The organism is Massilia sp. Root133 (genome assembly GCF_001426525.1).
Lineage (GTDB): Bacteria > Pseudomonadota > Gammaproteobacteria > Burkholderiales > Burkholderiaceae_D > Telluria > Telluria orientalis.
In genome coordinates, this window is sequence record NZ_LMEW01000033.1 from 1 (window position 1) to 456337 (window position 456337).

The following is a 456337-nucleotide window of genomic DNA, read 5'->3' on the forward strand; positions in this document are numbered from 1 at the left end:
AGAGAGGGCTAACACAGCTATGCATGCACCAGCTTTTTTCACCGGAAGCTAACAGCAACCCCGTCCACCTACAAGAAAAATATGTGGGGAAGGGTCAGGGTCAGAGCCCGAATTATGGAAATTGCCCGAAACCGGGCTCTGACCCCGGTTCTGGGCAATTTTAGTTTAACAACGCCACGCCCTTGATCTGCACCCACAGCCGCAGCCCGGGTGCGATGCCCAGCTCGCGGCGCGAGCGTTCGGTGATACGGGCCAGCAGCGGCGATTCTCCCATCCGCAATTGCACGAGCACGTGGCCAGGCGTGTCGGTGGCGGACACTGCCGTCACCACGGCCGGCAGCCGGTTGACGATGCTCGTGCCTTGCGGACGGTCCAGCGCCAAACTGACGTCGCGCGCGTGGATACGGCAGCGCAGGCGCGTGCCGACGGCTTCGCGACGCCGGCCCACGAACAGCGCGCCGCCCGCGAATTCCAGGCGGGATAACGCGTCTTCCTCGTGGCCGGCCAGGATCGTGTCCAGCACCACGCCGGCATCGTCGGCGAAGCTGGGCGGCAGGTCCACGCGCGCCAGCGTTTCCGACAGCGGCCCGCTGGCGACCGCCTTGCCGTCGTCCAGCAGCACGAGGTGATCGGCCAGCCGCGCGACCTCGTCCGGCGCATGGCTCACGTAGACGATCGGGATCGCCAGTTCCCCGTGCATCCGTTCCAGATAGGGCAGGATCTCCAGCTTGCGGCGCAGGTCGAGCGCGGCCAGCGGTTCGTCCATCAGCAGCAGCCGCGGCGACGCGAGCAGGGCGCGCGCGATCGCCACGCGCTGGCGCTCGCCGCCCGACAGACCGTCCGGCCGGCGCTCGAGCAGGTTTTCGATGCCCAGCAGGGCCGTCACGGGTTCCAGCGCAAAGCGGCGCTCGTGCACCGGCACGCGCTTGCGGCCGAACTCCAGGTTGGCGCGCACGGACAGGTGCGGGAACAGGCTCGCTTCCTGGAACACGTAGCCGATCGCCCGCCGGTGCACGGGGACGAACACGCCACGCGCATCGTCCTGCCACACCTCATCGCCGAGCGCGACGACACCGCCGGACGCGCGTTCCAGGCCGGCGATGGCGCGCAAGACCGTCGTCTTGCCCGAGCCGGAATGGCCGAACAGGGCGCTGATGCCGCGCAGGGGCAGGTCGAGGTCGACGTCCAATCGAAACGCGCCGCGGTCCACGCGCAGGCGCACGCGCAATCCGTCCGTCATCAGCGCCGTCCTTTCATCGTTTGCGGATACAGGGTGTACAGCGCCAGCAGCACGATGAAGCTGAATGCCAGCATGCCGCCCGCGAGCCAGTGCGCCTGCGCATATTCGAGCGCCTCGACGTGGTCGTAGATCTGCACGGAGACGACGCGCGTCTTGTCCGGGATATTCCCGCCGATCATGAGCACGACGCCGAATTCGCCTACCGTGTGTGCGAACCCGAGCACGGCGCCGGACAGGAAACCGGGACGCGCCAGCGGCACCGCCACCGACCAGAACGTGTCCCACGGACTCGCGCGCAGGGTCGCCGCCACTTCCAGCGGCCGCGTGCCGATCGCCTCGAACGCATTCTGCAGCGGCTGCACGACGAAGGGCAGGGAATAGCACACGGACGCCAGCACGAGGCCGCCGAACGAGAACGGCAATAATCCGATGCCGAGCGCCTCCGTCAGCTTGCCGACCGGACCGTTCGGCCCCAGCAGCAGCAGCAGGTAAAAGCCGATCACGGTGGGCGGCAGCACGAGGGGCAACGCGACGACGGCGCCGACCGCGTGGCGCAGGCGCGAGCGCGTGCGCGCGAGCCACCATGCGACCGGTGTGCCGATCGCCAGCAGCAGCAGGGTCACGACGGTCGCCAGTTCCAGCGTCAGGCGGACGGCCGCGAAGTCGGCGGCGTCCAGGGTCACAATGCGTAGCCGTACGAGCGGATGATCGCTCTGGCCTTGTTCGATTTCAGATAGCTTGCCAAAGCCTTCGCGGCCGGATTGGCGCCGCCCCTGGCGAGGATGACGGCGTCCTGGCGGATCGGACCGTGCAGGTTGTCGGGCACGATCCAGCCGGAGCCGGACGCGAATCTGCCGTCGCGATAGACCTGCGACAGCGCGACGAAGCCGAGCGGCGCGTTGCCCGTGCTGACGAACTGGTGCGTCTGGGCGATGTTTTCGCCCTGCACGAGCTTGCCCTGCACGCGGTCATAGACGCCCAGCTTGTTCAGCGTCTCGATGGCGGCCGCGCCGTACGGGGCCGTCTTCGGATTGGCGATGGCGAGATGGGCATAGTTGCCCGTCTTGAGGACCTGGCCCTGGCCGTCGACATAGCCGTCCTTCGCGGACCACAGCGCCAGCTTGCCGGTCGCATAGGTAAAACGCGTGCCGGGCACGGTGCGGCGCTCCGCTTCCAGTCTGGCCGGCGTCTCGTCGTCGGCCGCGAGCAGTACCTCGAACGGCGCGCCGTTGACGATCTGGGCGTAGAACTTGCCGGTGGCGCCGAACGCGAGGACGGCCTTGTGGCCCGTGTCCTGTTCGAATGCCGCCGCGATTTTCTGCATCGGCGCGGTGAAATTGGCGGCCACCGCCACTTGCACCTCGTCTGCCTGGGCGGCGTGGCACGCGATCAGGGCCAGCACGCCGGCGAGTTGCTTCATGGTCGACTCCAGTTCTTTATCGCTATATAGTAGAGTATATAACGAAACGGAACAGGACAGATCGTGGCAAACGACAACGCAGGCTTCGCGCTGCAGGGCGCCGTCTGGATGACGGTCGGCGGCGAAAAATTCGGCGGCCAGGGACGGGTGGAGCTGCTGGCCGCGATCGGCCAGACGGGGTCGATCAGCCAGGCCGCGAAAGCGGTCGGCATGAGCTACAAGGGGGCGTGGGACGCGATCGACGCGATGAACAACCTGGCCGGCGAAGCGCTGGTGGAACGCGTCGCCGGCGGCAAGGGCGGCGGCGGCACGCGGCTGACGGCGCGCGGCGAACAACTCGTCAGGAACTTTCGCGCGCTCGAGCAACTCCACCAGCAATTCGTGGAACAACTCAACGGACAGGCCGGCAACCTGTCCGCCGACCTTACGTTGATCAGCAGGCTGAACATGAAAACGAGCGCACGCAACCAGTTCTTCGGCACGGTCTCCCGGGTCCAGCCCGGCGCCGTCAACGACGAGATCGAACTCGACATCGCCGGCGGCCACACAATCGTCGCCATCGTCACGCACGAGAGCACGGCCGGCCTCGGCCTGGCACCGGGCGCCCAGGCGTTCGCGCTGGTCAAGGCGTCATCGATCATCCTCATGACGGAAGGCGAGGGCGCGCGCTTCTCGGCCCGCAACCAGCTCGCCGGCACCGTGTCCCGCCTGATGCCGGGCGCCGTCAACACGGAAGTCGTCCTCGACCTGACGGGCGGGGGCAGCATCGCCGCCATCATCACCAACGAGAGCGCGCGGTCGCTCGAGCTGGCCGAGGGCCGGACGGCCACGGCGATGTTCAAGGCGTCCGGCGTGATCGTGGGCGTGCCGGCCTGAAACTACCCATCCGGGGTACGTTTAGGCTACCTCAAATCCCTTCCATTCTCTCCCGCGCAAGATCGGCATTAGCGCGCGCTTCCTTCGAACGTTTACCGGAGAATGGAAAATGGAAAAGTTCTATAAATTCCTGGCCTGTGTCCTGGGTGTCCTGACCTTGACGGCGGTATCCCAGGCATCCGCGAGCGACTTCTACCGTCAGCGCAACCTGGTATCGGACAGCGCAGCCGTACCGGCGGAGCAGCGCGATCCCAATCTCGTGAACGCCTGGGGACTGGCGTTCAATCCCTATGGCGTGGCGTGGGTCGCCGATAACCACACGGGCGTCTCGACCCTCTACAACGGCAATGGCAATCCGCAGAGTCTCGTGGTCACCATTCCCGGCCCGGGCGGCGCCACTGGCAGCCCCACGGGCACCGTGTTCTACGGCGGCCCGGGCTTCGTCGTGACCAAGGGCGGCGTATCCGGTCCCAGCCGCTTCCTGTTCGCAAGCGAGGATGGCGGCATCGCGGGGTGGGCGCCCAACGTCGACGCGACGCACGCCATCCGCGTGATCGACAACAGCGCGCACGATGCCATCTACAAGGGCATCGCCCTCAGCGGCAACGGCCGCGGCACGCTGCTGTACGCCACCGACTTCCACAACGGCAAGGTCGATGTCTACGACAGCACATTCAAGCCGGTCTACCTGCCCGGCAAGTTCCGCGATCCACGCCTGCCGGCGGGCTATGCGCCGTTCGGCATCCAGGCCGTCAACGGCGACCTCTACGTGACCTACGCGAAACAGGACGAGGAACGCGAGGATGACGTGGCCGGCCCGGGCTTCGGCTTCGTCGACGTGTTCGATCCGGACGGGCACCTGCTGCGCCGCCTCGCTTCCGGCGGCGCGCTCAACGCCCCCTGGGGCATTGCGTTGGCGCCGGCCAGCTTCGGCCGCTTCAGCAACCGCCTGCTGGTCGGGAACTTCGGCGATGGGCTGATCAATGCCTACGACCCCGCGACCGGTAAATGGCTGGGACGCCTGAAGGAGCCGCACGGCAAGGCAATCCACATCGACGGCCTGTGGGGCATCGGGTTCGGCAACGGTCTCAATGATCAACCGATCGACACGCTGTTCTTCGCCGCCGGCCCGGACGACGAAAACCACGGCCTGTACGGGCGAATCGACGTGGCGCCGGGCGACGAGCACGACGATGCGCCGGAAACGCAATAGACGATCGATGGCGGCACGGCTTCATCCCGAATATATGGAGAGCATTCCACAAAAGACCGCATAATCCCGACTGTGGCAACCACTGGCGGACGGCGATGAGCGATTTTTTGCCCAAGGAATGCGATATCGTGATGGAAGGCGGGGTGACCTCCGGCGTGGTCTACCCCGCGTTCGTGGCGCGGCTGGCCGAAAAATTCACCTTGCGCTCGATCGGCGGGACGAGCGTCGGCGCCGTGGCGGCCATCGCGGCGGCGGCGGCCCAGTTCAAGCGCAACCGCGTGCGCAAGGACGGGCAGGGTGAGGACGACGGTTTTCATCTCCTGGCCCGGCTACCCGGCAGCCTGCAGGAAGCCGTCGGCGCGCACACCCGGCTGTTCTCCCTGTTCCAGCCCTGCGCCGCGCTGCGTCCGCACTTCCGCGTGATCGCGGCGGCGCTCAACGAAACGAGCAAGTCTAAGGCATGCGGCTATTTATCCTTCGCCATGCTGTGGAATTTCCCGTTCGGTGCCGTGGTGGGCGGGGGCATGTGGCTGCTGGGCTTTCTGATCAGCAGCAGCCTGCTCGGCGGACACTGGCCAAGCGTGCCCCTCGTCGGCCTCGCCAGCGTCCTGTGGTTCGGCTTGTGCATGTTCGTGGGTGCGCTGGCCGGGGCGCTGCTGCAGGCCACGTGGTCGGCGTGGCGCGGGCTGCGCGCCAACCGCTGCGGCATCTGCTCCGGCCTGCGCACGTCCGCGGACAATCCGCCCGCGCTGACGGAATGGCTGCATGGCCTCGTGCAGGACATCGCCGGCCTTCCACTCGACACGCCGCTGACGTTCGGCCTGCTGCGCACGTCCGAGCCCCCGATCGAACTGGCCCTGATGACGACGGGCCTCTCCGAACTGCGCGCACACCGCCTGCCGCATTCGAGCGCCGACCTCGTGTTCCGCGCCTCGGAAATGGCCGCCCTGTTCCCGCCCGCGATCGTCGACTGGATGACGGCGCACTCGCGCCATACGCGCCACGGCGCACGCACGGTGACCGTACTGGAACGCATGAACACCGGTGGCGAGGATTACTACTTCATGCCCGATCCGGACGACCTGCCGCTCGTGGTGGCCGCGCGCATGAGCCTCAGTTTTCCCGTACTGCTGCAAGCCGTGCCCCTGTACCGCCTGCGCGCGCTGCCGGTGCATGGGGACGGCGTCGACCTGCTGCGCGTCTGGTTCTCGGACGGCGGCCTGACCAGCAACTTCCCGATCCATTTTTTCGACAACATCCTCCCGACCCGTCCGACCTTCGGCGTCACCCTGCAGGACGACCTGGCCGACGACGATCCGTTCGACGCGCGCGTGTCTCTCCCGACGAACAACAACACCGGCGTGACGGCCGCGTACATGCCGGTCGACGACACCGACGGCCGCCCGTCGCTGCCGCGCTTCGCGGGCGCCATCCTGCGCACGATCCGCACGTGGCGCGACGAAGCCCTGAAGCGCACCCCGGGCTACCGCGACCGCGTCGTGCAGATCCGCCATACGAAAAAAGAGGGTGGGCTGAACCTGAACATGACGCGCGCCGCCATCGACGTGATGAGCCGCAGCGGGGAAGAGGCGGCGCGCCAGGTGATCGAGCGCTTCCTGAACCCAGTCGAAAAAGAAAACGGCTGGCTGAACCACCGCTGGGTGCGCATGCGCAGCACGGCGGCCGTCCTGCAGGAAACCTTCGCGCCCCTCTCCGAAGCCTGGCATGACGCGCGCCTGAAGCCCTCGTACGAAGCGCTGTGGATGGCCCACGGCATGGACGCCTTGCCCGCCTACCAGCTCAGCAAGGCCAACCGCACGGCCGGCTTCGCGCTGTGGGAACGCATCGTTGCGCTGCCGCAGGAAGTGGCGCCGGCGGAGCTGTCCGCCCATGCGCCGCGGCCGCAGCCGGAACTCGTGATCGCGCCGCGCCTGAACTGATGGTCAGGCGTCGCGGCCGTCGAAGTGCTGCACGGGAATCGCATCGAGATCGATGCCCTCGATGCAGCGCAGGTTGATGGCCGCCATCGGATTCCCCTTCGGATCGACTCCTTCCGCATACGGATGGATGCCGCACGTGGGACAGAAGCGGTGCTGGATGACGTGCTTGTTGAACGTGTAGGTCGCGGCCGCGTCCTCGGGCGTGCGCAGGCGGAACTGCGCACGCGGCACGAACCAGAGCAGCGATCCCTTGCGCTGGCACATCGAACAATTACAGGCGAGGGCACCCTGGATCTCGCCCTCCACTTCATACGCCACCTGGCCGCAGTGGCAGCTGCCTTGATAAATCATGTGTCGTCCCCTTCATACGTTGAAATATGGGACTCATGGTAGCGCAGGATTTTTGCAAGCGCATGTGTCGGGACGCGCACCCGACACAATCGGACATCGACCGGCGCGCGCAACCCGCTAGAGTGGCCGCATCGTCATCGACAAGGTGCAGACCATGACATCCGGTTTGATCAGGAAGCTCCTCCCGCTGGCAGCCGTCGCGCTTCTCATGCCGCTACCCGCATTTGCGCAAGGCGTGAACGTCTGCTCACTCGTCTCCTGCAGCGCCAGCGGCCGGCATGCCGCCCTGCTCGACGAACCGGCGCAACCAGGCCGCCCAGCGCAGACGGCCGCAGTGGCACGCCGTCCCGCGCAGGAAGACACAACGCGCGATCCGTGGGCACGCCGCTTTCAAGGACGGGAAAACGAAGACGAGGATGTCTGCCTGCTGAACTTCGGCATCGGCGGCCAGCTGGCCAGGAAGGGATCCATCGACAGCCACGTGCTGGGCCGCACGCAGGCATGGCGCGCGCCGGCCCGCTGAGAGTTCAATCCACAGGGTGCACGAGCGTGGCGATGCGGCGGCCCGGCATCTCGTTGGCGAGGCACAGCACCGGCGCCCGGCGCACGCCCGCGTAGTACGCCCCCAGCGCGAGCGCCGTCACGAACGGGACGACGCCGCAAGCGCCACTCGACGCCCCTACACGTACGATGTCCTCGCTGCCGTCGAGCTGCCGCATCGTCGTGGCCGCATATTCCATCAACTCGTACACAGGCCGCGACCGGTGACCGGTATCGGCGACGATCATCGCCACGCCATCCGCATCGGCACCTGCATCGGCGAGCGTGCGCTCGACGAGTCGCGCGAGCACGCGCTCGGCGTCGCGCCTGCGCCCGTCGGCCGGCTCCGCGACCTGCACTTCCGCGAGCGGCGCGAGCAGCGCCACCGCCTGGCCATCGGATGCTCCTGCCAGCACCGCGCTGCCCAGTAACATGCCGGCGGCGCCCTCGCCCGGCATCATCCCCTGCGGCTGCGCGGACGTGAACAAGACCTGTTCCGATGCCCAGCGCGCGACGGTTGCCTCACTCACATGCGACGCTGCCGCCACCACGAGCGTGACACCGGGCGCTGCGCCGGCCGCAGTAATGTCGGTCACAGGATCGGTGCCGCACATGGCCGCGCCGATCTGGCCACGCCATCCGGCCTGCGCCGCCGCATGCCGCAGCCACGCCGCAGCGGCATCGCGCTGCCGCTCGGACCAATCCGCCGGCAGCAGCGGCAGCACCTGGAGCCCGGGCATGGCATCGTCGCGCACGGTCCACTCGATCGCGGCCCGTCCCGCGAGTTCCGCAACCACGCTGCTGGCCAGCGTCAACGCACGCCACTGCTCGTCGCTGAAGTTTGCGTCATTGCCTCCGTGCGCCGCCAGCCAGTCGGTGACGTCTTCCCGCAACGCCTCGTCGTATGCGTCCTCGCAGCGGGCGCACAGCACGGGGAAACCGTCGTCGTCGACGAGGGCCCGGTCCAGATCCGGGCGTGCCTTGTTGTCCGCGATGGCGGCCGCCAGTTGTTCGGCCGATGCACCCTGCGGGGCGCGCAGTGCCGTCGCGAGAATCGCCAGGTGCTGCGCCTGCACCGGGCGCGTGGCGGCGCTGGCCGGGCGCGCGGGTATGGCCGGCAGCGCGTCGGCCTGGATGGCGGTGCTGCGTTGCGCGATCCATTTGTGTCCGATGAAGCCCGCCAGCAGCAGGGCTACGGGCAGGCCGAACAGCAACAGCATCCATTCCGACGTGGCGGACGCGCGCGCACTCGCGCGCCACCAGACGATCGCGCCGCCCCAGCAGGCGACGAAGACGGCGGCGGCGATGAAGGCCGGCTTGATCCAGACGGCCACTGTATCCGAGGCGGGGAGCGGTTCGGCGGTGAGAGGTGTCGACATGATGGCGTGGCGTCAAAGGTTGTCGATGGTGCCTGCTGGCCTGCGCTGAGTTCAATGAGGAATATGCAGCGCGGGATCAAGCAGCGACAGCCAGCAGTTCCAGCTTCAGCCCCTTCATCCCCGACGGCACGTAGATCGCCATCGATTGCGCCTGCAGCATGCGCTCGTACATTTGCCCCTTGGCATCGAGGATGAAATAGCACGTGTCGGGGCGCACCGGCACGGCGGCGGGCAGTTGTGGCGCGTATTGCAGGCGCACGCCGGGCAGGGCCGACAGCACGCATTTCTCGACGTCGTCCGGCGCGCCGACCTTGAAACGCAGCGGCACGGTGTCGACGAGTTCCAGGGTCGGGATGTCGGCCGAGACGGCGACGTAGAAGGTCGTCTTGTCGTCGATCTTGCCGGAGTCGAGCATGCCGTGGTGGTACGACGGCCGCACTTCGTTCAGGACGATGGCGAAGTATTTCGACGAGATCACGGTGTCGAGCAATTCGCGGATGATCTGGAACAGCTTGGCAAAGCCGGGGCCGGGATCGGCGTGCTGGTACACCGGCAGGTCGGTCAGCGTCCAGCTTTTCGAAAACGTCATCAGCGCGCCGCCCACGCCCAGCAATTGTTCGTGCAGGCGTTCCGGGTGCAGGTCGGGATGGTGCAGGTAGTGGGACAGCGATGCGCACGCGGAACTGGCGGTGTGCAATAACCAGAACGACGACATGTCGCCGGAACGGAATTCGATCACGTTGCGGCTCGGCTCGCGGTGGTGGCCATACAGCGAACTCACCTTGGCCTGCAGCGCCTCGAGCAGGCGGCGCACTTGCTGGAACAGGGCGGGTGCGGCACCCACCGACAGGCTGGGCGGCAGGAAGGACGGGTCCAGCTCGAAGCCGCCGGACGGGGCGCGCCGCAGGCGCAGCACCGGAAAGCTGAGGTAGGCGTCGCGTGGCTCGAATTCCGGAACGAGACGCACGGTTTTCCTGAGGTAGGACACGGACGCCGGCGCCGCTTGCGTGTAGAGGTCGGGCGTTTCCTCATTGGTTTGCACGAAGCGGACCGTCTTGGTCGGCTGACCCGGCTGGGCGAAATTGCCGCTGAAGGGTTTGAGGCCGGGCAGGGCGGCGTAATACGTGACGGTTTGCTGGGATTGCGGCAACTGGCTGAGGTCGACGGTGTCGGGCAATTCGTCGGCACCGGGCGCATCGACCAGTTCGCCGTCCTGGAAGCGCAGCGCGAGTTCGAGGATGCGCAAGACGTTGCCGGACAGTGCCTCGCGGTCGATCTGCAGCGTTTCGATGCCCCAGGCATACGGGTGTACCGCCCGGATGCTCTTGTACAGGCGGTGTTCATGGTACTGGTCCTGGCGCTGGAAATGCTGCGGACGCAGGAGCAGCCCCTCTCCCCACAATACCTTGCTGGCCATGTTGCCGATCATCGTGCTCGTCATGCATGTCCTCCAGTCATTGACTTGTCCCAAGTCGATCACCTTAGTCCTTCGTGACGGTTTTTTTTCTGCTATGACCTGCAGTTTTGCTACTGCTCAAAGTAACCGTGGGTCATTCCCAACTGAACTATTTTTTCGCGCCTGACTGTGTGAAGATGCCGGCTTGCGCTGCCGGCATGGAGGAGTTCGATGGAAGGATTCACGCCTGGTTTTTTCGACCGTCTGCTGGGCACATCGGTGCGCGGCGCCGGTAACGCCACCGTCTCGCGCATCACCACCGAGGATTTCAAGGATGCCGTCGCGCGCGACCTCGAGGCGTTATTGAACACGCGCTCCGTCATTCCCGAAAATTCACTGCAGGGTTTCCCCGAGTGCAGCGAGTCGCTCGTGACCTACGGCTTGACGGATTTCGCCGACCGCTCGCTGTCGAGCCCGAGCGACCGCGCTTACATCTGCGACTGCCTCGAAAAGACCATCGCCCGCCATGAACCGCGCCTGCGCAACGTGAAGGCGGTACTCGAAGTGCGCGACGAGAGTGCGGTGAACCGCCTGAAGTTTTCGATCACGGCGGTGCTCGTCGCCAGCGCATCGGAAGAACCGGTCAATTTCGACGCGCTGCTGCAGCCGTCGACCCTACAGTACAGCATCAACAAGGCGGGCAGGACGTCGCCGGCCGCGTCCGCGCGAGGCTAAGCTTGGAACAATTGCTACCGTATTACGAGCGCGAGCTCGGCTACTTGCGCCGTCACCTGCGCGAATTCGCCGAGCGCTATCCGAAGATCGCGGGCCGCCTGCTCATCAGCGGCGAAGTGTGCGAAGACCCGCACACCGAACGCATGATCGAATCGTTCGCGCTGCTGAACGCGCGTATCGCGAAGCGGCTCGACGACGACTATCCCGAATTCACGGAAGCGCTGTTCGACGTCCTGTACCCCCATTACCTGCGCCCGTTTCCCTCCTGTTCGATCGCCCACATGGATTTCGGGGGGACCGCCAACCAGCAGACGGGCATCAGCGTCCTCCCGCGCGGCACCGCGCTGACTACGCGACCCGTGCGCGGCGCCGCCTGCACGTTCCGCACCGTCTATCCCGTCACCGTCGCGCCGCTTGCGCTCACCAGGGCCGCGTTCTCCGCCATCATCGACCATCCGGAAGCCGTGCGCCTGCCGGAAGGCGCGGGCTCCGGCCTGAGCCTGACGCTCACCGCCACGGCCGACCAGTTGCGCCTCGGCCGGCTGGCCCTGCCGCGCCTGCGCGTGTTCATCGATGGCGAACCGTCATTCTGCGCGGCGTTGCGCGACACGTTGTTCATGCGGGCCGTGGGCGCGTACGTCGAGGCGGATCGCAATGGCCGCTGGTTTCCCCTGGGCGCGATCCCGATCGAGCCCGCCGGCTTCGCCGACGACGAAGCGCTGATCGATTTTCCCGCGCGTTCGCATACCGCTTACCGCCTGCTGACGGAGTACTTCTGCTTCCCCGACAAGTTCAACTTCTTCGACATCGACCTGGCCGCACTCATGGCCGCGCTGCCGACCGCGCTGGCAGCCGGCGCGACGACGGTGACGCTGCACCTGGCGCTGGCGGGCCTGCGCGCGGATTCGAACACGGCGCGCATGCTCGGCACGCTGTCGACCAATAACCTGCTGCTCGGCTGCACGCCCGTCATCAACCTGTTCCCGCAGCGCGGCGAGCCGATCCGCCTGACCCACGCGAGCGCCAGCTACCCCGTGCTGGCCGACGCGCGCCGCGCCTTCGCCTACGAAGTGCAATCCATCGAATCCGTCAACCTCGTGCGCCAGACGCCGCAGGGAGAAACCGTCGTCGAATTCCACCCGTTTTACTCGCTCAAGCACGCCCAGACGCCCGAGCAGAACGGGCATTACTGGGTGCTGCGGCGCGACGAGACGCTGGCCGAGCGCAGCCCCGGCTACGAGACGCAGATCGCCATCGTCGACATCGACTTCGATCCGGCCGCCGTCGAGACGCAAACGCTGAACATCCAACTCATCTGTAGCAACCGCGACCTGCCGGCCTCACTCTCCTATGGCCAGCTCGGCGGCGATTTGTTCCTCGAAGGCGGCTCGAGCATGAAGACGATCAACTTCCTGCGCAAGCCCACCATCACCTACCGCTTCGAGAGCGCCCGCAGCGCCCATTGGCGCCTGATCTCGCACCTGACGCTGAACCATTTGTCACTGGCAAACGGCGGCGTCGATGCCTTCCGCGAGATGCTCGCCCTGTACGACCTGCCCCGTTCGCCATCGTCGCAGCGCCAGATCGGCGGCATTGCCGGCATCGAACAACGCGCCGCCAGCGCCTGGATGGCGGGCAATCCGTTCACCTGCCTCGTGCGCGGCGTGGAGGTGCGCATCCTCATTGACGAGGAAGCCTTCGTTGGCAGCGGCATCTATGCATTCGCCCACATCATCGAACGGTTTCTCGCCCTGTACGTGCACGCCAACAGCTTCACGCAACTGGTGGTGGTGTCCAATAAAACCGGAGAGGAATTATTGAAATGCCTACCGAGAAGCGGCGATTTGAGCCTGCTGTAATCGAGCGCCTGTTCAGGGAACCCTATCGTTTCGAGTACTTCCAGGCCGTGCGCATGCTCGAGCTCTGGCTCAAGCGGCACGGTAGCCCCCAGCACGACGCCATCGCGCATTACGTGCGCTTCCAGAACTCGACGTCGCTGGGATTTCCGGCCAGCCAGCTGGAAGCCATCCAGCCCGAGCCGCGCGACCTCGACCGCGGTGCGCACGCGCTCGGCAAGGCATTGCAGGAAGCAAGACTCAGCTACATCCGCGTCACCCCCTCCTTCATGGGCCTGTTGAGCGCCACCGGCGTGCTGCCGGCCCATTACACGGAGCGCATCGCCGACCACCAGCAGCGCCAGTCCGACGAAGGTCCACGCGCCCTGCTGGACACGTTCTCGAACCGCTCGCTGGCCCTGTTCTACGCAGCCTGGCGCAAATACCGTCTGCACTTCAAATATCAGCTCGACGGCCAGGACACCTTCCTGCCGCTGCTGCTGGCACTGGCAGGGCTCGGCCACGATGCGCTGCGCCGGCGCCTGACGCACCACAGGGACGGCGCGCTGCTGGACGAATCGATCGGCTATTTCGCCGCGTCGATCCGCCAGCGCCCGCCCTCGGCCGTGCAGATGGGGCGCGTGCTGTCCGAGTATTTCGACCACCCGGTGCGCATCGAGCAATTCGTCGGGGCCTGGTACGACGTGCCGCCCGCCCAGCAGACCGTCCTCGGCCACCCCACCGCCATGCTGGGGACGAGCGCGATGGCCGGCGACCGCGTATGGCAGCGCGACCTGCGCCTGCGCGTCGTGGTGGGTCCGCTGGACCACGCCGGTTTTTCGTCGTTCCTGCCGGGCGGCCTTGCGGCGCGCGCCCTCAAAAGCCTGCTGGGCCTGCTGGCCGGCATCACGCTCGAATACGAGGTCGAACTGATCCTGCGCGGAGAAGAGGTCCGCAGCACCGTCCTCGGCCCCGCGCCGAGCGGGAGACTGGGTTGGGATGCCTATCTCGTCACCGGACCACAGGCGGATGATCGCGACGACGTCCGCTACGCCCTGCAGCCGATCGAACAGCTGGCCTGACGGGCAAGCCTAAGGCACGACCTCGGCGGAAAACAACCGTTCCACCGGCGCGGGATCGAACAGCCCGCGTCCATCCCAGCGCGGCAGGTCGATATCCGATTGCGAGGGCACCGCCTTGCCCGCGTAGCGCGGCCCCAGCCGGGCGATCATGCCCGGGAAGGCGCGGCAATAACTCGACGCGATGCCGGCCAGCTGGGCCAGCCGCTTATACGTGATCACGCTGGCGGGCGGCAGTGTATCGAGCACGTGGACGATGCGCTCGCGCCAGTCGTCCGACCAGGCCGGAAGCGGCGCGCCCGCCACCCGGATCCGGTCGCCCGGCCGGATCTCGCCGCCGCGCAGCACGCGTGCCAGCATGCCGCGCCGTGTGCCGATGCGCGTCGACAGGCCCAGGTGGTGCGCATCCAGGTGCCCGCACGCTTCGCACTGGAACATCAGCCGCAGCAGGGCGCTGTCGCCGACCTGCAGCACGGTGCCGGAGACGAGCCGCGACGTGTCGACGTCCACGAGCAGGTTCTCGCGCAGCGTGTGCGGCGGCAGCGCGAACGCGTGGTACGCGTCCGTGCCGGCCAGCAGCAGCTGGCGCGGCGACAGCGGGTCGGCGTGCACGTCGCCGTCCAGTCCCTGGAATGCGATGGCCCTCACGCCATCCACGCGCACGGGTGGCGCGGCCAGGCTGGGGCGCAGGGCCAGGGCTTCGATCCGTCCGATGTCCATGTGCGTGTCCATTCTGTGTCAGTCAGCGATGACAAAGTCTGCCACAGGTGCGGCCGGTCCGGATGGCGTACCGGACGGCCGCATCGTGACGCTCAACGATTCGCCGGATCGCGTGAACTTCCGTGCGCCCACGTGTACAAGGCGGGCAGGATCAACAGGGTCAGCGCCGTCGACGACAGGATGCCGCCGATGACGACCGTCGCCAGCGGCCGCTGCACCTCCGCGCCCGTGCTCGTCGCCAGCGCCATCGGCAAAAAGCCCAGCGAGGCGACGAGCGCCGTCATCAGCACTGCGCGCAAACGTACCTGCGCCCCTTCGCGCATGGCCTCCGACGCCGTGTGTCCCTGATCGCGCAGCGAACGCACGAACGTCAGCATCACGAGCCCGTTCAGCACGGCCACGCCGGACAGCGCGATGAAGCCGACCGCCGCCGAAATCGACAACGGCAATCCGCGCAGCCACAGCGCCAGCACGCCGCCGGTCATGGCGAACGGGATGCCGCTGAACACGAGCAGGCCATCCTTGACGCTGCCGAACATCAGGTACAGCAGCGCGAACACGAGCGCCAGCGCGGCCGGCACGACGAGCGCCAGGCGCTGGCCCGCGGCCTGCAGGTTCTCGAATTGCCCGCCGAGACTCAGCCACACGCCCGCCGGCACGTTCAACTTGTTCAAATCGGCTTGCAGCGCGGCGACGAACGACCCGAGATCGCGCCCGCGCACGTTGGCCGTGACGACGATGCGGCGCTTGCCGTTCTCGCGGCTGATCTGGTTCGCTTCCGGCACGAAGTCCAAGGTGGCGATCTCGGACAGCGGAATGCTGGCGGCCCGCCCATCGCGTGCAGGCAGCGAGATCGGCAGGCGCCGCAGCGTGTCGACATCGTTGCGCGCCCCTTCCGGCAGGCGCACCGTGATCGCGAAGCGGCGGTCGCCTTCGAACACGGTGCCCACGTCGCGGCCGCCGACGAGCGTGCCGAACGCTTCCTGCACGTCCGCCACGTTCAGGCCGTAGCGCGCGGCCTTGATGCGGTCGACGGCCAGGGTCAGCGCCGGTAAACCTTCCGTCTGCTCGATCTTGACTTCGACGGCGCCCGGCAGCCGATCGAGCACCTGCGCGATGCGCTGGGCCGTCGCGAGCATGGTCGCCGTGTCGTCGCCGAAGACTTTCACGGCCACGTCGCTGCGCACGCCCGAGATCAGCTCGTTGAAGCGCAACTGGATCGGTTGCGAGAACTCGTAGTTGTTGCCGGGGATGCGGTTGGCCGCTTCCGCGATCGCGGCCACGAGCCCGGCATGCGTTCGTCTCGGCGTCGGCCACTGGTTTTCCGGACGCAGGATCAAATAACTGTCGGCCGCGTTCGGCGGCATGGGGTCCGTCGCCACCTCGGCCGTGCCGATGCGCGCGAACACGCGTTCGATCTCGGGAAATTCGCGCAGCAGGGCGGTCTCCAGCTTCTGCTGCATCGCCACCGATTGCTGCAGGCTCGTGCCGGGAATCCGCAAGGTCATCACGGCCAGATCGCCCTCGTTCAGGTTCGGCGCGAATTCGGTGCCGAGGCGCGTCGCCAGCAGGCCCGTCAACAGCACGGAGAGCACGGCGAACGTCAGGGCGACGGGGCGGTTGCGCAGGGTCCAGTCCAGCAGCGGCCGGTACCAGTCGCGCGCCTTGCGCATCAGGCGGTTGTCGTGTTCGGCCACGTTGCCGCTGACGAACAGTGCGACGGCAGCCGGCACGAACGTCACCGACAGGATCATCGCGCCGACGAGCGCCATCACGACCGTGAGCGCCATCGGGTGGAACATTTTGCCTTCGATGCCGGACAGCGCGAGCAGCGGCAGGTAGACCGTCATGATGATCACCTGGCCGAACAGCAGCGGCCGCCTCGCTTCCGCCGCCGCAAGCGCCACCTCCGTGCGGCGTTCCGCGCCCGTCAATGGCCGCCCGACCTCGGCCTGGGCGATCCCGAGTCGGCGGATGCAGTTCTCGACGATGACGACGGCGCCGTCGATGATGATGCCGAAGTCGAGCGCGCCGAGGCTCATCAGGTTGGCGCTGACGCCCGCCTGCACCATGCCCGTGAACACGAGCAGCATCGTGAGCGGGATGACGAGCGCCGTGACGAGCGCCGCGCGCAGATTGCCGAGAAAAGCGAACAGGATCGCGATGACGAGCAGCGCCCCTTCGACGAGGTTGTTGCGGACCGTGCCGATCGCCTTGTTCACCAGCACGGAGCGGTCATACACGGGCAAGGCCTGTACGCCCGGCGGCAGCGAGCGGTTGACCTCGTCCAGCTTGCGGCGCGCGCTGTCCGCGACGGCGCGGCTGTTCTGGCCGACCAGCATGAAGACGGCGCCCAGCACCACCTCGCGACCGTTCTCCGTGGCGGCGCCGGTGCGCAGCTCGCGGCCCGGTTCGACGTCGGCCACGTCGCGCACGCGCACGGGGGCGCCGTCGACGACGTCCAGCACGATGTTGCGAATCTCCTCCAGCGTTTTCACTTGTCCCGGCGTGCGCACGACGAATTGTTCGCCACCGCGCTCGATGTAGCCGGCGCCCGCGTTGACGTTGTTGCGGTCGATGGCATTGACCAGGGTCGCCAGCGACAGCCCGCGCGCGGTCAGCTTCGCCATGTCCGGTGCGACCTGGTACTCCTTCAGGTAGCCGCCGATGGTGTTCACTTCCGTCACGCCCGCGACGCCGCGCAGTTGCGGCGCCACGATCCAGTCCTGGATCTCGCGCAGGTCGGCCGGAGAATAGGGCGTGCCGTCCGGTTTCAATGCGTCCGGGCGCGCTTCGACCGTCCAGTAAAAGATCTCGCCCAGGCCCGTCGCGATCGGACCCAGCGCGGGATCGGCCTGGTCCGGCAACCGGCTTTTCGCCTGTTGCAGCCGCTCGCTCACGAGCTGGCGGGCGAAATAGATGTCGGTGCCTTCCTTGAAGACGACGGTGACCTGCGACAGGCCGTAGCGCGACAGCGACCGTGTCTGCTCGAGCCTGGGCAGGCCGCTCATCGCCGACTCGATGGGGAAGGTGATGCGCTGCTCGACTTCCAGCGGAGAGTATCCCTGCGCCGCGGTGTTGATCTGCACCTGCACGTTGGTGATGTCGGGCACCGCGTCGATCGGCAAGCGCTGGTAGTTAACCACGCCCAGTCCGGCGAGGGCGAGGACGGCGAGCACGACCAGCCAGCGGCGCGCGATGGCGAATGCGATAAGTTGTTGGAACATGGTCGCCTCGTCAGTCGTCGTGCTCGGCTTCGCTCTTGCCGAGGTCCGCCTTCAGCAGGAAGCTGCCGCCGGCCGCGACGACGTCTCCCGCCGCCAGCCCGCGCACGATCTCGATCCGCTTGCCGTCCGAGCGCCCGGGCACGACGTCGCGCAGCGCGAATCCGGCCTTCGTGCGGACGAACACGACGCTGTGCTCGTGGATTGTCTGGATGGCATCGCCGGAGACCGTGACCGGCACCTGCGCCTGCGGCCCCATCAAGTCGACGCTGGCCAGCATGCCCGGCCGCAGGCGCGCGTCGCGGTTCGGCAGGACGATGCGTGCCGTCGCCATGCGCGTCGTCTCGCCGAGGACAGGGCCGACGAAGGCGACGGTGCCGTCGATCTCGCCCGGCTGCGTGCCGACGCTGATCTTGGCCGCCATGCCCGCGCCGACCTGGCCCAGGCTGTCGGCGGGCACGGCCGCTTCGATCCACACGTGCGACAGGTCGGCGATGGTCAGCAACGGCTTCGTCTCGTCGACCGCCTGGCCCGCGACGGCGGGCCTGTCGACAACGACGCCGTTCAGCGGTGCGCGCATCGTCACGCTGCTGGACACGCCGCCGCCCGCCTCGATGCCGAGGGCCGCCAGGCGCTGCGTGGCGGCCTGCGCGGCGATCTCCGCTTCCTGCATCGCCGTCGCCGCGGCTTCCAGATCCTGGCGGGCCGAGATACGCTCGTCCCACAGCGTCTTTTCGCGCTGATACGTCGTGCGGGCGAGCTGCAGGCGCTGGCGCGCGCTGGCGGCCTCGGCACGCCACTGCGCGACGGCCGGGCTCTGGATCGTCACCAGCGCCTGGCCCTTGCGTACCAGGGCGCCCGGCGCCACGAGCACGGCCTGCACGATGCCCGGCGCGGGCGCGGCCAGCGCGACGGTGCGTTCCGCGTCGGTTTTGACTTGCGCGGGCAGGTGCAGCCGTTGCCGCAAGGTGGCCGGAGCGGCCGTGTCGAGGGCGACGCCGTTGGCCTTGATCTGCGCCGCCGTCATCGCGATGCCGCGTGCGCCCGCGTCTTCCGCTGCGCCGGTTTCCGCGCCGCGGTCGTCGTGACCGTGCGCATCTTTGGTGGGGACCGCATCCTGGCGCGTAAACAGCATCAGGCCGGCAAGGAGGAGGGCGAACGCGCACATCAGCGCGATCGCCAGGGTCTGTTTCTTCGTCATGGTGTTCTCTTCAATCTTGATCGGTGCCGGCGAGGCGTTCGATGTCGGCCCAGGCGCGCCAGGCGGTTTCCAGGCTGTCCCATTGGCGCGTCTGCACCTGGAACCATGTGCGCTGCGCGTCGAGCACGTCCAGGAAGGAAAACTTCCCGTACTCGAATCCTTTCAGCGTCTGCTCGTACGCGGTCTTCGCGCCGGGCACGACGTCGTCGCGCAGCAGCCGGGCTTCCTGTTTCGCCGTTGCGTAGCGCGTGTGGGCGGCCGTCAGCGCGGCCGCCGTCTCGACCCGGGCTGCAGCCAGGTCGTCGTTCGCTGCATCGGTACGGCGCAAGGCCGCACGCAGGGCGTCCTCGTTGCGGTTGAACAGGGGCAGCGGCACGGACAGGCCGACGACGGCCTGGCGCCGGCCCGCCTGGTCATCCTTTTGCGTGCCCACGGACAGGGTGACGTCCGGCACGCGCGCCGCCCGCTCGACGTCCGCCTGCGCTTGCCGCGCCGCGAGCTGGCCGCGGGCGCGGCGGACGGCGGTGGATTCGCGGGCCAGCAAGGTCTCGATGGGGGCGGCGTCAGGCAACCGGTCGCTGTCGTCTTCCAGCGCCAGGGTGTCCGCGGGACGGCCGACCAGCGCGGCCAGCCTTGTGCGTGCGATGGCCAGTGCGGCCGTCGCCTGGGTCAGCGCGGTCGATGCGTCGACCGCGGCGAGGCGGGCCCGCGTCTCGTCGATCGGCGAGATTTTTCCGGCCGCCACGCGCTTGCCGGCCACGTCGACGGTCCGGCGCGCGAGGTCCGTCAAGGCCTGGGCAAGCGCGAGCCGGTGTCCGGCGATCAGGACGTCGTGATAGGCGGCGATGACGTCGGCCCGGATGGCCTGCCGCTGCGCCAGCCGGTCGCCGCGCGCCACGTCGGCTGCGCCCTGGGCGAGGGCGACGCGGGCCCGGCGTTTGCCGCCGAGCTCGATCGGCTGGTTGATCTGCACGGTGGTCGTGCGCGTGCCCGCCTGCTGGCCTTCGCGCAGCCAGGACAGCTCGGGATTCGGCAGGCGGCCGGCCTGGCCGACGAGGGCTTCGCTCGCCGCCACCTCATGCGCGGCCGCGCGCGCGGCGGGCTGGTCGAGGGCGAGCCGGATCGCTGTGGATAAGCCGATGGGGGCGGTGTCCGCCGCGACGCGCAGGGGCTCGGCGCCGCAGCGCCATGCCAATGCGGATGCGAGGACGAACATCGCCAGTCTTTGTCTGGATGTGTTCATGCGTGCTCCTGAAAATGGGAGCGTCGAAAAACCTGCTGCGCGTTGCCCTATCGTCGCGGACGGCGAGTCCTGCGATGCTCGCTGTACTAGCGTACAGCTGTGCTTCTCGAACGACATTGCTGCCGCTCGCGACGGTTTTTCGAGGCTCCCGATGGTCGATTCAGGCGCGCGGGGATTTGTGAGGGATCAACGCCGCGCGCGGGTCAGGCGGCGGCAGGCCATTGCGGCCGTTCGGGACGGCTCGCGGGCGGCGCTTTGAGGTAGGGCGGGAAGAAGGCGATGCTTGAAGCGTGCCGGCGCTCGGCCGGTATCACGACGAACGACGCGGGCAGGCAGGCCGTGTGTCCGAACGTGCAGGCCGCGCAGTGCGGGTCGGCCAGGGACGCGCCGTCGTCGTCGGCCACGAACACGGGTCCGTCTACGCCCGGCGCGACGACGCTGTGGTGGCTCACGCCGGCCGGCGTCATCGCGCAGCACTTGTCCGCCACGGCCAGGGCGACCTGGAATGGGTAGACGACCAGCAGCAGGATGAGGATCAGGCGGCGCATGGCGCAATGATACCGCATTAAAAGATGGCTTTATTCATCAATGAGCGGCCTCAACCAATCACGGGAATCAGGTTGGGTTCGCAACCGATCTGCATATACCTTTATCGGGAGGGTTTATCCATATGTGGATGATTCCGGAAATAAACGATTGAACTCGCTGGAGGGTCGCCGTAATGAAAAGCGCAAATATACTTGGCGGAATTTTTTTATTGGGAACTTTATCCGCCTGTTGTAATCCACCGTTGGTATCCACAATCGACGTCCCGAAATTACCGCAGCAGGCGTCGAACTGGTGCTGGGCGGCGAGCGGCCAGATGACCATGCGTTTCCTGGGCCATGACGTCGCCCAATGCGTGGAAGCGAATACCCGTTTCGGCCTCGCGACGTGCTGCGAAAATAATTCCGGAAGCTGCAATAACGGCGGGTGGCCGGAATACGAGAAATACGGTTTTACGGCCGACCAGACCTCCGATACGGCACTCACGTTCAGCCAGATCAAATCGCAGATTTACTGCAAAAAGAAACCCATCGCATTCAGCTGGCACTGGCTCGGCGGCGGTGGCCACATGATGGTCGTAAAAGGCTATTTCACAGTGAATGGCGTGCAATACGTGGACGTCAACGATCCCGAGCCTTATACGGATCTGGATACGCTGGCCGGCGGCACGGAAACCATCATGACGTATGCCGATTACGTCAGCCGTACGGGTGACCACACCCATTGGAACGACTATTACAACATCACGTACAAAGGTGACTGACATGCGCAAACTTCCTTTCGCGTTGGTCGTTGCGGTCGTCCTCTTCCTCGCCGGCTGCCAGACGAGCCAACCCCGCCCCAACCACAGCCAGGACACCGCAGCGCAGCATGGCCTGGCCACGCTCCGGCAGGTCGTCAATGCCGGCAACTATGCGTCGCTCGGTTTCGAGTCGGAGGCCGAGGTACGCCAGGCCACGCTCGGCGAGCCGCTGCAGGTCTACCGGGTCCAGCTCGACGCCCTGCGTGCGTTTACCGAGAACACCGATCCGGAAACGCTGCTCGTCGACATCCGCCGCAGCCTGTACCCCGTCAAGGTCGGCGACCGGGTGGCCACGTCGATCTTCGTCACCGGGTCGCGCGAAGGCTGGCGGGCGTCCGAACTGGGCAACGCGGCCGTGGCACGGCTCGTCAGCCGCTATCGTCACGGCGCCGGCGATTTCGTCGTGCACGTGGCGGCGATGAAATCCTGGTTCGTCGCCGACCGGGTCGAAGGCAAGCTCATGCTGACACCCGTCATGGACGACCCGCGCACCAAGCTCCGGGCGGGAGAAACCGTGCCGGCGGACGTCGTCTTCCTGCAGCTCAAGGCGGCGTCCGAAGGCTACAACGGCTTGCCGCAGTAGCGATCACCCGCCAAGCTGGCGGAACGGGTCGAAGGCCAGGTCGATCAGGCGGCGCTTGCGCACGACGATTTCCGCGCTCGCCGTCATGCCGTAGCGCAGCGGGTACGACGTGTCGCCCACGGTGTAGTGATCGCGCTCGAGGGCGACGCGGCCTTCGTACACGGGCAGCCGCGTCTGCGGCGAGGCCCGGGTCGCGGGCGCGATGGTCTGCAAGGTGCCGTCGATGATGCCGTAGCGCTGGTAGGGAAAGGCGTTGAATTTCACCTGCACCGGCAAGCCTTCGCGAAGGAAGGCGCGGTCCTGCTCGGGGATCTCGATCTTCAGCAGGGGCCGCGTGTTCTTCGGCACGATGCCGCCCAGCGGGGTGTTCGCCTGGATCTTGTCGCCGGGCTGCGTGGACGTCACCTCCGTGATCACGCCGTCCACGGGCGCAAGGATGCGCAGGAAATTGTCCTTGTCGATGTTCTCGAACTGGATGCGCGATGCCGCATCCGCCACCAGGCGCGCCGTCTGCACCTGCAGCCGCAGCTTTTCCTCGACGTTGGTCGCCTCGCGCGTCGCCGCTTCGTACTGCAGGCGCAGGCTCGCGAGCTGCTGGCCGCTCGTCTCCAGTTGCGAGCGGGCCTCGGTCGTCTCCAGGCTCTGGCGCGCGGAGAGCTCGCTCGCGCGCGATTCCGCCACGCGCACCGCGTTCTCGGCCGCCTGCAGCGCATTCTTCTTGCCCTCCACCTGCAGTTGCGAGACCCCGCCGCCGCCCGGCAGCGCGAACAGGCGCTCGTACTTGGCCGCCTCATCGCGCGCCGCATCCCGTGCCCGGCGCGCGTCGTCGAGGTTCGTGCGCGCTTCCTGCGCCTGCGCGCGCTGGCCGGCGGCGAGGCGGCTCGTGCCCTCGGCCTGGCGGCGCTCGTGCTGGCGTTCCTCCGTGTCCATCGCTTCCTTGAGCGCGGCCACCCGCTCGTCCAACAAGGCTTTCTTTTGCGGGAATTCCTTCCATTCGCGCTCCGCGTCTTCCAGTTTCAGGCGCGCCTCCAGCGCATTGCGCGCCGCCTCGATGGCGCCCCTCGCGTACAGCCGCGCCACCACGTCGCCCTTGAGCACGGGCTGCCCCTCGGCGATGTAGATGTTGGCCAGTTCGCCGTCGATGGGCGCATACAGCCGGCGCACCTCGGACGCCGGCACCAGCGTGCCCGGCGCCATCACGAGCACGTCCGCGCGGCCGAAGAACGACCACGCCAGGCCGGCCAGCACCAGCGCCACCATCACGTAGATGGCCAGGTGCGTGAAGCGCGCCGGCGTGGCCGTCAGGATGCCGATGCCCTCGTCGCTGTGGTCTTCCAGCGCGCCGATCAGCGGGCGCAGGGGTTTGTCACTCGTTGCCATCGCCGCCTCCTGTCAGGGCCAGCTTGCGCAGGTCGCTCGCCGCCTGCGCATACGTGTCGCGGAATGCCGGGACGTACGCCGAGATCGTCGCGAACGCGCGCTGGTGCGCCGGCTGCTCGTCCTGCCACTGGCGCACCATCCGGCTCAGGCGCGCACCGTCGGCCGCGTCGCGCACGGGGGCCGCCGCGCCGCCGCGCCCATGGACGAACCGTTCCACGTCGCCGACCCAGGCGATTTCCGCCACGAGCACCCTGGCATCCGCATTGTGGGTGCCCAGGCGCCGCATGCGGGTCTCGGCCTGCACGGTGCGATCGAAGCGGCGCGCCTTCAGGTCCGCCATCCACTGCGGCAGTTCCGCTTTCAGCAGGGCTTCCGTGCCCAGCGCCTTCATGTCCGCATTGTCCGGGTCGCGCGCGAGACGGTCGTCGGCGAGGCGGGCCGCGGTCGCGAAATCGCCGCGGTCGACGAGGCCCTGCAACGCGCGCTCCGGCGCGCCGGCCAACTGGAACAGCAGGATGAGCACCACCACCAGCGCCCCTGCCATGGCCAGCCAGCGGCGCAGGCGCGCGGGGTCGGCATCGCCGGCGGCGCCCATTGCATCCAGCAGGGCGGCCGTCATCAGGGCGGCCTGCCCGCGCTTGTCGTGCCTGATGCGGGCCGGTTCCGCAGCGGCGGGGTTCACCTCGTCTTCCTGCGCGCCGGGCTGCTCGTCGGCGCAAAAGATGTCGAGGAAGGAGCCGGCCGACGCGACGAACGTCGTGTGGTCCGCATCCATCGCCGCGGGGGAGGCCGCCGGCTGCAACGACACCCGCGTGACGGTCGGCTCGGGCCCGGCCTGTTCCCATTGCAGGCGCACGCGGTAGACGAAGTGATGACCGCCGAACGCGAGCACGTCGCCGTCCTCCAGCGCATGGGCGTGCTCGTCGAGCCGCACTGCGCCGATGAACGTGCCGTTCGTGCTGCCCAGGTCTTCCACGTACGGCACGCCCGCCTTGAGGAAGATGTGCGCGTGGCGGCGCGACAGATAGCCGACCTGGTGCGGTTCCTTCGCCTTGTAGCGCGCGAACGTGTCGTCCACCTTGCTGATCAGGAAGGGAAAGCTGGTGATGACGATGGCTTCCAGCCCGAGATCGGCGCGTTCCGGTTCCAGCGTGAGACTGGCGAGCCGCGCCACCGGCGCCGCTGCCGGCGGCGACGCCTGCAGCCGCACCCGGTACGCGAGCACGCGCGCCAGGCCGACCTCGTCGCCGTCGTGCAGCCGCAGGATGCCGTGCCTCACGGCCACGCCGTTGACGGTGGTGCCGTTCTTGCTGCCCAGGTCGGCGATATACGCGTCGCCACCCTCGACGAAGACGCGCGCATGGCGGCGCGACAAATCGGCCACGATCTCGGGCGGATACGCGGCGAACGGCGGCTCGGTGCGGCCGATGGCGAACAGGCCGTCGTCGATGGCGAGCGGACCGAGCTCGGGATGGTTCAGCGGTTCGAGCACGATGCCGACGCGTTGAAGAGGCGGTGCCTGCATCTTGCCGACCAGGACTTCGTCAGGCGCCATCGGAGCGTCTTTCAATGCTGCGCCGCATCGGCCACCTCCACCGGCGGCCAGCCGCCGCCCAGCGCCTTGTACAGCGTCACCGTGTCGGACAGGACCTGCTGCTGGTTGGCGAGCAGCGCCAGCTGGGCCCCGAGCAGGGTGCGCTCGGTCTCGAACACTTCCAGCTGCGACGCCACGCCCTCCTTGCGCTGCGCATCCGTCGTGCTGGCCACGAGCCGCAACTGGTCGACCTGCTGCTGCAATTCTCCCCGCTGCTTCTTGTGCGCCTCCAGGTTGACGAGCGCGTTTTCCACGTCTTCGAACGCGGCCATGACGGTCTGGCGATACGCCTGCTCCGCCACCTTCGTCTGCGCCTCGCTCGTGCGCACGCGCGCCTTCACGCCCGGGTCGAGAATCGGGAAATTAATGCTGGGCAGCAGCCCGAACGTGAACGATTTCAGCAAGGTCGACAGCGCGAAGCTGGACGTGCCGCCGCGCCCCGTCAGACTGATCGACGGCAGTTGCGCCAGCTTGGCCTGCCCCGTCAGGTCGTACGCTTCCAGCACGCGGTATTCGGCCGCGACGACGTCGGGCCGGCGCTTCAATAATTGCGACGGCAGGCCGCCCGGCACCTCGGGCAAGCGTACCCGCTCCTGCAGGCGGCCGGCAGGCATCTGGAAGTCGCCGGCCGGTACGCCGATCAAGGTCGCCAGCGCATTGCCGGCCAGTGCGCGCAGGCGCTGTAATTCGATCAGCTCCGTACTCAGGCGGTTGACCTCGGCCGATTGCTGCAGCACACGCGTGTGCGGGATGAGGCCGTTCTGCTCCATCGCCTGGTACGTGGTGAGAATGTCGCGGTTGCGGGCCAGCGTCTGGCGCTGCTGGTCGATCTGTTCGTCGAATTGCAGGATCTGGAAATACGTCGTCGACACGTCCGACACGAGTTTCAGATAACCCGCGCGCCACTCGGCCTCGGTGGCGGAAAACTCGGCTTTCTGCGCCTGCACGCCCTTTTCGACCTTGCCCCAGATATCGATGTCCCAGTTGGTCTGCGTGGCCAGGTTGAACTGCTTCGTGAACGGTTGACCCGTGACCTTCTGGAAGCTCGCGCCCGCACCCGCGTCGAGCGTGGGCAGCGCGCCTGCCCGCGCCTCTCCGATCTGCGCGTTGGCCACGCCGATGCGCGCGGCGAGCACGGCCAGGTCGACATTGCCGGCGAGCGCGCGGCTGACGAGCTGGTCGAGGTAGGGATCGCGGAATTCGTGCCACCAGTCCGGCACGATCAGCTCCGTCTTGGACAGCGGCAAGCTGGCCGAGTTCGCCCACGCCGTCTTGGCCGGCACGGACGGCCGCGCGTACGGGCGCATGCCGACGTCCGCGCAAGCGGCAAGCAGCAGGGCGGCAACCAGGCAAAGGAGACGGCCGGTCATGGCGCCATCCATGCACGGGCGTCGACGAACACCTGGAACAGGCGCGCATCGATATGCCCCGCGTCGCATTCCTCGTGCATCAGGTCCAGCGCCTGTTCCACGGGCACCGCCTTCTTGTACGGCCGGTCACCGGCCGTGAGCGCATCGTAGATGTCGCAGATCGTCAGGATGCGCGTCTGGATGCTGATCTGCGGCCCGCGCAGGCCCGACGGATAACCGGACCCGTCCAGCTTCTCGTGGTGGCCGTGCGCGATCGCGGGCACGCCGGCCAGGTCTCTCGTCCACGGGATCAGGACGAGGAACGAATACGAATCCACCACGTGTTCCTCGATCTGGCGCCGCTCGTCCGCCGTCAGGCAGCCTTTCGCCAGGCTCAGCGCAGCCACCTCGTGGTCTTCCAGCAGCGCGAGCGGATGGCCGTCCGGGTCGTGGCAGCCGTAGTGGACGATGTCGCGCAAATCGGGCAGGGTGCTGCTGCGCGAGATGGCGGGCTCGTTGGCGCTGCGGATCGTGGCCAGGAAGCCGTCGAGCCGCGCCGCTTCCTCGGCCAGGCGCGCATCGGCGGACTCTTTTTCGGCCCGGAACGTCGCCGCGCTCCAGCCCTCGTCGATGTGGCGCTGCGCGAGCGTGTGATAGGCCTGGCGCTCCAGGCAGGCGCGTGCGTACAGGAAGCGCTGTTCCAGCAGGCGCATGTCGGCATGGTGCAGCTTTTTCTCCTTGCGCAGCACGTGCTCGCGCACGCCGACCTTGCCGAAGTCGTGCAGCAGCGCAGCATAGCGGATCTCGCGCAACTGCTCGCGCGTAAAGGCAATACGGCGCACGTCCGGATCCTGCGCGCGGTCGAGCGCCGTGGCGAGGCGCTCGGCATAGCCCGCCACGCGGAACGAGTGGCCGGCCGTGACGGGATCGCGCTCCTCGATCGCCTGCACGGACGCGCGCACGAAGCCGTCGAGCAGGCGTTCGATGTCGGAATACAGCTGGAAATTCTTGAGCGCGACGGCCGTTTCCGCGCACACGCCCGTCAGCAGTTCGAGGTCGGCCTCCTGGAACGCGCGCGGGTCGGACGAGCTGTCGACCTGGATCAGCCCCAGCACTTCCTCGCCCACGATCAGCGGCGCGCACATGACGCTGCGGATCGCCTGGGCGACGATCGAATCCTGCGCGGCGAAGTGGCGGTCGGCCAAGGTATCGACGGACAGGATCGCGCGCTTCCTGCCCAACACTTCGTCGACGATCGTGTGCGACAGGCGCGCCTGCCTCGGATCCTCGACCATGCCGTTGCGCCGCCGCGCCGCCACCGGTACGGGCGGATCGCGTTCGTTCTGGCGCAGCAGGATGAACGCGCGCTCGGCCAGCGGGAACAGGTCGAAGATGAAATTCATGATCTTTTCGGTCAAGGTCGCGCGGTCGGTGACGGCGCCCAGCGCGATGCTGACCTGGGCCATCGCATGCAGTTTCAGCACCGATTTCTCGAGCTCGCCGCGGGGCGCATCGCGCGGGCCGGCCGCCGGCACGTACTGGGTGACGTCGACCGACTTCCTGATCACCGTCGGCATGCTGGCCGCGCCGGGTGCGACCAGCGAGCGGAACACGAGCTGGGTGGAGGCGAGCGCCAGTTCGTCGCCGTCGCCCAGCACGTGCCACGACCCGGGCTGCAGCCGCTCGCCATTGACGAACGTGCCGTTCGACGAGTGCAGATCCTCGACCGACCAGGCGTCCCCGCGGCGCCGCACGCGCGCGTGGCGGCGGCTGATCGTGTGCAGCGGGATGCAGATGAACTGGTCGGACGCGAGCGCGTCCTGGCGATCGCGTCCGATCACGACCTCGTCGTGCAGCGGAAACAGGCGCGGCCGGACGTCGCGCCCGCCCAGCAGTTCGAGATACGCACTGACGCCGCCTTCCACGGGCGGTGCTGCATAGGGTTCCTGTGCCGGTTCGATCGCCATGTCGTCCTCGCCTTGAGACCTGTAAGACAGTGACGCCGCGCTACAGTTCGCAAATCATTTCACAGTGATCGTGATTTTTCTGGACTGGACGGACGGCTCGAACGTGACGTGCTGGTCGTCCCCCATGACGAGCTGCAGCGTGTGCCTGCCGGGCGGCAGCTCGATCGTCGTCTCCGTTTCTCCGGCGCCGAAGTGCAGGTGGTTGCGGTCGTTCGGGATCTCCACGCCGGGTCCGGGCGCGTCCGTGTCGATCAGCAGGTGGTGGTGCCCCGTATTCGGAAATTTCACGCCTTTCGGCGCAACGCCCATGTTGCGCAGGCCGAACCAGACGCGGATCGGCTTGCCGGATGCGACCACCTGGCCGTCGTTGGGCCAGCCGATGTACAGGTAGGCGTTGGGCGGCGCCGGCGTCGGCTCGGCGGCGAGAACCGAAACGGCGGTTGCGAAAAGGAGGACTGCCAGTCGTATGCGCATGGGGGCTCCTGTTTCACTTGACCGTGACCGTAATCTTTTTCGAGTAGACCGGCGGATCGTGCGGAATATGATCCTTGTCGGCCAACAGCAGCTGCAGCGTATGCGAACCCGGCGGCAGTTCTATTCTCGCCTCCGTTTCGCCGGCGCCGAAGTGCAGGTGGTTGCGGTCGTTCGGCACGGCCTGGTCCATGTTCTCGGGCAGGTCGGTGTCGATCAGCAGGTGGTGGTGGCCCGTCTTCGCGATGTCCGTGCCCTTGGGCGCGATGCCCATGTTGCGCAAGCCCATCCGCACCCAGAACGCGTGACCGACGACCATGCCGTCGCTGGGCCAGATGAAATACAGCTGCGCGTTCTCGGGCGACGGCGTGCGTGCGAGCACGGGCACGGCCTGCAATACCACCGCGCTCAGTATCAAGACAATTGTTTTGCGCATCGACCTCTCCTGCCCGCCGTGCGGGCCGCTGTTCCGGCAGCATCCGTCAACCGGGATGCATGGCACCTGTGCCAGCACAAACGTGCGGCCGGCACAATCGCGGCGGCCAGTGGTCTAAGCGGTTTCCTGACATTTGCGGAGGCGGCCTGTGTGGATGAGGCTCTTGATCCTGTGCAGCCTGATGGCGCTGGCGGCCGTCGCGCCCGTGCGTGCGCACGGGTTGCCCACGACGTTCCAGGTGGCGGGCGTCCTGCCCAAGAACAGCGCCGAGCAGTTCGAGCTGGCGTTCTGGAATTCCGTCAAGGACAGCAAGCAGGTCGGCGACTACGAGGCTTATCTGCAGGCCTATCCGAAGGGGCGCTTCGCCAGCCTGGCGCGCACGCGCATCCAGCAGCTGAAGGCTGCCCCGCCGCCCGCGCCCGCGCCCGCGCCTGCGAAGCCGGCCGAGAGCAAGCCCTCAGGCACGCCGCCGCAGACGAAGACCGCGCCGAAACCGCCACCGCAAGCGCAGCCGACCCGGCCGCCCGACCACAAAATACGCCCTGTGCCGGCACCCGTCGACGGCGGCCGTGAAGAGGCGCCCGCAGCGGGACCGGCCGGTTCCGTTGCCACGATGAAGGATTGCGACGTCTGCCCGGTGATGGTCGCGCTGTCGCCGCGGCCGTTCATGATGGGCAACAACAGCAGCGATCCATCCGAACGCCCCGCGCACAAGGTGGCGCTGCACACGCCGTTCGCGATCGGCAAGTACGAGGTCACGGTGGGGCAGTGGAACCAGTGCGTCCGGGGCAGCGTGTGTCCGACGATGCCGTCGCTGGGCAACGTGCCCGAGAACCTGCCGATGCGCGACGTCAGCTGGGACGAGGCACAGCTGTACCTCAAATGGCTGGGCACGGTGAGCGGGAAGCCGTACCGCCTGCCGACCGAGGCCGAGTGGGAATACGCGGCGCGCGGCGGCACCACGACCCGCTACTGGTGGGGGCAAGAGATGAAAGGCGGGAATTCGAGTTGCGCAGGCTGCGGCATGCCCTGGAGCGAGGAACGCCCGCCGCCGGTCGGCAGCTTCCCCGCCAATCCGTTCGGCCTGAACGACATGAACGGCAGCGTGTGGGAATGGGTGCAGGATTGCTGGCACAGCACGTACAAGGGGGCGCCCGCCGACGGCAGCGCCTGGGTCGAGGGTAACTGCCAGGCGCGCGTCATCCGTGGCGGTTCGTGGCGCGAAAACGGCAGCTACATGCTGTCCACCACGCGTTTCAAATACGACGCCAGCGTGCGCCAGTCGCAGAACGGGTTCCGGGTCGCGCGGTCGCTCGATTGATGGCTAGCGGCGCGCGTGCGTGGTGATCTGCAAAAAGTCGACGCCGATCGCGCCATGTGCCCTGGCGATCGCGGCAAGTCGCTCGTCCAGGGCGCGCAGATACGCCGGTCCCGGTTCCGCATCCGGACGCAGCCCTTCGAACAGCGGCACGGACGTGGTCACCAGCACGAGCATGTCGGTGCCGAACGGCGGACCGATCACCCAGTTGCCGAGGCTGCCGATGGTGGCCGTGTAGCGCGGCGGCGCCAGGTTTTCGCGCGCGGCCGCATTGGGCAGCAGGTGGACGACATTGCCGTCCAGGGCGAAATAATCGACCGACACGTACGACTGGTAGTCCGGCGTGGCCACGTCGACCATCAGCGTATCGCCTGCCGCCAGGTTGCCGCCCCGGCCGCTGCCCGGGTTCAGGCGGAGCGACACACCGGCCGTGCGCGACGCGACCCAGTAGCGGCCGAGGACGCGCATCAACGGACACTTCGCATCGTCGACGTCGTGCAGGGTCAGCTCGACCCGCGTCACGCCCGGCAGTGCCGCCAGCATCGTCTTGAGGCGCGCCGGCCCCACGCTGTGCGCAAGATAGCCCTGCACGCTCACGACACGCCCATCGATGGCGGGCACGAGCGCCGAGCACGGCACGCCGGCCAGCACGGTGGAGACGGCCGCCAGGGTCGGCGGCGGCGCAGGCGCAGGGGGTGGCGAATGTGCGGGCGGCGGCGTGGCGGCGACGGACGCGGGCGGCCCCTGCGCGGCCGGCGCGGTGCCATGCCGCGGCAACAGCAGGCGCAGCGCGACGAACACGACCAGTGCGGCGGCCGCGGCGGCCAGCGCGGTTCCCGCCCCGATCAGCAGCGGCTGCCGGCGCCGCGTGTCGCGCGCACCGATCTCCTTCAAAAAACCGTTGACGGTGGGCGTGCGGAGCTCGCGCCGCAACGCGAGCGTATTGCGCAGCGCACGCCATTGCCTGTGGCCGAGTCCGGGCGGCCGCTGCGGACGCAGCCCGGCATCGCGCGCCTGGAGGGCAGACAGCCGGTTGAACGGGTGGCGCCCCGTCAGCAATTCATACGTGATGCAGCCGAGCGCATAGATGTCGTCGCGCGGATCGGGCTCGCGGTTTTCCAGCATCTCGGGACTCGCATAGGCGGGCGTCAGGGCGCCGAGGCTGCCGGGATCGAAGACGGTCACGTCCGAGTCCTCTTCCGCCTTCTGGAACACGCGCGCGATGCCGAAGTCGATGACCTTGACGCCGCCCGTCTCCGTCAGGATCACGTTGGCCGGCTTGAAGTCGCAGTGAACGAAGCCGCGCTCGTGCGCATAGGCGAGCGCCCGGCCCATGCCGCTCACGATCTTCATCGCCTCGTCGAACGGCAGGACGTGGAAATCGGGCGCGCGCAGCATCTGGCTGAGCGACTTGCCCTGCAGGTATTCCATCGTGATGTAGACCATCGGCCCATCGCGGTCGAAGTCGTACACGGCCACGATGTTCGGATGGGCCAGCGTCTGCGCCTTGCGCGCTTCCCGCTGCAGGGCGATCAGCGATTTGGGGTGCCCCTGGAACTGTACGTTCAGCACCTTGATCGCGATATAGGGATGGCGGTCCGACGCTTCCAGCTTGCGCAGGTCGAGCGCCTTGTAGACGGTGCCCATGCCGCCGAAGCCGACGCATTCCTCGAGCACGAAGCGGCCGTTGAGCGTGTCGCCGACGCCTTTCATGCGCTCGACCGCCGCGCCCGGCGGGCCGGCGATGCCCGCGGGCTGCGTCGGCGGTTGCAGGGGTTTCGTCTGGACATAGGTTTCTTCGTCGCTGACACGCTCGCGCTGGCGCTGGCGCGCCTCGATCGCCTGCGCGATGCGGCGCTCGACTTCGCCATAGACCTCGGCCGGCAGCGGCGCGCGGCGATGCGCGTCGTTGAGGGTCTTGAGCAGGTTCGAGACGCTCTCGGGCGTACTGGCCAGCAGGCGGTCGACGCGCGCGAACATCTCGGCTTGCCCGAGGGTGCCGCTCTGGAACTGGCGAAGGGTATCGGCGAGGTTGTCCATGTCTTCCTCTGACAGGTGCGCCGTGTGCAAATTCACCGCACAGACGATGTGTTGTTCCCGGCCAAACGGCGTCACTGCCAGTGTTGGACCGAACCCACCCGATACCCGATAAAACGCCGCGAATGGGCGCAAAAAAGTGCTGGCACGGTTCTCGCAAAGAGTAGGGTGAGCACAACGAAAGCGGCTCGCCAACCAACCCAATCCACTCAAGGAGAAACACGATGAACACGCTGTCGATCAAAGACCTGGCACTCACCTGCGAACTGGACCGCGGCGCGATGGCGCACGTGCGTGGCGGTCACGGCAAGATGCAGCAACCGTCGCATGGGCTGTCCCCGATGCCGGTCTATTTCCCGAGCTACAACTCGACCGTCGACGTCGACCAGAACCTGCAGCAATTCCAGAACGTGACGAACGCGACCGCGAATGGCTCGGCCTTCATCGACGGCGTCACCGTACACAACAACACGAGCCAGTTCGGCCAGAACAACGCGGTGGTTGCTCATTAAATGGATCACTGAGCGGAACCAACGCGAATTTAATCTGTCACTCATGCCGGCCCGGTCATCTCGCGATGGCCGGGCCGGCATTCCCCATTCAGGAGAACGACATGGCAATCATCACCATCAAGGACTTGTCCGACAACACGGACCTGGACCGTAAGGCAATGCAGGCGATCTCAGGCGGCTCGCGCCTGCGCTCGTACGCGGGTGTGCTGCGGCCCGCGCAACCGCAGCGGATCGTCGACTTCCGCACGAAGGCGAAGCCGGGCAAGCCGCCTTCCAGATAAACCATATAAACCGTTTAGTACGATCACCATGCCGCCCGGTCCGCCAGCCGGGCGGTTTTTTTGTACCTTCAGGTTCGGTGTTCGGCTGGATCCAACAGATACGGCGCGGTGTTGGTCCGTGCCCGCCAGGTTCTCCTTCCAAACAGCCAGACAGCCTGTTTTTACGGGCTTTTTTGGCTGGCACGCATTCTGCTCATACCCTGGTGAGCGCAAATCAAACGCTCTTCCAACCAAATCACTGACGCAAGGAGAATCAACATGAAAACCCTGATCATCAAAGACCTCGCCGCCGCCTGCGAACTGAGCCACAGCGACATGACCGCCATCCGCGGCGGCCACGGCGCCACGTCCACGCCCTGGTCGACCATGTACAGCCCGTCGTACGACTCGTCCATCAAGGCTAACCAGAACCTGATGCAGTTCCAGGACGTGAAGAACCTGACCGCCAACGGCTCGGCCTTCATTTCCGGCGTCAGCGCCACCAACAACACCGATCAATTCGGCCAGAACAACATCGCCGTCCTGTAAGGAGAACGTCATGCAAACCCTGATCATCAACGACCTGGCCCAGAGCTGCGAACTGGATCACAAGCAAATGGCAAGCGTGCGCGGTGGCCATGGCATGAGCAGCCCGTCGTACTCGCTGTACCCGATGCCGTCGCCGACGTATTCGAAAACCGTCAACGCGACGCAAAACCTGGCCCAGATCCAGAGCGTGCTCAACGAGACGGCCGACGGCTCGGCCTTCGTGAACGGCGTCACGGCGAACAACAACACGTCGCAATTCGGCCAGAACAACCTGCTGGTCATCTAAGGAGAACACCATGTCGTCGATCGTCATCCAGGACCTCACCCGCACCCGCGCACTGGACACGCATGCCATGTCCGCAATCCGCGGAGGCCAGGCCTTCGGGCCGAACGTGAACGTCAACCTGAACCTCGACCAGCGCATCGCCCAGGTCCAGGACATCAAGGTCAACGTGCTCAACAACAGTGTGATCGGCGACGGCTTCACGGCCCCCGCCGTGACCTTGAACCCACTGCAATTTGCTACCAATAACGCTGTCGTCCCGCTGTAATTTTTTAAGGAGCATCATCATGAAAACCCTGATCATCAAAGACCTGTCCGTCACCGCCGAACTCGACCACGGCGCCATGGCCGCCGTACGCGGTGGCTACAACATGAGCCAGACGTCCTGGTACCCGCTGCCCTCGCCGTCGCCGACCTACGGTACGACGGTGGACGCGACGCAGAACCTGACCCAGTTCCAGAACGTCGTCAACGCGACTGCGAACGGATCGGCCTTCGTCAACGGCGTGACCGCGAACAACAACACGAGCCAGTTCGGCCAGAACAACATCGCGGTGATCTGACCCGGGAGGGCGGGAACCTGATACGGTTCCCGCCAAACCGATGAACCAAAACGACCAGCCGCTGTCTTTCAATCAGGAGGCCCACATGGCGCACATCAGGATCGATGACCTTCGCGTCGAGCGCACCCTCGACGCGCGCGCGATGGCGCGTGTCCGCGGCGGCGACGGCGCGGCGTGGTGCTTCGGCTGGATCCAGGCTTATCTGCCCGAGCAGTTACGCGCTTCACCTGTCATCAATTTTTACCAGATCAACAATTACGCGGACCAGATGATCAACCAGTTCCAGACGGTCAGCGTGAGCAATTCGGCGCCGAACGCGGTGGTGACCGTCGGCGTGGATGAACGGAGTACCAACAACGGACACGTCTGATGGGCGAGACGCTGCAACTCCGCTGGACCTCGGCGGCGCGCACCGACACGGGACTGGTGCGCACGAATAACGAGGATGCCGTGCTGGACCGGCCGGCGCGGCGATTATGGGCCGTCGCCGACGGCATGGGCGGTCACGCGTTCGGCGAAATCGCGAGCCGGATGACGGTGGAGGCGCTGGACGCGCTGCCGCCGGAAGACGCGCTGCAACAAGCCGTCGCCGCGGCGCGCGTGTGCCTGCTCGAAGTGAACGGCCTGCTCGTGGCGGAGGCTGCCGCGCGCAACGTGCCCGTCATCGGCACGACACTCGTCCTGCTGCTGGCCTCCGGCCGCACCGCCGTCTGCGTCTGGGCCGGCGACAGCCGCATTTATCTCTGCCGCGGCGGCAGCCTGCACCAGCTCACACGCGATCACAACCAGTTCGAGGAACTGCAAACGCGGAACCACCTGTCTCCTGCCGACGCATCGGCCTACCCGGGCGCGACCATGATCACACGGGCGCTCGGTGCGACCGCGGCCCTGGAGCTGGACGAAGTGCAGGTGCAAGTGAGCGACGGCGACATCTTCCTGCTCTGCAGCGATGGCCTGAGCAATGCGGTCAGCCCGGAGGCCATGTTCGGCGCGCTGACCGGCGGCGACTGCGCGCAGGCGGCCGATACGCTCGTCCGGCTCGCGCTGGAAGCCGGTGGACGCGACAACATCTCCGTCATCGTCGTGCGCGCGGACGACGTCGAGGCCGACCAGACCATCCTCAATCCCTCCTTGTGAATCGTTGCTAATGCCGGCGAAAATCCTTCGAATGCAGGCCGTGCTTCTTCAGCAGGATCTGCAAATGGGAGCGGTTCATGTCCCAGCGCCGCGCCAGTTCGGCCACGGTGCCGCCGACGTCCTTCAGGCCGCGTTCCAGGCACGCGCGCTCGGCGTCGTCGCTGGCCGCACGCTTGGCTTCGGCCAGCGAGGCCGGCGGATCCGGTGCGGCCGTCTCGATCCGCGCAGGCGCAACGGGGCGGATATCCTCGGGCAGGTGCGCGATGTCCGCGGTGTCTCCGGCAAGGCAGGCCAGGCGGTACATCAGGTTGCGCAATTCGCGGATGTTGCCGGGGTAGGTGTAGTCGAGCAGGAAGGCGCGCAAGACCGGCGTCAGCGCGACCGGCCGCCTCTTCAACGCTTCGGCCGCCTCGTCACCGTAATAGGCCAGCAGCAGCGGGATCTCGTCCTTGCGCTCGCGCAGCGGCGGCAAGGTCACGTGGATCACGCTGAGCCGATAAAACAGGTCTTCGCGAAACTGGCCCAGTTCGATCAGCTGGCGCAGATTCTTGTTGGTGGCGGCGACGATGCGGGCGTCGACGGCGATCGTCTCGTCCGAGCCCACGCGCTGGATCTCGTGCGACTGCAGCACGCGCAGCAATTTCACTTGTCCCTGCAGCGGCAACTCGCCGATCTCGTCCAGGAAGATCGTGCCCTTGTGCGCGCTTTCGAACTTGCCCTTGCGGTCCGTCGCCGCGCCGGTGAAGGCGCCGCGCTTGTGGCCGAACAGTTCCGATTCGATCAGGCTCTCGGGAATGGCGCCGCAGTTGACGGAGATATACGCTTTGTCGGCGCGCGCGCCGTTCGCATGGATCACCTTGGCCATCAATTCCTTGCCCGTACCGCTTTCGCCGTCGACGAGGACGGGCAGGTCGGTCGGCGCCGCCTTTTCCGCGATCTCGAGCGCGTCCAGCAGGCGTGGGTTGTCGCCGAACGTGCCTTCGAACACGAAGCTGCGCGCGAGCAGGGCCTGGCGGCGCTCGCCCGGGATCGGCTCCGGCGCCGCCTGGCTGCCGACTGCTTGTATGAAACGCTCCGTGTGCGACAGTTGCATGACCTCGTCGCGCACGGCATTCGCCTGGCGCAGCAGCTTTTCGATGTCGGGCCGGTCCAGGCGGCTGGCCCAGCGCAGGGTCGAGCGCAGGATTTCCAGGCGCTCCAGCAAGCCCGCGTATGACATCGACGATGCGCCCTGCGGCAGATCCTGGTTGAACAGTTTCATGATAATCAAGCTGCGGCCAATTGCTTCTGCACGAGCTCGTAATACATGCCGCGCCCCGCCAGCAGCTCGTCGTGCCGGCCTTGCTCGACGATGCCGCCCTCGTACAGCACGACGATTTTATCCGCCCGCATGATCGTGCTGAGCCGGTGTGCGATGATCACGGCCGTGCGTCCCGCGAGGATCTCGTGCATGTTCGCGATGATGTTGCTTTCGGACTGCGTATCGAGTGCCGACGTCGCCTCGTCGAACACGAGCAGGCGCGGATCCTGGTACAGCGCGCGGGCGATGCATAAGCGCTGCACCTGGCCGCCGGACAGCCCGACGCCGCGCTCGCCCACCACCTGCTCGTACCCGAGCGGCATCTTGCTGATGAAGGCGTGCGCATCGGCCATCTTCGCGACCTGCTCGATGCGGCGCCGGTCCGGGCTCTCGTCGCCGCTCGCAATGTTTTCCGCGATGGTGCCGGAAAACAGCAGATTGCTCTGCATGACGTAGCCGACCTGGGCGCGGTAATAATCCTTGTCGATCGCGCTCATGTCGTAACCGTCGACGAGGATCTTGCCGTCCGTGGGTGCATAAAAGCCGACCAGCAGTTTCGCCAGCGTCGTCTTGCCCGAGCCGCTGCGGCCGACGATGGCGATCAGTTCTCCGCGGCGGATGTCGATGCTGATGTTTTCCAGCACATAGGCCGTGTCGTTGCCGCCATAGCGGAAGTACACGTTCTCGAATTTGACGTCGCCGCGCAGGTCGGGCAGCACGACGCGGCTGGCCGCCTCGCTGGGCTTTTGTTCCGGTTCGATGTCGAGCACGTCGCCGAGGCGTTCCATGGCAACGCCCGCGTCCGCCAGCCGGCTCCACAGCGCGACCAGCCCCATCAGCGGCGCCAGCACACTGCCCATCAGGGCGTTGAAGGCGATCAGCTGGCCGATCGTCAGCTCGTGGTCGAGGACGAGGCTGGCGCCGGCCCACAGGATCGCGATCGTCGTGCCCGCATTGAGCAACTGGCTCGCGAGGCCGACGAGGATGTTGAATTGCTGCGCGCGGTACTGCGTGTCGAGCGCCTTCACGTACTTCTTTTCCCACTTCAGGCGCACGGGGCGCTCGCTGCCCATGCCCTTGATCGTCTCCACGCCGCCCAGCGCCTCCATCAGGAAGGCGTGCGCATCGGTGGAGGCGTTGAAGACGTCGCGCGCGTACTGCTTGATGTGCGGCGTCGTCAGGATCGTCAGCGCCATGATCGGGATGACGAACGCGATCAACAATAAGGTCAGCTTGACGTTGTAGACGAACAGGATGGAAAAATAGATGAACACCATCAAGAGGTTCAGCAACGTCGTGACGGTGGATTCGGTGAGGAAGGCCCGGATCGTCTGGTTTTCCTGGAAGCGCGCGACGATGTCGCCCGTCTTGCGCTTGGCGAAGAACGAGAACGGCAGCGACATCGTGTGCTTGAAAAACCCGGCCATCATCGAAAAGTCGAGATTGCGCACCATGTAGTTGGCAAGGTAGGCGCGCACGGTCGCCATCAGCTGCGAGAACACATTTGAAATGACGAGCCCGGCAATCAGGAGATGCAGGAGGCTGACGTTCTGGTGCACGATCACGCCGTCCAGGATGTTCTGGATGATCAGGGGCGGCACGATGCCCAGCATCTGGATTACGAACGTGGCCAGGAACAGATGCAGCAATATCTTGCGATACGGCCGCAGATAGCCCACGAAGCGCAGCCACGGCGAGCGAAGGGCGGCCTGCGCCGCCATGTCCTGGCCGGGCGTGAAGACGAGGCAGGTGCCGCTCCAGCCCCGCTCGAACTCCTCGACGGACATCTTGCGGAAACCCACCGCCGGATCGGCGACCCAGATGGTGCGCGGCGAGATGCCGTACACGATCACGTAGTGGTAGCCCTCCCAGTGCACGATGAAGGGCAACTCGAACCCCTGCAGCGCATCGAAGGTGCACTGCACGCCGCGCGCCGAGAAGCCGAGCGTCTCGCCCGCGCGCGCGAGGCTGTCCAGGGTCGCGCCCTGCGTGGTGACGTTGGCCAGTTCGCGCAGCTTGCCGAGCGTAATCTGCAGGCCGTAGTGGCGGCACAGCATGGCGAGGCAGGCCGCGCCGCAATCCATCTCCTCCGCCTGTTCCACGAGGGCGAAACGGCGGATCACGCGCTCGCCGGACTCGGGCTCGGCGAGGTCCAGCCGCAGCGGCCGCTTGCGGCGCTCGGCCAGCTTCTTTTGTCGCTCCAGCTCCCGTTCGACGAAGCGGATGCGGTCTTCCAGCACTTCGCGCAGGCCAGCGTTGCGCTCGAGGATCATGTGTGCCGTCTTTTCGGGGATGACGAGCAGGGTAGCGGCAGATACCGCCACGGCCGACGCCATCTGTTCCTGCCGCATCAAACACGCCTTCTCGCCGAACATGTCGCCCGCCTGCAGGGTGGCCAACGTCAATTCGTCGGCGCCGTCGTGGTAGACCAGTTTCACTTGCCCCTGGCGCAGCACGTACAGGCGGCGGTCGTCGCGCCCGTCCTGCCTGAGGATTTCCTTGCCGGCCGGGACGCGCTTGACGCCCACGCTGCGCACCATCTCTTCCAGTTCTTCCTTGCCGACCTTGCCGCGCAAATCGAACAGGCGCGCCACGAGGCCGCCGGCGGAACCGATCGCGACATAGCTCGTGACGAAATCGAGGGCTTGCGGATTGCGCGCCAGCACGGGCTCGATCGCCGCGCGCGGGATCAGCCACAGCTCCGTCTTCAGCGATGCACGTGCCGACAAGTCATGGTGGGCGTCGCGCAGCATGGCGATGTCGCCGAACGTCTCGCCGGTCTTGCGTACGCCGATGCTGAGCTCCTTGCCGTGCTCTTCGGAGAACACGCGCACGCAACCGGATTTCACCACATACAGCCCCTCGGCCGGGTCGCCCGCCTTGCAGATCGTCTCGCCGAACGCGTAATGGCGCACCTGCACCGCGTCCGCCAGCTGTTCCAGCGCCTCGCGCGCGAGCGGCGACAGGATCTCCACGGATGCCAGGAAATCCGTGGACGGCGGCGCTCTGGACGGCGTTTCCATGATGACTGCCAGGCTCAGCGCGTTGGACACGCTTCGATCACGTGCTCCTGCGCGCGCGCCACCAGCCACGCTTCGCGCAGCAGGCGGCGTACCTCGGCGGCCGTGTCGGCATCGAGCGTGGCCGGGTGTTTCGCGTTGACGCAAAAAATTTCCCAGCACGCGCCATCGGGGGATGGAAACGGTCCGAGCAGTTCGCCCTCGCGCGCATTGAACACGCGCGCCTCGATGTCGCCCTTGAGCGAGCCGCGCAACACCTTGCCGATGACGCCGCCCTGCTGGCGCGTGCCCTCGTCGACGGCGTGTTCGCGCGCCATCTCGGCGAATGCCTCCGGCTCCTCCTGCAGCACCGACAACATCTCCCGCGCCGCGCCTTCGGAATCGAGCACGACGTGGCTGATCTCCACGCTGTCGAAGCGCGGCGAATTGAGCTTGAAATACTGCGCGACGGCCGCTTCGCTGCACACCTGCTCCAGCATCTTTTCCTGGTACAGGCCGTCGATGATGTACGCCTCGAACTCGTCCAGCGAAACGCCGAGCGCGTCGAGATAGTGGTTGGTGTCGGCCGCGCGATGCAGGCCCAGCGCGCGGCGGAATGCATCGGCACGTTCCTGGACCTGCTCGGGCGCGAGCACGAGGCCGGCCTGCCGCGCGGCGCGCGCCGCGAGGCGGTCGCGCACCATCTGCTCGACCAGGCCTTCGAACTGTCCGTTCAGCTTCAGCGTACGGATGAAGTCATCCGTCGTGATCACTTCGTCGTCGATGCGCACGATGCCTGCCATGGTCACGCTCCTGCGTCCGGTCGATGTCCGGGGCAGGTGTTAGAGCGCGCGGTAAAGCTTAGGTTCGCAGTCGTTCGACGTTGCAAATCAACAACACAGCCGGGGCGTGTTTCCCCGCGTGTAATCGGCAAAAACCCAACGGCTGGTGAATTTCATGTCCTGCCTTAAAGGTTATTGTAATTGTGGCCATGCCGTTGCCAATGGCATCATAAATCATGAGAATGTCCGTTATATATAAAGAACAATAACGGTTGAAGCACGATTGGAGCCCCGCGCTCCCGGGCATTCCCGTCCCGATACCAGTCCAGTGCATCCCTTCGGAAGCATTCGCCCGACGCGTGTCCTCACGCGGTACGGAGCCATGGGCTCGTGAAAAACGCATCAATACGACAGAGAGGAACAACACCATGAGGAGAGAAGCGATGAAATTCCATGTTTCTGCGATTGCACTCGGCTGCATCGCACTTCTGAGCGCCTGCGGCGGCGGCGGCGGCGGCGGTACTGACGGGGGCGCGGAGCAGACCATCAGTTTTCAGCTCCCGTTCTCGGGCGAGGCGTTGATCGGCGTGCCGCCCAACTCCGCAACGGCCACGCTGAAGGCGACGGCGAGTTCCGGCGGCGCCGTGACGTTCACGTCGAACACGCCGGACGTTTGCAGCGTCAGCGGGGATCAGCTGACGCTGTTGAAACTGGGCGAGTGCTCGGTGACCGCCACGCAGGCCGGTGCCAACGGCTACGCGCCGGTCTCGCAGCGCCAGATCTTCGTCGTTCCCAAGAACCCGCAGATGATCGCCAAGTTCCCGAACCCGGGCTGGCAGCCGCTCGATACGAAGCCGGTGCAGTTGTCCGCCACCTTCACCTCGGGCCTGCCGGCGAAATTCACGAGCAAGACGCCTGACGTGTGCTCGGTCAGCGGGACGACGATGACCAAGCTTGCCAACGGGATGTGCACCGTCGTCGCCGAGCAGGAGGGTAATGACTTCTATCTGCCGGCATTGGTGACGGGGAAAGATACGATGTCGGTGGCGATGGCGCAGTTCATGCAGAAAAACATTCCGATCGGTACTGAACTGCCGGCCAAGATGACGTTCCTGACCGGCTACAAGGACACCGACAACACCAACGAAGGCCTCATTGGCCATTTCGGTAACCAATGGTGGTGCGACAGTTGCGATCGCGCTGCTTCCGGCGACAGCTTCACCTTCACGGCAACGTCCGATGCGCCGCCGGACGCATGGTGGTATAGCCGCGCGTCGTTCCAGTTCTTCGCAGCCGGCCTCGCAGACGCCGATCTCCTGTCGCCGGACGGCACGTACCGGGCCGGCGTCAAGGAAACCGCTCTCACCGCGCCGGGCGCCGCGCCCAAAGGCCTGCAGCTCGAGATCCAGTCGGCGCTGCATTTCAACCTTGCGCAAAATCCCGAGTGGTTCGGCGCGGCCAACAACAAGTTCAACGTCGAACTCTTCCTCGGTCACTTCAACCAGAAGGACGGCAAGGCTTGCAACGTGGCCCTGAAAGCCACCGTCCAGCCGACCGCCGCCGCCGCCACGAACTACAGCGTCGGCCTCAAGGATCAGTTCGCAATCAGCGAGACCTGTGGCCTGAGCGGGCTGGACATCATGAACGAAGTGCAGAACTACCCGGTCATCGAGATGCGGTTCTCCGCGGTACAGCCGAATGGGCAGGTGAAAAACGCAGCGTCGAAGTACCAGACCCAGTTCAAGCTGACCGGCCCGATCTACTTCCAGTGACATTCGACTGACATTCATGGCCACCGCACGGCGGTGGCAACCAAGGCATAGACAAAGGACATCAATAATGACAAGAGATGAGACGAAGGTCGTCAGGAAAACGATCAAGATGACCGCGCTGGCGATGGCCGCGGCGCAGTTCGCGATGCTGTGCGGCAGCGCGCAGGCGCAGACGACCGACGGCGCCACCACCACCGTCGTGGTGACCGGCCAGCGCAAGCAGCTCGAGACCGCGACGGCGATCAAGCGCGATTCCGACCAGATCGTCGATGCGGTCGTCGCCGACGAAGCCGGCAAGCTGCCGGACCGCTCGATCACCGAGGTGCTGCAGCGCGTGGTGGGCGTCACGATGGACCGTAACCAGTCGCGCCAGGGCGCCTCCCTGGCCGCGAACGGCCTGGAATTCAACGTGGAAGGTTCGGGCGTGCAGGTGCGCGGCCTGTCCTGGGGTTCGTCCACGATGAACGGCCGCGAAACGTTCTCGGCCGGCTGGCCTGGACGCGAACTGAGCTGGGGCGACGTGCCGCCGGAACTGATGGCGGGCGTGGAGGTCTACAAGAATCCGTCCGCCGACCTGATCGAAGGCGGCATCAGCGGCCAGATCAACCTGCGCACGCGCCTGCCGTTCGACGCCCCGGGCCAGTATGGCGCGCTGACCACCACGGGCAATTACGCCGAACTGGGCAAGACCAAATCGCCGGGCTTCTCGGGTCTGTACTCGAACCGGTGGAAGACCCGCGCCGGCGAATTCGGCGCACTGGTGGATTTGTCGTTCAATCGCACCAAGTTCCGCTACGACACGATCGACCAGAACGTCTACTACCCGAGGAGCGACCTCATCAAGGGCCAGACGGCATGGGTGCCGGGCGGCGGCGACTGGGGTAGCAACAACGAAGATACCCGCCGCGTGGGCTTTTATGGCGCGTTGCAGTGGAAGAAGGACAACCTGGAGTCGTCGCTGACGTACTTCGACTCCGCCTTCCATCAGGTCAACGCGAACATCCAGATGGGTGTCAACCCCGAGAACCCGTACAAGACCGTTTATACCGACGCCAAGTTCAACAGCGCCGGCGTGTTCCAGTCGGGCATCCTCAGCTATCCGATCGGCGGCAGGGGCGCGAACCAGTTCGTGGACGGCGGTCTCGCCATGAACACCACCCAGAACTTCCGCGACGTGCATGGCCGCACGCGCGAGCTGGCGTGGAACTTCAAATGGCGCGTCAACGAAAGCTGGTCGTTCCAGAACGATCTGCAGTGGGTGCACGCCACCAACAACGGCAATTACGGCATGCTCAACCTCGGCACGTTCCTGCCGAGCGAAGGCCTGGACGTCTCCGGTTCGCGGCCCGCGTTCAATTTCAACGACAAGGCGGTCGCCTTCATGGCCGATCCCCGCAACTACTTCTGGGGCATTTCGCAGCCTGAGTACAACCGCGCCAAGGCGGATCTGTACGCCTGGAAACTGGATGGCAAATACAGCTTCGACCATCCGGTGCTGCGCGACGTCCGCTTCGGCGTACGTATCACGGAGCGGAAGTCCCGCAAGGACAAGAATGCCGGTTCGGGCTGGAAATCCTACCAGGAAGAATGGGGCGTGAAGGAAACCGACGTCCCGGGGCAAATTCCGCACCTCGAAAGCTGGGACTGGCAGCGCCCGAACTTCGGTTACTTCAGCGACCCGAAATACGCAGCGCTGGGCAACGTTCAAGCCTTCTCGTTCCCCGACTTCTTCAACGGCAGGATGCCTGCACCGCCGACGTTCGTCGTGCCCGCCGCGTCGATGGTCAGGAACATGGCCTCGTACAGGAATCTGTTGACCGTGCTGCGCTATAACTGCGAGGACGACAACAGGCTGACGGGCGCGACGAGCGATTGCTCGACGGCCGGCGCCGATTGGCGCCCGCCTGGCTTCAGCACCGAACCGCAATACGTCAGCCGGCACAGCGAAGGCACCCAGGCCCTGTACGGCAACCTGCGCTTCGGCTTCGACAACTGGAAATATCCGGTGGACGGCGTCGCCGGCGTACGCGTGGTCCGGACCAACACCGTGGCCCATGGTTACACGGTGTTCAAGCCGAGTTATAGCGAGACCACCAATCCGAACGTCCCGCGCTTCGGCGAGATCAGCGATCCGATGGATCTCAAGTCCAGCCACGTCGACGTGATTCCGAGCCTGAACCTGAAGGCGAGCCTGACGGACAAGCTGCAGGCACGCGTGGCGCTGTCGCGCGGCATCTACCGTCCTGGTTTCGATCAGCTGCAGGAGTACATCACGCTGTCGCAGAACGTGATCAACGATCCCAATGACAGCAAGAAGATCACCACCATCGCGTACACCGGCACCAACGAGGGTAACGTGAAGCTGAAGCCGCTCAAGTCGAACAATGTCGACTTGACGCTGGAATGGTATCCGCGCCCGGGCCAATCCCTGACCGCTGCATTCTTCTACAAGCAGGTCAAGGACATCATCATGAACGAATCCTATACGAGGACGTATAAGGATCTCGCCGGCAACGATATGGAGTTCACGATCACCGGCCCGGCCAACGCGGCCAAGGCCCGTGTGCGCGGTATCGAGCTGGCCGGCATGACCTACCTCGACCACCTGCCCGGCGTGAGCGACTACCTGCCGGACTGGGCGAAGGGTTTCGGCGTGTCGTCGAACTTCACCTATATCGAAGGCAAGCAGCAGCTGTACCACCCGAACCCGTCGAATTTCTGCCCGTCCGGCGGCGAGCTGAAGGGATCTGCAGCGCTGTATGGCTGCGACACCAACGGCATCCCGTACAAGGATCTGCCGGTGCCGTACATGTCGAAGCGCGCCTTCAACATGGCCTTCATGTACGACCGCGGCCCGGTGTCGGCGCGTCTGGCGTATTCCTGGCGTGACCGTACCTTGCTGGCGACCGGTGTCTATGGCGCCAAGGGCTCCAACGGCACCAGCGCCGATCCGGCGCACGTGGACGACAAAGGCAACCCGCTGCAGGATGCGGGCTTCGGGATTCCGGTGTGGCAGCTGCCGGTGGGCCAGTGGGATGCGGGCATCAACTACCGCTTCAGCGACCACTTCTCGGGCAGCTTCAACATCAGCAACCTGACCCGTACGGTGACGAAACAGGTCAACCAGCAGACCCCTGGCGACATGGGCCGTTCCTGGTTCGATCCGGGCCGCAGCTTCCGCATGCAGGCCACCTACGTGTTCTAACCTGAAGTGCCGCGCCGGTGCGAGCCGGCGCGGCGTTACCTGAACAGGAACGCAATGAAATCGATGTTCATCACGGCCGCCGCATTGGCGGCCGCATTCGTCGGACCCGCCAAGGCCGCCGACCCATCCTACTGTTTTTACCAGGACCAGAAGTTTTCCGAAGGGGCCGCGTTGAATGGCCGCGTGTGCACGCGCGGCAATGCCATGGGCAAAGGCGGAGATTTGATCTGGGCACCACAAGAGGGCTCCGGACTCCCAGCCATGCAGCAAGAGGTGGAACGCATCCGCATGCAGACCCAGCTCGTCCAGGCCCGCATCGGCTTGGCCGAGATGGAAGCCCGGTATCGTGAAGTGGCGGCCAAATCGTCCGGCAAAAACTGATCTTCCAACAGTCTCAGGCGATGTGTTGGTCCCGCACCAACACAAACCGCCGTCCATGCCGGCCTGCCCGTTACGCGGCAGGTGGCATGCTCCCTGCATGGTGGGAAGTGGGCGGGTGACATGCGCGCCGTTCCACTTCCAACCATTCGAGGAGAACCATCATGAACACATTGATTATCGAAGACCTGGCCTTTGACGACACGGCGCCGGCCGGCTCGCGAGTGCGCTCGCTGTCGAGCGAGGAGATGAAGCGGGTATCCGGCGGCCGGGCGATCAGCGTGCTGGTCGATGGCCGGACCGCCGGCACCGTGGACGATTTCTCGCTGAATATGGAGATATTCAAAGGGAACATCGGGGGGCCGATGGTGCTGTGACCATGGTCTCCCCGTGCGGCCGTGCGGCCTGGGCCGTACGGCCTACGTCATGGTGGCGCCGCTTAGAGCGCGGCGCGGCGCGCCGCACGCGCAATGCTTTCCGCAAACAACGGGGTTTCGCGGCGATTGTGGTCGCCCGACGACTGCTGGCGGTCCGACTGGGCCTTTTCCCAAGAAATACCGTGTTCCTTGATGAATTCCAGGAATTCCTCGGTCGGATGCGAGACGACACTGTTCGTGTACTCGCAACGCGTGTCGTCGATCTTCCTGACGCTCAGGTCCCAGATCACCTGGACCTTGGTGCGGCCGTTCGGGGTGAACACGTCGGACGTGGACACCATCCTGCAATGCGCGGCTTCCGTGACCTCGCCCACGTAATGCTGGACGACCAGGCCCGTGCCGATCATCTCGACGTTGATCGACATGCGACGGCCGTCGTCGGTAAAGGTCGCGCCGGCGGCGATGTGATCCGGAGGCGCGCAACGCTGGTACTCGGCGTCAGGCAGCGAGAACAGCCATTTGGCGATGTCGACTTTTTCGAAAGGCACGTCGATGACGTGGCTGAATGCGGATTGCGACAGGATCAGATCGTTACGAATGACAGTCATGACATTTCTCCTAAAGTGGCATGCCGCGCCCCGACAGGGCGATCGCATACCGGTTTACCAACAACGGTGAAAATTGCGGCGATGACAGGGCACAAGCAAACGTTCAAGTGGTCAGGACAATCTTCCCGACGTTCAGCCCGTCTTCCATGCGCTTATGCGCGGCGCCGGCTGCGGCGAGCGGGAACGTGCTGTCGATGACCGGTACGAGACGACCCTTGGCGAACTCGGGCAGCCAGCGTTCCTTGAAGCGGCGCGACATGCCGTGCTTGACGTCCTGCGTGCGCGACTTCATGACGGTGCCGATGATCTGCAGGTGGCGATACAGCAGACGGTCCAGCGGCATCTTCGCGTTCTCGATACCGCCCATGATGCCGATCTGGACCAGGCGCCCGCCAAAGCCGAGCGAGTTCACATTGCGCTCGAAGTACGGCGCACCGATGAAATCGAGGATCAGGTCGACGCCGCGGCCCTCGGTCAGCCTGGCGATGACTTCGGCGAAGTCTTCCTTCTCATAATCGATCGCGTGGTCCGCGCCGAGCTTGTGCACGAGATCGTGGGCCGATGACTGTGCCGTGGCGAACACCGTGGCGCCCAGCGCATGCGCCAGCTGCACTGCGGCGCCACCAACGCCGCCTGCGCCCGCATGGACGAGTACCGTCTCGCGGGCTTCCAGCCGGCCCAGATGAATCAGCGCTTCGTGGGCCGTTACGAAGACCTCGGTAATCGCGGCGGCCTGCACATAATCCAGGCTCGCGGGAATCGGCATCGCCATGCGGTAATCGATGCGCGAGACTTCCGCATAGGCGCCGCCGCCGACAATCCCCATGACGCGATCGCCCGCTGCGAAACCCCGCACCTCATCGCCCACGGCGATCACGTCGCCGGCGATTTCCAGCCCCATGATGGTCGAATCGCCGAAGTCAGGGCGTCCGTAGCCGCCGCGGCGATGCGTGAGGTCGGCGCGGTTGACGCCGGCGGCGCGGGTGCGCACCAGCAGATCGTGGGGCCGCAGCACCGGCTCCAGTACCTCGCCGATCTTGAGGACGTCTGCTGCGCCGAACTGGTCGAAGATGATCGCTTTCATGTTTGCTCCTTCAAAGATGTGGATGAGTGGTTACGCTGGATGGCGTCGATCCGGTGCGCCTCGTGACCGCCCTGCTTCTGCGTCGTCGTGCAGGAGAAGAGCCGAAACCAGAATAGCGGCGTACGGCCGGGCTGATAATCCGGCGCTGTCGACAAACCGCTATGCGCGTTTCGCACAAGTGCGCGACAAAGACACTACTGGCGGCGCTGCTGCGCGACCATCTCAGGGGTCACCTTCCCCTGCTTGCCGCCAAATTGATAAATCACGTAATTGCTCACCTGCGCGATCTCGGCATCGCTCAATCCGCCCGCGAACGAAGGCATGAACACGTCCTGCCCCGCCACGCGCATGTGTGTGCCGTGCAGGAGTGTCTGCATGATGTTCCGGCCGGATGGATCGTTGACCGACCGTGCGCCCAGCAAGGCGGCGTACCGGGATTGGGTCCCCTGGCCGTTCCACTGGTGGCAGCTTGCGCAACTGCCTTCGAACAGCCTCAAGCCTTGTTCAAGCTCTGCCGGCGCTGCAGCCATACGCCCCGGCTTCGGATTCACGTCGACGGGGTCCTCGCCGGCGCGCGCGGGCACGCTGCGCAGATAGGTGATCAATGCGCGCGTATCTTCCGGGTCCAGGTACTGCAGGCTGTTCTCGACGGCCTCGCCCATCGGGCCACCGGCCGACCCGTGGCCGGGCGCGTGCCCGTGCCTGAGATACTGGTACAACGCCTCGTCGGTCCAGCGGCCGATGCCATGCACCGGGTCCGCGGTGATGTTGGGTGCGCGCCAGCCTTCCACGATCGTGCCACCCAGTTCGTTACCGTGATCGAGCGCGAAGCCGATGTTCCGCGGCGTGTGGCATTCTGCGCAGTGGGCAAGGGCGAGGGCGATATAGGCCCCGGTGTTCCATGCCGTCGACTTGTCCGGTGCGACGGCGAAGCGCGCGCTCTTGAAGAACACCGCGTTCCAGAATCCCATTGCCCAGCGCTGGTTGAACGGGAAAGCGAGTTCGGGCTGCGGCGTCTGCTGGCGGGTCGTGGACAGGCTGAAGAGGTATGCCTTGATGGCCAGGACATCTTCACGACTCAACATCGAATAAGAGGTGTAGGGAAACGCCGGGTAAAGCCGCTTCCCGTCCCGACGGATACCGTCGTGGAGCGCCCGTACGAAGTCGTCGTCGCTCCAATCGCCGATTCCGGTTGCCCGGTCCGCCGTGATGTTCGACGAATACAGCGTGCCGAAGGGAAGCTTGAACGCGAGCCCACCCGCGAAGGGCTTGCCTCCCGGAGCGGTATGGCAGGCGACGCAATCGGCGGCGCGCGCCAGGTATTCGCCCCGTGCGATGCGCGATGCCGTCGGGGGCGCACCATGCACCGCCGGCGCGGTACCCGCGGCGGGATCGGAGCGTGTCAGGTAACTGTAGGCGCCGATCCCGACGGCCAGGCACAACGGGACCAAGAGGAAGAGGCGTTTCATGCGGTGTGCTCCCGCAAGTTGTCTCCCGTTCGATGTTCATTGGCGAAGGGGCGCCTGTTCAGGGCCAGTGTCTCCCTGCGTATCGGGAGTTCGCGCAAGCGGACGCCGGTCGCCGCGTGGATGGCATTACACAGCGCCGGCGCGGCGATCGCGGTGCCGACTTCGCCAATCCCGCCCGGCGCCTCGGCGCTGTCGACGATCACCACATCGACCTGTGGTGTTTCGTTCATCCGCATCATGCGGTAATCATTGAAATTGCCTTGTTGGATGGCGCCTTGTTCGATGGTGATCTCGTTGAACAATGCGGCGCTCAGCCCGAACAGGAGGCCGCCTTGCAGTTGCGCTTCGATGGAACCCGGGTTCACCGCGATGCCGCAGTCGACGGCGATGACCGCGCGCCTGAGCCGGACATCCCCTTGTACATCGACCTCGACTTCGACCATCGCGCAGACCTTGCTTCCGAACGGTTCGCCCACTGCGACGCCGCGCCCGACATGCGCAGGCAACGGACCGCCCCAGCCCATCTTCGCCGCCGCCCGTTCGAGGACGGCCAAGGTACGCGGATTGTCGTGCAACATCGCCCGGCGCCAGGCGACCGGATCGGCCTTGGCACGATAGGCGAGTTCGTCGAAAAAACTCTCCACGACGAACAGGTTGTGCAATGCCCCGACGCCGCGCCACCACCCGACGAGCAAACCCACCGGCATGTCATGCCGCACCCATTCGACTTTCATGTGCGGTATGGCATAGGGAAGATCGGCCGCGCACTCGATCGCGTCGCCGTCCAGGCCGTTCTTGCGCATGCCGCCCGGACGCCAGCGGCCAAGCACGGTTGCGCTGCAGATCCGGTCGCCGAACCAGACCGGATAGCCCTGCTTGTCGACGACCGCGGAAACGACATCGTGGTACATCGGCCTGACGATGTCGTGCCGGATGTCTTCTTCACGCGTCCAGACGATTTTCAGTGGATAGGCGACCAGCCTGGCGAAGGCGACCGCCTGGTCGACATAGTCTGTCTCCAGCCGCCTTCCGAATCCTCCGCCCAGGTACTGCGCATGCAGCGTGATCCTCTCGATCGGCAGGCCGGTGATCTTCGCCGCATTGGCCACCACGCGGGTTGGCACCTGCGTACCGGCCCAGATCTCGCACCCCGACGACGTTACGTGGACGGTCGCATTGAGGGGTTCCATCGTGGCGTGCGCGAGCATTGGCAGCCTGTAGGTCGCCTCGACGCGGTCTCCGCCAGGCCGGCTTCCCGTGTCGCGGCCGACGATCGCGCGGCCCTTGGCCTGGCTCGCTGCCAGCGCGCCGCGCAGGTCCTGCGTCGTCAGTGCCGCGTTGACGCCATGATCCCATTCGATGTCCAGCGCGTCCAGTCCGCGTTTTGCGGCCCAGAAATGCACCGCGACCACCGCGACGGCGTTATCGATGTGTAGTATGTCGATCACCCCGGGAACGGCACGGGCCGCTCGTTCATCCACGTGTGTCAGTCTGCCGCCGAAGGTCGGGCACGCTTTTACGGTGGCAACGCGCATTCCCGGCACGCCGACATCGATGCCGAACCGGGTCGCACCGCGAACCTTGTCGTGGGCGTCCAGCCGCGCCATGGGCTTGCCGATGAGACGGAACGCGCTGGCATCCTTGAGTTTGACGTCGCCGGGGTCCGGCAACTTGCCGGCCGCGACGGCAACCTGGGCATAGCGCAGGCGTCGTCCGGAAGCGCGATGATGAATGACGCCGCGTTCGACGGTACAAGAATCGGAAGGAACTTTCCAACGCGCCGCCGCTGCGGCGACCAGCAAGGTACGAGCGACCGCGCCAGCCTGGCGCAGTTCCGTGAACGTACTGCGTGTACTCGTCGAGCCGCCGGTAATTTGCGCCTTGAGAATCTTCATCCCGTACAGTGCATCGCTCGGCGGCGCATGCTCGACGCGAATCTGGTCAAGGCCGACGTCGAGTTCCTCAGCCAGCAGCATGCACGATCCGGTGTAGATGGATTGCCCCATTTCGACCATCGGCATCACCAGGCGGATGGCGCCGTCGGCATCGATCCGCACGAAAGCATTCGGCGCAAAAACGGAATCACCGTCGTCCGCGGCGGCGCGCGCATCGCCGGCCTGCCGATGCGGGTCGACGAGCGCCATGGCGGACCTGGCGGGTCCAAGCCAGCTGAAAGCGACGGCGAGGCCGCCTGCCTTCAGGAACGCGCGGCGCCCGGCAGCGACGTCGTTGCGATGTCCGCTCATGGCCGTCCTCCCCGAGCAACCAGCGGAACAACCTGAGCGGCTTCCACGTTGCCGGTGGCGGCCTGCTTGATGGCTGCCCTTATCCGCACATAGGTAGCGCAACGGCAGATATTTCCGGACATCGCGGCATCGATGTCGCGGTCCGTCGGCGCGGGAGTACGATTCAGGAGCGCGGTGGCCGCCATGATTTGCCCGGACTGGCAATAACCACATTGGACGACATCGACGGCGAGCCAGGCATCCTGGGTGCGTTTTCCGTTCTCGGTGTCGCCGATTGCTTCGATGGTGGTCACCCGGCGGTCGCCCACCTCGGACACGGGCAGGACGCACGACCGTACCGGCGCGCCATCGAGATGGACGGTGCAGGCGCCGCATTGCGCAATCCCGCATCCGAATTTGGTTCCGGTCATGCCGAGGATATCGCGCAGTACCCAAAGCAGAGGCATGTCGGCGGATGTATCGAGCACGTGTGAGTGGCCGTTGACTCTGATGGTGTAAGACATGGTTTGCTCCTGAAATTCGTCGTGTATCGCTTAATTCAGGTTAGCAACGAACACCGGCTCGAAAACACTGACATTTGGTATAAACGGTTTTGCACGTTATGCACAACCGGGATGAGTCCTCTTGCGACGTATTCGTGTTAGGGTGGCGGCCCTTATACCAAGGTATAGGTGCATGAAAATCCGTCTTCTTTTCATGTGATAATCGCGCGCTGAATCTCTTACCTGTGCAGGGGGCGCGCATGCTGACGGATCGATTTGCCGAATATCTCGGGGTCTTCGCCGACGTGGCCCGCGAAAGCAGTTTCTCCGGCGCGGCGCGGCGCAGAGGCATCACGCCGTCGTCCGTGGCGCGCCAGATCGATGCACTCGAATCGCACCTGGACACGGCGCTGTTCCTGCGCTCGACGCGGATGCTCACGCTGACCGAATCCGGGGAGGCCCTGCTGGTGCGCGCCCGTCGCGTCCTCGACGAACTCGACGATGCACAACAGGAGATCGCCTCGATGAAAGGCGAGGTGCAGGGCGTACTGCGCATCGCTTGTTTTCCCACGTTCGGCCGGCGCTACGTGATCCCCGTCGTCGCCAGGCTGGCCGTGCAGCATCCGGCGCTGCGTGTCGAACTGGACTTGACCGAACGTCTCGCCGACCCCGTGTCGGAACGGCTGGATGCGGTGATCCGCATCGGCAGCCTTGCCGACAGCACGCTGATCGCCACGCGCATCGCCAGGCAGACCCGCTTGCTGTGCGCAAGTCCCGCCTACCTGGAGCGTCGCAGCGTGACCGGATGTACGCCTGATCAGCTCAGGGAACACTGCCTCATCGACAAGCTGCACGGCAACGACCTGCTTGGATGGGCGGATCTGCTCGGCCAGCCCATCGGCGCCGGCCAGGCGGTATTCCGGTGCGACGACTTCGAGGCGATGTTCCTGGCGGTCAGCGCCGGCATGGGCATCGCGCTGTTGCCCGACTGGGTGGTCGGTCCCGCCATCAAGGAAGGCAAACTGGTACACCTGTCGCCGGAGTCGTGTGCCTTGCCCTGCATGCGGACCGACATCCATCTGCTGCGTGCGCTCGCGCAGCCTGCAGTCAAGCTGCGGACCTTCATCGATGCCCTCAAGACGTATATCGGCGCACCCGAGTTCTGGGCGGTTTCATCCGATACACCGGAGCACCGCGCGTCCTGACGCGACTGCCATGGCATTGTCCGGCGAACGGACATGCCGGCCTGTTCCATCCACACCTTGATCCTCCTGGGCCGCGCGCACCGCGCGCCGGGCGTTTGTGCATTCGCTGCAAAGCCGTTGTGGGCGGTCACCGGATTATCAAGCGGGCGCGCAAGACCTAATCTTCTTCCTACGCAATGTCCACATCGAGACCTCTTCCGGAAGGAACCAACATGAAAACTCTTTCGTACGACCCTTTGTATCTGTTCATCGACGGCCGTTGGCTGGACGCGGAGGGGCGCGACACCGTTGCCGTCGTCAACCCTGCAACGAATGCCGTGCTCGGCCGCCTGCCGCTGGCCGACGCTTCCGACCTGGATCGTGCACTGGCCGCCGCCGAACGCGGATTCGCGACGTGGCGCCGTACCGCTCCGGCCGAGCGCGCACGTATTCTCAAGGCCAGTGCCGACCTCATGCGTGAACGCGTCGAACACATCGCGACCCTGATGACGCTTGAAGAAGGAAAACCGCTCGTGGAAAGCCGTGACGAAGTGCTGCGCGCGGCCGACTATTTCGAGTGGTTCGCGGAAGAGGCACGCCGCATCGACGGCCGCGTGGTGCCGGCCAACCGTCCGGGTGTGCTGCAACTGGTCAAGCGCGAACCGATCGGCCCGGTGGCCGCCTTCACGCCATGGAATTTCCCTGCCATTACGCCGGCACGCAAGCTGTCCGCCGCCCTTGCTGCCGGCTGCAGCGTGATCATCAAGCCCGGCGAGGAAAGTCCGGCGGCCGCACTGGCCTTGGCGCGGGCACTGGACGACGCCGGCCTGCCGAAGGGCGTCCTGCAGGTCGTGTTCGGCGTGCCCGACGCCGTGTCCTCCCAGCTGATCGCGTCGCCGGTGATCCGCAAGGTGGCATTCACCGGATCGATGCCCGTCGGCCGCCTGCTGGCCGAACGTGCCGCGGCAGGCGTCAAGCCGATCACGCTGGAACTGGGCGGGCACGGTCCTGTGCTGGTGTTCAGGGACGCGGACCTGGACGCCGCCGCCGTCGGCGGTGCCGCGAACCGCTTCCGCGGTACCGGCCAGATCTGCATTTCCTCGACGCGCTTCCTCGTCCAGCGAGACATCTATCCCCGGTTCACCGAACGCTTCGTCGCCGCCACCCGCGCACTCGTCGTAGGCGACGGCCTGGACGCCTCGACCCAGGTCGGTCCGCTCGCCAACGCGCGCCAGCTGGCAAAAATGGAGTCCCTGGTCGAGGACGCCGTGCGTCAGGGCGCGCGACTGCTCACGGGCGGCAAGCGCATCCCCGGTCCGGGATATTTCTTCGAGCCGACCGTATTGGCCGACGTCCCGATGAGTGCGCGCGTCATGCACGAAGAGCCGTTCGGCCCGATCGCGGTACTGCGTCCGTTCGACGGTCTGGACGACGCGCTGACGGAAGCGAATCGCCTGCCCTATGGTTTGTCCGCGTACGCATTCACCCGCGATGCCCGCACCGCCATCGATGTCGCCGATGGTCTGGAAGCCGGAATGATTGGTATCAACCAGTATCGCATCGTCGCTACGGAACTGCCTTTCGGCGGCATGAAGGAAAGCGGCATCGGCTCCGAAGGTGGCGCCGAAGGCATCCACCATTACCTGGTCAATAAATTCATCAGCCAGATCTGAACCCGTCTCCGCACATAGAAAGGCATCGCCATGAACACGATCGATTTTTCCAGCCCGCGCGACGCTGCGCGCGCATTCACGCCCAAGCTCACCGCATTGGTCGAACACCCGCTGTATTCGCAAGTCTGGACCGACCCCGACCTGGCGCCGCGCGACCGCAGCCTGATCACCATCGCCGCGCTCGTTGCGCTGGGCCACGTGGACGAGCTGGCTGCCCACCTGAAGCGCGGCGTCGCCAACGGCCTCACCGCGACCGAACTGTCGGCTGCGATCACCCATCTGGCTTTTTACGCCGGCTTCCCGGCCGCCATCAGCGCGTCGGCGTATGCGAACGCCGCGTTGAACAGCGGATCCGGCAAGTAAGCGTCATCCCTTATCCACCCTGTACCTCGACCTGCAAATTTTTTTCAAGGAGAACACCATGAAAACCCAAACGACCATCCTGCTCCTCGCCGCCGTCTTCGCTACCGCCGCCCATGCCGCACCACGCGGCGACGCGGCGGCTTACGGTCAACCCGTATCGTCGAATTCCGCCGACCGCGTCATCGAGCTCACGCCGCAGACACGTTTCGTGAACGTGACCAATGGCGAGACCGTGACCTTCGAAAAGGGTGGGCAACGCTTCACGTGGCATGTCGACACCTATAACAATGTCGCGGAATTCGCTCTCGCCAAAATTTCCCCCAACACGATGAACATCAACGGCGTCGAAGTCTATGTGGCGCCGGGCGAGTATTACCGTCCGTAAGCCATCGGAGAAGCTTGGCGGCTTCCTCATGTGCCAGGAACAAAAAACCCGCAGCCCAAGGGCTTGCGGGTTGTTTGCTTGCTGGTCGTGCGCAGGTGCCGGTGCCGGGACCTGCAACGCGCCACTTATTCCACGGTCACCGACTTCGCCAGATTGCGCGGCTTGTCGACGTCGGTACCACGCGCCAGCGCCGTGTGATACGCCAGCAGCTGCAGTGCCGCCACGTGCAGGATCGGCGACAGCAGGCCGTAGTGCTCCGGCAGACGGATCACGTGCAGGCCTTCGCCCGAGATGATCTGGGTATCGACGTCGGCGAATACGTACAGCTGGCCGCCACGGGCGCGCACTTCCTGCATGTTCGACTTCAGCTTTTCCAGCAGCGCGTCGTTCGGGGCGATCGTCACCACCGGCATCTCTTCCGTCACCAGCGCCAGCGGGCCGTGCTTCAGTTCGCCGGCCGGGTAGGCTTCGGCGTGGATGTACGAGATTTCCTTCAGCTTCAGCGCGCCTTCCAGGGCGATCGGGTAGTGGATGCCGCGGCCCAGGAACAGGGCGTTTTCCTTGCGGGCGAATTCCTCGGCCCACGCGATCACCTGCGGCTCCAGCGCCAGCACGGACGACAGCGCGACCGGCAGGTGGCGCATCTGCTTCAGGTAGTTCGCTTCCTGCTCGTCGGTCAGGCGGCCATTCACCTGGGCCAGGGTCAGGGTCAGCAGGAACAGCGCGGCCAGCTGGGTCGTGAAGGCCTTCGTCGACGCGACGCCCACTTCGACGCCGGCGCGGGTGATGTACGCCAGCTTGCACTCGCGCACCATGGCGCTCGTGGAGACGTTGCAGATCGTCAGCGTGTTCGTCATGCCGAGGCTGCGCGCATGCTTCAGCGCGGCCAGCGTGTCGGCCGTTTCGCCGGACTGCGAGATCGTCACGACGAGGGTGTTCGGGTGCGGGACGCTGTCGCGGTAGCGGTATTCGCTGGCGATCTCGACGTTCACCGGCAGCTTGGCCACCGACTCGATCCAGTACTTGGCCGTCAGGCCCGCGTAGTAGCTGGTGCCGCAGGCCAGGATCAGCACGCGGTCGATTTCCTTGAACACGCGGAAGGCCTGGTCGCCGAACAGTTCCGGCATGATGCCCGTCACGCCTTCCAGCGTGTCGCCGACGACGCGCGGCTGTTCGAAGATTTCCTTCTGCATGTAGTGGCGGTACGGGCCCAGCTCGGCGGCGCCGGTGTGGGCGTGCACGGTCTTGACTTCGCGCTCGGCCGGACGGCCTTCGGCGTCGACGATCCAGTAGCGCGCCAGTTGCAGGTCGACGACGTCGCCTTCTTCCAGGTAGATGATCTGGTCGGTGGTGCCGGCCAGCGCCATCGCGTCGGAGGCGACGAAGTTTTCGCCTTTGCCCAGGCCGACGATCAGCGGCGAGCCCTGGCGGGCGGCCACGACGCGGTGCGGCTCTTCGCGGCAGAACACGGCGATCGCGTAGGCGCCGTGCAGGCGCTTGACGGCCTGCTGCACGGTGTCGAACAGGTCGCCGTTGTACATGTGGTCGACCAGGTGGGCGATGACCTCGGTGTCGGTCTGGCTCTGGAACACGTAGCCCAGGCCGGTCAGCTCGGCGCGCAGTTCGTCGTGGTTCTCGATGATGCCGTTATGGACGAGGGCGATGCGCGCGTCGTCGCTGTTCGGCGAGAAGTGCGGGTGCGCATTCTTGGTGGCCGGCGCGCCGTGCGTCGCCCAGCGGGTGTGGGCGATGCCCGTGAAGCCTTGCAGGTGGGTTTCCTGGATTTGCGCTTCCAGATCGGCCACGCGCGACGTGCTGCGCGAGCGCGCCAGGCGGCCGTCCACGTGCAGCGCCACGCCGCAGGAATCATAGCCGCGGTATTCGAGACGCTTCAGGCCTTCGATGAGCACTGGGGTGATGTTGCGTTGGGCGACTGCGCCGACGATGCCACACATGGGAAACCTCCGAAATCGATGAATCCATGCACTGTAGAGTAGAGGAAACGAAATATGCTTTCTAAGTGCACCTCATTTTGATAGATAATTTCACGGTACATTCGACATGAAATATCCTTTCATTTTTCTCGAAATATTTTACTTATATGACACAAGAGGCTCCAAACCTTGACGATCTGGATCGTCGCATCCTGAACATCCTGCAGGTTGATGCCTCGCAGACCAATGCGGAATTGGCGGAATTGGTACACATTTCGCCGCCGACTTGCCTGCGCCGTGTCAAACAGCTCAGGGAGAACGGTGTTATCGAGCGGCAAGTTGCGATCGTCACGCCGGACAAGGTCGGCGCGCGTCTCTCCGCCATCGTCGAGATCACGCTGGACGTGCAGGCCGCCGACCGCATGGCGGAGTTCGAGCGGGTGGTGGCGGACGAGGCTGCCGTGCTGCAGTGCTACCGCGTGTCGCCCGGACCGGATTTCGTGCTCGTCGTGCAGGTGGCCGACATGCCGGCGTATCACGCCCTGGCGCACCGCCTGTTCACCACGCACAGCAATGTGCGTAACGTCAAAGCCTACTTCTCCACATTCCGCAGCAAGTTCGAAACGCGTATCGCCGTCTGACGTCCTGTGGATAACTCTGTGCGCTTATTCCTGGCGCATCGGCAAGCCAGTGGCGCCATCTCCCGCCACGTGCGCATTTCACTGGGTTTCTGAAACGATCAGGCCCGCCGGAATAACGCGGCGGGCCTGTGGATGACTTTGTGGATGATATTGTGGACGGGCAGTTGACATCCCTGTGCACAGGCAGTGGACCAGGCTGTGATTACCCTGTGTTTATGCCGTGGATTGCCTGTGCGTATATGGTGGACAAGCTTACTTCTTGACCTTGACCGGACGCGTCCAGTTCTCGATCGTCAACTGCTTCGGACGCGAGATCGTCAGCTTGCCGGCCGGCGCATTCTTGGTCAGCGTGGTGCCGGCGCCGATCGTCGCGCCCTTGCCGACCGTGACCGGGGCCACCAGCTGGCTGTCGCTGCCGATGAAGGCTTCGTCTTCGATGATCGTGCGGAATTTATTGGCACCATCGTAATTGCATGTGATCGCGCCCGCGCCGATGTTTACGCGCGAGCCGACGTCGGCATCGCCCACATAAGCCAGGTGGTTCGCCTTGCTGTGCGCGGCGACCTTGCTGTTCTTGATCTCCACGAAATTGCCCACATGGACGTCCTCGCCCAGCTCGGTGCCCGGACGCAAACGCGCATACGGACCGATGATCGATTTTTCGCCCACGACGGCGTCTTCCAGGTGGCAGAACGGCTTGATCTGGGCGCCTGCGGCGACGGTCGCGTTCACGAACACGCTGTGGGCACCGATCGTCACACCGTCGCCGATGACTACGCGGCCCTCGAACACGCAGCCGACGTCGATGGTGACGTCGCGTCCGCAGACGAGTTCGCCGCGCACGTCGATACGCGCCGGATCCATCAGGGTCACGCCCTTTTCGAGGAGGGCAATGGCGATGTTCAACTGGTGACGGCGCTCAAGCTCGGCCAGTTGCACCTTGCTGTTCACGCCGGCCACTTCCCATTCGGCCGACGGCTGGGCCGACACGACCGGTACGCCGGCCCCGACAGCCTGGGCGACGATGTCGGTCAGGTAATATTCGCCCTGTGCATTGTTGTTCTTCAGCGAGCCGAGCCAAGACGTCAGGTGACGGGTCGGAATGACCATGATGCCGCTGTTGATTTCCTTGATGGCACGCTCGGCTTCATTCGCATCCTTCTCTTCGACGATGCGCACGATGTTGCCGTTCTCGCGGACGATGCGGCCCAGGCCGAACGGGTTCGCCTGTTCGACCGTGAGGATCGCCAGCTTGTCGTCGCCGGCGGCGTCGACCAGGCGGCGCAGCGAGGCCGCCGTCGTCAGCGGCACGTCGCCGTACAGGACGAGCGTCGGCGCGTTCTCGTCGATCTGCGGCAGGGCCTGCATCACGGCGTGGCCGGTGCCCAGTTGCGGTTCCTGCAGGGCCGTATCGATCGCGACGCCGCCCTGGGCGGACCAGGCTTCAACCGCACTCGGCACCGCTGCGCCGCCGTGCCCGTAAATCACGCATAATTTACTCGGGCTCAGGCTGCGCGCCGTATCGATAACATGTTGCAACAGCGGCTTGCCGGCCAGTGGATGCAAGACTTTCGGCAGTGCGGATTGCATACGCTTTCCCATGCCGGCGGCGAGGATGACTACGTTCATAGGCCGTTCTCAAAACGAGTTAAAAAAGATGAAAAAGTTTAACACGCCCCCTACCGTGTTCCTGCGGGTACGCATGCTGTTCCTGATCGCCTTCGTGGCGCTGCTGAGTGCGTGCAGCGCCATCCGCTTCACCTATAACCACGGTGACACGCTGCTGTACTGGTGGTTGAACGCGTATCTCGATCTCGACAGCGACCAGTCCGACTGGGTCAAGAAAGATATCGACAAGCTGTTCCAGTGGCACCGCACGACGCAGCTGCGCGATTACGCCGGCCTGCTGACCAAGATGCAGCGCCAGCTCGGCGACGGCAATGTCACGCAGGACGAATTGCTGTCCGACTACCGCGACGTCAAGGCGCGGACGGAATTGCTGGCCTTTAAAGCGCTGCCGGATCTGGCCGACCTGGCGATGTCGATCAAGCCGGACCAGATCGCGCAGATGGAAAAGAAGTTCGCGAAAAATAACGAAGACTTCCGCAAGAAATTCATGAGCGGCAGCGTCGAGGACCAGCATAAAGCCCGCTATAAAAAGGCGATGGAACAGCTCGAATTGTGGTTCGGCAGTTTCAGCCGCGACCAGGAAGCGGCACTCCGCAAGGCGTCCGATGCACGCCCGCTCGACAACGAGGTCTGGCTGCAGGAACGCGTATTACGCCAGAAAAAAATCATCGCGCTGCTGCAGCGTATTCAGCGCGACAAGCTGAACAAGGAACAGACGATGGCGGCGATCCACGACCTGCTGCGCGACTTGTTCGACCGCATGGATGCGCCGGAGCGCAAGGCATTCTTCGACGCCTATGTCGACAACACGTCGAAATTCATCCTGACGGCGATCCGCCTGACGACGCCGGACCAGAAAGCCCATGCGCAGAAACGCATGCAAGGGTGGATCAACGACTTTAACGCTCTCGCGGCCGGGAAATAAGATGCTATATTCCGCGCCATGCAAAAAAAGAAGTCCGCCCCTACCTACGCCCGCCGCCCGGGCCCGCCGCAGCAAGTCCGCATCATCGGCGGCGCCTGGAAGCGCACCCCGCTGCCCGTCCTCGATGCGCTGGGCCTGCGTCCCACCCCCGACCGCGTCCGCGAAACCGTCTTCAACTGGATCAACCACCAGATGACGGGCGACTGGGACCGCGCCGACTGCCTCGACCTGTTCGCCGGCAGCGGCGCCCTCGGCTTCGAGGCGGCCAGCCGCGGCGCGCGGTCCGTCACGATGATCGACACCGTCGGCCCCGTCGTGCGCCAGCTCGAACTGATCAAGGACAAGCTCAAGGCCGACAACGTGCGCGTGCTGCGTGCCGACGCCCTGGCCGTGGCGCGCGACTTCATCCAGCGCGGCCAACGCTTCGACGTGATCTTCCTTGACCCGCCCTACCAGCAAGATTTCCTGGTGCAGGCCCTGCCGCTCTGCGCGCAACTGCTGAACGAGGGCGGTCTCGTGTATGCCGAATCGGGCGAGCGCCTGCCGTTCGCGGAGACGGATGAGGCGGCCGAGGATGTCCCCGAATGGCTGCAGCCCTGGCAACTGGTCCGCGCCGACAAGGCCGGGATGGTGCACTACCACTTGTTAAAGTTGCGTTAAAACACCGCTTTTCTGCGCAAAGCTGCTTAAACAATAAGCAAAAGGGGCCCCACCCCGGGGCGGCTGCCGAAATTTCAGGCATAATGCGCGTCTATTCAGGTGCATTCTCCAGGGAGCCGCAATGGTTGTAGCCGTTTATCCAGGAACTTTCGATCCGCTCACGCGCGGCCACGAGGATTTGGTGCGTCGCGCATCGGGTCTGTTCGACACCCTGGTGGTCGGGGTCGCCGACAGCAAGAACAAGCGCCCCTTCTTCTCGCTCGCCGAGCGCCTGGAAATCGCCAACGAAGTGCTGGGCCATTATCCGAACGTGAAGGTCGAAAGCTTTTCCGGCCTGCTCAAGGATTTCGTTCGCCAGCACGATGCACGGGTGATCGTGCGCGGCCTGCGCGCCGTGTCCGATTTCGAGTACGAGTTCCAGATGGCGGGCATGAATCGCTACCTGTTGCCCGACGTCGAAACCCTGTTCCTGACGCCGTCCGACCAGTACCAGTTCATCTCCGGCACCATCGTGCGCGAGATCGCGATGCTGGGCGGCGACGTATCCAAATTCGTGTTCCCCTCGGTCGACCGCTGGCTGCAAAAGAAAATCGCCGATATGGCGGCCGCACCGAAAGCCTGAGGTCATATTTAGTCATGGCATTACTGATTACCGACGACTGCATCAATTGCGACGTGTGCGAGCCCGAGTGCCCGAATGACGCGATCTCGATGGGCGCGGAGTTCTACCAGATCGATCCGCATAAATGCACGGAATGCGTCGGCCATTTCGATGAGCCGCAGTGCCAGCAGGTGTGCCCGGTCGCCTGCATTCCGTTCAATCCCGAATGGCGCGAAACGCGCGAACAGCTCCAGGCGAAACACGAACGCCTGACTGCCGAAAAGGCCAAAGTGGCCTGATCGCACAAGCCGGCCTGCGCCGGCTTTTCTTTTGGCGGTCCGCCATCCGCTACGCCTCATCCAATGATTGCATGCACAATAGATTCATTCATTATGCATACAATCATTATCCACGTTCCAAAACACAACACTTTTCGTGCACTGCATTGGTGCGCAACAACGGCGCGTCTTCGTTCGCGGGCCGATGTTGCCCGAGGCCGGGATTGTGCTCTTGCAGCATTGAAATAGTTTTGAGTCTCTAATTTTGCCAAACACATCGGTGCTATATTTATCTTGCAAAATTAGCACGCCCATTCTTTTTTTTGGACGGAGAGACTCACAATAATGATTAGAAATATGAGTATCGGCCAACGTCTGGCCATCGGGTTCGGGGTCGTCATTGCCTTGCTGGTGCTGCTGGCGGGGCTGTCATACGTCAGGATTGCCAGCCTGAACAAGGAAATGGAGACCCTGGTCAAAGTGCGCTATGCGAATACCGTCGCGGCCAACCATATCAAGGAGGACGTGAGTGAAGCGACCCGCAGCATGCTCAACGTCCTCATCATGACCGATCCGGACCAGATCAAGAAAGAGCTGGCGAACACGGAAGCGAGAAGCGCCAGCGCCACGGCCCAGGTCGCCGAGTTGGCCAGGAGCACGGGCGATGCCGAGGCCGCCGACATCCTGAAAGCGCTGGCTACCATCCAGAACAAATTCCTGCCGGCGCAAACGGCATTCATCAAGCTCGTCAACGAAGACCGCAAGGACGAGGCGATGATGAAATTCATGTTCTCGCTGCGCCCCCAGCAAACCCGCTATTTCGAACAACTGGACAAATTCGTCGCCTGGCAAAACGCCGCGATGCACCAGGCCGGCGCCGACACGGCCGCCGTCACGCAGCGCACGCAGATGCTCATTCTGGCGCTGACGACGATCGCGGCCGGGCTGTCGCTGGGCGTCGCATGGCTGGCCACGCGCAGCATCACGCGGCCGCTGGGCCAGGTGGTGGAGATCGCCCGCCGTGTCGCCGACGGCGATCTCACGAGCGCCATCGCCGTCGACAGCCGCGACGAGGCAGGCCAGATGATGGAAGCGCTGCGCCACATGAACGCCAGCCTGATCCGCATCGTCGGCGAAGTGCGCACGAGCACGGAATCGATGTCCTGCGCGTCCGGTGAAATCGCCACCGGCAACCAGGACCTGTCGACACGCACGGAATCGCAGGCCATGTCCCTGGCGCAAACGTCGAGCTCGATGCGGGCGCTGACCGGCACCGTGCAGCAGAATGCAGACAATGCGCGCCAGGCGAATCAACTGGCGGCCCAGGCGTCGGAGGTGGCGGCGCGCGGCGGTTCCGTCGTCGCGCACGTCATCGAGACGATGGGCTCGATCACGGCGTCGTCGAAAAAGATCGTCGACATCATCGGCGTGATCGACGGTATCGCTTTCCAGACGAATATCCTCGCCCTGAATGCCGCGGTCGAGGCCGCGCGTGCGGGCGAGCAGGGACGCGGCTTTGCCGTCGTGGCCTCCGAAGTGCGCAGCCTGGCACAGCGCTCGGCCGCGGCCGCCAAGGAAATCAAGCTGCTGATCGGCGATTCCGTGGACAAGGTGCAGGAAGGCAGCACGCTCGTCGAGCAGGCCGGTGTGACGATGGCAGAGGTCGTCGAAAGCGTGCGCCGCGTCACCGACATCATGGGTGAAATCAGCGCTGCCAGCCTCGAGCAGAGCGCCGGCATCGCCCAGGTCAGCCGGACGATCGTCGCGATGGACGAGACGACCCAGCAGAACGCTGCCCTCGTCGAGCAGGCCGCAGCCGCCGCCGCATCGATGCAGGAACAGGCGCAGCGCCTGGCGCGCGCCGTCAGCGTGTTCAAGCTGCAGAATGTCCAACCTACCCTGGCGCTGGCCGCGGCCTGAACGGCGGCCACGATGTTGACAACGATAGCTTTCCCACCAAGGAGACAACCATGACTACCCGTAAATTTGCCATCAAGGGCCTGCTCGCAGGCGCCATTCTCACCCTGGCCGCCAGCCTGCCGGCCATCGCCGCCGTCGTCGACGTGAACGGCTACAAGTTCGACGACATGACGAAGGTCGCCGGCAAGGACCTGAAACTGAACGGCGCCGGCATGCGCACCAAATTCATCGTCAAGGTCTACGCGGCCGGCCTGTACCTGCCGGAGAAGAAGAACAACACGGCCGAGATCCTGAAGGAAGAGGGCCCGCGCCGCGTGACCCTGCAGATGGCGCGCGACATCTCGTCCGAGGATTTCGGCAAGGCCTTCATGGATGGCCTGAACGAGAACATCGACAAGGCGGAAAAACAGCGCATCGTGGCCCAGATCAGCAAGATGGGCGAGCTGTTCGCGTCCGTCGACGGCCTCAAGAAGGGCGACGTGCTGCACCTGGACTGGATTCCGGGCACCGGCACCCAGGCCGAGCTGAACGGCAAGAAGCTGGGTGGCCCGATCCCCGACGTCAACTTCTACAACGCGATCCTGCGCATCTGGCTGGGCGACAAGCCCGTCGACCGTTCGCTCAAGCCTGCGCTGCTGGGCGACGCCAAGTAATCCACTCGTTTTTCCCCGAAACGCGGCCCCGGGCAACCGGCGGCCGCGTTTTTTTTCGCCCCTCATTTTTTGACTGCGCATGACCCGGATTTTTGGATGAGGTGGGGTGCCAACCCGCACGTCGATGCCTCTGGCGGCGCGTCCATTCGACAGAATCGAAAGTTACCTTAACTCATCGATATGAACTGACCAATCATGAACTTCGCTTATTTTTAGTTGATATCTGCTACAACTACAGTGAATCCATCTCTATCTTATCGTTAGATACTGTATTTCGAGTGCCACTTGACCAATTCATCGATATTCTTCATCTCTCATCAATATGATTCCTTCCTCTGAGAAATCGTCGCCAACTCATCAATTCATGAATCATCGATTTTTTGATACGACGTTCATTTAGAAACCAATTGTTAAATGAAGTGGAAAAAAAAACGCCTGACAACTCGAGCGACCACGAGTTACCGGCGGCGGGTAAGAGTAAGGGCGAAAAAAAAGCGGCGCCCGGTTATCCGGGCGCCGCTTTCGGGAAAGAAGCTGTGTAAACTAGACCGTAAGGATCAGTGCGATCCCACCGCTGCGGCCTGGGCACGCTGCCTGCGTGCCGCCAGTTCGCCCTTCGTCGGGCGCGGGCGCACCACCAGTACCAGCGCGCGTACGATGCCGACCAGCAGCGGGCGGAAGAACATCAACACGCCGCCCAGCAGGGTCAGCTGGACCATGCACAAGAGCAAGTGGGTGAAGGGCAGAGCCAGCACCGGGGTCTGGAAAAGGGTGTCGGAGAAGGACATGGAAGACTAAGTAGCAAGCTGATCTATTCGTTCGATGTCACTATAGTGCAACGCAACATATAAATCTAATTACACTTGGTAATAGCTATTATATTGATCGTGAATGGAAATCAGGTACACTTACCGTACCGACAAACCATTTACTGCCAGTCCTGAACGGAGTCCCATGAGCTTCCTCACGCTTGATCTGAACCTGCTCCGCGTCTTCGACGCCGTCATGACCGAGCAAAACCTGACCCGCGCCGCCGGTCATCTCGCGATGACCCAGCCGGCCGTCTCGAACGCCATTAAACGCCTGCGCGAAAGCCTGGGCGACGAATTGCTGATCCGCACGGCCTACGGTGTGAAACCGACGCCGCGCGCGGAAGCGCTGTGGCCCGCCGTGCGCCAGGCGCTGGCCGCGCTGGAAGCGGCCGTGATGCCGGAAACCTTCGACGTTTCCAAGGCCCAGGCGACGTTCCGCATGGCGATGGCCGACGCCACTGCCGCCCTGTGGCTGCCGTCTCTGGTGCGGTCGATCGAAAAAGAGGCGCCGGGCGTCAACATCCGCATGGTGCCGCTGACCACGCGCGAACCGCGGCCTATGCTGCTGCGCGGCGACATCGACCTGGCTGTCGGCTTCTTCCCCGGCGTCGCGGCCCAGCTGTCGTACGAAACGGGCTCGCCGATCCGTCACGAGCGCCTGTATTCGGGAGAATACGTCGTCGTGATGCGCAAGAATCACCCGCTCGCACAGGGCACGCTCTCCCTCGACGATTATTGCAAGGCGAACCACCTGCTGGTGAGCTTCTCGGGCCGCGCCCACGGCCTCGTCGACGAAGCGCTGGCGCAGCTCGGCCGCGAGCGCCGCATCCTGTTGACCGTGAACCAGTTTTTCACGGCCGGCCGCGTGGTCGCGAACTCCGACCTGGTGACGGTGTTGCCGAAGCACCTGATCGCGTCGACCGGTGCGGCCGAACAACTGATCTGGCGCGAGCTGCCGTTCCAGCTGCCGGCCGTGCACCTGGACATGCTGTGGCACGAACGCGACGGCCGCAGTCCGGCCCACCGCTGGCTGCGCAAGAACCTGGAAAACCTGTCCGCCTCGGCGCAAAAGATGCTTCCGCAAAAGTCGGAAACGTCGGAAAAGATGGAAAAGATCGCCTGAGATACAACGCCCTGCCTGCCAGGGCGTTTTTCATTTGATGGGCAGCTTGGTCGTGTTCTTGACTTCTTCCATCACCGCATACGTGTGCGTCTCGCGCACGCCTTTCTGCAGCAGTGTCTTGCCGAGGAATTCGCGGTAAGCTGCCATATCTTTCACGCGCGCCTTGACGAGATAATCGAACCCGCCGGCCACCATGTGGCATTCGAGCACTTCGGGAATCAATTGCACGCTCTGCTTGAACGCGTCGAAGACTTCCGGGGTGGTGCGGTCCAGCACCACTTCGATGAACACCAGCAGCGACACGTCCAGCAGCTGCGGATTCAACTGGGCCGTATAGCCCATGATGTAGCCGGACTCGTGCAGCTTACGTACGCGCTCGAGGCAGGCGGCGGGCGACAGGTTGACCCGTGCGGCGAGCTCGACGTTGCTGATACGCCCGTCGCTCTGCAGTTCGGCCAGGATTTTCTTGCTGATCTTGTCCAGCATGTGCTCTCTCTCCACTATAAATATTATTTGGTGAAATTCTCTCACCAAAAACTATCTATTGCTAGTCTTCTGTAAAAACAGAATTAATCCAGAAGATTTCCTTCTACAATCGAATCATTGATCCGCACTCCAGACCGGCGTTTGCCGGTGCTCGTCCTCATCCATTTTTTCCTGACCGTTCATGAACATTGCCGCCTTCCCGGCTTCCACCTACGTCCCTTTCGACGCCCTGCAGGCCGAAACCCGCCGCGAACAGACGCCGCTGCGTGCCGCGATCACCGCCGCCTACCGCCGTGACGAGGCCACCGCGGTGGAATGGCTGCTGGCCCAGGGTGCCTGCGCCAACGCCGACGCCTACATGCTGGCGCACCGACTCGTGTCGGCCGTGCGCGAAAAACGTACGCGCTCATCGGGTGTGGATGCACTGATGCACGAATTCTCGCTGTCGTCGGAAGAAGGCGTCGCACTGATGTGCCTGGCCGAAGCGCTGTTGCGCATCCCCGACACGGAAACGGCCGACCGCCTGATCGCCGACAAGATCAGCAAGGGCGACTGGAAAAAACACCTGGGCGAATCGCCGTCGCTGTTCGTGAACGCCGCCACGTGGGGCCTGCTCGTCACCGGCAAGCTCGTGTCGTCCAGCAGCGAGAAGGGTCTCGGCGCCGCGCTGACCCGCATGATCGCCAAGGGCGGCGAGCCGCTGATCCGCAAGGGCGTCGACCTCGCGATGCGCATGCTGGGCAACCAGTTCGTCACCGGCCAGACGATAGCCGAAGCCTTGAAGAACAGCATCGAGAACGAAAACCGTGGCTACCGCTATTCCTATGACATGTTGGGCGAAGCGGCGCTGACGGAATCCGACGCCGACAATTACTATGCCTCGTACGAAGCGGCCATCCACGCGATCGGCAAGGCCTCCAATGGCCGCGGCATCAAGGACGGTCCGGGTATCTCGATCAAGCTGTCGGCCCTGCATCCGCGCTACAGCCGCGCACAGTACGCCCGCGTGATGGGAGAACTGCTGCCGCGCGTGCGCAACCTCGTGCTGCTCGCCAAGGAATACAACATCGGCATCAATATCGACGCCGAGGAAGCGGACCGCCTGGAAATCTCGCTGGACATGCTGGAAGCTCTTGCTTTCGATCCATCTTTGGCCGGCTTCGAAGGCATTGGCCTGGTCGTGCAGGCGTACCAGAAGCGCTGCCCGTTCGTGATCGATTTCGTCGTGGACCTGGCCCGCCGCAGCGGCCGCAAATTCATGGTCCGCCTCGTCAAGGGCGCGTACTGGGATGCAGAAATCAAGCGCGCCCAGGTCGACGGTCTGCCAGGCTATCCGGTGTACACGCGCAAGATCTACACGGACGTGTCTTACCTCGCGTGCGCGCGCAAGCTGCTCGCCGCGACGGACGTGATCTACGCCCAGTTCGCCACGCACAATGCACATTCGCTGTCCGTGATCTACACGTGGGCGAAGGCCGACAACGTCACCAATTACGAATTCCAGTGCCTGCACGGCATGGGAGAAACGCTGTACGACCAGGTCGTCGGCAAAGAGAATCTCGGCAAGGCCTGCCGGATCTACGCGCCGGTCGGTTCGCACGAAACGCTGCTCGCCTACCTCGTGCGCCGCCTTCTGGAAAACGGCGCCAATTCCTCGTTCGTGAACCAGATCGTCGACGAGAGCGTGCCCATCGACACCCTGCTGGCCGATCCGTTCGAAGCCGCGCGCGCCGCGCACTGCCTGCCGCACTCGCGCATTCCGCTGCCGCTGACGCTGTTCCCGGACGGCCGCCGCAACTCCGCCGGCCTCGATCTCGCCAATGAACACGTGCTGGCCGAACTAGCCGCCGATCTCGGTACGCCGCGCCATTACGTGGCCGCACCGGTCGTCGACGGTCCCGTCGCAGCCGCCGGTAAGCTGAACATCGTGAATCCCGCGCAGTCGGCGGACATCGTCGGCCAGGTGACGGAGGCGACCACCGCCGACGTCGATACCGCGCTGCAGGCCGCCGTACACGCCGCACCGGGCTGGGAAGGCGTCGGCAATGCCGGCCGCGCCGATATCATCGCCCGCGTCGGCGATCTGTTCGAGCAATACCGCGGCGAACTGATGGCCCTGGCCGTGCGCGAAGCGGGCAAGTCTCTGCCGAACGCGATCGCGGAAGTGCGCGAAGCCGTCGATTTCCTGCGCTACTACGCGGCCGAGATCCGCAATGCACCGGAAGCGCGCGCGCTGGGCCCGGTGACGTGCATCAGCCCCTGGAACTTCCCGCTCGCAATCTTCACGGGCCAGGTCGCGGCCGCGCTGGCCGCCGGCAACGTCGTGCTGGCCAAGCCGGCCGAGCAGACGCCGCTGATCGCCCACCGCGCCGTGCAGCTGTTCCACGAAGCGGGTGTGCCAAAAGGAGCGCTGCAACTGCTGCCGGGCCGTGGCGAGACCGTCGGCGCCGCGTTGACCGCCGATGCGCGTGTCAAAGGCGTCATTTTTACGGGCTCGACGGAGGTTGCGCAATTGATCAACCGGACGCTGGCAGCCCGTGCCGCGCAGGAAGGCGCCGACATTCCGCTGATCGCCGAGACGGGCGGCCAGAACGCGCTGGTCGTCGATTCCTCCGCACTGCCGGAGCAGGTCGTCCAGGATGTGCTCAGTTCCGCATTCGACAGCGCCGGCCAGCGCTGCTCCGCGCTGCGCGTACTGTTTTTGCAGGAAGATATCGCGGATAAAACGATCAAGATGCTCAAGGGCGCCATGCAGGAATTGCGCGTGGGCGTGCCGGACCGTCTGTCCACCGACATCGGCCCCGTCATCGACAAGGAAGCCCAGCAAAACCTGCTCGGCCACATCGAGCGCATGAAGGCGACGGCGAAGCAGCATTTCTCGCTGGTCTTGCCGGACGTGTTGCTGTCGCAGGGGACGTTCGTGCCGCCGACCATGCTCGAGATCGGCTCGATGAGCGAACTGAAGCGCGAAGTCTTCGGCCCCGTGCTGCACATCGTGCGCTGGCGCCGTTCCGAGCTGGGCAAGGTCGTCGACACGATCAACGCCACCGGCTACGGCCTCACGTTGGGCGTGCATTCGCGCATCGACGAGACGATCGAATTCATCACGACGCGTGCCCACGTCGGCAACATCTACGTGAACCGCAACATCGTGGGCGCCGTCGTCGGCGTGCAGCCGTTCGGCGGCGAAGGCAAATCCGGGACCGGCCCGAAGGCCGGCGGCCCGCTGTACCTGAAGCGCCTGCAAAAGGATGCGGCACCGCTGCTGCGTCACGCTCGCCGCAGCAATAACGCGCTGGACGGCCTGCTTGCCTGGGCGTGCGCGAACGGCCATGGCGACATCGCGAACCTGGCGCACGGTTACATGGAAACGACCCTGGACGGCGTGCGCATCGACTTGCCGGGCCCGACGGGCGAGCGCAACCAGCTCGATTTCGTTCCGCGCGGCACCGTCCTGTGTGCGCCGAACGGCACGGCGAGCCTGCTGAACCAGCTCGCGGCCGCGTTCGCGACGGGCAACCGCGCGCTCGTGCTGACGGAAACGCTGCCCGCGTTGCCGATCGCCGTCAAGGAACACGTGCGTTTCATTACCGCGCAGGAACTGGATGGCAGCGACTTCGCCATGGCCCTCGTCGAGCAGGTTCTCGCCGGGGATCTGCAGGCGCGGCTGGCGACCCGTCCGGGCGCGATCGTCGGCATCGTCGACACCCGCTTGGGCGAACCGGTGGCGTTGTGGCGCCTGGTGGCGGAACGCGCCTTGTGCGTCAACACGACCGCGGCAGGAGGTAACGCAAGCCTGATGACGCTCGGTCTGTAATCCGGGTCCTGATGGCTGCGACGCCGCGGTAGTAGGTTCATAACCTGCGCCGCGGCGTTTTGTTTTTGGAGATGTTTTTTGTAGGTTTAACCTGGAGGCAGACATGTTGATAGGCGTACCAAAAGAAATCAAAAACAATGAATTCCGGGTGGGCCTGACGCCCCCCAGCGTGCATGAACTGGTCGCGCGCGGCCATCGGGTCATCGTGCAGACCGGCGCCGGTGCCGGCATCGGGTTGACGGACGAGCAGTACACGGCCGCCGGCGCCACGCTCGTCCCGTCGGCGCAAGAGATCTTCGCGCAGGCCGACATGGTCGTGAAAGTGAAGGAACCGCAGCCGCAGGAATGCGCGATGCTGCGTCCGGGACAGATCCTGTACACGTATCTGCACCTCGCGCCGGATCCGGAGCAGACGGCGGCCCTGGTGAAATCCGGCGCCGTGTGCATTGCGTACGAAACCATCACAGGCCCGGGCGGCGGCCTGCCGCTGCTGGCGCCGATGAGCGAGGTAGCGGGGCGGATGTCGATCCAGGCCGGCGCCAGCCACCTGGAAAAATCGAAGGGCGGCGCCGGCATCCTGCTGGGCGGCGTGCCGGGCGTGGCGGCCGGCCACATCGTGATCATCGGCGCCGGCGTCGTCGGCACGAATGCGTTGCAGATGGCCGTCGGCATCGGTGCGCGCGTCACCGTGCTCGACAAGAACGTCGACCGCCTGCGCCAGCTGGACCTCGTCTACGGCAACCGGATCTCGACCCTGTATTCGAACGCGCACGCGATCGAGGAAGCGGTGCTGTCTGCCGACCTTGTCATCGGCGGCGTGCTCGTGCCCGGTGCCGCGGCGCCGAAGCTCGTCACGCGCGATATGGTGTCAAAAATGAAAAAAGGGGCCGTCATCGTCGACGTGGCGATCGACCAGGGCGGCTGTTTCGCGACGTCGCATCCGACCACGCACGCCGATCCGACCTTTGTCGTGGACGGCGTTGTTCACTATTGCGTGGCGAACATGCCGGGTGCGGTGGCCCGCACGTCGACATTTGCGCTGAACAACGCGACGATAGCCCACGCCGTGGCGCTGGCGAACAAGGGCTGGCGGCAGGCGCTGCGCGATGACGTCCACCTCAAGAATGGCCTGAACGTCTGCGAAGGGAAAGTCACCTACGCGGCCGTCGCGAAGGATCTTGGCTACGACTACGTGCCGGCGGATTCCCTGCTGGCCTGAGTGACGCCCGCTTTTTGCCAACCCAGGCAGAACTGCCTGACGATGTGAAAGGCATACCGCGCGGCGACGGATTTCACGAAACGCATGAAATCCGTGGCCGCGTGTTCGTTGGCGTTGTCGGAAATCGTCCGGATCACGCCGAACGGGATGCCCAACTCGAAACAGGCTTGCGCGACCGCGGCGCCTTCCATCTCCACCGCCAGCAGACCCGGCAATGCCCCATTCAACGCGTCCAGACGGCCCTTGTCGCTCACGAACTGGTCGGCGCTGGCGATCAGGCCTCGATGCAGCCGCGGCCCGCTGAGCGCGAATACGGCCCTTTCCCCGGGGTCGACGGCAAGCGCGAAATCGTCTTCCAGGAAGCGGTGCGCCGCATCCGCCAGTTGCAACGCCATGTGGTGGTCGGACAGGAAGTGCGTCAAACCCGTCAGCGGCACTTCGTAGCGGGGGAACAAAGGACTCGCATCCATGTCGTGCTGGACGAGCGATTCGGCCACGACGATGTCGCCGACACGGACCGAAGCGTCTCCAGCGCCAGCCACGCCCGTAAAGAGGATGTGGGTAACACCGAACTTCTCCACAAGCGTTGCGGTCGTCAGTGCCGCTGCAACCTTGCCTATACGCGATAAAACGCACACAGCGTCGATTTCCCATAGTCGTCCGACAAAGTACTCGCGCATGCCGTGCGTGAGCTTGTAGGGCCCTTCCATGGCCTCCACGAGCCCCTGCTGTTCTTCGTGCAGCGCGCTGATGATCCCTAATCGCATGTTTTCAGCCTGTTCTGGATGGTTGACGAACGGTTTTGGCGGCTTGTTCACGCTGTTCCCGCTGTTTTTGTATTAATAAAACAAAGATATATATAAAAAATGGTAGTGATAGTAAACGCGTGCCTAGCTGTGGATAAGACGGAATTTGTCTACAGCGTCAACGGTTTACGTGCTCGCGGATCGGCTGGACAAGCATTGTATCGATGCTGAACCGATGTTGGACAAAAACCAGGCGAGCAGAAAAAACGGTTGTTCTGCACATCTGCTCCTGTGGATATGCAGGGCTTTTTCCACAGTCGAGCCGATTTTGTCTGCCGCCAGGACGTTCGCGGGTTGCGAACGCTGTTCCGGATGCGACCTGGGCATCACGTTCTTCCTGTAGACAAACGGCAGTCGAGCAGTGGTTGCGTCAGCTTTTTGGGATGCGACGGCGTTCAGGTTCTTTTTTTTTTGCAGACAAAAGAGCGTTCGCGTCGTGCCTGCTTCACCGTTGATCGCTGCCGGGCGAGTTGTCCTTCTTTAGTTAACTTGGATAGAAAGAAAGGATAGTAATGATAGTAAACGCCGGCTGAACTGTGGATAAACGGGATTTTTTCCACAAGCTCAAGGGTTTACGTGCGTCGAAAGCGGTCGAACAAACCTTGTTTCTGTCGAGGACCAAAACTGGAAAAAAAATTCGAGATCGATTTTCGTGGCAGTTCCACACATTCGATCCTGTGGATATTCAGCAGCTTATCCACAAAAGGCCCGGAAACAGGGAGTTTGGGGGCCGCCGGCAGCTGGCCTGGTCGACGTCGGGCAGGTGTTGTGGTCATGAACGCATCCGGAGTCGGTCGATTTTTTTTGTTGAGCAGAACGATGTCGGGATCGACGACGAAAAATTTTTTTTCGACAGGGCCGCAGCTTTCAAGGCGGCTCGTCAGGTTTACAACCAAAAGCTTGTATACAGAATAATGGTAATAGTTAACGGTGCCACTCTTCTGTGGATAAGCCGGGTTTTTTCCACAACATCAAACGTTTACGGTTCGCATAAGCCGGTGGGCTGGTCTTGTATGTGCCTTGTGGCAAAACTGGATAAAAATCCGGACCGTGCGAAAAACCGATCTTCCTCACATTTCGTACCTGTGGATATTCATACGCTTATCCACAGTCCAGCGACCCCTTGTTGAGCTTGATCATCTGGTAAGCTTGCTCAACCGAATCACGATGCGAGGGTCCATGGAGTCCGCAGGGGAATTCGATGTCATCATTGTCGGGGCCGGCACCGCCGGCTGCGTACTGGCCAATCGCCTGACACGCAGGCCCGACGTGCAGGTGCTGCTGATCGAGGCCGGCGGCAAGGACGATTACCTGTGGATCCACATCCCCGTCGGCTATCTGTACTGCATCGGCAATCCGCGCACGGACTGGTTGTATAAAACGGAAGCGGATCCCGGTCTCGCGGGGCGAGCGCTGATCTATCCGCGCGGTAAAGTCCTGGGCGGCAGTTCGTCGATCAATGGCATGATCTATATGCGCGGCCAGGCCGAGGACTATGACCGCTGGGCCGCCATCACGGGCGACGCCTCCTGGCGCTGGGATCAGGTCCTGCCCATTTTCAAGGCAAGCGAAGACCATCATGGCGGCGCCAGCCCCACCCACGGCAGCGGTGGCGAATGGCGAGTGGAGCGCCAGCGGCTGTCCTGGGAGATCCTCGACGCGTTCCGCGAAGCGGCCCACCAGACGGGCATCCCGAAAGTCGACGATTTCAACGGCGGCGACAACGCAGGCTGTGCCTATTTCGAAGTCAACCAGCGGCGCGGCATCCGGCTGAACACGGCGAAAGCGTTTCTCCGGCCAGCTTCCACGCGGCCGAACCTGACGATCATGACGGGTTGTCATGTCGAAAAGCTGTTGATCGCGCAGACGGAGCAGGGCGCTGTCTGCCGCGGTGTGCAATTCACGGGCAGCGGCCGGGCATTCACGGCGACGGCGCGGCGCGAAACCCTGCTGGCCGCCGGTGCCATCGGCTCGCCGCACATCCTGCAATTGTCCGGCATCGGGCCCGCCGCTTTGCTGCATCAGCATGGGATCACCCCCGTCGTCGATGCGCCCGGCGTCGGCGAAAATTTGCAGGATCATTTGCAGCTGCGCATGGTCTACCGCATCACAGGCGCCCGTTCGCTCAACACGAGCGCCGCGTCGTGGTACGGCAAGATGAAAATCGGCGTGCAATATCTGCTGTTCCAGAGCGGGCCGATGTCGATGGCGCCGTCGCAGCTGGGTGCGTTCGCACGGTCCGATCCCGGCCAGGCGACGCCGAACGTCGAATACCACGTGCAGCCGCTGTCCCTGGAAAAATTCGGCGATCCGCTGCACGGTTTTCCGGCTTTTACTGCCAGCGTGTGCAACCTGCGGCCGACGGCGCGGGGGCACGTCCGGCTGGCGGCGAACGATAGTTACGCGCCGCCGAAAATATCGCCGAACTATCTCAGCACGCCGGAAGACCGCAAGGTGGCGGCCGACGCACTGGCGCTGACCCGGCGCATCGTCGCGGCGCCTGCGCTGGCGCAATACCGCCCGGAAGAATTCAAGCCGGGGCCGCACTACCGCACGGAGGAAGAACTGGCGGAAGCAGCCAGCCTCATCGGCACGACGATTTTCCACCCCGTCGGCACCTGCCGCATGGGAAAAATGGACGATCCGCTCGCCGTCGTCGACGGTGAACTGCGGGTCAAAGGCGTAAAAGGGTTACGCGTCGTCGACGCATCGATCATGCCGACGATTACGTCCGGCAATACGAATTCTCCGACCCTGATGATTGCCGAAAAGACGGCGGCCCTGCTCGACCGCACGTGGTCATAGTGCGTTTTTGCACAACGGGTTTGCGCGCCGTCATGACGTAGCGCAGGGCGATCCGCCTGCCGCGTGCTGTATCTTGACGAGTTCCAAAAGTGTGTATGATTTGTAAAGCTTGAATGGACGAAAGCGGGGAGACGCAATGCCGGACGTCATTCTGGAAACACGTGATCTGACGAAGGAATTCAAGGGTTTTACGGCCGTCAACCAGGTGAGTCTGCAGGTGCAGCGCGGCCATATTCACGCGCTCATCGGCCCCAATGGCGCCGGCAAGACGACGTGCTTCAACCTGCTGACGAAATTTCTTTCTCCGTCCGCCGGCCGCATCCTGTTCAACGGCACCGACATCACCTCGCTCAAACCGGCGCAGATCGCGCGCATGGGCATCATCCGCTCGTTCCAGATCTCGGCCGTGTTTCCTCATCTCACCGTGCTGGAAAATGTGCGCGTCGGCCTGCAGCGCGCCCTCGGCACCAGTTTTCACTTCTGGCGCAGCGAAAAGACCCTGAACCAGCTCGACGACCGCGCCATGGCCTTGCTGGCCGAAGTCGACCTGGAACAGTTTGCCGACACCATCACGGCCGACCTGCCGTACGGCCGCAAGCGCGCGCTCGAGATCGCGACGACGCTCGGCATGGAGCCGGAACTCATGCTGCTGGACGAGCCGACGCAAGGCATGGGCCACGAAGACGTGCACCGGGTGACTGCGCTGATCAAGAAAGTGGCGAGCGGCCGCACGATCCTGATGGTGGAACACAACATGAACGTCGTCTCCGGCATCTGCGACCGCATCTCCGTGCTGCAGCGGGGCGCCGTGCTGGCGGAAGGCAGTTACGCGGACGTGTCGCGCAATCCGCAAGTCATCGAAGCGTACATGGGGAGCGCCGACAACAACCTGGCGGGAGCACACGGATGACGCCGGCACTGGAGATCGAGAACCTGCAGGCCTGGTATGGCGAATCGCATATCCTGCACGGCGTCAGCCTGACCGTGCAGCCGGGCGAAGTCGTCACCCTGCTGGGCCGCAACGGCGCGGGCCGTACGACCACCTTGCGCGCCATCATGGGCCTGACGGGCGCGCGCAGCGGGTCGATCAAGGTCAACGGCGTCGAGGCGATCCGCCTGCCCACGCACCGCATCGCCCACCTCGGCATCGGCTATTGCCCGGAAGAGCGCGGCATTTTCGCATCGCTGTCGGCCGAGGAAAACCTGATGTTGCCGCCGCAGCTGGCCGGCCGCGAGCCTGGCATGAGCGTCGCCGAGATCTACGAAATGTTCCCGAACCTGGTCGAACGGCGCCACAGTCAGGGCACGCGGCTGTCCGGCGGCGAGCAGCAGATGCTGGCCGTCGCACGCATCCTGCGCACGGGCGCGCGCCTGCTGCTGCTGGACGAGATCTCGGAAGGGCTGGCCCCCGTGATCGTGCAGGCGCTGGCGAAGATGATCACGACCCTCAAGGCGAAGGGTTACACGATCGTCATGGTGGAACAGAATTTCCGGTTCGCGGCGCCGCTGGCGGACCGGTTTTACGTCATGGAACACGGCCGCATCGTCACGACGATCGCGGCCGCGGAGCTGCAGGCCAGCATGCCGGCATTGACCGAGCTGCTGGGCGTTTGATCATCGACAACGGAGACCACATGAAAACAGCGATTGCCTTTGCCGCCGCCACCTTCGCGGCCGGTTTGTCCATGCCGGCACTGGCCCAGATCTCGGGCGACACCATCAAAATCGGCATGATCACGGATTTATCGGGCGTGTATTCGGACATCGACGGCAATGGCGGCGCCGAAGCCGTGCGCATGGCGATCGCGGATGCAGGCGGCGCCATCAATGGTAAAAAAATCCAGTTCATCGTCGCCGACCACCAGAACAAGCCGGACATCGCCGCCAGCAAGGCGCGTGAATGGTTCGACCAGCAGGGCGTCGACATGCTGATCGGCGGCACCAACTCCGGCGCCGCCCTGGCCATGGCCAAGGTCGCGGCAGAAAAGAAAAAAGTCTTTATCGCCATCGGTTCCGGCAGTGCGCAACTGACCAACGAACAGTGCTCGCCGTACACCGTGCACTATGCGTACGACACGGTCGCGCTCGCCCGCGGCACGGGCGCAACGATCGTGAAGCAGGGCGGCAAGAGCTGGTACTTCCTCACGGCCGACTACGCGTTCGGCCAGTCGCTGGAAAAGGACACGACCGACGTCGTCAAGGCGAATGGCGGCACCGTGCTGGGCAGTGTGAAGCATCCGTTGGGCGCGTCCGACTTTTCGTCGTTCCTGCTGCAGGCGCAGTCGTCGAAAGCGCAGGTGCTGGGACTGGCGAATGCCGGCGGCGACTTCATCAACTCGGTCAAGGCGGCGAAGGAATTCGGCCTGACGAGCAAGATGAAGATCGCGGGCCTGCTCGTGTTCATCAACGACATCCACACCCTCGGGCTGCAGACGACGCAGGGGCTCTACCTGACGGACGCGTGGTACTGGGACATGAACAACGACACCCGTGCGTGGGCGAAAAAATACTTCGCGAAGATGAAGAAGGAGCCGTCGTCGCTGCAGGCGGCCGATTATTCCGCTGCGATGAACTACCTGAACGCCGTCAAGGCGATCGGCACCGACGATGGCGACAAGGTCATGGCCCAGCTGAAAAAGACCAAGATCAACGACATGTTCACGAAGAATGGTGAAATCCGTCCGGACGGCCGCATGGTGCACGACATGTACCTGATGCAGGTGAAAAAGCCGGCCGAGTCGAAGGCGCCATGGGATTACTACAAGGTCGTGGCCACGATCCCGGGCGCCCAGGCGTACACGACCAAGGCCGAGACCAAGTGCGCGGCGTGGAAGTGAACCTGGCGTAAGCACGTCATATGGAAATTTTCGGCGTCCCCCTGCAGGCGATGATGAGCCAGCTGCTGCTGGGCCTGGTGAACGGTTCGTTCTACGCGATGCTGTCGCTGGGCCTGGCCGTCATCTTCGGCCTGCTCAACGTGATCAATTTCTCGCACGGCGCGCTGTACATGATGGGCGCGTTCGCCGCGTACATCGGCGTCACGTCGTTCGGGCTGAACTACTGGGCGATGCTTATATTGGCGCCATTGATCGTTGGCGCGTTCGGCATCCTTTTCGAAAAGACGATGCTGCGCTGGCTCTACAAGTTCGATCACCTGTACGGCCTGCTGCTGACCTTCGGCATCACCTTGCTGCTGGAAGGCGTGTTCCGTTCGTTTTTCGGCGTGTCCGGCCAGACCCTCGACGTGCCGGAAGCGCTGTCCGGCGCCACCGACCTCGGCTTCATGATCCTGCCGAATTACCGCGCGTGGGTCGTGTTCGCCTCCCTCGTCGTGTGCCTGGCGACCTGGTTCACGATCGAAAAAACGCGGCTGGGCGCCTACCTGCGCGCGGGCACGGAGAACCCAAAACTGGTCGAAGCGTTCGGCGTCAACGTCCCGTTGATGGTGACTTTGACCTACGGCTTCGGCGTCGCGCTGGCGGGCTTTGCCGGCGTGCTGGCGGCGCCCGTCATCAACGTCACGCCGCTGATGGGGTCCAATCTGATCATCGTCGTGTTCGCCGTCGTCGTGATCGGCGGCATGGGGTCGATCCTCGGTTCCATCGTCACCGGCCTGGCGCTGGGCGTCATCGAGGGGCTGACGCGCGTGTTTTATCCGGAGGCGTCGGAAGTGGTCGTGTTCGTCGTGATGGTGATCGTGCTGCTGCTGCGTCCCGCCGGCCTGTTCGGCAAAGAAAAATGAGGCGATGACCATGAACAGAACACTCGGCTACGGCCTCGCACTGCTGGTGGCGCTGGCGGCCCCGTTCGTGGGCTACCCGATCTTCCTGATGAAGCTGCTGTGCTTCGGGCTGTTCGCCTGCGCCTTCAACCTCCTGATCGGCTACACGGGGTTGCTGTCGTTTGGCCATGCGGCGTTCTTCGGCGGCGCCGGCTACGTCACGGGCCACGCGCTGGCGGTGCTCGGCTTGCCGTTCGAGGTGGCGCTCGTGCTGGGCGTGCTGGCGGCCGCGGCGCTGGGTTTCGTCATGGGGCTGTTGGCCATCCGGCGCCAGGGCATCTATTTTTCGATGATCACCCTGGCGCTCGCGCAGATGGTGTATTTCGCCGCGCTGCGCGCGCCGTTCACGCATGGCGAGGACGGGCTGCAGGGCGTCCCGCGCGGCCGGCTGCTGGGCAGCATCGACCTGGGCAACGACCTGATCTTGTACTACGTCGTGCTGGCGATCTGCGTGGCCGGCTTTGCCCTGATCGTGCGCACGGTGCATTCGCCGTTCGGGCAAGTCCTGAAGGCGATCAAGGAAAACGAGGCGCGCGCCATTTCTCTGGGTTACGACGTCGATCGCTACAAGCTCGTCGCCTTCGTGCTGTCGGCCGCGCTGGCCGGCCTGGCGGGCGCGACCAAGACAGTCGTGCTCGGCTTCGAGACGCTGACGGACGTGCACTGGACGATGTCCGGCCTCGTCATCCTGATGACCCTGGTCGGCGGCATGGGCACCCTCGCGGGCCCGATCCTCGGCGCCTTCCTCATCGTCGCGCTGGAAAACAAGCTGGGCGACCTGGGGAACTTCCTGGCCGAGAAGACGCATGTAGAATGGTTCGCATCACTCGGAGAATCGGTGGGCATCGTCACCGGCCTCATCTTTGTTGCCTGCGTGTTGTTGTTCCGCCGGGGTATCGTCGGCGAGATCGCGGCGGTGCTCCACGCTCCGGTTTCAAGGAGACGCACGTGATCGACGAATCCCTCATGCTGGACGTGAACGGCATCCGCATCCACACGACGACGACGGGGCAGGGACCGGCCGTGCTGCTCTTGCACGGTTTTCCCGACACGCACCTCGTCTGGCGCAAGCAGGTTCCCGTCCTGGCCGCCGCGGGCTTCCGCGTGCTGGCGCCCGACCTGCGCGGCTACGGCCGCAGCGACGCGCCGGGCGGCGTCTTCGACTACACGATGGACAAGCTGCGCGGCGACGTGCTGGGCCTGCTCGACGCCCTGCACATCGATAAAGTCTTCCTCGTCGGCCACGACTGGGGCGGCATCATCGGCTGGCAGATCGCTGCGCTGGCACCGGAGCGCGTGCACCGCTACGTGGCGATGTCCACCGGCCATCCGTACGCCATCGCCCGCGCCGGCATCCTGCAGCGCTTGCGCATGACTTATATCCTCGGCTTCATCATGCCGGGCATCGCCGAGCATACGCTGCGCGCCGCCGACTGGTTCATCATGCGCCAGTTCACGGACGAGCCCGGCCAGGCCGACCACTGGAAGCGCGACCTGTCCCCGCCGGGCCGCCTGACGGCCGCCCTGAACTATTACCGCGCCAACCTGAGTCTCGCCCTGCCGCGCGGACACCGCCAGGTCAAGGTGCCCGTGATGGGCTTGTGGAGCGACCGTGACCCGGCCCTGGGCGAAAAGCAGATGCGCGACTCTGCCCACTACGTCGACGGCGAATTTCGTTTCGAGCGCATCCGCGGCGCGGATCACTGGCTGCAATTGACGGCAGCCGGCGAGGTCAACCGCCTGCTGCTGCAATTCCTGGAAGAGGGGCGGGCGGCGGCCGGCTGAGTTTGTTGCGTCGCAACAAGGGTGTCGGACTACAATAGCGCTTTTACGCGTGATTCAACATGTTCGATTTTGCCCTGCTGGCCGTCGCGGCCTTCGTTGCCGGTCTCGTGGATGCTGTCGTCGGTGGGGGAGGATTGATCCAGATCCCGGCGATGTTCGCCATGTTCCCTCGTGAGGTACCGGCGACGCTACTGGGTACGAACAAGCTGGCCGCGATGTTTGGCACTTCGGTCGCCGCCGTCAAATATTCGCGGCGCGTGACAGTCGCCTGGAGCACGGCGGCGCCGGCGGCCCTCGCCGCATTCGCGCTGTCGTTCATCGGTGCGTGGACGGTGACCCGCGTGCCGGGCGATTTCGTCAGGAGCCTATTACCGCTGATTCTCATGGCGGTGGCCGTGTACACGTACAAGAAGAAGGACCTGGGCGCCGTGCATGCGCCGGCCCACAGCGGCATGAAGGAGCGGCTGCTGGCGATGGGTATCGGCGCCGCCATCGGTTTCTATGACGGTTTCTTTGGTCCCGGCACCGGCAGCTTCCTGATCTTCCTGTTCGTCCGCTTCTTCGGGTTCGACTTCCTCAGCGCGTCGGCGGCGGCGAAGATTGTCAACGTCGCCTGCAATATCTCGGCGCTGATCTGGTTCGGCTACAGCGGCCATCTGCTGTGGCAGCTTGGCCTGCTGATGGCCGTGTGCCAGATCGCAGGCTCACTGGTCGGGACACGGCTCGCGCTGAAGCATGGCAGCGGCTTCGTGCGCAAGCTGTTCCTCGTCGTCGTCGGGCTGCTGATCGTAAAGACAGCGTTCGACACGTTCAAGCGGCTCGGCTGGTGATTGTTTCACGTGGAACAGTCAACGCGACTTTCGGACGTTTGTCACGAGCGTCGGTAAGTCCCATGCGCCGCCGGGCGTGAACTGGCGGCACATGCCGGATGTTTTGTCGGAGGTCTGGGCAAACGTGCGGCCGTCCCACGTCCAGGTCGCGGTTGCTACGCAGTCGGCAATGCCACGTCCTTTCTGGAACGAGGTAATGACGCCGTCATCGTAATCCGTGGCGGACGTGGTGACGAGGACGGCCGAGTAGGGCGGTTTCTTATTGACGACCCAGTAGCCGTCGCCCGTGTTGTACGCGGCGATCCAGCAGGTGTGCGACGCGAGCAGTTTGTCCTTCGTGAAAGGACGCACCTCGAGCTGGCCCGCCGTTTCGGACGCCGAGTCCAGCAGTTCGCAATCGCCTTCCTTCACGGTCTTGCGCAATGCGGTTTTGATCTCGCGGGTCTGCGCCGGGGTAAGCTTGATGGGGTTCTTGTCCTGGCTGACCGGCCCTGCCTGGATATCTGGCGCGCGCAATGGTGGCAGAACATTTGATTCCGGTTTGCTGCCCTTCCGCACCAATGCACCAAGCGTATCGAGCCGGCCCTGGAATTCGTCCATCTTGAGCAGCACGGCATTCGCGCCCGCCGTCGAGATAGTCCAGGTCGTGCCCTGACCGGTCCAGGCGATGCGCCCGTCCTTCAGCAGGGCCGGCAGTAGTGCACGCATTTGGGCATCGGTCAGCGTGAGCGTGGACGATTTCGGTTCGATGCGTACGATGCCGACGGCGCGGCCGTCGATGCTCATCGTAAGCCGGTCGGGGGCCGGATGGCGTTCATCTTCCGCCAGCTGCAGCTCGACCTTGGTCGTCTGGTTCGGTCCGGCAGCGCGCGTCAACAGGATGGTGGTGTTCGGACCGTCGTCTTCTTCATTGTAGCCGGCTGCGCGACAGGTTCTCGTGTTGTCACAGACAAGTTCCCAGTCCTTGTAGCTGAACGTGGTCGACGGCAGATCCGAGCGTGGATACGCGCTGACGGTGGCGCTGGCGGCGAGCAGGAGACAGGTGAGAGGACGGTGTTTCGGCATGGCGGCAAGGTCGAGTGAGTGTGGCGAAAAGCCTAACACAGCATTGTTTCACGTGAAACAAATCGTCGTTTTCGCGGCCGAGCCGAAGCTGCATGGAAAAAAGAATCTATAATCCCTTCTTAATCCTCCTCGCAACACACTCCATCATGCTATTTCCGACTGAATTCGACGTGATCGTCGTTGGCGGCGGCCATGCCGGCACCGAAGCGGCGCTCGCGTCTGCGCGCATGGGCCAGAAGACCCTGTTGCTCACTCATAACATCGAAACCCTGGGCGCGATGTCTTGCAACCCGTCCATCGGCGGCATCGGCAAGGGCCACCTCGTCAAGGAAGTGGACGCCATGGGCGGCGCGATGGCCATCGCCACCGACGAAGCCGGTATCCAGTTCCGTATCCTGAACTCCTCGAAGGGCCCGGCCGTGCGTGCCACGCGTGCCCAGGCCGACCGCATGCTGTACAAGCAGGCGATCCGCTCGCGCCTGGAAAACCAGCCGAATTTGTGGCTGTTCCAGCAGGCCGTCGACGACCTGATGGTCGAAGGCGACCGCGTCGTCGGCGCCGTCACGCAGATTGGCTTGCGCTTCCGTGCGCGCGCCGTCGTGCTGACGGCGGGTACTTTCCTCGACGGTAAGATCCACGTCGGTTTGCAGAATTACTCGGCCGGCCGTGCGGGCGATCCGCCTGCCGTGTCGCTGTCGTCGCGCCTGAAGGAATTGAAGCTGCCGCAGGGCCGCCTGAAAACGGGCACGCCGCCGCGCATCGATGGCCGCAGCATCGACTTCTCCGTGATGACGGAACAGCCGGGCGACCTCGATCCGGTCCCCGTGTTTTCGTACATGGGGAATGCCGCGATGCACCCCAAGCAGCTGCCGTGCTGGGTCACGCACACGAATGCGCAGACGCACGACATCATCCGTAACGGTCTCGACCGCAGCCCGATGTACACGGGCGTGATCGAGGGCGTCGGCCCACGCTATTGCCCGTCGATCGAAGACAAGATCCACCGCTTCGCGGCCAAGGAATCGCACCAGATCTTCCTCGAGCCGGAAGGTCTCACCACGAACGAGTTCTATCCGAACGGTATCTCGACGAGCCTCCCGTTCGACGTGCAGTTGGCCCTGGTGCGTTCGATGCGCGGCCTGGAAAACGCGTTCATCCTGCGTCCCGGCTATGCGATCGAATACGATTATTTCGACCCGCGTGGCCTGAAGGCGTCGCTGGAGACGAAGGCCGTCCAGGGCCTGTTCTTCGCCGGCCAGATCAACGGCACCACCGGCTACGAAGAAGCGGCGGCCCAAGGCATGCTGGCCGGTATCAATGCGGCGCTGCAGACACAAGGCCGTGACGCTTGGACCCCGTCCCGCTCGGAAGCCTATCTCGGCGTGCTCGTCGACGACCTCACGACGCAGGGCGTCGCGGAGCCTTACCGCATGTTCACGAGCCGCGCGGAATACCGTCTGTCGCTGCGCGAAGACAATGCGGACATGCGCCTGACGGAGATCGGCCGCAAACTGGGCGTCGTCGGCGATGCGCAGTGGGAAGCGTTCGAGCGCAAACGCGAAGCCGTCGCACGCGAACTGGAACGCCTGCGCGCGACCTGGGTGAATCCGCGCACCCTTGCCGCGGCCGAGTCCGAACGCGTGATCGGCCAAGCGATCGAGCGCGAATACAACCTGGCGGACCTGTTGCGCCGCCCGGGTGTCGAGTACGACAAGCTGGTCACGCTGCAGGGCGTCGACGGCCAGGCGTTGGGCGGCCCAGGCGTGGCGGATCCGGCCGTGAAGGAGCAGGTCGAGATCCAGCTGAAGTATTCGGGCTATATCGACCGCCAGGCACGCGAAGTCGAACGCCACGATCACTATGAAAATCTGAAATTGCCCGAGAACCTGAACTATCTCGAGATCGCGGCGTTGTCGATCGAAGTGCGCCAGAAGCTGGATAAACAGCGTCCGGAGACGCTGGGGCAGGCCTCGCGCATTTCTGGTGTGACGCCGGCGGCAATTTCGTTGCTGCTGGTGCACCTGAAAAAACGCGGCGCCAAAGGCTTTACCAGTGCCCCGAGCGAGGAATCGGCCGCATGAAGAATTTCGATCGAGCGGCCTTGTCCGCCGTGCTGGGCGAGGGCATCGCCGCGATGCGTCTCGACGTGAGTCCGGCCCAGCAGGACAAGCTGATGAATTACCTGGCCCTGATGTTCAAGTGGAACGCCGTCTATAACCTGACGTCGCTGCGCGACCCGATGCAGATGGTCACGCACCATCTGCTGGATTCGCTGGCCGCCGTGCCGGCCTTCGCGGCCGCGCGGAACGTGCTGGACGTGGGTTCCGGCGGCGGTCTGCCGGGCATCGTGCTGGCAATCGTACGGCCAGACATGAAAGTGTCGATGATCGACACGGTCCACAAAAAAACGGCGTTTCTTACGCAGGTGAAGGCGGAACTGGGCCTGGCCAACGTCACGGTGTACACGGCACGAGTGGAGCAACTGCAGGTGAGCGACAAGTTCGACGTCATCACCTCGCGTGCCTTTGCCGACCTGTCGGATTTCGTCAACTGGTCTTCGCACCTGCTGGCAGACGGCGGACGCTATATCGCCCTGAAAGGGGTGGCCCCGAAAGACGAACAGGAACGGTTACCGGCAGAGTGGAAGGTCGACAAGGTGGAACCGCTGGACGTACCGAGACTGGGCGCCGAGCGCCACCTGGTATTCATCGAACGTTCCACGTGAAACAATCGCGCGAACATTACCGTCCCGGCACAAGAATATAAACTGTATAAACAGTTTATACCGTTATTACCATATAAATCGTATAAACCGTTTTAATGGTATTAACCGTATGACAGCTAAAGGCATACATGGCGAAAATTTTTTGCGTAGCAAACCAGAAGGGCGGGGTCGGCAAGACCACCACCAGCGTGAACCTGTCCGCCGGTCTCGCCAGGCTGAACCAGCGCGTGCTGCTGGTCGACCTCGACCCGCAGGGCAATGCCACCATGGGCGCGGGCATCAACAAGGCGGGGCTGACCTCGTCCATCTATGAGGTGCTGCTGGGCGAGGCCGACGTGGCCACGGCGCGCCTGCGCAGCGAAGCAGGGCGCTTCGACGTCTTGCCAGCCAACCGCGAACTGGCCGGTGCCGAAGTGGAGATGGTCGAACTGGAAAACCGCGAGCGCCGCCTGAAGGAAGCGCTGGCCAAGGTCGACGCCGACTACGACTTCATCCTGATCGACTGCCCGCCCGCGCTGTCGATGCTGACCCTGAACGGCCTCGTGTGCGCGCACGGCGTCATCATCCCGATGCAGTGCGAGTATTACGCGCTCGAAGGCCTGTCCGATCTCGTGAACACGATCAAGAAGGTGCATGCGAACCTGAACCATGATCTGCGCATCATCGGCCTGTTGCGTGTGATGTTCGATCCGCGCATGACCCTGTCGCAGCAGGTGTCGGCCCAGCTCGAGCAGCATTTCGGCGACAAGGTGTTCAAGACGATCATCCCGCGCAACGTGCGCCTGGCGGAAGCGCCGTCGTACGGCATCCCGGGCGTCACGTTCGATCCGTCCTCGAAAGGCGCGCAGGCCTACATCGCCTTCGGTGCCGAGATGGTCGAGCGCATCAAGACTATGTAACCAGAACTTATCAACGTCATGGCAACCAAAAAACTCAAAGGACTCGGCCGCGGTCTTGACGCGCTGCTGGGTGGAGACGCTCCCGAGACGCCGGCCGCGCCAAGCGGCGCGCCGTCCCTGCTGCCGGTCGGGCAGATCCAGGCCGGCAAATACCAGCCGCGCACGCGCATGGACGACGGTTCGCTGGCCGAGCTGGCCGCGTCGATCAAATCCCAGGGCATCATGCAGCCGGTGCTCGTGCGGCCCGTCGAGGTGTCGCCGTCCGGCGCGCGCTACGAGATCATCGCCGGCGAACGCCGCTTCCGCGCGGCCCAGTTGGCGGGACTGGACGAGATCCCCGTCCTCGTGCGCGACGTGGACGACCAGAACGCCGCCGCGATGGCGCTGATCGAGAACATCCAGCGCGAAGACCTGAACCCGCTGGAAGAAGCGCAGGGCATCGCGCGCCTGATCTCCGAATTCAGTTTTACCCACGAGCAGGCGGCGCACGCCGTCGGCCGCTCGCGCAGCGCCGTGTCGAACCTGCTGCGTCTCGTGAATCTGGCGCAACCGGTGCAGACGATGCTGATGGCGGGCGACATCGACATGGGGCATGCACGCGCGCTGCTGGCCGTCGACGCGGCCAGCCAGATCGCGCTGGCGAACCAGGTGATCGCCAAGCGCATGTCGGTGCGCGAGACGGAAAAGCTGGTCGCGCGCGCGCTGGAAGAGCAGAACGCACCGCCGGTCGCTGCGCGCCAGAAGGAAAAATCGGGCGACATCGTGCGCCTCGAGGAAGAACTGTCGGACCGCCTGGCGACGCCCGTCGTGTTCAAGATGGGGCCGAAGGGCAAGGGACAGATGATCATCGACTTCGCCGACCTCGACGTCCTCGACACCGTGCTCGCGCGCCTGCGCGCTTGAGCCGCGACGTTGTCACCGATGCCGGGCACGCGCCCGGCATTTTTTTTATCCACAACGGATGCACCACGGCGACGCGCCACGCACTCCCAGCGCACAGCGTCCTCACTGCCGCGGTGCAAATCGAGCAGGGCGGTGAGCATGCCCCTGGTCACGCTACCAGGCTGCGCCGGCCGGTATATGCATGGCCGAAACTATCGGTTTACCCGGCTCGGCAGTCGCAAATACACAACATTTCGTAGGAAATTTAACAGTTTCCAGGTAATTTATTTTGTCGTTTTTACACCCGATATAAGCGAGCGCGCGGAGCGAAGAGTTTGACTATGGCTCCGATAACACCTTATAATCCCGCTGATTCATGTAATTACCATACCGTTACACGGTTCCACTACGGCTGGCGCGAAAAGAACAGAAAAATGCTGCGCTTGGTCTCCCTGCAAATCCTGGCAACACTTGTGGCCGGCGTGATCGCCGGACTGCTTGGGGGGTGGGCTGCGATGTTTTCGGCGGTACTTGGCGGGATGTGTTGTGTCGTGCCCAATGGCATCATGGCGTTTCGCCTGTTCGCCAGTTCACAAAAAATGGGCGGTCCAAACCCTGCCACATTTTTCATCTGGGAATTTGTAAAGATTGCTTTAACGCTCGCGCTGCTGTACGCAACGGCGCGGCTGTACCACGGCCTGAACTGGCTGGCCCTGCTGGGCGGGTTCATCGTGGCGCTAAAAAGTTACATCATTTTATTATTTGGGCATAAACAATGACGAACACGGTAGAAACCGCGGCGGAGCATGCGCCAACCGCAAGTGAATATATCCAGCACCACCTCCACCACCTGACCGCAGGTCACCAGAGCTTCGTCGTCGATTTCCACGTCTGGAATATCGATACCATTTTCTGGTCGATCTTTGCCGGCGTGGTCGGCTGCCTGATCATGTGGCTGGCCGCGCGCAACGCGACCGCGGGTGTGCCGGGCCGTTTCCAGGCCTTCGTCGAAATGATCGTCGAGATGGTCGAAGACCAGTCGAAATCCATCATCCACGGTGACCGCAGCTTCATCGCACCGCTGGCCCTGACCGTGTTCGTCTGGGTTGCCCTGATGAACTCGCTGGACTTCCTCCCGGTCGACCTGTTCTCGACCCTGTTCCGCGTCCTCGGCGTCGAGCACCTGTTCCCGACCCACCGCGTCGTCCCGACCGCCGACCTGAACGGCACCATGGGCATCGCGCTGGGCGTGCTGGCCGTGGTCCTGTACTACAACCTGAAAGTCAAAGGCGTCGGTGGCTGGGTGCATGAGCTGTTCGCTGCACCGTTCGGCATCTACATGGCTCCGTTCAACCTGCTGTTGAACATCATCGAATATGCAGCCCGTACCGTGTCGCTCGCGATGCGACTGTTCGGCAACATGTATGCCGGCGAGCTGTTGTTCCTGTTGATCGCCCTGTTGGGCTCCATGGCAACCGCGTTCGGCTTCGTCGGTCACGTGATTGCAGGTTCGGTCTGGGCGATCTTCCACATCCTGATCGTTGTCCTGCAGGCATTCATTTTCATGATGCTGACGCTGGTCTACATCGGTCAGGCCCACGAGAGCCACTGACAGACGCGATCGCAAGAACGAACAAGATAGTGGTAGTAAAGAAGTTGTAAATTTTTAATTTTTTAACATACTTTTGGAGTAAATCTAATGACTGACTATTCTTACGTTGCGCTGGCTTGCGGTCTGATCATCGGCCTGGGTGCAATCGGTGCCTGTATCGGTATCGCTCTGATGGGCGGCAAATACCTGGAAGCTTCGGCACGTCAGCCTGAACTGATGAACACCCTGCAGACCAAGATGTTCCTGCTGGCTGGCCTGATCGACGCGGCATTCCTGATCGGCGTCGGTATCGCCATGCTGTTCGCTTTCGCAAATCCGTTCCACGCCTAATCGAATCATTATTCGGTTCTGAACAGCCGAACCCCCCAGGTTCGGCATCCGTTTTTGTGAGAAGGAATACACCGTGAACTTGAATGCAACTTTGTTTGCCCAGTTCGTGGTCTTCTTCATCCTGGTTGTTTTCACGATGAAATTCGTGTGGCCGCCGCTGATGAAAGCGCTCGACGAGCGCGCCGAGAGGATCGCGAATGGTCTGGCAGCCGCCGACCGTGGCAAGGCTGAAATGGCCGCCGCAGAAAAGCGCATTGCCGCCGAACTGGCTGCAACGCGTGACGAAAGCACCAAGCGTATCGCCGACGCCGAAAAGCGCGCCGCAGCGATCATCGAAGAAGCCAAGCAGCAGGCATCCGTCGAAGCCGCACGCATCATCGAAGGTGCCAAGGCCGACGCGGAACAGCAGATCACCCGCGCGCGCGAAGAACTGCGTGGCCAGGTGGCCACCCTTGCCGTCGCCGGTGCCGAGCAGATCCTGAAGCGCGAAGTCAATGCAGCGGCCCACGCCGACCTGCTGAACCGCCTGTCGACCGAGCTCTGATCATGGCTGAACTCGCAACCGTCGCCCGCCCTTACGCCGAAGCACTGTTCCGCGTCGCCCAGCAGGGCGACCTGGCCGCCTGGTCGGCCACCGTCGCGGAACTGGCGCAGATCGGTGCCAATCCGGATGTGCAGGCATTTGCTGCCAATCCGAACGTCAAGCAAGCACAGCTGGCCGATACGATTGCGTCCCTGGTCAAGTCGCCGCTGAATGCTGAAGCGAAGAACTTTATCGTGATGCTGGCCGAGAACGGCCGCGTTGCCCTGCTGCCGGAAATCGGTGCCCAGTTTGCTGTGCTCAAGAATGCACAGGAAGGCGCCGCCGACGCGACGATTCACAGCGCGTTTGAACTTTCGGCCGACCAGCTCACCCAGCTGGTTGCCACGCTGGAAAAGAAATTTGGCCGCAAGCTGAACCCCACGGTCGTGGTCGATCCGTCGCTGATCGGTGGCGTGCGCGTGGTCGTCGGCGATGAAGTGCTCGATACCTCGGTCCGCGCGAAGCTGCAGCAGATGCACAACGCGCTGGTCGCCTGAGAAGTCGCACCATCTCCGCGTCCAGGACTTGCCCTACGCATCAAGAAACTATTAGGAGTTAGCACTCATGCAACTTAATTCGTCTGAAATCAGCGAACTGATCAAGAGCCGCATCCAGGGCCTCGAAGGTCAGGCTGATGTTCGTAACCAAGGCACGGTGATCTCCGTCGCCGACGGTATCTGCCGCATCCATGGTCTGTCGGACGTGATGCAGGGCGAGATGCTGGAATTCCCGGGCAACACCTTCGGCCTCGCCATGAACCTCGAGCGCGACTCCGTCGGCGCCGTGATCCTGGGTGCCTACGAGAACATCTCGGAAGGCGACACCGTCAAGACCACGGGCCGCATCCTGGAAGTGCCGGTCGGTCCGGAACTGCGTGGCCGCGTCGTCAACGCACTGGGCCAGCCGATCGACGGCAAGGGTCCGATCGATGCCAAGCTGACCTCGCCGATCGAAAAGATCGCCCCGGGCGTGATCGCCCGCGAATCCGTGTCGCAGCCGCTGCAGACCGGTATCAAGTCGATCGACGCGATGGTGCCGATCGGCCGTGGCCAGCGCGAGCTGATCATCGGCGACCGCCAGACCGGTAAATCGGCTGTCGCTGTCGACGCGATCATCAACCAGAAGGGCCAGGGCGTCACCTGCGTGTACGTCGCAATCGGCCAGAAGGCATCGACCATCAAGAACATCGTGCGCTCGCTGGAAGAGCACGGCGCGATGGAATACACGATCGTCGTCGCCGCTTCGGCGTCCGAATCGGCTGCAATGCAATACATCTCGGCCTACTCGGGCTGCGCGATGGGCGAATACTTCCGCGACCGCGGCGAAGACGCGCTGATCGTGTACGATGACCTGTCGAAGCAGGCCGTTGCATACCGTCAAATTTCGCTGCTGCTGCGCCGCCCGCCGGGCCGCGAAGCATATCCTGGCGACGTGTTCTACCTGCACAGCCGTCTGCTGGAGCGTGCCGCACGCGTGAACGCCGACTACGTCGAGAAGTTCACCAACGGCGCCGTCACCGGCAAGACCGGTTCGCTGACCGCACTGCCGATCATCGAAACGCAAGCGGGCGACGTCTCGGCATTCGTGCCGACCAACGTGATCTCGATTACCGACGGTCAGATCTTCCTGGAAACCTCGCTGTTCAACGCCGGTATCCGTCCGGCGATCAACGCAGGTATCTCGGTGTCGCGCGTCGGTGGCGCAGCCCAGACCAAGATCATCAAGGGCCTGTCCGGCGGTATCCGTACCGACCTGGCACAGTACCGTGAACTGGCCGCGTTCGCGCAGTTCGCATCGGACCTGGACGAGTCGACCCGCAAGCAGCTGGACCGCGGTGCGCGTGTGACCGAACTGCTGAAGCAGAAGCAGTACTCGCCGCTGCCGATCTCGCTGATGGCCGCTTCGCTGTTCGCCGTCAACAAGGGCTACTTCGACAGCATCGACGTCAAGCGCGTGCTGGACTTCGAAGCGGGCCTGCACGGCTTCCTGAAGTCGAGCCACGGCGCGCTGCTGTCGAAGATCGAAGAGACCAAGGCACTGGACAAGGACAGCGAAGCAGCGCTGGCCGCCGCCGTCGCCGATTTCAAGAAGTCGTTCTAAGACCGGCTTATTGATGGATCTCGGGACGGGGAGCGATCCCCGTCCACTTAAGGAGTAAGGGCTCATGGCAGCAGGCAAAGAGATACGAGGCAAGATCAAGAGCGTAGAAAATACGAAGAAGATCACCAAGGCGATGGAAATGGTCGCCGCGTCCAAGATGCGCAAGGCGCAGGACCGGATGCGCGCCGCCCGTCCCTACAGCGAGAAGGTCCGTAACATCACGGCCAACCTCGCCACTGCGAACCCGGAGTACACCCACGCGTTCATGGCGCAAGCCAAGGACGTCGAGGCGAAAGCCGTCGGCTTCATCGTCGTCACGACCGACAAGGGTCTGTGCGGCGGCATGAACACCAACGTGCTGCGCCAGGTGACGCAGAAGTCCCGCGAGCTGGAAAGCGCGGGCAAACGCATTGAAGCCGTTGCAATCGGCAATAAAGGTCTGGGTTTCCTGAACCGTGTCGGCGTGAAGGTCGTGTCGAGCGTCACCCAGATCGGCGACACCCCGCACCTGGAAAAGCTGATCGGCCCGATCAAGGTCATGCTCGACGCTTACCAGGATGGTCAGCTGGACGCGGTGTACCTGTGCTACACCAAGTTCATCAACACCATGCGCCAGGAACCGGTCATCGAGCAGCTGCTCCCGCTGCCGGCCGGTCACCTGGAAGCGGACAGCGGCGCCCACTCGTGGGACTACATCTACGAGCCGGACGCGCAAGTCGTGATCGACGAGCTGCTGGTCCGTTACGTGGAAGCGCTGATCTACCAGGCGGTGGCCGAGAACCTGGCGTCCGAGCAATCGGCGCGCATGGTGGCAATGAAGGCCGCGACCGACAACGCGGGTAACGTCATCGGCGAGCTGAAGCTGGTCTACAACAAGACCCGCCAGGCGGCGATTACCAAAGAACTCTCCGAGATCGTGTCGGGCGCAGCTGCGATCAGCAGCTGAGCGACGTAGCGACCTCACGAAACGACATTAAAACTATATCTGAAGGAACGAAAATGGCTGATGGCAAAATCGTTCAGTGTATCGGCGCGGTGGTTGACGTGGAATTCCCGCGCGACGCCATGCCGAAGGTGTATGACGCACTGAAAATGGAAGGCTCCGAACTGACGCTGGAAGTGCAGCAGCAGCTGGGCGACGGCATCGTCCGCACCATCGCGCTGGGCAGCTCGGAAGGCCTGCGTCGCGGCATGACCATCCAGAACACCGGCAACCCGATCATGGTTCCGGTGGGTCCGGCCACGCTGGGCCGCATCATGGACGTGCTGGGCAACCCGATCGACGAGCGCGGTCCGGTCAGCCAGGAACGCACCGCGTCGATCCACCGCACCGCCCCGGCCTACGACGAGCTGTCGCCGTCGCAAGACCTGCTGGAAACCGGCATCAAGGTGATCGACCTGGTCTGCCCGTTCGCCAAAGGCGGTAAGGTCGGCCTGTTCGGCGGCGCCGGCGTCGGCAAGACCGTGAACATGATGGAACTGATCAACAACATTGCCAAGGCGCACTCGGGTCTGTCCGTGTTCGCCGGCGTGGGTGAGCGTACCCGTGAAGGTAACGACTTCTACCACGAAATGGCCGATGCGAAGGTCGTCGATCTGGACAACCTGGGCAACTCGAAGGTCGCGATGGTCTACGGCCAGATGAACGAACCGCCGGGCAACCGCCTGCGCGTCGCGCTGACCGGCCTGACGATGGCGGAAGCGTTCCGTGACGAAGGCAAGGACGTTCTGTTCTTCGTCGACAACATCTACCGTTACACGCTGGCCGGTACCGAAGTGTCGGCACTGCTGGGCCGTATGCCGTCCGCCGTGGGCTATCAGCCGACGCTGGCCGAAGAAATGGGCCGTCTGCAAGAGCGCATCACGTCGACCAAGACCGGTTCGATCACCTCGATCCAGGCCGTGTACGTCCCTGCGGATGACTTGACCGACCCGTCGCCTGCAACGACCTTCGCCCACCTGGACTCGACCGTCGTTCTGTCGCGTGACATCGCCTCGCTGGGTATCTACCCGGCAGTGGACCCGCTGGACTCGACCTCGCGCCAGCTGGACCCGCTGGTCGTCGGCGAAGAGCACTACGCGACCGCGCGCGCCGTGCAGGGCACCCTGCAGCGCTACAAGGAACTGCGTGACATCATCGCGATTCTGGGCATGGACGAACTGGCACCGGAAGACAAGCTGGTCGTCGCACGTGCACGTAAAATGCAGCGTTTCCTGTCGCAGCCGTTCCACGTCGCCGAAGTGTTCACGGGCGCACCGGGCAAGTACGTCTCGCTGAAAGACACGATCAAGGGCTTCAAGATGATCGCATCGGGCGAGCTGGACCACCTGCCGGAGCAGGCGTTCTACATGGTCGGCACCATCGAAGAAGCGATCGAAAAGGCCAAGAAGCTGGCTGCTTAAGAGCTAGCCTCTTCAAAGGACACTTATGGCAAATACCATTCACGTTGACGTCGTCTCGGCCGAAGAGCAGATCTTTTCGGGCGAAGCGGAATTCGTCGCGTTGCCGGGTGAAGCGGGTGAGCTGGGTATCTACCCGATGCACACCCCCTTGATCACGCGCATCCGCCCGGGTGCCGTACGCATCAAGGTGGCGGGCCGCAGCGACGAAGAGTTCGTGTTCGTTGCCGGCGGCATCCTGGAAGTCCAGCCGAAAGGCGTGACCGTCCTCGCCGACACCGCGATCCGCGGCGCCGACCTGGACGAAGCGAAAGCCCAGGAAGCCAAGCGCAAGGCCGAAGAGCTGATGGTCAACAAGGACTCGGTGATTGACTACGCCAAGGCGCAAGCCGAACTGGCGGCGGCGATCGCCCAGCTGGCGGCCATCGCCAAGCTGCGTCATAAAGGACGCTGATCGCTCGTCTTTTGAGCGCTCAAAAAAAAGGCAGCCCCGGCTGCCTTTTTTATTTCCCAAAACCGGGGTCAGAGCCCGGTTTTGGGAAATTGCTCCCAGGCTGTTGCCAAAAATCGGGCTCTGACCCCGGTGTAAGCGGCGCCGTCTGATGATGCAAACCTGATAAGCTAGTGTCAACGACAAGACAAACTCAGGCTTAGCATGCGAACCATCGAACAAATCCTCCGCGCCGCCCGGACCGTGGCCGTCGTCGGGCTCTCGAACAAGCCCGAACGCGCCAGCCTGGAAGTCGCCAGCTACCTGCAGGAGCAGGGCTACCGCATCATCCCCGTCAACCCCGCCTACGCCGGCCAGGAAATCCTCGGCGAGACCGTCTACGGCACTTTGCAGGAGGCGGCCGACGCGCTGGCGTCGTCCGGCACGCGCATCGACATCGTCGATTGCTTCCGCAAGTCGGAAGAGATTCCGCCGATCGCAAAGGACGCCATCGACGTGCGCGCCAGCTGCTTGTGGATGCAGCTCGGCATCGAGAACCAGGTCGCCGCCGACCTGGCCCGTGCCGCCGGCCTGGACGTGGTCATGAACCACTGCATGCTGATCGAACACCGCAAGCTGGGAGAACAGGCCGCATGAGCATGCTGGAACGCTTCCGCGCGCCGAAAAACCTGGAACTGCGCGACAAGGATGCCGGCGCCACCCCGCTGCGCGACGACAAGAAGGGCAAGCTCAAGAATGGCGAACTCAAGGAGCGCGAGCGGGCGCTCACTGCCGAGCTGACGGCCGAAGTGGCCAAGCTGCAGGAAAAGCTGTACGCGGCGCGCGACCGGAAGCTGCTGCTGATCCTGCAAGGTATGGACACGTCCGGCAAGGATGGCACCGTGCGCGCGCTGTTCTCGCAGATCAATCCGATGGGCCTGCACGCCACCGGTTTCGTGGCCCCGACCGAGAAGGAAAAGGCCCACGATTTCCTCTGGCGCGTGCACGCGCGCGTGCCGGCCAAGGGAGAAATCGGCATCTTCAACCGCAGCCATTACGAGGACGTGCTCGTGCCGCGCATTCTCGGCACGCTGGACGGGAAGGACCTCGAGCGCCGCTACGCCCACATCCGCGACTTCGAACGCATGCTGGCGGAGACGGGGACGACGGTCATGAAGGTCTTCCTGCACATCTCGAAGGACGAGCAGCGCGAGCGCCTGCAGGCGCGCCTGGACGACCCGGAGAAGCATTGGAAGTTCGACCCGGCCGACCTCACCGCGCGCGAGAAATGGGACGTCTACCAGGGCGCCTACGCCGATGCGATCAACGCGACGGACTGCGACCACGCGCCGTGGTACATCGTGCCGGCCGATTCGAAGACGCACCGCAACCTGATCATCGCGCACCTGATGCTGGAAACGATGCAGGGCATGAAGCTCGAATGGCCTCAGCCGAAGGCGGACATGTCGAAGGTAAGGATAGACAACTGAGTCGACGGGTGAGCCTGCCGGTCCGCGTCGATTGGCATAGAATGAAGATCCACCAACCCGTGCGATTTCCGACCATGCTCAAGTCCACCGCTTTGCTGCTTTCCCTCGGCGCCGCCGCGACCTTCTCCACGCTGACGGCGGCACCCGCGCTGGCGCAGACCCCGGCCGCCCAGCCTGCGGCCCATCCGGCCAGCTGCCCCGCCGTGCTGAAGCACACCTTCAACCGCCTGCAGGACGAAGCGCCGCAGGACCTGTGCCAGTACAACGGCAAGGTCGTGCTGGTGGTGAACACGGCCAGCTACTGCGGCTTCACCAAGCAGTACGAGGGCCTGGAAAAGCTGTACGCGAAGTACGCGCCGCGCGGCCTCGTCGTGCTGGGCTTCCCGTCGAACGATTTCAAGCAGGAAGACGCCGACGCGAAGAAGATCGCCGACCTTTGCTACAACACGTACGGCGTGAAGTTCCCGATGTTCACCAGCACCGTCGTCTCCGGCGATAAAGCCAATCCGTTGTATTCGGAGCTGATCAAGGCGACCGGCAACCAGCCCAAGTGGAACTTCAACAAATACCTGATCGACCGCAACGGCAAAGTCATCGATTACTTCCCGAGCAAGGTGACGCCGGAAGATCCTGCCCTCGTCGGCAAGATCGAGCAGGCACTCAAAGGCTGAGTCCGCCAATCATCCCATCGTGGGCATTTTGATGCACATCAACGATTTTGTTGAGGTGGCTCAATAGACTGTCTTCATCGAATCCAAATGAAGAAGAGTCCCACGATGCACCTCCCCGCCTGAACGCCCGCAGCACCGAATCCCCGCTTCCTCCAAAAGCGTGCCGGCCGTAACTGGCCGGTTTTGGCCGGCCTCGTGCTGGCCCTTTTTACTTGCGCAGCACGGCGCGCAGCGGCCCGCGCAGCGCGTTGCAGACGACGATCTCCTGCGCACGCGCGAGGCTCTCGCGCGTGAGCGGGCATTCGATCGCACCCCAGGCCGGATCGTCCAGCAGCACGCCGCGCATCACGCCGGGCAGCACGCCGGACGACAGCGGCGGCGTGTACCAGCGACCGCCGATTTTCACGAACACATTGCTGCGGCCGCCCTCCGTCAACTCGCCGCGCTCGTTGAAGAACAGGGTATCGAAGGCGCCCGCGCTTTCCGCCGCGCGCCAGGCGGCGTCGTAGCGGCTGCGGATGCTCGTTTTATGGCGCAGGAAGACGTCGTGCGCGCGCGTGGGAGAGTCCGCCAACAGCACGGCGACCGGTTCCTGCAGCAGCGCCAGCGCGCCCGTCTGCACGACGATCTCGCCGTCGGGACGCAGCGCGAGCCGCACGCGGTGCGGGGCGTCGTCCGGCAGCGCGGCACACGCTTTTACCACGACTGCACGCGCCAGGTCCGGCTTGAACGGATGGCCGAAATACGCGGCCGATGCACCCAGGCGCGCAAGGTGGCGTTCCAGGTGACGGCACCCGTCCACGCGCGTGGCGTGGATGGTCTCGAAGATCTCGAAGTCGTTCGCCAGGCCCGTGAGGAAGCCGGCCTTGAGCCGGCATTCGGCAAACTCGGCGCCCGCGTCGCTGTCGTACACGATGCCCGCACCGACACCCAGTTCGCCGTGCCGCACGCCATTCTGTTCCGGCAGCAGGGTCAGCGTGCGGATCGGGACGGATAAACAGAAATCGCCGAAGCGCGCGTGCTGCAGCGTCCCGAACCCGCTGCCCGCCGGCGGATCGATCCACCCGACCGCGCCCGTGTAGATGCCGCGTGCGGCCGGTTCCAGTTCGCGGATGATTTCCATCGTGCGGCGCTTGGGCGCGCCCGTGATCGAACCGCAGGGATACAAGGCGGCGAAGATGTCCTGCAACGTGGTGCCGGGCGCGAGCTGGGCCTGCACGGTGGACGTCATCTGCAGCACGCTGCTGTAGCGCTTCACCTCGAACAGCGCCGGCACGCCCACGCTGCCGGTGCGCGCGATGCGTCCCAGGTCGTTGCGCAGCAGGTCGACGATCATCAGGTTCTCGGCGCGGTTCTTCGGATCCGCGGCCAGCTGCTGCGCGCGCACGGCGTTCACGACATCGTCGTGCAGGTCCGCGGGCGCCGTGCCCTTCATCGGACGCGCCAGCAGGCGGCCCGCGTCATGGCGCACGAACAGTTCCGGCGACAGCGACAGCACCGCGCGGCCATCCGGCAGGGAGACAAGCGCGCCGTAGGGCACCGGCTGGCGTGCGCGCAGGCGCGCGTACAGCTGTTTGATGTCGCCGAAGGCGTCGAAGCGGAGACGGTACGTGTAGTTGACCTGGTACGTGTCGCCGGCCGCGATGTAGTCGCGGATGCGGTCGATGGCCCGCGCGAACGTGGCCTCGTCGACGTTGGCGCGCACGGCGCCGATGCCGGCCGGGCCACTGGCTTCGTCCGCGGCGAGCCAGGTGTCGACCTGGGCCGCGTCCAGCATCGTGTAGCGTTCGAACAGCAGCACCTGGGCCAGCGGCGCGTGCAGCTCGCGCGGTGCTGCGATGCCGAGCAACTGCTCGCCCAGTTCATAGGTGAGCACCGGCACGGCGTGCAGGCCGCGCGCGAGGGCGTCCTGCACGCCGTCCAGCAGGTGCGGCCAGTCTTCCACGTGCTGGCATGCCAGCACGCCCGCATAGCCCTCGTACAGGCGCGAGCGCGCCTGCGCATGGCCTTCGGGGCTCGCGTCATCGAGCAGGGCGAACACGGTGGCGTCCATGGCGATCGATATCAGGCGGCGAGGAGGAGGGCCAGCTGCAGCGGGCTGTTCTCGACAGGGTGCTGCTTGAAACCGCTCTTGGCGTAGCGGTGCCAGCGTCCCGTCACGTACGCGACGAGCATTCCGGCGCGCGCGGCCACGTCTTCCTCGCGGCCGTGGCCCTGCGTGCTGGCCACGCGCAGCGCCTGCTTGAACGCCAGCTCGACCTTGTCGTAGAACTGGTTCATGCGCAGGACCAGGCGGTCGTCCTCGCCGACGAGGGCATCGCCGATCAGCACGCGCGTCATGCCCGGATTGTTGGCGGAGAACGACAGCAGGATCTGCAGCATCGCATGCGCCTGCGCGACGCCGTTGTCCTCGCGTTCGGCGACCTGGTTGAACAGGGTGAACACGGTGCCCTCGATGAATTCGATCAGCCCCTCGAACATCTGCGCCTTGCTGGCGAAATGGCGATACAGGGCCGCTTCCGACACCGTCAGCCGGGCGGCCAGCGCCGCCGTCGTGATCTTCTCGCCCTTCGGGTGTTCGAGCATGGCCGCCAGGGCCTGGAGGATCTGCTGCTTGCGTTGGCCCGGCTTGGTGCTTGCCATGTTGTTAGAGGTTCTCCGTGATGTGTCGAGGTGCGAGCCGGCGCAGGTGCGCGGGCAGCCGAAGAACGGATTTTACTTTGACATCGACGTAACCGGGGCGTTTGACCATCTTCGGCAGGGGGGCTTTGCCGATCGGATCGCTGTAGCGCAGGTATTGCGTGACCCAGGCCGTGCGCAGGCCGAGCTGCTTGGCGCGCTTGAGGTTGATGAGCGTGTCCTCGACGAGGATGCAGCGCCGCGCCGACACGCCGTGGCGCCGCAGCAGGCGGCGCAGCATCAGCTTCGACGGCTTGGGATGCAGCTGGCCGTGCACGCGCATGTCCTCGATCGAGACGTGGTGCGCGAACTGGCGCTGCAGGCCGATGTGGCGCACGACACCCGTCGAATACGCGGTCGGCGCGTTCGTCAGCAGGATCTTGCGCCCCGGCAGGCGGCGCAGCAGGCGCTCCAGGCCGCGCTCGTAGCGCACCAGCTCGTGCAGGGCGCCGATGTCGTGCGTCTGGCGCAGGAAGTCGGCCGCGTCGACGCGGTGGTGGCGGATCATGCCCAGCAGCGTCGCGCCGTAGCGTTTCCAGTAGCCGATGCGGGCCGCGTCGACGGCTTCCTGGCTCGCGGGCGTGACGCCATCGCCGAGCACGCGCGCGATGTATGTGTTCATGTTGGCGCTGATCGCCGGAAAGATCGCGTGCGATGCATCGTGCAGCGTGTTGTCGAGGTCGAACAGCCAGACAGGCGAGGGGAGCTTGGGCACAGTGGGAATGGAACGGACAAGGGAATCCAGATTATATCGGCATGACGCAGCGCGGTTCTTCCTCTGATCCAGATCGCATGCCCGGCTGTCGGGCCGATCCAGAATGGGTCGAGGATGACTTCCGCGAGGATGCGTATGCGCCGCTTCTTCCACCTGATTCTGGTATGCCTGCTGGCCACGCCGCTCGCCCATGCGACCGACCGCGGTGCGCTGTTCCGGCTCACGCTGGACGGTCACGTGATGCATCTGTTCGGCACCTTGCACGTCGGCCTGCCGGACTTCTATCCACTCGAAGACCGCCTCACGGGCGCGCTGGCCGAGGCGTCGACGCTGGCGCTCGAGATCGATCCCGACCAGCCGCGTGCCGACCTGCAGGACGCGCTGCGCACGTACGGCATGCTCGCGCCCGGCAATCCCGCCTACGACAGCCTGCCGCCCGAGCAGAAGCAGCGTCTCGACAGGCTGTTGCAGCAGGGGGGCCTCGACGCATCATCGATGTTGAGCTTCAAACCGGTGCTGCTGGCGACGATGCTGGCACTGGCCGAATACACGCGCCAGGGGTACCGGTCCGACTTGTCGAGCGATGCGTGGCTGGCCCGCCAGGCGCGCCGGCACCGTGTCCGGGTGCTGGCGCTGGAATCATTGGGCGGCCAATTGGCGCTGCTGGACCGCCTGCCGACGCCGGACCGCTGGCGGTTTCTGGAAGAGATGATGGACACGATCGAATCCGGCGCCCAGCGCACGGAAGCCCGGGAAGTCGTGCGGGCCTGGAGCACGGCGGACCGGCAGGCGCTCGACCGGATGGCGGCGCGGTGCGAGACGGACCGGAGCGTGTCCGGCCGCTTCGTGACCCAGGTACTGCTGAAGGAGAGAAACGTCGGCCTGGCCGAGCGCCTGCTGCAGTTGCTGCGTGACGAGGACCGGACCGTGGCCGCGATCGGCGTGCTGCATTTGCTGGGGACCGGGAGCGTGCCGGCGTTGCTTGAGCGGAGCGGGGTGACGATTGAACGGATCTACTGAGCTGTCATTTCCAGCATTGCCGGAAATGACTTTCCAGCATTGCTGAAAATGACTTCCCGCCCGCGCGGGAATCCATATTGAAGCTGCTAAAGAGGCTCAGCATGGGTTCCCGCTTTCGCGGGAACGACGGATGCGAAACGAAAAAGGGCCCGACGAATCGGACCCTTTTTTTAATTCTGGCGGAGCGGACGGGGCTCGAACCCGCGACCCCCGGCGTGACAGGCCGGTATTCTAACCAACTGAACTACCGCTCCAGCTTTTACTGCGCTCTCGCATCCTGACGCTTGTCATCGCGCCGCGAGTGTCCTGCATTCCTGCCGCGCAAACGCGCAGCGTGGACAAGATGCTTGTCTTATCCGTTACGTCAGGCATCGGGGATACCAAAACAGGCGGGAATCTGGACAAATCCTGGTGCCCTTGACGTGGATTGAACACGTGGCCTCTCCCTTACCAAGGGAGTGCTCTACCACTGAGCTACAAGGGCAGTGATTTTTGTGGCGCCATTAAGACGCCACAGAAATTCAGTGCGAGCGGATCATAGTGCCAAAAGCCTGTTCGGTCAAGACTTCCAGCAACAAAGAGTGCTCGATGCGGCCATCGATGATGTGCACGGTGTTCACGCCCGACTTCGCGGCGTCCAGCGCCGACGAGATTTTCGGCAGCATGCCGCCGGAAATCGTGCCGTCCGCGAACATCTCGTCGATCTCGCGTGCCGACAGGTCGGTCACCAGGTTGCCGCTCTTGTCCTGCACGCCCGCGATATTGGTCATCATGATCAGCTTTTCGGCTTTCAGGATTTCCGCGATCTTGCCGGCGACGACGTCGGCGTTGATGTTGTAGGCCTGGCCGTCCTGGCCGAAACCGATCGGCGAGATGATCGGGATGAAGGCGTCGTCCTGCAGCGCTTTCACGACGGCCGGATTGATCGCTTCGATTTCGCCGACAAAACCGATGTCGAGGAACTCGCCCGGCTTCTCCTTGTCCGGCATGGCCATCCGGCGTGCGCGGATCAGGCCGCCGTCCTTGCCGGTCAGGCCCACGGCCTGGCCGCCGTAGTGGTTGATCAGCATGACGATGTCCTGCTGGACTTCGCCGCCCAGCACCCACTCCACCACTTCCATGGTTTCTTCGTCGGTGATGCGCATGCCTTGCACGAAGGTGCCCTGCTTGCCGATTTTCTTCAGGGCGTTGTCGATCTGCGGACCGCCGCCGTGCACCACGACCGGGTTCATGCCGACCAGCTTCAGCAGGATGACGTCGCGCGCGAAGCCGTGTTTCAGGCGCTCGTCGGTCATCGCGTTGCCGCCGTATTTGATGACGATGGTCTTGCCGTGGAAATTACGGATGTAGGGGAGCGCTTCGGCCAGGATCTGCGCCTTGATCTGCGGCGAGACCGCAGTCAGGTCGTTGTTCTGGTCGGCGCCCGTCAGATTGGTCAGCGTTGCGTTCATTGGGGGTCCGGAAAAGAATTTGCGAGATTTTACAGGCAATAGCCTACCGCAGTGGCCATTATAGAAGTTCTATGTTGTATTTTCTGGCACCGGCCGTTAAGGTGCATTACATCTGGATACACGATGTCACCTTTGCATGAGCACTTGTTCACAATGCGGCGCCGAATTCGGTTGCGCGATGGCGGATGGTACCGATGGCGCACCGTGCTGGTGCACGAAGCTGCCGCCCGTGGTCCCGCTGCCGGTGCCCGGCACAGCGGCCGGATGCTGGTGTCCGGCCTGCCTCGAACAGCATATCGCGCAACAGACTGACAAGGCGCCGGGCACGTAAGCGTCAGCGCGCCGTCCGGAAGAACCGCATCATTTCGCGGCTCGCGTTCGGGCCTTTGCCATCCGTATAGCTGCCGCGCGTATCGCCGCCCGACCAGGCGTGGCCGGAACCGTGGATCTCCCAGTGTTCCGCGTGGATGCTGCCGTCGGGCCGGCGGTGCACGGTGCGCGTATAGGCGTGGCCATCCGGCACGTTGCCGGGTTCGACGACGACGTCTTCCGATGGATGGCGCCGGCGCTGGTTGATCAGTTCGTGGCCGTTGGCCGGATGCACGGTCGTGTCGCGGTCGCCGTGGAACACGATGATCGGCAACGATTTACCCGGCTTGTGGCCGGTGCGGAAATCGCCTTTCATCGCGGCCATCGCCGACGGCAGGTCGTGCGCCGCCGCGAACGGCAGGCCGGAGTGGACACCGACGGCCGCGTACAGGTCCGGATACAGCGTGCCCATGATGGCGGCCATCGCGCCCCCCGCGGACAGGCCCGCGACGTAGACGTGTTTCGGATCGATCACGTAGCGCGCCATGATGTCCTGCGTGAGGCCGGCGATGATAGCCGGCTCGCCCTGGCCGCGCTGCTGGTCCGCGGCGCTGAACCAGTTCCAGCAGCGCGTCGCGTTGGCCTGCTGCGACTGGGCCGGATAGGCGACGAGGCAGCCGTATTCCTCGGCCAGCGCGTTCATGCCCGTGCCGAGCGCGAAGTCATCGGGATGCTGCGAGCAGCCGTGCAGCATCACGAGCAGCGGCGCCGGCTGTCCGGCATACGTGCTCGGGATATACAGTTTGTAGTCGCGGGTGCCCGCGTCGTTCGTATAACTGGCGTCGATGAAATGGCCGGGCAGGCCGATCGCGGCCGCGCCCGTCGACAGCGGCGGCACATTGAACGGGTTGGCGCTCTGGCCCAGGCGCGACAGGTCGGCCAGCATGTCGGAAAAGGCGTCGTAGGTCGGATAATTCGAGGCCGGCGGCGTGACGGATTCCACGCTTTTGACCGCCGCGGTCTGCACGGCGGTGGCATTCTTGACGGATTCCCGGATGACGGTGCGGGCAACGGACGGGCCGCGGCGCATCAGGGATCGGGTCGCAGCGCGCATTTGCGCCAGGAACTTGTGATTCAGGGACATCGGCACTCCTTGTGGGGTGTGTCGGCAATGCGCCGGCGCGTGGCTGAGGCATCGATCGAGGGTTCAGTCTTGATGGCAAAGCTTGCGCGAACCTTACAGATGGGGTAAGCGCAACGCGCAACGGAAGAGTCCCAGTCTACGCGGGTGGGCTCGTCGGTCAAGCGCGATTCGTCCCGGTAGGTTAATCTGCGCACCATGTGTCCTATATCCCTGACCAGTCAGCGCTCCAAGTGGCGCGACACAATACCGAAATTTTCACAGGCCGCGGCATGAACGAGACACGTCTTCCGCCGGAACAACAGACGCCCGTGCCGTCCCCATGCATCAATGTGTGCAAGATGTCGCCCGTGACGGGCTTGTGCGAGGGCTGCCTGCGCACCATCGACGAGATCGTCGCGTGGAGCCGCGCCGACGACGACACCAAGCGCGCCGTGTGGGCGGAGATCCGCCGGCGCGAAGAACAGATTCCATTCGATTGATGCCGGCGCTGCAAATTTAGAGCCCGGGATCTAGCACGGTCGTGCTTTTCTAATCCATAATCGTCGGGTCCGATCAACTATCGCGAGAAACCCATGGCGCTGCCTCCCGTCCTGCAAAACCTGTCCCTCCCCGTCATCGCGTCGCCGATGTTCATCGCCAGCGGTCCCGCGCTGGTGGCCGCGCAGTGCAAGGCGGGCATCGTCGGATCCTTTCCGGCGCTGAACGCGCGTCCGGCCGAGCTGCTCGACACGTGGCTGACGGACCTGCAGCGCGAGCTGGCGGATTACCAGGAGCTGCACCCGGACAGGAAGGTGGGCCCGATCGCCGTCAACCAGATCGTGCACCAGTCGAACGACCGCCTGGAACACGACGTGGCCGTGTGCGTGAAGCACCAGGTGCCGATCATTATCTCGTCGCTGCGCGCGCCGCCGAAAGAGATGCTGGACGCCGTACACGCCTATGGCGGCATCGTCATGCACGACGTGGTCTCGATCCGCCACGCCGAAAAGGCGCTGGAGGCGGGCGTCGACGGCCTGATCCTCGTCGCGGCCGGCGCCGGCGGCCATGCGGGCGCGCTGTCGCCGTTCGCGCTGGTCGGCGAGGTGCGCAAATTCTTCGACGGCCCGATCGCGCTGTCGGGTTCCATCGCCACGGGCGACGCCATCCTCGCCGCACAGGCGATGGGCGCCGACGTCGCCTACATCGGCTCGCGCTGGCTGGCCACGCGCGAGGCGAACGTCACCGACGCCTACCGCAGCGCGATCGTGGAATCGACGGCGGCCGACGTCGTCTACACGAATCTGTTCACGGGCGTGCACGGCAACTACCTGAAAAAATCGATCGTGGCGGCCGGGCTCGATCCGGACAACCTGCCGGTGTCGGACAAGAGCAAGATGAGTTTCGGTTCCGGCAGCGCCAAGGCGTGGCGCGATATCTGGGGCGCGGGGCAGGGCGTCGGGCTGATGGATGACGTGCCGACTGTCGCCGAGATGGTGGAGCGCCTGACGCAGCAGTATCAGGCGGCAAGGGAAAGGCTGGGCCTGAAGGCCTGATCACGTCATCCCCGCGAAAGCGGGGATCCATGCTGAAGTACCGAAGTACGCAGCTTTTTCGGCTTCGGAAACTCAGTATGGGTTCCCGCTTTCGCGGGAACGACGGGGCGGGCGCTTAGCCCAGCACCTTGTCCGCATCCCGAATCACCCACAACCCCGGCAAATTGCGCCAATACCCGTGCGCATCCATGCCGAAGCCGACGACGAACTGGTTCGGCACCGTCAGGCCGACGATGTCCGCCTGCACCGGTTTCACTTTACCGAGTTCCTTGTCCGCAAACACGGCCAGGATCACCTCGGCCGCGCCCATGTCCAGCAGGCGCTGCTTCACGTGGGCCAGCGTTTCGCCTTCGTCGAGGATGTCGTCGACGATGATGATCGTGCGGCCCGTGACGTCCTGGCGCGGGATGACTTTCCACACGACTTCGCCACCACGGTCCAGGTCGCCGTAACGGGTGACGTGGATGTAGTCGAATTCGAGCGGGAACGTGAGTTGCGGGAGCAGGTTGCCAGTGAACACCACCGCGCCGCCCATGACACCCAGCACCAGGGGAAATTCCCCCGTGTCGTCATTGTCGAAACGCTGGTTCAGCACCTCGGCGACGTTGCGTACGGCCGCCTGGACGGTGTCCGCGCTGACGATTTCCTCGGCATTGGCCAGCAGGGCGCGGGCGCGGGTGTAGTGAAAGTCTTGCATGATATTTCAGGGTCGGTTGCAGGATCGGATTGATCCCTGGGTGTGCGATTATCCGTCAGTTTGCGCTTGCGCGCGATTTCCGGCGGCGCGGCTCGGCGGTATGCTTCAGAGGGCGTATCATACCGGCTTGATAACCACATCGCGACAACCGAGCCACCATGCCAGCACCTGACTCCACCCGCGTGCGCGCCGAGCGCCTCGAGAAGCTGCGCGCCGCGATGGCGCGCCACCAGGTCGATGCTTTCATCGTACCGTCCGCCGATCCGCACCTGTCCGAATACCTGCCCGGCCGTTGGAAGGGCCGCGAATGGTTGTCCGGGTTCACCGGGTCCGTCGGCACGTTCATCGCCACGCAGGACTTCGCCGGCGTGTGGACGGACGGCCGCTACTACACGCAGGCCGAGAACGAACTGGCCGGCACGGACGTCCGGCTGATGAAGATCCCGTCCGGCGCGAGCCTGCTGCACATCGACTGGCTGGCCGACACCCTCGACGCAGGCCGGACGGTCGCCGTGGATGCGCGCGTGCTGGGCCTCGCCGTCGCGCGCCTGCTGGGCGATGCGCTGGCCGCCCGCGGCATTCAATTGCGCACGGACCTCGACCTGCTGGACGAGATCTGGGATGACCGCCCTGGCCTGCCGCCCGAGCCGGTCTACGAACATGTGGCGCCCTTCGCCGTGCTCGATCGCGCCGATAAGCTGCATGCGACGCGCAACGCGATGGCGAAGCTGGGCGCCGAACGTCACTTCATCTCCACGCTCGACGACATCGCCTACCTGTTCAACCTGCGCGGCGCCGACGTCAGCTTCAATCCCGTGTTCCTCGCGCACGCGCTCGTGGAAGCGATGGGTGCCACGTTGTTCGTCGCCGACGGCAAGATCGATGCGAGCCTGCGCGCGCGCCTGGAACAGGATGGCGTGCGCGTGGCGCCGTACGAGGGGGCGCAGCAGGCGCTGGCGGCGCTGCCGCCCGACAGCACGCTGCTGGTCGACCCGCGCCGCATCACGGCCGGCATGCGCGCCGCCGTGCCGGCGCACGTGCGCGTGGTGGAAGCCATCAACCCGACGACCCTGGCGAAATCGCGCAAGCTCGATACCGAGATGGACCACGTGCGCGACACGATGGAACAGGACGGCGCCGCCCTGTGCGAATTTTTCGCATGGCTCGAGCAGACGCTGGCCGATACGACCCGCACGCCGCTGAACGAAGTCCACATCGACGACCGGATCACGGCGTCCCGCGCGCGCCGTCCGCACTTCGTCAGCCCCAGCTTCGGCACCATCGCCGGCTTCAATGCGAACGGCGCGATCATGCACTACCGTGCGTCCGAAGAAAACTGCGCCGTGATCGAGGGCGACGGCCTGCTGCTGATCGACTCCGGCGGCCAGTACCTGGGCGGCACGACGGACATCACGCGCGTCGTCCCCGTCGGCACGCCCTCCAGCGCGCAAAAGCGCGACTTCACGCTCGTGCTGAAAGGGATGATCGCGCTGTCCGTCGCGCGCTTCCCGCGCGGGACGAAAGGGCCGATGCTGGATGCGCTGGCGCGCGCCCCGATCTGGGCCGCGGGCATCGATTACGGCCACGGCACCGGCCACGGCGTCGGCTACTTCCTCAACGTGCACGAGGGGCCGCAGGTGATCTCGCCGTCGGCGCCGCCGGAGCCGCACACGGCCATGGAACCGGGCATGATCACGTCGAACGAACCGGGCATCTACCGCCCCGGCCAGTGGGGCATCCGCATCGAGAACCTCGTGCTCACGCGCAGCGTCGCTGACGAGGGCTTCGGGGAATTCCTCGGCTTCGAGACGTTGACCCTGTGCCCCATCGACACGCGCTGCATCGACCTGTCGCTGATGCGCGGCGACGAGGTCGCGTGGCTCAACGACTACCACCGCAGCGTGCGCGCGCGCCTGCTGCCGCACGTGACCGGCGCCGCGCGCGACTGGCTCGAACTGCGTACCAAGGAGATCTGACATGGCAGGAGCACGTTCCACCCGCGCCAGTGCCGCCGTCGACCGGCTCAAGCGGCGCACCGGCGTGACGTCGTATTCGATGGCGCGCACCGGCGACGGCCTGTTCTTCCTGTCCGAAAAACCGGGCGCGCCGCCGCTGTGCGCGCCGCTCGAGCTCGACGAGTTCGTGGCGTTCGTCAACGGCCTCGGTCCGCAGGAGGTCAAGCGCGTCAGCAAGCACGACGTCGAATTCGAAAAACAGCTGGTCAGGAAAAAGCCTTGACGGCTCCCGCATCGAACGACCTGGCCCTGACCCTGCCCGAGTTGGTCGGCGCGTACTGGTCGCAGGCCGAACTGGCCACGAACGCGCTGATCCTCCTGAACCTGGCGGGCGCGCTACTGCTGGGCCTCATGGTCGGCTACGAGCGTTCGTACCACGGCCGCGCGGCCGGCATGCGCACGTATGGCCTCGTGTGCATGGCGTCGTGCGCGCTGACGATCGTCGCGGGGTATCCGAGCCACTGGTTCGGCGGGCACGGTTCGTCCGTGGCGCTGGTGGATCCGACGCGCGTGATCCAGGGCGTCGTGACGGGCATCGGCTTCCTCGGCGCCGGCGTCATCATGCGCTCGGGCTTCAACATCAGCGGGCTGACGACGGCGGCGTCGATCTGGTCGTCGTCCGTGATCGGCATCCTCGTGGGCCTCGGGTTCTACATGGCCGCGATGGGTCTCGCGTTCTTCTCCGCGATGATCATGATCTACCTGAACAAGGCCGTGGGCCTGCTGCCGTCGCGCCATGCGGTGGCCGTCACGCTGCACTTCAAGCCCGGCGTCTATCCGCAGGAAGAGACATTGCGCCGCGCGGCGCTGGAGCGCGGCTACGAGATCGCCGGCGGCTCGCTCACGATCTCCAGCGAGAAGGGCTGCCAGGAGTGGCATTTCGTCGCGCTGGAATTGGCCGGCAAGCCGGGCGCGCCGCTGTCGCTGCTGGCCAGCGAGCTGTGCACGTTCGAAGGCGTGGACGGCTTCCAGCTCTCGCACGCACGCAATTGATATGAAGGGACATGAATGACACCCCAGGACGTTCTCGATTTCTGGTTCGGCGCACCGGGCAGCCCTGAGGCTGGCAAACCGCGCCGCGAATGGTTCGTCAAGAAGGACGAATTCGATGCCGTCATCCGCGACCGCTTCGGCGCCGCCATCGAACAGGCGCTGGCCGGCGGGCTGCGCGAATGGGATGCGCAGGGACCGCAGGGCACCCTCGCGCGCATCCTCGTGCTCGACCAGTTCACCCGCAACGCCCACCGCAACACGCCGCTCTCGTTCGCCGGCGACGCGCTGGCGCTGGCGGCCGCGAAATCGCTCGTCGACAGCGGCGCCGACCGCGAGCTGCCCCCGCTGCAGCGCGCCTTCGCCTACATGCCGTTCGAGCACGCCGAGGACGCGTACATGCAGGAGCGCGCCGTCGAACTGTTCGGCGTGCTGGCGGCCGAACATCCGGGCTTCGACGAGATGCTCGATTACGCGCACCGCCACCGCGGCGTGATCGCGCGCTTCGGCCGCTTCCCGCACCGTAACGAGATCCTCGGGCGCGCGTCGACGCCGGAAGAAGTCGAATTCCTGCGCCAGCCGGGCTCCCGTTTCTGAGTCCCCGTTTCCGAGTCCCGTTCATGATGACGACCCTGAACATCGTCGGCGCCGGCCACGTGGGCCGCGCCCTCGGCCGCCTGTTTGTTACGCGCGGCGTGTTCACCGTGCAGGACGTCAAAACGCGCGGCCATGACAGCGCGCGCGATGCCGTCGCATTCATCGGCGCCGGTACGCCGGCCGATGCCGACGGCACCTTGCGGCCGGCCGACGTGTGGATGCTGGCCGTGGCGGACGATGCCATCGCCGGTGCCGCCGCCGCGCTGGCGCAATCCGCGCCGATGACGGGCGCCGTCGTGTTTCATTGCAGCGGCGCCAAGGCGTCCACGGCGCTGGATGCGTTGCGCCAGGCGGGGGCGCTCGTCGCCAGCGTGCATCCGGTGCGCAGCTTCGCCGATCCGGCCGCGGTCGCGGCGGCGTTCGACGGCACGTTCTGCGGCGTGGAAGGCGATGCCGCCGCGCTGGCGGTCCTGCTGCCCGCCTTCGAGGCGATCGGCGCGCGGCCCGTGCGGATCGACCCCGCCGCAAAGACCGTGTATCACGCGGCCGCCGTGTTCGCGTCGAACTACCTGGTGACCGTGATGGATGCCGCGCTGCGCGCCTACGAGGCCGCCGGCATCCCGGCCGACGTGGCGCGCGAGCTGGCGCGGCCGCTCGCGACCGAAACGCTGTCGAACGTGCTGCGGCTGGGGCCGGAAACGGCGCTGTCCGGACCCATCGCACGCGGCGATGCGGCCACGGTGGCGCGCCAGCACGCGGCCGTCGCGGCCTGGGACGGTCCGACGGGAGCGCTGTACGACGCCCTCGCCACCGCGACGTGGAGCCTGGCGCGGCGCAAGCCTCGTAGTATGTGACGCCATGTCACGTATTTTGTCGATGAAATTTACAATTTGCGCTCGGGATGTTTCCCTGATCGCGTAATGCCTTGTATTTTCAAACGAAAAAATTTGGGCATTAATTTTGCGTCTCTTCTCGCGCTAAAACACGAGGGGAGGGTAAATCCATGTTTAACAAATGCTGGAAAGCCGGTGTAGCGAGCACGATGTTTCTGGTAAGCAGTTTGGCGGCTGCTACACCTATCGCGTTCATCCCGCCAAACGACCCGACGGGGTACATCGGTTCGACGCATTCGAATGATGGGTGGTCCATGGGGCGCGGTATCGGCTTCAGGGTGACGACCCAGGAAACGATATCGAGCGTCGGCGTCTACGTGGACCTGGCCAATACGGAATTGCGTTGGGGTGTGTACACGATCGATTCGTTGGGCAACGACATCTCGAAGCTGGACACGCTCGCATCCGGCAGTTCGGTGGTCACCACCAACGGGCTCGCGTGGATCGACTTCAACGTTCCCGACGTCGTGATCAACGAATACTGGAATTACCTGATCGAGTTCTCGTTCGACGGTGACTCCAACCAGAATTTTTATTATTACAACCGTGACGAATCCTGGGATCAGGGGATCTACCGTTCACTGGACGGTGAAGCACTGGGACGTTTCGAAAGTTACTACAATGTGCCGGCGATCCGGGTCAATGGCGCCTACGTACCAGAGCCCGCATCGCTTGCATTGGTCGGTGCCGGTATGCTGGCGCTGGGTGTGCGCCGCCGCCGAAGCTGAAAACCTGGACCGGCGTGATTGCGCCGTTGTGCGTCATGTTGTAAAAAGCCTGTCTGCCCAAACAGATGGGCTTTTTTGTTGGAGTAAACATGGTGTTGACCGCATGGGCCACGCTGGCCGCGCTGGGCGTGTATTTCTGGACCGGCGTCATGGCCGGCTGGGCCAGGAACAAGTACAACGTGCCGGCCCCGATGATGGACGGTCCGCTGCCGTTCCAGAGCGCGCAACGGGTGCAGGCGAACACGCTGGAACAACTGCCGCTGGTGCTGGCGCCGCTATGGCTGTGCGGCCACTATCTGGGCGACCGCTGGGCGGCCGCCGGCGGGCTGCTGTGGTGCGTCGGACGGATTCTGTATGCGCTGGGCTATTACCGCGATCCGGCCAAGCGCGAGATCGGCTTCATCGTCGGCATGCTGGCGTGTGGTGCCCTCGTTGCGGGCAGTGTCATCGGCCTAGTGTCCGCCTGAGCTGTTGCAGTAGAGCAAAATCTCGAAAACCATTCGTCGACAAAGTTCCCATACTGCAATAAGCTGTGTCTGATTTCAATTTATAGGATGACGGCGCCGCCGTCATGCGTGGAGGACGACAGCATGCTGTTCCTGAAAAGTACGAGTGTCACCAAGGCACCGGGCATTTATGAAGTCGACGTGGCAGCGAAGCCGCCGGGCAAGACGTTCGGCGTATTCATGGCCACCGATCCGGACAATCCGCCGCGGGCCGTGCTGACGGCCCTGGCCGAACTCGGCTTCGAGAACACTTACCAACAGCCCTATGTCCACAAGGACAAGGGCAAAGTCCTCGACATGCATTTCCAGAAGAACGGCACCGACCTGTTCAACGGTTGGAAGACCGAAGAATGCGCGGTCAACCTGGCCGCGATCGACACCCTGTTCGGCAACGTCGGCATCAAGATCACGCCGCGCGTGATGAGCCTGGCCGAAGCCTACGCCTGATCAGGCTTTCACTTCGACGTGGTACAGCGCCCACGGGCAGGCGGCAAAGCGCTGCGGCAGCGGCAGTGCCGCCATCTCGGCCACCCGGTCGGCGTCGTACACGGCCCATAGCGGCCCAAGTCCTCCCAGCGGTATCGGATTGCCGTCGATATGCGTGGCGACGATGAAGCGCCGCGCACGCGCTTGCGCGACCGGCAGTTCCACGTTGTAGCCATCCACCGCGCGCAAGACCAGGACCGTCCTGTCGCCCACCGTTGCGCCGGTGCGCGCCAGCACGTCCGTCAGCAGCGGGCCGCGCAGCGTGTGCGGCTTGCCGTCGTACTCCAGGGTCGGGCGGATCGTCACGGGCGGCAGCGCCAGCAGGCTGGCGTAATCGAACGCCCACGCTTTCGCGAACGTGACCTGGTGCTTGTGCATCATCTGGTCCAGCGCCGGGTCGAGCGGCCCGCGGTTGCTGTGCGCAATGTCTCCGGTGATTGTCAGCAGGGCAGGACCGCGGCCGGACGGTTGCGCCGCGTGGCCGGCGATCGGAAGGGCGCCCGCGACCGCAGCGGCGCCGAGGAATTGGCGTTTGTTCATGAGAAGATATCAAGGTTAGTGCGATCTTCTCATCATAGCAATATTGTCGAATGGATTTGTTTTCCACAAACATGGATTTAATCCCCATCCCGATCGAGGATGGCGAGTTGTCCATGCTGGCCCAACTTCCTATGCCGATCGGCAATGCCGAGATCCTGGCGCGCTTGCTTGCCGAGACACCATGGCGTGCCGACACTGTCGTCGTGTACGGCAAGCGCTATCTGCAACCCCGCCTGACGGCCTGGTATGGCGAAGCCAGCTATACCTATTCCGGCCTGACCCTGCACCCGCTGCCGCTGACGCCGCTGCTGGAAACACTGCGCGCCGCGGTTGAGCAGGCGACGGGACGGCGCTACAACAGCGTCCTGCTGAATCACTACCGCGACGGCGCGGACAGCATGGGCATGCACAGCGACGACGAGCCGGAACTGGGACCGCAGCCGGTCATCGCTTCGCTCAGCTACGGTGCCTCCCGCACGTTCACCCTGCGCCACAAGCGCAGCAAACGCACCGTCAAACTGGACCTGACGGATGGCAGCCTGCTGTTGATGGCGGGGAACCTGCAGGCGAACTGGCAGCACGGCATCAACAAGACGGCCAAACTGGTTGGACCACGCATCAATCTAACTTTTCGTTACGTGAGCTAAATCGCTGTTATCTCTGCTTAATTTTCGTTAAAGCACTACTGAATTTAGGGTCATTAAGTTACATTCGATTACAAGTCTTACGAGTTCTGCACGGACTTCACCAATGTGCGGTGCTATCTTGACCACATCACGATTCACGATCGAATCGCGAACCAGTCAAACAACGCAAAGGGAATCCGTAACATGAAAAAGCTCATCGTTGCACTGATCGCCACCACTGCCGCCGTCGGCGCGGCCCAAGCCCAGACCACCCAGACCCAACCGCGCGCCTACGTCGGCGTCGGCATCGCCACGGCGGACCACGTGAATTCGTCGGTCGGCGGCCTGACGAATTTCGACAGCGACGGCTACAAGGCCTCGGGCAAGATCTTCGGCGGCTATGAATTCGACCAGAACTGGGGCGTCGAAGCCGGCTACACCGACTTCCGCAACTCCGATTTCAACTACACCGCCAACGGCGTCAACGGCAGTGGCCACACCAAGGGCAACAGCTACTATGTCGCCGGCAAGTACAACTATCCGGTCAACGAGCAGTTCTCCGTGTACGGCAAGCTGGGTCTGCAGCACAGCGAGCGCAAGCTGGAAACCGCCGCGCTGAACCTGAAAAACACCGACACCGGTGCCTACGGCGCGGTCGGCGTGCAGTACAACCTGAACCAGCAGGTCGCTCTGACCGCCGAGTATGAGCGCTACGGCAAGAGCAAGGATTTCGGCGCCAAGGCCGACGTCTGGACCGTGGGCGCACGCTACAGCTTCTAAGCGTCCAGCTTCACCCCCAGGGTAGAAAGGCCTGCACATGCAGGCCTTTTTTTCGCCCGCTACGGACGCGCGATGTGCCCGGGCTGGCCTGCCGGCCGCATCCACGGCGGCAGCGCCAGCGGCAGCGCGGGCGGCGTGAATCCGGCCGAAATAAAACGGTGCAGCGACGACCACGGCCATTCCGCCGGATGCTGGCAAAAGCCGTGGCGCATCGGGTTGCCGTGCACGTAGTCGACGAGGCTTGCGTATTCCTCGTCGTCGCCCACGCGGTAGTCGCGATAGTGACGTTCCCAGATGGTGCCGTCGCCCGTGCCGCCATCGCCCTTGCCCTTGGCGCCGCCCGGCAGGCAGGCTTTATGCAAGGCCTTGGAAAAGGCGATCTTGACGGCGCGCCAGCGCGACGCGCAGTCGTGGTCGCCCGGCGGCAGGGTCCAGATGGCGTGCGCGTGGTTCGGCAGCACGACCCAGGCATCGACGTGGAACGGTTTGCGGATGCGCGCCTGTCGCATCGCTTCGCCGAAAGCCGAGAAATGGTCCGTAAGTAAGGTGCTGTCCCGATCCAACAAGCGCACCGTAAAGAAAAAGGTCCCGCCCGGGACCCGGTTGTCGCGGTAATGTGTCATGAACGTAGTCTGCCAAGCGGCGCAGCCATGCCGTGTCGATCTGGCGCAAACGCGCACGAGTTGAAGAGTCTCAACCACAACGATTCTACCCACGATGTCTCTTTGATGACGATCCATTTCCGCGCATTAAACCGTGTGGCGGATATGGCAAACATGGTGTTTTGACACCGCAGCAGTCGTCATTTGTTCATCCGATGAATTTTTTTTCAAACGGACTGAACCTTTTCACAACGGCCGGTATTAACCGGACGATTTCCGCAGTAGCAACCTGATATGCCACCCATTGCCCTGCTGTCCCAGCACCTGGTCTGCACTGGCCAGCTCGTTGCGCCCGACGCCGCCGCGCTCGCGCGCCTGTTGTTGCTGGCGCCCGTGCTGGAGGAGTGGGTGGTGCGTGCCGGCTTGCAGGAGTGGCTGATCCGCCGGTCCGCGCCGGTGCCGGTGATCTTGTCGGCGGCCGCGTTCGCGCTGCTGCACGTGGGCGCCGGCTGGCACGCGGCGGCGCTCGTGCTGGCACCGGGACTGGCGCTGGCGCTGCTCTACCAGCGCAGCCGCGACTGGCGCTGGTGCGCGCTGGCGCACTGCGGGATGAATGCACTGGCCCTTGGTGGCTGTGCCCTTTGAACGAATCTGGGAGTCACTATGACCGGGCTGCAAAGAAGTGTTTATACCGTTCTCGCCGTGCTCGCGTTCGTCCCGGCCGCGCACGCGGCCGATGCACTGAACGGCAAGAACCTGTACCTGAACGGGCCGACCAGCGGCGGCACGTCCTGCGCGTCGTGCCACGGGCCGTCGCCCGCCGCCAACGTCAACGGCATCCTCGCCGCGGCGAACAACCCGAGCGTGATCAGCAGTGCCTTCAGCGCCAACAAGGGCGGCATGGGCACGCTGTTCAACGGCAAATTCACGACGGCGGAAATCGCGGACCTAGCCGCCTTCATCGGCAACCCGACCGTGACCGCCGCACCGGCGGCTGCCGTCAATCCGGCCTCGCTGAGCTTTGCGGCCAGCACCATCGGCCAGTCGGCATCGCCGCTCGCCACCACCTTGTCCAACACCGGCAACGCGGCGCTGAACGTGGGCACGTTGACCCTGTCCGGCGCGGCCGCGGGCGACTACGCCATCAGCGGCGGCACCTGCGCCAACGGCACGTCGCTGGCGGCGGGCGCCAACTGCACCGTGCAGGTCACCTTCAAACCCACCGCCTCCGGCGCACGCGGCGCATTGCTCGTCATCGCGCACAATGCGACGGGCGGCTCCAGCACCGTGGCCCTCTCCGGCACCGGTAACGCCGTCGCGCAGGCGACCGTCGCGTTGTCGGCCAATGCGATCGACTTCGGCGCCCTCGTCGCCGGCGTCGCGTCGCCCGCGAAGAGCATCACCGTCAACAATACGGGCCAGGCCGCGCTGACCTTCTCCAGTATCGCCGTCGGCGGCGCCAACGCGGGCGTGTTCACGCTGGGCGGCACGTGCGCGACCGGGACGGCCGTCCCGGCCGGCGGCAGCTGCACCGTGACCGTGACCGCGAATTCGTCGGCGAACGGCGCGTTCAGCGGCAACCTGTCGCTGGGTTCGAACGCGTCGAACGGCGTCGTGACCGTAGCATTGTCCGGCTCCGTCGCCGCGCCCGCACCGGCCGTCAAGGCCAGTCCGTCGGCCGTGGCGTTCGGCACGCAGACGATCGGGGCGGCGGCCGCGACGCAGACCGTCACCCTCGCCAACACGGGCAACGTGGCGCTCACCTTGAACGGCATCGCGGTCTCGGGCGCATCCACCGTCACCATCGCGAGCAAAACGTGCGGCACGACCCTGGATGTCGGCGCCAACTGCACCGTGACCCTGGCCTTCGCGCCGACGGCATCCGGCGCGGCCGCGGCCACCCTGGCCGTCACGTCGAACGCGGCGCCGCTGCAGGTGTCGATCAGCGGTACCGGTACCACGGCTCCGGCGGCGAAACCGGCGCTGTCGGAAGCGGGCCCCGTCGCCTTCGCGGATACGCAGGTCGGCAAGAGCGCCGCGACCCACACGATCACCCTGTCGAACGGCGGCACGGCCGCGCTGAAGGTCGCATCGCTCGTGCTGGATGGCGCGCAGGCGTCCGATTTCGAGTTGAAAGGTACCTGCGCGACGAACGTGTCCGTCGCCGCGTCGAGCAGCTGCACCATCGACGTCGGCTTCAAACCGTCGGCCGCCGGCCAGCGCGCCGCAACCCTCGTCCTGATGACGGACGCGGGCAACCAGTTCACGGTCGAGATCAAAGGCACTGGCGTCGCCGTGCCCGTGCCGATGCTGACCGTGAACCCGCAATCCTTTGACTTCGGCGCGGCCGACGTCAACGGCACCTCGCCCACGCACCGCATCACGCTGACCAATACCGGCGCCAACGCGGCCACCGTGACGGCCGCCACGTTCACCGGCCCGTACGCGCTGCAAGCGGATACGGGCGCCTGCGCGGCCGTGCCGTTCACCCTGCAGCCGGGCGCGAGCTGCGACCTCGTCGTGCGCTTCACGCCGGTCGGTGCGGGCGATGCCGCCGGCAGCCTCGCATTGACGGCCGACGGCGGCGGCGCGTGGAACGTTGCGCTGACCGGCAAGGGCAACGTGCAGACCGTGCAGGCGCCGCAGAACGCCGGTGGCGGCGGCTGCTCCTCGATCAAGGACGGCAATGATCCGGTGCTGGCGCTGCTGGTCGTGCTGTCGTTCGGCGTGCTGGGATGGCGTCGTTTCGGCAAGAAGGAGGTGAAATGATGGGCGCCCGGACGACGCGCGTACTGCGCATGGCGGTCGTGCTGGCCGCCGCACTGGAGGCGTCGACCGCCTCCGCACTCGACAAGGGCGCCGCGGCGCCGACGTTCGATTTGCCGGGCAAGGATGGCACGGTGCAGCTGGCCAAGTACCAGGGCAAGCTCGTGTACGTGGATTTCTGGGCCTCGTGGTGCGGCCCGTGCCGCCAGTCCTTCCCGTGGATGAACGAGATGCAGGCGAAATATGGCGCGCGCGGGCTGCAGGTCGTCGGCGTCAACCTCGACGCGAAGACGGACGACGCGCGCCGCTTCCTCGCCGAGACGCCGGCCCGATTCGCGATCGCGTTCGACCCGGCCGGCGCCACGCCGCGCGCCTACGGCATCAAGGGCATGCCGAGCAGTGTCCTGATCGGACCGGACGGCAAGGTCTTGTACGAGCACGCGGGTTTCAAGGAGGCCGACCGCGCGGAGCTCGAACAGGTGATCAAGAAGGCCTTGGGAGGTGCGCAATGAAGGCGCGCATTTTCTTCCTCTTGATCGTGCCGGCGCTGCTGGCGCAAGCCGGATGCGCCACCGTGCAGCCGTGGGAAAAAGGCAAGCTGGCCAAGCCGGAGATGACGTTCGGCGGCGACAAGCTCGAGACCCGTTACGCAGACCACATCACCACGAGCCGCGAAGCCGCATCCGGCGGCGCGGGCGTGGGTGGCGGCGGCTGCGGGTGCAACTGAGGAGACTCCATTGACGACATCCCGACAACCTCCCCAGGACCTGGCGGCGTCGCTGCTCGCGGCCGCGCTGTTGCTGCCCGGCGTGCAGGCGCTGGCCGACGAGCCGCCGCAGGGCGGCAGCATCAGCCTGCGCTATCTCGACTACGCCGACCGCCAGAGCGGCCTCGATCGCATCCGTGCGCACTCGCCGTCGATCGCGGTGACTGCGCCCGTTGCGAGCGACTGGTCCATCGAAGGCACGCTGACGGCCGACGACGTCTCCGGCGCCTCGCCGCGCTACCACACGGCCGTTTCCGGCGCGTCGCACATGCAGGACGAGCGCAAGGCCGGAGATATCGCTGTCACGCGCTACTTCCGGCGCGGTACGCTGACGGCCGGCGCCGCGTATTCGACGGAGCACGATTACGTGTCGCGCGCGCTGTCGCTGAACGGCACCGTGTCCAGCGAGGACAACAACACGACGTGGGCGTTCGGCATCGCGGGCAGTCGCGACCGCATCGATCCGGTGAACCACGTCGTCGTCGATGAACACAAGCGCATGCTCAGCATCCTCGCGGGCGTGACGCGCGTGCTGACGCCGAACGACATCGGCCAGCTGACGCTCACGCGCACGAACGGCGACGGCTATTTCAACGATCCATATAAACTGTTTGATAACCGGCCCCGTTCGCGCCGCCAGAACACCGTGCTGCTGCGCTGGAACCACTTCGTGGACAGCACGGGTGGCACGTCGCGCCTGTCCTACCGCTACTACAGCGACTCGTTCCGCATCCGGGCGCACACGCTGTCCGGAGAATACGTGCAGCCGCTCGGCGGCGGCTGGAGCATCGTGCCGGAACTGCGTTTGTACACGCAAAGCGCCGCCTACTTTTATTACGACCCCGTGTACGACGGCACCCTCGGCCCGCCGTTCCCGCCCGGCTTCGCGAGTGCGGAGCCGAACCGCCTGTCGTCGCCGGACCAGCGCCTGTCCGGCTTCGGCGCCGTCACGGCGGGGCTGAAGGTCCAGCGCGAGATCGGCAAGCTGTGGACGGTCGACGTCAAGGTCGAAGGCTACGAGCAGCGTGGCAACTGGCGTTTGTTCCACGACGGCAGTCCGGGCCTCGCGCCGCTGCACGCCCGCATTTTCCAGGTCGGATTGACGCGGCGATGGTAGACGCGGTGGTCCGCTTTCCGTTCGATGCGATGGCCAGCCGTTGTGAAGTGAGGCTGGCCGCCCCGGATGGGCATGCGGCGGAAGAACTGGCCCTCGCGGCCATCGCCGAAGTGCGGCGCATCGAGCGCACGTATTCGCGCTACCGCGCCGACAGCATCGTCAGCCGCATCAACGCCGCGGCGGGTCGCTACAGCATGGAATGTGATGCAGAGACGGCGCAGCTGCTCGACTACGCCGATCACCTGCACCGCGCGAGCGGCGGCCTGTTCGACATCACGTCCGGCGTGCTGCGCCGCGCCTGGGATTTTCGTCAGGCGCGCGTGCCGCACGCCCGCGAACTGGCGCCGCTGCTGGCGCTGGTGGACTGGCCGGCCGTGCAGCGCGCGGATGGCGCCGTCTTCCTGCCGCGCACCGGCATGGAGATCGACTTCGGCGGCTTCGGCAAGGAATACGCGGCCGACCGCGCCTGCGCGCTGCTGCAGGAACGGGGCGTGCGGCACGGCTACGTGAACCTCGGCGGCGACATGCGCTTCATCGGCCCGCAACCCGATGGGCGCCTGTGGAGCATCGGCATCCAGGATCCGCGCAAGGCCGATGGCACCGTCGCCAGTATCGCCGTGAGCCAGGGTGCGCTGACGACGAGCGGCGACTACGAACGGTTTTTCGACGTCGACGGCAAGCGCTATTGCCACGTATTGAACCCGCGCACCGGGATGCCCGTGTCGCATTGGCGCTCGGTGAGCGTGCTGGCGCCGCTGGCCGTCCTGGGCGGCAGCGTGTCGACCATCGCCATGCTGAAAGAGGACGGCGGCCTGTCCTTCCTCGCCGCCAGCGGGCTCGCGTACTTCGCCATCGACGGCACGGGACAAGCGCATCACCACAGCATTTCAGGAGATTACGCATCATGAAGCAGATTTTTCGATGGATGGCCGCGCTGGTCCTGCTGGCCAGTACGCTGGGCCGGTCGGCGCTTGCCGCCGACGACTTCCTGTCGCCCGAACAGGCGTTCAAGCCGAGCGCGGAACTGCGCGCGGGCGGCATCGTTCATGTCACCTGGGCCATCGCGCCCGGCTACCACCTGTATCGAGACCGGCTCGTGTTCACGGCGCCGCAGGTCGGCCAGCCCGCGTTGCCGGACGGCGTGCGCAAGTTCGACAGCAATTTCAACAAGGAGATGGAGACGTATGCGGGGCAGCTCGCGGCCGACCTGCCGGTGAAAGCCGACGCGAAGTCACCGTTCGTGCTGCGCGTGGGCTACCAGGGCTGCGCGGATGCGGGCCTGTGCTATCCCCCCGCCGAAGTCGCGTTCGCGGTGGACCCGGCGGCGCCGGGTGCATTGAAGCCTGCCGCAGCCGACGCCGTGAGCGCTCCGCCGCCCGCGCACGAAGACGACAGCTCGCTGGCCCAGCGCACGCTGCAATCGGGCAGCGCCTGGCGCATCGGCCTCGCGTTCCTCGCGTTCGGCCTGCTGCTGTCGTTCACGCCGTGCGTGCTGCCGATGGTGCCGATCCTGTCGTCGATCATCGTCGGCGAGGGCAACGTCTCGCGCAGTAAAGGTTTTATCCTCGCGCTGGCCTACAGCCTGGGCATGGCGCTCGTCTACACGGCGCTCGGCGTCGCGGCGGGCCTGGCCGGCGAGGGCCTCGCCGGCGCGCTGCAGAAGCCGTGGGTGCTGCTGACGTTCGGCGCGCTGCTCGTGCTGCTGGCGCTGTCGATGTTCGACGTCTACCAGCTGCAGCTTCCCAGCAGCCTGCAAAGCCGCTTGAGCACGACGAGCGGCAGCATGAGCGGCGGGCGCTTCGCCGGCGTGTTCGTGATGGGCGCCTTGTCCGCATTGATCGTGGGGCCGTGCGTGGCCGGTCCGCTGGCGGGTGCGCTGCTGTACATCAGCCAGACGAAAAACGTGTGGACGGGCGGCTGGGCGCTGTTCTCGATGGCGGCCGGGATGAGCGTGCCGCTGCTGCTGACGGGCGTCTCGGCGGGCAGCCTGCTGCCGCGCGCCGGCGCATGGATGAACCACGTCAAGCGCGTGTTCGGCCTGCTGCTGCTCGCGGTCGCGATCTGGATGGTGACGCCGGTGTTCCCGGTCACCGTCGCGATGCTGCTGTGGGGTGCGTTCGCCGTGCTGTGCGCCGTGTTCCTGCGCGTGTTCGAACCCATCGCCGCCGGTGCGGGACTGGGCCGCTATGCCGGCAAGACGCTGGGCCTCGTGCTGCTGACGGGCGGCCTGTTCGAACTGGTGGGCGCCGCCAGCGCCGGCCAGGACGTGCTGCAGCCGCTGGCGCATTTGCGCGGCGCGCAGGTCGCCGCCGCGGCGGAGGGCAAGGAACAGAAGTTCGAGCGCATCCGCACGCTGGCCGAACTGGATCAGGTGCTCGCGTCGTCCCCCACGCCCGTGATGCTGGATTTTTATGCCGACTGGTGCGTGTCGTGCAAGGAGATGGAGCGTTTTACGTTCTCCGAACCGAAGGTGGAAGCGCGGATGAAGCAGGTGCGCCTGCTGCAGGTCGACGTCACCGCCAACAACGACGAAGACCGCGCGCTGATGAAGAAATTCGGCCTGTTCGGGCCACCCGGCATCATCCTGTTCAAGCAGGGCAAGGAAGTGCCGGAGGGTCGCGTCATCGGGTTCATGCCGCCCGAACGGTTCGCCGAGCACCTGTCCCGCCACTTCGCGTCCTGACATCATGAAAAAACATGCCAAGGTCCTGATCCTGGGTTCCGGCCCGGCAGGCTATTCCGCCGCCGTGTACGCGGCGCGCGCCAACCTGAACCCGCTGCTCGTCACCGGCGTCGCGCAGGGCGGACAACTGATGACGACGACCGACGTCGAAAACTGGCCCGCCGACCCGGACGGCGTGCAGGGCCCCGACCTGATGCGCCGCTTCGAATTGCACGCACGGCGCTTCGAGACGCAGATCGTCTTCGACCACATCCACACGGCGCACTTGCACGAGCGGCCGCTGCGCCTGTCCGGCGACCAGGGCGACTACACGTGCGATGCGCTGATCATCGCGACGGGCGCATCCGCGCGCTACCTGGGCCTGCCGTCGGAGCAGGCCTTCATGGGCCGCGGCGTCTCGGCCTGCGCCACGTGCGACGGCTTCTTTTATCGTGGGAAGGAAGTTGCCGTGATCGGCGGCGGCAACACGGCCGTGGAGGAGGCGCTGTATTTGTCGAACATCGCGTCCAGGGTGACGGTGGTACACCGCCGCGACCACCTGCGCGCGGAAGCGATTCTTGTCGAGCGCCTGCTGGCGCGCGTGGAAGAGGGCAAGGTGGACGTCCTGTGGAACCACACGCTGGACGAGGTGCTGGGCGACGCGGCCGGCGTGCACACGCTGCGCCTGCGCGGTGAGCGCGGCGGCATCCGCGTGCTGCCCGTGCATGGCGTGTTCGTGGCCATCGGCCACCAGCCGAATACGGGCCTCTTCGCGGGTCAGCTGGAGATGGAGAACGGGTACATCGTGACGCGCGCGGGACGCAACGGCCTGGCGACCGCCACGAGCGTGCCCGGCGTGTTCGCGGCCGGCGACGTGCAGGACCACATCTACCGGCAGGCGATCACCAGCGCCGCCAGCGGGTGCATGGCGGCGCTGGATGCCCAGCGCTATCTGGAGGAGTGACGCAGCTTAGCTGGTGAGCGGCTTGTAGCGGATCCGCTTCGGCTTGGCGCCTTCTTCGCCGAGGCGCTTCTTCTTGTCGGCTTCGTACTCCTGGTAGTTACCGTTGAAGAAGGTGACCTGCGACTCGCCTTCGAACGCGAGGATGTGGGTGGCGATGCGGTCGAGGAACCAGCGGTCGTGCGAGATGACCATCACGCTGCCTGCGAATTCCAGCAGCGCGTCTTCCAGCGCGCGCAGGGTTTCGACGTCCAGGTCGTTCGACGGTTCGTCCAGCAGCAGCACGTTGCCGCCCTTGAGCAGCGTCTTGGCCAGGTGCAGGCGGCCGCGTTCACCGCCCGACAGGTTGCCGACCAGTTTCTGCTGGTCCGCGCCCTTGAAGTTGAAGCGGCCGAGATACGCGCGCGACGGCATCTCGAAGCGGCCGACGGACAGCATGTCGGCGCCGCCGGAGACGTCTTCGAACACGGTCTTGTTCGCGGCGAGGCTGTCGCGCGACTGGTCGACGAGCGAGACCTTCGCGGTCTTGCCGATGACGACTTCGCCGCTGTCCGGCTGCTCGATGCCCGCGATCATGCGGAACAGCGTCGACTTACCGGCGCCGTTCGGGCCGATGATGCCGACGATCGCGCCCGGCGGCACGGTAAACGACAGGTTGTCGATCAGCAGGCGGTCGCCGAACGCTTTCGAGACGTTCTTGAACTCGATGACTTCGTTGCCCAGGCGTTCCGCGACGGGGATGAAGATCTCCTGCGTCTCGTTGCGCTTCTGGTATTCGTATTCGGACAGTTCGTTGAAGCGGGCGAGACGCGCCTTCGACTTGGCCTGGCGTGCCTTCGGATTCTGGCGCGCCCATTCCAGTTCTTTTGCCAGCGCCTTCTGGCGCGCGGATTCCGTTGCTTCTTCCTGCTTCAGGCGGGCTTCCTTCTGCTCCAGCCAGGACGAGTAATTGCCCTTCCAGGGGATGCCGTGGCCGCGGTCCAGTTCCAGGATCCATTCGGCGGCGTTGTCGAGGAAGTAGCGGTCGTGGGTGATGCCGACGACGGTGCCCGGGAAACGCAGCAGGAACTGCTCCAGCCACTCGACGGATTCGGCGTCCAGGTGGTTGGTCGGTTCGTCGAGCAGCAGCATGTCGGGCTTGGACAGCAGCAGCTTGCACAGCGCCACGCGGCGCTTCTCGCCGCCGGACAGCACGCCGATCTTCGCATCCCACGGCGGCAGGCGCAGCGCGTCGGCGGCCATTTCCAGTTGCAGGTTCAGGTTGCCGCCGTCGGACGCGGCGATGATCGATTCCAGGCGCTCCTGCTCCTTGGCCAGCGCGTCGAAATCGGCGTCTTCCTCGGCGTAGGCCGCGTACACGGCTTCCAGCTTGGCCTGCGCCTCGAAGGCTTCACCCAGGCCGCTCTCCACTTCCTGGCGCACGGTTTTTTCCGGATCGAGCTGCGGTTCCTGCGGCAGGTAGCCGATGTTCAGGCCCGGCATCGGGCGCGCTTCGCCCTGGATGTCGGTGTCGATGCCGGCCATGATCTTCAGCAGGGTCGATTTGCCCGAGCCGTTCAGGCCCAGCACGCCGATCTTCGCGCCCGGGAAGAACGACAGCGAAATGTCCTTCAGGATCTGGCGTTTCGGTGGGACGATCTTGCCCACGCGGTTCATGGTGTAGACGTAATTGGCCATTAGTAATGTGCTTCTATGCGTAAAATAAGGACGACAGGATACTGCAAAAAACCGGGGTCAGAGCCCGATTTTGGGAAATTGCCAAAATTCGGGCTCTGACCCCGGTTTGATGTTGATCAAGCCTCTTTGGCCACCGGCTGCGGGCGATTCAGCAAGCCTTCGGCGGCGAACAGGGCCAGCGCGAGCCAGATCAGCACGAAGCCGACGAGGCGGTCTGCCGTGAATGCTTCGTGGAACAGCCATACGCCCAGCAGGAATTGCAGGGTGGGCGACATGTATTGCAGCAGGCCGACGATCGACAGCGGGATTTTTCTCGCGCCCGCCGCGAACAGCAGCAGCGGGATCGCCGTGATCGGCCCGGCCGCGACGAGCAGCAGGCGCGTCGTGTTCGAGTCCGTGTTGATGAAGGTGTTCTGGCCGTGCACGCTGAGCCAGACGACGTAGGCGGCCGCGAGCGGGAACAGCACCATCGTCTCGAACGACAGGCCCTCCAGCGCGCCGAGCGCGGCCGTCTTGCGCAGCAGGCCATAGCCGCCGAACGACACGGCCAGCGTCAGCGCGACCCAGGGCACGGTGCCGGCCTGCCACGTCAGCCAGGCGACACCCAGCGCCGCCACGCCGATCGCCATCCATTGTGTGCGCCGCAGGCGTTCGTTCAGCAGCATCGAGCCGAACATGATGTTGACGAGCGGATTGATGAAATAGCCGAGGCTGGCCTCGATGACGTGGCTGTTGTTCACGGCCCAGATGTAGATGAGCCAGTTGACGCTGAGCAGCAGGGCCGACGCGACGAAGCTGCCGAACACGCGCGGCTGGCGCACGAGGTTCAGCCAGGCCCACTGGCGGCGCACGGCGAGCACGATCACGAGGAAGAGCAGCGACCACAGCATGCGGTGCGCGAGGATCTGCAGCGGCGGCACTTCGTCGATGGCGTGGAAATACAACGGAAACAGGCCCCAGCACAGGAAGGCGAGGGCGGCGGACAGGATGCCGGTGTTCATGGGGAGGCGTGATACGGGTGAGCGGTCTGACATTATCCTTGAACGGACGCAGCCTTGCTGGCGGGCCCGCCGTTTGCGGCAACCGAGGCGTGCGCTCGGCCTGCTTCCATTGATGCAGACTTTGAGAAAATAGCGGCCGAGCAAAAGGTCGCGCTCTTGTTTTTCCTTGTCAATTATTCTATTGTGCAACGCACCAGAACAACAAAACGGTGAAACCTTGACGGCAGAACATAAGAAAAGCAGCCTGGCAGGGCTGACGCTGGCGGCGGTCGGTATCGTCTACGGCGACATCGGTACCAGCCCGCTGTACACGCTCAAGACCATCTTCGATCCCGTCCACGGCCTGGTCCTGACCACGCCGAACCTGCTGGGCATCGTGTCCCTGATCTTCTGGGGCCTGACGATGATCGTCTCCCTCAAATACGTCACGCTGGTGCTGCGTGCGGACAACCGCGGCGAGGGCGGCATCATGGCCCTGATGGCGCTCGCGCTGAATTCCGTCACGCGCACGTCGCGCTGGCATTACGTGCTGATGGTGCTGGGCGTGTTCGGCGCCACCATGTTCTACGGCGACAGCGTGATCACGCCGGCGATCTCCGTGCTGGGCGCGATCGAAGGTCTCGAAGTGGCCACGCCCGGCCTGGAAAAATACGTCGTGCCGCTGACGATCGTCGTGCTGGTGGGGCTGTACAGCGTGCAGCGCCACGGCACGGCCGGCATCGGCCGCTGGTTCGGCCCAGTCATGGTCGTGTGGTTCGCCGCGCTGGCCGTCATGGGCGTCATCAACATCGTGCAGGCGCCCGTGATCCTGCATGCGCTGAACCCGCTGCACGCGTTCGAGTTCATGCTGCGCGAGAAGATGATCGCGTTCGTCGCGCTGGGCGCCGTCGTGCTGGCATTCACCGGCGCCGAGGCGCTGTACGCGGACATGGGCCACTTCGGCAAGAAGCCGATCCGCTTCGCCTGGTTCATGGTCGTGTTCCCCGCGCTCGCCGTGAACTACCTGGGCCAGGGCGGCCTGTTGATCACGCATCCGGAAGCGCTCGAGAACCCGTTCTTCCACCAGCTGGGCAGCTGGAGCGTGCTGCCGCTGGTGCTGCTGTCGACGATGGCGACCGTGATCGCGTCGCAGGCCACGATCTCCGGCACGTTCTCGATGACGCGCCAGGCCATCGCACTGGGCCTGCTGCCGCGCATGCGCGTGATGCACACGTCGGAAAGCGAGATCGGCCAGATCTACATCCCGGCCGTGAACTGGCTGCAGCTGATCGTCGTGCTGCTGGCGGTCGTCGGCTTCGGTTCGTCGGACAAGCTGGCCGGCGCCTACGGCATCGCGGTGACGGCGACCATGTTCGCGACGACGATCCTGACGTTCTTCGTGATCCGCTACCGCTGGCACCTGCCGCTGTGGCTGTGCTTCGGCGCCACCGGCTTCTTCATGGCGATGGACATCATGCTGTTCTCGGCCAGCACGTTGAAACTGCTGCACGGCGGCTGGTTCCCGCTGCTGCTCGGCGCGATCCTGCTGACGACGATGCTGACGTGGAAGCGCGGCCGCGAACTCGTGTTCGAGAACCTGGAAAAGCACGCGATCCCGCTCGACGACTTCCTGCAGTCGCTGTTCGTCGCGCCGCCCGACCGCGTGTCCGGCACCGCCATCTTCCTGCGCGGCGAAACCGACGGCGTGCCGCACGCGCTGCTGCACAACCTCCTGCACAACAAGGTGCTGCACGAGCGCGTCGTGTTCCTCACGGTGCGCATCCGCGAAGAGCCGTACGTGCCCGAGAGCGAGCAGGTCGAGGTCGTCCCGCTGGGCCACAACTGCTACCAGCTGAACGTGACCTACGGCTTCAAGGACGAAGCGGACATCCCGGACATCCTGCGCCTGTGCGCCGCCTGCGGCCTCGAGTTCGAGATGATGGAGACGTCGTTCTTCATCGCGCGCCAGACCGTGATCTCGGTGCCGGGGCAGGGCATGATGCCGTGGAGGGAGCACCTGTACGTGGCGATGCAGCGCAACGCCCGCACGGCCGCGGATTATTATCAGATTCCGAGCAACCGCGTCATCGAACTCGGCACCCAGGTCGAAATCTGAGCGGATTACAAAGGCATACAAATCCCCCACAGACGCTTGCAGGGCAGGTTGGTAAGGTTCGGGTTTCCATCCGATAACCAACCTGTCCTGTAGGAGTCCCATGAAACTGTCCTTCCCACTGGCCGCCGCCTTCGCCGCCATCCTGAGCCTGTCCGCATGCGGCGGCGGTGGCGATTCGGGCAGCACCACCCCTCCCGTCGTCAACAATCCCGCCGCGCTGACCAAGACCGACATCGCGATCGGCACCGGTGCCGAAGCCGTCAACGGCGCGCGCGTGCAGGTCAACTACACGGGCTGGCTGTACAGCGCCGCCGCGGCCGACTTCAAGGGCACCAAGTTCGACGCGTCGTTGCCGGGCAAGCCGTTCACTTTCGTCATCGGCGCCGTGAACACCAACGAATCCGTGATCCCCGGCTTCGGCCAGGGCGTGCAGGGCATGAAGGTCGGCGGCAAGCGCACGATCCTGATCCCGAGCAGCCTGGGTTACGGCGTGGGCGGCGTGCCGGGCGCAATCCCGGGCAACACCGGCCTCGTGTTCGAAGTCGAACTGGTCAAAGTCTGCGGCAGCGCGGCCTGCTGATTCATTCGCGCAGCGCGCTGGCGGGGCGGATCCGCACCGCCGCCAGCGCGTGGCGCAGGGTAGCCACCAGCGCCACCACGCCCGCCACCAGCAGCGCGGCGGCGAGCGTCCAGCCGCCGATCGGCGCACGCTCGGTGAACCCGCCCAGCCAGCGCTGGATCGCCACCCACGCGAACGGTAATCCCAGCACCGCGCCGGCGCCGACCAGCGCGGCGACCGCACCTTGCTGCAGTTCGAGACCGAGCGGGGCACCGAACGCGCGCTGGCGACGGTGTCGATGCTGACCCTGCACGGCCGCCCGCAGCGTCTCGCCGCGCTGATGCCGGTCGAGAGCGAACTGGAAGCCGAAGCCTTGAACGCCTGGCGCCGGCTGGTGCACGTGCTCACGCACGAGATCATGAATTCGCTGACGCCGGTGGCGTCGCTGTCGCGCACGGCGCGCGACCTGGTCGAGGAAGCGCGGCCCGCGCTGCCGGCCGACGTGGCGGCGGACCTCGGCACGGCGCTCGACGCCATCGGCCGCCGCGCCGACAGCCTGGCAGGTTTCGTCGCCAGCTACCGCAGCCTGTCCAACGTGCCGGACGCGCGGCCCGAGCGGGTGCCGCTGGCCGCCCTGTTCGCGCGGCTCGATGCGCTGGTGGGGCCGGCCTGGCGGGAGCGCGGCGGCGACGTCGTGTTCTCGGTGGAGCCGGCGTCGCTGGAACTGATGGCCGACCCGGGCCAGCTCGAGCAGGCGCTGATCAACCTGCTCAAGAACGCGTTCGAGGCGACGGACGCGGGCGGCCGCGCGCGCGTTACCGCCCGCCTGGTGCGCGGCGCGCGCCTGCGCATCGAGGTCGACGACGACGGTCCCGGCGTGCCGGACGCGCTGGCCGCGCACATCTTCACGCCCTTCTTCACGACACGCAAGCAGGGCGGCGGCATCGGCCTCGCAATGGTGCGTCAATTGGTACATGGCAATGGCGGCACGGTACGTTACGCGCGCCCGGTGAGCCGGGGCGCGCGCTTCGTCATCACGTTCTGAACGCGTTCCGCGCACGCCTGATCTGGCTCAGTTCCGCGCGGCGCATCGGGCCGTATCGTTGGCACGCCTGAATGTCATCCGGAGCCTGCCATGTCGATACGCCGTTGCCTGTTCGCCCTGTTGTTGCCGTTCTTCGCCAGCGCGCACGCGTGGGCCGATCCGCTTTATACATTCGATTTCCTGCCTGCCGGTTTCGCGCCGTCCGCGCTCAACAACGCAGGCCAGATCGTCGGCACGTACGGCGGTGCGGCCGCCATCCTGTCCGGCGGCACCATCACGAGCCTGGGCAGCGTGCTGCCTGACAGCTACGGTCTCGCGATCAATAACCATGGCGACATCGCCGGCGCACAAAATAGCCCGTATAACGGCAGCGCGTTCGCGTATGTGGGCGGCAGCGTGGTGCCGGTGGCCGCGAGCCTGCCCGACATATACGCGTATTCGAACGCGAGAGGCATCAACGACGCCGGCATGGTCGCGGGCAATGCCCAGCCCGACATCGGCGAGGCACAGCGCGGCTTCCTGGTCGACAGCGGGGGCATCCACCTGATCGGCACGTTCGGTGGCGACTGGAGCTATGCCGCGGCCATCAACGCGTCCGGCACGGTGGCCGGCACGGCCACGCTTGCCTCCAGCACATTCGACCCGGACCGCCACGCCTATCTCTACCAGGGCGGCACGATGCTCGACCTCGGCACGCTGGGCGGCCTGCGCAGCGAAGCCTACGACGTCAATGACGCCGGACTCGCGGTGGGCTGGTCGGAAACGGACGTCGTCCTGGACAACGGCGCGCTGACGCGGCCCTTCGCGTACCGCGACGGTCACATGGTCGACCTCGGTTCGCTGGGCGGCAACTGGGGCTATGCGCGGGCGCTGAACAATGCGGGCCTCATCGTCGGCGCGTCGGACCTCATCACGGATGTCGGCTGGGGCTACCACGCCTTCATCTATCTCGACGGGCACATGGTCGACCTGAACACGCTCGTGACGGGGGCGAACGGCTGGGAGATCATCGACGCCACCGACATCAACGACGCGGGCCGGATCCTGGGCCGTGCCTGCCGCCTCGGCACGTGCGCGGACGTGCGCCTCGACCTCGTGTCGGCCGTGCCCGAGCCGGCCACCTGGGCAATGCTGGCCGCCGGGCTCGCCCTGCTGGCCTGGCGCGCGCGCTGGCGCCGCGTGAAGCCGGCGCTGATGCTCGGCGTATCCCTGGCAGTGGCGGCACCGGCCGTGCTGGCCGACCCGCTGTACACCGCGACCTTCCTGCCCGAAAATTTCACGGCCTACGGCATCGGCAACGACGGCAGCGTCGTCGGCAGCGGCATCAATCTCGACAACCAGCAACGCGCCTTCGTGTGGCTGGACGGCACGACGACGTTCCTGCCGACGCTGGGCGGCCCATCCGCCTGGGCGACCGCCACCAACGGCGGCGCCGTGGTCGGCGCCTCGCTGTCCGGCGACTTTACGCGCGGCTTCATCTACCGCAACGGCGACATCCGGAGCACCGGCACGCTGTACGGCGGCGAGAGCATCGCGTACGGCATCAACGCCGCGGGCCAGGTCGTGGGCGATTCCACGGATGCGTCCGGCAACAGCCGTGCGTTCCTGTACAGCGGCGGCACGCTGACCGACATCGGCACGCTGGGCGGGACGGATGCGCGGGCGCGGGGCATCAACGGCGCGGGCATGATCGTCGGGGGTTCCCAGCCGGGCCCGGGCTTCCCGGACGACGGCGCTCACGCATTCCTGTACCACGACGGCACCATGCAGGACCTCGGCACGCTGGGCGGCGGCTTCAGCTGGGCCGAGGCGGTGAACGATGCCGGCCAGGTGGCGGGTTACAGCCTCATCGGCGCCGCGGCCGTCTGGCATCCGTTCCTGTACAGCGGCGGCGTGATGCACGACCTCGGTTCCTTCGGCGGCGACTTCGGCGAAGCCCACGCCATCAACGCGGCCGGCATGGTGGTCGGTTATTCCAGCTTCGTCGGGGACGGTTTCTCGCACGCGTTCGTGTATGCGGACGGCAGCCTGGTCGACCTGAACAACGTGACGGACGGCCTCGGCATCCAGGTGCTGATGGACGCCGTCGGCATCAACGACGCCGGCCAGATCGTGGCCAACAGCTGCAACGACTTCGGGTATTGCGCGCCGGTCCTGCTCACGCCCGTGCCGGAGCCGGCGGCGGCGTTTTTGCTGCTAGCAGGCATCCCCGTACTGTTGTGGCGCCGTAAAAATTGAGGAACTGCTATGCTGGGTCCGAACCCGGAGGTAGCAATGACCACGACGGATACAGCAGACCCGCATGCCATCGAACATCTCACATCGCGCCAGCGCGTGTTCGCCATCGTCGGCGCGTCGTCCGGCAACCTGGTGGAGTGGTTCGACTTCTACATCTATTCGTTCTGCGCCCTGTATTTCTCGTCTGCCTTCTTCCCGAAAGGCAATCCGACGACCCAGCTCCTGAACACGGCCGGCATCTTCGCGGCGGGCTTCCTGATGCGCCCGATCGGCGGCTGGCTGTTCGGCCGCATCGCCGACCGCTACGGCCGACGCAACGCGATGATGATTTCCGTGCTCATGATGTGCGGCGGCTCGCTGATGATCGCCGCGCTGCCGACCTATGCCAGCATCGGCACGGCGGCGCCCATGCTGCTGCTGGTGGCGCGCCTGTTCCAGGGCCTGTCCGTTGGCGGAGAGTACGGCACCAGCGCCACCTACATGAGCGAGGTGGCCGAGCCGGGGCGCAAGGGGTTCTTCGCGTCGTTCCAGTACGTGACCCTGATCGGTGGCCAGCTCGCGGCGCTGCTCGTGCTGGGCATCCTGCAATTGCTGCTCACGCATGACGAACTGAAGGCCTGGGGCTGGCGCATCCCGTTCGTCGTCGGCGCCTGCGCCGCCCTCGTGTCGCTGTACCTGCGCCGTTCGCTGCACGAGACGACCACCGCCAGCGAGCGCAAGAGCGAGGCCGCGGGCAGCGTCGCGTCGCTGCTGAAGCACCACCGGCGCGCGTTCGTCACGGTGCTGGGCTTCACGGCCGGCGGCTCGCTGATCTTCTACGCGTTCACGACGTACATGCAGAAATACCTCGTCAACACGGCCGGCATGAGCACGGAGACGGCGAGCCGCATCATGACCGTCTGCCTGCTGGTCTACATGCTGCTGCAGCCGGCGTTCGGCGCGCTGTCCGACCGCATCGGCCGGCGCACGTCGATGATCGCGTTCGGTGCGCTGGCCGCCGTGTTCACGACGCCGATCATGATGGCATTGCGTAACGTATCGAGCCCGCTGACTGCCGGCGCGCTGATCGTGTGCGCGCTGGCGATCATCAGCCTGTACACGTCGATTGGTGGCCTGATCAAGGCCGAGATGTTCCCGGTCGAAGTGCGCGCGCTGGGCGTGGGCCTGTCGTATGCGGTCGCCAACGCGATCTTCGGCGGCTCGGCGGAATACGTGGCGCTGTGGTTCAAGCAGGCCGGCCACGAGCCGTATTTCTACTGGTACGTGAGCGTCATGTGCGCGCTGGCCTGCCTCGTCGCGATCCGCATGCCGGATCCGACCAAGGCCGGCCTTCTTAAGTAGCGGTGCGCACCATGTCGATGTGCATGATGCCGTCCTCGTCGTACGGCGCGGACACCGTGACGAAGCTGAAGCTCCCATAGAACGCCTCCAGGTGCGCCTGGGCGCCGATGCGGATCGCGTGGCCGGGATGCAGCCGTTGCGCGCACGCGATGCCTTGCGCGACCAGTTCGCGGCCCAGGCCCGTGCCGCGCGTGGACGGGCTGGTGACGACGCGGCCCAGCGACATCTCCTCGTATTTCGCGCCCGGCGCCAGGCAGCGCAGGGTGGCCGCCAGTTCGCGCTTGCCGTCGACGGTGCGCCAGCCGAGCAGGTGATGCGCGCCCGGATCGAGGCCGTCGATGTCCGGGTACAGGCACGCCTGCTCGAGCACGAACACCTGCTGGCGCAGCGCCAGCATCTCGTACAGTTCTGCCGCCGTCAGGTCGGCAAAACCGCTCCACTGCCATTCGATCATTGTCGTTTCCTTGTCAGGCCGCCGTCTCGAAACCTTCGAGCACGTTGACCACGTTGATGCCGAGTTCGGGCACGACCGAGCCGCCTTCGAACACGAAGACGGCCGGCAGGCCGAGAAAGCCGATGCGCTCGCCGATGCGCAGAAAATCGCCGCTGGCGAGGCCGAAGTGCGAGCGCGGGTCGCCGCTGAAACCGTCGACGCCCAGCGAGACGACGAGCGCCTGCGGAGAAAAGCCCGCCATCTTCACGCAGGCCGTTTCCAGCGCGAGGAACCACTGCGCCGCCGCCGTTCCGCGCGGCAGCGGCACGTTCAGGTTGAAGCCGAGGCCCGCGCCGGCGCCCGTCTCGTCGGCGTGGCCCGCATAGTACGGGTAATCCGTGCGCGGGTCGGCGTGGATCGACGCGACCAGCACGTCCTTGCGGCGATAAAAGATGTCTTGCGTGCCGTTGCCGTGGTGGTAGTCGATGTCGAGGATGGCCACGCGCTGCAGGCCGTCGTCGAGCAGGTGCTGGGCCGCCAGCGCGGCATTGTTCAGGAAGCAGAAGCCGCCGCAGTAGTCGGCGCCGGCGTGATGGCCGGGCGGACGCGTGAGCGCGAACGTGCCGCGCTCGCCCAGGCGCAGCGCGTGCGCCGCATTGATCGCGCAGTCGGCGCCCGTCTTCGCGGCGGTCCACGTGCCGGCCGTCAGCGGCGTCGTACTGTCGAACGCGTACAGGCCGAGGCGGCCCGTGAACGTATCCGGTTCGACGTCGCGGCGCATGCCCTGGCCGGGCCACACGGAGGGGACGAGATCGCGCTCGGCGTTGCGCGGGTCGAGCGACAGCCACTCGTTCCATGCGCTGCGCAGGAAGTGCAGGTAGCGGGGCGTATGGATGCGTTCCAGCGACGTCAGGGGCACGCCGTGCGGGGTGACGATGCGGCCCAGGCCACGCCGCGTGAACTCGTTCGCCACGACGTCGATGCGCTGGGGCGGTTCCGATGCGGGGGCGTGCTGGGCGTGGTGTTCGTTGAAAAAGGTGAGCAAGAAGAGCCCCGATTCAGCGTGAGACGTCGTTCCCGCGCAGGCGGGAACGACGTGCATGCGTAAATGTCCAAGCTCGCGTGTTAGCTGTTACGGCACAGTGTACTACTGTTATACGCCGCCACGAAGTCGTCGAAGGAGCCGGTATCCGTCGCCTCGACCTGCGCCTGCTCGGCCAGCGACACCCGCGCCATCTCGTCGAACAGCGCGGTCTCGGCCGGCATCAGCGGTTCGGTGCGGAAGGCCTCGGCGTGCAGTTTGCTCTGGCGCAGGCCGAACTGCGCGAACGAGCCGAGCGTGCGCACTTCCTGCAGCACGCGCGCGGACGGGGTCTTGTCCGGATCCGCGACCTTGGCCTTCTGCGCGTTCAGCGCATCCATGTGCGCGCCCTTGTAATTGTGCTCGTGGTCCAGCAGTTCCGCGACGGGGCGGATGCGTTCCAGCAGCTCTTCCGCCCAATCCTTCAGCAGCACTTCGTGGTCGTTGCGCGTGAGGGTCAGGCCCGGGCGGCGGCCTTCCTTCACGGTGCGCGCGAAGTTGCGCGCGTGGACCTGGCCTTCCATCGCATTGATCAGCGGGCTTTCCTCGAGGGCGCAGAACAGCAGGAAGGCGTCCAGGAAGCGGCCCGTCTCCAGCGCGATGCCGACCGGTTCGAACGGATCGACGTCCAGGCAGCGCACCTCGATGTATTGCACGCCGCGGGCGCACAGCGCCTGCACCGGGCGCTCGCCCGTGCGGATCACGCGCTTCGGGCGGATCGTCGAATAGTATTCGTTCTCGATCTGCAGGATGTTGGTCGACAGCTGGACCCACTCGCCATCTTTCTTCGTGCCGATCTCCGCGTACGGCGGATACGGGCGCTTGACGGCGTCCATCAGCGAGGTCACATAGCTTTCCAGGCTGTTCTCGTGCGGGCGCAGGCCGGACTGGGCGTCGTTCTGGTAACCCAGGTCGCTCATGCGCAGGCTCGTCGCGTACGGCAGGAACAACGTGTCGTCCGACAGCGTCTCGAGATTGTGCTCGCGGCCGCGCAGGAAGCCCGTCGACAGCGTCGGCGATGCGCCGAACAAATACATCAGCAGCCAGCTGTAGCGGCGGAAGTTGCGGATGGTCGCGATATAGCTTTCGGACTGGAAGTCGCGCAGCGCGTTGCGGCGTTCTTCCGTGATGCCCTCGTGTTCCGCCAGCAGCTGCCACAGTTCTTCCGGCAGCGAATAGTTGTAGTGGATGCCCGCGATGCATTGCATGGCCTTGCCGTAGCGCAGGGCCAGGCCGCGGCGGTACACGTGCTTGAGCATGCCGAGGTTCGACTTGCCGTACCAGGCGATCTCGATGTCTTTCTCGGCCGGCAGCTCGCACGGCATCGACTGGCTCCACAGCAGCTCGCCGTCCAGCTTGGAATAGGCGTAGCGGTGGATCGCGTCCAGGCGGTGCAGGGCCAGGCCGATGTCGTGTTCGGCCGGCGTGATGAATTCGAGCAGCGCTTCCGCGTAATCCGTCGTGATCTGCGGATGGGTCAGGGCCGAGCCGAGTTTTACCGGATGCGCAGTCCTTGCCAGGTGGCCCTGGCCATCGACGCGCAGCGTCTCGCGCTCGATGCCGCGCAGGCCTTGCAGGAGCAGGCCGCGGTGGGCATCGTCGTCCAGCAGGGCCAGGCGGCGGGTCAGTTGGTTCGACACGAGGTTTCCTTTCTTATACTGCCATGAGACGCAGAGAGTAACCGAAATCGGCCAACCGCGCCGGTCAGCCCTCAATATGACTTTTTAGTTAATTAACCAGGTCAAGTTCCGGAACATTCTGCGCCGCGATCCAGCGGTCGATGCGCTTTTCCAGCACGTCCAGCGGCACGGCGCCGTTTTCCAGCACGGCGTCGTGGAAGGCACGGACGTCGAAGCGCGGACCCAGCGCCGCCTGCGCCCGCGCGCGCAGCGCGGCGATGCGCAGCTGGCCGATTTTATACGCCAGCGCCTGGCCCGGCTGGGCGATCATGCGGTCGACTTCGACCTCGTTGTCGGACGGCGGATTGGCCGTGTTCGCGTTCAGCCAGTCGACGGCCTGCTGGCGTGGCCAGCCCAGCGCGTGGATGCCCGTGTCGACGACGAGCCGCGCGGCGCGCAGCTGCTCGTCGGCCAGGCGGCCGAATTGCGAGAACGGATCGCGCATCAGGCCGAGCATCGGCCCCAGGCTCTCCGCATACAGCGCCCAGCCTTCGCCGAACGCCGGATACCAGGCGTGGCGGCGGAATGCCGGCAGGCCGTCGATGGCGTGGGCGCGCGCGACCTGCAGATGGTGGCCGGGGATGCCCTCGTGCAGGGCGAGCGTCTCGACTTCCCACAGCGGCCGCGTGTCCAGGCGGCTCGTGTTGACGGCGAGGGCCGCGACCCGCTCCGGCGTGCCCGCTTCGTAATAGGCGCCGCCCTGAGTATCGGCGCCCGCCTGCTGCACGGGTTTGACGGCCAGTTCTTCCTGCGGGATCGTGCCGAACTGCGTGGGCAACTGGGCCTGGACGCGCGCGATGGTGCGGCGGTAGCGGTCCAGCAGCGCGTCCGCGTTCGTCGGGAACAGGCGCGGATCGCTGCGCACGAACGCGACGAATTGCGGATAACTCCCTTTGAAACCCGTGCGCGCTGCCGTCGCTTCCATCTCGGCGCGCAGGCGCGCCACCTCCTTGATACCCAGCGCGTGGATCTCGGCCGGGGCCAGCGTGGTGGTCGTCGCAGCCTTGACGAGATACGCGTACCACGCCGCGCCGCCGGGCAGGCCGGATGCGCCGATGGTCGTGCGCGCGGCCGGCAGGTAGTCGGTGCGCACGAAGTCTTCCAGCTTTTGCAGCGCGCCTGCCGCCGTGCGCAGGGCGGCCGCGCCGTCCGCCGCGAGTTGCACGCGCGTGTCCTCGGCGATGGTCGCGGGCAGGCGCTGGAACGGCGCGCCGAGGGCGCCATCCTGCACGTGCTCGCGCATCGTCCGCAACTGCGCGGGCAGGCCGGCCATGATGGACTTCGGCGCCGTCCAGCCGGTGCGCATCCCCTCGCGCATCTGCTCGATGATGCCGTCGACGTGGCGCGGCAGGGCGTTCAACCGCGCGATGTAGTTGCGGTAGTCGTCTTCCGTGAAGAAGGGCATCTGCGCGACCAGTTGCGGGAAGCGGATCTGCAGGCCGTCCTGCGCGCTGACCGGCTGCGGGTCGAACGCGACGAACGCGGCGCGCGCGAGGATGCGTTCCTGGTCGCCCGTGAACAGGTCCCAGGAGAGACGGTCCTGGCCGGCCAGCTGCGCGCGGTCGATCTGGCGCGCGAGGTCGAGCATGCGCCGCGCGTGCTCGACGATGGCCGTCTGCTCCGCGAGCGAGGTGTCGGCCAGCAGCGCGTCGTAGCGGTGGTCGCCGACGCTCGTGGCGAATTCGGGCCGGTGCTTGAGGCGCCATTGCCAGTCGCGCTCGAACAGGGCTTGCGCCGGGTCGGCGCTGTCCGCCGCGAATGCAACGAGCGGGCCGAGCAGGATGAGAGTCGCGAACAGTCGACGCATCGTGTTGGCTTCCGGGTGGTGGACCCGAAATTGTAACAAACGGGGCGTCCGGAGCGCGCCGGGGAGACGATCAGCCGAACCGGCCGCCGCTCACGCGCTCGATCCCGGCCAGGTCCCGCCAGCTTTGCACGTCGGTGAAGCCGGCGTCCGCCAGCAGCGCGCGCACGGCCGCCGCCTGGTCGTAGCCATGCTCGAGCAGCAGCCAGCCGCCCGGCGCGAGGTGGCGCGCGCTGCCCTGGATGATGATGCGCAGCGCGGACAGGCCGTCCGCATGGTCCGTCAGCGCGCCGACCGGTTCGAAGCGCAAATCGCCCTGGACGAGATGCTCGTCGCCGGCCGCGATATAGGGCGGGTTGGAGGCGATGACGTCGAAGGTTTCCCCGGCGGCGAGCGCGTCGAACCAGCTGCTCTCCAAGAAGCGCACACGCGCGCCGTTGGCGGCCGCATTCGCCTGGGCGACGGCCAGCGCGTCCGGGCTGACGTCCAGCGCGGTGACGTCGGCGTCCGGCCGCGTGTGCGCGACGGCGACGGCGATGGCGCCGCTTCCGGTCCCCATGTCGAGCAGGCGCGGTGCGTTGTCCGGCAGGCGCTCGAGTGACAGTTCGACGATCAGTTCCGTGTCCGGGCGGGGAATCAGCACGGCGGGGCCGACCTGGAAATCCAGGCCGAAGAATTCGCGCCGGCCGACGATGTAGGCGATCGGTTCGCCGCGCAGCCGGCGCGCCACGAGATCGTCCAGGCGCGACGCTTCGTCCGGCGTGAGGGCGCGGTCGCCCTGCGTGATCAACTGGACGCGGGTGAGACCCGTCGCCTCGCACAGGAGGATGCGGTTTTCCAGCGGGTCGAGCGGCAGGCTTGCCTGCACGGCCGCGATGGTGGCGCCGGGCTGGATGGTCATCAGCGCGCGCGCCGCACCAGCACCCAGACGAGGGCCAGCGTGAGGATCGTGAACCAGACGGCCGACCACTGCGGCACGTTCAGGCCGAACACGGTTTCCTGCGCCGCTTCGCACAGGCCGTCGGCGCGGAACAGGCCGGGCAACAGGGTCGCGGTCGGGATCTTGTTGAGCGTCGTCTGCATCGGATCGATGCCGCACGAAAAGCCCGGGTGCGCCAGCACGTACAAATGCTTGCCGACATAGCCGAGGCCGCCCAGCGCGCACAGCAGCGCGAGCCCGGCGCCGGCCTTGATCTTGTTGGCGAAGGCGCCGATCAGGCTGAAGATCGCGATGCCGAGGTACAGGTAGCGCTGGATCACGCACAGCGGGCAGGGCAGCAGGCCCTTCACGTGCTGGAGATACAGGGCCGCGCCGATCAGGGCGATGCTGACGGCGGCGATGGCGAGCAGGAGATTGCGGGACGAGGACATGGGCTTCCTGGTTGAGGTCGAAAAGGATATTTTCAGTCTAGCAACTTATAACTGTCTTAACACCGGGGTCAGAGCCCGATTTTTGGAAATTTCCCAAAAACGGGCTCTGACCCCGGTTTGTTGTTGATCAATCCCCCAGCGCCGCCAGTTGTTCGGCCTGGTGCTCGGCCGACAGGGCGTTCGTCAGTTCGGCCAGGTCGCCGTCCATGATCATGTCCAGTTTATAGAGCGTCAGGTTGATGCGGTGGTCGGTCAGGCGGCCCTGCGGGAAGTTGTAGGTGCGGATACGCTCGCTGCGGTCGCCCGAGCCGATCAGGCTTTTACGGGTTGCCGCTTCCTTGCTCTGCTGCTCGCGCAATTGCACGTCCTTGATGCGCGCGGCGAGGACTTTCATGGCCTGCGCCTTGTTCTTGTGCTGGCTGCGGTCGTCCTGGCATTCGACGACGATGCCGGTCGGCAGGTGCGTCAGGCGGACGGCGGAATCCGTCTTGTTGATGTGCTGGCCGCCGGCGCCCGAAGCGCGGTAGGTGTCGATGCGCAGGTCGGCCGGATTGATCTGCACGTCCTCCACTTCGTCCGCCTCCGGCATCACGGCGACGGTGCAGGCGGAGGTGTGGATGCGGCCCTGCGTCTCCGTCGCCGGCACGCGCTGCACGCGGTGGCCGCCCGACTCGAATTTCAGTTTCGAGTAGGCGCCCTGGCCGACGATGCGCACGATGACTTCGCGGTAGCCGCCCAGGTCGGACGGCGATTCCGACACCATCTCCACCTGCCAGCGGTTGCGCTCCGCATAGCGCGTGTACATGCGCAGCAGGTCGCCCGCGAACAGCGCGGATTCGTCGCCGCCCGTGCCGGCGCGGATCTCGAGGAAGATGTTGCGCTCGTCGTTCTCGTCCTTCGGCAGCAGCATCTTCTGCAGCTCGAGATCCAGTTCCGCCATGCGCGCCTTCGCCGCGTCGATCTCGTCCTGCGCGAATTCCTTCATGTCCGGGTCGGCGAGCATCTCCTGCGCGGCGTCGATGTCGGCCTGCGCGGTCTGGTACTGGCGGTAGACGGCCACCAGCGGGCTCAGTTCGGCGTGTTCGCGATTCAGCTTGCGGAAGCTGTCCATGTTCGCGGTGGCGCCCTCGGACATCAGGAGTTCGTCCAGTTCGACGAGGCGGTTGGCCAGTTGGTCCAGCTTGGCCAGCATGGATGGTTTCATAGGGTGTTCTTATCGGAATGACAGCGGACAAGCCGCGGGAAGCGGCACGCGGGTACGGCGAAGGAGTGCAGGCCGCTAACGGCGGCCGCGGAACAGCTGGGGCAGCAAACTCGCGAGGCGGGCGCGTTCATCGCCCTGGGCGCGGTGCAGGGCCTGTTGCGGGCCGTGCAGGAATTTCGCGGTGAGGCCCTTCGACAGGGCGTCGAGCACCGTCTCGATGTCTTCGCCCTTGGCGAGCAGCTTGCGCGCCCGTTCCAGTTCGGCCAGGCGCATCGCTTCGCTCGATTCGTGCATGTCGCGGATGACGGGCACCACGGCGCGGTCGCCGATCCAGTGCATGAACGACTGCACGCGCGTCTCGATGATGGCCTCGGCCTGGGCGACGGCGGCCTGGCGGCTTTCGACGCCGGTGCGCACCACCTCGGCCAGGTCGTCGACCGTGTACAGGAACACGTCGTTCAGGCGGCCCACTTCCGGCTCGATGTCGCGCGGGACGGCCAGGTCGACCATGAACATCGGCCGGTGCCGGCGCGCTTTGATGGCGCGTTCGACGAGGCCCTTGCCGATCAGCGGCAAGGTGGAGCCGGTGGAGGCGATGACGACGTCGAACTGCGCCAGGCGTTCGGAAAGGTCGGCGAGACCGATCGCGCTGCCGTTGAAGCGCGCGGCCAGCGCTTCGCCGCGCGCCAGCGTGCGGTTGGCGATCGTGATCGACTTCGGATTGTGGGCGGCGAAGTGCGTGGCGCACAACTCGATCATCTCGCCGGCGCCGATGAAGAGGACGTTCTGCTCGCTGACGCGATCGAAGATGCGTTCCGACAGGCGCACGGCGGCGGCGGCCATCGACACGCTGTGCGCGCCGATCTCGGTCGTCGAGCGCACTTCCTTCGCCACGGCGAAGCTGCGCTGGAACAGCTGGTGCAGATAGGTGCCGAGGCCACCCGCCTCGTCGGCGACGCGCACGGCATCCTTCATCTGGCCGAGGATCTGGGCCTCGCCCAGCACCATCGAATCGAGGCCGGAGGCGACGCGGAACGCGTGGCGCACGGCGTCGTGCTGCGGCAGCATGTACAAATGCGGGCGCAGTTCGGCGAAATTCAGGTCGTGGTAGTCCGCGAGGAAGCGCGCGGATGCATCGAGCGGGTCGGGTGCGCAGCTGGCGGCGTACATCTCGGTGCGGTTGCACGTCGAGAGCAGCGCCGCTTCGTCTTCGCCGCGGGTATTAAATTTTGAAAACCACCCGCGCGCCGCCTGCACCGCGTCGCCCAGCTGCTCAGGCGCCAGCGCCAGTTGCTCGCGCAGCGAGACCGGTGCTGTGGTGTGATTGAGGCCGACGGCGAGCAGTTGCATGGGTGATCAAAAATTGGGCAGCGCGCCCATTATACCCCTACGGCGTCAGGGTTTCACGCGCCCAGCTTTTCCAGCCTATAGCCGTAGCTATATACCGGCACGAGGCGGAAACCGTTCTCCGGACGCAGGCGCAGTTTGTTGCGGACGCGCGAAACGTGCGTGTCCATCGTACGCGACGGGACGGCCGTTTCGCGCACCCAGATCGATTCATGGATGTACGCACGCGACAGCGGACGGCCCAGGTTGCGGAAAAACAGCAGCGCCAGGTTGAATTCCTTGTGCGTGACGTCGATCTGCTCGCCGTCCATCATCAGGCGGCCGGGGCGGGTCTCGAACACGTACGGACCGAACTGTAACTGTTCGGCACCATTCTGCGACGGGTACGCCCGGCGCAGCAGGGCCTGCGTGCGTGCGACCAGCTCGCCGCGGCGCAGCGGCTTGACGAGGTAGTCGTCGGCACCGGCCGTGACGCCGGCCACGATGTCGTCTTCGGCCGAGCTGCCGGCCAGGAACATCGTCGGGGTATTCGGCGCCAGTTTTTCCTTGGCGCGGCGCAGGAGTTCCGCCGCCGGGACGTCGGTCACTTGCCAGTCGACGATCAGCAGGTCGGTGCTGTCCTTGCGGAGTTGCCCCAGCAATTCTTTACCACTGTCAAATGCTTGACAGCTGTGCCCAGCTCCGTTCAGAACTTGGCAGATGAGTTCTGCCTGGGTCGTGTCGTTGTCCAGTACGGATATTCTCATGATGTTCAGGCTGTCTCGGCTGTGGGACTGTAGGACGTCACTGTAGGAACATTCCTACAATGTCACTAAATATATCAGACTTTTAAAACGCAAAGCTACCGATGCCTCAGATAAATTCACATTTTCGTTGGGAAATTGCGTCATAGTTGTGTCAGGCCGGAGACAAACTCCCGGTTACACTAACTTCAACATTGTGGTTGAGGAGCTAACATGTTCAAGAAGAAGAGTCAGGACGGCGAATTGGCCCTGTTGCCGGTCTCCAGCGAGGACATCGAACGCGTGCGCGAACGCTGCCGCGGCCTCGTGCGCAAGCGCGCGGCCATTTCGGCGGGCGTATCCGTGATCCCGGTGCCGGGCGTGGACATCGTCGCGGACCTGTCCAGCTTTGCCGTCATGGTGGAAGAGATCAACCGGGCGTTCGGCCTGTCGCCGGAGCAGATCGACCGGCTGCAGCCGCGCATGCGCATCGCCACTTACCAGGCCGTGGCGGCCATCGGCAGTACGCTCGTGGGCAAGATCGTGACGAAGGAACTGGTGCTGAAGCTGTTGCAGAAGTCGGGCGCCAAGCTGGCGGCCAAGTCGGCGGCGAAGATCGTGCCGCTGGCGGGGCAGGTCGCGTCGGCCGCGATCGGCTTTGCGCTATTCAGGCAGATGGGCTACCAGCACATCGACGCCTGCACGCGCGTCGCGCGCGAGGTGGCAGCCGCGCCGGCGTGAACACCCCGGCGCGGCGGAAAGACGGAATCAGGCGTCCGGCAGGACGACGTTGACGTCGAGCACTTCCAGGTTGCCCTGGCGGTCGAGGGAAATCTTGATGTCCTCGGCGTTGACCTTGGTGTACTTGGAGATCACTTCGATCAGCTCGCGGTGCAGGGCGGGCAGGAAGTCCGGTCCGCCGCGGCCGCTGCGTTCGCGGGCGATGATGATCTGCAGCCTTTCCTTGGCCGCCGTCGCGCTTTTCTGATTCTTGGGAAACAGGAATGAGAGCAGAGGCATGTCACTTCGCTCCGAACAGACGCTGCAGGAAGCCCGGCTTTTCGTAACTGGTGAAGCGCAGCGGGATCTCTTCGCCCAGGAAGCGGGACACGACGTCCTGGTAGGCCTGGGCCACGTCGGTATCCTTGAAGTGGATGGCCGGGTTGCCCTGGTTCGACGCGTGCAGCACGGCTTCCGATTCCGGAATGATGCCGAGCAGGGGGATGCGCAGGATTTCCTGCACGTCCTGGTACGACAGCATTTCGTCGTTTTCCACGCGGCGCGGCGAGTAGCGGGTGATCAGCAGGTGTTCCTTGACCGGTTCGCCGCCGCTCTGGGCGCGGCGCGACTTCGCTTGCAGGATGCCGAGGATGCGGTCGGAATCGCGCACGGACGAGACTTCCGGGTTGGTGACGATCAGCGCCTCGTCGGCGAACGTCAGCGCCATCAGGGCGCCGTGCTCGATGCCGGCCGGCGAGTCGCAGATGATGAACTCGAAGTCCATCTTGACCAGCTCGTTCAGCACGTTTTCCACGCCTTCTTCCGACAGCGCGTCCTTGTCGCGCGTCTGCGAAGCCGGCAGGATGAACAGGTTGTCGCAGTGCTTGTCCTTGATCAGGGCCTGGGTCAGGCTCGCTTCGCCGTTGATGACGTTGATCAGGTCGTACACGACGCGGCGTTCGCAACCCATGATCAGGTCGAGGTTGCGCAGGCCGACGTCGAAATCGATGACGACGGTCTTGTGGCCGCGCAGTGCGAGGCCGGTCGAGAAGCTTGCGCTCGAGGTGGTCTTGCCCACACCACCTTTACCGGACGTTACAACGATAATTCTTGCCATGAAAAAATTGTGTCCTTTTCAGTATCTGGTCAGTGCTGGTACAGGGGCGCGCCTTAATTGCGGGTCGCCGAACCCAGCGATGATATATCGATTCGGTCGCCGACCAAACGGATTTGTGCCGGCTGGCGTGCGACCTCTGCCGGGAAACCTTCGTCGAACGTCCGGTAAACGCCCGCGATTGACACCAATTCTGGTTGTAACTGCAGCGCGAAGATGCGCGCGCCCGCATTGCCCGACGCCCCCGCCAGCGCGCGGCCGTGCAGCGGCGCGTACACGTGAATGCTGCCGTCGGCGATGAGCTCGGCGCCATTGTTCACGACGGCGGTCACGATCAGGTCGGTGCCGCGCGCGTAGATGCGCTGGCCGGCACGGACCGGCGTGTCGACGATCATCGCGTGCACCGGTGCCGCAGGGGCCGGCGCGGGCGATGGTGCAGGTTCGGCGGTGGGCTCTGCCGTTTCGACCGGTGCCGCGGGCATCTCCCGTTCGCGGCCGGCGCTCGTTTGCAAGCCGCTGGTGCCGTCGTCCAGGAACAGGTCATGGGCGCGGATCACGTCGTGCAGCGCGGCCGGCGCGCCGCGCACGGCGACGGCGTTCAGGCGGTACTTCCTGAGCAGCGCGACCAGCGCCTCCCAATCGATGTGCGCGGCGTCGTCGGCGATGCCGGCGACGTCGATGACGGCAAATTCATCCTCGAAAAAATCCGACACACCCCCGGTCATCTGCTTCAGCGCGGCATCGATCGCGATCGGATCGGCCGAATGCAGGATGGTCGAAATGGCCACGACCGTGGAGATCTTGATTTCGATGGGCAGGGAGCTCGAGCTTTTGGGCATAAATCAATGTGGTTGGCTTAGCCCGTGCATTCTACTGTGAAATTTCACTCAACGGAAAAGGGTTTTGGCTCGGGTTTGGATGACTGGAAACTCCTGTTTCCTGAACAAAAATAATGTCTGATAAAGATGCTCAGCCTTAAGCAAAATCAATAAAAAGGCTGTTTTTTCCGATGAATAAGCTGATAAGATTGATTTTGCTTAAACAAGATTTAAGCGAGGTCACTAATATTGTTGGCTTTCTGTCCAAGCTTGAGCGGAGATTGCGCTTCCTCAAGCGCGCGTTGTGCTGGTGTTCGAATTCTTCCAGGCCTGGGCAGAAAAAGGCCGACAGCAGGGCTGTCCACTCATTGAACCCCGGCCGCTGGGGCCGGGATACCGGAGATTGATATGGAAGATGTCGTAATCGTGGCCGCAGGCCGTACTGCAATCGGCAAGTTCGGTGGCACGCTCTCAAAAATTCCGGCTGCCGAGCTAGGCGCCCAGGTCATCAAGCACCTGCTGACGAAGACCGGCATCGACCCGGCCGCGGTCAGCGAAGTCATCATGGGCCAGGTCCTGACGGCCGGCGTCGGCCAGAACCCGGCGCGCCAGGCGGTCATCAAGAGCGGCCTGCCGGACAAGGTGCCGGCGTTCACCCTGAACATGGTGTGCGGTTCCGGCCTGCGCGCCACCCATCTGGCGGCCCAGGCCATCAAGTGCGGCGACGCCTCGATCGTGATCGCCGGCGGCCAGGAAAACATGAGCGCCTCGCCGCACGTGCTGAACGGTTCGCGCGACGGCTTCCGCATGGGCGATGCCAAGCTGACCGACACGATGATCGTCGACGGCCTGTGGGATGTCTACAACCAGTACCACATGGGCGTGACGGCCGAGAACGTCGCGCGCAAGTACGACATCTCGCGCCAGGAACAGGACGAATTCGCGCTGCAGTCGCAGCTGAAGGCGGAAGCCGCGCAAAAGGCCGGCAAGTTCAAGGACGAGATCATCCCGATCGAGATCGCCTCCAAGAAGGGCACCACCGTGTTCGATACCGACGAGTATCCGAAGCACGGCGCCACGCTGGAAGGCCTGGCTAGCCTGCGTCCGGCCTTCAACAAGGAGGGCAGCGTCACCGCCGGCAACGCCTCCGGCCTGAACGACGGCGCCGCCGCCGTGATCATGATGTCGGCCTCGAAAGCGAAGGAACTGGGCCTGACCCCGATCGCCCGCATCAAGGCGTATTCGTCGGCCGGCCTGGACCCGGCCATCATGGGCATGGGCCCCGTCGACGCCGCCCGCCAGGCGCTGGAAAAGGCCGGCTGGAAGCACGAAGAAGTCGACCTGATGGAAATCAACGAAGCGTTCGCCGCCCAGGCCGTCGCCGTCAACAAGCAGATGGGCTGGGACACGTCGAAGATCAACGTCAACGGCGGTGCGATCGCGCTGGGCCACCCGATCGGCGCCTCGGGCGCGCGCGTGCTGGTGAGCCTGCTGCACGAAATGGTCCGCCGCGACGCCAAGAAGGGCCTCGCTGCCCTGTGCATCGGCGGCGGCATGGGCGTTGCCCTGGCAGTCGAGCGCGATTAAACACCGCACGGCGCCATCGTTGGGGCGCCGTGCCGGTAACCGTAGTTAACAAGTGTGTGCAAAAACTAGGAGAAGACAATGGCTAGAGTGGCATTAGTGACCGGCGGCATGGGCGGCCTGGGTGAAGCGATCTGCATCAAGCTGGCGGCGCTCGGCTACAAGGTCGTGACGACGTACTCGCCGGGCAGCAAGAAAGCGGAAGGCTGGCTTGCTGCGATGCGCGAACAGGGCCATGACTTCAAGGCGTACGAATGCGACGTGTCCGATTACGACTCCGCCCAGGCCTGCGTGGCCAAGGTCGTGCAGGAAGTCGGCGCCGTCGACGTGCTGGTCAACAACGCCGGTATCACGCGCGACATGACTTTCAAGAAGATGGACAAGGTCAACTGGGATGCGGTCATGAAGACCAACCTGGATTCCGTGTTCAACATGACCAAGCCCGTCGCCGACGGCATGGTCGAGCGCGGCTGGGGCCGCATCATCAACATCTCGTCCGTCAACGGCCAGAAGGGTGCGTTCGGCCAGACCAACTACTCGGCGGCCAAGGCCGGCATCCACGGCTTCACGAAGGCCCTGGCGCTGGAAGTGGCGCGCAAGGGCGTCACCGTGAACACCATCTCGCCGGGCTACATCGGCACCAAGATGGTCACCGACATCCCGGCCGAAGTGCTGGAATCGAAGATCCTGCCGCAGATCCCGATGGGCCGCCTGGGCAAGCCGGAAGAAGTGGCCGGCCTGGTCGCGTACCTGTCGTCGGACGAAGCCGCCTTCGTCACCGGCGCCAACATCGCCATCAACGGCGGCCAGCACATGCAGTAAGCGGCCGCGCTTGCGACGCATCGACACCGCCTCCGGGCGGTGTTTTTTTTCGCGTCTGAACACCGGGGTCAGAGCCCGATTTTGGGCAATTTCCAAAAAACGGGCTCTGACCCCGGTGTTGGCTTGCGCGCCGTGCAGGGGCCAAGGTGTCGTATGCTCGTCCCGACGGCCGCCGCCGGGCGCGCGTGGGGAAAGTGAATGATCGATGCTGAACAAGTGAAGGCCGTGGTGCGCTTGCCGGCGCCGCAACGCTATGAATATTTCGTCAAGCGGGTGGCCGCGTCGGGTACCGTGTGGGGCCTGTACCGCAACGGCTGGGCGCTGGCGAAGAAGGACGACGGCACGCTCGTGTTCGCGATGTGGCCGGACGAGGAGTTCGCGCGGCTGTGCGCGGAATTCGAATGGGATGGCTATGAACCGCAAGCCTTTTCGCTGGACGAGCTATTATCCGAGCTGCTGCCCCAGCTGCAGCAGGACGACCTCCTGCCCGGCATCTTCCGCACGCCCGGTTCGAAAGGCGTGATGCCGACGCCGGGCCTGCTGCGCGTCGACCTCGAGGACGAGTTGCGAAGGGAAACACCATGAACGCATTGCCGCACGGCGCGCTGGCCTTGTCCAGCCTCGAAGAACAGATGCTGCAGCCCGGCGTGAAGGGCTTGCCGTTGACGGCGCCGCTGCGCCAGGGCGCGATCGGCGTGCAGGGCTGGAACGTGCTGCATGGCGATACGAGTTTTCCCGTCGCGGTACTGAAAACATCCGCGCTGCGCCACAACCTCGAGTGGATGCGCGATTTCTGCGACCGCCACGGCGTGCGCATCGCGCCGCACGGGAAGACGACGATGTGCCCGCAGCTGTTCGGCGCCCAGCTCGCGAACGGCGCCTGGGGCATCACGCTGGCGAACGCCGTGCAGGTGCGGGTGGCGCACCGCTTCGGCGTGCGCCGCGTGCTCGTCGCGAACCAGCTCGTCGCGCGCAGCGACGTGCGCATGGTGCTGCAGCTGCTGCACGAGGATCCGGGCTTCGAATGCGTCGTGCTGGCCGATTCGCTCGCGGGCGTGGCGCGCCTGGCCGAGGAAGTCGATGCGCATCCGCTCACGCGTCCTTTATCCGTGCTGGTCGAACTGGGCCTGTCCGGCAAGCGCGCGGGCTGCCGCACGCCGGAGGAAGCGCTGACGGTGGCGCGGGCCATCGAGCGCGCACCGGGTCTCGTGCTGGCCGGCTTCGAAGGTTATGAAGGCTTGCTGGTATCGGACGACCACGATGCCGACCTGCGCGCCGTGTCCAGCTTCGTCGCGCGCCTGTGCGCGCTCGTGCGCGAGGCCGACGACGAAGGCCTGTTCGGCACGCGCGAGATCCTCGTGACGGCGGGCGGCTCGTCGTACTTCGACCTCGTCGCGCGCGGCTTCCAGGAGCTGCACGGCCTGTCGCTGCCGCTCGTGCCCGTGCTGCGCAGCGGCTGCTACCTGACGAGCGACCACGGCATGTACCAGCGCCACATCGCCGCGCTCGACGCACGCGAAGGCGTCGAACCGGATGCGGGCCTGCGGCCGGCGCTGGAGATCTGGAGCGTCGTGCAGTCGCGTCCCGAACCGGGCCTCGCGATCCTCACGATGGGCAAGCGCGACGCGTCGCACGATGCCGGCCTGCCGGTGCCGCTGTGGCACCACCGGCCCGGTCCCGGCGCCGCGCACGCGCTGCCGGACGGCTGCGAGATCGTCAAGATGAACGACCAGCACGCGTACCTGCGCCTGCCGGAAGGCCCGGTGCGCGAGATGCTCGCGGTGGGGGGCCTGGTCGGCTGCGGCATCTCGCATCCGTGCACGACGTTCGACCGCTGGCCGCTGCTGCTGGCCGTGGACGACGACTACGCGGTACGCTTCGCGCTCAACACTTTCTTCTAGAATGGCCGGGCGGTAGGCTACAATCGGTTGTCGTTTTTTCGTTGACCGATCATGCCCGCCACCCCGCCGTCGCTGTTCCCGCCCATCCTCCCGAACCGTCATGGCATGCTGGCCGTGGACGACCTGCACACGATCTATTGGGAAGAAGTGGGCAACCCGAACGGCATCCCCGTCGTGTTCCTGCATGGCGGTCCGGGCGCGGGCCTGTCGCCGCAGCACCGCCGCTTCTTCGACCCGAGCACCTACCGCGTGATCCTGTTCGACCAGCGCGGCGCCGGCAAGTCGACGCCGCTGGGCGAGTGGCGCAACAACACGACGCAGCTGCTCATCGAGGACATCGAACGCCTGCGCGCCATGTTCGGCATCGAGCGCTGGCTCGTGTTCGGCGGCTCGTGGGGCTCGACCCTGGCGCTGGCCTACGGGCAGGCGCACCCGGAGCGCTGCCTCGGCTTCGTCCTGCGCGGGATCTTCCTGTGCACGCCGGCCGAGATCGAATTCTTCCTGTACGGCGTGCAGTGGTTCTATCCGGAGCTGTACGACGAATTCATCGCGCCGATTCCCGTCGAGGAACGGGGCGATTTGCTGAAGGCGTACACGAAGCGCCTGCTGTGCGACGATCCGCAGCAGTACTGGCCCGCCGCGCGCGCGTGGAGCCGCTTCGAGGGGCGCCGCGTGTTCCTGCTGCCGCAGGAAGAAGAGCACGCGTCCGACACGCTCGACCTGGGCGTGGGCCGGCTCGAATCGCATTACATGGCGCACGGCGGCTTCCTCGAACCCGACCAGCTGCTGCGCGACGTCGGCCGTATCTCCCACCTGCCGGCCGTGATCGTGCAGGGCCGCTACGACGTGATCTGCCCGCCGCTGTCCGCGTACCGCCTGCACCAGGCCTGGGCCGGCTCGCGCCTTCGCATGATCCCGGACGCCGGCCACGGCGCGCTGGAAGCGGGCATCGCCCGCGCCCTCGTCGCCGCCACGGAACAGTTCAAGCGACACGGCCGTTTCGATTGAAACGGCGTCGATTCGGACAGAGGCCGCCGCCTGCTACACTGTCCCCAGCTTCTTACAATAACGACAAGCTACCCGCATGAATATCCAGACCAACGACATCGGCCATGTCATCCAGCTGTCGATCGCGCCCGTGTTCCTGCTGACCGGCGTGGCGACCAAGCTGACGGTATTGATGAACCGCCTCGCGCGCATCATCGACCGTACGCGCGACCTCAAGATCGAATTGCGCAAGGGGCCGGATCCGGATTGCAGCGAGGAGCTCGACGTGTTGTACCAGCGCTGGCGGCTGATCAATTATGCGATCACGGCCAGTACCGGCTGCGGCTTCCTGATCTGCGTGATCATCGCCTGCCTGTTCCTCGGCGATACCACCAATCTGCCGCTCGACCGCTACATCGCCGGCATGTTCGTGGTGGCCATGGTCGCCCTGATTGCCAGCTTCATTTTCCTGCTGCGCGAAGTGTCCGTCTCGTTCCGCTACATGCGTATCCACCGTCACGACGCGCCGGTCGGGCCGGACTAGTTTTTACGAATCGAGACCATCATGAACGACTATCAACGTCCCCCCACCCTGCACCGCTACGGCCTGCGCGCCGAGCTGGAACTGGCGCTGTCCACCGGCCAGTTCAAGCTCCAGCCCGAGAACGGTTTCCTGACCCTGTCGTTTTCCACGGCGTGGAACCGGGGCCTGTTCGACGTCCTCGGCCCGGCCGACAGCTGCCTCGTCATCCACAACACGGAAGAATTCGGCGAGCGCCTGCACCGCGCCGTCCAGCGCGCCTTGCCCAACTGGGCCGGCATCGACGGCCAGGTCGAATACGGCATCCGCTCGCGCCTGGGCTCGGCCTTTTCCCGCCCGATTTCCGACGCGCGCGAAAAGGAGTGGAAGTTCGCGTGGCGCTCCCTGGCGCCGCATACGAGCCTGAATCCCGTCACGGTGCGCATCGGCAGCATCGAGCAGTTCGCGGAACTGCGCACGCCGGAGAGTTATCCGGCCTGACGTTCGCGCGTGTTGCGATTAGAACCACGGCTCCAGGAAATCCCGGTGTAATTCCGGGATCATCACTTACGTCGTGCCCATGACCGCCTCGCTCCCCGACACCGCTTATCCGCACCTGCTGTCCCCCCTCGACCTCGGCTTCACGACGCTGAAGAACCGCGTGATCATGGGGTCGATGCACACGGGGCTGGAAGACCGCTTCTGGAACTACGGGAAACTGGCCGCGTTCTACCGCGAGCGGGCGCGCGGCGGCGCGGGCCTGATCGTCACCGGCGGCATCTCGCCGAACCGCCAGGGCTGGCTGCTGCCTTTCGGCGGCACGCTGAACTTCCGCGGTGACGTGTTCAATCACCGCCGCGTCACGCGCGCCGTGCACGAAGAGGGTGGCAAGATCCTGCTGCAGATCCTGCACGCGGGCAGATACGGCTACCAGCCGCTCGTCGTGTCGGCCTCGAACGTCAAGTCGCCGATTTCTCCGTTCCGCCCGCGCGCGCTGACGGCACGCGGCATCGAGTCGACCATCGCGGCCTATGTCCGCTGCGCGACGTTGGCACAGAAGGCCGGCTACGACGGCGTCGAGGTGATGGGCAGCGAGGGCTACCTGATTAACCAGTTCCTGTGCGCGCGCACGAACCGCCGCACGGACGCGTGGGGCGGCAGCATCGAGAACCGGATGCGCCTGCCGGTGGAGATCGTGCGCCGCATCCGCGCGGCCGTCGGGCGCGAGTTCATCGTGATGGTGCGCCACTCCGTGCTGGACCTCGTCGACGGCGGCAACACGTGGGACGAGGTCGTGCAGGTGGCCCAGGCGCTGGCGAACGCCGGCGCCACGATCCTCAACACGGGCTACGGCTGGCACGAGGCACGCATCCCGACCATCGTCACGTCGGTGCCGCGCGCTGCCTTTGCGTCGGTCGCGGCGCGGCTTCGGGATGCCGTCAGGATTCCTGTGGTCGCGTCGAACCGCATCAACATGCCGGCCGACGCGGAGCGCCTGCTGGCCGAGGGCAGCGCGGATATGGTGTCGATGGCGCGGCCGTTCCTGGCCGATCCCGACTGGGTGAACAAGGCCGCGGCGGGCCACGCGGACCGCATCAACACGTGCATCGCCTGCAACCAGGCGTGCCTGGACCACACGTTCGCCAACAAGCGCGCGACCTGTCTCGTGAACCCGCGCGCGTGCCACGAGACGGAACTGGTGTACACGCCGACACGCCAGCGCAAGCGCATCGCCGTCGTCGGCGCCGGGCCGGCCGGATTGTCCGCCGCGACGGTGGCGGCGCAGCGCGGCCATGCCGTCACGTTGTTCGATGCGCTTGAGCGGATCGGCGGCCAGTTCAACATCGCCATGCGCATCCCCGGCAAGGAAGAATTCGCGGAAACCATCCGCTATTTCGGCCGCCAGCTGGAGCTGACGGGCGTGGAACTGCGGCTCGGCCAGCGCGTCACGCGCGAGGAACTCGTCGCGGCCGGCTATGACGACGTGATCGTGGCCACCGGTGTCACGATGCGCCGTCCCCGCATCGAGGGCATAGCTCATCCGAAGGTGCTGTCCTACCTGGACGTGCTGCGCGACCGCGCGCCCGTCGGCCCGCGCGTGGCGATCATCGGCGCCGGCGGCATCGGCTTCGACACGGCGGAGTTCCTGGTCCACGACGCCAACGCGCCGCGCCCGCAGCCCGTCGCGGACTGGGCCGGCGAATGGGGCGTCGACCTGGACGTGGCCGCACCGGGAGGCCTCGTGAAGCCGCATGGCGTGACGCCCGCGCGCAGCATCTGGCTCCTGCAGCGCAAGGCGACGCGTCCGGGCGCGGGCCTGGGCAAGACGTCGGGCTGGGTGCACCGCGCCACGCTGGCCCGCAACGGCGTCGCGATGCTGGCGGGCGTGCAGTACGACCGCATCGACGACGCGGGCCTGCACATCACCGTGGGCGGGCAGGCGAAATTGCTGGAAGTGGACAACGTGGTGATCTGCGCCGGGCAGGAAAGCCTGGCGGAACTGATGCCGCCGGAAGGGCAGCAGGGCGGACCGGCGTTCCACAAGATCGGCGGCGCGGCACTGGCGGCCGAGCTGGATGCGAAGCGGGCGATCCGCGAAGGGGCGGAGCTGGCGGCGCGGCTGTAGGACGTAGCGTATTCGCAACTATTGGATAGAATTCAAGTTAACATATTGGCAAATAGATGATAAGTTGCATGGCTGATCCCTCTGTTTCGGCCTGACAATGTCCACATCCCCCAAAACGATTCCGTACCTCGACGGTTGGCGCGGCCTTGCGATCGTGCTCGTCCTGCAATCGCACTTCGGCCTCGGTGGCGGGGGCAGGCTGGGCGTCGCGCTGTTCTTCGCGCTGTCCGGCTACCTGATGGGTGAACTCCTGTTCGTCAAGAACGTGCCGCTGGGCCGCTTCTTTAAACGCCGCATCAGCCGCATCGTTCCGACGTACTGGCTGTATGTCGCCGCGGCGTTCGCACTGGCGGGCGCGGCGTGGTATCAGAAGCCGTACGAGGTGCGGACCGACGAACTGGTCTCGACGCTGCTGTTTGCCCGCACTTATTATCCGGCCGACGTCAGTATCTGGTCGGGCGCCTGGCAGATCGGGCATTTCTGGTCGCTGAACGTCGAAGAGCACAGCTATATCTACCTGGCATTGCTGGCCCTCGTGGCCGGGGCCGCCGGCGTCAAGAGGACCTGGCTGCTGGCGCTCAGCACGCTCGCGTGCCTCGGCCTTAACCTCTACTACACGTTTTATCCACCCGGCGGCGCATCGCCGTGGTTCGCACGGTCGGAATGCGCGGCGTTGGGCCTGATTGCGTCGGCCACGCTGCGCGCGTGGCGGCACGAGGTGCCGGCGCTGCACACGGGCGCGGCCTGGATTGCTCCCGCGACGCTGGCGCTCGGCGCCGTGTGCTTCACCTGGACGGGCCTGCCGATCCTCGCGATCACGCTCGGGCCGCTGCTGCTGGCCGTGTCCATCAACTATGTCGGGACCGCGCCGGCGCTGCTGCGCAACGCGCTGTCCGTGGGGGTGCTGCGCTGGTTCGGGATCTGCTCGTTTTCGGTGTACGTCTGGCAGCAACTGGCGTACGTGGCGTACCAGAACCATCTGTTGCAGCGCCAGCTGGCTGGTGTGATCGGGATCCTGGTCGGCGTCGTGGCGTTCTACCTGTACGAAGATCCGGTGCGGCGCTGGCTGAACGGCGAGCGCCGCACGAGCGCCGCCGCCGCTGCGCCGCTGCAGGCGGAAGGCCAGGCGTAACGACGCTTATTGCCCCGCGCCGCTGCTGCCTTTTTTACTCTTCTTGCTGCGGGAACCCGACGCCGGCTGCGCCGTCTGGTCACCCTGGCGCGGCGTGTCGAGATCACTCTGCCGGGAGCCCGCCGCCGATTCCAGCGAGCCGCCTTTCTGCTGCTGTTCCATGCCGCCGTAGCCCGACTGGCGCGATGCGTTCAGGCGGTCTTCCTCGCCGCGCGCCTGCATGCGCTGGGCGCTCTGGCGGGCGCTCCAGCCGGCCTGCTGCGCACCGGCGCCACCGCGCTGGCCGCCCACGTTGTCGTTGAGACTACCCTGCAGCGAGCCGCGCGCGCGCAGCGATGCGCCCAGCTGTTCGATATTGGCCGACTGCACGTTGGCACTGCCCGGCGCCACCCAGCCCGGCGCACGCGGCTGCTGGCTGTCTTGCGCGACGGTGACGGTTTTTTCCTTGGCGATGCCGCGCGAATGCGTGGTGTCCGGTCCTTTTTGTTTCGACATTTGATCCTCCTGTGAGCTGGGCTGACAAGAGGATCATGCGCGCGGGGAACGGGCTATTCCAGAGGAAGAGGGAGCGCACCTTTGTAGGACTGGAACTACCTTTTACGCACGACGACGCAGCCGATCGAATACCCCGCGCCGAACGAGCAGATCACGCCATGTGCGCCGCTGGGCAGGTCGTCCTGGTGCGAGTGGAACGCGATGATCGAGCCGGCCGACGACGTGTTCGCGTAGCGGTCGAGAATCACCGGCGCTTCGTCCGGCGTGGCGTCGCGGCCCAGCAGGGTGCGCACGATCAGCTGGTTCATGCTCAGGTTCGCCTGGTGCAGCCAGAAGCGGGCGATGTCCTCGATCTTCAGGCCCGCGTGCTCGACGGTGTCGCGGATCATCGCGGCCGCCATCGGGCACACTTCCTTGAATACCTTGCGGCCCTGCTGGCGGAACAGTTTATCGGGCTGGCCGATGCCGTCTTCATCGAAACGGTTCATGAAGCCGTAGTTGTTGCGGATATTGTTCGAGAACTTCGTCTTGAGTTTCGAATCGAGGATCTCGAACTGGTGGGCGCTCGTCGCCGTGTCGGCCGCTTCGATGACCATCGCGGTGCACGCGTCGCCGAAGATGAAATGGCTGTCGCGGTCGCGGAAGTTCAGGTGGGCGCTCGTGATTTCCGGGTCGAGCACGAGCACGGCGCGCGCCTGGCCCGTCTGGACGGCGGCCGCCGCGGTCTGGATCGCAAAGGTGGCGGACGAGCAGGCCACGTTCATGTCGAAGCCGTAGCCGTCGATGCCGAGCGCTTCCTGCACCTCGACGGCCATCGCCGGGTAGGCGCGCTGCATGTTGCTGGCGGCGACCAGGACCATGTCGATGTCGGCCGGCGTGCGGCCGGCGCGGGCGAGGGCTTCACGGGCGGCGGCCACGCAGATCTCGGCCTGCAGCGACAGTTCCTCGTCGGCGCGCTCCTTGATGCGCGGCGTCATGTGCGTGGGGTCGAGGATGCCGGCCTTTTCCATCACGTAGCGCGACTTGATGCCCGACGCTTTTTCGATGAAGGCGCTGCTGGACGGTTCCAGTGCGGTAACCTCGCCGGCCGCGATCTTCTCGGCGTGCTCGGCGTTGAACAGCTCGACGTATTGGTTGAACGCCGTCACCAGCTCATCGTTGGAGATCGAATTCGGTGGCGTGAACAGGCCGGTGCCGCTGATGACGACAGGTTTCATGTTTGGCTAGCTTTCATGGACAATAACGGGAGGCAACACTCCCTGAATCAGGCGATTCTACACAATCGTACTGACGGTGGGAACCGAGGCTCCATTCCACAGGAAGCCCGTCAGTACAGGCGTTGTGCGGAATCAGTGAGCCTGTTGGGCGAGCGAGGCGGGCGGCGTGGCGCGTTTGGATAACTGTACGGGCAGGCCTTGCAGATGGTGCAGCGCCTGGGTCAACTGAAAATCGTCCGCGCTGCCGAATTCCAGCGGCTTGCGGGTGCGCTCGGCGGCGAGGATCCGCATCTGCTCCTCGATGTCGTCGTGGTTCGTCGCTTCCTCGCCCGCGCGGCTGGTGTCGTTCTTGAGGTGGTGCTGCAGGTCGGCTTCGCGCATGCGCAGGGCGTTCAGGCCGTCGCCGTCGGCGTTCTCGTCGACGGGGACGTCGGGCACGATGCCGCGCGCCTGGATCGAACGGCCGCTGGGCGTGTAATAGCGCGCCGTCGTCAGTTTCACCGCGGTGTCGCCGGCCAGCGGGCGGATCGTCTGCACGGACCCCTTGCCGAACGTCTGGCTGCCGACGATGGCGGCGCGTTTATGGTCTTGCAGCGCACCCGCGACGATTTCCGATGCCGATGCCGAACCCGTGTTCACGAGCACGACCATTGGGACCGTCTTGAACAGATCCGGCACCTTGTCGAGCGGATCGTTGCCGCGGCTGAGCAGGTAGTACTCGGGGCTGCCGTAGAAGCGGGCCTTCGAATCGTCCAGCTGGCCGTTCGTCGAGACGATCTCGGCATTCTTCGGCAGGAACGCGGCGGAGACGCCAATCGCGCCCTGCAGCAGGCCGCCCGGGTCGTTGCGCAGGTCGAGCACGAGACCTTTCAGGTTCGGCTCCGCGCGCGCCAGCGCGGCCAGTTTATTGGCGAGATCGTCGACGGTCGGTTCCTGGAACTGCGACACGCGCACCCACGCGTAGCCGGGCGCGACGATCTTGCCCTTCACGCTCTTCTGCACGATCTCGTCGCGCACGATCGTGAACGACAGCGGCGCCGGGGCGTTCTTGCGCAACACCGTGAGCACGACCTTCGTGTGCGGCTCGCCGCGCATGCGCTTGATGGCCTCGTCGAGGTCCATGTCCTTCACCGCCGCGCCGTCGACGTGCGTGATCAGGTCGCCCGCCTGGATGCCGGCGCGGGCGGCCGGGGCATCCTCGATCGGGGTGACGATGCGGACATAGCCTTCTTCGCTCTGGTTGATCTCGATGCCCAGGCCGACGAATTTGCCTTCGGTCCCTTCGCGCAGTTCGCGGTAGGCCTTGCGGTCCAGGTAGGCCGAGTGCGGGTCGAGCGCGCCCACCATGCCGGAAATGGCCTGCGTGAGGAGCTTGCGGTCTTCGACAGGCTCGACGTAGCCGGCCTTGATCGTGTTGTAGGCATGCGCCAGCTGGTGCAGGCCTTCGATGGGCATGCCGTCCACCGGCTTGTGGGCCAGGGCCGAATATTGCATCGTGACGCCGACCCCGAGGATCACACCGAGGGTGACCAGGGCAACGTTCTTGAAGCTGGAGCGCATGGGTGATGAGCGAAAGGGGACTGCGGTCCAGTATAACCCTCCCGCGGCCCGGTGCGACGCCGGGACGCGCGGGAATCTCGTCAGGCGACGGCGCGGTTGCCGGTCGGCAAGGTGCCGCGGCTGTTGATGATGCGCGAAAACAACGTCAGCTGGCCATTGGTCGTGTCGTCCCAGCTGAAACCCTCGGCATAGCGGCGGGTGGCGGCGTGGTCCGGGTAGTTGCGGCGCAGTTCCGTGACGGCGTCGGCGATGCCTTTCGCCGTGCGTTCCTTCATCAGCACGCCGGCTTCCGGCTTGGCCACGACTTCCGGCGTGCCCCACACGTTGGATGCAACGACCGGCGTGCCGCAGGCCATCGATTCGAGCAGCACGTTGGCCCAGCCTTCGCGGCTGGACGCGAGGATCATCGCATCGGCCGCGTTGTAGTAATGCTTGAGCTCGGTCTGCGCGACGGCGCCGAGGAATTTGACGCGGTCGGTCACGCCCAGGCTGGCGGCCAGCGCTTCCAGCTTCTTGCGCTCCGGGCCGATGCCGGCAATGAGCAGTTTCACGTCCGGCAGCATCGGCAGCGCGCCGATGGTCAGGTCGTGCGCCTTGCGCGGGTCGAGCACGCCGACGGAAATGACGGTGAAGCCGTCGATGCCCAGCTGGGCGCGCGCGGCCGCGCGGTCCATCGGCACGAAGCGCTGCAGGTCGACGCCGTTGCGCAGCGCGACGATGCGGTCGCCCGGAATGCCCAGACCGATCATCTCTTCGCGCAGCGCCTGGCACACCGTGATCATGCCGGCCGCGTTGTTTGCCGCCCACATGAGTTGTTTTCTCGGCAGCGTGAACTGCGGAATCAGGTTAATGTCGGTACCGCGGGCCGTAATCACGACGGGCTTGTTGAAATACTTGCCCAGCATCGCCGCGGCCACGCCGTCCGGATAAAAATAGTGCGCGTCGATGACGTCGAAGTCATAGCCCTCGTCGATGATGCGCCCGATCTCTTTCTTGCAGGCCTGGGCCATCAGCCACGGCGCCGCCGTCATCCCGACCTTCGGAATGACGAGGTAGCGGGGGTGCGTGACCTCGATGTCGTAGCGGGTTTCACGCGCCGGCACCTTGGAGAAGGCCGCGTAATCGCCGAAACGCGGGTGCTGCGACGGGAACCAGGGCACGGGCGCGACGACTTTCGATTCGACCTGGCCGCTGGCGAGCAGGTAACGCAATCTTGTTTCGACAAAGATGCCGTGGCTGGGTTTAACCGTGTTCGGGAAGAGGGAACTGAATGTAAGGAGCTTCATCGACGATGTGCGCAGGGCGGAATAGCAGAGCGTAGCATCTATTATGTAATAGATTGCAATTACTTGGCTTTTCTAACGGAACGTGCCCCAGTTTAATAGCAAAAAAGCAAACGTGTAGCGTGCTCGCCAGAAATCTGTGATAAATTCGTCTAGTTATTAACCCGGCGGCATGTCCTCCGGCCCACCCCCTCATGAGGCGAACCGGCATGCAGCGCGGGCGTCCCATGGTCGAAACCTCAATCTGTAGAAGATCATGAAAATTTCAGTTATCGGGACTGGTTACGTCGGACTGGTGTCTGGCGCCTGCTTCGCCGACGTCGGCAACACCGTGCTGTGCCTGGACGTCGATACGCGCAAGATCACGATGTTGAAGGACGGGATCATCCCGATCCACGAACCCGGCCTGGACAACCTGGTCCAGCGCAACGCCGCCGCCGGCCGCCTGCTGTTCTCGTCGAACTACGACGACGCCGTCAGCCACGCCGACATCATCTTCCTGGCCGTCGGTACGCCGCCGGACGAAGACGGCAGCGCCGACCTGACCCACATCCTGTCGGCCGCGCGCAGCATCGGCGAGCGCCTGACGAAGCCGGCCGTGATCGTCGACAAGTCGACCGTGCCCGTCGGCACCGCTGAAAAAGTGAAACGCGCCATCGCGGGCGAACTGGAGAAACGCGGTGTGAACGTCGCGTTCCACGTCGTCAGCAACCCCGAATTCCTGAAAGAAGGCGCCGCCATCGACGACTTCATGAAGCCGGACCGCATCGTGGTCGGCTTCGACGACCTTGAGGCCGGCAAGCAGATGCGCCAGCTGTACGCGCCGTTCAGCCGCAACCACGAGAAATTCGTCGAGATGGACATCCGCAGCGCCGAGCTGACCAAGTACGCGGCGAACGCGATGCTGGCCACCCGCATCAGCTTCATGAACGAGCTGGCCAACCTGTCCGAACTGCTGGGCGCCGACATCGAGGCCGTGCGCCTGGGCATCGGCATGGACCCGCGCATCGGTCCGGACTTCCTGTACGCCGGCATGGGCTATGGCGGTTCCTGCTTCCCGAAAGACGTCAAGGCGTTGATCAAGACCGCGTCCGACCACAAGAAGGAACTGCATCTCCTGACCGCGACCGAGAAGGTCAACGAGGAACAGAAGAACGTGCTGTTCACGAAGCTGGTGCGCTTCTTCGGCGGCGCGAGCAACCTGAACGGCAAGACGATCGCCCTGTGGGGCCTGTCGTTCAAGCCGAATACGGACGACATGCGCGAAGCGCCGAGCCGCATCCTGGTCAAGTCGCTGTTCGACGCGGGCGCCAACGTGGTCGCCTACGACCCCGTCGCCAGCACCGAAGCGAAGCGCGTCCTGGTGGCCGAGCATGGCGAGGACCAGTGCAATACCCGTCTGCGCATCGTCGAGTCGGCCAAACAGGCCGTCGAAGGCGCGGACGTGCTCGTGCTGGTCACGGAATGGAAGGAATTCCGCGCGCCGGACCTGCCGTTCCTGGCCGAGAACCTGAAACTGAAGGCCGTGTTCGACGGTCGTAACATCTACGATCCGGACGCCTTCGCCGCCGCCGGCCTCGTCTACGAAGGCATCGGCCGCCGTTCAGGGAAAGTCGAGCAATGACGGAAGCAGTGAGCAACAAGGGAACGATCCTCGTCACCGGCGCCGCCGGCTTCATCGGCAGCGCGGTGGCGGTGCGCCTGACCGCCATGGGTCACACCGTGGTCGGCTGCGACAACTTCAACGATTACTACGACCCGGCGCTGAAGCACCACCGCGTCGAGGCGCTGTTGAAGCCGGCCGGCGTGCCGTGCGAGACCGTCGAACTGAGCGACGGGGAGCAGGTGGCCGCGCTGTTCGAGCGCGTGAAGCCGGCGCTCGTCGTGCACCTGGCCGCCCAGGCCGGCGTGCGCTATTCGCTGAAGAACCCGGCCGCGTACGTACAGGCGAACCTCGTCGCGTTCGGCCACATGCTGGAAGCGTGCCGCAACCACAAGGTCGAGCACCTGCTGTACGCGAGCAGCAGCAGCGTCTACGGCGCCAACGCCAAGACGCCGTTCAGCGAGGACGACGTCACCGACGCGCCCGTGTCGCTGTATGCCGCGACGAAAAAGTCGAACGAGCTGATGGCCCATTCGTACAGCCATCTGTACGGCATTCCGACCACCGGCCTGCGCTTCTTCACGGTGTATGGACCGTGGGGCCGCCCGGACATGGCTTACTTCAGCTTCGCGCGCAAGATGCTGGCGGGCGAGGCGATCCCCGTGTTCGCCGAAGGCAAGCTGTACCGCGATTTCACCTATATCGACGACATCGTCGAAGGCGTCGTCCGGTTGCTGTTCAAGCCGACGACTCCGGCAGGCAAGCCGCCGCACGCCATCTTCAACATCGGCAACCAGACGCCGGTGCAGGTGCTGGACTTTATTCGCACGCTGGAAGGCGCGCTCGACGTCAAGGCGACACTGGACTTCCAGCCGATGCAGCCGGGCGACGTGCCGGCCACGCACGCCGATACCAGCAAGCTGCAGGACTGGGTGGGCTACAAACCCACGACGTCACTGGAGACCGGTTTGCGTGAATTTGCGCGGTGGTATAATCGGGCGATACGTGAAAATGTTTCCTACCTGAAATGAAAAAAGTCCTCATCCTCGGCGTCAACGGTTTTATCGGCCACCATCTCTCCAAGCGCATCCTGGAGACGACCGATTGGGAAGTGTATGGCATGGATATGAACTCCGAGCGGATCGCGCATCTGCTGGACCATCCCCGCATGCACTTTTTTGAAGGCGACATCACCATCAACAAGGAGTGGGTCGAGTACCACGTCAAGAAGTGCGACGTGATCCTCCCGCTGGTGGCGATCGCGACGCCGTCGACGTACGTGAAGGAGCCGCTGCGCGTCTTCGAACTGGACTTCGAGGCGAACCTGCCGATCGTTCGCTCGGCCGCCAAGTACAAGAAACATCTGATTTTCCCGTCGACGTCGGAAGTCTACGGCATGAGCCCGGACTCGGAATTCGACCCGGAGAACTCGGAACTGGTCTACGGCCCGATCAACAAGCCGCGCTGGATCTACGCCTGCGCCAAGCAGTTGATGGACCGCGTGATCTGGGGCTACGGCATGGAAGGCCTGAACTTCACGCTGTTCCGTCCGTTCAACTGGATCGGCGCCGGCCTGGATTCGATCCACACGCCGAAAGAAGGCTCCTCGCGCGTGCTGACCCAGTTCCTCGGCCACATCGTGCGCGGCGAACCGATCCAGCTGGTCGACGGCGGCCAGCAGAAGCGTTCGTTCACCTATGTCGACGACGGCATCGACGCGCTGATGCGCATCATCGAGAACAAGGACGGCAAGGCCACCGGCAAGATCTTCAACGTGGGCAACCCGGTCAACAATTATTCGATCCGCGAACTGGCCGGCATGATGCTGGACCTGGCCGCCGAGTACCCGGAATATCGCGAGACGGCCAAGCAGGTGAAGCTGGTCGAAACGAGCTCGGGCGCCTACTACGGCACCGGCTACCAGGACGTGCAGAACCGCGTGCCGAAGATCGAGAACACGGTCTCGGAACTGGGCTGGAAGCCGCAGGTGTCCATGCGCGACGCGCTGGTCAAGATCTTCGATTCGTACAAGGACAAACTGGGCGACGCCGAGCAGCTCAACACCTGATCTGCGTTCGACCCTCGTTGAAAAGGCTGCCGCGGCAGCCTTTTTTATTCACATGCACATAGCCATTCTCGGCGGCGGCGTGGCGGGTGTCGCCAGCGCGATCGCTCTCAAACTGAAAGGCCACGACGTCACCGTCCACGAACGGCGCGCCGGCGACGCGAACATCGGCGCGGGCATCGTCGTGTGGCCGAATGCCGCCTTCGTGCTGGCGCAGTTCGGCATCCTGGACGACCTGGCGGCCGTCGCGGGCCACCCGCGCGCGATGCGCCGCCTGTCGCGTGCCGGCGCGGACCTCGGTGCGCTGGACATCGGCCTGATCGAGGCGCGGATGGGCTATCCCAGCCTGTCCGTCCTCAGGAGCGATTTCCAGCGCATCCTGTCGGCACGGCTGCAGGCGCTGGGCGTCGCGGTCCGGTATGGCCGCAACGTCGCGCGCATCGAACCGGGCGCGGTCGTCCACTTCGACGACGGGACGACCTTGACGGCGGATCTCGTCGTCGGCGCCGACGGCCGCATGGCATCGTGCGCCCGCCGCTACGTCACGGGCGGCAACACGCCCATCTACCAGGGCTTCATCAACTGGATCGGCGTCTGCGAGGGCGAGTTCGACGTGGACACGATCTCGGACTATTGGGGCACGGGCGCACGCTTCGGCATCGTGCCCGTCGCGCGCGACAAGGCGTATTGGGCCGGCGGCGCAGCGCAGGCCACGATCGGCGCGCGCGATCCGGACGCTTATCGGGACGAGCTGCAGCGCCTCTTCGCGGACTGGCCGGAACCGGTACGGCGCATCGTCGCCACCACGCCCGCCGCGCGCATCAACAAGATATACGTGCACGACCACGATCCCGTACCGACCTGGTACCGGGACAACCTGGTCATCATCGGCGACGCGGCCCATGCGGCCCTGCCCACGTCCGGCCAGGGCGCATGCCAGGCGCTGGAAGACGCGTGGCACCTGGCGAACTGCATCGAGGCGCATCCGGGCAATGTGGGCCAGGCCCTGCAAGCCTTCACCGCGCTGCGCTTCCAGAAGACGGCCGGGATCACGATGGCCGGCCGCGGCCTGGCGGCGTCGCTGTTCAACCGCGACGAGGCGTTCTGCCGCGAGCGCGACCGCGCCAGCCGGCACGCGGACTACGCGGATCTCGCACGGGCGATGGCGGATGGGTGGAGCCGGCATCTGCCGCTGTAAGTACGAGATGTCAATACGACCTCGGGGTTCTTGTTAATCCTTGTATCTGCCAGCAAACACGGCGTAAGTATTTGTAAAGTGCCCGGACAGGGTGGGGGGCGGAGCATATAGTCCTTATCAGTTTTTCTCTCTCTCTCCACTCTTGAAGTGGTCTTTGCCCACGGTTCCCCCACCGTGGGCTTTTTTCTGCCCGGAGCCCAAATGATCACGACCCGGTTCGCCCGCGCTGTCCTGTGCGCGCTCGCCATCGGCAGCGCCGTCCCTTCGTTCGCCGTTCCGCTGATGGACATGCGCGCCGACGACCTGCTGTTCATGTCCGCCGACGTAAAGAAATCCCTGAGCCTGACCCCGAACCAGCAGACCTTGTGGAACCAGATGGAAGGCCGTTCGCGCTCCATCCTGCGCGAGCGCCAGCGCCGCCGCGAGACGCTGCAGGAACAGGCGAAGACGCTGCTGGCGAAGCCGGAGGTCGAATTGCGCGACCTGAACCGGGCCGTCGAGGCGGAAGCCGCGGCGACCAATACCGAGGACAAGCAGCTGCGCGAAGCGTGGCTGGAAGTGAACGATGCGCTCGACGACAAGCAGCGCGCCCAGGTCGCGACGTTCATCGGCGAGCAGTTGATGCGCGTGGTGCCGGAGGGGCGTTCGGGCACCGAACGCGGCGGCGAACGTGGCGGGGAGCGCGGCGGCGGCCGTCCGGGCGGCATGGGCGGCCACGGGCGTGGCGGGATGGGCGGCCCCGGCGGGGCGTCGATCAATCTCGGCGGCTGAGTCGTACATACAATGTATCGTTAAGTAAAAATCCGCTGCCGTTCGCTGATTCGACTATCCTTCCCCGCTAGAATTGGTGCCGCTGCGCAACCGATAACAACGATAGTCATGAGCATCAGCGAAGTCCTCAAGCGCCGGCTGCTGGCGATGCTCGTGCAGAGCGCGGCGACGGCGGCCCGGTGTATCGGCACACCGGGCCGTGTTACATTCGCGGATGGCCACAAGCCACCCCGCAGCACACAAGGACCCCTCTTGAAACGATACCTTCTCAGTACCCTGACCTTTTCCATGCTGACTACCTTCGTCTCCGCGGCAACCGCGGCGGCGGACCGCGCCGGCATCGACACGCAGTACATCGACCCGAGCGTACGCGTGCAGGACGATTTCTTCACTTACCTGAACGGCAAGTGGCTCAAGACGACCGAGATCCCCGCCGACCGCTCGAGCTGGGGCACCTTCATGAAGCTGCGCGAGGACACGCAGCCGCAGCTCCTCGGCATCATCGAAGCGGACCAGAAGGACCCGCACAAGAAAGCCGGCACCGATGCGCAGAAGATCGCCGACCTGTACACGAGCTTCATGGACGAGAAGAAGCTGGAGACGCAGGGCTACAAGCCGCTGACGGGCGAACTGCAGCGCATCCGCACCCTGAAGGACAAGAAGGGCGTGCCGGACCTGATCGCGCACCTGTCGAAGATCGGCGTCGCGACGCCGTACGGCATCGCCGTGGCGCAGGACGCGAAAGCGTCGACGAAGTACGCCACCTACATCCGCCAGGGCGGCCTCGGCATGCCGGACCGCGACTACTACCTGAAGGCGGACGACGCCAGGATGGCCGCGGCCAAGGCGAAGTACGAACAGCACGTCGCGAAGATCATGGCGCTGGCCGGCGACAAGGACGCCGACGCGAAGGCGAAGGCGATCGTCGCGTTCGAGACGGCACTGGCGAAGGCGCAGTGGACGAAGGTCGAACTGCGCGACCCGAACAAGAGCTACAACAAGATGGACGTGGCGCAGCTCGCCGCGCTGACGCCGGGCTATGACTGGAAGGCCGCGTTGGGCGCCGCCGGCGTGGGCAACCGGATCGACTACGTGATCGTCGGCCAGCCGAGCTACCTGCAAGGCCTCGACAAGCTCCTCGCCGACACCGACCTCGAGACCGTCAAGGCGTACTTCCAGTGGCAGCTGCTGCGCGAATACGCGCCTTACCTGTCGAAGGCGTTCGTCGACGCGGACTTCGATTTCTACGGCAAGACGCTGACCGGCGCGGACGTCAACCGCCCGCGCTGGAAGATCGGCGTGTCCGTCGTCGAAGGCGCGCTGGGCGAGGCGCTGGGCCGCGAATACGTGGCGAAATACTTCCCGCCGGAGCGCAAGGCGCGCATGGAGGAACTCGTCAAGAACGTCCTCGCCGCGTACCGGGAATCGATCGACCAGCTCGACTGGATGGGCCCGGAGACCAGGAAGGAAGCCCAGGCCAAGCTGGCGAAGTTCACGCCGAAGATCGGCTATCCAAACAAGTGGCGCGATTACACCCGCCTGAGCGTCAGGAGGGATGACCTGGTCGGCAACGTGATGCGTGCCGCGACCTTCGCCTACAACCGCAACATCGACAAGCTGGGCAAGCCGATCGACCGCGAAGAATGGGGCATGACGCCGCAGACGGTGAATGCGTACTACAACTCGCGCATGAACGAGATCGTGTTCCCGGCCGCGATCCTGCAGCCGCCGTTCTTCGATGCGAGCGCGGACGACGCCGTGAACTACGGCGGCATCGGCGCCGTGATCGGCCACGAGATCGGCCACGGCTTCGACGACAAGGGCAGCCAGTCGGACGGCGAGGGCAATCTGCGCAACTGGTGGACGCAAGAGGACCAGGCGCGCTTCAAGGCCAAGACCGACATGCTGGTCAAGCAGTACGAGGCGTTCGAGCCGCTGCCGGGCTACCACGTCAACGGCGCCCTCACGCTGGGCGAGAACATCGGCGACAACTCGGGCCTCGCCATCGCGTACAAGGCTTATAAAATCTCGCTGCACGGCCAGCAGGCCCCCGTCATCGACGGCCTCACGGGCGACCAGCGCTTCTTCATGGGCTGGGCCCAGGTGTGGCGCTCGAAGATGCGCGAGGCGCAGCAGATCGTGCAGGTGAAGACCGACCCGCACTCGCCGGGCCAGTTCCGCGCCAACGGCACGCTGCGCAACCAGGCCGCGTTCTACGAGGCGTTCGGCGTGAAGGAAGGCGACAAGATGTATTTACCGCCGGAGCAGCGCGTCACCATTTGGTAACAAAAACGGATCGCCATCAGCGATAATCACGAGCGGCGGTACCCCCGCCGGCCCCACCATCCCACCCATAACAACCCGAGGGAGATGAAGAGATGATGAAGAAGCACACCCTGTTGAGCGCCCTGACCCTGGCGCTGCTTGCCAACGCCAGCCACGCGGCGGAAGGCGCCGCCGCCAAGAACACGGCCATGAAGAAGGGCCAGACCCTGGCCGCCGGCGTCGCCACCGAATACATCGATCCGGCGGTCCGCCCGCAGGACGATTTCTATGAATACCTGAACGGCAAGTGGATGAAGACGGTCGAGATCCCGGCCGACAAATCGAGCTGGGGCTCGTTCGCCAAGCTGCGCGACGACACGCTGCCGCAGCTGCGCGGCATCATCGAGAAAGCCGCCGCCGGCAACCCGGCCAAGGGCACCGACGCCCAGCGCATCGGCGATTACTACGCCAGCTTCATGGACGAAGCGAAGCTCGAGCAGCTGGGCATCACGCCGCTGAACGGCGAACTGGCGAAGATCGCGGCGCTGAAGGACAAGTCCGAGCTGCCCGCGCTGCTGGCGCACCTGGGCAAGATCGGCGTGAACGTGCCGTACGATTTCGGCATCCACCAGGACAACAAGGATTCGACCAAGTACGTCGCCGACATCTATCAAAGTGGCCTCGGCATGCCGGACCGCGACTACTACCTGAAGGCCGACGACGCCAAGCTGGCCGACGCGAAGGCCAAGTACCTGACGCACGTCGAGAAGACGCTGGCGCTGGCCGGCGACAAGAACGCCGCCGCCAACGCGAAGGCGATCGTCGACTTCGAGACGGAGCTGGCCAAGGTGCAGTGGACCAAGGTCGAACTGCGCGACCCGATCAAGGCCTACAACAAGGTGCCGCTGGCCGACATGGGCAAGGTCGCACCGGACTACGACTGGAACGGCTACCTGCAGGCCACCGGCATCGCCGGCAAGACGACCTATGTGATCGTCAGCCAGCCGACCTACCTGAAGGGATTCGCCGAGATCTCCAACAAGACCTCGCTGGACACCTGGAAGGCCTACCTGACGATGCACCTGGTGGACGCGTACGCGAGCTACCTGAACAAGGCCTTCGTCGACGAGCGTTTCGACTTCTACGGCAAGACCCTGTCGGGCGTGAAGGAAATGGAACCGCGCTGGAAGCGTGGCGTGGGCGCGATCGAGCGTTCGCAGGGCGAGTCGCTGGGCAAGCTGTACGTGGCCGAGTACTTCCCGCCGGAGCGCAAGGCGCGCATGGAAGCGCTGGTGAAGAACCTGCTGGTCGCCTACAAGCAGAGCATCGACAAGCTGGACTGGATGTCGCCGGCCACCAAGAAGGAAGCGCAGGCCAAGCTGGCCAAGTTCACGCCGAAGATCGGCTACCCGAACAAGTGGAAGGATTACTCGGCCCTGGTCGTCTCGCGTGACGACCTGGTGGGCAACGTGATGCGTTCGCGCGACGTCGAGTACAACCGCGAGCTGAACAAGCTGGGCAAGCCGATCGACCGCGACGAGTGGGGCATGACGCCGCAGACCATCAACGCGTACTACAACCCGGAGATGAACGAGATCGTGTTCCCGGCCGCGATCCTGCAGCCGCCGTTCTTCGACGCCAAGGCGGATGATGCCGTGAACTACGGCGGCATCGGCGCCGTGATCGGCCACGAGATCAGCCACGGTTTCGACGACCAGGGCGCCCAGTACGACGGCGACGGCAACCTGCGCGACTGGTGGACCGCGGCCGACCACAAGAACTTCGAGGCCAAGACGAAGATGCTGGTCAACCAGTACAACCAGTTCGAGCCGATCAAGGGCTACCACGTGAACGGCGAACTGACGCTGGGCGAGAACATCGCCGACAACTCGGGTCTCGCGATCGCTTATAAAGCCTACAAGATCTCGCTGAAGGGCAAGAAGGCGCCCGTGATCGACGGCTTGAGCGGCGAACAGCGCCTGTACATGGGCTGGGCCCAGGTGTGGCGCACCAAGATGCGCGAACAGCAGCAGATCGTGCAGGTGAAGACCGACCCGCACTCGCCGGGCCAGTTCCGCGCCAACGGCACGCTGCGCAACCAGCCGGGCTTCTACGACGCCTTCAAGGTCAAGCAGGGCGACAAGATGTACCTGGCGCCGCAGGAGCGCGTCATCATCTGGTAATCCCGGCCCCAACGCCATCCCGCAGTCCGGGGATGGCGTTGTCGTTGTTAGCGGTCGCAAATACAACACGGTTACAACTTGATGCTCTTAAAGCTTGCAAATATGCTAAAGTTCGCGACGCTGTCCCATCGTTGACCTTTCCCCGACATACATGCAAGCGGTTTTCCAGAAACCCTCGTCCCGGTTCCTTTGCCTGGCTTATTTGTGCGCCGTCCTCGTCGGCGCGCTGGCCGTGTTCATGGCGAAGTCGTACCAGTCCGGTTTTTCCGGGGCGGATGAACCGTCGCACTTCCTCAACGGTTATTTTGTCTCCGATTACATTGCTCGCCATTTCGGCAGCAATCCGATGGGCGCGGCCACCGATTTCTACGTCCATTATCCGAAAATCTCGATCGGGCACTGGCCGCCGGCCTATTACGGCATCCTCGGTCTCGTATTCCTCGTACTGCCGCCGACCTTGCCGGTGATCTTCGCCGTCAACGTCCTGTTCGCCGCACTGCCGGCGATCGGCGTCGCCGCGGCGCTGTCCATGCTGGCCGACCGCCGCGCCGCGCTGGCCGGCGCGCTCGTCTACGCGGTGACGCCGCTGGTGCTCGAAGGTCACGTGATGTTCATGGCGGACCAGCCGCTGACCGCCTGCCTCGTCGCCGCCACCGCCGTCTGGATCGCGTTCAGCGTGCGTCCCGGCTGGGGCAGTGCGCTCGGGTTCGCGCTGCTCGCCGCAACGGCCGTGCTCGTCAAGGGCAACGGCTGGCTCGTCGTGTTCGTTCCCGTCTTCCACATCCTGCTGACGGCCAACTGGAAACTGCTGCTGTCGGTGCGGCTGTACGTCGCCGCCGCGCTGGCGGCCGCCATCGTCGTGCCGTGGTACATGCTGACGGCCAAGATCGCCGCCGACGGTTTCAACTATCAGGCCGGCCTGCCGTATGCGACGAAGGCGCTGTTGTACAACCTGCAGGCCCTGGGGCGGAACGTGACGCCCGTCGGCGGCCTGCTGGCCCTGTACGCCATCGTGGCCGAGTTCCGCGCACGCCGCGCCGAGCCGCAGCGCTGGACGATCGTCAGCGCCGCGATCAGCCTGCTGCTGGCGACCCTGCTGCTGCAGTCGCTGGTGCCGGTCGACATCGTCGAACGCTACATGGCGCCCGCGCTGCCGGCCGTCGTCGTGCTGGCCGTGCTCGGCGCCGTGCGCCTGCTGGCGCACCTCCGTGCAGGCATGCCCGCACCGGCGCTCGCCGCGTTGGCGGTCGTGATGGCCGTGCCGGGCATCGTGCACCTGGTCCAGCGCGCGCCGAAGGCCGATACCGGCATCGCCGCCGTGACCGACCGCCTGGCCGCCGCCAAACCCGTGCTGACCGTCATCGACGGCAGCGCCTCCACCGAAGGCTGGTTCATCGCCGACATGGCCGTGCACGACAGCGCGCTGCGCGGCTACGTCGTGCGGGCGTCGAAGCTGCTGGCCGACTCGAATTTCATGGGCACCACCTATACCCTCAAGTACCACGACACCGCGGACGTGCTGGCCGAACTGCACCGGCTGGGCGTCCAGCACGTCGTCATCGTGCGCGAGGGCGGCAAGGACGCCTATCCGCACAGCGCCCAGGTGCGCGAGGCACTGGCGCGCGCCGATTCCGGCTTCCGGCTCGGCCAGACCCTGCCGCACCAGTACCGGTCGGGCGTCACCGAAGTCTACGACGCCGTCGCCCCGGCCCGGCCCGACATCGCGGCCGTCCGCAACATGGGCCTGCCGGCCAAGGCGACGGCGCTCACCAAATTGCAGTAATCCCAGTTCACCCGTCACACAACAGTATCCGCAGCGAGGACGCAGCATGCCTTCCACACTGAAAACCAACGTATTGCCGATCGAAGCGGCCCGCGCCGCATATGCCGGCCTCGACATCGCAGTGATCCTGCCTTGTTATAACGAGGAGGCCGCCATCGGCGCCGTCGTCGAAGGCTTCCGGCGCGAACTTCCGCAGGCGCGGATTTACGTCTACGACAACAACTCCAAGGACCGCACGTCCGAAGTGGCCGCGGCCGCCGGCGCCATCGTGCGCGCCGAGACCCTGCAGGGCAAGGGCAACGTCGTGCGCCGCATGTTCGCCGACATCGATGCCGACATCTACCTGATGTGCGACGGCGACATCACCTACGACGCCGCGAGCGCGCCGGCGCTGATCGCCAAGCTCGTCGACGAAAACCTGGACATGGTCGTCGGCTGCCGTGTCGACTCGGAGGAAGCCGCCTACCGCGCCGGCCACCGCTTCGGCAATGCCCTGTTCACGGGCTTCGTCGCGCACCTGTTCGGCAACCGCTTCACCGACATCCTGTCGGGCTACCGCGTGTTCTCGCGACGCTACGTGAAATCGTTCCCGGCGCTGTCGAACGGCTTCGAGACCGAGACCGAGCTGACCGTGCACGCGCTGCAGCTGCGCATGCCGATCGGCGAACTGGACACGCCGTACGGCGCGCGCCTGGAAGGCTCCACCAGCAAGCTGTCGACCTACCGCGACGGTTTCCGCATCCTGCTGATGATCACGAAACTGTTCAAGAACGAGCGGCCGCTGCTGTTCTTCACGGTCCTGTTCGCGCTGCTGGCGCTGGTGTCGATCGGCGTGTCGATCCCGGTGCTCGTGACCTACCTCGAGACGGGCCTGGTGCCGCGCCTGCCGACCGCCGTGCTGGCCGCCAGCATGATGCTGCTGGCCTTCCTGGCGCTCACCTGCGGCCTCGTGCTCGACACCGTCACCCATGGCCGGCGCGAGATGAAGCGCCTGGCCTACCTGACCGTGCCGTCGGTCGGGGCCACGCGCGAGAAAAAGGCTTGAAGCAGTTCTTCCGTTTCTGCCTCGTCGGCGCGCTGGGCTTCGTCACCGACTTCGGCGTCCTGTACGCCGTCGTCAAGGGCCTGGGCCTCGGCCCCACGAGCGGGCGCATCGTGTCGTTCCTCGTGGCCGCCACGGTCACGTGGAAGGTCAACCGCCATTTCACGTTCGTGAAGCAGGACGCCGGCTCCGTGCGCGAGTGGCTGCAGTATCTGACGTTCACCGGCGTGGGCGGCTTCATCAACGTGGCCGTCTACCAGACCTGGCTCTGGTTCACCGACCACAGCACGCTGAACCTGTTCCTCGGCGTCGTGGCCGGGTCGGCGGTGGCGCTGATGTTCAACTTCGTGATCTCCAAGCGCGCGGTGTTCGCCGAGCGGCGCGCGGTGCAATAAAAGAAGGCCGCTCGAAGCGGCCTTCTTTCATGGTGCGGGTATAGCGATTACTGCGTCACGCTCGAGTAGGAGCACGACTTGACCTGGCCGCGTGCCGGGTCGCCGAACACGGCGTTGGTGCAGGCCACCGGACCGGTCACGACCTTCGAGGTGTAGATCGTGCTGGTGCCGTAGCGGACTTCACGCTTGCCGGTGAACGAGCAGGTGCCGTTTTCGGTGGCGCAGGCCGTGAAGGTCGGCGTGCTGGCCACCGGCGCGGCGGCCGTGGTCGTGCCGGCGTAGCTGCACGACTTGACAACGCCGCGGATAGGATCGCCGAACACGGCGGTCGTGCACGGGGTCGACGCGGTGATCATTTTCGACGTGTACACACCGTTCGCGCCGAAGCGGACTTCACGGGTGCCGCTGAACGCGCAGGTCGAGCCTTCGTTGCCGCAAGCGGTCCAGGACGCGGTCGTCGTGGTCGGCGCGGTGAGCGATTCGTACGCGCCGATGTCGATCTGGCCGACCACCGGACGGGCTTCGCCCGCAGCGACAGCCTTGTACTGCGCGACGGCCTTCAGCGACACGCCCTTGGCCGACACGCCCGGGTCCGAACCGGCATCGATCACCAGCGCGCTGCCGACCGGATGCAGGTCGTACGCGGCGCGGTTCGCGAAGCTCGGCGATGCCGAACGGTAGTTCGTCTTGTCGATCGTCGATGCCTGCGTGCTGAACGTGCCCACGCCGGCATAGATGTTGTTCTGGGCCACGGCCGGGGTCGGCACCTTGCCGCTGACGAACATGAACGTACCGCCGCTGCCCATGTCGTTCAGGAACGTGTTGTTGATGACGTACAGGTCGCTGCCGGCGTTGACCGCGCCTTCTTCACCGTAGGCCAGCATCGCCGAGTTCGAGTTCGAGGCCGGTTGCTGGATGATGTTACCGATGACGTAGGACGTACCGGCGTTCGGCAGGTCGATCTCGTACGACGGCTTGCCGGCGGCGGTGCTGCCCGTCTCGCCCGGGTTCAGGCTCGAGAAGCGGTTGTACGCGATCAGGTTGGTGTCCGCACGCGACTTCAGGTTGTGGCCGACGTTGGCGTCGTGCGAGAAGTTGTAGCGGAACGTCAGGCTCTTCACGTGGCCGATGTACAGGTTGTGCGACTGGCCGTCGCCTGCGCCGTTGTGGCCGAATTCGGTGTTCTCGATCACGACGTCGCTGTTCGCGTTGGCGTTCGCCAGGATACCGTTCTGGTTATCGTGGAGGAACGAGTTACGCAGCGTGAAACCGGCCGCTTCGAGGCGGAACGCGGCGCCGTTCGCGTCGGGCACTTTAGCGCCGTACATTTCGACGTTGTCCACGGTCAGGTTGTTGCCGTCGACGACCCAGATGCCTTTGCCACCGGCGTTCTTGCCGGCCGCATCGATCTTCGGACGGCCATTGACGCCGCGGATGGTCAGGTTGTGGCGCATGATGTAGCAGACGTCGCCGCTATACGTGGTGTTGCCGGTGATTTCGATGACGTCGCCATCCTTGGCGGCGGCGATCGCGGCGCACGGCTTGGCGTAGGTCTTGCCCGGGCCAACTGACAGCGTCGCTGCGGATGCAGTGGTCACACCTGCGAACGCCATCAGGACGGCAGCAGCAAGGTGCGATGCGGAGAATTGGGTGGTGCGCGATGCGGTTTGTTGCATGTCGATGTCCTCGTAAGCAGATTGCCTGTCAGCAGTTGTGCCTGCTGGAAAGTTGCAGAATACGAGGTTTGAGATCGACGGTTTGTAACGAAGTGTAACCGAAAATAGCTAAACGGCAAGCCTGAAAAGAGGCTAATTATTGTTCCTTTTAGCCTTATTTAGTAGAGCAAAAGAACATTTTGTGATCGCTTTTTCTAGCATCCACTACAAGAAAAAGGAAGTCTGAAACGACTTTTTACGGTTTTTCCCTATGGAATGTAATTTCCGGTGGAAAATTTATCGACAGAGCCAGAGTGACAATATGCATATCTGACTGGCAAGTGCCGAGCTGTCACCCGTTGTCGGAATGACTATGAAAAAAAATTTTCGAAATCAAGAGGATGTTGCGTTCACGCCGCAGTTTTTTTCGAAAAAATTTGTGTTGGCGACCAGCCCATCCGTGGACTGTACAGAAAAAGTTCAGTCCTGGAAACTATTTTATAAGGAAAAGTTGTATCTGGAGTAATTGCGGACTATTAATGAGACTTTGACGCCACAAACGGGCGCGGATCCGAGCGCCACAAAAACAAAAAACGCGGCACGAGGCCGCGTTTTTCGGAAGGGGACAAGCCCTGCGAATTACTTGTAGCTGCAGGACTTGGCGATCCTGTAAGCCGGGTCACCGAAGACGGCGTTCGTGCAGGCAACCGGACCCGTCACGGTCTTGGTCACATAGTAGCCGTTGGCGCCGTAGCGGACCTGGTGGGTACCCGTGATCGAGCAGGTACCGCCTTCGGCCGCGCACGCCGTCCAGGCGGTGTCGTTGGTGGCCGGCGCGGTCGGGGCCGGGGCCGGGGTCGTGGTGCCCGAGGTGCCCGAGGTCGCGATCGTGTTGCTGGAGTAGCTGCAGGTCTTCAGCTGGCCTTTTGCCGGGTCGCCGAACACGGAATTCGCGCAGTAGATGGAACCCGTGAACGTCTTGGTCGAGAACGAGGTACCGGCGCCGAAGCGGACTTCACGGGTGCCGCTGAACACGCAGGTGCCGCCTTCGCCGGAGCACGGAATCCACGACGGGCCCGTGGCCGCGGTCGCCGTCACGGTCGAGAGTGCGCTGGAATAGCTGCAGGTCTTGGCGACGCCGCGGATCGGATCGCCGAACACGGCGCTCGTGCACGCGGTCGAGCCGGTGACCACTTTCGACGTATAGATGCCGTTGGCACCGAAGCGGACTTCACGCGTACCGCTGAACGAGCAGGTCGAACCTTCGTTGCCGCAGGCAGTCCAGGTCACGGCCGTGGTGTTCGCAGCGTCGCCCGTCACTTCATAGGCGCCGATGTCCAGCTGGCCGGCCACCGGACGTGCTTCACCGGACGCGGTGGCTTTATATTGTGCGACCGGGGTCAGCGACACGCCCTTGGCCGACTTGCCCGGATCCGTACCGGCATTGATCACCAGCGCGCTGGCGGTCGGATGCAGGTCCCATTTGGCACGGTCGACGAAGCCCGGGGAGACCGAACGGTAGTTGTTCTTCACGATGGAGCTCGCCTGGGAGCTGAGGGTACCGATGCCGCCGAAGATATTGTTCTGGATCACCGCCGGGGTCGGGACCTTGCCGCTGACGAACAGGAACGTGCCGTCGCCATACTCGTTCAGGATCGTGTTGTTGATGACGTACAGGTCGCTGCCGGCGTTGATCGCGCCTTCTTCGCCGTAGGCCACGATGGCCGGGTTCTGGTTGGCGGCCGGCTGGACGATGACGTTACCGATGATGTAGGAGGTACCGGCGTTCGGCAGGTCGATCTCGTACGACGGCTGGCCGGTGGCGGTGCTGCCCGTTTCGCCCGGCGGCGTGCTGGAGAAGCGGCTGTACGCGATCATGTTGGTATCCGCGCGCGACTTCAGGTTGTGGCCGACGTTCGCGTCGTGCGAATAGCTGTAGCGGAACGTGAGGCTCTTCACGTGGCCGATGTACAGGTTGTGCGTCTGGCCGTCGCCGCGGCCGTTGTGGCCGAATTCCGTGTATTCGATCAGGATGTCGCTGTTCAGGTTGGCATTCGCCAGGATGCCGTTCTCGTTGTCGTGGATGAACGAATTACGCAGCGTAAAACCCGCGCCCTGCAGGCGGAACGCGGCGCCGTTGCCGTCCATGACCTTCGCGCCGTACATCTCGACGTTGTCGACCGTCAGGTTGTTGCCGTTGACGACCCAGATACCCTTGTCGGCCGCGTTCTTGCCGGCGGCGTCGATCTTCGGACGGCCGTTGACGCCGCGGATGGTCAGGTTGTGGCGGTTGATGCTGCAGGCATCGCCGCTGTACGTGGTATTGCCGGTGATTTCGATGACGTCGCCGTCCTTGGCGACCGCGATGGCGGCGCAGGGTTTGGCATAGGTCTTGCCGGGGCCGACGGACAGCGTGGCTGCGGAAGCGGAGGTCACACCTGCGAAGGCCATCAGAATGGTGGCAGCCAGGAGTGAATGGTTACGCAAAGTGTGCATGAGATTCCTCGTAAAGTTTCTGTGCGGGAAGTAATTCCCGCTGGCAAGATGCAGAATACGAGGTTTCTGTTCCGCTCTTTGTAACGGCGTGTAACAACAGTTGGTCAATTAAAAAGACCTGGAACAAAACGTTCGCCGCGCCGTTCAGCATTATGCATGCCAAAAATTCCATCTTGATGACGTCTTGAACATTTTATTCGGTCTTTTGGTGTTTGTGTTTCCTCAACCCAACTTTTATTCTCCCTATGAAACGCACGAGTTTTGGTAACCAGAGACCAATAGTTAAAAATTTATAAGAGGTCTTAGCGTTTAGGCACAACGCGGCCGTTTTCACTTTTTTGAGAAAAGTCAGCGGAAAAAACGCTTACGGCCGCGAAATGTTGCGTATAAGCGTCAGCGGCGGCCGGTGCCGCTCGTCCACGGATCCGCCGCCGGACCCGCTTTCAGGACGACCTCGTTGACCAGGGGCCGCAGCGTGAAGCCGGCACGGTCGATGAAGCCCGGTTTGTCCATGCGACGGTTGTCTTTCTGCACGGCGCTGCCCTGCGTGCTCACGGTGCCGGGACCGGCGAAGACATTGTTCTGGATTAGGGCAGGGGTCGATACCTTGCCGCTGATGAACAGGAACGTGCCGCTGCTGAAGTCGTTCAGGAAGGTGTTATTGATGACATACAGATCCTGGCCGGGATTCGTCGCTCCTTCTTCGCCATACGCCACGATGTTCGGATTGTCGTTGATGGCCGGCTGCTCGATCACGTTGCCGATGATGTAGGACGTGCCGGCGTTCGGCAGGTCGATTTCGTACGACGGCTTGCCGCTCGCCGTGCTGCCCGGCCGGCCCGGGGGCGTGCTCGAGAAGCGGTTGTACGCGATCATGTTGAACATCGCGCGCGACTTGAGGTTGTGGCCGATGTTGGCGTCGTGCGAATAGTTGTAGCGGAAGGTCAGGCTCTTCGCGTTGCCGATGTACAGGTTGTGCGTCTGGCCGTCGCCGTGACCGTTGTGGCCGAATTCGCTGTGCTCGATCACGACGTTGCTGTTGCGGTTCGCACCCATCAGGATGCCGTTTTCGTTGTCGTGGATAAAAGCCTGGCGCAGCGTGAAATTCGTGCCTTCCAGCCGCAGCGCCGCGCCGTTGCCGTCCATGACTTTCGAGCCCAGCATCTCCACGTTCTCGACCGTGATGTTGCTGCCGGTGACGACCCAGGTGCCCTTGTTGCCGAACTGGCGTCCGGCCGCGTCGATGACCGGCCGGCCCTGCACGCCGCGGATGGTCAGGTTGCTGCGGGCGATCGCACAGGTGTCGCCGCTGTACGTCCAGTCGCCGACGATCTCGATGGTGTCGCCATCCCTGGCGGCGGCGATGGCCGCGCACGGCGCGACATAGGTCTTGCCCGGACCGACCGACAGCGTGGCGGCGCCCGCAGCGCCGGCCGTGGTCAGCAGTGCCGCAGCGAGGGACAGGCGGATGACGGGGGTGTACGACGGTGACACGTTCATTCCTTATCTCATTCATGAAAAAACCGTCCCGCAGGACGGTTTTTCCGGCTTATTTCGCGGCCGCGACCATATAGTCCACCGCGGCTTTCACGTCGGCATCGGGCGCCGTGGAACCGCCTTTCGGCGGCATCACACCGGCCTTGCCCTGGAAGCCCTTGATGGCGTGCTCGTACAGCGTATTCGTGCCTTGCGCGATGCGCGGCGCCCATGCGGCCTTGTCGCCGAACTTGGGCGCGCCGGCGATGCCGGCGGTGTGGCAGGCCGTGCAGGCCGTATTGAACAGGGTTTTGCCCGCTTCGCTGTTGCCGGCCACGGCCGGCGTCGCGATCGCGCCCGCGGTGGGTGGCGTGCCCGGCGTCGCTGCCGGCAGGGCCGGGGCGGGTGCGGCTGCGGCCTGGGCCGGCGCCTGGGCGCCTGCCGCCGGGGCTTCCGGCTCCTTGAACTTGGCGCCCGACTGGTTGGTCATATAGACCACGGCGCGGGCGACTTCGATGTCGTCGAGATCGGGATTGCCGCCCTTGGCCGGCATGGCGCGGATGCCTTGCACGGCGTGTTGGACGAGGGTGTCGTAGCCCTGGGCGATGCGGGCGCTCCAGGCACTTGCGTCACCAGCCTTCGGCGCACCTGCTGCGCCCGAGCCATGGCAGGCGACGCAGGTGGCGCTATACACGGCCTGGCCCGATTGCAGCATCTTGGGCGCGTTCACGTCCTTGAACGCAAACCCTTCCTCGGCCACCGGGCGTACGCGCGTCGCGACGGCTTGCGCACTCTGGCTTTCGGACCCGGCGCCACCCAGGGGCTTGTTGGTGGCAAAGATCACCAGCAGGATGATGCCGATGACGATGACCAGGAAAAAACCAGCCACTGCGATGATCAGTTGCTTGGGAGTCCGGATAAAGGATTGGTGTTCGTTGTGCGCGTCGCTCATGATTTCCTTAATACAAATTAAAAAAACCTGCTTCTGCCCTGCGGAATACGTGGAATACTTATTTATATGCAATGCCGCCGGGCGATTATAGACCCAAAGACACTTGGTGGAAACGCAATTTCCCGCTGGAGCGGACGGTTGCCATAGACGACGCCCGGGAAAGACTGTATCCTTCGCATCGCTTCCTCCAGCGCGGCTGTAGCTCAGTGGATAGAGTATTGGCCTCCGAAGCCAAGGGTCGCTGGTTCGATTCCAGCCAGCCGCACCAAATTTCACTTTTAAATCAAGAGTTTATATTGATTGTCAAAAGGGTTTGGGGAGAATACCCCGAGAGTTTGGGGAGAAATATAAACTCGTATCGCAAAACTGTAGCTCCTAACCCCTGGAGCTACCATGAAAGTCAAAACCGGAAAAGTCGAGAAAAACATCCAATGTGAGCTGCGCAGCGGCTCCGTTCGGTTCTCTGTCGAGGTCTATCCTCTCAAGAAATCCCAACTCACGTTCGACCTGGACGAGTACGAACAAGGCCTGATGTGGGCCCGTCGTGAGCGTGTTGCGCTTTTGGAACAGAAGGCTGCTGCTAAGGCGCCTGTCGCCCCTCCTGCCCCCGTCCTCGAGCCTGGTACTACGCCTGACCACGTGTTCATCCAGGACATCCTGGACAATTACAGGGTGAACGTGCTGCCGGCTCTCGCCGGTGCGGCTGCCGATAGGTCCCGGCTCAAGCGCCTTGATGAGTGGTTCGGGCACCTCACGATTCGTGAACTGAAGAAACCGGTGCTGACGAAGTGGTTGGCAGACCGCACAGACGGATTGCTCGGCTCGGGCCGGTCTTCTGACCCGAAGCTCACAAAGCACGAACGGTATGCGCTGAAGAAAGCGGGCGAAGCAGAAAAAGTGAAGCCGCTACCACTGGTCAAGCCGTCGTCGCAGACAATGCGGCATGAGCTTGTTCTGATGCGTCGTGCCCTAACTTCTTACCTGCACACGCATGACCTATTCGAGGCACATGCGATGTGGCTGGCTTCTCAGCCTATCATGCGGTTCGATTTGCCTGACCAGTCCAAGCCGAGGACTGTGCGCGTCAACGAAACAGGCTTGGCTGCGCTTCTCGGGCATGTCGACAACCCGGCCCAGCGCGCCTACATCGGCCTAGCGATTATGACGACGCTACGGCGGGGGGAAATGTGCTCTCTCGAATGGTCAGACATTGACCTGACGCGTAACGTGGTCACATTGAAAGCGCCTGGTCACGAGCGCAAGACAAAAGTCGTGGCCCGGGAAATTCCCTTGCTGCCGCCTGCCGTGGACGTACTGAAACGGTACGGTGTGAAGTCGGAAGGGAAGCTGTTCCCGATTACACCAAGCGGAATCTCACAAGCGTTCCGTCGTGCCGCCGATAAAGCAGGACTGTCTAAGCTGCGCTTACACGACCTGCGCCGTGAAGGTATCTCTCGAATGCGCGACCGGCTGGGAGCCTCCTTAGAGGATATCGCCGTATTTTCTGGCCATCAGGATATCCTCACACTCCAGAAACACTACGTAAACGAGAACGCGGAACTCGTCGGTAACCGAATGGCACAGCATCCGGCTATGGACAAAATGATGTCGGCAACATGAGGAAGAAAATATAAAGGGTGGGGCTACACGGGTTCAGAACAACCCCTGGAGCCTGTTTTGAGATACCTGACCAAGGACGAAGTCGCAGGTCTGCTGCGCGTGTCGGTACGTACGATAACGACGTATATGAGCCAAGGCCTGCTGCCGCCACCGCTGCAGCTCGGCCGAAAGCTCTTATGGGACGAGTCGGCAGTAATTCAGCACCTGCAACCGAAGCCGAAACCCATTGTCGCCAACAAAACTGCGGGTCCTGCACGACCCGGCCGGCCACGGAAGGTGGTCCTGATTTGAAGGTAACAGCCCAGGCGACACCTTGGGCTGTTTGCTTTGTAGCGTTGGTCAGTTGGCTATGATTATGGCAGCACCGCTGCTCCTGAAGTTGTAGGGCTGCTCACGCACACTTGTTCGATGGATATTGCTTTCCATCCCCAAGTGCCTCGCTTCTTGTTGAAGCTCAAAACTGCCGTTCCAGATACGCGGTCTCCATCCTCCAGTTGATGTCTGGAAACCATGGGGGGAGCAACAAATACGTCGCTTTCAGTGAACCCCATGCCGTTGGAAACGCGAACTTCCTCGTTGAACTGCCTTCTGATGGCCGAACTGGGTTGTTTGCTCGACATCGTAGCTCGGTGGACTCGGTATGCGAGGCCATGTTTGGACGTGTAACTGGAAAGCGTTAGAGCAATCGAGTCCCCTTCAGCGAACGTTTCTCCTAGTTCGGAGAGGGAGACGACTCCGTCAATCTTGCGGTCGACAATAAAATGGAGGACGCCCCTTTCGCGGTTGATATGGTCGACAACGCCGATTGACTCGGGGAACACGTCCCAGTCCAACGCAGCTTCCCTAGATTCGAGAACGAAAACCTTGAAGCGCTGATTCTCGTCGAACTCACCCTTGACCTTTATCGTGTCGCCTGGCGCCATTTTCCTCCGGCCGAGCTTTGATTCGGGAATGCTGGCTTCTATCGGGATAGAGGATGATTTAATGAATATCCTACGTCTAGGCTTGTCTTCTTTCCCTGGAGTGGCGTACTTTTCGCCGACACACGCATCAATCCAAGGTAGAGCCCCGAACAACAAGGCCTCTGCGGCAGGAAGCTTTGACATATAGAAGCCACGATTAGAGGAAGCTGCCACGGTTTCGGCGAACCAAGGCATCGAGGTGATTTGTGTAGCTTCTTCCGGAATTTTGTATCCCTCGCTCTCCTTCGAACGCACGACGACTTCCACTTCGAGTTTGGCAGCGGAGAGGTCATTGCTTTCCAGCATACGCCGCGCCATTTTGAGCCTGATTTTGCCCGTAAACTTGTCCTCAGCCGGACAGGAAAGTGCCTTGCAGTAGCATGCCAATGCAGCGTCCTCGTCTGTTCGGGAAACGATGTCACCTAGTAAGCCCCAAGCCCAATAGTCATTCGATTTGGCCTTTGCGACAGCGAGTCCGAAGGCGAGGGCCTCGTCGTGCAATCCTAAGGCGAGGAGCACCTTAGCCTTATCAAGCTTAAGCCAGATGTTGTCCGGGAACCGCTCAATTGCCGCATCGAGACGGGGCAGAACGTGCTTTTGCTCGTGTACGTTGTCGGAAGCAGCTGCTTCTTTACCGGCCTGTTGGATGACCTTTTCAGCTAGCGATGGGTACTCTTTGCCGTCCTCGCCACGGTAGCGCTCGAAGTCCTCCGGTCGTAAATTGTCCAGATTCCAAAGACGGGAGAAAACAAGCATGTTGAACTTGTCCTGGCCGGCCAACTTGGCGGCAAGCTGAAGAACGCACGAGTGCAGGAGGGAGGGCTTCTCGACGTCCAGCTTGAGATAGTCGTTTAGGTTGCGCTTGATGGCTCCGAGGTTAACGTTTTCGGCTGCTACCAGCTGTTTGGAGTACTTGAACAACTCCCAGCCAAATCCGGTCTGAGCTTCCTTGTTCCCAGGCCCAACGCCGAAGGCTTTTCTGTATGCGGCAGCGGCTTCCGCATGTCGGCCTTCCTTGCTCAGCGCTTTTGCCTTGCTGATTTCCTGGCCGCCGGGGTTACACAGTGAAAGAGCGTTACGAATTCCCTTGGCGAGTACCTCGTCCGAAGGGACCAGCTCGACGTTTTCCAACTGCAGCTGGTAATGGGCCAAGTTCGCATCGTGCCCATTTCCAATGTCCCGCTTGATGATGTCTATCAGACACCAACAAAACGCCTTCCTGTCCCAGTCGTTCGCGTTCGGAGAGCCCATCAGTTCTAAAGCCATACGGTAGGCCTCATCGACGGCCCCTTCCTTCCGTTTGGCGAATACTTCCTTGCTCGTAATCACCCCTGCATACCCTCCGTGAGCAGTTGACCGACCGCGCTGACAAAGGCGCCTGGGGAGCACGCGGTCACCACTGGCTGACACTTGGTAAACTGGTCTTTGCCGTTGTACCAAACGTCATAGACCGCGACCGCGCTATCTTTAGCGAAGGTGTAGCGCTGTGACCATTGCTGCTCTACAATGTTCTGGACCGTGATACCGTGTGCACTGCATAGCCCAAGAACCTTTTCATGGAAGTCGTTCAAGAACTGCTTGGGGAATGATGCCGCTGCGACCGTCGAGCCTCCGCCTGCGAGAAGCGGTCGTCCTTTGAGTACGGAGAGTACGTCCGCCAACTCAGAGCCCAAGCCTTCGAGGCTGCGGGAGGCAATGGTCGAAACCTTGTTCTTGCTTGTGTATGAGATGTCCACGCGAGCAAATTCCGCTCCGCGTTTAAAGTGGTAGGACTCCTGCCACTGGTTGTGAAGTACCTCTTCGATGGCGATATCCGTTCCGTCAATTAGCTTGCGCACCTCCGCAAGCAATGACAGAAGGACCTTTGCGTTCTCGGGGATGCCAAAGGTGTCGAAATCATCTAACGTGGAAGTAGGAGCAGTCGGTCGCTGAACGGGTATTGTGGGACGAGCTCCCTCAAGCTTCCCTGCTTCGAAAATGTCCAGCCTAGGGTCCGAGACCAGCCCGATTTTGCTCCATGGCTGGATGTTGGGCGGGTCGAGCAAATACAGGTTCTTGCCAGTGCGGGTTATGGCAGTGTAGAGCCAGCGGAAGTATTCAGCCGTCAACTGGCTCTGGTGGCTCTTGCACTTAACGAACACACTGTTCCACTCACTGCCCTGAGCTTTGTGGCAGGTGATTGCGTAGCCGAATTTGAGTCTCAGCGCGTTGAAATAGGGGTCGGTTTTCAGAGCGTGCTTGAACTCCGTGCTCTGCTTTTTTAGATGCTTGTTCCGGATGAGGAAATCGAGGTAAAGGGCCTTGTTTTGGTCGGAGGAGAGGGAAGGTTCTTTCGAGTACAGCAGGTCCTCGATGATTTTGGCTTTGAAAAAATGCGCGGTGCCTTCGAGGTCCTTGAAGCCGACAACGACGTCCTTGAAGAGCAGGGAGACCGGTATTTCCTCAAGCTCTCCCGTGTCGCAGGCTTTCCTTTTCAGAATAACGGTGCGTTGTTCGGAGTCAGAGAGCACCTGCCGTATCAGGCCGAAGTCGCCATTGGATATGAACATCCCGTATGCATCGCTGTTGCTGACAGCCATCACCTTGTCTCCCGGCTCAACTGTCTGGCAACCGGGAAAAAAGTGCTCGCGGATTCGGCGGTTGTAATCTCCAACGTCAGAGTTCGAATGGGCGATAATTATCGATTCCCCATTGATTTTACTCCCGCAGGATTCAAGGTAACGGTCAATCAGGTCCGCATGTTCGACCTTTCGAACGTCGGAGTGACCGAAGTCCATTGTGAGTCGGTTGAACACCTTGTCCCGCAATGCTGTGCGGAGCGGAATTGCGTTGGCGATGACGCCGCTTTCTGATTTCTGACGCACAACCTCGGAAAGTTCGAACGCCGTAGAGCGGGCGTTGTGCTTTTGGAACAGGTAGCCTGGGTCTAGGGCGGGCGAGAAATTCATGCCAACAGGCGGCAGCTGGGCGTCGTCACCAATAAAAATAACCTTCTTGCTATGGTCGTTGTGGTCCAGGTTCACGAACTTCAGGAAGTCGGCAAGGAGGTATCCTGTCCCGAAGCGAAAAAACTCTGCCTCCTGATAGACGTCGGAAATCATAGAGGCCTCGTCCACGATGTAGACCGTGTCGGCCGAAAGGCCGTTCACCGCTAGCTTGGCGTAGAACTTGAAGGTCTCGGTTCCGTCGGTGTCATCATCTCGATACTCAGCGATTTCGTCGAACGAGTAAATGGTCTTGTGGATGGTGTAAGCAGGCGACTTTGTCTTGCTTGCAATTACTTTCGAAGCCTTGCCCGTTGGCGCAGCCAAGACGTAGTTACGGCCGATGGCTTGGAAATATTCGGTCAGACCTTTTGTGATAAAGGTTTTTCCTGTACCGGCGTAACCTTTCAAGAGGAACACGTTGTCCGTTCTGCCGTTGAGGAACCGTTCAAGGCTATTGACGAGTTCCGTCTGACCATCCGTTAAGGAGTATCCAACGAAGGCGTCGTGGATGCTTACCAACTTGCGTGTGTTTTCGGACTTGAAGTCGATTATTTTCGCAACGTTCTCGGAAGCGTTCTTGAAGTTCCAGAGTCTAGCCTCGTCGAGAGCTTGCCCAAGTTCCGCTACGTGCGTTTGAGCGGCCTTCTCAGAAGCCTCCAGGCGACTCAACTCATCTTTTGCCGCCGCCAACTGCTCGGCGAGCACCGCAGCTATCCCGGCCGGGTCTGTGGGAAGGCCGGAAGGTTTGGCTGGCGGCACATAGGTGGGATAGGGTTCAGGAGAATCCCCGTTGTAGGTCTTGCATAGCCATTGCCCTAGGAGGTATGCCTCCTCAAGTAGAGCCAGGGACGTCTCGGCGTCCATCGAACACCCGTGAGCGGCTTTGTTGCCGAGCATGCGCAATGCATGGAGCTTTTGCACAATGGCTTCCCCAACGGCGTTCTGAAAACACGGGGCTTTGAGCTTCTGAAAGAAGCCGTCGGACGACTCGCTAGGCAGCCTCAGGTCCCGGTAAAGAACGCCTACAAGGGCCTCTGCAAAACAACGTAGCTTAACCGCGGCTGTGTGAGGGTCAGCATGTGCGTAGCGCTCTGCGAATGCTGCGTGTTGGTATAGATGGGGCCAGCGGGCCCTCAGACGCTGAAAATTTGTCGAATCCATGTTGTAGAGCTAGCAGTGGTGCGATGCGCATGCATCTCGGCAGCATAACTCAGCAGTGCCTTTTTTATGCATGTTGTCGTAGGGCCATACCGCTTTTGAGCTTCGCAAACGTTGCTTTTCGTCTATCCAGAAAATTTCGATGCTAAATTTTCCTCATTTGCCAGCTAGTACAGATGATTGCTCCTTAAACTGTTTGCGTTCTGCAATTGTAGCCAGGTTGCCAGTTGTTGTATTCACTACAACTAACACTTGCGCTGATTTCTAATGCGGTCTATAATCCCTTCACTTATCCGCTAGCAGCGTGCTGTTAGCTCAGAAGCCACCGCAAGGTGGCTTTTGCCTTTCTGGCCAAGGAAAAAATGAGAACGTACGTGTATGTTGATGGCTTCAATCTGTACTACGCAATCAAAAACTCCGGCGCCAAGTGGCTCGATTTAAAAACTCTCGCTGAGCAAGTCGTTCCTGCGGCGTCGGTCGAAAAAGTACGCTACTTCACCGCACGAGTCTCTAGCCTTAGTGACCCAGGTGCCCCTGCTAGGCAGCAGCTCTACTTCAAAGCTCTTGAGTCCATCCCAGAAGTGCAAATCCATTACGGGACCTTCCTTGCGAAGTCCAAGTGGTGCCCGGTGATGCTTCTGCCCGCAGCAGACCGCTTAATCACGGACATGGCGGGCGCTGCAGCAACGCTCACTTCGGGGGATGCATCGATAGGACTCAACGCGGCTTTGCCTAAGAGTCACGCAGAGACCCTGACGCTAGGACACTACGGCACGAAAGACAACAAGAAAGCCGCAGCACTGCCCGACGCGATGAAGGCGAAGGTCTTTACCATGGAAGAAAAGGGCTCGGATGTGAACCTGGCGGTTCATTTGCTCAATGACGCCTGGGCTGGACGATTTGATGCCGCTATCGTCATCTCAAACGACACCGACCTTGAGGAACCTATTCGCATGGTGGCTCAAGAGCGTAAGCTTCCGGTCTACCTTCTGACGCCGTCTACGAATAGGGGCGCATCGGAGAAGCTGAAGAACGTAGCCACGTTTCAGCGGCACATCCGTCAATCGCATCTCAATGGCTCACAGTTCCCAGACCCCGTAATTGACGTCAACGGCAACCCGATTGCCAAGCCAGCGACCTGGTAACGAAGCGCCTTACGGGGTAGTGCCGTTCAGTCAAGGTCTTTATTCAGGACCCGGTAAAACGCTGGAGTGAGGCCTTCACGGCCCGGTTGTTTTTCGACCGCGCCGTTCTTCGTTCAGGAGAATGACTAGGTATTGGCACAGGCGCTGCATCAAGGCGGGCAATTTGCCGTATGCCTGTGTCACGTCTAATGTCGTTCAGTCTTAACTGAACGGCATTAGCCTCAATGGAGGGGCTTTCTCATTTTGCTTCCCACAAAACCTCGAGGTCGCACTCTCGCTGTACAAACCGAAGCCGGAGGTTAACGTCGTACCCGGCGACATAGAGTTCCCGCTCGTCTTCGAACGCCGTGAGGTGGAATCCATACCTCACGCCCGGCGTATCGCATGACACGGGCATCATCTAGTCCGTGCAGATGTACCGCATCCGCGAATATTGCGGCCAGCGCGGCTTGCAGCGATTCCAGGCGGTCCTGCTCTGCGATGATGGCTTCGCCAGAGGTCGAGCCGAACACTTCAGCGGCGGTCGCCGCCAAGGCGCTGACGATTTTGTATTGACTCAAAGCGGTGGATGTCGACATGTCCACAATAATAAACCCCGGCAGGGCCGAGGTAGGTGGCTCAACAGTCTGATTTGTTGGTCTTGATGTTGGAAAGCGGCTTGTTTGGCAACTCCAGCATTTTTTGGGCTTCAAGCACGGCGAAGTGCTTGGGGCTACCGGTGCGCACGCGGTCGAGACCTTGGTCAGCGGGGCCCCACATTTGCGTACTACGACCGTACAGGACACGGGCTTTCAAATTGTCGTCGCGGTCATAGACCTTCAATACCCCTGCTCGGTTACGACCCTGCCATTTCCAAGTGATGAGCCAATGGAGGTTTTGGGCGTCGCAAAAGAATTTGAATTCGTCAGTGGTAACGCGAGCGGGCGCCAGATTATTGTGGTTTGATTTCATAGGGATGTTTCCTTATTAGCCGAACATGCAGCACCGTGCTGCACACTACCTATAGCAACCACAACTACAGATAACCCCAGAAAAGGAGTTTTTTAGGGAATTATTTGGTAACAATTTGTAATATAATGTGCGCCATGTGGTACGTCCTTGATTGCCGAGCCGCTGGCTGAACTCCTACTTGAGCGCATAGGCTCGAGGGGCCGATTGACACTCGCAGATGTCGGCCTTAAGAAGGAGGGTCCTTGAAATCGTGGTCGGGCAAGCTGTTGCACCGTGCAACACTACATTAGGTCAATCCGGGGACCGGTCGCGATAGCTGCAACGATGGGGTCTTTTGCGACCAACTGCGCCCACTCGACCGGGTCGTAAACGTTGACGTGGACGTACCTGCCGAGACGCTGTTTTAGGTCGTCGGCCATGGCGTGCATTTTCATTACACAGACGTCGCCGATAATCATGACGTCAATATCGCTGTCCGGACGCTCTTCGCCTCGAGCGACTGAACCGAAAATAAACGCTGTGGTCTTGTTGAACGGTTCAACAACATCTTGCAGTGCTTCGGCTATCACGTCGCGAATCCCAAAAGTCTTGCGACAGATGTTTGTTAGCTCAGCGTAGATAGGGTGTTTCGGATTCGCACGATAGCGTGGCCGGCGCCGGACTTCAAACGACTCAATGACGCCTGCCTCGACCAGCAGTTTCACGTAGTTCTGTGTACTACCATGTCCGCCAGCCCCGGCGGCGTCTATCAGCTCCGCTAAGGAGAAGTCTCTCTCGGGACGCAGCAGGACCGCGGCAAGGATGCGCTGCTGGCGTTCGGTTAGCAAGAATTTCAGAGTGCTCATCGACTGTGTTGAACCGTTCAACAAATACCAAAAAATGGTATTAGTTTACCTAAAATTGGTATCTGTTGAACGGTTCAACACGTGGTACCCCATTCACCACTCCAGCCCAGCCATTGACGGTTAGGCTTCCCTTATAGCGTGGTTCCCTGCACGCTTGACCGAAGCGTTAAACCTTTTCCAGGCCTCTTTTAGGGCAATGATGGCTGCATCGGAGGCAGATACGTTCTCCATGTAGCTCAACATTTCGGCGTAAGTCGTGGCTGCGACTGGAAAATTTTTGTCGCTCATCACGTCTTTGGCGATATCACCGACAATAGTGTCCCGGGCCTTCTGCCGTTCTAGCCAACGATGAAAGGGCGCCCTTGCGGCTTCTTGGTCAGCAGCACTGGCGCGCGCTTGTTGCTCGAGCATGTTGCGCGCACCAATGGGGCGCTGGGTAGCTGTCTCGGAGCGGGGGCGTCGTTCCCAGCGGTCCAGTGAATTGAGGCAGCGCTCAAGAGTTTCCTCCACAGGATGCTGCGAGAAGAAGTGATTCGCTTCCGTAAAGAGGTCGCATTGGGCGCAGTAGAACTTCTCGGCGTCGTCCTCGCACTGGTCACCATGAAGGTAGTAGCGCCTGGACCTCGACAGCTTTGCGGCCGCCACGGAAAGAGCGGGCACTGAGGGTACAGAGTGCGCCGAAGTTGAGCGGTTGCTGTGCTTTGTTAGCAGCGACCAATTCTTGAAGCCGTTCTCAACTGCGAGACGGTCCAAAGCTTCGGCATGCGTGAGAGACGAAGTGCGGGTCAGCTTCTTGGCTGCGCGCTTTAGTTGTTCGATTTGAGCAGGTGTACGAATAGACATGGTTGACAGTTCCAGCGGTCACTTTGAATCGATGCGCCCACACATCGAGTCGCGGTGACCTGGAAAGGTCGAACCAAGACTCATTTTGAACTCGCTGCCGCGAACGGCTTCGCCTTGTAGGCGGGCGAGCCGGCGAAGCGGCTGCTGTTGAATATAGTGCCACACGTTAAGTGTTAGGTCCAGTTCGTAGTGGAGGCACTGCAAGGAGCCACTGCACCTTGACCACTCGCGAGGTGACGCTGGCGTCAGCAGTTCACTTGGGTTGCCCTTTTCAAGGCGATGAAAATCAAAAAAGGAAGGATGCGATGAAGAAGGTAATCAGCCAGTTTTTCTCGGATTTAGGGTTTCCCTTTCGGAACATTCGTTGTTCCTGGGGGGGCGCGAAGTGGGGATGCTATATTGCTGCGCACGTGGGACGACGAACTGTTATTCAGGGAGCGGACGTTAAGGGTTCTGGATATGGCCGATGCCGACGAACGTGACTCGTACGGCCTAGACGAGCGCATCGTACAGCTCAAGGCGTTATGGAATGGTGGCATCGTCGGGTATACCGTCATTGCGACGGCAAAGGACAAACATGCCCGCCCGCGCGAAATCGGTGCATACCGAGACGATGCCGTGTTTGCGCTCTCCCGACTTGAACGAACGCGGAACGGGGACATCATCGGTATCGTCGGTGATTTGGTGCCCATCCAAGCCCTAGCACAGCACGCGCAGTCTCACCGGACCTCGTCCGGCGAAGGTGTGTTCCCTGTGGGCGATGCACAGCGGTCAGGGCTGTCCACCGATTCTTACAAGGAGAAGATTCCTGCGATTCGCACCTGGCTAATTGACGTGTGCGTTGCAGGAGGGACTGTGACCTACTCGGACGTCATGAACCGCTTTGCGCTGACGTTTTACCCTCTGCGAAACGCAATGAGTCGCCTTGGTCGCGACTGCAAGGATGCTGGTGAGCCCATCATCACAGCGCTCATTGTCGATAAGGATACGCACCGTTGCTCCCAGGGGTTCTTCGACGAGTTTCACATTGATGACGATGAATTGGAGCGCGAGCGCTGCTACGCCCGCTGGGCTTCAAGCGGCGACAGTGCACTGCCTTCACCGATGCCTGCACCGGCCGCGTCAGGCGCGGACCCTTCTGGGCCCACCGGAGACCTTGACCAGCGCGCGGCACGCTTTGCACAAGTGCAGATACGTCCGGACCAGGGGCCCTTTCGAGACGCAGTGTTCCGAGCTTATGATGGACGCTGTGCCATTAGCGGATGTGCTGTTCCCGAGGCCCTGGAAGCTGCGCACTTACTGGGCCGCAACTGGCGTCAAGGTCATAATAGCGCCGCCGACGGTATTCTGCTCCGACGGGACCTGCACAACTTGTACGACCGCGGACTTCTGCTGATTAGCGATGCCTGTCGGGTAGAACTTTTGGGCGACGCGCTGGCGTACTATGGCGAGTTCAGCGGCGTTGTCGTGACTACCTCTGGCCGAGCTAGCACATGACCGAGCGCCAGCTCGCCGCGCGGTAGCCCGACTGACTGTTTAATGTTTTTTGGTGGCCCGGGTAACATTGAGTGACAGACCCGGGCTACTACGTACCTGTGAAAACTGCGCAATCTACTACCGCTGCCGTTACGCGTTCGGTTCAAGCAGCTCCGTCACGTTGGCGAGGGCGCGGGTCCACTCCCTCGCAACGAGGGCCTTTAGCTCGTCTTCGAGCTTCCTCCGAGCCTCGTTGTCGAACCAGTCCTTGTTATGCGCAGCAACACGGCTCTTGTAACCGGAACCTTGCCCCCATTCTTCCACGCAGATTTGCCAGAACGAAGTGTCGGCCTTGAGTGCATCCTTGAATACCGTCTGTCCCATAAGCTGAACTTTGCGGAGGAGTTCCTCGTATGACGTGGTGAGCACCCTCACCGCCTGTGTCAGCAGGTCAGTAGCCTCCGCGTAGCGGGGCGTTGATGCCAAAATTTTGCAGTGGCCGGCGAAGTCATTCACCGCTTTTTCGAGAGCCATCACGGCCAGACGTCGCGCACCATAACCGATATGGTGCGAGTAGCTCAGTTGTGGCCACTCGCCTTCGCGGCGAACCGCGGCTCGAACGGTACTTGCATACGCCACCTGAATTTGAGCAACCAGGCTTTCTTGAACGTGTGCCTGCACTGCGGGAACGGCCGCGTTCATCGAGGCCCAAGTGCGCAATGTCTCGCTTGCATCTCGCAAGACGGCGAGTACCCTTTCTTCGCCGTGGTTTTGGAGGAGGGCGCGAGCTCCTGTTGTGGCTTCACTGAGGCGAGTTCGGAACGAAGCTCGGGCGCGGTTGAGACGCTCGAGCAGGAACTGTTGAGCGTCGGTCGCCGGGTCTTCATTCGCGTTGTAAAACGCTACTCCCAGGTCCTGCAATCCAAGCGGGTCCAAAGCCAGTGCAATTTGTTCGCCCTTCAGCTCGTAGCCCTCCTGGACGCTATCCACAGGAATGCTCGTAGCATCGTCCTTCATCGCTAGCGCTTCACTTGGTCGAGGCAGCACTAGAAGTGCCGTGTTAACGTCCAGAGCTCGAACGCCAGCATCCTTGGCCCGCTCGAGCAGCAACCGTGCCTCGGCAGCTGGCGCGTTGTTGAAAGGTGAACAAAGGACGGCAAGCGTGTGGGTATCGTCAAAGTGAGTTTCGATGTCTTCGCGCGCTGCGTTCCGGTCGATGCCCTTGGTATCGATGAACCGTACCGTGAGGTCGGCCACCTGAAGAAGCTTGTCTGGAATGACGACCTCGATACGGCGGGGTAACGTGAAGTCAGAACTCTTCCCGTTGTTGATAGCTGAGAACATGTCCCGTAACCATGCCTTGGGGGATTTCCCTGATGAGCTGTCGTACCAGATGTCTCGTTTGTCGCGGCGGTGGAGGTCCATCCTACTCAGCACTTCCACAACGAATTCACGTTGGGTGGGGAACTCTGCTGCTAACTGCTTTGCCGGGTCAAAGGTAATGCGCTTGCCATCGGCGCCCTTCGTCCGTTGAATGGCCAAGCCGGACATGTTGCGCAGAGCTCGCGCAACTTCCTTCGATACGCCTTGCGCCTCCTGGCTGCTAGGCCCGTCGTTCTCGGGGGACGGTGTCGCCTTTAGGATGCTGTCCGCGAGGTCTAGGACATCTAATCGCAACTCGTCGTCGCTCTTCGGCTCGACAATGAGGCCGAACTCTGGGCCGGTGCGTAGATGTACCTCACATACGGTGATGCCTCCACCGCCGACCTCGAGAACTGGCGTCAGCGTTCCGTCGTCCTTGGGCACCTCCAGCCCCGTCATCTTGCAGATAGCTGTAGATTTTCCCACTCCAATGCTGCCAATAAAGGCAATCTGATGCTCGCGTTTAAGAAGCATCGCGGCACCCCGTCCCAGTTCATCAACGTACTCAGAAAGGCGGCGCTCGAAGGCGTGTGGAGTGTCTGGCTGGTCACGGAGTGCCACCAGTTCCCGAGCGACTTGCTCGGCTTCCCACAGCAGGTCTTGGTCTGCGTGGTCCAACGGTGGTCGAGGAAGTACTTGCCAATTCCGGCGCAGTGCCTTTGAGAGGTCCTCTGCTTCTGGCGTAGCCAGTTGGGCAAGGATGTCTTGAACTTCTTCGACCGCGACTGGGCGGTCGCCGCTTTCGATGCGGGAAAGAACGGCTGGACTAAGCGAGACCCGCTTCGCCAGGTCGGCCTGCTTTATGCCACTGCGTTCACGCACCTTCATAAGATGGCGGCCGAGTTCAGAAGGTGACCAATATTCATCCATCGCAATTTCTCTTTAAGTGAATAGTTTTTGGGACCACCGGCACTTGCAAGTGCAAGACCGTAGCTCTGCATGGCCGAATTATAGCAAGATTTCTCCTAAAAATACACATAGAATGAAAACTTGCTTAAAAATAGTTCTGGCTTGAGAAAGAATTCTTGCGCGCTGCGTCGGCAGGGAGACGTCCTGTCATTCCAAGTTGCCGTGTCGCTGCCTATGCTTGCTCAGCAGGTTGGGTGGCATGAGGCTCGCCAAGCTTTATTGATTTTAAAGCAATGAAATTGCAAAGTAGAAAAATTTCTGAAAAGCATTTACAGGCATGCTTGAGCCTGATATCCTTGGGTCATCTCATCAGCTTCTTGTAAAGCACAAACGTCGAACCAGTCCTCAAAACGCAGGCTGGTGGTACTAACTTTTGTGCTTTAACAATTCAAAAGAAGCAACGCGACAAGCTGAATCGCCAAGCTTCGGCGCCCATTCTCGGCGCTAGACAAATCCCAGAACACGAAACAGACCGCCAGGCACAGGCCCCGGTTCGGTTTGTTTTCAATACCAAAGAATCAACGCAGCTGGCTGCAGTTCAGCGCCAGTTAGACGCTCCGAAGCACAGCTATCGACTGTTCGCTTATGCCATACGGAGCAAACTATCTACAAACGCCCCAGCAGGGGCGTTTTGCATTTCATACCGGCACGTCGAGCCAAGTTTCTCCGTGCCCATACCAAACAAAAGGAAAAAATCATGATTGACAATCAAGCCATCGAAACTATGTCGGAAATGCTGTCCCTGATTAAAAAATACGCAAAAACAGCATATCCCGATGTTGAAACGGAATCATCGACTGAAAGCCGTCGCCGCGCGTGGGTCATCACAACCATGCTGGCGAAGCTTGCTGAACATGCTGCCGAGAGTGACCTGCAAGCAGTTCTTGCGGACAATGTTTATAGGACATATTCAGAGCGCGAGGGGTACGCCCATGCATCAAAATGCAAGGACAGGGAATTTATGCTCCAACTGCATGAGTTCAAGAAGAGAGCAGAAGAATATAAAAACTCTCCAATAACGGGAAAGCAACGGACCGATGGAGACGTGATACGTGAACTCGAAAATCTCTATCCGCAGCGCGACGGGTTCCACGAACTGCGTGCAGAGTGTACGGGCCGACTGCAATTGAACCTGCCAAAGAAGGAGGAGAAGCGGGCAATGGCAGACCTAGCCGTTTTTCAGGAGAAGCTTGATAGTATCGAAGAAAAGCTCAACGCGACCGAGGCGCTCGCGTCAAGCCGGGGACTAGCCGTGTCGTTCAACAGGTATCGTACTGTTATCGAGAAAGCCAAAAATCGAGGGGGACTGAGCCGCCGCGGCAAAGCCAGTGACGGACGCAAGATGGCTTGAGGAAAACTCATTTGTACTAGTTCAGACTTGACCTGCCACACACTGACAGATGAGTTAGAGTGCTGCGAGACCGGTACCAGTGCTGCGAGACGGGTACCGGCTAGAGCGGACATTCATTGCAAGTCTATGTTTTTGGTACTCTCAACGTAAAAAGGACCAGGTGGGCTATGAATATCGGAAGCGGACAATTTGTCTACATGGCAATGATGCAAGACAGCCCGTATTTAGTGAAAATTGGACACTCGCGCAATCCCATCGACAGGGAACGCTCTCTCTTTGACGCCGGGGTTCCAGAGCCGTATCACATGCTACACGTCTGGGAGGTACACGACATGCTCCACGTTGAAGAGAGAGTTATACACCCGTGGTTAGAGCCTTTCCGAAATATTTATGGCAAGGAGATATTCCATCTGGATTACATCTACCCGGACCTAATTGACCCAGAGATATGGGATAGCATAAATGGCTTGAATCTCGCCAACAAGCTCTCCGAAGACATCGACGCTTACCTCAAACAACGCAATATTGCATACCAGCGGGTCTGGTATAACGACCTTGAGCGATATGACGCTGCCATTCAGGAGCAGAAGAAGTCGTCGAAAGCCCCGCGTTATTAGTCCGCTGTTTTGAGTCCCGAAACATCAAGCGTCAGCTTCGGGCACATGTTGCCGGTCGCTGTCAGACACGCTGTGTCAGGTCAAGTATGAGCTAGTACACAGATGGGCGGCCTAGTTTGCCACGCTAACTCTCCCAACGGCGCCTGTCTAGTTTGCCCGCACTTAAACTTTTCACGTGAAAAGTCAGGAGGAATATCGACTTTGTGAGTCTTCGCGTTACCTGTTTGAGCGAAAAAACAGCAGCCGTTCCGGGGCTGCTGTCTGTGCACACTAGCCGTCCGAAGAAGCTACGGCTCTTCGCTTTGTTGGCTGGCGTCGCCGGACATCTTGGCGCTGCGTTCGCGCGGCACTGGCTCCAGCAGTACTTTGCTATCTCCCAGCAGGGTAAATCTGACCTCGTCACCAGGCCGAAGGTTCATCCTTGCGACGAATGTCGGCCGGAATGGTGACTTGGCCCTGGTTTGAAACGCTGACCGTTGTCTCGTTCTCGAGAACCCGCTCAACGAATTCCGGCGGTAACAGCCGGAGCAAACTCCTATCCTTTTCGATGCTTGGGCGCATCGCTTCGTACAAGTAGTCGAGCCCAATTTCCTCCGCCCGTTCATGAGAAATCGGCTTCAACCGGGGTTTCTTTTTGTCGTCCATGGCAGGGTTCTATTAGTCAGCTTGGTTCTATCGTAGCCGAACTCTCTCCTCGATGCCCCCAGTCCCCCAACGCAATCGAGAGCCCAGCGTTCTGCTTCTTGGTGACCCGAACCTCTTCAGTTGCCACCTTGAACCGTTTGACCGCTTCGTCAGCTTCAAGGTAAGGCTGACGTAGTGAGAACTGTGGGCTTGCGTTGAGCGTCATTCTTTTCTACCTCGGCCTTGCGCTTCTTCTCTTCCTTTGTAGCCTTAGACTTGGCCTCCGCTTGACGCGCGGCTTCGACATCAGCTGCTGTGATGTAATAGCGGCGGAGGGCCTCTGCGGCTTCGGCAACGAGCACGACCGGGGCGAAGTCGGTGGCAGTCACGCCCGCGCTACGCAACGCGTAGCGAAGAGCCCGCTCGCCGAAATTTAAGTGCAGTCGCAGGGCGAACAAATCCTCAGGGGCCAAGCCAGTGAGACTCTCTTTTGGAGCTGCGTGCGTTGTGACATGCTTGAGAAGGTCATCGGTTGCCGCGCATAGAGCACGGATTTTTTCGCCGACCGAATATACTGCAGGGCCCTTTGCCGGTGTCGCCACCCGAGTAAGGGCCGGGGCTCCAAGCTCGGCACGGACCTTCTCTTCGACCTCGGCACGGACCCTCGCGAGTACGCGAGACGGTACCTTCGGGCGCCCGTAGGTCCCATTCTTCTTCAGCCACTTCTTGACCTCGGCGAGGTGTTCGGGGGATACCGTGTAACCCACTGCCGCTCCCTTTTCGGTAATGTTGATTTTAGGGGCGTCAGGGTTGGTCGCTAGGTTGAAGCTCGCGTAGCGGGGGGCGAGGGTCTTTTTTTGTGTGCGGTCATAGTACTGGTAGCAAATAAAGGCGGTCGTCTTGTCTTTGGCCGGTGGCTTCAGACAGTACTCGCGCATTGTTTTTTTACGTGGGGCTTTTAGCAGGGACATTCGAGAACTCCATTCAGTAGATTTCGGTTGTACTTCTCACAGCGCCGTTTGTTACTGCAAGCGGTACTTCTTATAGCAACCGCAAACAGCCCACTTGAATGGCGCAGCACGCGACGTCGTTGAATGGTCCTGCAAGCCGCTCATAGTTACGGTGCTGCGCGCTTGCCTCTTACCCGGAACCGCATGCTGTAGGGGTAGATACTTCTGCGAGAAGTACCAGGGCATGCGTCTGTGCGCAATCACAATGACGGGAGCAGTACGATGCGGCGCCTTCGGTCGAGAGAAAAGGGTTGCTGCCATAGGGGAACGCTCGACGTTCGCGGTACCTTAAAACGCTCGGAAACGTCGACGCTAGACGAAGTGACTCATGCGGGTCGGGTGTCCAGCCCGACCCATAAAGAAGCCCCCGAAGGGGGGCGGCGCTCGCCGTAGGCGATGGCCGACAAAACGAGTGAGGCGACGCGTCGAACAAGCGAAGAACGGCCCAACAGGGCCGTTCGTAGTGCGCTGAGACCGAGCCGAATGACGGCCCCCAGGCCGGCGTTTTGCGCGGGGGGGCCGCCCGCGACGGAGAGCGCAGAGGAAGGGACGGGCGAATGCCCGCCCTGACTCGAAGCGAACCGCCGGGTGGGGGCAAAGCCCGCCGACTCCTCTTTCCCGTTTAGAAGAAGCGCCTGCGGGGACCCCGGGCACCGTCGAGCCCCAACCCGCGGGGCCACGACCGCTGCGCAGCGGCGGGTGGGGAAGGGGAGGGGCGAAGACCGTAGCGTCTATGCGCGTGCGCGTAGATGGCGGAGCCCCTGTTTTGGACGGGCGCGCAGCGACCGGTTAAAACAGGGGGGGGAGTGGGGTCCCCGCAGGCGCGCCAGCGCCGGAGTCGGCCCACTGTAGGGGAGCGGGCCCTAGCCCGCAACTACCCGTTCCGCCCTAGCGGGCGAGCGCAGCGAGAGGGTGGTGGCCCCTGATTCAATGTAAGAACCCACCCCAGTTTTTTCTGCAAATGCAAAGTGGGGTCCGGAGTGGGTTGCTATACGTATAAAACCACCCACGAGCATTTCGGATGACACAAAAACAACAACAAAACGCAGGGGCAAAAGTTCGCCCTCGATATGTCACGCCCGACAAAGTGCGCACCCTCAAGTGCGACGCCACGGTCGCCCAAGACGCCTACATTCTTGCGACCTTGGAGCTACTAGCCGACTTCGGTACCCTTCGCGCGCAGACCATCGGCAAAGCACTGTTCTCGGGGCGGAGTACGGTCGCTGCACATGCCGCTGCAAAGCGTACACTCAAAGCATGCATCGAGCGCAAGCTCATCGAATCGCGGCGCAAGCCTGGCACTCAGCATGTTTACTACGTGCTGACCCGTGCAGGTGCAGTGCATATCAACGAGCGCGGCGCATTATTTTCGGCAGCCACGAGCGGGCGTGCTTTGCTAACCGGTGACATGCTTAAAGCGAACCACCGCGAGTGGGTCGCAAATATCGTAATTGCAGCAAGGAAGCGCGACGGCGTCAACAGCTTCGGTGAGCTCGCCATCCAGCGTGAGCCAGGCGCAGTTTCGACGACTTTGGTCGATGAACGTTTTAAGGGGCACCATGTGCCGGACGCACTGACATTTGACCAATACCAAATGGTCGTCGTGTGGCACGAGGTCGAGCTGTCACGGCGCAACGCATGGAGCGACATGACACAGCACCGAATGGAATCCAAAGAACGTGAACGCGCCAGAAAGGCCGGCGTGGACCCGCGCGAGATGCGTTCTGGCCGCGACCAGTTTGTACACCTGATGCGCACGCTCCGGGAAGCCTATGTGTTGTACCGCGCTGGTGGCGAGTACCGTTTGGTGTTTGTCGCGCATTGCGCAACCAAGCTCATCTGCCAGGAACTATCGCGCCTCGTCGAGCAAGCCTTCACTCCAAGTCACCGCGACGGTATGTATCGCCCTGCGCTCGAGGTGCTTGACCCGGGCATGCATTACCGGGTGAACTACAACAACGGCAAAGAGCATCGTTTCGACGTCTACCTGCAAATGTTACCGTGCGAGGATGTCGTTGAGGCGCCAGTGTTTTCGCAGGAAATGCTGTGGCCGGATGCCCCTCATCACCTGCGTGAAGATACTCTATCGGACAAATTTATTGCACGCCGAAAGCGGAGAAGTTAAAGCAGTAACCTGGTCCAGCCACAGTTCGGCACGTCCATCCATTACGCCGGATTATCCTCTGCACAGCGCCTGCCGTACGCACGACTACACCGTGCTTTTTTGTGTAACTCTCCAGGGAACGCATGCGCACCCCGTAAGGTAAAAGTAGGGGTGATAGCCACAGGCTGACGCTGCGAAAGTCGTTAGAACGCCGCAATGCGGCGGCGGTGGCGCTACCGATGTAAGCACGGCTGCATGCGCCGGTACGGCGTCCTGGTTAGTACGTAAAGAGTTTTTGCGTGGAAGACGCGGGTGCGCCATTTCGAAGCGTATAAGAAAAAATTCGACTACTTGGAATCTCGAAGTCAAGATGCGTTAAATCTTCTCGGTTCGAAAGTGTCGCTGCGTGCGAAGTCGCAGATTGGCTTGTCACAAGGCAATAGGTGGGGCATTCTTATATAGAATATAAGATTTAAATACTATTATTTTTTATAAGAAGCTCTGGAGTAGGGCAAAACAACTCCCAGGCCGAACGCTTGTCTCGGCCTAGTGTTTTACCCCTTCTCGTCAGATGGCTTCTGAGCCAATGCGGTAGGGCACGTATGTCGTGATGAGACGCACACGCACAGCCAGACTATCCAACGGACTCATCCCGTTCCAGTCGCCCTCTAGCTGACACCCAGGCTGCGCCCTTGACTTCCCGCTTGGCGCGTCGAACGGGCGCGGTGGTTTACCCCTCTCCTCCGTTCGGAGCGCCGATACGTAATTGTCGCGCTCATGAGTTATAGCACCTGTCTTTATACGGTTTGTCAGTGTATGTCGCTCTTCGCGGCGCTGTTACATCGCTCGGTGATATCCAAGCATCTTTCGTCCTTGATTGCCTAGCTGTGCCTCCAGACACACCGGCCGAGCCTTTTTTTCACTGGCAATGCATACTATTAGTCACTTGCAGTTATTTACCACCGCTTTCTGCATCGTAGTCTTCATGTATAGGTCACCGTCGTTAGTCCCGACTGGACGCTAGCTCTATCCGTCAGGCTACTCGGAAGACGACATCAAGGCTAAAACCGCTGCTCATACTTTCAAGAACTCAACAACAGCCCGAGTGGCACCTCACCATCATGAACGCAAACGACACCCTTCAAAAGTTTTTTGACCTTTTTGGCAAGAGTGACCCAATCTCAATTTTGCTCACGAAAGCAGGACGTCGCTGGGAATCGGCAGCGCTGCCCGAAACCATCAAACCAGGACTGCTTGGGAGATGTTATCCACAATCACGTTTGCTAGCAAAGAGGCATCCAAAGAAATATTTCTACGTCGAGGGATACGCTTGCCATGAAGATTATTCGGTACCAATCCATCATGCTTGGTGTTCCGACCGGTCCGGTCGAGTCGTCGATAACACGTGGCATAGTCCCGAACGAGCAGTATATGTCGGCGTCGCGTTCAAGCATTCAGTTTTCGATGAGAAGCTACCGCATTTTTGCGACTGGGGACTGTTGCGTTCCCCGGAATTTCTCAAGCGAGTGTTAGAAAACCCAGAGCGCTATATCGATATGGATTGGTACCGCGCAGATGAGCCGCTAGGCACAAAGTATACGAACGCCGATAAATTGAAGAGTTGTTAAACTGTTCTCGACAAATAACCAGTTCGGTTTTCTAAGAAGGACGACTTCTCATCGGAGTCGTCCTTTTGTCTGATGTTGTGAGGGAGAGTCACAAGCAGAAGACGGTTGCGCACAGTCGGGGCCAAGCCGCACGCAATTTCAACAGTGAAATGTAAGGCTCGAAGACCTCTGCGCCATCTTCGATTTCGCCGACCATCTGCTTCGGCTCCCGCCACAAGGAGCGGTCGAGGTTGACTCGTTCGTAGAGCAGCGCCCAGCGACCCTGAAGCGCGTGCGGCGCAGAGTTTGCGACCTGCACGAAGAGCTCGGCCGCGGCAAGAGACCAGGGAGCTACGGCGTCAAGACCGAATTCAACCATAACATCGTTGTCAGACATTGCATAGCTGACCCGGTGGTCGAGCCAATCCTGAAGGCTTAGCCCTGATTGCTGTGCAGTTTTAATTGCGGCCGCACAAACGGCTGGTGACATATGCAATAACGTACACACGCCTGGTTTCGTTGAAAGCTTTGATGAATGCATTCGGACTATCCTTGTGTATGAGACAACACGAGGGTGCCTGAAATGAGTGGTCGGCGCAGCAACTTTTGATTACGTAATCTCATTTTTGCCACGTACCTACACGTCTTGCCCCTCAAATTGAGGAGCTTTCAAAAGGAGACAAAAGTGGCAGGAAGGCCAGGTATCACTATAGTTGACGTTGCGCGCGCTTGCGTCGCATTAAGCCGGCAGAAACGGCGAATTGGTCCTAGCAATGTTCGGCTGGAGCTCGGGCGAGGTAGCATGACAACTATCAGTCGTCATCTACATCGTCTTGCTATCCGAGATTTCAACGAGAAGAAGCCGATAAAGAAGGCAGCGTACGGAATTTAGGACAGGCTCCTTCGATTCAAACATTCCACTCATGTCTATGAAGTGAAAGCTTCATAGACATTTTTTAAACAATGCGGAATATCCGGATGAGGTTGCTGCGCAAGCCTAAAGATGAGTCTAATTCATTAAAACTTGGTCCAAGAGTTTGCTTGCTGCACCCAAGCTTGTACCAAGCATTGGTACTCGCACAATTGCGATTTCATATACATCATTGGCTAAGGTTGCGGAGAACTTTTCGCAATGTCCCCCAGCGCCGGTTTTTACGCTAACGTCGGGGTATATTAAATACAATTTTTTACACTCGTATTTCGACCCATAAGTAAGAAGTTGATAGATGTCTTCACGTTTTACGCCACGATTTTTGGTACTATGGTCGAGCTCTTTCCACTTGGCGTCCAAAATCATTTTCGTCCGGCCTAACGAATCCACTACACGCATATCTGGAATAAGCTCAAAGATACCTGTGTTGGCGTTGTCCTGACACAAGAAAGTACCTCGCGATTGTGCATTGGTTACTAAACCTTTAGCTGAAACTACCGCTGCTACCTCTTTAGAAATGAATTTCTCAAAAAGTCTAGATGTAAATATAATTTCGCCTACAGCCAAAGTATCTCCGGATAAGGTTCCGGAACCGCGCTCGTCGATAAGTGCTTCGCTAAGTTTCAGTAACGATAAATAGTAATCTGGCAAGCGGTCTCTTCTAACCCGTGTCCACTCGTTTGCAATATCACTCGATAGAACAACACTATCTAACTCTGCCGCACATGCGTCAATTTTTGCTCGTATCCCAGCAGAGCAACGAGGCCTATAGAGGTTCAGAACAGCTTTGAAAATTCGGTTCTCAGCAATGTCTTCAGTAAGGGCAACCCATTCTGAGGCTATCATCCCTGGACGTCGAATACTTTCATAGCACTGTCTTGGAAAGGCAATACGACCTCTAGGTGCATTTAATGACTCTTGTTTGGTCACGTATCTACGCAATACTAATTTGCGTCGAGCCAACTGAAGTTCCAGACAAAAAGCAGATATCAAAGCCTCATGACGATTCCCGTGGTAACTGAGAAGAGTCGCACCTGAACTAACAGAATTAGACGAGCTTGCATATGCAAGCATCGCCGTCAAATTACTGTCCAGTTTTGTAAACTGCTCCTCGGAGAGAGCATCAGCTCCCATAGGAGCAACCTCTAAACGAAACTTGGAAGTCTCGAGTGTTCCTGACCAAAATTTAGGCGTTATGGAACTTGGCGCAACATCAAAGTAAGGCCCCGGGTCACTCCTAGTCTCTCGTTTCCATGCCTGAAGAATACATGCAATGTCGTCAAGTCCACGTAATCTTCCTGTTGGACCATACGAAAGCTTTGTCCATTCTTTACATCGAATTAACGGTTTCATTGGAGGTCGACGCTAATGTACTGCTCGGTTGAGATTCCTCAGCCATATTTGTCTCGAAAATCTGGCGAATACAAGCTACCGCATATTGTTCGTCATCGGGGCCAGGTATCAGCTTCGCCCCATTCCAAAATCGAGAGTCAATTCGTAAGTTTCTTGGGGTGGTATGTGCACGGTAACCCATCGTTGCAGCCACATCCATATCGACTGAGAACAGCTTGGCAAAATTGTCTTCTTGTGTAGGGAGGACGAAAATCTTCTGCTTTTGCTCCGGATTTACGCCGAGCACTAGAAGCATAAGCCCTTCGTTGCCATAAAAATACTCTCGAAGAAGCGGAATAATTTTTTTCACCAAACGTTCGATAATCTGAAGATTGGTCTTGCAGCCGACAAGGTAGCCATGACCAATGCAATGGTCAGCATCAATTAAGTGTTCGATGCGTTCATTTATGCATGTGAGCAACTTCCCGCAGTCTATTGAAGGTGTATCGTTGGTGGCATTCAGGATTTTTGGTTCCGGGGGCACTTCAACGAAATCAAAACGACGACGTAACGCGTGGTCGACCAAAGCAATGTTTCGGTCAGACGAGTTCATTGTGCCAATCAGATGGAGATTGGAAGGCATGAATAATCGCGACTCAAGCTCTGATGCATGAGGATACTGTAACTCAAAACCTATCGGAAATTCTGCACCAACGCGCTTGTCAGTCTCCATTGCCGAGATAAGCGGCCCCAAAATACGGCTTAAATCTCCGCGGTTAATTTCATCAATGACAACTACAAATTCTTTATTGGGGTTTTGAAGCGCTCGACGAATCATGCGCAACAGTACGCCTTCATGAATGCGATAGCTGAGATTTCCATTCGTAGGGCTTTTTTTATTTTCAGAGGTATCTGATTCTTCACCCACGTCTGTACTATTCGTTTCTTCAGCTACATCATTACTTTCGACAGCGCCCACAACCGGCCGAATCGATTCTATTAAGTCTTCATATTGGAGTGAAGGGTGGAACGTCACAAACGCACATTGGTCACGATGTTCGTTGAATCTGCCGAATGAAGCAGTAAAGTCGCCCTTATCATGAAAACTAGGCTCGACAAGCTTAACAGCCTCTCGAACAGCACTCAAAGTTTTCCCAGTTCCTGGTGGCCCATAATATACGCGGACTACGGACCGAGTTGAGCTTTTTTTCCGTAGCTGAATCCGTGCGCTCGCGGACGCTAGGTCTTGATAGGCCAAAGCGCGGAACGCTTCAAAATCTTCTAGATTCGAAAATGGGAACACATTTTCGGCGAGGTGTTGTGAACACTCAGCGAGTTTACTGAGTTCTTCAAAAAAATCTTCTTTCGATATACTGGTTGGAACTACTCGAACACAAATAAAGGACGCAAGAGTCTTTTTAAGAGTGGTGGTGCGTATGTCTTTTAAATTGATGCCTTCAGGGGAGACATCACTAATCGAGCTTTCATTTAGAGACGTTATTGGATTAAGTATTAACCCATTTTGGTCCCAATCTAAACTGGAAATTTTTCGTCCAAACATCGATAGGCCTGAGTTCTCTAGGCCGTCTTTTGCGATGTCGAATAGAAGATTTGAAACTTCGCCAAGTCTATTATTGTTTTGAGCGTTTTGATAATGTGATGCAATACCTAAGACAATGGTTTCTGCGCGAGGAATGGACATAATGACTGCTCGCCACCCAACATTGCTACGGTATCCATCAAACAAACTCTTCCAATACGGATTGATAGTTGTGAAATGAATTTCTCCGAGCCACTCTTTATATTTATCTTTGTCCCAACCCTCGTCTTCAAGCTTACGTCTTACAGGCTTTCGAAGCTCGTTCTTCCAAATGTTTTTTGCGTTTTCTTCGGTATAAAAATTGAAATTGGGCTCAACTCCCCAGCAACTGTCTGAAAAAACTTCTTTCAATTCTTTGATTGCCGAGGAACGTCCGGTTTCACATTCCGACTTTAATTTTGTTTTGAGAAGCTCGAGTATGGACATATAAAGTTGCCAGTATTCTTATGCTGTCAATGCGAAATTTTCGATAGATGAGCTATCGACTGAAGAAACCTTTTTAACTGCAATCATAGAATCTAGAATGGACAGAAGTTCTCGGATAGTATGGCCTAGCCCTTCTGCCAATAATGGAGGTACTGCATTGCCTACCTGCGAGCATCGAGCGACATCAAGCTTTCGTCGTGGACCATTGATAGTATAGCGCCCATAAAAGTAGAAATCATCTGGAAAAGACTGAAGGCGGGCCATTTCTCGAACAGTTATGTTACGAGGCTCCACGTAATGAATAAACTCATCTGGGTGTGTTGTAATCGTCGAAACCACTTTGTCTTTGTCGATTAGGACCTTTTTATCTTTTTTGGTCTCATTTGCAAGCAGAAATGCTTTCGACAATCGGCCTGGAGGTTGAGTCTCATGCGCATGTTGGTAAAGCTCTGTAATTCGGGAGCCATGTTTGGAAAAACGGTGCGAGTTTGGCACGCTGCCTGTAAGGTGTCCTCGTCGCATTGCCTTAGCATAAGAAGATACCGCGTCGGAGTAGGTGGCCGAATCGAATTTTTCGGAGTCGGGGCAAGGCAGTCGCGACCCTCCATGCAGGTCGTGTATTGCCTCCTCTGCCGTAACACTCTTGGTAGGGTGAAGACCCCAGTGTGTTCTAACACTTTTGGCTGCATTGTTTATTGCATTAACAAATAATTTTCTAAGCTCTTCTCTGCCAAGCGGGCAATCCTGGACTCCAACGATTGCTACACGCTTCCTGGCCTGTGGAACGCCAAACATACTTGCATCTAGAACTTCAAAGGTTCCCGTATAGCCCATTTCTTCGAGACGCTCAATGACTGCGTCTGCAACAGAAGTCTTATCTTCACCAGGTCGAGCCACAAACCGTTTTGCGATTCCTTCTACGTTCTCAATGAGTACAACGCGTGGACGTACCAGTCCAACCATGTCTAGCATTTGGAATACAAGGGTATTACGTTCGTCTGCACCGTCGCGTTTTCCACCAACGCTAAATCCCTGACATGGAGGACCTCCTGCCATGAGCGTAACCTTGCCGCGTAATTCGCTGACATTTTTTCTAAATTCTGAGTCTTTTAGAAGGGCAACAATGTCATGATTTTTCTTGGGAAGCCAGTCGGGCCAATTTTTATATGTACTATAATTCGCCCCTTCCTGAATCAGATTGTTGCTTAATGTTTCAAATGCCATCGGGTCTCGCTCAATAGCAAAAATGCCGTCCCATCCTGCCTCATGCAAACCAAGCGAAAGGCCGCCGCATCCGGCGAATAGGTCTATGCATGAAAAACTAACTTTCTTTTTTTGTTTCATTTTGAATAATCTAGGAATTTGATTTTCGTTTGTCACAGTCAGCATTAGCGCCGCTTGCGCTTAGTAAGGAGCCCTGAAAGGGAAAACCTTCCCTGTCGAGATGCTCCTTTATGAGCCGGACAATAAGTGTTGATTTTTTGTAACCCTGATTTGCACAGTACGCGTCAAAGCGCGCGGACTCATCATCATCAAGGAGTACAGAAATTTTGGAGGCCATAGGATGCTCATACTTTTCAATTTCGCACATTGTCGCACAACCATGCGTGTAGCGCAAAAGTGCGCACTTTTGAGTATTTGTGAGTAGTTGTGGTAACCCATGGGCTGTACATAAACACAGTGTACAGTAGGTGGCGGCGTTGATGAAGAAGTACCTTTGACATGTCGTATGGGTAGGGCTAGACCAAAGTCATTACTTCTCGCCGGCTGCTTGAACACGCACGGCATGAAATGTCATGGCTGACGTACTGCTCTGCAGCGCAAGAGGTGCTAGAGCGTTGCTGGCTGACGGAGCGGAGTCGCGCGACGCCTACTTGTCTAAAGTAGTGTTATAAGCTGGTGCGACAAGTCAAGGTGGCGATATGCTAACGTTGTTGCACTTGTGCCTGTACTCCGCTTGTAAAGCAGGGAGGGGAAGATGCCAAATGGTAACATTCCAGGAAAACACTCTGTTGAGCCGTTGAGCCATTTTTTGGTAAGATACAACGTTACTCAAGGCCGATTTGTAGTACCGCCCGCCATCCTGCAGGAAGACCGAGGTTTACCTATGACCCCACAACTAGACGTTGTACAACGTCTTATCATCACACGACACCGTGAGCTGTTCGAGGAAAGCCCATCGCCGATGAAGCTGCAGAAGCTATGCTACTACGCGCAGGGGTATTTGCTTGCTCAGAATAAAGAACTCTTCAAAGAGGATTTCCAAGCATGGCAGCACGGGCCCGTTGTCCCTTCCCTTTACCGACGCTACAAAGATTACGGGTGGCGTAGCATCGCAGAGGACATTCCATTCGACATCGCGGACATTGATGCGGGCGTAGCTCAAGAGATTTCTGACATTGTTGCAGCCTATGGTCGTTATGATGGCGCAGCTTTGAGTACGATGACGCATAGGGAGGCTCCATGGCTGGATGCGCGAGGTGACCTACCAGAAACTCAAGGAAGCACGGAAATTATTACTAAGGACGCTTTGCGCGCATACTTCACTGTTAAGCTTGCAGCAGATGGCGGGCAGTAAGTACTCGCGCACAGCGGAAAAGGACCATGCGAAGGTCTCGACCGAAAAGCTTCGCGTTTCCTTTGAATATTTAGACTTGAGTCTTCCGCACTTCTTCATTCATGGGCTTGAGGCTGAACACTATCGTAAGATTTTTGACTGTATCCATGAGATTACAGACTCGACTGAGGACCAAATCGTTCAACAAAAACATCCTTCCCTTGAGGCTAAGTCGATTTTTAACAAGGGTGGTGAGTACAAGCGATTTCCCGAAGATATAGAGCAGCGCATTTTCCAGAAGATTTCCGGAATTCAAAAGCGGGCGGCAGAGTCGGAGAACGATGGTGCTAAAGTCGAAGAGGACGCATACGTCATGGCTCGCGCACAAGCAGAAAGCCAAGCGAAATCAATTGTCTCGCGGGCCTTTGAAGTGCGCGTTGGGAAGGCTTATGGACGTATTCACGGCATCGTTTGGGACAAAGTTTTCTATGTAGTTTGGTTTGACCCGGCACATAATCTATATCCTGATGACCGCTTTGGCGGCGTCAGATTCCATAAGGATTTCGCTAGGGTAAAAGGATTTAGTCCAGAAGACGTGACAAATCTCCGCGAAGTTCATCTAGAGCATTGTAACCAAATCCAAGCGGAGCTTGAAAAATTGCAAGCAGATAACGACGAACTGATGGAAACGTTCGCCTCGATGCCTTCGCAAGAAGTAAAACAAGTGTAGCCCTGAAAACTGTCGGGAGACTCTCTTGAGTGAGCCTTTGGCGTGACGCCGGTACAATATTATCTCAAACCCATCTAGTAAGACCTAGTGGACTGGGTAGCGCTATGCGTTTTCCCTACTCTACATAGTTTCAACGGCCTCAACATTCCTATATTTGGCTCGTGCTATGCTTCGTTCTCTCGATTGGGCATCTTGCCTATGACGACGTTAATCCAAATTCTGACCGTTTCTACAGCGCGGCGACGGGCGATGCGCCTGCTGGGCACGGCTGGAGTCGTTGTGGGCACTACGGCATTGGTCATTGTAGGGTGGGTGGCTGCTGTGTCATGATGCCTAGACAACAGTACCGCATCCTCGGCCGACCCGCGAGTCACGTGCTATCTGAGTAGAAGACATTTGACTTTCGTCCCAAGCTTGTCTTCATCCAGCGTCCAAGCACAACCACCGTTTCCTAAGTCATAAATCACAGCTGTCGTCGCCGTAACGTCATCGATGCGCACAATGCCCACATCGTCGCTGCCATCATCGGGCTGTACCACCTCAGTATCGCCACCCAAGATTTCTCTGGCCGCAGCCAAGACTGCCATCAATTCGTCGATACTCATGTTTACGTTTTGTTTGGTGTTAAACACTGCAGCAAGATTAAGGAGGCGGGCCAGTCATTGGACAGCTGCGTGCCCATCCTGGCCATCGCAAAGGCGGGTAGTACACTCGATTGCACGTGCTGCGCTTGAGGTCATTTAAGAGCCTCACTATAGCCTGCCACTCCTTGCTGTCGAAGCCGTTGACGCGCCTCCTTGTACTGCTTTCGTGTAAGTCCGTAGCCGCTTTTACACAGCACTACGTGCCCGTCGTACGCCAGTGGCGAGTGCATGAGCGTGTAGCCGCTGTTGGTGTCATCGATGACCAGGAACGGCTGTTCAGCCTGGCGGTGCGCATCAAGCCACCATTCAATTTCATCACGTCGGCTCGACGATAGCGCCCGTGGCGTTTGCCACTCTGTATGCAGATTTGCGACTACGAACTGCAGCTCTGTGCGCGTGAGCGCCTCGCACATCTGTTCCCGGCTAAGATACGTGGCCCAGCTCGAGCTGATGACAAACCACGGGTTGAACTCGTCGTTCAGTAGACGCAAATTCGCTGCAGCTTCAGCATCGACTAGGTTCTTCCACAACTCGGGATAGTCTGGAATCTTCCCTTGGACAATCTTCAGAACCTGACCGCTGTGGTGCACGTCGCTCAGGCACAACACATCGTCTAAGTCCAGGAATAGGAGCGGCCTCACGCATTGGCCTCTAGCTTTGCCGGCTCGATGCGCAGGCGTCCGCCGAGGTAGTGTTCCACGCCCAGGCACCACCGCCGAACGCTTGGCTGAGCACGAAGCGGTTCTACTGCCGCTGTTAGCCTGCCATCGTCACCAATGTAGATAGCACGAAACGCGGCCAAGGGTGGACCATTTACACTGCTGCTCTCAAGTGAGAATACTGCGTTTAAGCCCTGTCGAAACAGCTCACATGCGTCATCGTTGTCAATCGGTCCCAGTCGTTCAATCAAGTAGTCGACCTGCTGCAGCACAATTTCCCGGCTCATTCTGCTCTCCATGATGCTGTACATATGTACAGCATTATCGTATCACCAATTGAGCTCGAGCATAACAATAAACCGTTTGAAATCAAACGGATACTGGTGCTACGTTCATCGACACTGCTAGTCTCCGGCTAGTCCTGGCGTCATCTCCGCAAGGCGACCGTCACGGATGTCTCGCCGGATGTCTTCAGGTGTGCGTGGTGGCGTGACACGAAGCTGGCCGGCTGAGAACACGGGTTTGTTGCGGTCGCCTTCGGGCACGACTTCTTTGTCGAAATGTAGCGGGTGGTTCATAGCAACCTCTTGGGAAAGGATGACGTCAATGTAGCATGGTCTGTCGCAGGGGAAGATGGCGTGGCATACTGTCAGAAATTTCTTTTTGCTAACATAACTATGAAGAACATCGCGGCTTTAGTTCTTGCTCTCTCGACCACCTTTGCCACCGCTCAGGAGGCAGCGCCGACCGCGGCGGATACGTTCGCCAAGACATCGTCGCCGCTGGCTGGCTTCGTTGAGCAAGGCGTGGAATATCAGGCGGTGGCTATGGCAGGAAAGCAGTGCGGGCTGTTCTCGGATGCTGAGGTCTCGTATGGGTACAAGTACTGCAATGTGGCGTTGGCGGTTATGTTGAGTGAGCGCGAGGACGCTCAAGCATCCGAGGAATTAGCGCTAAAGCAACTAAACCAGGCATACGACAAAGCGCAGCTAGACCTCTTTAAGTACGACGGCCGCAAGTAAGCTTGGGGAGAATTTTGGGGAAAAAAGGGGAAAAAAGAGACTGAATTTCTTCCTAATACTGCTTCCTCTTGCGCACTGCTGCCGATTACAATAGTCAGTAATTTCAAAGAGTTACAGTTTTCATGCGGGTTTCCGGCTGGAAAATCATTGGCCTCCGAAGCCAAGGGTCGTGGGTTCGATCCCCGCCAGCCGCGCCATGCCTTCCTGTCCCCGCACACCGTAGTGCCCGTTTCCTTCCGGATTTGCTGCAAATGTGTCAACATTCGACACTGCAGCCGATTTTCCAGCCATTTCAAAGAGGACGACGATGAGCGCCAAGGTTTTTGTGGTGATAGTGACCTACAACGGATCCAAGTGGGTGACCCCGTGCTTTTCCAGCCTGCGCAAGTCGACCGTGCCGCTGCACACGATCGTCATCGACAACGGATCGAAGGACGACACGCTGGCGCGCATCGCGGCCGAGTATCCGGAAGTGGAGGTCGTCGCTACCGGAACGAACCACGGGTTCGGCAAGGCCAACAACATCGGCATGGAAATGGCGTACCAGCGCGGCGCGGACTATGTCTTCCTGCTCAACCAGGATGCCTGGATCGATCCGGACGCGGTGCAACAACTCGTCGAGGCGCACCAGCGGCATCCCGCCTATGGCGTCATCAGCCCGATGCACCTGAATGGCGCCGGCGACGGCCTCGATTACGGCTTTTCGAACTACATCGCGCCGAACAAATGCCGGGGCTTGTACTCGGATCTCTTCCTCGGCCGCCTGAAGGACGTGTACGACGTCGGCTTCGTGAATGCCGCCGCCTGGCTGGTGACGCGCGCCTGCATGGAAAAGGTGGGCGGCTTCAGCCCGTCGTTCTTCCACTACGGCGAGGATGACAATTACACGCAGCGCCTGCAGTTCCACAAACTGAAACTGGGCGTCCTGCCCGCGTCGCGCATCTATCACGACCGCGAACAGCGCCCGCCCAGCAAATTCTTCGAATCGGGCGAAACCTTCCGGCGCGAAGTCATCGCGCGCAGCTCGAATCCGAACACGCATTTCTCCTTCGGCCGCGAGTGGGTGTCCGTGTTCGCCCACCTCGGCTTTGCGCTCGCGCGCGTGAACATGCAGGACGTCAAACTGCAACTGGCCAAGATCCGCCTGCTGGCCGGCATCGACAAGGCAGCCATCGCCGCCAACCGCGAGCGCAGCAAGACCGGCCGCGCCGCTTTCCTCGCTCTCGACGCCGGCAACGCCACTGCCTACCCGGAAGACATAACATTACGACAAGTTACGAGCGCTCAATAACCATGCTTACAACACTCCGGGACGTAAGGACAAGGTATTGCTTGCCTGTTTAGACCGCAGCCACTTATTCTGCTGTTCTCGGCGTGTTTCGATTCATGCGCACGGTATGTCTTGTTGCTAACTTGTAATCGATAAAATGTTATTATCTCATCAGCACGGCGGTGAGGATTCGTGAAAATTCGATGGGCTCCCACGATGTGAACGTTGGTCTGCAAACGACGATGGCACAAGGCGCCGTTGTCGGCAAGGCGAGTTGACTCGTCGAACGGGCAGGCGTTTTCCGTGCTGACTCAAAGTTATCGTAATAGCAACCAAGCGGAACGGAATCAATATGAAGCCAGACGAGGTCATCGCAGTAGTGGGATTGGGTTATGTAGGTTTGCCGCTGGCTGTCGAGTTCGGCAAGCTCGGCCCGACGATCGGGTTCGATTTGTCGACGACAAAGGTCGAGAGCTACAAGAAATTTGTCGATCCCGCCGGTGAGGTGTCGACTGAGCAATTGCGTTCGGCGCGCCACCTGAGCGTCACCACCGATCCGGCCGCGCTGGCCCAGGCCGATTACATCCTGATCGGCGTTCCGACCCCCGTCGACATCGCCCACGTGCCCGACTTCGCGCCGCTGATCAGCGCCAGCGAGACCGTCGGCAAGCACATGAAGCGCGGTGCGATCGTCATCTATGAATCGACCGTGTATCCGGGCGCGACCGAGGAAGTCTGCATCCCCGTCCTGGAAAAATTCTCCGGCATGAAGTGGAAGGATGGCTTCCACGTCGGCTTCTCGCCCGAGCGCATCAACCCGGGCGACAAGGAACACACGCTGACCAACGTGATGAAAGTGGTGTCCGGCGACGACGCGGCGACCCTGGAGCGCGTGGCGGCCATGTACGAGACCGTCGTCAAGGCCGGCGTGCATCGCGCGTCCAGCCTGAAGGTCGCGGAAGCGGCCAAGGTCATCGAGAATACGCAGCGCGACCTGAACATCGCGCTGATGAACGAACTGGCGATCATTTTCGACAAGATCGGCATCGATACGCTGGAAGTGCTGAAGGCCGCCGGCACGAAATGGAACTTCCTGCCGTTCCGTCCGGGCCTGGTGGGCGGCCACTGCATCGGCGTCGACCCGTACTACCTGACGCACAAGGCCGAGATGATCGGCTACCACCCGCAGGTGATCCTGGCGGGGCGCCGCATCAACGACGGCATGGCCAAGTTCGTGGCCGAAAAGACCGTCAAGTCGATGATCTCGGCGGGCTTCCACGTCAAGGGTTCGAAAGTCAACGTGATCGGCCTGACGTTCAAGGAAAATTGCCCGGACCTGCGCAATTCCAAAGTCGCGGACATTGTGTACGAGCTACAGTCTTACGGTGTCGAAGTGCACGTGCACGACCCGGTGGCCGAAGCGGACGAAGCGCAGCATGAATACGGCATCGCACTGGAGCGCTGGGAAGACCTGCCGAAGGGGGATGCCCTCATCGTTGCGGTGCCGCACAAGGAAGTGCTGGCGCGTTCGCTGACGGATTTCCAGTCCAAGCTGAACGACGGCGGCTGCTTCGTCGACGTCAAGGCGCAGTTCGATCCGAACGGGATCCGCGAGGCTGGCTACTGCCTCTGGCGTTTGTAATGTATCGCCGGCATCCGCAGCTGCGGATGCCGTGACTATTCGATGGGTCGTGCCGAGGGCAGGCCGCTTGGACCCCGAGCCTTGCCGTTTTGCATGTGATGATGACAATGACAGTTCCAGGCTATTTCCGGCCTTGTTTTATTTCCTTGAGTCAAGAACTTTTGGGAGCGCGCACGCGTATCCCGGCTCAACTATTGGTTGTGCAAATCAGCAATAACAGCTACACCGGAGGCAATTGTGCTTAGGATTTCTAATCACTATGTGTCGAAGATCGTATTCGTCCTGCTGTTCGTCGAAGTGTTGGTGCTGCTTGGCGCAGCCTACATCGGCGCGACGGTGCGGTTCATGGAACTGGGACAGAACGCGTCCCTGCCCAACCTCGACCATCACTTCTTTACATCCGCCATCGCATTCACCGCCGCGATCATCTTCAGCATGAGCGCCATGGGCATGTACCAGCTCGACTTCAACGAAGGCCTGCGCCATCCGTTCTTCATGAAGCTGATGCCCTCGTTCCTGATGGGCTTCCTGATCCTGACGCTGGTGTTCTACGTGGCGCCCGACCTGTATTTCGGCCGCGGCATCATGGCGCTCGTGTTCGGCATCGCCGCGGGCGGCATCTTCCTGGCGCGCATGGTGTTCTTCAAGTCGTCCGAGCTGCGCTTCCTGGAAACCCGCATCCTGTTCCTGGGCAGCGGCCCGCTCGCCAAGGAATGCAGCGACCTGGCGATGCAGAGCACCAGCTACCACCGCTACAACATCGCCGGCTTCGTGCCGACGCCGACCGAGGAATTGTGCGTGCCGGGGACCAGCCTGCTGAAGTCGCGCGAGGGCGAATCGCTCGTCGCGCTGGCGCGCCAGTACAACGTCGAGGAAATCGTCGTCTCCGTGCAGAACCGCCGCGGCGGCTTCCCCATCAAGGATTTGCTCGAGTGCAAGCTGCAGGGCTTCAAGGTCACCGACGCCGCCACCTTCTTCGAACGCGAGACCTGCCAGATCCGCGTCGATTCGCTGCAGCCGTCGTGGCTCGTGTTCGGCGGCGGCTTCGACCAGAGCTTCGTACGCACGTTCATGAAGCGCAGCTTCGACATCATCTGCAGCCTGATCATCATGATGCTGACGCTTCCGCTGATGCTGCTGGCGGCGCTGGCCGTCAAGCTGGAAGACGGCGGTCCCGTGTTCTATTCGCAGGAACGGATCGGCAAGGATGGCGCCGCGTTCTTCGTCCACAAATTCCGCAGCATGCGCACCGACGCGGAAAAGGGCGGCAAGCCGCAATGGGCGCAGCAGAACGATCCGCGCATCACGCGCGTCGGCAATTTCATGCGCAAGACGCGTATCGACGAGCTGCCGCAGGTGCTCAACGTGCTCAAGGGCGACATGTCGTTCGTGGGCCCGCGCCCGGAGCGCCAGTACTTCGTCGACCAGCTGATCGAGGTGGTCCCGTATTACAACGTGCGTCACAGCGTCAAGCCGGGCATCACCGGCTGGGCCCAGGTGCGCTACGGCTACGGCTCCTCGGCCGAGGACGCGCTGCAGAAGCTGCAGTACGATCTGTACTACGTGAAGAACAACAGCCTGTTCCTGGACGTCCTGATCCTGATCGACACCCTGAAGGTCGTCCTGTTCCGCAGCGGACGCTGATGTTCCCTGCGGCCGCATCGTGCCCAGTAACGTGATCAATATCGCTGCTTCCAGCTACGCACTGGCCGCCACCGGCTTCCTCGCACTGGGCCTGTCGGTCCTGTCGGGCTGGCACGGCCGCGTCCAGCGCGGCACGCTGAGCGCCGCCTGCCTGGCGACGGCGGCATGGGCCGCGGCGCTGGGCCTGGATGCGGTCCAGGAGATCCTGTGGAACACGGGCACGGCCGCGCTCGAGGTGCTGCGCGACGGCGCCTGGTCGCTGTTCCTCGTGGCCCTGCTCGGCGACTGGCGCAGCGACGCGGACGGTCAGCCGGGCCGCCTGATCCTCGGCCGCTTCCCCGCGCCGCGCGCGGGACTGCTGGCGGCGGGATGCGTCTATCTGCTGCTGCTGACCGGCGTCGGCATCGGCCACTGGAACAACGACCTCCTGCCCGTGCTCGGGCTGCCGCTGCTGATCGGCTATGTCGGCCTGTCCGTGTACGGCATGCTGCTCGTCGAGCAGGTCTACCGCAACAAGACCATCGAAGAGCGCTGGGCGATCAAGTTCGCCTGCCTGGGCATCGGCGGCATGTTCGCCTACGACTTCTACATGTACAGCAATGCGCTGCTGTTCCGCAAACTGAGCGCGGACCTGTGGACGGCGCGCGGCTTCGTCAACGCACTGACGGTGCCGCTGATCGCGCTGTCGATCACGCGCCGCAAGTCGTGGACGACGTCGTTCGCCGTGTCGCGCCGCGTCGTCTTCCATTCGGCCGCGCTGTTCGGTTCCGCGATCTACCTGCTGGCCATGGGCTCGGTCGGCTACTACCTGCGCTACGTGGGCGGCAGCTGGGGCACGGTGATGCAGACGGGCTTCCTGTTCGGCGCCATTTCCCTGCTGGGCGTGATCCTGTTCTCCGGCACGGCGCGCTCCTGGCTGAAGGTCTCGATCAGCAAGCACTTCTACCGCTACAACTACGATTACCGCGAAGAGTGGATGCGCTTTACGCGCACGCTGTCCGAGCGCGGCCCGAACCTGGGCGAGCGCGCGATCCAGGCGCTGGCCGTGCTCGTCGAAAGCCCCGGCGGCACCTTGTGGCAGCGCGATGCCGGCGGCCGCTTCACGGTCATGGCGGGCTGGCCGACGGTCGACACCCACGTGAGCGAGCCGGCCAACGCGCCGTTCTGCCGCTTCCTGGAAAGCACGCAGTGGGTCGTCGACGTCGACGAATACGTCGAGCGCCCCGACAAATACGAAGGTCTCGCCTTGCCCGACTGGCTGCTGGACGCCCCGCGCCGCTGGCTCGTCGTGCCGCTGATGCTGCAGGAAAAACTGTTCGGCTTCGTCGTGCTGCAGCGCGCGCGCAGTCCGGTGAAACTGAACTGGGAAATCATCGACCTGCTGGAGATCGCCGGCAGCCAGGCCGCCAGCTACCTCGCGCAGGAAGACGCCGCCAACGCGCTGATGGTGGCGCGCCAGTTCGAGTCGTTCAACCGCATGTCGACGTTCGTCGTGCACGACCTGAAGAACCTCGTCGCCCAGCTGTCGCTGATGAACGCGAACGCGGAGAAGCACAAGGACAACCCCGAATTCCAGCGCGACATGCTGGAGACGCTGAACCACTCCGTGCAGAAAATGAAGCTGCTGCTGCAGAAGCTGTCGCGCAGCGAGAATGCCGACAAGCCGCAGCCGCTGGCCGTCGACGACGTCGTGCGCCAGGCGCTGGCCCTCAAGAGCGCGTTCGAGCCGCATCCGCAACTGCTCGTCGAGCAGGCGGGCCTCTCGGTGCTGGCCGACCGCGAGCGCCTGGAGCGCGTGCTGGGCCACCTGATCCAGAACGCGATCGAGGCGACGCCGCGCGACGGCAACGTGATGGTCCGCGTGGCCCTGCCGGCCGACGGGCGCGAGGACGCCGTCGAGGTCGAGATCACGGACACCGGCGAAGGCATGACGGAAGAATTCATCCGCGAGCGCCTGTTCAAGCCATTCGACTCCACCAAGTCGGCCGGCATGGGCATCGGCGTGTTCGAAAGCCGCGAATACATCACCGAGCTGGGCGGGACGCTGGACGTGTCCAGCCAACCCCGACTCGGTACCACGTTCAAGGTCGTCCTGCCGCTGCACCGCGTCGCGGCCGCCGCGACGATCGCCTGAAAGAAGACACCATGACCCAACAAAAACCCAAGCTGTTGATCATCGAAGACGATCCGGGCCTGCAGAAGCAGCTGCGCTGGAGCCTGGACGCGTACGACGTGGTGGTGGCCGGCGACCGCGAGGCGGCGCTGGCACAGATCCGCCGCCACGAGCCGGCTGTCTGCACGATGGACCTCGGCCTGCCGCCCGATCCGGACGGCTCCACCGAAGGCCTGGCCACCTTGCAGCAGATCCTGGCGCTGGCGCCGGACACGCGCGTGATCGTCCTGACCGGCAACCAGGACCATGCCAATGCCGTCAAGGCGATCGGCATGGGCGCCTACGATTTCCACCAGAAGCCGGTGGATCCGGAAGTGCTGAACCTCGTGATCCAGCGCGCCTTCTTCCTGCACAACCTGCAGCAGGAGAACCGCCGCATGCAGCAGTCGCAGGCCGATTCGCCCATGGCCGGCGTGATCTCGCGCGACCCGGGCATGCTGAAGGTCTGCCGCACCATCGAGAAGGTGGCGCCGACGTCCGCGTCCGTCATGCTGTTGGGCGAATCCGGTACCGGTAAAGAAGTGCTGGCGCGTGCCATCCACGCGCTGTCGCCACGCGCGAAGGAGCGCTTCATGGCGATCAACTGCGCGGCGATTCCGGAAAACCTGCTCGAGAGCGAGTTGTTCGGCTACGAGAAGGGCGCCTTCACGGGCGCCGCCAAGCAGACCAAGGGCAAGGTGGAGCTGGCCCACGGCGGCACGTTCTTCCTCGACGAAGTCGGCGACCTGCCGATGGCGCTGCAGGCCAAGCTGCTGCGCTTCCTGCAGGAGCGCGTGATCGAGCGCATCGGCGGCCACGACGAGATTCCCGTCGACGTGCGCATCGTCTGCGCGACGCACCAGAAGCTGAAGGACTTGTGCGCGCAGGGCCGCTTCCGCGAAGACCTGTATTACCGCCTGTCCGAAATCGTCGTGACGATCCCGCCGCTGCGCCAGCGCGAGGGCGATGCGGCGCTGCTGGCCCATCACTTCAAGAACAAGTTCTGCGCGCAGGAATCGCGCGCGTCGCTGCACTTCGCGCCGGACGCGCTGGCCGCGATCGAAACCTACCAGTGGCCCGGCAACGTGCGCGAGATGGAAAACTGCATCAAGCGCGCCGTCATCATGGCCGACGCGAACACCATCGTCGCCGACGATCTCGGCCTGCCCGACACGGGTGTCGAGGAAGAGCCGCTGAACCTGCGCCAGGTGCGCGACGAAGCCGAGTACAAGGCCATCGCCCGCGCGCTCGCGCGCACGGACGGGAACATCGTCAAGGCGTCCGAGATGCTGGGCGTCAGCCGGCCCACCTTGTATGACCTGATGGGACGCCACGGCATCAAGGCCAGCGCGTGACGCCGGCAAAGCTGGCGCGCCGCGGCCTGCTGGCGGCGGGCGTACTTGCCGTCGTGGCGGGCGGCGTGCTGCTGGCCGCCATCGACCACGTCGGGCGCGCGCCGCGCACGCTCGCGCCGTATATCGAAAAACGCAGCAGCGGCCACAATCCGCTCATCGAGAACACGGGCCGCCGCGTCGCCGCCATCCTGACGTCGCTCGACCGCGGCAGCGCCGGCACGCCGCCCGCGCGGCTGGCGCTCGCGGCCGGCGCCCAGCCGCGGCCCGTCGGGCAGGATGGCGCCGGCATCCAGGTCGCCACGCCCGAGGCTTTGCGCGCGGCGCTCCTGCAGGCGTCGCCGGGCGACGTCATCACGCTGGCGCCGGGCACCTACCGGTTCCAGGGCAAGAGCATCGACGTACCGCGCCCCGGCCGGGCCGATGCGCCCATCGTCGTGCGCGCGGCGCAGCCCGGCACCGTGCACATCGAACTCGAAACGCTCGAGGGCTTCGTCGTCGGCGCGCCGTACTGGCGCTTCGAAAACCTGAACATCGACGGCGTGTGCCGGGCCGACGACGACTGCGAACACGCCTTCCACGTCATCGGCAACGGCCACCACTTCGCGAGCGTCAACAACACGATCCGCGACTTCAACGCGCACATCAAGATCAACGGCGCCGGCGGCCGCTTTCCGGACGACGGCCTGATCGAACACACGACCCTCACCGCCACGCGCGCGCGCGCGACCGCCAATCCGGTCACGCCCGTCGACCTCGTGGCGGCCAGCGGCTGGACGCTGCGCGCGAACCTGATCACCGACTTCGCCAAGCGCGACGGAAACCAGGTCAGCTACGGCGCGTTCGCCAAGGGCGGCGGCAGGAACAACGTCTTCGAGCGTAACGTCGTGTGGTGCGAACAGATGCTGCGCGGCCTGCCGGGACAGCGCGTGGGCCTGTCGCTGGGCGGCGGCGGCACGGGGCACGAATTCTGCCGCGACGGCCGCTGCATCACGGAACAGGAGGGCAGCACCCTGCGCGCCAACCTGATCGTCGGCTGTTCCGATGCAGGCATCTACCTGAACAAAGCGGCGGGGAGCAAGGTCTTCGACAACACGCTCGTCGACACGTCCGGCATCGACGTGCGCTATCCGGCCAGCAGTGCGCAGGTGGACGGGAACCTCGTCGACGGCCCGATCCGCGCGCGCGACGGCGGCATCGTGCACCTGGGCGACAATCGCGCGACGCCGCTGTGGCGCGCCTACCTGGGCAGCCATCCCGTGCGTGGACTGTTCCGCGCGCCGGACGCCGGCGATTTCATGTGGCGCGACGACGCGCCGCTGCGCGCCGAGGCGGATGAGGGAGAACGGCCGGCGGACGCGCTCGACCTGTGCGGCACGCGCCGCGCTTCTCCCGTCGTGTATGGCGCCTTCGCCCGCTTTACGGGGTGCCTGGCAACGCCGTGACCCACTCGCGGGTCCACTCGGCGACCTGGTCGCGCCACGCGCGGCGCGAGAACGTGTGGTCGGCCTCCTCGAGGCGGCGCCACGTCACGCGCGGCGTGGCCAGGAGGCGTTTCCAGGCCGGCGTCGAGCCGGTCACGTCGCAGAACTCGCGGCCCGTCAGGTCGGCGCCGCCGATCACGAGCAGGGTCTCGCCCTTGAACCCGTGCAGGCCCTGGCGCATGCGCTCGGGCAGCGATGCCGTCGCACCCTGGTCGGGCGGGCGTCCCGCGAGCGCGGTGCGCACGAGTTTCAGCATCGACGACAGCGAGCCCGCGTAATCGAATTGTCCGCGCGCCAGCTTGCGCCAGAATTCCGGGCTGCGCAGGCGGTCGCGGTAATGGTGTTTCAATGTCGTGCGGGCGACGCCGTCGTCCGTGCGCACCCAGGGGTTCAGCAGCACGAGGCCGCGCACGCGCGCATCGCCCGGCGCATACATCGCGGCCGCCGACGCGCCGTCGCACAAGCCCCACAGCACGACGTCGGTGAGGCTCGGTACGGCTTCGACGAAGGCGTCGAGTGCGGCGCGGATGTCGTCCTGGATCGCTTCGAAATCGCGTTCTTCTCCATCGCTGTCGCCCATGCCGCGGTAATCGAAGCGCATCGCGGCGATGCCGTGGGCGGCGAGATGGCGCGCCAGCAGGGCGAACTGGCGGTGGCTGCCGATGCGGTATTGCGGACCGCCGACGACGATCAACACGCCGCGCGTACACGCCTGCGCGGGGACGGACGCGATCCCGACCAGCGCCGCGTCGCCGCAGCGAAACGACAGGGCGCGTTCGTCATACGACATGGGCGCGCTCCAGGGTGGCGTCGACGGTCGCGTCGAGCAGGGCCGGACAGGTCGAGATGGCGGTCGTGGCCCAGAACGGCGCGCCTGTCACCGTGTGCACGTGCAGTTGCGTGCCGCGCGCTTCCCAGGCCGCCTTGACGCGGGCCGCGGCCGGTCCCGGCGCCTGCCCCGGCGCGCCGAGCACCTCGAACCAGTGCGCGGGCACGGGTGGGATCATCGCATCGGGCGCGGGCAGGGCGTCGATGGCGAGCGCCAGTGCGGGCGTGAGATCGTAGCCCGCGATTTCCAGCGTTTCCCCGGCCTGCAGCGCGGCACGCAGCGCCTTCGTGCCGCTCTGCGCGGCCGCATCTTCTCCCAGCATCGCGTTCGCGGTGCGCAGGCGCAGGAACTGGGTCAGGTACGTGGATCCCGCGGCCACCGGCTGCCACAGCAGCATGGGTGCAAGCGGGACGTCCGATGTGCGCGCATGGTCGAGCGCAAAGTCGAGCGCAAGCAAGGCGCCGAGGCGCAGGCCCCACAGCGTGAGCGGGGCGTCGACGCGCGCGCGCAGCCAGGCGGCGCCCGTGTCCAGGTCCTGCTTCCACAGGTCCCAGCGGGCGTCCGCGAAGTCGCCGGCGCTGTCGCCGGTGCCGAGCAAATCGATCTGCAGTACGCCAACCCCGTGCGCGGCCAGGCGGCGCGCACCGAGGGCGGCCATGCGGCGGGTGCGGTTGAGTTCTTCGGCGAACGGCGGCACGTACAGGACGGCGCCGCGGCACGTGCCGGCGGGCTGGTGGAACAGGCAGAAGCGCCGGTCCGCGCCGCTGCCGAGGAAGAACGGTTCCGTGTCCACCTCGGCCCGATCCGGTGTCATTCGGCGCGTTTCGCGGCCACGAAGTCGGCCAAGCTGCCCAGGGTTTCGAAGGTGCTGGCGCTCAGGTCGTCGTCGTCGATGGCGATGCCGAAGCGTTCTTCGAGGGCGCCGATCAGGCTGACGACGGCCATTGAGTCGAGTTCGGGCAGGCTGCCCAGCAGGGGGGAGTCGGCGTTCAGGCGCTGGCCGGCATCGCCCAGGCTCAGCACGTCGATCAGGGTCGCTTTGACTTCGTCGAGATACGTCATGATGGTCATTCGGTTCAGTAAGCGCCACGCCACGAGAGGGCGAGCAGTCGATTATACATTCGGGCGCAACAGGGCCAGCCGGGCTTTCAACGGTGCGGCCAGGCGATGCACTTCGCCCACCAGTTCGTGGCGCGTGGCGCGCAGCAGGAGATACCAGGCCAGGGCCAGCGGCAGCAGCATCACGAGCAGCCGCGCCATGGCCGGGATGGACGCCGGCAGCAGCGCCGCCAGCAGCCAGGCGACCGCGCCGGTGCCCAACGCCACGACGGCGCTGGGCAGCAGGGCGCGGAACATCATCGCGGTCGTGAGGCCGAAATACCGGCTCTGCTGGATCGCGGTGACGGGGGCGCTGGCGACCGTTGCGAAGAACAGCGCCCAGGCGAATCCGTTCAGGCTGCCGTCGAACAGCAGAACGCCGAACAGGATACGGGTCGCCAGGGTGACGACGACCGGGAAGGCGCTCAGGTAGGGACGGCCGATCGCCGTCACCGCCATCGGGATGTAGTTGAAGGCGAGCGTCACGACGGCGGCCAGCACGAGCGGCAGGATCGCCGGCACGCACTCGATCCATTTGGCGCCGTACAGCGCGACGACGACGTCCTGGCCCAGCACGGCCGTCAGCGCCAGCGCGGTCCAGCCGACGCCCGTCAGCAGCAAGGTGGAACGGGCGAGGATCGGCGCCAGCGATTCGCCCTTGTGATACGTCTGGGCCAGATACGGGACCGCGCCGTAGTTCATCGTCGAACCGGCCACGTAGCTGAAGATCGACACGGTGGAATTCGCCCGGCTCAACAGGCCCACGTGGCGCGCCGAGCCCAGTTTGCCGAGCAGGATATCGGGAATCGAGTTGTTCAGCGTCGTCGCGCAGTTCGTCACGAGCGAGCCGACGCCGAAGTGCGCCACGCTCTTCCAGTGGCGGAAGCCCGGCAGCCACGGCATGCCTTTCGGGCGCAGCGGCACGTAGGCGATACCGCAGGCGACGATGTTGATCAGGTTACCCCAGGCCATCGACATGGCGCCGTGGCCCATCTCGCCGAGGATCAGCGTGCTGGCGCAGAAGCACACGGTGCCGACGACGTGGACGACGGCCTGTTTCTCGGCCTCGTAGTGACGGGCGAGCAGGGCGCCCGTGACGGTGCCGAACGGGATGAATACGAAGCCGATGGCCAGCACGCGCATCACCGGCACGATGCCCGGTTCCTTGAACCACATGCCGAGCCAGCCGCTGGCCGCGAACAGGGCGGCCGCGATGACCCACGAGGTCGTGAACACGACGCCGGTCGCCGAGCGGATCTTGTCGTTGTCGAGATCCGGTTCGCGCTGCAGGTAATAGCTGACGCCGAAGTCGCGGAACACCTGGGCGAAATTCACGAACACGACCGTCATCGAATAGATGCCGATCTCGCTCGGGCTCAGGATCCGCGCCAGCAGGATGCTGACGATGAACTGCAGGACCTTGGTGCCCGACGTCGCGAAGAAATTAATGACCAGCGAACGACGCAAATCTGCCATGACAACGCAACCGGGGAGAGAAAAACGCGCCGGGTATCAGGCCGGCGCGTTGGAGATCAGGTGGATGGCCTGGCGCGACGTCGTCTTGTACTTGTTATTGATGAAGCGCATCGGCCCGATGAAGTGGAAGAACGCCGTCTCCGCCGTGGCGCAGTCGGGCGTGCCGTATTTCGGGAACGGCAGCGATTTCGCGGCGAACGCGTTCGCCACCAGGTAGTTCGAGGTCACCTGTTCGGTACCCCAGCGTTTCCAGTCCTCGCCCAGCTTGCCCGTCATGCGGCGCGAGAAGTCGAGCAGGTTGTCGCGCATCGTCGTCGATGGCGGGAACCCCGTGAAGCCGGAGCAGCCGCGCACGTAGCGCGCATCGCCCGGCAGGCCGACGTTGGCCATCTCGGCTTCCGACAGGGTCTGGATGTGCGCGCCCGGCTTCACCTTCGGCAGCGCGTGGGCGCGGACCGCGTCCAGCGGGCGGATCGGCGTGTCCGGGATTTCGCCCAGCACGAAGCCGGCGCCGGTCTGGATGGCCTGCAGCACTTCCGGGATCGGCTGCATGGTCAGCGTATCGGCATCGAGCTGGATGACGTAGCTGTCCAGCGCATAGCCGGAAATCGCGAACAGGCGCTCCCAGGTGCCGCCGCGCGGGATGTCCGGATGGGTGAATTCGCCCGCCTCGCGCAGGATCAAGTGCGGCAGGTGGTGCTTCAGCACGGCGCGGTCGTTCTCGTCGATCGACGGATCGCACACGACCACGATGCGCGACGGATTCAGGAAATGGGTAAACGACTTGACCGCGACCAGGTAGGAATGGACGTCGCGCTGGTGCACCATCGACAGCAGCGTGAAGGGCAGGTCGCCGCGCTTGACGGGGCGGGTATCCAGGATCTGGCGTGCGACTTTCTGGTACTGCCATCGGAAATAGTCTCGCCTGACGCGCTGGACCACCCTCTCGACTAAAGACATTCCTCGGGACTCCCTTTTCTGCTGATCAAATTCAAAGCGGTTGCGTTTGCTGGGCAATCATAGGAACCGCGCAATGTGTGCAGCGAACTCCTTGCTTTGACGCACAACATTATATGCGGTATCGACGTGCGCACGCGCGTAGTTACCATGCATTTTTGTCATTTCCGGATCGTCGACATAGCGCAGCACGGCCTGCGTGAAACCCGCGAAATCGTCCAGGCCGATCACGGCGCCGGTCTTGCCGTCGAGGATCGTTTCCTTTGGGCCCAGTGCGGCGCTGGCGACGACGGGGATGCCGCATGCCATGGCCTCGACGATCGCATTGCCGAAGCTTTCGCGCTCGGCCGCGTGCACGAGCAGGTCGGCGGCGCGGTAGTACGGCACGAGGTCGTTCTGGCGCCCGGCGAACACGCATACGTCGGCGAGGCCGAGTTCTTGCGCCTGCTGTTTCCACTGCGCGGCCGGCGGGCCGTCGCCCACGTAGACGAAGCCGATGCGCTTGGCCGGGCGCGCGTCGATGACGTCGCGCACCACTTGCAACAGCCGGTCCACGCGCTTTTCCGGGCGCGCCTGCGAGACGGCCAGGATCCAGAAGCGGTCGGGGTCCAGGCCCAGCTGCGCGCGCGCTTCGTTGCGGTCGCCAGGGTGGAACTTGACCGAATCGACCGAATTGCGCATCAGGACCACTTTGTCGCGCGGAAGCTTCTGGTAATTCAGCAGGAAGTTTTCCTGGGCGACGGAATTGGCGAGGTGCAGGTCGTGCTGCTGCATGCGCAGTACGCGCCGCAGCAGGAATTTCGCCACTTTCTTGATGGCACCGTCCCGCTGGCGCGGGTCGAAACTGTCGTTTTCCGTGTTGATGGTGCGCACGCCCAGGCGGCGCAGCAGGTCCAGGCACACGGTGTTCGACAGCGCGCTCATGAAGACCATGACTTTCACGTCATGGGTGCGCACGAATTGTTCGATCGCGGCCCGTCCGGCCGGCGACGTGTCGTAGCAATCCAGTTCGACGGGTTGCAAATTCTTCGGCTGGTAGCTGGGATTGCCGGTCAGCTTGGGAAACGCCATGTACACGTTCGCCCGCTCGCGCAGGTCGGCACTCGCGCGGTCGCGCACGGCGGCGGTGAAATTCCATACATACCCCGTATCGTCGGGATAACGCATGGTGAATACGACTCCTGGCTTGTCCGCTGCGGCCACCCTGTTCTCCGGCAATTTTGTTCGGCCGGCTTTAGTTTCACTTTGACAACAACCGGCGCGAAATTATAGCCTATTGATAAGCTATCTAAAATGCAACACTTGTAACGTGCGCGCCTCGCCGTGCTTCTTTGGCCCCAAGAAGTTCCTCAGCGGCAATTCAAAGAACCGGTAGCTCATGTGCGCCAGCAACAAAATGGCGGCTTCGAACAGCACCAGCGCGGCCACGAAGAACAGGATCGGGTGGTTGTGGAAGAACGGCAGTGCCCGGGCGGCCGCACCCAGGGCTTTTGCAAACACGTGCAGCAGCAGGCTGTGCCACAGATAGATCGAATACGAGATGTCGCCGATCCAGACCAGGACCGGATGATGCAGCCAGTGGCCGCCGCCGGTTCCCATGCTGGCCGCATACACGAGCGCGCAAAAGCCCACGAAGGCGAGCATGTCGGCATACGGCGACGGTACGAACAGCAGGACCAGGAAGACCGCGGCCAGCGCGCCGTTGGCGGCAGCGTCGGCGAACGATGCCATGCGCCGGTGCTGGACGATCGCATACAGGCACGCGCCGGCGCAAAATCCGATCAGGCAGCGGAAGAATGCGAAACCGACCGTCAGATTTGCGCTGCCGAAATGCATGGCCAGGAACGCGAACAGTCCGAGGATGACGGGCAGGGCGAGCACCGCCGCGGTGTTCGAGAAATAACGGCGGGCCAGCGGAATCGCAAACGGGAACACGATATACGTCCACCACTCGACGCTGATCGACCACGAAGGCTGATTCCACGTCGTGTGGTTGAAGAATCCCATCGCGTGCAGGAGCAGCAGGTGGGCGGTAATCGACCAGTCAGGATTTTCCTGGGCCTGCTTGATTCCGATGGCGGCCAGGCCGACATACACGAGCAGCAACAGCAGGTGCAGCGGATAGACGCGCGCGAACCGCGCGCGCAGGAACCGCATGTAGCTGCCGGCCCTGACGGCATCCGCGAAATGCCTGCCGTACGCATGGCTCATCACGAAACCGCTCAGGACGAAAAAGAAATCCACGAAGAGGTAGGTGTGCAGGGCAAAATCGCGGAACAGGGATCCCTGCTGTAAATCGGGGAACACGTCGCCCCAGATGACGATCAGGTGCGCCAGCACCGTGCACAGGGCAGCGATACCCCGGAGGGACGTCAGCGCATCGAATTTGAAATCGGATACCGGATTTTCGTGTTTGGCAGGCACCATGGTTTCCGATTCTTTCATTGATTGTCTGCGCAGCGGGCACGACCGCAAGTGTAGCAGCGTGAACCGCCTGATCTGCCATATTCTTACGCAGGTGTTGTAATGAAATCATCTTGTTCAGCCAGATCCCGATTGCCGCACGGTTGATACTTAACAATAAGCTGTTGTGCTAGGATTGCAACATTTTTAGCGGCATCAACAAGAACGCCCGACGGCCATATTTATCGTGGCAACGTCGGGGGCATGGGACGCAAGAACGCAAGTAATGTTAACAAAAGCTCAGCATGTGCCGGCACAACTGGCACCCGGACAGCGTCCAGTCCTGCTCGTGATCGTCGACACCGAGGGCGAATTCGCCTGGGACCAGCCGTTCAATCGCAGTGCGATCGGGACGACGTCGATCGCCAGCCAGCCGCTGATGCATGCGCGCGTGTTCGACGAGTTCGGCATCCTGCCCACTTACATGGTCGACTGGCCGGTCGCCACGACGCCCGGCGCGGTCGCGACGCTGCGCCGCCTGCTCGATGCGAAGCGTTGCGAGATCGGCGCCCACCTGCACCCGTGGGTCTCGCCCCCGTACGAAGAAGCGCTGTCGGATTTCAATTCGTATGGCGGCAACCTGCCGCGCCAGCTCGAATACGACAAGCTGCGCCTCCTGACCGAAACCATCGCCGACGCGTTCGGCCGCCAGCCGCTCGCATTCAAGGCCGGCCGCTACGGCCTCGGTCCGCACACGGCCGAGTCGATCGCCTCGCTCGGCTACGAGATCGATGCGAGCGTCGTCCCCTACAGCGCGTTCACGGAAGACGGCGGGCCGGATTTCCGCACGTTCGACGAGCACCCGTTCTGGTTCCAGGCGGGGCGGCGCGAACTGCTCGAATTGCCCGTCACGACCGGCTACTGCGGCTGGCTGCGCCACGTCGGGCCGCGCCTGTACGACCTCGCCCAGCGCCGCTGGGCACGGCGCCTGCGCCTGGGCGGCGTGCTGGCGCGCTCGCGCGCGCTGGAGCGCGTGCGCCTGAGCCCCGAAGTGGCGTCCGGCGCCGAGATGCGCCGCCTGACCGAGGCGTTGCTGGCCGGCGGCTGCCAGGTCTTTTCGCTGACCTACCACAGCCCGTCGATGATGCCGGGCCACACGCCGTACGTGCGCTGCGAGGCGGACCTCGAGCGCCTGATCACGACGGTGCACGATTACTGCGCGTGGTTCCGCGACCGCGTCGGCGGCGAGTTCATGAGCCTGTCGCAGCTGCGGCAGGCGCTGGCGGCGCAGCGCTGACGTCACCCGCGCGGCGTGCCGCCAGCGCATGCAGGCGGCCCAGCCACGGCCAGCGGTAGCCGTTCAAGTGGTACATCGTGCGGATCTCGTCGGTCCAGCGGGTGTGCCATTCCATCACCCGTCCATAGAATTCGATGCGCTCGAACGGGCCTTCGTCGAACAGGCCGCGCGTCGCTTCCTCGCGCATCAGCAGGGCCGGCGACAGCTGCGGACCGAGCGCTTCGTCATAGGCCGTCTTGAGGATCACGATGCAGCCGCCGCCTTCGACGCACAGGTCCATTGCGGCCAGGCGCGTGCCGTTCGCGTCGTCGAACCAGTAGCGGTAGACGCTGGCCGCACCGCGCCGCGCGAACGCTTCCAGCATCGCGCGGTAGAAGCGGCCCTGGTCGTTGTCGGCGGCGACGGCGGTGCCTTCGGAGGCCTTCCAGCCGCTCGTCTCCAGCCGGCCGTAGTCGGCGACGGCAGCGGCCATCAACGCGGGATCGCGCACGATTTCCAGGCGCGTCGCGATGCCGTCCTGGCGCAGGCGGTTGCGCTGCTTTTTCAGGTTGTTGCGCAGGTTCTTGCCGCGCGCGTTCCAGTAGTCGTCGAAGGATCCCTGCAGCGTGATGCGCGCCGTCTCGATGTAGTCGAAGCTGTGCGGCCCGGCCGGGCGTGCCGTCAGCATCGGGTCGCACTGCGTGAGGCCCAGCATCAGCGCGGGACCGGGCAGCGCGCGCAGCAGATCCGCGAGCAGGCCGTCGGCGGGACGGGTCTCGCGCTGCAGCCACAGGCCGACGGGCGCCTGCGCGGGCTGGAACGTGTTCCACACGCCGGGGCGGCCCGGGGCCACGATCGTCATCGCGTCCGTATCATCGCCCCGGCCGTGCCAGGCGAGCAGCTCGCGGCCCGTGCCGAACACGTCGAGCAGCGGCTGCACGAAATCGGCAGCGAGCAGCGGCGATGCGGCGCCGGCCGCGTGCAGGCGCTGCCAGCGGCCTGCGTGCTGCGCGAAGTCGCGCGCAGGGACGACAGTCCAGTTCATGCCGGCACCGCCGCGCACGTTTCCAGGGCCTGGCGCACCTGCGCGTGCAGCCATGCGCGTTCGCCGTCGTCGAGCGCCTGGTGGCACGGGAAGGCGATCAGGCGCCGGCCCAGGTCCGCGCTGTTGGCGCACACGCTCGCATCGACGCCCGCCCACAGGGTCGCGCCGAAGCGCGTCATCGGCACGCCGGCGCGCAGCAAGGCGTCGAACACGGCCTGCGGCCGGTCGACGAGCAGCGGGAACATCCATGGACAGGCACCGTCGGGCAGGGTCGAATAAAGCGGGCGGCAGCCGGGCACGCCGTCCAGCGCGCGCTGCAGGTCGAGGTAGTTGCGCCGCCGCCGCGCGACGATGCGCGCGGGCGACACCGCGCGCAGCACCGTGCGCGAAAACCAGGACGAACGCTTGTCGGCCCAGCGCGCATCGAACTCGAAGCTGCTGTCCGACGATGACGGCGCCAGCGCGGGCGCCGTCGTGCCGCCGCTCTTGTTGCCGCTCTTGCCGCCGCGTGATTTCAATGCGCCCCACAGCGCGCTTTTCGCGCGCAGCGGCAGCGCGAGCAGCATCCGCAGCACGGGCAGGCGGCCGTAGGCGAACGCCGCTTCGAGCGCGTTCAGCGCGGCTTTCATTTCGAAGCCGGCGCCGGCGCCGTGCAGGGCCACGTCCAGCCGGTGCCGGCGCGAGATCAGGCAGCCGCCTTCGTAGATCGGGAAGAATTTCATCGTGCTGCCGATCGCGTAGTCGCCCACGCTCCCCACCGCGACACCGTCGCGCGCACCGAAGAAGCAATGGGCGCAATCCTCGACGAGGCCGATGCCGTGCCGGTCGCACAGCGCGCGCAGCAGCGTGAGGTCGTGCGGGATGCCGAAGAAGTGCGTGGCGAGGATCGCCTTGACCCGTCCCCTGGCGACGTGCGCTTCGATATCGGCCAGGTCGGGCGCCGTGTCCGGCCGCACACGGTAGAACGCGACCTCTGCGCCGCACCAGTGCGCGGGCGGGACCATCGACGGGCTGTGATAGGCGGGTACCAGCACGACGTCGCCGTCACCCACGCCGAGCGCGCGCAAGGCGAGACCGATGGCGACGCGGCCGCTCGTGACGAGGCGCGCGTCGGCCCCGTCCAGCAGCGACGGCAGCGCGGCACGGCGCCCGCCCGAGAATGCGGCAAGCGACAGCACGGGAACGGGTGGAATGGCGCGGCGGACGGGAGCTGTTGACGTCATGCATTTAATATAACATGCGTCCCCGCTTCCGTGCCCCCGGCACGGCCCTGGAATCTCAGGCGCAGGCCTCGACGTCGACCGCGGTGCCGGCCTCCTGGTGCTTCAGGCGCCACATGGCGTAGTTGTCGTAGACGGCCTGCTCGACCATGCGCGGCACGGCCTTCAGCAGGCTTCCCTTGAGCAGGACGTTGCGCGACGATTCGGCGCGCATCGGCATGGCGGCGGCGGCGGACAGGCCATCCGTCGCGAACCGGTCGGTGTTCTCGCTCAGGAATTCGCAAAGCCGGGCCAGGCGGCGCTGGTTGACGCAGTGCCGGCGCGTCCTGGACATCTGCTGGTCCGAGGTGTGCACGTACTCGAACGGATGGGTGAGGATCACGACCTGCTCGACGCCTTCGCGGTACGCCTGCTCCAGCAGCATGCGCGTCTCGGCAAAATTGCTGCCCGTGATGGTCAGGCTTTTGAGGTGGGTCTTTCCGGGCACCTTCCAGTCGCGGAAGGTCAGGATCGGGCATTCGATCACGCCATGGCGTTCGTGGCGGCCGCTGTACAGGCGATAGTTCTCGTCGCCGCTGTCGAACACGGCCACGCCGACATGGGAACTGTAAGGAATCCCCGCGCGGGCCTGGGCGCGATACAGCGCGTCGTCATGGTGCAGGCTCCCGCTGCGGAACACCGTCGGCGCCGGCAATCCCCACGTGTGGAACGTCTCGAGCCCGTACTCCATCAGTTTGAGCGATGCGTCTTCGGCGCGGCCATAAAAGGCGTCGATGCCGGGCTTCGTGCGCACGCGCGCGCGTTCGCGCCAGTCCTCGTGCTGGAAGATGGTCCAGCATGGGTGCAGATGCAACTGCACGTCGTGCCCTGCCATATGCAGTCTTTCGGCGATGTCGCGCATGGGGTCGCGATGGAAGTAATGCCGGTTCAGGACCTCGACGAAAAAGGTCGCCGTGATCCCGTACTGCGCGAAGCAGTCGAGCATATAGCCCAGGCCCTGCGATTTGTAACCGCTCACGCACCAGACCCGCTGCTCGGCGACCGGGCACACCGTTTGATCGCGAAACGCGCCCGCGATGCTGAACTCGGTGTCAACGGTGATGGACACTTGGGTACGCATATTGACACCAGGAAAATTTGCTTAAATTCAGCATATATACACTGGCGTAAATACACAAGTTACGGTTATGAAATGAAGAGATTGCGGTATGAAAACAACAAATTTGCTGAAATGTATTTAAAAGCGAAATATCGACACATGCGGGGTGCATGCAGATGCATGCCCGATACAGGTCGATGAAGTGGGTGAAAGAAGGCCGACCTGTCAGATGTCGAGGCGTCGCTCGTGGTCGTTGGTCGCCAGCGGTGCGGCCATGGGATAGTCCGGGACGATGGGGACGTCCTTGCCGTGTGCCGACTGTGCCTTATCCCTTTTGAATAACGTTTTCAGGATCCTGGACAAGACAAACTTCAGGGGTTCGCATTTCAGGGACAACCATGTCGCCGCAACGAATGGAGCGATATAGATGGCCAGAACGTAGAACGTGCCTTGGGGGACCTGGGCGACGGCCAGGATGGCCTTGCAGAAGTACATCAAAGGATAATGGAAGAGGTACAGGCCGAAGCTCGTTTCTGCCATCGTACGAACGAGGCGTACCGTTGGTTCGGAAGGGCTCCTGAAAACCCGTTGCATGCGGGCGAAGCCGTAGATGTTCAGTGCAATGAGGAAGCCCACGACATAGCTCTGCGGCCAGAAATTGATTCCCCATGACTTCAGATTGACCAGCGGGTAAGCGATCGGGAGAGCGGTAAAGATCTTCGATCCACCCATCATGACATAAAGGGTGAGGCATACGATGGAGACAAGCAGAGCACCAAGGCCCAGCCGTGTCCTGTCCGCTGAAACGTGTTTGCGCAGTAAATGGAACAGACCTACGCCGAGGAGCCATACCGGGAAGGCGATGATGATGCCGGGCCCGGCAATACACATCACGAGACCTGCCATGGCAACGCGCTGCCATCCACGAAAATAGATCAACGTCGCAAAAATTGCGTAGTACCAGAATTCATACGACAAAGACCAAAACGGCCCGTTCGTTCCCAGCCAGATATCCAGGAACCATATCTCGTTGAGGAACAGCGCCGTGATGCCGGAAGCCGCAATCCATTTGTAGGCCGGATACGGCTGCATCGGCGCATATGCCGACAACGCAAGCCATTGACCCACCGTATCGAGGACGAGCGTCAGGAGAATTGCCGGCAGAGCGACCGACCACAGGCGGGCGAAGCGTGCAATGAAATAATCGACGATGTCCCGGCGCTTGCCCGTCGACGAAAACGCGATCACGAAACCGGACAGTACGAAAAACACGGCAACGCCCAGGCCGCCATAGGTGCCGAAGAACGGGAGCCTGTAGTGCGAAAAGTGGCCAGCGTGGAAGAGATAGACCATCAACGCGGCGAAATACCTGAGCAGGTCCAGATACACCGACAGATTCGGCTGCAACACGTTCGATGAGTGAGAAAAAGTTGCTTTGTTTTCCATTATTCTGCCGTAGCGGGGTCAATGTGACCGGCACCGCCGGCTGGTCAAGACCGCTTACGATAACCGGTTTTGCCAGAGGAATGTCATTGTTTGTTAAATTTGCAACATAAACGTTCTTGTTGTGTCAATTTGCGACATCATGCCTTCCTGATGCCTTTATGGGGTTTTTCCGTATCGTTCGAGATAATCGGACTCCATTCTCTCGCATGTTCGCAATGTGTTGTCGCCAGGCCTGAATGATGGCTTGAGTTGCTCCACCCAGCAGTGTTCGATGGCCTGTCGGTCTGCTTGCATGGCCTCTTCCGGTCGTGAAGCGCTCGTCGTAAGCCACGCGGCGGCGATGAGCATGCAAAACGATGCCGCGCCGCCAAGCCAGCACGCTGGTTTGATCACCGCGGGTTTTAGCGCCGGAAATACATCCGTGCTCATGAGACGTGGGCGCGCTGTCGGGCGAATCGCGCCACGGCAACCGACGCTTGCTCGAGCATCACCGCGGCCAGCACGCACACCACCGGCATGATGGGCTCGCGATAGCGGAAAATCACATAGAACAGCATGTGCACGGCGCTATACAACGCTACCGCAGTCCACAGGACTGCCAGCGAAGGCCGACTACGTACATATGGCAAGGTTGCTACCGCTGCACAAACAAGGACGGCGTATTCGATCAGCCAAACCAAACGAACTAATTTCTCTGCTCCCACAGGGGCATCGCGTCCGTTATGAATAGGTGGCATCCAGAAGAGTCCGAGCTTTTTAACCGAGAGCGCGAAAAACTCGCCTGGGTGGGACTTGATCCACGCCAGGGCTTCATGTTTGAGTGTTTCCGAGGCCTGGACCTCGCCTACTTCCTCCCGCAAAGCATGCCAGGTCGGTCCGCGGGGGGTTTTGGCGATGGAAACGAACATGCCGTCAGCGGCTGGGTTATTCCCAAGATATAAATTGAATCCGCCGTTCGTATTCAACACTGGGGCACCCAGCAACGTGGCGTTTCTTACCAGCCAGGGTGACGCGACCAAAATAGCGACCACGAGCATGACTGGAACGCTCAGGATGCGGATACGGAGCGCGGACTTCGACACCAAGAGCGCGACGCCGACTGCTCCCGCCAGTGACAGCGCTGCATTGCCGGTCAGTGCCAGCAATCCGAACAGACCGCCGCACAGTACGGCAATACGAAGTTGAAACGTCCGCATCATCCGTAATGCGCACCACAAGATCCCCAGCATTAACGGGATCATGAAATTTTCTTTTGCAAGATAAACACCATACACGCCGCACGGCAGGTAAAGTGCCCACATAGCGCCGCTGAGCAGGCGCGCGTTGCGATTTGCTCCCGCTTCGCGAGCGACCATGTATACCAAAGCAATGGAAACCGCACCGCAAATCAGGTTAGCAAGACGCAATCCCAAAAGGCTGTGGTCGGACAACCAAAGTGCTGGCGCAAGGACGAAGAAGGAATAGCCCATGTTGAAGAATGCGTAACCACCCGCGTTCATCGTTTTTCCCGCAACAAGATCTTCGGCCATTTTCAAATATGCCAGCTCATCGCTCTCCGGCGCGTGCGGATACACCAGGATGGCCGCGAGCCTCAGCAAGATACCGGCGACGATAATGGCGGACAACCAGCGCCATTCCTGGGAACTGGAATGTTTTTGGTTTGGAGTTGAAGCTTCACGGTTCAATGTTTTCATTGGAAAATGAATTTAAGACGTTGTGTAATTGGCGTGGCGCATATCGCGCCAGCTGATGAAGATTAACATGACTGATATCAGCAGGATCACGATGGTCGAAAAAAGATAGCGAGAATAAATAATCTGGTACACCAGATCCGGGATATGGGAACTGAGTGGAAATACTCGATAAGCCGGGACGAGCAGGATCAGGTATGTCACGCCGATAAGGATAAGCGTCAGCCTTGACTGAATTTCGCGCCCCATCAGCCATGCGGAACAAGCCAGCGGGAGCACGTATACATAGGTATGCCCCCACCCTAACGGCGCAACGACGGCAAGTATCGAAAAAATCATGGCGAGGAGCGGAATTGTGAAGCCTTTGATGAGTCTGGTTGCGATCGATATGCCTGTCGCAACTGCAACGGCGCCAGCAGTAATCAGTAATCGAATCGAAGCTGGTACCGCAAAGACCTGAAATGAACTAATACTTGTGCTAAGAGGCAAGTTGAGTCGGGCATAGAATGCTGCCAGGGACTGGTTGTATATGTTGACGATCGTATTCCCCGAAAATTTCGGTAGCAGATCGAGGAAATAGACCCGGTAAAGCCAAAAAGGCAGGGCTGGTGCCAGGGCAAGCGGCACAATGATCAGGCCGAAAGCAAATCCGGCCAGAATGCGGAGGGCATCCCGGCGAGAAAGTGCATAGGCAAGCAAAACGATCGGGTAGATTTTGATCCAGAACCCGGCAGCGAGAACCAGTCCACCCAATACAGGGCGTCCGCGCATGATTAAAACAATGTGCGCGACGCATAGAAGCAGGACCAGTATATCCACCTGCCCGGAAGCAACCGCGGCAAAGAATGGACCGGAAACACCCGACAGCAACACCAGGTTAATTTTTCCTGATTTCGAGACGGTGACGGCTTTATCGTTCGCCTCGCTGAGATTGATCCAGACTGCCATGGTTGCAAATCCGGACAGATACAGGAGTATCACGAAAACTCTGTAACTCCAGTCCAGGGGCAACAGGGAAAACGGTACGAACAATATCACCGCAGGCGGCGGATACAGGAAGCCTTGAAGCGTCCTTACAGAATTGGACTGGTAAAGCTCATTGACGTTGCTGCCGAATCGAAGCGCCGCGTTGTAAAAAATGCGGTAATCGGACCCAATGCGACCGGAAATGCTGTGTAATTCAAGGGCCAGCAAAAGAAGGCCAAGCGCGAAGCAGATGTATGTCCAGAAATAACGTGTATTGAAGCTCATGTTGGGGGCCATGATTCAATGTCTCAATTCCTGATTTGGGCGCAAGAGAATTTGAGGCGGTAACTCAGCTTCGGCTCACCACAAAAACGCCAGTACAGATCAGCAGCGCGCCGAATACGCGCGGGACGCTGACTTGTTCTCCAAGAAAGACGCCGATGATCAGCGAGAGCGCGAACCCAAGTCCAACGAGGGGATACGCTTTGCTGACTTCCCAGCTGGAGAGAACCGCCAGCCATACGACCGCACCGACGCCATACAAAAGGAACCCCAACAGGACGAATTTATTGGTCGAGATGGCAATGGCGGACTGGGCATAGTCGTCAGTCGATAAGGCTGCACGAACAGCTGCGCTCGACATCCCCGCCTTCAGCGAAAACTGCGCCATTACCGACAAGGCGATGCTGCCAATGGCGATCAGAAGGATATTCATGACAATTCCGACATCGTTCTATTAATCCGGCAAAATCTCGACAAAATGTCCGAACACCATTGCGCCGACGCAGATCGCGATGGTCAGACAACTGCCGCGGTTCTTGAGCGCGTAGACGATGGGATCGTCATGCATTTCGCCGCGCGCCGTCTTTATCCACAGGCGTGTCAGCCAGTAAATCAGACCCAGCGCGACAACCCACAACACTTCCGGCGTGGCGTAGCGTTCCCGCGTTACCGACGCCGAAACGAACAGGCAGAAAATGACGACGGACGACATTGCTGCGGCAACGCCCAGCGGCCACAGTACGACGAGATCGGTGGTCCGGTAATCGCGCCCCTTGGCAGCTTCGATGTCCGCTGAGAGAAGCGAAACGAGTTCCGAACAGCGTTTGACCAACGCCAGGCTGAAGAATATGAATACGGAAAAGGCGAGCAGCCATGGGCTCATCGGGGCCCCGATGGCCAACGCACCGGCAACGATGCGTACGGTATATAAAACGGCCAATGTCAGGACATCGAGCAAAACGTACTCTTTCAGGCGCCATGTATAGGCCGTCGTAATGACCACATACGTCAGCAGGACGAGCGAAAAACTTGGCGATACGAATGCCGAGAGCAAGAATGCGCCGCTCATCAGCGCAATGGCGGCTCCGATGCCGTCGACGATTTTGATCGCGCAGGAGGCAAACGGGCGTGCGCGCTTGCGGACGTGAGCGCGGTCGCTGCTCAGGTCCGAAAGATCGTTGACGATGTAGGTTGCGGACGCAGCGAACGAAAACGACAGAAACGCCAACAGAACCGTCAGCACGGCCGCAGTGCTTGAAAACGAAAATGCGGTCAACAGCGGCACGAAGATGAGCAGATTTTTCAGCCATTGATGCACGCGCAAAGCCTTGGCCCACGTTTTCAGTAGCGATTTCGCCGTGCGGAATTCCCGTTCCGTCGGAACGGATTGTCTGACTGCGCGCGACACGCTGTCGCCGACGTCGACCAGTATGGCGGCATGGGCGCTACGCCAGATCGGCAAATCGACCTTGCTATCGCCGGCGTACACAAAGGCGTGACCCACCTGTTCGCGTATCGCCGCCAGTTTACGCTCGCCCTTGAGATTGCAATTGGCGTCCGAAGCGATCACCAGATCGAACAGCCCGATATGGGTAGCGACCGCGTCGGCAATCGATTGATGGGCTGCCGTGGCCAGCACAAGCCGGCGCCCATCAGCCTTTTGCTCGGTAAGAAAGCGCAAAAGGTCTTCACGATATGGCAGACTTCGCGCAGAAAAAGTGGTCGCACCAGCGACTTTTGCCTTGAAATAGGCTATTCCTCGCAACAACCAGAAGGGCAGCAGGAAGAGGTTCAACGGAGCCTGTTTGATCAGCTGAAGGACACTCTCGACAAGTGTGTCCGTCGGCGTCAACGTGCCGTCCAGATCGACCACCAACGGTGCAGCCTGTGCAATCATTGCATCGGTGTCGGGTGTAGCGAGCTCGGAGTTTCTTTGCATTTTCATATGCAGTTCGTCTTGAGTTATCGACGTCAAAGTTTTTCGAAATTTTCCACACAACCGATTGCGTGATGATGACTTGCTGATTCAGCGATATTCAGTTCGTGTTTGGAATCGCAGGGTCTTGGGCACTGCTTGTCTACTGCACTGCGGACGAAGACAGCAGACATCGCCGATTTTTTACGGTACGTCGATCAATCCGGTCAGCCCGTGCAGGCAAAGTGATCGGATTCCCGGTACCAACCAGGCGCAGAACACCTCGCCGGAACGTAGCAGGCGTTTTTCGACGGTCAGGAAGTTCGTCAGGACAGGAGACGCTGCGACGTGGGCATATCGGTCCGAGCTCGTTCTTTGCAATCTGTCAATGACGAATATAAATATGCTAACAGCAGAAAAAATGTAAGTCTAGTCCTATAGGATAATGGCGCATATTCCTAACAACATATCAGGCGCGTGCGGTAGACAAGGCGTGCAGGATGAGGCTCTGCAACAACACACCTGGATCTGCAGGGCGGTGCTGGTGCGGGTTCAAACGACGATCGGGTACTAGACTGCACGGCTGTTCCCGCTGACGCTGCCTCACCGTGACGCGCCGGTTCGTGCGAGCGCTTCCTCTACGGTTCGATGGGTTGAACTGGTAAGATTGGCGTTTGCCCGATCACGCCTGCTGGCAGACCCTATGGCATTGATGAACCATTTGATCCACGACTCCCTGTTCGAGACCGCGGCGCGCGCACCCGCCGCCGAAGCGCTCGCGTACGGCGACAGGCGCTGCAGCTATGCGCAGTTGGCCGACGACGTGCGCGCCGTCGCCGCGCTGCTGCTGGACGCACGCCTGGAAGCGGGCGCGCGCGTGGCCGTGTACATGGAAAAGCGCATCGAGAACGTGGCCGCCATGTTCGGCGCCGCAGCCGCCGGCTGCGTCTTCGTACCCGTCAATCCGCTGCTCAAGCCCGAGCAGGTTGCGTACATCCTCGCCGACTGCAACGTGCGCCTGCTGGCCACGACGGCCGAACGCCTCGCGCAGCTGGCGCCCGTGCTGGAACGCTGCCCGGACCTGCGTGCCGTGCTGCTGGCCGACGGCGACGCCGCGTCCGTACCCGCCGCCGTGCCGGTGCTGGCGTGGCCCGAACCGCAAACCGGCGACCCGGCGCCGCACCGCCGTATCGACACCGACGTCGCCGCGATCCTGTACACGTCCGGCAGCACGGGCCAGCCGAAGGGCGTCGTGCTGTCGCACCGGAACATGGTCGCGGGCGCGCACAGCGTGGCCAGCTACCTGGACCTGCGCAGCGACGACCGCCTGCTCGCCGTGCTGCCGCTCAGTTTCGACTACGGCCTGTCGCAACTGACGACGGCCTTCCTGCGCGGCGCCTGTGTCGTGCTGATGAACTACCTGTTCCCGAAGGACATCGTGACGATGGTCGCGCGCGAACGCATCACGGGCCTCGCCGCCGTGCCGCCGCTGTGGATCGCGCTGGCGCGCCTCGCATGGCCCGCCGCTTGCACGCTGCGCTTCATCACGAATTCCGGCGGCGCCATGCCGGTGCCGACGGTGCAGGCATTGCGCGAGATCCTGCCGGACACGCGGATCTTCCTGATGTACGGCCTGACGGAAGCGTTCCGTTCCACGTACCTGCCGCCGGAGGAAGTCGCGCGCCGGCCCGATTCGATCGGCCGCGCGATCCCGAACGCCGAGATCCTCGTCGTGCGCCCGGACGGCACGCCGTGCGATGCCGACGAGCCGGGTGAACTCGTGCACCGCGGCGCGCTCGTCGCGCTGGGCTACTGGAACGACCCGGCGCGCACGGCGCAGCGGTTCCGCCCCGCGCCCGGCCAGGACCCCGGCCTGCCCGTGCCGGAACTCGCGGTGTGGTCGGGCGACACGGTGCGCCGCGACGCCGACGGTTACCTGTATTTCATCGGCCGCAGCGACGACATGATCAAGGTGTCCGGCTACCGCATCAGCCCAACCGAGATCGAATCCGTGCTGCACGCGACCGGCCTCGTCGCCGAGGTGGCGGCCTTCGGCATCGAGCATCCGCAACTGGGCCAGGCGATCGCCGTGATCGTCGTGCCGGTGGAGGAGGGGGCCATCGACGGCACCGCCCTGCTGGCCGAATGCAAGCGCCGCCTGCCGGCCTACATGGTCCCGGCCCGCATCGACCTGCGCGCCGGTCCGCTGCCGCGCAACCCGAACGGCAAGATCGACCGCAATTTGCTGCGCCAAACCCTGCACACGAACGAAGCACAATGAACAAGCCGCGCCACGCACCGCAGATCCACTTTCCCGTCGTCGACGACGTCCTGCAGGTCGGCGGCATCCCGCTGAACCGGCTCGCGCAGCGCGTGGGCCGCACGCCCTTCTTCGCCTACGACCGCGCCCTGTGCACGCAGCGCGTGCGCGACCTGCGCGCCCAGCTGCCGCAAGGCGTCCTGCTGCACTACTCGATCAAGGCCAATCCGATGCCGGCGCTCGTGCAGCACATGGCAGGCCTCGTCGACGGTCTCGACGTTGCGTCCGGCGGCGAGCTGAAAACGGCGCTGGATGCCGGCATGGCGCCGGCGCGCATCAGCTTCGCGGGTCCGGCCAAGCAGGAGGACGAGCTGGCGCAAGCCGTCGCGGCCGGCGTCTGCGTGAACGTGGAATCGGAGCGCGAACTGATCGCCCTCGCGCGCATCGGCGACGCGTTCGGCATCGCGCCGCGCATCGCCCTGCGCGTGAACCCGGACTTCGAACTGAAATCCTCCGGCATGAAGATGGGCGGCGGCGCCAAGCCGTTCGGCATCGACGCCGAAGAGGTGCCGCGCGTGCTGCGCCTGGCGGGGACGCTGAACGTCGACTTCCAGGGCTTTCACATCTTCGCCGGTTCGCAGAGCCTGCGTGCCGACGCCATCATCGACGCGCAGGCGCGCAGCATCGCGCTCGCGCTGCGCCTGGCCGAGGCGGCGCCCGTGCCCGTGCGCCAGGTGAACATCGGCGGCGGTTTCGGCATTCCGTATTTTCCGGGCGAGGAAAGACTCGATGTGGCGCCGATCGCCGCGCGGCTGGCGCCCGAGGTGGAGAGCCTGACGGCGGCGCTGCCGCAGGCGCGGCTGGCGCTCGAATTGGGACGCTACCTTGTCGGCGAATGCGGCGTGTACCTGGCACGCGTTGTCGACCGCAAGGTCTCGCGCGGCGAAGTCTTCCTCGTGACGGACGGCGGCATGCACCACCACCTGGCCGCATCCGGCAACCTGGGGCAGGTCATCCGCAAGAATTATCCGGTCGCCGTGGGCAACCGCATGGCGGCCGTGGACAGCGGCCCGGCCAGCGTGACGGGGCCGCTGTGCACCCCGCTCGACATCCTGGCCGACCGCATGGAGCTGGCGCATGCGCAGGTCGGCGACCTGGTCGTCGTGTTCCAGTCCGGCGCCTACGGCCCCACGGCCAGTCCGGGCGCCTTCCTGGGACACCCGGCGCCGCTGGAAGTGCTGGTCTAGCGCTTGCGGGGCGTCGCCACTGGCGCCGCCTGCTTCCAGGCGTCCGTCCGTGCCTTGCGGCGCGACAGGAAGGGCAGGCGCAGCGGCGGCGTGTTGTCCGGCTGCGGTGTGATGAACAACACCTTCTCGAGGCACACGAGGATCGCCAGGACATAGTACGGCAAGTCGTAATAGGCCATCGCCAGGAACGCGCCCGCCGTCATGTAGCCGATGATGCTGACCTGGCACATGCGGGCCGTCGTCGCGGCCCAGGCGAGCTCCGGATCCTTGCCGCACTTCTTCACGATGCGCGAACCGGTGCGCCATGCGAAGAAGAACATCAGCAGGTACAGGATCAGGCCGAAGTAGCCGTGCTCCCCCAGTACCTGGAAGTAGATACTGTGGGCGACAAAGAACACAGTGGGATCGGGTGCGTACAGCTGGAAGATCTGCGGCGTGAACGTCGCAAAGCCGCCGCCGAGCGGCAGGTGGTTGGCGACGTTGATCGCGAAGCCCCAGGAGTTGATGCGGCCCAGCGCCGAGGGATCTTCCTTGTAGTTGTCGATGGAATGCATCCGGTCCATCCAGGCGGACGGCATCGCGACGAGGAGCAGCGGAATCGCCAGCGCGAACAGCATGCCGGTCTTGACCTTCGAACTCGATTTCAGCCACAGGAACAAGGCCATGCACGTGCCGCCCAGCAGGGCGCCGCGCGAATAGGAGCCGATGACCGATACGCCGGTGAGCAGTGCCACGACGATGGCCGCGCGCTTCGTCCATTTGGTGGGCGCGAACGATGATACGGCCATAATCAGCGGGACGCTCATCACCATGGCCAGTGCCAGGGTGTTGTTGTCGCCGATATAGGTGCCTTGCGGGCCGATCACACCGTTATGGCCGCCTGTCATGATGGTCCAGAGACCGCCCTTGAAGCCCCAGAATCCCAGCGAGGCAGCGACGGTCAGCACCAAGGCCTTCACGTCGTTGACGGTGCGCGTGACCGCGATCGTCAGGACGACGATCAGCATCGTCTTCATGACGGTGCTCCACTGCTCCCAGGCGCCGGCCTGGTTGAGCGCGAACACCGCCGTCAGCGTGACCCAGAAGATCACGATCATCAGCTGGATGACGACCGGCGTGAACGGGAGCTTTTTCTGTTCTTTCGAAAACAGGGCGGACAGCAGTGTGACCGCCGCCATGATCATCGCGAACGGGAAGAAACTGGCGAAGCCATAGGTCAGCCTGTGCGGATTCATCAGGCTGAAGACTGCATACACCAGCACGCCCACGATGGGGCGCTTGAGCGCGAACGGGATGCTGGCCAGCATCGCCATGAGAAGGATGATGTCACGCATGTTGCGTCCTCATGCCCCGGCGCTGACCCGCAGGAACGCGTCGAACATCATCAGCGACCACAACGCCACGCTGTGATCGGCCGTGCCGGCGTGGTGCTCGGCCACCAGCTTTTCCAGGTAGCGCCGGTTGAAGATACCGGTATCGACCAGGCGCGCGCCCAGCACGGCCTCGCGCACGGCGTCGCGCAGCGGGCCGCGCAGCCAGGCCGCCAGCGGGATCGAGAAGCCCTTCTTGGCGCGGTACATGATGTCGTGCGGCAGGTGCGGTTCCAGCGATTTCTTCAGGATGTACTTGCCCTCGCCGCCGCGCAGTTTCAGGCTCGGGGGCAGCGTCGCCGCGTATTCGCAGAATTCGTGGTCGAGCAGCGGCACGCGCACTTCCAGCGAGTGGGCCATGCTGGCGCGGTCGACCTTCGTCAGGATGTCGCCCGGCAGCCAGGTCTTGAAGTCGAGGTACTGGATCAACGACAGCGGATCGTCGGTCGGCGCCTCCTTGGCGTGCGCGCGCATCACGTCGATCGCGCGGTAGCCTTGCAGGTCGCTCCGGAACGTATCCGAGAACAGCAGGTCGCGCTGGCGGTCCGGCAGGCGCGACACGCCGTGGAAGTAGCCCTCCACCAGGTCGCGCGCGATGGACTCGAACGTCGTCTTGGCGCGGAATACGCGCGGTGCCCAGTCGGCCTTCGGGTATAGGCTGCCCAGGGTGCCGAACAGCGGCTTCCTGATCGCTTCCGGCACCTTCGAGCGCACGCTGTGCTCGGCCATCGCGAAGCGGTAGCGGCGGTAGCCGGCGAAGTTCTCGTCGCCGCCGTCGCCCGACAGCGCCACCGTCACGTGGCGGCGCGCCAGCTGGCACACGCGGTAGGTCGGGATCGCGGAACTGTCGGCGAACGGCTCGTCGTACAAATGCGCCAGCGTGTCGATCAGGCCGTAGTCGTCCTTGTCGACGATCTGCGCGTGGTGGTGTGTGCGGTAGCGCTGCGCCACCTGCATCGCGTACTGGGTCTCGTCGAATTCCGGATCGTCGAAGCCGATCGAGCATGTCGTCACGCCCTCGCTGACGGTGCCGTCACGCTCGCCCGCCATCATCGCGACGACGGCGCTGGAATCGACGCCGCCGGACAGGAAGGCGCCCAGCGGCACCTCCGCTTCCATCTGGCTCTTCACCGCTTCGCGCACGCGCTCGATCAGCTCCGCCTCGACGTCCGCTTCCGGCCGCGCCGGCGCGACGTTGAACGACAGATCCCACCAGCGCTTCGGCTGCACGGCACGGTCGCCGACCTTCAGCAGGATCGAGTGGCCGGGGCTGAGTTTATAGGCGTTGTGGAAGATCGTGTTCGGCTCCGGCACGTAGCCGTAGGCGAAGTAATCCTCGACGGCGCACGGGTTCAGCTTGCGCGACAGTTCGGGGAAGGTCATGATCGACTTCAGTTCCGAGCCGAACACGAACAGGCCGCTGGGCAGCAGCGAATAGAACATCGGCTTCACGCCCACGTGGTCGCGCGCGAGGAACAGCGTCTGCTTCCGGCGGTCCCATACGCCGAACGCGAACATGCCGCGCAGCCGGCGCACGCAGTCCTCGCCCCACGCGATCCAGGCGTTCATGACGACTTCCGTGTCGGACTTCGTGCGGAACACGTGGCCCAGCGCGACCAGTTCGTCGCGGAGCAGCCGGTAGTTGTAGATTTCGCCGTTGAACACGAGGGCCACGTCGCGCGCGGCGTTCAGGAACGGCTGCTGGCCCGTGGCCACGTCGATCACGGACAGGCGGCGGTGGCCCATGCCCAGGGCTTTTTCCAGATACAGCTCGCCTTCGTCGGGACCGCGATGGTGCTGGCTTTCGTTCATGCGCCGCAGCGCTTCGCGGTCGATCTCCCGGTTGCCCTGGGTGTCAAAGATTCCGACTATTCCGCACATGGTGTTGGCTTTCTTGCTTGTGTTGGGTGAAACGGTAACGCGTCAGTGTGCCTTGTTTCGGCAAAGTCCGTCGTACAGCGCGCCGTACGCGGCCACCATGGCGCGCAGGCTGAAACGGTCTTCCACGCGCGCGCGGGCAGCAACGCCGTGGGTGGTACGCAGGCCGGCATCCTGCGCGTAGCGCGCCAGCGCGGCCGCCAATGCGTCGCCGTCGCCGACCGGCACCAGCAGGCCCTGCACCCCTTCGTCGACGACTTCCGGAATGCCGCCGACGCGCGAGGCGACGACGGGCAGGCCGCATGCCATCGCTTCCAGCATCGAGACGGGCGTGCCTTCCGCCAGCGAGGGCAGGGCGAAGATCGAGAACGTGTGCAGCACCGCGGCGATGTCGGCGCGTGCGCCGGGCAGCCACACGGCGCCGTCGAGACCGAGCTGCGCGACCTGTTCGCGCACGGCCGGCAGCAGCGGGCCGTCGCCGACGATCGCCAGCTTCAGGCGCGGCGCGAGTCGAGGCAGCTGATTGCGCAGCCGCGCGAACGCGTCGACGAGGGCGCGGTGGTTCTTGACATCCTGCACGCGGGCCACGGTGCCGATCACGATGTCGTCCGCATCGAAAGGCGCGTCCGCCGCGGGCGTGCCGCCGGGCGCATATTTGTCCGTGTCGACGCCGTTCTTGATGAACAGCGTCTTCGCGGTGGGGATGCGCACGACGTCGCCGAGCCAGCGGTTCAGGTCTTCCGAGACGGGAATGAAGCGGTCGACGAACGGCACCAGGCGGCGGCGCAGGAAGTTGTGCTTCGGGTTCAGGCCGTGCGGATCGCTCGCGTCGCGGCCGTGTTCCGCGTGGATGCGCACGGGGACGCCGGCCAGCGTCGCCGTGAACGCGTATTCCAGCGCAGCCAGGTTGTACGTGTGCAGCACGGTGGGGCGCAGGCGCCGCATCAGGCGCCAGAACGTCAGGTGCGTGCCGAGGCCGAGGCCCGGCGGCTTGCCGAGCGCGTGCAGTTCGACGTCGCGGCGGGCGATGCGGTCGGCGAACGACGTGTAGGTCGTCAGGCAGACGACGGCGTGGCGCCATGCCGGCATGCGGTTGATGCAGTCGACGAGCAGCGTCTCCAGGCCGCCCACGCCGAGCGAATACACGAGGTGCACGACCAGCGGCCGGGTGTCGACGCCGGCCGGGGTGAGTGCAGGAGCAGGTGCATTCATCGTCGCGCCTTCATGATCATGCCGCCAGCGCCTTCTTCGTCAATCGGCCGTAGATGGCCGGGTAGCGGCCCACGCTGACCTTCCAGTTGCGTTCCGTCTCGACGTAGTGGCGGCCGGCCTGGCGCAGCTGCGGCCAGGTCTCCTGCGCGGCGAGCAGCGCGCCGACCTTGTCGGCCAGCGAGTCCGGATCGTCGGCGCGGAACAGCACGCCGGTCTTGCCGTCGGCGATCAGTTCCAGGTGGCCGCCGACGTCGGACGCGGCCAGGATGCGGCCCTGCGCCATCGCTTCCAGCGGCTTGAGCGGGGTGACGAGGTCCGTCAGGCGCATCGACAGGCGCGGGTACACGAGCACGTCGAGCAGGTCGTAGTACTTGTTGACCTGGTCGTGCGGCACGCGGCCCGTGAACACGATTTTGTCGGCGATGTTCAGGTCTTTCGCCATCTGGCGCAATTGCGCGTCCTGCGGGCCGCCGCCGACGAGCAGCACGCGCAGGTCCGGCATGCGCGCGACGAGCGTCGGCACGGCGCGCAGCAGCACGTCCAGGCCTTCGTACGCGTAGAACGAGCCGATGAAGCCGATCAGGCGCGAGCCGGCGAGGCCCAGTTGTTCCTTCAGTCCGAAGTCGGGCGTGCCGCCCATCGAGAATTTTTCGATGTCGACCGCGTTCGGGATCACCGTGACCTTGTCGGCCGGGACGCCGCGCGCGACGATATCCTTGCGCAGGCCTTCGCAGATCGTGGTGACGGCGTCGGCCTGCTTCAGCGCATAGGTCTCGAGCGCGCGCGTGAGGCGGTAGCGCAGGCCGTTCTCCGTGCTGGTGCCGTGGTCGACGGCGGCGTCTTCCCAGAACGCGCGCACTTCGTACACGACGGGGATGTTGAAGCGCTTGCCGGCGCGCAGCGCGGCGATCGCGTTGAGCGACGGCGAGTGCGCGTGCAGGACGTCTGGTTTCACGAGCGGGATGATCTCGGCCAGGCGCTTGGCCAGGCCGTCGATCACGTTCACCTGGTTCAGCACGGGCATCTTCGCCAGCGCGCCCTTCGATTCCGGCGTGCGGTAGAAGTGCAGGCCGTCGACGGTTTCTTCCAGCATGTCGCCGGAATTCTGCTTGGCGCCGGTGACGTGGAAGGTTTCCCAGCCGAGCGCGCGTTGTTCGCGCAGGATCGAACGGGTGCGGAAGGTATAGCCGCTGTGCAGCGGGATCGAGTGGTCGAGGACGTGCAGTACACGCATGGTCGTTTTCCGTTCTGGTTGTCGCGTTGTGTTATTGGCGGGTGCGGGTCGCGTTCAGCGCCTGGTCCAGTGCCGGGCCCTGTTCGGCCAGGAAGCGGTGCAACGCGGCGCGCGCCCGTTCCTTGTCGTTGTCGTACGGGACGGCGAGCATCACGGCGGCGCCGTCGTCGCCGCGCAGCAGCGCCTTGTTCGCGGCCTGCCACAGCTTGCCGACGGCGTCGTTGCCGGTGTAATGACCGCCGACCCATTTGAAGGACCAGACCATGATCGCGCTCTGCGGCGTGCGCAGGATGCCTTCGTGCAGCGTGACCGGCGTGCCGGCGACGGTCTCGGCACGCGACGTGCCTTCGACCTCGTGCCAGGCATCCTCGTAGCCGTTCAGGCGGTTCATGGAGCTGATCAGGTTCTTGTCCGGGTTCTGGTTGCGGTAGTACAGGACGGTCAGGCTGACGGGCACGCCGCCGGCCTGGTAGGCGCGGTGGAAGCGCGCATCCGGTTGCATGTAGAAGGGCTTCCAGTCCGCGAAGTCGGCCGCGGCCGGCGCCGTCACGGCGACGTCGGCCAGGCGTACGGGGGCCGGATTATGGTTGGCGCGCTCGCCCACCAGCGCCAGCGCGGGCCAGAACGCGCACACGAGCAGCACGCCGATCACCATCGCCGGCAGGCGGCGTGGCGTGCCGGCGGCGCGCGGCGCGGATGCGGACGTGGCCGCAGTCGCGGAGGCGGAAGCCGGCGCGGCGACGGTGTCTTCGCGCCAGAAGCTGCCGATCCAGAACATGACGAACATGACGAGACCGAAGAACAGCCAGCCGTAGATGATGTGGTCGACGCCGGTCGCCAGCTCCATGCCGGACAGGTGGCCGATCATCACGATCATGTAGGCGCGCAGGCCGTTGGCGATGATGGGGACGATGACCGACAGGCCGATGAACAGCGCGCGCCGGAGCATGGACCGGTAGGTCAGGTAGGCGTACAGGCAGCCCAGCGTGATCGAGGAAATCAGGTAGCGCACGCCGCTGCAGGCTTCCACCACGGACCAGCTGCCGGTCGGCAGTTCGAAGCGGGTGCCGCTGCGCAGCACGGGGATGCCGGTGGCGCGCACGGCCCACACCGTGAAGTCGGCCGTGAACTGGATCAGCGGTGCCACGAAGATTTCGCCGAACGGCACCGCGAACAGCAGGAACAGCAGGGGGAAGGCGAGCGAGCCGGCCAGGCGCGGGCCGAACAGGGCCAGCGCGGCGACGGGGAACATCGCGACGAACGAGTATTGCGACACGACCTGCACCTCGCCCAGCTGGGCCGCGAGCCAGCCGGCGCCGAGGACGCCCAGCAGGAGCAGCGCGGGCGGCCAGGGCTGCGGCGGGTACAGGCTGAAATTCTCGCGCCGGCGCCAGATGAGCCACAGGCTGATCGGCAGGATCACGTAGCCGTGGGCGAAGGTTTCGGAACTGTTCCACACCGAGACGATCGAGCGCACGGTGCCCAGGTACAGCAGGAACGGCGCGAGCAGGGCCAGCACGATCAGCGCCGTGCCCTGGCGCGAGATGGGAGCGGAAGTGGCGTTGATCACGCCGGGCGGCGGTTTCAGGAACATTCGAGACTCTCCCCAATACAGGCCAGGTTGCTGGACCAGCTGTAGCGGCGCTGGACCTTGGCGCGGGCCGCGGCGCCGATCGCGGCGGCCGCGCTGTCCTGGCCGGCCAGCAGCGTGCTCACGGCGTCGACGAAGGCGCCGGCATCCTCGGCCAGTACCAGTTCGCTGCCCGGCACGGCGTCGATGCCTTCCAGCGCCTGCGGCGACACGACGACCGGCGTCGCCATCGCCATCGCTTCCAGCACCTTGTTCTGGATGCCGCGCGCGATGCGCAGCGGTGCCACCGACACGGCGGCATGCGCGATGTAAGGCCGCACGTCCGGCACGGTGCCCGTCACGACGACGCCCGGCAGCCTGGCCAGTTCCTGCACGGCCGGCGCCGGGCGCGAGCCGACGATGTAGAACTTCACGTCGCCGAAGCGCTCGCGCAGTCGCGGGAAGACGTCGGCCGCGAACCACTGCACGGCATCCACGTTCGGCCAGTAATCCATCGCACCCGTGAACACGAGGGCGCGCTCGTCCGGCGCATACGGATTCGCATGCGGGTGCTCGGGCGAGAAGTAGTCGGTGTCGACGCCGTTGCTGAAGTGGCCGATCTTGGCCGTGCTTTCCGGCGCCAGCTGGCGGAACAGATCCGCCTCCGGCGCCGAGACGAACAGCGACGCGTCGTAGTCGCGCGCCACGCGGCGTTCGTACGCCAGCAGCTGGCGCGCCTCGTAGCGGTACAGCCAGTTCATCGGCCACGATTTCTGTTCGGCGTACTGTCTCCACTTGTCCGAGTCGACGTCGCAGAAGTCGACGACGCGGCGCGCCGAGCGGTACGGGTCGGCGTACTGCGCCATCGCCGACGAGAACACGAGCACGCGCTCGATCTTGTGTTTCGCCACGGTGGCGTCGACCCAGCGCGCGAGCGAGGCGTCGCGGTAGTACTCGAGCGACAGCGAGCGGTTCTTCAGCAGGGCCTGCAGGCTGCGCACGCGCGCCAGCATGGGCTTCATGCCGGCGAAATGGCTGCTGGCGCACAGCGCCTCGACATGCGGCACGTACTGCCAGTCGTCGGGGTCGTCCACGAACGTGGCCAGGTGCACGCGGTAGTGCCGGGCCAGGTGCTTGAGCAGGTGGTACGAGCGGATCTTGTCGCCCTTGTTGGGCGGATACGGGATCCGGTGGATCAGCAGCAGCAGGTCTTCCATCGCTTATCCCAGGTTACGGACGATGTAGGGGCCCATGAAATTCGCCACCGGCAGCGGCAGCTTCTTCCACATCTTGATGAACAGCTGGTATTTCGGGTTCAGCGGATTGTTGTCCGGCAGCGCGGTCGCGCCGTACAGCTTGTACTCGTACGGCAGGTGCTGCGCCGTGAAGCCCCAGTTCTTTTTAAAATCGTAGGCGCCGGTGCCCAGCTTGCTGCGGCCGAAGTCGAACAGCCGGCAGCCGCGCGCGCTTGCTGCCTGCATCAGGTTCCAGTACATGAAGTCGTTGCCGGCCACTTCGCGCGCGAGGTCCATGCCGCCGCCGTAATAGGGCACGACTTCGTCGCGCCAGTAGAACGACAGCACGGCGGCCACGAGGCGGTTGTCGTCCGTGACGATGGTGCGCACTTCGCACTCGTCGCCGAAGACTTCCTGCAGCATGGCGAAGTATTTTTTCGGGAACACCGGCGTGCCCAGGCGGTGCACGCTGCGGGCATAGGCTTCGAACATGCGGTCGACGTTGTTGTCGACCTCGCCGCGCAGGCCCAGCTTGATGCCCTTGCGGACCATCGCGCGCTGCTTGCGCGGGATGGCGTTCAGGTTGGCCTCGTCGTCGCCCGTGATCTCCTTGCGGAACGTGACGTACAACTCCTTCGTGTGCCAGCTGGCGTCGTCCGGGTGGAAGCGCTGCATGCCGCGGTATTCCAGGTGGCCGACGCCGAGCTTCTGTGCGAGTTCGTGCGCGGCCTGGTCGAGCATGGCGCGCGCCGCATCGTTCGTTGCGGCCGGGCCGCCGTACACGCAGAACGGCATCGCACCCAGCGAGTGGCCGAACAGGCGGCTCCTGATTTCCGCTAGGGGGAGGACGCCGAGGATCTGGCCGTCCTGCTGCACGTAATAAAACCAGGTCTTGATGCCGAACGAGCCTTCGATGACCTTCTGCCAGCCGGACAGGTGGAAGAAGGTGGCGTCCGGGCAGGCGCGCACGAACGCATCCCAGCGGGCGTTTTCGTGCGCCTGCAGCGTGTGCAGCGTCATTGGGGAGGTTGCCACGACGGGGGCGGCCCGCTTGGCGGCTGCTGCTTCGATGATGGAGTTCATGGGCGGTTCAGGAAGATGTTGTCCATGCGGTCCCACGCGAAGTCGCGCGCGAGGGATTCGATGCGGCGTTCCATCCGGTCGATGTTGATGTAGTGGCGGAAGCGCGCCTTGGCGCCGAGGCCTTCGGGACGCGGCTGGCCGGGGTCCACTTCCCACGGGTGGAAGTAGAACAGGGCGGGCTGGCCATCTTCGCGGTTGACCTTGGCCATCATCCAGCGCGACAGCGCGTACGGCAGCAGGCGGAAGTAGCCGCCGCCCCCGGCCGGCAGGTTACGGCCCATCAGCTGCACGGTCGTGATCGGGATTTCCAGCAGGCCGTCGGTGCCGTTCGGGTAGAACGCGAAGCGCGGCGCTTCCGGCATGCCGTAGTGGTCGTGCACGACCGGGTAGATGCTGGAGCTGTAGCGGTAGCCGGCGTCGAGCAGCTCGTCGAGCGCCCACAGGTTGTCGCGGCCGATCGAGAAGCTGGGCGCGCGGTAGCCCAGCACGGCCTGCCCGCCGATGTCTTCCAGCAGCGCCTTGGCGGAGCGGATGTCGTTGGCGAATTCGGCGCGGGTCTGGTCCGAGGCGCGCAGGTGACCGTAGCCGTGGCTGGCCAGTTCGTGGCCGGCGGCGACGATGCGTTTCACCACCTGCGGATAGCGTTCGGCGATCCAGCCCAGCGTGAAGAAGGTGGCGCGCACGCCGTGGCGTTCGAACAGTCCAAGGATGCGATCCATGTTGGCTTCGACGCGGCATTCGCGCGCCGGCCAGCTGGCGCGATCGATGTAGGGGGCGAATGCCGAGACCTGGAAGTAATCCTCGACGTCGCAGGTCATCGCATTGCGGATGCGTTGCCCCGGGGCCGGCACGGGCCGCGGAGCGAGTTCGACCATGTTCATTCTTGATTATCCATAGGGTGGGTTACCGCCCCGTGGGGCGTGGCGACGATCTTCTTCAGGATCGACAGCACGGAAACGATCGATTTCTCCAGGCGCATCATGCGTTCGTCGAGCACTTCGACGCTGCTGACGCGGCGCTCGCCGATGCGCTGGTCGATGGTGCGCAGGCCGGTCTTGTAGTCCGCGTCCCCATCGTCATCGGACAGGTGGCCCGGCAGCGTGTCCGGTGCCGGCGTGCCGACCGCCGGAGCGCCGGCCGGATCTGGCACCTGGAATTCTTCGCTGATGTCCTTGACGACGGTATTGATGTCCTGCTCGCCGAACGCGTGCATCTCTTCCAGGAAGCCCATCAGCAGCACGCGGTCCATCAGCGTGTTGACCTTGCGCGGGATGCCGCCGCTGTAGGCATAGATCGCGTCGTGCGCGCCGTCGTCGAACGCCGGGTCGCTCTTCCAGCCGACGGTGGTCAGGCGGTGCTCGACGTAGGCGCGGGTTTCCTGCGCATCCATCGGGCCCAGGTGGTAGCTGGCGATCACGCGCTGGCGCAGCTGCTGCATGCCGGGGCTGTGCAGGGTGGCGCGGAATTCGGGCTGGCCGAGCAGGAAGGTCTGCAGCAGCGACTTGTCGTCGGTCTGGAAGTTCGACAGCATGCGCAGCTCTTCGACCGTGCGCGCGGACAGGTTCTGGGCTTCGTCGATCACGAGCAGGGCGCGCTTGCCCTGGTGGTCGACGTCGCACAGGAATTTTTCCAGGCGCGTGAGCAGGTCCGTCTTGCTGGCGCCCTCGTACGGCAGGCCGAAGGCCGAGACGACCATGCGCAGGGTGTCGTCCGGATCGAGGTGCGTGTTGACGATGTGGGCGGCCACGATCTGGTCGGAGGGCAGCCGGTTGAACAGGTTGCGCACGAGCGTGGTCTTGCCCGCGCCGACTTCACCGGTGATGACGATGAAGCCCTCGCCCTGCGACAGGCCGTACTCGAGGTAGGCCATGGCGCGCTTGTGGCCTTTGCTGCCGAAGAAGAAATGCGGGTCCGGGCGCAGCTGGAAAGGTTTGGCGGATAATCCGTAAAAAGACTCGTACATCGTATGCCTCCGCGGGCTCAATACTGGACGGTAAGCGTCGCCACGATCGCGTTCTCGTGGTAGTCGCGGTTGTCGAATACGCCGGCGCGGCCTTTCGAGTGGCGCAGGTCGAGCGATCCGGTGGTCTTGGTGTCGAAGCGGCTGCTCAGTCCCATGCTCAGCTGGCGGACGTCGTTGGTGACGCCGGTGCGCAGCGACTTGACGTTCACGCCGTACAGGCTCGCGTGGGCCGAGGTGCGCGAGGACAGCTTGTAGTCGGCACTCGCGCTGGCGCCTTTCTGGTCCGTGTCCTCGTTCAGGGAGCTCAGCTGCGATGGCAGCAGGGTGCTGTCTTCCTGCTGCAGCGACAGGGCGTTCATGCGTTCCTTGAACACGGTGAACAGCAGCGTGCTACGCGCCCCGCGGAGCGTGGCGCCGCCCTGCAGGCGCTTGTTGCGCATGTAGCGGTTGCTCAGGTAGGGGATGGCGCTGGGCAGCGTGGGCGGCAGGCCCGCTTGCGCGATATAGGCCTGCACGATCTGCTGGCGCTGCACCGGATCGGGATAGCGGCTGACGAGCATCTGGTCCAGCATGGCGGCCGTATCGACCGCGGCCGGCAGCAGGAATTGCTGGCGCGACGTCGTGACGATGTCGGCATAGGTCACCGTCCACACGGTGTGCGGCGTGCGGTAGCTGGCGTCGAGCGAACCCGTGTTGCCGAAGTAACGGTGGCCGACCGTGGCCGCGATGCGGGTGCGGGTCGACGGTTGCCAGATGAAGCCGGCGGACCAGCTGCGGCCGCTCGTCTTTTCGGAGAGCGCACTGTATTCGTACTTGTCGTAGCCGACGCTGGAGGTCAGGCTCAGGTGCGACGTGGCGCGGTACTGCAGGCCGGCGAGGCTGTTCTCGTTCGTCGTCTTGCCCGTGCGCTGGGCGCTCATGTCCTGGTGCGAATAATGCACGTTCCAGCCGAGGTCGGGGAATGCGGGACCGCTGGCCACGTCGAACGCACCCGTGCTGGCCAGGCTGTTGCCGAAACCGCTGCCGGTGCCGCCTTCGACCGAATCGCGCTGGTAGCGCGCGTTCAGGGTGGCCGTCGTGCCGAACTGGTGGCGCACGTAAGGGCTGATGCTCCAGGTGCGGATGTCCGTGCCGTTGTTGGCCGTGTACGAATTGTTCGGCAGCGGGCCGAACGCCGACACGGCCTGGCGCGAACCGCTCGCGCTGGTGTCCACGTACAGCCAGTCCTTGACGGCGATGGCATTGGCCACGGCCTGGTAGCGGCGGTCGCTGTTGCGCGTGTTGCCGATGTCGTCGTTGCTATAGGCGAACTTGCGCCATTCCGCGCTCGCCGCGACCTTCAGGCGCGGACCGGTGCCGGTGATGCTCAGGCTGGGCGCCGCTTCGCTGATGAAGCTGCCGTGGGCCTGATCGTCCGCCTGGTTGCTCGCGTTGTCGGAATACGTTTCGCGCAACTGGATCGTGGGGATGACCCGCCATTGTGCCCACGCCTGGTTCGACAGCAACAGTGCCGCCACTGCAAGCGGCGTGAGCCGGAGGGCGGCGCTGCGCGGCCATTTGACCGGCCGGTGGACGGACAAATTAGCCGTAGTGATAGTCATACGTTTCTTCGATGCCGGGGAACTCCCTGGTCTTGTTATAGATGAGATTGACGTTTTGATAGCCTTCCAGCTGGTGCAGTGCTTCCTTGACCGCATGCTGGGTCGTCGTCTGGGCTTCGACCACCATGACGATCTGGCCCATGTGCGAGGCCAGCACGCGCGATTCGCTCGTCAGCAGCAGTGGCGGCGAGTCGAAGATCACGATGCGGTCCGGATAGCGGTGGGCGATCTCGTCCACCAGCGAGCTCATGGACGAGCTGGCCAGCAACTCGGTCGCGCGCGGGGTGCTGGTGCCGGCCGGGAGGATCGACAGCGTGTCGACGTTGGTGCGCAGCATGACGTCGGCCATGTCGATCTTGTCGTCCAGCAGGATGTCCATCAGGCCGCGGTGCGCCGGCAGGCCGAGCGAGCGCAGCACCGACGGGCGCGCGACGTCGGCGTCGACGAGCAGCACCGTATGGTCGAGTTCCATCGCGATGCTCATCGCCAGGTTGATCGCGCAATAGGTCTTGCCTTCGCCCGGCAGCGAGCTCGTCACCATGATCAGGTTGCCCGGCTTCGCGCCTTCCGCCCGTTCGGCGAAGGCGCGCTGCAGCAGCGGACGCTTGATGACTCGGAAGTCTTCCAGCAGGCGCGTGCGGCCGCCGGCGGCGGTGACCATGCCCAGGTCGCGCATGCGGTTCAGGTCCAGTTCCACGCGGCGGGTCGAGAATTTTTGCGCCGGAGGCGCTTCGGCGGCGGCTGCGCTTGCCTGGGCCGCGGCGGCTTCTGCTGCCGGTGCTGCGTGCGCCGGCACAGTGGGCGCTACGACAGGCGCGTCCGCCTCGACGACGTCGACGGTGGCCGTTTCCGGCGTCTTGGCGACGGCGGGCGCGTTGCGCTGCAGGTCGATCCGGCTGGCCGCTTTTTCGATGATGCTCACGGTGTACTCCTTAATCTTAAAGCGTGGGACGGACCAGGATGGCAGCCATCCCGACGCCGTAAGCGCAAAACAGCAGCACGACGGACCCGCCGAGCGCGGCCAGGCGGCGCTTGCGCTTGACGGTCTGTTCCGGCGTCCAGTTCATGCCGATCGAACCCAGCACCGGCAGGCCGGTCACGTCGCGCAGCGTGCTCTGGCTCAGGAAGGTCGGACGCAGTTGGCTCATCAGGAACGCGACGGCCAGGCCGGCGACGAGGGCGCCGACGAACACCAGCGAGAACAGGCGCAGGCGGTTCGGGCCGCTCGGGTGGTTCGGCACGGTCGGCGGATCGATCACGCGGAACTGCAGCATGTCGGTGGCGGACGACAGGTCGCCCGACAGGCGCGCCGACTCGCGGCGTTCGACCAGCTTCTGGTAGTTTTCGCGGTTGACGTTGTAGTCGCGGTTCAGCTGGGCGAACTGCGCTTCGATTTCCGGCGCCGTCGTGCTCTGGTTACGCAGGCGTGCCACGCGATTCTCGTATTCCGCGACGCGGGCGCGCATCGACGCCACGCGGGCCTCGGCCTGCGACAGCGACACGTTCAGCTGCTGCAGCATCGGGCTGTAGCTGGCGCCCGGGTCGAGGCTGCGCTTCTTGTTCTTGGCGAGATCCGCCTTCTGCGCCATCAGCTGATCGAGCAGGCGGCGGTTGGCGATCACGTCCGGATGCTGTTCCGTGTACTGCAGGCGCAGGTTGTCCAGGTTCTTCTGGGCCAGTGCGATGCGCGATTCCAGTTCCGGATCCACGAGGGCCGGGTCGACCGTCACGGTGCCCGGCTTGGCCGGTTCGCCGTCGATCTGGCGGCGGATCGCATTGCGCGCCTGTTCCGCTTCGGCCAGTTCCAGCCGGGCCTGGCTCAGCTGGTCGGTCGCCGTTTGCAGCTGCCCGCCAAAGTCGCCGGTACCGCTGCCGCCGCCCGGCAGCATGCCGAGGTTCTTGAGCTTGAACTCTTTCAGCGAGTTTTCGGCCGCGGCCAGTTTTTCCTCGTACGTCTTGATTTGGTCGTCGATGAACTGGACCGCCTTTTCGGAATCCTGTTTCTTGCCGCTGAAGCTGCCCTCGACGAAGATCGTGAGCAGGGACGACACGACGTCCTTGCCCAGTTTCGGATTGTCGGACATATACGTCAGCGTATAAATGTCGTCGCGCTCCGTGCCGGTGATCTTGATCTGCGATATCAGTTCATCGACGATCTTGTCGTGTTCCTTGCTGTCCTTGGCCTTGACGTCGAGGTCGACCATGCGCATCAAGCGCTCGACGTTCGGGCGGCTGATCAGCGTGCGGCGCATGAACGTGACCTGTTGCTCCAGGTTGGGCACGGTCGTCATATTCGAAAGCAGTGGCTTCAGAATACTTTGCGTGTCGACATACACGCGTGCCGACGCTTCGTACTGATTGGGCAGGCGCAATACCACCGCCCAGCCGATCAATGCGACAACCCAGGTGATGACGACGGCATGCCAACGGTATTTGCCAATCGCCTTGAGGAAGTTTAGAAGTACGGCTGTGATCTCTGCCATCTCGTCAGTCTCGCCATGAACGACCCGTTACCCGTGGGGAAGAGGGGCCTAAAAAATAATCAAATATCTCGCATGATCGCTTGTACCCCGAGCAATTGCAATTACACGCGAGAAAAATATGGTGAGCTCATTCGGGAGTGCCTCATCTGCAACGCAAATGCCACCGAGCAAGCTGAGGACCGTGGGGTTTTTTGCTTAATATCCGTGAATTATTAGCATGGATTTAATAAAAAATCGTTAAACCGTTGTACGCCTTCAACGCTCACAGCGGACGGTGAGCGATCGCATCGCGTAGACTTACGTTTCAGCAATTTTTTAAATTCTAACGCTTTATTGTAATGTCTAAATTGCAAAAGGGGGTGCACGGTTGATGCCGTTTCGTAATAGATTCTGGTCACGTCGTCGCGGATTGACGGCCTTGCTGGCGGCAGGCGCGCTGGCGGCAGGCGTCTTGCCTGGCCAGTCGATGGCGACCGACCTGCGGCCCATCGTGCCTGTCATCAAGCGCTCGGTCGTCGGTATCGGCACGTTCGAGCGGACCCGCAGCCCGTCGATCGTCTTCAACGGTACCGGTTTCGTCGTCGGCGACGGCCTGGACGTCATTACCAATGCCCACGTCGTCCCGGCCACGCCAGCCGACGGCAAAATGGTACAGCTCGGCATCGTCTTGCCGGATGGAGAAGGCGTGCGCTTCCGCCCGGCCGAACTGGTGGCGCGTGACAACGAACACGACCTGGCCCACCTGCGCCTGTCCGGCACACCGCTGCCCGCGCTCGAGCTGGGCGATTCGGATACGGTCCAGGAAGGCCAGGAACTGGCATTGACGGGTTTTCCGTTGGCCATGGCGTTGGGCCTGCATGCAGCCACGCACCGGGCGACGCTCGCGGCGATCACGCCCATCGTCCGTCCGTCGCTCGGCGCACGCAGCCTCGACCCGCGCCAGATCGCCGCACTGCAACGCGAACCCTTCAATATCTTCCAGCTCGACGGGACGGCGTATCCGGGCAACAGCGGCAGTCCCGTCTACGATCCCGCCACCGGCAAGGTGCTCGGCGTGATCAATGCCGTGTTCGTCAAAGGATTGAAGGAGACGGCGATCTCGGCGCCGAGCGGGATCACGTATGCGATCCCGGTCAACCACGTCCGGGACTTGTTGCGAAAAAAATAGGCAGAAGAGCCGCAAGCGCGTCATGACCAGGAACAATTTGTATTGTGCGGCGTCTGTTCTCTTGGCACTATGCTATACAATAACAAGCTGTTAATGGCTTTATAACAACGGCTTTACCGAAAGGGATCTGACGTGGGCAAGTACAAGGCGAACCTGGGGAAATATTCGGCGATCGTGCTCGCCGCGGCATGCGTGCTGGCGCTGGGCGGTTGCGCGACGCGCGGTGGCCAACAGCCGATCGAGACGCAGGTGACCGATTCCCAATATCTGATCGGGCCGGGCGATGCCGTCAACATCATCGTCTGGCGCAACCCGGAAGTGTCGATGTCGGTGCCGGTCCGTCCGGACGGCAAGATCACGACGCCGCTCGTCGAGGACCTGCCGGCCGCCGGCAAGACGTCGACCGCGCTCGCGCGTGACATCGAAAAAGCCCTGGCCAAGTACATCCAGCAACCGGTCGTCACCGTCGTCGTCACGAACTTCATCGGTAATTACTCCGAACAGATCCGTGTGATCGGCCAGGCGACCAAGCCGCAGGCGCTGCCATATCGCCGCGACATGAGCCTGATGGACGTGATGATCGCCGTCGGCGGCACCACCGAATTCGCGGCGGGCAATCGCGCCAGCCTGATCCGAAACGTGGACGGCAAACAACAACGCTTCAACGTCCGCCTGGACGACCTGATCAAGGATGGCGACATCTCGGCCAACGTACCGATGCGCCCGGGCGACGTCCTCGTCATCCCGGAAAGCTTCTTCTGATAACATCAGTCGTCGATATTTTTTACACCACCCAGTGTTCCAACATACAATAGTAGTTGCTGGGTGATACGGCACCAAAATAAGCACCTGATTTAATGTAAGTTTTTCTTCCAGGAACCATGCTGGCGTAAAACTTGCTTGTCCAGGTACTGGTCGCCCTCAGTGAGCGACAACATTTTGGGGAACGCACGTGGCTACCGAACATCAAGATAACGACAAGATCGAACCGGCGCCGTCCTTGACCAAACGGGGCGCGGCACGCCGTCGCCTGGCCAAAGCCGGCATGGGCGCGGGGGTACTCGCGACGCTGGAAAGCAAATCCGCGATGGCGTCGATGGTTTGCCGATCGCCCTCGGGCTCGCTGTCGGACGGCTTGTCGACGAGCCATTATGGGCCGAAGGCGCCAGCCTGCGGCGGCCTGTCGCCGGGTTACTGGAAACAGCCCCAGCACGCCTGGCCGGTGTCGCGCGACCTCAAGTTCACCGATGTCTTTTATGCGGCCAGTCCCGGCACGGCCTGCCCGGTACGGGCTGCCTCGTACGACAATGGCAAGTGCTACGAGCCGGGCTCGTACTTCTGCGCCAAGCTGGAAGACATGCTGAACCCGCAGTCGTTCGACACGAACAAGGTCGGCATGCACCTCGTGGCGGCTTACCTGAACCTCGAGCAGAAACTCATCGACTTCATCGACCTGAACGACCTGAAGACGATGTGGAGCGAGCTGCAGACCACGGGCCGCTACAGCCCGACTGCGGGCGTGTACTGGGACAATGCGCAGGTCGCCAACTACCTCGCCTCGATCCACGACTGAAGACAGGCGGCGAAACGCATGTGGCGTCTGATGCCTGGCCAGGCGCTGGCCTGCCGGGAATGGGATGGGGAAGCCGTGCTGTACAACGACTTGTCGGGCAATACCCACCTGCTGGATGGCGCCGCGCTCGACTTGTTGTTCGCCCTGCGTGACGAGCCCGCCGATGCGGCCGGGCTGGCCGGCCGCCTGGCCGACCGCTTCGATGCCGGCGACGACGACCTCGTTTCCCTGATCGACGAGATGCTGGCAGCGCTTGCCGGGCTGGACCTGATCGAGCCATGCTGACGGTCGGTTCGCTGTCGCGCGCCGAACTGGCGGCACGCCTGTCCGGTGACGGCCTCGTGTTGCGCACCGGCCCCTTCATAAACCGCATCCGCAGCGACGTGGCGCCCTTGATCGACAGCGTCGCGCTGATGTATGCGGATTACCCCGTCGAGCCTGTGGGCGGCTTCGTCGACTTCCACCTCGAACTGCGGCGCTCGGGCGGCTTGCGCCGCTGGTACAAGTCACAGGTACATTTCGCCTACGACGGCACCACGCCGTTCCAGCCCCTGCCGCTGGCGCAGGCGTATCCGATGCTGGAATGGACCATGAACTGGTGCGTCTCGCACCGTGCCCACGGCTACCTGATCGTCCACGCGGCCGTGCTCGAGAAACACGGCCGCGCCATCATCCTGCCGGCACCGCCCGGCTCCGGCAAGAGCACGCTGACGGCTGCCCTGCTGGGCCACGGCTGGCGGCTTCTGTCGGACGAGATGACGCTCGTGCGCCTCGACGACGGCGTTGTCGTGCCGCTGCCGCGCCCGGTCAGCCTCAAGAATACGTCGATCGACATCATTCGTGCGTTCCGTCCGGACGCCATACTGAGCCGGCCCGTGGAAGAAACGACCAAGGGGACGATCGCCCACCTGAAGGCGCCGGGAGCAAGCATCGCCCGCGCCCTCGAACCCGCGCGCCCGGTCTGCATCGTGTTCCCGCGCTGGGAAGCCGGCGCCGCCATCGCATTGGAGCCGCTGCCGAAGGCGCGCGCCTTCATGCAGGTGGCCGACAACTGTTTCAACTACCAGGTGCTGGGTGCGCGCGGCTTTACGGCGCTCGGCGGGCTGATCGACGCCAGCGACGCCTACACGTTCCGCTACAGCAGCCTGCCCGAGGCGATGGCGCTGTTCGAGCGCCTGGTGCTGGGGGACGCATGATGCCGCTCTTGATACGCGTGTTGCGCGATCCGGGCACCGTGCAAGGACTGGACGACGCCGGCTGGGACCTGCTGCTGCGCCAGGCCGACGCCGCCAACCTCGACGCGTACCTGCTCGTCCTGCTGGAAGATGCCGGCCTGCTCGATGCCGTTCCCGCCGCGCCGCGCGCGCACCTGGAGTGGACGCGCGTGGGCGCCGCCGGACATGCCAGGGCGGCCCGCTACGAAGTCCGCCAGATCGGCCGGGCGCTCGACGGGCTGGGATTACCGCTGATCCTGCTCAAGGGCGCCGCGTACGCGATGGCGGGCCTGGACGCCGGCCGCGGCCGCCTGTTTTCCGACATCGACATCCTCGTGCCGAAGGCGCGGCTGCCCGAGGTCGAGGCGGCGCTCATGATGCATGGCTGGATCACCACGCACCACGATGCCTACGACCAGCGCTACTACCGGGACTGGATGCACGAGTTGCCGCCCATGCAGCACGCCCGGCGCGGCAACTCGATCGACGTGCACCACGCGATCTTGCCGGAAACGGCCCCTGTGCGCCCGGATCCGGCCAGGCTGCGCGCGAACGCTCGTCCGATCCCGGGCGAGCCGCATCTGGCCACGTTGTCGCCAGCGGACATGGTCCTGCACAGCGCCGTACATCTGTTCTTCGACGGCGAATTCGACAAGGGCTTGCGCGACCTCGTCGACCTGCACCGGCTGCTGACGCAATTCGGCCAGGCGCCCGGGTTCTGGGAGACGTTGCCGGCGCGAGCCCGCGAGCTCGAGCTTGGGCGGCCGCTGTTCTATGCGCTGCGCTATTGTCCGCGCCTGCTCGGTACCGTCGTTCCGCCGGCCGTGCAGGCGGCGGTGGCGTCCGAGGGACCGAACGCGGCCCTGCTGTGGCTGATGGACCGGTTGTTCGCACGCGCGCTGCTGCCGCTGCATGCAAGTTGCGCGGACGCATCCAGCGGCGCGGCGCGCTTTGCCTTGTACGTGCGCGGGAACTGGCTGCGCATGCCGCCGCTGCTGCTGGCCCGGCATCTGTTTCATAAAGCGTTCCTCAGCGGGAAGAGCGACACACAGGCAGCCTGACCCGTCCGCGCATAAAAAAACCGCGGCCGAGGCCGCGGTTTTACATGGTGCCGATGCCTGTCCGGATCAGGCCTTCGGAGCGCGGCGGCGCTTGGCGCCGACCAGGCCCAGCATGCCCATACCCAGCAGCATGATGCTTGCCGGTTCCGGCACGCGGCCGTTCTCGACCGAGAAGGCACCGTCGACCTTGAACACCAGGTCGCTCGGCGTCACGTTGTAGTCCGGGAACAGAGCGTCGCCACCTTTGTGGAAGCCGTTGGTCAGCGAGTCGCCGGCCGGCAGGTTCAGGTTCGAGTCGTATTTGAACGTCACGCTCGTCAGGCCAGCCAGGTAGTCCTGGTTGACGAAGTCGCCCGCCTCGAGGATCCCGGCGGTCATCTTGGTCGAACCGATGCCGACGCCGGTAGCGCTGTCGGTGGTGAACGTCGACAGCGTCACGTTCGGATCGACGGTCAGCAGGGCAACCATGATGCCATCATCGAAACCGGTGCCGGTGCTGGTGAAGGCGTTGGCTTTGGTGTCGTAGTAGATGGCGACTTTATTCGCGCCCGGGGTGTCGTTCAGGCCAAAGCTGGCGTTCAGCGTGGTGCCCGACGTGCCGGACGTTTTCACGTATTCACTCAGCTTTGCCACGATCGTGAACTCGAATGCCGAGGCGTCCTGCGCGGCACCGTTCGCGTTGGAGTCCAGGTTGGCGCGGAAGTTGCCAGTCGTGTCGCCGTTGACGCCGGACAGGTTGGCTTGATACAGGAAGTCGAACTGTTTGCCCACGGTCAGTTGCTGAGCGCTGGGGATCCCCTTCGCGACGCCGCTACCGGTCGAGTTCCAGTCCAGGCTGGTCGCGTTGGTAGCGTAGACACCGCCGCTACCGTCTTGCAGGGTGAATGCTTGTGCCGACGATGCAGCGAATGCGAAACCGAGTGCGGCTGCAACCGGAATCAATTTGCGGAACGAAATCTTCATGTTGGCTCCAAGTGGATGCTTATTAAGTTGTTCGGTATAGGCTCCGCGTTCTGCGGGCTTGTTCCCACATAATGCAAAGCGCGTGCCAGTGTTTGCTTATCCTTATAAATCAAAAGCTTATCTAAAAATCGTCGAAGCAATGCAGAGCAACTGTAAAAAATTCCGATTTTTTATGTATCCTGGCGTAAAGTTTCTGGATGCTTTTAGGAAATAATGCGCAACGGGAATCGGTGGTATCTTGAAGCAAGACAAGCGGACAAAAAAAAACCGCGGCCGAGGCCGCGGTTTTGGATGGTGCTGATGACCTGTCTGAATCAGGCTTTCGGCGCGCGGCGGCGCTTGGCGCCTACCAGGCCCAGCATGCCCATGCCCAGCAGCATGATGCTAGCCGGTTCCGGCACCTTGACGGCGGTCGAGCCGTCGACCTTGAACACCAGGTCGCCCTTCTGCACGGTGTAAGCCGGGAACAGCGTCGTGTTGCCCGGGCTGCCAACGGTACCAGCGTGGAACGCGGTGGTCAGCGAATCGCCTGCCGGCAGATTCAGGTTCGAGTCGTAATTGAAGACAACTTCCTTCAGGCCCACGAGGTAATTTTCGTTGATGAAGTCGTCCGACTCGAGGATGGAAGCCCGCATTTTGGTCGAGCCCAGGCCCTCGCCGTTGACGGTGTTCGTGCTGAACGTCGACAGCGTGTAGGTCGGGTCCACGGTCAGCAGGGCGACCATGACGCCGTCGTCGAAACCGGTGCCGGTGCTGGTGAAGGCGTTGGCTTTGGTGTCGTAGTAGATGGCGACTTTATTCGCGCCCGGGGTCTTGTTCAGGCCAAAGGTCGCGTTCAGCGTGGTGCCCGATACGCTGGACGTTGCCACGTATTCGCTCAGCTTTGCCACGATGGTGAATTCAAACGACGACGAGTCGTTGCCTTTACCGTTTGCGTTGGAGTCCAGGTTGCCGCGGAAGTTGCCAGTCGTGTCGCCGTTGACGCCGGACAGGTTCGCCTGGTACAGGAAGTCAAACTTCGAGCCTGCAGTCAGTTTCGTGCCACTCGAGATGCCTTTAGCGACACCACTACCGGTCGAGTTCCAGTCGAAGCTGGTAACGTTAGTCGCATACGTCACGCCGGCGCCGTTTTGCAGGGTGAATGCTTGTGCCGACGATGCGGCGAAGACCAGACCGAGGGCGGCTGCGACCGGGATCAGTTTGCGGAACGAATTCTTCATGTGGGCTCCAAAAGTGGATGCGTGTTAGGTTTGTTCGGTTGAACCGCATGCTCGTTGATGCGGCTCATACCAACCCTAATGCAAATGCCGTGCCAGGAATCGTTCTGCTGTTCTAAATCAACGACTTATGAAAAAATGCAAGAAATTACCCGATTCGGGGGAATAGTTGCTGTAAAAAATTCCGACAGTCACTGAGCAGCATTCGTTAACGCATTTTTTTGATTCTCGGTTGCAACGGAGTTGGCCTCCACGTAGGCGGTCGGTGCATGGCGATGGAATGCCTGTACGCCTTCCAGGAACGCCGTCATGCGTTGCGCCGCCGGATAGTTGGAAAAGGCGTCGGCCACGCGGCGGGCGCCTGTCCTCAGCGCCGGATCGTCGAGCATGGCGCGCACCTGGCGCGCCAGCTTCTTGGCGCGGAAGCGGTCGGCGCGCAGCAGGGCGCCTGCACCGGCCTTGATGACGCCGCTCATGTTCAGGAACTGGTCGAGATTGCTGGCGACGCCCAGCACCGGCACGCCGGCGGCCAACGCCTGCTGGCTGGTCGGGCTGCCGCCGTTGCAGACGACGAGGCTGGCGCGCTGGGCCGCCAGGTCGCCCGGCAGATAAGGGGCAACGAACGCGTTCGCCGGCGCACTGGCCACGTCGATCGTGCCGGCCGTGGCGGCGATGACCGTCACCGGCAGCGGCGCCAGCGCTTCCAGCACCAGCGGCAGGAGGCGGCCCTGGCCGGAACTGCCGAGCGTGACATAGACGATCGGCTTATCTTCCGGCAATTTATCCCACCAGTCCGGCTTGGCCAGCGGCGGCGCCCAGATGATGGGGCCGATGTAGGCATGCTGCTGGGGCAGGCTCTTCGGCGGGAAGAGATCGGGGACGTCGGCATACATGCTGTAGTCGGCGTCCGTATAAACCTTGCGCAGGTCGGTACCCAGCGACGGCAGGCCGTACTGGCGGCGTACGCGGTTCAGCGGCACGGAATGCGAGGCGAACGCGACCGGACGCGCCATGCGGAAGATCGCATTCGCGATGCGGATCGGCAGCAGGCGCGTCAGCGGGATGTGCGGCACGGCGTAATGCTGCACGACGTACGGGCTCCAGTAGGCGTTCATCAGCGACACGTACGGAATCCGGCGCAGCCGTGCACTGACCGAGAGCGACAGGCGAAAATCGCCGACGACGATGTCGGGACGGACCGCGTCGAGCACGCGCAGGTCGTCTTCGACGTAGCTGGCGAGCGTCGCCGTGCTGTACACCGGCTTGCCGCCCGCGAGCGCGTCGAGGAATTGCTGGCTCGGAATGCTGTGGATGGTCCAGCGGGTGAACTGCGTCCCGTTGAAGCAGAATTCGTAGCCGTCCGCGCACGCGACGTGCACGTCGAAACGTGCGGGATCGAGGGATTGCGCGAGCGCGATGGGGCGGCCGACGTGGGCGAGCGTCACGGCTTCCGCAAAGAACAGGATTTTGATACGTTCCATAGGGGTATCGATAGAAAGAGGGTTGCGGGAACGTGCCAGGCGGACGGCGCCGGCGGCGCGGACATCCCGCGCCGCCGGTTTACTTCATCAATTCTTCGAGCGGCTTGCGCAACGAACGGGCCTGGGGCGCCGGACCGGCGCCGAGCCGGCCCATGAAGACCGGATGGCCGTTGCCAGTGCCGATCAGCTTGTGCAGACGCTGCTGCAATTGCCGCGCCGAACCGTGCAATTTGTCGACGGTCGAGAACGACTCGCCGTGCTGCACGTAGGCGGAAAAGATCAGGGGCGTCATCTCCGGTTGCATCGCCAGGCCCAGGTGGGTCAGAGTGAGCCAGAAACGCTGCACGGCGCGGCCGGCGGCGACGTGATCCTCGACGGTTTCCGGCGCGTCTCTGGCCATGATGACGAAGTGGGCAGCGCAGCGCAGGCCCGGCACGAGGTCCATCTGCAGGCGCGGCGCCCAGGTGCCCATCAGGCGGTTCATCGTCGACAGGCGGCCCCAGCTGACCATCGCCCATTTCATCAGGCGCAGGGTGGCGGCATCGACGCCCAGGGCCTGGTCGGGCACGCGGTCGGGGCTGTGGCGTGCGTTCCAGTGGATGATGCGGCGGTGTACCTCGTAGGCTTCCGGCATCGTCAGGCGCAGCTTGGCGTTCGAAAACATCAGGCGCGCCGCAGCCAGTTTGCCGCTGAAGCCTTCGATCCAGCGCACTTCGTAGCCGGGGCCGACGCTGTCCTCGAGGGCACGTTTTTCCTCGGGCAGCAGGGGGCGCGTGCTCATCGCGCGGCGCTGCACGCTGCGGGTCGTGATGGCGTCCAGCAGCGGACTCGGCTTCACAGCGGAATCGGGCACGAAGCGCACGTCGAACACGGGCAGGTGGTCCTGGTCGTCCGGACGCCGGGTGATCTCGGCGCGCAGCCCGTGGGCGGTGGCGGCGATCGCCATCGTTTCCAGCAGGGTGCCGTGCGAGATCTGGCTCGGGCGGCCGCGGAAGTCGTACACCGTATCCTCGCGGGTATCGTGGAAGTGCACGGCCACGTGGTCGGGACCGAGCACTTCGAAACGCCACACCTGCGTGTTGTCGCCGCTCGGCGCCCAGCGCGCCAGGTCGAGGATGTCGCGGAGGGTCTGGTTCATGCCTGTACCGCTTTCCCGGCGAGCTGGCGCGTCATCTGGCGCTTGGCGACGGCGATCATCAGGCGGTGGAACGGGTTGCCGTTGCCGCCCGGGCGCCAGGTGTGGGCCAGCTTGTTGCGATAGGCGTCGAACTGCATGCCGTGCGGGGCGGCCAGGACCTTGCCGCGTCCCAGCAGGATCTTCAGCGCCTCGGTGGCGACGATGCCGGCGCACAACTGGCAGGCCATGAACGTGGAGGGACCGCGGCGCTCGGCGAAATTGACGGCATCCGGCACGACGAGGTACGGGCGGTGCAGGCCGGCCGGCGCCAGGCCGACGACGAAGCGAATGGCCTTGTCCAGTTCGGGCAGGTCGCCCCATTGGAAATATTCTTCGAACGTCATCTGGCCCGGAATGAAATTCAGCAGGGCGGCACCCATGCCCAGCGGCGCGGCCGTCGTGGCCGGGATGCCGAGGCGGGCGCAGGCGGCGAACGTCTGCTGGCGGGCGTCGAAGGCAAAGAAGTCGAGTGCGTCGACGTAGAGGTCGACGCCGTCCAGGAACTGGTCGAGATTGCCCTGGTTGACGCCGTCAGGAAAGATCTTGACGTCGATTTCGGGATTGATGTCCTTGGCCATGCGGGCCAGGACTTCGGCCTTGGGCTGGCCGACCGTCGACATCATGGCGCCGACCTGGCGGTTGAAGTTGACGATGTCGAAGGTGTCGAAGTCGGCGATATGAAACTTCGTCACGCCAAGGCGTGCGAGGGTGAGCAGGTGTACGCCGCCGACCCCGCCGCCGCCGGCAATGGCGACACGCTTGCCGCGCAGGGCCTGCTGTTCTGCAGGCGTTACCCAGCCGATATTGCGCGAAAACGCCTGTTCATAGCGGAACGGATTTGTCATTGATGAGGAAAAACGGTTTTATCGATAAAACGGCCGAAAGCACCGATATCTGCTACGCACAGCGCATTTTATGCGTGTTGTTCGTCCATGCGCAGGAGGCGGTTGATGATGCCTCGTTCTTCACGCGGCGAGAAGAAATAGGGATAAAACGAACGTTCGGACACGTTGTTATCGGCGCTGAATGTGCCACCGTATTTCTGGATCTGTTCCGTTACGAATTCCAGATTCACACGCAGCAGGTAGGCCGGTGCCTCGACGCGCGGATTGATTTTCAGCTGCCCCTCTTGCTGGAAGCCGAGCATGCGTTCGTAGAAACGCCGGTGGCGCGGATTCACCTCGATGACGATATCCGTGCACTGGTGGATGTCGCGGGCATAGATCACGGCCAGGTGAAACAGGTTGGCCAGTGACGTTTTAGAGCGGACCGACGGGTCGAACGCCAGCTTCGTGAACTCGCACAGGCGCGCACCCTTGTTGCGGTGCGCGTCCAGCTCTTCCTTGAAGATCTGGTCCGCCATCAGGCCGATCGGCGAATCGATACCAATCGTGAGCGTACCGACCACGTCACCCTTGTCGGTGGCGGTGAGGGTAATGCGATTCGGGTCGTCGCTGAATTGATGGGTGCCGGCATAACCGCGCCAGGCATACATCTTGTTGATCAGCATACTTGCCGAATTTCGCCCGTCCGCAGTATCGGTAAGCCGGATTCCATACGAATCGTGGTTCACGATAACATCCTCATATTGCGAGGGCGTCATATTATCGCGATCACCAAAATCATGAGCGTCCGATAGGGATGCGGCCGAACCACCCTCTGGATCCTTGAAATCGTCGAAAGTCGTCATCGCAGGATTCCCCAATTGTTTAAAAACGTTCGCGTACTGCGAACGGAGTTCTGGTCGCCCAACGCCCTGGCAGTGCCGGGCGTGGATTATTATTTATTTATTAATGTATATTAGCTTCTTACAAAGCCTTTAGCAATGCGCGCGCTTCATCGGCCTGGGCGAACGATTTATCGTCCGCCAGAAGCTTGTCGAGCTCCTTGCGCGCACCCGCCTTGTCGCCCGATTTGCTCAAGCCCACTGCGAGGTGGTAGCGCACTTCCGACGACTTCGGCACCAGGGTGCTGGCTTTCTGCAGCAGCGGCAGGCCGCGGCCCGTATTGCCCTGTTCCACCAGCAGCCAGCCCAGCGTGTCCATGATGCCGGCGTTGTTCTCGGCAAGTTTATATGCCTGCTCGGCCGTTGCAAGTGCGCGCGGATCTTTCACTTGCTGATAAGCATACGCCAGGTTGTTCAGCGCGGCAGCATTGTTCGGCGTGCGCTTGACGATGTCTTCCAGGCGTGCGATCGCGGCCTTGTAATCCTTGGCAACCAGGTGGTTCTCGGCGACGTACATGCCGACCAGGACGTCGTTCGGGTTGTCCTTCAGGAATTGGGCGGCACGGGCCTGTGCTTCCTTGCCCTTGCCGGTCAGCGTCATGGCCTGCAGGGATTTCATGAGGATTTCCGGCGCCTTGGCGATCGCGAACGCCTTGTCGTAGGCGGGCAATGCCTGTGCCGGCTTCCTTTGCGACATCAGCACGTCGCCTTCGGTGGCGTAGCCGACGGGCGACTTGTCGTCCATCTTCTGGATCTGGCGAGCCATGGCCAGCGCTTCGTCCCCGTGACCCATGCGCACGGCCAGCTCGACCTGGGCGAGACGGGCGGCGATCAGGTTCGGTTGCAGGTCGACGGCGCGCTTCAGGTCGTCGGCCGCAGCGCTATTGTTCTGCATCAGCATGTGCACACCGGCCAGGCGCAGGTGCGGCGCGGCCGATTTCGGGGCCAGGTTGACGAGCTTGCTGTACGTTTCCAGCGCCCCAGCCGTGTCCTTGTTGGCGATCTGGGCCTGGCCCAGCAGTTCCACCAGTTCGGGATTGGTCGGGTTGGCGGTCTGGACCTTGCGTGCCAGCGTCAGCGCTTTTTGTGCCTGTCCCGTACGCAGGTAGTGCCGGCCGAGGTTGAGTGCCGGGCCGACGGCCTCCGGCTTCACATTGCTGGCCTTCTCGAACCACGACGTCGCTTCTTCGGGATGATTCTGCATCGTCGCCAGTTCGCCCAGGGCGCGCATCGCGTCGACGTTGTTCGGTTCCTTCTGCAGGACTTTTTCGTAGCGCTGCTTGGCGGCGTCGGGTTTCTTCTCGACGAGGTCCAGGCGTGCCAGGTTCTGGACGGCCGGGATGAAGGTCGGTTGCAAGGCCACGGCCTTGTCCAGCGCGGCACGGGCGGCAGGCACGTCGCCCTTGACCATGTTGACGGCGCCGCGCAGGGTCAGCACTTGCGGATTGTCGGGCTGTTGCTTTTCGAGCGCGTCGATGGCGGCCAGCGCCTTGTCGTAATGCTTGAGGCTGATTTCCGTCTGGACCAGCGCCATCGTCGCCTGCGCCGACTTCGGGTCGAGCTCCGTGGCCTTCTGCAGTTCGGACAGGCCGCGTGCCTGGTCGCCCTGGGCCAGCTTGGACAGGCCGAGCGAGGTACGCAGGCCGGCCGCCTTCGGTGCCAGCGTCGCGGCTTTTTCCAGGTAGGCGCTGGCCTTGTTGAAGTCACGCACCTGCATATAGGTTTCACCGGCCAGCGCGAGTACCTGCGGATCGTCCGCCGCGTTTTTCAGTGCCGGCGCGAGCGTGGCGGCGGCGTCGTTCGGTTGCGCGCTCTTGAGCTGGGCCTGGGCCAGCAGCTTGCGGGCGTACACGTCGTCCGGATTGAATTCCAGGTATTTGCGCAGGTGCTGGTCGGCTTGTTGCAAGGCACCGAGGTTCAGTTCGGACGCGCCGGCCAGCAGCACGCTGGGCATGTGGTCGGGTGCGACTTTCAGTACGCGCTGCAGGGCATCCTGGGCAGCCGAATACTTACCTTGCGAGAATTCGTACAGTGCGCGGGTATAGGTCACGAGCAGATTGCCGGGCGCATTCTTCTCGGCCGCGTCGATTTCCGCTTTTGCGTCCGCGAACTTGCCGCGGGTGATGTTGACGTAGGCTTTCTCGATGTGCGCCGTGCGATGGTGCGGATTCAGTGCCAGCGCCTGGTCGAAGGCGGCGAGCGCCTCGTCGGACTTGCCCTGCGTGCGCAGCAGCGAGCCGCGCGCCATGAAGACATCCGCATTCTTCGGATCCTTGGCCACGGCCTCGTCGATGTAACGCGCGGCCGCGTCCTTGTCCTGCTTGGCGACGGCGTAGCGCGCCAGGCCGAGCAGGGCGTCGCCGGCATTGGCGTTCAACGCCAGGGCTTGTTCGAACGCCTGCTTGGCTTCGTCGAGCTTGCCGGTGGCCAGCAGGGCGTCGCCGCGCAGCGTCAGCAACGGTGCCGATTTGGCGGCCACTTCCGGCGTGACTTCGTCGAGGATTTCCTTGAACTTGCCTTGCTGTGACATCGCCCTGGCCAGCTGGGGCAGCACGCGGTCGGCGGCGATCCCATTCGAGCGGGCCTTGCGGAATTCCTTCTCGGCCGAGGGGAAATCGCCCATGTTGAGTTGGAGGTTGCCCAGCTCCATGCGCGCCTCGCCGTTTTCCGGGCTCTTTTCGACCGCATTCTTGAGCTGAATCATTGCCGCCTTCAGGTCACCTTTTTGCTGATACTGCTTGGCTTCAGTCAGCAGTTGCTCGGTCGACTGCGTGGAGCGGCCGCAGGCGGACAGCCCCGCGACCATGAACGCGCCGGACAGGATGGCAGCGGTAAGTTTCAGCTTGTTGGGGTGACGCGGCATCTGGCATTCCTCGAGATATGTATCGTAACCGCAATGGTGTGCGGATTCCTCTTCAACAATAATACCTGAAGGAATACTAACAAAGACGCACAAGTTTGCCGTCGTGTTGCAAATCCCCCCACCAAAGTGGTGGAAGTCAATCACATTTGACGTCATATCTCGACAATATGACGACTATATTACGATTCCGGGCCGTTTTCCCCCTTGCGCAGGCGGCTCAGCAGGGCTTCGACGTTGTCGCCGACGGGCAAGCCATGGCGACGTAACAATTGCACGTGCAATACAAGGTTTTCGAGCACGAGCTTGGCCGACACGGCCAGCAGGGTCATCAAACGGTCTTCGGTACTGAAGTTTTCCATCGAGGCGGCCATCTCGCACAGGTGGCTGGCGACGAGTTCGCGCAAGTCGTCCTCGGGAAAGGGCAGGTCCGCGAAGTCGATCGGGTCTTCCTGTTCGACTTCGCGCATGAGGTCGGCGAGTTGTTGCGGCTGAATCGGCATGAATGGCTCCTAATTTTACCGCGCAGCTCCAGGCTTACATGTTACGGCGATACTGCCCGCCCACCTCGAACAACGCCGTGGTGATCTGGCCCAACGAGCAGACGCGTACGGCGTCCATCAGGCGGGCAAACACGTTCTCGTTGTCGATGGCGGCCTGTTGCAGCGCGGCCAGCGCGGCCGGTGCCTCGTCCGCATGACGGCGGTGGAAGTCGTCCAGGCGCGTGAGCTGCGACTGCTTTTCGTCGTCCGTGGAGCGGGCCAGCTCGATCGTTGCCGGGGCCTGTGCCGCCTTCGGATTGCGGAAGGTGTTGACGCCGATGATAGGCAGGCTGCCGTCGTGCTTGCGGTGCTCGTACAGCATCGACTCTTCCTGGATCTTGCCGCGCTGGTAGCCCGTCTCCATCGCCCCGAGCACGCCCCCGCGCTCGGCGATGCGCTCGAATTCCTGCAACACGGCTTCCTCGACGAGGTCCGTCAATTCCTCGAGGATGAACGAGCCCTGGTTCGGGTTCTCGTTCTTGGCCAGGCCCCATTCGCGGTTGATGATCAGCTGGATCGCGAGCGCGCGGCGGACGGATTCGTCGGTCGGCGTCGTGATCGCCTCGTCGTATGCGTTCGTGTGCAGCGAGTTGCAGTTGTCGTAGATCGCGATCAGCGCCTGCAAGGTCGTCCGGATATCGTTGAAGTCGATCTCCTGCGCGTGCAGCGAGCGGCCCGACGTCTGGATGTGGTACTTCAGCTTTTGCGAGCGGTCGTTCGCGCCGTACTTGTCGCGCATCGCGACGGCCCAGATGCGGCGTGCCACGCGGCCCAGCACCGTGTATTCCGGGTCCATGCCGTTCGAGAAGAAGAATGACAGGTTCGGCGCGAAGTCGTCGATGTGCATGCCGCGCGCGAGGTAGGCTTCGACAAAGGTGAAGCCGTTCGACAGGGTGAAGGCCAGCTGCGAGATCGGGTTCGCGCCCGCTTCCGCGATGTGGTAGCCCGAGATCGACACCGAGTAGAAATTGCGCACCTGGCTCTGGACGAAGTATTCCTGGATGTCGCCCATGACCTTCAGCGAGAATTCCGTCGAGAAGATGCAGGTGTTCTGGCCCTGGTCTTCCTTCAGGATGTCCGCCTGCACGGTGCCGCGCACGTTCGCGAGCACCCACGCGCGGATCTTTGCCATTTCATCGGCCGCGGGCTTGCGCCCATTCTCGCGCTCGAACTTGTCCAGCTGCTGGTCGATCGCGGTGTTCATGAACATCGCGAGGATGGTCGGGGCGGGGCCGTTGATCGTCATCGAGACCGACGTGTCCGGGCTGCACAGGTCGAACCCGTCGTACAGCACCTTCATGTCGTCCAGCGTCGCGATCGACACGCCGGAGTTGCCGACCTTGCCGTAGATGTCCGGCCGCAATGCCGGGTCGGCGCCGTACAGGGTGACGGAGTCGAACGCCGTCGACAGGCGCTTCGCGTCCATGCCCTGCGAGACCAGTTTGAAGCGCCGGTTCGTGCGGAACGCGTCGCCTTCGCCGGCGAACATGCGCGTCGGATCCTCGCCCTCGCGTTTGAAGGGGAACACGCCGGCCGTGTACGGGAAGGCGCCCGGCACGTTTTCCAGCATCAGGAAGCGCAGGATCTCGCCGTGGTCTTCGAAGCGGGGCAGGGCGACCTTGCGCACCTTGTTGCCGGACAGCGTCGTGTAGGTGAGGTTCGTGCGGATTTCCTTGTCGCGGATTTTCACGACGTGCTCGTCGCCAGCGTAGGTCTCGCGCAACTGCGGCCAGGACGCGAGCAGCTTCTTCGCCTCGCCTTCCATCGCGTTGTCGCGCTCCGTGATCAGGTCGTCGAGGACCACTTCACGGTTCGCGGCCGCCAGCATGCGCTGCGTCTCCGTGAGCTGCTGGCGCTCCCGCGCGAGTTTCACCTGCTTGCCCACGTTGCGGTGGTAGCCACGGACGGTGTCCGCGATCTCGGCCAGGTAGCGCGAGCGCGCGGGCGGCACGATCACGTTCTTCCCGCTCGAGTATCTGGTGGCCGGTTGCGGCAGCTTCGGTGTGTCGATCTTCAGGCCGAGGTCCGCCAGCGCCGGCAGCAGGCCGAGGTACAGCGCGGTGACGCCGTCATCGTTGAAGCGCGACGCCTGCGTGCCGTAGACGGGCATCTCGTCCGGCGACGTGCTCCACAATTCCTTGTTGCGCTGGACTTGCTTCGCCACGTCGCGCAACGCGTCCTGGGCGCCCTTGCGGTCGAACTTGTTGATGGCGATGAAGTCGGCGAAGTCCAGCATGTCGATCTTCTCGAGCTGCGACGCGGCGCCGAATTCCGGCGTCATCACGTACATCGACACGTCGACGTGCGGCACGATGGCGGCGTCGCCCTGGCCGATGCCCGACGTCTCGACGATGACGAGATCGAAGCCCGCGACCTTGCACGCGGCGATCACGCTAGGGAGCGCCTGCGAGATTTCCGAACCCGCTTCGCGCGTCGCGAGCGAGCGCATGAACACGCGTGCCTGCCCGTTCCACGGGTTGATCGCATTCATGCGGATGCGGTCGCCGAGCAAGGCGCCGCCGGACTTGCGGCGCGACGGGTCGATGGAAATCACGGCGATGTTCAGGCGGTCGCCCTGGTCGAGGCGGATGCGGCGGATGAGTTCATCCGTCAGCGACGATTTGCCGGCGCCGCCCGTGCCCGTGATGCCCAGCACGGGCACTTGCAGGCCTTCGGCCGTGTCCATGATGCGCTTGCGCAGGTCGCTGGACGCCTTGCCGTTTTCCAGTGCCGTGATCAGTTGCGCGAGCGGGCGATGGCGCTGCTCGATCGAACCAGTCTGCAGCGATTCCAGCGTGGTCGGCGCATACCGCGACAGGTCGACGTCGCACGCTTCCAGCATCGCGCGGATCATGCCGACGAGGCCCATCCGCTGGCCGTCTTCCGGCGAAAAGATGCGCGTGACGCCATAGGCATGCAGCTCCTCGATCTCGTGCGGGACGATGACGCCGCCGCCGCCGCCGAACACCTTGATGTGAGCGCCGCCGCGCTGGCGCAGCAGGTCGATCATGTACTTGAAGTACTCGACGTGGCCGCCCTGGTAGCTGGAGATGGCGATGCCTTGCACGTCCTCGGCCAGCGCTGCGGTGACGACTTCGTCGACCGAGCGGTTATGGCCCAGGTGCACGACTTCGGCGCCGTTCGTCTGCAGGATGCGGCGCATGATGTTGATCGAGGCGTCGTGGCCGTCGAACAGCGAGGCGGCGGTGACGAAGCGGACTTTGTTGGACAGCTTGGCGTGCTCCGGCAGGTTGAGCTTGGCGGCAGGCGTGATGTCGTTCATGGTGTTCCCTGGAAAACGGAAGCGAACTGTGGGTTCTTTGTACGGTATATGACGTTAACGTAAACGTCAAGATTGCGAACGTCGTCCCCGCGAAAGCGGGAACCCATTCTGAAGCAGCGTCAATGCAATCGCCGCATGGATTCCCGCTTGCGCGGGAATGACGGTCGGTTGGATCAAGCAGCGCGTTTCTTGATGCTGCCCGAGAGCAGCTCCTGCTTGCGCACGCGGTACTCGGCCACGGCCTGTTCCTTGACGTGCCCGAAGCCGCGGATCTGCTCCGGCAGCCCCGCCAGCTCGACGGCGACGGCGTGATTCGATGCATCCAGCGACGGCAGCAGTGCCCCGATCATGTCACGGTATTCGGTGACGAGGGCGCGCTCCATCCTGCGCTCGGCCGTGTAGCCGAACACGTCGAACGCCGTGCCGCGCAGGCCTTTCAGCTTGGCCAGCAGCTTGAACGCACTCCACATCCACGAGCCGAATTCGGCTTTCACGAGGTGGCCCTTGGCATCCTTCTTCGCGAACAGCGGCGGGGCCAGGTTGAATTTCACGCTGAACTTGCCGTCGAACTGGCTTTGCAGTTGCTCCACGAAGCGGCCATCCGTGTACAGGCGCGCCACTTCGTACTCGTCCTTGTAGGCCATCAGCTTTGCATACGACTTCGCCACGGCCATCGACAGCTTGTTGCCCAGCCCGAGCGCCGCCTCGCGTTCGCGCACGCGCGCGACCAGCGTTTCGTACTGCGCCGCGTAGGCCGCGTCCTGGTAACCGGTCAGGAACTCGACGCGCTTCTTGATCACGCTGTCGAGGCTCTGCGGCATCTGGATCAGGACCGGCTGCGCCGGGATCGCGGTGCGTTCCACGCGCTTCAGGTCGACGGCGGCGCGGCGGCCCCACAGGAAGCTGCGCTGGTTCGATGCGACGGCCACGCCGTTCAGTTCGATGGCGCGCAGCAGCGAGGCTTCCGACAGCGGCACGAGACCCTTCTGCCACGCATAGCCCAGCATGAACAGGTTGGCGGCGATCGAGTCGCCCATCAGCGCGGTTGCCAGTTTCGTCGCATCGAGGAAATCGGCGCCGGCCTCGCCGCCGACCGCTTCCACGATCAGCGAGCGGACTTGCTCTGCCGGGAACTCCCAGTCTCTCTGCTGGGCGAAGGTGCCGGTCGGCTGCTCGTGCAGGTTGACGACGACCATCGTGCGGCCCGGACGCATCTTCGAGATGGCGTCGGCGGCGCCGGCCGTCAGCATGTCGCAGCCCAGCACGAGGTCGGCCTCGCCGGTGGCGATGCGCTGCGCGCGCAGGCGCTCGGGCGTCTCGGCGATCTTCACGTGCGACGTGACGGAGCCGTTCTTCTGGCTCATGCCCGTCATGTCCAGCACGGACGCGCCCTTGCCTTCGAGGTGGGCCGCCATGCCCATCAGCGCACCGACGGTGATGACGCCGGTGCCGCCGATGCCGTTGATCAGGATGTTGTACGGTGCCGCGATCGAGGGCAGGACAGGCGCCGGCAGCGGACCCCAGCCATCATCGCCATCCTTCTTGCTGGCGCCGGCCTTGTTCTTCTTCGGCGTGCCCCCTTCGACGGTGGCGAAGCTCGGGCAGAAGCCCTTGGCGCACGAATAATCCTTGTTGCACGCCGACTGGTCGATGGCGCGCTTGCGGCCGAATTCCGTTTCCTTCGGCAGGATCGATACGCAGTTCGACTGGACGCCGCAATCGCCGCAGCCTTCGCACACCGCTTCATTGATCACCATGCGTTTCGCCACGTCCGGGAATTCTCCCTTCTTGCGGCGCCGGCGCTTCTCGGCCGCGCAGGTCTGGTCGTAGATCAGCACAGTGACGCCCGGGATCTCGCGCAGTTCGCGCTGCACGTCGTCCATCCTGCTGCGGTCATACAGCGTCACTTCCGCCGGCAAGGCGGAACGGTCTTCATAACGCGACAGGTCTTCGGTGACGAGCGCGATGCGTCTGACGCCTTCGGCCGCCATCTGGCGCGCGATCAGCGGCACGGACGTGATGCCGTCGACCGGCTGACCGCCCGTCATCGCGACGGCGTCGTTGTACAGGATTTTATAAGTGATGTTGACCTTGGCGGCGATGGCGGCGCGCACGGCGAGATACCCCGAGTGGAAATAGGTGCCGTCGCCCAGGTTCTGGAACACGTGCGGCACCTTGGAGAACGCGGCCTGGCCGATCCACGGCGCGCCTTCGCCGCCCATGTGCGTCGTCAGCTTGTTCATCTCCGGGTAGATCGACGTGGCCATCACGTGGCAGCCGATGCCGGCCAGCGCGAACGACCCTTCCGGCACCTTCGTCGACGTGTTGTGCGGGCAGCCGGAGCAGTAGAACGCGGGACGGAACGGCGTCGTCACGGCCTTCATCAGCACCGCATCCTTCGCTTCCAGGAACGCCAGTCTCGCCTTGATCAGGTCGCGCGTGCGGTCGTCGAGGTTCAGGCGCGTGATGCGGCCGGCGATCACGCGCGCAACCTGGGCGACGGAGAAATCGGCCTTCGGCGGCAGCAGCCATTCGCCGCGCGGCGCGACCCATTCTCCCTTTTCGTCGAACTTGCCGATCACGCGCGGGCGCACGTCGTCGCGCCAGTTATAGAGCTGTTCCTTGAGCTGGTATTCGACGACCTGGCGCTTTTCTTCCACGACGAGGATCTCGTCCAGGCCTTGCGCGAATTCGCGCACCCCTTCCGGCTCCAGTGGCCAGATCATCGCGACCTTGAACAGGCGCAGGCCGACTTGTGCCGCCATCGCTTCGTCGACGCCCAGTTCTTCCAGCGCTTCCAGCACGTCCACGTACGATTTACCCGACGCGATGATGCCGAGCTTCGCATCCGGGCTGTCGATCGTCGTGCGATTCAGCTTGTTTTCACGCGCATAGGCGAGGGCCGCATAGATCTTGTAGTCCTGCATCAGGGCTTCCTGATTGCGCGCCTGCTGGCCCAGCGGGATGGACGAGAGTGTCGTATTCAGGCCGCCTTCCGGCATCGCGAAGTCGTGCGGGATTTTCACGTCGACGCGGAACGGATCGGCGTCGACCGAGGCGCTCGATTCCACCGTGTCGGCCAACGCCTTGAACGCGACAGCCAGGCCGGAAAAGCGCGACATCGCCCAGCCGTGCACGCCCAGGTCCAGGTATTCCTGCACGTTGGACGGATACAGCACGGGGATCATGCAGGCGGCGAAAATATGGTCGGACTGGTGCGGCAGGGTCGACGAATACGCGCCGTGGTCGTCGCCCGCGACGAGCAGCACGCCGCCGTTCTTTGCCGTGCCGGCATGGTTCATGTGCTTGAAGACGTCGCCGCAGCGGTCCACGCCCGGACCTTTCGCGTACCACATCGCGAACACGCCGTCGTACTTCGCCGGACCGATCAGGTCCACGGTCTGCGTGCCCCAGACGGCTGTCGCGGCCAGGTCCTCGTTCACGCCCGGCACGAACTGGATAGCTTTCGCTTCCAGGTGATCCTTGGCCTTCCACAGGTTCTCGTCCAGGCCGCCCAGTGGCGAGCCGCGGTAGCCGGAGACGAAGCCCGCGGTGTTCAGGCCGGCCTGCTCGTCGCGCAGTTTCTGGATCATCGGCAGGCGCACGAGGGCCTGGATGCCGGACAGGAAGATCTTGCCGGAGGTGGCGGTGTACTTGTCGTCGAGGCTGACGTCTTTGAGGGGAGCGGGAACGGCGGGCGCGGCAGGGATGGACGCGGATGCGCCCTGGCCCAGGACGGTGTCAGGCATGGTGTCTCCAAACTTTGTGTTTTCAGATGGACCCGTGCCGGAGGCGCGCCGGGTAGGCGCTGGCCGGAATGGGTCCCGGTGCCGCTTTGGCGGCTGTTACACCAAGTGTAGAGACAAGTTGACGTATACGGAAATACGGATTGGGGATGGAGCCATAAGAAAAAATGATGGCCCGGGACTACACTTTCCGTGCGCCGATCCAGTGGCCCGCGGCGCACAGATCGTGCGCCACCTGGACCACGAGACGGCTGACGGCCGCCGCCGCATTCGTGAGCGGGATATTGCGCGAGGTGCACAGGACGACGGTGCGCGCGATGGCCGGATCGTGGATAGCCAGCGCCCGCATGGCGCCGCGCTCGACCTCCGCCTGCACCGGCGCCACGGGCAGGATGGTGGCGCCCATGCCGGCGAGGATGGCCGATTTCAGGATCGCGATCGAGTTGATTTCGATGACGCCGTGTGTGGCCAGGCCTGCGGCGCGCGCCGTGCTTTCGATGCGCGGCCGCACGCCATGCTGCAGGCCCGGCAGGATCAGGGTGGTGTCCAACGCATCGCGCAGGGTCAGGCTGTCATGGCCGTCCGCGGCGGGCGCGTCGGCGCGGCAGATGAAGCGCAGTTCTTCCTCGACGAGTGGAGTGGCGGCAAAGCTGCCGAGCTGGCCGTCGTCGAACAGCACGGCCAGGTTGATGCGGCCGGCGCGCAGCTGCTCGGCGAGGCTGCCGGTGATTTCCTCAGTCAGCTGCAGCGTGATTTCCGGGTAGCGCTGGCGGATGGCCGTCAACAGCGGCAGCGCGAGGGCGTCCGAAATACTGTGCGGCAGGCCGAGCGTGACGCTGCCCGATGGCCGTTCGGCCGATTGCACGACGGCGGCCTGCGCATCCGCCACCTGTTTGAGGATCGCTTGCGCGTGCTCGTAAAACACCTTGCCGGCGTCGGTGTTGAGTACGCCCTGGGCCGAGCGATGCAGCAGTTGCACGCCCAGTTCCTCTTCCAGTTGGCGCAATTGCTGGGTCAGCGCCGGCTGCGCCACGTGCAGGACCAGTGCGGCCCGCGACAGCGACCCGTGGTCCACGATGGCAACGAAATAGCGCAGCTGACGGAGTTCCATCTTGTAAATACTTGTATCTTTGTGGCTACAAAAAGCAACCAAAAGTTTATTATTAAAAAGTTTCTTGTCATCAAGTTGTTATACTTGAACGACGCCGGTCGCGGCGAGATTAACACACACCTTCTGGACGCCCATGCTCAAGAAAGTCGCTTCTTCCCGGTTGCGGGTAGGGATGTTCATCCATGACCTCGATTGCGGCTGGATGGAGCATCCTTTCCTCCGCAACCGCTTCAGCATCACGACCGAGGATGAGATCCGCAAGATCATGGCGTCGGGCATCCGTTCCGTGACGATCGATTGCACGCGCGGCCTGGACGTGGCCGATGCTCCGACGGTAGCGGAAGCGGAAGCCGCAACGGAGGCCGAGGTTGCCGCGATCGCCGCCAAACCGGTGGCGCCGCTGCGCACGACGCTGGCCGAGGAATTCGACCGTGCCCTGGCGGTCCGGCGCCAGGCCGCCGGCCTCGTCAAGACCGTGATGCAGGATGCGCGCCTGGGCAAGGCGGTGGAAATGGACAAGGTGTCGCCGGTGGTCGAGAACATCACTGCCTCGATCCTGCGCAATTCATCTGCGTTGCTGGGGCTGTCCGCCATCAAGACCAAGGACGATTACACGTTCCTGCACTCGGTCAGCGTCTGCACCCTGCTGGTCGCCTTCTGCCGTTCGCGCAAGCTGGATGCCGCGACCACGTACCAGGCCGGCATCGGCGGCCTGCTGCACGATACGGGCAAGGCCCTGGTGCCGGACGCCATCCTGAACAAGCCGGGCCGCCTGACCGACGAGGAATTCGAGATCGTGCGCCGCCACCCCAGGGACGGCTACGACATCCTGCGCCGCTCCTCCGAGATCGGCCCGATCCCGCTCGACATCACCTTGCACCACCACGAGCGGCGCGACGGCACGGGTTATCCGGACCGCCAGGGCGAACAGGAGATCAGCGAGCTGGCGCAGATGGCCGCGATCGTCGACGTCTACGATGCCATCACGGCCGACCGCTGCTACCACAAGGGCATCCCGGCGGCCGAGGCGCTGCGCAAGATGTACGAGTGGAGCAAATTCCATTTCAATCCGGCCCTGACGCAGGAATTCATGCGTTGCGTCGGCATCTATCCGATCGGGACGCTCGTCCTGCTGGAATCGGGCCGGCTGGCTGTGGTCGTCGAGCCGCACGAAACGAGTCTGCTCACGCCCAAGGTCAACGTGTTCTACAGCACGAAGAGCCAGACCTATATCAAGCCGGAGACGGTGGACCTGGCGCGTGGCATGGGCTTCGGCGGCGCCGACAAGATCGTGCGCCACGAATCGCCCGACAAATGGCAGGTCGACCCGCTGCGTTTCCTGCAGGTGGCCTGAGCCTCAGAAGAATTCGGCGGTGTCGTTGGAGGCGACGGTCTGCAGCAGGCCGTGCGCGACGAGGTCGTCGTAATGGCAGGCGCGGTTGCGCCCATTGCTTTTTGCGTAGTACAGCGCCTGGTCGGCGTGGCCCAGCGTGACGACGGGCGAATCGTACGCGCTGATGCTGACGAAGCCGACGCTGACCGTCACCCGTCCCACCTGCGGGAAGACATGGCTCTCGACGTTGATGCGGAAGCGCTCGATGATCTTCCAGGCATTGTCCAGCGTGGTCGAGCGCAACAGCACGACGAATTCCTCGCCGCCGAAGCGGAACACGCGGTCCTGGGCGCGGAACGACGAGTGCAGCAGGTTCGCGATCAGGATCAGCACTTCGTCGCCGTACAGGTGGCCGAACTTGTCGTTGACGGCCTTGAAATGGTCGACGTCGACGACGGCGAGCCACTGCTTTTCCTGGGCATGGTGCTGGCGCCGTTCCGGCAGGCCCGGCAGGCGCGGATCCCGTTCGTGGGCATTCTGCAACATGCGCGCCAGCTGGTCGTCGAACGTCTTGCGGTTGAGCAGGCCGGTGAGCGAATCGCGCTCGCTGTAGTCGAGCAGGTTCTGGAAATTCCGGTAGACGCCGACGATGCCGCCGATCACATATACAGTCTCGCGCGAAAACGCCTTGTCGTCGCGGATTTCGAGGCAGGTCGTGGCCTTGTCGCCGAACCAGATCGGCAGCCACAGCACGCGCATACCGTCGGCCGTCAAAGCTTCCGCACTGGACTGGTGCTCGGCCAGGCAACGCTTGAGTTCGGGGAGAGCGGTCACAGGATCGCCCAGCATGCCGTCCTGCGATTCTTCCAGGCGCGCCGCGCCACCTCTCACGATGCTCGCACGCGCGCGCAGGTATTGCTGTCCCGACACGGTCGTGATGGCCAATATGCGCGTCTGCGCGGCACCCGCCAGCTCCTGCACTGCCGAGATCACGGAAATATCGAGCATCGCGTGATCGCGGTGGCCGGTCATGTCCACCATGTGTTTCAGAAGCGAATCCATGTCGTTCTCAGCAATGTAATCAACCGACCTGCAGGCTGGGCACAGCCGCCGTCGCGTTCGCAGGTATCAGGCGTTTCACAAAGAGCAAGCGAAACAGGATATAGCGTTTTTGCATTCTAAGCAATTATGCAAATGCAATTTTTTTAGCCTGAGTGAATTTTCTCAAAGCCAAACTACAACGTGCTCCCCCAGATTGGGGGGATGTTGATTCTTTCGAACAAATAATAGTTCCGTGAGGCAAAGTTGTTGGTGCTCAACTTGCCGTACGGCATCAAAACTTATAGTGAACTCACTGGCACGGAACGCAGCAAGTCAGCTGGAAGTGGTGACTTGACCAGCGTCGCCGGCCGGTAGCAGTTCTTATTAACCCACCATATGGGAGTTTGTCATGAGCAACTTCATCTCCGCAGTCAAAACCTTCGCTGCCGACGAAAACGGTGTGACGGCCATCGAGTATGGCTTGATCGCCGCCCTGATCGGCGTGGCGATGGCTGCCGCGGCAACAACCGTCGGTGAGAAAGTGGAAGGAGTATTCACCTACGTCGCAGGCAAGCTGGTTACCCCGTAATCGTCATGCCGTGGTAGCCCTCCGGGTCCCCGAGCCCGGGGGGCTTTTTTTTGGGAGCCGTCATGCAAATCGACCAATACCGCGATGCGCTGCTGCTGCTCATGGTCAGTATTGCCGCCGTCAACGACCTGGCCACGCGGCGTATCCCGAACCGTCTTCTGTTCGCCGGCATGAGCGGTGCGCTGTTCCTCCACCTGCTGTCCCCCGAACCGGGCGCGGCCCTGCTGTCCGCCGTCGGCGGCATGCTGCTGGGCCTCGTCATCTTCCTGCCGTTCTACCTGGTACGAGGAATGGCGGCCGGCGACGTCAAGATGATGGCCGTGATCGGCTTCTTCACCGGTCCGGCCGAAGCATTCCAGATCGCCGTTTTTACATGGTGTGCAGGGGGCGTGATGGCGCTCTTGCTGATACTGCTGCGCAGTCGCCTGCGACTGGCCCTCGTCAACATCGGTCACCTGCTGTCCGGACTCATCGTACCGGGCACGAAATTAGCCGACATGACGCTCCCGCAAAGTGCCGGGTCGATGCCATACGGACTGGCCATCGCGGCCGGTACGATCGTCGTTCTGGTCACTCAATATGGATGAGCCCGCTCTTGGCAAAGCTCAAGGGTGGCCAAAAGACCGGTCGTTAGAATCATTCTGACCTGTTTCGGAAAACAAGCAAGGCAAGGGGGGTCCGATGTTTGAAACGCTATCGACAGGCAGTACCGCGGCGGGATTCCGTGCCGCGCAGCCCGCGCCTGCGGGCGGTCCGGAGATCGCGCCAGTCCTGCCGCGCCAGGCAAAGACCGTGCGCGATACCGGACTCGAACCGCGCTTCGTGACGGATCTGGTGCTCAAGGCAATCCAGGCCGGCGGCAAGACCCCGTTGACCCATCTGGCCGGCAAGCTGCGACTGTCGATCAGCGTGCTGCGCGAGGTCCTCAATCCGCTGATCGCGGAACAGCAGGTGGAAGTGGCCTGGTGCGGCGAGTCGGACATCGACATGCAATACCAGCTGACCGCGTATGGCCAGCGCGGCGCCGCCGACGCGATGGCGCGCTGCGGCTATGTCGGCCCGGCTCCTGTCACGCTCGCGTCGTATCGCGCCGTGGTCGAACGCCAGGCGTTGCGCCATGCGGATGTGGAGCGCATCACACCCGCGCAACTGGCGGGTGCGCTGGGCGACGAGGGCCTGTCGCAGGCCGCGCGCGACGTGCTGGGCGCGGCGCTGTACGCGCGCCGTTCGCTGCTGTTGTACGGACCGTCCGGCGGCGGCAAGACGACGCTGGCGCGCAAGCTCGGACGCCTGCTGCCGGGCTCCATCGCGGTGCCGTATGCACTGATGGCCGGGCGCCAGGTGATCCGCCTGTACGATCCCGCCGTCCACGTGGCGCCGCCGCCGGTCGCGCGCCAGCAGGAAGAACGGCGCAGTTGCGATGCGCGCTGGATCGTGTGCCAGCGTCCGCTCGTCCACGTCGGCGCCGAACTGGGGCGCGCCATGCTCGACCTGCGCTTTGACGCGGAGCAGGGCGTGTACCACGCGCCGCCGCACCTGCAGGCGAACAACGGGATGCTGGTGCTCGACGACATCGGCCGCCAGCGCATCGCCGCGGCCGAGCTGCTGAACCGCTTCATCGGTCCGCTGGATGCGGGGACCGACCAATTGTCGCTGCAGGGCGGCCAGGCGGAACTGGTGCCGTTCGATGCCGCCGTGGTGTTCGCAACCAACCTCGCCCCGACCAGTGTTTTCGATGACGCCGCGCTGCGCCGCATCGGCTACAAGGCCGACATCGGCGCCTTGTCGCCGCATGCCTACCGCGCCCTGTTGTGCCGCCAGTGCCGGCTGCGCCGCATCGATGTCGAGGACACCGCGGTCGACCACCTGATCGAGCGGCTGCACCCGCAATCCGGGCGCGCGCTGCTGGCCTGCTACCCGGGCGAGCTGCTCGACCGGGTCGCCGATTTCGCCGGTTTCGCCGGGACCGAACCGCGTCTCACGGTCGCTGCGGTCGAGCAAGCCTGGCGCAGCATGTTCATCGCTTGCGCGACGGAGATTCAAAAATGAAGAACAAGCGTGCCATCCTCGTCATGACCGTCGCGATCCTGTTCGGATTCGCGGCCGTCGTGTTCGCATCGCGCTGGCTGCTGAAGCAGCCGGGCAGCAGCAGCGGCCGCATCGTCGTGGCCGCCGCCGACATCAGTCTCGGCCAGCGCCTGACGCCCGAGATGTTCAAGCTGGCCGACTGGCCCGCCAACAGCGTGCCGAAAGGCGCCTTCACGGATCCGCAGAAACTCGGCGGCCGTGTTCTCAAGACGAACCTGTTGATGGGCGAGCCGGTCAGCGAGACCAAGTTGGCGCCGGCCGGCACGCTCGGCGGCTTGTCGGCACTGATCACGGAAGGCAAGCGTGCGATCACGGTGCGCGTGAACGACGTGATCGGCGTGGCCGGCTTCGCGCTGCCGGGCAACTACGTCGACATCATCGTCAGCACCCAGAAGGACGTGCCGCCCGGGACCGACGCCCGCCAGCAGAACATCTCGAAAATCGTGCTGGAGCGGATCCTCGTGCTGGCGGTCGCCCAGGAAGTCAACCGCGACGAGACCAAGCCGAAGGTCGTCAACGCGGTCACGCTGGAAGTGACGCCGGAGCAGGCGGAGAAGCTCGACCTGGCGCGCAGCGTGGGCACGCTGTCGCTGGCCCTGCGCAACCAGGTCGATCCACAGGCGGCCAGTACCGAAGGCGCGACCAAGCTCACCCTGCTGCCCGAGGCGCCGCCGCCCGCGCCGCGCAAGCCCGCGCCCAAGCCGGCACCGGCCGTGCGTCCCGCGCCGGTGGTGGTCAAGGTGGCGGCACCGGTGCGGCGTGACTGCGTCACCGTGCTCAACGGCCTGCGCATGTCGCAGGAGTGCTTCTGAACTTCATCCAGGGTAAAGCCATGAACGGATGCTTGACGCCATCACCGCTGTTTCGCTGCCTGTTCGCCGCCGGCCTGGCGCTGGCGGCCGCCGGACCTGCAGCCGCGGCCGCCAAATCGAAAGCCCAGGCCGCGGACAACCCGACCGGCGCCGCGCCGCTGCGTGCCGAGGCCGGACCCAATTGCAAGGGCGAGGCCGCGAAGCCGGCCCAACTGGCCCTGCAGATCGGCAAGTCCAGCCTGATGCGCCTGCCGGAACCGGTCCAGCACCGGAGCGTCGGCAACCCGCTCGTCGTGCAGGCGCTGATGGTGGCGCCCGACACGCTGTACATCGCCGGCGTCGACGTGGGTACGACCAACATGATCATCCAGGGCAAGAGCGGCCTGTGCAGCGTACTCGACATCACCGTGGCCATGGACCCGTCGGCCCTGCAGGCGATGCTGGCCACCGCCATGCCGGACGAGCACGACATCAAGGTGCTGGCCGCATCCGACGCGCTGGTGCTGACCGGCACCGTGAGCGACGCGAGTGCCGCGGCACGCGCGGTCGAACTGGCCTCCGCCTACGTGCGACGTCCGCTGCGCGCACTGACGGTGCCCGACAAGGAAGACGCCGCGAGCCAGAACCAGCGCGAAAGCCAGAACCAGGGCGGCGCGGCGGCGGCCACCGCGCGGGTGGTCAATATGCTGGGCGTGCGCGCGCCCCAGCAGGTGCAACTGGAAGTCAAGATCGCCGAAGTGTCGAAGAGCCTGCTCGACCGCCTGGAAGGCGGCGCCAGATGGACCTTCAGTTCCGGCAGTTGGGGCGCCATGCTGCTGTCGAATTTCATCACCGGCACGGCGCATGGGGCGTTCGTGGCAGGTAAAAGTGCCGACCGCAGCTTGAGTGCCGCCGCCGAGAAGCAGGATGGCCTGGTGCGTGTATTGGCCGAGCCGAACGTGATGGCGATCAGCGGCCAGGAGGGCACGTTCCTCGTCGGCGGCAAATTTTATATCCCGGTCGCGCAGGACAACAACCGGGTGACGCTGGAAGAGAAGGAATTCGGCGTCGGCCTGCGCTTCACCCCGACGGTGCTGGGTGGCGGACGGATCAACCTGCGCGTCGCGCCCGAGGTGTCGGAACTGTCGCGCGAAGGTATCGGCCTGTCTGCGACGGGGTTCAACGGCACTGCGATCCTGCCGGTCGTGACGACGCGCCGCGCCACCACCACGGTCCAGCTGTATGACGGCCAGAGCTTCGCGATCGGTGGTCTGATCAAGAGCAACCTGGTCGCCAACCTGAAAGGACTGCCGGTGCTGGGCGAACTGCCCGTGCTGGGCGCCCTGTTCCGCAGCGCGGATTATCAGCAGGACCGCACGGAACTCGTGTTCGTGATCACCGCGCACCTCGTCAAGCCCCTGTCCGGCAACGGCTACTCGCTCCCGACCGACAAGGTGGGCGAGCCGTCGCGCGCGGGGTTGATGCTGGGCGGTCGCCTCGAAGGCAAGCCGGAAAAGGCGACGACAGCCGACGTGTCGACGCCGGCCCCGGCATCACCGTCCGCGCAAAGTTCCGGCGGTTTCGAATTGAAATAGGAGAGAGCGATGACCATCAGATGCAAGCGAATCGCGTGTGCAGCACTGTCGGGCATGCTGTTGTACGGATGCAGCACGACCCCACGCTTCAACGCGCAGTTCGGCACGTCCGTGCGTGCCAACGTGGCGGCGCAGGTACTCGATCCGACCGCTTCCGCCAATACGAATCCCGCCGCCGGCATGGAAGGCAAGGCCGCCGTCATCGCCCAGGAACGCTACGAGAATTCGTTCAAGGAACCGGAGAAACCGATCAGGGCACTGGTCGTCAACGGGGTGGGCAGCAAGTGAGTCGTCCGCGCTTTTTCAATGACATGATTTTGACCGAACGCCGTCCCAAGGACCACGATGAAAGCCTTTCTGATCAGCCGCGACACCCAGCTTTACGCGGAGATCGCCTCCCAGGGTGCCGCACGCGTACCGCCGCTGCATGTTGCCGCCAGCCGCGCCAGCCTGCGCGATGCGCTCGAGCGTCCGCTGCCTGATGGTCCGAGCCTGATCATCGTCGACATCAGCGATGCGGATGCCGCCGACGGCGACCTGCTGGAGCGCCTGACCCGCCACTACTCGGCAGCGCATTTCATGCTGCTGACCGACAATCACCATCCCGACCTCCTGATCCGCGCCATGCGCGCCGGCGTGCGCGAAGTGCTGCAACTGCCGCTGGTGCACCGCGCGCTGCATGAGGCGATCGACCGCGTTGCAGCCAGCGCCGGCGTGGCCGCGACGCGCGACGGGAAGATACTCGCCTTCATCGCCTGCAAGGGCGGCAGCGGCGCTACCTTCATCTCCACCAATTTCGGCTATGCGCTGGCCACGCTGGCGGACAAGAAGGTGCTGCTGATCGACCTGCATCGCCAGTTCGGCGACGCCACGCTGTACGTGTCGGACCAGAGACCGGCCATGACGCTGTCCGACGTGTGCCAGCAGATCGCACGCATCGACGGGCCGTTCCTGGAATCGTGCCTCGTCCACGTGGCGCCCGGCTTCGGCGTGCTGGCGGCCGCCGACGACCCGGGCCAGACGACCGAGGCGAAACCCGAACACATCGACACGATCCTGCGCGTCGCGCGCCAGCATTACGACTACATCCTGCTCGACGTCGGGCGCCAGATCGACGCGGTGTCGCTGCGCGCTCTCGACAGCACCGACGCGATCTACCCGGTGCTGCAGCTGGCGCTGCCGGACATCCGCGACGCCCGGCGCCTGCTCGACATCTTCCGCTCGCTCGGCTATCTGACGGACCACATCCGCCTGATCGTCAACCGCTACGAAAAGGGCGGCAAGCTGCGCCTGGCGGACCTGCACGCGGCGCTGGGCGCGGAAGTGCTGCACACCGTCCCCAACGATTACATCGCCGTCACCGACTCCGTCAACCAGGGCATTCCGGTGCTGCAGCTGTCGCGCGGCAGCGCCGCCGCGCGCAGCCTGGCCGACCTGGTCGAAGTGGTGACCGCACGCCGCATCCCCGAGGCGAAGGGTCTGTTCGACCGCCTGTTCGGGCGCGGCGAAGACGATTGATCTTTTCAAGGAGCCGTCCATGTCCCTGCGCGAACGCCTGTCCGTGACGGACGAGGAGCGTCAGCATCAGCCCGTAGCGGCTGCGGCGCAACAAGCCTATGCGGAACTGAAGAAAACAATGCACCAGATGATCCTCGACCGGATCGACCTGGAGCGCCTGAAGCGCCTGACGAGCGAGCAGTTCAAGCACGAGCTGGCGCTGCTGGTCCAGCGCATCATCGAGGAAGAGCGCATCGTGCTGAACCAGCAGGAGCGCCACCACCTCGTGCTCGACATCCAGCACGAGATGCTCGGCTTCGGCCCGCTCGAGCCGCTCCTGAACGATCCGACCGTCTCGGACATCCTCGTCAACACCTACGACAAGGTGTACGTCGAACGGCGCGGCCGCCTAGAACTGACCGACGTGTCGTTCCACGACAACGCGCACCTCATGAAGATCATCGAGAAGATCGTCTCGCGCGTCGGCCGCCGCGTGGACGAATCGAGTCCGATGGTCGATGCGCGCCTGCCGGACGGTTCGCGCGTCAACGCGATCATCCCGCCGCTCGCGGTCGACGGGCCGCTGGTGTCGATCCGGCGCTTCGGCGCGACGCCGCTTACGGTGCCGAACCTGCTCGACTATAAAAGCGTCACGCCGCCGATGATCAAGGTGCTCGAGAGCCTCGGCCTCGCCAAGGTGAATATCCTGATCTCCGGCGGTACCGGCAGCGGCAAGACGACGATGCTGAACCTGATCTCCGGCTTCATCCCAAGCAACGAGCGCATCGTGACGATCGAGGATGCGGCCGAACTCCAGCTGCGCCAGCCGCACGTCGTGCGCCTCGAGACGCGCCCACCCAACATCGAAGGGAAGGGCGAAGTGACGCAGCGCGCGCTCGTGCGCAACTCGTTGCGCATGCGCCCGGACCGCATCATCCTGGGCGAGGTGCGCGGACCGGAAGCGCTGGACATGCTGCAGGCCATGAACACGGGCCACGAAGGCTCGCTCGCGACCATCCACGCGAACACGCCGCGCGACGCCCTGGCGCGCCTGGAAAACATGGTCGGCATGGCCGGCGTGAGCCTGACGCCGCGCGCCATCCGCCAGCAGATCGCTTCCGCCATCACCGTGATCCTGCAGGCCTCGCGCCTGGCCGATGGCACGCGCAAGGTCGTCAGCATGCAGGAAATCACCGGCATGGAAGGCGATATCATCTCGATGCAGGAAATCTTCCGCTTCGAGCAGACGGGCATCGACGCCGACGGCAAGGTGCAGGGCCATTTCTGCGCCACCGGCGTGCGGCCGCGCTTTGCCGACCGGCTGCGCATGTTCGGCGCCGCGGTGCCCGAGGACACCTTCGATCCCGACCGCGTGTTTACCTGAACCGCATCGCCGCGAAAGTCACGCATGGACATCCTCTTCTACGGATTCATCGTCTTCCTGTTCGCCGCCGTCATCCTCGGTATCGAAGGCGTCTATCTATGGTGGGTGAGCACGCATGGCGCCAGCGCCCAGCGGATCGCACGCCGGCTGCAGCTGATGTCGGGGAACCAGGGCCGTAGCGCCGAACGCATCTCGATCCTGAAGTCGCGCCGCTTCGGCCGGCACGACCTCGTCGACCGCCTGCTGCAGCGCTTCCGCTTCGCGCACCGCCTCGACAGGCTCCTCGTGCAGTCCGGCATCGCGTGGTCGGTCGAGCGCTTCCTGCTGTGCTCCGTCGCGACGATGCTGGTGGCCACCTACCTCGTGATGCAGTGGCCGATGCCGCTGCCGGTGCGCCTCGCGATCGTCCTGCTGTGCGTCCACGTGCCGCTGCTGCTGGTGCGGCGCGCGCGCCTGCGCCGCCTCGTGCGCATCGAGGAGCAACTGCCTGACGCCGCCGACTTCATCGCGCGCGCGCTGCGTGCGGGGCACTCGTTTTCGAACGTGCTGCAAATCGTCGGCAACGAGTTGCCGGAACCGCTCAGCGGCGAGTTCCGCATCGCGCGCGAGGAAATCAACTACGGCGTGCCGCTGGGCGAAGCGTTGCACAACATGGCGGCGCGCATTCCGCTGACCGACCTGCGTTACCTCGTCATCGCCATCCTGATCCAGCGCGAGACCGGCGGCAACCTGGCCGAGATCCTCAGCAACATCAGCCACATCATCCGTGGCCGGCTGCGGCTGGCGGCGCAAGTCCGCGTGCTGTCGGCCGAAGGGCGCATGTCGGCCTGGATCCTCGGGCTGCTGCCGTTTGCCGTGGGAGGCATGCTGGTACTGGTCAATCCCACGTACGTCAAGGTGCTGTGGACCGATCCGCTGGGCGTGAATATGCTTTGGACGGCGCTGGTCATGATCATCATCGGCGTGATCTGGCTGAAGAAGGTGATCCGCATCCACATCTGAGGAGACATCGATGACTCGCGCTCAGTTGCTGTTCCTGTTGATCGTCTTCGTGGTCGTCTGCTGCCTCGCGTGGCTTGCGGCGGTGTTGTTCGCGCCCGCCGCACTGCGTGCCCGGCTGGCGAGCTTCATGGGCCGTGCGAACGAGGACCAGACGGAACGCAGCGGCTGGATCGAACGCGTGGCGCGCGCCGCCAAGCCGCTCACCAGACTCTCGGTGCCGGAGGAGGGCTGGGAAAAGTCGGCGCTGCGCACGCGCTTCATGAACGCCGGCTGGCGCAACCCGGCGGCGCCGACGCTGTACTTCGCATCGAAGACGGCCCTCGCGCTGGGCCTGCCCGCGCTGGTCGGCATCGTACTGGCCTTCGTGCCCGCCACCATCGCCGAGCTCGGCATGCTGTTCCTGCTGCTGCTCGCGGCGACGTGCGGCTACTACCTGCCGAACACGATTCTCGACCGCGTCATCAAGCGCCGCAAGCGCGACATCTTCGAGAACATTCCCGACGCGCTCGACCTGCTCACCGTGTGCGTGGAGGCAGGCCTGAGCCTCGAGCGTGCGTTTGTCAAGGTCGCCGCCGAGATCCACATCAAGAGCGTCACGCTGGGCCAGGAATTGCAACTGGTGCTGATGGAGATGCGCGCCGGCTTCAGCAAGGAAAAAGCGTTGCGCAATTTCGCGCTGCGCGTGGGGCTGGACGACGTCGACTCGCTCGTCGCCATGCTGATCCAGTCGGAGCGCTTCGGCACCAGCATCGGCGACGCCTTGCGCGTGTATTCGGAAACGCTGCGCGGCAAGCGCCGCATCGTGGCGGAAGAGGCGGCCGCCAAGATCGGGCTGAAACTGTTGTTTCCCCTCATCTTCTGCATCTTCCCGACCCTGTTGCTGGTACTGCTGGGGCCTGCCGGCATCCAGATTACCAAGCTCTTCGGCAGCGCCCTCGGTCATTCCAACTGAACGAACGGAGATTGTCATGCGCGCGCGTACCCGCCTCTACAGCCTGCCATTGTTGTGCAGCGGCGTGCTGCTGCTGGCCTGCAGCAGTCCACCGCCGCAGCCGTACGCCGGCCCGCCCGCGTCCCCGGCGGCGGACGACAGTTATCTGCACGGCCGCAACCTGTACCTCGCGCGCCGCTACGGCGACGCGATCGCCGCCTACCAGGCCGCGCTGCGCGTCGACGCCAGGCACGTCAATGCGCGCAACGGGCTGGCGATCGCCTACGCCGAGCAGCGCGATTTCGCGCGCGCGATCCCGATCTGGCGCGATCTGACCCGTGACGTCACCATGGCATCCGGCCCCGCATCTGCTTTCCTGTTTTCCAACCTGGGCTATGCCTACCTGCTCAGCGGCGACCTCGACGCGGCCCAGGTCGCGCTCGAAAAAGCCTGCCTGCTCGATCCGCTCAACCACCGCGCCTGGCAATACCTGGGCGAGACGCTGCTCAAGGTGGGCCAGGAAGAGCGCGGCCAGCAGATGCTGCGCCAGGCCGAAGCCTTGCGCGAGCACGACTTCCGCGCCGATTATGCGACGGCGAACGGCGGCACACGCCTGCCGGCCATCGAGCAGGCGGTCAGGACCGACCGGCGCCCCGACGACGAGGCATGGGCGTCCGTCGAAGTGATCCGCAGGGACGACGGCATCCTCGAATTACGCCGCATGCCGGCAAAAGCCGCCGCGCTGCACAGCGCGCCCGTCGACGGCGCGGCAGCCCAGCCGCTCGCGCCGGAAGCGGTCGCCAGGCTCGAGATCAGTAACGGCAACGGCCGCCAGGGCCTCGCGCGGCTCGTATCGCGCCAACTGAGCGATCCGGGACTGAAAGTGGTGCGCCTGACGAATGAAAAACGATTCGACGTGCGCCAGACGCGCGTCGAGTACCAGCCGGCGTTCCGGATGGCGGCGGAACGCCTGGCCCGGCATGTCGGCACGGGCGAGCCGGTCGAGGTCGGCCTGACAGGGCACGCCGACGTGCGCCTCGTCATCGGCCACGATTTGCCGCTGCAGCGCATCGTCGCAAGACCACCGACGGGTCCGCTCATGGCGCAGGCGGGCCGGGCCGATGCCCCTTGAACGTGACAGTGCCGTTTTCACAACAGTAGCGGGCGACAGACTCCACCGAAATTCGGAATAATAAAATTCTTGATAACTCGGGAGAATCGCCATGAAGCTCACTCGTTTTCAGTCCGCCATTGCCCAGTCAGTTCTCGCAACCTCGCTGCTGGTCTCGCTCGCAGCCTGCGCGCCGACGCCAACCCGCGAAGGCACGGGCGAATACATCGACGATTCCGTGATCACCGGCAAGGTGAAAGCGGCGTTTGCCGCCGATCCGACGGTCAAGGCGACCCAGGTGCAGGTGGAAACGTTCAAGGGCACGGTGCAGCTGAGCGGCTTCGTCGATTCGCGCGAATCCGCCCAGAAAGCCGTGGAAATCGCGCGTGGCGTGAAGGGCGTGAAGTCCGTCAAGAACGACACGGTCATCCGCTGACTTATTGCCAGCTCACCTTGCCGAAGCCATTCGTCGTCGCGTTGCGCGTGGCCGGCTTGCCGTAGACGGTGGCCGAGCCCATGCCGCTCAGGTTGACGTTGGCCGCCGTTTTCGCGTACACGCTGGCGCCACCGAGGCCGGTCATATCCAGGTCGACGGTTTCTGCGCGTAATTGTTGAGCGTCGAGACCGCCGACGCCGCCCAGTTGCGCACGCAAGACCTTGGTCTGGCCGGCCACGGTGATATGGCCGGCGCCGCCCAGGTGCAGTTCGATGCGGTCGGCCTGACCGGGATTCAGCGTGAGACCGCCGACGCCGCCCAGGCGCGCGTCGACGTCGCGATATTGCCCCGTGAAGCGCACGGCACCGGCGCCGTCCAGCGCGAGCTTCAGCTTGTCGCCGCTGAAGCCGGAGACTTCGCTCGATCCAACGCCCTGCGACACGAATTCACGCAGGTTCGGCACGGTGAGATCGGCGCGCAATTCGTTCTTGCTGTTGCCTTCGAAATGGGTATTGTTTTCCATGTCGATCACGAGCGTGTCGCCGCGCTGCGTGGTCGTCACCTTCGTCACATAACGACGGTCGCCGGACACCACGAGCGACGGCGTCGGTCCCTGGTGCAGGTTCAGGCGGATCACGCCGCCCAGGCGCACTTTCGATACGTTCGCATCCACGGTGCGGTTTTCGCGGACGAGGTCGTCGGCCACGGCATGCGCGCTCAGGGCCAGGGTCGTGGCGAGGAAGGCGCTCTTGATCAGGTTGTTCATGTTCGGGGTCTCCAAATAGTGGTCTGATGGAATCACTATAGGCAAACACCTCGTAGGCAACCTGTCGATTGCGACAGAACGCAGCATTGGCGGTACAGGCCGTGAAATCACCGTGCCATGCTGCCCTCATGCATGCACTGTGCCGATGTCCTGCATGACCTGGTCGAGCAGCGCGGTCGGCTCGCCGTTGTACAGCAGTTCCAGGCGGTCGATGACCACGTCCTCATGCTGCGTCAGCGCGACGGTCGGCCGCCATTTTTGCCGGCGCGCGCTGCCCTTGCCGTTGTCGAGCTGGGTGCCGATGACGACGGTGTTCTTCCTTATCATGAAAGTCCGTCCCTGCTGTAGCGACGGCCAACAATAAATATTCTGGATAATCAGCGATGTAGCGCCATCTTCATGACGCGACGAGGAAATGGCACGCCGTTTGCAACAGAAGAGGAGAGCAACGATGAAATCCGAACACTACGATGTCCTGAACGTGGACGGCGGCCGTCCGGTCAAGATGTGGACGCGCGGCGTCCCGGTCGAGGAAGGTGCCAGGCAACAGCTGGCCAACACGGCGCGCATGCCGTTCATCTACAAGCACATGGCGGCGATGCCCGACGTCCACCTGGGCAAGGGCTCGACGATCGGCAGCGTGATCCCGACGCTGGGCGCCGTGATCCCGGCCGCGGTCGGCGTCGACATCGGCTGCGGCATGATGGCCGCCAAGACGACCTTGAGCGCGAACGACCTGCCCGACAACCTGGGCCCGCTGCGCAGCGCCATCGAGCGCTCGGTGCCGCACGGAATGTCGCCGAAGACGCGTGGGTTCAAGGGTCGCGACAAAGGATCGTGGGACACCCCGCCGCAGGCCGTCGACCAGGCGTGGATGGCGCTGAAGGATGAATTCGACGTCATCTGCCAGAAGACGCCCAAGCTGAAGAACACGAACAACTACAAGCACCTGGGGACGCTCGGCACCGGCAACCACTTCATCGAGATCTGCCTGGACGAGCAGGGCTTCGTGTGGTTCATGCTGCACTCCGGCTCGCGCGGCGTCGGCAATGCGATCGGCTCGCACTTCATCGAAGTGGCCAAGCAGGACATGCGCACGCATCTGGTGAACCTGCCCGACCAGGACCTGGCCTATCTGAAGGAAGGCACGCAACACTACGACGACTACGTCGAAGCGGTCGGCTGGGCGCAGAAGTTCGCACGCATGAACCGCGAAGTGATGATGCAGAACCTGATCGCGGCCGTACGCACGGTCATCAGGAAGCCGTTCGAGACGCACGTGGAGGAGGTGAACTGCCACCACAACTACGTGCAGAAGGAACACCATTTCGGCAAGGACGTGCTGGTCACGCGCAAGGGTGCCGTGTCGGCGCGCGAGGGCGAGCTGGGTATCATTCCGGGATCAATGGGCGCCAGGAGCTACATCGTACGCGGCAAGGGCAACCCGGAGAGCTTCCACAGCTGCAGCCACGGCGCCGGCCGCACCATGAGCCGTACCGAGGCCAAGCGCCGCTACTCGGTCGACGACCAGGTGCGCGCCACCGAGGGCGTCGAATGCCGCAAGGATGCCGGCGTGATCGACGAGATCCCGATGGCCTACAAGGACATCGACGCCGTGATGGAAGCACAGAGCGATCTCGTCGAGGTCGTGCACACCCTTAAGCAGATTGTCTGCGTGAAGGGTTGAAAGGACATGACATGATCGAACTGGATGGCGCGGTCGGCGAGGGCGGCGGGCAAATCCTGCGCAGCGCGCTGACGCTCGCCATGATCACGGGGCGGCCCTTCCGCATCCGCAACATCCGCGCGAACCGCGCCCGGCCCGGCCTGATGCGGCAGCACCTCGTGGCCGTGCAGGCGGCCTTGCAGGTGTGCGGGGGCGATGCGTCTGGCGCCGCACTCGGCAGCCAGGACCTGACGTTCGTGCCGGGACCGGTCCATGGCGGCGACTACGAATTCGCCATCGGCACGGCCGGCAGCTGCACCCTGGTGCTGCAGACCGTGCTGCCGGCCCTGCTGAAGGCGGATACACCGTCGACGCTGCGGCTCGCGGGCGGGACGCACAACCCCATGGCGCCGCCCGTGCAATTCCTGCAGCGCGCCTGGTGCCCGCGCCTGGCCGAGATGGGCGCCCGCATCGACATCCACCTGGAGCGCTTCGGGTTTTATCCGGCCGGCGGCGGCATCGTCGTGGCCCGCGTGGAGCCATGCGCGCTGCTCCGGCCGCACACGTGGATGACGCGCGGCGCGCACCGGGCCGCATATGCCGAGGCGTTCGTGGCCGGCATCCCGGGACGGGTCGGGCAGCGCGAACTGGAATGCGTCGGCAGGGCCATGAACTGGGGCGAGGACCAGTTGCTGTTACGGGCCCTGCCGGCCGATCAGGGGCCGGGCAATGCCTTGATGCTGACCCTCGACTACGAATACGCGACGGAGGTGTTCACGGCGTTCGGCGCAAAGTCCGTCACGTCCGAACAGGTGGCGCGCCAGGTCGTGCAGCGCGCGCGCCGGTACCTGATGTCGCGGGCCGCTTTCGATGAATATCTTGCCGACCAGATGATGCTCCCGCTCGCGCTGGGCGGCGGCGGCCGTTTTACGCTGGACGAGGTGTCGATGCATGCGCGTACCAACGCACAGATGATCGAGACGTTCCTGCCTGTGCGGTTCACGTTCGATCAGCTTGACGGTGTCGACCGCTGTACGGTGATGCGCAATGATGTCGGATAACTTTACATTCCCTGCGTATAAAATAAATTCCCTATGTAAATCAATTGCATTTTTGCGTGGCACAGCTTTTGCTGCCTTTTCCGGTGTCTAATGACCTGGGAATCAAAATGAAATTGAGCACTTTCGCCGGCATGTTGGCACTGGCTGCCATTACGACTGCCGCACAGGCAACCAACCTGTCTTTCACGGGTGCGTTCAGCCATGACAACGACGTCCAACGCTTCACCTTCACGGTGAGCGGCACGTCGACCGTGACCCTGCGCAGCTGGTCGTATGCGGGTGGCGTCAATGCGCTCGGCGACACGATCGCCCGTGGCGGCTTCGACCCGATCCTGTCGCTGTTCGACGCGACGGGGGCCAAGCTCTACGAGCAGGATGATGCGGACTGCGGCGACGTCGCCGCCGATCTCATGACGGGCCGCTGCTATGACGTTAACTACAAGAATGCGCTGGCGGCAGGGACCTACACGGTGACGGTCCAGCAGTTCAACAACTTTGCCGCCGGATCGAACCTGGCCGATGGCTTCGCGCGCGATGGCGGGGCCAATGAGAACTTCCGCAACGGCTTCGTCGATTCGGCCGGCGACAAGCGCGATGGGCACTGGGCATTCGATATCCTGAACGTCAACACGGCTGCCGTGACGCCGCCGGCGGGCGTGCCGGAGCCGGCGTCGCTGGCGCTGCTGGGGATTGGGGCACTCGGACTGCTGCTGCGCAAGCGTTCGTAAGCTTCCCTGAACGCCCAAACACAAAAGGGTTACGTGCATGAGCGCATAACCCTTTGTTTTTACTGCTGAATCTTGGTGCCGGCTGCAGGACTCGAACCCGCCACCTGATGATTACAAATCACCAAACTGAACCATTCCGGAGTGTTGATAAGCGTTGAGATTAGAGGAGAAATAAGCTTAAAATCATATGCTTAACGCACATTAGCCCGGTTTCCACATTGAAAAGTGTTGATCTTTGTATGCTAAAATTCCCTACATAGCCACTACATGAAGGGAGCCTCGATGAAATGGGACAACTTTACGAGTGCCCGTATCGAGGCCTTCAAGTGCGCCGAAGGGCGTCAGCAGAGTATCTACTGGGACGGCAAGACTCCTGGCCTGGGCCTGAGGGTCACCGCCAAGGGCGCGAAGTCCTACATCTTCGAGACCACCCTCAACGGTAAGACGCTCCGGATCACGATAGGAGACGTGCGTACTTGGTCCATCTCTCAGGCACAGGCGAAAGCCACGGCCTATAAGGCGCAGACCGACAGCGGCATTGATCCGCGAAAGGTCCTGGCTGAACAAGTCGCTGCAGAGAAGGCTGCCGAGGTGGCGAGGGCGAAGGCTGAAGAGGCTGAGGCGGCCGCGGCCATCCGTAACGCGGTCACGTTAGGTGATATCTGGCCCGAGTACATTGCCGATCGCATGACGACGCGAACTGGTGGCTGGTCCGATCACCATGTGCGTGCCCACAAGCAGATGATGCAGGAAGGAGGCCAACCGGTTAAGCGTGGCTCGAAGCTGACGCAGCCGGGGCCGCTGTTCTCATTGGCTGGCGTCCGGCTTGTCGACCTCACGAGTGACCGCATTGAGCGGTGGGCAAAGGAGGAGGCAAAGCATCGCCCATCCAGCGCGCGGCTCGCGTGGCGTCTTCTGAAGGCCTGCATGAACTGGTGTAGTGAACATAAGACCTACTCCAGCATGGTCGCCGCCAATCCCACGAAAAGTGCGCGTGCGCGGGAGGCCTTGGGTAAGCCAAAGGTGCGCAACGACGTGCTGCAGCGCGAAATGTTGGCGCCCTGGTTTAGCGCCGTGCGCAAGATCAGCAACCCAGTTATCAGTGCTTACTTGCAGTGCCTGCTGTTGGTTGGCCCTCGCAGGGAAGAACTCGCCCAACTTCGATGGGCGGACGTCGATTTCCAATGGAGCAGCATGAAGCTGGCCGACAAGATTGAGGACTTCCGCATGGTGCCGTTGACGCCCTACGTTGCGCATTTGCTGGCGCGGCTGCCCCGTCGGAATGAATGGGTGTTCTCGAGCACCGCTTCCGCCGATGGCCACATCGCCGAGCCGCGGTATGCGCATAACGAGGCGTTGGCGGTAGCAGGCTTACCGCACCTTACCCTGCATGGTCTGCGCCGTTCTTTTGCCACGCTGAGTGAGTGGCTAGAGACACCGGCAGGGATCGCTGCTCAAATCCAGGGGCATGCACCGCAGGGAGTTCGGGAACAGAACTATATCCGTCGGCCACTGGACCTCCTCCGGATGTGGCATGAGAAGATCGAAGCTTGGATGCTCGAGCAGGCTGGCATAGATTTCACCCCAGCTCCGGCTGGCTTACGCGTGGTCGCAAGCGCATAGCGCGCCTACAGTTCATGCGCTGGACTAGGCCGACGGGCCGAAAGTGGGAAACCTTCACCCGCTTGCCTGGTGTGCTCTAATTCGAAGGTGCGTACTGAAGGAGCGCAAGTATGATCGAAACCAGTACCTTAACTGAGCAGCACCTGTTGAGTGAAAGCTCCATTCCGGCGCAAGAGTTGCAACGCTGGCACCAAGCCCCGGAGATTGAACCGGGCGTAAGGTTCGTTAAATTCCAGTTTTGCAATACTCTGGAGGTCACCTACGACTTCCCAAACTTCCTGGCTGACGTCAGTGACAGAGTAGGTCGGTGGAAGCAGGGACGCTACACCGTTAAAGAGGCGGCACAAGTTTTGTCAGAAGCTTACCCCGGTCAGGTCGATGCAAATTCGTTCCGTAGACAGGCCGAAAAAGCGATTCAGCGCGGGAAACTTATCATGAGGAAAAATGGCGTTCCTCTTGATCTCGACGACCTTCCAACAGGGCCATTGGCAACTCAAATTGTGGAGGAACGAGACGTCAACGAGTGGCTGTCGAACGAAGGTAGCCCGTATCGGCTTGCTTACCCCTACCAAGACAACGAGGCGAACGAGACACCGCACAAGCAGGAAAAGTTCGTCCCGAAGTTGACTCTGCAAAGGGACTCAATTCTGCAGTGGTTAACAAGCAATGGCTATAACCCGAACGCGCTACCGGCGCGCATGCGTGGAAAGAGCGGGCCCAAAGCCGAGGTAAAGGCAGCAATGCTCAAGAATGCGAGCATGTTCACCGAAAAATCGTTCGAAAAAGCGTGGGAAAGTCTCCGTTCGGACGGTTCAGTTCTAGGCGCTGACTGATGTAACCCCCGTCTCCCCCGTGTCTCTGTCCCTGAATTGGGGGACAGGGGACCGTTGCGGCGGAGGATAGTGCCGCTTAGAAACTCCGTATCACCTTCAACACATATAGGTGATACGAAATGGTCGTAAGCCGCGCAACCTCTCCCAAACTTGCGAGCGTCCCGGAGACGCTTACTACTGCCGAAGCGGCAGTTGCTCTGAATCGCAAACCCCAAACCCTGCGTATGTGGGCTTGCAACGAAAACGGTCCAATTCGTCCCGTTCGTGTTCATGGGCGCCTTGCTTGGCCGGCGAACCAAATCGCAGCCCTCCTGAACGGAGGTGCTCATGCCTAAGCGCCGAAACGAAAACGCCCCCCGTGCGGGAGGCGCTCGCGTCGATCAAGCTGGCGGGCCCAAGTCGACAAAACAAACCACAATTTTCAACTGCAGCCCGCAGAGTATCACAGCCGTGTGCGAAGAGCTTGCCCAGAATGGCGTCGCTCTCCGAAATGCATCTGGTACGACTCAGCGGGAAACCCTCCGTCGCGCCCTGGAGTTCCGCGGGGCGCGCGGGCTCAATACCTACGAGGGCACTGCGGCCGGGTACATGCGTTTGGCAACGAGGGTGAAAGAGCTCAAAGACGCTTGGGACATCTGCACGCTCTCCGAGGATGTGCTCGGCCCCGATGGACTGCTGCACAAGGGCGTCGCTCGTTACGTTCTGCTCGGCCGACGTAAGGATAATCCGCCACCTCAGGGCGAACTTGAGTTGGTGCCGGCATGAATACCCAGCTCCTCGCCATCAAAAACTGGGACACGTTCCAGCACTACGGGAAGCGTAATCCTCCATGGATCAAGCTGCATCGGGCCATCCTTGATGACTACAGCTTCTGCGCCCTTCCTGACGTCGCCAAGGGCCATCTCATGCTGCTGTGGCTGTATGCCAGCCAAAACAACGGCACGGTGCCGCACGATGTCTCATTCCTTGAGCGAAAGCTGTCGATCACCGGTCTGGATCTCGGTGTGCTGATTGATCACGGCTTTCTGATCGCGCAGGGCGCCGCTAGCGTCAAGCTTGCGAAGGGATAGCATATGGATAACACGTCAATTGCTAGCAAAGTGCTAGCACCTTGCTATCCACTGACGAGCATCTCAGAAGAGTGCGCTAGCAGCTTAGTTGCAACTCAGAAGAGAAGAGAAGAGTTAACGGCGAAAAACCCGCCCAGCCAAGGCGAAGGAGCATCCAAGCCGCTGACCCTGCGCCCGTACCAGTCTGCAGCCGTCCAAAACCTGCGCCTATCTTTGGCCGGGGGGGTCATTCGGGAAATGCTCTGCTCACCTACAGGGAGCGGAAAAACGGAGATGGGCATGGCCCTGGTCCGAGGCGCCCGAGCAAAGCGCAAGCGGGTCATCTTCCTTTGTAATCGCGTGCACCTGGTTGAGCAGACCTCCCGTCGGTTCAAGAAGGCCGGCATCGATCACGGCATCATCCAAGGCGAAAACACCGCCAGGGTGTACGAGAGCGTCCTTGTGGGGAGCATCCAGACCGTCGCCCGTCGCGGCATGCCAGATGTCGACCTGATCATCATCGACGAAGCACACACGGTTGCAGGCTCCCGCGAATACCGCGCGGTACTCGCCGCGGCCAAGGGCGTCCCGGTAATCGGCCTCTCGGCCACGCCATATGCCCGGGGCCTGGGCAAGCACTACGATGAGCTCGGCGGCGCGCTGTTCGAGCACATGACTGTGGCAGCGACGATCCCGGAGCTGATCGAAGGCGGTTACCTGGTGGACTGTGACGTGTACGCGCCGAGCGAGCCGGATATGGCCGGCATCAAGCAGGCGCGCAACGCGTTCGGGGATCTGGACTACACCGATGCCGACGTCGGCCGCGCCGTGAACAAGCCGGAGCTGGTGGGCGACATCGTGACGCACTGGCTGCGCCTTGCGCGCGGGACACCGACCGTCTGCTTCGCGGCGAACATCGCGCACAGCAAGCACATCGTCGAGCGCTTCCATGCCGCCGGCGTCAGCGCCGAGCATATCGACTGCTATACCGACGAGGAGGAGCGTCGCGCCATCCTGGCTCGCGTAGAGACCGGCGAGACGATGGTGATCTCGAACGTGGGCATTCTCGCCGAGGGGTGGGACTTCCCGGCATGCCGCACGCTGATCCTGGCCAGACCGACGCGCTCCCTCATCCGCTACATCCAGATGGCCGGCCGGGTGCTGCGCCCTCACGCGAGCAAGGACCGTGCGCTGATCCTCGACCACTCCGGTTCCGTCGTCCGCCTCGGGTTTCCGACTGACGAGTTTCCCCTCGAGCTGGACGACGGCACGCCCAGGGAAGCGAAAGGCGAGGCCCAGGAGAAGGAAAAGCCGTTGCCGAAGGCCTGCCCATCCTGCAGCTACGTCAAGACCGTCCACAAATGCCCCGTATGTGGCTTTGCCCCCGAGCGCAAGGCAAACGTCGACGTCCGCGCCGGCGACTTGGTACCGCTCAAGAAGAAGCCAAAGGCGAAGAAGATGGACAAGCAGGAGTTCTACTCCCAGTTGCTGGGCGTGGCACAGGAAAAGGGGCGGCAGCCGGGTTGGGTCGCTCACCGGTACCGGGACTATTTCGGCGTTTGGCCGCGCGGGATGCAAAACGTTCCGACGGCGCCGACCGACGAGGTGAGGGGCTTCTTGATACACCTGCAGATCAAGGCGGCGAAGGGGAAGGAGGCCCGCGATGCAGGCGCTTAGGCCAAGGACGGCAGATGTGGCGATCGGGCGCTGGCCGGGCATCCTGCAAGCCCTCGGCGTCGATCCGGCCTACCTTCGTAACAAGCACGGCCCATGCCCCGCCTGCACAGGGAAAGACCGGTATCGCTTCGATGACAAGGACGGCCGCGGAACCTGGTTTTGTTCGCGGTGCGGGTCCGGGGACGGCTTCCAGCTGTTGCAGATCGTGTTCGGGTGGACGTTTCAGGAAACAGCCAAGCACGTCGACCGCATCGTCGGGACGGTCCCTGCCGGGGCGATCGTGCCGGCGCGCGCAGAGCATGACAAGGTGAAGGCGCTGCAGCGGGTGTGGGCGGAGACCAGGGAGGTTGTCCATGGTGACCCGGTATGGCGATACCTGAACCGCCGTCTCGGCCTCGAACAGGTGCCGGCCGGGCTCAGGTTCCATCCCCGGTTGAGGTACACCGACGACGAGGGTCGCGACCTGGGCCGCTTCCCGGCGATGCTGGCCAAGATCCAGTATCCGGACGGCGCCGGCGCATCGATCCACCGGACCTACCTGACGGACGACGGACAGAAGGCTCCGGTGCCGAAGCCGAAGAAGATCATGGCCGGCAAGCCGCTAAATACGGGCGCTGTGAGGCTTGGCGAGGCTGGGTCGACTCTCGGTGTGGCTGAGGGCATAGAAACGGCTCTGGCGGCCTCTATTCGCTTCGGCGTGCCGGTATGGGCAGCCACCAATGCGGTGCTGCTGGAAGCGTGGGAGCCGCCGGCCGGCGTCGAGCGGGTCCTGATCGCCGGCGACAACGATGCAAGCTTCACCGGGCAGGCCGCCGCGTACGGGTTAGCACGCCGGTTAGCACAGAAAGGCGTCGCCGTTGAGATCCAGATTCCGGGGCAAACGGGCAAGGACTGGGCTGATGCTGGTGTCTAAACGCTTTCTCCGCGACTTCGCCTATATCGCGAACCTGTACGGCTGGAACGCGGAGGACGTCGAGGACGCAAAGGCGCAGACAAGGGTGAACCCTGCCGAGATGTGCCGGTACTGGTCCCAGCTCGCGGCCGCGCACCGCGCCGGGTATGTGCAGACCCCCGAAAACAACTTCATGCGGCTAGGCCAGTGGCAGCAGCAACAGGGCACGCCACCTGAAAAAACCTGAAATTGCAGAACGCATTCCCTACGCATCGCGTGCGCACGCGAGGCAGAAGGGGATAGAACGACGACACCGACGTCCCCGGTTCGCGGGGACGACAACAACCTGAAGGAGCAGTATGAGCACCCCTCGAGAAGAGATCCAGATCCTGATGTCCAGCATCGTTGAGACCGCCAGGACCAACCCCTTACCCCGATTTGATCCCGAGGCATTGGCCACAGTCCTCCTCCACGATCTGGAGGGGATATGGCACCTGATGTCGATCGAATCGAAGATCGCCATGACGCTTATTGCGGTGACCCTGCAGCACGGGAAGAACGGTGTTGTGGCTACTCGGCCGGGACTTCTTGCCAAGTGGCTGAGACCATTTCGCGCGCGTGAAGCGGAAAAGGGCCCAGGAAGGGCCTAAATCGGGCGCGTGCGCGACGGAGATGAATGGGGACGGGTTTTCAGACCAGTACACGCACGCGCGCAAGGTAGAAGGAAACGATGGATGACCGCGCCACCCAAGACCGCTGAGACCATTTCGCGCACGCGCGCGCGCGCAAGGAGGCTGGACCGTCTGGCGCTTCGGTATGGATGGTCCCCCAAAGAACTTGAGAGCATCAGAATGCAACTAATCGAAGCCCCCGATCTGTGGGACCGCTACTGGCGCAATCTGGCAGTAGCGTGCGCTGCCGACTTTGTGCAGACCAAGGAGAACGGCTTCATGACGCTCCGGACCTGGTGCGCGAGGACGGGCCGACCAGATCCCACTCTCTCCGACCTCGACAATTGATAGATTCAGATGGAATGATTTTAGGGCTCATCATTACAATTAAATATGACTATCTAATGTAAGTTTACGATAGGAAATGACTATAATTTAGTCAGTGGCACCTACTTGCTATAGCTGAGTTTCGAGCGCCCAGCGGCTCACAAACCCCCTTCTAACCTTGGGAGAATGTGATGCGTAATTTCCTCCTGCTCGCGCAAGGCGTCGACGTCACCCCCCTTTTGTTGGCGATCCGTCGCCGCCCGGACCTCTGGAAAGAGGACACCTACCTCCGCGATTACCCGCAAGGCCCGTTCAAGCAGATCGAGTCGATCATGCTGCGCTTCCCCGTCAAGTCCGTGCACGAGACCGAGGAGGAGCTGCAAAACCACCTGAGCACCTACGACCAGCACGAAAACGTCGACTATCCGGCCTACAAGCTGCTGACCGAGGCTCGCCCGATCGTGATGTCGCTGATGGCACGGGTCGGCGGCGAGCGCCTGGGCCGGGTCATGATCAACAAAATCGCACCTGGCGGCGTGATCTTCCCGCACGTCGACACCAAATCCCACACCGACTACTACAGCCGCTTCCACGTCGTCCTGCAGAGCCAGCCGGGAGTCTACTTCCGCGCCGGCGAGGAGACTACCTACATGGCGCCGGGAGAGGTCTGGTGGTTCGACAACGCGCAGGAGCACGAGGTGATCAACAACAGCGCCGACGACCGCATCCACATGATCGTCGATATCAGGACTTCCAAATGATCACTTGCCACGTCGAGTCATTCGAGCAGCAGCTGTCCGAGCTGCAGGCGCTGCTGCCGCTGCACTACCGCGAGCTGGCCCTGAATCAGGACAAGGTGCCGCTGCAACCGCAGTACCACGTCTACATCGAGCGAGAGCGCGCCGGCGGCCTGCTCTTCGTCACCTTGCGCGACGCCGGCCAACTGGTCGGCTACTTCATCGGCTTCATCGCGCCCGGCCTGCACTACGAGACCTGCTTGACCTGCACGATGGACATCTTCTACGTGCGCCAGGACAAGCGCAGCGGCAGCGCCGGTGTGCGGATGTTCCGCTTCGTCGAGGCGGAGCTTCGGCGCCGTGGTGTGCAGCGGTGGTTCATGGGTTCAAAAATTCACGCCGACGCCAGCGCCCTGTTCAAGCGCATCGGTGCGGCACCTGTCGAAACGTATTTCAGCAAATGGCTGGGGGAGTAAATCATGGTGGCAGCAGCAGTTGTGGGAGCAGGGATCGGCGGTGCACTCTTGTCGTCAAACGCGACCAGGTCGGCGGCCAACACTGCGTCCAACGCGCAGGAACGGGCCACGCAGCTCGGCATCGACCAGCAAAACAAACAGTTCGAGGCGGTGCAGAAGCTCCTGTCGCCGTTCGTCACGGCCGGCACCGGTTCGCTCGCCGCGCAGCAGAACCTGCTGGGCCTGAACGGCGCCGCTGCACAGCAGGCCGCAATCAGCGGCATCCAGTCGTCCCCGATGTTCAGCGCGCTCGCGCAGCAGGGTGAAGACGCGATCCTGGCGAACGCCTCGGCCACCGGCGGGCTCCGCGGCGGCAACGTGCAAGGCGCGCTCGGCCAGTTCCGTCCGCAACTGCTCAACCAGCTGATCGAGCAGCAGTACGCGAACCTAGGCGGCCTGACCTCCCTCGGACAGAACGCCGCGGCCGGCGTCGGCAACGCGGGTATGCAGACCGGCCAGAGCGTGGCCAGCCTGCTCCAGCAGCAAGGCGCGGCACAGGCGGGTAACGCCCTGGCAGCAGGGCGATCCCAAGCCGGGGTGTACAACGCGCTGGGAAGCAGCATTGGGACGTTCGCAGGCCTGGGTGGCTTTGGTCCCACCTCGACCTATGACGCGGCTGCAGCACGCGCCGCAGCCTCCGCGCGCCAATCGAGTGGGCTGACGTCGAGCGTGGGGGATATTGGTTTCACCCCGATCGACATGTCCGCATTTACCTCCTCGCTCAAGTTCTGAGGCCATCATGCTTCCAATCGACTACACCACAGACGTCGCCAACGCCTTCGACAGTGTCCTGAAGGGCTACCAAGCCGGCATCGGTATCAGCCAGGTACAACAGCAGCAGCAACAACAGCAGGCAGCGCTCGCCCAGAAGCAGCAACAGGCACAGGTCATCCAGTCGCTGGTCGCGAACCCGAATGCCGGCGGCGAAGAGTATGCGAACGCCATGTTGCAGGTACCGGGCATGAGCGAACAGCTCAAACAGGCCTGGGATATGAAGAGCGCGGTGGCGCAGAAACAGCAGCTTTCCGATCTGGCCCAGTGGGGTTCGGCAATCCAAAATGGCCAGCCGCAGATTGTTGTCGACGGGTTGAACGCGCGCGCCGATGCGATCGAAAACGCGTCCAACGGTCCCACCGTTGAATCGAGGGCACTGCGCGCCAAGGCGCAGGCGGTCCAGGAGCATCCTGAGTTCGGCGGCGTCCTCATCAAGTCGATGTTGGCCGTGCACCCGCAGGGCAAGGCTGTCATCGACAACATCGTCGCGCAAAACAAGGATGCCCGTGACCAGAAAGAGTCGGACTCGAAGCTGGATGGCGAGAAGATCGACCAAGCCGTGAAGAATTACGGCGTCTTCGCGCAGACGGCCGGCTCGCTCGCAAAGCCCGGCGTGAAGCCAACGCAGGCGATCGCCATGTTCAAGTCGATGGAGTCGCGCGGCTTTATTCCGAAGGGCGGCGCGCAGGAGTACATCGACGGCATGCCGGCCGATCCAAAAGAGCTCCCCACGTACCTGGGCCAGCTCCGCGACGCCGGCATGACCCCGAAAGACCAGAAGGCGTTCACCACGCCGAGCGCCGATGCGACGCTGTCGGCCAGTACGCAGCGCCGAGGCCAGGACATCCGCCACTCCGAGTGGGTCGAGGAGCAGAAGGCCGCCGATGCACCGGCGAAGCCGAACGAGACGCTAGCCAAGCAGATCGCGTTCTACCGCGCGCCACCGCTCGGCCAGTTCAACATGAACAAGCCATGGGGCCAGGCCACCATGGACATGGTCATGCAGCTCAATCCCCAGTACGACGCAGCCCAGTACGCACCGCGGGCTGCCGCGCTGCGTTCGTTCGCCGCCGGCGGCAAGGATGGCGCGGCGATCGAGTCGGCCAACACCGCGATGAACCACCTGGCGACGCTGAAGGAGCTTGCCCTTGCCCAGAAGAACGGAGACACCCGCCTATTCAACAAGATCGCGAACAGGATCTCGGAAGCGACCGGCTCCGCGCGACCATCGAACCTGAAGGTCGCCGTGCAGATGGTGGCGCCCGAAGTGGTCAAGGCCGTGTCCGGGGTCGGTGGCACCGGCGAAGACCGGAACCACACTGCTGCAGCGCTGACCGGGGACGGCACCTACTCGCCCGAACAGGTACTGGGCGCCGTCCGCACCGCGCAGGAGCTGTTCGGAGGCCGCCTGAAGGAGAAGAAGCGCAGCTACGAGCGGAGCACCGGCCTCAAGGACTTTGATGACACATTCCTCTCGCCGGCCGCACGATCGCTCCTGACTGGCAAGAGCGACGGTGAGGGCAAAGGGGCACCGCCAACGAAGCCTGCGAAGTCGGCGGCAGCGCACCCGGCCGATATCGATTACCTCCTCAACAAGTACGGGAACTAGTGATGCCTGACCGCGAACAGCTCTACCAAGCGCTCCGCAATGCCGATGCCGCGGGCGATACGAAGGCCGCGCAGCGCCTGGCCGGCTACATCAAGTCGCTGCCGGCCAATGACGCCTCCGAGGCCGAGCAGGGCCACAACCTGTTCGACACTCTGGCGTCGATCCCTGGGCACATCAAGGAGGCTGCCACCGGTGACAAGCGGCATACAGCCGAAACTGATGCGGCGCCCGACTGGGCCGGCATGCCCGAGCTGAACTCGTTCAGCATGGCGAGTGCGAAAACCGGTTTGGGCACGCTCCTGTCCAACCCGGCCGAGACCGTGAAGATCATCCAGTCGAACTTCCCAGGCGTGAAGGCGCGTCAGGATGAGAAGGGCAACTTCCTGTTGCGCTCGTCGATGGACGGCAAGGAGTATGCGATCAAGCCCGGCTTCCAGCTCAGCGACCTTCCGCGCGCGCTCGGCGCCATCGCTGCATTTACCCCAGCCGGCCGCGCCACGACCCTCGGCGGCGCTGCTCTCGGGGCTGCTGGCACACAGGCAGCCATTGAGGCGACCCAGGCGGCTACCGGCGGCGAGTTCAATCCGGGTGAGGTAGCTGCAGCCGGCGTCGCCGGCGCCGCCGTGCCGGCTGTGGTCAATGCAGTGCGTGCTGCAGCTGCGCCGGCCAGGCAGATCCTGCGACGCGTGCGTGGTGTGAACCCTGCTGTTGCTGCCGAGCCTGCCGCCGCGGTCGACCCGCTGGCGACCGCATCGGCCGAGGCTGCTGATGCCGGCGCCGCCTCACCTGGTGCGCAGGGCCCAGCTGCGCGCGCGGCCGCCGACGCTCCAACGGTCGATGCCAGCGGTGCGGCACCTCTGGCAGCGGACGACCTTACCCAGACGGCGCGCAAGGCCGCAGAAGGCGGTTTCGGAAGCAGCCGGGCAAAGCAGGTACTGGCCGAGCAGGCATCGCCCGATCCCAAGGTCATGGGGGCTGCCGAGCGCCTCGGCATCGATGGTGACCTGCAGGCGGACCACGTGACCACGAATCAGGCATTCCGCGAACTGTCACAGGCTGTGAAGTCGATCCCTGGTTCCGAGGCACGCGCCGCAGAGTTAGACGGCCTGCAGCGAGTCGCGCAGCGGGCCAACGACCTGATCGAGGAGATTGGTGGCACGCATGACCTCAGTAGCCTTGCCCATTCGCTCAAAGAAAGGCTGCAGGGCACGCACGATGAACTGGTGAGCCATGCGGACAAGCAGTATGCAGATATCCGCGCCGCCGTGCCGGCTAAAGCAGATGCGCCGGCGCCGACCGTCCTGAACATGATCAAGGCGCGCGCCAACGATCTCGGGGGCACGAAGTTCCTGTCGCCGATGGAAAAGATGGTCTTGGCGAAGCTCTCGCCTCGCCGGTTGATGCCGAAAGCAGAGGGGCCGCAGATTCTGTCCGCCTCGGGCGAGCCACTTCGCGCAGGGGCCGCGCCGCAGGCGATTCTCAAGCATCCGACGTACACCCTGCTGGATGACGTCCGACGCGACCTCACCGCGGCGCGCGTCCAACGCGCCGGCCCGTTCAAGGACTCGGACAGCCGTTTGATCTCGATACTCGAGGACGCACTGAAGAAGGATCAGCGGGCCGTGCTCGAGCAGCATGGCATGGCCGGAAAGTGGGATCTCGCTCAGAAAACCGTCGCCACTTACAAGGGCATTCAGGACGATCTCGCCGCGCTTTTCGGCGAGAAGCTGGACGAGTCCTTCGTCGGTAAGATGTCGACGGCCATGAAGGCGCTCCCGGCGGGAGACCCGACCCAGCTTATCAAGTTGCTGAAGTCGGTCCCAGAAAGCATGCGCCAGGAGGTCGTCGCCTCTGGTCTCAGCACCGCATTTGGCAAGACTGCGGCTAATGGCCACGTCAGTTTCGGCAAGTTCGCCACCTGGTACGAAGGCCTGCTCAAGAACAAGCAGTCGCACCTGGCCGTTATGACCCACCTGCCGCCCGAGGCGCGCAAGCAGCTCAGCGACCTATACCGTGTTTCCAACGGCATCAGCGCCGCCACGCGCGAGCGAATCACTACCGGTCGCCTCAACGCCATCAAGGACGAGCTGAAGCCGATCGACAACTTCACTGGCCGCCTCTACAAAACTGCACGTGAGTCTGCGCTTGGCGCCACTGTGGGCACGACCGTAGGCTGGGCCCTTGGCCCAGGTGCGGGCGCTGCGGTTGCGTCGGCGCTTGCCAAGGGAGCCAAGCCCGAGGCCATCAAGGCGGTCGACAAACTCCTGACTTCGCCCGAGTTCACCGAGCTGGCCCGCAGGACCGCGCATGGTGTTCACCCCGAGCAGCAGGATGCGATCCGCCGCTTCGTCCAATCCCCTGGGTGGCGACGCTTCGCGCATGTCATGAACATGCCCGGTAACGCAACGGCTTCGCAGCGATGGGTTACGCAGGCGCTGCAGGCCGAGCGGATGCATGAAGACCAAGATCATCCAGCCGAAGGAGAGTAACCATGGGACGAAAAACCGAACAGAAGGCCGGACCAACCGTCAGCGAAAAACTCGACGCCTTCGGGATTGATGCCGTGTGTGCGGCTATCCTGCATCCGAAAGCTATGCATGCGATCGCCGAGGAGATAGGGGTGTCGCAAGGATCGCTCGTGGCATGGATTGGCGCCGATCCTGAACGTTCCGCGCGTGCGCGCGAGGCAAGGGTACAAACCGCCCAGATGTGGGACGAGAAGGCGACGCTGACAATTGAGACGGCCAGCGATCAATTCGAGCTGTCCAGGGCGCGTGAGCTTGCGCAGCACTACCGTTGGCGAGCATCCAAGATCGCGCCGCGCGACTATGGCGACAAGGTAGCGATCGGCGGTGCTGCCGACCTGCCCCCGGTTCAGACCGCATCGACGCTTGATGTGGCCAGCCTGCCGACCGAGGTGCTGATCGCGATCATGAAGGCGAAAGATGCAGCTGAGAAGGGCAGCGCCTAGCCCATCAAGGTGGCCGATGAGCTCCTTGCCTCAGATCTGCAAATCGGTTGACCTGTTGTGTTACTGTGGCAACTTTCTAAATTGCCCGGAGTCGACTGATGCTGAAACCCGTCCTCATCTGCGCCGCCCTGGCCCTGTTGGCAGGGTGCGCAACTCCCCTCACCGATGCGGCCCAGAAGGTCCAGATCGTGACCGCCGCCCAGAAGGAAAAGTGCCAGGCCATCAAGCTGGTGACCTTCAACCAGCGGCTCGGCCCGGACAAGCCCGGCAACGCCATGAAGTCCGCCTTGAACGAAGCCGCGGCCGCCGGCGCCAATGCCTTCTATGTCGTGTCGACCTCGTCGGACTGGGCCGAGGGGGCCTCGATCGTCGGCGAGGCGCTGCGCTGCGGCGGATGAGCCTCCTACCTGCTGAACGTTCCAGAGCGCGGGCATTCGCAGAAAATAGAGCTCAGTCTGTTTATCTAAAATAGACAGATTTAGACGGTTAGAGGGGATTTTTTCTGAACGCTGATACGTCCAAGATGCCTATTGAAATCAAACGCTTATGTGTCAAAGTAGGAGGTTTTAGCCATCGATTTCCGAACGAATTTGAGCCCTGTTCAATAGAGAATTTCCTCCGGCATCGCGTGCACGCACGCGATGAATTAGGTGGAGCATGCGTTCTAACTAGGTAGAAAACCGCCTACTACGTCCCAAGCTTTTTGGCCTAGCTGAACGAGCTTGTCTGCCTTCAGTGCCAAGTCGGCAGCAGAGTTCACTCGCTTCCAGACAGACCCTAAGTTTGCTATTTCTGGAGCATCTGGATGGGCACTTATTTCTTCACGGACCTCGACAATTTCCCCTAGTGCTGTGCGAGCAGCTTGGCGAAGTGATCTCGCTCCGACTATTGGGTACTCAGCGAGCGCCTTTCGAATCAGATCAATGTGATGTTGGATGAGAGACTTAAGCCTTGGAGGGAGAGTGCTACCTTCCAGAGACTGCTCTAAATCCTGCACCTTGTTTTCTATTTCTGTTAGCTCCTCGGCGCTGATTAGGTCTTCTTCGTTATCGATTATCTCCCCGCAAAACGCCATTGCCACGAGAGTCTCAGCCGTTAGATGCTGGCGTACATTCGGCCACGAAGTATGCAGTGACATAGTGGAAAACGCCGCTTCAAGCTGGGCGATGGCTGACGCATATAGCTCTTCACTAAAGTTCTTGGCCGTCATCTGCGACCGAACTATGTCCAGTTCGCGATACATAGCCCCTAGCCGCTCAGAAACTACAAAGCTCCGTCTCTGCGGAGAGCGCTCTGGCACTTGGAACAACGAAGCCCAGACCTCCATAGTTTGGGTATTGTCGGGGTGAGAAGGGATAGCCTTGATCAGGCTGACTATCCGAGAGGCTGAATTGATGTTTTTTGGCATAGCGTCCTTACGCAAGTCTTATAGCGTTAACTTCGTGCTCAGTAGCATCTTATCGTTGCCATATCTTCTATGCAACTTATTCAAATGGCAATATTTTCTGATCGAAGTGCATGTATCGAACTATCGATGAGGCATCGAAAGGCTCCAGGTTGCCTTCTTAACGAGACCTTCCCCATAGCTCTATACTGTTGTGTTACTGAAAGTGGGAGAACAGCATGGATATTGGTACCGGCATTTTTCTAGGCATGGCATTGCTAGGCATCATCACGCTGTACATTGCGACCCGCGACCGTTGGAAGTGGCGCAAGATAGTTGTACGCAGCAGCGCTGGTTGCTGCTTGTTCCTGCTGATCGTCTGGGGAGGGGTTGCTGCGACGGCGGCCTACCAGAATCGCCTCGTGCCGATACACGGATACCAAGGTCTTCAAGTGACTGATTCGAAGGCAGATGTGCGTTTCAAGAAGGGTGAGCCAACTGCCGTTAGTGAGCCGATTTGGGCCTATGCGGCAGACGATAAAACGTGGGACACCGTCATTGTGTTCAAAGGTGAAGTTATCCGAGCAATATTCTACGAGGGTACTTGCACTTACTGTAACGCGCTTAACGGAATAAGTATTGGCACCAGCTATGAGGCGGTAATCGAAAAACTAGGCCAACCGACTATGACTTCTGCCTCTAAGGACGGGTTGTACCGGCTTTTGTCCTTCAAAGACACGCATATGGTGTTGCGTATGGCGCGCGGCCAAGTGGACGCCGTTGGGATCTACAATCCCCGCGTCGGTCCGCCCGAGTACACTCGGTGATATGAGCCAACGTGCTGTGAATAGCTGAAAACGCGCAAGCTAAATCGATTCTGGAGCAGACTTCACAATGCCGAGGATACTGGCGCGCGAGACAGAAAACCGACGTGCAAGTTCGCTTACGGTGATTCCAGCCGCGTAGTCAGCGGCGATCAAGCGGCGCTGCTCGTCGGTCGTCTTAGAAGGGCGGCCCAACGTCTTGCCCTCTGCCTTCGCCCGTGCCAAACCAGCTTGAGTACGTTCGACCAGTAAATCGCGCTCCATCTCGGCAACCGCTGCAAGCATGGTCAGCATCAGCTTGCCGGCTGCGCTGGTCAGGTCGAGCTTGCCGAGTTGGAGAACAATGACCTCGATGCGGCGCGCGGCCAGCATCTTGATCGTCGCGCCGACATCCTGAGCATCACGGCCGAGACGGTCCAGCTTGGTCACCACCAGGGTTTCGCCGTCGCGGATCTGTCCGAGCATCTTGGCGAACTGCGGGCGCTGCAAGGCAGATACCTTACCCGACACGCCCTCATCCCTAAACCAGTAATCGACCTGATAGCCGGCGGCCTCGATCTCGCGGCGCTGGTTCTCGGTAGTTTGTTCGGTGGTGCTAACTCGGCCGTATGCAAAGGTCGCCATCCTGCTCTCCGTTGTTCAATGTGTTAGAAAACGGTGTCAGAATATACTTATGTGTTGGAAAGTACAACCTCTATATTTCTAACACATCAGATCGTTGATCTGTGTTGATGTTAGAAATCGTTCGTTTTCTAACGCTTCGGCTCGTCCATTGATTTATCGCCCTTGATCAGTTGATAACGCCCAAGTTTCAATAAATGCAACATAGCCACAATGCCTTACAACCAACACGGAGGCATCAAATGGCATCGGACTATTACCTGCAACTGGACGGCATCAAGGGCGAGTCGGCCGATTCGCGTCATTCCGCATGGATCGAATGCACTTCAATCAGCTGGAACATCCATCAACCCAAGAGTGCTACAGCATCGACCGCTGGCGGACACACTGCAGAACGCGCCGAACTCAGCGAGATCACCATTCACAAGCTGGTTGACTTAGCATCGCCAGTCCTCGCACAAACCTGCGCGTGCGGCAAAACGATCCCAAAGGCTAAGCTGGAAATGATGCGCGCTGACGGCAACGGCGAGCCGGTCAAGTATTTCGAGGTGGAGCTTGAGAACGTTCTGATTGCCCACATCGCCCCGTCATTCGACGGCGGCGACGTGCCGGGCGAGAGCCTGGGTCTCAAGTTCTCCAAGGTGAAATGGCGGTACACCCAGCAGAAGATCGGCGGCGGCACCAGCGGCAATACGGCCGGCGGGTGGGATCTGGCATCCAATAGGATCGCGTGATGCGTGCGCTAGTCCTTCTTGCAATCGCGGTGCCGGCTTACGCGGGGCCGGCAGGGACCCATCCCTTCCCTTGGATGAGTGGGGCGCGACTGCTTCACCAGCTCGACCAACCGGCCAGCCAAGCGGAAGCGGCTGAGGCGGTGGCATACCTGCAGGGCGTCATGGATGCGACTGCCGATCGGCAATGGTGCTACAGCATCACCAAGCCGGGAACCGATTTGGTACAACCGGCGTTGACGGACAAGCTGCGCTCGCTCACGCCGGCGCAGGCCAGGCAGAGCGCAGGTGTACTGGCGGTCCAAGCTTGGGCTGAAAGATGGCCTTGCCCGGCTAAGGGGTGCTGTCATGGGTAAGCCACCCTATGCCGTCTTGCGGAGCAAGTACATTGATCGGCACTCGGTCCACGCCGAAGACCTGTATCGTTGGATCGGCTACCCGCCGGAGTATGCGAACGATCCGCGCTATGCCAACACCTGCGCGATTCGGATGAGTCTCGCGCTAGTTCGGTGCGGCATCCCAATATCTCCCGGGCGGATGCGCGTCCTGGCTGGCGAATGCAAAGGAAAGATGATCGAGCCGGGCCAGCGCAATTTGTCGAACATCCTGGCCCGGCTCTGGGGCGCGCCCGAGAAGTTCAACGGCGGTCCGGAGGCACAGAAGGCGATCGGTAAGCGACATGGCGTGATCAGCTTCTATCATCTGTGGGGCGGAACTGATCGACAAGGTCACATCGACATGGTCGCTCCCTATGGCGTTGATATGCTGGCGTGCGAGGAGGACTGCTACTGGTCATCGACCGAGGTATGGTTTTGGCCGCTGAAGTAGCAACATGAGGCCCACACTGCCGCATCCGCGAACTAGCGTGCAAGACGACGATACGTTTAAACAGCCTGCACAAAAAATCGGCAGGGTTACCAGTTTTTTCCGGAGGAGGATTGGGCTTGTACTGGCCCGTGTCGGGCCCTTCTTGCCGGCTACTTTCTTGATCCGCTCGACCTGCTCAGGTCGATGTGTCGCGCAGCTTGGCGGCGACGATCTCGGCGATTTCCTCGGCCAAAGTCTTTACTTCGGTTCCTGGAATGACAGGAGCAAGGCCGGTTGCCCCTTCCAAAATTGCAATGATTTCCGCGTGGAGACTATGCCCACGCCCTTTGGCTTGAGCGGTAAGGCGATCCCGCAATGCATCGGACATGCGCAGGGGGTACGGAGTGACAGGAGGCGGACGCGTCATGCCAAGGAGCATATGAGTCTTTTTTGGCTCACGCAATGAGTCATTTATTGACTCGGTAGTCAAAGTGAGTCACTATTTGACTCATCCCCAAAACTTCCGGTGAGAACAATGGCGACTACCCCCATGCCGACTCCTGTGCGTCTGCCCCCTGAGCTTAAAGAATGGGTCAAGGCGTATGCCAAAGAAAATCACCGCAGTGTGAGCGCGGAAATCGTGAACATGGTGGCGCGCGCCAAGGAACAAACCGAAAGGCAAGCAGCGATGGCTTGATGACAGATCCAGAAAGACGAAAGGGCCAGCCTGCCAGCTGACCCTTCGGATTTCTTTGCAACCGTGCCCGGCGGAACCGGGAAGTTGCTGCAGTCCCGAAGGTGGAGCTTCGGACTGCGGTGTGGACAAGTGCGTCTTTTTGAGGAGCTACACATGCACCAAACGAAGGTTAACACAAACATTGGCGACATGCCATCGCATGAGGCAAAAAAAGCCTCAACTTCTCCAAGCTCTGTTTCAATGCAAACGACTCGTCCCGAGCCGTACCATCAGTATGACAACTGGTTGGTGCCTCAGGCGGAGAACAATCCCGATGGATTGTTTGCATCGCAGGTATTGGACATCAGCCGTGGTGCCGGGGTTATTGTCAGGATCTTGGCCGCCCACCTGCTGGACCTGAATGTTATCGCCAGCGGTGGTGGCGATTCGACACATACCCTATTGAGCGAAAACGACACGGAAGCTCTGGCGCGATTGGCCGCGTTTTCGTTGAGCCAGTTGCATGAAATGGCGACGGACCACGTCGACCGCCTCAATTCGAGGGCTGAAGCGGAGGTACGGGTATGAGCGCCAACAACCCGCACTTCGGCCACGTCGACGACGCCGCCTACAAGATCCCCGACCTTATCAAGCAACTGGGCGACGTGAGCTTCAGCGTCCAACTCGATCAAGACCGCATCGACATGGTCGACGCCATTGCGCAGCACGCGCACAACGTGCAAGAGCTGCTGCTCGACGGCCTTCAGTCGATCGGCCATTTGATGTCGCTGGCTGGTTGCGGCGATTTCGAGGTAGAGAGCCTTCACGTCACGCAGTTGGGAGTACTGGTCAAGCACTTGGCGAACGAAGCGAACTTCCTGCGGGCGACCCACGGAGACATGCGGCACATCCTCAGCGAGCAGGCGGCCCTCAAAGATAGCAAAGATGCAGTGCGCCGCCGTGCGCCAAATAAAAACGCAGCGGAGGGCCGAGCATGAGAGATACCAATGTGACCGCGCCGGTCGAAAATCCGGTGCCAGTCTTTCAGCCTTTCGAGTGGGTGTACCGCGCCTACCAGAATGGCCCTTACGACCTGATCTCCAACACTCGTGACTTGGCCGGCGGGGCCTGTGTGATTTTGGAGATGATCGAGGAGTCGGATATGGATGTCGATAACGGCGATGCGCCGATGTTCAACGACTATCACAAAGGACGTCTGTTCCGCATGGCGGTGGCTGCACTGCGCACGATCGAATTGCAAACGGCTGCCCACCTCGAAAAGATGCAGAGGGACGGCGAGAAGAAGTTTGAGCAGGGTGCTGGAAAGGATCAGGTGCCATGACCCAGCACGAACGCTTCGCGGCCATGTTCGCCGCAATCGATGACGACGGCAGGCGCTTCATTTTGTACATGATGGAAGGCGAGTACGAGCGTGCGCAGAAAGAGCGGCGTCCTGTCCTGCGCCTGATCCAAGGCGGCCCACCTGTCGCAACGTCCAGCAAGGCTCGCGCCGCGGCGCGCACCAAAAAGAAGGAGCCGGCATGAGCATGCTTTCCACTGTTCCCGCTACGGCGGGAATCGACCGCATCGCCGGTATCGACGTCGACCAGCTGCTCCGCGACCTTGATGAGGCTAGCGTCTGCACAAGCCCAATTGAGTTGTTCAGGCTGTGCCTGAGCGCACAGCGCGTGCTTGTCCAGGTTGCCCCAAGTGGAGGTGCACGATGAGCCGCAATCAATTTCGGCGCCGCGATGACGTACGGGCGACCGGCCCGCTGCTGTGGGACACGGCCGAAGAGCTGCGCGTAACCGATGCCGACTACGCTGCGATGGTGAAGCGCTACGAGGATGCCGGCGATGTCCAGAACGCGGACATCATCCGTCGACAGTGGCAGGTTGCGCGCGCAACTTCCGATTGCAAGAGCGAGGTCAATCATGCGTTCTGATGCTCTCCTGGCCCGCTTGGATCTCGTGCGCAAGACTGGTAACGGTCGCTGGGTATGCCGATGCCCAGCTCACGACGACAGGGGCCCGAGCCTGTCCGTTCGTGAGCTGGACGATGGACGCGTGCTGCTTCATTGCTTCGCCGGCTGCGACGTACAGAGCATTTTGGATGCGGTCGGCCTGGCTTTCGAGGATCTGTTCCCCGAGCGGATTGGCGGGGATGTCGTAAAGCGAGAGCGTCGACCCTTCAATGCTGTTGACGTTTTGCGCTGCCTGTCCTTTGAAGCTTTGATCCTTTGCCAGTACGCGACCACCATGGCAAAGGGGGATGCGCTGACGATGGACGCAAGAGAACGGCTGCTTACCGCTGCCAAGCGACTCCAGCACGGAGCGGAGGTGACTCATGCGTGACGGCTGGGATAGCGTCTTGCGTGGGGCTGCGGCGCTGGACGGATTGCCGGATCGCGAACGAGTCGTGAAGATTCGCCGCGGCGCCGACATCAAGCCGCAGCCCATCACGTGGCTGTGGCCCGGCTGGCTCCCGGCAGGTAAGTTGACCGTTCTGGCCGGTGCCGCCGGCACGGGTAAAACCACTCTGGCTCTAGCGCTCGCAGCTGTCATCACTGGCGGCGGGCGCTGGCCAGACGGCGCGGCCAATAGGATGCTGGGTAACGCCCTGATCTGGTCTAGCGAAGACGTCGCCGACGATACTTTGGTTCCGCGGCTGCTTGCGTCTGGAGCCAATCTCGAGCGTTGCTACTTCATTGAGGGCATTGCCCAGGATGGTCAGAGCATGCCGTTTGACCCGTCGCAGGACATCTTGGAGCTGCACCGCGCGGCTCAAGCGATAGGCGGCGTCAGTCTGCTGCTGATTGATCCGATCGTGTCCGCCGTGGCCGGCGACATGCATCGGGCAAATGACGTTCGCCGAAGCTTGCAAGCCGTCGTGGACTTCGCAGACGCGCACGGCTGCGCCGTCATTGGAATCACGCATTTTGCGAAGGGCGGCGCCGGACGCGCGCCACAGGACCGGGTCATTGGTTCGCAGGCGTTCGGCGCGCTCGCGCGCATGGTCCTCGTGGCGGCCAAAGAAGAGGGCGGCGGTCGGCGCGTTCTGGCGCGGGCAAAGTCGAACATTGCCTTGGACGATGGCGGCGTCGCGTATTCGATCGAGGCAGTCACCTTGGACAGCGGGATCGAGACGACGCACGCCGTTTGGGAGGGGACTATTGAAGGGACCGCACGCGAGATCCTCGGATCGGTCGAGTATGTCGAGGATGACGCCAGCGGGGAGCAGCAAGATGCCGAGCAGTTCCTCCATGACCTTCTGATCGACGGGCCTGTGCCGACCAAGCAGATTAAAGCCGATGCACTGGGGGCTGGCTACTCCTGGCGGACAATCGAGAGGGCCAAGCGTGATCTGGGCATTGAGGCGATCAAGGCCGGCATGAAGGTTGGATGGGAGTGGCATCTACCGAAGACCGCCAAAAATGCCGAAGACCGCCACGTAAATTAAGTGGCGGTCTTCGGGAAAAGTGGCGGCCTTCGTGGCGGTGTTCGACCGATTTCGGGCACCATATCCTAACGTTAGGAATGATCCAAACCATGCCTGCCGGGCAGCCGGGCAGGCATATCTTTATGACGAGGCAGTCGCCGTTGGGCTGACAGTGTGCGGTCACGGTCAGTGGCCGAGGTTCGAGGCTAGGGGGCCGCCGTCCCGTGCACCATCGCGAAGACAGCCTAATCTTTTTTGACCAGGTTGAGTTTCGGGGCAGTGCGTTCATCGAAATCATCCTGGGCAAGGCGGGCACCTTCATCCATTAATTCTTTCGGCGCGATAATTAGGTCAACTTCAGATGAGTTGACATAAACATACTCGCCATCGCTATCAATAAAGTTGGGGAAGGGAAAAATCTTCGGATCAAGCTCAAGCTGACTGAAGAAATTATGAATGGACTCGGCTGAGTCAGTGTCAGCGTCAACCGGCTCGTCCCGTCCACGCAGGTATATTGCTACGGGTTCGTCGCGCGACTCTTGATTGCGTGACGCAAATGGACCGTCCCAGAGGAAGCGGACGGCCTGGACTGCTTTTAGATTAATAATGACGGATCTGTAGTCGCCTGTATCGCACCAGAAAAAGCTTGGGCTCTCTATCTCATCGGCATCGTCAAGTATGTTCGACAGACGGTCGTAATCGGCCTTGTCGACTATGAAGTGAAACGGCTGCTTGCGCCCTCGGATGAAAACGAGCAGCGAGTATATTTTTGCCATCGCTCCAATGTATTCCCTTGCTATCCTCGCTCGGGAGACTTTTCGCAAGTTCGGCTGGAGCAATCGGCTAGGCGATGCTCCAGCGGCAACGCTGGGCGACCGGCTTAGGTGAAGTTTTCATCTTGTTGCGATCGAAACGCAAAAACTTGGCGATCCGTGCCGTTTCCGGCCCCGAAAGGGTCTTCGTTTTGGCAGTATGTGCCCCATGTTCATTCCGGAGCCGAACCCATGTCACGGTCAGTCGACACACACATACCGACCACCGCCCAACGCACGCTGGCCTTTGTGCCACTAGATCTTGAGCAGCGCACCCATGTGGATACATCGTGCGCCGCGTATCACCTCGGCCGCAAGGCTCAGACGATGCGGGTGTGGGCGTCGACGGAGAAGGGACCAATCCGACCAGTGCGGATCAATGGGAGGTTGAGCTGGCCGGTGGCTGACATACGCCGGCTCCTTACGAACAGCTCGTCTTAATTTATGGTCGAGCGATCGTTACCTTCAATTGCCCGATACGCCTGCTGGGGATCATTCGGCTCGTCCGGCCTCGTCATTGCCAACCTCCCATCCCGCATCAAAGGTCGCAAATAGTTCTGCCGCACGACCTCAGGGTTGCGTTGCAACACCAGTGCCAACTCGTCGACCCGCCAAGCCCTCAGGCGGCACAACGCCACCACCAAGTCTTGCGTCTCCTGCGGCGGGTGGCGGCGGCCAATGCTCCCCAAGCGAGCCGCTAGGGAGCCGGGCAGGCCGTCCAATAAGGACGTGCGCGCGGCTTCGTTCTCTGCATTAGCAGGGTTACTAGATAAGCTTTCGAGGTTGCTAGATAAGGCCGGGAGGTTACTAGATAAGGGCTGGGGGCTGCCAGATAAGATACCTAGGCCCAAGCGCTCAGCCGCTACATAGTAAGTGGCCGAGCCTCGACCTTTTTGCACCAGTAGCCCGGCGTCACGCAGACGGCGCAGGGCGGTGCTGGCAGTTAGCGTGTCCACTTTGGTCAGAGCACGGAAGTTAGCATTGTCAATGGCTCCGGCTTCGCGCACTACGATCAGGGCCTTGGCCTCGTCACTGCTGAGCTGTGCATCCTTGAACTGCGCTAGCCAAGCTACGTCATCCGCCCCTAGGAAGTGGTGGAAAAAGTACCGAGCCACGAACTGGTCATGTCCGCGGTCAGACTCAAACAGTGGCGGGGTCAGGCCCGCTTGCTCCATGGTTTCGCGCATCACACGGATGCCGCTGCCTTTCGTCTCGGCAAAGCGAGTTTCATGCAACACGCCAGCAATGCGGGGGTTACGAGGCTCGCTGCCGGGCTCGCCTAAGTGTTCGGGAGATTTGAGCGAGAAGCCAGGATTACGGATCTCCAGACGGTTGGCGTAGCGAATGATCTGTACCGGGCTATGGCTACGATAACTGCGGTGCATCAAGGCGTTGACTAGGGCTTCGCGTATCACTCGCTGGGGGATCACCGGCTTGTCATGGCGTTGCAGGCCGCCCTCCTTGAGGTCAAAAGCTTTGGGCAGATCGTCCAGCACGGCCGCTTGGGCGCGCCGAATGAGGCGGAACATCGAATCACGAAGCTCAATGGTGTCGAAGCGGCGCTCAGGGTCTGGCACCCATTCACGACCGGGCACACGGATGTAATCCACCCGTGTCATAGGGAAGCATCGGCGTAATGCTTGGGGCTTGCCAAACATCATGATGCCCGCCACGGTGAGCCGCCAGATGGGCGGGTTGGTCTGGGTGTCTGGGGTGATACAACCCAACGCGCGCAATAGTTCTTCGTCGCTCCAGCGCAGCTCTTCGGCATCAGGGTTTGCGTCAGCACGAGATTGGCGGTAATCGGCCAAAGCTTCAGGAGATAAGTCTTCCAGCGTGGTGCCGGACACCAAGCCCGCATCAAAGCTTTCGCGCTGGCGGCCCTGGTAGAAGACGGCCATGTCGTCTTCGGTGCAGCGCTGATCGGTACTGCCGATGCGGCGGAAGGCTGCACGCGGCAATCCCTGCGCCTTAAAAAATATCGGCTTGTCCTGTGGTTGCGCCTCAGGAACAAAGACTACGATGACGTTCTTACCCTGCACGTTCTCGGTAGAGATATCCACTCGCAAAGGAATATTGAAAACGTCACGGCATTGGTTGGCGATATCCGACGAAATCTTTTCCGGGTTCGTGATGCCTTCGACTTCATACGCAGGGAAAAGCGCCAGCTCTTCACGCACGACACCGAGTGCAAGCCATCCACCACCCATGCCGGGCTCGTTAGCGAACGCGCAGACGGTCTCAAGAATGGATTTGCCAGCTTCAGAAGCACGCTTAGCCTCGATGCGCTCTTGTTCATCGAGAAGATTCAGGCTTTCAAGCAGTTCTATAGCAGTCACGCGTTTTTCTCCAAGCAACCATCAATGTGACACAACCTAGCAAGTCTACCGCTTTTCTGAACTCGGCCGTAAAACCTACATGGTGCCTACACGAACCCCAGAAAGCAAAAAGCCCAACCGTGTAGGCTGGGCTAAGTGCTTGATTCTATTGGTGCCGGCTGCAGGACTCGAACCCGCCACCTGATGATTACAAATCAACTGCTCTACCTGATGAGCTAAGCCGGCAATGTGGCCAGAATTATACCCTTATTTGATCCGGGTCAACGTGGGGCGTCCACCTTTTTTGGGTGGTTCGTCATCGTCGTCGGGTACATGCGACACCTCGGACGTCTTGGCCGGGACGGCAGCCAGGCCGGGAGCCGGGGCGGCTACCGGTTCCGGTGCGGGCGGGGGCAGGTCGGCGGCCGTCGTCGACACGTCGAAGGCCATGCCCTGGCCGTTTTCGTTGGCGTAGATGGCCAGTACGTTGTGGACCGGGATGTACAGCTCGCGCGAGACGCCGTTGAAGCGCGCACGGAAGGTGATCGCGTCGTTGTCCATTTTCAGCCCGGAGGTCGCGCCGTAGCTGATGTTCAGGATGATCTCACCCTTTTTCACGTATTCCATCGGAACCGTGGTGGTGGCGTCGACCTTGACGGCCAGGTAAGGCGTGTAGCCGCTGTCCGTACACCATTCGTAAATGGCACGCAGCAGGTACGGCTTGGTGGAGATGTCGGGCATGGTGTGATCGGAATGATGCGAGATGTTACACGCCAGTGTACTTCGATTCGCCTGCGGCGGCGTAAACTGGCGTGCAACGGAGGTGGCGCTTTAACGGCGCATCACCTTTTCGGACGGGGTCAGGGCTTCGATGTAGGCCGGACGCGAGAAGATGCGCTCGGCATACTTCATCAGCGGTGCCGCGGTCTTCGACAGTTCGATGCCGTAGTGATCCAGGCGCCACAGCAGCGGCGCGATGGCCACGTCCAGCATCGAGAACTCGTCGCCCAGCATGTACTTGTTCTTCAGGAACAGCGGAGCCAGCGTCGTCAGGCGGTCGCGGATTTCGGCGCGCGCCTTGTCGTGGCTCTTGTCGCCCACCTTGTTGCGCTCGTTTTCGAGCGTGTTGACGTGGACGAACAATTCCTTCTCGAAGTTGAACAGCATCAGGCGGGCACGGGCGCGCATGAGCGGGTCGGCCGGCATCAGCTGCGGATGCGGAAAGCGCTCGTCGATGTATTCGTTGATGATGTTCGATTCGTACAGAATCAGTTCGCGCTCGACCAGGATCGGCACCTGGCCGTACGGATTCATCGTCGAGATGTCCTCGGGCTTGTTGAACAAATCCACGTCGCGCACCTCGAAGTCCATGCCCTTTTCGAACAGGACCAGACGGCAGCGCTGGGAGAACGGGCACGTGGTGCCGGAGTAGAGAACCATCATGGTTTATAGTTCCTTCAAGAAACAAAGGGGTGAAGCGCCAGGCGGCTCACCCCGAATAGACATTGCCCGCATTATAACCGGGCAATCAACTCACTTTACGTCTTTCCAATAAGAAGCATTCAACGACCAGGCAAGGAAAGCGAATAATGCGAGGAAAATCACGACGATCGCGCCCAGGCGCTTGCGAAAATCGCGCGCCGGTTCTGCCATCCAGTCCATGAATCCGACCAGGTCGGCCACCTGCGTATCGAATTCCTGCTGACTCAGGGTGCCCGGGGTCACCTGCTCGAAGCCGGCGAAGCGGTGCACGGTCTTGCCCGGCTCGTGCGGATCCGGTTCCTCGACCATCTTGACCGTGCGCACACCCTGCAATTGCCACAGCACGTGCGGCATGGCGACGTTCGGCACGACCAGGTTGTTCCAGCCGGTCGGACGGGCGTCGTCCTTGTAGAAAGTGCGCAGGTACGTGTAGATGTAGTCGGGGCCGGACCCAGCGCTCGAGGCGCGCGCGCGCGTGATCACCGACAGGTCCGGCGGCACGGCGCCGAACCAGGATTTCGCATCCGCGGGACGCATCGCAATCGTCATCAGGTCGCCCACCTTCTCGCCCGAGAACAGCAAGTTGTTCTTGATCTGGTCTTCGCTCAAACCCAGATCGCGCAGACGATTGTAGCGCATCGACGATGCGGAATGGCAGTTCAGGCAGTAGTTGACGAACAGCTTGGCGCCGTTTTGCAGCGACGCCATGTCGGTGCGTTCCGGCGCCCGGTCGAGCGCGACCGTCCCTTCGTTCGCGAACACGAATCCCGGCAGCAGGGCCAGGACCGCGAGCAGTTTTTTCGAGAAAAACATCATGGTTGTCCTTTGGCTAGTTTCCGGAATCAATGCGGGGTGAACGTGACACGCTTCGGTACCGGCTTGAACCGGCCCATTGCGCTCCACCACGGCATCAGGAGGAAGAAGCTAAAGTACAGCAGCGTGCAGGCCTGGGCGAGCAGCGTGTAGGCCGGGGTCGGCAGCTGGGTGCCGAGGTAGCCGAGCGTCAGGAACGCGACGAAGAACACGGCGTACACGTATTTGTGCCAGCCCGGGCGGTAGCGGATCGATTTCACCGGCGAATGGTCCAGCCACGGCAGCAGGGCCAGGATCACGACGGCCGAGCCGAACAGCACGACACCCCAGAATTTCGCATCCAGCACTTGCGGCAGCATGCCGATCTCGGCCAGGATGGCGACGACGGTGATCGCGACCTTGGTCTTGTACGACAGGCGCGAACGCAGCCAGATGAACACGACGTACGCGGCAATGCCGGCCATCACGACCCACATGAAGTCGGACGTCGTCGCGCGCAGCACCGAGTAGAACGGCGTGAAGTACCAGGTCGGCGCAATGTGCGGCGGAGTCTTGAGCGAGTCGGCGGGCAGGAAGTTGTTGTATTCCAGGAAGTAGCCGCCCATCTCAGGCGCGAAGAACACGACGGCGCTGTAGATCAGCAGGAAGGCCGACACGCCGAACAGGTCCTTCGTCGTGTAGTACGGGTGCGAGGGGATCGTGTCGACGCCGTGGCCGTCCGGGCCCAGGTTTTCCTTGACCTCGATGCCGTCCGGATTGTTCGAACCCACTTCGTGCAGCGCGATCAGGTGGGCGGCGACGAGGCCCAGCAGCACCAGCGGGATCGCGATCACGTGGAAGGCGAAGAAGCGGTTCAGCGTGGCGTCCGACACGACGTAGTCGCCGCGGATCCACAGCGACAGGTCCGGGCCGATGAACGGGATGGCGCTGAACAGGTTGACGATCACCTGGGCGCCCCAGTACGACATCTGGCCCCACGGCAGCAGGTAGCCGAAGAACGCCTCGGCCATCAGGCACAGGAAGATCGCGAAGCCGAACAGCCAGATCAGCTCGCGCGGCTTGCGGTACGAGCCGTACAGCAGGCCGCGGGTCATGTGCAGGTAGACGACGATGAAGAAGGCCGATGCGCCGGTCGAGTGCATGTAGCGCACGAGCCAGCCCCACGGGACTTCGCGCATGATGTATTCGACGGAACCGAACGCGAGGTTGGCGTCCGGCTTGTAGTGCATGGTCAGGAAGATGCCGGTGACGATCTGCAGCACGAGCACCAGCATGGCCAGCGAGCCGAACAGGTACCAGATGTTGAAGTTCTTCGGGGCATAGTAGCGGCCCCACTGGTCGTTCCACAGCTTGGACAGCGGGAAGCGGTCGTCGACCCAGGCGAGGGCCTTGTGGCTTTTCGGCGCGTCGGCCGGGAGTTTGGTGTCCTTGAACGCTGCGCCCATCTTATGCCTCGCCTTTCTCGTCTTTGCCGATCAAGATCTTGTTGTCGGACAGGTACATGTACGGAGGAACATCGAGGTTGGCAGGGGCCGGCTTGTTCTTGAAGACGCGGCCCGACAGGTCGAATGTGGAACCGTGGCAGGGGCAGAGGAAGCCGCCGTGCCAGTCGTCCGGCAGGTTCGGCTGGGGACCTTCGGTAAAGCGGGCGGAGGGCGAGCAGCCCAGGTGGGAGCAGATGCCGACGACGACGAGCACTTCCTTGTGCTTGTCGTAGGCGCGGAATTCGTTCTTCGCGTATGCCGGCACCGGCATTTGATAGGGTTTATCGGAATTCGGATCGGCAACGAGGTTGTCGTTCTTCGGCAAACTGGCCAACATTTCGGGAGTGCGGCGGAGGATCCACACGGGCTTGCCGCGCCATTCCACGACTTTCAGTTCACCCGGTTTAACATCGGAAATATCCGCTTCGACCGGAGCACCGGCCGCCTTCGCTCGTTCCGAGGGCTGCAACGTACTGACCAGCACCCCGGCCGTTGAAACACCGACAACGCCACCCGCCGCGCATGTAGCCACGAGCAAGCCTCGCCGGCCTGAATCGACCTGCTTCTCATTACTCATACCAACTCCATTCGTCAAATGCGAAATGTTGCAATGCAATACGTTGCAAACCAGTAAAAGGCTTTTTTGCAACAGTCGATTATAGGTGAACAGTTTTGCAAATTAAAGAAAAAACGTTTGCCGTGTCAGGCGGCATCCCAAAACGCCCGTTTTTGACTTGGACCGCTTGACCACATGGATATCTCCCTGGATTGGATTGCCCCACGTTTCCTGTATCATCGCTGTGAACCTGACAAGGTTTTAAAAAACACAAGGGAGGTCCGTGATGGCTATGCTGGAAGAGTTCAAGAAATTTGCGATGAAGGGTAACGTCGTCGACCTGGCGGTCGGCGTGATCATCGGCGGTGCGTTCGGACGCATCGTCGATTCGCTCGTGCAGGACGTCATCATGCCCCCGATCGGCAAGCTGTTCGGCGGCCTCGATTTCGCCAGCTACTACATCCCGCTCAACGGCCAGGCGTACGGCCTGCCGCTGGCCGAGGCCAAGAAGGCCGGCGCCGTGCTCGCCTACGGTAATTTCTTCACGATCCTGCTGAACTTCGTGATCCTGGCCTTCGTCATCTTCCAGATGGTGCGCCTGATGAACCGCATGCGTGCGCCGTTCACCAAAGCGGAAGAAGAGAAAGAGGCGGCCGCGGCGGTAGCAGTATCGGAAGAGGTCGTGCTGCTCCGTGAAATCCGCGATTCGCTGAAACGCTGAACACAGGAGTTCCCCGATGCGCCGCTACTGGCTGCTGTTCGCGCAAACCGTCACGATCGCCCTCGGCATCTATATCGTGATCGCGGCGCTGCGGCCGGCGTGGACGGGGCGCGCGCCGACCCAGGTCGGCGGGGTGGTGCCCGTGCTGCAGGCGCCCGGCGGCGGTCCGGCGCCGGCCAGCTACCGCGACGCGGCCGGCCGCGCGATGCCGGCCGTCGTCAACATTCTCACCAGCAAGGCGTTGCGCGAAACGCATCCGCTGCTGAAGGATCCATTTTTCAAACGGTTTTTCGGCGACAAGATGCCGCCGCAGGAACAGATGGCCAGCCTGGGCTCCGGCGTGATCGTCAGCGGCAACGGCTATATCCTGACCAATTACCACGTGGTGGAAGGCGCCGACGAGATCGAGGTCGGCCTGGCCGACGGGCGCAAGGCGGCCGCCAGCATCGTCGGGACCGATCCGGAAACAGACCTCGCCGTCATCCGCATCAAAGCGGATAAATTGCCCGTGATCGTGCTGGGCGACCCCGAGCAGGCGCGCGTGGGCGACGTCGTGCTCGCGATCGGCAATCCGTTCGGCGTGGGCCAGACCGTTACCCTCGGCATCATCTCGGCGCTGGGCCGCAACAACCTGCACATCAACCACTTCGAGAACTTCATACAGACGGATGCCGCCATCAACTTCGGCAACTCGGGCGGCGCGCTCGTCGATACGCGCGGCAACCTGCTGGGCATCAACTCGGCCATTTATTCGCAGACGGGCGGTTCGGTCGGCATCGGCTTCGCGATTCCCGTGTCGACGGCGAAGACCGTGCTCGATTCCATCATCAAGCATGGCCAGGTCGTGCGTGGCTGGATCGGCGTCGAATCGCAGGACATCACGCCCGAACTGGCCGACAGCTTCGGCCTCCCGCGCGACCGCGGCGCCATCATCGCCGGCGTCGTGCGCGGCGGACCGGCCGACCGCGCCGGCATGCGCCCGGGCGATATCCTGCTGGCCGTGGAAGGCAAGAAAGTCGGCAGCACCAATGACATGATGAACCTCATCGCCGACCTGCCGCCCGGCGGCAAGGCGCAGATGACGGTCATGCGCAAGAACCGCGAGACGACCATCGCCGTGACCGTCGGCCGCCGTCCGCGCCAGACGCCCTGAATATTTGGACTCATTTTGGACCCCTTATGCACCTGCGCGACCTGACGCAATTCCTTACCGAACTCAAAGAGAACAACACCCGGCCGTGGTTCATCATGAACAAGCCCCGCTACGACATCCTGCGGGTCGAATTCCTGGAAGTGCTGACGGAACTGATCAAGGAGATCGGCCGGTTCGACAAGCAGGTCGTCGCCTGCGACCCGAAAAAGGCGATGTTCCGCTTCCAGCGCGATACGCGCTTTTCGCACGACAAGACGCCGTACAAAACGCATTTCTCGGCCGGCATCGCGCCCGGCAACAAGCGCCGGCCCAGCGAAGGCGGCGGTCCAACCTATTACTTCCACATTGAAGCGGACGGCACGCTGCTGTACGGTGCGGGCGAATACCTGCCGCCGGCGGCGCGCCTGAAGGCGATTCGCGAGCACGTCGTCAACGATGCGACAGGTTTCGCCAAAATGTTGAAGAATAAACATCTGCGCGAAGCGTATGGCGACCTGCAGCCGGAAGACAAGCTGCAACGCCCGCCGAAGGGATTCGATCCGAACCATCCGCTGGTCGAATACCTGAAGCTGAAGAGCTATTTCGTCTGGAAGGAAGAGAAGCTGGACATCAACGCCCCGGACAAGCTCGTGCCGCAGCTCGCGCAGGGGTTCAAGGACGCCACCGCGCTTGTCACCTGGCTGCGCGGGGTGCCGCAGACATTCGAAGAGTAAAGGGAGTCACACATGGCGTTGCACCACGCAGTCTCGGGTGAGCGGATCGCACTCCAGCGGGGCGAAGACGACATCGCGAATTTCACCTCGATCGCACTGATCAAGACGGATCGCATGGAATTGATCCGGCTCGTGATACCGAAGGAAAAACCGCTGCCGGAACATTGGGTCGAAGGCGAGATGACCTTGCTGTGCCTGGAAGGCGAGATCGCGTTCCAGGCCCACGGCCGCACGACGATCCTGCGCCCGAACGAGATGGTTTATCTCGCCGGCGGCGAACCGCATGCGGTCCACGCCAACCAGGATGCGGTCGCGTTGCTGACCATCCTGCTGCATCCGGGCGATAACGCGGGCGGGCCGACGCGGAGCACGCCGGCACCGTAGTCCTGCGCAATAAGCCAGGATCAGGCCAGTTCGTCGCGCGGATCCCGCGCCAGCAGCCTGGCCACCATGTCGCTGGCGGAATCGCCATCGAACAGCACGCCGGCCACCGCATTGGTGATCGGCATGTCGACGCCCAGCCTGGCCGCCAGCTCGCGCACGGCCTTGGCGCAGGGCACGCCTTCTGCCACGTGGCCGAGTTCCCGGACGATCGTGTCGAGCGGCTTGCCCTGGGCCAGTGCCAGGCCCACGCGGCGGTTGCGCGACAGGTCGCCCGTGCACGTCAGGATCAGGTCGCCCATCCCCGTCAGGCCCATGAAGGTGGCTGCATGGCCGCCCAGCGCCGTGCCGAGGCGGGTGATTTCCGCGAGGCCGCGCGTGATCAGCGCGGCGCGCGCATTCAGGCCCAGGCCGAGGCCGTCGGCCGTGCCGGTGGCGATGGCGAGGATGTTCTTGACGGCGCCGCCCACTTCCACGCCAACCATGTCATCGCAGGAATACACGCGCATATTGCCGCCATGGACGAGTGCAACGACGCGCTCGCGCAATGCCTTGTCGGTCGAGGCGACCGTCAGCGCGCACGGCAGGCCGCGCGCCACTTCCTGCGCGAACGACGGGCCGGACAGCGCGGCGGCCGGCACGGCATCGCCCAGCACGGCGCGCACGACCTGGTGCGGCAGCAGGCCGGTTTCGTATTCGAAGCCCTTGCACAGCCAGACGATGTTCGGAATCGCGCGGCCCTTCAGTTGCTGCAGCAGCGGGCGCAGGCCGGCCACCGGGCAGGCGGCGATCAGCAGCGGCGCCTCGCCGGCGCCATGCGCGACATGCGCGACGGCGGCATCGAAATCGGCCGTGACGTCCAGGCCGTCCGGGAACGGGAAGCCGGGCAGGTATTCGGTGTTTTCGCGCGCGCTGGCGGCTTGCGTCATCTGCGCGGGATTGCGTCCCCACAGCAGGACGTCGTGGCGCGCGGCGAGCGCGATCGCCACCGCCGTGCCCCAGGCGCCGGCACCGAGGACGGTGATCTTTTGGGGTGGTTTCGGTTCGTGCATGGGTATCGATAGACGGGCTAGATGCCCCAGATGTCGGACGCCTTGACGTAGCCGCTGGTGCCGTCGCGGTGGCGCACGCGCACCCAGTTGCCGGCTTCCGGATCGACGAGCTCGAGCAGGACGTTCTTTTCGGCCGTCATCACGACGGGCGCATTCTCGTCGGGCGCCGAGCGCACCTTGGCGGACGCGACGCGCACGATGACGTTGCGCTTGGCCGACAGGTTCTTTGCTTCGGTCCAGGCCATGTCGCCGGTGGCGTCTCTGACCTTGACCCAGTCGCCGTAGCTGAGTACGACCTCGACCGGCATGCCGCTGGGCGCGACGTACAGCTTGCCGCTGCGGGTGGACGGGGCGTCGTACAGGATCACGGCATGCGCGCCGACCGTCTTGAAATCGAACGCGGCGGCCGCGCACGATGCCAGCAGCAGCAGGCTGCCTGCAATGAGTCGGTGGCGGAAGCGGATGGGGCGCATGTGGGCCTTTGAAGACGGTGCATGCCGGGCGTCGGCGTGCGCGTCAAAGAAACAAGGCGTCCGGCCCCGCCCGGGACGGGCGAAGCGGGACGCCCGGGATATTACTGGTTACCAGCCGGCGTGCCTGCTGCGGCAGCCTGCTCGGCCAGCGCCTGGCGGCGCTGCTGGTAGAACACTTCGAAGTTGATCTCGGCCAGGTGGACCGGCGGGAAACCGGCACGGGTGATCACGTCGGCGATGTTCGCACGCAGGTACGGATAGATGATGTTCGGGCAACCGATGCCCAGCAGCGGATCCATCTGCTCGGCCGGGATGTTACGGGCTTCGAAGATACCTGCCTGCTTGCCTTCGGCCAGGAAGGCCACTTTGTCCTTGACCTTGGCGGTCACGGTGATGGTGACGGTCGATTCGTAGATGCCATCGGCAATGCCTTCGGCGCCGACGTCCAGCGCGACCTCGATGGTCGGGGCTTCCTGCTCCAGGAAGATCGCCGGGGAATTCGGTTGTTCCAGCGACAGATCCTTCAGGTAAATACGCTGGATTTGGAATACGGGTTGCAGGTTTTCGTCAGCCATGGAACGCTTTCGTGTAATTTTTAAAAAGAATGGCAACATCCTGCCATTCGAGGTGCTTGACTTGTCAAGGCGCCGGCAATTGTATCAAAACCAATTCGGTTTCAATAGTTAGCCGGGGCCCTGCCAAGCCCACGGCTCAGGCTGCGCTGCCGTTCAGCAGCGGATCCAGGCGTCCTGCCTGGTCGAGCGCGTACAGGTCGTCGAAGCCGCCCACGTGGGTATCGCCCACGTAGATCTGCGGCACCGTACGGCGCCCCGTGCGTTGCATCATGATGGCGCGCTGTTCCGGATCAAGGTCGACACGGATGCGTTCGATGTTGGTCACGCCCTTGGCTTCCAGCAGGCGCTCGGCACGCACGCAGTAGGGACAGCTGGCGGTGTGATAGAGGACAACATGGGCTGTCATGGCAATTCCTTTCAAATTATTTGATCAGGGGCAGGCCGGCAGCCGTCCAGGCCGCGATACCGCCTTCCAGGCCATAGATATCTTCGAATCCTGCCGCTTTCAACAGGCGCGCCGCTTTACCGGCGTGTTTGCCGTCCTGGTCGACGACAACGATGGTCTTGACTTTCGACTTGTCCAGCTCGCCAGTGCGATTGCCCAAGTCTGCCAGCGGAATGTGTTTCGCGTCGCGCAGGTGCCCAGCGGCAAATGCCTCGGCGCTGCGGACATCGATCACGGCGGTGGATTTACCCCGGTTGATCATCTGGGTAGCCTGCAGCGGCGAGGCCACGCGGCCACGCGGGGCGAGCGACAACCACAGCAGGGCGCCCCCCGACAGAAGAGCGATCGCGACAGTGATGAAATGGTCGATGATGAATTTCACGAAGTTTCCGTTGGTTGAACTGAATCATCGCATTATAAAATAGAAGTCGGATCGGTATTTCCTGCTCACTTTTTTCTATAAAGCACCTATGTACAAAATCGTATTCATGCGCCACGGCGAGTCCACCTGGAACCTCGAGAACCGTTTCACCGGCTGGACCGATGTCGACCTGACCGAAAAAGGAGTCAATGAAGCCAAGCTGGCCGGCCGCCTGCTGAAGGAAGCCGGCTTCACCTTCGACCTGGCCTACACCTCGGTCCTGAAACGTGCGATCCGCACCCTGTGGCTGGCCATGGACGAGATGGACATGATGTGGCTGCCGGTCAAGAACGACTGGCGCCTGAACGAGCGTCACTACGGCGCGCTGCAGGGCCTGGACAAGGGCGAGACCGCCGCCAAGTTCGGCGACGAGCAGGTGCTCGTATGGCGCCGCAGCTACGACACCCCGCCGCCGGCACTGGAAGCCGACGATCCGCGCACGTCCTTCAACGACCCGCGCTACGCCGGCCTCGACAAGGCCCAGATCCCGCTGACCGAATGCCTGAAGGACACCGTCGCCCGCGTGATGCCGGCCTGGGACGAAGAAATCGCCCCGGCCATCCGCGCCGGCAAGCAGATCCTGATCTCGGCCCACGGCAACAGCCTGCGCGCCGTCATCAAGATGCTGGACAACATCAGCGACACGGACATCGTCGGCCTGAACATCCCGAACGGCACCCCGCTCGTGTATGAACTGGACGCGGACCTGAAGCCGATCCGCCACTACTACCTGGGCGACCAGGCAGCGATCGCGGCCGCCATGGCCGCCGTGGCCAACCAAGGAAAGGCGAAGTAAGTCTTGCGTTTTTCCTTTGTGAAGTCGACGTCCGCGGGCCTGTCCGCCCGCGGCAAGCTGGTATGCGGCCTGCTGGCCTGCGCGTTCGCCTTCGGCAGCGTGCAGGCGGCGCCGCGCCAGACCACGCGCAGCAAGGAGAAGGCCGCCGCCGAGGCGGCGCGCGCCGGTATCCAGCAAAAGCTCAATGCGCTCAAGAAGGACATCAGCCGCACCGAGAGCGAAAAGGAAGACGCGGCCGACGAGTTGGCGGAATCGGAAGAAAAGATTTCCGACGCCAACCGCTCGCTGCGCGAACTCGCGGACGAGCAGGCCGAGACCAATACCAGGCTGAAGGATCTCGCGACCGAAGAGGCGAGACTTGGCGACACCATCGCGGCCCAGAAGCGCCAGCTGGCGAAGCTGTTGCGCGAGCACTATATCGCCGGCAACGAGGACCGCATCAAGCTGCTGCTGTCCGGCGATAACCCGAACCGGATCAACCGCGACCTGCAGATGATGGCCTACGTCTCGCAGGCGCAAGCGAAATTACTGAACTCCCTGCGCACGAACCTGGCGGCCGTCGAAGCGAACCACGCCGAGACGCAGAACGCCAGGGACGAGCTGGAAGAAATTGCACAAGAGCAGACGTCGCAAAAGACGCTGCTCGAAAAGGAAAAGGCCAAACGGGCCGCCTTGCTGGCGAACCTGTCGAGCAAGCTGACGGACCAGCGCAAGCAGGCGAGCCGCCTGGAACAGGACGAACAGCGCATGAGCGGCCTCGTCGACCGCCTGACGCGCCTGATCCGCGAACAGGAAATTGCCGCCGCGGCCGAGCGCAAGCGCCAGCAGGAACTGGCCGCCGCGCGCGCGAAAGCGGCCGCCGAGGCGAAACAACGTGCGCTGGCGCGGGCCAGGGCGCAGCGTGAAGAACGCGAACGCCTGGCGCGCGAAGCCGCGAAGGAAGCGGCCAAGACCGGCAAGCCCGTCAAACCGTTGCCGCCGCCGAAACCCGAACCGGAAGAGACGCGGGTGGCCGAGGAACCGGCACCGAAACCGGAAGCACCGCAGCGTTCGGCCGATACGGCACTGGCCGCCGACCTGCCGAGCGGCGCATTCGAAAGCCTGCGCGGCCGCCTGCCGGCGCCGATCTCCGGCAAGATCGCGGCCCGTTTCGGCGCCAAGCGCGGCGACGGTCCGACGTGGCGCGGCATGTTCATCAAGGCCCCGGAAGGGACCGACGTGCGCGCCATCGCGGCGGGGCGTGTCGTGTTCGCCAACTGGATGCGCGGCTACGGCAACCTGATCATCATCAACCACGGCGGCGAGTACCTGTCGATCTACGGCAACAACCAGACCTTGGTGAAACAGGCCGGCGACGCGGTCAAGCCGGGCGACGTCATCGCCAGTGCCGGCAATACCGGCGGTAACGAGGAATCGGGGCTATACTTCGAGCTCAGGCATCTCGGAAAAGCGTTCGATCCTTCGAGCTGGATCAGGTTCTAATTTCCGGAAGCACAATCCAGGGAACAGCATGGGCAAGAAACTCAAGAACCTCGGTCTGATCGGCCTCGGCATGGTGGCCGGGGTGGCCGTCTCGGTCCAGTATTCGGCGCTGGCGCAAAAGGGCGGCGATGCGCCCCTGCCGCTGGACGAGCTGCGCCAGCTGGCCGATGTGTATGCCCTGATTAAAAGCGATTACGTCGAAAAGGTCGACGACAAGAAGCTGCTGTCGGACGCCATCGCCGGCATGGTGAATTCGCTGGATCCGCATTCCGTCTACCTGGACCAGAAGGATTTCGCCGAGATGCGCGAAGAGGTGCAGGGCCGCTTCGTCGGCCTCGGCATCGAGGTCGCGATGGAAGACGGCTACGTCAAGATCGTCTCGCCCATCGAGGATTCGCCCGCCTACCGTGCCGGCATCAAGGCCGGAGATTTGATCACCCGCATCGACAACGTGCCGGTGAAAGGCCTGTCGCTGGACGATGCCATCAAGCGCATGCGCGGCGAGCCGCACAGCAAGGTGATGCTGACCATCGCGCGCCGCGGCGCGGACACGCCGTGGGTCGTGCCGGTCGAGCGCGAGGAAATCAAGGTGGCCAGCGTCAAGGCGAAGATGATCGAGCCCGGCTATGCCTGGCTGCGCATCAACCAGTTCCAGGAAGAGACCGTCGACGACGTCGCGGACAAGTTAAAGGACCTGTACGCCCGCAACCCGAACATCAAGGGCCTCGTGCTGGACCTGCGCAACGACCCGGGCGGCCTGCTGCCGAGCGCGATCGGCGTCTCCGCCGCCTTCCTGCCGGCGAACGACGTGATCGTCTCGACGAAGGGCCAGCTGGCCGAGTCGAACGCCACGTTCTACGGCCGGCGCGAATTCTATGCCGTCAAGCCGGGCGCCGATCCGCTGGCGAAATTGCCGGCCGCGCTGAAGACCGTGCCGATGGTGGTGCTGGTCAACACGGGTTCGGCCTCGGCGTCGGAAATCGTCGCGGGCGCGCTGCAGGACTACAAACGCGCCATCGTGATGGGCAGCCAGACGTTCGGCAAGGGTTCCGTGCAGACCCTGCGCCAGCTGACGCCCGACACGGCCGTGAAACTGACGACGGCCCGTTACTTCACGCCGAAAGGCCGTTCGATCCAGGCGCTGGGCATCGTGCCGGACCTGAAGGTCGACGAGACGCCGGAAGGCGACGGCCTGAACGCCGTGCGCGTGCGCGAAGCGGACCTCGATCACCACCTGACGAACGACGCGGCCGACAGCAAGAGCGCGAACGCGAAGCGCCGCGACGAGCTCGAGGAAGAGCAGTTCACCATGGCCGCGCTGAAGAATGAGAAACCGGTCGAATTCGGCGGCAAGGATGACTTCCAGCTCACGCAAGCCCTGAATCACTTCAAGGGTTTGAAGGTGCAGCTCGCCAAGGCCGATCCGGACGAGGACAAGCCCGCGCCGGCCAAGCTGCCGGGCCAGGAGCCGAAGCCGGCCGAGATCAAGGACGACGCCAAGCCGTCTGCACCGAAGCGATGAACGACCAGCAACTGCTTCGCTATTCGCGCCATATCCTGCTGGACGAGATCGGCATCGAAGGCCAGGCGCGCTTCCTGGCCGCGCGCGTGCTCGTGATCGGCGCCGGCGGTCTCGGCTCGCCGGCCGCGCTGTATCTCGCCGCGGGCGGCGTGGGCCGGTTGACGCTCGTCGACGACGACACCGTCGACCTGACGAATCTGCAGCGCCAGGTGATGCACACGACGGCCCGCGTGGGCCAGCCCAAGGTCGAGTCCGGGCGCGAAGCCCTGCACCAGATCAATCCCGAGGTCGAGGTCGTCGCCTTGCGCGAACGCGCCGATGCCGCACGTTTAGCGGAACTCGTGCGCGATTCCGATGTCGTACTCGACTGCAGCGACAATTTCGCCACCCGCCATGCCGTCAATCGCGCCTGCGTTGCCGCCGGCGTCCCGCTCGTCGCGGGCGCCGCGATCCGTTTCGACGGGCAGATCTCGGTCTTTGACGTGCGCGACCCCGCTTCGCCCTGCTATGCCTGCCTGTTCCCGGAGGACGGCAAGTTCGAGGAAGTGGCATGCAGCACGATGGGCGTGTTCGCGCCGCTGGTCGGCATCATCGGCGCCATGCAGGCGGCCGAGGCGCTGAAGCTGCTGGCCGGAAGCGGCCGTTCGCTGGCCGGCCGGCTGCAGATGCTGGATGCGCGCGCCATGGAGTGGACGGAGATCGGCGTGGCGCGCAATCCGTGCTGCCCCGTTTGCGCGGGGCGTCCCGGCGTAGAATGAGTCGCGGCGCACGCAGAAGGTGTCTTTCTGCGCCGTCTATCTTACAATTAGACAATTTTCCTGACGAGTTGGAACATTTTCCAAACGACTTTTAACGTCATCCCCGCTCGTTCGGCCTTATACTGTTTTTTCGACCACATCCATCACATCTATGCAGAACTTCAAGCATCGTTTCGCACGGCAGCACCGCCAGCGCGGTTTCACCCTCGTCGAAATCATGGTCGTCGTGGTCATCATCGGCATCCTGGGCGCGCTCGTCGTGCCCAAGCTGCTGGGCCGTACCGGCGAGTCGCGCGTGACCGCGGCCCGCGTCGACATCGCCACGCTGATGTCGGCACTCAAGATGTACAAGCTCGATAACCAGCGCTATCCGACCACGGAGCAGGGCTTGCAGTCCCTCGTCCAGAAGCCGACCAGCGGCCCGGCCGCCAACGGCTGGAAGGAAGGCGGCTACATCGACAAGCTGCCGAAGGACCCGTGGGGCAATCCGTACCAGTACCTGTCGCCGGGCCTGCACGGCGAGATCGACGTGTTCTCGCTGGGCGCGGACGGCCAGCCGGGCGGTACCGGCGAGGATGCCGACGTCGGTTCGTGGGACAACAAATAACGTAGGTGTGTCGATGACCACGCGCGCGCCGGGCCGCGCCGGCGGCTTCACCCTGGTGGAGATCATGGTCGTGATGGTCATCATCGGCATCACGCTGGGGCTGGCCAGCCTCAACGCCATTCCCAGCCCGCACCAGGACCTGCAGAAGGAGGCGCAGCGCATCGCGCTGCTGCTGCAGCTGGCGCGCGACGAAGCCATCGTGCGCAACCGCCTCGTCGCCTTCGAAGCCACGCCCGAGCGCTACCACTTCCTCGTGCGCACCGAAACGCGCTGGCAACCGATCGTGAACGACGACATGCTGCGCGAGCGCGACTTCAAGAATGCCCCGCTGACCCTGCTGCTGGACCCGACCAGCGCGGGTACCCTGAATCCGCTGCGCATCACGTTCGGCAGCGAACCGGTCGACAAGCCGTTCGTGCTCACGCTGGCCAGCGGCAACGACCGTGTCGCCATCCGCGCCGACGGGGTCGGGCACTTCACGGTGGAGTGAAGAGGTCAATCATGCGCGCCATGCGATTCCCGAACCGGCAACGCGGCTTCACGCTGCTGGAAGTGCTCGTGGCCCTCGTCATCGTGGGCACGGCGCTGGGCGCGGGCCTGCGCGCCGTCGGCAGCCTGAGCGCCAACGGCAGCAGCCTGCGTGCCTCGATGATGGCGACCTGGTCGGCCGAGAACCGGCTCGTGCAGATCCGCCTGGGCAAGGAATTTCCCGACATCGGCAAGCACGGTTTCGATTGCCCGCAGGGCGACCTGCACCTCGTGTGCCAGGAAGAAGTATTCGCCAGCCCGAACCCGCGCCTGCGCCGGGTCGAGGTTTCCGTGTACGACATCGAAAACCCCAACCGGCGCATCGTCAAGCTGGTCCAACTCGTGCTGAAGCCGTGGCGATGACGAACTCTTCCCGGGCCCGCGGCTTCACGCTGGTGGAGCTGCTCGTGGCGATCAGCATCCTCGCCATCGTGGCCGTGCTCGGCTGGCGCGGGCTGGACGGCATCGTGCGTGCCCGCGTGGCCCTCACGCAGCAGATGGAAACGACGCGCGGCATGCAGCTGGCCTTCGCGCAGATGCAGAGCGACTGCGAACACATCGCCCAGCGCGACGTCGTCGACCAGCGGCCCTATCTCCTCGTCGGTGCCGACCGCCTGACGCTCGTGCGCGAAGTGTTTATGGAAAACCAGCCGTCGCGGCTACAGGTGGTCGCGTACCGCATCGTCAACGGCACCTTGATGCGGCGTGAGTCGCAGCCGACGCGCGACCTCGTCCAGCTGGACGCGCTGTGGCAGGCCGTCACCAGCGACGCCGACACCAATCCGGCCGTCGCCCTGCAGACCGGCGTGACGGGCATGCAGGTCGCGACCTGGCTCAACAACTCCTGGCGCCAGGGTGGCGTCGATCCCGGTGCGAATGCGGCGGGCACGGGCCAGCAGCCGGTCCAGTCGCAGCAGCCCGACCTGCCGGCGCAGGTAAGCAACGAACCGACCGGCCTGCAGGTCGCGTTGCAGGCCCAGAACCTGCAACAGCCGATGGTCAAATCCTTCCTGCTGGGGGAACCATGAGAACGCGCCAGCGCCGACCCGCGCGCGAACGCGGCGTGGCCGTGATCACCGCGCTGCTGCTCACCACGCTGGCGATCTCCATCGTCGCCAGCCTGTTCTGGCAGCAGCAGGTGCAGGTGCGCTCGATGGAAAACCAGCGCCTGCACTTGCAGACCAAGTGGATCCTGCGCGGCGCGCTCGACTGGTCGACGCTGGTCCTGTTCCAGGACGGCATCGACCACCGCGACTACACGTCGCTCGACCAGGTCTGGGCGACGCCGCTGGCGGAAACGCGCCTGGACCAATACGTCGAACGCCAGCGGGTCGAAGGAGAAACGTTCGATGCAAGCCTGTCCGGTAACATTACCGACGCATGCTCGCGTTACAATTTGCGCAACCTGGGGATGAGCCGCGGCTTGCCGGATCCGCAGCAGCAGGTGATTTTCAAACGCCTGCTGAACAACCTGCAGCTGGATCAGGGCCTGGCGCTGCGCATCGCGACCTTCGTTGCGGCCGGCTTGCCGGCCACGACGGACGAGGGCAACGACCCGACGAAGCAGACGCAGGCCGCGCCCGTGACGGGCGCGCCGATGAAGATTCTGCAGGTGGAAGACTTGTTGTCGGTGCGGGGCGTGACGCCGGCCATCGTCGAGCGGCTGCGGCCGTTCGTGACGGTGCTGCCGGAAAAGACGCCGGTGAACGTCAACACGGCGCCGGCGGAAGTGCTGGCGGCCGTGGTGCCGGACATGTCGGTGCCGGAAGCGAATACGCTGATCGTGCGGCGCAAGCAGGCGGCGTGGCGTGGTCTGAATTATTTCGAGACCGAGATCGGCGACAACCGGAAGCCGGCGGAGGGTACGGCGGGCGTCAAGAGCGACTGGTTTTTCGTCGACAGCCGCATCCGCCTGGACCGCGCGGCACTGGACGCGCAGGCGCTGATCCACCGGTCGTCGAACCTGGTGGCGGGCAGCGGGCCGAAAGTGGTGTGGATCCGCCAGTATTGAATTGGACAGAAGTCTCGAGGGATAGCGCAGGGCATGTTAAAACGACCAACAGAAGATCGAGAAAGCGAGACAGTTTGAGCACACTTTATATCCGGCATCCTGCGCGTGCCGAAGGTGAACATGCGTTGTGCCGCTTCGCCCTCGTCACCGATGGCGGCGCGATCGACCAGCACGGCGAAGGCCCGCTGCGCAACCTGGGCGACCTGGTCGGCACGAGCCGCCGCATCGTCCTGCTGCTCGCCGCCGCCGACGTGACCCTGCTGTCGGTGCAGGCGCCGCCGCTGTCCGGCGCGCGCCTGAAGGCCGCGCTGCCGGGCCTCGTCGAAGAACACATCCTGGGCGATCCGATGGACGCCGTCCTCGTGGCCGCGCCCGAGCAGCCCGACGGCATGCGGCCCATCGCCGTGGTCGAGCGCGACTGGCTGCAAGGCATCGTGAAAAGCCTGCTGGCGCAGGGCGCGCGCACCATCATGGCCGAGCCCGCGCAACTGTGCTTGCCTTTGCAGCCGGGCAGTGTTGCCGCCGCCATTTCCGGCGTCGAACTGACTTTGCGCCAGAGCCTGTTCCAGGGCTTCGGCCTCGCGCTCGACGCCACGCCGGCCGTCGTGCTGCAGACGGCGCGCGCCTTCAGCGGCGACGCCCCGCTCGTGCTGTACGTGCCGCCCGCGCAACTGGGCGAGTACCAGGCGCTGGCGCAGGAAGCCGGTCCCGGCATCCTGATCGAGGCCGACAACTGGACGCACTGGATCGCCGGTTCCAAGACGACTGCGCTGGACCTCGTGAGCGGCCTCGGCGCGGCGGGGGCACCCACGCGCGACTGGCGCCGCTGGCGCTGGCCGATCGCGCTCGGCGCGCTGGCCGTGGCCGTCAACCTGATCGGGCTGAACGTCGACTGGCTGCGCCTGCGCCGCGAAGCCAACACGGTGCGCCAGTCGATGATCCAGACCTACCGCAACGTGTATCCGCGTGAAACGACGATCCTCGATCCCGTACTGCAGATGCGCCAGCACGTCGCCCGCGCGCGCGCCAACACGGGCGACGTGTCGCCCGACGAATTTACTTATCTCGCCTCGGCGCTGGGTGAAGCGACGCGCGCGCTCGGCCGTCCGGTTGGAATTGCATCAATCGAATACCGCGAACGCGCGTTGACCGTCAAAGTCAAACCTGAGACGGTCGACCCCGGTTTGACCGGGCAGTTGCGCACGGCCCTGGCCACGCGCCGGCTCACGCTGGAAGAAAGCACGCCGGGCAACTGGGTCATCCGCAGCACGGGAGCCAAACCATGAGCATCGCCACCACCTTCGCCCAGTACCGCGAGCGCGCCACGGCGCTCTGGCTCGCGCGCACCGAGCAGGAACGCCGCTTCCTGGCGGCCGGCGGCGCCGTCGTGCTGGCCGCGCTGCTGTATCTGCTGCTCGTCGATCCGGCCATCGAAGGGCGCGCCCAGCTGCGCCGCCAGTTGCCGCAGCTGCGCCAGCAGGCGGCCGAGCTGCAGGCCATGGCCCAGGAAGCGAGCACGCTGGCGCAGGCGCCGGAAACGCACGTCGTGCCGCTCACGCGCGACACCGTCGGCAGCAGCCTGTCGGGGCGCGGCCTGAATCCGGAATCGCTGTCGGTGAACGGCGAATACATCAAGCTGCAGTTGAATAACGTGGCGTTCGCCAACCTCGCCACGTGGCTGGACGAGCAGCGCCGCGCCAACCGCTTGCTCGTGCAGGACGCCGTCGTCACTTCCCTGCCCGCCGCCGGCCAGGTCGACGCCAGCCTGACGCTGCGCCAGAACACCGGCAGCGGCCAATGAAGCGCACGTTCGCCTGGATCGCGCTGCCGACGCTCGCGGTGATCCTGACGGTACTGGCGTTCCTGCCGGCGGCATGGCTCGCGCCGATGGTCGAACGCCAGACGGATGGCCGTTTGACTCTGGGGGATGCGCAGGGTACGCTTTGGCGCGGCTCAGCCTTTGTGGGCGGGGCGCCGGGCGCGGGCGGATCCGTCACGCCGCTGCTGCCGGGACGCTTCAGCTGGCGCCTGTCGCCGCTGGTGCTGTTCGGGGATGTCAGCATGGACCTGGCCAACGACCAGGCGCTGGCGCAGCCCGTGCACGTCAGCGGCAGCTGGTCGCAATGGCAGGTCAGCGCCGGCCAGCTGCTGTTGCCGGCCGAGGGCCTGGCCGGGCTGGGTGCGCCGTTGAACACGCTCGCGCTCACGGGCACGATCAAACTGTCCTGGAACCTGCTGGACATCGCGCGCCAGGGCAATACGGTGGCGGTGAGCGGGCGCACGGTGCTGTCGCTGACCGACATGGGATCGCGCATGAGCCCGATCAAACCGCTCGGTACCTACGAGATGGCCATGGACTGGCACGGCCAGCGGGCCGACGTGGTGCTGCGTACGGTGAGCGGTGCGCTCCTGCTGTCTGGCAATGGAGCATTGGAAAGCGGCCGCTTGCACTTCTCGGGACAGGCCGCGGCGGCCGACAAGTACGAAGACACGCTGGGCAACCTGCTCAACCTGCTGGGTCAACGGCGTATGGTGAACGGCAAGAACATAATCGCGTTAGAGTTCAGATGATGAAAAAAAATCCAACCCGCAGCATCCAGCAACTCCCGGCACTGCGCCGCATCGTGGCCGGCGCCATGCTCTGCTGCACCGTCGGAACCAGCGTCCTGCCGCCGCTCGCCCATGCCCAGGACGGTAGTGGTAATGGCGCCGCGCTCAACTTCGTCAATGCCGACATGGAGTCCGTGATCAAGGCGGTCGGCCATTACACGGGGACGACGTTCATCATCGACCCGCGCGTGAAAGGCACGCTGACGCTCGTTTCGGAAAAGACATTGACCAGGGCCCAGGCTTTCTCGCTGCTGACCTCGGCACTGCGCCTGCAGGGCTATGCGGTCGTCACCGGCGACGGTTATGCGAAGGTGGTGCCGGAAGCGGAAGCGAAGCTGCAGTCCTCGCCCACGCAGGTCGGCATCGGCGGCTCGAAGGTCAAAGGCGACCAGATCGCCACGCAGGTCTACCGCCTGCAGCATGAGTCCGCCGCCAACCTGACGGCCGTGCTGCGGCCGCTGATCTCGCCCAACAACTCGATCATGGCCGACCCGGGCAACAACAGCCTCGTGATCACGGACTATGCCGACAACCTGCGCCGCCTGTCGAAGATCATCGCCGCGCTCGACGCGCCGGCCACCGGCGACCTCGACGTGGTCCCGATCCGCAACGGCATCGCCAGCGACGTCGCCACGCTCGTCACGCGCCTGATGGAACCGGCGGCAGGTGGCGATGCGGGCCGTGTCACCGTGCTGGCCGATCCGCGCACCAATACCGTCATCGTGCGTGCGCCGTCGCCGGCCCGCGCGAGCATGGCCAAGAACCTGATCGCGAAGCTCGACCAGCCGACGACGGAACTCGGCAACATCCACGTGGTCTACCTGAAGAACGCCGACGCCAGCAAGGTCGCGCAGACCTTGCGCGCCGTCGTGTCGCAGGATGCGTCGGCCGTGCCGGTGCAGCAGCAGGGCACGTCGGGCGGTTCGATCCAGTCCACCGCCACCGGCGGCGCCGGTGGTGCCGGCGGACTCGGCGGCCAGCAGGGCCAGCAGAGCAGCGTCGGCATGGGCGGCACGGGCGGCTCGTTCGCCCAGCAGGGCCAGGCCACGGCCGGCGGTGCCGGCGGCGGACAGGGTTCCGGCTTCATCCAGGCCGACGCATCGACCAACAGCCTCATCATCACGGCGCCGGACGCCGTGTACCGCAACCTGCGCGCCGTCATCGACCAGCTCGACGTGCGCCGCGCCCAGGTCTATATCGAGGCACTGGTGGTCGAGGTGACGTCGACCGACGCCTCCGAGTTCGGCGTGCAATGGGTGGGCCTGACCGGCAACAACAACAGCAGCTACCGCGTCGGCGGCCTGCAGTCGTTCAGCCTCGGCGGCAGCAACAACAACATCGTCAACCTGGCGCTGGCCGCGGCGACGGGCATCAGCGGCGCGTCCGGCACGACCACCGGCAGCTCGATCCCGACGCCGACCGGCCTGTCGATCGGCCTCTTCAAGCAGGTGAACGGCGAGCTGGGCCTGGGGGCGATCGCGCATGCCCTTGAAAGTACGGGACACGCCAACATCTTGTCCACACCGAACATGATCACGCTGGATAACGAACTGGCGACGATCAAGGTCGGCCAGAACATACCGATCATCACCGGTTCCTTCACGACGGGCGCGAGCGGGGCAAGCAATCCGTTCCAGACGGTCGACCGCAAGGACGTGGGCCTGCTGCTGAAAGTGCGCCCGCAGATTTCCGAAGGGGGTACGATCAAGCTGGCGATCTACCACGAGAATTCGGGGATCGACAATTCCGTCAGCTCGGCGTCGGGAATCGTGACCACCGTCCGCGCGATCGAGAGCAACGTGTTGGCCGACAATGGCCAGATCGTCGTGCTGGGCGGGCTGATCTCGGACGATGAATCCGAGAACAACGAAAAGACGCGTGGGCTGGGCGACATTCCGATCATCGGCAACCTGTTCAAGTACCGCACCCGCACGCGCGCCAAACGTAACCTGATGGTGTTCCTGCGCCCGGTCGTGGTGCGCAGCAAGGAACAGAACGACAGCCTGTCGATGGACCGCTACGAATTCATGCGCGCCGCCGGCACGACGGCACAACCGGTCGACGACACCGTGCTGCTGAAGAACCTCGGCGCACCGGTGCTGCCGAGCCTGGTCAATGGCCAGCCGCCCGTGGGCAGTGCGATGGCGACGATGCCGCCGCCGGCACCCGCCACTGCGCGTCCGGGCGCCGCCACCGGGCCGGGCACGAGCCAGCCCAAGGCGCCGGCCCAGCCGGAGTTCCGTCCTGTGCAACCCGCGCAACCTGAATACCGGCCGGCGACGCCGACCCAACAGAATTGACAGACGATGAATAACTTGTTGCCCTACGCATTCGCACGCGATTACGGCGTGCTGGCGCGTTCCAGCGGCGACCCGTCGCAAGCCGTCGAAGTGCTGGTCTCGAACGCGACCAAGCCTGCGGCGATCGCCGAGGTCTCGCGCCGTTTCGGGCGCATCACCCTGCGGCGGATGGAACGCGCCGAACTGGAATCGGCCATTGCCGCCGCGTACCAGTCGGCCGGCGGCGACGCGTCGCAGGTCGCGGACGAGTTCGATGCCGACCTCGACCTCACGAAGCTGCTGCAGGACGTGCCCGCGATCGAGGACCTGCTGGAATCGTCCGATGATGCGCCCGTCATCCGCATGATCAACGCGCTGCTCACGCAATCGCTGCGCGAAGGCGCGTCGGACATCCATATCGAACCGTTCGAGCAGACGTCCGTCGTGCGCTTCCGCATCGACGGCGCGCTGCGCGACATCGTGCGCCCGCGCAAGGGCATCCACGCGTCGCTGATCTCGCGTATCAAGATCATGTCGCAGCTCGACATCGCGGAAAAACGCCTGCCCCAGGACGGCCGCATCACGTTGCGCATCGGCGGCAAGCCCGTCGACGTGCGCGTGTCGACCCTGCCGACCGGCCACGGCGAACGCGCCGTGCTGCGTCTGCTCGACAAGGAAGCGGGCCGCCTCGACCTCAGCCACCTCGGCATGAGCGGGCAGATGCTGCCGCAGTTCGACAAGCTGATCAACCAGCCACACGGCATCGTGCTCGTCACGGGCCCGACCGGTTCCGGTAAAACGACGACCCTGTACGCGTCGCTGTCGCGCCTGAATTCGACGACCACCAACATCATGACGGTGGAAGACCCGATCGAATACGACCTGCCCGGCATCGGCCAGACACAGGTCAACGCCCGCATCGACATGACGTTCGGCAAGGCCCTGCGCGCGATCCTGCGCCAGGACCCGGACGTGATCATGATCGGCGAGATCCGCGACCTTGAAACGGCCCAGATCGCCGTGCAGGCCTCGCTGACGGGCCACCTCGTGCTGGCCACGCTGCACACGAACGACGCCGCGTCGGCCGTCACCCGTCTGCTGGACATGGGTATCGAGCCGTTCCTGCTGTCGTCGTCGCTGCTGGGCGTGATGGCCCAGCGCCTCGTGCGCAAGCTGTGCCCGCACTGCAAGCGCCAGGAAGCGGGACATTGGGTGGCGGTCGGGTGCGACCGCTGCGGCCACACGGGCTTCCACGGCCGCGTGGGCGTGTACGAGCTGCTCGAGACGAACGAACAGATCCGTTCGCAGATCCACAACCAGGCCGCCGAGGCCGAGATCCGCAACGCGGCCCTGAAATCCGGCATGAAGACCATGCACGACGATGGCCAACGGTGGGTGCAGGAAGGCATCACGACGGAAGCCGAACTGCTGCGCGTGACGAAGGTGGATTGATCGATGCCCGCCTTCCGCTACGAAGCCGTCGACACGGGCGGCGTGACCCGCAAGGGCGTCCTGAACGCCGACAGCCCGCGTGCCGCGCGCGCCGACCTGCGCCTGCAGGGATTGACGCCGCTCGCCGTCGAGGCCATCGCGGCCCAGGTCGACGAGAGCGGGGCCGCGCGTGCGCGCGGCTTCGGCGAGCGCCTGTCCCAGGTCGAGCTCGCGCTGTTCACGCGCCAGCTCGCGAGTCTGCTGGAAGCCGGCCTGCCGCTCGAACAGGCCTTCACCGCGTTGCTGGAACAGGCCGAGCGTGCCTACGTGCGCGACCTGATCGCGTCGATCCGGTCCGAAGTGATGGGCGGCGCGTCGTTCTCCAGTGCGCTGGCGCGCCATCCGCGCGACTTCGCCGAGATCTACCGGGCCCTCGTCGCGTCCGGCGAACAGATCGGCCAGCTGTCGCGCGTGCTGTCGCGCCTGGCCGACTACATCGAACGCCGCAACGCCCTCGTGCAGCGGGTGCGCCTGGCGTTCACCTATCCGGCCATCGTCACCGTCGTCGCGTTCGCGATCGTGATCTTCCTGCTGACCTATGTCGTGCCGCAGATCGTCTCGGTGTTCGCCAACACCAAGCAGAAACTGCCGTTCCTGACCATCCTCATGCTCGGTGTGTCGAACTTTACGCGCGCCTACGGGATCTATGTGGCATTGGTCGTCATCGCGGCGTGGTACGCGTGGCGCCGCGCCCTGCGCAACCCCGTGCTCAAGCGCCGCTGGCATACGTGGCTGTTGAACGCGCCCGTGTACGGCAAGTTCGAGCGCAGCCTGAACACGACCCGTTTCGCGAGCACCCTGGCGATCACGACGGGCTCCGGCGTGCCCATCCTGCGCGCGCTCGAGACGAGCCGCGACACGTTGTCGAACGTGGCGATGAAGGAACTCGTGGAGCAGGCGACCGCCAGCGTGCGCGAGGGCGTGAGCCTGGCGCGGGCGCTGTCGGCGCAAAAACTGTTCCCGCCCATGCTCGTGCACATGATCCGCGCGGGCGAGATCACGGGCGAACTGCCGGCCATGCTCGAGCGGGCCTCGAATTCACAGCAGGCCGACCTCGAACGGCGCACCCTGACCATCGCCGGCCTGCTGGAGCCGGTGCTGATCCTGGCCATGGGCCTCGTCGTGCTATTGATCGTGCTGGCCGTGCTGATGCCGATTATTGAAATCAACCAGTTGGTGCAGTGACAAGGAAACTGATGAACAAGCGCTTGCCTTTTTTCCTGAGCCTGCTGGGCGTGGTCCTGTTTGCCGTGTCGCTGGCGTACTGGATCATGCAGTTGTACCAGCCGCCCCAGCGCCCGATCGCGGCGGCGCCGCAGGCCGCCATGCCCGACCCGACCATCGATGCCGCCGCCACCTTGTTCGGTGGCCAAGTCTCGGTGGCAAGCGCGACCAATTACCAGTTGACGGGCGTCGTGGCGGACGGGAGCAGCAGCGTGGCGATCATCGTCGCCGAAGGTTCGCCGCCGAAGGCGCTGCGGGTCGGCAAGGAGCTGGCGCCCGGCATCACGCTGGCGGAAGTCCACCCGCGCTATGTGATGCTGTCCGATGGCGGCGTCATGAAGCGTGTCGACCTGGCGACCGATACCAAGCCCGCCGCGGCGATGGGTGGCGCGCCCGGCGGCATGCCGCCCAGTGGGGCGCCGCCGGGCGGCATGCCGCAGCAGAATTTTCCGCAGCCCCAGCAGATCACGACCGCACCGGCCGCGCAGCCGGTGCAGGCCGTACCGGAGCCGCCGATGGCACCGGGCGCCGTCCAGCCACAGCCGTCCATGACGAACCCGGGCGACGTCGGCACGCACGACAATCCGCCGCCCTCGAATCCGAACCCGATCAATCCGACGCCGAACGGTCAGCAGATGCCGCCGCAGACGCGCGGCGACAATCCGGCCGGTCAGATGAATACGCAATAAGCGTCAGCGCCGCAATGCGGTGAACGCCGCGAATTCCCATGAACGGAAACCCACCAGCAACGTGAAGCCGTCGCGCTCCTGTGGAGGCAGGCGGCGGTCGTTGCGGTGCATGCGTGCGAGTTCGCCGGCCAGCTGATGGATCTTTTCCGCCAGCTCGGCGGCGCTCGCCAGCGACAGGCGTGCGGGCAGGCACATCAAGGTTTCGCCGGCACCGTCGAAGTTACCGGCGAAATAATCCTCGACGACGTGGGCGCGGAAGAAGCGCTGCACCGGCCCATCCGGCAGCCAGCGGAACGCGTTCGAGACCCGCAGCGTGTAACGGTTCAGCGGCTTCAGTTCGATCACGCCGAGGCGGTCGAGTTCCACCAGCAAGCCGATGCATTCGGGTTCGCTCAAACGATAGGTTTCCACCATCTGTTCCAGGCTCCAGTGCCCGAGGCAGCAGATCGCCACGAGCAGCAGGCGCGGGTTGGCGACGAGCGCCGTTTCCTGGATGAGCGTGAGCGTGTCGGCCTGCGGCCGCGCATCGGCCGCGCGCCGCAGCACGTCTTCCATGGCGATGCCGGCCGCCTGGCAGATCTGCGCCAGGCGCGACAGGGTCATGTCCTTCTGGCCGAACATGCGTTTGATACTCGATTCGCTCATCGCGATGCGGTCGGCCAGCATCTTGTAGGTGATCCCGGCTGCGCGCAGTTCGGCGCGCAGCACGTCCAGCAGCATGTCGGGGGAGCTCATGGTTGTGGTCAGTTCTCTGTTTTCGTTCGTCAACTCGGCCTAACGAATGTACAGAAGAAGGCGGGGCAGTTCAAGAAATGTCGAGTCCCGCCAGCCACGACCGCCTGCCGAGTCGGGTCAGCGTTATGATACGCATCAGTTCAGGTGCGAACGTCCGTGCCCTCGCCGCTGCGCCGGTGTCCAATCGATACCAAAGGAGGAACCATGAAAACGGTAACCGTGATCACTCTGGCGCTATTGGGCGCGGCTGCGTTTGCGCAAGCGCCGGGCGTGCGGCGCACCGACCTGCTGAGGCATGACAGCGTGGTGTCGGGACGCGAAGTCGTGGAGGTGCGCGTCGAGGTCGACGCCGGTCATGGCGTGCCGAGGCATACGCATCCGGGTGATGAAGTGCTGTACGTGGTCGAGGGCACGCTGGAGTACCTGCCCGACGGCAAAGCGCCGGTGATGCTGAAGGCGGGGCAATCCGTCTTCATCCCGGCCGGCACCATCCACGCGGCCAGGAACCCCGGCACGGTGGCCGGGGCGGGCATCGCCACCTATGTCGTCGAGAAGGGCAAGCCGCTGATCATGCCGGCAAAGTAGGGCCTGATCAGTCCTCGTCCGGCTCGAGCTTGACCTTCTTGAGCGCACGCTTCGCGGCCAGCCGCTCGCTGGCCTCGGGTTTTGCATGCGCTCCAGCCGCGCGTGCCTTGGCGAAGCCGGCGAACGGGTTGCGGGGTTTGAGTGGCGGCGTCGGCTCGACACGCAGCCGCATCTTTTGCCGGGTTGCCAGTGCCTTGTTTGCCATCGCCGCCTCTCCTTTTTGCAGCCGTGGATTACAACACGTAGCGCGACAGGTCTTCGTTGACCGCCAGCGCATCCAGCCGTTCGTTGACGTAGGCCGCGTCGATGACGAGCGCCTGGCCCGACTTGTCGGTGGCCGAGTACGAGATCTCTTCCAGCAGCTTTTCCATCACCGTGTACAGGCGGCGCGCGCCGATGTTCTCGGTGCGCTCGTTGACGGAATACGCGATCTCGGCCAGGCGATGGATGCCGTCGTCGGCGAACTCGAGTTTGACGCCTTCCGTCGCCAGCAGGGCTTCGTACTGCTTGGTGAGACTCGCGTCCGTCGAGGTCAGGATGCTCTTGAAATCCTCGATCGACAGCGATTCCAGTTCGACGCGGATCGGGAAGCGGCCCTGCAGCTCGGGAATCAGGTCCGACGGTTTCGACAGGTGGAACGCGCCCGAGGCGATGAACAGGATGTGGTCGGTCTTGATCATGCCGTACTTCGTGTTCACCGTCGTGCCTTCGACGAGCGGCAGCAGGTCGCGCTGCACGCCCGCGCGCGAGACGTCCGCACCGCCGTGTTCCGAACGCGACGCGATCTTGTCGATCTCATCCAGGAACACGATGCCGTTCTGCTCGACGTTGGCGATGGCCTTCTGCTTCATCTCGTCTTCGTTGATGAGCTTGGCTGCTTCCTCGTCGACGAGCAGCTTCATCGCTTCCTTCACCTTCATCTTGCGGGGCTTCTTGCGCCCCGCCCCGACGCCGGCGAACATCGATTTGATCTGTTCCGTCATTTCTTCCATGCCGGGCGGCGCCATGATTTCCATCTGCGGCGAGGCTTCGGCGACGTCGATCTCGACTTCCTTGTCGTCGAGCGCGCCTTCGCGCAGGCGCTTGCGGAAGGTCTGGCGCGTGGCGTCGCCGCCGTCCTTGGCGTCGCTGCTGACGTTGAAGCCGAAGTCGCGCGCCGGCGGCACGAGAATGTCGATGATGCGGTCCTCGGCCGCGTCCTCGGCGCGCTGGCGCACCTTCTTCATTTCGCTGGCGCGGGTCTGCTTGACGCCGATGTCGATCAGGTCGCGGATGATGGTGTCGACGTCGCGGCCGACATAGCCGACCTCGGTGAACTTGGTCGCCTCGATCTTGATGAACGGCGCGTCGGCCAGCTTGGCCAGGCGGCGCGCGATCTCGGTCTTGCCGACACCCGTCGGGCCGATCATGAGGATGTTCTTCGGGGTGATCTCGTGGCGCAGCGGTTCCTCGACCTGCTGGCGGCGCCAGCGGTTGCGCAGCGCGATCGATACGGCGCGCTTGGCTTTGCTTTGGCCGACGACGTGCTTGTCGAGTTCCGAGACGATTTCGGACGGGGTCATGTTCATAATTGTGCTCATGAGTGCTTTCTTGCGGGAGAGGCCGTTATTCCAGCGTCTCGATGATGTGCGACATGTTCGTATAGATGCATAGCTCGCCTGCGATGGTCAGCGCTTTCTTGACCACGTCGGCCGGGGCGAGATCCGTGTTTTCCTGCAAGGCCTTGGCGGCGGACTGCGCGTAGATGCCGCCCGAGCCGATCGCGCCGATGCCGTCTTCCGGTTCCAGCACGTCGCCGTTGCCGGTGATGATCAGGGTCTTTTCGCGGTCGGCCACCAGCAGCATGGCCTCCAGGCGGCGCAGCACGCGGTCGGTGCGCCAGTCCTTGGCCAGTTCGACCGAAGCGCGCAGCAGATTGCCCTGGTGTTTTTCCAGTTTCGCTTCGAAGCGGTCGAGCAGGGTGAAGGCGTCGGCCGTGCCGCCGGCAAAGCCGCACAGCACCTTGTTCTGGTAGAGCTTGCGTACCTTGCGCGCCGAGCCCTTCATGACGACGTTGCCCAGGGTGACTTGTCCGTCGCCGCCGAGCGCGACCTGGTTGCCGCGCCGTACGCTGACGATCGTCGTGCCGTGAAATTGTTCCATATTTGCCTCGTGGTTGATCTGCTCACCGCAAGTGGGGATGCGATATGAAATTGCAAGACTGAACCGTATCCGAGGGGCACGGCGCCTCGCGGCGTCAGTATCGGTGGGCGTACAGACGCACTTGGTCGCCGACGCCAAGCAGGCGCAGCAGCGCGGCGACGGGATGGTTCAGGTCGCGCAGCACGACCTCGCGCCCGTCCTGGGCAAGCGTGCGCAGATGGGCGGCGAGGGCGCTCGCGGCCGCGTAATCGATGCGTGCGAGCCGGGACCCGTCCAGCACGAGGACCGGATGGCGCGCCGCGTGGTCGGCGATGGCAGCCAGCAGCGGCGCGCTGTCGCCCCGGATCGCGGCCGGCAGGAGGAAGCGGTCGCCCGCCGCCGCCGGGCCGGCCGCCAGGCTCAAGGCCGCGTGCTTCGGGGCCTCGAACGACGGCGGCGACACTTCGAAGGTGACGCAATAATCCATCGCGGTCTCCTCGAAATCCTTTTCACGGTTCGTCAGCAGCAGCAGTTCCAGCAACAGCAGCCAGGGCGTCTCTCCCGCGCGGCGGTCGCCGATCGCCAGCATCGGACGCAGCACGGCGACGAGGTGGTCGGCGCCTGCCAGCACGAGTTCGCGTCCCGCCTTGCGCAGCGCCTGCAGCGCGTCCAGCAGCAGGGCGCAGCCCGGTGCCGTCACCGCGGTGACGGCCTGGAATTCGAACCGGACCAGCGGACCGGGCGAGGCGGCGCGGGCGAGTTGCGCGCGGGCGAGCGGACCGTCGTCGAGGCGGCCGGACAGGGTGGCCGTCGGGATCGCCCCCGATACCTGGCGGTCGGGCGCGTGCGACGTGTCCGCGACGGGGTGATACGTGGGCGGCGACGTCTCGAACCGGCTGGCGTAGTCGATCGCGATGCTTTCGAACTCGTGTTCGAGGCCCATGATCTGGACCAGGTCGAACAGCATCCACCACGGCAGACGGTCGCCGTCCTGGTCGCGCAGGCTCGTGCGCAGCAGCAGGGCGGCCGCGTCGAGCTGGCTGTTGGCGTACAGGATCGCCGCTTCCTCGACGACCGGTGCGCTCGACGGGGTAGCGGCCGCGTCCGGCATTTCATCCTGGCCCGGCAGGAGGTCCGTGGCCTGCTCAGGCGGCGCCGCGCCGGCGGCGGCCGGCGGGCGCCGGGTGCCGGCCCAGGTGTCGTCGTCGAAGATGGCGGAGGCCATCTCCAGTTCGATCGCATCGATCTTGGCCGCGGTGGCGCGCGCGATTTCGCGCTGGCGTTCGCGCTCCGCCTCGGTATCGAGAGAAAGCCGCGTGACGGGGCCGGCAGTCAGCGGATCGTCAGGGCGCGGGCGGCCGTCCGCACCCGCCAGCGGTGCGTCGCCTTTTTTCTTCAGGAAATCGAAGAGTCCCATGCTGTCCTTGTCTGCCCGTATGCCGGTCGAGACATTAGCATGGCGGCGCGGACGGTGTGGTGCGCACGCCTGAGCTGCATCAACTTGCCGGCGATCCGATAAGTGTATCCGATGGGAAATAATTCGTGCGCACGAACCCTAGGGTCATCGGCCCCAAAAACAAAAAAGCATGCGCGGGCGCATGCTTTTTCATCGGCGCGTACGGCGATCAGTCACCGTACAGCTTTTGCTTCAGCTCGCGGCGCTGCTGGGCTTCCAGCGACAGGGTCGCGGTCGGACGGGCGATCAGGCGGGGGATGCCGATCGGTTCGCCGGTCTCTTCGCACCAGCCGTATTCGCCGGACTCGATCGAGGCCAGCGATTGCTGGACCTTCTTGAGCAGCTTGCGCTCGCGGTCGCGGGTACGCAGCTCGAGCGCGTGCTCTTCCTCGATGGTGGCGCGGTCGGCCGGATCGGGAACGAGTACGGTTTCGCGCAGGTGTTCCGTCGTTTCGCCTGCGTTTTTCAGCAGTTCCTTTTCGAGTTCCTGCAGGCGGTTCTTGAAGAACGCCAGCTGGGCCGGGTTCATGTAGTCGTCGTCGCTCATGGCCCGAATTTCTTCTTCCGTCAGGAGGCGTTCTTCGGGCTGCGCAACGGTATTCGGTTTCGTTGTTTTAGTCATGACTTCACTTACCTTTGATACGACAGAGTTTCCATTTTATCAGCTAACTCAGCGGTTACCATTGCTTCGGTGTGCGCGCCGGGCGAGCTGCCGTGACCGTTGTTCAGTCGTTCAACCACAGGGTGCATGAGAGCACCATAGAACCGGGGTAGTTTATACCAAACACTGTTCCAATCCGCGAATAAAGACATCTTTCGGTAAATTTTTACCAATAAACACCATCTTGCTGCCGCGCGATTCGCCATCCGCCCACTTTGCACCGAGGTCGCTGCCCATGATTTGATGCACGCCTTGGAAGACGACCTTGCGATCCGCGCCCGCCATCGACAGCACGCCCTTGTAACGCAGCATGTTCGGACCGAATACTTGGACCATGCTGCCGAGGAATTGATCCAGACGCTCGGGGTCGAAAGCACGGTCGCTCTTGAAGACGAACGCGGCGATGTCGTCGCTGTGGTGGCCATGATGGTGGTCGTGGCTGTGGTCGCACGCTTCCGTGTGGACGTGGTCGTGGTCATGATCGTGGTCGTGATCATGGTCGTGCGCCTCTTCCGTCGTGAGGAAGGCGGGATCCAGCTCCAGCTTGTCGTTCAGGTTGAAGCCGCGCAGGTCGAGCACGTCGCTGATCGGGGCGCGGCCGAAGTCCGACGTGCTGATCGGTGCGCGCGGGTTGATGCGGCGGATGCGCGCCTTCAGTTCCTCGACGGCGGCTTTGTCCACGAGGTCCGTCTTGGACAACAGGATCTTGTCGGCGAAACCGACCTGGCGCTGGGCTTCCTCGTGGCGGTCCAACTGGTCCATGGCGTGGCGGGCATCCACGACGGTGACGACGGCGTCGAGCAGGTAGTGCGCGCCGACTTCCTCGTCGACGAAGAACGTCTGGGCCACCGGGCCCGGATTGGCGAGGCCGGTGGTCTCGATGACGACGCGGTCGAAGCTGATTTCGCCCGCTTCGCGCTTGCGTGCCAGGTTCGTCAGGGCGACGATCAGGTCGCCGCGCACGGTGCAGCAGATGCAGCCATTGTTCATTTCGACGATCTGCTCGCTCGGATCCTGCACGAGGATTTCGTTGTCGATATTTTCCTGGCCAAACTCGTTTTCGATGACGGCGATGCGCAGGCCGTGCTCTTCCTGCAGGATGCGGTTGAGCAACGTGGTTTTGCCGGCGCCGAGGAAGCCGGTCAGGATGGTGCTTGGGATCAATTCCATATGTCGCTGTCCAATGGTGGGCGCCGTTCCGGCCGCAGGGAATCGGAAGATTATGCCGGAATTTGCGAATCGTCACCAGCCGGCATGCCGTGCCTGCATGCACTGGCGCACTTACTTTCGCTTTGCGCGCGGATGGGCCCGGTCGTAGACGGCGGCGAGGTGCTGGAAGTCGAGCGACGTATAGATCTGGGTCGACGTGATGCTGGCGTGGCCCAGCAGTTCCTGCACGGCGCGCAGGTCGCCCGAGGATTGCAGCACGTGCGAGGCGAAGGAGTGGCGCAGCACGTGCGGGTGCACGTGGACCGGCATGCCGGCCTTGTGCGCATGGGCCTTCAGGCGGTATTGCACGACGCGCGGGCTGATGCGCGTGTCGCGCGCCGACAGGAACAACGCGGCGCTGCCGTCGCGCGCCGGCGGTCGCACGGCCAGCCACGCTTCCAGCGCCGCGCGCGCCGGTCCGCCGACGGGGACGCGGCGCATCTTGTTGCCCTTGCCGGTGACGACGACTTCCTGCGCTTCCAGTTCCAGCCAGCCGAGCGAGGCCGGCTGGCCATCGCGGGCGGGGACGTGGTGGACATCGAGTCCGGCCAGCTCGGATACGCGCAGGCCGCTCGAGTACAGCAGTTCGAACATGGCGCGGTCGCACAGCTCTGCGGGTTCCGGATGGCCGGACGTCGTCTTTTCCATGAGCTGGACCGCATCGTCGACGGCCAGCGCCTTCGGCAAGCGCTTGGGGCGGCGCGGCGCGCGCACGCCGTCGGCCGGGTTGGCGGCCAGCGGGCGCTGGCGCGACAGCCAGTCGAAGAAGCCGCGCCAGCCGGACAGCTTGCGCGCGATCGAGGCGGCGCTTTGCCCCTCGGCATGCAGTTTCGCCGTGACGCGGCGGATGTCGAAATGGGTCAATGCCGCCCAGTCGGCCTGGCCGGTGAGCCGGGCCAGTTCGGCCAGGTCGCGGCGGTAGGCGGCGATCGTGTGGCCGGACAGCTGGCGTTGCGTTTTCAGCTCCGCCAGGTAGCGGCCGGTCCAGTCGTCGGCGGCCGGCGTGTCCATGTCAGTCGAGCAGAGCGGCGAGCGCGGTGCTGGCCGTCTCGCCGATGTGGACGAGGAAATCCGTCGCCATCGTGGCGCTGAAGCGTTCCGGATCGGGCGAGCCGAGCACGAGCAGGCCGAAGGCGCCGCCGTTCGCGCGCAGCGGCAGCAGGACGGTCGAGCGCACGGCGTCCGCGCCGTCCAGCCAGCTGACCGCCTCGAAGTCCTTGTTCGGACCGCAGTACGGCGCGCGCAGACTGCTGGCGAACAGGCGCACGTCCTCGGAGACGCCGTTCGTGTACCACGTGTCGGCGTGCTCGGACGCCAGCTTCCACAAGCGCAGCGTGGCGTGCGGCACGATGAAATGCTTGACGAGGCCTTCGGCGACGGCGGCCGGGATCTCGCCCGGCACGCGGGTGCGCAGCAATTGCTGGGTCCAGCCATGGAAACGGTTGGCGATGGCCGCGTTTTCCTCGGCGTGCCGCACCAGCTCGGACATGCGCAGTTCCAGGGTGCGGTACTTGTCGCGCATGACTTCCATCTGGCGTTCCTGCAGCGACACCGCGCGGCCCGTAAGTGGGCTCGACAGTTTTACTTCGCCCAGCAAAGCGGCGTGCTCCACGAAGAACTGCGGGTGGTCGAGCAGGTATTGGGCGATGGCGGTGGGATCCAGTGTTGCGGCGGTCATGTGCGGCTTGCGAGATGGGTAGACGGTTCATTTTAACCGACGGCAATGGGTCGGCGCAGATTTCCTGTCTGCACTGTGCCACAAAAGCCAAGGGCGGACCTGGTTGCCCAGGTCCGCCCTTGCTTGAGCGATGCAGCGGGGTTGCCCCCGCGGCTCGGCTTAGAACGAGTGGTTCAGGCCGATGTCGTAGTGGTTGACGGTCGGGGTAGCCGAAGATGCGCCGGTCGCCTGGTTGAAGACGTTGGTCTTGCGCGATGCGTCGACGTACAGGTACGTACGCTTCGACAGGCTGTACTCGTAGCCCAGCGAGTACTGACGGGTGATCAGGTCGTGCAGGCGGACGTTTTCTTCCTGCTTCTTCAGACCGAAGCCAGCCAGCAGCTTGCCCGGGCCGACAGCGTAGGTTGCACCGATTTCAGCACCCTTGATGGTCGGACGCTGGGTGTTGGTGTGCTCCATGTTCTGGTGCGAGTAGGTACCCATCAGTTTCAGTTCCGGGGTCACCGAGAACGAACCTGCGACCGACCAGACCTTCGATTCGACGGCGTTGCGCTCGTAAGCCAGCATCGCTGCTGCCGGACCGTTGTTGTAGGTACCAGCGATCGAGAACGGGTTGGCCGAAGCCTGTGCGCCTGCAGCGTAGGTGGCAGCGCCAGCGCCGATACCGGTCACGCCGCCGCCGGTGGCTTCTTTCGATGCCCACGAAGCGTTCACCTGGAAGCCATTGGCGACCGGCGAGTTATAGAAGATCGCGTTCGAGATACGGTTGTTGTTCGGGCTGGTGCCGCCGACGTCCAGCGGAGCCGAGTTGAAGCCGGCGACCGAGATGTCGGTGTAGAAGCCGGCCTGGGTCGGCAGACCATGCCACGGTTCGAACGAACCGACGATTTCCTGGAACGGGGTCAGGCCACGGCCCAGACGGACCATACCGAAGTCACCCTGCAGACCGACGCGGGTCTGGCCCTGGAACAGCGGACGGCCGTTGTTTTCGTTGGTGCCGGTGTCCGGCTCGTAACGCATTTCAACCTGGAACAGTGCCTTCAGGCCGTTGCCCAGATCTTCGGTGCCTTTGAAGCCCAGGGTGTTCGAAGCACGCTTGCCGATGGCCAGGGTCTGGTCGGTGCGCTTGACCATGCCGACGTCGATGTTGCCGTAGATTTGAACAGCGGTTTGAGCTTGTGCCACACCGGCGAATGCGCCCAGCAGAGCGGCTGCCACGAGGGTTTTTTTCATCTTAATTTTTATCCTAAAAAGTGAATCGAAGGAATCCAGAGAGCATTGAGATTTTTATTAGTTGCTGAACACTCGGATGTGTGAACCTTAAATGCTTAATGCGTCAAGATTGTCTGATTTGTCAATTATGACTGTTGCACTTGGTCGAAAGCCAATAAATCCAATCGTGCTGTTGTATTTTCGAAACGGCCGTGTCGGGAAACCGGGTGCACCTTAAGGCTCGTTTAAGTTTCAAAACATCATCATTCTCTCCCCGTACCACGGCAGGGTTTGTGCGGGCTCAAAGGCCTTTGGAATCGTAGCCGAATCGCATCGCCGCGGCTTTAGACTCTGGCCCATCCGACGTCCATTGTTACCGCAGTGCGCGACACATGAGCTCATCAGTAGCGCAACGCAAGCGATCTTCACGTATCTTCGTGCATTGTGCTTGCGGAATTGGACTGCGTATATTTCGTAGACGTCTCTAACATCCAGAAAAGAACGATGGCAAACCGTGAAGAACTGGCGGTCATCCGCGGCGCACGTGCCGGTCGCGTCGACTCGCAACTCGCCCTGGGCCGGCTCTACCTGTTCGGCAGTGCCGGGCTGCCGAAGAGCCTGCCCACGGCCCTCCACTGGCTCGACCGTGCCGCACAGCAGGGTTGCGCTGAAGCATGGCAATTGATCGGAAACCATATTCCGGTCGATCTTGCGCGTGACAATCCGCAACCCGTTACCGGCTGGTATGAACTGGCCTACGACGGCGGGCTCGTGCGCGCCGGGCTCGTCTATGCCCAACTGGTGCTGGGCGCGCTGAACGAGGGCCAGTGCACGCCGGCCCAGCGCGCCAAGGCCTTGCGCGCGCTGGAAGACGCGGCCCGTGCCGGTTTTCCGGAGGCGCAGTGGCTGCTCGCGCGCGAGCACGGCGCGGCGCCGCCAGAGACGGACGAGCCGGTCGCCCGCGCGCCCGTGGCAAGCCCCGCGGGCCAGCGCTGGCTGCGCCAGGCGGCCGACAGCGGCGTCGGCGCCGCGCAGTTCGCCCTGCTGGAACAGGACTGGAACGCGGGCCGCTGGTCCGCCTGGCTGGAGCGGGCGCTCCCGCTGGCGCGCGCCCTGGCCGGTTCCGATGCCGCCCAGGACCACGCGGCTGCCCGCCTGGCGCCGGACGAGGTGCTGCTGCTGTCGCGCTGTGCCCGGCTCGTGGCCGCGAACGAGGCCCCGCATGACGTCGGCCAGGATGAATTGCTGCGGTTCTGGGAAATCGCCGCGGCCGAGCAGGACCGCCATGCCCAGTTCGCGCTCGGTCTGTGGTGCGCCCGCATGCGGGTGGACGGCAAGCGGATTCCCGGCAGCCATGGCGCGGCCAACTTCAAAAAGGCCGTGCGCTGGCTGACCCTGGCCGGCGAGCAGGGCCTGGCCGAAGCGTGGTATGCGCTGTCGCGTATTTATATCAAGCCGGAATTCTCTCAGCGCAATGTGCTGGAAGCGCAGAAATACCTGGAGCGCGCGGCGGAGATGGGCTATCGCGATGCCCAGCTCGAATGCGGGAACGCGGCATGGCGCGCGCGCCGCGAGAACGAGAACAACGACGTGCGCGCGCTGTTCTGGCTGCAGAAGGCGGCGGCGCAGGCTTGTCCCAAGGCCGCGGCCGCGCTGCGCAAGCTGGCGCCGCGCCAGCCCGGCGCCTGGAAGGACCTGGGTGGGCTGGCCGGGCGCGACCTGGCGGCCCACCCGCTGCTGGCCGCGCGCCTGGAACTGGCGGTGGCCTTTGGCCTGAGCCGGGCCGAGGCGCTGTTGCTGGATATTCGCGGCGCCGACCGCGGCCACTGCCTCGTGATCGACATTCGCGCCAGCTACGGCCGCAGCCGGCGCCGGCTGATCTCGGTGGAAACGGCGCAGGAGCGCCAGCTGCTCGACCGCGTGGCGCTCGTCTTCGAGAACGTCGATTGCGGTCCGGGCGGACCGGAAGGGAATTACCGCCAGCGCCTGTACCGGTTGCGCAGCCTGTTGCCGGAGATGGCGAGCGTGGAGTCCGGGACGGAAGAACCGGAAGATTCCCCGGCGCCGGATGGCGACTACTCGCTGGCCGCCTGACTCAAATTTCCTTACTCAGAGCTCGATTTCCCCTTCGAACACGGTCTCGGCAGGACCGCTCATATAGACAGGCTGGCCTTCGCCGGCCCAGTTGATGGTCAGCTTGCCGCCGCGGGCCTGGACTTGCACGGGCGAATCCAGCAGGCCGCGCCGGATGCCGGCCACGACGGCGGCGCAGGCGCCCGTGCCGCAGGCCAGCGTCTCGCCGGCGCCGCGTTCGTAGACGCGCAGCTTCACATGGCCGCGGTCCACGATCTGCAGGAAGCCGGCGTTCACGCGGCGCGGAAAGCGCGGGTGGTGCTCGATCTGCGGGCCCGTTTCCAGGACGGGGGCCGCATCGACGTCGGCGACGACCTGCACCGCGTGCGGGTTGCCCATCGACACCGTCGACACGAGCACGGTCTGTTCCTGGCCCTTGTTCGAGACGGTGAGCGGCCACAGCGTGTCGCGGCCTTCGGCGATGCCTTCCAGGCCGGCCGCATCGAACGGGACCCGGCCCGGCTCCAGGATCGGGGCGCCCATGTCCACCGTGATGCTGCCGTCGTCTTCCAGGCGCGGGGTGATGATGCCGCTCATCGTTTCGACGCGGATGCTGCGCTTGTCGGTCAGCCCCTTGTCGCTGACGAAGCGGACGAAGGCGCGCGAGCCGTTGCCGCATTGCTCGACCTCGCCGCCGTCATTGTTATAGATGCGGTAGCGGAAATCGCTGCCTTCCGTGACCGGGCGCTCGACGATCAGGATCTGGTCGGCCCCGACGCCGAAGCGGCGGTCGGCCAGGCGGCGCCATTGTTCCGGACCGAGGTCGAGTTGCTGGTTGATCGCGTCGATGACGACGAAATCGTTGCCGGCGCCGTGCATCTTGGTGAACTTGAGTTTCATGGTATCTGTCATTAATCGTAGAACGAGGGCTCGCCGGGCGGCCGGGTCTTGAAGCGCTTGTGGGTCCAGAAGTACTCGGCCGGATGTTCGCGCACGCGGTCCTCGATGAAGGCGTTCATGCGACGCGTGGCGGCGATGATGTCGTCGCCGGGGAAATCTTCCCATGCAGGATAGAACTCTACCCGGTATCCCTTGTAGTTGGGCAGGAAAGTGGCGACGACCGGGATGACTTTTGCGCCGGTCGCGCCCGCCAGCCGGCCCATCGCCGTCAACGTGGCGGCCGGGATGCCGAAGAACGGCACGAAGGTCGCATCCTTCTCGCCGAAGTCCATGTCCGGCAGCATGAAGTAGGGGAGGCCTTCGCGCAGCGCGCGGATGATCGGCTTGATGCCGTCGGTGCGCGTGAACAGGCGCACCGGGCCGTAACGTTCGCGGCCATAACGCAACAAATCGTCGAACGCCTTGTTCTTTTGCGGCGAATACATCGTCGACAGCGGCACCACGCGCGACGCCACGCCGGCCACGTCCAGGCACACGAAGTGCGGGCAGAACAAGATGGTCGGGCCGCTTTCCAGCTGCGCTTTCGGCACCTCCGGCACGATCTCGATCAGGCCGTGGATGCGTTCGAACGGCGCCCACCAGATCAGCGAGCGCTCCAGGATGCTGCGCGAATAGGCCATGAAATGGCGCTTGGCGATATCGACCCGCTCCGCTTCGCCCAGTTCCGGCATGCACAGGCGCAGGTTGACCAGCGCGATCTTGCGGCGCTTGGGAATCGCGTAATACATCAGCCAGCCGACGGCGTTGCCGATGCGGCCGAGGACAGGCAGCGGCAGGAAGTGCAGCAGCCACAACAGGAAAATCAGGAACCTCATGCGACGGTCTCGGGGTGCGGTGCTTCGACGCCTTGCGGCTTCTTGTAGCGGTTATAACTCCAGAAATACTGGGCGGGGCAGTAGGCGATGAGCTTTTCCATCTGGCGGTTGATGGCGGCGGCCTGCTGGGCCGCGTCGCCGTCGAGCGACCCTTCGAAGGGGACGAAGCGGATGGCGAAGCCGCGGCCGCGCGGCAGGCGTTCCGCGTACACGGTCAGGATGTCGGCCTTGCCCAGCTGGGCCAGCTTGGCGGGCAGGGTCATCGTGTAGGCGTCGCGGCCGAAGAACGGCGCCCACACGCCTTCGCCTTCCTGCGGGACCTGGTCCGGCAGCACGCCGACGGGCTGGCCGCCCCGCAGCGCCTTGACGAGCATGCGCACGCCGGCCAGGTTGGCGGGCGCCAGGTGCATGTGCTGGCGCTCGCGGGCGCCTTCGACGAGCGGCTTCAGGGCGCTCTGGCGCGGCGGGCGGTACATGACCGTCAGTTCGACGCGCAGCGAGACCTGCTGGGCGGTCAGTTCGAAGCAGCCCAGGTGCGGCGTGAGGAAGACGATGCCGCGGCCGGCGTCGAGCTGGCGCTGCACCAGTTCCCAGTTTTCCATGGTGACGTGGCGGGTGACGCGCTCCTGCGGCGCGCACCAGACGAACGGCAGCTCGGCGATGGCCTTGCCGGATTCGGCGATCGCGGCGCGCAGATGGCCGCCATAGCCGGCCTGTTCGAGGTTTTCGCGCAGGCGCCGGCGGTGCGACGGCGAGAGCAGATAGACGATCCAGCCGAGCGCGGCGCCGAGCGCATGCAGGGCGCGCAGCGGCAAAAACGACAGGATTCGAAACAAAAGGACAAGCATTATTGATTTAGGGTAGAGAACCGACGGGTTGCTGTGCCAGAATTTTTGGAGGAGCGTAAAATACCACTTTGTAGCATCCGCGGAGTTAATGACAACTTGCGAAGCGGAATATAAATCTCGCTAAAGCGTCGCAGGCCTTGGTGCTGCGGCAATTTTTACAACAGTATCAGGAGCCTTAATGTCTTCCAACGACTACCTCTTCACTTCCGAGTCCGTCTCTGAAGGCCACCCGGACAAAGTCGCCGACCAGATTTCCGACGCCATCCTCGACGCCATCCTGGAACAGGATCCGCGCGCGCGCGTGGCTGCCGAGACCCTGTGCAACACGGGTCTGGTCGTCCTGGCCGGTGAAATCACGACGCACGCAAACGTCGATTATATTCAAGTTGCACGCAATACCATCAAGCGCATCGGTTACGACAACACCGACTTCGGCATCGACTATAAAGGTTGCGCCGTGCTGGTCGCCTACGACAAGCAATCGCCGGACATCGCCCAGGGCGTGGACGAAGGCGCCGGTCTCGACCTCGACCAGGGTGCGGGCGACCAGGGCCTGATGTTCGGCTACGCGTGCGACGAGACGCCGGAACTGATGCCGGCCGCGATTTATTATGCGCACCGCCTCGTCGAGCGCCAGTCGCAGCTGCGCAAGGACGGCCGCCTGCCGTGGCTGCGTCCGGACGCCAAGTCCCAGGTCACGCTGCGCTACGTCAACGGCCGCCCGGTGTCCGTGAACACCGTCGTGCTGTCGACCCAGCACGCGCCGGAAGTCAGCCACAGCCAGATCGAGGAAGCGGTGATCGAGGAGATCATCAAGCCGGTGCTGCCGCGCGAATGGCTGCAGGACACCCGTTACCTGGTCAACCCGACCGGCCGCTTCGTCATCGGCGGCCCGCAGGGCGACTGCGGCCTGACCGGCCGCAAGATCATCGTCGACACCTACGGCGGTGCCGCACCGCACGGCGGCGGCGCGTTCTCCGGCAAGGACCCGTCCAAGGTCGACCGCTCGGCCGCCTACGCTGCCCGCTACGTCGCCAAGAACGTCGTGGCCGCCGGCCTGGCGCGCCAGTGCCAGGTGCAGGTCAGCTACGCGATCGGCGTGGCCCGTCCGATCAACATCACGGTCTACACGGAAGGCACGGGCGTCATTTCGGACGAGAAGATCGCCGAACTGGTGATGGAACACTTCGACCTGCGTCCGAAAGGCATCGTGCAGATGCTCGACCTGCTGCGCCCGATCTACACCAAGTCGGCCGCCTACGGCCACTTCGGCCGCGAAGAGCCGGAATTCACGTGGGAGCGCACCGACAAGGCCGCGCTGCTGCGCGCCGAAGCCGGTCTCGCGTAAAAACCACCAAATTGGACCCCTGCCTTCGCAGGGGCGACGGCTCAAATAAGTGTTGCTTTATGCACGTCGTCCCCGCGGAGGCGTGATGATGCCCCCGGCACCATCACCCCAGGTTCGCCGCACCGTGATAAACTAACGAATTCCGAGGAGCGTTGCGACGAGATTCCCCATCTCGCCAGGCTCGGATATCAACACCGCGCTCACGTTACTTTTTTCTTAACTTGAAAGGAGGGCGTGATGAGCGCCGTACTCAAAGACACCACCCAGGACTACCTCGTTGCCGACATCGGCCTCGCCTCGTGGGGCGAGAAGGAAATCCGCATCGCCGAAACCGAAATGCCCGGCCTGATGGCCATCCGCGACGAATACGCGGCCGCCCAGCCCCTGAAGGGCGCGCGCATTGCCGGTTCGCTGCACATGACCATCCAGACCGCCGTGCTGATCCGCACGCTGGAAGCCCTCGGCGCGCAAGTGCGCTGGGCCTCGTGCAACATCTACTCGACGCAGGACCACGCCGCCGCCGCCATCGCCTCGGTCGGCACGCCCGTGTTCGCCGTCAAGGGCGAGACGCTGGACGAGTACTGGGACTACACCCACCGCATCTTCGAATGGGGCGATGACGTCTACGCCAACATGATCCTGGACGACGGCGGCGACGCCACGCTGCTGCTGCACCTGGGCGTGCGCGCGGAGAAGGACATCTCGGTGCTGGACAAGCCGGGTTCGGAAGAAGAAATCTGCCTGTTCAACGCCATCAAGGGCCGCCTGGCCATCGATCCGCAGTGGTACTCGAAGCGCCTGCCGGAAATCAAGGGCGTGACGGAAGAGACCACCACCGGCGTCCACCGCCTGTACCAGATGCACGCGGACGGCAAGCTGGCGTTCCCGGCCATCAACGTCAACGATTCCGTGACGAAATCGAAGTTCGACAACCTGTACGGCTGCCGCGAATCGCTGGTCGACGGCATCAAGCGCGCGACGGACGTGATGGTCGCCGGCAAGGTCGCCGTCGTGGCCGGTTATGGTGACGTCGGCAAGGGTTCGGCCCAGGCGCTGCGCGCGCTGTCGGCCCAGGTCTGGGTCACCGAGATCGACCCGATCTGCGCACTGCAGGCCGCAATGGAAGGCTACCGCGTCGTGACGATGGACGAGGCTGCCGAACACGGCGACATCTTCGTCACCTGCACGGGCAACTACCACGTGATCACCGAGCAGCACATGCTGCGCATGAAGGACCAGGCGATCGTCTGCAACATCGGCCACTTCGACAACGAAATCGAAGTCGCCGCGCTGCGCAAGTACGAGTGGGAAAACATCAAGCCGCAGGTCGACCACATCATCTTCCCGTCTGGCCGCCGCATCATCCTGCTGGCCGAAGGCCGCCTCGTGAACCTGGGCTGCGGCACGGGTCATCCGTCGTACGTGATGAGCTCGTCGTTCGCGAACCAGACCATCGCCCAGATCGAACTGTTCACCAATACCGCCGCCTACCCGGTCGGCGTGTACACGCTGCCGAAGAAGCTGGACGAAAAAGTCGCCCGCCTGCAGCTGAAAAAGCTCAACGCCCAGCTGACCGAGCTGACCGAAGAGCAAGCCGCCTACATTTCGGTGAGCAAGGAAGGCCCGTACAAGCCGGAACATTACCGTTATTGATCTGGTAAGCTCTTCCGTGAACTGATGCGCCTCCGCCGGATTCCATCGTCGGCGGAGGTGTGCTGGACAACCTCTCACGAAAGACACAACATGCGCCTGCTCCTGACCTGGCTGATCAATGCGGCAACCCTGATGGCCTTGCCTTACCTGATGCACTCGGTATCGGTCGACAACGTCGGCACCGCCCTCGTGGCGGCCCTCGTCCTGGGCCTCGTGAATACGATCATCCGTCCCTTGCTCGTCGTGCTGACGTTGCCCGTGACGGTCGTGTCGCTCGGCCTGTTCATCCTGGTGATCAACGCACTGCTGTTCTGGCTGGTCGCTCACCTCGTCGGGGGCTTCCACGTGGCGGGGTTCTGGTCCGCGTTCCTCGCGGCGATCCTGTACAGTGTCATTTCGTGGGCGCTTTCTACCTTACTACTCAACAAAGATGGAAACCCCTAACATCAGTATCGAGTTTTTCCCGCCCAAGACGCCCGAGGGCGCGGAGAAACTGCGCGTGGCCCGGCAGAAGCTGGCCGAGCTGAATCCGAAATATTTCTCCGTGACGTTCGGCGCCGGCGGCAGCACGCAGCACGGCACGCTGTCCACCGTCCTCGAGATCCTGGCCGCGGGCCACGACGCCGCACCGCACCTGTCGTGCGTGGGCGGCACGCGCGAATCGATCCGCGCGATCCTGCAGGAATTCAAGGACAAGGGCATCCGCCGTCTCGTGGCGCTGCGCGGCGACTTGCCGAGCGGTTATGGCGGCGCGGGCGAACTGCGTTATGCCAGCGACCTCGTCGAGTTCATCCGCCAGGAAACGGGCGACTGGTTCCACATCGAGGTGGCCGCGTATCCGGAAATGCACCCGCAGGCCAAGTCGCCGCAGGACGACCTGCAAGCCTTCGCCCGCAAGGTGCAGGCCGGCGCGAATGCCGCGATCACGCAGTATTTCTACAATCCGGACGCGTACTTCCAGTTCGTCGACAATGCCCGCAAACTGGGTGTGGACGTGCCCATCGTGGCCGGCATCATGCCGATCACGAACTACACGCAGCTGATGCGTTTCTCCGACATGTGCGGCGCCGAGATTCCGCGCTGGATCCGTCTGAAGCTGGCCAGCTTCGGCGACGATTCCGCGTCGATCAAGGCGTTCGGCCTCGACGTCGTCAGCGGCCTGTGCGAGAAACTGCTCGCCGGCGGCGCGCCCGGCCTGCACTTCTACAGCATGAACCAGGCGGCGGCCACGACCGCGATCTGGCAGCGCATCACGGCCGCCTGATCCGGCGTCATCCTCACGAATGCCCGTGCGACCGGAAGGCCGCGCGGGCATTTTTTTCAGGCATCAGTTGACGTGGGTGATTTCCGTCACGATCACGTCCAGCGGCACGTCGTGCGGCGCATGCGAGAACTGGGCTTCCTGGTTACTGTAGGCAATGCCCAACGTGTGCGGGCGCGGCGGCTGTTCCAGCGTGCGGTCATAATAACCGCCGCCATAGCCGAGGCGGTACCCATCGGCATTGAAGCCGAGGCAGGGGATCAGCAGGGCCGGCGGGCGCTCGATGAAGCGCAGCTGGGCCGGGACCTGCACGCCGGCTTCGTCCGGCAACATGGCTTCGCCGGGCGTCCATTCCGTGAACGTCAGCGGCGCATCGCGTTCCATCACGACGGGCAGCGCCAGGCGCACGCCCGCCTGGTGCAATTCCGCGTACGCCGCGCGCAGGTCGGGCTCGCCGGCCAGCGGCCAGTACACACCGATGACACTTACCTGGCGCAATCTCCACCAGGCGACCACCTGCGCGCCGATATGTGCATCCCACTGGACCTTGATTGCGGGATCAAGCCCCCCACGTGCAGTCCTGAGCGCCTTGCGCAATGCCGTTTTTGCCGTCTGTTTCTCGTCCGCCACGCTCGGGCTCGAGGGGCATGGTATTCTTGAATCGCCGGTCATGGATGAAATGAAGCCTACATTGAATATTGCATTATCGATGTCGCAGACACTGTTAGCCGGCGCCGTCGTGGCCGCTTCCAGCCTGCTCTTCCTCGCGTCGTCTGCTGCCGCGGCCCAGGCCGTGTCGCCAGGGACGACACTCCCCGCACCCGCTGCGCCCACCGCGGTGCCTGCGCCGGTCGTCGCGCCCGGACCGCAGGCCGACGCCAGCCGCGAGCAGGACGAACTCTTCGCGCAACTGCGCGACGCTGCCCGCAAGAACGATGCCGACAAAGCGGCGGCGCTGGCGGCCCGGCTGCCGGATTACGCGATTCCGTCGTACGTCGACTATTATCGGCTCAAACCGCGGCTGCGCGATGCTTCCAACGAGGAAATCCTGGATTTCCTGAAACGTTACGAGGGCAGCGCCATCGCCGACCGCCTGCGCAACGACTGGCTGCTGGAACTCGGCCGTAAGCGCGACTGGGTCAACTTCGACCGCGAGCTGCCCCTGTTCGTCAAGAAAGACGATTACCAGGTCAAGTGCTACGCCTTGCTGTCGCGCGCATCGAAGGGACAAAACGTGGCGGCCGAGGCACGCGTGCTGCTCGACAATCCGCCGATGTACGGCGAAGCCTGCGCCGCGCTCGTCAACCAGCTCGTCCAGTCCGGCCAGTTCACGAACAATGATTTGCTGGCGCAATTGCGCCTGGCCGGCGAGATGCATGCGACGGGGCCGTCGCGCCGCACGGCGCTGCTGCTGGGTGCGTCCGACACTCGCGCCGCGCAGGCCGTCGACCTGCCGGCCGTGGCGATGGCGCGCGGCATCGGCAGCACGCGCGCCGACCATGAGATCTACCTCGTCGCCATCGGCCGCATGGCGCGCACGAGCCTGAAACTGGCGACGGTGGCGCTCAACAAAAACGCATCGAAACTGTCGGCCGAGGAAAGGGCGATCGGCTGGGCGAACATCGCGCTGGCCGCGTCGCTGACCTTGGCGCCCGAAGCGTACGACGACTGGAAGAAGGCGGAAGGGGCGCCGCTGACGTGGAACCAGCTGGAGTGGAAGACGCGCATCGCGCTGCGCCGCGGCGACTGGAAGACGGTGCGTGCGACGATCGAGGCGATGCCGCCGCAGCAGCATGACGAGCCCGCCTGGACGTACTGGCTGGGCCGCGCGCTGCAGGCAGAAGGCCGGCGCGAGGATGCGCAGGCCTTGTACCGCGGCATCGCCGACCAGAACAGTTTCTATGGCCAGCTGGCGATGGAAGAGCTGGGCATGCAGATCAGCATCCCGCCCAGCGCCGCGCCGCCCACGCCGGCCGAGCTGGCGCAGGTGGCCACGAACCCCGGCTTCAAGCGCGCCTTGAAATTCTTTTCGATGCGCATGCGTTTCGAAGGCACGCGCGAATGGAATTGGGCGCTCACCGGATTCACGGAACGGCAATTGCTCGCCGCCGCCGAATTCGCGCGCCAGAACGATATCCTCGACCGCATGCTGTCCACGTCCGAACGCACGCGCACCGAGTTCGACTACACGCAGCGCTTCCCGGCGCCGCACAACGACATCCTGCATCCGACGGCGCAGGGCCTCGGCCTGGACCAGGCCTGGGTCTATGGCCTGATCCGCCAGGAATCGCGTTTCGTCTCCGATGCGCAGTCGGGCGTGGGCGCGTCCGGGCTGATGCAGGTGATGCCGTCGACCGGTAAATGGGTGGCGGAAAAGATCGGGCTGACGGACTACGGCCACGGCATGCTCAGCGATATCCGGACGAATATCGTGCTCGGCACCAATTACCTGAACATGGTGCTGAACAGTGCGGAAGGCTCGCAGGTGCTGGCGACGGCCGCGTACAACGCCGGACCGGGGCGCGCACGCACGTGGCGCGGGCTGTTGACGGCGCCGATGGAAGGGGCCGTGTTCGTGGAGTCGATCCCGTTCGAGGAAACGCGAACCTACGTGCGCAACGTGATGTCGAACGCGACGAACTATGCCGCGCTGTTCGACAAGCGTCCGCAATCGCTCAAGGCGCGCCTGGGTACGATCACGCCGCGCGGCGGAGGCATCGGCCTTCCTTAATCCATCAGGAGACGAGCATGCACGCGCAATCGGTCGTTCTGTTCGGCGGGACGGGATTCATCGGCAGTCACCTGGCGGCCAGGCTGTCCGAGCACGCCATCGACATCGTCGTGCCCACGCGGCACGAAAGCCACGCGATGCACCTGATGCCGCTGGGCGTCGACATCGTGCAGGCGGATCCTTACGACGACACGGCGCTCCGCAAGCTCGTGGCCGGGCGCGATGCCGTCATCAACCTGGTCGGCATCCTGCACTCGCGCCGCGGCAACCCGTACGGGCCGGATTTTCGCCGGGCCCACGTCGATTTGCCGCATCGCATCGCCGCCGCCTGCGCGCTCGAGGGCGTGCCGCGCTACTTGCACATGAGCGCGCTGGGGGCCGACCGCAACGGCCCGTCGATGTACCAGCGCTCGAAGGCCGACGGCGAGGCGGCCGCGGCGAGCCAGCCCAGCGTCGCGGCGACGATCTTCCGGCCATCCGTCGTGTTCGGCCCGGAAGATAAATTTCTCAATATGTTCGCGCGCCTACAGCGCCACCTGCCCGTCGTCCCGCTCGCCTGCGCGCATGCGCGCTTCCAGCCCGTGTACGTGGGCGACGTGGCCGAGGCGTTCGTGCGCGCGCTGCTCGATCCGCACACGGCCGGCCTCACCTATGAACTGGGCGGGCCGCAAGTCTACGAGCTGGGCGACCTGGTGCGGCTGGCGGGGCGCTATGCGGGGCACGAGCGCAAGGTGATCGCCTTGCCGGATGCGCTCGCGCGGCTGCAGGCGATGTTGTTCGAGCTGCTGCCGGGCGAGCCCGTCATCACGCGCGACAACCTCGATTCGATGAAGGTCGACAATGTGCTCCAGCCGTCCGGGGACAATAAAGTCTTGACAACAGCGGCGCTGGGAATCAAGCTCACGGCGCTCGAGGCCGTCGCGCCGCAGTACCTGGCGCCCCCCGGCGGACTCGACGTCCTGCGCGCCCGTGCCGGGCGCTGACCTCAACGATCACGCCACACCATGCAGACTCTCGAACTCGACCCGACATTGACGCAGACCCTCGACAACGCACGCCAGGCCGGCCTGACCCTGGTCATCGGCAACAAGAATTACTCTTCGTGGTCGATGCGGCCCTGGGTGGCCGCCGTCGCCGCCGGTATCCCGTTCACGGAAGTGCGCGTCCTGCTCGACAAGGCGGACACGGCCACCAACATCGCCCAGTACTCGGCGTCCGGCCGCGTCCCGGTGCTGCTGGCCGGCGAAATGACGATCTGGGACAGTCTCGCCATCTGCGAATACCTGGCCGAGCAATTCCCTGAGAAGCATCTGTGGCCGCAAGACGTGGCCGCCCGCGCGCTGGCCCGTTCCGTCGTGGCCGAGATGCATTCCGGCTTCGGCGACCTGCGCACCGCGATGACGATGAACATCAAGGCGCGCCTGCCGGGCCGCGGCCGCACGCCGGGCGCCCAGGCCGACATCGGCCGCATCTGCGAGATCTGGGAAGAGTGCCTGTCCCGCTTCGGCCACCACAACTTCCTGTTCGGCGATTTCTCCGTCGCCGACGCGTTCTTCGCGCCCGTCGTCACGCGCTTCCAGACCTATGGCGTGGCGCTGGCGCCCGCGCTGCAGGCCTATTGCAAGCGCGTGCTCGCGCACCCGGCCGTCGCGCGCTGGGTCGAGGAGGCGATGGCCGAAACGGAAATCGCCGGCCTGCACGAAGACGAGTTGCCGGACTGATGACGATGCAGGCGTACGTCGTCGGCGGCGCCGTCCGCGATGAGCTGCTGGGGCTGCCCGTCCAGGACCACGACTGGGTTGTCGTCGGCGCCACGCCCGAGGACATGATCGCCAAGGGGTTCCGGCCCGTCGGCAAGGATTTCCCCGTCTTCCTGCACCCGGAGACGCACGAGGAATACGCGCTCGCCCGCACCGAGCGCAAGACGGCGCCGGGCTACCACGGCTTCGTGTTCCACACCGCGCCCGACGTGAAGCTCGAAGACGACCTGATCCGGCGCGACCTGACCATCAATGCGATGGCGCGCGCCGAGGACGGCACCATCGTCGACCCGTACGGCGGCTTGCAGGATTTACAGGACCGCGTGTTCCGCCACGTGTCGCCCGCGTTCGCCGAAGACCCCGTGCGCATCCTGCGCCTGGCCCGCTTCGCCGCGCGCTTCCCGGAATTCACGGTGGCCGGCACGACGCTCGCGCTGATGCGCCAGATGGTCGAGGCGGGCGAGGTGGATGCGCTCGTGCCGGAGCGCGTGTGGCAGGAACTGTCGCGCGGGCTGATGGAACAAAAGCCGTCGCGCATGCTGGCCGTGCTGCGCGACTGCGGCGCGCTGGCGCGCATCCTGCCCGAGCTCGATGCGCTGTGGGGCGTGCCGCAGCCGCCGCTGCACCATCCCGAAGTCGATACCGGCGTTCATATGATGCTCGTGATCGATTACGCGGCCGAACAGGGCTACGACTTGCCGGTGCGCTTCGCCGCCCTGATGCACGACCTGGGTAAAGGGTCGACGCCGCCCGAACACTGGCCCAAGCACCATGGCCACGAAGGCATGGGGCCGCGCCTGATCACGGAACTGAGCAAGCGCCTGCGCGTGCCGACGGGGTGCCGCGACCTGGCCGTGATGACGGCGCGCGAGCACGGCAACGTCAGCCGCGCGCTCGACCTGCGGCCGAACACGATCGTGACCCTGTTCGAACGCTGCGACGCGTTCCGCAAGCCGGACCGCTTCGCGCAGATGCTGCTGGCGTCCGAATGCGATGCGCGAGGGCGCGGCGACGAACGACACGAGATGCGCAGCCGCGCCTATCCGCAGGCGCCTTACCTGCTGCGCGCGCTGGACGCGGCGCGCGGCGTGAACGCGGGCGAGGTGGCGGCGCGCCATGCCGAGAACCGCGAAAGAATTCCGGAAGCCGTGCACGCCGCGCGGGTGAGCGCCGTGAAGGCGGCGCTGGGCGACGTGCGCGACTGAACCTAGGCCGCCGCGGCGTCGGCCCCGAACCTGCACCACGTGTCGCGGCCCGCTTCCTTGGCGCAGTACAGCGCCGTATCGGCGTTCTTGTACAGCGCGTCCGTGTCCACGCCGTCCCGCCAGGCCAAGGCGGTGCCGACGCTGGCGCTGACGTGCATGTCGTGGGCGCCGAACGCGATTGGTGCGCGCATCGAATCGACGATGCGCTGGGCCACGTCGCCGACGATGGCGTCGCTGGCGGGCGTCAGCAGGACGGCGAATTCGTCGCCACCCAGCCGCGCCACGCAGTCGGTCTGGCGCACGGCCGCACGCAGGCGCTCCGCCGCCGCGACCAGCAGCGCATCGCCCGCATCGTGGCCGAGCGTATCGTTGATGTGCTTGAAGCGGTCCAGGTCGATCAGGAGCAGCGCGAACGGGTCGCCGCCGCGCCGGCTGAGGGCGGCCAGGCGCTGCAGTTCGTCGTTGAAGCGGCGCCGGTTGGGCAGGTCCGTCAACGCGTCGTTGTAGGCCATGGTTTCCAGTTTCAGCTGGGTGGCGCGCAGCTCGGCGGTGCGGCTGGCGACCACGGCCTCCAGCTCGCGCTGGCGCCGGCGCAGCAGCGACGTGCGGGCCTGCATCAGGGCGGCAAGGATGCCCAGCACGACGATCGCACCCAGCGCCCGCACCCAGGCCAGCTGGTGCCAGGCGGGGAGGACGCGGACCGGCAGTTCCAGGTTGACGGTATCGTCGCCGGTGGCGCGCACGCGCAGGCGGTAGTTCCCTGGCGGCAGGTTGTTGTAGCTGGCGCGGCGCACGGTCGTGTCGGCTTCGATCCATCCGGTGTCGAAGCCTTCGAGCTGGTAGGCGTAGTGGCGGTGCTCGGCCGGCATGTAATCCAGGGCCGCGAATTCGACCGCGAAACCGCGTTCGCGATCGGCGGGCGTGACGGTCAGCGCGGCCGGCTCAGCCGGCGCGGCCGGCGCAAGCGCACGGATCGCACGCCCGCCGAGCATCAGTTGCGTGATGGCGAGCCGGGGCGGGGGACGGCGGGTGTCCAGCCGGTCGGGGAATACGACGGAGAGGCCGGTGAAACCGCCGAACAGCACTTCGCCGTCGGCCCCCAGCGCGCCCGAGCTGGTCCAGTAACTCGGCACGTGGGCGCCGTCGGCCTCGCCCAGCCGGCGGACCTGCAGGGTGTCGGGGTGCACGCCGGCCAGGCCGAGGTCGGTGCTCAGCCAGATCTGCCCGCTACGGTCCTGTACCAGCATGTTGACGCTGTTGTCGGGCAGGCCGTCGGCCGTCGTCAGGCGCCGGAACCAGCGGCGCCCGCCGGCATCGGTGCGATCGAGGATGGCGATGCCGTTGCCGAACGAGGACACCCACAGGCGGCCCGTGCGGTCGACGAGCAGGGACGAGACGAAGCCGTTCGGCGCGCGCGTGCGGTCGGCATTGTCGGTCGGCAAGCGCTCCACCGTCGTGCCGTTCCGGTCCAGCCGCACGACGCCGCGCCGGGTGCCGATCCACACGCTGCCGTCCGCGAGCGGCAGCAGGGCGGTGACGCGGCGGTCGCCCAGCGCCTCGTCTTCGTGGCGCAGCACGGTCGCCGGCCCGGCGGATGACGGCCGCACCGCCCATGCCCCGTCCAGTCCGCCCAGCCACAGGACGTCGCCGCGCCACGCCAGGGCCCAGACGGAGGCGTCGGGACGGCGGCCCGCAATCTCGACGCGCCGTACGGCACGCCCGGTGCCGTCGCTGTGATACAGGCCTTGCTGGGTACCGAGGTAGACGCTGCCGTCCGGCGCATTCGCCATGGCGAGCACCCGGCCCTTGGGCAGGGCGTTGGCGTCCGCCCTGATCTCGGCCACCGCGCCGGTGTGCGGTTCGACGATGCTCACGCCACCGCCGGGAACGCTCAGCCATACCTTGCCGTCCGGGCGGGGCAGCAGATGATAAACGTTGAGGCCGGTAATGCTGCCGATCGTCCGCACCGTCACGATGCCGCGCGGGAGGGGATCGTGCTGGCTCAGGGTACCGCCGGTGGCAACGAAGATCTGGCCGCCGCGCTCGCGCAGCATGGCGAGGATCTCGTCGCTGCGCAGGCTGTCCGGCACATCGCCGCGGTAGCGCAGGCGCCGCGTCGTGCCCTGGCGCACGTCGACCTCGACGATGCCGCCGCTCTCCGTGCCGAGCCAGACGACGTCCTCGTCCTTTTGCACGATCGCGAACACGCGCTCGCCCTGCAACGCGGCCTGCGGACCCGTTTCCACGATGGGACGGGGCGCCGCGCCCCGCGTCGCGATGACGAAGGCCCCATGGGTGCGGGTGCCGATCCATACGCGCCCCGCGCTGTCCTGGTACAAGGCGTTGATCGACGGTTCGTTCGGCGCCGGCAGCCCCAGGTGCACGACCTCCAGCCGGTCGTGGTCGCCGGACCGGTAGAACAGGCCCTCGCGGGTGCCGATCCAGAGGCCGCCCTGGCGGTCGCGCAACAAGACGTCCACCCCGTCCGGCGGCAGCACGGGTGCGGCGAGCTGCGGGGCGCCGCTGGCGGCGGCGTGCACCTTGCCCTCGGCATCGACGCGTTCGAGTCCCGCGCCGGTGCCGACCCAGATGCCGCCGGCGCCGTCGTCGACGATGCTGGAGACGCGTGCATGGCCCAGGCCGCCCGGGCCGGCCGGGATCACGGCGAAGCGATCGCGCGCCGCGTCGTAGCGCGCCAGGCCGCCCGCGCTCGTACCGACCCACAGGCGTCCGCCCGCGTCCACGTGCACGCTCTGGATATAGCCGTCCGGCAGGCTACCTTCCCGCGCCCGATCGGCCACATAGCGCCGCACCCGGAAACCGTCCCAGCGAACCAGGCCGGTCTGCGTACCCAGCCAGAGGAAACCGTCGCGATCCTGGGCGAGAGAGGTTCCGAAACGCAGCGCTTCTTCGGTGTGATGCCGGAACGAGACGTGAGAAAATGGTTGCCAGGCTGCGGATGCATCTGCGTTGGCTGCGGTGGATGGAAACGCGAGCAGCACGCTCATCCAGAAGATCAGGCAGGGCAGGGCCTGGCGAAACAATGGCATGCGACACTCTCGATTTCTCTTTAGAATCAAGTATATGCCGCTTTATCCTTGGTATCCCGTTCGCAGCGATAAGTGATCAAATTCTGTTGTATCGACGCAAGAATAGGGCGCCCATGCAGGACCATCCACTCCGCCGCTGGCTGAACCACCTGATCAAGAAGAAGGGGCAGGCCGTGCTGGTCAAGGCATTGGCCAGGCGCGACCGGCGGCGGATCCTGCGCCACTTCCTGGCCCTCGACCGCGACGATCGCCTGCTGCGCTTCGGCAGCGTGTTGCCGGACGAGCTGATCGAAGCGTATGTCGCGAAGCTCGATTTTTCGAAGGACATCGTGTTCGGCGTTGTCAACGGGCGGTTCCAGCTGGTGGGCGTGGGCCACCTCGCGTTCACGTCGCGCGAGGCGCATCCGGACAGCATCCATTACACGGACAAGGAAAAAGTGGCCGAGTTCGGCGTCTCCGTTTCCAGATCGGCGCGGGGGCAGGGCGTGGGCACGCGGCTGTTCGAACGGGCCGCCATCCACTGCCGCAATTCCGACGTCGACACGTTGTACATGCAGTGCCTGTCGTCGAACCGCACGATGATGCACATCGCGAAGAAGGCCGGCATGGAGATCCGCCGCGAATACGGAGAAGCGGACGCCCACCTGCACCTGCCGCCGCCCAGCCCGGGCAGCGTGCTCGCGGAGGCGCTGGAAGAGCAGTTCGCCAAGATCGATTACACGGTCAAGGCCAATGCGCGCGCCGCCGTCAAATGGTTCCGGCCCAAGCGTTGAACGTGCTCACGCCGACTCGCGCGGCACCAGTCCCCCCGTAAACCGCTTACGGTAAGGCGTCGTGCCGGCGCCGTCGAGCTGCGCCTGCAGGCATTCCATCGCCGCGACGCCGATGGCGGCGACGTCCTGGCGGAACGTCGTCAGCGGCGGATACAGGTAGGCGGAGATCGGCAGGTCGTCGTGCCCGACGATCGCGAGGTCCTTGCCCGGCTCCAGCCCGAAGCGGCGGCAGGCGGACATCGCGCCGATCGCGAGCCTGTCGGTGCCGCAGGCCAGCGCCGTGACGCCGGCGCGCTTCCAGGCGCCGCTCGCGAGCCAGTCGAGCACGTGGCGGAACGCGTACGCTTCGAAATCCCACGACGGCTGCGTGCTGGCCGGCACGAGGTGCGGCTGCATGCCGGCTTCCGTCATCGCGTCCTGGTAGCCGGCCAGCCGTTCTTCCGGCGACGGATGCGCGACGGGCGGCGCGCCCAGGTAGGCTGGACGGTGGCCGCGGCCCAGCAGGTAGCGGGTCAGCATCGCCATGCTTAGGCGGTTGTCGTTCATGACGTAGTTGCAGTCTTCGTGGACGTAGCTGTCCATGTAGACGATGCGCATTTCCTGCTCCAGCCGCAGCAGCAGGTCGAGGTTCGCCGTCGACGCGACCGCGGTCAGGATCACGCCCGCCACCTTCATCGACCGCATCGTCATCAGCGCCGCCGCTTCCTCGGCCGGGTCGTTGTACGAGCACTGGATGATCACGTCCATGCCCAGCGCCTTGGCCTTCGCCTCGATCGCGCGCAGCGCCTCGGCGAAGAACGGTTCGTTCACCACCGGCAGGATCACGCCGACCATGCGCGAGCGCCCGCGCACGAGGCTCACGGCGTGCGGGTCGGGCACGTATTCGAGGTCGCGGCAGGCCTGCTCGATGCGGGCCCGCGTATCGGCTTTCAATCCCTCGCGGTCGTTGAAATACTTCGACACCGTGGCGCGCGACACGCCGGCCCGCGCGGCGACGTCGTGCATGGTCACCGGGCCACGAGAGGCCGGGCCACGAGAGGCCGGGCTACGGGGATTTTGCGCTGTTTTCATCAGTTTGTTGACTCGTGTAAAGTAAGCGCCCGCCGACAGGCGCGTCACCATCATAGCAAAAATACTTGCGTGCAATAAGAGCGCGGATTTCCCTCGCGCAGGCGCCATCCGCTCGCTGTGGGTCACTGTTGTTGTGGTCACTCAACCATTAAAAATTTTGTAAAAAAATCTGTTGACGACAAAAAGTCGACACGTGTAAAGTTTCTCCGTCAGGCAGTAACCCATACTTAAAACAGCTCGGAGACACCGTCATGAAAAGATCCGCCGTGTTCGCGTGCATCGCGGCACTCGCCTTCTCCCTGGCCGGCGTGGCGCACGCCGCGCGCCCGCTGAAGTCCGTCGGCGTGGCCGTCAGCGACCTCGCCAATCCCTACTTCGTCGCCATCGGCAAGGGCGCGCTCGACGCCGCGAAAAAGGTCGGCGGCGACAAGGTCAAGGTCACCACCGTCTCCAGCAAGTACGACCTCAACACCCAGGTCGGCCAGATCGAGAACTTCATCGCCAACAAGGTCGACATCCTCATCGTCAACGCGTCCGATCCGAAAGGCATCGCGCCCGTGCTGCAAAAGGCGCGCGCTGCCGGCATCGTCGTGGTGGCCGTCGACGTCGGCGCCGACAACGCGGATGCGACGGTCATGTCCGACAACACGATGGCCGGCACGGAATCCTGCAAGCGCATCGTCGAACGCCTGCACGGCAAGGGCAACGTCGTCATCGTCAACGGCCCGCCCGTCACCGCCGTGATCGCGCGCGTGGCCGGCTGCAAGCAGGCCTTTGCCGGCACCGGCATCCGGATCGTGTCCGACAACCAGGATGCGAAGGGCAGCCTCGATGGCGGCATGGAAGTGATGACGAACCTCCTGATCGCGCACCGCCGCATCGATGCCGTCTTCGCCATCAACGACCCGTCCGCGATCGGTGCCGAACTCGCGGTCAAGCAGGCGGGCCGCCCGGACGTGCAGATGGTCGCGTCGGTCGACGGCGCGCCGGATGCGGAAGCGGCGCTCAGGGCGAAGAACAGCATCTTCGCCGTCACCACCGCGCAAGACCCCTACAAGATGGCCACGCTGGCCGTCGACATCGGCTACGGGATCATGAACGGCAAGCGGCCCGCGAACCCGGTCGTGCTGATTCCCACCCCTGCGATCACCAAGCAGAACGTGCTGGCCTACAAGGGCTGGGCCAGTCACTAAAAAAACCTCATCGGAGGAGACAATGGCAACACGAGATCCACAACCGGTGCTGGAAGTATCCGGCATCCGCAAACGCTTCGGCGCCGTCACGGTGCTCGACGGCGTCCAGCTGACCATCCGCCCCGGCGAAATCCACGCGCTGATGGGAGAAAACGGTGCCGGCAAGAGCACCCTCATGAAAATCCTCGCCGGCGTGTACCAGCCGGATGCCGGCGAGATCCGCGTGGCCGGGAAGCCAGTCCGCATCGGGTGTCCCGCCGATGCGCGCGCGTGCGGCATCAACCTGATCTACCAGGAGCTGTCCGTCGCGGCCAATCTCACCGTCGCGCAGAACATCTTCATGGGCGCGGAGCCGCGCCGACGCTTCGGCATCGTCGACACGGCGCAGATGAACCGGCGCGCGGCCGAGGTATTGAAAAGCCTCGGCGCCACGTTCGCGCCGAACCGCATCGCGAGCGGCCTGTCGATCGCCGACCAGCAGCAGGTGGAAATCGCCCGCGCCCTCGTGCACGACAGCCGCGTGCTGATCATGGACGAGCCGACGGCCGCGCTGTCCGAGCGCGAGACCGAGCGCCTGTTCGACGTGATGCGCGCGCTGCGCGAACGGGGCATCGCGATCATCTACATCAGCCATCGCATGGCGGAAGTGCGCATGCTGGCCGACCGCGTCACCGTGCTGCGCGACGGCACGTGGATCGGCGAGCTGCCGCGCGACGAAGCGACGCCGGACACGGTCGTGCGCATGATGGTCGGCCGCGAGATCGGCGGCTTCTACGAACATACGGAGCGGCGCGTGCCGGGCCCCGTGCGCCTGAAGCTCGCCGGTGTGCATGGCGCCAAGGTGCATCCCGTGTCGCTGGACGTGCGCGCCGGCGAGATCGTCGGCCTTGCGGGCCTCGTCGGCGCGGGCCGCACGGAACTGGCGCGGCTGGTCTTTGGCGCGGACCCTCTGTCCGGCGGCACGATCGAAGTCGATGGCCGGCCGGTGACGATCCGCACGCCGGGCGATGCGATCCGCCTCGGCATCGCCTACGTGCCGGAAGACCGCAAGGGGCAGGGCCTGTTCCTGCAACAGTCGCTGCTGGCGAACGTGACGATGAACGTGCTCGGCAAGCATGCGCGCTGCGGCGTGCTCCGGCGCGGCGAACTGCTGGACGTCACGCGCGGTGCGATCACGAAGCTGTCGGCGCGCGGCGCGGGGCCGGACGGCATCATCGGCGGCCTCTCGGGCGGCAACCAGCAAAAGCTGCTGCTCGCGCGCTGGCTGGAAATCGGGCCGCGCGTGCTGATCCTCGACGAGCCGACGCGCGGCGTCGACATCGGCGCCAAGCACGAGATCTACCGGATCATCCACGAGCTGGCGGATGCGGGCGTGGCCGTGCTGTGCATCTCGAGCGAGCTGGCGGAAATCATCGGCGTGTGCGACCGCGTGCTCGTCATGCGCGAAGGCTGGCTGTCCGGGGAACTGCTCGGCGAGCGCATCACCCAGGAAAACATCATGGCGCTGGCCACCCAGGCCCAGGCCGCATAGGAGACATCATCATGCAGACCCTCAAATCATCCCTTCCCACGGCGCCGCGTGCGTCCGCGCACGGCGGCATTGGCCAGGCGTTCTCGCGCATGTTCGCGACGATGGGCATGCTGCCCGTGCTCGTCGCGCTGTACATCGTGTTCTACTTCCTGACCGGCTACTTCGCCGAAGACGGCGTGTCGAATTTCGCGACGACGGCCAACACGATGAACGTGCTGCGCCAGAGTTCCATCAATCTCGTGCTGGCGACGGGCATGACGTTCGTGATCCTCACGGGCGGTATCGACCTGTCCGTCGGCTCCGTGCTGGCGGTGTCCGCGGTGCTGGGCATGATCGCGTCGCTGCCGGGCCACGCGCCCGCGCTGTCGCTGCCGATCTTTTTACTCGCGGGCCTGGGCATGGGCCTGCTGAACGGCACGCTCGTCGCCGTATTCAAGATCAACCCGTTCGTCGTCACGCTCGGCACGATGACGGCATTGCGCGGCACGGCCTACCTGCTCGCGGACGGCACCACGATCCTGAACCGCGAGATCCCGACCTTCGAATGGATCGGCAACGACTCGTTCGCCGGCCTGCCGTGGCTCGTGTGGGTCGCCGCCGCGCTGGTGCTGGTGGCCTGGTTCATCCTGCGCCGGACCGTCCTCGGCATGCACGTGTATGCGGTCGGCGGCAATCCGCAGGCGGCGCGGCTCACGGGCATCAAGGTCGGCCTCGTCCTCGTCTTCGTCTATGCCTTTTCCGGCCTGTGCGCCGGCACCGCGGGCGCCATGTCGACCAGCCGCCTGTATGGCGCGAACGGCAACTGGGGCTCGGGCTACGAGCTCGATGCGATCGCCGCGGTGGTCCTCGGCGGCACGAGCCTGATGGGCGGCGTGGGCACGATCTGGGGCACCGTCATCGGCGCGCTGATCATCGGCCTCCTCAACAACGGTCTCACGATCCTCGGCCTGTCGTCGTTCTGGCAGTACGTGGCGAAGGGCACGGTCATCGTGCTCGCCGTGATGCTCGATAAATGGCGTTATCAACAACAGGCGAACTGACATGCAAGCACAACGACTCCCCCGCTACGTGGTCTTCGGCGAAGCGCTCACCGACATGATCCGCCAGGACGACGGCACGTGGCGCTCGCTGCCCGGCGGTTCGTGCTGGAACGTCGCGCGCGTCGGCGCAAGGCTCGGGCTGCACACGGGTTATGCGGGCGCCGTCAGCATGGATGCCTTCGGCGACGAGATCGCGGACGCAAGCCGCGCGGCCGGCCTGGACGAACGCTTCCTGCAGCGCGTGGACGCGCCGCCGTTCATCGCGATGGTGACGTCGCGCCATCCGCCCCGTTACGTCTTCCTGGGCGAGAACAGCGCGGACCTGCACTTCCGCCCCGCGCTGCTGCCGGACGGCTGGCTGGAAGCGGCCGACGTCATCCACGTGGGCAGCCTCGCGCTGGCGCGCGGACCGCTGGCGCGGCGTCTCGTGGAGCAGGCGCTGATGGCGCGCCAGGCCGGCAAGCGCATCGCCTTCGATCCGAACTTCCGCAACGCGATGCGCGACGCGGCGTACCGGCCCACGTTCGAACTGATCGCGGGTCTCGCCAGCCACATCAAGGTGTCCGACGAAGACCTGGAAGGCCTGTTCCCGGGCCTCGAACAGCGCGACGCGCTGGCCGCGCTGCGCGCGCTGGCGCCGGATGCCGAGATCCTGTACACGCGCGGTGCCGATGGCCTGACGCTGATCCGCGCCGACGAGGTGCTCGATGCGCCCGCGCGCCGCGTGGACGTCGTCGACACCGTCGGCTGCGGCGATGCGTCGATGGCCGGCTGGATTACGGGCCTGCTGCTCCATCCGGAGATGCGCGCGTCGTGCCAGCTCGCGCGCATCGCGGCGGTGGCCGCCACGGCCGCCATGCACGCCGGGCCGTATGCGCCGACGGCGCAAGAAGTCGAAGCCCTGCTCGACTAAGCAATCCTCCGATCCTGTTCCAGCGACCTGCCGCGGCATCTGCGCCGCGGCCGGACGGGATCCGCTTTGCCCAAAAAAACATACAAGGAGACACCATGCGCATGCCAACCATCGCGCCGGCGCTGCTCGCGCTCGCGCTCGCGCTCGCGTTCTGCTTTCCCGCGTCCGCCGCGGACGTCCAGAACTACCTGCGCGCCAACGCGGCCGCGAATTCCGAAGGCGGCGGCCAGACCTGCTTCGGCCTGGCCGGCGCGGGCGCCAAGTACCGGCTCGGCAACGAGTGCGGCGTCTACGGCGAAATGCTGCTGGGCCAGCACCTCGTGCAGGGCGACGCCGGTGAGGACGTGAAGGCGTACGCGATGCTCAACCTGGGCAACGCGGCCGCGTCGAACAATGCAAGGCGGCCGCAGGGCGGCTGGAAGATCGGCCTGCCGCAGGCGTACCTCGCCATCGAACACGTGAGCGGACTCGGTGACGCCGCGCTGTGGATCGGGCGCCGCTACTACAAGCGCGAAGGCGCGAACGTCAACGACTTCCTGTACTGGAATCCGTCCGGCATGGGCGTCGGCATCGAGGACGTGCCGCTGGGGCCCATGAAGTTCAGCTACGCCTACCTGCACGACGACCAGCAGACGATGCCGATCATGCGCGTCGGCGACACGGCGAACCGCCACGATTTCCAGTTGCGCGGCGTGCCCGTGAATCCGGGCGGTACGCTGGAATTCGGACTCGCGCTGATCCGCAGCGACGGTACGCCCGGTCACCACGGCGGCTCGATGGTCACCGTGCAGCACCGGCAGAAGATCCTTGGTGGCGCGGGCGACAACCGCCTCGCGGTGCAGTGGGGGACGGGCGCCGGCACCGACAATGGCGCGACGGGCGACATCACGAGCGGCGACGACGTGCACCGGCTGCGCATCATCGACAGCTGGTATGCGCAGGTCACGCGTCGATTCGGCGGCGAACTGGTCGCCGTGTGGCAGCGGGATACCGCGCACGATGCGGCGAAAGCGAAGACGTGGGCATCGGCGGGCGGGCGCATGTCGTACGCGCTGTCCGACAAGATAAAGCTGCTGGCGGATATCGGCCATGACCGCGTGGCGCCGCAGAACGGCGACGTGCGCCGGCTGACCAAGGTCACGGGCGCCGTCGCGCTGATGTCGAAGCCCGGCTATTTCGACCGTCCGGAACTGCGCCTGTTCGTCACGCACGCGCGCTGGAACGAGGCCGCGCGCGCGGCCGCGCGGACGAACGATCCGCTGGCCGCGAACGGCATCTTTGGCACGACGCTGTCCGGTTTTACGGTAGGTGTCACCTTCGAAAACTGCTGGTGATTCAGGCGTGCATCCCGGCCAGCAGCGTATCGATGGCAGCCAGCGACGGCGGCGTGGCACCGGCCGCGAGGCAGGCCGCGGCGCCCGCCGCCACGGCGAAGCGCAGGTGCGCGAGGCCATCGCGTTCGGGCGCGTGCAGCATGCTCCACGCGAGCGCGGCGATGCTGGCGTCGCCCGCGCCGACCGTGTCCACGGGCGTGATGCGCGGCGCCGTCATCTCCCACGATCCCGCGGGCGTATGCAGCGAGGCGCCGGCCGCGCCCTTCGTGTACAGATAGGTGGCGTCCGGGTTCCAGCCGCGCAGCGTCGCGAAGGCGGCGTCGGCGTCGCTCGTCCGGAGCAGGCCGACGAGATCCTCTTCCGAGACCTTCACGACGTCGGCCAGGGCCGTCATGCGCCGGAGTGTCGGGTCGTAGTTCTCGTCCATCAGCGCGCGGAAATTCGGGTCGTAGCTGATGCGCACGCCGCGTGCCTTCAGCGTTTCGGCGAGGGCGACGAGCTTGCCGGCCAGTGGCTGGCGCGCGAGGCTGATGCCGCCGAAGTGCGCCCAGCGGCAGGCGCCGATCCAGCCTTGCGGCAGCTGGGTGGCGTCGAAGTGCAGGTCGGCGCTGTCGTCGCCGACGAAGAAATAGCTGGGCGGGTCGAGGCGGTGCACGATCGCGAGCAGCGGCGATTTGTCCAGGCGCTGGACGAAACGCTCGTCCAGGCCCGCGTCGAGGCTGGCGCGCCACAGCTGGTCGCCGAACACGTCGCGGCTGACGGCGCCGGCGAACGCGCTGGGCGCGCCCAGCTTGGCCATCGCGCGCGCCACGTTCCACGTCGAGCCGCCCGTCACGCTGTGCCAGCGCGTGGCGCCGGCATCATCAACGATCATGTCGGTCAGGGCTTCCCCTGCCGCGACGAATACGGGAAAGTCCGCCATGTCAGTCCTTCACGAGAACGGTCAATACTTCATAGCAGGCGCCCATCGTGTGGTAGTCCACCTTGCCGGCCGGGCTCTTCTCGTCCGTGAGCTTCTCGTTCTTCGGGCCGAGGATGCGGTACCACGCGCCGTGCTCATGATCGACGAAATGTTCCCAGCTGTAGGCCCAGATGCGGTCGTACCAGTCCCAGTACGCTTTATCGCCCGTGCGTGCGCCCAGCAGCGCGGCGGCGGCGAGGCTCTCGGCCTGCACCCAGAAGTACTTGTCGGCGTCGCAGATTTCGTTTTCCGGGCCGAAGCCGTAATGGATGCCGCCGTGCTGCGCGTCCCACGCCTTGGTCAGCGCCGCGTCGAACAGCTCTTTCGCGCGCGGCACGAGCCAGCCGGACGGGCCGGCCATCCGGTCCTTGTGGCGCTCCATGATCAGGAGGAGCTTGGCCCATTCCGTCAGGTGGCCCGGCTGGTAGCCCCACGGGCGGAAGATGTTCGTCTTGTCGTCGCGGTTGTAGTCCGGGTCGACGGACCAGTCGCTGTTGTAGTGTTCCCAGACCAGGTTGCCGTACAGGGCCGCCTGGCGCACGGTGATGTTGTGCGCGAGCGTCTCGGCGCGCCACAGGTATTTCGTGTCGCCCGTCGCGTCGAACGCGGCCAGCATGGCTTCGCACGCATGCATGTTGGCGTTCTGGCCGCGGTACGGGTACAGCGTCGACCAGTCGCCGTTCGCTTCGTCCGCGTACAGGCCGTGCGCCGGTTCCCAGAAACGGCGCTCCATCAGGTCGTAGGTCTCGTCCAGCCAGGCGCGCGCCTCGTCGACGCCGGCCATGATCGCGTGGGCGTAGGCCAGCAGCACGAAGGCGAGGCCGTAGCAGTGGTTCGTGTCGTCCGTGACTTTCTTTTGTCCGTCGTTCCAGTCCAGCGTCCAGGCATAGCCGCCCGTCTCCGGGTTGCGGTGCGCGTCGCGCAGGAAGCCCAGGCCGTGCAGCACACGTTCGCGGTCGGCCGGCTCCTGGAACTGGCGCCACGCCATCGAAAAATTAAACACGAAGCGGGTGCTGCTCACCAGGTGGCGCGTGCGCGCGTCGTAGATCGCGCCGTCGTCCTTGTAGAAGTGATAGAAGCCGCCGCTCGGGTCGACGCAGCGCGGGTCGTAGAACTGGCGGGTGTGGCGGATGTGCTGCAGCAGCGTCGAGCGGGAATGGAAATCGGGAAGCATGGTGGGTGTAGGTGGATAAAGAGTGACTTACTTACGGGTGCGGAAGTCTTCGCACACGGTGCTGGCGCGCACGACGAGTTCCACGGGCGCCACCTGTTCCAGCGGCGGATCCTGCGGACCGCGCAGCAGCAGCTCGACGCCCAGCGCGCCCAGCTCCTTCTTGTTGATGCGCAGCGTCGTCAGCGGACGGTGGCCCAGCACGGCGCCGGGGATGTCGTCGAAGCCGACGATCGAGACGTCGTGCGGCACCGTCTTCCCGGCCGCCAGGCAGGCGCGCATCGCGACGAGGGCGGCGGCGTCGTTGTAGCAGAACACGGCGTCGGGCGGGTGGGGCTGGTCGAGCAGGGCCTGCATCGCTTCGTAGGCGCCCGTCTCGAGGTCGACGCCGTCCGGCAGGCACGTCTCCAGGCGCGGGTCGGCCAGCATGCCGGCTTCGTACAGGGCCTGGCGGTAGCCGCGGTTGCGCTCGCGGATGCTGTAGTGGCCGAGCGAGCCGGAGATCATGGCGATGCGCTCGCGGCCCAGCGAAATCAGATGCCGGGTGGCGAGGTAGCCGCCCATGTGGTTGTCCGGGTTGACCGAGCTGTAGCCGCGCAGCTTCATGTCGATGAGGACGAGGGGCTTGCCGCTGGCGCGCAGGGCGTTCAGCAGTTCGGGTTCGAAGAAGCCGGCGCACACGATGGCGTCCGGCGCGTGCATGCGCAGCTGTTCCGTGACGCCGTCGGCCGGGCCGACCGCCATGAACGACAGCACGATGCCCTGCTTGCGGCAGGCTTCCTCGGCGCCGTGCAGCACGGGCGAGTAGAACGGGCTGCTGGCGGCCGTATTGTGTTGTCGATGCAACAGGAACGTGAGGCGGCGGATGCGCTTGCGGCGCAGCTTGCAGAAGTCATACCCCAGTTCGTGGGCTGCCGACAACACCATCTGGCGCGTGCTTTCCGTGAGGCCGGGCTCGTTTTTCAGGGCGCGCGAAATCGTGCCGGCCGAGACGCCGGCGTACTTGGCCAGGTCGCGGATCGTGACCGGTGCGGGGCTGTCGCCCGCCTGGGGGCGTGAGGTGACGGGATTCACGTTGTCTCCGATATCGTTGCTGCGCACGCCTTGGGCGTCGCTCATTTGAATGGAGTCTTGCATATGAAAATTCCCTTGGTCAAACGCGAAGATGCATTTACAGGGAAGTTTAGTCGGCTTTACTAAACAGCTGTTTGCCCGGTATATTCTCATGTAAGAAACCGATTTCATAAGAGGGGAGGCCGTGTTTAGTGGCACCTGACTAAACTTCGCGGCGAATCGCATACCCCGTTTGACCCCATTACCCTGCTTCTGCAGAATCTTTTCACAATAAAAGTTGCCGTCCTGTTAGCGGTAACATCTCAAGGAGACTTATCCATGGAACGTGCACCACAGGCTGCCGTCGAGCCTGCCAACCGGGCCCAGCCCAGCTACACCTTTCCGCTCACCGTCGTCACCGCACTGTTTTTCATGTGGGGCCTGCTGACGTCGCTGAACGACATCCTGATCCCGCACCTGAAATCGGTCTACAACCTGACGTACGTACAGGCGATGATGGTGAACCTGGCCTTCTTCAGCGGTTACTTCCTGCTGTCGATCCCGGCCGGCGCGCTGATCCGCCGCATCGGTTACAAAGCCGGCGCGGTCGCCGGCCTGGCCGTGTGCGCCGTCGGCGCCGCGCTGTTCTACCCGGCAGCCACCAGCGTGTACGCGCTGTTCCTGTTCGCCCTGTTCGTGCTGGCCGGCGGCATCACCATCCTGCAGGTGGCCGCCAACCCGTACGTCACCGTCCTGGGCCCGCCGGCCACCGCGTCGAGCCGCCTGAACCTGACCCAGGCCCTGAATTCCTTCGGCACCTTCGTCGGCCCCCCGGTCGGCGGCTACCTGATCCTGTCGCACATCTCGACGGTCGCCGATCCGAACAACATGACCGCCGCCGAAAAACTGGCGCAGGCGCAGGCCGTGCAGGGTCCATACCTGGGCCTGGCCGCCACGCTGGCGATCCTGGCCATCCTGTTCGCCGTGATCCGCCTGCCGGTCATCCGTGACGAGGACACGGGCACGGTGCGCACCGGCTCGATCCTCAAGCAGAAGCGCCTGATGCTGGGCGTGCTGGCGATCTTCGTGTACGTCGGCGCCGAGGTGAGCATCGGCAGCTTCCTGATCAACTACATGGGCGACACGTCCATCGCCGGCTTCACGCCGGAAGTCGGCGCGAACTACGTCGCCTACTATTGGGGCGGCGCGATGGTCGGCCGCTTCATCGGTTCGGCCGTGATGCGCACCGTCAGCCCGGGCAAGGTCCTCGCGTTCAACGCCGCCGTGTGCATCGCGCTGCTGGTGGCGACCACGTTCGGCCATGGCCACTTCGCGATGTGGGCCGTGCTGGCCGTCGGCCTGTTCAACTCGATCATGTTCCCGACCATCTTCAGCATGTCGGTGCACGAACTGGGCCCGCAGACCAGCCAGGGCTCCGGCCTGCTGGTGATGGCCATCGCCGGCGGCGCCGTGGTGCCTGTCATCCAGGCCCAGGCCGCGGACATGATCGGCCTGCAGACGTCGTTCCTGATCCCGGCCGTCTGCTACGCCTACATCCTGTACTTCGGCGCGAAATACGCCCGCATGTACGTGGACATCAAGGCCGTCTGACCGCCTGATCCCTGTTGCCGCCGCGTGGTTCCCACGTGGCGGCGTTGCTTCGTATACCTATAACGATCCGTATCCTAAGAGAGCCTCGTCCCATGCGTTTGAACCAACTGACCCTCGTTGCCGCCCTGGCTGCCGCCTTCCCCCTGTTCGCCACCGCCGCCGACGCGCCCGCCGCGCCGGCCCAGAAGCCGTGGCTGGACCGTTCCCTGAGCGCCGACAAGCGCGCCGAACTCGCCGTCAAGGCCATGACCCGCGAAGAAAAGCTGCGTTGGGTGTTCGGCTATTTCGGCACGTCGTTCGCCCCGAAGGGCACCACGCCGCCGAAAGGCGCGATCCCGTTTTCGGCCGGCTTCGTGCCGGGTAACCCGCGTCTCGGCCTGCCGGACCTGCTGGAAACGGACGCCGGCCTCGGCGTCGCCACCCAGGCCACCCCGACCCCGCGCGAGCGCACGGCGCTGCCGTCGGGCCTCGCCACCGCATCGACGTGGGATACGCAGATGGCCTATGCCGGCGGCGCGATGATCGGCTCGGAAGCGCGCCTGTCCGGCTTCAACGTGATGCTGGCCGGCGGCGTGAACCTGATGCGCGATCCGCGCAACGGCCGCAACTTCGAATACGCCGGTGAAGACCCGCTGCTGGCCGGCACGATGGTCGGCCATGCCGTCAAGGGCATCGAGTCGAACCACGTCATCTCGACCGTCAAGCACTATGCGCTGAACGACCAGGAAACGGGCCGTAACGAGCACGACGTCCGCATCGACAAGGCCGCGGCCCGCATGTCGGACCTGCTCGCGATGCAGCTCGCGCTGGAGCAGTCGGACGCCGGTTCCGTCATGTGCTCGTACAACCGCGTATTCGGCACCTATGCGTGCGAGAACGACTACCTGCTGAACGAAGTGCTGAAGAAGGACTGGGGCTTCAAGGGCTACGTGATGTCCGACTGGGGCGCGACGCACAGCACCGTGCAGGCCGCGAACAATGGCCTGGACCGCCAGTCGGGCCAGGAATTCGACAAGTCGCCTTACTTCGGCGGCGCGCTGGACGAAGCCGTGAAGAACGGCTACGTGTCGGAAGCGCGCCTGGACGACATGGCCACGCGCATCGTGCGCGCCATGTTCGCCAAGGGCGTCGTCGACAATCCGGTCGCGCAGGACGGCAAGATCGACTTCGCGAAAGACGGCGCCGTCAGCCGCGCGACGGCGGAAGAGGGCATCGTCCTGCTGAAGAACGACAACAAGGTGCTGCCGCTGTCGAAGGACGTGAAGACCATCGCCGTCATCGGCGGCCATGCCGACGTGGGCGTGCTGTCGGGTGGCGGTTCGTCGCAGGTGTATCCGGTCGGCGGCAATGCCGTGCCGGGCCTGGAGCCGAAGGTCTGGCCGGGTCCGGTCGTGTATTACCCGTCGTCGCCGCTGCGTCACATCCAGGCGCTGGCGCCGAACGCGAAGGTCGTGTACGACGACGGCACCGATCCGGCCCGCGCCGCACGCGTGGCCGCGCAGGCGGACGTCGCGCTCGTGTTCGCGACGCAGTGGATCGGCGAAGCGAACGACGCGACGTCGCTGGCGCTGCCGGACAACCAGGACACCCTGATCGACAACGTGGCCGGCGCCAACCCGCGCACCGTCGTCGTGCTGGAGACGGGCGGTCCCGTCGCCATGCCGTGGGTCGCGAAGATCCCCGCCGTGCTGGAAGCGTGGTACCCGGGCACGAGCGGCGGCGAAGCGATCGCACGCGTGCTGTTCGGCGCCGTGAACCCGTCCGGCCACCTGCCGGCCACGTTCCCGGTCTCCGAGCAGCAGCTGCCGCGTCCGACGCTGGATGGCGATCCGAAACAGCCGGAGCAGCGCTTCACCGTCGATTACAAGGAAGGCGCGGCCATCGGCTATAAATGGTTCGACCAGAAGGGCCTGACCCCGCTGTTCCCGTTCGGCCACGGTCTGTCGTACACGACGTTCTCGTACTCGGGTCTCGCGAGCCAGGTCAAGGACGGCCGCCTGCACGTGCGCTTCAAGGTCACGAACACGGGCAACGTCGCCGGCAAGGACGTGCCGCAGGTGTACGTGTCGCCGCTGGCCGCGAAGTGGGAAGCGCCGAAGCGCCTGGCCGGCTGGGACAAGGTCGCGCTGCAGCCGGGTGAATCGAAGGAAGTCGACGTCGTAGTCGAGCCGCGCATCCTCGGCCTGTTCGACGAGAAGAGCAAGACCTGGCGCATCGCCAAGGGCAAGTACAAGCTGGTGCTGGCCGAAGACGCGGCCGGCAAGAACGCGACCAGCGTGACGGTCGACCTGCCGGCGTCCACGCTGGACGTGCGCGGCCGCCAGCGCAAGTAAGCACCATCCCTCTGCCGCCCACCGCCCGGTGGGCGGCGCATGATCCCACATTACGACGTTCCCCAAGGAGCGCGAGGAGACTACGACCATGCAACGCAAGTTCGGCAACATCGCCTTGGCCGCCACCCTGCTGATGGCAGGTGCAGCCCATGCAGACAACAGCGGCTTCGTGGCCGTCAAGGACAGCCATTTCGAACGCAACGGCCAGCGCTACATGATCGCCGGTGCGAACTTCTGGTACGGCGGCTATCTTGGCGCACCGACGGGCGTGGGCCAGCGGGCCCGCCTCGTCAAGGAGCTGGACCGTATGAAGGCGCTCGGCATCAACAATGTGCGCGTGCTGGCCGTGTCGGAGAAGACGGCAATGAAGAGTGCCGTCAGCCCCGCCACGACGAGCGCGCCCGGGCAGTACGACGAGCAGCTGCTGCAAGGCCTGGACTTCATGATGGCCGAACTGGCAAAGCGTGACATGACGGCCGTGCTCTACCTGAATAATTTCTGGCAATGGTCCGGCGGGATGACCCAGTACCTGAACTGGTTCACCGGCTCGCCCGCGCACGATCCCAACGTGAGCAAGGACTACGAACGCTACATGGCCGAAAACGCGACGTTCTACACGAACGCCCGCGCCCAGGCCGAATACCGCAACGTGATCGCGAAGATCGTCCAGCGCACCAACACGGTGACGAAGAAACCGTACCGCGACGATCCGACGATCCTGTCGTGGCAGCTCGCGAACGAGCCGCGCCCCGGCAACAGCAAGGCGACGCCGCAGGAAAAGGCGACGTACGTGAAGTGGATCGCCGAGACCGCCCATTACATCCGCTCGCTCGATGGCCGCCACATGGTCAGCACGGGCAGCGAGGGCCTGGCCGGCTCCGCCCAGGATGCGCAGCTGTACCTGGATGCGCACCGCACGCCGGACATCGCCTACCTGACGTACCACCTGTGGCCGACGAACTGGGGCTGGTTCGATCCGAAGAAGCCCGACGCCACGTGGAACGGCATGATGGAGAAGGCCAGCCACTACCTGAACGTGCACGTCGACTATGCGAAGAAGCTCGGCAAGCCGATCGTGCTGGAGGAATTCGGCCTGAACCGCGATGGCGGCTCGTTCGACATCAAGGCCTCGACCAAGGTGCGCGACCGCTTCTACGACGCAGTCTTCACGACGCTGGAGAAGCGCGCGGCAGCGGGCGATCCGGTCGCCGGCTGGAATTTCTGGGCGTGGGGCGGTGCGGGGCGTGCGGCCAATGCGGATTACTGGTGGAAGCCGGGTAACGATTTCGTCGGCGATCCGCCGCAGGAAGAGCAGGGCCTTTATTCCGTGTTCGACAGCGATGCCAGCTCGCTCAAGTTGATCGCGGACCACGATAAACGCCTGAAGACGATTGGAGCAAAATAGTGAAACGTAGTGCCTCCCTGATCCTTGCCGCCACCATCGCGGCGTCCCCGGCCGCGGCCTGGGCGCAGAAATTCGACGGCCTCGCGGCCACGCCGCAGATGGGCTGGAACAGCTGGAATAAATTCGCCTGCGACATCGACGAAAAACTGATCCGCGAGACGGCCGATGCCATGGTCAAGCTGGGCCTGAAGGATGCCGGCTACCAGTACATCAACATCGACGACTGCTGGCACGGCGCGCGCGACGCGCACGGCGACATCCAGGCGGACCCGCAGCGCTTCCCGTCCGGGATGAAGGCGCTGTCCGACTACGTGCATGCGCGCGGCCTCAAGCTGGGCATCTACTCGGACGCCGGCGACAAGACCTGCGGCGGCCGTCCCGGCAGCCGCGGCCACGAATACCAGGATGCGAAGACGTATGCCGCCTGGGGCATCGACTACCTGAAATACGACTGGTGCGAGACCAAGGGCCTGAACGCGGTCGGCGCCTACACGACGATGCGCGACGCGATCCGCGCCGCCAACCGCCCGATCCTCTTCAGCATCTGCGAATGGGGCGACAACAAGCCGTGGGAATGGGCGGCCGACGTCGGCCACTCGTGGCGCACGACGGGTGACATCTACCCGTGCTGGGATTGCGAAAAGAGCGCCGGCTCGTGGTCCGCCTGGGGCGTGATGCGCATCCTCGACATGCAGGCGGGCCTGCGCAAGCACGCGGGGCCGGGCCACTGGAACGACATGGACATGCTGGAAGTCGGCATGGGCATGACGGAAGACGAGGACCGCGCGCACTTCTCGATCTGGGCCATGATGAATTCGCCGCTCATCCTCGGCAACGACCTGCGTTCGATGCCGGACTCGGTCAAGAAGATCATCGGCCGGCGCGAAGTCATCGCCCTCAACCAGGACCCGCTGGGCGTGCCGGCGCTGCGCTTCTGGAAGCAGGGTCCCGTCGAACTGTGGGCCAAGCCGCTCGCGAACGACGAGTGGGCGTTCATGGTGCTGAACCGCGGCGAGTCCGCGCTGCCGCTGCACTATGACTGGAAGCAGAACGCCATCGCCGACGACCTGTCCAAGCGCGAAGTCGATTTCAAGAAGGCCACCTGGCAGTGGACGGATGCGTGGACCGGCAAGATGGGCGACACGAGCAAGCGTCTCGACGCGACCGTGCCGTCGCACGGCGTGCTGCTGCTGCGCCTGAAGAAGGGGGCGTGATGCGTCGGCCGCTGCTGTCCGCGCTACTGGTCTTGTGCGCGGCTTCGGCGGCCGCCGACCAGACGATCGTCGCTGCCGATGCGCACGTCGCGCGCATGGGCCGCACGGTGGCGGACTCCGACGGCACGGTGCGCTTCGGCTATCCCGGCGTGACGTTGTCCCTGGCCGTCGATGGCACACGGCTCGCCGTCGATGCGGCGGGCAGCGCCAACAGCCTCGTCGACGTCATCGTGGACGGCAAGCCCGCGGGCACGTTGCATCTGGCGCCGCAGGTGAAATCCTACGACGTCTTCAAGGGTGCGGCGCCGGGCCCCCATCGCGTCGAACTCGTGCACCGCAGCGAAACGTGGCTGGGCGTGGCATCCATCGCGCGCTTTTCGGCCGATGGCCGGTTCCTCGCTGCCCCCACGCTGCCCAGGCGGCGCGTGCTCGTGCTGGGCGATTCCGTCACGTGCGGTGCCGACATGGAGCGGGGCGCCGGCGACAAGGACACACCCGATTGGTGGAATCCACGCCAGTCGTACGGCATGCTGGCTGCGCGTGCGCTCGACGCGCAGGTGCAACTGGTCTGCTATGGCGGCCGGGGTCTCGTGCGCAGCTGGAACGACCGGACCGACGAGTTCCAGCTGCCCGCGTTCTACGATCTCGCGATCGCGGATGCGGCGCATCCTGTTCAATGGAACCAGGCTGCGTACGATGCGGACCTGATCGTCATCGCGATCGGTACCAATGACTTCAATCCCGGCATTCCGGAGCGCGTCGCGTATGTCGATACGTACACGGCCTTGTTGCGCCGCGTGCTGCGCGACCATCCGCACGCGCAGGTCGCGCTGACGGAAGGCGTGCTGCTGAATGGCGACAAGAAGGCGGCGCTGATCGGCTATCTGAAGGAAGCGCTGGGCCGCGTGGGCGATCGACGCGTGCACCTGCTCGCACCGGTGGCGTACCAACCCGGTGACGCCGTCAACGGCCATCCGACGACGGCCCAGCATGCGGCCATGGCGGCCGAACTGCTGCCGCAGCTGCGTCGCATCACCGGCTGGTAGGTCAAAAAAATGGCTGTGTTCGCGCTATTTATGTGAACTGAAATTCGTTGCAGAGGTCATACGCATCGTCGAGTTAACTCATGAGGAGTGACGATGCGCGGCCTGACGTTCGACGAATTGTTCGCCATGTTGGCGGTGCAGTTGTCGCCAGACGACCTGTCTCGGCTACGGGAATGGATCGCCGGCATCGTGGATCCGGCCGAGTGCATTGCCCTGATCGAGCAGGCGGCGGCGGGCCGGCCGTGTCCGCACTGCCGCTGCGCCCGCAAGCACCGCTGCGGCCATGCGAGCGGATTGCAGCGCTTCCGCTGTCTCGGCTGCGGGCACAGCCACAACGCATTGACCGGTACGCCGCTGGCGCGGCTGCGCAAGAAGGAGCTCTGGCTGCCGTACTTGCAATGCGTGCTCGAATCGCGCACGGTTCGTGATGCCGCGCGAGTCGTCGGCGTGCATCGCACGACCAGCTTCCGATGGCGCCACCGGTTCGTGCCCGGCGCCATGCGCGACCGGCCGGCGACGTTGTCGGCCATCGTCGAAGCCGACGAGACGTATCGGCTCGAATCGCAGAAGGGGGCGCGCAACCTGACGCGGCCACCCCGAAAACGTGGCGGCGTCGCCAGGCGGCGCGGTATCAACCGGGAACACGATTGCCTGCTGGTCGCGCGCGACCGCAGTGGCCGGACGCTCGACTTTCATACGGGGCGCGGCCAGGTGACGGTGGGGCAATTGCATGAGTGCCTCAAACCCGTGCTGCCGGGCGACGCCCTCTTGATCACCGACGGCGCCATCGTCTATCAGCATTTCGCGGAGCAGGCCGGCATCACGCATGAAGCAGTGAACGTGGAAGCGGGCGTTCGTGCGCGCGGTGCGATCCATGTGCAGAACGTGAACAGCTGGCACAGCCGGTTCAAAAGCTGGCTGGTGCGGTTTCGCGGCGTGGCGAGCCGCTACCTGATCCATTACTCGGGCTGGCAGCGNCGCGGAGCAGGCCGGCATCACGCATGAAGCGGTGAACGTGGAAGCGGGCGTCCGGGCGCGCGGCGCGATTCACATTCAAAACGTGAACAGCTGGCACAGCCGGTTCAAAAGCTGGCTGGTGCGGTTTCGCGGCGTGGCGAGCCGCTACCTGATCCATTACTCGGGCTGGCAGCGCGTGCTGGACGATCGTCGGCTCACGAAGCCGGCTCATCTGCTGTTCGCTGCGGTCCAGCTCGGCTAGGCGAGCGGGTTACCGAATTACCGCGAACACAGCCAAAAAAATCCGACGGACCGGGCGCGCCCGGTGCATCGGAAAGAGAGCCGGACCACACCGGCTGGAGACGAACCGGCCGCCCCTGAAGCGACGGCCGGGCCGAGACCAGGTCGAGATTAGCGAGACCGCCGCGCCGGGTCAAACGTACGCGCGCATCGGCCTACGAGTTTCGTGCTTATTACTAAACACCGTCAAACGATGGGCAGCGCTGTCGTTTCCTTGATGCGCTGCAGGGCGAAGCTCGACTTGACGTCCAGCACGGCCGGGTGGCGCAGCAAGGTGCTCATCATGAAGCGCGAGAAGTGGTCCATGTCTTCCACGTGCACGCGCAGCAGGAAATCCATCTCCCCCGTCATCGCATAGCAGGCCACCACTTCCGGCCAGGTCGAGACGGCCTGGGCGAATTCGAAGCGCGGCGACGTCGCCGGCACGCGCGCGTTCGCCGCACCTTCGCTGTGTTTTTCCAGGCGGACATTCACATAGGCCAGCAGGCCCAGGCCCAGCTTGTCGGGATCGAGCAGGGCGACATATTGCCGGATGACACCGGCCTCTTCCAGCCGCTTGATGCGGCGCAGACAGGGCGACGGCGACAGGCTGACGCGCTCGGCCACGTCCTGGTTCGACAGGCGGCCATCCGACTGGAGGATGGCCAGGATTTTGCGATCGGTTTTATCCAGCTCGATTTTTGACATGAATTCTCCACAGGACGGGCACGTGTCGCAATTTTATTGCGCAAATCGCCGGATGGGGGGAATTCATTGAAATTTAATGCTTGTGACACGGGTCTATACTGGCCCGAACCGAAACACGACAAACATAATCGGAGACACGCATGAACGCCCCCCTGGACCGCAGCCAGCTGGAACCGCTACCCCCGCACGAGATCACGCTCGACGACAAATGGACGCTCGAGCGCGGCCGCGCCTTCATGACCGGCACCCAGGCGCTGATCCGCCTGCCGATGCTGCAGCGCGAACGCGACCTGAAGGCCGGCCTGAACACGGCGGGCTACATCACCGGCTACCGGGGTTCGCCCGTCACCCAGGTCGACCAGACCGCGTGGAAGGCGAAGAAACACCTGGAATCGCACCACGTCCACTTCCATCCCGGCATGAACGAAGACCTCGCGGCCACCGCCGTCTGGGGCACGCAGCAGACCAATCTGTTCAAGGATGCGAAGTACGACGGCGTGTTCGCCATGTGGTACGGCAAGGGCCCGGGCGTGGACCGTTGCGGCGACGTGTTCAAACACGGCAACAACGCGGGCTCCGCGCAGAACGGTGGCGTGCTCGTGCTGGCGGGCGACGACCACGCGGCGAAATCATCGTCGACGGCGCACCAGTCCGACCACATCCTGCACCACTGCGGCATTCCCGTGCTGTATCCGTCGTCCGTGCAGGAATACATCGACTACGGCCTGCACGCGTGGGCGATGAGCCGCTACAGCGGCCTGTGGGTGTCGATGAAATGCGTGACCGACATCATCGAATCGGGTGCGGTCGTCGACCTCGATCCGGACCGCGTCCAGACCATCCTGCCGGCGGATTTCGAGATGCCGCCGGGCGGCCTGAACATCCGCTGGCCGGACGCCGTGCTGGACCAGGAAGTGCGCATGAACCACTACAAGTGGTATGCCGCGCTGGCCTATGCGCGCGCCAATAAACTCAACCAGATCATCTGGGACAGCCCCCAGCCCAAGATCGGCATCATCACCGCGGGCAAGTCCTACCTCGACACGCGCCAGGCGCTGGCGGATCTCGGCATCGACGAGCAGGCCGCGCGCGACATCGGCCTGCGCGTGTACAAGGTCGGCATGACGTGGCCGCTGGACTCGGTCGGCGTGCACGAATTCGCGCGCGGCCTGGACGAGATCCTCGTCGTCGAGGAAAAGCGGCAGGTGCTGGAATATGCGCTGAAGGAAGAGCTGTACAGCCTGCCGGACGGCGAGCGTCCGCGCGTCGTCGGCAAGTTCGACGACGCCGGCGAATGGAGCGTCAAGAACCGCTCCGGCCAGGGCGACTGGCTGCTGTCGGCGAACTACGAGCTGAACCCGGCCCAGGTCGCGCGCGCGATCGCGTCGCGCATCTCGCACTACTGCGCCGGTCATCCGGTCGCGGAGCGCGTGAAAGAGCGCATCGCCTTCCTCGAAGCGAAGGAACTGATCCTCAAAAACATCCCGAAGGCGAATCCGGAAACCGACCGCATCCCGTACTTCTGCTCCGGCTGCCCGCACAACAGCTCGACCAAGGTGCCGGAAGGTTCGCGCGCGATGGCCGGCATCGGCTGCCACTACATGGTGCTGTGGATGGACCGCGAGACGTCCACGTTCACGCATATGGGCGGCGAAGGCGTCACGTGGATCGGCCAGGCGCCGTTCACGGGCGAGAAGCACGTGTTCGCGAACCTCGGCGACGGCACCTATTACCACTCGGGCGTGCTGGCGATCCGCGCCTCGGTCGCGGCCAAGGTCAACATCACTTATAAAATCCTGTACAACGACGCCGTCGCGATGACGGGCGGCCAGGTCGTCGACGGCCCGCTCGATCCGGCCAAGATCAGCCGCCAGCTCGCGGCCGAAGGCGTGAAGCCGATCATCGTGGTCACGGACGAACCGGAGAAGTATCCGGACGATTATCCGTGGGCCGAAGGCGTCACCGTGCGTCACCGTGCGGAACTGATGGACGTGCAGCGCGAACTGCGCGAGATGCCGGGCGTGTCGGCCATGATCTACGACCAGACCTGCGCGTCGGAAAAGCGCCGCCGCCGGAAGAAGGGCGCGTACCCGGATCCGGCCAAGCGCGCGGTGATCAACGAAGCCGTGTGTGAAGGCTGCGGCGACTGCTCGAAGCAGTCGAACTGCCTGTCCGTCGAACCGCTGGAGACGGAACTGGGCCGCAAGCGCCAGATCAACCAGTCCTCGTGCAACAAGGATTTTTCGTGCGTGACCGGGTTCTGCCCGAGCTTCGTCACGGTCGAAGGCGGCGGACTCAAAAAGCCGAAGAAGACGGCCGCCGAAGCGGCGCCGCCGTCGCTGCCGATGCCGAAGCTCCCGGCGACGACGAACCCGTTCGGCATCCTCGTCACCGGCGTCGGCGGCACGGGTGTCGTGACGGTCGGCCAGATCCTCGCGGTGGCCGCCCACGTGGAGGGCAAGGGTGCCCTCGTGCTGGACATGAGCGGCCTCGCGCAGAAGGGCGGTCCGGTCATGTCGCACGTGCGCCTCGCGGACCGCCAGGGCGATTTGTACTCGACGCGTGTCGGCACGGGTAACGCAGACCTGGTGATCGGCTGCGACCAGATCGTGACGGCCAGCCGCGACGCGCTGTCGCGCATGGGCGAAGGCCGCACGTGGGCCGCCGTCAACGGCACCGGCGCGACGACCGCCGCGTTCATCCGCAACCCGGACTGGCAATTCCCGGCCGAAGGTTCGCGCGGCGCCATCGTGCAGGCTTGCGGCGAAGGCAATGTCGACTTCATCGACGCGGGCCACATCGCGACGACCTTGATGGGCGACGCCATCGCCACCAACATGTTCATGCTGGGCTACGCGTTCCAGAAAGGCCACGTGCCGCTGCAGGAAGCGTCGCTCATGAAGGCGATCGAGTTGAACGGCGTATCGGTCGCCTTCAACAAGGCCGCCTTCAACTGGGGCCGCACGGCGGCGCATGACCTGCCGTCCGTGCAGAAGCTCGTCACGCCCGCGAAGGTGATCGAGTTCAAGCGCGCGCAGACGCTCGACGACCTGGTCAAGCGCCGCGTCGAACTCTTGACCGCGTACCAGGACGCCGGCTATGCGGCGCAGTACAAGGCCTTCGTCGACCGCGTCCGCGCCGCCGAGGACAAGCTGGGCAAGGGCACGCGCCTGACGGAAGCCGTCGCGCGCTACCTGCACAAGCTGATGGCCTACAAGGACGAGTACGAAGTCGCGCGCCTGTACACGGATCCGGCGTTCATGGCCAGGATCGACGGCATGTTCGAAGGCGACGTCAAACTGAAGTTCCACCTGGCGCCGCCGCTGTTCGCGAAGAAGGACAAGGAAGGCCACCTGGTCAAACAGGAATTCGGTCCGTGGATGATGAAGGCCTTCGGCGTGCTGGCGAAGCTGAAGGGCTTGCGCGGCACGGCGTTCGATCCGTTCGGCCACACGGCCGAGCGCCGGATGGAGCGCGCACTGATCGGCGAATACCGCGCCACCATCGAGGGCTTGCTGCCCAGGCTGACGGCCGAGAATCTGGCGCAGGCCGTGGCCATCGCGAGCATCCCGGAAGATATCCGCGGCTTCGGCCACGTCAAGGAGCGCAACCTCAAGGTAGCCAAGCGCAAGGAAGCGGAACTGGTGTCCGCCTTCCACGCGGGCGGCACCGTCACCCGCGCCGCCTGATGCCGATCTTTTGACACGACGCCGCCTGCCGGATTCGGCAGGCGGCGTTGTTACAGTTGGATGTATTTGCGCGAAGCGGCCGGGTCTATAATCGGACGCATGAAATCGCTTTCTACCTCTGCTTCGCCGACCCGTTTTTCCCGACTGTTCGCCTGCGCTTTCGCGACGCTCGTCACGCTGTCCGGCTGTGGCGGCGGCGGGGGGAGTCCAGGCCTCGGCGCCTCGACGCCCGTCGCCGGCAATCCCGGCACCGGGACGCCCACGCCACCGACCACGACGCCCACGCCACCGGCCGTGACCCCGGACCCGATCCCGTCCGACTACATCAGTTACCAAAACCTGTGCGCCACGCCGCGCATGGGCGTCGACGCCGAGGGCCATGCGTTCCCGGACCGCCAGGGCACGCTGCAGGACGAGATGAAATTCCTGCGCGGCTGGACCGACGCGACTTATCTCTGGTACAACGAGATCCCGTCGACGGTCCGCATGGCCGACTACACCAACACGCTCGACTATTTCGATGCGCTCAAGACGCCCGCGCTGACCGCGTCGGGGAAGGAAAAGGACCGTTTCCATTTCACCTACACGACGGCGGAATGGGACGCGCTGACCAATGCGAGCCAGGATACGGGCTATGGCCTGACGTGGTCCGTCAACTCCACGACGGCGCCGCGCACCTGGATCGCGGCGATCGTCGAGCCGGGGTCGCCCGCGGCGGCGGCCGGCATCCAGCGCGGTGACCTGCTGACCGCCGTCGACGGCATCGACTTCATCAACACCGCCGACGAGGCGCAGATCGCGCTGCTGAACGACGGCCTGTCGCCGGACACCGCGGGCGAGCGCCACACGCTCACGCTCCGCCGCGGCGACACCACGATGGACATCGCGCTGACGTCCGCCGTCGTCACGACGACGCCCGTGAAAAATGTGAAAGTGATCGACGCGCCGACCGGCAAGGTGGGCTACCTGAGCTTCGAGGACCACAATGCCGTCTCCGAACTGCAGCTCGTGAATGCGTTCACGAGCCTGAAGAACCAGGGCGCGGCGGACCTCGTGCTCGACATGCGCTACAACGGCGGCGGCCTGCTGTACGTCGCCAGCGAACTGGCGTACATGATCGCGGGACCGGCCGCGGCCGGAAAGACGTTCGAGCGCGCGCTGTACAACGACAAGACGGCGCCCGATGCCCCGATCCCGTTCCGCAACACGGCCTACGGCTTTTCCGCGCCGCGCAATCTGGCGTTGCCCTACCTGGGCCTGAAGCGCGTGACCGTGCTGACGACGTCCGACACGTGCTCGGCCAGCGAAGCCGTCATCAACGGCCTGCGCGGGGTGGACGTCCAGGTCGATATCATCGGCGCGACGACCTGCGGCAAGCCCTACGGCTTCCTGCCGGCGGACAACTGCGGCACGACGTATTTCACGATCCAGTTCCAGGGCGTGAACGCGAAGGGCTTCGGCGATTTCGCCGACGGCTTCGCGCCGACCTGCGCCGTGTCCGACGACATGGCGCATGCGCTGGGCGATCCCGCCGAGGGCATGCTGGCCGCCGCGCTCGCGTACCGCGCCACCAATGCCTGCCCGGCGGCATCGACGGCGCGGGCGCATCGCGTGCCGATGCACATCGCGCGGTCGCAGATGAAGGAGATCGCGATTTATCCGCCGCGCACACGCTGACCGGATCACCGATCTATAATTTCCGGCTTGAATCTTTTTCAATCCTGCCGGAGTGTATCGATGATCCGCATTGCGTTCTTGCTGGCCCTGCTGGCTGCGCCCCTGGCGCACGCCGCCCCCGACCTCGTCACCGTCTCGGAGCGCTCCGGCTTCCAGGCCACGGGCCGCTACGACGAGGTCGTCAAGCTGTGCGGCGCCTTCCAGCAGGCGTATCCGAAGCAGGTGAAATGCTTCCAGTTCGGCACGACGCCGGAAGGCCGGCCGATGCTGGCGCTGGCCGTCAACGCACGCGGCGTGTTCACGCCCGAGGCGGCGCGCAAGGCGAACCTGCCGGTCACGCTGATCCAGGGCGGCATCCACGCGGGCGAGATCGACGGCAAGGACGCGGGCTTCCTCGCCCTGCGTGAAATCCTCGACGGCAAAGTCGCGGCGGGCGTGCTGGACAGGCAGGTGCTGCTGTTCGTCCCCGTGTTCAACGTCGACGGCCATGAACGCTTCGCGAAATGGAACCGCCCGAACCAGCGCGGCCCCGTCGAGATGGGCTGGCGCACCACCGCGCAGAACACCAACCTGAACCGCGACTACGTGAAGGCCGACGCGCCCGAGATGCAGGCCATGCTGGCGCTGGTGAACGCGTGGGACCCGTTGACCTATGTCGACCTGCACGTCACGGACGGCGCGATGTTCCAGCACGACGTCTCCATCCAGGTCGAACCCGTGTACTCGGGCGACCCGGAATTCCGCGAGATCGGCCGGGCACTGCGCGCGAACGTCATCGCCGACATCAGCAAGCAGGGCTCGATGCCGCAGTCCTATTACATGTCGTTCAAGGAGACGGACGACCCGGCCTCCGGCTTCGTCGACGGCGTCTCCGATCCGCGCTTCTCGACCGGTTATTTCCAGCTGCGCAACCGGATGGCCATGCTCGTCGAGACGCACTCGTGGAAGGACTATCCGACCCGCGTGCGCATCACGCACAATGCCATCGTCTCGGTGCTGCAGCAGGTGGCCGCCCACGGCGCGGCATGGACGCAGGCGGCACGCGCCGCCGACGCGCGCGCCACGCACATCGCCGGCCAGCCCGTGGCGCTGACGTACCGCACCACCGACAAGACCACGATGGTCGACTTCCAGGGCTATGCCTACACGCGCACGATGTCCGACGTGTCCGGCATGCTGATGACGCACTACGACGAAACGAAGCCGCAGGTCTGGCACGTGCCGCTGCGCGACGAGGTCGTGGCCGACCTGCAGGTGCGGGCACCGGGCGCGGGCTACGTCGTGCCGGCCGCGTGGGCGCAGATGGTCGCGACGAAGCTCGTGCAACACGGCATCGTGTTCCGCAAGATCGACAAGGCGGTCGATGCCGCGCCCGTGCAAACCTTCCGTGCCGACCAGGCCACGTTCTCTCCGACGTCGTTCGAATCGCACCAGCGCCTGAAGGTCGAAGGCAGCTGGAAGCCCGAGCCGCGCAACCTCGGCAAAGGTGCGCTGTTCGTGCCGATCGCCCAGCCCAAGGCGCGCCTCGTCATGGCCCTGTTCGAGCCGCAGGCCCCGGATTCGCTGCTGGCCTGGGGCGAGTTCAACAACGCCTTCGAGCGCAAGGAATACATGGAGGAATACGTGGCCGAGGACGTGGCGCGCGAACAGATGGCGCGCGATCCGGCCCTGGCCGCCGAATTCCGGCGCAAGGTCGAGACCGATCCGGCATTCGCGAAGAATGCCCACGCGCGCCTGGAATTCTTTGCGCGCCGCCACCCGTCCTGGGATGAGCGTTTCAACCTGTATCCGGTACTGCGCACCGACGTGGCGCTGTAACCGTTCGACCTCTTTCATATCCATTTGTCGGCGGCAGATGCTTGCAGTCTGATCCTGCGCAAGCGCCGTCGATTCCACTGCAACCGTCGCGCACGGCGCCACTCTGAACCCATGTGTTTCGTTCGATGGAGGGCGCCATGGACAAGGAATTCCGTTTTGCAACTAACCGGCGTGCCGCGCATGCACCGCGCGCCCGGCGAACGCGCGCGCGCGGCGGGGGCTGAGCATGGGCGCCGCGGCCGTCCGGGCCAGCTGCTGCCTCGTCTGCGGCGGGGCGACAGCGGACCGGATCGAGCATCTGCTGCTCAGCCTCACGACGGCCTGTCCGCACCTGCGGGTCTACCTGGTCGACGATGCGCAACAGCCAGCGCTGGCCGCGCTGGCTGGACGCTACGGGGCGCACTACCGCCCGCAACCGGACTGGCCCCGTCAGGCGCGCGCCCATAACCGCATCCTGCGCGAGGCCGCGGCGGCGGGGAGTGTCTATCACCTGCTGCTTGCACCCGACATCGGCTTGCCGCTCGACGCGGTGGCCCGGATGGTCGCCTACATGGAGCAGCATCCCGACGTGGGCCTGCTGGCGCCGCGGGTGCAGGATGTGGACGGGCGCCTGCAGCCGCTGTGCAGCCTGCTGCCGGGGCCGCTGGAACTGCTGCTGGGGCGCTGCTTTCCGCTGCTGCGCCGGTCCAGCGGCAGGCTGGCGCGCTACCAGCTGCATGCGGGCGGCTACAGCCGGGTGATGGAGGTGCCGGTGCCGCCGGGCTGCTGCCTGCTGATGCGGGTCGAGACCGTGCTGCGCGCCGGCATGTTCGACGAGCGCTTCCTGCAGCGGTTCGACACCGTCGACCTGGCGCGCCGTACCGCATGCATCGCGCGCACCGTGTTCGTGCCGCATGTCACGGTGTTGCGTCACCCTGTGCGCGACCCGACCCAGACAAGCGCGCGCGGCTGGCGCAGGCGGTCGGCAGCGCTCTGGTGGCGGTGCGTGTCGGCGTGGCGCTACTTCGACAAGTGGGGCTGGCTGCGCGATGCCGAGCGCGACCGCATCAACGCCCGCGCGCTGCGCCAGCTCGGCCAGGCGCGCAGGCAGCCGGACGGCGTGAGCCCGGCGGGCACGGATGTCGCGGGTTGACGCTCAGCCGTGCTGCAGCGGCCGGCGCGCGTACCAGCCGAACACGAGGATCAGCAGGTAGCACAGCGCGGGCACGGCGAGCGCGAGGCGCAGGCCGGCGGCGTCGGCGGCGTAGCCCGTGATCAACGGCACGATGGCTCCGCCGACGATGGCCACGCAGATCAGGCCCGAGCCTTCGGCCGCGCGCTCGCCCAGGCCTTCCGACGCCAGCGTGAAGATGGTGGGGAACATGATCGAGTTGACGAGGCCGATGGCGAGCAGCGCCCAGCCCGATGTGGCGCCTTGCGTGGTGGCGGAGACGAGCAGCAGCAGGGCGGCGGTGGCGCCGGCGCCGGCCAGCACCTTGCCCGGCGCGCAGATGCGCAGGACGTAGGCGCCGAGGAAACGGCCGACCATGGCGCCGCCCCAGTACAGCGGCACGTGCTTGCCTGCCGCTTCCGCGCCGAGGCCCAGCACGTCGTGCTGCATCAGGTAGTTGACGATCAGCGAGCCGACGGCCACTTCGGCGCCGACGTACAGGAAGATGCACAGGGTGCCGAACGCGAAGCGGGGCTGTTTCAGCAGGTCGAAGGCGCTCCACATGCTGCCGGCGGGATGAGGATGTTCGACGAGCTTGTTGCGGTTCGTCCAGACAAGGAGGGCGACGACGGCCAGCGCGACGGCCAGGGCGAGGTAGGTGTGCACGACGACCTGGCTCTCGGCCGCGCGGTAGGCGGCGAGCGCGTCGGCCGACAGGATCGCCTGGTCGACGTGGGCCAGCGAGCCGAGGATCAGGATGGCGCCGACGTACGGAAAGACGGTCGTGCCGAGCGAGTTGAAGGCCTGTGCGAAGGTCAGGCGGCTGGACGCGGTGGCGGGGGCGCCCAGCATCGAGATGAGCGGATTGGCCACGACCTGCACGATGGTGATGCCGGCGGCCAACACGAACAGCGCGAGCAGGAAGGTGATGAACATGCCGGACGAGGAGGCGGGAATGAACAGCAGGCAACCGGCCGTCATCGTGAGCAGGCCGACGACGGCCGTGCGCATGTAGCCGATGCGCTGCACGATGGCGGCGGCCGGCAGCGACACGATGAAATAGGCGGCAAAGAAGGCCGACTGCACGAGCATCGCCTGCGCGTACGACAGCGTGAACAGGTCTTTCAGTTTCGGGATGATGACGTCGTTCAGGCTCGTGATGCCGCCGAACGTGAAGAACAGGGCGAACACGAAAACGCGCAGGCTCGCGACCTGGGTGTTGGCGTGGGTAGTGGCGCCGCCCGGCTGGGCGGTACCGGCAGGATGGCCGATTTGCATGAGGGATCCAGGTGGGCGTGACAAAGAGGTAGGAATATTACATCGCTTTGCGGGCCCGTAGTGGGTGTTCGGCCGCCAATCGTTAGAGTGAAATCGATCTCATGAATAGTTCATCAAGAAACTACACTACACAGACAATGTCAAACCATGCATTGGGCATAGACGTTCAAAGGCCATTCGCCAATATGCGCTGGCTGGCGGTCGAGAAGACGCTGGTGGTGGCGGAGCCGCTGGACGGGGTGGAGGACGGGCGCGGCATCGTCGTCTTCGCCACGCCCGGCGTCGGGGTGGCGATGACGTATGCCGCCACCGATCCCGCCATCATCAATGGCGAGAAGGTGGCTGGGTATCAGAAGTTGTTCGGGTCAGCCGGGCTGACGGCCGGGAACGACATTCACGCGAAGCGACAGAAGCAGCAAGGCTTACAGCGGCTGCAGCGGAATGGTCCCCGTCGCCGGCGTCGAGCACGGCTCCTCGTCGAACGCGATGTCGCCGGCCGGATTCGCCACGCCGTCCGCCTTCAGGTCCGTGAAGCCGAACATCTCGCGGTCCATCAGGTGCGACGGCACGACGGTCGACAGCGACGAGAAGATGTTTTCCACGCGGCCCGGATATTTCTTCTCCCAGTCGCGCAACATCGCCTTGATCTGTTTTCTCTGCAGGTTTTCCTGCGAGCCGCACAGGTCGCACGGGATGATCGGGAACTCCTTCACTTCCGCATAGCGTTCCGTATCCGCTTCCTTCACGTAGGCCAGCGGGCGGATCACGACGTGCTTGCCGTCGTCCGAGACGAGCTTGGCCGGCATGCCCTTGATCTTCGCACCGAAGAACATGTTCAGGAAGAAGGTCTCGAGGATGTCGTCGCGGTGGTGGCCCAGGGCGATCTTCGTGCAGCCCAGTTCGTCCGCCACGCGGTACAGGATGCCGCGTCGCAGGCGCGAGCACAGCGAGCACGTCGTCTTGCCTTCCGGGATCAGGCGCTTGACGATGCTGTACGTGTCCTGGTTCTCGATGTGGTACGGGATGCCCAGCTTGTCGAGATAGGCCGGCAGCACGTCGGCCGGGAAGTTCGGCTGTTTCTGGTCGAGGTTGACGGCGACGATGTCGAAGTGGATCGGAGCACGCTCGCGCAAGGTCATCAGGATGTCCAGCAGCGCATAGCTGTCCTTCCATATGTGAATACCCTCGTGACCCGGGCGGTAGTTTCTCATAGGAGAACCGGAACCTCAAACTTTACATATTTTGACGTTATGTAATCTTTACACTTTGAGGTAGAGAGCCCTAAAATTTTTTATTGCTGCTGTAGCATCCCTGCCACGACAATGTTCAGAATTTGTTTCGATTCTAGCCCTCGGGACTTGCGGAAAGCATGTGTTGCCATGAGGCGTTTTCTGAATGTAAGTCCACTTGCAGTATGCGGTCTACTGCCCACTTGTCGACTCGGAGTTGGTTTTGCTACCTGCAACCAGGTTGTTGATGGAGAGGATCTCAGTTGTGATTCGTTCACAGAGTTCCTTGGGGCCCTCTGGTGTATCGGTGATGTAAGCTAGCATCAAGAGCGACAATGGATGAATTCCTATCACCGACGCGAGCTCTTCAAGCTTTGAGATTGTTGGCGATTTCATTCCCCGCTCCAGACTACTAAGGTAGGTGCGGCTCGACACCACCGAGAAGTCTTCCTGCGTGAGCCCACGGTTCTTCCTTGCCCTCTGAAGCCCTGCGCCGAATCGTTCCAGTAAACCCATAAAGTACCCCGTGCAAAAGGCACGATGTACGCACGGCGAACACTTTAGGGCTACAATCTATAGTGTTCATTGTCAGATCGAGGGGTCAAGGTGTTAACAACACAACAGGAGCATGCACTCCCAACGTTTCCATTTTCAAGCGGAGTTGGCGTAACTACGTGGCGTGCTGTGACGCTTCATCTAGGAACGCCATACGTATTTGTAAATTACGCTATCAGGCAGGGAAGAATGTGGCTTTCCCAGACGACTATCTTTTGGCGGCACGAGGATGTCTTGGGTTTCTGCAAGGCAACAAAAAAGGATAAGAAGCGTAAGTTACTCGATGTTTTTATGCTAGTTCCTGCTGTGGACGAGCTGGCGCATAAGTGGAGCGTGGCCTCAATCCGAGAAATTTTCGTGGGAAAGTACGAAGAGGACGACTTTCCGATCTACGTGACCATTGGCGGCGAGACCGTCGGCGGACTGGGATTTTTACCCTCTGAGAACGCTTCTTCGGACGATGAGTACAAAGGTTTGGAGCGTGTTTTCTGCGTAGCTTCAGCCACAATGTCGACGGACTAACTCTGCTTTGGATATGCAGAATTAGAACGTTCATAGCAATCTATAAAATAATTGCTTGAATTTTTCAAAAATTCGTGCCCATCGAGAAAAATGGTAATAGAAATTTTTCCTAATATATTACGATGCCAATAAATGCTGGAGCAGGAAATTTAGAAGGAAACGCTCCCAATAAGATGGTTATTCCGACGTTCGATGGCCTGGACGTTTTGCCACCCGTTTTCCATATTGCGGATTTGACGATCAGATTCGGATGGAAGCCGCGGGAGTGCCTGCAGCGGCTTTTCCGTTGGAAAAGTCATGGAAAAGTGAAAGAGATGGCCGGGCTATGCGGAATTTATGCAAATATCGCTACTCACCAATATCCGAACTGGGAACTCGGTTTTCGTATGGTGGCGCCTACGGCACTAGTGATCGGCATTGAGATACTTCGTCGCGCCGGCTGGACTACCCAGATCCCATATGTGCCTACCGTCGCTGTTAGCGAAACTCACCGCATTCAGCTAGCCGAACATTTTGAAATCCTTGTGCAACCGCAAGAATGGTACAGCGAAATCGTAGATGGAGTTCAGTCGGGAGAGGGTATAGCCCTGCCACATTTGGCACCTGCTTGGGCTTTAGCGGACCTCATCAAGCGCGAGGGCTGGTGTGACTGTGGCCTCGGTCCCGACGACATATATTGGGGCATGGTAACTGAGAAGGATCAGATCGACTGGGCTAACGCGTGCACAGCTCTTGGTCTTGGTGCGTTGTCAATGAATCCCGACTCTAACCGAACTGATTACGGCGCACGGCCACCGAATTTCGCTAGCTTTTAGCTGACTCGGCTTCGGCTTTGATGAGTTGTTGTAGTCAGCTCGGTCGAGTTGTCTAAGCTACAGCCAGGCCGCTAGCATAGAAAACGTTGGCTGAGCAAGGTATTCTCATACTGAATAAGTTGGGAAAAAGGAATTATTCGGTTTTATTTGAACTCTAATAAAGCTGAATAAAGGCAGAGGGTCCGAATGACTAAACGGCAACGAAAGCGACGGGTCAACGTCTGGCGCCAAGCTATCTTCTTGCTAGTTTCGCAACTCAGTATGTAGACCGAGGTTATCTTATTAGCACTATATTTTGGGATTCCAGCATGCGGTTACTGATCCTATCCGACCTTCATCTAGAAGTATGGCGTGAACTTGCACCTCACATCGACATATCCATTAGTAGACCAGACGTTATTATTTTGGCCGGTGACATTCATACAAAGGCTCGAGCCCCAGCATGGGCTGCAAAAACCTTTCCAGGGGTGCCCGTGCTCTACATCGCTGGTAACCACGAGTTTTACGGGGAACTCTTGAAAAGGTCGGGGCTGCACTCTACCAGGAATGCGAGATTTATCCGAACGTCCACTACCTCGATCGCGGAGAATATGTATTGCCGGGACTCCGCTTTCTGGGCACAACGCTATGGACCGACTTTGCACTTTTCGGAGTAGATCGCAAGTTGGGTGATATGGCGGACGTAGGTGCGGTGATGAACGACTATCAACGGATTCGACTGGGAACGGCGGGGTACAGGAAACTGCGCCCACACGACACAGCAAGGTTGCACGCTGAACAAAAGCGTTGGCTCGAAGGGAAGCTCAACGAATCATTTGCCGGCCGTACTGTGGTTATTACCCACATGGCGCCATCGATGTCTTCCGTCGCACCAGAATACGGCGCGAATCCTGTCTCGGCGGCATTTTCTTCGAGGCTTGATGAATTAGTGGTCAAAGCTGACATCTGGATTCATGGGCGCACACACAGTAGCTTTGACTATCAATTAAGCAGATGTCGAGTAGTAGCAAACCCTCTCGGCTACATAATGCGTGATGGTCAGCCAGAGAATCAGAATTTCAACCCAGACCTAACTATTGAGATCAAAGATAATGTCAATGACGAACCTGGGTTGTCAGCTTAGGTTTAGAGGAACTGCCAAACCTAGATCTTAAAGGCTCGGATAGTATTATAAAACTACGCTTGTGGATTAGTACATGCTGGTCTTCCTGGATACAGAGTTCACTGACTTTCTCGAATGTGAGCTTATAAGCATTGGTATGGTGAGTGAGGATGGAAAATATGAGCTTTATCTGGAGCGAGCAGATTACCCACTAGAACGGTGCAATTCATTTGTCCGAGCTGCAGTGCTGCCGCAGCTGGGACAAGCTCAACCAGCGGTCACTTCAGTCCAGTTAATGGAGCGGCTAGCCGCTTGGTTTGCTGTGCTGCCACGAAATGTAACTATCGCCTGCGATAGCTTTACGGATTGGGAATTGCTGCTTGATGCACTCGGCGAGATGCGTCCAGCCAATTTAAGAGGTCGTTTCGACATACGAACTTTAGTCGACTCGACTGTATTCCACCGCGCAGTAGTCCGGTACCACGAGCAACACGGTCCGTGGCATCACGCACTGCACGATGCGCGTGCGCATAGAATAGGGTGGTTAGCATGGATGGATGCAAAAAAAGGCACCTAAAGCGTCTTTCAAAAATAGCCGGTCTTATTCTTCTGGCCTGAGTAGAAATAGCGACCAAGACGTCCGCTATCGGCTCAGCAAGCTGACGCTCCAACTCGAGAATCTCTCGGTACTCAGGCTCAGTAGCAGCAACCGTCCAGATAGCGTTGATACCCTGCTGCTCCGGGTACTCGCGAATTTCGCCAAGCGGCACTCAGAAGAATTCGTCGATCGGATTGATCTTGTTCACTTGGCAGCGCACGAATATGTTGTGCGGCTGAGACTCTAACACCACGGCGCGTCGTTCGACCAAACCATGGCGTACCCGTTGACGCCAAATGGCACGCTGGCGTCGCCGAACTCAAGCGGTTCGAGCCGCCGGGTCGTGCCGTGCCCTCCAAAGCCGCCGATGTTGGAGATCACGGATACGTTGCCGCCCTTTGTCTGCTGGGTCGTCAACGGCGCGCTGGCTCCTAGACTCTGCTTCACTAAGCTCCGCCTATAGTTCGTGAAACGGAGCTTGAAATACTGCCCACTGTTCGTCGTTTGCCTTCGCTACCTAGGCCTGCACCTTAGCGATCGCCTTCTGTAGGGTATTCTCTTCCTCGGCGGCGTCCTTCAGCGCGCGTTCGATCTGCCGGCGCGCCTTTGCCTCTTCGCGGATCTGCTCACGGATACGGTGCTGCCGCTCTTTGTTAAGTAGAAATAATTTCAGGAATATTTTGTTGTGTTTTTTGTGGTTGCTCAGTATCATCGTGTCATTGCAACCTCAACAGGTGTTCCATGCCGATCATTGCCCACAATGCCGCAGAACTTGCCATTCGTCCGTTCGCAGACCGCTTTGTCGAAGTCGTGCAGTCTTCTTTCAAAGATTGGCTCGAGGGGCCTTACGCGTCCCAGATGCAAACCAAGGCGTTCCGAGCCCAAGTCGTTTCGAACCAAATGCGCGCGAATGCCAAGCGGATATTTGATGGGATGGATGGCATCAGGGTCGAGTCAGTGCCGCACTACACGGGTTTGCTAGTTGGCCGCGATCTTTTTATCCGAATGAAAAAGGCAGACAAAAAGCTGTTGTCGCGCAACTACCCTACGCAAAATGCCTTGGCTTCCGTCGATCAGGATCGTGATTTACTTGGGGGGCTCGCTCGGCTGGAACTTGTATATCAGCTCAACGACGTCGGCACCGCGATCGAACGAATTGTGCTCCTGCAGCGACAAAAGCAGTCAGTGGTTTGGATGATCGACTTGTTCGGTGCTTCACCAATGGCACAAAATGTCTTGCCGTTCGCTCCAGAACCGGCCGGTGAAGGAACCTCGGTGGCGAAACGCATTATGAAACCAAAACGTAAGTCCGATAGCGAGAAGAAAGATGTATCGACTGGCTGAAAGTAATCAAGCCACACGGGGGGATTTGGTAGCGCTCCGACGCCGAATGTTGGCAATGAGCCAAGCTGACTTGGCTCAAAGAACGGGAATGGCACAGGGGACATTGTCAAAAATTGAACAGGGATTGAAAGAAGCCAGTCCAGAGCAGAGCGAGCGACTGGCGGCCGCCCTTAATTGTCCATCGTCATTCTTCGCGCAGTCTGAACGTGAATATGGTCCGCCTATGAGTGCGCACGCCATGTTCCGCAAAAAGTCGTCGGTTGGGCAGAAAGTGATCGACCGAGTGATCGCTGAATTAAATGTTCGCATCGCGCACGTGCGAAAGTTCTTGAGTTCGGTTGACCTTGAGCCAGAGCTTCCATTTCCCCATTACGATATTGACGACTTCGAAGGACGAGCAGATCTAGTCGCCGAGAGTGTACGTCGGGCTTGGCTTCTTCCTCGGGGACCAATCAGGTCACTAACTGAGTGCGCCGAACGCGCTGGCTGTCTCGTAGTGCATTGTGACCTCGAAGAAGCAAAAATTGACGGCGTAAGTTACCGGATTCCGGGTCTGCCGCCAATTATTTTCCTGAACTGGAATCAGCCCGCGGATCGGATGCGTTTTAGTCTAGCCCACGAGCTTGGTCATATGGTTATGCATGCTTATCCGAGTCCAAATATGGAGGAGGAAGCAGATCGGTTTGCGTCGGCGCTTTTGATGCCCGCTGGCGACATTGGTCCAGAATTGCGGGATCTATCGATCGACAAGGCGGCCTATATGAAGCCGGTATGGCGGGTGTCTATGGCAGCTTTGATCTATCGAGCCGGGGAATTAGGCCGAATTGATCGATATAAGTCCGAATATCTTTGGCGCCAAATGTCAACGAGAGGATTCAGGATTCGCGAGCCGCACCTGGTGGATTTCGAGCGAGAGAGAACAACCGTTATGGATGCGTTGGTAGCGAATACTGTAGAGGAGATGGGGTATTCTCCTGGCGAGTTAGTCCAGATGCTTCACTTAAACTATGACGAACTGGTGAACCTATACCAGTTGGAGCGGGCTGTAGGTCTTCGGGTTGTTAAGTGAGCATAAACGTGGAAAAGAACAGTGATCAGACCGAAGTTAGACGGGTCCTAACGATGATACTCGGTACCAACGGCTGCTTAAAACCCTCTACTTGAAAGAGTGATTACAAATGGAAGGACTACGACATGGGTAGATGCACAGCACCAGTAAACGGCCATCGCAGCGCGAGCGCGGCAGCAGCCTGCCCCGCATGTAGTAGCCGTCGGTCATACTCATATTCGCCTTCGTCTTACTCCTCATCCTATTCCTCGTCGGGGAGCAGCGGGGGCGGCCGGAGTAGCGTCGGCGGGTACGGCAGCAGTGGAAGGCCCCGTTGGTCGCGAACAGGTTCGTCCTTGGTGTATACGCCTGCCGAGGTGCGGACGCTTACGCCAGTTCGTGAAAACATCGAGAAGCGAGCGTCCTTGCCTGATCTTCGGGACGTTTTTCTTTGCCATGCGTGGGACGACCGGAAACGTGCGGCCAAGGAACTGCATGATCTGCTCGAGTCGCGCGGTGTCTCGGTTTGGTTCAGTGAGAAGGACGTCGTTCTCGGCACGTCGTTGCTCCGCGAAATCGACAAAGGACTGGCGAAGTCGCGAGTCGGGATTGTGCTGGTGACCCCCGCACTACTGAGCCGCGTCCGGGGAGAGGGCATCGCCGACAAGGAGCTCTCGGCGCTCCTGGCGCGTGACCTTCTCGTTCCCATCGTGCACGGTACGACGTATGACGCGCTCCGCGAAGTTAGCCCCCTGCTTGGCTCGAGAAGCGGCATGAGCACTGCAGAAGATACGATGGCAAATGTCGCGGCCAAGCTCGCTGAGCTGGTTACCCCTTAGCGTTATTGCCCACACAGGTTCGCCATTCAGATGGGCTGCTTCGGCGCCTGATGTTTGTGGGTTACTTGGCGAGCTTGCCTGCGCCGGCCAGGGATCGCAGCCGGCCACACCACACACATCTCAATGCCGATTCTATTCTCGTAAATTAATCCTTCCGAGGACGAGGAACCATTAGATAGAGATTTCTGATGTCCCAGACAACGATGGTGGTGTTCGACTGCACGAAGCCAGAGGTGCCGATTCCAATGGCCTCGTTCAGTCTCGTGGATAATGGCAACGGCCGGCTTAGGTACGGAACAGACTACCTGCAGCGCGAGGACGCTTTCAGTATCGATCCGAAATATCTTCGGCTTCAGGAGAAAGAAATACCGGTGTCGCGCCAGCCCGACAACACTTATGGTGCTCTGTCTGACGCTGGCCCAAACACATGGGGTACTAAGTTAAAGATCCAGTTACTGCACAAAGACAAGAAGCCGTTCCCGGAAAACGCAGTTGAGTGGTTTCTCCAGTCGAAGCACTTCGGATCGGGCTGCTTGGCGTTTGCCGCGCGGCCGGATGAGCCACCGAGGCTGTGCGAAGTGCCTAGCCGGTCGATGAGCTTAACAAAGCATCTGCTTGACGCTCTTAGCCAATACTTGACCGATCCAGATCGATACCTCGATACCGAGATCGTCAATTTGCTTTTTCCAGGTAGTGACCTTGGCGGACTACGCCCGAAGACGATTAAAGTGGACCCATCAGTCAAGACACTCAGCCGGCTAGTTTAAGCTGTGTCCGTTTCCGTTTCCGCTTCTGCAGCTGCCCGGCGCTGCCCCGTATTGCCGATTTTTTCTTGTTCCAGGTCCGCGTCGCCGAACTTGTCGACGATCAGCGCACCGCCTCCGACACCGGCGCGGTAGACATGATCCGGCGTCTCATAGCCCAACGCCTGATGCGGTCGCCCGGCGTTGTAGAACGCAAAGTACTGCGCCAGGCCGACTGTCAGTTCGGCCATGTTGGCGTAGCCCTTCAGGTACACGTCCTCGTACTTTACGTTGCGCCACAAGCGCTCGACGAAGATGTTGTCCAGCGCCCGTCCGCGCCCGTCCATGCTGATCGCCACGCCTTCGCGCTTGAGCATGCCGGTGAAGGCATCGCTGGTGAACTGCGCGCCCTGGTCGCTGTTGAATACCTCGGGCCTGCCGTGGTGGCGCAGCGCGTCTTCCAGGCAGTCCACGCAGAACGACGCATCCATGCTGTTGCTGATGCGCCAGGCCAGCACCCGGCGCGAGTACCAGTCGATGATCGCCACCAGGTAGGCAAAGCCGCGCGCCAGGCGGATATAGGTCAGATCCGTACTCCACACCTGGTTCGGCCGCGTGACCGCCACTCCGCGCAACAGGTATGGATAGACCTTGTGCTGCGGATGCGGCTTGCTGGTTGCAGGGCCCGGCGCCATGCCCGCCAGTCCCATTTCCCGCATCAGGCGCTGCACGCGCTTGCGATTGACCCGGTGTCCTCGACCCCGCAGGAACACCGCCATGCGCCGGCTGCCGTAGAACGGCCGGTTGGTGTACTCCTCGTCGATCAGGGCGCGCAGTCGGTCGTCTTCCTCGTTCATGCATGCCCGGCGTGTTACCGCTTCCAGTCGCCGATACACTGTCGAACGCGGCACGCCGGCCAGCTCGCACTGCATCGTCAGCGGCATCTCGTCTTCCCGCGCAATCCACCGTGCCCGCTCGACAGGGCTCATTCCCCAAGCTTTTTTTTGAGCCAATCCACCTGCATCTTCAGCTTGCCGATCTCGCTGTACAGCTTGTCCTCGGGACTGCTTTCGTCAACCGGTTTCGGCCCGCGCTTGACGTCGAACAGCGCCCCGGCGTTCTCCAGGATCTCCTTCTTCCATTGCGTCACCAACTGCGGATGCACGTCGTGCTCCTGCGCGATCTCGTTGATCGTCTTCACCCCGCGCACCGCTTCCAGCCCGACCTTGCCCTTGAACTCGGCGCTGTGCACCCTGCGTTTTTTACCTTCACTCATTCGCTGTCATCCTTTCGCGGACGACAGCTTAAACCACCGTCTCAAATTCGGGCTCCACTATAGATCGTCATGCATGATGGAGTCGAGCACATCGCCAAGTTCAGTCGACCAGACGATCAGTTCGATGTCCCAGCCGTAGAATACGCAACGCTGCGTCTCGCGCACATGGCCGGGATCACGGTACCCTCGTTCGAATTGCTCCAGATCGGCGCCCACTCCGTATTCCTGACCGAGCGCTTCGATCGCACCGACGGCGGGGGTAGGATCCATTACCTGAGCGCGAACAGCTTACTTCGCCCGAGGGCTCTCAGTCCAGACGGGCGCGAATACAAGACCTCGTTCTCGTACGCTGCAATCGCGGAGGCACTGCAGCCACGAAACCACGCGGCACCAGTCGACGCTCATGAGCTGTTCCGACGCATGGTCTTGAACATCATGGTTGGGAATGTCGACGACCACTTGCGCAACCACGCGCTCCTGATGAAGGAGCCTGGCGTTTTCAGACTCTCGCCGGCTTTTGATATTTGTCCTCACCTTGAGGCACCGTCACGGCCGCAGTACATCGGTGTTGGCGCTTTTGGCCCGGCCAGCACGATCCAAAATGCACTCTCGCAGTGCGAACGATTCTTCCTTACTCGTGACGAAGCCGCTGCGATCGTAGCAGAAGTGAAGGACGTAGCGTCACGGTGGCGCGATGTGTTTGCAGACTCCGGCATTAACGTGACCGACCGCTATCGACTAGCCGGCTGCTTCGCGGCGGCTGACGAAGCTGAGACTGTTCAAGTCAATCTGGGCTTAGACTTGGCAGATCCAAGCTAGAAGCCTCGGCCAAATGAAAAGCGGATATGGAATAACAGTAATTAGTCGTCGAGAGCTGCTGTTCAGGTAGATTGTCAATGAGCCGAAACCGAAGTAGGCAGGCCTTGAAGCGGCCTTATCACCCGCATTAGCCGGCTAACAACGGACAGGTTTCCGAGCCGAAATTCCCGGGCGAGCGCAGGCTTAAACTGCAGGATTAAACGTTTACTGAATCGCTTCCGTTTACATGGCCCTGCGTTTTTACACAGCCTGGACCAAGAGCAGACATGCTCGACTTCAGCAATAGCTCGTATTCCACGCCCACAGTGTACTGACATTGCACCTATGAAAAAGACATGAACAGGACTAAAGTTAGACTGGCCGTTTTCGACTTAGACGAAACCTTGGTGCACGCCACCGAGGTACCTTTGCCATACCCACACAGCTTCCGGGTTGGCCCCTATTTCGTTTATGTCAGACCGTTTGCAGCAGAGCTGATCAGAGCCAGTGCTTCGTGGTTCGATGTCGCAGTTTGGTCCTCATCGAGTGAGCGGTATGTGGAGGCGGTCACCGCAGAACTGTTCGGCACAAAGTTCCCAGTAAAGTTTTCATGGTCGGTGTCGAAGTGCGTTCAGAAAATTGATGCTAGAAGTAACGGCTATGTGTACGTGAAAGACTTACGCAAAATGATGAAACACGGATATGCAGTGGACGAGATTATCATGATTGACGATAGTCCTGAGAAACTGCAACGGCAGCCAACACGGCATCTTTGCCTCCCAGCTTTCACGGGCGATCCATCAGACGAAGAACTTCTCAACATTATCGAGCGACTAAAGACAATAGCGAAAGTGTGAAGAAAACGTGTGACTTCTCGACAGATTGAAGGAAGCGTTTCAGAAACGGGAGATAATGGAACGCCACGCGTTCCGGGGGCGTTATTAGCTAAAACTCGCGAGCAATTAGAATCAGCACAGCGACGATAACGGATCCGCCGTCGCGGCTACACGGCTTGTCACTGTGCTGACGAATAGAACCCGAGCTGAAGACCCGTATTCCGCTTATTTAACTGCTGAAACGACGTAGTTCGATCCTTGCTGGGTGAACTCAACGTCCACTTTCTTTCCGACTGCGAGCTTGTCGAGCAAAGACTTGTCCTTGACGCCGAAAGTCATCGTCATTGCCGGCCAGTTCAGGGTCTTTACCTGGTCATGGGCAAGTGTCACCTTGCCGTTGGCCGGATCTACCGATTTCACCACGGCTGACGTCTTGTGTACTGTGCTTTCCTTGGAGGTACCGTGGACTTTGCTGTCGGCAGTGTTCTCCTTCATCATGTCCTTACATCCCTCCATATTCATGCCTTTCATATTGTTCATGTCCATGCCTTTCATATCCTTCATGTCCATGCAACCCTTTTTCATTTCCATACCCTTCATATCGCCTGTCTGACCGAAGGCGGTCCCTGAGATGGTCAGTGCAGAAATAAAGGCCAGTTGGGCAAAACGTTTCATGAGATTTCTCCTCAAGTGAATAAAAGAAAAGTCTTGCATCCACGACGGGACGCCAAGTGTTGTGGCTAAGATCGCCGTTACGGGTTTATTAATGATCGGATTGCAGCTTTGACTTGTTCATCATTTCCATGCACGCCTTCATCATCTGTTCCCTGTCGGCTTGATTACCCGGCAGTTGCACGTTTTTCTGCTGCTCTTCTTGGGCGCGCTGAGCCTGTTCCTGTCGCATGCGCTCCGCCTTGACCTTGCGTCCATGCTCGATGATTTGCCAATCAGGACCTGCGAACGCCGGCAAAGCGGTAGCGAATGACGCTGCGCCGAGTAAGGTGAGAAAGAATTTTTTCATGATTGACTCCTTTAACGACTGCAAAAATCGAACTCGGCCAAACCTGCCTATGGCAGGTTTTAACCGCCTGCGCTCCGGCCGGGCCAAAGAACCGGACTCTTGAGCCACCGTGCAGTGGTAACTCAGGTGGTTTCATAGTTGACCTCCTGGTGTGCAGGTTTCCGTGCGTTCGCTTTTCGTAACTCCCGGCGGCGCATTAACAGGTAGACAACTGGAACCACAAACATGGACAGTAATGGCGCGGACAACATGCCGCCGACCATCGGCGCAGCAATACGTTGCATGATTTCCGAGCCGGTGCCGGACGCGATCATGATCGGAACAAGGCCTGCAATGATCACCGCCACGGTCATGGCCTTTGGCCGGACGCGCTGTACCGCCCCTTCCCGAATGGCGTCCAACAAATCGGCCTCGGATGACTTTCCGACAGTGACGCGAGCCTCCCAGGCCTGCTTCAGGTAGAGCAGCATGATCACCCCGAACTCGGCCGCGACGCCGGCAAGGGCAATGAAGCCGACCGCGCTGGCGACAGACAGGTGATGGCCGAGCATCCAGAGCAGCCAGACGCCGCCAGCCAGTGCGAACGGCAGGGTGGCCATGATCAGGATGGCTTCGTCAAAGCGCTTGAATGTCAGATAGAGAAGGACAAAGATCACCAGCAGCGTCGCCGGTACGACAACCTTGAGCTTCGCGCTGGCGCGTTCCAGGTATTCGAACTGACCGGACCACGAAATCGAATAGCCAGGCTGCAGCTTGACCTGCTTGGCGACAGCCTGCTGCATGTCCCGCACCACCGAGCTCATGTCACGCCCGCGGATGTCGACGTACACCCAGCCGGACAGCCGTGCATTTTCGCTCCTGAGCATGGGCGGGCCGTCATTGATGCGGATCGTCGCTACATCTCCCAGGCGAATCTGTGCGCCGCGCGGCGTCAGGACCGGCAACTGGCGGAGGTTCTCGACTGAATCCCTGACTTCGCGTGGATAGCGGACATTGATCGGGAATCGCTGCAGGCCTTCGACGGTCTCGCCGATGTTGTCGCCCCCGACCGCCGCCGACACGACACTCTGAACATCGGCGATATTCAAGCCATAGCGCGCTGCCTGGTCCCGGTTGATATTGACGTCGACATAACGTCCACCGTTGAGACGTTCGGCAAGTGCCGAAGACACGCCTGGCACCGTCTTGACGATCCGTTCAATTTCTCCGGCAACGCGATCGATCTCCTGCAGGCTGGTACCGGCCACCTTGACGCCGACCGGACTCTTGATGCCGGTGGCCAGCATGTCAATGCGGTTCCGGATCGGCGGCACCCAGATGTTGGAAAGCCCTGGCACCTTGACCACGCGGTCCAGTTCCTCCACCAGCTTATCGGTGGTCATTCCCGGCCGCCATTGATCCCTTGGCTTGAACTGGATGGTGGTCTCAAACATCTCGAGCGGAGCAGGGTCGGTTGCCGTCTCGGCACGTCCCGCCTTGCCGAAGACGCTTTGCACTTCCGGTACCGTTTTGATCAGGCGGTCCGTCTGCTGCAACAGCTGCGACACCTTGCCAACCGAAAGCCCTGGTAGCGCCGACGGCATGTAAAGTAGGTCGCCTTCGTCGAGAGGCGGCATGAATTCGCCGCCGAGCCGGGTCATCGGCCAGACGGTGATGGCGGCAATCACGGCGGCGACGACCAGGGTCGACTTGGGAAAGCGCAGTACGCCATCGAGTAAGGGCCGGTACAGGACGATCAGGAAGCGATTCAATGGATTCTTCTGTTCATCGGGAATCCGTCCGCGGATCAGGTAACCCATCAGCACCGGGATCAAGGTGACGGCCAGCCCCGCGGCCGCGGCCATGGAATAAGTCTTGGTGAAGGCGAGCGGCGAGAATAGCCGTCCTTCCTGCGCTTCCAGCGTGAACACCGGAATGAACGACAGCACGATGATCAACAGCGAAAAGAACAGTGCCGGACCGACTTCGGCGGCGGCGTCGCCAATGACCCGCCAGCGCGCTTCTCCCTCGAGTTTTGCGCCGGGATGCGTGTGATTCCACGCTTCGATATGCTTGTGCGCGTTCTCGATCATAACGACGGCGGCGTCCACCATGGCGCCCACCGCGATCGCAATACCGCCGAGCGACATGATGTTCGCATTCACCCCCTGGTAATGCATGACGATGAAGGCGATCAGGATACCGATCGGTAATGTCACGATCGCGACCAGCGCGGAGCGCAGATGGAACAGGAAGATTGCACACACCACCGCAACAACGATGAATTCCTCGACCAGCTTATCCCGAAGGTTGTCGACAGCCCGCTGGATCAGGTTCGAGCGGTCATAGGTCGGGACAATCTCGACCCCTGGGGGAAGACTCGACTTGAGAGACGCCAGTTTGGCTTTCACCGCCTCGATAGTCTCCAGTGCATTCTTCCCTGAGCGCATGACGATCACGCCACCTGCCACTTCGCCTTCGCCATTCAGCTCGGAAATGCCACGCCGCATTTCCGGCCCAAGCTGGATTCGCGCTACGTCACCCAGCAGGACGGGAACGCCAGCCTGGGAGGTCGTCAGTGGAATCTTGCGGAAGTCGTCGAGCGATTGCAGGTAACCGCTTGCACGCACCATGTATTCAGCTTCACCCAGCTCGAGCACCGAGCCCCCGGCCTCCTGGTTGGCCTTTTGGACGGCATCGATGATCACGTTATGCGAAATGTTGTAGGCCCGCAGCTTGTCAGGATCGAGGACGATCTGGTACTGGCGAACCATGCCGCCCAGGCTTGCGACTTCTGACACATTGGGCACCGTCTTGAGCTCGTACTTGAGGAACCAGTCCTGAAACGCACGCAGCTGCGACAGGTCCATCTTGCCGCTACGGTCAACCAGGGCATACTCGTACACCCAGCCAACTCCACTGGCATCTGGCCCGAGCGCTGTCTTTGCCTGTGGTGGCAGGCGCGACTGAACCTGGTTCAAATATTCCAGGACGCGCGAGCGTGCCCAGTAGGGATCGGTGCCGTCCTCGAACAGGATATAGACGAAGGAATCGCCAAAGAAAGAATAGCCGCGCACCGTTTTCGCGCCTGGTACCGACAGCATTGTCGTCGTCAGCGGATAGGTGACCTGATTCTCGACAATTTGCGGGGCCTGGCCTGGATAGGACGTGCGGATGATCACTTGCACGTCGGACAAATCGGGCAGTGCGTCCAAAGGCGTGCGCTGCAGCGCATAGATGCCCCATGCCGTGATGCCGACGGTCGCAAGCAGGACCAGGAAGCGATTGAGGATCGACCAGCGAATGAGTTTGGCGATCATTTCGTGGTGTCTCCCATTCCACTCATGCCCTGCATCGACGGGCCGGCAGGGGACATGCTGGTGATCTGGAACGCTCCGTCCTTGGTCTGCTGGAATTCGAAGTTCACCATGTCGCCGACCGCCAGATCTTTCGGTACACCTCCTGCCGGGACCTTGAACCCCATTGTCATCGCTGGCCACTGCATGCTCGGGATCGGATCGTGCGAAAACGTGATTTCTTCCTTGTTGATATTCTCTACCTTGCCATGGGCACGATGCGTCGTCGGCCCCGAGCTTGGCTTGGCGCCACCCGCCGGCGCAGGACCGCTCAGCCGGTTCGTGGTGCCTCGCAGGCTGGCCTCGGAATCGATCAGGAACTGGCCTGAAACAACAACTTTTTGCCCAATGTCGAGACCTTTGAGGACTTCGGTCTGGCCGTTGCTTTCCCGTCCAATCTGGACATCGACGGGCATGAATTTGCCCTGGCCTTGCTCAAGCATCACGACACTGCGCTTACCGGTCTGGATGACTGCTTCCGTCGGCACCGTCAAGGTCTCCGCGCTCGCCGCGGGCGTAAAGTTCACGGTGGCAAACATGCCCGGCACCAGTCGCTGTCCGGGATTGGCCAGTTCGACACGCGCTTTCAACGTGCGCGTCGCCGCCTCAACTTCGGGCAGGATCGCGCTGACCTTGCCCTTCAATACCGTGCCGGGCAGGGCAGGGGTACGGGCTTCCACCGGTGTGCCTGGGCGCACCTCAGCCGATGCGGCTTCAGGAAGCTCGGCGTTGACCCAGACCGTGCTGAGTCCATTGATCCGGAACATAGGTGCGCCCGATGTGATCGTCATCCCTTCACGGACTGTCAGTTCTCCGATCACGCCATTGATCGGCGAGCTGACGGTCAAGCGGGGCTGCACCTTGCCGCTGGACTCGACGCTACGGATCTGCGCATCCGTCATGCCCGCCAGGCGCATCCGCTGTCGCGCCCCTTCCGCCAGTCCGTCCGTCCCGGGACCGTTCATTTTCCTTGCGGTGAGGTATTCCTCCTGTGCTGCTACCCAGTCGGGCACATACAGGGCAGCCAGCGGTTGCCCCTTCTTTACCGGGTCGAGCGCTGCACGCACGAAGAGCCGCTCGACATAGCCGTTACTACGCGCTTGTACCACGGCAACGTCACGCTCGTTGTACGCGACGTTGCCGACAGCTTCCACGTTGGCGGCAAATCTGGCTTTCGTGACTTCGGCGGTACGAACACCCAGGTTTTGTTCGACGCGGGGGCTGATGCTGATCTTGCCCTCGTCGCCAGCCTCATCCGCATACACGGGCACCAGTTCCATGTCCATGAACGGTGACTTGCCCGGCTTGTCGAATTTCTGGCCCGGGACCATCGGGTCGTGCCAGTAAAGCACCTTGCGTCCGTTGACTTGATTCACACCTGCGCCCTGGGCGGAGGACGCCGTTTGTGGAACGGTTGACATCCCCATCCCTCGATTCATGCCGAGCTTGTACACGCCATACCCACCAGCGCCCAATGCAGCAGCCACGAGCAGGGCAATTGTTATTTTTTTAGTATCCATATAAAAATCCTTGTTCGCCCGGCCTTTCAGTGGCCGTGGCCGCCGTTTTGCGGAAAGAGAAAATTCAGTTGCGCCCAAAGGCGGTCGGTTTCCTGCTCGAGTTGTAATGCCTGCAGGCGCACGTCAATTTCACTGCGCCGGGCGGCGATGACGTCCGCCAGCGTGGCTTTTCCGCCCCGGTAGGCAGCAGCGGTCGCGGTTGTTCTCGAGTTGGCCAGAGGAGTCAGTTCTTTCTCATACCGGGTTTGTCGCTGCCTGTCCGTATGCCATTCATTCAACATGGCACGCACTTCGGCGACATGGGCACGCAACATATCTTCGCGCTCAGCCCTCGCCTGCTCGACCTGCGCCAGCTTGGAAGACAGTTCGCGGTCTTGGCGGTTTTTCTGGTCCCACTGCAACGGCACCGAAAGGCCAACCGACACCATGTCCGAATAGCCCGGACCGCGTTGTTGCACTGCGACCTCGACGCTCCAGTCTGCTTTCTTGTTTGCTTTTGCAAGTTGCGCTTCTGCGACCGCGATATCTACCTGCCTGGCCAACACGGCAAGTTCCGGGTGGTGGTCAAGCTGGGTGTCGAGTGTAGCCTCGTCGAGGCGGATGGTATCGACCGCCGGCTTGGCGCCCAACGGCTGCTGCGCTGCGTCACCAATCCAGCGCGCCAGTGCGATTTTGGCGTTGCCGACGCGGCGGTCGATATCGCTGGCCTTGTCTTCCAAAGCCGCGAGTGCGCTGCGCGAACTGAAGATGTCAGCCTGGCTGCCGCGGCCGGCCCGATACGCGGACTCGGCCGCCTGGATTTCCAGCTTCGCCTGATCTATCTGTTCGGCTATTGCGGTCGACATGGCTTCGGCGTAGTAACGGTCCAGCCAGGCGACGGCGGTTTCGCGTTCGACTGTCGCGGCCGTAGCCGCTTTCTCGGCAATGGATTTTTCCGCTTCGCGTTCAAAGCGTTCGGCACGCAGACGACGTTTGTCAGAGCGCGTCAGCTCTTGCATCACGCCGATGCGTCGCATCGTCATGAAATCTCGCGTCAGGCTGAAGCGATCTTGCCCATTGATCGGCAGGTTATCGATACCGACCTTGAGGACCGGATCGGGGAGCTGACCGGCAGCGACTGACATCTCCCGCGAGGACTGGACAGCGTAGTCTTTTGCCGCCAGCATTCGCGATCGCTCGACGGCCCGCTGCTGGGCTTCAGCCAGCGTCAATGGCGTTTCAGCGGCAAACGCAGGATTGCCAAGGACAAGCGAGACAGCCAATACAAGAAGAAGGACAGACCGGGAAGACCGAACAGCCGAACAAGGCGTCATTTGCGACGCCATGATATGTGGGGAAAACATCAAACCTCCAGAATGCATTGAGTAACACCGCCCGCGCAAAAGCGCAGCGATGAGGAATCATGCAAACTGAAGGATCAAATGCGGAAACAGCAGTTGCGAATGGCTATGGGCGGTGCCGTCGCATAGGTGAGGAAGGCGGGAGCAGGCCAGCCGAGAGGCCGCTGGTACGTCAATGTGTTCAGGCTTATCGGAAGCCCATACCCGACGGCCACGAAAGGCGCCAACGGTGGCGTCGCCGGCTTGTCGAGCGATTGCTTGTCTGTCTGGTGGGACGCATGGCACAGGCTGGGCTGTTCCATATCCATGTCCTGGCATGCGACCATTTCGGTTGGCTTCGCATGCACGGACGAGGTCAACTGATCGTCATTTCCCAGGTTCAGAGCTGGGCACGCATAGGCCGACACAGCGAGCTGCATGAACAATACGCTAAACAGCAGTATTGTTGCGGCAATCAGTCGGGATGTGCGAGGACGTCTCATGGTCAGGATGCAGTCTAGGACCGCCACATTTTGTTGTCAATTATACCGACCTTAAATGGCGGAGTATTTAACTCTTTCGGTTCGGGTAACGCGTCTGTTTAGGCTCGTCTTAGAGCGTGTAGACACATTGAGTGGCGTAGGTGTGGCCCAAGCGCAGACAATCTACAAGTTCTTTTTCTGGATCGTGACTGCTCCGGCCCTGATTACCTTCGCTTTCCCTTTGCCGCTTCTTGAAATACGAGTAAGCGGTCTCTTTGGGCGCTGGCAATTATTGTATATATCTACGCAGTGAAATCACCACAGACAGAGCTTGACCTTCCTATCATGGGAAGGTCTACATTGTAGTCGGAGCAATCAGACAGGAGGAAAGCAATGTACACGCTCAAGGTAGAAAAGATGTCCTGCGGCGGCTGCGCCAGCCGGGTTACCCGGACCGTGCAGACCTTGGATCCGGATGCAAAAGTCGAGGTGCTGTTGAAAGACAAGCTCGTCCGCGTGGAAAGCGCGAGAGCACCGGATGCAGTCGCCGCCGCGATTACCGCTGCCGGTTATCCGGCTACTCAGGTAGCGGCTGTCTGAGCCGGATGTACCCAATGTGAACATGCAATTACGAGTCCAGGAAAGGTTCCGATATGAACGACCAGCCGCATCACGATCACGACGGCCACGAACATCATCTTGAGCATGGCCCTGGGCACGGAGTGCGCCATGAGAGCGGAACCGGGGATAAGCCATTCACTGACCCGGTCTGCGGAATGAAAGTCGGCGCCGACCCCGCCAGGGAAATTCGGCACGAGGGGCAAACTTATCATTTCTGCAGCACCAGGTGCATGGACAAGTTCCGGGTGTCGCCCCAGCAGTATATAGGCCTCGCTGCCAATGAACCGGCGCCCGCCGCGCCGGAAGGCACGATCTATACCTGCCCAATGCATCCTGAAATCCAGCAGCCGCAGCCTGGCAACTGCCCGATTTGCGGCATGACGCTCGAGCCCATGCTCCCGTCCTTGGAAGAGGAAGAAAATCCGGAACTAGTGGACTTCAAGCGCCGTTTCTGGTGGACCCTGCCGCTGACGGTCATTGTGACCGTCCTTGCGATGGCGGGGCACCGGTTCTTCACAGGAGGCTTGCCCGGGCAAAGCTGGATCGAACTCGTGCTGAGCACACCGGTCGTGCTGTGGGCCGGATGGCCGTTCTTTACACGCGGGGTGCAGTCCATCAGCAATCGCAGCCCCAACATGTGGACGCTGATTGGGCTCGGCGTCGCAGCAGCGTACTGCTACAGCGTAGTCGCAACCGTCGCGCCCGGACTATTTCCGCAAACCTTTGCCATGCATGGACGCATCGGTGTGTACTATGAGGCGGCCGCGGCCATCATTTCGCTGACTCTACTGGGACAGATCCTGGAGCTGCGCGCACGCTCGCAGACCTCGGCAGCAATCAAATCCCTGCTGGGCCTGGCGCCGAAAACGGCGCGCCGCATCAACGCCGATGGCACGGAAGAAGACATTCCTTTGACTCATGTACACGTCGGCGATGCGCTCCGTGTGCGGCCGGGCGAAAAGGTGCCGGTCGACGGCACTGTCCTGGAGGGCGAAAGCGCGATCGACGAATCCATGCTGACCGGCGAGCCTGTGCCAGTAACCAAGCGCCCGGGCGACAAGGTAATCGGTGCAACCATCAATGCCAGCGGCAGCCTGGTCGTGCGCTCGGAAAAAGTGGGCTCGCAGACCATGCTGTCGCAAATCGTCCAGATGGTCGCCCAGGCACAGCGTTCGCGCGCGCCCATGCAGCGCCTGGCCGACGTGGTGGCCGGCTACTTCGTGACGATTGTCGTGACCATAGCCTTGCTGACGCTGCTCGGGTGGGGGCTTTTCGGTCCGGAGCCAAGCTGGGTGTACGGCTTCGTCAATGCCGTCTCGGTGCTGATTATTGCCTGCCCGTGCGCGCTCGGGCTGGCGACGCCGATGTCCATCATGGCCGCTACCGGCCGCGGCGCCACGCAGGGCATCCTGTTCCGCGATGCGGCGGCCATCGAGAGCATGCGCAAGATCGATACCCTCATCGTCGATAAGACGGGGACACTCACCGAAGGCAAGCCGGCGTTCCATTCGGCTGCTGCGGTGCCGGGCGGGGACGAACAGGAGGTGTTGCGGATCGCTGCCAGCATCGACCAGGGCAGCGAACACCCGCTGGCACATGCGATCGTTGCCGAGGCGCGCGGCCGCGGCCTGGCGCTGGCCAAGCCGGAGACCTTCGAGTCGTCCAGCGGCATCGGCGTACGTGGGGCTGTCGAAGGCAAGGCTATTGCGCTGGGTAACACCGCGCTCATGGAGATCGAACAGGTCGACTGGAAGCCGCTCGTGCACGAGGCGGAAGCCTTGCGTCTCGAAGGGGCAAGCGTCATGTTCCTTGCTGTCGATCGCCGGCTCCTGGGCTTGGTCGCCGTATCCGATCCGGTCAAAGAAACCACGGCGGAAGCACTGGCTACGCTCAAGGAGGCCGGGATCACGGTCGTGATGGCCACTGGCGACGGTCTTACCACCGCGAAATCGGTCAGTGCGAAACTCGGCATCGCCGAGGTCTACGGCGAGGTCAAGCCACAGGACAAGCTGGCCCTGGTGGAGCGTCTGCAGGCGCAAGGCAAGACGGTTGCAATGGCAGGCGACGGCATCAACGATTCCCCGGCATTGGCTAAGGCCAACGTGGGTATTGCGATGGGCACCGGCACGGACGTCGCCATCAACTCGGCGCACGTCACCCTGGTCAAAGGCGACCTGCGCGGTATTGCCCGGGCGCGGTTGTTGTCGCTGGAGACGGTGCGCAACATGCGGCAGAACCTGGCTTTCGCGTTCGTCTACAACGCGCTCGGGATCCCGCTGGCCGCTGGCTTGCTCTACCCCTTTACCGGCCGGCTGCTGTCACCAATGATTGCGGCGCTGGCAATGAGCCTGAGTTCGGTGTCTGTCATCACCAATGCGCTTCGTCTGCGGGGGACAGCGAAGTAACAGTCCGGGGCCTTCTGACCCCGGATACTGAGCTTTCAAGAAAAGTTATGCGTGCCGGAGTCGACGATGTAGGGGCGCATTTGCAAGCGCGTTATGCATAAAGGCAAAGAATGCGCCTATCGCAAAGGCCCAGAGCGCCATGACGGCCAAGGCGTAGAGATAGTCACGCCATGGATGCAGCTCGGCTGTCTGTAGCGTGCGGAAATCCATCCCATGGAAAAGCGCGTTCATGAAGCCCATGAACTGTGCGGGCCAAAGCACCTCGACCAGTGTGCAAAGCGAATAAAAAACTGCGACAGTGACTGACAGGGCCACACCGGTTTGTAGCGGTTTCATCTCTTTTTCCTCCCCAAGAAAACGGCGCGCGCGAAGCAGAGGCAAATCGTTCCGTTTTGTCCTGCCGTCGGCAGCGTGCGCTTCGTTCACCGCGCCGTTATTGACACTGCTGCCGCATCATGTCCATGTGCTGTTGGCGCATCTCGGGAGACATGCCTTGCATATTCCGATCCATCATGGCCTGGCGCGCCTGGTCGGTCGGGGCGTCTCGCATGTTCCGGTACATGGCACACATTGCCTCCTTGTCCATCGCCGGCATTGCGCCGGCTGCCTTGTTACCACCCATCATTCCGCACCCGGCGTGGCTGCCAGTGGTGCTTCCGCCCATCATTCCGCAGCCAGCCTGGCTGCCCGTCATCGCGCCGCCTGCCATCCCACCTTGGGCGGAGGCCCCGCCGGAGGAGTCTGGCGCGCTCGTACTTGCAGATTGCCCTGGATGATGTTGGTTGTGGTCTTCGCCCTGGTCGCCGGATGGTGTAGCGCAGCCGATCAAACTGGCTGTTACCACCAGACTGGCGATGATGTGAATCGGATGAGTGGTTTTGCTTAACATGTTCGCGCTCCCTTTTCTAATAAGGCCGGGGAACTAGCAACGTAGGCAAGGTCCCGCGGACAGATCGCTACTTCCAACACTCTATCCTTGATGTTCACGTGGTTCTGCAGATGGCGGCACTGGGTGCCCAAAGTGCGGCACGAAGGCCGGAACGTCGTGCATGTACTGGCGATACGCGTCTCCAAACGCGGCCAGTGAATCCTGTTCCTCCCGGTGCGCCAGATGCACATACATCGCCACCAGGACCGGGAACATCACAAGGGTTACGAGGGTCGGCCACTGGAGCAGGAAGCCGATCATGATGACGACGAAACCCACGTATTGGGGGTGGCGAACCCGGGCGTAGGCACCGGTAGTTACAAGCGTATGAGAACGCTGTGCTTTGTAGAGCACGTCCCACGCAGACGCCAGCAGCATGAATCCGAGCAGGATCAGGATGTTGCTTGCAATGTGGAATGGGCCGAAATGCGGATTAATCTTCAAGCCTGTCAGCGTCTCTAACAGGTGTCCAGCATCATGCGATTGGAAATCAATTCCAGGAAAGTGCTGGGTCAGCCAAGGCAGCAGCAGGTAGATCGTGAGGGGGAACCCGTACATTTCGGTGAACAGCGCAACAAGGAATGCCGAGAATGCACCAAAGGATCGCCAGTCGCGGCGGCTCTGCGGGTGCGCGAAACTGAAGGCGAAGATGATGAACACCAGCGAATTCATGATTACCAGACCCCATAGGCCGTACGCGGGTGCGTTATCGTGACTCATGGCTGTCCTCGTTGCGGCGGCTGGTCTGGACGACTCTGATCCTGGTCGGTTTGCGGCACTCCATGCCCGTGGTGTCCGTGACCATGGAATAAGTGCATGAGGGGACAGGCAAGAACCAGTAGATAAGGTAGCGCGCCAAGCAGGTGCGCTCGATGTTCTGTGAAAAGGAAAAAAAGCGCTATCGCAGCAAAGCCACCGAGAACCCATTTGGTTCGGACGGCCATCCCTGCAGTCGGAGCGTGATGGCTTCGCTGATACATGGCATCTCCTTTGGTGCAAATGCACGGAGCGTATTTACACTTTATCTGTCATGCCAGGGATGTCAAGGCGTAGTATTGACGAGGACATTCGCTTTACAGGTACCGAGCGCTACAACGGAGGACAGGCTTGGTGCTGCTTATTCATAGTGCTTATAGATCGCCGTGCTCCCGTCGTTTCGGACCAGTAGCACGTCATACGGCATGCGCGTCGGCCCCTCCATTCCCGGAGAGCCAGGCGGCATCGCCGGCACGGCCAGGCCCTTCGCTTTCGGCTTCGCAGCGAGCAGCCGCTTGATCTCGGCGGCTGGCACATGCCCTTCGATCGCATACCCGCCGACGACTGCGGTGTGGCATGACCCGAGCCGATCGGGAATGCTCATTTTCTCGCGGATGGCGGACGGATTGGCGACATCGTGCGCATTGACCTTGAATCCGTTGGCCCGCAGGTGCTTGACCCACGCTTCACAGCAGCCGCAGGTTGCGGTCTTGTAGACCTCGACGGCCTGGGTTGCGGCGGTGGCCAGCATCGGCAGCCCGATCAGGGCAGCGACCGCGAGATTCTTGAATTTTCCGATGAACATAAGCTTCTCCAGGGTGCCGGCAGCCGACGGATGCGGTCGGCTGCCGGCGTGAAAACAACTACCAGTCAGCTGGAACGTCCTACATCTGTTCGCCCGGGGGCGATGTCGATGCAAGCCAGGCCGCCAGAACGACGACCGCAAGCAATACAAGCGCTTCGATCCAAAGTATGCGCTTGAACCGCATCGGTAAAAGCTCGGGGGCGGCATTTCCTGCGGACTCGCGCGCGAGCCACGGCGGCATCACGACAAAGCGATTGATCCCACCTAGCATCGCCGCAACGCCTACGAGCAGCAGCTTCGCAACAAGCGTGTTGCCATACGGGTTGCCGACCAGGTTTTCGAATCCGCCCAGGTTGCGCCAGCTTGCATACAGGCCCGTGGCCAAGATGCCTGTAAGCGCGAACGTCGCCGAGCTGGATAGGGACGCTACATAAGCCGCCCGCGCGCGTCTGTCGGCCGTGGCCATGTTTTCGGTTGCCCTCAACATGACCCCGCCAGCAAGGAACACTTCACCGACCCATAGGCTGATCAGGCCGAGGTGGATCCAGTCCGCCAGCAAGGGCAGGCTGAAGTCGCCTTCGCTGGCGGCGTGGCTGACCATGCCGCGCGTGTACCAGAATACGGCAAGCGACGCAAAAGTCAGCAGTGCAGGCACCTGGTTCCGATCGCCGCGCATGCAGGTTCCGACGGTAGCCATGGCCAGCCCGAACATCCCAATGGACCACGCGAGCCCAAGGTGTGTCGAGGTCAGCATCGACCAGGTGGCACCGGCCGCTTCAGTGACGGGGACCTCGGCCATGGCCGCCGATTCCAGCCACAACAGCACGGCGTTCGCGGCCAGAGCGACCACGACACCGGTCAAGGCAGTCTTGCGGACGGACTGGCGGCGCGCGTCGGCCCAGCTGGATGCGTCACGACTCATCCACAAGCGCGAAGCGCTCGCTCCCGTGACGAGGGCTACTGCGAGGTTCAGAAGGGCAGTGACGACGTGCTGGACAGCTTGCAGGTCCAGCCCCATCACTTGACCTTGAACGTGACTTCGCCCTTTGCCTTGTGACCGTCGTGGGTCATCGTCGACCACTGGATGTGATACTCGCCCGAGGACAGCGGCGGGAGCGGCGCCGTCATGACGGTGGGATCCGCCTTGTCGACGGTGGTCGCGGCGACCGGGATCTCGTTATTTTGGGCGCCCGTCACCTTGATCTTGCTGAACGCCGGCTCGAGCGCTTCGTTGAACTTGAGGCGCACCTGCTTCGGCGCATCTCCGAGCGTGCTGCCGGCCTGGGGATCCGACGATTGCAGTTTGGCGTGCGCGAAAGCGGACGACGTTACGGTACTTGCGAGAGCGAAGGTGGCCAGGGCCAAAATGCGTTTGATGGGCATGTTTTTATTCCTGATTCTTTGGTTGGGTCGAGGTATGGTTGTGGAGCGTTCTGACTGCCGGTAGCGACAGCAGAACGCCTGCAGCTTTAGTTGGCAGCTTCCAGTTTGGTCACCGTGAAGGCGCCGTTGATGCGCTCGACGCGCAGCCGGATCTTGTCGCCAGTTTTCACTTGGTCGAGCATTGCCGGATCCTGCACCTTGAAGGACATGGTCATACCAGGCATGTTGAGATTGGTCAGCGCGCCATGTTGTACCGTCAGCTTGCCGGTGTCCTTGTCGACTTTCTTGACCTCGCCGTCGGTCAGCGCATTCGCATCATCCTGCAAAGCGGCAGGCGCGGCGTGGTGCTGGCTGTGGTCCTGCATCTGCATCTGTGCCGATGCATTGGCCGCTGCCAGCGCAAGGCCGGCGGAAACGAGGAGGGTGCTGAACAGGGAAGAAAAACGAGTCATTTGAAGCTCCAAAAACAGTCAAAATTCAATTGCAGTGGACGCGCGACGGCGCTTGCCGGCCTGACGCGGTCCGTTTTAGTTACAGATAAAGAAGGGCTGTGCACGCTGAGGTGCCGGCGACGAAGGCGTAGCCAGGCATGTCCGTGCCTTGGCAGGAACGAAACGTTCAGCAGTGTGAAAGGTCAGACGCGTGGAGGTCGCTCTAGAAGCGCAAGGTAGACCGATGGCAAGAGATGCCGGTCAAAGGGAATGGTTGTTGACGAAGAAGCAGTTGCCGGTAGCACGGCAACGAACGACGGTGCCATCGACAAACAGGCGCTGCATGTCGCACAGGTGGCACATTTGCCGGCCTGATGATGAGACGCGGGATGATGGTCGGCCTGCATGCCCGGACCCGCGTGCTCGTCATGGGCGTGAGCACCGGACATGTCGAAGTCGTCGGCCATCGATTCGTGGTCGTGACTGTCCTGTCCCGCCACTGGCGGCACACAGAAGGACATCGTCGCGGAAGCGAAGCCTTGGAGCGGCACCGCCAGCAACGTCATCCAGACGATCAAGACTTTCAGGATGGCTTTCACACGTCGATTCTAGCATATGCGAAAGTATCGGCAATCCCATCGGCAGGGAAGCTTCGAACGTTGCGGTGCCGTATCGTGCGGACATGTCATTTTTGCATGTGCTAGATTGATTTACATGCGCCCATTCGTTCGAGTCCTCATGCTATGGATACTGATCGTGTCGCTGCCCATGCAGGGCATCGCCGCCACGATCACATCGCCATGCAGAATGGCGCATACCACGTCGGCAAGCCCGGAAGCTGCGGTCAAGGATGACTGCGACGAGCATGAGATGGCGATGTCGATGTCGATGACCCAGTCGACCGCACAAGCGCACGCCAGCGTCGCCGCAGATCATGACATGCCCTGCGATAGTGGCGCCCACCAAAAGCATTCTTCCTGCCGGGCGTGCAGTGCCGGCTATATCGGCGCCTCGGCGCCCCCGCCTTTCGCGGTTGCTGGGTTTCCTGCAGAGCAGTTTGCAACGGACTCCGTTTCCCCAATCTCCTCCTTCACGGGCTGGATCCCATCCCGCATAGAGCGACCGCCACGCGGTTGACTTCCCAAGTGGGCTGAACGCTCTCCCGGCATCCTTCGGAGACGTCGCGCATGCGGGATGCACGCGACATGCCATCGACCGATGCCGGCCAGCCATTCATCTTCATTCGAATTTCGATATCGACGAAACACGCGCGGAGGCCGCACGCTTTGGGAGTGCGCGCAGGCCGCGTCCGCCACGTAGCTGCGCAGCGAGGTTTGCTGCGAGTGCGCCTGCGTGCGCGACGCGGGCCCGTACTGCGGCAATTGTTTCATCACTTCATCTAGGGGAATACTTCATGCAGCAACGTGTTTTTGAGGAGAGCGCCGTGAACCGGTGGCGACGACGGCTCCTGCAGGGCGCAGGGGCCGCCGCCCTCGCCGGGCTGGTCCCAGCCAGACTGCTGGCAGCCGGTCAGGCCGCGCAGCCGATCTTGCGCGGCACCGAATTCGACCTCGAGATCGTGCCATCGCCGGTCAACTTCACTGGCGCACCGCAGGTCGCCACCGCGGTCAACGGCCAGGTTCCTGGGCCGGTCCTGTACTGGCGCGAGGGCGACACCGTGACGCTGCGCGTGACCAACCGGCTGCCGGTCACGAGTTCCATTCACTGGCACGGTATCCTGGTGCCGGCGGAGATGGACGGCGTGCCCGGCATCAGTTTCACCGGGATTCCTCCGGGCCAGACCTTCACCTATCGCTTCCAGGTCAAGCAGAGCGGAACCTACTGGTACCACAGCCATTCCGAATTCCAGGAGCAGAGCGGCTTGGCCGGTTCGATCGTGATCGAGCCGAAGAACGGCGAACGGGTGAAGGCGGACCGTGACTACGTCGTCATGCTGTCGGACTGGGTCGATGGCGATCCTGCCAAGGTCTTTGCCAAGCTCAAGAAAATGAGCGACTTCTTCAACACCAACCAGCCGACCGTCGGCCAGTTCCTGGACGACCTACGGAAGAACGGCCTCGGGGCCGCGCTCGACAAGCGCAAGATGTGGAACCAGATGCGCATGTTGCCGACCGACTTCAGCGACGTGACTGCCAGTCGCAACCTGGGCGTGAGGATGGCCTACCTGATCAATGGTACGCCTACTGACAGGAACTGGACCGGCTTGTTCCGTCCGGGTGAGAATGTCAGGCTGCGCTTCATCAACGGCTCGGCGACGACGATCTTCGACGTTCGCATTCCGGGCCTCAAGATGACGGTGATCGCCGCGGACGGACAGGACGTCGAGCCCGTGCCGGTCGACGAATTCCGGATTTCCGTTGCCGAAACCTATGACGTGCTGGTCGAGCCAACCGGCGACCAAGCCTACACCATCTTCGCGCAGTCGATCGGGCGTTCCGGCTTCGTGCGCGCGACGCTGGCGCCGCGCAACGGCATGTCTGCCCCGGTGCCCGATATGGATCCGCCCCAGTGGCTGGCCATGCAGGACATGATGGGCGCGATGGCAATGGGGAGCATGGGCGGCATGTCGGACATGCACCAGGCGTCCGGCAAGGAAGGGAAGGCGCCGCACGACATGCACTCGATGGAGGGCATGCATGACATGCCGGGCATGTCCCACGGCGGGATGAGCGAGGGCCACGGGCAGATGCAGATGCCGATGCCGATGCAACACGCCGGCCATGGCGGCGGCCACACGATGCCAATGGCCCAGGGCAGACCTCCGAAAGTCACCCACGCCCGCACCGAGTATGGCCCGGGTGTCGACATGCACGTCGACATGCCTCGCACCAATCTCGACGACCCCGGTGTCAATCTGCGCAACAACGGGAGGCGCGTGTTGACCTATGCCGACCTCCACACAATCGGCGGACCGGTAGACGACCGTGAGCCGACCCGCGAGATCGAATTGCACCTCACCGGCAACATGGAGCGCTTCATGTGGTCTTTCGACGGCCAGAAGTTCTCGGAGTCCAAGCCCGTCCATTTCAGGCACGGCGAGCGGCTGCGCATCGTGCTGGTGAACGACACCATGATGAACCACCCGATCCACCTGCATGGCATGTGGAGCGAGCTCGAGTCGCCGAGCGGGGAGTTCCTGGTCCGCAAGCACACGATCAACGTGCAGCCGGCCCAGCGCGTCACTTACCGGGTGACGGCCGACGCCCCAGGCCATTGGGCGTACCACTGCCATCTGCTTTATCACATGGAAGCAGGCATGTTCAGGGAGGTGGTCGTCTCATGAAAACCGCAACGACGAAAACCGGTGCAGCGGTCGCGCTGCTGATCTTTGGCCTCGTGGCTGCGGGCGCGGCATCGGCTCAGACGACCGAGCCGCCGAAGGAGGGCGGCACCGGCCAGGCATCCGGCATGGGACAGTCCAAAACGATGGAAGGAATGGACCACTCCCAGATGGATCATTCTCAGATGGACCATACCCAAATGGAAAAATCGCAGATGGACCAGTCCGGGATGGATCATTCGCAGATGAATCATGCGGGTGACGACCAAGTGCAGGGCGCCAAGCCTGCGCCGCAGCAGGGCAAACCAAGCATGGACCATAGCATGGGACAAGCGATGGGCGGCATGGACGCCATGCGCGGAATGGACCACGACATGAAGATGGGCCCGATGCAGGGCGGCAGTCCACCGCCCGACGCACGCGACCCGGACGCTTATGCCGAAGGCACGAGCTTCGCGCACCTGCCTGGCAACGAGATGAACGACGAGATGCGCTTCGGCCGGATCCTGCTCGACAAGTTCGAATACGCGAAGGGTGACGGCGAACACGGCCAGAACCTCGACGCCGACGCATGGTACGGGAACGACTACAACAAGGCCTGGTTCACGGCCGAGGGTGAGCGGCGCGGAGGGCACTTGCAGTCCCTGCGCACGGAAGCCTTATGGGACCGCACCTTCGCGACCTTCTGGAGCACCCAGCTCGGCGTACGTCACGACAGCGGCGGCGGCGATTCGCGCAATTGGCTAGCCTTCGGCGTGCGCGGCCTGGCGCCGTACTGGTTCGATACGGAAGCGACCGCCTACTGGTCCGGTGGAAGGCTTGCCGCGCGTTTCAACGTGCGTTACGAACTGCTGTTCACGCAGCAGCTGATCCTCGAACCCGAAGTCGAGGCCAACCTGTACAGCCGCGCCGATCCGGCCAGGGGCGTGGGCAGCGGGCTGTCCGATCTCGAACTTGGCCTGCGCCTGCGCTACGAGATCCGGCGCCAGTTCGCCCCGTATGTCGGCGTGACCTGGGCGCGCAACTTCGGCGACACCGCCGACTATGCGCGGGCGAGGGGAGAACGAAACCGGAGTACGCAGATCGTTGCAGGCGTGCGTATCTGGTTCTGATCACTAAGCGGGGTGGCCATGACCATCCCGCACTATCCATAGGGACGTCTTGAAAGGGTATTTTCAACCATTCAAGGAGAACGTCATGCAACAACAGTATCAATCATGTATCGATGCCTGCAACGCCTGCGCCGACGCCTGCGACATGTGTTCGACGGCCTGCCTGCAGGAGGACGACGTCAAGATGATGGCGCGCTGCATTGCACTCGATATGGACTGCGCACAGATCTGCAGGCTGGCTGCCGCCTTCATGGCCCGTAGCAGCGAATTCGCCGGCGCGCTCTGCCAGCTTTGCGCCCAGGTCTGCCAGGCCTGCGGTGACGAGTGCGCCAAGCATCAGATGCAGCATTGCCAGGATTGCGCGGCCGCTTGCCGGCGCTGCGCCGAGGAGTGCCGCCGGATGGGATCGGCCGCGGCGGCTTGAGGATTTGCGTTCGCGATAACAATGCCTTTCCCGCAGGACGCGGGAAAGGCGCATACGAAAGGAACTGCAAGATGAACTCCAGTCTGTCCCTCACACGGAAGCTGCTTGCCGCATGCGCCGTGACGATGGTGGCTTCCGCCGCACATGCAGACATCACGGTCTTCACCGACCGCGCTGCCTTTCTCAATGGGGTGTCTGGCTCGGCCACCGACACCTTCGACGATCTGACCATGACGGAAACCGGCAGCCCCCTGAGTCGCCTGGCCGGCGCCTACACCTATCAGGTAAGTGCAGGACCTGGCGACGGCGGCTTTTACCCGTCTGGAAGCGGCAGCGATATCTGGCTGAGCGGAACGATGTCCAGCGACGTCATCACCTTCAGCGCGTTCTTTTCCGGGGTCTTCGGCTTCGGTGGAGACTTTTTCGGAACCGATTCATTCGGCGCCTTCATGCCGGACCGCACCATCGTGCTGAGCGCGGTGTCCGGTGCGGACAGCGAGACATTCACGCTGTCGAATGCTTCACAGGACTCGTTCGTCGCCTTCCTGTCGGATCGTCCGCTCACCTCGGTGTCCTTCCAGAACATGGAGGACGACGGCACCGTGTACTGGGCAGCGGCCAACAATGTCGTTCTAGCGGTGCCCGAGCCGGCGACGTGGTCGATGCTGTTGGGCGGACTGGGCGTTGCTGCTTTGGCTCGCCGGCGCAGCCTCACATTGAAGCAGGCAAAGACAGTGGCTTGAACCGCGCATCACAACCATACAGGAGAGAAAGATGAAACGCACTAATCTGTATTTCACGCACCCTGCAATGCCAGTATCGCGTTGCCGCACCCTGGCCACGCGTGCACTCGCGGGTTTGGCGCTCGTGGCGATCACCGGCACGGCGTTTGCGGACGGCCCGGGCCGCGGCTCGACTGCGACGTTCGAGAAGAACTATCTCGTCTTTATCATCGACCACCATTATTCGGCATTGCGGATGACCGAACTGGCGGCTGGCACGGATACGCAGCGCAATGCGCCTGTCAGCAATCCTGGCGAAGGGACGTCGCCGACACCTGGCTACGGCGCCACCGTGGCCAAGGCGAGCGATGATCAAATACGCTCAATGTCGCGCCAGGCCAACCGCACGCAGCGCGAAGAAATCATGAAGGCACAACGCTTTCTTCAGGATTGGTACGGCATGCAGCACCAACCCCAGCTCACCGCGGATGGTCAAAAGATGATTGCCAATCTAGAAAGTACGCCGGCCGGCGCGCAGTTCAACCAGGTTTTCCTGCGCACCTTCAGCAATCATCACCTGAGCGCGTTGGCTCCAAGCTTGCACTGCCAGGTCAAGAGCGATATTGCGCATGCTCCCCTGCATCGTTACTGCGAGAACATCGTGGTGGCCCAGAAGAATGGAATCAACGATATGAGGGAAATGCTCTGCAAAAAGTATGGCGATTGTGGTTTCGTGCCAGCTACCGGAGACAGGCGGAAGGATCAGGATTTTTGAAGCACTCGTTTCTGGTCGGCGGCAGCATGCGGCGCCGGGCAATGCCTCCCGGCGCTGCTTACATCAATCAGTTCAAAAGGAGAAACCCATGGATGAATCGCACCCACATCGACAAGATCATGCAATGGCAACAATGAAGTACACGACATTCGCCCAGATGATTGGGGCGGGAACGATCATCATGTTCGGTCTGATGTATCTGAACACCTATTCGGCCGACCACATCTTCTTTAGTGAAACACGGGCATTCATGGCGCTCATCATGGGCGCCACGATGGCGATCGTAATGCTCGCGTTTATGTGGAAGATGTATCCGAACAAAGGGTTCAATATAGGTATTCTTGTAGGAAGCCTCGTAGTATTCCTTGTGTCGCTATGGCTGGTGCGCAGCCAGGCGACGGTGGGCGACGTGGCCTATATGCGTGCCATGATCCCCCACCACTCCATTGCCATCCTGACCAGCGAGCGCGCGAACATCGCCGACCCGAGGGTTCGCAAGCTGGCGGACGGCATCATCGCCGCACAAAAGAAGGAAATCGGTGAAATGAAGGAGTACATCCGGGATCTGGAAACAAAACACTGAGGCGGCCGGCGTGGACGGCGCGCCAACAGGCGAATTACGTCGGCGCTCCGCCATACTGTCCCTGTGCCTTGTCCTAGTGTTCCGAATGCCCCACAGGTTTGCGCACCTGCAGCTCAACGTCGGGCTTGCTAGTGGCCGGCATCAGGCTGCGTCCAGCATTGCTGCTTCGTGCAGGCTCAGGTAACTGACCAGTCCATTCGTAGGCGACCGTACCCGCCGGATGCTTGTACCAGCCCGGGTCGGTGTAGTCGCCACGCTTCTGGTCCTTGCGCACCTTCAGCACGGTGAACATGCCGCCCATCTCGACGCCGCCGAACGGCCCGTCACCTGTCATCATCGGCAGGGTGTTCTCCGGGATTGGCATTTCCATGCCGCCCATCGACCCTCCCTTTTCGCCCATGACCATGTAGTCCGGCACGATCTTGCTGATCTTTTCGGCGATGCCGCGGTGGTCCACGCCAATCAGCGTCGGCACGTCGTGGCCCATCGCATTCATCGTGTGGTGCGACTTGTGGCAGTGGAAGGCCCAGTCGCCAGGTTCCGTCGCGATAAACTCGATTGCCCGCATCTGGCCGACGGCGACGTCTGTGGTCACCTCCGGCCAGCGCGAGCCGGGCGGCGTCCAGCCTCCATCGGTGCCGGTCACTTCGAACTCATGGCCGTGAAGATGGATCGGGTGGTTGGTCATGGTCAGGTTGCCGACACGGATGCGCACACGATCGCCCTGGCGTACCGGCATCGTGTCGATCCCCGGGAAGACCCGGCTGTTGAACGTCCAGAGGTTAAAGTCCAGCATGGTGTTGACCTTCGGCGTATAGCTGCCCGGTTCGATGTCATAGGCGCTGAGCAGGAACACGAAGTCGCGGTCGACGGCAAACCGCCCGATGTCCTTCGGGTGCGTCACCCAGAAGCCCATCATGCCCATCGCCATCTGGGTCATCTCGTCGGCGTGCGGGTGATACATGAAGGTGCCCGGGCGCCGCGCTACGAATTCGTAGACGAAGGTCTTGCCTGGTGGGATGCCCGGCTGAGTGAGGCCGGTCACGCCGTCCATGCCGTTCGGCAGGCGTTGACCATGCCAGTGCACGCTGGTTTGCTCAGGCAGCTTGTTGGTGACGAAAATACGCACCCGGTCACCCTCGACGACCTCGATGGTCGGGCCAGGGGACTGGCCGTTGTAGCCCCACAAATTGACCTTCATGCCGGGAGCGAACTCGCGCACCACCGGTTCGGCAACCAAGTGAAACTCCTTTACTCCATTGTTCATCCGCCAGGGCAGGGACCAGCCGTTCAGGGTCACGACCGGGTTGAACGGACGCCCAGTGGCGGGCGGCAGCGGCACATGGGTCTTTGCATTGTCCATGACCATCGCTTCGGGCAGCGATGCTGCGCCCACACGGCTAACTGCGGCAGTGCTTACCGCGACGGCGCCGGCGCCTTTGAAAAAATCTCGACGGGAAATCATTGTGCTGTCCTTGCATCGGTATTACCGCCTGCATTCATAGCGGTCTGAAGATTGGTGGCGGCGATCCAGAAATCGCGCTGCGCTGCGATGGAGGCGTTGACGGCCGCAAGCTGTTCGCGCGATTCGGCAAGCAGTTCGAAGGTGCTCGCCAGCATGCCGTTGTACCGGAGCAGCACCTCATCGGCGATATGCTTGCGAAGGGGGACGACCTCGTCGCGGTGGTGGCGGGCGATGTCGTAGGCGGTGCGATAGCTCGCATAGGCCTGGCGCACTTCGGAGCGCGCTTTTACGGCGATGTCGCCGGTACGGTGGACCGTCTGCATGTATGTTGCCTGTGCCCGCGCCACGCGCGCGCCGCCCCAGTCGAACAGCGGCAACTCGAGCGAAACTTCGTAGCCGTTCTCGCGGGGCGCGCCGGTCGTGCTCTTGTTGGCGTAACCCGCATCGAACACATTGATGAAGCCGGTTGTCTTGGTCAGGCCGAGCGCCTGTGCCGTCGCGTGCGCATCCTGACGTGCGATGAGGACGTCGAGCCGCTGCGACAGTGCGGTCGCTTCGGCATTGGCCGGCTGGTCTGGCTGGGCGGGAAGATCGGGCAGTCGGTCCGGCAGGGTGAATGCGAGGGAAGGGCCCCACAGGCCCAGCAGGCGGACCAGTTCCTCGCGTGCGGTCGTGGCCTGCAGGCGGGCGTGCGCCTGCTGGGTCAAGGCGTCCTGGTAGAAGGCGCGCTCACGCGCGGCGTCGAGAGTGCTCCAGTTGCCCGTGGCGCGCATGCGCGCGGCAAGCTCGGCGGCGGCCTCGGCCGATACGCGTACTTTGTCCGCGAAGGCGGATGCCTGCGCCGCGGCCACGGCCGAGTAATACGCCTTACGCGTGTCGGCCGCCAGGTTCACAGCCTGCATTGCCGCCTGCAGCTTGGCTTGTTCGAAGCGCCGACGTTCGATGCGGGTGCGGGCCGGCAGGGTCACAAGCGCAGCCAGGTCAAAGGACAGCCGCCGGTCGATTTCGGTCTCGGCGCCGCCGCGTACCCGGCCAAAGCTGAAGCCGGGGTTCGGCAGACGCCCAGCCTGGACGAAGTCCGCTTCGGCGATCGCGAGCTCGGCCAGGGACGCCTGCAGGCCGTGGTTGTTGAGCAGGGCAATGCGCACCGCGGCATCGGGGGTGAGCGGCTTCGAGAGCAGGGCGGTCACTTCGGCCCGCGAGTCCTGGTCCCGCTTCAACGGTGCCGGCTGGGCGATGCGTTCCTCCGCCATCCGGGCGACATCATCGAGTCCGCCATCCTGGGAAAAGCTCGCGCAGCCTGCGAGCAGCGCGGCGCTGACCGCTACGGCCAATCGAGTCAGGCCAGGTCGTAAAGGTGAGTTCATTGGTGCGCTCCTTTGTGTTCGTGCTTGCCGTGCATCGGTTCTGGCCTGGAGACCTTCTGGGATACGCCGGCAGTGGACTGTTCGCCCGATACGGGAGCTTCTGCTTCCTCGCCGAGGACGACGCGGTTAGCGCGAGCCCAGCGTTTATCGGGCGCTTGCGGCGCTTCCTTCGACGCGACGACATCGGCGAAGACGGATTGGTACTGTAGGGGCGCGACAGGCGCATTCGCGTTCGCTGCGCACGGCAACGACTGCTGCGCTTGCGCGGAAGCGAGCAGCGGCACGCCAGCTGCAAACAGCAGCAGGTCTGAAAATTTCATGGTTTGTTTCGTGTTGATTGAGGGCCGCACCAGGCGGCCCAGATGCGCGCCGTTAGCGCGCCCGGAAAATCAAACGAGTTCGAGGCGTGGTGGTCGCTCGAGGGCGGGAGGGACGATGGAGGTCATCGCGGCTTCCGCAAGCGCGTGCAGCGAGGAAGAGAACGGCGGCGCGTGGAAGGTCGGCAGTAGTGCCGGAGGCGCGCCGGCGCCAACGCAGCAAGTTGCGCAAGCGACGCACTTGGCGTGTGACGAAACCACTGTCTTCGAGCCAGCCTCGGTGCAGTGCTCTCCGTCTGCTTGCACGGTGGCCCGATGGTGTTGGTGGCCGGTCATGACCATTGTTTCGTGCACGGCCTGTTCAGGCTGCCCGACCGCCATCGCAGCGCCGCCCTGCAGGGACAGCACCGTGATCGAAAGCCACAGGAGAAGGCGAAAGATCGTGCGCATCATCCAAACATGGTACCGCAAATCAAGAGAATGCATCAAGGCACAGCTTATTGGCGTCCGGCGCTCCCTGACGTTAGCAACGTCCCATAAGTGTCACCTCTACTTGGGGCTAGTCAGGACATCAACAATGGCTGGGTTATATCGTTATTCGGGTTTTTCACAAATAGCGAGGCTGTCATGCCTAAAATCACCATTCTCGAAAAGACGAATCTGCAGGAAGACTGTTGGCACTCGATGTTGATCTCCCTGTTGAGGGGACTCGCAGCGCTGGTGGTGGCCGCAGCACATCTGCGTGCCCAGATGTATCCCGGCTTCAGCGAAGTGGCGAATCCACCGTTGCTGTTTCAGGGCCTGGCGTTCGGCGCCGGATTCGCTTACCTGGCCGTGATCGTCTTTTTCGTGCTCAGTGGCTGGTTGGTCGGCGGAAGCTTTCTCAACAAACTGGACTCGGACCGGGCGTTCCAGAATTACACAATCGACAGGGTTTCGCGGCTGTGGGTCGTGCTTGTGCCGACTTTCCTGGTCGTGTTGCTCGCAGGTGCTGCCGTCGGCGCCCTGGATACGGCGCGCGTGTCGTTTTCGACGTCCGAGCCGTACTCGATGAGCGCGTTTTTCGGGAACATGATCGGGCTGCAGACAATTGTCGTTTCTCCATTCGGCGGCAACTTCCCATTGTGGAGCCTGGCCAACGAGACCTGGTACTACGTGCTGTTCCCGCTTCTGGTGCTGGTGTTTCGGGGCAGGACAATCGCGACGCGGGTCGCGGCGGTGTTGGCGATCGGCGCCATCTTCCAGCTGGTGCACGGCAGCATATTGATTTATTTTTCGATATGGCTGTTAGGCGCTGCGTTCTCACGGGTGAAGATCGAGGCGGGCCCGCTATGGCGCTGGGCCTTGCTGTTCCTGTTCGTCGGCAGCGCCGTCGTCATCCGGCTGAAGGGTAAAACCGACATCACGCCGGAAGGCTTTCCGCAGTATCTACTATTCAGCCTGCTGTTCGTACTGTTCCTGTCGAGCATGCAGTTCAAGCGCCGCCTGGGGCCGAAACTGGACTGGCTAGACCGGATCGGACGGTTCTTCGCGAACTTTTCATTCACCTTGTACGTGCTGCACGTGCCGCTGATCCTCTTGATGGGGCATCTGCTCGCGTCGATGTTGGGTGTCGGCCAGCTCTCGCCCTACCGGCTGTCCCATTACCTCATGTACGCCGGCATGTATCTGGTTCTCGTTGTCGGCGCTTACCTGTTCTATCTGCCTTTTGAGTCGAACACGCCACGTGTGCGTCAGTGGCTAAAGATGCACCTATTTGCACGTGTTCGTGCAGTTGGGACGTGATTGGGAACCCAGTTTCCGGCCATGACGACAAAGTATCGAGGTAGGACTGTCGAAAATCTTGAGGTACTTACCCATCTCTGGTGTAATGTCAGACTTGTAATTTCGGTCTATAAGGAGCCTCGATGCGCCGACTGTTCTGCCTCGCCTTTTTTGCCGCGACATCACTTCCCGTATTCGCCGCCAGTCCAACCGAGGTCGTTGGGGAGTACCATGCAGCCGTCGCCAGCGGTGATACCGCAAAGGCGCTGTCGCTACTCAGTCCCGCAGTCCAGATCTTCGAGAGTGGTCATGTCGAGCAGTCAAAGGACGAGTACGCAGGGCACCATCTTCCCGCCGATGTCGCTTTCGCAAAGAGTACAAGCCGGAAGGTGGTGAAGGGAAGCGAGCGGATTGCTGGCGACATGGCCGTCGTCATTCAGGAAACCGAGACGCAAGGCACGTATAAAGGTTCGGCGGTTCGTTTGTTTGGAACGGAGACCGCCGTGCTCGAGAAAAAAGGCGATACCTGGGTAGTCACGCACTTCCATTGGTCGTCGCGCAAGGCAAAATAGGGGAAATGGCGACACATGCATGCGCCAGAAGATTTCGACAACCTGACAATCCTCCTTGCGTTCCTTGCATCTGCTTGCGTTCTGGTCGCGATGCTATTTTTCCTTGTATGGCTTCGATGGAGCGAGAAGCGCAAACCTCGCAAGGACGGAAGTCAGCGAAAGCTGACTCGTCCGGTACGGAAGAATCGGCGGAGCTAGAGGGGGACCTTCGGATTCGGCTTCAGTTCGGGGGATTGCTGCGGTTTCGGCAGTTCCCTCGGCTAGATGATGGATTCATCCGCTGGTAATGGTGGGGTTGTATCGCTGAGCTGCTTCAAGATTTCACACTGTCCCGCAGGACGAGCCGATTCGCATCTCTGCCTAAGCTCGGAAAGCTGAGCGTGCAGAGCCTGTAGCTCGGCAATCTGCCGGTCAATCGACAGAATATGTTGGTCGACTAGGTTATTCACCCCGCCGCAGGGTTGATCCGGGTGATCTTGAAAGCCGAGCAGGGTCTGCACTTCATCCAGCGACATTCCCAGAGAGCGGCAGCGCCTGATGAAGTGCAGGCGCTCGACATGCGGCGCACCGTACATTCGATAATTTGCCTGGGACCTGAGTGGCGGGGGCAGCAACCCTTTTTGCTCATAGAACCGTACAGTCTCCGGCTGACACCCCGTCAGCTTCGCCAGCTCACCAATTCGCATATTCATGTACATCTCCGCTTGACCTTGTAGTAGCTACAGGGATTCTAATACGGGTTATAGATGTGGAGGTACTTATGTCGTCTTGCTGTTCGGGATCCTGTAGTTCCCAATCGCCGCCGCCTGACAACCGCTATCGCAAGGTGCTTTGGGTTGCGTTGCTCATCAACTTTCTGATGTTCGGCGTCGAGCTGGTAAGCAGCCTGAAGTCAGATTCTGTATCTCTGCTGGCGGACTCGGCCGACTTCCTCGCGGATGCCGGCAACTACGCTGTCTCGCTATTCGTGCTCGGGATGGCCACGATCTGGCGTTCGCGCGCAGCGTACGTCAAAGGCATTGTCATGGGCGCGTTCGGCGTGCTCGTGTTGGCGCGGGCGCTCTGGATTGGCCTGGGCAGCCACGCGCCGGAAGCAGAAACCATGGGCGTGATCGGCATCGTCGCGCTTGCCGCAAACGGTGTGGTCGCGTTTTTGCTGTATGCCTTCCGAAATGGTGATGCCAACATGCGTTCGGTCTGGCTTTGCACGCGTAACGACATGATCGCCAACCTGGCTGTGCTGCTGGCCGCGATCGGGGTCTTCGGCAGCAAAGCTGGCTGGCCCGATATCGCAGTTGCCAGTATCATGGCTGTGCTCGGCCTTTCGGGAGCGTGCGATATCATCGGGCGCGCCCGTTCCGAATTGCGTGGCTTGAGCACTTCAACGTCATAAGACCATCACATGCGCCGCTGGGTCATCATCATCCTGCTTCTTGTCTATCCGCTCCAGGTCGCCCTAGCAGCGGCGGACAAGTGCTGCGTGACGACACCCGCCGGCCTTACCCATCACAGCGTCGGGCAGGCCGGCGCCATCGCTGCTGAACCCATATTCGTAGCCGACGACGACAGATCAGCCTTGGCAGACCCTCACTGCCCAGCCTGCATGTTCGGACACGTTCTTTACCTTCCGTCGGATTCCGTCGTCATACCTGGTGAGCGTCACCACGCTTCGACGATCGCGTTCGACCCTCCTTTCCTGACTGCTCCGCCGGTCGCCCGCCTCGAACGGCCCAAATGGTCTGCCGCCGCTAACTAGCGCGCAGATTTTCCACAAGCGAGCCGGGTGGCTCGCGTGTCCCTGCGCGCCTGGTCTCACCATTTTCAGGAGCAGGAATGACTATCCAACCCAAACGACTATGTGCCCTGGTCGTTGCGGCCGCATTGGCATGGAGCTGCAGCGCAGCCGAGCCCATGCGCGTGGCCCCAGGCACACCATCATCTATCGATCTACCGACGGCGATCCGTCTAGCCCTCGATCAGCCTGCGGTGCGAGCTGCCGCCCACGAGGTGTCGGCGAGCGAAGCGACGGTCGACCAGGCTGGCCGCTTGCCGAATCCGGAGCTGGAATACCTTCGTGAAGGCCAGCAGGCCGGGATGCGGACGACCACCGTCCAGATCAACCAGCCAATCGAACTTGGGGGCAAGCGCCAGGCCCGCGTCGCACTGGCCCAGGGCGCAGTAGGTCTGGCCAAAAGCGAGCAGATGGTACTGCGCCAGCAGGTCCGGTCCGACGTCATCGTGAGCTATTACGAGGTGCTGGTCGCCCAACAAAGACAGGCGCTTGCACGGGCCCTGAGCGAACTGGCCCGCAAGGGCGTCGAGGTTGCCGGCAAGCGCGTCGCGGCTGGAAAGATCTCCCCAATCGATGAGACCAAGGCTCGCCTTGCCGCGGTCGATGCGGCCACTGAACTGAACCAGGCCACCGCGCAGCTTGTCGTTGCCAGGACAAAGCTGGGTGCCTTGATTGGCAGGCCAGCCGAATCGGTCATCCTGAAGGAGCCGGCGGACCAGCTCCCTCAGGTGAAGCCGCTCGAAACGTTGCTTTCTCAAGCCAAGGATGCCACGTCGGTCCAACGTGCCCGCAGCCAGCTTGCGGCCCAGGAGGCGCAAACCAGCGTGGAGCGTGCGGCGCGCGTGCCTGACCTGACGCTGTCCGTGGGCAGCCAGCGCGATGACCAGGTCGGACGGCGCCAGGCCGTCGTTGGCCTGTCAGTACCGCTGCCGCTCTTTAACCGTAACGAGGGCAACCTCAGGGCGGCGCTACGGCGTACCGACAAGGCGCGAGAAGAACTCGCGGCCGCTCAAGTAAACGCCTCATCGGAGCTCGCTACCGCCTACACCCGCTACGAAGTGGCAAGGAACGAGGCCATGCTGCTGCGGCAGGACGTGATCCCCAATGCCAGGTCCGCCTACGAGCTGACGCTCAAGGGCTTCGAGTACGGCAAGTTTCCCTTCCTGGAGGTGCTCGATGCGCAGCGCACGTGGTTCCAGGCGCAATCACGCCAGTGGAATAGCATGCTAGAGGCCTATCGCGCCTATGCCGACATCGAACGAATCGCCGGCACCGCTGAACAAGATAACCGAGATACGAAATGACCAAGAAACAGAAACTGTCGATCGCGCTGATGTGCGTGATCGCTGCCGTCCTTGCCGCCCTAATGTTGTGGCGACAGCCCGCAGCCCCGGCCGCTCAGCAGACTGCGGAACACGCGGAACACAAGGATTCGCATGGCCATGATGACCGGCATGCCGAAGAGAGCGAGGCGCCGGCTGATGCCAAGGATGAGCGCAGTATCGCGATGACCGAGGCGCAGATCAAAGCCAACGGTATCTCGATCGACACCGCCAAGCCAGCCATGATTCAGGAACGCCTGCACCTGCCGGCGCAGATCAAGGTCAACGCGGAGCGGACCGTCGCGCTGGCGGCGCCTGCGCAAGGTATCGTGCAGTCGGTACTGGTATCGCCTGGCGCTACGGTCAAGAAGGGGCAGGCGCTTGTCGCCATCCAGAGTCCGACCGTGGCGCAGTGGCGCGCAGAGTTGGGCAGTGCCCAGCAACGGCTGAACCTGGCCAGGACCACCTACCAACGCGAGAAAACTCTGTGGGAAGAGCGGATATCCGCACGCCAGGATCTCGATGCCGCGCAGACGGCGCTGAAGGAAGCCGAGATCGCCGCACAGGCGGCGCGGCAGCGGCTGAGCGCCCTCGGCATCGCGACGAAAGACGAAGGGGTGTCGAGCATCGTGACTGTCCGCGCACCGCTGGATGGTGTCGTGATCGAGAGGCCGGCCGTGGCCGGGCAGGCAGTCGATGAGACCAAGCCGCTGCTCACGATTGCCGACCTGTCCCACGTTTGGATCGAGGCCGCCGTGCCTGCGGACAGCCTGCCGCAAATCGGTACTGGGATGCCGGCGAAAGTCAGCGTCAACGCGCTGTCGAATGAGCTCGATGGAACGGTGTCGTTCGTCGACCCCGTCCTCGGCGTAACCACGCGCATGGCCACGGCCAGGATCACGCTGCCCAACCAGGGGCTGCGGCTGCGTCCCGGCATGCTGGCAACCGCCGACCTGATGGGACCTCCATCGAGCGTTCCCGTGACGGTTGCCAGTGACGCCGTCCAGACCATCCATGAGCACAACGTCGTGTTTGTCCGTACCGGTGCAGGTTTCCGGGCGCAGGACGTCACCATTGGGCGCTCGGACGGCAAGCGGACCGAGATCGTGAAGGGACTGGCAGCGGGCACCAGCTATGCGGCCGGTGGCAGCTTCCTTCTCAAGGCTGATCTCGGCAAGGCCGAAGCCGAGCACGACGACTGAGCAGGGCGAACATGTTCCAGAAACTCATCGAACTTGCCATCGCCCGCCGCTGGCTCATCGTCTTCGCCGTGTTCTGCCTGGCCGGACTGGGTGTCTACAGCTACCAGCGCCTGCCGATCGACGCCGTCCCGGACATTACCAATGTCCAGGTGCAGATCAACACCAGTGCGGCGGGCTATTCGCCGCTGGAGGTCGAGCAGCGCATCACCTTCCCGATCGAGACCGTGATGAACGGCTTGCCTCGACTTGAGCAGACCCGATCGCTGTCCAAGTACGGACTGTCACAGGTCACCGTCGTGTTCAAGGAAGGCACCGACATCTACTTTGCGCGCCAGCTCGTGAGCGAGCGGCTGCAGGAAGCCAAGGCCAGGCTGCCCGCCAACGTCGAGCCGTCCATGGGCCCGACCGCTACCGGACTCGGCGAGATCTTCTACTGGACGGTCGAAACGAAGGAGGGCGCCCGCAAGCCGGACGGCAGCCTGTACACGCCCGCGGACCTGCGCGAGATCCAGGACTGGATCGTGGCGCCGCAGCTCCGCAGCGTTGCCGGCGTCACCGAAGTCAATACCATCGGCGGCTACCTGAAGGAATACCAGGTTGCGCCGGACATGGCCAGGCTGACGAGCCATGGCTTGTCGCTCGCCACACTGGTCAATGCGATCGACCGCAACAACGCCAACGCGGGCGCCGGCTACATCGAACGGGGCGGCGAGCAATTCGTCGTGCGCACGCCAGGCCAGGTGAAATCGATCGAAGAGATCCGCAACATCGTGCTCGACGTCGTGCAGGGCGCACCGATCAGGGTGCGCGACGTCGCCGATGTGGAACCCGGCCGCGAGTTACGCACCGGCGCCGCAACCGAGAACGGGCGCGAAGTCGTGCTGGGCGCGGTCTTCATGCTCATCGGCGAAAACAGCCGGGCGGTGGCGGAGAACGCGCGCCGCAAGTTGGAAGAGGTGAATCGTTCGCTTCCCGCCGGCATACAGGCGCTGCCGGTGTACGACCGCTCGGTGCTGGTGAACAAGGCGATCGCCACGGTCCGCAAGAACCTGATCGAAGGCGCCTTGCTCGTCATCGCGATCCTGTTCCTGTTCCTCGGTAACCTGCGCGCCGCCCTGATCACGGCATTGGTAATCCCGCTGACCATGCTGATGGTGTTCACGGGCATGGTCAAGGCCGGGGTCAGTGCGAACCTGATGAGCCTTGGTGCACTCGATTTCGGCATCATCATCGATGGCGCCGTCGTCATCGTCGAGAACTGTATTCGCCGGCTCAGCCTCGCTCACACCGCCGCTGGAAGAGAGCTGACGCGGGAAGAACGCTTCGCCGAGGTGGCTGCCGCTGCGGCCGAAGCCCGGCGCCCCCTGCTGTTTGGCCAGTTGATCATCATGACGGTGTATCTGCCGATCTTCGCCTTGTCCGGCGTCGAAGGGAAGATGTTCCACCCGATGGCGATCACGGTGGTGATGGCACTGGTCGCGGCGATGATCCTGTCGGTGACCTTCGTTCCTGCGGCGGTCGCACTGTTCGTCAGCAAGCAGGCCGCCGAGCATGAAAACAAGATCATGCACAAGGCGCGCGACCTGTACCGGCCGATGCTGGAATGGGTGCTTCGCAACCGGCCCGTTGCCCTCACGTTTGCGGCGCTGAGCGTGCTTCTATCCGGACTGCTCGCGACCCGGCTGGGAACCGAGTTCGCACCCAACCTGAACGAAGGAGATCTGGCGGTGCTCACCATGCGCATCCCCGGGACCAGCCTGCAGCAGTCGGTGACGATGCAGCAGCACCTCGAAAGCACGCTGCTCAAGCAATTCCCCGAGATCGAGCGCATGTTCGCGCGTGTCGGCACGTCCGAGGTGGCGACGGACCCGATGCCGCCAAATGCCGCCGACAGCTACATCATCCTGCGGCCGGAAAGCCAGTGGCCGGGGCCGCGCAAGTCGCATGCCCAGCTGGTGGATGCGATCACCGAGGCGGCCAACAGGGTTCCTGGAAATAACTACGAGTTCTCCCAGCCGATCCAGCTTCGCTTCAACGAGCTCATTTCGGGTGTACGCAGCGATATCGCCGTCAAGGTGTTCGGCGACGACACCGAAACCATGACGGCAACCGCGCAGCAGATCGCCCAGGTGGTGGGCAAGCTGCAGGGAGCTGCCGAGGTCAAGGTCGAGCAAACGGAAGGATTGCCCGCGTTGACCCTGTCGGTGGACCGGATCAAGGCTGCGCGCTATGGCCTGAACGTCGCAGACGTCCAGGAGGCCTTCAGCACGCTCGTTGGCGGCCGCGACGTCGGCATGATGTTCGAGGGCGACAGGCGTTTCGCCATCACGGTGCGCTTGCCGGAAGGTGTTCGCAACGACATCGACAGCCTGAAGCAGCTGCCGGTCTCGCTGCCGCCGCAGGAGGGGCGCGCAGCCAGTATCCCGCTATCCGAGATCGCTACACTGAGCTTCGTTCCGGAAGCGAATCAGATCAGCCGTGAAAATGGCAAGCGAAGGATCGTCGTCACTGCGAACGTGCGAGGGCGCGACCTGGGTTCTTTCGTTGGTGAACTCAAGTCCAGCCTGGGGAAGGTGAAGCTGCCAGCGGGAATCTGGCTGAACCTGGGCGGTCAGTTCGAGAACCTGCAGGCGGCCAGCCAGCGTCTTGCGCTCGTCATCCCCGCTGCACTGGCGATCGTGTTCGCGCTGCTGTACCTGATGTTCAACAGCATCAGGGATGGGTTGCTCGTGTTCAGTGGCATTCCGTTTGCCATGAGCGGCGGCGTGCTGGCGTTGTGGCTGCGTGGGCTGCCGCTGTCGATCTCCGCTGCGATCGGCTTTATCGCGTTGTCCGGGGTCGCCGTGCTGAACGGGCTGGTGATGATCTCGTTCGTGCGCTCGCTAAGGGAGCAGGGATATACGCCTGAGCATGCGATGCACGAGGGAGCGCAGGTGCGGCTAAGGGCGGTGCTGATGACGGCGCTGGTCGCTTCGCTCGGGTTCCTGCCGATGGCCCTTGCGACGAGTACCGGTGCTGAAGTGCAGCGGCCGCTGGCGACGGTGGTCATTGGCGGCATCCTGTCGTCGACGGCTCTTACACTGCTGATTTTGCCGGCGCTTTATACCTGGGCCCATAGGCGCACGAAGGCATAAGTCGTGTTCAGGGCCGGCTCGCATAACCGGTCCTGAACAATTGCAGATATACGAGAGATCAGAAACAGAGCGTCCAGCTTGGGCTTGGTAGAGTTGGGCGATCCTGCAGCTAATCCTGGTGGAGGAGATTGATGGGCCAGCCGGAAGACTTTCATGGGCAACTGCTCATCGTTTCAGTTGTTGTCGCGGTCTGCGGTGTGGGAGCATTTCTTGTGTTTCTTACATGGCTGGGCCGTAACAGAAAACGTAAGCATCACAGCAGGGGCCGAGCAGACAAGAAGTCTTCATTGGCTCGAAGGAAGCAACGCCGCTAGCCCGATCGATTGATTGGACGGCGAGGGTAGTGATAACAACGGAAGGAGCAAATGATGGGTTCT

The 456337-nt window shown here is 63.3% G+C and carries 430 protein-coding genes, 4 tRNA genes, 2 pseudogenes and 1 riboswitch (1 of these 437 cut by a window edge); of the genes and pseudogenes, 251 read left to right on the forward strand and 185 right to left on the reverse strand.

Features of this window, described 5'->3' with window-relative positions:
* Positions 1-160: 160 nt before the first annotated feature.
* From modC to modA, 3 genes are read right to left on the reverse strand one after another with little or no spacing between them, the layout of a single operon-like run.
* Positions 161-1240, reverse strand: a complete 1080-nt coding sequence (gene modC / locus ASD28_RS22435; RefSeq protein ID WP_056133628.1) for a molybdenum ABC transporter ATP-binding protein — start codon at positions 1238-1240, stop codon at positions 161-163.
* Positions 1240-1923 (reverse strand): molybdate ABC transporter permease subunit, encoded by a 684-nt coding sequence (modB, locus tag ASD28_RS22440; RefSeq protein ID WP_200949050.1) that lies wholly within the window; start codon positions 1921-1923, stop codon positions 1240-1242. Before modB ends, modC begins: the two co-directional genes overlap by 1 nt.
* Positions 1920-2660 (reverse strand): molybdate ABC transporter substrate-binding protein, encoded by a 741-nt coding sequence (modA, locus tag ASD28_RS22445; protein ID WP_056133635.1) that lies wholly within the window; start codon positions 2658-2660, stop codon positions 1920-1922. Before modA ends, modB begins: the two co-directional genes overlap by 4 nt.
* A gap of 108 nt (positions 2661-2768) precedes the next feature.
* Between modA and ASD28_RS22450 the strand changes: the two genes are divergently transcribed.
* The 3 genes from ASD28_RS22450 (at position 2769) to ASD28_RS22460 (ending at position 6689) form a co-directional block, all read left to right on the forward strand.
* Positions 2769-3536 carry a TOBE domain-containing protein gene (locus tag ASD28_RS22450; RefSeq protein WP_056134753.1) on the forward strand — a complete coding sequence of 256 codons (768 nt, stop codon included), beginning with the start codon at positions 2769-2771 and terminating at the stop codon, positions 3534-3536.
* A gap of 109 nt (positions 3537-3645) precedes the next feature.
* Positions 3646-4749 carry a TIGR03118 family protein gene (locus ASD28_RS22455; RefSeq protein ID WP_056133639.1) on the forward strand — a complete coding sequence of 368 codons (1104 nt, stop codon included), beginning with the start codon at positions 3646-3648 and terminating at the stop codon, positions 4747-4749.
* Positions 4750-4844: 95 nt separating this feature from the next.
* Positions 4845-6689 (forward strand): patatin-like phospholipase family protein, encoded by a 1845-nt coding sequence (locus ASD28_RS22460; RefSeq protein ID WP_056133641.1) that lies wholly within the window; start codon positions 4845-4847, stop codon positions 6687-6689.
* A gap of 3 nt (positions 6690-6692) precedes the next feature.
* Here ASD28_RS22460 and ASD28_RS22465 read toward each other — a convergent pair whose 3' ends face one another.
* Entirely contained in the window at positions 6693-7040 is a 348-nt protein-coding gene (locus tag ASD28_RS22465) for a GFA family protein (protein WP_056133644.1), read from the reverse strand.
* A 154-nt stretch (positions 7041-7194) separates the two neighbouring features.
* Here ASD28_RS22465 and ASD28_RS22470 point away from each other — a divergent pair, with 154 nt between their 5' ends.
* Positions 7195-7563, forward strand: a complete 369-nt coding sequence (locus ASD28_RS22470; protein WP_156650928.1) for a hypothetical protein — start codon at positions 7195-7197, stop codon at positions 7561-7563.
* Positions 7564-7567: 4 nt separating this feature from the next.
* Here ASD28_RS22470 and ASD28_RS22475 read toward each other — a convergent pair whose 3' ends face one another.
* On the reverse strand, positions 7568-8959 hold the full coding sequence (locus ASD28_RS22475) for a hypothetical protein (RefSeq protein ID WP_156650929.1): 1392 nt from the start codon (positions 8957-8959) through the stop codon (positions 7568-7570).
* 76 nt (positions 8960-9035) lie between these two features.
* A complete protein-coding gene (tssK, locus tag ASD28_RS22480) occupies positions 9036-10376 on the reverse strand; it encodes a type VI secretion system baseplate subunit TssK (protein ID WP_082577639.1) in 1341 nt (446 codons plus the stop codon).
* 210 nt (positions 10377-10586) lie between these two features.
* On the opposite strand from tssK, the gene tssE reads away from it, so the two are divergent.
* From tssE to tssG, 3 genes are read left to right on the forward strand one after another with little or no spacing between them, the layout of a single operon-like run.
* Positions 10587-11090 (forward strand): type VI secretion system baseplate subunit TssE, encoded by a 504-nt coding sequence (gene tssE, locus ASD28_RS22485; RefSeq protein WP_056133653.1) that lies wholly within the window; start codon positions 10587-10589, stop codon positions 11088-11090.
* A 2-nt stretch (positions 11091-11092) separates the two neighbouring features.
* Entirely contained in the window at positions 11093-12949 is a 1857-nt protein-coding gene (gene tssF, locus ASD28_RS22490; RefSeq protein ID WP_056133656.1) for a type VI secretion system baseplate subunit TssF, read from the forward strand.
* A complete protein-coding gene (gene tssG, locus ASD28_RS22495; RefSeq protein WP_056133659.1) occupies positions 12913-14007 on the forward strand; it encodes a type VI secretion system baseplate subunit TssG in 1095 nt (364 codons plus the stop codon). Before tssF ends, tssG begins: the two co-directional genes overlap by 37 nt.
* 9 nt (positions 14008-14016) lie before the next feature.
* On the opposite strand, the gene ASD28_RS22500 is transcribed toward tssG, so the two are convergent.
* The 5 genes from ASD28_RS22500 to ASD28_RS22520 all read right to left on the reverse strand — a co-directional run bounded on the left by ASD28_RS22500 (position 14017) and on the right by ASD28_RS22520 (position 20940).
* Positions 14017-14724: an MOSC domain-containing protein gene (locus tag ASD28_RS22500; protein WP_082579187.1), complete on the reverse strand. Its 708-nt coding sequence runs from the start codon at positions 14722-14724 to the stop codon at positions 14017-14019.
* Positions 14725-14816: 92 nt separating this feature from the next.
* The gene (locus ASD28_RS22505) at positions 14817-17951 is read right to left on the reverse strand and encodes an efflux RND transporter permease subunit (protein WP_056133665.1); all 3135 of its coding nucleotides are present in this window, start codon (positions 17949-17951) and stop codon (positions 14817-14819) included.
* A gap of 10 nt (positions 17952-17961) precedes the next feature.
* Positions 17962-19149, reverse strand: coding sequence for an efflux RND transporter periplasmic adaptor subunit (locus ASD28_RS22510; protein ID WP_056133667.1), 1188 nt, complete (start codon positions 19147-19149; stop codon positions 17962-17964).
* Between the two features lie 10 nt (positions 19150-19159).
* Positions 19160-20392 carry a TolC family protein gene (locus tag ASD28_RS22515; RefSeq protein ID WP_160407135.1) on the reverse strand — a complete coding sequence of 411 codons (1233 nt, stop codon included), beginning with the start codon at positions 20390-20392 and terminating at the stop codon, positions 19160-19162.
* 203 nt (positions 20393-20595) lie between these two features.
* Positions 20596-20940 (reverse strand): hypothetical protein, encoded by a 345-nt coding sequence (locus tag ASD28_RS22520; protein ID WP_056133672.1) that lies wholly within the window; start codon positions 20938-20940, stop codon positions 20596-20598.
* Positions 20941-21113: 173 nt separating this feature from the next.
* On the opposite strand from ASD28_RS22520, the gene ASD28_RS22525 reads away from it, so the two are divergent.
* Together ASD28_RS22525 and ASD28_RS22530 are read left to right on the forward strand one after the other, a co-directional pair.
* On the forward strand, positions 21114-21701 hold the full coding sequence (locus ASD28_RS22525) for a papain-like cysteine protease family protein (protein WP_082577627.1): 588 nt from the start codon (positions 21114-21116) through the stop codon (positions 21699-21701).
* Position 21702: 1 nt separating this feature from the next.
* Complete coding sequence (locus ASD28_RS22530; protein WP_056133678.1) at positions 21703-22323, forward strand: hypothetical protein; 621 nt, start codon at positions 21703-21705, stop codon at positions 22321-22323.
* Between the two features lie 3 nt (positions 22324-22326).
* Here the strand turns inward: ASD28_RS22530 and ASD28_RS22535 are convergent, their stop codons facing one another.
* The 6 genes from ASD28_RS22535 to ASD28_RS22560 are packed head-to-tail and all read right to left on the reverse strand — an operon-like array spanning position 22327 to position 29520.
* The gene (locus ASD28_RS22535) at positions 22327-23703 is read right to left on the reverse strand and encodes an HlyD family efflux transporter periplasmic adaptor subunit (RefSeq protein ID WP_056133682.1); all 1377 of its coding nucleotides are present in this window, start codon (positions 23701-23703) and stop codon (positions 22327-22329) included.
* Positions 23690-25258, reverse strand: coding sequence for an FHA domain-containing protein (locus tag ASD28_RS22540; RefSeq protein ID WP_056133686.1), 1569 nt, complete (start codon positions 25256-25258; stop codon positions 23690-23692). The genes ASD28_RS22535 and ASD28_RS22540 overlap by 14 nt, the downstream gene beginning before the upstream one ends.
* Before the next feature lie 11 nt (positions 25259-25269).
* On the reverse strand, positions 25270-26667 hold the full coding sequence (locus ASD28_RS22545; protein ID WP_229412305.1) for an efflux transporter outer membrane subunit: 1398 nt from the start codon (positions 26665-26667) through the stop codon (positions 25270-25272).
* On the reverse strand, positions 26664-28613 hold the full coding sequence (locus ASD28_RS22550) for an HD domain-containing phosphohydrolase (RefSeq protein WP_056133693.1): 1950 nt from the start codon (positions 28611-28613) through the stop codon (positions 26664-26666). The genes ASD28_RS22545 and ASD28_RS22550 overlap by 4 nt, the downstream gene beginning before the upstream one ends.
* 54 nt (positions 28614-28667) lie before the next feature.
* Positions 28668-29087 (reverse strand): DUF4399 domain-containing protein, encoded by a 420-nt coding sequence (locus ASD28_RS22555; protein ID WP_056133696.1) that lies wholly within the window; start codon positions 29085-29087, stop codon positions 28668-28670.
* Positions 29088-29100: 13 nt separating this feature from the next.
* Complete coding sequence (locus ASD28_RS22560; protein WP_056133700.1) at positions 29101-29520, reverse strand: DUF4399 domain-containing protein; 420 nt, start codon at positions 29518-29520, stop codon at positions 29101-29103.
* 154 nt (positions 29521-29674) lie between these two features.
* Between ASD28_RS22560 and ASD28_RS22565 the strand changes: the two genes are divergently transcribed.
* The gene (locus ASD28_RS22565) at positions 29675-30841 is read left to right on the forward strand and encodes a formylglycine-generating enzyme family protein (protein WP_200949037.1); all 1167 of its coding nucleotides are present in this window, start codon (positions 29675-29677) and stop codon (positions 30839-30841) included.
* Between the two features lie 3 nt (positions 30842-30844).
* On the opposite strand, the gene ASD28_RS22570 is transcribed toward ASD28_RS22565, so the two are convergent.
* Complete coding sequence (locus ASD28_RS22570) at positions 30845-32878, reverse strand: serine/threonine protein kinase (protein ID WP_056133706.1); 2034 nt, start codon at positions 32876-32878, stop codon at positions 30845-30847.
* Between the two features lie 221 nt (positions 32879-33099).
* Here ASD28_RS22570 and ASD28_RS22575 point away from each other — a divergent pair, with 221 nt between their 5' ends.
* The 8 genes from ASD28_RS22575 (at position 33100) to ASD28_RS22610 (ending at position 36179) form a co-directional block, all read left to right on the forward strand.
* Complete coding sequence (locus ASD28_RS22575; protein ID WP_056133709.1) at positions 33100-33387, forward strand: hypothetical protein; 288 nt, start codon at positions 33100-33102, stop codon at positions 33385-33387.
* Positions 33388-33488: 101 nt separating this feature from the next.
* On the forward strand, positions 33489-33668 hold the full coding sequence (locus ASD28_RS22580; protein WP_056133712.1) for a hypothetical protein: 180 nt from the start codon (positions 33489-33491) through the stop codon (positions 33666-33668).
* A gap of 258 nt (positions 33669-33926) precedes the next feature.
* The gene (locus tag ASD28_RS22585) at positions 33927-34196 is read left to right on the forward strand and encodes a hypothetical protein (RefSeq protein WP_056133715.1); all 270 of its coding nucleotides are present in this window, start codon (positions 33927-33929) and stop codon (positions 34194-34196) included.
* A gap of 10 nt (positions 34197-34206) precedes the next feature.
* The gene (locus ASD28_RS22590) at positions 34207-34482 is read left to right on the forward strand and encodes a hypothetical protein (RefSeq protein WP_056133718.1); all 276 of its coding nucleotides are present in this window, start codon (positions 34207-34209) and stop codon (positions 34480-34482) included.
* Between the two features lie 10 nt (positions 34483-34492).
* The gene (locus ASD28_RS22595) at positions 34493-34747 is read left to right on the forward strand and encodes a hypothetical protein (RefSeq protein WP_036237151.1); all 255 of its coding nucleotides are present in this window, start codon (positions 34493-34495) and stop codon (positions 34745-34747) included.
* A gap of 19 nt (positions 34748-34766) precedes the next feature.
* Positions 34767-35042 carry a hypothetical protein gene (locus tag ASD28_RS22600; protein WP_056133721.1) on the forward strand — a complete coding sequence of 92 codons (276 nt, stop codon included), beginning with the start codon at positions 34767-34769 and terminating at the stop codon, positions 35040-35042.
* A 40-nt stretch (positions 35043-35082) separates the two neighbouring features.
* On the forward strand, positions 35083-35412 hold the full coding sequence (locus tag ASD28_RS22605; protein WP_229412304.1) for a hypothetical protein: 330 nt from the start codon (positions 35083-35085) through the stop codon (positions 35410-35412).
* Positions 35412-36179, forward strand: a complete 768-nt coding sequence (locus ASD28_RS22610) for a PP2C family serine/threonine-protein phosphatase (RefSeq protein ID WP_056133724.1) — start codon at positions 35412-35414, stop codon at positions 36177-36179. Before ASD28_RS22605 ends, ASD28_RS22610 begins: the two co-directional genes overlap by 1 nt.
* A gap of 7 nt (positions 36180-36186) precedes the next feature.
* On the opposite strand, the gene ASD28_RS22615 is transcribed toward ASD28_RS22610, so the two are convergent.
* Genes ASD28_RS22615 through ASD28_RS22625 form a run of 3 tightly spaced genes read right to left on the reverse strand, consistent with a single transcriptional unit; the run spans position 36187 to position 41281 of the window.
* Positions 36187-37440 carry a sigma-54-dependent Fis family transcriptional regulator gene (locus tag ASD28_RS22615; RefSeq protein WP_056133727.1) on the reverse strand — a complete coding sequence of 418 codons (1254 nt, stop codon included), beginning with the start codon at positions 37438-37440 and terminating at the stop codon, positions 36187-36189.
* 5 nt (positions 37441-37445) lie between these two features.
* Positions 37446-40502, reverse strand: coding sequence for a peptidase domain-containing ABC transporter (locus tag ASD28_RS22620; protein WP_056134762.1), 3057 nt, complete (start codon positions 40500-40502; stop codon positions 37446-37448).
* A 14-nt stretch (positions 40503-40516) separates the two neighbouring features.
* Complete coding sequence (locus ASD28_RS22625; RefSeq protein WP_056133729.1) at positions 40517-41281, reverse strand: peptidylprolyl isomerase; 765 nt, start codon at positions 41279-41281, stop codon at positions 40517-40519.
* 422 nt (positions 41282-41703) lie between these two features.
* Here ASD28_RS22625 and ASD28_RS22630 point away from each other — a divergent pair, with 422 nt between their 5' ends.
* The 4 genes from ASD28_RS22630 (at position 41704) to ASD28_RS22645 (ending at position 46992) form a co-directional block, all read left to right on the forward strand.
* A complete protein-coding gene (locus ASD28_RS22630) occupies positions 41704-43032 on the forward strand; it encodes a hypothetical protein (protein WP_056133731.1) in 1329 nt (442 codons plus the stop codon).
* Positions 43033-43099: 67 nt separating this feature from the next.
* Positions 43100-46237, forward strand: a complete 3138-nt coding sequence (locus ASD28_RS22635) for a TonB-dependent receptor (protein ID WP_162252954.1) — start codon at positions 43100-43102, stop codon at positions 46235-46237.
* Between the two features lie 54 nt (positions 46238-46291).
* Positions 46292-46618 (forward strand): DUF1496 domain-containing protein, encoded by a 327-nt coding sequence (locus ASD28_RS22640; RefSeq protein WP_056133735.1) that lies wholly within the window; start codon positions 46292-46294, stop codon positions 46616-46618.
* Between the two features lie 161 nt (positions 46619-46779).
* On the forward strand, positions 46780-46992 hold the full coding sequence (locus ASD28_RS22645; protein WP_056133738.1) for a hypothetical protein: 213 nt from the start codon (positions 46780-46782) through the stop codon (positions 46990-46992).
* Between the two features lie 62 nt (positions 46993-47054).
* On the opposite strand, the gene ASD28_RS22650 is transcribed toward ASD28_RS22645, so the two are convergent.
* The 5 genes from ASD28_RS22650 to ASD28_RS22670 form a co-directional block, all read right to left on the reverse strand.
* Complete coding sequence (locus tag ASD28_RS22650) at positions 47055-47600, reverse strand: hypothetical protein (RefSeq protein WP_056133742.1); 546 nt, start codon at positions 47598-47600, stop codon at positions 47055-47057.
* 103 nt (positions 47601-47703) lie between these two features.
* Positions 47704-48684, reverse strand: coding sequence for an NAD(P)H-quinone oxidoreductase (locus ASD28_RS22655; protein WP_056133744.1), 981 nt, complete (start codon positions 48682-48684; stop codon positions 47704-47706).
* A 194-nt stretch (positions 48685-48878) separates the two neighbouring features.
* Positions 48879-50153: a c-type cytochrome gene (locus ASD28_RS22660; protein WP_056133746.1), complete on the reverse strand. Its 1275-nt coding sequence runs from the start codon at positions 50151-50153 to the stop codon at positions 48879-48881.
* Positions 50150-52399, reverse strand: a complete 2250-nt coding sequence (locus ASD28_RS22665; protein WP_056133750.1) for a molybdopterin cofactor-binding domain-containing protein — start codon at positions 52397-52399, stop codon at positions 50150-50152. The genes ASD28_RS22660 and ASD28_RS22665 overlap by 4 nt, the downstream gene beginning before the upstream one ends.
* Positions 52396-52902 (reverse strand): (2Fe-2S)-binding protein, encoded by a 507-nt coding sequence (locus ASD28_RS22670; RefSeq protein ID WP_056133753.1) that lies wholly within the window; start codon positions 52900-52902, stop codon positions 52396-52398. The genes ASD28_RS22665 and ASD28_RS22670 overlap by 4 nt, the downstream gene beginning before the upstream one ends.
* Positions 52903-53141: 239 nt before the next feature.
* Between ASD28_RS22670 and ASD28_RS22675 the strand changes: the two genes are divergently transcribed.
* From ASD28_RS22675 to ASD28_RS22690, 4 genes are all read left to right on the forward strand, one after another.
* On the forward strand, positions 53142-54086 hold the full coding sequence (locus ASD28_RS22675) for a LysR family transcriptional regulator (RefSeq protein WP_056133756.1): 945 nt from the start codon (positions 53142-53144) through the stop codon (positions 54084-54086).
* A 212-nt stretch (positions 54087-54298) separates the two neighbouring features.
* The gene (locus ASD28_RS22680) at positions 54299-55738 is read left to right on the forward strand and encodes an NAD-dependent succinate-semialdehyde dehydrogenase (protein WP_056133759.1); all 1440 of its coding nucleotides are present in this window, start codon (positions 54299-54301) and stop codon (positions 55736-55738) included.
* A 30-nt stretch (positions 55739-55768) separates the two neighbouring features.
* Positions 55769-56101, forward strand: a complete 333-nt coding sequence (locus ASD28_RS22685) for a carboxymuconolactone decarboxylase family protein (RefSeq protein WP_056133762.1) — start codon at positions 55769-55771, stop codon at positions 56099-56101.
* 58 nt (positions 56102-56159) lie between these two features.
* Positions 56160-56486 (forward strand): CzcE family metal-binding protein, encoded by a 327-nt coding sequence (locus tag ASD28_RS22690; protein WP_056133765.1) that lies wholly within the window; start codon positions 56160-56162, stop codon positions 56484-56486.
* A 125-nt stretch (positions 56487-56611) separates the two neighbouring features.
* Here the strand turns inward: ASD28_RS22690 and glmS are convergent, their stop codons facing one another.
* Entirely contained in the window at positions 56612-58441 is a 1830-nt protein-coding gene (glmS, locus tag ASD28_RS22695; protein ID WP_056133766.1) for a glutamine--fructose-6-phosphate transaminase (isomerizing), read from the reverse strand.
* Between the two features lie 146 nt (positions 58442-58587).
* Between glmS and ASD28_RS22700 the strand changes: the two genes are divergently transcribed.
* A complete protein-coding gene (locus tag ASD28_RS22700) occupies positions 58588-59061 on the forward strand; it encodes an Lrp/AsnC family transcriptional regulator (RefSeq protein ID WP_056133769.1) in 474 nt (157 codons plus the stop codon).
* A gap of 252 nt (positions 59062-59313) precedes the next feature.
* Here the strand turns inward: ASD28_RS22700 and glmU are convergent, their stop codons facing one another.
* Positions 59314-60690: a bifunctional UDP-N-acetylglucosamine diphosphorylase/glucosamine-1-phosphate N-acetyltransferase GlmU gene (glmU, locus tag ASD28_RS22705; RefSeq protein WP_056133771.1), complete on the reverse strand. Its 1377-nt coding sequence runs from the start codon at positions 60688-60690 to the stop codon at positions 59314-59316.
* A gap of 28 nt (positions 60691-60718) precedes the next feature.
* Here glmU and ASD28_RS22710 point away from each other — a divergent pair, with 28 nt between their 5' ends.
* The 6 genes from ASD28_RS22710 (at position 60719) to ASD28_RS22735 (ending at position 65727) form a co-directional block, all read left to right on the forward strand.
* Entirely contained in the window at positions 60719-61615 is an 897-nt protein-coding gene (locus ASD28_RS22710; protein ID WP_056133774.1) for a DUF6279 family lipoprotein, read from the forward strand.
* Between the two features lie 18 nt (positions 61616-61633).
* Complete coding sequence (rsmD, locus tag ASD28_RS22715) at positions 61634-62275, forward strand: 16S rRNA (guanine(966)-N(2))-methyltransferase RsmD (protein ID WP_056133779.1); 642 nt, start codon at positions 61634-61636, stop codon at positions 62273-62275.
* A gap of 121 nt (positions 62276-62396) precedes the next feature.
* Entirely contained in the window at positions 62397-62897 is a 501-nt protein-coding gene (coaD, locus tag ASD28_RS22720; RefSeq protein ID WP_036237176.1) for a pantetheine-phosphate adenylyltransferase, read from the forward strand.
* A gap of 14 nt (positions 62898-62911) precedes the next feature.
* On the forward strand, positions 62912-63175 hold the full coding sequence (locus ASD28_RS22725) for a YfhL family 4Fe-4S dicluster ferredoxin (RefSeq protein ID WP_056133780.1): 264 nt from the start codon (positions 62912-62914) through the stop codon (positions 63173-63175).
* 336 nt (positions 63176-63511) lie between these two features.
* Positions 63512-65074, forward strand: coding sequence for a methyl-accepting chemotaxis protein (locus ASD28_RS22730; RefSeq protein ID WP_229412303.1), 1563 nt, complete (start codon positions 63512-63514; stop codon positions 65072-65074).
* Between the two features lie 50 nt (positions 65075-65124).
* The gene (locus ASD28_RS22735) at positions 65125-65727 is read left to right on the forward strand and encodes a chalcone isomerase family protein (RefSeq protein ID WP_056133785.1); all 603 of its coding nucleotides are present in this window, start codon (positions 65125-65127) and stop codon (positions 65725-65727) included.
* A 557-nt stretch (positions 65728-66284) separates the two neighbouring features.
* Here the strand turns inward: ASD28_RS22735 and ASD28_RS22740 are convergent.
* The gene (locus ASD28_RS22740) at positions 66285-66482 is read right to left on the reverse strand and encodes a hypothetical protein (RefSeq protein ID WP_156403983.1); all 198 of its coding nucleotides are present in this window, start codon (positions 66480-66482) and stop codon (positions 66285-66287) included.
* 199 nt (positions 66483-66681) lie between these two features.
* Here ASD28_RS22740 and ASD28_RS22745 point away from each other — a divergent pair, with 199 nt between their 5' ends.
* Positions 66682-67662, forward strand: coding sequence for a LysR family transcriptional regulator (locus ASD28_RS22745; protein ID WP_056133791.1), 981 nt, complete (start codon positions 66682-66684; stop codon positions 67660-67662).
* Between the two features lie 30 nt (positions 67663-67692).
* On the opposite strand, the gene ASD28_RS22750 is transcribed toward ASD28_RS22745, so the two are convergent.
* Complete coding sequence (locus ASD28_RS22750; protein ID WP_036171419.1) at positions 67693-68148, reverse strand: Lrp/AsnC ligand binding domain-containing protein; 456 nt, start codon at positions 68146-68148, stop codon at positions 67693-67695.
* 181 nt (positions 68149-68329) lie between these two features.
* Here ASD28_RS22750 and putA point away from each other — a divergent pair, with 181 nt between their 5' ends.
* Both putA and ald read left to right on the forward strand, forming a co-directional pair.
* Positions 68330-71965 (forward strand): trifunctional transcriptional regulator/proline dehydrogenase/L-glutamate gamma-semialdehyde dehydrogenase, encoded by a 3636-nt coding sequence (gene putA / locus ASD28_RS22755; protein ID WP_056133794.1) that lies wholly within the window; start codon positions 68330-68332, stop codon positions 71963-71965.
* A 103-nt stretch (positions 71966-72068) separates the two neighbouring features.
* A complete protein-coding gene (gene ald, locus ASD28_RS22760; protein WP_056133797.1) occupies positions 72069-73184 on the forward strand; it encodes an alanine dehydrogenase in 1116 nt (371 codons plus the stop codon).
* Here ald and ASD28_RS22765 read toward each other — a convergent pair.
* A complete protein-coding gene (locus ASD28_RS22765) occupies positions 73154-73951 on the reverse strand; it encodes a 5'-methylthioadenosine/adenosylhomocysteine nucleosidase (protein ID WP_056133802.1) in 798 nt (265 codons plus the stop codon). The two genes, ald and ASD28_RS22765, sit on opposite strands and share 31 nt — an antisense overlap.
* Before the next feature lie 1218 nt (positions 73952-75169).
* Here ASD28_RS22765 and ASD28_RS22770 point away from each other — a divergent pair.
* The 8 genes from ASD28_RS22770 to ASD28_RS22805 all read left to right on the forward strand — a co-directional run bounded on the left by ASD28_RS22770 (position 75170) and on the right by ASD28_RS22805 (position 83191).
* Positions 75170-76795 carry a GMC family oxidoreductase gene (locus tag ASD28_RS22770; RefSeq protein ID WP_056133805.1) on the forward strand — a complete coding sequence of 542 codons (1626 nt, stop codon included), beginning with the start codon at positions 75170-75172 and terminating at the stop codon, positions 76793-76795.
* Positions 76796-76931: 136 nt separating this feature from the next.
* Positions 76932-77705, forward strand: coding sequence for an ABC transporter ATP-binding protein (locus ASD28_RS22775; RefSeq protein WP_056133808.1), 774 nt, complete (start codon positions 76932-76934; stop codon positions 77703-77705).
* Positions 77702-78409, forward strand: coding sequence for an ABC transporter ATP-binding protein (locus ASD28_RS22780; protein ID WP_056133810.1), 708 nt, complete (start codon positions 77702-77704; stop codon positions 78407-78409). Before ASD28_RS22775 ends, ASD28_RS22780 begins: the two co-directional genes overlap by 4 nt.
* Positions 78410-78429: 20 nt before the next feature.
* A complete protein-coding gene (locus tag ASD28_RS22785) occupies positions 78430-79632 on the forward strand; it encodes an ABC transporter substrate-binding protein (RefSeq protein ID WP_056134765.1) in 1203 nt (400 codons plus the stop codon).
* Between the two features lie 20 nt (positions 79633-79652).
* A complete protein-coding gene (locus ASD28_RS22790; protein ID WP_056133813.1) occupies positions 79653-80537 on the forward strand; it encodes a branched-chain amino acid ABC transporter permease in 885 nt (294 codons plus the stop codon).
* Between the two features lie 10 nt (positions 80538-80547).
* Positions 80548-81528 carry a branched-chain amino acid ABC transporter permease gene (locus ASD28_RS22795; RefSeq protein ID WP_056134768.1) on the forward strand — a complete coding sequence of 327 codons (981 nt, stop codon included), beginning with the start codon at positions 80548-80550 and terminating at the stop codon, positions 81526-81528.
* Positions 81525-82361: an alpha/beta fold hydrolase gene (locus ASD28_RS22800; protein ID WP_229412302.1), complete on the forward strand. Its 837-nt coding sequence runs from the start codon at positions 81525-81527 to the stop codon at positions 82359-82361. The genes ASD28_RS22795 and ASD28_RS22800 overlap by 4 nt, the downstream gene beginning before the upstream one ends.
* 59 nt (positions 82362-82420) lie before the next feature.
* Entirely contained in the window at positions 82421-83191 is a 771-nt protein-coding gene (locus ASD28_RS22805; protein WP_056133816.1) for a TSUP family transporter, read from the forward strand.
* Between the two features lie 18 nt (positions 83192-83209).
* Here ASD28_RS22805 and ASD28_RS22810 read toward each other — a convergent pair whose 3' ends face one another.
* Positions 83210-84256 (reverse strand): DUF1176 domain-containing protein, encoded by a 1047-nt coding sequence (locus tag ASD28_RS22810; protein WP_056133819.1) that lies wholly within the window; start codon positions 84254-84256, stop codon positions 83210-83212.
* A 146-nt stretch (positions 84257-84402) separates the two neighbouring features.
* Between ASD28_RS22810 and mnmG the strand changes: the two genes are divergently transcribed.
* The 16 genes from mnmG to ASD28_RS22890 all read left to right on the forward strand — a co-directional run bounded on the left by mnmG (position 84403) and on the right by ASD28_RS22890 (position 98378).
* Positions 84403-86337 carry a tRNA uridine-5-carboxymethylaminomethyl(34) synthesis enzyme MnmG gene (gene mnmG, locus ASD28_RS22815; protein ID WP_056133822.1) on the forward strand — a complete coding sequence of 645 codons (1935 nt, stop codon included), beginning with the start codon at positions 84403-84405 and terminating at the stop codon, positions 86335-86337.
* Positions 86334-86981 carry a 16S rRNA (guanine(527)-N(7))-methyltransferase RsmG gene (gene rsmG, locus ASD28_RS22820; RefSeq protein WP_056133825.1) on the forward strand — a complete coding sequence of 216 codons (648 nt, stop codon included), beginning with the start codon at positions 86334-86336 and terminating at the stop codon, positions 86979-86981. Before mnmG ends, rsmG begins: the two co-directional genes overlap by 4 nt.
* A 128-nt stretch (positions 86982-87109) precedes the next feature.
* Positions 87110-87880, forward strand: coding sequence for a ParA family protein (locus ASD28_RS22825; RefSeq protein ID WP_056133829.1), 771 nt, complete (start codon positions 87110-87112; stop codon positions 87878-87880).
* Positions 87881-87898: 18 nt separating this feature from the next.
* The gene (locus ASD28_RS22830) at positions 87899-88783 is read left to right on the forward strand and encodes a ParB/RepB/Spo0J family partition protein (RefSeq protein WP_056133832.1); all 885 of its coding nucleotides are present in this window, start codon (positions 87899-87901) and stop codon (positions 88781-88783) included.
* Between the two features lie 413 nt (positions 88784-89196).
* Positions 89197-89541, forward strand: coding sequence for an ATP synthase subunit I (locus ASD28_RS22835; protein WP_056133835.1), 345 nt, complete (start codon positions 89197-89199; stop codon positions 89539-89541).
* A complete protein-coding gene (atpB, locus tag ASD28_RS22840; protein WP_056133839.1) occupies positions 89538-90374 on the forward strand; it encodes a F0F1 ATP synthase subunit A in 837 nt (278 codons plus the stop codon). Before ASD28_RS22835 ends, atpB begins: the two co-directional genes overlap by 4 nt.
* Before the next feature lie 87 nt (positions 90375-90461).
* Positions 90462-90704 (forward strand): F0F1 ATP synthase subunit C, encoded by a 243-nt coding sequence (gene atpE / locus ASD28_RS22845; RefSeq protein ID WP_056133842.1) that lies wholly within the window; start codon positions 90462-90464, stop codon positions 90702-90704.
* Between the two features lie 73 nt (positions 90705-90777).
* Positions 90778-91248, forward strand: coding sequence for a F0F1 ATP synthase subunit B (locus tag ASD28_RS22850; protein WP_056133845.1), 471 nt, complete (start codon positions 90778-90780; stop codon positions 91246-91248).
* A 2-nt stretch (positions 91249-91250) separates the two neighbouring features.
* A complete protein-coding gene (locus ASD28_RS22855; protein WP_056133848.1) occupies positions 91251-91784 on the forward strand; it encodes a F0F1 ATP synthase subunit delta in 534 nt (177 codons plus the stop codon).
* A gap of 67 nt (positions 91785-91851) precedes the next feature.
* Entirely contained in the window at positions 91852-93387 is a 1536-nt protein-coding gene (gene atpA, locus ASD28_RS22860) for a F0F1 ATP synthase subunit alpha (protein WP_056133851.1), read from the forward strand.
* 64 nt (positions 93388-93451) lie between these two features.
* Entirely contained in the window at positions 93452-94333 is an 882-nt protein-coding gene (gene atpG / locus ASD28_RS22865; RefSeq protein ID WP_056133854.1) for a F0F1 ATP synthase subunit gamma, read from the forward strand.
* A gap of 53 nt (positions 94334-94386) precedes the next feature.
* Positions 94387-95790 (forward strand): F0F1 ATP synthase subunit beta, encoded by a 1404-nt coding sequence (gene atpD / locus ASD28_RS22870; protein ID WP_056133857.1) that lies wholly within the window; start codon positions 94387-94389, stop codon positions 95788-95790.
* 25 nt (positions 95791-95815) lie between these two features.
* Positions 95816-96241 carry a F0F1 ATP synthase subunit epsilon gene (locus ASD28_RS22875; protein ID WP_056133860.1) on the forward strand — a complete coding sequence of 142 codons (426 nt, stop codon included), beginning with the start codon at positions 95816-95818 and terminating at the stop codon, positions 96239-96241.
* 201 nt (positions 96242-96442) lie between these two features.
* Positions 96443-96874 carry a CoA-binding protein gene (locus ASD28_RS22880; RefSeq protein ID WP_056133864.1) on the forward strand — a complete coding sequence of 144 codons (432 nt, stop codon included), beginning with the start codon at positions 96443-96445 and terminating at the stop codon, positions 96872-96874.
* Positions 96871-97707 (forward strand): PPK2 family polyphosphate kinase, encoded by an 837-nt coding sequence (locus tag ASD28_RS22885; protein WP_056133867.1) that lies wholly within the window; start codon positions 96871-96873, stop codon positions 97705-97707. The genes ASD28_RS22880 and ASD28_RS22885 overlap by 4 nt, the downstream gene beginning before the upstream one ends.
* A 74-nt stretch (positions 97708-97781) precedes the next feature.
* Positions 97782-98378: a glutathione peroxidase gene (locus ASD28_RS22890; protein ID WP_056133870.1), complete on the forward strand. Its 597-nt coding sequence runs from the start codon at positions 97782-97784 to the stop codon at positions 98376-98378.
* A gap of 208 nt (positions 98379-98586) precedes the next feature.
* Here the strand turns inward: ASD28_RS22890 and ASD28_RS22895 are convergent, their stop codons facing one another.
* Genes ASD28_RS22895 through ASD28_RS22905 form a run of 3 tightly spaced genes read right to left on the reverse strand, consistent with a single transcriptional unit; the run spans position 98587 to position 101781 of the window.
* Positions 98587-100431: a chorismate-binding protein gene (locus ASD28_RS22895; protein ID WP_056133873.1), complete on the reverse strand. Its 1845-nt coding sequence runs from the start codon at positions 100429-100431 to the stop codon at positions 98587-98589.
* 11 nt (positions 100432-100442) lie between these two features.
* Positions 100443-101021 (reverse strand): nucleoid occlusion factor SlmA, encoded by a 579-nt coding sequence (gene slmA, locus ASD28_RS22900; protein ID WP_056133876.1) that lies wholly within the window; start codon positions 101019-101021, stop codon positions 100443-100445.
* 4 nt (positions 101022-101025) lie between these two features.
* Positions 101026-101781 carry an HAD-IA family hydrolase gene (locus ASD28_RS22905; protein WP_371770517.1) on the reverse strand — a complete coding sequence of 252 codons (756 nt, stop codon included), beginning with the start codon at positions 101779-101781 and terminating at the stop codon, positions 101026-101028.
* Positions 101782-101907: 126 nt separating this feature from the next.
* On the opposite strand from ASD28_RS22905, the gene ASD28_RS22910 reads away from it, so the two are divergent.
* Complete coding sequence (locus ASD28_RS22910; protein ID WP_056133883.1) at positions 101908-102792, forward strand: TraB/GumN family protein; 885 nt, start codon at positions 101908-101910, stop codon at positions 102790-102792.
* Positions 102793-102969: 177 nt separating this feature from the next.
* Here ASD28_RS22910 and ASD28_RS22915 read toward each other — a convergent pair.
* The 3 genes from ASD28_RS22915 to argB all read right to left on the reverse strand — a co-directional run bounded on the left by ASD28_RS22915 (position 102970) and on the right by argB (position 104243).
* Positions 102970-103046, reverse strand: a tRNA-Asp gene (locus ASD28_RS22915).
* A 155-nt stretch (positions 103047-103201) separates the two neighbouring features.
* Positions 103202-103276 (reverse strand) — tRNA-Thr (locus tag ASD28_RS22920).
* Between the two features lie 37 nt (positions 103277-103313).
* Positions 103314-104243 (reverse strand): acetylglutamate kinase, encoded by a 930-nt coding sequence (gene argB / locus ASD28_RS22925; protein ID WP_156403982.1) that lies wholly within the window; start codon positions 104241-104243, stop codon positions 103314-103316.
* A gap of 136 nt (positions 104244-104379) precedes the next feature.
* Here argB and ASD28_RS31310 point away from each other — a divergent pair, with 136 nt between their 5' ends.
* The gene (locus ASD28_RS31310; protein WP_082577624.1) at positions 104380-104574 is read left to right on the forward strand and encodes a cysteine-rich CWC family protein; all 195 of its coding nucleotides are present in this window, start codon (positions 104380-104382) and stop codon (positions 104572-104574) included.
* A gap of 3 nt (positions 104575-104577) precedes the next feature.
* Here the strand turns inward: ASD28_RS31310 and ASD28_RS22930 are convergent, their stop codons facing one another.
* Entirely contained in the window at positions 104578-105696 is a 1119-nt protein-coding gene (locus ASD28_RS22930; protein WP_056133886.1) for a PHB depolymerase family esterase, read from the reverse strand.
* Positions 105697-105965: 269 nt separating this feature from the next.
* On the opposite strand from ASD28_RS22930, the gene ASD28_RS22935 reads away from it, so the two are divergent.
* Both ASD28_RS22935 and ASD28_RS22940 read left to right on the forward strand, forming a co-directional pair.
* A complete protein-coding gene (locus ASD28_RS22935) occupies positions 105966-106175 on the forward strand; it encodes a DUF1289 domain-containing protein (protein WP_056133890.1) in 210 nt (69 codons plus the stop codon).
* A 93-nt stretch (positions 106176-106268) separates the two neighbouring features.
* Positions 106269-107228, forward strand: coding sequence for a nitronate monooxygenase family protein (locus ASD28_RS22940; protein ID WP_056133893.1), 960 nt, complete (start codon positions 106269-106271; stop codon positions 107226-107228).
* A 115-nt stretch (positions 107229-107343) separates the two neighbouring features.
* Here ASD28_RS22940 and ASD28_RS22945 read toward each other — a convergent pair whose 3' ends face one another.
* The gene (locus ASD28_RS22945) at positions 107344-107925 is read right to left on the reverse strand and encodes a hypoxanthine-guanine phosphoribosyltransferase (RefSeq protein WP_056133895.1); all 582 of its coding nucleotides are present in this window, start codon (positions 107923-107925) and stop codon (positions 107344-107346) included.
* Between the two features lie 158 nt (positions 107926-108083).
* Here ASD28_RS22945 and ASD28_RS22950 point away from each other — a divergent pair, with 158 nt between their 5' ends.
* From ASD28_RS22950 to ASD28_RS22985, 8 genes are all read left to right on the forward strand, one after another.
* Entirely contained in the window at positions 108084-109901 is a 1818-nt protein-coding gene (locus ASD28_RS22950; protein ID WP_056133898.1) for an aminopeptidase P family protein, read from the forward strand.
* A 1-nt stretch (position 109902) separates the two neighbouring features.
* The gene (locus ASD28_RS22955) at positions 109903-110163 is read left to right on the forward strand and encodes a hypothetical protein (RefSeq protein WP_056133901.1); all 261 of its coding nucleotides are present in this window, start codon (positions 109903-109905) and stop codon (positions 110161-110163) included.
* Positions 110160-110933: an MgtC/SapB family protein gene (locus ASD28_RS22960; RefSeq protein ID WP_371764119.1), complete on the forward strand. Its 774-nt coding sequence runs from the start codon at positions 110160-110162 to the stop codon at positions 110931-110933. The genes ASD28_RS22955 and ASD28_RS22960 overlap by 4 nt, the downstream gene beginning before the upstream one ends.
* Positions 110934-110948: 15 nt before the next feature.
* Positions 110949-111527 carry a DUF924 family protein gene (locus ASD28_RS22965; RefSeq protein WP_056133904.1) on the forward strand — a complete coding sequence of 193 codons (579 nt, stop codon included), beginning with the start codon at positions 110949-110951 and terminating at the stop codon, positions 111525-111527.
* Between the two features lie 23 nt (positions 111528-111550).
* On the forward strand, positions 111551-112381 hold the full coding sequence (locus tag ASD28_RS22970; protein WP_056133907.1) for a Rossmann-like and DUF2520 domain-containing protein: 831 nt from the start codon (positions 111551-111553) through the stop codon (positions 112379-112381).
* A gap of 188 nt (positions 112382-112569) precedes the next feature.
* The gene (locus tag ASD28_RS22975) at positions 112570-113148 is read left to right on the forward strand and encodes a PEP-CTERM sorting domain-containing protein (protein WP_229412414.1); all 579 of its coding nucleotides are present in this window, start codon (positions 112570-112572) and stop codon (positions 113146-113148) included.
* Positions 113149-113237: 89 nt separating this feature from the next.
* Positions 113238-113615, forward strand: a complete 378-nt coding sequence (locus ASD28_RS22980) for an MAPEG family protein (protein WP_056133913.1) — start codon at positions 113238-113240, stop codon at positions 113613-113615.
* A gap of 123 nt (positions 113616-113738) precedes the next feature.
* On the forward strand, positions 113739-114101 hold the full coding sequence (locus ASD28_RS22985; RefSeq protein WP_056134780.1) for a hypothetical protein: 363 nt from the start codon (positions 113739-113741) through the stop codon (positions 114099-114101).
* Here ASD28_RS22985 and ASD28_RS22990 read toward each other — a convergent pair whose 3' ends face one another.
* A complete protein-coding gene (locus tag ASD28_RS22990; RefSeq protein ID WP_056133916.1) occupies positions 114102-114680 on the reverse strand; it encodes a molybdopterin-dependent oxidoreductase in 579 nt (192 codons plus the stop codon).
* Positions 114681-114751: 71 nt separating this feature from the next.
* Between ASD28_RS22990 and ASD28_RS22995 the strand changes: the two genes are divergently transcribed.
* Together ASD28_RS22995 and ASD28_RS23000 are read left to right on the forward strand one after the other, a co-directional pair.
* Positions 114752-115327, forward strand: a complete 576-nt coding sequence (locus tag ASD28_RS22995; protein ID WP_307169116.1) for an alpha-ketoglutarate-dependent dioxygenase AlkB — start codon at positions 114752-114754, stop codon at positions 115325-115327.
* Between the two features lie 183 nt (positions 115328-115510).
* The gene (locus ASD28_RS23000; protein ID WP_056133924.1) at positions 115511-116086 is read left to right on the forward strand and encodes a porin family protein; all 576 of its coding nucleotides are present in this window, start codon (positions 115511-115513) and stop codon (positions 116084-116086) included.
* A gap of 59 nt (positions 116087-116145) precedes the next feature.
* On the opposite strand, the gene ASD28_RS23005 is transcribed toward ASD28_RS23000, so the two are convergent.
* Positions 116146-116595, reverse strand: a complete 450-nt coding sequence (locus ASD28_RS23005) for a transposase (protein WP_229412300.1) — start codon at positions 116593-116595, stop codon at positions 116146-116148.
* A gap of 387 nt (positions 116596-116982) precedes the next feature.
* On the opposite strand from ASD28_RS23005, the gene mrtJ reads away from it, so the two are divergent.
* From mrtJ to trxB, 8 genes are read left to right on the forward strand one after another with little or no spacing between them, the layout of a single operon-like run.
* Positions 116983-117333, forward strand: coding sequence for a JDVT-CTERM system glutamic-type intramembrane protease (gene mrtJ, locus ASD28_RS23010; protein ID WP_056133929.1), 351 nt, complete (start codon positions 116983-116985; stop codon positions 117331-117333).
* Between the two features lie 18 nt (positions 117334-117351).
* Positions 117352-119457 (forward strand): choice-of-anchor D domain-containing protein, encoded by a 2106-nt coding sequence (locus tag ASD28_RS23015; RefSeq protein ID WP_056133931.1) that lies wholly within the window; start codon positions 117352-117354, stop codon positions 119455-119457.
* A complete protein-coding gene (locus ASD28_RS23020; protein ID WP_056133934.1) occupies positions 119454-119966 on the forward strand; it encodes a TlpA disulfide reductase family protein in 513 nt (170 codons plus the stop codon). Before ASD28_RS23015 ends, ASD28_RS23020 begins: the two co-directional genes overlap by 4 nt.
* Positions 119963-120181: a DUF4266 domain-containing protein gene (locus ASD28_RS23025; RefSeq protein ID WP_056133937.1), complete on the forward strand. Its 219-nt coding sequence runs from the start codon at positions 119963-119965 to the stop codon at positions 120179-120181. Before ASD28_RS23020 ends, ASD28_RS23025 begins: the two co-directional genes overlap by 4 nt.
* A gap of 10 nt (positions 120182-120191) precedes the next feature.
* The gene (locus tag ASD28_RS23030; RefSeq protein WP_056133940.1) at positions 120192-121337 is read left to right on the forward strand and encodes a DUF3570 domain-containing protein; all 1146 of its coding nucleotides are present in this window, start codon (positions 120192-120194) and stop codon (positions 121335-121337) included.
* On the forward strand, positions 121331-122245 hold the full coding sequence (locus ASD28_RS23035) for an FAD:protein FMN transferase (RefSeq protein WP_056133944.1): 915 nt from the start codon (positions 121331-121333) through the stop codon (positions 122243-122245). The genes ASD28_RS23030 and ASD28_RS23035 overlap by 7 nt, the downstream gene beginning before the upstream one ends.
* Complete coding sequence (gene dsbD / locus ASD28_RS23040) at positions 122242-124020, forward strand: protein-disulfide reductase DsbD (RefSeq protein ID WP_056133946.1); 1779 nt, start codon at positions 122242-122244, stop codon at positions 124018-124020. Before ASD28_RS23035 ends, dsbD begins: the two co-directional genes overlap by 4 nt.
* A gap of 4 nt (positions 124021-124024) precedes the next feature.
* Positions 124025-124963, forward strand: coding sequence for a thioredoxin-disulfide reductase (gene trxB / locus ASD28_RS23045; protein WP_056133948.1), 939 nt, complete (start codon positions 124025-124027; stop codon positions 124961-124963).
* Positions 124964-124969: 6 nt separating this feature from the next.
* Here the strand turns inward: trxB and ettA are convergent, their stop codons facing one another.
* Both ettA and rarD read right to left on the reverse strand, forming a co-directional pair.
* Positions 124970-126637, reverse strand: a complete 1668-nt coding sequence (gene ettA / locus ASD28_RS23050) for an energy-dependent translational throttle protein EttA (protein ID WP_056133951.1) — start codon at positions 126635-126637, stop codon at positions 124970-124972.
* A gap of 116 nt (positions 126638-126753) precedes the next feature.
* On the reverse strand, positions 126754-127638 hold the full coding sequence (rarD, locus tag ASD28_RS23055) for an EamA family transporter RarD (protein WP_056133954.1): 885 nt from the start codon (positions 127636-127638) through the stop codon (positions 126754-126756).
* A gap of 217 nt (positions 127639-127855) precedes the next feature.
* Between rarD and ASD28_RS23060 the strand changes: the two genes are divergently transcribed.
* A complete protein-coding gene (locus tag ASD28_RS23060) occupies positions 127856-129733 on the forward strand; it encodes a potassium transporter Kup (protein WP_056133957.1) in 1878 nt (625 codons plus the stop codon).
* A gap of 100 nt (positions 129734-129833) precedes the next feature.
* On the forward strand, positions 129834-130313 hold the full coding sequence (locus ASD28_RS23065) for an FKBP-type peptidyl-prolyl cis-trans isomerase (RefSeq protein WP_056133960.1): 480 nt from the start codon (positions 129834-129836) through the stop codon (positions 130311-130313).
* 1 nt (position 130314) lies between these two features.
* Here ASD28_RS23065 and ASD28_RS32015 read toward each other — a convergent pair whose 3' ends face one another.
* Positions 130315-130503, reverse strand: coding sequence for a hypothetical protein (locus ASD28_RS32015; protein WP_156650931.1), 189 nt, complete (start codon positions 130501-130503; stop codon positions 130315-130317).
* Between the two features lie 33 nt (positions 130504-130536).
* Here ASD28_RS32015 and ASD28_RS23070 point away from each other — a divergent pair, with 33 nt between their 5' ends.
* The 3 genes from ASD28_RS23070 to ASD28_RS23080 all read left to right on the forward strand — a co-directional run bounded on the left by ASD28_RS23070 (position 130537) and on the right by ASD28_RS23080 (position 134916).
* Positions 130537-131337 (forward strand): PAS domain-containing sensor histidine kinase, encoded by an 801-nt coding sequence (locus ASD28_RS23070; protein WP_229412415.1) that lies wholly within the window; start codon positions 130537-130539, stop codon positions 131335-131337.
* Between the two features lie 90 nt (positions 131338-131427).
* Positions 131428-133575 (forward strand): PEP-CTERM sorting domain-containing protein, encoded by a 2148-nt coding sequence (locus ASD28_RS23075; protein WP_056133963.1) that lies wholly within the window; start codon positions 131428-131430, stop codon positions 133573-133575.
* A gap of 36 nt (positions 133576-133611) precedes the next feature.
* Complete coding sequence (locus ASD28_RS23080; protein ID WP_056133966.1) at positions 133612-134916, forward strand: MFS family transporter; 1305 nt, start codon at positions 133612-133614, stop codon at positions 134914-134916.
* Here the strand turns inward: ASD28_RS23080 and ASD28_RS23085 are convergent.
* The 9 genes from ASD28_RS23085 to ASD28_RS23125 form a co-directional block, all read right to left on the reverse strand.
* The gene (locus tag ASD28_RS23085; RefSeq protein WP_056133969.1) at positions 134909-135370 is read right to left on the reverse strand and encodes a GNAT family N-acetyltransferase; all 462 of its coding nucleotides are present in this window, start codon (positions 135368-135370) and stop codon (positions 134909-134911) included. The genes ASD28_RS23080 and ASD28_RS23085 overlap by 8 nt on opposite strands.
* A 13-nt stretch (positions 135371-135383) precedes the next feature.
* Complete coding sequence (locus tag ASD28_RS23090) at positions 135384-136394, reverse strand: histone deacetylase family protein (protein WP_056133972.1); 1011 nt, start codon at positions 136392-136394, stop codon at positions 135384-135386.
* A gap of 80 nt (positions 136395-136474) precedes the next feature.
* On the reverse strand, positions 136475-138070 hold the full coding sequence (gshA, locus tag ASD28_RS23095; protein WP_056133975.1) for a glutamate--cysteine ligase: 1596 nt from the start codon (positions 138068-138070) through the stop codon (positions 136475-136477).
* An 88-nt stretch (positions 138071-138158) separates the two neighbouring features.
* A complete protein-coding gene (locus tag ASD28_RS23100) occupies positions 138159-139916 on the reverse strand; it encodes a DUF885 family protein (protein ID WP_056133977.1) in 1758 nt (585 codons plus the stop codon).
* A gap of 70 nt (positions 139917-139986) precedes the next feature.
* Positions 139987-140814 (reverse strand): peptide chain release factor N(5)-glutamine methyltransferase, encoded by an 828-nt coding sequence (prmC, locus tag ASD28_RS23105; RefSeq protein ID WP_056133981.1) that lies wholly within the window; start codon positions 140812-140814, stop codon positions 139987-139989.
* Positions 140814-141284 carry a disulfide bond formation protein B gene (locus ASD28_RS23110; RefSeq protein WP_056133985.1) on the reverse strand — a complete coding sequence of 157 codons (471 nt, stop codon included), beginning with the start codon at positions 141282-141284 and terminating at the stop codon, positions 140814-140816. Before ASD28_RS23110 ends, prmC begins: the two co-directional genes overlap by 1 nt.
* Before the next feature lie 127 nt (positions 141285-141411).
* Positions 141412-142488 (reverse strand): peptide chain release factor 1, encoded by a 1077-nt coding sequence (gene prfA, locus ASD28_RS23115; RefSeq protein ID WP_056133989.1) that lies wholly within the window; start codon positions 142486-142488, stop codon positions 141412-141414.
* A 75-nt stretch (positions 142489-142563) separates the two neighbouring features.
* Complete coding sequence (hemA, locus tag ASD28_RS23120) at positions 142564-143838, reverse strand: glutamyl-tRNA reductase (protein ID WP_056133992.1); 1275 nt, start codon at positions 143836-143838, stop codon at positions 142564-142566.
* Between the two features lie 53 nt (positions 143839-143891).
* Positions 143892-144581, reverse strand: a complete 690-nt coding sequence (locus ASD28_RS23125) for a response regulator transcription factor (RefSeq protein ID WP_056133996.1) — start codon at positions 144579-144581, stop codon at positions 143892-143894.
* Positions 144582-144791: 210 nt separating this feature from the next.
* Here ASD28_RS23125 and ASD28_RS23130 point away from each other — a divergent pair, with 210 nt between their 5' ends.
* Positions 144792-145298: a DUF697 domain-containing protein gene (locus tag ASD28_RS23130; protein ID WP_056133999.1), complete on the forward strand. Its 507-nt coding sequence runs from the start codon at positions 144792-144794 to the stop codon at positions 145296-145298.
* Between the two features lie 27 nt (positions 145299-145325).
* Here ASD28_RS23130 and minE read toward each other — a convergent pair whose 3' ends face one another.
* The 3 genes from minE to minC are packed head-to-tail and all read right to left on the reverse strand — an operon-like array spanning position 145326 to position 147230.
* Positions 145326-145577: a cell division topological specificity factor MinE gene (gene minE / locus ASD28_RS23135; protein WP_036231293.1), complete on the reverse strand. Its 252-nt coding sequence runs from the start codon at positions 145575-145577 to the stop codon at positions 145326-145328.
* 1 nt (position 145578) lies between these two features.
* Complete coding sequence (gene minD / locus ASD28_RS23140; protein ID WP_056134002.1) at positions 145579-146394, reverse strand: septum site-determining protein MinD; 816 nt, start codon at positions 146392-146394, stop codon at positions 145579-145581.
* A gap of 53 nt (positions 146395-146447) precedes the next feature.
* Positions 146448-147230: a septum site-determining protein MinC gene (gene minC, locus ASD28_RS23145; protein ID WP_056134005.1), complete on the reverse strand. Its 783-nt coding sequence runs from the start codon at positions 147228-147230 to the stop codon at positions 146448-146450.
* 387 nt (positions 147231-147617) lie between these two features.
* Between minC and ASD28_RS23150 the strand changes: the two genes are divergently transcribed.
* The 9 genes from ASD28_RS23150 (at position 147618) to ASD28_RS23190 (ending at position 156781) form a co-directional block, all read left to right on the forward strand.
* The gene (locus ASD28_RS23150) at positions 147618-148796 is read left to right on the forward strand and encodes an acetyl-CoA C-acetyltransferase (RefSeq protein ID WP_056134007.1); all 1179 of its coding nucleotides are present in this window, start codon (positions 147618-147620) and stop codon (positions 148794-148796) included.
* A gap of 78 nt (positions 148797-148874) precedes the next feature.
* Positions 148875-149615, forward strand: a complete 741-nt coding sequence (gene phbB / locus ASD28_RS23155; RefSeq protein WP_056134010.1) for an acetoacetyl-CoA reductase — start codon at positions 148875-148877, stop codon at positions 149613-149615.
* Positions 149616-149813: 198 nt separating this feature from the next.
* Complete coding sequence (locus ASD28_RS23160; RefSeq protein WP_056134013.1) at positions 149814-150200, forward strand: DUF2750 domain-containing protein; 387 nt, start codon at positions 149814-149816, stop codon at positions 150198-150200.
* Positions 150197-151516, forward strand: a complete 1320-nt coding sequence (locus ASD28_RS23165; RefSeq protein ID WP_056134015.1) for an amino acid deaminase — start codon at positions 150197-150199, stop codon at positions 151514-151516. Before ASD28_RS23160 ends, ASD28_RS23165 begins: the two co-directional genes overlap by 4 nt.
* Before the next feature lie 51 nt (positions 151517-151567).
* Complete coding sequence (pip, locus tag ASD28_RS23170) at positions 151568-152524, forward strand: prolyl aminopeptidase (protein WP_056134018.1); 957 nt, start codon at positions 151568-151570, stop codon at positions 152522-152524.
* A gap of 76 nt (positions 152525-152600) precedes the next feature.
* On the forward strand, positions 152601-153047 hold the full coding sequence (locus tag ASD28_RS23175) for a DUF2721 domain-containing protein (RefSeq protein WP_056134022.1): 447 nt from the start codon (positions 152601-152603) through the stop codon (positions 153045-153047).
* Between the two features lie 21 nt (positions 153048-153068).
* Positions 153069-153524, forward strand: coding sequence for a hypothetical protein (locus ASD28_RS23180; protein ID WP_056134025.1), 456 nt, complete (start codon positions 153069-153071; stop codon positions 153522-153524).
* A 79-nt stretch (positions 153525-153603) separates the two neighbouring features.
* Positions 153604-155649 carry an NADPH-dependent 2,4-dienoyl-CoA reductase gene (locus ASD28_RS23185; RefSeq protein ID WP_056134783.1) on the forward strand — a complete coding sequence of 682 codons (2046 nt, stop codon included), beginning with the start codon at positions 153604-153606 and terminating at the stop codon, positions 155647-155649.
* Between the two features lie 97 nt (positions 155650-155746).
* A complete protein-coding gene (locus ASD28_RS23190; protein WP_056134027.1) occupies positions 155747-156781 on the forward strand; it encodes an acyltransferase in 1035 nt (344 codons plus the stop codon).
* A 6-nt stretch (positions 156782-156787) separates the two neighbouring features.
* On the opposite strand, the gene ASD28_RS23195 is transcribed toward ASD28_RS23190, so the two are convergent.
* From ASD28_RS23195 to ASD28_RS23210, 4 genes are all read right to left on the reverse strand, one after another.
* Positions 156788-157276 (reverse strand): hypothetical protein, encoded by a 489-nt coding sequence (locus ASD28_RS23195; protein ID WP_056134029.1) that lies wholly within the window; start codon positions 157274-157276, stop codon positions 156788-156790.
* A gap of 95 nt (positions 157277-157371) precedes the next feature.
* On the reverse strand, positions 157372-158493 hold the full coding sequence (locus ASD28_RS23200; protein WP_056134032.1) for a beta-ketoacyl-ACP synthase III: 1122 nt from the start codon (positions 158491-158493) through the stop codon (positions 157372-157374).
* Positions 158494-158625: 132 nt separating this feature from the next.
* The gene (locus ASD28_RS23205; RefSeq protein ID WP_056134035.1) at positions 158626-160053 is read right to left on the reverse strand and encodes a S41 family peptidase; all 1428 of its coding nucleotides are present in this window, start codon (positions 160051-160053) and stop codon (positions 158626-158628) included.
* Positions 160054-160133: 80 nt separating this feature from the next.
* Positions 160134-161339, reverse strand: a complete 1206-nt coding sequence (locus tag ASD28_RS23210) for a glycosyltransferase family 4 protein (RefSeq protein WP_056134038.1) — start codon at positions 161337-161339, stop codon at positions 160134-160136.
* A gap of 253 nt (positions 161340-161592) precedes the next feature.
* Between ASD28_RS23210 and ASD28_RS23215 the strand changes: the two genes are divergently transcribed.
* The 10 genes from ASD28_RS23215 (at position 161593) to ASD28_RS23260 (ending at position 174641) form a co-directional block, all read left to right on the forward strand.
* The gene (locus tag ASD28_RS23215) at positions 161593-162960 is read left to right on the forward strand and encodes a UDP-glucose/GDP-mannose dehydrogenase family protein (protein ID WP_056134043.1); all 1368 of its coding nucleotides are present in this window, start codon (positions 161593-161595) and stop codon (positions 162958-162960) included.
* Positions 162957-163970 carry an NAD-dependent epimerase/dehydratase family protein gene (locus ASD28_RS23220; protein ID WP_056134046.1) on the forward strand — a complete coding sequence of 338 codons (1014 nt, stop codon included), beginning with the start codon at positions 162957-162959 and terminating at the stop codon, positions 163968-163970. The genes ASD28_RS23215 and ASD28_RS23220 overlap by 4 nt, the downstream gene beginning before the upstream one ends.
* Complete coding sequence (locus tag ASD28_RS23225) at positions 163967-165007, forward strand: bifunctional UDP-4-keto-pentose/UDP-xylose synthase (RefSeq protein ID WP_056134049.1); 1041 nt, start codon at positions 163967-163969, stop codon at positions 165005-165007. The genes ASD28_RS23220 and ASD28_RS23225 overlap by 4 nt, the downstream gene beginning before the upstream one ends.
* 52 nt (positions 165008-165059) lie before the next feature.
* A complete protein-coding gene (locus ASD28_RS23230) occupies positions 165060-166202 on the forward strand; it encodes an FAD-dependent monooxygenase (protein WP_056134051.1) in 1143 nt (380 codons plus the stop codon).
* 201 nt (positions 166203-166403) lie between these two features.
* A complete protein-coding gene (locus ASD28_RS23235; protein ID WP_056134055.1) occupies positions 166404-166973 on the forward strand; it encodes a Spy/CpxP family protein refolding chaperone in 570 nt (189 codons plus the stop codon).
* A 288-nt stretch (positions 166974-167261) separates the two neighbouring features.
* Complete coding sequence (locus ASD28_RS23240) at positions 167262-169259, forward strand: M13 family metallopeptidase (RefSeq protein ID WP_056134058.1); 1998 nt, start codon at positions 167262-167264, stop codon at positions 169257-169259.
* Positions 169260-169354: 95 nt separating this feature from the next.
* Positions 169355-171421 (forward strand): M13 family metallopeptidase, encoded by a 2067-nt coding sequence (locus tag ASD28_RS23245; RefSeq protein WP_056134786.1) that lies wholly within the window; start codon positions 169355-169357, stop codon positions 171419-171421.
* A gap of 151 nt (positions 171422-171572) precedes the next feature.
* Positions 171573-173204, forward strand: a complete 1632-nt coding sequence (locus tag ASD28_RS23250) for a glycosyltransferase family 39 protein (RefSeq protein ID WP_082577622.1) — start codon at positions 171573-171575, stop codon at positions 173202-173204.
* A gap of 46 nt (positions 173205-173250) precedes the next feature.
* Positions 173251-174249 carry a glycosyltransferase family 2 protein gene (locus ASD28_RS23255; RefSeq protein WP_082577621.1) on the forward strand — a complete coding sequence of 333 codons (999 nt, stop codon included), beginning with the start codon at positions 173251-173253 and terminating at the stop codon, positions 174247-174249.
* A complete protein-coding gene (locus ASD28_RS23260) occupies positions 174246-174641 on the forward strand; it encodes a GtrA family protein (RefSeq protein ID WP_056134064.1) in 396 nt (131 codons plus the stop codon). Before ASD28_RS23255 ends, ASD28_RS23260 begins: the two co-directional genes overlap by 4 nt.
* A gap of 47 nt (positions 174642-174688) precedes the next feature.
* Here the strand turns inward: ASD28_RS23260 and ASD28_RS32920 are convergent, their stop codons facing one another.
* The 4 genes from ASD28_RS32920 to ASD28_RS23280 form a co-directional block, all read right to left on the reverse strand.
* Positions 174689-176317: a hypothetical protein gene (locus ASD28_RS32920; protein ID WP_229412299.1), complete on the reverse strand. Its 1629-nt coding sequence runs from the start codon at positions 176315-176317 to the stop codon at positions 174689-174691.
* 618 nt (positions 176318-176935) lie between these two features.
* Positions 176936-178792, reverse strand: coding sequence for a hypothetical protein (locus ASD28_RS32925; RefSeq protein WP_229412298.1), 1857 nt, complete (start codon positions 178790-178792; stop codon positions 176936-176938).
* A gap of 393 nt (positions 178793-179185) precedes the next feature.
* Positions 179186-180292, reverse strand: a complete 1107-nt coding sequence (locus tag ASD28_RS23275; protein ID WP_056134068.1) for a hypothetical protein — start codon at positions 180290-180292, stop codon at positions 179186-179188.
* Between the two features lie 49 nt (positions 180293-180341).
* On the reverse strand, positions 180342-181220 hold the full coding sequence (locus tag ASD28_RS23280) for a cytochrome c5 family protein (RefSeq protein ID WP_056134069.1): 879 nt from the start codon (positions 181218-181220) through the stop codon (positions 180342-180344).
* A 192-nt stretch (positions 181221-181412) separates the two neighbouring features.
* Between ASD28_RS23280 and ASD28_RS23285 the strand changes: the two genes are divergently transcribed.
* The 3 genes from ASD28_RS23285 (at position 181413) to ASD28_RS33375 (ending at position 183131) form a co-directional block, all read left to right on the forward strand.
* Positions 181413-181488: transfer RNA gene (locus tag ASD28_RS23285), tRNA-Arg, on the forward strand.
* 125 nt (positions 181489-181613) lie between these two features.
* Positions 181614-182840 (forward strand): site-specific integrase, encoded by a 1227-nt coding sequence (locus ASD28_RS23290; protein ID WP_056134072.1) that lies wholly within the window; start codon positions 181614-181616, stop codon positions 182838-182840.
* A 57-nt stretch (positions 182841-182897) separates the two neighbouring features.
* Positions 182898-183131: a helix-turn-helix domain-containing protein gene (locus ASD28_RS33375; protein ID WP_162252955.1), complete on the forward strand. Its 234-nt coding sequence runs from the start codon at positions 182898-182900 to the stop codon at positions 183129-183131.
* Positions 183132-183193: 62 nt separating this feature from the next.
* Here the strand turns inward: ASD28_RS33375 and ASD28_RS23295 are convergent, their stop codons facing one another.
* A complete protein-coding gene (locus ASD28_RS23295; RefSeq protein WP_056134075.1) occupies positions 183194-185131 on the reverse strand; it encodes a M48 family metallopeptidase in 1938 nt (645 codons plus the stop codon).
* Entirely contained in the window at positions 185128-187950 is a 2823-nt protein-coding gene (locus ASD28_RS23300; protein WP_056134078.1) for an ATP-dependent RecD-like DNA helicase, read from the reverse strand. Before ASD28_RS23300 ends, ASD28_RS23295 begins: the two co-directional genes overlap by 4 nt.
* A gap of 329 nt (positions 187951-188279) precedes the next feature.
* Between ASD28_RS23300 and ASD28_RS23305 the strand changes: the two genes are divergently transcribed.
* A complete protein-coding gene (locus tag ASD28_RS23305; protein WP_156650932.1) occupies positions 188280-189092 on the forward strand; it encodes an NYN domain-containing protein in 813 nt (270 codons plus the stop codon).
* A gap of 618 nt (positions 189093-189710) precedes the next feature.
* Here ASD28_RS23305 and ASD28_RS23310 read toward each other — a convergent pair.
* The 3 genes from ASD28_RS23310 to ASD28_RS23320 all read right to left on the reverse strand — a co-directional run bounded on the left by ASD28_RS23310 (position 189711) and on the right by ASD28_RS23320 (position 191731).
* Entirely contained in the window at positions 189711-190043 is a 333-nt protein-coding gene (locus ASD28_RS23310; protein ID WP_056134085.1) for a hypothetical protein, read from the reverse strand.
* 281 nt (positions 190044-190324) lie between these two features.
* Positions 190325-190888, reverse strand: coding sequence for a nucleotidyltransferase family protein (locus ASD28_RS23315; RefSeq protein ID WP_056134088.1), 564 nt, complete (start codon positions 190886-190888; stop codon positions 190325-190327).
* Positions 190889-191008: 120 nt separating this feature from the next.
* Positions 191009-191731 carry a YozE family protein gene (locus tag ASD28_RS23320; protein ID WP_082579179.1) on the reverse strand — a complete coding sequence of 241 codons (723 nt, stop codon included), beginning with the start codon at positions 191729-191731 and terminating at the stop codon, positions 191009-191011.
* Between the two features lie 399 nt (positions 191732-192130).
* Between ASD28_RS23320 and ASD28_RS23325 the strand changes: the two genes are divergently transcribed.
* On the forward strand, positions 192131-193228 hold the full coding sequence (locus tag ASD28_RS23325) for an HNH endonuclease (RefSeq protein ID WP_056134094.1): 1098 nt from the start codon (positions 192131-192133) through the stop codon (positions 193226-193228).
* Between the two features lie 129 nt (positions 193229-193357).
* Here ASD28_RS23325 and ASD28_RS23330 read toward each other — a convergent pair whose 3' ends face one another.
* Entirely contained in the window at positions 193358-195499 is a 2142-nt protein-coding gene (locus ASD28_RS23330) for a helix-turn-helix domain-containing protein (protein WP_082579180.1), read from the reverse strand.
* 736 nt (positions 195500-196235) lie between these two features.
* Between ASD28_RS23330 and ASD28_RS23335 the strand changes: the two genes are divergently transcribed.
* Both ASD28_RS23335 and ASD28_RS23340 read left to right on the forward strand, forming a co-directional pair.
* Entirely contained in the window at positions 196236-196889 is a 654-nt protein-coding gene (locus tag ASD28_RS23335; protein WP_056134100.1) for a hypothetical protein, read from the forward strand.
* A 167-nt stretch (positions 196890-197056) separates the two neighbouring features.
* On the forward strand, positions 197057-197506 hold the full coding sequence (locus ASD28_RS23340; protein ID WP_056134103.1) for a GIY-YIG nuclease family protein: 450 nt from the start codon (positions 197057-197059) through the stop codon (positions 197504-197506).
* 399 nt (positions 197507-197905) lie between these two features.
* On the opposite strand, the gene ASD28_RS23345 is transcribed toward ASD28_RS23340, so the two are convergent.
* Positions 197906-198151 carry a hypothetical protein gene (locus ASD28_RS23345; RefSeq protein ID WP_056134105.1) on the reverse strand — a complete coding sequence of 82 codons (246 nt, stop codon included), beginning with the start codon at positions 198149-198151 and terminating at the stop codon, positions 197906-197908.
* 155 nt (positions 198152-198306) lie between these two features.
* On the reverse strand, positions 198307-199101 hold the full coding sequence (locus tag ASD28_RS23350) for a hypothetical protein (protein ID WP_156650933.1): 795 nt from the start codon (positions 199099-199101) through the stop codon (positions 198307-198309).
* Positions 199102-200161: 1060 nt separating this feature from the next.
* Between ASD28_RS23350 and ASD28_RS23355 the strand changes: the two genes are divergently transcribed.
* Together ASD28_RS23355 and ASD28_RS32025 are read left to right on the forward strand one after the other, a co-directional pair.
* Positions 200162-201265: a hypothetical protein gene (locus ASD28_RS23355; protein WP_156650934.1), complete on the forward strand. Its 1104-nt coding sequence runs from the start codon at positions 200162-200164 to the stop codon at positions 201263-201265.
* Positions 201266-202365: 1100 nt separating this feature from the next.
* Positions 202366-202872, forward strand: a complete 507-nt coding sequence (locus ASD28_RS32025) for a hypothetical protein (RefSeq protein ID WP_156650935.1) — start codon at positions 202366-202368, stop codon at positions 202870-202872.
* Positions 202873-202960: 88 nt separating this feature from the next.
* Here the strand turns inward: ASD28_RS32025 and ASD28_RS23360 are convergent, their stop codons facing one another.
* The gene (locus ASD28_RS23360; protein ID WP_156650936.1) at positions 202961-203392 is read right to left on the reverse strand and encodes a hypothetical protein; all 432 of its coding nucleotides are present in this window, start codon (positions 203390-203392) and stop codon (positions 202961-202963) included.
* A gap of 144 nt (positions 203393-203536) precedes the next feature.
* Between ASD28_RS23360 and ASD28_RS33380 the strand changes: the two genes are divergently transcribed.
* Positions 203537-203743 carry a DNA-binding protein gene (locus ASD28_RS33380; RefSeq protein ID WP_162252956.1) on the forward strand — a complete coding sequence of 69 codons (207 nt, stop codon included), beginning with the start codon at positions 203537-203539 and terminating at the stop codon, positions 203741-203743.
* A 117-nt stretch (positions 203744-203860) separates the two neighbouring features.
* Here ASD28_RS33380 and ASD28_RS31320 read toward each other — a convergent pair whose 3' ends face one another.
* From ASD28_RS31320 to ASD28_RS23365, 3 genes are read right to left on the reverse strand one after another with little or no spacing between them, the layout of a single operon-like run.
* Entirely contained in the window at positions 203861-205135 is a 1275-nt protein-coding gene (locus ASD28_RS31320) for a hypothetical protein (RefSeq protein ID WP_082579182.1), read from the reverse strand.
* Entirely contained in the window at positions 205113-207140 is a 2028-nt protein-coding gene (locus tag ASD28_RS31325; RefSeq protein WP_082579183.1) for an AAA family ATPase, read from the reverse strand. The genes ASD28_RS31320 and ASD28_RS31325 overlap by 23 nt, the downstream gene beginning before the upstream one ends.
* An 18-nt stretch (positions 207141-207158) precedes the next feature.
* Complete coding sequence (locus ASD28_RS23365) at positions 207159-208484, reverse strand: DNA cytosine methyltransferase (protein ID WP_056134116.1); 1326 nt, start codon at positions 208482-208484, stop codon at positions 207159-207161.
* A gap of 634 nt (positions 208485-209118) precedes the next feature.
* Here ASD28_RS23365 and ASD28_RS23370 point away from each other — a divergent pair.
* A complete protein-coding gene (locus ASD28_RS23370) occupies positions 209119-209718 on the forward strand; it encodes a type II toxin-antitoxin system antitoxin SocA domain-containing protein (RefSeq protein WP_082579184.1) in 600 nt (199 codons plus the stop codon).
* On the forward strand, positions 209621-210427 hold the full coding sequence (locus ASD28_RS23375) for a hypothetical protein (protein WP_156650937.1): 807 nt from the start codon (positions 209621-209623) through the stop codon (positions 210425-210427). The genes ASD28_RS23370 and ASD28_RS23375 overlap by 98 nt, the downstream gene beginning before the upstream one ends.
* Positions 210428-210804: 377 nt before the next feature.
* Here the strand turns inward: ASD28_RS23375 and ASD28_RS23380 are convergent, their stop codons facing one another.
* From ASD28_RS23380 to ASD28_RS23390, 3 genes are all read right to left on the reverse strand, one after another.
* Entirely contained in the window at positions 210805-211032 is a 228-nt protein-coding gene (locus ASD28_RS23380; RefSeq protein ID WP_156650938.1) for a hypothetical protein, read from the reverse strand.
* Positions 211033-211163: 131 nt separating this feature from the next.
* Complete coding sequence (locus ASD28_RS23385) at positions 211164-211784, reverse strand: HAD domain-containing protein (protein ID WP_307169163.1); 621 nt, start codon at positions 211782-211784, stop codon at positions 211164-211166.
* The gene (locus ASD28_RS23390) at positions 211709-212017 is read right to left on the reverse strand and encodes a hypothetical protein (protein ID WP_156650939.1); all 309 of its coding nucleotides are present in this window, start codon (positions 212015-212017) and stop codon (positions 211709-211711) included. The genes ASD28_RS23385 and ASD28_RS23390 overlap by 76 nt, the downstream gene beginning before the upstream one ends.
* A gap of 390 nt (positions 212018-212407) precedes the next feature.
* Here ASD28_RS23390 and ASD28_RS23395 point away from each other — a divergent pair, with 390 nt between their 5' ends.
* Positions 212408-212752 (forward strand): hypothetical protein, encoded by a 345-nt coding sequence (locus tag ASD28_RS23395; RefSeq protein ID WP_056134133.1) that lies wholly within the window; start codon positions 212408-212410, stop codon positions 212750-212752.
* 144 nt (positions 212753-212896) lie between these two features.
* Here the strand turns inward: ASD28_RS23395 and ASD28_RS32330 are convergent, their stop codons facing one another.
* Positions 212897-213070, reverse strand: a complete 174-nt coding sequence (locus ASD28_RS32330) for a hypothetical protein (protein ID WP_162252957.1) — start codon at positions 213068-213070, stop codon at positions 212897-212899.
* Here ASD28_RS32330 and ASD28_RS23400 point away from each other — a divergent pair.
* From ASD28_RS23400 to ASD28_RS23425, 6 genes are all read left to right on the forward strand, one after another.
* Positions 213060-214043, forward strand: a complete 984-nt coding sequence (locus tag ASD28_RS23400) for a glycosyltransferase family 2 protein (RefSeq protein ID WP_082577620.1) — start codon at positions 213060-213062, stop codon at positions 214041-214043. The two genes, ASD28_RS32330 and ASD28_RS23400, sit on opposite strands and share 11 nt — an antisense overlap.
* 331 nt (positions 214044-214374) lie before the next feature.
* The gene (locus ASD28_RS23405; RefSeq protein WP_056134137.1) at positions 214375-215664 is read left to right on the forward strand and encodes a nucleotide sugar dehydrogenase; all 1290 of its coding nucleotides are present in this window, start codon (positions 214375-214377) and stop codon (positions 215662-215664) included.
* Between the two features lie 261 nt (positions 215665-215925).
* Entirely contained in the window at positions 215926-217308 is a 1383-nt protein-coding gene (locus ASD28_RS23410; RefSeq protein WP_229412297.1) for a TIGR03013 family XrtA/PEP-CTERM system glycosyltransferase, read from the forward strand.
* Between the two features lie 31 nt (positions 217309-217339).
* Positions 217340-219442, forward strand: a complete 2103-nt coding sequence (gene prsK / locus ASD28_RS23415) for an XrtA/PEP-CTERM system histidine kinase PrsK (RefSeq protein WP_056134143.1) — start codon at positions 217340-217342, stop codon at positions 219440-219442.
* A gap of 11 nt (positions 219443-219453) precedes the next feature.
* Complete coding sequence (gene prsR, locus ASD28_RS23420) at positions 219454-220815, forward strand: PEP-CTERM-box response regulator transcription factor (RefSeq protein ID WP_056134146.1); 1362 nt, start codon at positions 219454-219456, stop codon at positions 220813-220815.
* A complete protein-coding gene (locus ASD28_RS23425; protein ID WP_229412295.1) occupies positions 220812-222257 on the forward strand; it encodes a right-handed parallel beta-helix repeat-containing protein in 1446 nt (481 codons plus the stop codon). The genes prsR and ASD28_RS23425 overlap by 4 nt, the downstream gene beginning before the upstream one ends.
* Here ASD28_RS23425 and ASD28_RS23430 read toward each other — a convergent pair.
* The 7 genes from ASD28_RS23430 to ASD28_RS23460 all read right to left on the reverse strand — a co-directional run bounded on the left by ASD28_RS23430 (position 222232) and on the right by ASD28_RS23460 (position 229083).
* A complete protein-coding gene (locus ASD28_RS23430; protein ID WP_056134148.1) occupies positions 222232-223086 on the reverse strand; it encodes a hydrolase 1, exosortase A system-associated in 855 nt (284 codons plus the stop codon). The genes ASD28_RS23425 and ASD28_RS23430 overlap by 26 nt on opposite strands.
* The gene (locus ASD28_RS23435) at positions 223076-223939 is read right to left on the reverse strand and encodes a hydrolase 2, exosortase A system-associated (protein ID WP_056134150.1); all 864 of its coding nucleotides are present in this window, start codon (positions 223937-223939) and stop codon (positions 223076-223078) included. Before ASD28_RS23435 ends, ASD28_RS23430 begins: the two co-directional genes overlap by 11 nt.
* Positions 223936-224187: an acyl carrier protein gene (locus ASD28_RS23440; RefSeq protein ID WP_036231460.1), complete on the reverse strand. Its 252-nt coding sequence runs from the start codon at positions 224185-224187 to the stop codon at positions 223936-223938. Before ASD28_RS23440 ends, ASD28_RS23435 begins: the two co-directional genes overlap by 4 nt.
* 51 nt (positions 224188-224238) lie before the next feature.
* Positions 224239-225699, reverse strand: coding sequence for an oligosaccharide flippase family protein (locus ASD28_RS23445; protein ID WP_082577619.1), 1461 nt, complete (start codon positions 225697-225699; stop codon positions 224239-224241).
* A gap of 36 nt (positions 225700-225735) precedes the next feature.
* Positions 225736-226659 carry a hypothetical protein gene (locus ASD28_RS23450; RefSeq protein ID WP_156403979.1) on the reverse strand — a complete coding sequence of 308 codons (924 nt, stop codon included), beginning with the start codon at positions 226657-226659 and terminating at the stop codon, positions 225736-225738.
* A 57-nt stretch (positions 226660-226716) separates the two neighbouring features.
* Entirely contained in the window at positions 226717-227823 is a 1107-nt protein-coding gene (locus tag ASD28_RS23455) for a glycosyltransferase family 4 protein (RefSeq protein ID WP_056134158.1), read from the reverse strand.
* Between the two features lie 117 nt (positions 227824-227940).
* Positions 227941-229083 (reverse strand): acyltransferase, encoded by a 1143-nt coding sequence (locus ASD28_RS23460; RefSeq protein WP_056134161.1) that lies wholly within the window; start codon positions 229081-229083, stop codon positions 227941-227943.
* Between the two features lie 262 nt (positions 229084-229345).
* Between ASD28_RS23460 and ASD28_RS23465 the strand changes: the two genes are divergently transcribed.
* Positions 229346-230356 (forward strand): polysaccharide deacetylase family protein, encoded by a 1011-nt coding sequence (locus ASD28_RS23465; RefSeq protein ID WP_056134163.1) that lies wholly within the window; start codon positions 229346-229348, stop codon positions 230354-230356.
* Here ASD28_RS23465 and ASD28_RS23470 read toward each other — a convergent pair.
* The 8 genes from ASD28_RS23470 to ASD28_RS23505 form a co-directional block, all read right to left on the reverse strand.
* On the reverse strand, positions 230310-231380 hold the full coding sequence (locus ASD28_RS23470; RefSeq protein ID WP_056134795.1) for a GNAT family N-acetyltransferase: 1071 nt from the start codon (positions 231378-231380) through the stop codon (positions 230310-230312). The genes ASD28_RS23465 and ASD28_RS23470 overlap by 47 nt on opposite strands.
* Positions 231377-232603, reverse strand: a complete 1227-nt coding sequence (locus ASD28_RS23475; protein WP_056134166.1) for an aminotransferase class I/II-fold pyridoxal phosphate-dependent enzyme — start codon at positions 232601-232603, stop codon at positions 231377-231379. Before ASD28_RS23475 ends, ASD28_RS23470 begins: the two co-directional genes overlap by 4 nt.
* Positions 232604-232658: 55 nt before the next feature.
* Positions 232659-233708, reverse strand: coding sequence for a hypothetical protein (locus tag ASD28_RS23480; protein ID WP_056134169.1), 1050 nt, complete (start codon positions 233706-233708; stop codon positions 232659-232661).
* A gap of 216 nt (positions 233709-233924) precedes the next feature.
* The gene (locus ASD28_RS23485) at positions 233925-235145 is read right to left on the reverse strand and encodes an acyltransferase (RefSeq protein ID WP_082577617.1); all 1221 of its coding nucleotides are present in this window, start codon (positions 235143-235145) and stop codon (positions 233925-233927) included.
* A gap of 425 nt (positions 235146-235570) precedes the next feature.
* Positions 235571-236839, reverse strand: a complete 1269-nt coding sequence (locus ASD28_RS23490) for a glycosyltransferase family 39 protein (protein ID WP_082577616.1) — start codon at positions 236837-236839, stop codon at positions 235571-235573.
* 12 nt (positions 236840-236851) lie between these two features.
* Positions 236852-238099, reverse strand: a complete 1248-nt coding sequence (locus ASD28_RS23495) for a glycosyltransferase family 87 protein (protein WP_056134179.1) — start codon at positions 238097-238099, stop codon at positions 236852-236854.
* A 52-nt stretch (positions 238100-238151) separates the two neighbouring features.
* Positions 238152-238517: a hypothetical protein gene (locus ASD28_RS23500; RefSeq protein ID WP_056134182.1), complete on the reverse strand. Its 366-nt coding sequence runs from the start codon at positions 238515-238517 to the stop codon at positions 238152-238154.
* A gap of 21 nt (positions 238518-238538) precedes the next feature.
* The gene (locus tag ASD28_RS23505) at positions 238539-240029 is read right to left on the reverse strand and encodes a UbiA family prenyltransferase (protein ID WP_229412294.1); all 1491 of its coding nucleotides are present in this window, start codon (positions 240027-240029) and stop codon (positions 238539-238541) included.
* Between the two features lie 682 nt (positions 240030-240711).
* Here ASD28_RS23505 and ASD28_RS23510 point away from each other — a divergent pair.
* Together ASD28_RS23510 and ASD28_RS23515 are read left to right on the forward strand one after the other, a co-directional pair.
* A complete protein-coding gene (locus ASD28_RS23510; protein WP_056134801.1) occupies positions 240712-242280 on the forward strand; it encodes an acyl-CoA ligase (AMP-forming), exosortase A system-associated in 1569 nt (522 codons plus the stop codon).
* A complete protein-coding gene (locus ASD28_RS23515; RefSeq protein WP_056134184.1) occupies positions 242277-243506 on the forward strand; it encodes a pyridoxal-dependent decarboxylase, exosortase A system-associated in 1230 nt (409 codons plus the stop codon). The genes ASD28_RS23510 and ASD28_RS23515 overlap by 4 nt, the downstream gene beginning before the upstream one ends.
* Here ASD28_RS23515 and ASD28_RS23520 read toward each other — a convergent pair.
* The 12 genes from ASD28_RS23520 to ASD28_RS23575 are packed head-to-tail and all read right to left on the reverse strand — an operon-like array spanning position 243503 to position 259135.
* On the reverse strand, positions 243503-244840 hold the full coding sequence (locus ASD28_RS23520; RefSeq protein ID WP_056134187.1) for a putative O-glycosylation ligase, exosortase A system-associated: 1338 nt from the start codon (positions 244838-244840) through the stop codon (positions 243503-243505). The genes ASD28_RS23515 and ASD28_RS23520 overlap by 4 nt on opposite strands.
* 9 nt (positions 244841-244849) lie before the next feature.
* Complete coding sequence (locus ASD28_RS23525; protein ID WP_056134191.1) at positions 244850-246757, reverse strand: XrtA/PEP-CTERM system amidotransferase; 1908 nt, start codon at positions 246755-246757, stop codon at positions 244850-244852.
* A 42-nt stretch (positions 246758-246799) separates the two neighbouring features.
* Positions 246800-247966 (reverse strand): TIGR03088 family PEP-CTERM/XrtA system glycosyltransferase, encoded by a 1167-nt coding sequence (locus tag ASD28_RS23530; protein WP_056134194.1) that lies wholly within the window; start codon positions 247964-247966, stop codon positions 246800-246802.
* Between the two features lie 16 nt (positions 247967-247982).
* Positions 247983-249200, reverse strand: coding sequence for a TIGR04063 family PEP-CTERM/XrtA system glycosyltransferase (locus ASD28_RS23535; protein WP_056134197.1), 1218 nt, complete (start codon positions 249198-249200; stop codon positions 247983-247985).
* 31 nt (positions 249201-249231) lie between these two features.
* Positions 249232-250794, reverse strand: coding sequence for an exosortase A (xrtA, locus tag ASD28_RS23540; protein ID WP_056134199.1), 1563 nt, complete (start codon positions 250792-250794; stop codon positions 249232-249234).
* The gene (locus tag ASD28_RS23545; protein WP_056134203.1) at positions 250785-251987 is read right to left on the reverse strand and encodes a TIGR03087 family PEP-CTERM/XrtA system glycosyltransferase; all 1203 of its coding nucleotides are present in this window, start codon (positions 251985-251987) and stop codon (positions 250785-250787) included. Before ASD28_RS23545 ends, xrtA begins: the two co-directional genes overlap by 10 nt.
* Before the next feature lie 3 nt (positions 251988-251990).
* A complete protein-coding gene (locus ASD28_RS23550; RefSeq protein ID WP_056134206.1) occupies positions 251991-253088 on the reverse strand; it encodes a FemAB family XrtA/PEP-CTERM system-associated protein in 1098 nt (365 codons plus the stop codon).
* Positions 253085-253969, reverse strand: coding sequence for an XrtA system polysaccharide deacetylase (locus tag ASD28_RS23555; RefSeq protein ID WP_229412417.1), 885 nt, complete (start codon positions 253967-253969; stop codon positions 253085-253087). Before ASD28_RS23555 ends, ASD28_RS23550 begins: the two co-directional genes overlap by 4 nt.
* A complete protein-coding gene (locus ASD28_RS23560; RefSeq protein WP_056134210.1) occupies positions 253966-255051 on the reverse strand; it encodes an XrtA/PEP-CTERM system-associated ATPase in 1086 nt (361 codons plus the stop codon). Before ASD28_RS23560 ends, ASD28_RS23555 begins: the two co-directional genes overlap by 4 nt.
* 17 nt (positions 255052-255068) lie before the next feature.
* Complete coding sequence (locus tag ASD28_RS23565; RefSeq protein ID WP_162252958.1) at positions 255069-256652, reverse strand: TIGR03016 family PEP-CTERM system-associated outer membrane protein; 1584 nt, start codon at positions 256650-256652, stop codon at positions 255069-255071.
* On the reverse strand, positions 256633-257574 hold the full coding sequence (locus ASD28_RS23570) for an XrtA-associated tyrosine autokinase (protein ID WP_056134216.1): 942 nt from the start codon (positions 257572-257574) through the stop codon (positions 256633-256635). The genes ASD28_RS23565 and ASD28_RS23570 overlap by 20 nt, the downstream gene beginning before the upstream one ends.
* Positions 257575-257590: 16 nt before the next feature.
* Positions 257591-259135 carry an XrtA system polysaccharide chain length determinant gene (locus tag ASD28_RS23575; RefSeq protein WP_056134219.1) on the reverse strand — a complete coding sequence of 515 codons (1545 nt, stop codon included), beginning with the start codon at positions 259133-259135 and terminating at the stop codon, positions 257591-257593.
* A 418-nt stretch (positions 259136-259553) separates the two neighbouring features.
* Between ASD28_RS23575 and ASD28_RS23580 the strand changes: the two genes are divergently transcribed.
* The 6 genes from ASD28_RS23580 (at position 259554) to ASD28_RS23605 (ending at position 264151) form a co-directional block, all read left to right on the forward strand.
* Positions 259554-260303: a serine protease gene (locus tag ASD28_RS23580; protein WP_229412292.1), complete on the forward strand. Its 750-nt coding sequence runs from the start codon at positions 259554-259556 to the stop codon at positions 260301-260303.
* Between the two features lie 132 nt (positions 260304-260435).
* Positions 260436-261065, forward strand: a complete 630-nt coding sequence (locus tag ASD28_RS23585) for an XrtA/PEP-CTERM system exopolysaccharide export protein (protein WP_056134225.1) — start codon at positions 260436-260438, stop codon at positions 261063-261065.
* Between the two features lie 190 nt (positions 261066-261255).
* Positions 261256-261876: a hypothetical protein gene (locus tag ASD28_RS23590; protein WP_056134228.1), complete on the forward strand. Its 621-nt coding sequence runs from the start codon at positions 261256-261258 to the stop codon at positions 261874-261876.
* A gap of 18 nt (positions 261877-261894) precedes the next feature.
* Positions 261895-262161 (forward strand): HPr-rel-A system PqqD family peptide chaperone, encoded by a 267-nt coding sequence (locus ASD28_RS23595; RefSeq protein WP_056134231.1) that lies wholly within the window; start codon positions 261895-261897, stop codon positions 262159-262161.
* Positions 262155-263072, forward strand: coding sequence for an HprK-related kinase A (locus ASD28_RS23600; protein ID WP_056134234.1), 918 nt, complete (start codon positions 262155-262157; stop codon positions 263070-263072). The genes ASD28_RS23595 and ASD28_RS23600 overlap by 7 nt, the downstream gene beginning before the upstream one ends.
* Positions 263069-264151: a nucleotidyltransferase family protein gene (locus ASD28_RS23605; RefSeq protein ID WP_056134237.1), complete on the forward strand. Its 1083-nt coding sequence runs from the start codon at positions 263069-263071 to the stop codon at positions 264149-264151. Before ASD28_RS23600 ends, ASD28_RS23605 begins: the two co-directional genes overlap by 4 nt.
* A gap of 66 nt (positions 264152-264217) precedes the next feature.
* Here the strand turns inward: ASD28_RS23605 and ASD28_RS23610 are convergent, their stop codons facing one another.
* The 11 genes from ASD28_RS23610 to ASD28_RS23660 all read right to left on the reverse strand — a co-directional run bounded on the left by ASD28_RS23610 (position 264218) and on the right by ASD28_RS23660 (position 282257).
* Positions 264218-265114, reverse strand: a complete 897-nt coding sequence (locus ASD28_RS23610) for a PEP-CTERM sorting domain-containing protein (RefSeq protein ID WP_056134240.1) — start codon at positions 265112-265114, stop codon at positions 264218-264220.
* A 314-nt stretch (positions 265115-265428) separates the two neighbouring features.
* On the reverse strand, positions 265429-266334 hold the full coding sequence (locus ASD28_RS23615) for a PEP-CTERM sorting domain-containing protein (RefSeq protein ID WP_056134242.1): 906 nt from the start codon (positions 266332-266334) through the stop codon (positions 265429-265431).
* A 188-nt stretch (positions 266335-266522) separates the two neighbouring features.
* Positions 266523-267812, reverse strand: coding sequence for a glycosyltransferase (locus ASD28_RS23620; protein ID WP_156403978.1), 1290 nt, complete (start codon positions 267810-267812; stop codon positions 266523-266525).
* A gap of 79 nt (positions 267813-267891) precedes the next feature.
* On the reverse strand, positions 267892-268950 hold the full coding sequence (locus tag ASD28_RS23625) for a molybdopterin biosynthesis protein MoeY (RefSeq protein ID WP_056134245.1): 1059 nt from the start codon (positions 268948-268950) through the stop codon (positions 267892-267894).
* Positions 268947-269834, reverse strand: a complete 888-nt coding sequence (locus ASD28_RS23630; RefSeq protein ID WP_056134248.1) for a ThiF family adenylyltransferase — start codon at positions 269832-269834, stop codon at positions 268947-268949. The genes ASD28_RS23625 and ASD28_RS23630 overlap by 4 nt, the downstream gene beginning before the upstream one ends.
* Before the next feature lie 68 nt (positions 269835-269902).
* Positions 269903-270679: an N-acetyltransferase gene (locus ASD28_RS23635; protein WP_229412290.1), complete on the reverse strand. Its 777-nt coding sequence runs from the start codon at positions 270677-270679 to the stop codon at positions 269903-269905.
* Between the two features lie 118 nt (positions 270680-270797).
* On the reverse strand, positions 270798-273578 hold the full coding sequence (gene prsT / locus ASD28_RS23640; RefSeq protein WP_056134250.1) for an XrtA/PEP-CTERM system TPR-repeat protein PrsT: 2781 nt from the start codon (positions 273576-273578) through the stop codon (positions 270798-270800).
* A gap of 179 nt (positions 273579-273757) precedes the next feature.
* Positions 273758-274078: a hypothetical protein gene (locus ASD28_RS23645; protein ID WP_056134254.1), complete on the reverse strand. Its 321-nt coding sequence runs from the start codon at positions 274076-274078 to the stop codon at positions 273758-273760.
* 34 nt (positions 274079-274112) lie between these two features.
* Positions 274113-277400 carry a fused isobutyryl-CoA mutase/GTPase IcmF gene (gene icmF, locus ASD28_RS23650; protein ID WP_056134257.1) on the reverse strand — a complete coding sequence of 1096 codons (3288 nt, stop codon included), beginning with the start codon at positions 277398-277400 and terminating at the stop codon, positions 274113-274115.
* Positions 277401-277573: 173 nt separating this feature from the next.
* The gene (locus ASD28_RS23655; protein ID WP_056134260.1) at positions 277574-281149 is read right to left on the reverse strand and encodes an indolepyruvate ferredoxin oxidoreductase family protein; all 3576 of its coding nucleotides are present in this window, start codon (positions 281147-281149) and stop codon (positions 277574-277576) included.
* 178 nt (positions 281150-281327) lie between these two features.
* Positions 281328-282257 (reverse strand): LysR substrate-binding domain-containing protein, encoded by a 930-nt coding sequence (locus tag ASD28_RS23660; protein ID WP_056134263.1) that lies wholly within the window; start codon positions 282255-282257, stop codon positions 281328-281330.
* Between the two features lie 133 nt (positions 282258-282390).
* On the opposite strand from ASD28_RS23660, the gene ASD28_RS23665 reads away from it, so the two are divergent.
* Positions 282391-283611 (forward strand): HD-GYP domain-containing protein, encoded by a 1221-nt coding sequence (locus ASD28_RS23665; protein ID WP_056134265.1) that lies wholly within the window; start codon positions 282391-282393, stop codon positions 283609-283611.
* Between the two features lie 3 nt (positions 283612-283614).
* Here the strand turns inward: ASD28_RS23665 and ASD28_RS23670 are convergent, their stop codons facing one another.
* Positions 283615-284652, reverse strand: coding sequence for a GGDEF domain-containing protein (locus tag ASD28_RS23670; RefSeq protein ID WP_056134268.1), 1038 nt, complete (start codon positions 284650-284652; stop codon positions 283615-283617).
* A gap of 388 nt (positions 284653-285040) precedes the next feature.
* Between ASD28_RS23670 and ASD28_RS23675 the strand changes: the two genes are divergently transcribed.
* The 12 genes from ASD28_RS23675 (at position 285041) to ASD28_RS23730 (ending at position 296055) form a co-directional block, all read left to right on the forward strand.
* Positions 285041-285220, forward strand: coding sequence for a Flp family type IVb pilin (locus tag ASD28_RS23675; protein ID WP_056134270.1), 180 nt, complete (start codon positions 285041-285043; stop codon positions 285218-285220).
* Between the two features lie 62 nt (positions 285221-285282).
* Positions 285283-285807 (forward strand): prepilin peptidase, encoded by a 525-nt coding sequence (locus ASD28_RS23680; RefSeq protein WP_056134273.1) that lies wholly within the window; start codon positions 285283-285285, stop codon positions 285805-285807.
* 94 nt (positions 285808-285901) lie between these two features.
* The gene (locus ASD28_RS23685; RefSeq protein ID WP_056134275.1) at positions 285902-287269 is read left to right on the forward strand and encodes a hypothetical protein; all 1368 of its coding nucleotides are present in this window, start codon (positions 285902-285904) and stop codon (positions 287267-287269) included.
* Positions 287266-288120, forward strand: coding sequence for a Flp pilus assembly protein CpaB (gene cpaB / locus ASD28_RS23690; RefSeq protein ID WP_056134278.1), 855 nt, complete (start codon positions 287266-287268; stop codon positions 288118-288120). Before ASD28_RS23685 ends, cpaB begins: the two co-directional genes overlap by 4 nt.
* A gap of 20 nt (positions 288121-288140) precedes the next feature.
* The gene (locus ASD28_RS23695; protein WP_056134281.1) at positions 288141-289694 is read left to right on the forward strand and encodes a type II and III secretion system protein family protein; all 1554 of its coding nucleotides are present in this window, start codon (positions 288141-288143) and stop codon (positions 289692-289694) included.
* A 9-nt stretch (positions 289695-289703) separates the two neighbouring features.
* A complete protein-coding gene (locus ASD28_RS23700; protein WP_156403977.1) occupies positions 289704-289982 on the forward strand; it encodes a hypothetical protein in 279 nt (92 codons plus the stop codon).
* A gap of 57 nt (positions 289983-290039) precedes the next feature.
* On the forward strand, positions 290040-291212 hold the full coding sequence (locus ASD28_RS23705) for an AAA family ATPase (RefSeq protein ID WP_056134286.1): 1173 nt from the start codon (positions 290040-290042) through the stop codon (positions 291210-291212).
* Between the two features lie 19 nt (positions 291213-291231).
* A complete protein-coding gene (locus ASD28_RS23710; protein WP_056134288.1) occupies positions 291232-292575 on the forward strand; it encodes a CpaF family protein in 1344 nt (447 codons plus the stop codon).
* 24 nt (positions 292576-292599) lie between these two features.
* Positions 292600-293577: a type II secretion system F family protein gene (locus ASD28_RS23715; RefSeq protein WP_056134291.1), complete on the forward strand. Its 978-nt coding sequence runs from the start codon at positions 292600-292602 to the stop codon at positions 293575-293577.
* Between the two features lie 10 nt (positions 293578-293587).
* Positions 293588-294529 (forward strand): type II secretion system F family protein, encoded by a 942-nt coding sequence (locus ASD28_RS23720; protein WP_056134294.1) that lies wholly within the window; start codon positions 293588-293590, stop codon positions 294527-294529.
* 16 nt (positions 294530-294545) lie between these two features.
* Entirely contained in the window at positions 294546-295640 is a 1095-nt protein-coding gene (locus ASD28_RS23725) for a LytR C-terminal domain-containing protein (RefSeq protein ID WP_056134297.1), read from the forward strand.
* 91 nt (positions 295641-295731) lie between these two features.
* A complete protein-coding gene (locus tag ASD28_RS23730; RefSeq protein WP_056134300.1) occupies positions 295732-296055 on the forward strand; it encodes a BON domain-containing protein in 324 nt (107 codons plus the stop codon).
* Position 296056: 1 nt separating this feature from the next.
* Here ASD28_RS23730 and ASD28_RS23735 read toward each other — a convergent pair whose 3' ends face one another.
* Together ASD28_RS23735 and ASD28_RS23740 are read right to left on the reverse strand one after the other, a co-directional pair.
* Positions 296057-296821 (reverse strand): GIN domain-containing protein, encoded by a 765-nt coding sequence (locus ASD28_RS23735; protein ID WP_056134303.1) that lies wholly within the window; start codon positions 296819-296821, stop codon positions 296057-296059.
* A 126-nt stretch (positions 296822-296947) separates the two neighbouring features.
* Positions 296948-297148 (reverse strand): RNA repair transcriptional activator RtcR family protein, encoded by a 201-nt coding sequence (locus ASD28_RS23740; protein WP_056134306.1) that lies wholly within the window; start codon positions 297146-297148, stop codon positions 296948-296950.
* 124 nt (positions 297149-297272) lie between these two features.
* On the opposite strand from ASD28_RS23740, the gene ASD28_RS23745 reads away from it, so the two are divergent.
* The 19 genes from ASD28_RS23745 (at position 297273) to ASD28_RS23835 (ending at position 314352) form a co-directional block, all read left to right on the forward strand.
* Positions 297273-298508, forward strand: a complete 1236-nt coding sequence (locus ASD28_RS23745) for an RtcB family protein (protein WP_056134309.1) — start codon at positions 297273-297275, stop codon at positions 298506-298508.
* 11 nt (positions 298509-298519) lie between these two features.
* Positions 298520-299548, forward strand: coding sequence for an RNA 3'-terminal phosphate cyclase (gene rtcA, locus ASD28_RS23750; RefSeq protein ID WP_056134312.1), 1029 nt, complete (start codon positions 298520-298522; stop codon positions 299546-299548).
* Positions 299549-299655: 107 nt separating this feature from the next.
* Positions 299656-300276: a DVUA0089 family protein gene (locus tag ASD28_RS23755; protein ID WP_056134314.1), complete on the forward strand. Its 621-nt coding sequence runs from the start codon at positions 299656-299658 to the stop codon at positions 300274-300276.
* Between the two features lie 282 nt (positions 300277-300558).
* Positions 300559-301899 carry an integrase family protein gene (locus ASD28_RS23760; RefSeq protein ID WP_056134317.1) on the forward strand — a complete coding sequence of 447 codons (1341 nt, stop codon included), beginning with the start codon at positions 300559-300561 and terminating at the stop codon, positions 301897-301899.
* A gap of 110 nt (positions 301900-302009) precedes the next feature.
* Positions 302010-302732 carry a hypothetical protein gene (locus ASD28_RS23765; protein WP_056134320.1) on the forward strand — a complete coding sequence of 241 codons (723 nt, stop codon included), beginning with the start codon at positions 302010-302012 and terminating at the stop codon, positions 302730-302732.
* A 327-nt stretch (positions 302733-303059) separates the two neighbouring features.
* On the forward strand, positions 303060-303497 hold the full coding sequence (locus ASD28_RS23770) for a hypothetical protein (protein ID WP_056134323.1): 438 nt from the start codon (positions 303060-303062) through the stop codon (positions 303495-303497).
* Positions 303494-303802: a hypothetical protein gene (locus tag ASD28_RS23775; protein WP_056134326.1), complete on the forward strand. Its 309-nt coding sequence runs from the start codon at positions 303494-303496 to the stop codon at positions 303800-303802. The genes ASD28_RS23770 and ASD28_RS23775 overlap by 4 nt, the downstream gene beginning before the upstream one ends.
* 3 nt (positions 303803-303805) lie before the next feature.
* Positions 303806-305458, forward strand: coding sequence for a DEAD/DEAH box helicase (locus ASD28_RS23780; RefSeq protein ID WP_082577612.1), 1653 nt, complete (start codon positions 303806-303808; stop codon positions 305456-305458).
* Positions 305445-306371, forward strand: a complete 927-nt coding sequence (locus tag ASD28_RS23785) for a toprim domain-containing protein (protein WP_056134328.1) — start codon at positions 305445-305447, stop codon at positions 306369-306371. Before ASD28_RS23780 ends, ASD28_RS23785 begins: the two co-directional genes overlap by 14 nt.
* Positions 306358-306597 carry a hypothetical protein gene (locus ASD28_RS23790; RefSeq protein ID WP_056134331.1) on the forward strand — a complete coding sequence of 80 codons (240 nt, stop codon included), beginning with the start codon at positions 306358-306360 and terminating at the stop codon, positions 306595-306597. Before ASD28_RS23785 ends, ASD28_RS23790 begins: the two co-directional genes overlap by 14 nt.
* Before the next feature lie 112 nt (positions 306598-306709).
* Positions 306710-307000, forward strand: coding sequence for a hypothetical protein (locus tag ASD28_RS23795; RefSeq protein WP_056134334.1), 291 nt, complete (start codon positions 306710-306712; stop codon positions 306998-307000).
* A gap of 84 nt (positions 307001-307084) precedes the next feature.
* Positions 307085-307369, forward strand: coding sequence for a hypothetical protein (locus tag ASD28_RS23800; RefSeq protein ID WP_056134337.1), 285 nt, complete (start codon positions 307085-307087; stop codon positions 307367-307369).
* A 170-nt stretch (positions 307370-307539) separates the two neighbouring features.
* Positions 307540-308109: an aspartyl/asparaginyl beta-hydroxylase domain-containing protein gene (locus tag ASD28_RS23805; RefSeq protein WP_056134340.1), complete on the forward strand. Its 570-nt coding sequence runs from the start codon at positions 307540-307542 to the stop codon at positions 308107-308109.
* Positions 308106-308561, forward strand: coding sequence for a hypothetical protein (locus tag ASD28_RS23810; RefSeq protein WP_056134343.1), 456 nt, complete (start codon positions 308106-308108; stop codon positions 308559-308561). The genes ASD28_RS23805 and ASD28_RS23810 overlap by 4 nt, the downstream gene beginning before the upstream one ends.
* Positions 308562-308564: 3 nt before the next feature.
* Positions 308565-309332, forward strand: coding sequence for a hypothetical protein (locus tag ASD28_RS23815; protein WP_200949036.1), 768 nt, complete (start codon positions 308565-308567; stop codon positions 309330-309332).
* A gap of 7 nt (positions 309333-309339) precedes the next feature.
* On the forward strand, positions 309340-310983 hold the full coding sequence (locus ASD28_RS23820; RefSeq protein ID WP_056134347.1) for a hypothetical protein: 1644 nt from the start codon (positions 309340-309342) through the stop codon (positions 310981-310983).
* Positions 310984-310985: 2 nt separating this feature from the next.
* Positions 310986-313472: a hypothetical protein gene (locus ASD28_RS23825; protein WP_056134350.1), complete on the forward strand. Its 2487-nt coding sequence runs from the start codon at positions 310986-310988 to the stop codon at positions 313470-313472.
* Between the two features lie 2 nt (positions 313473-313474).
* The gene (locus tag ASD28_RS23830; protein ID WP_056134352.1) at positions 313475-313954 is read left to right on the forward strand and encodes a hypothetical protein; all 480 of its coding nucleotides are present in this window, start codon (positions 313475-313477) and stop codon (positions 313952-313954) included.
* Positions 313955-314052: 98 nt separating this feature from the next.
* Positions 314053-314352: a hypothetical protein gene (locus ASD28_RS23835; RefSeq protein ID WP_056134355.1), complete on the forward strand. Its 300-nt coding sequence runs from the start codon at positions 314053-314055 to the stop codon at positions 314350-314352.
* Positions 314353-314618: 266 nt separating this feature from the next.
* Here ASD28_RS23835 and ASD28_RS32030 read toward each other — a convergent pair whose 3' ends face one another.
* The gene (locus tag ASD28_RS32030) at positions 314619-315164 is read right to left on the reverse strand and encodes a hypothetical protein (protein WP_156403976.1); all 546 of its coding nucleotides are present in this window, start codon (positions 315162-315164) and stop codon (positions 314619-314621) included.
* 413 nt (positions 315165-315577) lie between these two features.
* Between ASD28_RS32030 and ASD28_RS23840 the strand changes: the two genes are divergently transcribed.
* On the forward strand, positions 315578-316165 hold the full coding sequence (locus ASD28_RS23840; RefSeq protein WP_056330208.1) for a hypothetical protein: 588 nt from the start codon (positions 315578-315580) through the stop codon (positions 316163-316165).
* 39 nt (positions 316166-316204) lie between these two features.
* Here ASD28_RS23840 and ASD28_RS23845 read toward each other — a convergent pair whose 3' ends face one another.
* The gene (locus ASD28_RS23845; RefSeq protein WP_056134359.1) at positions 316205-316786 is read right to left on the reverse strand and encodes a recombinase family protein; all 582 of its coding nucleotides are present in this window, start codon (positions 316784-316786) and stop codon (positions 316205-316207) included.
* 239 nt (positions 316787-317025) lie between these two features.
* Here ASD28_RS23845 and ASD28_RS23850 point away from each other — a divergent pair, with 239 nt between their 5' ends.
* From ASD28_RS23850 to ASD28_RS23860, 3 genes are all read left to right on the forward strand, one after another.
* Entirely contained in the window at positions 317026-317517 is a 492-nt protein-coding gene (locus ASD28_RS23850) for a type VI secretion system tube protein Hcp (protein WP_056134362.1), read from the forward strand.
* Positions 317518-317591: 74 nt separating this feature from the next.
* Complete coding sequence (locus ASD28_RS33385; protein ID WP_373994867.1) at positions 317592-317870, forward strand: Rap1a/Tai family immunity protein; 279 nt, start codon at positions 317592-317594, stop codon at positions 317868-317870.
* On the forward strand, positions 317863-318342 hold the full coding sequence (locus tag ASD28_RS23860; protein WP_056134368.1) for a T6SS effector amidase Tae4 family protein: 480 nt from the start codon (positions 317863-317865) through the stop codon (positions 318340-318342). The genes ASD28_RS33385 and ASD28_RS23860 overlap by 8 nt, the downstream gene beginning before the upstream one ends.
* A gap of 175 nt (positions 318343-318517) precedes the next feature.
* Here the strand turns inward: ASD28_RS23860 and ASD28_RS32035 are convergent, their stop codons facing one another.
* On the reverse strand, positions 318518-318709 hold the full coding sequence (locus ASD28_RS32035; protein ID WP_156403975.1) for a hypothetical protein: 192 nt from the start codon (positions 318707-318709) through the stop codon (positions 318518-318520).
* 147 nt (positions 318710-318856) lie between these two features.
* On the opposite strand from ASD28_RS32035, the gene ASD28_RS31335 reads away from it, so the two are divergent.
* The 6 genes from ASD28_RS31335 to ASD28_RS23890 all read left to right on the forward strand — a co-directional run bounded on the left by ASD28_RS31335 (position 318857) and on the right by ASD28_RS23890 (position 320942).
* A complete protein-coding gene (locus ASD28_RS31335) occupies positions 318857-319018 on the forward strand; it encodes an Arc family DNA-binding protein (RefSeq protein WP_082577611.1) in 162 nt (53 codons plus the stop codon).
* A 153-nt stretch (positions 319019-319171) separates the two neighbouring features.
* Positions 319172-319585, forward strand: coding sequence for a hypothetical protein (locus ASD28_RS23865; protein WP_156403974.1), 414 nt, complete (start codon positions 319172-319174; stop codon positions 319583-319585).
* Positions 319582-319995: a hypothetical protein gene (locus ASD28_RS23870; protein ID WP_056134373.1), complete on the forward strand. Its 414-nt coding sequence runs from the start codon at positions 319582-319584 to the stop codon at positions 319993-319995. Before ASD28_RS23865 ends, ASD28_RS23870 begins: the two co-directional genes overlap by 4 nt.
* On the forward strand, positions 319992-320339 hold the full coding sequence (locus ASD28_RS23875; protein WP_056134376.1) for a hypothetical protein: 348 nt from the start codon (positions 319992-319994) through the stop codon (positions 320337-320339). Before ASD28_RS23870 ends, ASD28_RS23875 begins: the two co-directional genes overlap by 4 nt.
* Positions 320336-320542, forward strand: coding sequence for a hypothetical protein (locus tag ASD28_RS23880; protein ID WP_056134379.1), 207 nt, complete (start codon positions 320336-320338; stop codon positions 320540-320542). The genes ASD28_RS23875 and ASD28_RS23880 overlap by 4 nt, the downstream gene beginning before the upstream one ends.
* Positions 320543-320720: 178 nt before the next feature.
* Positions 320721-320942, forward strand: coding sequence for a hypothetical protein (locus ASD28_RS23890; protein WP_056134386.1), 222 nt, complete (start codon positions 320721-320723; stop codon positions 320940-320942).
* Here ASD28_RS23890 and ASD28_RS32040 read toward each other — a convergent pair.
* The gene (locus tag ASD28_RS32040) at positions 320926-321345 is read right to left on the reverse strand and encodes a hypothetical protein (protein WP_156403973.1); all 420 of its coding nucleotides are present in this window, start codon (positions 321343-321345) and stop codon (positions 320926-320928) included. The two genes, ASD28_RS23890 and ASD28_RS32040, sit on opposite strands and share 17 nt — an antisense overlap.
* On the opposite strand from ASD28_RS32040, the gene ASD28_RS23900 reads away from it, so the two are divergent.
* Positions 321344-322456, forward strand: a complete 1113-nt coding sequence (locus tag ASD28_RS23900) for an AAA family ATPase (RefSeq protein ID WP_082577610.1) — start codon at positions 321344-321346, stop codon at positions 322454-322456. The genes ASD28_RS32040 and ASD28_RS23900 overlap by 2 nt on opposite strands.
* Before the next feature lie 224 nt (positions 322457-322680).
* On the opposite strand, the gene ASD28_RS23905 is transcribed toward ASD28_RS23900, so the two are convergent.
* The 8 genes from ASD28_RS23905 to petA form a co-directional block, all read right to left on the reverse strand.
* Entirely contained in the window at positions 322681-323211 is a 531-nt protein-coding gene (locus tag ASD28_RS23905) for a hypothetical protein (protein WP_056134393.1), read from the reverse strand.
* A gap of 473 nt (positions 323212-323684) precedes the next feature.
* Positions 323685-325586, reverse strand: a complete 1902-nt coding sequence (locus ASD28_RS23910) for an ATP-binding protein (protein WP_056134396.1) — start codon at positions 325584-325586, stop codon at positions 323685-323687.
* A 149-nt stretch (positions 325587-325735) separates the two neighbouring features.
* A tRNA-Thr gene (locus tag ASD28_RS23915) sits at positions 325736-325811 on the reverse strand.
* 21 nt (positions 325812-325832) lie between these two features.
* Entirely contained in the window at positions 325833-326306 is a 474-nt protein-coding gene (locus ASD28_RS23920; protein ID WP_056134398.1) for a ClpXP protease specificity-enhancing factor, read from the reverse strand.
* 90 nt (positions 326307-326396) lie between these two features.
* On the reverse strand, positions 326397-327008 hold the full coding sequence (locus ASD28_RS23925) for a glutathione S-transferase N-terminal domain-containing protein (protein ID WP_036231132.1): 612 nt from the start codon (positions 327006-327008) through the stop codon (positions 326397-326399).
* 90 nt (positions 327009-327098) lie between these two features.
* Positions 327099-327860 carry a cytochrome c1 gene (locus tag ASD28_RS23930; protein ID WP_056134813.1) on the reverse strand — a complete coding sequence of 254 codons (762 nt, stop codon included), beginning with the start codon at positions 327858-327860 and terminating at the stop codon, positions 327099-327101.
* Positions 327861-327889: 29 nt separating this feature from the next.
* On the reverse strand, positions 327890-329305 hold the full coding sequence (locus tag ASD28_RS23935) for a cytochrome bc complex cytochrome b subunit (protein WP_056134401.1): 1416 nt from the start codon (positions 329303-329305) through the stop codon (positions 327890-327892).
* A gap of 1 nt (position 329306) precedes the next feature.
* Positions 329307-329921, reverse strand: a complete 615-nt coding sequence (gene petA, locus ASD28_RS23940) for a ubiquinol-cytochrome c reductase iron-sulfur subunit (RefSeq protein WP_056134403.1) — start codon at positions 329919-329921, stop codon at positions 329307-329309.
* Positions 329922-330186: 265 nt separating this feature from the next.
* Here petA and mscL point away from each other — a divergent pair, with 265 nt between their 5' ends.
* Genes mscL through ASD28_RS23960 form a run of 4 tightly spaced genes read left to right on the forward strand, consistent with a single transcriptional unit; the run spans position 330187 to position 332871 of the window.
* Positions 330187-330621: a large conductance mechanosensitive channel protein MscL gene (mscL, locus tag ASD28_RS23945; RefSeq protein WP_056134406.1), complete on the forward strand. Its 435-nt coding sequence runs from the start codon at positions 330187-330189 to the stop codon at positions 330619-330621.
* Between the two features lie 16 nt (positions 330622-330637).
* Positions 330638-331774, forward strand: a complete 1137-nt coding sequence (locus ASD28_RS23950; protein ID WP_056134408.1) for a Do family serine endopeptidase — start codon at positions 330638-330640, stop codon at positions 331772-331774.
* Between the two features lie 26 nt (positions 331775-331800).
* Complete coding sequence (locus ASD28_RS23955; protein WP_056134412.1) at positions 331801-332487, forward strand: DUF2461 domain-containing protein; 687 nt, start codon at positions 331801-331803, stop codon at positions 332485-332487.
* A 12-nt stretch (positions 332488-332499) separates the two neighbouring features.
* Positions 332500-332871: a cupin domain-containing protein gene (locus ASD28_RS23960; RefSeq protein ID WP_056134415.1), complete on the forward strand. Its 372-nt coding sequence runs from the start codon at positions 332500-332502 to the stop codon at positions 332869-332871.
* Between the two features lie 20 nt (positions 332872-332891).
* Here ASD28_RS23960 and ASD28_RS23965 read toward each other — a convergent pair whose 3' ends face one another.
* The 5 genes from ASD28_RS23965 to ASD28_RS23985 form a co-directional block, all read right to left on the reverse strand.
* Positions 332892-333920 carry an NAD(P)H-dependent glycerol-3-phosphate dehydrogenase gene (locus ASD28_RS23965; RefSeq protein ID WP_056134418.1) on the reverse strand — a complete coding sequence of 343 codons (1029 nt, stop codon included), beginning with the start codon at positions 333918-333920 and terminating at the stop codon, positions 332892-332894.
* A 17-nt stretch (positions 333921-333937) separates the two neighbouring features.
* On the reverse strand, positions 333938-334393 hold the full coding sequence (locus ASD28_RS23970) for an SH3 domain-containing protein (protein ID WP_056134421.1): 456 nt from the start codon (positions 334391-334393) through the stop codon (positions 333938-333940).
* 101 nt (positions 334394-334494) lie between these two features.
* Positions 334495-334968: a protein-export chaperone SecB gene (secB, locus tag ASD28_RS23975; RefSeq protein ID WP_056134424.1), complete on the reverse strand. Its 474-nt coding sequence runs from the start codon at positions 334966-334968 to the stop codon at positions 334495-334497.
* Between the two features lie 136 nt (positions 334969-335104).
* The gene (grxC, locus tag ASD28_RS23980; protein WP_056134427.1) at positions 335105-335374 is read right to left on the reverse strand and encodes a glutaredoxin 3; all 270 of its coding nucleotides are present in this window, start codon (positions 335372-335374) and stop codon (positions 335105-335107) included.
* 16 nt (positions 335375-335390) lie between these two features.
* The gene (locus ASD28_RS23985; RefSeq protein WP_056134430.1) at positions 335391-335795 is read right to left on the reverse strand and encodes a rhodanese-like domain-containing protein; all 405 of its coding nucleotides are present in this window, start codon (positions 335793-335795) and stop codon (positions 335391-335393) included.
* 88 nt (positions 335796-335883) lie between these two features.
* On the opposite strand from ASD28_RS23985, the gene gpmA reads away from it, so the two are divergent.
* The 16 genes from gpmA to ASD28_RS24065 all read left to right on the forward strand — a co-directional run bounded on the left by gpmA (position 335884) and on the right by ASD28_RS24065 (position 351831).
* Complete coding sequence (gene gpmA / locus ASD28_RS23990; protein ID WP_056134431.1) at positions 335884-336630, forward strand: 2,3-diphosphoglycerate-dependent phosphoglycerate mutase; 747 nt, start codon at positions 335884-335886, stop codon at positions 336628-336630.
* Positions 336631-336699: 69 nt separating this feature from the next.
* On the forward strand, positions 336700-338112 hold the full coding sequence (locus tag ASD28_RS23995) for a murein hydrolase activator EnvC (protein ID WP_371771700.1): 1413 nt from the start codon (positions 336700-336702) through the stop codon (positions 338110-338112).
* Between the two features lie 28 nt (positions 338113-338140).
* Positions 338141-339634, forward strand: coding sequence for a S41 family peptidase (locus tag ASD28_RS24000; protein WP_056134435.1), 1494 nt, complete (start codon positions 338141-338143; stop codon positions 339632-339634).
* Complete coding sequence (locus tag ASD28_RS24005) at positions 339631-340392, forward strand: molybdopterin-synthase adenylyltransferase MoeB (protein WP_056134437.1); 762 nt, start codon at positions 339631-339633, stop codon at positions 340390-340392. Before ASD28_RS24000 ends, ASD28_RS24005 begins: the two co-directional genes overlap by 4 nt.
* Positions 340393-340543: 151 nt before the next feature.
* Positions 340544-340999: a type II secretion system major pseudopilin GspG gene (gene gspG, locus ASD28_RS24010; protein WP_056134441.1), complete on the forward strand. Its 456-nt coding sequence runs from the start codon at positions 340544-340546 to the stop codon at positions 340997-340999.
* A gap of 13 nt (positions 341000-341012) precedes the next feature.
* Positions 341013-341489, forward strand: a complete 477-nt coding sequence (gene gspH, locus ASD28_RS24015) for a type II secretion system minor pseudopilin GspH (protein ID WP_056134443.1) — start codon at positions 341013-341015, stop codon at positions 341487-341489.
* An 11-nt stretch (positions 341490-341500) separates the two neighbouring features.
* Entirely contained in the window at positions 341501-341890 is a 390-nt protein-coding gene (gspI, locus tag ASD28_RS24020) for a type II secretion system minor pseudopilin GspI (protein WP_056134446.1), read from the forward strand.
* Positions 341887-342555, forward strand: a complete 669-nt coding sequence (locus ASD28_RS24025; protein ID WP_056134449.1) for a type II secretion system protein J — start codon at positions 341887-341889, stop codon at positions 342553-342555. The genes gspI and ASD28_RS24025 overlap by 4 nt, the downstream gene beginning before the upstream one ends.
* Complete coding sequence (gene gspK, locus ASD28_RS24030; protein ID WP_056134452.1) at positions 342552-343538, forward strand: type II secretion system minor pseudopilin GspK; 987 nt, start codon at positions 342552-342554, stop codon at positions 343536-343538. Before ASD28_RS24025 ends, gspK begins: the two co-directional genes overlap by 4 nt.
* Positions 343539-343612: 74 nt before the next feature.
* Positions 343613-344824 carry a type II secretion system protein GspL gene (gspL, locus tag ASD28_RS24035; RefSeq protein WP_056134455.1) on the forward strand — a complete coding sequence of 404 codons (1212 nt, stop codon included), beginning with the start codon at positions 343613-343615 and terminating at the stop codon, positions 344822-344824.
* Positions 344821-345339 carry a type II secretion system protein GspM gene (gene gspM / locus ASD28_RS24040; protein WP_056134458.1) on the forward strand — a complete coding sequence of 173 codons (519 nt, stop codon included), beginning with the start codon at positions 344821-344823 and terminating at the stop codon, positions 345337-345339. Before gspL ends, gspM begins: the two co-directional genes overlap by 4 nt.
* Entirely contained in the window at positions 345336-346109 is a 774-nt protein-coding gene (gspN, locus tag ASD28_RS24045) for a type II secretion system protein N (RefSeq protein ID WP_056134460.1), read from the forward strand. The genes gspM and gspN overlap by 4 nt, the downstream gene beginning before the upstream one ends.
* On the forward strand, positions 346109-348448 hold the full coding sequence (gene gspD / locus ASD28_RS24050; RefSeq protein WP_082577630.1) for a type II secretion system secretin GspD: 2340 nt from the start codon (positions 346109-346111) through the stop codon (positions 348446-348448). Before gspN ends, gspD begins: the two co-directional genes overlap by 1 nt.
* Positions 348449-348454: 6 nt before the next feature.
* On the forward strand, positions 348455-349879 hold the full coding sequence (gene gspE / locus ASD28_RS24055) for a type II secretion system ATPase GspE (protein ID WP_056134463.1): 1425 nt from the start codon (positions 348455-348457) through the stop codon (positions 349877-349879).
* Between the two features lie 3 nt (positions 349880-349882).
* Positions 349883-351103 carry a type II secretion system inner membrane protein GspF gene (gene gspF / locus ASD28_RS24060; protein WP_056134466.1) on the forward strand — a complete coding sequence of 407 codons (1221 nt, stop codon included), beginning with the start codon at positions 349883-349885 and terminating at the stop codon, positions 351101-351103.
* 11 nt (positions 351104-351114) lie between these two features.
* The gene (locus ASD28_RS24065; RefSeq protein WP_056134469.1) at positions 351115-351831 is read left to right on the forward strand and encodes a type II secretion system protein N; all 717 of its coding nucleotides are present in this window, start codon (positions 351115-351117) and stop codon (positions 351829-351831) included.
* Between the two features lie 3 nt (positions 351832-351834).
* On the opposite strand, the gene ASD28_RS24070 is transcribed toward ASD28_RS24065, so the two are convergent.
* The gene (locus ASD28_RS24070; RefSeq protein WP_056134472.1) at positions 351835-352566 is read right to left on the reverse strand and encodes a helix-turn-helix domain-containing protein; all 732 of its coding nucleotides are present in this window, start codon (positions 352564-352566) and stop codon (positions 351835-351837) included.
* Positions 352567-352770: 204 nt separating this feature from the next.
* Here ASD28_RS24070 and ASD28_RS24075 point away from each other — a divergent pair, with 204 nt between their 5' ends.
* A complete protein-coding gene (locus ASD28_RS24075; RefSeq protein WP_056134475.1) occupies positions 352771-353151 on the forward strand; it encodes a cupin domain-containing protein in 381 nt (126 codons plus the stop codon).
* 7 nt (positions 353152-353158) lie between these two features.
* Here ASD28_RS24075 and ASD28_RS24080 read toward each other — a convergent pair whose 3' ends face one another.
* The 9 genes from ASD28_RS24080 to ASD28_RS24120 all read right to left on the reverse strand — a co-directional run bounded on the left by ASD28_RS24080 (position 353159) and on the right by ASD28_RS24120 (position 361509).
* Positions 353159-353356 (reverse strand): hypothetical protein, encoded by a 198-nt coding sequence (locus ASD28_RS24080; protein WP_056134478.1) that lies wholly within the window; start codon positions 353354-353356, stop codon positions 353159-353161.
* Between the two features lie 28 nt (positions 353357-353384).
* Positions 353385-354719 carry an ATP-dependent protease ATPase subunit HslU gene (gene hslU, locus ASD28_RS24085; protein ID WP_056134480.1) on the reverse strand — a complete coding sequence of 445 codons (1335 nt, stop codon included), beginning with the start codon at positions 354717-354719 and terminating at the stop codon, positions 353385-353387.
* A gap of 37 nt (positions 354720-354756) precedes the next feature.
* Complete coding sequence (hslV, locus tag ASD28_RS24090; RefSeq protein WP_036231052.1) at positions 354757-355293, reverse strand: ATP-dependent protease subunit HslV; 537 nt, start codon at positions 355291-355293, stop codon at positions 354757-354759.
* A 94-nt stretch (positions 355294-355387) separates the two neighbouring features.
* On the reverse strand, positions 355388-356689 hold the full coding sequence (locus ASD28_RS24095) for an STAS domain-containing protein (protein ID WP_056134487.1): 1302 nt from the start codon (positions 356687-356689) through the stop codon (positions 355388-355390).
* Positions 356690-356897: 208 nt separating this feature from the next.
* A complete protein-coding gene (gene dksA / locus ASD28_RS24100) occupies positions 356898-357350 on the reverse strand; it encodes an RNA polymerase-binding protein DksA (RefSeq protein WP_056134490.1) in 453 nt (150 codons plus the stop codon).
* A 153-nt stretch (positions 357351-357503) separates the two neighbouring features.
* Positions 357504-358559 carry a GTP-binding protein gene (locus ASD28_RS24105; RefSeq protein WP_056134493.1) on the reverse strand — a complete coding sequence of 352 codons (1056 nt, stop codon included), beginning with the start codon at positions 358557-358559 and terminating at the stop codon, positions 357504-357506.
* Positions 358560-358670: 111 nt separating this feature from the next.
* A complete protein-coding gene (gene xerC / locus ASD28_RS24110; RefSeq protein WP_056134496.1) occupies positions 358671-359609 on the reverse strand; it encodes a tyrosine recombinase XerC in 939 nt (312 codons plus the stop codon).
* Between the two features lies 1 nt (position 359610).
* Positions 359611-360276 (reverse strand): DUF484 family protein, encoded by a 666-nt coding sequence (locus tag ASD28_RS24115; RefSeq protein ID WP_056134499.1) that lies wholly within the window; start codon positions 360274-360276, stop codon positions 359611-359613.
* Between the two features lie 159 nt (positions 360277-360435).
* A complete protein-coding gene (locus ASD28_RS24120) occupies positions 360436-361509 on the reverse strand; it encodes a porin (protein WP_056134502.1) in 1074 nt (357 codons plus the stop codon).
* Between the two features lie 483 nt (positions 361510-361992).
* Between ASD28_RS24120 and ASD28_RS24125 the strand changes: the two genes are divergently transcribed.
* Entirely contained in the window at positions 361993-363582 is a 1590-nt protein-coding gene (locus ASD28_RS24125) for a tetratricopeptide repeat protein (protein WP_056134505.1), read from the forward strand.
* Between the two features lie 15 nt (positions 363583-363597).
* On the opposite strand, the gene dapF is transcribed toward ASD28_RS24125, so the two are convergent.
* From dapF to ASD28_RS24140, 3 genes and pseudogenes are all read right to left on the reverse strand, one after another.
* Positions 363598-364461, reverse strand: coding sequence for a diaminopimelate epimerase (gene dapF, locus ASD28_RS24130; protein WP_056134507.1), 864 nt, complete (start codon positions 364459-364461; stop codon positions 363598-363600).
* A gap of 11 nt (positions 364462-364472) precedes the next feature.
* Positions 364473-365336 carry a lysophospholipid acyltransferase family protein gene (locus tag ASD28_RS24135; protein WP_056134511.1) on the reverse strand — a complete coding sequence of 288 codons (864 nt, stop codon included), beginning with the start codon at positions 365334-365336 and terminating at the stop codon, positions 364473-364475.
* Positions 365333-366211, reverse strand: a pseudogene (locus tag ASD28_RS24140) (lysophospholipid acyltransferase family protein); the annotation flags it as partial. The pseudogene ASD28_RS24140 and the gene ASD28_RS24135, both read right to left, overlap by 4 nt.
* Positions 366212-366362: 151 nt before the next feature.
* On the opposite strand from ASD28_RS24140, the gene metK reads away from it, so the two are divergent.
* From metK to metF, 4 genes are all read left to right on the forward strand, one after another.
* Positions 366363-367532, forward strand: a complete 1170-nt coding sequence (gene metK, locus ASD28_RS24145) for a methionine adenosyltransferase (RefSeq protein WP_056134518.1) — start codon at positions 366363-366365, stop codon at positions 367530-367532.
* A 138-nt stretch (positions 367533-367670) separates the two neighbouring features.
* A riboswitch (S-adenosyl-L-homocysteine riboswitch) is annotated at positions 367671-367741 on the forward strand.
* A 28-nt stretch (positions 367742-367769) separates the two neighbouring features.
* Positions 367770-369185, forward strand: coding sequence for an adenosylhomocysteinase (ahcY, locus tag ASD28_RS24150; RefSeq protein ID WP_056134521.1), 1416 nt, complete (start codon positions 367770-367772; stop codon positions 369183-369185).
* Between the two features lie 90 nt (positions 369186-369275).
* Positions 369276-369629, forward strand: a complete 354-nt coding sequence (locus ASD28_RS24155) for a phage holin family protein (protein ID WP_056134524.1) — start codon at positions 369276-369278, stop codon at positions 369627-369629.
* Entirely contained in the window at positions 369616-370449 is an 834-nt protein-coding gene (metF, locus tag ASD28_RS24160) for a methylenetetrahydrofolate reductase [NAD(P)H] (RefSeq protein ID WP_056134526.1), read from the forward strand. The genes ASD28_RS24155 and metF overlap by 14 nt, the downstream gene beginning before the upstream one ends.
* Positions 370450-370512: 63 nt before the next feature.
* On the opposite strand, the gene ASD28_RS24165 is transcribed toward metF, so the two are convergent.
* Positions 370513-371076: a 5-formyltetrahydrofolate cyclo-ligase gene (locus ASD28_RS24165; protein WP_229412289.1), complete on the reverse strand. Its 564-nt coding sequence runs from the start codon at positions 371074-371076 to the stop codon at positions 370513-370515.
* A gap of 79 nt (positions 371077-371155) precedes the next feature.
* Between ASD28_RS24165 and ASD28_RS24170 the strand changes: the two genes are divergently transcribed.
* Genes ASD28_RS24170 through ASD28_RS24185 form a run of 4 tightly spaced genes read left to right on the forward strand, consistent with a single transcriptional unit; the run spans position 371156 to position 376142 of the window.
* Positions 371156-373177, forward strand: coding sequence for a lytic transglycosylase domain-containing protein (locus ASD28_RS24170; RefSeq protein WP_082577606.1), 2022 nt, complete (start codon positions 371156-371158; stop codon positions 373175-373177).
* Positions 373178-373194: 17 nt separating this feature from the next.
* Positions 373195-374160, forward strand: coding sequence for a complex I NDUFA9 subunit family protein (locus tag ASD28_RS24175; RefSeq protein WP_056134531.1), 966 nt, complete (start codon positions 373195-373197; stop codon positions 374158-374160).
* Between the two features lie 21 nt (positions 374161-374181).
* On the forward strand, positions 374182-374898 hold the full coding sequence (locus ASD28_RS24180) for a glutathione S-transferase family protein (RefSeq protein WP_056134534.1): 717 nt from the start codon (positions 374182-374184) through the stop codon (positions 374896-374898).
* Positions 374899-374903: 5 nt separating this feature from the next.
* The gene (locus tag ASD28_RS24185) at positions 374904-376142 is read left to right on the forward strand and encodes a multifunctional CCA addition/repair protein (protein WP_056134831.1); all 1239 of its coding nucleotides are present in this window, start codon (positions 374904-374906) and stop codon (positions 376140-376142) included.
* 2 nt (positions 376143-376144) lie between these two features.
* On the opposite strand, the gene ASD28_RS24190 is transcribed toward ASD28_RS24185, so the two are convergent.
* Positions 376145-379192 (reverse strand): ligand-binding sensor domain-containing diguanylate cyclase, encoded by a 3048-nt coding sequence (locus ASD28_RS24190; protein WP_056134537.1) that lies wholly within the window; start codon positions 379190-379192, stop codon positions 376145-376147.
* A 113-nt stretch (positions 379193-379305) separates the two neighbouring features.
* On the opposite strand from ASD28_RS24190, the gene ASD28_RS24195 reads away from it, so the two are divergent.
* A complete protein-coding gene (locus tag ASD28_RS24195) occupies positions 379306-379965 on the forward strand; it encodes a GNAT family N-acetyltransferase (protein WP_056134540.1) in 660 nt (219 codons plus the stop codon).
* A 6-nt stretch (positions 379966-379971) separates the two neighbouring features.
* Here the strand turns inward: ASD28_RS24195 and ASD28_RS24200 are convergent, their stop codons facing one another.
* A complete protein-coding gene (locus tag ASD28_RS24200) occupies positions 379972-380970 on the reverse strand; it encodes a LacI family DNA-binding transcriptional regulator (RefSeq protein WP_056134541.1) in 999 nt (332 codons plus the stop codon).
* 317 nt (positions 380971-381287) lie between these two features.
* On the opposite strand from ASD28_RS24200, the gene ASD28_RS24205 reads away from it, so the two are divergent.
* The 5 genes from ASD28_RS24205 to ASD28_RS24225 all read left to right on the forward strand — a co-directional run bounded on the left by ASD28_RS24205 (position 381288) and on the right by ASD28_RS24225 (position 387047).
* Positions 381288-382229, forward strand: coding sequence for a substrate-binding domain-containing protein (locus ASD28_RS24205; RefSeq protein ID WP_056134545.1), 942 nt, complete (start codon positions 381288-381290; stop codon positions 382227-382229).
* A gap of 22 nt (positions 382230-382251) precedes the next feature.
* Positions 382252-383760 carry a sugar ABC transporter ATP-binding protein gene (locus ASD28_RS24210; RefSeq protein WP_056134548.1) on the forward strand — a complete coding sequence of 503 codons (1509 nt, stop codon included), beginning with the start codon at positions 382252-382254 and terminating at the stop codon, positions 383758-383760.
* 11 nt (positions 383761-383771) lie between these two features.
* Positions 383772-384800: a ribose ABC transporter permease gene (locus tag ASD28_RS24215; RefSeq protein ID WP_056134551.1), complete on the forward strand. Its 1029-nt coding sequence runs from the start codon at positions 383772-383774 to the stop codon at positions 384798-384800.
* Between the two features lies 1 nt (position 384801).
* Positions 384802-385713, forward strand: a complete 912-nt coding sequence (locus ASD28_RS24220; RefSeq protein ID WP_056134553.1) for a carbohydrate kinase — start codon at positions 384802-384804, stop codon at positions 385711-385713.
* A 95-nt stretch (positions 385714-385808) separates the two neighbouring features.
* Positions 385809-387047: a carbohydrate porin gene (locus tag ASD28_RS24225; RefSeq protein WP_056134555.1), complete on the forward strand. Its 1239-nt coding sequence runs from the start codon at positions 385809-385811 to the stop codon at positions 387045-387047.
* A gap of 1 nt (position 387048) precedes the next feature.
* Here ASD28_RS24225 and ASD28_RS24230 read toward each other — a convergent pair whose 3' ends face one another.
* From ASD28_RS24230 to ASD28_RS24240, 3 genes are read right to left on the reverse strand one after another with little or no spacing between them, the layout of a single operon-like run.
* A complete protein-coding gene (locus ASD28_RS24230; RefSeq protein ID WP_056134558.1) occupies positions 387049-387969 on the reverse strand; it encodes a carbohydrate kinase in 921 nt (306 codons plus the stop codon).
* A gap of 1 nt (position 387970) precedes the next feature.
* Positions 387971-389182, reverse strand: coding sequence for an AGE family epimerase/isomerase (locus ASD28_RS24235; protein ID WP_056134560.1), 1212 nt, complete (start codon positions 389180-389182; stop codon positions 387971-387973).
* Between the two features lie 27 nt (positions 389183-389209).
* A complete protein-coding gene (locus ASD28_RS24240; protein WP_082577604.1) occupies positions 389210-390298 on the reverse strand; it encodes a LacI family DNA-binding transcriptional regulator in 1089 nt (362 codons plus the stop codon).
* 273 nt (positions 390299-390571) lie between these two features.
* Here ASD28_RS24240 and ASD28_RS24245 point away from each other — a divergent pair, with 273 nt between their 5' ends.
* From ASD28_RS24245 to ASD28_RS32535, 6 genes are all read left to right on the forward strand, one after another.
* A complete protein-coding gene (locus ASD28_RS24245; RefSeq protein WP_056134562.1) occupies positions 390572-391843 on the forward strand; it encodes a sugar MFS transporter in 1272 nt (423 codons plus the stop codon).
* A 92-nt stretch (positions 391844-391935) separates the two neighbouring features.
* Positions 391936-394176: a glycoside hydrolase family 3 C-terminal domain-containing protein gene (locus tag ASD28_RS24250; RefSeq protein WP_056134565.1), complete on the forward strand. Its 2241-nt coding sequence runs from the start codon at positions 391936-391938 to the stop codon at positions 394174-394176.
* Between the two features lie 88 nt (positions 394177-394264).
* The gene (locus ASD28_RS24255; RefSeq protein WP_056134568.1) at positions 394265-395581 is read left to right on the forward strand and encodes a cellulase family glycosylhydrolase; all 1317 of its coding nucleotides are present in this window, start codon (positions 394265-394267) and stop codon (positions 395579-395581) included.
* Positions 395581-396795 carry a glycoside hydrolase family 27 protein gene (locus tag ASD28_RS24260; RefSeq protein ID WP_229412288.1) on the forward strand — a complete coding sequence of 405 codons (1215 nt, stop codon included), beginning with the start codon at positions 395581-395583 and terminating at the stop codon, positions 396793-396795. The genes ASD28_RS24255 and ASD28_RS24260 overlap by 1 nt, the downstream gene beginning before the upstream one ends.
* Entirely contained in the window at positions 396795-397841 is a 1047-nt protein-coding gene (gene axe2C, locus ASD28_RS24265) for a bifunctional acetylxylan esterase/glucomannan deacetylase AxeC2 (protein ID WP_056134572.1), read from the forward strand. Before ASD28_RS24260 ends, axe2C begins: the two co-directional genes overlap by 1 nt.
* A 93-nt stretch (positions 397842-397934) precedes the next feature.
* A partial coding sequence (locus ASD28_RS32535) for an IS1595 family transposase (protein WP_373994866.1) occupies positions 397935-398818 on the forward strand: 884 nt, incomplete at its 3' end.
* A gap of 466 nt (positions 398819-399284) precedes the next feature.
* Here ASD28_RS32535 and ASD28_RS24280 read toward each other — a convergent pair.
* Positions 399285-399785, reverse strand: a complete 501-nt coding sequence (locus ASD28_RS24280; RefSeq protein ID WP_036230990.1) for an Lrp/AsnC family transcriptional regulator — start codon at positions 399783-399785, stop codon at positions 399285-399287.
* 140 nt (positions 399786-399925) lie between these two features.
* Here ASD28_RS24280 and ASD28_RS24285 point away from each other — a divergent pair, with 140 nt between their 5' ends.
* The 4 genes from ASD28_RS24285 to ASD28_RS24300 all read left to right on the forward strand — a co-directional run bounded on the left by ASD28_RS24285 (position 399926) and on the right by ASD28_RS24300 (position 408101).
* Positions 399926-403474 (forward strand): indolepyruvate ferredoxin oxidoreductase family protein, encoded by a 3549-nt coding sequence (locus ASD28_RS24285; protein ID WP_056134580.1) that lies wholly within the window; start codon positions 399926-399928, stop codon positions 403472-403474.
* Between the two features lie 99 nt (positions 403475-403573).
* Positions 403574-405151, forward strand: a complete 1578-nt coding sequence (locus ASD28_RS24290; protein ID WP_082577603.1) for a S41 family peptidase — start codon at positions 403574-403576, stop codon at positions 405149-405151.
* A 60-nt stretch (positions 405152-405211) separates the two neighbouring features.
* Complete coding sequence (locus ASD28_RS24295; RefSeq protein WP_056134584.1) at positions 405212-406969, forward strand: M14 family metallopeptidase; 1758 nt, start codon at positions 405212-405214, stop codon at positions 406967-406969.
* 514 nt (positions 406970-407483) lie between these two features.
* The gene (locus tag ASD28_RS24300) at positions 407484-408101 is read left to right on the forward strand and encodes a glycosyltransferase family 2 protein (RefSeq protein ID WP_156403970.1); all 618 of its coding nucleotides are present in this window, start codon (positions 407484-407486) and stop codon (positions 408099-408101) included.
* A 3-nt stretch (positions 408102-408104) separates the two neighbouring features.
* Here ASD28_RS24300 and ASD28_RS24305 read toward each other — a convergent pair whose 3' ends face one another.
* The 4 genes from ASD28_RS24305 to ASD28_RS31345 form a co-directional block, all read right to left on the reverse strand.
* The gene (locus tag ASD28_RS24305) at positions 408105-409397 is read right to left on the reverse strand and encodes a sugar MFS transporter (RefSeq protein ID WP_056134590.1); all 1293 of its coding nucleotides are present in this window, start codon (positions 409395-409397) and stop codon (positions 408105-408107) included.
* Positions 409398-409563: 166 nt separating this feature from the next.
* Complete coding sequence (locus ASD28_RS32045) at positions 409564-409707, reverse strand: hypothetical protein (protein ID WP_156403969.1); 144 nt, start codon at positions 409705-409707, stop codon at positions 409564-409566.
* Between the two features lie 112 nt (positions 409708-409819).
* A complete protein-coding gene (gene ttcA, locus ASD28_RS24310) occupies positions 409820-410608 on the reverse strand; it encodes a tRNA 2-thiocytidine(32) synthetase TtcA (protein ID WP_229412287.1) in 789 nt (262 codons plus the stop codon).
* 210 nt (positions 410609-410818) lie between these two features.
* The gene (locus ASD28_RS31345) at positions 410819-411142 is read right to left on the reverse strand and encodes a helix-turn-helix transcriptional regulator (RefSeq protein WP_082577602.1); all 324 of its coding nucleotides are present in this window, start codon (positions 411140-411142) and stop codon (positions 410819-410821) included.
* 228 nt (positions 411143-411370) lie between these two features.
* Between ASD28_RS31345 and ASD28_RS24315 the strand changes: the two genes are divergently transcribed.
* The 5 genes from ASD28_RS24315 (at position 411371) to ASD28_RS31355 (ending at position 414197) form a co-directional block, all read left to right on the forward strand.
* Positions 411371-411703 (forward strand): hypothetical protein, encoded by a 333-nt coding sequence (locus ASD28_RS24315; protein WP_056134593.1) that lies wholly within the window; start codon positions 411371-411373, stop codon positions 411701-411703.
* Positions 411704-411876: 173 nt separating this feature from the next.
* Entirely contained in the window at positions 411877-412518 is a 642-nt protein-coding gene (locus tag ASD28_RS32050; protein ID WP_156403968.1) for a hypothetical protein, read from the forward strand.
* Between the two features lie 308 nt (positions 412519-412826).
* Positions 412827-413174 (forward strand): metallophosphoesterase, encoded by a 348-nt coding sequence (locus ASD28_RS32935; protein WP_229412286.1) that lies wholly within the window; start codon positions 412827-412829, stop codon positions 413172-413174.
* Positions 413175-413212: 38 nt separating this feature from the next.
* Positions 413213-413641 (forward strand): hypothetical protein, encoded by a 429-nt coding sequence (locus ASD28_RS32940; protein ID WP_229412285.1) that lies wholly within the window; start codon positions 413213-413215, stop codon positions 413639-413641.
* A 73-nt stretch (positions 413642-413714) separates the two neighbouring features.
* Positions 413715-414197 carry a 3'-5' exoribonuclease gene (locus ASD28_RS31355; RefSeq protein ID WP_082577601.1) on the forward strand — a complete coding sequence of 161 codons (483 nt, stop codon included), beginning with the start codon at positions 413715-413717 and terminating at the stop codon, positions 414195-414197.
* 264 nt (positions 414198-414461) lie between these two features.
* Here the strand turns inward: ASD28_RS31355 and ASD28_RS32055 are convergent, their stop codons facing one another.
* Both ASD28_RS32055 and ASD28_RS24320 read right to left on the reverse strand, forming a co-directional pair.
* The gene (locus ASD28_RS32055; RefSeq protein WP_156403967.1) at positions 414462-414635 is read right to left on the reverse strand and encodes a hypothetical protein; all 174 of its coding nucleotides are present in this window, start codon (positions 414633-414635) and stop codon (positions 414462-414464) included.
* Positions 414636-414735: 100 nt separating this feature from the next.
* Entirely contained in the window at positions 414736-414930 is a 195-nt protein-coding gene (locus ASD28_RS24320; RefSeq protein WP_056134597.1) for a hypothetical protein, read from the reverse strand.
* Between the two features lie 29 nt (positions 414931-414959).
* On the opposite strand from ASD28_RS24320, the gene ASD28_RS24325 reads away from it, so the two are divergent.
* The 4 genes from ASD28_RS24325 (at position 414960) to ASD28_RS24340 (ending at position 418216) form a co-directional block, all read left to right on the forward strand.
* Positions 414960-415562, forward strand: a complete 603-nt coding sequence (locus tag ASD28_RS24325) for a hypothetical protein (protein WP_056134600.1) — start codon at positions 414960-414962, stop codon at positions 415560-415562.
* On the forward strand, positions 415546-416631 hold the full coding sequence (locus tag ASD28_RS24330; RefSeq protein ID WP_056134603.1) for an ImmA/IrrE family metallo-endopeptidase: 1086 nt from the start codon (positions 415546-415548) through the stop codon (positions 416629-416631). The genes ASD28_RS24325 and ASD28_RS24330 overlap by 17 nt, the downstream gene beginning before the upstream one ends.
* A 338-nt stretch (positions 416632-416969) precedes the next feature.
* Complete coding sequence (locus ASD28_RS24335) at positions 416970-417449, forward strand: toll/interleukin-1 receptor domain-containing protein (protein ID WP_229412284.1); 480 nt, start codon at positions 416970-416972, stop codon at positions 417447-417449.
* A gap of 188 nt (positions 417450-417637) precedes the next feature.
* Positions 417638-418216 carry a hypothetical protein gene (locus ASD28_RS24340; protein ID WP_056134610.1) on the forward strand — a complete coding sequence of 193 codons (579 nt, stop codon included), beginning with the start codon at positions 417638-417640 and terminating at the stop codon, positions 418214-418216.
* Between the two features lie 62 nt (positions 418217-418278).
* Here the strand turns inward: ASD28_RS24340 and ASD28_RS24345 are convergent.
* A pseudogene (locus ASD28_RS24345) lies at positions 418279-419468 on the reverse strand (IS3 family transposase); the annotation flags it as partial.
* Positions 419469-419537: 69 nt separating this feature from the next.
* Between ASD28_RS24345 and ASD28_RS24355 the strand changes: the two are divergent.
* Together ASD28_RS24355 and ASD28_RS31360 are read left to right on the forward strand one after the other, a co-directional pair.
* On the forward strand, positions 419538-420287 hold the full coding sequence (locus tag ASD28_RS24355; RefSeq protein WP_056134617.1) for a type II toxin-antitoxin system HipA family toxin: 750 nt from the start codon (positions 419538-419540) through the stop codon (positions 420285-420287).
* Positions 420288-420622: 335 nt separating this feature from the next.
* Positions 420623-421123 carry an HAD family hydrolase gene (locus tag ASD28_RS31360; RefSeq protein WP_056330039.1) on the forward strand — a complete coding sequence of 167 codons (501 nt, stop codon included), beginning with the start codon at positions 420623-420625 and terminating at the stop codon, positions 421121-421123.
* A 204-nt stretch (positions 421124-421327) separates the two neighbouring features.
* Here the strand turns inward: ASD28_RS31360 and ASD28_RS24360 are convergent, their stop codons facing one another.
* From ASD28_RS24360 to ASD28_RS24380, 5 genes are all read right to left on the reverse strand, one after another.
* Positions 421328-421777: a copper-binding protein gene (locus ASD28_RS24360; RefSeq protein ID WP_056134620.1), complete on the reverse strand. Its 450-nt coding sequence runs from the start codon at positions 421775-421777 to the stop codon at positions 421328-421330.
* An 88-nt stretch (positions 421778-421865) separates the two neighbouring features.
* Positions 421866-422123 (reverse strand): hypothetical protein, encoded by a 258-nt coding sequence (locus ASD28_RS24365; RefSeq protein WP_056134623.1) that lies wholly within the window; start codon positions 422121-422123, stop codon positions 421866-421868.
* 122 nt (positions 422124-422245) lie between these two features.
* The gene (locus tag ASD28_RS24370; RefSeq protein ID WP_056134626.1) at positions 422246-425422 is read right to left on the reverse strand and encodes an efflux RND transporter permease subunit; all 3177 of its coding nucleotides are present in this window, start codon (positions 425420-425422) and stop codon (positions 422246-422248) included.
* Positions 425419-426978 (reverse strand): efflux RND transporter periplasmic adaptor subunit, encoded by a 1560-nt coding sequence (locus ASD28_RS24375; RefSeq protein WP_056134629.1) that lies wholly within the window; start codon positions 426976-426978, stop codon positions 425419-425421. The genes ASD28_RS24370 and ASD28_RS24375 overlap by 4 nt, the downstream gene beginning before the upstream one ends.
* Positions 426979-427004: 26 nt before the next feature.
* The gene (locus tag ASD28_RS24380; RefSeq protein WP_229412246.1) at positions 427005-428321 is read right to left on the reverse strand and encodes a TolC family protein; all 1317 of its coding nucleotides are present in this window, start codon (positions 428319-428321) and stop codon (positions 427005-427007) included.
* An 851-nt stretch (positions 428322-429172) separates the two neighbouring features.
* Between ASD28_RS24380 and ASD28_RS24390 the strand changes: the two genes are divergently transcribed.
* Together ASD28_RS24390 and ASD28_RS24395 are read left to right on the forward strand one after the other, a co-directional pair.
* Positions 429173-429379: a heavy-metal-associated domain-containing protein gene (locus ASD28_RS24390; protein WP_056134637.1), complete on the forward strand. Its 207-nt coding sequence runs from the start codon at positions 429173-429175 to the stop codon at positions 429377-429379.
* Positions 429380-429432: 53 nt separating this feature from the next.
* Complete coding sequence (locus ASD28_RS24395; RefSeq protein WP_056134641.1) at positions 429433-431805, forward strand: heavy metal translocating P-type ATPase; 2373 nt, start codon at positions 429433-429435, stop codon at positions 431803-431805.
* A 45-nt stretch (positions 431806-431850) separates the two neighbouring features.
* Here the strand turns inward: ASD28_RS24395 and ASD28_RS24400 are convergent, their stop codons facing one another.
* The 9 genes from ASD28_RS24400 to ASD28_RS31370 form a co-directional block, all read right to left on the reverse strand.
* The gene (locus ASD28_RS24400) at positions 431851-432141 is read right to left on the reverse strand and encodes a DUF5676 family membrane protein (protein WP_056134644.1); all 291 of its coding nucleotides are present in this window, start codon (positions 432139-432141) and stop codon (positions 431851-431853) included.
* Positions 432142-432238: 97 nt separating this feature from the next.
* The gene (locus ASD28_RS32060; RefSeq protein ID WP_156403935.1) at positions 432239-432694 is read right to left on the reverse strand and encodes a hypothetical protein; all 456 of its coding nucleotides are present in this window, start codon (positions 432692-432694) and stop codon (positions 432239-432241) included.
* 81 nt (positions 432695-432775) lie between these two features.
* Positions 432776-433453 (reverse strand): isoprenylcysteine carboxylmethyltransferase family protein, encoded by a 678-nt coding sequence (locus ASD28_RS24410; protein ID WP_056134650.1) that lies wholly within the window; start codon positions 433451-433453, stop codon positions 432776-432778.
* The gene (locus tag ASD28_RS31365) at positions 433450-433713 is read right to left on the reverse strand and encodes a DUF2933 domain-containing protein (protein ID WP_082577549.1); all 264 of its coding nucleotides are present in this window, start codon (positions 433711-433713) and stop codon (positions 433450-433452) included. Before ASD28_RS31365 ends, ASD28_RS24410 begins: the two co-directional genes overlap by 4 nt.
* A gap of 137 nt (positions 433714-433850) precedes the next feature.
* Positions 433851-434294 (reverse strand): DUF411 domain-containing protein, encoded by a 444-nt coding sequence (locus ASD28_RS24415; RefSeq protein WP_056134653.1) that lies wholly within the window; start codon positions 434292-434294, stop codon positions 433851-433853.
* 79 nt (positions 434295-434373) lie between these two features.
* Positions 434374-435312, reverse strand: coding sequence for a copper resistance D family protein (locus ASD28_RS24420; RefSeq protein WP_056134656.1), 939 nt, complete (start codon positions 435310-435312; stop codon positions 434374-434376).
* Entirely contained in the window at positions 435312-435677 is a 366-nt protein-coding gene (gene copC, locus ASD28_RS24425) for a copper homeostasis periplasmic binding protein CopC (protein WP_056134659.1), read from the reverse strand. The genes ASD28_RS24420 and copC overlap by 1 nt, the downstream gene beginning before the upstream one ends.
* An 86-nt stretch (positions 435678-435763) precedes the next feature.
* Positions 435764-436129 (reverse strand): copper-binding protein, encoded by a 366-nt coding sequence (locus ASD28_RS24430; protein ID WP_056134661.1) that lies wholly within the window; start codon positions 436127-436129, stop codon positions 435764-435766.
* A gap of 182 nt (positions 436130-436311) precedes the next feature.
* A complete protein-coding gene (locus ASD28_RS31370; RefSeq protein WP_082577550.1) occupies positions 436312-436707 on the reverse strand; it encodes a DUF2946 family protein in 396 nt (131 codons plus the stop codon).
* Positions 436708-436846: 139 nt separating this feature from the next.
* Between ASD28_RS31370 and ASD28_RS32340 the strand changes: the two genes are divergently transcribed.
* From ASD28_RS32340 to ASD28_RS24465, 7 genes are all read left to right on the forward strand, one after another.
* Positions 436847-437245 (forward strand): hypothetical protein, encoded by a 399-nt coding sequence (locus tag ASD28_RS32340; RefSeq protein WP_056134664.1) that lies wholly within the window; start codon positions 436847-436849, stop codon positions 437243-437245.
* Positions 437246-437522: 277 nt separating this feature from the next.
* The gene (locus tag ASD28_RS24440; RefSeq protein ID WP_056134667.1) at positions 437523-439412 is read left to right on the forward strand and encodes a copper resistance system multicopper oxidase; all 1890 of its coding nucleotides are present in this window, start codon (positions 437523-437525) and stop codon (positions 439410-439412) included.
* The gene (locus tag ASD28_RS24445; RefSeq protein ID WP_229412247.1) at positions 439409-440521 is read left to right on the forward strand and encodes a copper resistance protein B; all 1113 of its coding nucleotides are present in this window, start codon (positions 439409-439411) and stop codon (positions 440519-440521) included. The genes ASD28_RS24440 and ASD28_RS24445 overlap by 4 nt, the downstream gene beginning before the upstream one ends.
* Positions 440522-440606: 85 nt before the next feature.
* Positions 440607-440945 carry a four-helix bundle copper-binding protein gene (locus ASD28_RS24450; RefSeq protein ID WP_056134670.1) on the forward strand — a complete coding sequence of 113 codons (339 nt, stop codon included), beginning with the start codon at positions 440607-440609 and terminating at the stop codon, positions 440943-440945.
* Between the two features lie 71 nt (positions 440946-441016).
* Complete coding sequence (locus ASD28_RS24455; RefSeq protein ID WP_056134674.1) at positions 441017-441688, forward strand: PEP-CTERM sorting domain-containing protein; 672 nt, start codon at positions 441017-441019, stop codon at positions 441686-441688.
* Positions 441689-441719: 31 nt separating this feature from the next.
* Positions 441720-442442 (forward strand): DUF305 domain-containing protein, encoded by a 723-nt coding sequence (locus tag ASD28_RS24460; protein ID WP_056134677.1) that lies wholly within the window; start codon positions 441720-441722, stop codon positions 442440-442442.
* 88 nt (positions 442443-442530) lie between these two features.
* Complete coding sequence (locus ASD28_RS24465) at positions 442531-443025, forward strand: DUF305 domain-containing protein (protein WP_229412248.1); 495 nt, start codon at positions 442531-442533, stop codon at positions 443023-443025.
* A gap of 73 nt (positions 443026-443098) precedes the next feature.
* On the opposite strand, the gene ASD28_RS24470 is transcribed toward ASD28_RS24465, so the two are convergent.
* From ASD28_RS24470 to ASD28_RS24485, 4 genes are all read right to left on the reverse strand, one after another.
* The gene (locus ASD28_RS24470) at positions 443099-444490 is read right to left on the reverse strand and encodes a copper oxidase (RefSeq protein ID WP_056134679.1); all 1392 of its coding nucleotides are present in this window, start codon (positions 444488-444490) and stop codon (positions 443099-443101) included.
* Positions 444487-445857: a TolC family protein gene (locus ASD28_RS24475; RefSeq protein WP_056134683.1), complete on the reverse strand. Its 1371-nt coding sequence runs from the start codon at positions 445855-445857 to the stop codon at positions 444487-444489. The genes ASD28_RS24470 and ASD28_RS24475 overlap by 4 nt, the downstream gene beginning before the upstream one ends.
* Positions 445854-446177: a hypothetical protein gene (locus ASD28_RS32065; RefSeq protein WP_156403936.1), complete on the reverse strand. Its 324-nt coding sequence runs from the start codon at positions 446175-446177 to the stop codon at positions 445854-445856. The genes ASD28_RS24475 and ASD28_RS32065 overlap by 4 nt, the downstream gene beginning before the upstream one ends.
* A 69-nt stretch (positions 446178-446246) precedes the next feature.
* Entirely contained in the window at positions 446247-446627 is a 381-nt protein-coding gene (locus ASD28_RS24485; RefSeq protein WP_056134689.1) for a hypothetical protein, read from the reverse strand.
* Positions 446628-446801: 174 nt separating this feature from the next.
* On the opposite strand from ASD28_RS24485, the gene ASD28_RS24490 reads away from it, so the two are divergent.
* Positions 446802-447959 carry an acyltransferase gene (locus ASD28_RS24490; RefSeq protein WP_056134691.1) on the forward strand — a complete coding sequence of 386 codons (1158 nt, stop codon included), beginning with the start codon at positions 446802-446804 and terminating at the stop codon, positions 447957-447959.
* A gap of 122 nt (positions 447960-448081) precedes the next feature.
* Entirely contained in the window at positions 448082-448510 is a 429-nt protein-coding gene (locus ASD28_RS24495) for a DUF4440 domain-containing protein (RefSeq protein WP_056134694.1), read from the forward strand.
* 260 nt (positions 448511-448770) lie between these two features.
* On the opposite strand, the gene cadR is transcribed toward ASD28_RS24495, so the two are convergent.
* Positions 448771-449202: a Cd(II)/Pb(II)-responsive transcriptional regulator gene (cadR, locus tag ASD28_RS24500; RefSeq protein WP_056134697.1), complete on the reverse strand. Its 432-nt coding sequence runs from the start codon at positions 449200-449202 to the stop codon at positions 448771-448773.
* A gap of 149 nt (positions 449203-449351) precedes the next feature.
* Here cadR and ASD28_RS24505 point away from each other — a divergent pair, with 149 nt between their 5' ends.
* The 5 genes from ASD28_RS24505 to ASD28_RS24530 all read left to right on the forward strand — a co-directional run.
* A complete protein-coding gene (locus tag ASD28_RS24505; protein WP_229412249.1) occupies positions 449352-449903 on the forward strand; it encodes a cation transporter in 552 nt (183 codons plus the stop codon).
* A gap of 440 nt (positions 449904-450343) precedes the next feature.
* Positions 450344-451606, forward strand: coding sequence for a TolC family protein (locus ASD28_RS24515; protein WP_082577551.1), 1263 nt, complete (start codon positions 450344-450346; stop codon positions 451604-451606).
* The gene (locus tag ASD28_RS24520; protein WP_056134708.1) at positions 451603-452826 is read left to right on the forward strand and encodes an efflux RND transporter periplasmic adaptor subunit; all 1224 of its coding nucleotides are present in this window, start codon (positions 451603-451605) and stop codon (positions 452824-452826) included. The genes ASD28_RS24515 and ASD28_RS24520 overlap by 4 nt, the downstream gene beginning before the upstream one ends.
* A gap of 11 nt (positions 452827-452837) precedes the next feature.
* Positions 452838-455960 (forward strand): efflux RND transporter permease subunit, encoded by a 3123-nt coding sequence (locus tag ASD28_RS24525; protein WP_056134710.1) that lies wholly within the window; start codon positions 452838-452840, stop codon positions 455958-455960.
* 368 nt (positions 455961-456328) lie between these two features.
* Positions 456329-456337, forward strand: the 5' portion of a protein-coding gene (locus ASD28_RS24530) for a cation diffusion facilitator family transporter (RefSeq protein WP_056134856.1). Its footprint extends 933 nt past the window's final position; only the first 9 of its 942 coding nucleotides appear in the window; the start codon lies at positions 456329-456331; its stop codon lies beyond the right edge, outside the window.

Coding starts and splice junctions, on each gene's coding strand:
- ASD28_RS23460 (WP_056134161.1), bottom strand. CDS start 229,083: ATGGTGCCTGCCAAACACGAAAATCCGGTATCCGATTTCAAATTCGAT.
- ASD28_RS22895 (WP_056133873.1), bottom strand. CDS start 100,431: ATGGACGCCACCGTGTTCGCCCTGCTCGATGACGCGAGCCCCGAAGGC.
- ASD28_RS22950 (WP_056133898.1), top strand. CDS start 108,084: ATGCCAGCACCTGACTCCACCCGCGTGCGCGCCGAGCGCCTCGAGAAG.
- ASD28_RS23165 (WP_056134015.1), top strand. CDS start 150,197: ATGAACGCATTGCCGCACGGCGCGCTGGCCTTGTCCAGCCTCGAAGAA.
- ASD28_RS22595 (WP_036237151.1), top strand. CDS start 34,493: ATGTCGTCGATCGTCATCCAGGACCTCACCCGCACCCGCGCACTGGAC.
- ASD28_RS22795 (WP_056134768.1), top strand. CDS start 80,548: ATGAACAGAACACTCGGCTACGGCCTCGCACTGCTGGTGGCGCTGGCG.
- ASD28_RS23875 (WP_056134376.1), top strand. CDS start 319,992: ATGAGAGATACCAATGTGACCGCGCCGGTCGAAAATCCGGTGCCAGTC.
- ASD28_RS22770 (WP_056133805.1), top strand. CDS start 75,170: ATGGAGTCCGCAGGGGAATTCGATGTCATCATTGTCGGGGCCGGCACC.
- gspK (WP_056134452.1), top strand. CDS start 342,552: ATGAGAACGCGCCAGCGCCGACCCGCGCGCGAACGCGGCGTGGCCGTG.
- ASD28_RS24285 (WP_056134580.1), top strand. CDS start 399,926: ATGAACGCCCCCCTGGACCGCAGCCAGCTGGAACCGCTACCCCCGCAC.
- ettA (WP_056133951.1), bottom strand. CDS start 126,637: ATGGCCAATTACGTCTACACCATGAACCGCGTGGGCAAGATCGTCCCA.
- ASD28_RS23550 (WP_056134206.1), bottom strand. CDS start 253,088: ATGAACTCCATCATCGAAGCAGCAGCCGCCAAGCGGGCCGCCCCCGTC.
- ASD28_RS23515 (WP_056134184.1), top strand. CDS start 242,277: ATGAACAAGCCGCGCCACGCACCGCAGATCCACTTTCCCGTCGTCGAC.
- ASD28_RS22670 (WP_056133753.1), bottom strand. CDS start 52,902: ATGTCTTACACCATCAGAGTCAACGGCCACTCACACGTGCTCGATACA.
- metK (WP_056134518.1), top strand. CDS start 366,363: ATGTCTTCCAACGACTACCTCTTCACTTCCGAGTCCGTCTCTGAAGGC.
- petA (WP_056134403.1), bottom strand. CDS start 329,921: ATGAGTAATGAGAAGCAGGTCGATTCAGGCCGGCGAGGCTTGCTCGTG.
- ASD28_RS24445 (WP_229412247.1), top strand. CDS start 439,409: ATGAAAACCGCAACGACGAAAACCGGTGCAGCGGTCGCGCTGCTGATC.
- gspD (WP_082577630.1), top strand. CDS start 346,109: ATGAAAAAAAATCCAACCCGCAGCATCCAGCAACTCCCGGCACTGCGC.
- ASD28_RS23530 (WP_056134194.1), bottom strand. CDS start 247,966: ATGAATGCACCTGCTCCTGCACTCACCCCGGCCGGCGTCGACACCCGG.
- ASD28_RS22655 (WP_056133744.1), bottom strand. CDS start 48,684: ATGAAAGCGATCATCTTCGACCAGTTCGGCGCAGCAGACGTCCTCAAG.
- ASD28_RS23370 (WP_082579184.1), top strand. CDS start 209,119: ATGCCAAATGGTAACATTCCAGGAAAACACTCTGTTGAGCCGTTGAGC.
- ASD28_RS23655 (WP_056134260.1), bottom strand. CDS start 281,149: ATGCCTGACACCGTCCTGGGCCAGGGCGCATCCGCGTCCATCCCTGCC.
- ASD28_RS23125 (WP_056133996.1), bottom strand. CDS start 144,581: ATGAGAATATCCGTACTGGACAACGACACGACCCAGGCAGAACTCATC.
- ASD28_RS24135 (WP_056134511.1), bottom strand. CDS start 365,336: ATGAGGTTCCTGATTTTCCTGTTGTGGCTGCTGCACTTCCTGCCGCTG.
- ASD28_RS23630 (WP_056134248.1), bottom strand. CDS start 269,834: ATGACAAATCCGTTCCGCTATGAACAGGCGTTTTCGCGCAATATCGGC.
- ASD28_RS23015 (WP_056133931.1), top strand. CDS start 117,352: ATGACCGGGCTGCAAAGAAGTGTTTATACCGTTCTCGCCGTGCTCGCG.
- ASD28_RS22890 (WP_056133870.1), top strand. CDS start 97,782: ATGCTCAAGTCCACCGCTTTGCTGCTTTCCCTCGGCGCCGCCGCGACC.
- ASD28_RS23470 (WP_056134795.1), bottom strand. CDS start 231,380: ATGAACTGGACTGTCGTCCCTGCGCGCGACTTCGCGCAGCACGCAGGC.
- ASD28_RS24305 (WP_056134590.1), bottom strand. CDS start 409,397: ATGCAAATCGGCCATCCTGCCGGTACCGCCCAGCCGGGCGGCGCCACT.
- ASD28_RS33385 (WP_373994867.1), top strand. CDS start 317,592: ATGAGTGGGGCGCGACTGCTTCACCAGCTCGACCAACCGGCCAGCCAA.
- ASD28_RS23610 (WP_056134240.1), bottom strand. CDS start 265,114: ATGAAGATTTCGTTCCGCAAATTGATTCCGGTTGCAGCCGCACTCGGT.
- ASD28_RS23100 (WP_056133977.1), bottom strand. CDS start 139,916: ATGCGTCGACTGTTCGCGACTCTCATCCTGCTCGGCCCGCTCGTTGCA.
- ASD28_RS22945 (WP_056133895.1), bottom strand. CDS start 107,925: ATGCAAGACTTTCACTACACCCGCGCCCGCGCCCTGCTGGCCAATGCC.
- ASD28_RS23210 (WP_056134038.1), bottom strand. CDS start 161,339: ATGAAGCTCCTTACATTCAGTTCCCTCTTCCCGAACACGGTTAAACCC.
- ASD28_RS23230 (WP_056134051.1), top strand. CDS start 165,060: ATGCACATAGCCATTCTCGGCGGCGGCGTGGCGGGTGTCGCCAGCGCG.
- ASD28_RS24080 (WP_056134478.1), bottom strand. CDS start 353,356: ATGGCAAACAAGGCACTGGCAACCCGGCAAAAGATGCGGCTGCGTGTC.
- modC (WP_056133628.1), bottom strand. CDS start 1,240: ATGACGGACGGATTGCGCGTGCGCCTGCGCGTGGACCGCGGCGCGTTT.
- ASD28_RS23000 (WP_056133924.1), top strand. CDS start 115,511: ATGAAAAAGCTCATCGTTGCACTGATCGCCACCACTGCCGCCGTCGGC.
- ASD28_RS23180 (WP_056134025.1), top strand. CDS start 153,069: ATGAACGACTATCAACGTCCCCCCACCCTGCACCGCTACGGCCTGCGC.
- gspE (WP_056134463.1), top strand. CDS start 348,455: ATGAATAACTTGTTGCCCTACGCATTCGCACGCGATTACGGCGTGCTG.
- ASD28_RS24295 (WP_056134584.1), top strand. CDS start 405,212: ATGATCCGCATTGCGTTCTTGCTGGCCCTGCTGGCTGCGCCCCTGGCG.
- ASD28_RS23430 (WP_056134148.1), bottom strand. CDS start 223,086: ATGTCGTATGACGAACGCGCCCTGTCGTTTCGCTGCGGCGACGCGGCG.
- ASD28_RS24290 (WP_082577603.1), top strand. CDS start 403,574: ATGAAATCGCTTTCTACCTCTGCTTCGCCGACCCGTTTTTCCCGACTG.
- ASD28_RS24400 (WP_056134644.1), bottom strand. CDS start 432,141: ATGAAACCGCTACAAACCGGTGTGGCCCTGTCAGTCACTGTCGCAGTT.
- ASD28_RS24175 (WP_056134531.1), top strand. CDS start 373,195: ATGCACGCGCAATCGGTCGTTCTGTTCGGCGGGACGGGATTCATCGGC.
- ASD28_RS24330 (WP_056134603.1), top strand. CDS start 415,546: ATGTATCGACTGGCTGAAAGTAATCAAGCCACACGGGGGGATTTGGTA.
- ASD28_RS23700 (WP_156403977.1), top strand. CDS start 289,704: ATGACCATCAGATGCAAGCGAATCGCGTGTGCAGCACTGTCGGGCATG.
- prmC (WP_056133981.1), bottom strand. CDS start 140,814: ATGACCATCCAGCCCGGCGCCACCATCGCGGCCGTGCAGGCAAGCCTG.
- ASD28_RS24075 (WP_056134475.1), top strand. CDS start 352,771: ATGAAAACGGTAACCGTGATCACTCTGGCGCTATTGGGCGCGGCTGCG.
- ASD28_RS23365 (WP_056134116.1), bottom strand. CDS start 208,484: ATGAAACAAAAAAAGAAAGTTAGTTTTTCATGCATAGACCTATTCGCC.
- rarD (WP_056133954.1), bottom strand. CDS start 127,638: ATGAACACCGGCATCCTGTCCGCCGCCCTCGCCTTCCTGTGCTGGGGC.
- ASD28_RS24190 (WP_056134537.1), bottom strand. CDS start 379,192: ATGCCATTGTTTCGCCAGGCCCTGCCCTGCCTGATCTTCTGGATGAGC.
- ASD28_RS22460 (WP_056133641.1), top strand. CDS start 4,845: ATGAGCGATTTTTTGCCCAAGGAATGCGATATCGTGATGGAAGGCGGG.
- ASD28_RS23215 (WP_056134043.1), top strand. CDS start 161,593: ATGAAAATTTCAGTTATCGGGACTGGTTACGTCGGACTGGTGTCTGGC.
- ASD28_RS22930 (WP_056133886.1), bottom strand. CDS start 105,696: ATGTCCCTGAATCACAAGTTCCTGGCGCAAATGCGCGCTGCGACCCGA.
- ASD28_RS22625 (WP_056133729.1), bottom strand. CDS start 41,281: ATGGCAGGCATCGTGCGCATCGACGACGAAGTGATCACGACGGATGAC.
- ASD28_RS23440 (WP_036231460.1), bottom strand. CDS start 224,187: ATGACGTATCTCGACGAAGTCAAAGCGACCCTGATCGACGTGCTGAGC.
- ASD28_RS22525 (WP_082577627.1), top strand. CDS start 21,114: ATGAAAAGCGCAAATATACTTGGCGGAATTTTTTTATTGGGAACTTTA.
- ASD28_RS23250 (WP_082577622.1), top strand. CDS start 171,573: ATGCAAGCGGTTTTCCAGAAACCCTCGTCCCGGTTCCTTTGCCTGGCT.
- ASD28_RS23220 (WP_056134046.1), top strand. CDS start 162,957: ATGACGGAAGCAGTGAGCAACAAGGGAACGATCCTCGTCACCGGCGCC.
- ald (WP_056133797.1), top strand. CDS start 72,069: ATGTTGATAGGCGTACCAAAAGAAATCAAAAACAATGAATTCCGGGTG.
- ASD28_RS23660 (WP_056134263.1), bottom strand. CDS start 282,257: ATGGAACTCCGTCAGCTGCGCTATTTCGTTGCCATCGTGGACCACGGG.
- ASD28_RS24450 (WP_056134670.1), top strand. CDS start 440,607: ATGCAACAACAGTATCAATCATGTATCGATGCCTGCAACGCCTGCGCC.
- ASD28_RS24125 (WP_056134505.1), top strand. CDS start 361,993: ATGGCAAACCGTGAAGAACTGGCGGTCATCCGCGGCGCACGTGCCGGT.
- ASD28_RS23825 (WP_056134350.1), top strand. CDS start 310,986: ATGCCTGACCGCGAACAGCTCTACCAAGCGCTCCGCAATGCCGATGCC.
- ASD28_RS22965 (WP_056133904.1), top strand. CDS start 110,949: ATGACACCCCAGGACGTTCTCGATTTCTGGTTCGGCGCACCGGGCAGC.
- ASD28_RS32940 (WP_229412285.1), top strand. CDS start 413,213: ATGAACGACTATCAACGGATTCGACTGGGAACGGCGGGGTACAGGAAA.
- rsmD (WP_056133779.1), top strand. CDS start 61,634: ATGCAAAAAAAGAAGTCCGCCCCTACCTACGCCCGCCGCCCGGGCCCG.
- ASD28_RS24495 (WP_056134694.1), top strand. CDS start 448,082: ATGCGCCGACTGTTCTGCCTCGCCTTTTTTGCCGCGACATCACTTCCC.
- ASD28_RS23275 (WP_056134068.1), bottom strand. CDS start 180,292: ATGAACGTGTCACCGTCGTACACCCCCGTCATCCGCCTGTCCCTCGCT.
- ASD28_RS23345 (WP_056134105.1), bottom strand. CDS start 198,151: ATGGACGACAAAAAGAAACCCCGGTTGAAGCCGATTTCTCATGAACGG.
- phbB (WP_056134010.1), top strand. CDS start 148,875: ATGGCTAGAGTGGCATTAGTGACCGGCGGCATGGGCGGCCTGGGTGAA.
- ASD28_RS23130 (WP_056133999.1), top strand. CDS start 144,792: ATGTTCAAGAAGAAGAGTCAGGACGGCGAATTGGCCCTGTTGCCGGTC.
- ASD28_RS22735 (WP_056133785.1), top strand. CDS start 65,125: ATGACTACCCGTAAATTTGCCATCAAGGGCCTGCTCGCAGGCGCCATT.
- ASD28_RS23790 (WP_056134331.1), top strand. CDS start 306,358: ATGCTGGTGTCTAAACGCTTTCTCCGCGACTTCGCCTATATCGCGAAC.
- ASD28_RS23605 (WP_056134237.1), top strand. CDS start 263,069: ATGATGCCGCTCTTGATACGCGTGTTGCGCGATCCGGGCACCGTGCAA.
- minC (WP_056134005.1), bottom strand. CDS start 147,230: ATGCCCAAAAGCTCGAGCTCCCTGCCCATCGAAATCAAGATCTCCACG.
- ASD28_RS23505 (WP_229412294.1), bottom strand. CDS start 240,029: ATGAAAATGCAAAGAAACTCCGAGCTCGCTACACCCGACACCGATGCA.
- ASD28_RS22600 (WP_056133721.1), top strand. CDS start 34,767: ATGAAAACCCTGATCATCAAAGACCTGTCCGTCACCGCCGAACTCGAC.
- gspG (WP_056134441.1), top strand. CDS start 340,544: ATGCAGAACTTCAAGCATCGTTTCGCACGGCAGCACCGCCAGCGCGGT.
- ASD28_RS23545 (WP_056134203.1), bottom strand. CDS start 251,987: ATGGAAGACCTGCTGCTGCTGATCCACCGGATCCCGTATCCGCCCAAC.
- tssE (WP_056133653.1), top strand. CDS start 10,587: ATGGAAGGATTCACGCCTGGTTTTTTCGACCGTCTGCTGGGCACATCG.
- ASD28_RS24375 (WP_056134629.1), bottom strand. CDS start 426,978: ATGGATACTAAAAAAATAACAATTGCCCTGCTCGTGGCTGCTGCATTG.
- ASD28_RS32060 (WP_156403935.1), bottom strand. CDS start 432,694: ATGTTAAGCAAAACCACTCATCCGATTCACATCATCGCCAGTCTGGTG.
- ASD28_RS22665 (WP_056133750.1), bottom strand. CDS start 52,399: ATGAGCGGACATCGCAACGACGTCGCTGCCGGGCGCCGCGCGTTCCTG.
- cadR (WP_056134697.1), bottom strand. CDS start 449,202: ATGAATATGCGAATTGGTGAGCTGGCGAAGCTGACGGGGTGTCAGCCG.
- ASD28_RS32065 (WP_156403936.1), bottom strand. CDS start 446,177: ATGAAATTTTCAGACCTGCTGCTGTTTGCAGCTGGCGTGCCGCTGCTC.
- ASD28_RS23735 (WP_056134303.1), bottom strand. CDS start 296,821: ATGAACAACCTGATCAAGAGCGCCTTCCTCGCCACGACCCTGGCCCTG.
- ASD28_RS23300 (WP_056134078.1), bottom strand. CDS start 187,950: ATGGATTCGACAAATTTTCAGCGTCTGAGGGCCCGCTGGCCCCATCTA.
- ASD28_RS23160 (WP_056134013.1), top strand. CDS start 149,814: ATGATCGATGCTGAACAAGTGAAGGCCGTGGTGCGCTTGCCGGCGCCG.
- ASD28_RS22725 (WP_056133780.1), top strand. CDS start 62,912: ATGGCATTACTGATTACCGACGACTGCATCAATTGCGACGTGTGCGAG.
- ASD28_RS22650 (WP_056133742.1), bottom strand. CDS start 47,600: ATGACTGTCATTCGTAACGATCTGATCCTGTCGCAATCCGCATTCAGC.
- ASD28_RS22990 (WP_056133916.1), bottom strand. CDS start 114,680: ATGAACAAACGCCAATTCCTCGGCGCCGCTGCGGTCGCGGGCGCCCTT.
- ASD28_RS23960 (WP_056134415.1), top strand. CDS start 332,500: ATGGCGTTGCACCACGCAGTCTCGGGTGAGCGGATCGCACTCCAGCGG.
- ASD28_RS23020 (WP_056133934.1), top strand. CDS start 119,454: ATGATGGGCGCCCGGACGACGCGCGTACTGCGCATGGCGGTCGTGCTG.
- ASD28_RS24515 (WP_082577551.1), top strand. CDS start 450,344: ATGACTATCCAACCCAAACGACTATGTGCCCTGGTCGTTGCGGCCGCA.
- ASD28_RS23865 (WP_156403974.1), top strand. CDS start 319,172: ATGCACCAAACGAAGGTTAACACAAACATTGGCGACATGCCATCGCAT.
- gpmA (WP_056134431.1), top strand. CDS start 335,884: ATGTACAAAATCGTATTCATGCGCCACGGCGAGTCCACCTGGAACCTC.
- ASD28_RS24170 (WP_082577606.1), top strand. CDS start 371,156: ATGTCGCAGACACTGTTAGCCGGCGCCGTCGTGGCCGCTTCCAGCCTG.
- ASD28_RS23380 (WP_156650938.1), bottom strand. CDS start 211,032: ATGAGTATCGACGAATTGATGGCAGTCTTGGCTGCGGCCAGAGAAATC.
- ASD28_RS24390 (WP_056134637.1), top strand. CDS start 429,173: ATGTACACGCTCAAGGTAGAAAAGATGTCCTGCGGCGGCTGCGCCAGC.
- ASD28_RS23465 (WP_056134163.1), top strand. CDS start 229,346: ATGTTAACAAAAGCTCAGCATGTGCCGGCACAACTGGCACCCGGACAG.
- ASD28_RS22450 (WP_056134753.1), top strand. CDS start 2,769: ATGACGGTCGGCGGCGAAAAATTCGGCGGCCAGGGACGGGTGGAGCTG.
- ASD28_RS24120 (WP_056134502.1), bottom strand. CDS start 361,509: ATGAAAAAAACCCTCGTGGCAGCCGCTCTGCTGGGCGCATTCGCCGGT.
- ASD28_RS22505 (WP_056133665.1), bottom strand. CDS start 17,951: ATGTTCCAACAACTTATCGCATTCGCCATCGCGCGCCGCTGGCTGGTC.
- ASD28_RS24205 (WP_056134545.1), top strand. CDS start 381,288: ATGAAAAGATCCGCCGTGTTCGCGTGCATCGCGGCACTCGCCTTCTCC.
- ASD28_RS23845 (WP_056134359.1), bottom strand. CDS start 316,786: ATGGCGACCTTTGCATACGGCCGAGTTAGCACCACCGAACAAACTACC.
- gspI (WP_056134446.1), top strand. CDS start 341,501: ATGCGCGCCATGCGATTCCCGAACCGGCAACGCGGCTTCACGCTGCTG.
- ASD28_RS22515 (WP_160407135.1), bottom strand. CDS start 20,392: ATGAACACATCCAGACAAAGACTGGCGATGTTCGTCCTCGCATCCGCA.
- ASD28_RS22765 (WP_056133802.1), bottom strand. CDS start 73,951: ATGCGATTAGGGATCATCAGCGCGCTGCACGAAGAACAGCAGGGGCTC.
- mrtJ (WP_056133929.1), top strand. CDS start 116,983: ATGCCACCCATTGCCCTGCTGTCCCAGCACCTGGTCTGCACTGGCCAG.
- ASD28_RS23315 (WP_056134088.1), bottom strand. CDS start 190,888: ATGAGCACTCTGAAATTCTTGCTAACCGAACGCCAGCAGCGCATCCTT.
- pip (WP_056134018.1), top strand. CDS start 151,568: ATGCCCGCCACCCCGCCGTCGCTGTTCCCGCCCATCCTCCCGAACCGT.
- ASD28_RS22560 (WP_056133700.1), bottom strand. CDS start 29,520: ATGCGCAAAACAATTGTCTTGATACTGAGCGCGGTGGTATTGCAGGCC.
- ASD28_RS23500 (WP_056134182.1), bottom strand. CDS start 238,517: ATGAATATCCTTCTGATCGCCATTGGCAGCATCGCCTTGTCGGTAATG.
- atpE (WP_056133842.1), top strand. CDS start 90,462: ATGACTGACTATTCTTACGTTGCGCTGGCTTGCGGTCTGATCATCGGC.
- ASD28_RS32025 (WP_156650935.1), top strand. CDS start 202,366: ATGAACGCAAACGACACCCTTCAAAAGTTTTTTGACCTTTTTGGCAAG.
- ASD28_RS31345 (WP_082577602.1), bottom strand. CDS start 411,142: ATGGGTTTACTGGAACGATTCGGCGCAGGGCTTCAGAGGGCAAGGAAG.
- gspN (WP_056134460.1), top strand. CDS start 345,336: ATGAAGCGCACGTTCGCCTGGATCGCGCTGCCGACGCTCGCGGTGATC.
- ASD28_RS23880 (WP_056134379.1), top strand. CDS start 320,336: ATGACCCAGCACGAACGCTTCGCGGCCATGTTCGCCGCAATCGATGAC.
- ASD28_RS23810 (WP_056134343.1), top strand. CDS start 308,106: ATGATCACTTGCCACGTCGAGTCATTCGAGCAGCAGCTGTCCGAGCTG.
- ASD28_RS23340 (WP_056134103.1), top strand. CDS start 197,057: ATGAATATCGGAAGCGGACAATTTGTCTACATGGCAATGATGCAAGAC.
- ASD28_RS24180 (WP_056134534.1), top strand. CDS start 374,182: ATGCAGACTCTCGAACTCGACCCGACATTGACGCAGACCCTCGACAAC.
- ASD28_RS23800 (WP_056134337.1), top strand. CDS start 307,085: ATGACCGCGCCACCCAAGACCGCTGAGACCATTTCGCGCACGCGCGCG.
- ASD28_RS22880 (WP_056133864.1), top strand. CDS start 96,443: ATGCGAACCATCGAACAAATCCTCCGCGCCGCCCGGACCGTGGCCGTC.
- prsR (WP_056134146.1), top strand. CDS start 219,454: ATGACCCAACAAAAACCCAAGCTGTTGATCATCGAAGACGATCCGGGC.
- ASD28_RS22455 (WP_056133639.1), top strand. CDS start 3,646: ATGGAAAAGTTCTATAAATTCCTGGCCTGTGTCCTGGGTGTCCTGACC.
- minE (WP_036231293.1), bottom strand. CDS start 145,577: ATGCCTCTGCTCTCATTCCTGTTTCCCAAGAATCAGAAAAGCGCGACG.
- ASD28_RS32030 (WP_156403976.1), bottom strand. CDS start 315,164: ATGACGGCCAAGAACTTTAGTGAAGAGCTATATGCGTCAGCCATCGCC.
- ASD28_RS22680 (WP_056133759.1), top strand. CDS start 54,299: ATGAAAACTCTTTCGTACGACCCTTTGTATCTGTTCATCGACGGCCGT.
- ASD28_RS22940 (WP_056133893.1), top strand. CDS start 106,269: ATGGCGCTGCCTCCCGTCCTGCAAAACCTGTCCCTCCCCGTCATCGCG.
- ASD28_RS23065 (WP_056133960.1), top strand. CDS start 129,834: ATGAAACTGTCCTTCCCACTGGCCGCCGCCTTCGCCGCCATCCTGAGC.
- ASD28_RS23245 (WP_056134786.1), top strand. CDS start 169,355: ATGAAGAAGCACACCCTGTTGAGCGCCCTGACCCTGGCGCTGCTTGCC.
- ASD28_RS23520 (WP_056134187.1), bottom strand. CDS start 244,840: ATGCGTGACATCATCCTTCTCATGGCGATGCTGGCCAGCATCCCGTTC.
- ASD28_RS23185 (WP_056134783.1), top strand. CDS start 153,604: ATGACCGCCTCGCTCCCCGACACCGCTTATCCGCACCTGCTGTCCCCC.
- tssG (WP_056133659.1), top strand. CDS start 12,913: ATGCCTACCGAGAAGCGGCGATTTGAGCCTGCTGTAATCGAGCGCCTG.
- ASD28_RS23905 (WP_056134393.1), bottom strand. CDS start 323,211: ATGGCAAAAATATACTCGCTGCTCGTTTTCATCCGAGGGCGCAAGCAG.
- ASD28_RS23475 (WP_056134166.1), bottom strand. CDS start 232,603: ATGACGTCAACAGCTCCCGTCCGCCGCGCCATTCCACCCGTTCCCGTG.
- ASD28_RS22535 (WP_056133682.1), bottom strand. CDS start 23,703: ATGGCAACGAGTGACAAACCCCTGCGCCCGCTGATCGGCGCGCTGGAA.
- ASD28_RS23770 (WP_056134323.1), top strand. CDS start 303,060: ATGCCTAAGCGCCGAAACGAAAACGCCCCCCGTGCGGGAGGCGCTCGC.
- ASD28_RS23450 (WP_156403979.1), bottom strand. CDS start 226,659: ATGTCTTTAGTCGAGAGGGTGGTCCAGCGCGTCAGGCGAGACTATTTC.
- ASD28_RS23795 (WP_056134334.1), top strand. CDS start 306,710: ATGAGCACCCCTCGAGAAGAGATCCAGATCCTGATGTCCAGCATCGTT.
- ASD28_RS23815 (WP_200949036.1), top strand. CDS start 308,565: ATGGTGGCAGCAGCAGTTGTGGGAGCAGGGATCGGCGGTGCACTCTTG.
- gspM (WP_056134458.1), top strand. CDS start 344,821: ATGAGCATCGCCACCACCTTCGCCCAGTACCGCGAGCGCGCCACGGCG.
- ASD28_RS23745 (WP_056134309.1), top strand. CDS start 297,273: ATGAAATCCGAACACTACGATGTCCTGAACGTGGACGGCGGCCGTCCG.
- ASD28_RS23025 (WP_056133937.1), top strand. CDS start 119,963: ATGAAGGCGCGCATTTTCTTCCTCTTGATCGTGCCGGCGCTGCTGGCG.
- ASD28_RS23485 (WP_082577617.1), bottom strand. CDS start 235,145: ATGGAAAACAAAGCAACTTTTTCTCACTCATCGAACGTGTTGCAGCCG.
- ASD28_RS23930 (WP_056134813.1), bottom strand. CDS start 327,860: ATGTTTTTCTCGAAAAAACTGCTCGCGGTCCTGGCCCTGCTGCCGGGA.
- ASD28_RS23510 (WP_056134801.1), top strand. CDS start 240,712: ATGAACCATTTGATCCACGACTCCCTGTTCGAGACCGCGGCGCGCGCA.
- ASD28_RS22745 (WP_056133791.1), top strand. CDS start 66,682: ATGAGCTTCCTCACGCTTGATCTGAACCTGCTCCGCGTCTTCGACGCC.
- ASD28_RS31310 (WP_082577624.1), top strand. CDS start 104,380: ATGAGCACTTGTTCACAATGCGGCGCCGAATTCGGTTGCGCGATGGCG.
- ASD28_RS23035 (WP_056133944.1), top strand. CDS start 121,331: ATGGTAGACGCGGTGGTCCGCTTTCCGTTCGATGCGATGGCCAGCCGT.
- ASD28_RS32920 (WP_229412299.1), bottom strand. CDS start 176,317: ATGCAACAAACCGCATCGCGCACCACCCAATTCTCCGCATCGCACCTT.
- glmU (WP_056133771.1), bottom strand. CDS start 60,690: ATGAACGTAGTCATCCTCGCCGCCGGCATGGGAAAGCGTATGCAATCC.
- ASD28_RS24410 (WP_056134650.1), bottom strand. CDS start 433,453: ATGAGTCACGATAACGCACCCGCGTACGGCCTATGGGGTCTGGTAATC.
- ASD28_RS22660 (WP_056133746.1), bottom strand. CDS start 50,153: ATGAAACGCCTCTTCCTCTTGGTCCCGTTGTGCCTGGCCGTCGGGATC.
- ASD28_RS23860 (WP_056134368.1), top strand. CDS start 317,863: ATGGGTAAGCCACCCTATGCCGTCTTGCGGAGCAAGTACATTGATCGG.
- atpD (WP_056133857.1), top strand. CDS start 94,387: ATGGCTGATGGCAAAATCGTTCAGTGTATCGGCGCGGTGGTTGACGTG.
- ASD28_RS23730 (WP_056134300.1), top strand. CDS start 295,732: ATGAAGCTCACTCGTTTTCAGTCCGCCATTGCCCAGTCAGTTCTCGCA.
- ASD28_RS23695 (WP_056134281.1), top strand. CDS start 288,141: ATGAACGGATGCTTGACGCCATCACCGCTGTTTCGCTGCCTGTTCGCC.
- ASD28_RS22875 (WP_056133860.1), top strand. CDS start 95,816: ATGGCAAATACCATTCACGTTGACGTCGTCTCGGCCGAAGAGCAGATC.
- ASD28_RS23455 (WP_056134158.1), bottom strand. CDS start 227,823: ATGCGTTATCCCGACGATACGGGGTATGTATGGAATTTCACCGCCGCC.
- ASD28_RS24420 (WP_056134656.1), bottom strand. CDS start 435,312: ATGGGGCTGGACCTGCAAGCTGTCCAGCACGTCGTCACTGCCCTTCTG.
- dksA (WP_056134490.1), bottom strand. CDS start 357,350: ATGACTAAAACAACGAAACCGAATACCGTTGCGCAGCCCGAAGAACGC.
- ASD28_RS24325 (WP_056134600.1), top strand. CDS start 414,960: ATGCCGATCATTGCCCACAATGCCGCAGAACTTGCCATTCGTCCGTTC.
- ASD28_RS32035 (WP_156403975.1), bottom strand. CDS start 318,709: ATGTCCGATGCATTGCGGGATCGCCTTACCGCTCAAGCCAAAGGGCGT.
- ASD28_RS31320 (WP_082579182.1), bottom strand. CDS start 205,135: ATGAAACCGTTAATTCGATGTAAAGAATGGACAAAGCTTTCGTATGGT.
- mnmG (WP_056133822.1), top strand. CDS start 84,403: ATGCTATTTCCGACTGAATTCGACGTGATCGTCGTTGGCGGCGGCCAT.
- ASD28_RS22780 (WP_056133810.1), top strand. CDS start 77,702: ATGACGCCGGCACTGGAGATCGAGAACCTGCAGGCCTGGTATGGCGAA.
- xrtA (WP_056134199.1), bottom strand. CDS start 250,794: ATGTTCCTGAAACCGCCGCCCGGCGTGATCAACGCCACTTCCGCTCCC.
- ASD28_RS22590 (WP_056133718.1), top strand. CDS start 34,207: ATGCAAACCCTGATCATCAACGACCTGGCCCAGAGCTGCGAACTGGAT.
- ASD28_RS23645 (WP_056134254.1), bottom strand. CDS start 274,078: ATGCCGATTCAGCCGCAACAACTCGCCGACCTCATGCGCGAAGTCGAA.
- ASD28_RS22605 (WP_229412304.1), top strand. CDS start 35,083: ATGAACCAAAACGACCAGCCGCTGTCTTTCAATCAGGAGGCCCACATG.
- axe2C (WP_056134572.1), top strand. CDS start 396,795: ATGCGTCGGCCGCTGCTGTCCGCGCTACTGGTCTTGTGCGCGGCTTCG.
- ASD28_RS23175 (WP_056134022.1), top strand. CDS start 152,601: ATGAATATCCAGACCAACGACATCGGCCATGTCATCCAGCTGTCGATC.
- ASD28_RS23760 (WP_056134317.1), top strand. CDS start 300,559: ATGAAATGGGACAACTTTACGAGTGCCCGTATCGAGGCCTTCAAGTGC.
- ASD28_RS22730 (WP_229412303.1), top strand. CDS start 63,512: ATGAGTATCGGCCAACGTCTGGCCATCGGGTTCGGGGTCGTCATTGCC.
- ASD28_RS22855 (WP_056133848.1), top strand. CDS start 91,251: ATGGCTGAACTCGCAACCGTCGCCCGCCCTTACGCCGAAGCACTGTTC.
- ASD28_RS24475 (WP_056134683.1), bottom strand. CDS start 445,857: ATGAACTCACCTTTACGACCTGGCCTGACTCGATTGGCCGTAGCGGTC.
- ASD28_RS23525 (WP_056134191.1), bottom strand. CDS start 246,757: ATGTGCGGAATAGTCGGAATCTTTGACACCCAGGGCAACCGGGAGATC.
- ASD28_RS24430 (WP_056134661.1), bottom strand. CDS start 436,129: ATGACTCGTTTTTCTTCCCTGTTCAGCACCCTCCTCGTTTCCGCCGGC.
- ASD28_RS23445 (WP_082577619.1), bottom strand. CDS start 225,699: ATGGCAGATTTGCGTCGTTCGCTGGTCATTAATTTCTTCGCGACGTCG.
- ASD28_RS23635 (WP_229412290.1), bottom strand. CDS start 270,679: ATGACGACTTTCGACGATTTCAAGGATCCAGAGGGTGGTTCGGCCGCA.
- ASD28_RS23195 (WP_056134029.1), bottom strand. CDS start 157,276: ATGTCGAAACAAAAAGGACCGGACACCACGCATTCGCGCGGCATCGCC.
- ASD28_RS22675 (WP_056133756.1), top strand. CDS start 53,142: ATGCTGACGGATCGATTTGCCGAATATCTCGGGGTCTTCGCCGACGTG.
- gspH (WP_056134443.1), top strand. CDS start 341,013: ATGACCACGCGCGCGCCGGGCCGCGCCGGCGGCTTCACCCTGGTGGAG.
- ASD28_RS22690 (WP_056133765.1), top strand. CDS start 56,160: ATGAAAACCCAAACGACCATCCTGCTCCTCGCCGCCGTCTTCGCTACC.
- ASD28_RS24245 (WP_056134562.1), top strand. CDS start 390,572: ATGGAACGTGCACCACAGGCTGCCGTCGAGCCTGCCAACCGGGCCCAG.
- ASD28_RS22530 (WP_056133678.1), top strand. CDS start 21,703: ATGCGCAAACTTCCTTTCGCGTTGGTCGTTGCGGTCGTCCTCTTCCTC.
- ASD28_RS22545 (WP_229412305.1), bottom strand. CDS start 26,667: ATGACCGGCCGTCTCCTTTGCCTGGTTGCCGCCCTGCTGCTTGCCGCT.
- ASD28_RS22810 (WP_056133819.1), bottom strand. CDS start 84,256: ATGCCGAAACACCGTCCTCTCACCTGTCTCCTGCTCGCCGCCAGCGCC.
- ASD28_RS23225 (WP_056134049.1), top strand. CDS start 163,967: ATGAAAAAAGTCCTCATCCTCGGCGTCAACGGTTTTATCGGCCACCAT.
- ttcA (WP_229412287.1), bottom strand. CDS start 410,608: ATGAGAAACTACCGCCCGGGTCACGAGGGTATTCACATATGGAAGGAC.
- ASD28_RS23820 (WP_056134347.1), top strand. CDS start 309,340: ATGCTTCCAATCGACTACACCACAGACGTCGCCAACGCCTTCGACAGT.
- gspF (WP_056134466.1), top strand. CDS start 349,883: ATGCCCGCCTTCCGCTACGAAGCCGTCGACACGGGCGGCGTGACCCGC.
- ASD28_RS22970 (WP_056133907.1), top strand. CDS start 111,551: ATGATGACGACCCTGAACATCGTCGGCGCCGGCCACGTGGGCCGCGCC.
- ASD28_RS32050 (WP_156403968.1), top strand. CDS start 411,877: ATGGTTATTCCGACGTTCGATGGCCTGGACGTTTTGCCACCCGTTTTC.
- ASD28_RS24320 (WP_056134597.1), bottom strand. CDS start 414,930: ATGATACTGAGCAACCACAAAAAACACAACAAAATATTCCTGAAATTA.
- ASD28_RS32040 (WP_156403973.1), bottom strand. CDS start 321,345: ATGAGTCACCTCCGCTCCGTGCTGGAGTCGCTTGGCAGCGGTAAGCAG.
- ASD28_RS23615 (WP_056134242.1), bottom strand. CDS start 266,334: ATGAAGAATTCGTTCCGCAAACTGATCCCGGTCGCAGCCGCCCTCGGT.
- minD (WP_056134002.1), bottom strand. CDS start 146,394: ATGGCAAGAATTATCGTTGTAACGTCCGGTAAAGGTGGTGTGGGCAAG.
- ASD28_RS22610 (WP_056133724.1), top strand. CDS start 35,412: ATGGGCGAGACGCTGCAACTCCGCTGGACCTCGGCGGCGCGCACCGAC.
- ASD28_RS24520 (WP_056134708.1), top strand. CDS start 451,603: ATGACCAAGAAACAGAAACTGTCGATCGCGCTGATGTGCGTGATCGCT.
- ASD28_RS24380 (WP_229412246.1), bottom strand. CDS start 428,321: ATGTTTTCCCCACATATCATGGCGTCGCAAATGACGCCTTGTTCGGCT.
- ASD28_RS23720 (WP_056134294.1), top strand. CDS start 293,588: ATGACTCGCGCTCAGTTGCTGTTCCTGTTGATCGTCTTCGTGGTCGTC.
- copC (WP_056134659.1), bottom strand. CDS start 435,677: ATGCCCATCAAACGCATTTTGGCCCTGGCCACCTTCGCTCTCGCAAGT.
- ASD28_RS23830 (WP_056134352.1), top strand. CDS start 313,475: ATGGGACGAAAAACCGAACAGAAGGCCGGACCAACCGTCAGCGAAAAA.
- ASD28_RS22935 (WP_056133890.1), top strand. CDS start 105,966: ATGAACGAGACACGTCTTCCGCCGGAACAACAGACGCCCGTGCCGTCC.
- ASD28_RS23390 (WP_156650939.1), bottom strand. CDS start 212,017: ATGAGCCGGGAAATTGTGCTGCAGCAGGTCGACTACTTGATTGAACGA.
- ASD28_RS24355 (WP_056134617.1), top strand. CDS start 419,538: ATGCATGATGGAGTCGAGCACATCGCCAAGTTCAGTCGACCAGACGAT.
- glmS (WP_056133766.1), bottom strand. CDS start 58,441: ATGTGTGGCATCGTCGGCGCAGTCGCCCAACGCAACATCACCCCAGTG.
- ASD28_RS22620 (WP_056134762.1), bottom strand. CDS start 40,502: ATGGAAACGCCGTCCAGAGCGCCGCCGTCCACGGATTTCCTGGCATCC.
- ASD28_RS24210 (WP_056134548.1), top strand. CDS start 382,252: ATGGCAACACGAGATCCACAACCGGTGCTGGAAGTATCCGGCATCCGC.
- prfA (WP_056133989.1), bottom strand. CDS start 142,488: ATGAAACCATCCATGCTGGCCAAGCTGGACCAACTGGCCAACCGCCTC.
- ASD28_RS22565 (WP_200949037.1), top strand. CDS start 29,675: ATGAGGCTCTTGATCCTGTGCAGCCTGATGGCGCTGGCGGCCGTCGCG.
- ASD28_RS22775 (WP_056133808.1), top strand. CDS start 76,932: ATGCCGGACGTCATTCTGGAAACACGTGATCTGACGAAGGAATTCAAG.
- ASD28_RS23355 (WP_156650934.1), top strand. CDS start 200,162: ATGACACAAAAACAACAACAAAACGCAGGGGCAAAAGTTCGCCCTCGA.
- ASD28_RS23625 (WP_056134245.1), bottom strand. CDS start 268,950: ATGAACCAGACCCTCCGCGACATCCTCGACCTGGCGCGCTGGGCGCCG.
- ASD28_RS24460 (WP_056134677.1), top strand. CDS start 441,720: ATGAAACGCACTAATCTGTATTTCACGCACCCTGCAATGCCAGTATCG.
- hemA (WP_056133992.1), bottom strand. CDS start 143,838: ATGCAACTGCTCGCCGTCGGCCTCAATCACACCACAGCACCGGTCTCG.
- ASD28_RS31360 (WP_056330039.1), top strand. CDS start 420,623: ATGAACAGGACTAAAGTTAGACTGGCCGTTTTCGACTTAGACGAAACC.
- ASD28_RS24005 (WP_056134437.1), top strand. CDS start 339,631: ATGAACGACCAGCAACTGCTTCGCTATTCGCGCCATATCCTGCTGGAC.
- ASD28_RS22465 (WP_056133644.1), bottom strand. CDS start 7,040: ATGATTTATCAAGGCAGCTGCCACTGCGGCCAGGTGGCGTATGAAGTG.
- ASD28_RS22805 (WP_056133816.1), top strand. CDS start 82,421: ATGTTCGATTTTGCCCTGCTGGCCGTCGCGGCCTTCGTTGCCGGTCTC.
- ASD28_RS22985 (WP_056134780.1), top strand. CDS start 113,739: ATGCTGTTCCTGAAAAGTACGAGTGTCACCAAGGCACCGGGCATTTAT.
- ASD28_RS22645 (WP_056133738.1), top strand. CDS start 46,780: ATGAACACATTGATTATCGAAGACCTGGCCTTTGACGACACGGCGCCG.
- ASD28_RS24250 (WP_056134565.1), top strand. CDS start 391,936: ATGCGTTTGAACCAACTGACCCTCGTTGCCGCCCTGGCTGCCGCCTTC.
- ASD28_RS23080 (WP_056133966.1), top strand. CDS start 133,612: ATGACCACGACGGATACAGCAGACCCGCATGCCATCGAACATCTCACA.
- ASD28_RS24155 (WP_056134524.1), top strand. CDS start 369,276: ATGCGCCTGCTCCTGACCTGGCTGATCAATGCGGCAACCCTGATGGCC.
- ASD28_RS23200 (WP_056134032.1), bottom strand. CDS start 158,493: ATGAAACCTGTCGTCATCAGCGGCACCGGCCTGTTCACGCCACCGAAT.
- ASD28_RS23435 (WP_056134150.1), bottom strand. CDS start 223,939: ATGACACCGGATCGGGCCGAGGTGGACACGGAACCGTTCTTCCTCGGC.
- ASD28_RS23670 (WP_056134268.1), bottom strand. CDS start 284,652: ATGGATTCGCTTCTGAAACACATGGTGGACATGACCGGCCACCGCGAT.
- ASD28_RS22785 (WP_056134765.1), top strand. CDS start 78,430: ATGAAAACAGCGATTGCCTTTGCCGCCGCCACCTTCGCGGCCGGTTTG.
- ASD28_RS24415 (WP_056134653.1), bottom strand. CDS start 434,294: ATGTTCATCGGAAAATTCAAGAATCTCGCGGTCGCTGCCCTGATCGGG.
- ASD28_RS23780 (WP_082577612.1), top strand. CDS start 303,806: ATGGATAACACGTCAATTGCTAGCAAAGTGCTAGCACCTTGCTATCCA.
- ASD28_RS22635 (WP_162252954.1), top strand. CDS start 43,100: ATGACAAGAGATGAGACGAAGGTCGTCAGGAAAACGATCAAGATGACC.
- ASD28_RS22710 (WP_056133774.1), top strand. CDS start 60,719: ATGAAAAAGTTTAACACGCCCCCTACCGTGTTCCTGCGGGTACGCATG.
- ASD28_RS32925 (WP_229412298.1), bottom strand. CDS start 178,792: ATGCACACTTTGCGTAACCATTCACTCCTGGCTGCCACCATTCTGATG.
- hslU (WP_056134480.1), bottom strand. CDS start 354,719: ATGAACATGACCCCGTCCGAAATCGTCTCGGAACTCGACAAGCACGTC.
- ASD28_RS23560 (WP_056134210.1), bottom strand. CDS start 255,051: ATGTACGAGTCTTTTTACGGATTATCCGCCAAACCTTTCCAGCTGCGC.
- ASD28_RS22910 (WP_056133883.1), top strand. CDS start 101,908: ATGCGCCGCTTCTTCCACCTGATTCTGGTATGCCTGCTGGCCACGCCG.
- ASD28_RS23535 (WP_056134197.1), bottom strand. CDS start 249,200: ATGCGTGTACTGCACGTCCTCGACCACTCGATCCCGCTGCACAGCGGC.
- ASD28_RS24115 (WP_056134499.1), bottom strand. CDS start 360,276: ATGACCGCCGCAACACTGGATCCCACCGCCATCGCCCAATACCTGCTC.
- ASD28_RS23965 (WP_056134418.1), bottom strand. CDS start 333,920: ATGCACGAACCGAAACCACCCCAAAAGATCACCGTCCTCGGTGCCGGC.
- ASD28_RS32340 (WP_056134664.1), top strand. CDS start 436,847: ATGCTATGGATACTGATCGTGTCGCTGCCCATGCAGGGCATCGCCGCC.
- ASD28_RS22980 (WP_056133913.1), top strand. CDS start 113,238: ATGGTGTTGACCGCATGGGCCACGCTGGCCGCGCTGGGCGTGTATTTC.
- ASD28_RS24070 (WP_056134472.1), bottom strand. CDS start 352,566: ATGAGCTCCCCCGACATGCTGCTGGACGTGCTGCGCGCCGAACTGCGC.
- ASD28_RS23085 (WP_056133969.1), bottom strand. CDS start 135,370: ATGATCGAATGGCAGTGGAGCGGTTTTGCCGACCTGACGGCGGCAGAA.
- ASD28_RS24230 (WP_056134558.1), bottom strand. CDS start 387,969: ATGGCGGACTTTCCCGTATTCGTCGCGGCAGGGGAAGCCCTGACCGAC.
- ASD28_RS22615 (WP_056133727.1), bottom strand. CDS start 37,440: ATGAAACTGTTCAACCAGGATCTGCCGCAGGGCGCATCGTCGATGTCA.
- ASD28_RS24095 (WP_056134487.1), bottom strand. CDS start 356,689: ATGGGACTCTTCGATTTCCTGAAGAAAAAAGGCGACGCACCGCTGGCG.
- ASD28_RS22540 (WP_056133686.1), bottom strand. CDS start 25,258: ATGGCGCCTGACGAAGTCCTGGTCGGCAAGATGCAGGCACCGCCTCTT.
- ASD28_RS22995 (WP_307169116.1), top strand. CDS start 114,752: ATGGATTTAATCCCCATCCCGATCGAGGATGGCGAGTTGTCCATGCTG.
- ASD28_RS23350 (WP_156650933.1), bottom strand. CDS start 199,101: ATGTCCCTGCTAAAAGCCCCACGTAAAAAAACAATGCGCGAGTACTGT.
- ASD28_RS22570 (WP_056133706.1), bottom strand. CDS start 32,878: ATGGACAACCTCGCCGATACCCTTCGCCAGTTCCAGAGCGGCACCCTC.
- ASD28_RS23395 (WP_056134133.1), top strand. CDS start 212,408: ATGAAGAACATCGCGGCTTTAGTTCTTGCTCTCTCGACCACCTTTGCC.
- trxB (WP_056133948.1), top strand. CDS start 124,025: ATGAAAAAACATGCCAAGGTCCTGATCCTGGGTTCCGGCCCGGCAGGC.
- ASD28_RS23785 (WP_056134328.1), top strand. CDS start 305,445: ATGCAGGCGCTTAGGCCAAGGACGGCAGATGTGGCGATCGGGCGCTGG.
- ASD28_RS24490 (WP_056134691.1), top strand. CDS start 446,802: ATGCCTAAAATCACCATTCTCGAAAAGACGAATCTGCAGGAAGACTGT.
- ASD28_RS22640 (WP_056133735.1), top strand. CDS start 46,292: ATGAAATCGATGTTCATCACGGCCGCCGCATTGGCGGCCGCATTCGTC.
- ASD28_RS23850 (WP_056134362.1), top strand. CDS start 317,026: ATGGCATCGGACTATTACCTGCAACTGGACGGCATCAAGGGCGAGTCG.
- ASD28_RS23840 (WP_056330208.1), top strand. CDS start 315,578: ATGGATATTGGTACCGGCATTTTTCTAGGCATGGCATTGCTAGGCATC.
- ASD28_RS22975 (WP_229412414.1), top strand. CDS start 112,570: ATGTTTCTGGTAAGCAGTTTGGCGGCTGCTACACCTATCGCGTTCATC.
- grxC (WP_056134427.1), bottom strand. CDS start 335,374: ATGACAGCCCATGTTGTCCTCTATCACACCGCCAGCTGTCCCTACTGC.
- ASD28_RS24370 (WP_056134626.1), bottom strand. CDS start 425,422: ATGATCGCCAAACTCATTCGCTGGTCGATCCTCAATCGCTTCCTGGTC.
- rtcA (WP_056134312.1), top strand. CDS start 298,520: ATGATCGAACTGGATGGCGCGGTCGGCGAGGGCGGCGGGCAAATCCTG.
- ASD28_RS24315 (WP_056134593.1), top strand. CDS start 411,371: ATGTGGCTTTCCCAGACGACTATCTTTTGGCGGCACGAGGATGTCTTG.
- ASD28_RS23555 (WP_229412417.1), bottom strand. CDS start 253,969: ATGAACATGGTCGAACTCGCTCCGCGGCCCGTGCCGGCCCCGGGGCAA.
- ASD28_RS23710 (WP_056134288.1), top strand. CDS start 291,232: ATGTCCCTGCGCGAACGCCTGTCCGTGACGGACGAGGAGCGTCAGCAT.
- ASD28_RS24025 (WP_056134449.1), top strand. CDS start 341,887: ATGACGAACTCTTCCCGGGCCCGCGGCTTCACGCTGGTGGAGCTGCTC.
- ASD28_RS23680 (WP_056134273.1), top strand. CDS start 285,283: ATGCAAATCGACCAATACCGCGATGCGCTGCTGCTGCTCATGGTCAGT.
- ASD28_RS23235 (WP_056134055.1), top strand. CDS start 166,404: ATGATCACGACCCGGTTCGCCCGCGCTGTCCTGTGCGCGCTCGCCATC.
- ASD28_RS23725 (WP_056134297.1), top strand. CDS start 294,546: ATGCGCGCGCGTACCCGCCTCTACAGCCTGCCATTGTTGTGCAGCGGC.
- ASD28_RS24470 (WP_056134679.1), bottom strand. CDS start 444,490: ATGATTTCCCGTCGAGATTTTTTCAAAGGCGCCGGCGCCGTCGCGGTA.
- ASD28_RS23205 (WP_056134035.1), bottom strand. CDS start 160,053: ATGCGCTCCAGCTTCAAGAACGTTGCCCTGGTCACCCTCGGTGTGATC.
- ASD28_RS22470 (WP_156650928.1), top strand. CDS start 7,195: ATGACATCCGGTTTGATCAGGAAGCTCCTCCCGCTGGCAGCCGTCGCG.
- ASD28_RS23575 (WP_056134219.1), bottom strand. CDS start 259,135: ATGGCAGAGATCACAGCCGTACTTCTAAACTTCCTCAAGGCGATTGGC.
- tssK (WP_082577639.1), bottom strand. CDS start 10,376: ATGGCCAGCAAGGTATTGTGGGGAGAGGGGCTGCTCCTGCGTCCGCAG.
- ASD28_RS23320 (WP_082579179.1), bottom strand. CDS start 191,731: ATGTCTATTCGTACACCTGCTCAAATCGAACAACTAAAGCGCGCAGCC.
- ASD28_RS23950 (WP_056134408.1), top strand. CDS start 330,638: ATGCGCCGCTACTGGCTGCTGTTCGCGCAAACCGTCACGATCGCCCTC.
- ASD28_RS23685 (WP_056134275.1), top strand. CDS start 285,902: ATGTTTGAAACGCTATCGACAGGCAGTACCGCGGCGGGATTCCGTGCC.
- dapF (WP_056134507.1), bottom strand. CDS start 364,461: ATGAAACTCAAGTTCACCAAGATGCACGGCGCCGGCAACGATTTCGTC.
- ASD28_RS23255 (WP_082577621.1), top strand. CDS start 173,251: ATGCCTTCCACACTGAAAACCAACGTATTGCCGATCGAAGCGGCCCGC.
- ASD28_RS23620 (WP_156403978.1), bottom strand. CDS start 267,812: ATGGAACGTATCAAAATCCTGTTCTTTGCGGAAGCCGTGACGCTCGCC.
- ASD28_RS22835 (WP_056133835.1), top strand. CDS start 89,197: ATGCTGCGCTTGGTCTCCCTGCAAATCCTGGCAACACTTGTGGCCGGC.
- ASD28_RS23935 (WP_056134401.1), bottom strand. CDS start 329,305: ATGGGCGCAGCGTTCAAGGACACCAAACTCCCGGCCGACGCGCCGAAA.
- ASD28_RS23310 (WP_056134085.1), bottom strand. CDS start 190,043: ATGAAATCAAACCACAATAATCTGGCGCCCGCTCGCGTTACCACTGAC.
- metF (WP_056134526.1), top strand. CDS start 369,616: ATGGAAACCCCTAACATCAGTATCGAGTTTTTCCCGCCCAAGACGCCC.
- modA (WP_056133635.1), bottom strand. CDS start 2,660: ATGAAGCAACTCGCCGGCGTGCTGGCCCTGATCGCGTGCCACGCCGCC.
- ASD28_RS22575 (WP_056133709.1), top strand. CDS start 33,100: ATGAACACGCTGTCGATCAAAGACCTGGCACTCACCTGCGAACTGGAC.
- ASD28_RS23740 (WP_056134306.1), bottom strand. CDS start 297,148: ATGATAAGGAAGAACACCGTCGTCATCGGCACCCAGCTCGACAACGGC.
- ASD28_RS22955 (WP_056133901.1), top strand. CDS start 109,903: ATGGCAGGAGCACGTTCCACCCGCGCCAGTGCCGCCGTCGACCGGCTC.
- ASD28_RS24280 (WP_036230990.1), bottom strand. CDS start 399,785: ATGTCAAAAATCGAGCTGGATAAAACCGATCGCAAAATCCTGGCCATC.
- ASD28_RS24240 (WP_082577604.1), bottom strand. CDS start 390,298: ATGAGCGACGCCCAAGGCGTGCGCAGCAACGATATCGGAGACAACGTG.
- putA (WP_056133794.1), top strand. CDS start 68,330: ATGAACATTGCCGCCTTCCCGGCTTCCACCTACGTCCCTTTCGACGCC.
- ASD28_RS31325 (WP_082579183.1), bottom strand. CDS start 207,140: ATGTCCATACTCGAGCTTCTCAAAACAAAATTAAAGTCGGAATGTGAA.
- ASD28_RS22685 (WP_056133762.1), top strand. CDS start 55,769: ATGAACACGATCGATTTTTCCAGCCCGCGCGACGCTGCGCGCGCATTC.
- slmA (WP_056133876.1), bottom strand. CDS start 101,021: ATGGCAAGCACCAAGCCGGGCCAACGCAAGCAGCAGATCCTCCAGGCC.
- secB (WP_056134424.1), bottom strand. CDS start 334,968: ATGGCTGACGAAAACCTGCAACCCGTATTCCAAATCCAGCGTATTTAC.
- ASD28_RS24485 (WP_056134689.1), bottom strand. CDS start 446,627: ATGATGCGCACGATCTTTCGCCTTCTCCTGTGGCTTTCGATCACGGTG.
- ASD28_RS23765 (WP_056134320.1), top strand. CDS start 302,010: ATGATCGAAACCAGTACCTTAACTGAGCAGCACCTGTTGAGTGAAAGC.
- ASD28_RS23835 (WP_056134355.1), top strand. CDS start 314,053: ATGCTGAAACCCGTCCTCATCTGCGCCGCCCTGGCCCTGTTGGCAGGG.
- ASD28_RS23005 (WP_229412300.1), bottom strand. CDS start 116,595: ATGCGACAGGCGCGCATCCGCAAACCGTTCCACGTCGATGCCTGGGTC.
- ASD28_RS23755 (WP_056134314.1), top strand. CDS start 299,656: ATGAAATTGAGCACTTTCGCCGGCATGTTGGCACTGGCTGCCATTACG.
- ASD28_RS24000 (WP_056134435.1), top strand. CDS start 338,141: ATGGGCAAGAAACTCAAGAACCTCGGTCTGATCGGCCTCGGCATGGTG.
- ASD28_RS23600 (WP_056134234.1), top strand. CDS start 262,155: ATGCTGACGGTCGGTTCGCTGTCGCGCGCCGAACTGGCGGCACGCCTG.
- atpA (WP_056133851.1), top strand. CDS start 91,852: ATGCAACTTAATTCGTCTGAAATCAGCGAACTGATCAAGAGCCGCATC.
- ASD28_RS24440 (WP_056134667.1), top strand. CDS start 437,523: ATGCAGCAACGTGTTTTTGAGGAGAGCGCCGTGAACCGGTGGCGACGA.
- ASD28_RS22500 (WP_082579187.1), bottom strand. CDS start 14,724: ATGGACATCGGACGGATCGAAGCCCTGGCCCTGCGCCCCAGCCTGGCC.
- ASD28_RS23280 (WP_056134069.1), bottom strand. CDS start 181,220: ATGAGCGACGCGCACAACGAACACCAATCCTTTATCCGGACTCCCAAG.
- ASD28_RS23330 (WP_082579180.1), bottom strand. CDS start 195,499: ATGGATGAATATTGGTCACCTTCTGAACTCGGCCGCCATCTTATGAAG.
- ASD28_RS22555 (WP_056133696.1), bottom strand. CDS start 29,087: ATGCGCATACGACTGGCAGTCCTCCTTTTCGCAACCGCCGTTTCGGTT.
- ASD28_RS24225 (WP_056134555.1), top strand. CDS start 385,809: ATGCGCATGCCAACCATCGCGCCGGCGCTGCTCGCGCTCGCGCTCGCG.
- prsT (WP_056134250.1), bottom strand. CDS start 273,578: ATGCCGCGTCACCCCAACAAGCTGAAACTTACCGCTGCCATCCTGTCC.
- ASD28_RS22510 (WP_056133667.1), bottom strand. CDS start 19,149: ATGACGAAGAAACAGACCCTGGCGATCGCGCTGATGTGCGCGTTCGCC.
- ASD28_RS24185 (WP_056134831.1), top strand. CDS start 374,904: ATGCAGGCGTACGTCGTCGGCGGCGCCGTCCGCGATGAGCTGCTGGGG.
- ASD28_RS24455 (WP_056134674.1), top strand. CDS start 441,017: ATGAACTCCAGTCTGTCCCTCACACGGAAGCTGCTTGCCGCATGCGCC.
- rsmG (WP_056133825.1), top strand. CDS start 86,334: ATGAAGAATTTCGATCGAGCGGCCTTGTCCGCCGTGCTGGGCGAGGGC.
- ASD28_RS23805 (WP_056134340.1), top strand. CDS start 307,540: ATGCGTAATTTCCTCCTGCTCGCGCAAGGCGTCGACGTCACCCCCCTT.
- ASD28_RS22520 (WP_056133672.1), bottom strand. CDS start 20,940: ATGCGCCGCCTGATCCTCATCCTGCTGCTGGTCGTCTACCCATTCCAG.
- ASD28_RS23925 (WP_036231132.1), bottom strand. CDS start 327,008: ATGATGGTTCTCTACTCCGGCACCACGTGCCCGTTCTCCCAGCGCTGC.
- coaD (WP_036237176.1), top strand. CDS start 62,397: ATGGTTGTAGCCGTTTATCCAGGAACTTTCGATCCGCTCACGCGCGGC.
- ASD28_RS23075 (WP_056133963.1), top strand. CDS start 131,428: ATGTCGATACGCCGTTGCCTGTTCGCCCTGTTGTTGCCGTTCTTCGCC.
- ASD28_RS22790 (WP_056133813.1), top strand. CDS start 79,653: ATGGAAATTTTCGGCGTCCCCCTGCAGGCGATGATGAGCCAGCTGCTG.
- ASD28_RS22630 (WP_056133731.1), top strand. CDS start 41,704: ATGAAATTCCATGTTTCTGCGATTGCACTCGGCTGCATCGCACTTCTG.
- ASD28_RS22885 (WP_056133867.1), top strand. CDS start 96,871: ATGAGCATGCTGGAACGCTTCCGCGCGCCGAAAAACCTGGAACTGCGC.
- ASD28_RS22700 (WP_056133769.1), top strand. CDS start 58,588: ATGACACAAGAGGCTCCAAACCTTGACGATCTGGATCGTCGCATCCTG.
- ASD28_RS24105 (WP_056134493.1), bottom strand. CDS start 358,559: ATGGAATTGATCCCAAGCACCATCCTGACCGGCTTCCTCGGCGCCGGC.
- ASD28_RS23920 (WP_056134398.1), bottom strand. CDS start 326,306: ATGCCCGACATCTCCACCAAGCCGTACCTGCTGCGTGCCATTTACGAA.
- ASD28_RS23870 (WP_056134373.1), top strand. CDS start 319,582: ATGAGCGCCAACAACCCGCACTTCGGCCACGTCGACGACGCCGCCTAC.
- ASD28_RS22750 (WP_036171419.1), bottom strand. CDS start 68,148: ATGCTGGACAAGATCAGCAAGAAAATCCTGGCCGAACTGCAGAGCGAC.
- ASD28_RS24365 (WP_056134623.1), bottom strand. CDS start 422,123: ATGAAAAAATTCTTTCTCACCTTACTCGGCGCAGCGTCATTCGCTACC.
- ASD28_RS24255 (WP_056134568.1), top strand. CDS start 394,265: ATGCAACGCAAGTTCGGCAACATCGCCTTGGCCGCCACCCTGCTGATG.
- ASD28_RS23360 (WP_156650936.1), bottom strand. CDS start 203,392: ATGCATTCATCAAAGCTTTCAACGAAACCAGGCGTGTGTACGTTATTG.
- ASD28_RS23240 (WP_056134058.1), top strand. CDS start 167,262: ATGCTGACTACCTTCGTCTCCGCGGCAACCGCGGCGGCGGACCGCGCC.
- ASD28_RS23110 (WP_056133985.1), bottom strand. CDS start 141,284: ATGTCCTCGTCCCGCAATCTCCTGCTCGCCATCGCCGCCGTCAGCATC.
- xerC (WP_056134496.1), bottom strand. CDS start 359,609: ATGGACACGCCGGCCGCCGACGACTGGACCGGCCGCTACCTGGCGGAG.
- ASD28_RS23595 (WP_056134231.1), top strand. CDS start 261,895: ATGTGGCGTCTGATGCCTGGCCAGGCGCTGGCCTGCCGGGAATGGGAT.
- ASD28_RS23405 (WP_056134137.1), top strand. CDS start 214,375: ATGAAGCCAGACGAGGTCATCGCAGTAGTGGGATTGGGTTATGTAGGT.
- ASD28_RS24065 (WP_056134469.1), top strand. CDS start 351,115: ATGAACAAGCGCTTGCCTTTTTTCCTGAGCCTGCTGGGCGTGGTCCTG.
- ASD28_RS24340 (WP_056134610.1), top strand. CDS start 417,638: ATGTCCCAGACAACGATGGTGGTGTTCGACTGCACGAAGCCAGAGGTG.
- ASD28_RS24215 (WP_056134551.1), top strand. CDS start 383,772: ATGCAGACCCTCAAATCATCCCTTCCCACGGCGCCGCGTGCGTCCGCG.
- ASD28_RS22580 (WP_056133712.1), top strand. CDS start 33,489: ATGGCAATCATCACCATCAAGGACTTGTCCGACAACACGGACCTGGAC.
- ASD28_RS23565 (WP_162252958.1), bottom strand. CDS start 256,652: ATGACTATCACTACGGCTAATTTGTCCGTCCACCGGCCGGTCAAATGG.
- ASD28_RS23715 (WP_056134291.1), top strand. CDS start 292,600: ATGGACATCCTCTTCTACGGATTCATCGTCTTCCTGTTCGCCGCCGTC.
- ASD28_RS22475 (WP_156650929.1), bottom strand. CDS start 8,959: ATGTCGACACCTCTCACCGCCGAACCGCTCCCCGCCTCGGATACAGTG.
- ASD28_RS22830 (WP_056133832.1), top strand. CDS start 87,899: ATGGCAACCAAAAAACTCAAAGGACTCGGCCGCGGTCTTGACGCGCTG.
- ASD28_RS23190 (WP_056134027.1), top strand. CDS start 155,747: ATGTCCACATCCCCCAAAACGATTCCGTACCTCGACGGTTGGCGCGGC.
- ASD28_RS22550 (WP_056133693.1), bottom strand. CDS start 28,613: ATGGCGATCGAACCGGCACAGGAACCCTATGCAGCACCGCCCGTGGAA.
- ASD28_RS23400 (WP_082577620.1), top strand. CDS start 213,060: ATGAGCGCCAAGGTTTTTGTGGTGATAGTGACCTACAACGGATCCAAG.
- ASD28_RS24360 (WP_056134620.1), bottom strand. CDS start 421,777: ATGAAACGTTTTGCCCAACTGGCCTTTATTTCTGCACTGACCATCTCA.
- ASD28_RS31365 (WP_082577549.1), bottom strand. CDS start 433,713: ATGTATCAGCGAAGCCATCACGCTCCGACTGCAGGGATGGCCGTCCGA.
- argB (WP_156403982.1), bottom strand. CDS start 104,243: ATGAACGCAACGCTGACCAATCTGACGGGCGCCGACCAGAACAACGAC.
- ASD28_RS23955 (WP_056134412.1), top strand. CDS start 331,801: ATGCACCTGCGCGACCTGACGCAATTCCTTACCGAACTCAAAGAGAAC.
- ASD28_RS24465 (WP_229412248.1), top strand. CDS start 442,531: ATGGATGAATCGCACCCACATCGACAAGATCATGCAATGGCAACAATG.
- ASD28_RS23495 (WP_056134179.1), bottom strand. CDS start 238,099: ATGGCCCCCAACATGAGCTTCAATACACGTTATTTCTGGACATACATC.
- ASD28_RS23490 (WP_082577616.1), bottom strand. CDS start 236,839: ATGAAAACATTGAACCGTGAAGCTTCAACTCCAAACCAAAAACATTCC.
- ASD28_RS23290 (WP_056134072.1), top strand. CDS start 181,614: ATGAAAGTCAAAACCGGAAAAGTCGAGAAAAACATCCAATGTGAGCTG.
- ASD28_RS23335 (WP_056134100.1), top strand. CDS start 196,236: ATGATTGACAATCAAGCCATCGAAACTATGTCGGAAATGCTGTCCCTG.
- ASD28_RS23970 (WP_056134421.1), bottom strand. CDS start 334,393: ATGCGCCCCATCCGCTTCCGCCACCGACTCATTGCAGGCAGCCTGCTG.
- ASD28_RS23775 (WP_056134326.1), top strand. CDS start 303,494: ATGAATACCCAGCTCCTCGCCATCAAAAACTGGGACACGTTCCAGCAC.
- ASD28_RS31335 (WP_082577611.1), top strand. CDS start 318,857: ATGGCGACTACCCCCATGCCGACTCCTGTGCGTCTGCCCCCTGAGCTT.
- ASD28_RS24235 (WP_056134560.1), bottom strand. CDS start 389,182: ATGCTTCCCGATTTCCATTCCCGCTCGACGCTGCTGCAGCACATCCGC.
- ASD28_RS23705 (WP_056134286.1), top strand. CDS start 290,040: ATGAAAGCCTTTCTGATCAGCCGCGACACCCAGCTTTACGCGGAGATC.
- atpG (WP_056133854.1), top strand. CDS start 93,452: ATGGCAGCAGGCAAAGAGATACGAGGCAAGATCAAGAGCGTAGAAAAT.
- ASD28_RS23150 (WP_056134007.1), top strand. CDS start 147,618: ATGGAAGATGTCGTAATCGTGGCCGCAGGCCGTACTGCAATCGGCAAG.
- ASD28_RS24395 (WP_056134641.1), top strand. CDS start 429,433: ATGAACGACCAGCCGCATCACGATCACGACGGCCACGAACATCATCTT.
- ASD28_RS24220 (WP_056134553.1), top strand. CDS start 384,802: ATGCAAGCACAACGACTCCCCCGCTACGTGGTCTTCGGCGAAGCGCTC.
- ASD28_RS24195 (WP_056134540.1), top strand. CDS start 379,306: ATGCAGGACCATCCACTCCGCCGCTGGCTGAACCACCTGATCAAGAAG.
- ASD28_RS31355 (WP_082577601.1), top strand. CDS start 413,715: ATGCTGGTCTTCCTGGATACAGAGTTCACTGACTTTCTCGAATGTGAG.
- ASD28_RS24200 (WP_056134541.1), bottom strand. CDS start 380,970: ATGCACGACGTCGCCGCGCGGGCCGGCGTGTCGCGCGCCACGGTGTCG.
- ahcY (WP_056134521.1), top strand. CDS start 367,770: ATGAGCGCCGTACTCAAAGACACCACCCAGGACTACCTCGTTGCCGAC.
- ASD28_RS22825 (WP_056133829.1), top strand. CDS start 87,110: ATGGCGAAAATTTTTTGCGTAGCAAACCAGAAGGGCGGGGTCGGCAAG.
- ASD28_RS23675 (WP_056134270.1), top strand. CDS start 285,041: ATGAGCAACTTCATCTCCGCAGTCAAAACCTTCGCTGCCGACGAAAAC.
- ASD28_RS23900 (WP_082577610.1), top strand. CDS start 321,344: ATGCGTGACGGCTGGGATAGCGTCTTGCGTGGGGCTGCGGCGCTGGAC.
- dsbD (WP_056133946.1), top strand. CDS start 122,242: ATGAAGCAGATTTTTCGATGGATGGCCGCGCTGGTCCTGCTGGCCAGT.
- ASD28_RS23665 (WP_056134265.1), top strand. CDS start 282,391: ATGCTCAAGAAAGTCGCTTCTTCCCGGTTGCGGGTAGGGATGTTCATC.
- icmF (WP_056134257.1), bottom strand. CDS start 277,400: ATGAACGACATCACGCCTGCCGCCAAGCTCAACCTGCCGGAGCACGCC.
- ASD28_RS22585 (WP_056133715.1), top strand. CDS start 33,927: ATGAAAACCCTGATCATCAAAGACCTCGCCGCCGCCTGCGAACTGAGC.
- ASD28_RS23890 (WP_056134386.1), top strand. CDS start 320,721: ATGAGCCGCAATCAATTTCGGCGCCGCGATGACGTACGGGCGACCGGC.
- atpB (WP_056133839.1), top strand. CDS start 89,538: ATGACGAACACGGTAGAAACCGCGGCGGAGCATGCGCCAACCGCAAGT.
- hslV (WP_036231052.1), bottom strand. CDS start 355,293: ATGGAACAATTTCACGGCACGACGATCGTCAGCGTACGGCGCGGCAAC.
- ASD28_RS32935 (WP_229412286.1), top strand. CDS start 412,827: ATGCGGTTACTGATCCTATCCGACCTTCATCTAGAAGTATGGCGTGAA.
- ASD28_RS24525 (WP_056134710.1), top strand. CDS start 452,838: ATGTTCCAGAAACTCATCGAACTTGCCATCGCCCGCCGCTGGCTCATC.
- cpaB (WP_056134278.1), top strand. CDS start 287,266: ATGAAGAACAAGCGTGCCATCCTCGTCATGACCGTCGCGATCCTGTTC.
- mscL (WP_056134406.1), top strand. CDS start 330,187: ATGGCTATGCTGGAAGAGTTCAAGAAATTTGCGATGAAGGGTAACGTC.